Annotated in this window: 467 protein-coding genes, 10 tRNA genes, 20 pseudogenes, 1 riboswitch and 1 other annotated feature (1 of these 499 only partly in view); of the genes and pseudogenes, 193 read left to right on the top strand and 304 right to left on the bottom strand. The window is 48.7% G+C overall.

Translation table 11 applies throughout. From position 1 onward, the window contains the following. The 3 genes in view from IPL71_RS02465 to phoU (IPL71_RS02455) are tightly spaced (at most 11 nt apart) and all read right to left on the bottom strand, a layout consistent with a single transcriptional unit that may run on beyond the window. Positions 1-470 carry the 5' portion of an HD domain-containing protein gene (locus IPL71_RS02465; protein ID WP_345318507.1) on the bottom strand. Its footprint begins 397 nt before the window's first position, so 470 of the gene's 867 nt are visible here — the first part of the coding sequence; it begins with the start codon at positions 468-470; the stop codon falls past the left edge of the window. Then, positions 383-1,114 (bottom strand): Ppx/GppA phosphatase family protein, encoded by a 732-nt coding sequence (locus IPL71_RS02460; RefSeq protein WP_345318506.1) that lies wholly within the window; start codon positions 1,112-1,114, stop codon positions 383-385. Before IPL71_RS02460 ends, IPL71_RS02465 begins: the two co-directional genes overlap by 88 nt. An 11-nt stretch (positions 1,115-1,125) precedes the next feature. Beyond that, complete coding sequence (gene phoU / locus IPL71_RS02455) at positions 1,126-1,803, bottom strand: phosphate signaling complex protein PhoU (protein ID WP_345318504.1); 678 nt, start codon at positions 1,801-1,803, stop codon at positions 1,126-1,128. Between the two features lie 394 nt (positions 1,804-2,197). Here phoU (IPL71_RS02455) and IPL71_RS02450 point away from each other — a divergent pair, with 394 nt between their 5' ends. From IPL71_RS02450 to phoU (IPL71_RS02405), 10 genes are all read left to right on the top strand, one after another. Beyond that, a complete protein-coding gene (locus IPL71_RS02450) occupies positions 2,198-3,025 on the top strand; it encodes a CDP-glycerol glycerophosphotransferase family protein (protein WP_345318503.1) in 828 nt (275 codons plus the stop codon). Between the two features lie 432 nt (positions 3,026-3,457). Next, on the top strand, positions 3,458-4,168 hold the full coding sequence (locus IPL71_RS02445; RefSeq protein ID WP_345318502.1) for a PHP domain-containing protein: 711 nt from the start codon (positions 3,458-3,460) through the stop codon (positions 4,166-4,168). 349 nt (positions 4,169-4,517) lie between these two features. Then, positions 4,518-5,273 (top strand): 5'/3'-nucleotidase SurE, encoded by a 756-nt coding sequence (surE, locus tag IPL71_RS02440; protein ID WP_345318500.1) that lies wholly within the window; start codon positions 4,518-4,520, stop codon positions 5,271-5,273. Positions 5,274-5,436: 163 nt separating this feature from the next. Next, on the top strand, positions 5,437-7,431 hold the full coding sequence (locus tag IPL71_RS02435) for a PstS family phosphate ABC transporter substrate-binding protein (protein ID WP_345318499.1): 1,995 nt from the start codon (positions 5,437-5,439) through the stop codon (positions 7,429-7,431). Between the two features lie 93 nt (positions 7,432-7,524). Continuing rightward, positions 7,525-7,788 (top strand): hypothetical protein, encoded by a 264-nt coding sequence (locus IPL71_RS02430; RefSeq protein WP_345318498.1) that lies wholly within the window; start codon positions 7,525-7,527, stop codon positions 7,786-7,788. Beyond that, positions 7,785-8,465 carry a phosphate ABC transporter permease subunit PstC gene (gene pstC, locus IPL71_RS02425; RefSeq protein WP_345318497.1) on the top strand — a complete coding sequence of 227 codons (681 nt, stop codon included), beginning with the start codon at positions 7,785-7,787 and terminating at the stop codon, positions 8,463-8,465. The genes IPL71_RS02430 and pstC (IPL71_RS02425) overlap by 4 nt, the downstream gene beginning before the upstream one ends. Positions 8,466-8,471: 6 nt before the next feature. Continuing rightward, positions 8,472-9,710 (top strand): phosphate ABC transporter permease PstA, encoded by a 1,239-nt coding sequence (gene pstA, locus IPL71_RS02420; protein WP_345318495.1) that lies wholly within the window; start codon positions 8,472-8,474, stop codon positions 9,708-9,710. A 19-nt stretch (positions 9,711-9,729) separates the two neighbouring features. Beyond that, entirely contained in the window at positions 9,730-10,518 is a 789-nt protein-coding gene (pstB, locus tag IPL71_RS02415; RefSeq protein WP_345318493.1) for a phosphate ABC transporter ATP-binding protein PstB, read from the top strand. Between the two features lie 102 nt (positions 10,519-10,620). Further along, positions 10,621-11,076: an arsenate reductase ArsC gene (locus IPL71_RS02410; protein WP_345318491.1), complete on the top strand. Its 456-nt coding sequence runs from the start codon at positions 10,621-10,623 to the stop codon at positions 11,074-11,076. A 57-nt stretch (positions 11,077-11,133) separates the two neighbouring features. Then, positions 11,134-11,814 (top strand): phosphate signaling complex protein PhoU, encoded by a 681-nt coding sequence (gene phoU / locus IPL71_RS02405; RefSeq protein WP_345318489.1) that lies wholly within the window; start codon positions 11,134-11,136, stop codon positions 11,812-11,814. A gap of 85 nt (positions 11,815-11,899) precedes the next feature. Here phoU (IPL71_RS02405) and pstB (IPL71_RS02400) read toward each other — a convergent pair whose 3' ends face one another. Continuing rightward, on the bottom strand, positions 11,900-12,673 hold the full coding sequence (pstB, locus tag IPL71_RS02400) for a phosphate ABC transporter ATP-binding protein PstB (RefSeq protein WP_345318488.1): 774 nt from the start codon (positions 12,671-12,673) through the stop codon (positions 11,900-11,902). Between the two features lie 161 nt (positions 12,674-12,834). On the opposite strand from pstB (IPL71_RS02400), the gene IPL71_RS02395 reads away from it, so the two are divergent. The 4 genes from IPL71_RS02395 (at position 12,835) to IPL71_RS02380 (ending at position 16,708) form a co-directional block, all read left to right on the top strand. Then, positions 12,835-13,713, top strand: coding sequence for a PstS family phosphate ABC transporter substrate-binding protein (locus tag IPL71_RS02395; RefSeq protein WP_345318487.1), 879 nt, complete (start codon positions 12,835-12,837; stop codon positions 13,711-13,713). A 108-nt stretch (positions 13,714-13,821) separates the two neighbouring features. Continuing rightward, positions 13,822-14,718, top strand: a complete 897-nt coding sequence (gene pstC, locus IPL71_RS02390) for a phosphate ABC transporter permease subunit PstC (RefSeq protein WP_345318485.1) — start codon at positions 13,822-13,824, stop codon at positions 14,716-14,718. Positions 14,719-14,782: 64 nt separating this feature from the next. Further along, the gene (pstA, locus tag IPL71_RS02385; protein ID WP_514130731.1) at positions 14,783-15,646 is read left to right on the top strand and encodes a phosphate ABC transporter permease PstA; all 864 of its coding nucleotides are present in this window, start codon (positions 14,783-14,785) and stop codon (positions 15,644-15,646) included. 306 nt (positions 15,647-15,952) lie between these two features. Beyond that, on the top strand, positions 15,953-16,708 hold the full coding sequence (locus tag IPL71_RS02380; RefSeq protein ID WP_345318482.1) for a phosphate ABC transporter ATP-binding protein: 756 nt from the start codon (positions 15,953-15,955) through the stop codon (positions 16,706-16,708). Positions 16,709-16,924: 216 nt separating this feature from the next. Here the strand turns inward: IPL71_RS02380 and IPL71_RS02375 are convergent, their stop codons facing one another. From IPL71_RS02375 to IPL71_RS02295, 17 genes and pseudogenes are all read right to left on the bottom strand, one after another. Beyond that, positions 16,925-17,656: a class I SAM-dependent DNA methyltransferase gene (locus tag IPL71_RS02375; protein WP_345318480.1), complete on the bottom strand. Its 732-nt coding sequence runs from the start codon at positions 17,654-17,656 to the stop codon at positions 16,925-16,927. 61 nt (positions 17,657-17,717) lie between these two features. Further along, on the bottom strand, positions 17,718-18,266 hold the full coding sequence (locus IPL71_RS02370) for a vitamin K epoxide reductase family protein (RefSeq protein ID WP_345318478.1): 549 nt from the start codon (positions 18,264-18,266) through the stop codon (positions 17,718-17,720). 741 nt (positions 18,267-19,007) lie between these two features. Continuing rightward, positions 19,008-19,229 carry a nicotinamide riboside transporter PnuC gene (gene pnuC / locus IPL71_RS02365; protein WP_345318798.1) on the bottom strand — a complete coding sequence of 74 codons (222 nt, stop codon included), beginning with the start codon at positions 19,227-19,229 and terminating at the stop codon, positions 19,008-19,010. Between the two features lie 149 nt (positions 19,230-19,378). Next, a complete protein-coding gene (locus IPL71_RS02360) occupies positions 19,379-19,582 on the bottom strand; it encodes a hypothetical protein (protein WP_345318796.1) in 204 nt (67 codons plus the stop codon). Between the two features lie 73 nt (positions 19,583-19,655). Continuing rightward, on the bottom strand, positions 19,656-19,751 hold the full coding sequence (locus tag IPL71_RS02355) for a hypothetical protein (protein ID WP_345318794.1): 96 nt from the start codon (positions 19,749-19,751) through the stop codon (positions 19,656-19,658). 94 nt (positions 19,752-19,845) lie between these two features. Continuing rightward, positions 19,846-20,115: a hypothetical protein gene (locus IPL71_RS02350; RefSeq protein WP_514130730.1), complete on the bottom strand. Its 270-nt coding sequence runs from the start codon at positions 20,113-20,115 to the stop codon at positions 19,846-19,848. A gap of 227 nt (positions 20,116-20,342) precedes the next feature. Then, a complete protein-coding gene (locus IPL71_RS02345) occupies positions 20,343-21,683 on the bottom strand; it encodes a nicotinate phosphoribosyltransferase (RefSeq protein ID WP_345318474.1) in 1,341 nt (446 codons plus the stop codon). A gap of 38 nt (positions 21,684-21,721) precedes the next feature. Then, entirely contained in the window at positions 21,722-21,937 is a 216-nt protein-coding gene (locus tag IPL71_RS02340) for a hypothetical protein (RefSeq protein ID WP_345318472.1), read from the bottom strand. A 46-nt stretch (positions 21,938-21,983) separates the two neighbouring features. Then, entirely contained in the window at positions 21,984-22,292 is a 309-nt protein-coding gene (locus IPL71_RS02335; RefSeq protein ID WP_345318470.1) for a hypothetical protein, read from the bottom strand. Continuing rightward, entirely contained in the window at positions 22,276-22,671 is a 396-nt protein-coding gene (locus tag IPL71_RS02330; protein WP_345318468.1) for a radical SAM protein, read from the bottom strand. Before IPL71_RS02330 ends, IPL71_RS02335 begins: the two co-directional genes overlap by 17 nt. 59 nt (positions 22,672-22,730) lie before the next feature. Then, positions 22,731-23,744: pseudogene (locus tag IPL71_RS02325) on the bottom strand (cysteine hydrolase family protein). 6 nt (positions 23,745-23,750) lie between these two features. Beyond that, positions 23,751-24,419, bottom strand: coding sequence for an NUDIX hydrolase (locus IPL71_RS02320; protein ID WP_345318466.1), 669 nt, complete (start codon positions 24,417-24,419; stop codon positions 23,751-23,753). A gap of 284 nt (positions 24,420-24,703) precedes the next feature. Then, positions 24,704-25,567, bottom strand: coding sequence for an FTR1 family iron permease (locus IPL71_RS02315; protein ID WP_345318464.1), 864 nt, complete (start codon positions 25,565-25,567; stop codon positions 24,704-24,706). A 368-nt stretch (positions 25,568-25,935) separates the two neighbouring features. After that, a complete protein-coding gene (locus IPL71_RS02310; protein ID WP_345318462.1) occupies positions 25,936-27,117 on the bottom strand; it encodes an ATP-binding protein in 1,182 nt (393 codons plus the stop codon). An 8-nt stretch (positions 27,118-27,125) separates the two neighbouring features. Next, positions 27,126-27,914, bottom strand: coding sequence for a DnaD domain-containing protein (locus IPL71_RS02305; protein ID WP_345318460.1), 789 nt, complete (start codon positions 27,912-27,914; stop codon positions 27,126-27,128). 67 nt (positions 27,915-27,981) lie between these two features. Next, positions 27,982-29,382 carry a replicative DNA helicase gene (gene dnaB, locus IPL71_RS02300; RefSeq protein WP_345318458.1) on the bottom strand — a complete coding sequence of 467 codons (1,401 nt, stop codon included), beginning with the start codon at positions 29,380-29,382 and terminating at the stop codon, positions 27,982-27,984. Between the two features lie 15 nt (positions 29,383-29,397). Next, positions 29,398-29,967 (bottom strand): bifunctional nuclease family protein, encoded by a 570-nt coding sequence (locus tag IPL71_RS02295; RefSeq protein WP_345318456.1) that lies wholly within the window; start codon positions 29,965-29,967, stop codon positions 29,398-29,400. Between the two features lie 116 nt (positions 29,968-30,083). On the opposite strand from IPL71_RS02295, the gene IPL71_RS02290 reads away from it, so the two are divergent. From IPL71_RS02290 to IPL71_RS02240, 11 genes are all read left to right on the top strand, one after another. Further along, a tRNA-Pro gene (locus IPL71_RS02290) sits at positions 30,084-30,158 on the top strand. Between the two features lie 160 nt (positions 30,159-30,318). Next, positions 30,319-30,681, top strand: a complete 363-nt coding sequence (locus IPL71_RS02285) for a DUF4190 domain-containing protein (RefSeq protein WP_345318455.1) — start codon at positions 30,319-30,321, stop codon at positions 30,679-30,681. A gap of 46 nt (positions 30,682-30,727) precedes the next feature. Further along, positions 30,728-30,821 (top strand) — tRNA-Sec (locus IPL71_RS02280). Positions 30,822-30,904: 83 nt separating this feature from the next. After that, a complete protein-coding gene (locus IPL71_RS02275; RefSeq protein WP_345318453.1) occupies positions 30,905-32,086 on the top strand; it encodes a site-2 protease family protein in 1,182 nt (393 codons plus the stop codon). Between the two features lie 75 nt (positions 32,087-32,161). Further along, positions 32,162-33,538: an extracellular solute-binding protein gene (locus IPL71_RS02270; RefSeq protein ID WP_345318452.1), complete on the top strand. Its 1,377-nt coding sequence runs from the start codon at positions 32,162-32,164 to the stop codon at positions 33,536-33,538. 38 nt (positions 33,539-33,576) lie between these two features. After that, complete coding sequence (locus IPL71_RS02265; RefSeq protein ID WP_345318451.1) at positions 33,577-34,461, top strand: hypothetical protein; 885 nt, start codon at positions 33,577-33,579, stop codon at positions 34,459-34,461. After that, entirely contained in the window at positions 34,379-35,563 is a 1,185-nt protein-coding gene (locus tag IPL71_RS02260; RefSeq protein WP_345318450.1) for a YibE/F family protein, read from the top strand. Before IPL71_RS02265 ends, IPL71_RS02260 begins: the two co-directional genes overlap by 83 nt. A 97-nt stretch (positions 35,564-35,660) precedes the next feature. Continuing rightward, positions 35,661-36,263, top strand: coding sequence for an RNA polymerase sigma factor (locus IPL71_RS02255; protein WP_345318448.1), 603 nt, complete (start codon positions 35,661-35,663; stop codon positions 36,261-36,263). Beyond that, positions 36,244-36,774 carry an anti-sigma factor family protein gene (locus IPL71_RS02250; RefSeq protein ID WP_345318446.1) on the top strand — a complete coding sequence of 177 codons (531 nt, stop codon included), beginning with the start codon at positions 36,244-36,246 and terminating at the stop codon, positions 36,772-36,774. Before IPL71_RS02255 ends, IPL71_RS02250 begins: the two co-directional genes overlap by 20 nt. Then, positions 36,771-37,832: a bactofilin family protein gene (locus tag IPL71_RS02245; protein ID WP_345318443.1), complete on the top strand. Its 1,062-nt coding sequence runs from the start codon at positions 36,771-36,773 to the stop codon at positions 37,830-37,832. Before IPL71_RS02250 ends, IPL71_RS02245 begins: the two co-directional genes overlap by 4 nt. 167 nt (positions 37,833-37,999) lie before the next feature. Further along, positions 38,000-39,109 carry a C45 family autoproteolytic acyltransferase/hydrolase gene (locus IPL71_RS02240; protein ID WP_345318438.1) on the top strand — a complete coding sequence of 370 codons (1,110 nt, stop codon included), beginning with the start codon at positions 38,000-38,002 and terminating at the stop codon, positions 39,107-39,109. A 76-nt stretch (positions 39,110-39,185) separates the two neighbouring features. Here IPL71_RS02240 and nadD read toward each other — a convergent pair whose 3' ends face one another. Next, the gene (nadD, locus tag IPL71_RS02235) at positions 39,186-39,797 is read right to left on the bottom strand and encodes a nicotinate-nucleotide adenylyltransferase (protein WP_345318436.1); all 612 of its coding nucleotides are present in this window, start codon (positions 39,795-39,797) and stop codon (positions 39,186-39,188) included. A 76-nt stretch (positions 39,798-39,873) separates the two neighbouring features. Between nadD and IPL71_RS02230 the strand changes: the two genes are divergently transcribed. The 5 genes from IPL71_RS02230 (at position 39,874) to IPL71_RS02210 (ending at position 44,146) form a co-directional block, all read left to right on the top strand. Then, on the top strand, positions 39,874-40,401 hold the full coding sequence (locus tag IPL71_RS02230; protein WP_345318434.1) for a HAMP domain-containing protein: 528 nt from the start codon (positions 39,874-39,876) through the stop codon (positions 40,399-40,401). Beyond that, entirely contained in the window at positions 40,358-40,783 is a 426-nt protein-coding gene (locus tag IPL71_RS02225; protein ID WP_345318792.1) for a GAF domain-containing protein, read from the top strand. Before IPL71_RS02230 ends, IPL71_RS02225 begins: the two co-directional genes overlap by 44 nt. Before the next feature lie 580 nt (positions 40,784-41,363). Further along, positions 41,364-41,594 (top strand): hypothetical protein, encoded by a 231-nt coding sequence (locus IPL71_RS02220; RefSeq protein ID WP_345318433.1) that lies wholly within the window; start codon positions 41,364-41,366, stop codon positions 41,592-41,594. 7 nt (positions 41,595-41,601) lie between these two features. Further along, entirely contained in the window at positions 41,602-42,522 is a 921-nt protein-coding gene (locus IPL71_RS02215; RefSeq protein WP_345318432.1) for a TolB family protein, read from the top strand. 91 nt (positions 42,523-42,613) lie between these two features. Then, positions 42,614-44,146 carry an adenylate/guanylate cyclase domain-containing protein gene (locus tag IPL71_RS02210; protein ID WP_345318431.1) on the top strand — a complete coding sequence of 511 codons (1,533 nt, stop codon included), beginning with the start codon at positions 42,614-42,616 and terminating at the stop codon, positions 44,144-44,146. Positions 44,147-44,570: 424 nt separating this feature from the next. Here IPL71_RS02210 and IPL71_RS02205 read toward each other — a convergent pair whose 3' ends face one another. The 5 genes and pseudogenes from IPL71_RS02205 to IPL71_RS02185 all read right to left on the bottom strand — a co-directional run bounded on the left by IPL71_RS02205 (position 44,571) and on the right by IPL71_RS02185 (position 47,255). Next, positions 44,571-44,783 carry a hypothetical protein gene (locus IPL71_RS02205; RefSeq protein ID WP_345318429.1) on the bottom strand — a complete coding sequence of 71 codons (213 nt, stop codon included), beginning with the start codon at positions 44,781-44,783 and terminating at the stop codon, positions 44,571-44,573. Between the two features lie 13 nt (positions 44,784-44,796). Continuing rightward, the gene (locus IPL71_RS02200; RefSeq protein ID WP_345318426.1) at positions 44,797-45,582 is read right to left on the bottom strand and encodes a MinD/ParA family ATP-binding protein; all 786 of its coding nucleotides are present in this window, start codon (positions 45,580-45,582) and stop codon (positions 44,797-44,799) included. 14 nt (positions 45,583-45,596) lie between these two features. Further along, positions 45,597-46,331 carry a Crp/Fnr family transcriptional regulator gene (locus tag IPL71_RS02195; RefSeq protein WP_345318424.1) on the bottom strand — a complete coding sequence of 245 codons (735 nt, stop codon included), beginning with the start codon at positions 46,329-46,331 and terminating at the stop codon, positions 45,597-45,599. Then, positions 46,328-46,522, bottom strand: coding sequence for a hypothetical protein (locus IPL71_RS02190; RefSeq protein WP_345318422.1), 195 nt, complete (start codon positions 46,520-46,522; stop codon positions 46,328-46,330). Before IPL71_RS02190 ends, IPL71_RS02195 begins: the two co-directional genes overlap by 4 nt. A 119-nt stretch (positions 46,523-46,641) precedes the next feature. Then, a pseudogene (locus IPL71_RS02185) lies at positions 46,642-47,255 on the bottom strand (PrsW family intramembrane metalloprotease). Between the two features lie 226 nt (positions 47,256-47,481). On the opposite strand from IPL71_RS02185, the gene IPL71_RS02180 reads away from it, so the two are divergent. Beyond that, positions 47,482-47,643, top strand: a complete 162-nt coding sequence (locus tag IPL71_RS02180; protein ID WP_345318420.1) for a hypothetical protein — start codon at positions 47,482-47,484, stop codon at positions 47,641-47,643. Positions 47,644-47,680: 37 nt separating this feature from the next. Here the strand turns inward: IPL71_RS02180 and IPL71_RS02175 are convergent, their stop codons facing one another. Continuing rightward, positions 47,681-48,175: a hypothetical protein gene (locus IPL71_RS02175; protein ID WP_345318418.1), complete on the bottom strand. Its 495-nt coding sequence runs from the start codon at positions 48,173-48,175 to the stop codon at positions 47,681-47,683. Further along, a complete protein-coding gene (locus IPL71_RS02170; RefSeq protein WP_345318417.1) occupies positions 48,168-48,722 on the bottom strand; it encodes an RNA polymerase sigma factor in 555 nt (184 codons plus the stop codon). The genes IPL71_RS02175 and IPL71_RS02170 overlap by 8 nt, the downstream gene beginning before the upstream one ends. Before the next feature lie 178 nt (positions 48,723-48,900). On the opposite strand from IPL71_RS02170, the gene IPL71_RS02165 reads away from it, so the two are divergent. The 8 genes from IPL71_RS02165 to IPL71_RS02130 all read left to right on the top strand — a co-directional run bounded on the left by IPL71_RS02165 (position 48,901) and on the right by IPL71_RS02130 (position 58,359). Then, complete coding sequence (locus IPL71_RS02165; protein WP_345318416.1) at positions 48,901-49,656, top strand: MinD/ParA family ATP-binding protein; 756 nt, start codon at positions 48,901-48,903, stop codon at positions 49,654-49,656. A 30-nt stretch (positions 49,657-49,686) separates the two neighbouring features. After that, positions 49,687-50,019 (top strand): hypothetical protein, encoded by a 333-nt coding sequence (locus tag IPL71_RS02160; protein WP_345318414.1) that lies wholly within the window; start codon positions 49,687-49,689, stop codon positions 50,017-50,019. A 55-nt stretch (positions 50,020-50,074) separates the two neighbouring features. After that, positions 50,075-50,416, top strand: a complete 342-nt coding sequence (locus IPL71_RS02155; RefSeq protein ID WP_345318412.1) for a DNA ligase LigA-related protein — start codon at positions 50,075-50,077, stop codon at positions 50,414-50,416. After that, the gene (gene ligA, locus IPL71_RS02150; RefSeq protein ID WP_345318410.1) at positions 50,391-52,130 is read left to right on the top strand and encodes an NAD-dependent DNA ligase LigA; all 1,740 of its coding nucleotides are present in this window, start codon (positions 50,391-50,393) and stop codon (positions 52,128-52,130) included. Before IPL71_RS02155 ends, ligA begins: the two co-directional genes overlap by 26 nt. Before the next feature lie 77 nt (positions 52,131-52,207). Continuing rightward, positions 52,208-53,422, top strand: a complete 1,215-nt coding sequence (locus IPL71_RS02145; RefSeq protein WP_345318408.1) for an aminotransferase class I/II-fold pyridoxal phosphate-dependent enzyme — start codon at positions 52,208-52,210, stop codon at positions 53,420-53,422. A 239-nt stretch (positions 53,423-53,661) separates the two neighbouring features. Continuing rightward, positions 53,662-54,753, top strand: coding sequence for a site-2 protease family protein (locus IPL71_RS02140; RefSeq protein WP_345318407.1), 1,092 nt, complete (start codon positions 53,662-53,664; stop codon positions 54,751-54,753). A 220-nt stretch (positions 54,754-54,973) separates the two neighbouring features. After that, positions 54,974-55,657 carry a DedA family protein gene (locus tag IPL71_RS02135; protein WP_345318406.1) on the top strand — a complete coding sequence of 228 codons (684 nt, stop codon included), beginning with the start codon at positions 54,974-54,976 and terminating at the stop codon, positions 55,655-55,657. Continuing rightward, the gene (locus IPL71_RS02130) at positions 55,654-58,359 is read left to right on the top strand and encodes a cation-translocating P-type ATPase (protein WP_345318404.1); all 2,706 of its coding nucleotides are present in this window, start codon (positions 55,654-55,656) and stop codon (positions 58,357-58,359) included. The genes IPL71_RS02135 and IPL71_RS02130 overlap by 4 nt, the downstream gene beginning before the upstream one ends. A gap of 92 nt (positions 58,360-58,451) precedes the next feature. On the opposite strand, the gene IPL71_RS02125 is transcribed toward IPL71_RS02130, so the two are convergent. The 22 genes and pseudogenes from IPL71_RS02125 to IPL71_RS02020 all read right to left on the bottom strand — a co-directional run bounded on the left by IPL71_RS02125 (position 58,452) and on the right by IPL71_RS02020 (position 80,703). Continuing rightward, positions 58,452-59,456, bottom strand: coding sequence for a HEAT repeat domain-containing protein (locus IPL71_RS02125; RefSeq protein ID WP_345318402.1), 1,005 nt, complete (start codon positions 59,454-59,456; stop codon positions 58,452-58,454). Positions 59,457-59,458: 2 nt separating this feature from the next. Continuing rightward, complete coding sequence (locus IPL71_RS02120; RefSeq protein WP_345318401.1) at positions 59,459-60,565, bottom strand: M50 family metallopeptidase; 1,107 nt, start codon at positions 60,563-60,565, stop codon at positions 59,459-59,461. 196 nt (positions 60,566-60,761) lie between these two features. Continuing rightward, positions 60,762-61,631 carry a DegV family protein gene (locus tag IPL71_RS02115; protein ID WP_345318399.1) on the bottom strand — a complete coding sequence of 290 codons (870 nt, stop codon included), beginning with the start codon at positions 61,629-61,631 and terminating at the stop codon, positions 60,762-60,764. 25 nt (positions 61,632-61,656) lie between these two features. After that, positions 61,657-62,637, bottom strand: coding sequence for a diphosphomevalonate decarboxylase (gene mvaD, locus IPL71_RS02110; RefSeq protein WP_345318397.1), 981 nt, complete (start codon positions 62,635-62,637; stop codon positions 61,657-61,659). Between the two features lie 136 nt (positions 62,638-62,773). Continuing rightward, positions 62,774-63,115, bottom strand: a complete 342-nt coding sequence (locus IPL71_RS02105; protein ID WP_345318395.1) for a nuclear transport factor 2 family protein — start codon at positions 63,113-63,115, stop codon at positions 62,774-62,776. Between the two features lie 98 nt (positions 63,116-63,213). Further along, positions 63,214-63,564, bottom strand: a complete 351-nt coding sequence (locus IPL71_RS02100; RefSeq protein ID WP_345318790.1) for a rhodanese-like domain-containing protein — start codon at positions 63,562-63,564, stop codon at positions 63,214-63,216. A gap of 63 nt (positions 63,565-63,627) precedes the next feature. Continuing rightward, positions 63,628-64,758 (bottom strand): annotated as a pseudogene (locus IPL71_RS02095) (cysteine desulfurase family protein); the annotation flags it as partial. A gap of 277 nt (positions 64,759-65,035) precedes the next feature. After that, positions 65,036-65,458 carry a VOC family protein gene (locus IPL71_RS02090; RefSeq protein WP_345318394.1) on the bottom strand — a complete coding sequence of 141 codons (423 nt, stop codon included), beginning with the start codon at positions 65,456-65,458 and terminating at the stop codon, positions 65,036-65,038. A 69-nt stretch (positions 65,459-65,527) separates the two neighbouring features. Then, positions 65,528-66,319 (bottom strand): CPBP family intramembrane glutamic endopeptidase, encoded by a 792-nt coding sequence (locus tag IPL71_RS02085; protein ID WP_345318392.1) that lies wholly within the window; start codon positions 66,317-66,319, stop codon positions 65,528-65,530. A 100-nt stretch (positions 66,320-66,419) separates the two neighbouring features. After that, positions 66,420-67,115 carry a DUF4386 family protein gene (locus tag IPL71_RS02080; protein ID WP_345318390.1) on the bottom strand — a complete coding sequence of 232 codons (696 nt, stop codon included), beginning with the start codon at positions 67,113-67,115 and terminating at the stop codon, positions 66,420-66,422. 83 nt (positions 67,116-67,198) lie between these two features. Next, a complete protein-coding gene (locus IPL71_RS02075) occupies positions 67,199-68,167 on the bottom strand; it encodes an NAD(P)-dependent alcohol dehydrogenase (RefSeq protein WP_345318388.1) in 969 nt (322 codons plus the stop codon). Between the two features lie 116 nt (positions 68,168-68,283). Continuing rightward, positions 68,284-68,739, bottom strand: coding sequence for a DUF6326 family protein (locus IPL71_RS02070; protein WP_345318386.1), 456 nt, complete (start codon positions 68,737-68,739; stop codon positions 68,284-68,286). 178 nt (positions 68,740-68,917) lie between these two features. Continuing rightward, complete coding sequence (locus IPL71_RS02065) at positions 68,918-69,553, bottom strand: DUF2306 domain-containing protein (protein WP_345318384.1); 636 nt, start codon at positions 69,551-69,553, stop codon at positions 68,918-68,920. Between the two features lie 163 nt (positions 69,554-69,716). Beyond that, positions 69,717-70,646: a response regulator transcription factor gene (locus IPL71_RS02060; protein ID WP_345318383.1), complete on the bottom strand. Its 930-nt coding sequence runs from the start codon at positions 70,644-70,646 to the stop codon at positions 69,717-69,719. A gap of 222 nt (positions 70,647-70,868) precedes the next feature. Continuing rightward, a complete protein-coding gene (locus IPL71_RS02055; RefSeq protein ID WP_345318382.1) occupies positions 70,869-72,734 on the bottom strand; it encodes a serine hydrolase domain-containing protein in 1,866 nt (621 codons plus the stop codon). A 283-nt stretch (positions 72,735-73,017) separates the two neighbouring features. Then, on the bottom strand, positions 73,018-73,680 hold the full coding sequence (locus tag IPL71_RS02050; RefSeq protein WP_345318381.1) for a DUF4395 domain-containing protein: 663 nt from the start codon (positions 73,678-73,680) through the stop codon (positions 73,018-73,020). Positions 73,681-73,796: 116 nt separating this feature from the next. Beyond that, the gene (locus IPL71_RS02045; protein WP_345318379.1) at positions 73,797-74,201 is read right to left on the bottom strand and encodes a DUF6326 family protein; all 405 of its coding nucleotides are present in this window, start codon (positions 74,199-74,201) and stop codon (positions 73,797-73,799) included. Positions 74,202-74,292: 91 nt separating this feature from the next. Continuing rightward, complete coding sequence (locus IPL71_RS02040; RefSeq protein WP_345318377.1) at positions 74,293-74,835, bottom strand: hypothetical protein; 543 nt, start codon at positions 74,833-74,835, stop codon at positions 74,293-74,295. A 255-nt stretch (positions 74,836-75,090) separates the two neighbouring features. Beyond that, complete coding sequence (locus IPL71_RS02035) at positions 75,091-75,774, bottom strand: DUF8691 family protein (RefSeq protein ID WP_345318375.1); 684 nt, start codon at positions 75,772-75,774, stop codon at positions 75,091-75,093. An 80-nt stretch (positions 75,775-75,854) separates the two neighbouring features. Next, complete coding sequence (locus IPL71_RS02030) at positions 75,855-78,569, bottom strand: winged helix-turn-helix domain-containing protein (protein ID WP_345318374.1); 2,715 nt, start codon at positions 78,567-78,569, stop codon at positions 75,855-75,857. A gap of 105 nt (positions 78,570-78,674) precedes the next feature. Beyond that, the gene (locus tag IPL71_RS02025) at positions 78,675-79,814 is read right to left on the bottom strand and encodes a Gfo/Idh/MocA family protein (protein ID WP_345318372.1); all 1,140 of its coding nucleotides are present in this window, start codon (positions 79,812-79,814) and stop codon (positions 78,675-78,677) included. Positions 79,815-79,821: 7 nt separating this feature from the next. After that, positions 79,822-80,703, bottom strand: coding sequence for a TolB family protein (locus tag IPL71_RS02020; protein WP_345318370.1), 882 nt, complete (start codon positions 80,701-80,703; stop codon positions 79,822-79,824). A 124-nt stretch (positions 80,704-80,827) separates the two neighbouring features. Here IPL71_RS02020 and IPL71_RS02015 point away from each other — a divergent pair, with 124 nt between their 5' ends. The 5 genes from IPL71_RS02015 (at position 80,828) to IPL71_RS01995 (ending at position 85,233) form a co-directional block, all read left to right on the top strand. Next, on the top strand, positions 80,828-81,214 hold the full coding sequence (locus tag IPL71_RS02015; RefSeq protein WP_345318368.1) for a MerR family transcriptional regulator: 387 nt from the start codon (positions 80,828-80,830) through the stop codon (positions 81,212-81,214). A 116-nt stretch (positions 81,215-81,330) separates the two neighbouring features. Beyond that, entirely contained in the window at positions 81,331-82,215 is an 885-nt protein-coding gene (locus tag IPL71_RS02010) for a TIGR03560 family F420-dependent LLM class oxidoreductase (RefSeq protein ID WP_345318366.1), read from the top strand. 11 nt (positions 82,216-82,226) lie between these two features. Next, positions 82,227-83,261, top strand: a complete 1,035-nt coding sequence (locus IPL71_RS02005; RefSeq protein ID WP_345318364.1) for a zinc-dependent alcohol dehydrogenase family protein — start codon at positions 82,227-82,229, stop codon at positions 83,259-83,261. 5 nt (positions 83,262-83,266) lie between these two features. Further along, entirely contained in the window at positions 83,267-84,241 is a 975-nt protein-coding gene (locus IPL71_RS02000; RefSeq protein WP_345318362.1) for a DMT family transporter, read from the top strand. Between the two features lie 11 nt (positions 84,242-84,252). Beyond that, positions 84,253-85,233: an aldo/keto reductase gene (locus IPL71_RS01995; protein ID WP_345318360.1), complete on the top strand. Its 981-nt coding sequence runs from the start codon at positions 84,253-84,255 to the stop codon at positions 85,231-85,233. A gap of 98 nt (positions 85,234-85,331) precedes the next feature. Here the strand turns inward: IPL71_RS01995 and IPL71_RS01990 are convergent, their stop codons facing one another. The 3 genes from IPL71_RS01990 to IPL71_RS01980 form a co-directional block, all read right to left on the bottom strand. Next, positions 85,332-85,772 carry a pentapeptide repeat-containing protein gene (locus IPL71_RS01990; RefSeq protein ID WP_345318358.1) on the bottom strand — a complete coding sequence of 147 codons (441 nt, stop codon included), beginning with the start codon at positions 85,770-85,772 and terminating at the stop codon, positions 85,332-85,334. Positions 85,773-85,892: 120 nt separating this feature from the next. After that, on the bottom strand, positions 85,893-86,240 hold the full coding sequence (locus tag IPL71_RS01985; protein WP_345318356.1) for a hypothetical protein: 348 nt from the start codon (positions 86,238-86,240) through the stop codon (positions 85,893-85,895). Positions 86,241-86,251: 11 nt separating this feature from the next. Further along, positions 86,252-86,719, bottom strand: coding sequence for a hypothetical protein (locus IPL71_RS01980; RefSeq protein WP_345318354.1), 468 nt, complete (start codon positions 86,717-86,719; stop codon positions 86,252-86,254). Positions 86,720-86,817: 98 nt separating this feature from the next. On the opposite strand from IPL71_RS01980, the gene IPL71_RS01975 reads away from it, so the two are divergent. The 3 genes from IPL71_RS01975 to IPL71_RS01965 all read left to right on the top strand — a co-directional run bounded on the left by IPL71_RS01975 (position 86,818) and on the right by IPL71_RS01965 (position 91,471). Continuing rightward, positions 86,818-90,114, top strand: coding sequence for a DEAD/DEAH box helicase (locus IPL71_RS01975; protein ID WP_345318352.1), 3,297 nt, complete (start codon positions 86,818-86,820; stop codon positions 90,112-90,114). A gap of 227 nt (positions 90,115-90,341) precedes the next feature. Then, complete coding sequence (locus IPL71_RS01970) at positions 90,342-91,019, top strand: hypothetical protein (protein WP_345318350.1); 678 nt, start codon at positions 90,342-90,344, stop codon at positions 91,017-91,019. Beyond that, complete coding sequence (locus IPL71_RS01965) at positions 91,019-91,471, top strand: peptidase associated/transthyretin-like domain-containing protein (protein WP_345318348.1); 453 nt, start codon at positions 91,019-91,021, stop codon at positions 91,469-91,471. Before IPL71_RS01970 ends, IPL71_RS01965 begins: the two co-directional genes overlap by 1 nt. 101 nt (positions 91,472-91,572) lie before the next feature. Here the strand turns inward: IPL71_RS01965 and IPL71_RS01960 are convergent, their stop codons facing one another. After that, positions 91,573-93,417 (bottom strand): ATP-binding cassette domain-containing protein, encoded by a 1,845-nt coding sequence (locus IPL71_RS01960; RefSeq protein WP_345318346.1) that lies wholly within the window; start codon positions 93,415-93,417, stop codon positions 91,573-91,575. Positions 93,418-93,531: 114 nt separating this feature from the next. Here IPL71_RS01960 and IPL71_RS01955 point away from each other — a divergent pair, with 114 nt between their 5' ends. The 5 genes from IPL71_RS01955 (at position 93,532) to IPL71_RS01935 (ending at position 97,087) form a co-directional block, all read left to right on the top strand. Continuing rightward, on the top strand, positions 93,532-93,759 hold the full coding sequence (locus IPL71_RS01955; RefSeq protein ID WP_345318345.1) for a 3'-5' exonuclease: 228 nt from the start codon (positions 93,532-93,534) through the stop codon (positions 93,757-93,759). Further along, positions 93,686-94,348: a WYL domain-containing protein gene (locus IPL71_RS01950; protein ID WP_345318343.1), complete on the top strand. Its 663-nt coding sequence runs from the start codon at positions 93,686-93,688 to the stop codon at positions 94,346-94,348. Before IPL71_RS01955 ends, IPL71_RS01950 begins: the two co-directional genes overlap by 74 nt. A 32-nt stretch (positions 94,349-94,380) precedes the next feature. After that, positions 94,381-94,947 carry a hypothetical protein gene (locus IPL71_RS01945; protein WP_345318341.1) on the top strand — a complete coding sequence of 189 codons (567 nt, stop codon included), beginning with the start codon at positions 94,381-94,383 and terminating at the stop codon, positions 94,945-94,947. A gap of 407 nt (positions 94,948-95,354) precedes the next feature. Continuing rightward, a complete protein-coding gene (locus tag IPL71_RS01940) occupies positions 95,355-95,852 on the top strand; it encodes a hypothetical protein (protein ID WP_345318339.1) in 498 nt (165 codons plus the stop codon). Positions 95,853-96,166: 314 nt separating this feature from the next. Next, entirely contained in the window at positions 96,167-97,087 is a 921-nt protein-coding gene (locus IPL71_RS01935) for a hypothetical protein (RefSeq protein WP_345318338.1), read from the top strand. 145 nt (positions 97,088-97,232) lie between these two features. Here the strand turns inward: IPL71_RS01935 and IPL71_RS01930 are convergent. The 8 genes and pseudogenes from IPL71_RS01930 to IPL71_RS01895 all read right to left on the bottom strand — a co-directional run. After that, a pseudogene (locus IPL71_RS01930) lies at positions 97,233-97,793 on the bottom strand (DsbA family oxidoreductase); the annotation flags it as partial. Between the two features lie 158 nt (positions 97,794-97,951). Continuing rightward, a complete protein-coding gene (locus tag IPL71_RS01925) occupies positions 97,952-98,494 on the bottom strand; it encodes a DUF4153 domain-containing protein (RefSeq protein WP_345318336.1) in 543 nt (180 codons plus the stop codon). After that, positions 98,412-99,173 carry a DUF4153 domain-containing protein gene (locus IPL71_RS01920; RefSeq protein WP_345318334.1) on the bottom strand — a complete coding sequence of 254 codons (762 nt, stop codon included), beginning with the start codon at positions 99,171-99,173 and terminating at the stop codon, positions 98,412-98,414. Before IPL71_RS01920 ends, IPL71_RS01925 begins: the two co-directional genes overlap by 83 nt. Continuing rightward, positions 99,100-99,540, bottom strand: coding sequence for a hypothetical protein (locus IPL71_RS01915; RefSeq protein WP_345318333.1), 441 nt, complete (start codon positions 99,538-99,540; stop codon positions 99,100-99,102). The genes IPL71_RS01920 and IPL71_RS01915 overlap by 74 nt, the downstream gene beginning before the upstream one ends. A gap of 477 nt (positions 99,541-100,017) precedes the next feature. Further along, on the bottom strand, positions 100,018-100,362 hold the full coding sequence (locus IPL71_RS01910) for a rhodanese-like domain-containing protein (protein ID WP_345318331.1): 345 nt from the start codon (positions 100,360-100,362) through the stop codon (positions 100,018-100,020). 100 nt (positions 100,363-100,462) lie between these two features. Next, a complete protein-coding gene (gene glgP, locus IPL71_RS01905) occupies positions 100,463-100,945 on the bottom strand; it encodes an alpha-glucan family phosphorylase (RefSeq protein WP_345318329.1) in 483 nt (160 codons plus the stop codon). A gap of 3 nt (positions 100,946-100,948) precedes the next feature. Then, positions 100,949-102,265 (bottom strand): alpha-glucan family phosphorylase, encoded by a 1,317-nt coding sequence (gene glgP, locus IPL71_RS01900; RefSeq protein WP_345318327.1) that lies wholly within the window; start codon positions 102,263-102,265, stop codon positions 100,949-100,951. Continuing rightward, on the bottom strand, positions 102,237-102,395 hold the full coding sequence (locus IPL71_RS01895) for a DUF3417 domain-containing protein (protein WP_345318326.1): 159 nt from the start codon (positions 102,393-102,395) through the stop codon (positions 102,237-102,239). Before IPL71_RS01895 ends, glgP (IPL71_RS01900) begins: the two co-directional genes overlap by 29 nt. A 247-nt stretch (positions 102,396-102,642) precedes the next feature. On the opposite strand from IPL71_RS01895, the pseudogene IPL71_RS01890 reads away from it, so the two are divergent. The 8 genes and pseudogenes from IPL71_RS01890 to IPL71_RS01860 all read left to right on the top strand — a co-directional run bounded on the left by IPL71_RS01890 (position 102,643) and on the right by IPL71_RS01860 (position 107,952). Further along, positions 102,643-103,757 (top strand): annotated as a pseudogene (locus tag IPL71_RS01890) (6-phosphofructokinase). Between the two features lie 134 nt (positions 103,758-103,891). Further along, entirely contained in the window at positions 103,892-104,638 is a 747-nt protein-coding gene (locus tag IPL71_RS01885; protein WP_345318324.1) for a (Fe-S)-binding protein, read from the top strand. 3 nt (positions 104,639-104,641) lie between these two features. Beyond that, a complete protein-coding gene (locus IPL71_RS25730; RefSeq protein WP_514130729.1) occupies positions 104,642-104,884 on the top strand; it encodes a hypothetical protein in 243 nt (80 codons plus the stop codon). Beyond that, positions 104,808-105,056, top strand: coding sequence for a hypothetical protein (locus tag IPL71_RS01880; RefSeq protein ID WP_345318322.1), 249 nt, complete (start codon positions 104,808-104,810; stop codon positions 105,054-105,056). The genes IPL71_RS25730 and IPL71_RS01880 overlap by 77 nt, the downstream gene beginning before the upstream one ends. Positions 105,057-105,079: 23 nt before the next feature. Next, a complete protein-coding gene (locus IPL71_RS01875; protein ID WP_345318321.1) occupies positions 105,080-106,864 on the top strand; it encodes an LUD domain-containing protein in 1,785 nt (594 codons plus the stop codon). A gap of 39 nt (positions 106,865-106,903) precedes the next feature. Further along, a tRNA-Glu gene (locus tag IPL71_RS01870) sits at positions 106,904-106,976 on the top strand. Positions 106,977-107,081: 105 nt separating this feature from the next. Beyond that, positions 107,082-107,318, top strand: coding sequence for a hypothetical protein (locus IPL71_RS01865; protein WP_345318320.1), 237 nt, complete (start codon positions 107,082-107,084; stop codon positions 107,316-107,318). A gap of 10 nt (positions 107,319-107,328) precedes the next feature. After that, entirely contained in the window at positions 107,329-107,952 is a 624-nt protein-coding gene (locus IPL71_RS01860) for a DMT family transporter (protein ID WP_345318318.1), read from the top strand. 221 nt (positions 107,953-108,173) lie between these two features. Here IPL71_RS01860 and IPL71_RS01855 read toward each other — a convergent pair whose 3' ends face one another. The 19 genes and pseudogenes from IPL71_RS01855 to IPL71_RS01765 all read right to left on the bottom strand — a co-directional run bounded on the left by IPL71_RS01855 (position 108,174) and on the right by IPL71_RS01765 (position 127,278). Then, a complete protein-coding gene (locus IPL71_RS01855) occupies positions 108,174-108,929 on the bottom strand; it encodes a polysaccharide deacetylase family protein (protein ID WP_345318317.1) in 756 nt (251 codons plus the stop codon). Beyond that, positions 108,930-109,694, bottom strand: coding sequence for a type III pantothenate kinase (locus tag IPL71_RS01850; RefSeq protein ID WP_345318315.1), 765 nt, complete (start codon positions 109,692-109,694; stop codon positions 108,930-108,932). A gap of 75 nt (positions 109,695-109,769) precedes the next feature. Next, positions 109,770-111,608 carry a bifunctional homocysteine S-methyltransferase/methylenetetrahydrofolate reductase gene (locus IPL71_RS01845; protein ID WP_345318313.1) on the bottom strand — a complete coding sequence of 613 codons (1,839 nt, stop codon included), beginning with the start codon at positions 111,606-111,608 and terminating at the stop codon, positions 109,770-109,772. Positions 111,609-111,616: 8 nt separating this feature from the next. Continuing rightward, a complete protein-coding gene (locus IPL71_RS01840) occupies positions 111,617-113,413 on the bottom strand; it encodes a hypothetical protein (protein WP_345318311.1) in 1,797 nt (598 codons plus the stop codon). 9 nt (positions 113,414-113,422) lie between these two features. Further along, entirely contained in the window at positions 113,423-113,707 is a 285-nt protein-coding gene (locus tag IPL71_RS01835) for a hypothetical protein (protein ID WP_345318309.1), read from the bottom strand. Further along, positions 113,691-114,872 (bottom strand): hypothetical protein, encoded by a 1,182-nt coding sequence (locus tag IPL71_RS01830; protein WP_345318307.1) that lies wholly within the window; start codon positions 114,870-114,872, stop codon positions 113,691-113,693. The genes IPL71_RS01835 and IPL71_RS01830 overlap by 17 nt, the downstream gene beginning before the upstream one ends. Beyond that, on the bottom strand, positions 114,776-115,408 hold the full coding sequence (locus IPL71_RS01825) for a hypothetical protein (protein ID WP_345318305.1): 633 nt from the start codon (positions 115,406-115,408) through the stop codon (positions 114,776-114,778). Before IPL71_RS01825 ends, IPL71_RS01830 begins: the two co-directional genes overlap by 97 nt. 334 nt (positions 115,409-115,742) lie before the next feature. Next, positions 115,743-115,970, bottom strand: coding sequence for a hypothetical protein (locus IPL71_RS01820; protein ID WP_345318303.1), 228 nt, complete (start codon positions 115,968-115,970; stop codon positions 115,743-115,745). 16 nt (positions 115,971-115,986) lie between these two features. Continuing rightward, positions 115,987-116,577 carry a vitamin B12 dependent-methionine synthase activation domain-containing protein gene (locus tag IPL71_RS01815; protein ID WP_345318301.1) on the bottom strand — a complete coding sequence of 197 codons (591 nt, stop codon included), beginning with the start codon at positions 116,575-116,577 and terminating at the stop codon, positions 115,987-115,989. Then, entirely contained in the window at positions 116,546-118,510 is a 1,965-nt protein-coding gene (locus IPL71_RS01810; protein WP_345318299.1) for a dihydropteroate synthase, read from the bottom strand. Before IPL71_RS01810 ends, IPL71_RS01815 begins: the two co-directional genes overlap by 32 nt. A gap of 11 nt (positions 118,511-118,521) precedes the next feature. Next, positions 118,522-119,556: a homocysteine S-methyltransferase family protein gene (locus IPL71_RS01805; RefSeq protein WP_345318297.1), complete on the bottom strand. Its 1,035-nt coding sequence runs from the start codon at positions 119,554-119,556 to the stop codon at positions 118,522-118,524. A 9-nt stretch (positions 119,557-119,565) separates the two neighbouring features. Further along, positions 119,566-120,543, bottom strand: a complete 978-nt coding sequence (locus IPL71_RS01800) for a beta-propeller domain-containing protein (protein WP_345318295.1) — start codon at positions 120,541-120,543, stop codon at positions 119,566-119,568. Positions 120,544-121,003: 460 nt separating this feature from the next. After that, a complete protein-coding gene (locus IPL71_RS01795) occupies positions 121,004-121,456 on the bottom strand; it encodes a YdeI/OmpD-associated family protein (protein WP_345318293.1) in 453 nt (150 codons plus the stop codon). Positions 121,457-121,556: 100 nt separating this feature from the next. Then, positions 121,557-121,653, bottom strand: a riboswitch (SAM riboswitch). Positions 121,654-121,698: 45 nt separating this feature from the next. Further along, a complete protein-coding gene (fdhD, locus tag IPL71_RS01790; RefSeq protein WP_345318291.1) occupies positions 121,699-122,547 on the bottom strand; it encodes a formate dehydrogenase accessory sulfurtransferase FdhD in 849 nt (282 codons plus the stop codon). Positions 122,548-122,644: 97 nt separating this feature from the next. Further along, positions 122,645-124,501: a molybdopterin oxidoreductase family protein gene (locus IPL71_RS01785; RefSeq protein WP_345318788.1), complete on the bottom strand. Its 1,857-nt coding sequence runs from the start codon at positions 124,499-124,501 to the stop codon at positions 122,645-122,647. A 21-nt stretch (positions 124,502-124,522) separates the two neighbouring features. Beyond that, positions 124,523-124,714, bottom strand: a pseudogene (locus IPL71_RS01780) (hypothetical protein); the annotation flags it as partial. Positions 124,715-124,727: 13 nt separating this feature from the next. Further along, complete coding sequence (locus IPL71_RS01775; protein ID WP_345318289.1) at positions 124,728-125,585, bottom strand: 2Fe-2S iron-sulfur cluster-binding protein; 858 nt, start codon at positions 125,583-125,585, stop codon at positions 124,728-124,730. 3 nt (positions 125,586-125,588) lie between these two features. Further along, positions 125,589-126,632: an NADH-ubiquinone oxidoreductase-F iron-sulfur binding region domain-containing protein gene (locus tag IPL71_RS01770; protein WP_345318287.1), complete on the bottom strand. Its 1,044-nt coding sequence runs from the start codon at positions 126,630-126,632 to the stop codon at positions 125,589-125,591. Beyond that, the gene (locus IPL71_RS01765; protein WP_345318285.1) at positions 126,544-127,278 is read right to left on the bottom strand and encodes an NADH-quinone oxidoreductase subunit NuoE family protein; all 735 of its coding nucleotides are present in this window, start codon (positions 127,276-127,278) and stop codon (positions 126,544-126,546) included. The genes IPL71_RS01770 and IPL71_RS01765 overlap by 89 nt, the downstream gene beginning before the upstream one ends. A 193-nt stretch (positions 127,279-127,471) precedes the next feature. Between IPL71_RS01765 and IPL71_RS01760 the strand changes: the two genes are divergently transcribed. The 11 genes from IPL71_RS01760 (at position 127,472) to IPL71_RS01710 (ending at position 136,669) form a co-directional block, all read left to right on the top strand. Then, positions 127,472-128,446: a substrate-binding domain-containing protein gene (locus IPL71_RS01760; protein ID WP_345318283.1), complete on the top strand. Its 975-nt coding sequence runs from the start codon at positions 127,472-127,474 to the stop codon at positions 128,444-128,446. A 13-nt stretch (positions 128,447-128,459) separates the two neighbouring features. Beyond that, positions 128,460-128,909 carry a hypothetical protein gene (locus tag IPL71_RS01755; RefSeq protein WP_345318281.1) on the top strand — a complete coding sequence of 150 codons (450 nt, stop codon included), beginning with the start codon at positions 128,460-128,462 and terminating at the stop codon, positions 128,907-128,909. 84 nt (positions 128,910-128,993) lie between these two features. Beyond that, entirely contained in the window at positions 128,994-129,716 is a 723-nt protein-coding gene (locus IPL71_RS01750) for a hypothetical protein (protein WP_345318279.1), read from the top strand. Then, positions 129,667-130,242, top strand: coding sequence for a hypothetical protein (locus tag IPL71_RS01745; protein ID WP_345318277.1), 576 nt, complete (start codon positions 129,667-129,669; stop codon positions 130,240-130,242). The genes IPL71_RS01750 and IPL71_RS01745 overlap by 50 nt, the downstream gene beginning before the upstream one ends. 97 nt (positions 130,243-130,339) lie before the next feature. Then, positions 130,340-130,834, top strand: a complete 495-nt coding sequence (locus IPL71_RS01740; RefSeq protein WP_345318275.1) for a molybdopterin-binding protein — start codon at positions 130,340-130,342, stop codon at positions 130,832-130,834. A 106-nt stretch (positions 130,835-130,940) separates the two neighbouring features. Then, positions 130,941-131,810: a hypothetical protein gene (locus tag IPL71_RS01735; protein ID WP_345318273.1), complete on the top strand. Its 870-nt coding sequence runs from the start codon at positions 130,941-130,943 to the stop codon at positions 131,808-131,810. A 62-nt stretch (positions 131,811-131,872) separates the two neighbouring features. Continuing rightward, on the top strand, positions 131,873-132,976 hold the full coding sequence (gene wtpA, locus IPL71_RS01730) for a tungstate ABC transporter substrate-binding protein WtpA (RefSeq protein ID WP_345318271.1): 1,104 nt from the start codon (positions 131,873-131,875) through the stop codon (positions 132,974-132,976). Positions 132,977-132,978: 2 nt separating this feature from the next. Then, complete coding sequence (locus IPL71_RS01725; RefSeq protein WP_345318269.1) at positions 132,979-133,764, top strand: ABC transporter permease; 786 nt, start codon at positions 132,979-132,981, stop codon at positions 133,762-133,764. A gap of 72 nt (positions 133,765-133,836) precedes the next feature. After that, the gene (locus IPL71_RS01720; protein WP_345318267.1) at positions 133,837-135,144 is read left to right on the top strand and encodes a substrate-binding domain-containing protein; all 1,308 of its coding nucleotides are present in this window, start codon (positions 133,837-133,839) and stop codon (positions 135,142-135,144) included. A 110-nt stretch (positions 135,145-135,254) separates the two neighbouring features. After that, complete coding sequence (locus IPL71_RS01715) at positions 135,255-135,899, top strand: ABC transporter permease (protein ID WP_345318265.1); 645 nt, start codon at positions 135,255-135,257, stop codon at positions 135,897-135,899. Positions 135,900-135,949: 50 nt separating this feature from the next. After that, the gene (locus IPL71_RS01710) at positions 135,950-136,669 is read left to right on the top strand and encodes an ABC transporter ATP-binding protein (RefSeq protein WP_345318263.1); all 720 of its coding nucleotides are present in this window, start codon (positions 135,950-135,952) and stop codon (positions 136,667-136,669) included. Between the two features lie 127 nt (positions 136,670-136,796). Here IPL71_RS01710 and IPL71_RS01705 read toward each other — a convergent pair whose 3' ends face one another. The 4 genes from IPL71_RS01705 to IPL71_RS01690 form a co-directional block, all read right to left on the bottom strand. Then, positions 136,797-137,015 (bottom strand): hypothetical protein, encoded by a 219-nt coding sequence (locus IPL71_RS01705; protein ID WP_345318261.1) that lies wholly within the window; start codon positions 137,013-137,015, stop codon positions 136,797-136,799. A 111-nt stretch (positions 137,016-137,126) separates the two neighbouring features. Then, complete coding sequence (locus tag IPL71_RS01700) at positions 137,127-138,347, bottom strand: PQQ-dependent sugar dehydrogenase (protein WP_345318259.1); 1,221 nt, start codon at positions 138,345-138,347, stop codon at positions 137,127-137,129. A 1-nt stretch (position 138,348) separates the two neighbouring features. Further along, positions 138,349-138,516: a hypothetical protein gene (locus IPL71_RS01695; protein ID WP_345318258.1), complete on the bottom strand. Its 168-nt coding sequence runs from the start codon at positions 138,514-138,516 to the stop codon at positions 138,349-138,351. After that, a complete protein-coding gene (locus IPL71_RS01690) occupies positions 138,509-138,712 on the bottom strand; it encodes a YkvA family protein (protein WP_345318256.1) in 204 nt (67 codons plus the stop codon). Before IPL71_RS01690 ends, IPL71_RS01695 begins: the two co-directional genes overlap by 8 nt. A gap of 161 nt (positions 138,713-138,873) precedes the next feature. Between IPL71_RS01690 and IPL71_RS01685 the strand changes: the two genes are divergently transcribed. The 10 genes and pseudogenes from IPL71_RS01685 to IPL71_RS01640 all read left to right on the top strand — a co-directional run bounded on the left by IPL71_RS01685 (position 138,874) and on the right by IPL71_RS01640 (position 146,937). Beyond that, a complete protein-coding gene (locus IPL71_RS01685) occupies positions 138,874-139,341 on the top strand; it encodes an NYN domain-containing protein (RefSeq protein WP_345318254.1) in 468 nt (155 codons plus the stop codon). 432 nt (positions 139,342-139,773) lie between these two features. Then, positions 139,774-140,226: a hypothetical protein gene (locus IPL71_RS01680; RefSeq protein WP_345318252.1), complete on the top strand. Its 453-nt coding sequence runs from the start codon at positions 139,774-139,776 to the stop codon at positions 140,224-140,226. A gap of 68 nt (positions 140,227-140,294) precedes the next feature. Continuing rightward, complete coding sequence (locus tag IPL71_RS01675; RefSeq protein ID WP_345318250.1) at positions 140,295-140,663, top strand: hypothetical protein; 369 nt, start codon at positions 140,295-140,297, stop codon at positions 140,661-140,663. An 89-nt stretch (positions 140,664-140,752) separates the two neighbouring features. Continuing rightward, positions 140,753-141,766, top strand: coding sequence for a histone deacetylase family protein (locus IPL71_RS01670; protein WP_345318248.1), 1,014 nt, complete (start codon positions 140,753-140,755; stop codon positions 141,764-141,766). A 117-nt stretch (positions 141,767-141,883) separates the two neighbouring features. Next, positions 141,884-143,299 (top strand): alpha/beta fold hydrolase, encoded by a 1,416-nt coding sequence (locus IPL71_RS01665; RefSeq protein ID WP_345318246.1) that lies wholly within the window; start codon positions 141,884-141,886, stop codon positions 143,297-143,299. Beyond that, positions 143,268-143,894 (top strand): alpha/beta hydrolase, encoded by a 627-nt coding sequence (locus IPL71_RS01660; RefSeq protein WP_345318244.1) that lies wholly within the window; start codon positions 143,268-143,270, stop codon positions 143,892-143,894. Before IPL71_RS01665 ends, IPL71_RS01660 begins: the two co-directional genes overlap by 32 nt. Before the next feature lie 269 nt (positions 143,895-144,163). Then, the gene (locus tag IPL71_RS01655; protein ID WP_345318242.1) at positions 144,164-145,048 is read left to right on the top strand and encodes a double zinc ribbon domain-containing protein; all 885 of its coding nucleotides are present in this window, start codon (positions 144,164-144,166) and stop codon (positions 145,046-145,048) included. Continuing rightward, positions 145,029-145,220, top strand: coding sequence for a hypothetical protein (locus IPL71_RS01650; protein ID WP_345318240.1), 192 nt, complete (start codon positions 145,029-145,031; stop codon positions 145,218-145,220). The genes IPL71_RS01655 and IPL71_RS01650 overlap by 20 nt, the downstream gene beginning before the upstream one ends. Positions 145,221-145,305: 85 nt before the next feature. Continuing rightward, positions 145,306-146,516: pseudogene (locus IPL71_RS01645) on the top strand (TIGR03862 family flavoprotein). A 52-nt stretch (positions 146,517-146,568) separates the two neighbouring features. Continuing rightward, entirely contained in the window at positions 146,569-146,937 is a 369-nt protein-coding gene (locus IPL71_RS01640) for an iron chaperone (RefSeq protein WP_345318238.1), read from the top strand. A gap of 214 nt (positions 146,938-147,151) precedes the next feature. Here IPL71_RS01640 and IPL71_RS01635 read toward each other — a convergent pair whose 3' ends face one another. Beyond that, positions 147,152-148,675 (bottom strand): HAL/PAL/TAL family ammonia-lyase, encoded by a 1,524-nt coding sequence (locus IPL71_RS01635; RefSeq protein WP_345318236.1) that lies wholly within the window; start codon positions 148,673-148,675, stop codon positions 147,152-147,154. A 724-nt stretch (positions 148,676-149,399) separates the two neighbouring features. On the opposite strand from IPL71_RS01635, the gene IPL71_RS01630 reads away from it, so the two are divergent. The 18 genes and pseudogenes from IPL71_RS01630 (at position 149,400) to IPL71_RS01545 (ending at position 167,996) form a co-directional block, all read left to right on the top strand. Continuing rightward, a complete protein-coding gene (locus tag IPL71_RS01630) occupies positions 149,400-152,204 on the top strand; it encodes a PAS domain S-box protein (protein WP_345318234.1) in 2,805 nt (934 codons plus the stop codon). Between the two features lie 73 nt (positions 152,205-152,277). Further along, positions 152,278-152,778: a GGDEF domain-containing protein gene (locus tag IPL71_RS01625; RefSeq protein ID WP_345318232.1), complete on the top strand. Its 501-nt coding sequence runs from the start codon at positions 152,278-152,280 to the stop codon at positions 152,776-152,778. 596 nt (positions 152,779-153,374) lie between these two features. Then, positions 153,375-153,923 carry a PAS domain-containing protein gene (locus tag IPL71_RS01620; RefSeq protein ID WP_345318230.1) on the top strand — a complete coding sequence of 183 codons (549 nt, stop codon included), beginning with the start codon at positions 153,375-153,377 and terminating at the stop codon, positions 153,921-153,923. Beyond that, on the top strand, positions 153,893-156,418 hold the full coding sequence (locus IPL71_RS01615) for a PAS domain S-box protein (RefSeq protein WP_345318228.1): 2,526 nt from the start codon (positions 153,893-153,895) through the stop codon (positions 156,416-156,418). The genes IPL71_RS01620 and IPL71_RS01615 overlap by 31 nt, the downstream gene beginning before the upstream one ends. Then, the gene (locus IPL71_RS01610) at positions 156,394-157,236 is read left to right on the top strand and encodes a PAS domain-containing protein (protein WP_345318226.1); all 843 of its coding nucleotides are present in this window, start codon (positions 156,394-156,396) and stop codon (positions 157,234-157,236) included. Before IPL71_RS01615 ends, IPL71_RS01610 begins: the two co-directional genes overlap by 25 nt. Then, on the top strand, positions 157,211-158,164 hold the full coding sequence (locus tag IPL71_RS01605) for a histidine kinase dimerization/phospho-acceptor domain-containing protein (protein ID WP_345318225.1): 954 nt from the start codon (positions 157,211-157,213) through the stop codon (positions 158,162-158,164). The genes IPL71_RS01610 and IPL71_RS01605 overlap by 26 nt, the downstream gene beginning before the upstream one ends. 39 nt (positions 158,165-158,203) lie before the next feature. Beyond that, entirely contained in the window at positions 158,204-159,001 is a 798-nt protein-coding gene (locus tag IPL71_RS01600) for an ATP-binding protein (RefSeq protein ID WP_345318224.1), read from the top strand. 384 nt (positions 159,002-159,385) lie between these two features. Continuing rightward, positions 159,386-159,634 carry an acyl carrier protein gene (locus IPL71_RS01595; protein WP_345318223.1) on the top strand — a complete coding sequence of 83 codons (249 nt, stop codon included), beginning with the start codon at positions 159,386-159,388 and terminating at the stop codon, positions 159,632-159,634. A 19-nt stretch (positions 159,635-159,653) separates the two neighbouring features. Continuing rightward, positions 159,654-160,676: an acyl-CoA dehydrogenase family protein gene (locus tag IPL71_RS01590; protein WP_345318222.1), complete on the top strand. Its 1,023-nt coding sequence runs from the start codon at positions 159,654-159,656 to the stop codon at positions 160,674-160,676. Then, positions 160,666-160,845: a hypothetical protein gene (locus IPL71_RS01585; protein WP_345318221.1), complete on the top strand. Its 180-nt coding sequence runs from the start codon at positions 160,666-160,668 to the stop codon at positions 160,843-160,845. The genes IPL71_RS01590 and IPL71_RS01585 overlap by 11 nt, the downstream gene beginning before the upstream one ends. 2 nt (positions 160,846-160,847) lie before the next feature. Next, positions 160,848-161,777: an amino acid--[acyl-carrier-protein] ligase gene (locus tag IPL71_RS01580; protein ID WP_345318220.1), complete on the top strand. Its 930-nt coding sequence runs from the start codon at positions 160,848-160,850 to the stop codon at positions 161,775-161,777. Further along, the gene (locus tag IPL71_RS01575; RefSeq protein WP_345318219.1) at positions 161,774-162,451 is read left to right on the top strand and encodes a DUF1839 family protein; all 678 of its coding nucleotides are present in this window, start codon (positions 161,774-161,776) and stop codon (positions 162,449-162,451) included. Before IPL71_RS01580 ends, IPL71_RS01575 begins: the two co-directional genes overlap by 4 nt. After that, positions 162,346-162,740, top strand: a pseudogene (locus tag IPL71_RS25725) (DUF1839 family protein). The gene IPL71_RS01575 and the pseudogene IPL71_RS25725 overlap by 106 nt, the downstream one beginning before the upstream one ends. Positions 162,741-162,907: 167 nt before the next feature. Beyond that, positions 162,908-163,102: pseudogene (locus IPL71_RS25720) on the top strand (glycosyl hydrolase 2 galactose-binding domain-containing protein); the annotation flags it as partial. Between the two features lie 85 nt (positions 163,103-163,187). Continuing rightward, a complete protein-coding gene (locus tag IPL71_RS01560) occupies positions 163,188-165,338 on the top strand; it encodes a glycoside hydrolase family 2 protein (RefSeq protein ID WP_345318785.1) in 2,151 nt (716 codons plus the stop codon). A 19-nt stretch (positions 165,339-165,357) separates the two neighbouring features. Then, entirely contained in the window at positions 165,358-165,558 is a 201-nt protein-coding gene (locus tag IPL71_RS01555) for a hypothetical protein (protein WP_345318217.1), read from the top strand. After that, positions 165,522-167,072 carry an alpha/beta fold hydrolase gene (locus IPL71_RS01550; protein ID WP_345318216.1) on the top strand — a complete coding sequence of 517 codons (1,551 nt, stop codon included), beginning with the start codon at positions 165,522-165,524 and terminating at the stop codon, positions 167,070-167,072. Before IPL71_RS01555 ends, IPL71_RS01550 begins: the two co-directional genes overlap by 37 nt. A 180-nt stretch (positions 167,073-167,252) precedes the next feature. Beyond that, positions 167,253-167,996 carry a PIG-L deacetylase family protein gene (locus IPL71_RS01545; RefSeq protein ID WP_345318215.1) on the top strand — a complete coding sequence of 248 codons (744 nt, stop codon included), beginning with the start codon at positions 167,253-167,255 and terminating at the stop codon, positions 167,994-167,996. Between the two features lie 324 nt (positions 167,997-168,320). Here IPL71_RS01545 and IPL71_RS01540 read toward each other — a convergent pair whose 3' ends face one another. Then, a complete protein-coding gene (locus tag IPL71_RS01540; RefSeq protein WP_345318214.1) occupies positions 168,321-169,022 on the bottom strand; it encodes a diacylglycerol/polyprenol kinase family protein in 702 nt (233 codons plus the stop codon). A 96-nt stretch (positions 169,023-169,118) separates the two neighbouring features. On the opposite strand from IPL71_RS01540, the gene trmD reads away from it, so the two are divergent. From trmD to rdgB, 18 genes and pseudogenes are all read left to right on the top strand, one after another. Then, positions 169,119-169,931, top strand: coding sequence for a tRNA (guanosine(37)-N1)-methyltransferase TrmD (gene trmD / locus IPL71_RS01535; protein ID WP_345318213.1), 813 nt, complete (start codon positions 169,119-169,121; stop codon positions 169,929-169,931). A 23-nt stretch (positions 169,932-169,954) separates the two neighbouring features. After that, positions 169,955-170,551, top strand: coding sequence for an MFS transporter (locus tag IPL71_RS01530; RefSeq protein WP_345318783.1), 597 nt, complete (start codon positions 169,955-169,957; stop codon positions 170,549-170,551). After that, positions 170,481-171,338, top strand: coding sequence for an MFS transporter (locus IPL71_RS01525; RefSeq protein ID WP_345318212.1), 858 nt, complete (start codon positions 170,481-170,483; stop codon positions 171,336-171,338). The genes IPL71_RS01530 and IPL71_RS01525 overlap by 71 nt, the downstream gene beginning before the upstream one ends. Positions 171,339-171,352: 14 nt before the next feature. Next, entirely contained in the window at positions 171,353-172,384 is a 1,032-nt protein-coding gene (locus IPL71_RS01520) for a BMP family ABC transporter substrate-binding protein (RefSeq protein ID WP_345318211.1), read from the top strand. Between the two features lie 131 nt (positions 172,385-172,515). Beyond that, complete coding sequence (locus IPL71_RS01515) at positions 172,516-173,634, top strand: BMP family ABC transporter substrate-binding protein (protein ID WP_345318210.1); 1,119 nt, start codon at positions 172,516-172,518, stop codon at positions 173,632-173,634. Between the two features lie 270 nt (positions 173,635-173,904). After that, complete coding sequence (locus IPL71_RS01510; protein ID WP_345318209.1) at positions 173,905-175,032, top strand: ABC transporter permease; 1,128 nt, start codon at positions 173,905-173,907, stop codon at positions 175,030-175,032. A 9-nt stretch (positions 175,033-175,041) separates the two neighbouring features. Then, positions 175,042-176,154 (top strand): ABC transporter permease, encoded by a 1,113-nt coding sequence (locus IPL71_RS01505; RefSeq protein ID WP_345318208.1) that lies wholly within the window; start codon positions 175,042-175,044, stop codon positions 176,152-176,154. A gap of 10 nt (positions 176,155-176,164) precedes the next feature. Beyond that, positions 176,165-177,709 (top strand): ABC transporter ATP-binding protein, encoded by a 1,545-nt coding sequence (locus IPL71_RS01500; protein WP_345318207.1) that lies wholly within the window; start codon positions 176,165-176,167, stop codon positions 177,707-177,709. Between the two features lie 148 nt (positions 177,710-177,857). Continuing rightward, entirely contained in the window at positions 177,858-178,325 is a 468-nt protein-coding gene (locus IPL71_RS01495; RefSeq protein ID WP_345318206.1) for an NBR1-Ig-like domain-containing protein, read from the top strand. Further along, positions 178,322-178,372, top strand: a pseudogene (locus tag IPL71_RS25715) (hypothetical protein); the annotation flags it as partial. The gene IPL71_RS01495 and the pseudogene IPL71_RS25715, both read left to right, overlap by 4 nt. Before the next feature lie 51 nt (positions 178,373-178,423). After that, positions 178,424-178,963: a hypothetical protein gene (locus IPL71_RS01490; RefSeq protein WP_345318205.1), complete on the top strand. Its 540-nt coding sequence runs from the start codon at positions 178,424-178,426 to the stop codon at positions 178,961-178,963. Between the two features lie 91 nt (positions 178,964-179,054). Continuing rightward, positions 179,055-180,041: an NBR1-Ig-like domain-containing protein gene (locus IPL71_RS01485; RefSeq protein WP_345318204.1), complete on the top strand. Its 987-nt coding sequence runs from the start codon at positions 179,055-179,057 to the stop codon at positions 180,039-180,041. 125 nt (positions 180,042-180,166) lie between these two features. Next, positions 180,167-180,616: an NBR1-Ig-like domain-containing protein gene (locus IPL71_RS01480; protein ID WP_345318203.1), complete on the top strand. Its 450-nt coding sequence runs from the start codon at positions 180,167-180,169 to the stop codon at positions 180,614-180,616. A 156-nt stretch (positions 180,617-180,772) separates the two neighbouring features. Then, a complete protein-coding gene (locus IPL71_RS01475; protein WP_345318202.1) occupies positions 180,773-181,450 on the top strand; it encodes a hypothetical protein in 678 nt (225 codons plus the stop codon). A gap of 41 nt (positions 181,451-181,491) precedes the next feature. Next, complete coding sequence (locus IPL71_RS01470) at positions 181,492-182,211, top strand: NBR1-Ig-like domain-containing protein (protein WP_345318201.1); 720 nt, start codon at positions 181,492-181,494, stop codon at positions 182,209-182,211. A 60-nt stretch (positions 182,212-182,271) separates the two neighbouring features. Continuing rightward, positions 182,272-182,889, top strand: coding sequence for an NBR1-Ig-like domain-containing protein (locus IPL71_RS01465; protein ID WP_345318200.1), 618 nt, complete (start codon positions 182,272-182,274; stop codon positions 182,887-182,889). Positions 182,890-182,892: 3 nt separating this feature from the next. Then, a complete protein-coding gene (gene queG, locus IPL71_RS01460; RefSeq protein WP_345318199.1) occupies positions 182,893-183,951 on the top strand; it encodes a tRNA epoxyqueuosine(34) reductase QueG in 1,059 nt (352 codons plus the stop codon). Between the two features lie 25 nt (positions 183,952-183,976). Next, on the top strand, positions 183,977-184,585 hold the full coding sequence (gene rdgB, locus IPL71_RS01455; protein WP_345318198.1) for an RdgB/HAM1 family non-canonical purine NTP pyrophosphatase: 609 nt from the start codon (positions 183,977-183,979) through the stop codon (positions 184,583-184,585). Positions 184,586-184,989: 404 nt separating this feature from the next. Here the strand turns inward: rdgB and IPL71_RS01450 are convergent, their stop codons facing one another. The 33 genes from IPL71_RS01450 to IPL71_RS01290 all read right to left on the bottom strand — a co-directional run bounded on the left by IPL71_RS01450 (position 184,990) and on the right by IPL71_RS01290 (position 207,571). Next, positions 184,990-185,769: an alpha/beta fold hydrolase gene (locus IPL71_RS01450; RefSeq protein ID WP_345318197.1), complete on the bottom strand. Its 780-nt coding sequence runs from the start codon at positions 185,767-185,769 to the stop codon at positions 184,990-184,992. Continuing rightward, the gene (locus IPL71_RS01445; protein ID WP_345318196.1) at positions 185,735-185,926 is read right to left on the bottom strand and encodes an alpha/beta fold hydrolase; all 192 of its coding nucleotides are present in this window, start codon (positions 185,924-185,926) and stop codon (positions 185,735-185,737) included. Before IPL71_RS01445 ends, IPL71_RS01450 begins: the two co-directional genes overlap by 35 nt. 10 nt (positions 185,927-185,936) lie before the next feature. Further along, positions 185,937-187,151, bottom strand: coding sequence for a GAF domain-containing sensor histidine kinase (locus IPL71_RS01440; RefSeq protein WP_345318195.1), 1,215 nt, complete (start codon positions 187,149-187,151; stop codon positions 185,937-185,939). Continuing rightward, positions 187,115-187,687, bottom strand: coding sequence for a hypothetical protein (locus IPL71_RS01435; protein WP_345318194.1), 573 nt, complete (start codon positions 187,685-187,687; stop codon positions 187,115-187,117). The genes IPL71_RS01440 and IPL71_RS01435 overlap by 37 nt, the downstream gene beginning before the upstream one ends. 7 nt (positions 187,688-187,694) lie before the next feature. Further along, complete coding sequence (locus IPL71_RS01430; protein ID WP_345318193.1) at positions 187,695-188,477, bottom strand: sulfotransferase domain-containing protein; 783 nt, start codon at positions 188,475-188,477, stop codon at positions 187,695-187,697. Beyond that, positions 188,474-188,659 (bottom strand): hypothetical protein, encoded by a 186-nt coding sequence (locus IPL71_RS01425; protein WP_345318192.1) that lies wholly within the window; start codon positions 188,657-188,659, stop codon positions 188,474-188,476. Before IPL71_RS01425 ends, IPL71_RS01430 begins: the two co-directional genes overlap by 4 nt. Before the next feature lies 1 nt (position 188,660). Then, positions 188,661-189,053 carry an O-antigen ligase family protein gene (locus IPL71_RS01420; protein ID WP_345318191.1) on the bottom strand — a complete coding sequence of 131 codons (393 nt, stop codon included), beginning with the start codon at positions 189,051-189,053 and terminating at the stop codon, positions 188,661-188,663. 368 nt (positions 189,054-189,421) lie between these two features. Further along, on the bottom strand, positions 189,422-189,928 hold the full coding sequence (locus IPL71_RS01415; RefSeq protein WP_345318190.1) for a hypothetical protein: 507 nt from the start codon (positions 189,926-189,928) through the stop codon (positions 189,422-189,424). Then, positions 189,925-190,470 carry a YveK family protein gene (locus IPL71_RS01410; RefSeq protein WP_345318189.1) on the bottom strand — a complete coding sequence of 182 codons (546 nt, stop codon included), beginning with the start codon at positions 190,468-190,470 and terminating at the stop codon, positions 189,925-189,927. Before IPL71_RS01410 ends, IPL71_RS01415 begins: the two co-directional genes overlap by 4 nt. Before the next feature lie 229 nt (positions 190,471-190,699). Beyond that, positions 190,700-191,470, bottom strand: a complete 771-nt coding sequence (locus IPL71_RS01405) for a glycosyltransferase family 2 protein (RefSeq protein WP_345318188.1) — start codon at positions 191,468-191,470, stop codon at positions 190,700-190,702. A 21-nt stretch (positions 191,471-191,491) separates the two neighbouring features. Then, positions 191,492-192,412, bottom strand: coding sequence for a sulfotransferase (locus tag IPL71_RS01400; protein ID WP_345318187.1), 921 nt, complete (start codon positions 192,410-192,412; stop codon positions 191,492-191,494). Further along, on the bottom strand, positions 192,405-193,040 hold the full coding sequence (locus IPL71_RS01395; RefSeq protein WP_345318186.1) for a DUF6056 family protein: 636 nt from the start codon (positions 193,038-193,040) through the stop codon (positions 192,405-192,407). Before IPL71_RS01395 ends, IPL71_RS01400 begins: the two co-directional genes overlap by 8 nt. Further along, on the bottom strand, positions 193,001-193,915 hold the full coding sequence (locus IPL71_RS01390) for a hypothetical protein (RefSeq protein WP_345318185.1): 915 nt from the start codon (positions 193,913-193,915) through the stop codon (positions 193,001-193,003). The genes IPL71_RS01395 and IPL71_RS01390 overlap by 40 nt, the downstream gene beginning before the upstream one ends. A 34-nt stretch (positions 193,916-193,949) precedes the next feature. Then, positions 193,950-195,464 carry an ArnT family glycosyltransferase gene (locus IPL71_RS01385; protein ID WP_345318184.1) on the bottom strand — a complete coding sequence of 505 codons (1,515 nt, stop codon included), beginning with the start codon at positions 195,462-195,464 and terminating at the stop codon, positions 193,950-193,952. Between the two features lie 356 nt (positions 195,465-195,820). Continuing rightward, positions 195,821-196,747, bottom strand: a complete 927-nt coding sequence (locus IPL71_RS01380; RefSeq protein WP_345318183.1) for a glycosyltransferase family 2 protein — start codon at positions 196,745-196,747, stop codon at positions 195,821-195,823. Next, positions 196,695-197,729 carry a hypothetical protein gene (locus tag IPL71_RS01375; RefSeq protein WP_345318182.1) on the bottom strand — a complete coding sequence of 345 codons (1,035 nt, stop codon included), beginning with the start codon at positions 197,727-197,729 and terminating at the stop codon, positions 196,695-196,697. The genes IPL71_RS01380 and IPL71_RS01375 overlap by 53 nt, the downstream gene beginning before the upstream one ends. Next, complete coding sequence (locus tag IPL71_RS01370; RefSeq protein ID WP_345318181.1) at positions 197,704-198,261, bottom strand: ArnT family glycosyltransferase; 558 nt, start codon at positions 198,259-198,261, stop codon at positions 197,704-197,706. Before IPL71_RS01370 ends, IPL71_RS01375 begins: the two co-directional genes overlap by 26 nt. A gap of 109 nt (positions 198,262-198,370) precedes the next feature. Further along, a complete protein-coding gene (locus IPL71_RS01365; RefSeq protein ID WP_345318180.1) occupies positions 198,371-198,652 on the bottom strand; it encodes a hypothetical protein in 282 nt (93 codons plus the stop codon). Beyond that, positions 198,612-199,187, bottom strand: coding sequence for a hypothetical protein (locus IPL71_RS01360; RefSeq protein WP_345318179.1), 576 nt, complete (start codon positions 199,185-199,187; stop codon positions 198,612-198,614). The genes IPL71_RS01365 and IPL71_RS01360 overlap by 41 nt, the downstream gene beginning before the upstream one ends. Continuing rightward, entirely contained in the window at positions 199,184-199,537 is a 354-nt protein-coding gene (locus tag IPL71_RS01355; RefSeq protein ID WP_345318178.1) for a hypothetical protein, read from the bottom strand. The genes IPL71_RS01360 and IPL71_RS01355 overlap by 4 nt, the downstream gene beginning before the upstream one ends. Next, positions 199,534-199,932: a hypothetical protein gene (locus IPL71_RS01350; RefSeq protein ID WP_345318177.1), complete on the bottom strand. Its 399-nt coding sequence runs from the start codon at positions 199,930-199,932 to the stop codon at positions 199,534-199,536. The genes IPL71_RS01355 and IPL71_RS01350 overlap by 4 nt, the downstream gene beginning before the upstream one ends. Beyond that, on the bottom strand, positions 199,932-200,690 hold the full coding sequence (locus tag IPL71_RS01345) for an SDR family NAD(P)-dependent oxidoreductase (protein ID WP_345318176.1): 759 nt from the start codon (positions 200,688-200,690) through the stop codon (positions 199,932-199,934). The genes IPL71_RS01350 and IPL71_RS01345 overlap by 1 nt, the downstream gene beginning before the upstream one ends. 3 nt (positions 200,691-200,693) lie before the next feature. After that, positions 200,694-201,296 carry an NAD(P)-dependent oxidoreductase gene (locus tag IPL71_RS01340; RefSeq protein WP_345318175.1) on the bottom strand — a complete coding sequence of 201 codons (603 nt, stop codon included), beginning with the start codon at positions 201,294-201,296 and terminating at the stop codon, positions 200,694-200,696. A gap of 20 nt (positions 201,297-201,316) precedes the next feature. Beyond that, complete coding sequence (locus IPL71_RS01335) at positions 201,317-201,643, bottom strand: Rossmann-fold NAD(P)-binding domain-containing protein (RefSeq protein ID WP_345318174.1); 327 nt, start codon at positions 201,641-201,643, stop codon at positions 201,317-201,319. 7 nt (positions 201,644-201,650) lie between these two features. Further along, positions 201,651-203,186 carry a hypothetical protein gene (locus IPL71_RS01330; protein ID WP_345318173.1) on the bottom strand — a complete coding sequence of 512 codons (1,536 nt, stop codon included), beginning with the start codon at positions 203,184-203,186 and terminating at the stop codon, positions 201,651-201,653. Beyond that, entirely contained in the window at positions 203,176-203,325 is a 150-nt protein-coding gene (locus IPL71_RS01325) for a hypothetical protein (RefSeq protein WP_345318172.1), read from the bottom strand. The genes IPL71_RS01330 and IPL71_RS01325 overlap by 11 nt, the downstream gene beginning before the upstream one ends. Beyond that, entirely contained in the window at positions 203,312-203,851 is a 540-nt protein-coding gene (locus tag IPL71_RS01320; RefSeq protein WP_345318171.1) for an acylneuraminate cytidylyltransferase family protein, read from the bottom strand. The genes IPL71_RS01325 and IPL71_RS01320 overlap by 14 nt, the downstream gene beginning before the upstream one ends. A 34-nt stretch (positions 203,852-203,885) precedes the next feature. After that, complete coding sequence (locus IPL71_RS01315; protein ID WP_345318170.1) at positions 203,886-204,521, bottom strand: GNAT family N-acetyltransferase; 636 nt, start codon at positions 204,519-204,521, stop codon at positions 203,886-203,888. 13 nt (positions 204,522-204,534) lie between these two features. Continuing rightward, on the bottom strand, positions 204,535-204,714 hold the full coding sequence (locus IPL71_RS01310; RefSeq protein WP_345318169.1) for a hypothetical protein: 180 nt from the start codon (positions 204,712-204,714) through the stop codon (positions 204,535-204,537). 9 nt (positions 204,715-204,723) lie between these two features. Next, the gene (locus IPL71_RS01305) at positions 204,724-205,029 is read right to left on the bottom strand and encodes a GNAT family N-acetyltransferase (protein ID WP_345318168.1); all 306 of its coding nucleotides are present in this window, start codon (positions 205,027-205,029) and stop codon (positions 204,724-204,726) included. Then, positions 205,013-205,186 (bottom strand): hypothetical protein, encoded by a 174-nt coding sequence (locus IPL71_RS01300; protein WP_345318167.1) that lies wholly within the window; start codon positions 205,184-205,186, stop codon positions 205,013-205,015. The genes IPL71_RS01305 and IPL71_RS01300 overlap by 17 nt, the downstream gene beginning before the upstream one ends. Positions 205,187-205,369: 183 nt before the next feature. Then, positions 205,370-206,299 (bottom strand): glycosyltransferase family 2 protein, encoded by a 930-nt coding sequence (locus IPL71_RS01295; protein WP_345318166.1) that lies wholly within the window; start codon positions 206,297-206,299, stop codon positions 205,370-205,372. 63 nt (positions 206,300-206,362) lie between these two features. Then, positions 206,363-207,571 carry a sulfotransferase domain-containing protein gene (locus tag IPL71_RS01290; RefSeq protein WP_345318165.1) on the bottom strand — a complete coding sequence of 403 codons (1,209 nt, stop codon included), beginning with the start codon at positions 207,569-207,571 and terminating at the stop codon, positions 206,363-206,365. 145 nt (positions 207,572-207,716) lie between these two features. Here IPL71_RS01290 and IPL71_RS01285 point away from each other — a divergent pair, with 145 nt between their 5' ends. Genes IPL71_RS01285 through IPL71_RS01275 form a run of 3 tightly spaced genes read left to right on the top strand, consistent with a single transcriptional unit; the run spans position 207,717 to position 208,562 of the window. Next, positions 207,717-207,854, top strand: coding sequence for a lysophospholipid acyltransferase family protein (locus IPL71_RS01285; RefSeq protein WP_345318164.1), 138 nt, complete (start codon positions 207,717-207,719; stop codon positions 207,852-207,854). Between the two features lie 3 nt (positions 207,855-207,857). After that, a complete protein-coding gene (locus IPL71_RS01280) occupies positions 207,858-208,139 on the top strand; it encodes a lysophospholipid acyltransferase family protein (RefSeq protein WP_345318163.1) in 282 nt (93 codons plus the stop codon). Between the two features lie 24 nt (positions 208,140-208,163). Beyond that, positions 208,164-208,562, top strand: coding sequence for a NanQ anomerase/TabA/YiaL family protein (locus IPL71_RS01275; protein WP_345318162.1), 399 nt, complete (start codon positions 208,164-208,166; stop codon positions 208,560-208,562). 54 nt (positions 208,563-208,616) lie between these two features. Here the strand turns inward: IPL71_RS01275 and IPL71_RS01270 are convergent, their stop codons facing one another. From IPL71_RS01270 to IPL71_RS01230, 9 genes are all read right to left on the bottom strand, one after another. Further along, entirely contained in the window at positions 208,617-210,278 is a 1,662-nt protein-coding gene (locus IPL71_RS01270) for a capsular polysaccharide export protein, LipB/KpsS family (RefSeq protein ID WP_345318161.1), read from the bottom strand. A 38-nt stretch (positions 210,279-210,316) separates the two neighbouring features. Beyond that, a complete protein-coding gene (locus tag IPL71_RS01265) occupies positions 210,317-211,645 on the bottom strand; it encodes a M23 family metallopeptidase (protein WP_345318160.1) in 1,329 nt (442 codons plus the stop codon). 44 nt (positions 211,646-211,689) lie between these two features. Next, the gene (locus IPL71_RS01260) at positions 211,690-211,977 is read right to left on the bottom strand and encodes a hypothetical protein (protein ID WP_345318159.1); all 288 of its coding nucleotides are present in this window, start codon (positions 211,975-211,977) and stop codon (positions 211,690-211,692) included. 105 nt (positions 211,978-212,082) lie between these two features. Further along, entirely contained in the window at positions 212,083-212,904 is an 822-nt protein-coding gene (locus IPL71_RS01255; RefSeq protein WP_345318158.1) for a sulfotransferase domain-containing protein, read from the bottom strand. A 72-nt stretch (positions 212,905-212,976) separates the two neighbouring features. Further along, entirely contained in the window at positions 212,977-213,858 is an 882-nt protein-coding gene (locus IPL71_RS01250; protein WP_345318157.1) for an N-acetylneuraminate synthase family protein, read from the bottom strand. A 24-nt stretch (positions 213,859-213,882) separates the two neighbouring features. Next, the gene (locus IPL71_RS01245) at positions 213,883-215,085 is read right to left on the bottom strand and encodes a cytidylyltransferase domain-containing protein (RefSeq protein ID WP_345318156.1); all 1,203 of its coding nucleotides are present in this window, start codon (positions 215,083-215,085) and stop codon (positions 213,883-213,885) included. 61 nt (positions 215,086-215,146) lie between these two features. Beyond that, complete coding sequence (locus tag IPL71_RS01240; RefSeq protein ID WP_345318155.1) at positions 215,147-215,974, bottom strand: SDR family oxidoreductase; 828 nt, start codon at positions 215,972-215,974, stop codon at positions 215,147-215,149. Between the two features lie 9 nt (positions 215,975-215,983). Next, positions 215,984-217,591, bottom strand: coding sequence for a phospholipid carrier-dependent glycosyltransferase (locus IPL71_RS01235; protein ID WP_345318154.1), 1,608 nt, complete (start codon positions 217,589-217,591; stop codon positions 215,984-215,986). Between the two features lie 91 nt (positions 217,592-217,682). Beyond that, positions 217,683-219,410, bottom strand: coding sequence for a bifunctional sulfate adenylyltransferase/adenylylsulfate kinase (locus tag IPL71_RS01230; RefSeq protein WP_345318153.1), 1,728 nt, complete (start codon positions 219,408-219,410; stop codon positions 217,683-217,685). Between the two features lie 187 nt (positions 219,411-219,597). Here IPL71_RS01230 and IPL71_RS01225 point away from each other — a divergent pair, with 187 nt between their 5' ends. The 3 genes from IPL71_RS01225 to IPL71_RS01215 all read left to right on the top strand — a co-directional run bounded on the left by IPL71_RS01225 (position 219,598) and on the right by IPL71_RS01215 (position 221,200). After that, the gene (locus IPL71_RS01225) at positions 219,598-220,416 is read left to right on the top strand and encodes a hypothetical protein (RefSeq protein ID WP_345318152.1); all 819 of its coding nucleotides are present in this window, start codon (positions 219,598-219,600) and stop codon (positions 220,414-220,416) included. A gap of 95 nt (positions 220,417-220,511) precedes the next feature. Next, entirely contained in the window at positions 220,512-220,733 is a 222-nt protein-coding gene (locus IPL71_RS01220) for a hypothetical protein (protein ID WP_345318151.1), read from the top strand. Next, positions 220,703-221,200 (top strand): DUF8728 domain-containing protein, encoded by a 498-nt coding sequence (locus IPL71_RS01215; protein ID WP_345318150.1) that lies wholly within the window; start codon positions 220,703-220,705, stop codon positions 221,198-221,200. Before IPL71_RS01220 ends, IPL71_RS01215 begins: the two co-directional genes overlap by 31 nt. Positions 221,201-221,435: 235 nt before the next feature. Here IPL71_RS01215 and IPL71_RS01210 read toward each other — a convergent pair whose 3' ends face one another. The 6 genes from IPL71_RS01210 to IPL71_RS01185 all read right to left on the bottom strand — a co-directional run bounded on the left by IPL71_RS01210 (position 221,436) and on the right by IPL71_RS01185 (position 228,040). Continuing rightward, on the bottom strand, positions 221,436-222,461 hold the full coding sequence (locus IPL71_RS01210) for a Gfo/Idh/MocA family protein (RefSeq protein WP_345318149.1): 1,026 nt from the start codon (positions 222,459-222,461) through the stop codon (positions 221,436-221,438). A gap of 100 nt (positions 222,462-222,561) precedes the next feature. After that, positions 222,562-223,590, bottom strand: coding sequence for a sulfotransferase family protein (locus IPL71_RS01205; RefSeq protein WP_345318148.1), 1,029 nt, complete (start codon positions 223,588-223,590; stop codon positions 222,562-222,564). Between the two features lie 18 nt (positions 223,591-223,608). Beyond that, a complete protein-coding gene (locus IPL71_RS01200; RefSeq protein WP_345318147.1) occupies positions 223,609-224,040 on the bottom strand; it encodes a hypothetical protein in 432 nt (143 codons plus the stop codon). Between the two features lie 37 nt (positions 224,041-224,077). Beyond that, entirely contained in the window at positions 224,078-224,665 is a 588-nt protein-coding gene (locus IPL71_RS01195) for a hypothetical protein (RefSeq protein WP_345318146.1), read from the bottom strand. A 198-nt stretch (positions 224,666-224,863) separates the two neighbouring features. Then, on the bottom strand, positions 224,864-226,438 hold the full coding sequence (locus IPL71_RS01190) for an ArnT family glycosyltransferase (RefSeq protein WP_345318145.1): 1,575 nt from the start codon (positions 226,436-226,438) through the stop codon (positions 224,864-224,866). A gap of 129 nt (positions 226,439-226,567) precedes the next feature. Then, positions 226,568-228,040: a CDP-glycerol glycerophosphotransferase family protein gene (locus tag IPL71_RS01185; RefSeq protein WP_345318144.1), complete on the bottom strand. Its 1,473-nt coding sequence runs from the start codon at positions 228,038-228,040 to the stop codon at positions 226,568-226,570. Positions 228,041-228,242: 202 nt separating this feature from the next. Here IPL71_RS01185 and IPL71_RS01180 point away from each other — a divergent pair, with 202 nt between their 5' ends. Then, a complete protein-coding gene (locus tag IPL71_RS01180; RefSeq protein WP_345318143.1) occupies positions 228,243-230,072 on the top strand; it encodes a diguanylate cyclase in 1,830 nt (609 codons plus the stop codon). A gap of 12 nt (positions 230,073-230,084) precedes the next feature. Here the strand turns inward: IPL71_RS01180 and IPL71_RS01175 are convergent, their stop codons facing one another. The 21 genes and pseudogenes from IPL71_RS01175 to IPL71_RS01075 form a co-directional block, all read right to left on the bottom strand. Beyond that, on the bottom strand, positions 230,085-231,038 hold the full coding sequence (locus tag IPL71_RS01175) for a glycosyltransferase family A protein (RefSeq protein WP_345318142.1): 954 nt from the start codon (positions 231,036-231,038) through the stop codon (positions 230,085-230,087). A 70-nt stretch (positions 231,039-231,108) separates the two neighbouring features. Continuing rightward, the gene (locus tag IPL71_RS01170; RefSeq protein WP_345318141.1) at positions 231,109-231,471 is read right to left on the bottom strand and encodes a hypothetical protein; all 363 of its coding nucleotides are present in this window, start codon (positions 231,469-231,471) and stop codon (positions 231,109-231,111) included. Beyond that, positions 231,468-232,052: a hypothetical protein gene (locus IPL71_RS01165; protein ID WP_345318140.1), complete on the bottom strand. Its 585-nt coding sequence runs from the start codon at positions 232,050-232,052 to the stop codon at positions 231,468-231,470. The genes IPL71_RS01170 and IPL71_RS01165 overlap by 4 nt, the downstream gene beginning before the upstream one ends. A gap of 18 nt (positions 232,053-232,070) precedes the next feature. After that, positions 232,071-232,886: a cytidylyltransferase domain-containing protein gene (locus IPL71_RS01160; protein WP_345318139.1), complete on the bottom strand. Its 816-nt coding sequence runs from the start codon at positions 232,884-232,886 to the stop codon at positions 232,071-232,073. A gap of 60 nt (positions 232,887-232,946) precedes the next feature. Then, on the bottom strand, positions 232,947-234,347 hold the full coding sequence (locus IPL71_RS01155) for a DUF4910 domain-containing protein (protein WP_345318138.1): 1,401 nt from the start codon (positions 234,345-234,347) through the stop codon (positions 232,947-232,949). Between the two features lie 18 nt (positions 234,348-234,365). Then, on the bottom strand, positions 234,366-234,653 hold the full coding sequence (locus IPL71_RS01150) for a hypothetical protein (RefSeq protein ID WP_345318137.1): 288 nt from the start codon (positions 234,651-234,653) through the stop codon (positions 234,366-234,368). Then, positions 234,650-235,063 (bottom strand): AAC(3) family N-acetyltransferase, encoded by a 414-nt coding sequence (locus tag IPL71_RS01145; protein WP_345318781.1) that lies wholly within the window; start codon positions 235,061-235,063, stop codon positions 234,650-234,652. The genes IPL71_RS01150 and IPL71_RS01145 overlap by 4 nt, the downstream gene beginning before the upstream one ends. Next, on the bottom strand, positions 235,063-235,278 hold the full coding sequence (locus tag IPL71_RS01140) for an AAC(3) family N-acetyltransferase (protein ID WP_345318136.1): 216 nt from the start codon (positions 235,276-235,278) through the stop codon (positions 235,063-235,065). The genes IPL71_RS01145 and IPL71_RS01140 overlap by 1 nt, the downstream gene beginning before the upstream one ends. Beyond that, entirely contained in the window at positions 235,268-236,386 is a 1,119-nt protein-coding gene (locus IPL71_RS01135; RefSeq protein ID WP_345318135.1) for a glycosyltransferase family 4 protein, read from the bottom strand. Before IPL71_RS01135 ends, IPL71_RS01140 begins: the two co-directional genes overlap by 11 nt. Positions 236,387-236,460: 74 nt before the next feature. After that, a complete protein-coding gene (locus tag IPL71_RS01130) occupies positions 236,461-237,378 on the bottom strand; it encodes an N-acetylneuraminate synthase family protein (protein ID WP_345318134.1) in 918 nt (305 codons plus the stop codon). Positions 237,379-237,505: 127 nt separating this feature from the next. Beyond that, entirely contained in the window at positions 237,506-238,423 is a 918-nt protein-coding gene (locus tag IPL71_RS01125; protein WP_345318133.1) for an SDR family oxidoreductase, read from the bottom strand. Further along, complete coding sequence (gene pseB, locus IPL71_RS01120; protein ID WP_345318132.1) at positions 238,357-239,418, bottom strand: UDP-N-acetylglucosamine 4,6-dehydratase (inverting); 1,062 nt, start codon at positions 239,416-239,418, stop codon at positions 238,357-238,359. Before pseB ends, IPL71_RS01125 begins: the two co-directional genes overlap by 67 nt. A gap of 11 nt (positions 239,419-239,429) precedes the next feature. Further along, the gene (locus IPL71_RS01115; RefSeq protein WP_345318131.1) at positions 239,430-240,230 is read right to left on the bottom strand and encodes a class I SAM-dependent methyltransferase; all 801 of its coding nucleotides are present in this window, start codon (positions 240,228-240,230) and stop codon (positions 239,430-239,432) included. 1 nt (position 240,231) lies between these two features. Beyond that, positions 240,232-241,053 (bottom strand): class I SAM-dependent methyltransferase, encoded by an 822-nt coding sequence (locus IPL71_RS01110; protein WP_345318130.1) that lies wholly within the window; start codon positions 241,051-241,053, stop codon positions 240,232-240,234. A 67-nt stretch (positions 241,054-241,120) separates the two neighbouring features. Further along, positions 241,121-242,731, bottom strand: coding sequence for a capsular polysaccharide export protein, LipB/KpsS family (locus IPL71_RS01105; RefSeq protein ID WP_345318129.1), 1,611 nt, complete (start codon positions 242,729-242,731; stop codon positions 241,121-241,123). Between the two features lie 76 nt (positions 242,732-242,807). Further along, the gene (locus IPL71_RS01100; RefSeq protein WP_345318128.1) at positions 242,808-244,100 is read right to left on the bottom strand and encodes an ABC transporter ATP-binding protein; all 1,293 of its coding nucleotides are present in this window, start codon (positions 244,098-244,100) and stop codon (positions 242,808-242,810) included. Then, entirely contained in the window at positions 244,101-244,955 is an 855-nt protein-coding gene (locus IPL71_RS01095; RefSeq protein WP_345318127.1) for an ABC transporter permease, read from the bottom strand. A gap of 68 nt (positions 244,956-245,023) precedes the next feature. After that, positions 245,024-245,994, bottom strand: a pseudogene (locus IPL71_RS01090) (GDP-L-fucose synthase family protein). Between the two features lie 52 nt (positions 245,995-246,046). Then, positions 246,047-247,057: an NAD-dependent epimerase/dehydratase family protein gene (locus IPL71_RS01085; RefSeq protein ID WP_345318126.1), complete on the bottom strand. Its 1,011-nt coding sequence runs from the start codon at positions 247,055-247,057 to the stop codon at positions 246,047-246,049. Further along, positions 247,054-247,524, bottom strand: coding sequence for a winged helix-turn-helix transcriptional regulator (locus IPL71_RS01080; protein WP_345318125.1), 471 nt, complete (start codon positions 247,522-247,524; stop codon positions 247,054-247,056). Before IPL71_RS01080 ends, IPL71_RS01085 begins: the two co-directional genes overlap by 4 nt. 89 nt (positions 247,525-247,613) lie before the next feature. Next, positions 247,614-249,212, bottom strand: coding sequence for a glycosyltransferase family 39 protein (locus IPL71_RS01075; RefSeq protein WP_345318124.1), 1,599 nt, complete (start codon positions 249,210-249,212; stop codon positions 247,614-247,616). A 132-nt stretch (positions 249,213-249,344) separates the two neighbouring features. Here IPL71_RS01075 and IPL71_RS01070 point away from each other — a divergent pair, with 132 nt between their 5' ends. Beyond that, on the top strand, positions 249,345-250,613 hold the full coding sequence (locus IPL71_RS01070; RefSeq protein ID WP_345318123.1) for a glycosyltransferase: 1,269 nt from the start codon (positions 249,345-249,347) through the stop codon (positions 250,611-250,613). A gap of 460 nt (positions 250,614-251,073) precedes the next feature. Here IPL71_RS01070 and IPL71_RS01065 read toward each other — a convergent pair whose 3' ends face one another. The 35 genes and pseudogenes from IPL71_RS01065 to IPL71_RS00900 form a co-directional block, all read right to left on the bottom strand. After that, the gene (locus IPL71_RS01065) at positions 251,074-251,979 is read right to left on the bottom strand and encodes a hypothetical protein (RefSeq protein WP_345318122.1); all 906 of its coding nucleotides are present in this window, start codon (positions 251,977-251,979) and stop codon (positions 251,074-251,076) included. Between the two features lie 76 nt (positions 251,980-252,055). Next, the gene (locus IPL71_RS01060; protein WP_345318121.1) at positions 252,056-253,222 is read right to left on the bottom strand and encodes a hypothetical protein; all 1,167 of its coding nucleotides are present in this window, start codon (positions 253,220-253,222) and stop codon (positions 252,056-252,058) included. 243 nt (positions 253,223-253,465) lie between these two features. Beyond that, the gene (locus IPL71_RS01055; protein WP_345318120.1) at positions 253,466-255,082 is read right to left on the bottom strand and encodes a hypothetical protein; all 1,617 of its coding nucleotides are present in this window, start codon (positions 255,080-255,082) and stop codon (positions 253,466-253,468) included. Beyond that, on the bottom strand, positions 255,082-255,471 hold the full coding sequence (locus IPL71_RS01050) for a hypothetical protein (RefSeq protein WP_345318119.1): 390 nt from the start codon (positions 255,469-255,471) through the stop codon (positions 255,082-255,084). The genes IPL71_RS01055 and IPL71_RS01050 overlap by 1 nt, the downstream gene beginning before the upstream one ends. A 94-nt stretch (positions 255,472-255,565) precedes the next feature. Continuing rightward, positions 255,566-258,007, bottom strand: a complete 2,442-nt coding sequence (locus tag IPL71_RS01045) for a hypothetical protein (RefSeq protein WP_345318118.1) — start codon at positions 258,005-258,007, stop codon at positions 255,566-255,568. Positions 258,008-258,783: 776 nt separating this feature from the next. Then, positions 258,784-259,800 carry a lysylphosphatidylglycerol synthase transmembrane domain-containing protein gene (locus IPL71_RS01040; RefSeq protein WP_345318117.1) on the bottom strand — a complete coding sequence of 339 codons (1,017 nt, stop codon included), beginning with the start codon at positions 259,798-259,800 and terminating at the stop codon, positions 258,784-258,786. After that, positions 259,800-260,504: a glycosyltransferase gene (locus tag IPL71_RS01035; RefSeq protein ID WP_345318116.1), complete on the bottom strand. Its 705-nt coding sequence runs from the start codon at positions 260,502-260,504 to the stop codon at positions 259,800-259,802. The genes IPL71_RS01040 and IPL71_RS01035 overlap by 1 nt, the downstream gene beginning before the upstream one ends. Further along, the gene (locus IPL71_RS01030) at positions 260,494-260,976 is read right to left on the bottom strand and encodes a glycosyltransferase (RefSeq protein WP_345318115.1); all 483 of its coding nucleotides are present in this window, start codon (positions 260,974-260,976) and stop codon (positions 260,494-260,496) included. The genes IPL71_RS01035 and IPL71_RS01030 overlap by 11 nt, the downstream gene beginning before the upstream one ends. A 35-nt stretch (positions 260,977-261,011) precedes the next feature. Continuing rightward, positions 261,012-261,638 (bottom strand): acyltransferase, encoded by a 627-nt coding sequence (locus tag IPL71_RS01025; protein WP_345318114.1) that lies wholly within the window; start codon positions 261,636-261,638, stop codon positions 261,012-261,014. Continuing rightward, a pseudogene (locus tag IPL71_RS01020) lies at positions 261,628-262,736 on the bottom strand (DegT/DnrJ/EryC1/StrS family aminotransferase). Before IPL71_RS01020 ends, IPL71_RS01025 begins: the two are co-directional and overlap by 11 nt. A gap of 9 nt (positions 262,737-262,745) precedes the next feature. Further along, positions 262,746-263,582 (bottom strand): WxcM-like domain-containing protein, encoded by an 837-nt coding sequence (locus IPL71_RS01015; RefSeq protein WP_345318113.1) that lies wholly within the window; start codon positions 263,580-263,582, stop codon positions 262,746-262,748. Positions 263,583-263,770: 188 nt separating this feature from the next. Beyond that, complete coding sequence (locus tag IPL71_RS01010; RefSeq protein ID WP_345318112.1) at positions 263,771-264,742, bottom strand: lysylphosphatidylglycerol synthase domain-containing protein; 972 nt, start codon at positions 264,740-264,742, stop codon at positions 263,771-263,773. 1 nt (position 264,743) lies between these two features. Further along, complete coding sequence (locus tag IPL71_RS01005) at positions 264,744-265,127, bottom strand: asparagine synthase-related protein (protein WP_345318111.1); 384 nt, start codon at positions 265,125-265,127, stop codon at positions 264,744-264,746. Further along, positions 265,124-265,378, bottom strand: a complete 255-nt coding sequence (locus IPL71_RS01000) for a hypothetical protein (RefSeq protein WP_345318110.1) — start codon at positions 265,376-265,378, stop codon at positions 265,124-265,126. Before IPL71_RS01000 ends, IPL71_RS01005 begins: the two co-directional genes overlap by 4 nt. Then, positions 265,359-266,624 (bottom strand): asparagine synthase (glutamine-hydrolyzing), encoded by a 1,266-nt coding sequence (gene asnB, locus IPL71_RS00995; RefSeq protein ID WP_345318109.1) that lies wholly within the window; start codon positions 266,622-266,624, stop codon positions 265,359-265,361. The genes IPL71_RS01000 and asnB overlap by 20 nt, the downstream gene beginning before the upstream one ends. Before the next feature lie 73 nt (positions 266,625-266,697). Then, positions 266,698-267,278, bottom strand: a pseudogene (locus tag IPL71_RS00990) (glycosyltransferase family 4 protein). A 54-nt stretch (positions 267,279-267,332) separates the two neighbouring features. Then, positions 267,333-267,830 (bottom strand): annotated as a pseudogene (locus IPL71_RS00985) (glycosyltransferase); the annotation flags it as partial. Positions 267,831-267,842: 12 nt separating this feature from the next. Further along, entirely contained in the window at positions 267,843-269,750 is a 1,908-nt protein-coding gene (locus IPL71_RS00980) for a hypothetical protein (RefSeq protein ID WP_345318108.1), read from the bottom strand. Between the two features lie 107 nt (positions 269,751-269,857). Next, a complete protein-coding gene (locus tag IPL71_RS00975) occupies positions 269,858-270,769 on the bottom strand; it encodes a lysylphosphatidylglycerol synthase transmembrane domain-containing protein (protein WP_345318107.1) in 912 nt (303 codons plus the stop codon). Beyond that, positions 270,762-271,724: a glycosyltransferase family 2 protein gene (locus IPL71_RS00970; protein WP_345318106.1), complete on the bottom strand. Its 963-nt coding sequence runs from the start codon at positions 271,722-271,724 to the stop codon at positions 270,762-270,764. Before IPL71_RS00970 ends, IPL71_RS00975 begins: the two co-directional genes overlap by 8 nt. 1 nt (position 271,725) lies before the next feature. Next, positions 271,726-273,537 (bottom strand): ArnT family glycosyltransferase, encoded by a 1,812-nt coding sequence (locus IPL71_RS00965; RefSeq protein WP_345318105.1) that lies wholly within the window; start codon positions 273,535-273,537, stop codon positions 271,726-271,728. A 58-nt stretch (positions 273,538-273,595) separates the two neighbouring features. Then, positions 273,596-274,558, bottom strand: a complete 963-nt coding sequence (gene gmd, locus IPL71_RS00960) for a GDP-mannose 4,6-dehydratase (RefSeq protein WP_345318104.1) — start codon at positions 274,556-274,558, stop codon at positions 273,596-273,598. A 37-nt stretch (positions 274,559-274,595) separates the two neighbouring features. After that, a complete protein-coding gene (locus IPL71_RS00955) occupies positions 274,596-276,191 on the bottom strand; it encodes a hypothetical protein (RefSeq protein ID WP_345318103.1) in 1,596 nt (531 codons plus the stop codon). Positions 276,192-276,237: 46 nt separating this feature from the next. Beyond that, entirely contained in the window at positions 276,238-277,368 is a 1,131-nt protein-coding gene (locus IPL71_RS00950) for a glycosyltransferase (protein ID WP_345318102.1), read from the bottom strand. Then, positions 277,346-278,674, bottom strand: coding sequence for a lipopolysaccharide biosynthesis protein (locus tag IPL71_RS00945; RefSeq protein ID WP_345318101.1), 1,329 nt, complete (start codon positions 278,672-278,674; stop codon positions 277,346-277,348). Before IPL71_RS00945 ends, IPL71_RS00950 begins: the two co-directional genes overlap by 23 nt. A 131-nt stretch (positions 278,675-278,805) precedes the next feature. Beyond that, positions 278,806-279,777, bottom strand: coding sequence for an SDR family NAD(P)-dependent oxidoreductase (locus IPL71_RS00940; protein WP_345318100.1), 972 nt, complete (start codon positions 279,775-279,777; stop codon positions 278,806-278,808). Positions 279,778-279,849: 72 nt separating this feature from the next. Then, the gene (locus tag IPL71_RS00935) at positions 279,850-281,172 is read right to left on the bottom strand and encodes a nucleotide sugar dehydrogenase (RefSeq protein ID WP_345318099.1); all 1,323 of its coding nucleotides are present in this window, start codon (positions 281,170-281,172) and stop codon (positions 279,850-279,852) included. A gap of 35 nt (positions 281,173-281,207) precedes the next feature. Next, complete coding sequence (locus IPL71_RS25710; RefSeq protein ID WP_514130726.1) at positions 281,208-281,474, bottom strand: hypothetical protein; 267 nt, start codon at positions 281,472-281,474, stop codon at positions 281,208-281,210. A gap of 35 nt (positions 281,475-281,509) precedes the next feature. Beyond that, a complete protein-coding gene (locus IPL71_RS25705) occupies positions 281,510-281,854 on the bottom strand; it encodes a uracil-DNA glycosylase (protein ID WP_514130725.1) in 345 nt (114 codons plus the stop codon). Then, positions 281,855-282,310: a ribosomal protein S18-alanine N-acetyltransferase gene (rimI, locus tag IPL71_RS00925; RefSeq protein WP_345318098.1), complete on the bottom strand. Its 456-nt coding sequence runs from the start codon at positions 282,308-282,310 to the stop codon at positions 281,855-281,857. It lies immediately after the preceding gene. Then, positions 282,307-282,933, bottom strand: coding sequence for a tRNA (adenosine(37)-N6)-threonylcarbamoyltransferase complex dimerization subunit type 1 TsaB (gene tsaB, locus IPL71_RS00920; protein ID WP_345318097.1), 627 nt, complete (start codon positions 282,931-282,933; stop codon positions 282,307-282,309). Before tsaB ends, rimI begins: the two co-directional genes overlap by 4 nt. Continuing rightward, the gene (gene tsaE / locus IPL71_RS00915) at positions 282,933-283,430 is read right to left on the bottom strand and encodes a tRNA (adenosine(37)-N6)-threonylcarbamoyltransferase complex ATPase subunit type 1 TsaE (protein ID WP_345318096.1); all 498 of its coding nucleotides are present in this window, start codon (positions 283,428-283,430) and stop codon (positions 282,933-282,935) included. The genes tsaB and tsaE overlap by 1 nt, the downstream gene beginning before the upstream one ends. A gap of 77 nt (positions 283,431-283,507) precedes the next feature. Next, positions 283,508-283,939 (bottom strand): glycosyltransferase, encoded by a 432-nt coding sequence (locus IPL71_RS00910; protein WP_345318095.1) that lies wholly within the window; start codon positions 283,937-283,939, stop codon positions 283,508-283,510. Next, on the bottom strand, positions 283,936-284,760 hold the full coding sequence (locus tag IPL71_RS00905) for a glycosyltransferase (protein ID WP_345318094.1): 825 nt from the start codon (positions 284,758-284,760) through the stop codon (positions 283,936-283,938). The genes IPL71_RS00910 and IPL71_RS00905 overlap by 4 nt, the downstream gene beginning before the upstream one ends. 61 nt (positions 284,761-284,821) lie before the next feature. Then, a complete protein-coding gene (locus IPL71_RS00900; protein ID WP_345318093.1) occupies positions 284,822-285,049 on the bottom strand; it encodes a DUF951 domain-containing protein in 228 nt (75 codons plus the stop codon). Between the two features lie 563 nt (positions 285,050-285,612). Between IPL71_RS00900 and IPL71_RS00895 the strand changes: the two genes are divergently transcribed. The 10 genes and pseudogenes from IPL71_RS00895 (at position 285,613) to IPL71_RS00845 (ending at position 295,626) form a co-directional block, all read left to right on the top strand. Further along, positions 285,613-286,284: an MBL fold metallo-hydrolase gene (locus tag IPL71_RS00895; protein WP_345318092.1), complete on the top strand. Its 672-nt coding sequence runs from the start codon at positions 285,613-285,615 to the stop codon at positions 286,282-286,284. Positions 286,285-286,323: 39 nt separating this feature from the next. Next, the gene (locus IPL71_RS00890; protein ID WP_345318091.1) at positions 286,324-287,031 is read left to right on the top strand and encodes a Crp/Fnr family transcriptional regulator; all 708 of its coding nucleotides are present in this window, start codon (positions 286,324-286,326) and stop codon (positions 287,029-287,031) included. Positions 287,032-287,186: 155 nt separating this feature from the next. After that, positions 287,187-287,606, top strand: a complete 420-nt coding sequence (locus IPL71_RS00885; protein WP_345318090.1) for an acyl-CoA thioesterase — start codon at positions 287,187-287,189, stop codon at positions 287,604-287,606. A 13-nt stretch (positions 287,607-287,619) separates the two neighbouring features. After that, on the top strand, positions 287,620-288,669 hold the full coding sequence (locus tag IPL71_RS00880) for a M42 family metallopeptidase (RefSeq protein WP_345318089.1): 1,050 nt from the start codon (positions 287,620-287,622) through the stop codon (positions 288,667-288,669). Between the two features lie 61 nt (positions 288,670-288,730). Beyond that, positions 288,731-289,201, top strand: a complete 471-nt coding sequence (locus IPL71_RS00875) for a peroxiredoxin family protein (RefSeq protein WP_345318088.1) — start codon at positions 288,731-288,733, stop codon at positions 289,199-289,201. A gap of 175 nt (positions 289,202-289,376) precedes the next feature. Then, positions 289,377-290,374 (top strand): annotated as a pseudogene (locus IPL71_RS00870) (TIGR03617 family F420-dependent LLM class oxidoreductase). Positions 290,375-290,487: 113 nt separating this feature from the next. Continuing rightward, positions 290,488-291,336 (top strand): GNAT family N-acetyltransferase, encoded by an 849-nt coding sequence (locus tag IPL71_RS00860; RefSeq protein ID WP_345318085.1) that lies wholly within the window; start codon positions 290,488-290,490, stop codon positions 291,334-291,336. A gap of 221 nt (positions 291,337-291,557) precedes the next feature. Further along, the gene (locus tag IPL71_RS00855) at positions 291,558-291,887 is read left to right on the top strand and encodes a nucleoside triphosphate pyrophosphohydrolase family protein (RefSeq protein ID WP_345318084.1); all 330 of its coding nucleotides are present in this window, start codon (positions 291,558-291,560) and stop codon (positions 291,885-291,887) included. Positions 291,888-292,048: 161 nt separating this feature from the next. After that, on the top strand, positions 292,049-294,526 hold the full coding sequence (locus IPL71_RS00850; protein WP_345318083.1) for an ATP-dependent Clp protease ATP-binding subunit: 2,478 nt from the start codon (positions 292,049-292,051) through the stop codon (positions 294,524-294,526). 47 nt (positions 294,527-294,573) lie between these two features. Beyond that, entirely contained in the window at positions 294,574-295,626 is a 1,053-nt protein-coding gene (locus IPL71_RS00845; protein ID WP_345318082.1) for a tetratricopeptide repeat protein, read from the top strand. A gap of 226 nt (positions 295,627-295,852) precedes the next feature. Here IPL71_RS00845 and IPL71_RS00840 read toward each other — a convergent pair whose 3' ends face one another. Continuing rightward, positions 295,853-297,868: a hypothetical protein gene (locus tag IPL71_RS00840; RefSeq protein WP_345318081.1), complete on the bottom strand. Its 2,016-nt coding sequence runs from the start codon at positions 297,866-297,868 to the stop codon at positions 295,853-295,855. 55 nt (positions 297,869-297,923) lie between these two features. On the opposite strand from IPL71_RS00840, the gene IPL71_RS00835 reads away from it, so the two are divergent. Continuing rightward, on the top strand, positions 297,924-298,127 hold the full coding sequence (locus IPL71_RS00835) for a hypothetical protein (protein WP_345318080.1): 204 nt from the start codon (positions 297,924-297,926) through the stop codon (positions 298,125-298,127). 130 nt (positions 298,128-298,257) lie between these two features. After that, entirely contained in the window at positions 298,258-298,800 is a 543-nt protein-coding gene (msrA, locus tag IPL71_RS00830; protein WP_345318079.1) for a peptide-methionine (S)-S-oxide reductase MsrA, read from the top strand. A 48-nt stretch (positions 298,801-298,848) separates the two neighbouring features. On the opposite strand, the gene IPL71_RS00825 is transcribed toward msrA, so the two are convergent. Both IPL71_RS00825 and IPL71_RS00820 read right to left on the bottom strand, forming a co-directional pair. After that, positions 298,849-299,238 carry an alpha/beta hydrolase gene (locus tag IPL71_RS00825; protein WP_345318078.1) on the bottom strand — a complete coding sequence of 130 codons (390 nt, stop codon included), beginning with the start codon at positions 299,236-299,238 and terminating at the stop codon, positions 298,849-298,851. A gap of 138 nt (positions 299,239-299,376) precedes the next feature. After that, positions 299,377-299,574: a hypothetical protein gene (locus tag IPL71_RS00820; RefSeq protein ID WP_345318077.1), complete on the bottom strand. Its 198-nt coding sequence runs from the start codon at positions 299,572-299,574 to the stop codon at positions 299,377-299,379. A 76-nt stretch (positions 299,575-299,650) separates the two neighbouring features. On the opposite strand from IPL71_RS00820, the gene IPL71_RS00815 reads away from it, so the two are divergent. The 3 genes from IPL71_RS00815 to holA all read left to right on the top strand — a co-directional run bounded on the left by IPL71_RS00815 (position 299,651) and on the right by holA (position 302,182). Beyond that, positions 299,651-300,619 carry a tRNA dihydrouridine synthase gene (locus IPL71_RS00815; protein WP_345318076.1) on the top strand — a complete coding sequence of 323 codons (969 nt, stop codon included), beginning with the start codon at positions 299,651-299,653 and terminating at the stop codon, positions 300,617-300,619. Between the two features lie 7 nt (positions 300,620-300,626). Next, positions 300,627-301,112, top strand: coding sequence for a DUF6391 domain-containing protein (locus IPL71_RS00810; RefSeq protein ID WP_345318075.1), 486 nt, complete (start codon positions 300,627-300,629; stop codon positions 301,110-301,112). Between the two features lie 101 nt (positions 301,113-301,213). Further along, entirely contained in the window at positions 301,214-302,182 is a 969-nt protein-coding gene (gene holA / locus IPL71_RS00805) for a DNA polymerase III subunit delta (RefSeq protein WP_345318074.1), read from the top strand. On the opposite strand, the gene IPL71_RS00800 is transcribed toward holA, so the two are convergent. The 15 genes from IPL71_RS00800 to IPL71_RS00730 form a co-directional block, all read right to left on the bottom strand. Further along, entirely contained in the window at positions 302,183-302,992 is an 810-nt protein-coding gene (locus IPL71_RS00800; RefSeq protein WP_345318073.1) for a hypothetical protein, read from the bottom strand. 149 nt (positions 302,993-303,141) lie between these two features. Next, on the bottom strand, positions 303,142-303,531 hold the full coding sequence (locus IPL71_RS00795; RefSeq protein ID WP_345318072.1) for an MGMT family protein: 390 nt from the start codon (positions 303,529-303,531) through the stop codon (positions 303,142-303,144). Between the two features lie 5 nt (positions 303,532-303,536). Beyond that, a complete protein-coding gene (locus tag IPL71_RS00790; protein WP_345318071.1) occupies positions 303,537-303,914 on the bottom strand; it encodes an MGMT family protein in 378 nt (125 codons plus the stop codon). A 120-nt stretch (positions 303,915-304,034) separates the two neighbouring features. Next, the gene (locus tag IPL71_RS00785) at positions 304,035-304,535 is read right to left on the bottom strand and encodes a hypothetical protein (protein WP_345318070.1); all 501 of its coding nucleotides are present in this window, start codon (positions 304,533-304,535) and stop codon (positions 304,035-304,037) included. Then, positions 304,484-305,524, bottom strand: coding sequence for a hypothetical protein (locus tag IPL71_RS00780; protein ID WP_345318069.1), 1,041 nt, complete (start codon positions 305,522-305,524; stop codon positions 304,484-304,486). The genes IPL71_RS00785 and IPL71_RS00780 overlap by 52 nt, the downstream gene beginning before the upstream one ends. Before the next feature lie 42 nt (positions 305,525-305,566). Further along, positions 305,567-307,075 (bottom strand): glycosyltransferase family 39 protein, encoded by a 1,509-nt coding sequence (locus tag IPL71_RS00775; RefSeq protein ID WP_345318068.1) that lies wholly within the window; start codon positions 307,073-307,075, stop codon positions 305,567-305,569. Further along, positions 307,075-307,542 carry an ASCH domain-containing protein gene (locus IPL71_RS00770; RefSeq protein ID WP_345318067.1) on the bottom strand — a complete coding sequence of 156 codons (468 nt, stop codon included), beginning with the start codon at positions 307,540-307,542 and terminating at the stop codon, positions 307,075-307,077. The genes IPL71_RS00775 and IPL71_RS00770 overlap by 1 nt, the downstream gene beginning before the upstream one ends. Before the next feature lie 99 nt (positions 307,543-307,641). Beyond that, positions 307,642-307,923, bottom strand: a complete 282-nt coding sequence (locus tag IPL71_RS00765; RefSeq protein ID WP_345318066.1) for a hypothetical protein — start codon at positions 307,921-307,923, stop codon at positions 307,642-307,644. Between the two features lie 164 nt (positions 307,924-308,087). Beyond that, on the bottom strand, positions 308,088-308,852 hold the full coding sequence (gene surE / locus IPL71_RS00760; RefSeq protein ID WP_345318065.1) for a 5'/3'-nucleotidase SurE: 765 nt from the start codon (positions 308,850-308,852) through the stop codon (positions 308,088-308,090). Positions 308,853-309,111: 259 nt separating this feature from the next. After that, on the bottom strand, positions 309,112-309,390 hold the full coding sequence (locus IPL71_RS00755) for a hypothetical protein (protein WP_345318064.1): 279 nt from the start codon (positions 309,388-309,390) through the stop codon (positions 309,112-309,114). Between the two features lie 132 nt (positions 309,391-309,522). Then, a complete protein-coding gene (locus IPL71_RS00750; RefSeq protein ID WP_345318063.1) occupies positions 309,523-310,179 on the bottom strand; it encodes a VOC family protein in 657 nt (218 codons plus the stop codon). Between the two features lie 179 nt (positions 310,180-310,358). After that, positions 310,359-310,529, bottom strand: coding sequence for a hypothetical protein (locus tag IPL71_RS00745; RefSeq protein WP_345318062.1), 171 nt, complete (start codon positions 310,527-310,529; stop codon positions 310,359-310,361). Beyond that, the gene (locus IPL71_RS00740) at positions 310,526-311,005 is read right to left on the bottom strand and encodes an LUD domain-containing protein (protein ID WP_345318061.1); all 480 of its coding nucleotides are present in this window, start codon (positions 311,003-311,005) and stop codon (positions 310,526-310,528) included. Before IPL71_RS00740 ends, IPL71_RS00745 begins: the two co-directional genes overlap by 4 nt. 16 nt (positions 311,006-311,021) lie before the next feature. After that, complete coding sequence (locus IPL71_RS00735; RefSeq protein ID WP_345318060.1) at positions 311,022-311,663, bottom strand: NADPH-dependent F420 reductase; 642 nt, start codon at positions 311,661-311,663, stop codon at positions 311,022-311,024. Positions 311,664-311,689: 26 nt separating this feature from the next. Continuing rightward, complete coding sequence (locus tag IPL71_RS00730) at positions 311,690-312,061, bottom strand: DoxX family protein (RefSeq protein ID WP_345318059.1); 372 nt, start codon at positions 312,059-312,061, stop codon at positions 311,690-311,692. A gap of 137 nt (positions 312,062-312,198) precedes the next feature. Here IPL71_RS00730 and IPL71_RS00725 point away from each other — a divergent pair, with 137 nt between their 5' ends. Then, complete coding sequence (locus IPL71_RS00725; protein WP_345318058.1) at positions 312,199-312,765, top strand: TetR/AcrR family transcriptional regulator; 567 nt, start codon at positions 312,199-312,201, stop codon at positions 312,763-312,765. Positions 312,766-312,800: 35 nt separating this feature from the next. Here the strand turns inward: IPL71_RS00725 and IPL71_RS00720 are convergent, their stop codons facing one another. From IPL71_RS00720 to IPL71_RS00690, 8 genes and pseudogenes are all read right to left on the bottom strand, one after another. Next, positions 312,801-313,859: an SIS domain-containing protein gene (locus tag IPL71_RS00720; protein WP_345318057.1), complete on the bottom strand. Its 1,059-nt coding sequence runs from the start codon at positions 313,857-313,859 to the stop codon at positions 312,801-312,803. A 90-nt stretch (positions 313,860-313,949) separates the two neighbouring features. Beyond that, positions 313,950-315,440, bottom strand: coding sequence for a S10 family peptidase (locus IPL71_RS00715; protein WP_345318056.1), 1,491 nt, complete (start codon positions 315,438-315,440; stop codon positions 313,950-313,952). A 262-nt stretch (positions 315,441-315,702) separates the two neighbouring features. Further along, positions 315,703-316,527 (bottom strand): 16S rRNA (cytidine(1402)-2'-O)-methyltransferase, encoded by an 825-nt coding sequence (gene rsmI, locus IPL71_RS00710; protein WP_345318055.1) that lies wholly within the window; start codon positions 316,525-316,527, stop codon positions 315,703-315,705. A gap of 63 nt (positions 316,528-316,590) precedes the next feature. Continuing rightward, on the bottom strand, positions 316,591-317,514 hold the full coding sequence (locus IPL71_RS00705; protein WP_514130724.1) for a serine/threonine protein kinase: 924 nt from the start codon (positions 317,512-317,514) through the stop codon (positions 316,591-316,593). Next, positions 317,478-318,004, bottom strand: a pseudogene (locus IPL71_RS25700) (serine/threonine-protein kinase). Before IPL71_RS25700 ends, IPL71_RS00705 begins: the two are co-directional and overlap by 37 nt. 168 nt (positions 318,005-318,172) lie before the next feature. After that, the gene (locus tag IPL71_RS00700; RefSeq protein ID WP_345318054.1) at positions 318,173-318,790 is read right to left on the bottom strand and encodes a MerR family transcriptional regulator; all 618 of its coding nucleotides are present in this window, start codon (positions 318,788-318,790) and stop codon (positions 318,173-318,175) included. A gap of 3 nt (positions 318,791-318,793) precedes the next feature. Beyond that, complete coding sequence (locus IPL71_RS00695) at positions 318,794-320,101, bottom strand: BCD family MFS transporter (RefSeq protein WP_345318053.1); 1,308 nt, start codon at positions 320,099-320,101, stop codon at positions 318,794-318,796. A gap of 217 nt (positions 320,102-320,318) precedes the next feature. Continuing rightward, the gene (locus IPL71_RS00690) at positions 320,319-320,864 is read right to left on the bottom strand and encodes a ChuX/HutX family heme-like substrate-binding protein (RefSeq protein ID WP_345318052.1); all 546 of its coding nucleotides are present in this window, start codon (positions 320,862-320,864) and stop codon (positions 320,319-320,321) included. 245 nt (positions 320,865-321,109) lie between these two features. On the opposite strand from IPL71_RS00690, the gene IPL71_RS00685 reads away from it, so the two are divergent. Then, the gene (locus IPL71_RS00685; protein WP_345318051.1) at positions 321,110-321,808 is read left to right on the top strand and encodes a metal-dependent transcriptional regulator; all 699 of its coding nucleotides are present in this window, start codon (positions 321,110-321,112) and stop codon (positions 321,806-321,808) included. A gap of 93 nt (positions 321,809-321,901) precedes the next feature. Here the strand turns inward: IPL71_RS00685 and IPL71_RS00680 are convergent, their stop codons facing one another. The 5 genes and pseudogenes from IPL71_RS00680 to IPL71_RS25690 all read right to left on the bottom strand — a co-directional run. Then, entirely contained in the window at positions 321,902-323,029 is a 1,128-nt protein-coding gene (locus IPL71_RS00680) for a glycosyltransferase family 4 protein (protein WP_345318050.1), read from the bottom strand. A 28-nt stretch (positions 323,030-323,057) separates the two neighbouring features. After that, complete coding sequence (gene wecB / locus IPL71_RS00675; protein ID WP_345318049.1) at positions 323,058-324,191, bottom strand: non-hydrolyzing UDP-N-acetylglucosamine 2-epimerase; 1,134 nt, start codon at positions 324,189-324,191, stop codon at positions 323,058-323,060. A 76-nt stretch (positions 324,192-324,267) separates the two neighbouring features. Further along, positions 324,268-325,944 (bottom strand): glycoside hydrolase family 26 protein, encoded by a 1,677-nt coding sequence (locus tag IPL71_RS00670; protein WP_345318048.1) that lies wholly within the window; start codon positions 325,942-325,944, stop codon positions 324,268-324,270. A 155-nt stretch (positions 325,945-326,099) separates the two neighbouring features. After that, a complete protein-coding gene (locus IPL71_RS25695; RefSeq protein ID WP_514130733.1) occupies positions 326,100-326,975 on the bottom strand; it encodes an S-layer homology domain-containing protein in 876 nt (291 codons plus the stop codon). A gap of 39 nt (positions 326,976-327,014) precedes the next feature. Continuing rightward, a pseudogene (locus IPL71_RS25690) lies at positions 327,015-327,860 on the bottom strand (choice-of-anchor Q domain-containing protein); the annotation flags it as partial. A 1,059-nt stretch (positions 327,861-328,919) separates the two neighbouring features. On the opposite strand from IPL71_RS25690, the gene IPL71_RS00660 reads away from it, so the two are divergent. From IPL71_RS00660 to IPL71_RS00630, 7 genes are all read left to right on the top strand, one after another. After that, positions 328,920-331,001, top strand: a complete 2,082-nt coding sequence (locus IPL71_RS00660; RefSeq protein WP_345318046.1) for a response regulator — start codon at positions 328,920-328,922, stop codon at positions 330,999-331,001. Positions 331,002-331,207: 206 nt separating this feature from the next. Further along, positions 331,208-331,564: a hypothetical protein gene (locus IPL71_RS00655; RefSeq protein ID WP_345318045.1), complete on the top strand. Its 357-nt coding sequence runs from the start codon at positions 331,208-331,210 to the stop codon at positions 331,562-331,564. A gap of 180 nt (positions 331,565-331,744) precedes the next feature. Continuing rightward, positions 331,745-332,062: a hypothetical protein gene (locus tag IPL71_RS00650; protein ID WP_345318044.1), complete on the top strand. Its 318-nt coding sequence runs from the start codon at positions 331,745-331,747 to the stop codon at positions 332,060-332,062. Positions 332,063-332,351: 289 nt separating this feature from the next. Continuing rightward, positions 332,352-333,620, top strand: a complete 1,269-nt coding sequence (locus IPL71_RS00645; protein WP_345318043.1) for an ABC transporter substrate-binding protein — start codon at positions 332,352-332,354, stop codon at positions 333,618-333,620. A 253-nt stretch (positions 333,621-333,873) separates the two neighbouring features. Beyond that, a complete protein-coding gene (locus IPL71_RS00640) occupies positions 333,874-334,794 on the top strand; it encodes a carbohydrate ABC transporter permease (protein ID WP_345318042.1) in 921 nt (306 codons plus the stop codon). Next, positions 334,784-335,629 (top strand): carbohydrate ABC transporter permease, encoded by an 846-nt coding sequence (locus tag IPL71_RS00635; RefSeq protein WP_345318041.1) that lies wholly within the window; start codon positions 334,784-334,786, stop codon positions 335,627-335,629. The genes IPL71_RS00640 and IPL71_RS00635 overlap by 11 nt, the downstream gene beginning before the upstream one ends. A 145-nt stretch (positions 335,630-335,774) precedes the next feature. Continuing rightward, on the top strand, positions 335,775-338,687 hold the full coding sequence (locus tag IPL71_RS00630; protein ID WP_345318040.1) for an S-layer homology domain-containing protein: 2,913 nt from the start codon (positions 335,775-335,777) through the stop codon (positions 338,685-338,687). A gap of 118 nt (positions 338,688-338,805) precedes the next feature. Here IPL71_RS00630 and IPL71_RS00625 read toward each other — a convergent pair whose 3' ends face one another. The 3 genes from IPL71_RS00625 to IPL71_RS00615 all read right to left on the bottom strand — a co-directional run bounded on the left by IPL71_RS00625 (position 338,806) and on the right by IPL71_RS00615 (position 344,186). Beyond that, positions 338,806-340,773, bottom strand: coding sequence for an S-layer homology domain-containing protein (locus IPL71_RS00625; RefSeq protein ID WP_345318039.1), 1,968 nt, complete (start codon positions 340,771-340,773; stop codon positions 338,806-338,808). Between the two features lie 174 nt (positions 340,774-340,947). Next, on the bottom strand, positions 340,948-342,366 hold the full coding sequence (locus IPL71_RS00620; RefSeq protein WP_345318038.1) for an S-layer homology domain-containing protein: 1,419 nt from the start codon (positions 342,364-342,366) through the stop codon (positions 340,948-340,950). A gap of 80 nt (positions 342,367-342,446) precedes the next feature. Continuing rightward, positions 342,447-344,186 (bottom strand): PQQ-dependent sugar dehydrogenase, encoded by a 1,740-nt coding sequence (locus tag IPL71_RS00615; RefSeq protein WP_345318037.1) that lies wholly within the window; start codon positions 344,184-344,186, stop codon positions 342,447-342,449. Between the two features lie 280 nt (positions 344,187-344,466). Here IPL71_RS00615 and IPL71_RS00610 point away from each other — a divergent pair, with 280 nt between their 5' ends. From IPL71_RS00610 to IPL71_RS00600, 3 genes are all read left to right on the top strand, one after another. After that, a complete protein-coding gene (locus IPL71_RS00610) occupies positions 344,467-344,829 on the top strand; it encodes a hypothetical protein (RefSeq protein WP_345318036.1) in 363 nt (120 codons plus the stop codon). Positions 344,830-345,092: 263 nt separating this feature from the next. Then, positions 345,093-346,910: a hypothetical protein gene (locus IPL71_RS00605; protein WP_345318035.1), complete on the top strand. Its 1,818-nt coding sequence runs from the start codon at positions 345,093-345,095 to the stop codon at positions 346,908-346,910. Between the two features lie 72 nt (positions 346,911-346,982). Continuing rightward, positions 346,983-347,837: a methyltransferase domain-containing protein gene (locus tag IPL71_RS00600; RefSeq protein WP_345318034.1), complete on the top strand. Its 855-nt coding sequence runs from the start codon at positions 346,983-346,985 to the stop codon at positions 347,835-347,837. Positions 347,838-347,863: 26 nt separating this feature from the next. Here the strand turns inward: IPL71_RS00600 and gmd (IPL71_RS00595) are convergent. The 28 genes and pseudogenes from gmd (IPL71_RS00595) to IPL71_RS00465 all read right to left on the bottom strand — a co-directional run bounded on the left by gmd (IPL71_RS00595) (position 347,864) and on the right by IPL71_RS00465 (position 376,872). After that, positions 347,864-348,824: pseudogene (gene gmd / locus IPL71_RS00595) on the bottom strand (GDP-mannose 4,6-dehydratase). Between the two features lie 84 nt (positions 348,825-348,908). Further along, positions 348,909-349,205 (bottom strand): hypothetical protein, encoded by a 297-nt coding sequence (locus tag IPL71_RS00590; RefSeq protein WP_345318033.1) that lies wholly within the window; start codon positions 349,203-349,205, stop codon positions 348,909-348,911. Between the two features lie 86 nt (positions 349,206-349,291). After that, positions 349,292-350,182, bottom strand: coding sequence for a hypothetical protein (locus IPL71_RS00585; RefSeq protein WP_345318032.1), 891 nt, complete (start codon positions 350,180-350,182; stop codon positions 349,292-349,294). Between the two features lie 351 nt (positions 350,183-350,533). Continuing rightward, positions 350,534-351,334: a DUF8728 domain-containing protein gene (locus tag IPL71_RS00580; RefSeq protein WP_345318031.1), complete on the bottom strand. Its 801-nt coding sequence runs from the start codon at positions 351,332-351,334 to the stop codon at positions 350,534-350,536. A 76-nt stretch (positions 351,335-351,410) separates the two neighbouring features. After that, the gene (locus IPL71_RS00575) at positions 351,411-352,109 is read right to left on the bottom strand and encodes a hypothetical protein (protein WP_345318030.1); all 699 of its coding nucleotides are present in this window, start codon (positions 352,107-352,109) and stop codon (positions 351,411-351,413) included. 87 nt (positions 352,110-352,196) lie between these two features. Then, the gene (locus IPL71_RS00570; protein WP_345318029.1) at positions 352,197-353,057 is read right to left on the bottom strand and encodes a glycosyltransferase family 4 protein; all 861 of its coding nucleotides are present in this window, start codon (positions 353,055-353,057) and stop codon (positions 352,197-352,199) included. Between the two features lie 1,086 nt (positions 353,058-354,143). Then, positions 354,144-354,350: a glycosyltransferase family A protein gene (locus tag IPL71_RS25685; protein ID WP_514130723.1), complete on the bottom strand. Its 207-nt coding sequence runs from the start codon at positions 354,348-354,350 to the stop codon at positions 354,144-354,146. Between the two features lie 371 nt (positions 354,351-354,721). Next, positions 354,722-355,147, bottom strand: a complete 426-nt coding sequence (locus IPL71_RS00565) for a hypothetical protein (RefSeq protein WP_345318028.1) — start codon at positions 355,145-355,147, stop codon at positions 354,722-354,724. After that, positions 355,147-355,443 (bottom strand): hypothetical protein, encoded by a 297-nt coding sequence (locus IPL71_RS00560; RefSeq protein WP_345318027.1) that lies wholly within the window; start codon positions 355,441-355,443, stop codon positions 355,147-355,149. Before IPL71_RS00560 ends, IPL71_RS00565 begins: the two co-directional genes overlap by 1 nt. Positions 355,444-355,648: 205 nt before the next feature. After that, positions 355,649-356,011, bottom strand: a complete 363-nt coding sequence (locus IPL71_RS00555; RefSeq protein WP_345318026.1) for a hypothetical protein — start codon at positions 356,009-356,011, stop codon at positions 355,649-355,651. 35 nt (positions 356,012-356,046) lie between these two features. Continuing rightward, positions 356,047-356,457: a glycosyltransferase gene (locus IPL71_RS00550; RefSeq protein ID WP_345318025.1), complete on the bottom strand. Its 411-nt coding sequence runs from the start codon at positions 356,455-356,457 to the stop codon at positions 356,047-356,049. Then, positions 356,420-358,378: a glycosyltransferase family 4 protein gene (locus IPL71_RS00545; RefSeq protein ID WP_345318024.1), complete on the bottom strand. Its 1,959-nt coding sequence runs from the start codon at positions 358,376-358,378 to the stop codon at positions 356,420-356,422. The genes IPL71_RS00550 and IPL71_RS00545 overlap by 38 nt, the downstream gene beginning before the upstream one ends. 13 nt (positions 358,379-358,391) lie before the next feature. After that, the gene (locus IPL71_RS00540; protein WP_345318023.1) at positions 358,392-358,934 is read right to left on the bottom strand and encodes a hypothetical protein; all 543 of its coding nucleotides are present in this window, start codon (positions 358,932-358,934) and stop codon (positions 358,392-358,394) included. A 629-nt stretch (positions 358,935-359,563) separates the two neighbouring features. Then, the gene (gene rfbA, locus IPL71_RS00535) at positions 359,564-360,436 is read right to left on the bottom strand and encodes a glucose-1-phosphate thymidylyltransferase RfbA (protein ID WP_345318022.1); all 873 of its coding nucleotides are present in this window, start codon (positions 360,434-360,436) and stop codon (positions 359,564-359,566) included. Continuing rightward, entirely contained in the window at positions 360,433-361,518 is a 1,086-nt protein-coding gene (gene rfbB / locus IPL71_RS00530; RefSeq protein WP_345318021.1) for a dTDP-glucose 4,6-dehydratase, read from the bottom strand. The genes rfbA and rfbB overlap by 4 nt, the downstream gene beginning before the upstream one ends. A 69-nt stretch (positions 361,519-361,587) precedes the next feature. Further along, positions 361,588-362,718: a glycosyltransferase family 4 protein gene (locus IPL71_RS00525; RefSeq protein ID WP_345318020.1), complete on the bottom strand. Its 1,131-nt coding sequence runs from the start codon at positions 362,716-362,718 to the stop codon at positions 361,588-361,590. A gap of 6 nt (positions 362,719-362,724) precedes the next feature. Continuing rightward, positions 362,725-363,819, bottom strand: coding sequence for a glycosyltransferase family 2 protein (locus tag IPL71_RS00520; protein ID WP_345318019.1), 1,095 nt, complete (start codon positions 363,817-363,819; stop codon positions 362,725-362,727). A gap of 54 nt (positions 363,820-363,873) precedes the next feature. Beyond that, positions 363,874-364,245, bottom strand: a complete 372-nt coding sequence (locus tag IPL71_RS00515) for an ABC transporter ATP-binding protein (protein ID WP_345318018.1) — start codon at positions 364,243-364,245, stop codon at positions 363,874-363,876. Positions 364,246-364,277: 32 nt separating this feature from the next. Continuing rightward, a complete protein-coding gene (locus IPL71_RS00510) occupies positions 364,278-364,472 on the bottom strand; it encodes an ATP-binding cassette domain-containing protein (RefSeq protein ID WP_345318017.1) in 195 nt (64 codons plus the stop codon). Between the two features lie 156 nt (positions 364,473-364,628). Further along, entirely contained in the window at positions 364,629-365,456 is an 828-nt protein-coding gene (locus IPL71_RS00505) for an ABC transporter permease (protein ID WP_345318016.1), read from the bottom strand. 73 nt (positions 365,457-365,529) lie between these two features. Continuing rightward, on the bottom strand, positions 365,530-366,318 hold the full coding sequence (locus IPL71_RS00500) for a methyltransferase domain-containing protein (RefSeq protein ID WP_345318015.1): 789 nt from the start codon (positions 366,316-366,318) through the stop codon (positions 365,530-365,532). A gap of 103 nt (positions 366,319-366,421) precedes the next feature. After that, complete coding sequence (locus IPL71_RS00495; RefSeq protein ID WP_345318014.1) at positions 366,422-367,174, bottom strand: class I SAM-dependent methyltransferase; 753 nt, start codon at positions 367,172-367,174, stop codon at positions 366,422-366,424. Between the two features lie 48 nt (positions 367,175-367,222). Continuing rightward, positions 367,223-368,881 carry a glycosyltransferase family 2 protein gene (locus IPL71_RS00490; RefSeq protein WP_345318013.1) on the bottom strand — a complete coding sequence of 553 codons (1,659 nt, stop codon included), beginning with the start codon at positions 368,879-368,881 and terminating at the stop codon, positions 367,223-367,225. Beyond that, positions 368,824-370,650, bottom strand: coding sequence for a glycosyltransferase (locus IPL71_RS00485; RefSeq protein ID WP_345318012.1), 1,827 nt, complete (start codon positions 370,648-370,650; stop codon positions 368,824-368,826). The genes IPL71_RS00490 and IPL71_RS00485 overlap by 58 nt, the downstream gene beginning before the upstream one ends. Further along, entirely contained in the window at positions 370,640-372,706 is a 2,067-nt protein-coding gene (locus IPL71_RS00480; protein ID WP_345318011.1) for a glycosyltransferase, read from the bottom strand. The genes IPL71_RS00485 and IPL71_RS00480 overlap by 11 nt, the downstream gene beginning before the upstream one ends. Positions 372,707-372,773: 67 nt before the next feature. Then, positions 372,774-374,045: a glycosyltransferase family protein gene (locus IPL71_RS00475; RefSeq protein WP_345318010.1), complete on the bottom strand. Its 1,272-nt coding sequence runs from the start codon at positions 374,043-374,045 to the stop codon at positions 372,774-372,776. 251 nt (positions 374,046-374,296) lie between these two features. Further along, positions 374,297-375,745: a polysaccharide pyruvyl transferase CsaB gene (gene csaB, locus IPL71_RS00470; RefSeq protein ID WP_345318009.1), complete on the bottom strand. Its 1,449-nt coding sequence runs from the start codon at positions 375,743-375,745 to the stop codon at positions 374,297-374,299. Continuing rightward, positions 375,715-376,872, bottom strand: coding sequence for a glycosyltransferase family 4 protein (locus IPL71_RS00465; RefSeq protein ID WP_345318008.1), 1,158 nt, complete (start codon positions 376,870-376,872; stop codon positions 375,715-375,717). Before IPL71_RS00465 ends, csaB begins: the two co-directional genes overlap by 31 nt. A gap of 441 nt (positions 376,873-377,313) precedes the next feature. Here IPL71_RS00465 and IPL71_RS00460 point away from each other — a divergent pair, with 441 nt between their 5' ends. Next, positions 377,314-379,914: an S-layer homology domain-containing protein gene (locus tag IPL71_RS00460; protein ID WP_345318007.1), complete on the top strand. Its 2,601-nt coding sequence runs from the start codon at positions 377,314-377,316 to the stop codon at positions 379,912-379,914. Between the two features lie 136 nt (positions 379,915-380,050). Here the strand turns inward: IPL71_RS00460 and IPL71_RS00455 are convergent. Next, positions 380,051-380,140: transfer RNA gene (locus IPL71_RS00455), tRNA-Ser, on the bottom strand. Positions 380,141-380,223: 83 nt separating this feature from the next. Beyond that, a tRNA-Ser gene (locus tag IPL71_RS00450) sits at positions 380,224-380,311 on the bottom strand. 36 nt (positions 380,312-380,347) lie between these two features. Between IPL71_RS00450 and IPL71_RS00445 the strand changes: the two genes are divergently transcribed. Further along, complete coding sequence (locus tag IPL71_RS00445; protein ID WP_345318006.1) at positions 380,348-381,865, top strand: FAD-dependent oxidoreductase; 1,518 nt, start codon at positions 380,348-380,350, stop codon at positions 381,863-381,865. Between the two features lie 177 nt (positions 381,866-382,042). Here IPL71_RS00445 and IPL71_RS00440 read toward each other — a convergent pair whose 3' ends face one another. The 6 genes from IPL71_RS00440 to IPL71_RS00415 all read right to left on the bottom strand — a co-directional run bounded on the left by IPL71_RS00440 (position 382,043) and on the right by IPL71_RS00415 (position 387,218). Further along, positions 382,043-383,221 (bottom strand): glycine C-acetyltransferase, encoded by a 1,179-nt coding sequence (locus IPL71_RS00440; protein WP_345318005.1) that lies wholly within the window; start codon positions 383,219-383,221, stop codon positions 382,043-382,045. A gap of 76 nt (positions 383,222-383,297) precedes the next feature. After that, positions 383,298-383,702, bottom strand: coding sequence for a helicase-associated domain-containing protein (locus tag IPL71_RS00435; protein ID WP_345318004.1), 405 nt, complete (start codon positions 383,700-383,702; stop codon positions 383,298-383,300). An 89-nt stretch (positions 383,703-383,791) separates the two neighbouring features. Then, entirely contained in the window at positions 383,792-384,196 is a 405-nt protein-coding gene (locus tag IPL71_RS00430; RefSeq protein ID WP_345318003.1) for a hypothetical protein, read from the bottom strand. 14 nt (positions 384,197-384,210) lie between these two features. Then, complete coding sequence (locus IPL71_RS00425) at positions 384,211-384,906, bottom strand: hypothetical protein (RefSeq protein ID WP_345318002.1); 696 nt, start codon at positions 384,904-384,906, stop codon at positions 384,211-384,213. Between the two features lie 46 nt (positions 384,907-384,952). Continuing rightward, on the bottom strand, positions 384,953-385,876 hold the full coding sequence (locus tag IPL71_RS00420; protein ID WP_345318001.1) for a diacylglycerol/lipid kinase family protein: 924 nt from the start codon (positions 385,874-385,876) through the stop codon (positions 384,953-384,955). A gap of 73 nt (positions 385,877-385,949) precedes the next feature. Then, positions 385,950-387,218, bottom strand: a complete 1,269-nt coding sequence (locus IPL71_RS00415; protein ID WP_345318000.1) for a sensor domain-containing diguanylate cyclase — start codon at positions 387,216-387,218, stop codon at positions 385,950-385,952. A gap of 143 nt (positions 387,219-387,361) precedes the next feature. Here IPL71_RS00415 and IPL71_RS00410 point away from each other — a divergent pair, with 143 nt between their 5' ends. From IPL71_RS00410 to IPL71_RS00385, 5 genes and pseudogenes are all read left to right on the top strand, one after another. Continuing rightward, complete coding sequence (locus IPL71_RS00410; protein ID WP_345317999.1) at positions 387,362-388,192, top strand: SDR family NAD(P)-dependent oxidoreductase; 831 nt, start codon at positions 387,362-387,364, stop codon at positions 388,190-388,192. A 127-nt stretch (positions 388,193-388,319) separates the two neighbouring features. Beyond that, positions 388,320-389,648 (top strand): FAD-binding oxidoreductase, encoded by a 1,329-nt coding sequence (locus IPL71_RS00405; RefSeq protein WP_345318779.1) that lies wholly within the window; start codon positions 388,320-388,322, stop codon positions 389,646-389,648. 17 nt (positions 389,649-389,665) lie between these two features. Further along, the gene (locus IPL71_RS00400; RefSeq protein ID WP_345317998.1) at positions 389,666-390,442 is read left to right on the top strand and encodes a lipoyl(octanoyl) transferase LipB; all 777 of its coding nucleotides are present in this window, start codon (positions 389,666-389,668) and stop codon (positions 390,440-390,442) included. Between the two features lie 115 nt (positions 390,443-390,557). Further along, positions 390,558-392,284, top strand: a pseudogene (locus IPL71_RS25680) (DUF1800 domain-containing protein). A gap of 9 nt (positions 392,285-392,293) precedes the next feature. Then, on the top strand, positions 392,294-393,520 hold the full coding sequence (locus IPL71_RS00385) for a DUF1501 domain-containing protein (protein ID WP_345317995.1): 1,227 nt from the start codon (positions 392,294-392,296) through the stop codon (positions 393,518-393,520). Between the two features lie 37 nt (positions 393,521-393,557). Here the strand turns inward: IPL71_RS00385 and IPL71_RS00380 are convergent, their stop codons facing one another. Next, positions 393,558-394,538 (bottom strand): GGDEF domain-containing protein, encoded by a 981-nt coding sequence (locus IPL71_RS00380; protein WP_345317994.1) that lies wholly within the window; start codon positions 394,536-394,538, stop codon positions 393,558-393,560. Positions 394,539-394,608: 70 nt separating this feature from the next. Continuing rightward, positions 394,609-396,165, bottom strand: coding sequence for a DNA mismatch repair endonuclease MutL (mutL, locus tag IPL71_RS00375; RefSeq protein ID WP_345317993.1), 1,557 nt, complete (start codon positions 396,163-396,165; stop codon positions 394,609-394,611). Between the two features lie 20 nt (positions 396,166-396,185). Here mutL and IPL71_RS00370 point away from each other — a divergent pair, with 20 nt between their 5' ends. The 7 genes from IPL71_RS00370 to IPL71_RS00340 all read left to right on the top strand — a co-directional run bounded on the left by IPL71_RS00370 (position 396,186) and on the right by IPL71_RS00340 (position 404,074). Then, on the top strand, positions 396,186-396,821 hold the full coding sequence (locus IPL71_RS00370) for a pyrimidine 5'-nucleotidase (protein ID WP_345317992.1): 636 nt from the start codon (positions 396,186-396,188) through the stop codon (positions 396,819-396,821). Then, entirely contained in the window at positions 396,822-397,070 is a 249-nt protein-coding gene (locus IPL71_RS00365; protein ID WP_345317991.1) for a hypothetical protein, read from the top strand. It abuts the gene before it with no gap. Positions 397,071-397,169: 99 nt separating this feature from the next. Then, positions 397,170-398,429, top strand: a complete 1,260-nt coding sequence (locus tag IPL71_RS00360) for a S41 family peptidase (RefSeq protein WP_345317990.1) — start codon at positions 397,170-397,172, stop codon at positions 398,427-398,429. A 21-nt stretch (positions 398,430-398,450) separates the two neighbouring features. Beyond that, positions 398,451-399,140 carry a zinc metallopeptidase gene (locus tag IPL71_RS00355; RefSeq protein ID WP_345317989.1) on the top strand — a complete coding sequence of 230 codons (690 nt, stop codon included), beginning with the start codon at positions 398,451-398,453 and terminating at the stop codon, positions 399,138-399,140. A 133-nt stretch (positions 399,141-399,273) separates the two neighbouring features. Continuing rightward, entirely contained in the window at positions 399,274-400,296 is a 1,023-nt protein-coding gene (locus tag IPL71_RS00350; RefSeq protein ID WP_345317988.1) for a lysylphosphatidylglycerol synthase transmembrane domain-containing protein, read from the top strand. Further along, positions 400,289-402,850: a DEAD/DEAH box helicase gene (locus tag IPL71_RS00345; RefSeq protein WP_345317987.1), complete on the top strand. Its 2,562-nt coding sequence runs from the start codon at positions 400,289-400,291 to the stop codon at positions 402,848-402,850. Before IPL71_RS00350 ends, IPL71_RS00345 begins: the two co-directional genes overlap by 8 nt. A 3-nt stretch (positions 402,851-402,853) precedes the next feature. Beyond that, positions 402,854-404,074, top strand: a complete 1,221-nt coding sequence (locus IPL71_RS00340) for an MFS transporter (RefSeq protein ID WP_345317986.1) — start codon at positions 402,854-402,856, stop codon at positions 404,072-404,074. A 92-nt stretch (positions 404,075-404,166) separates the two neighbouring features. Here IPL71_RS00340 and IPL71_RS00335 read toward each other — a convergent pair whose 3' ends face one another. The 4 genes from IPL71_RS00335 to IPL71_RS00320 are packed head-to-tail and all read right to left on the bottom strand — an operon-like array spanning position 404,167 to position 407,345. Further along, complete coding sequence (locus IPL71_RS00335; protein WP_345317985.1) at positions 404,167-404,940, bottom strand: hypothetical protein; 774 nt, start codon at positions 404,938-404,940, stop codon at positions 404,167-404,169. A 1-nt stretch (position 404,941) separates the two neighbouring features. Next, positions 404,942-405,553 (bottom strand): CPBP family glutamic-type intramembrane protease, encoded by a 612-nt coding sequence (locus IPL71_RS00330; protein WP_345317984.1) that lies wholly within the window; start codon positions 405,551-405,553, stop codon positions 404,942-404,944. A 38-nt stretch (positions 405,554-405,591) separates the two neighbouring features. Further along, positions 405,592-406,515, bottom strand: coding sequence for a mevalonate kinase (gene mvk / locus IPL71_RS00325; protein WP_345317983.1), 924 nt, complete (start codon positions 406,513-406,515; stop codon positions 405,592-405,594). Continuing rightward, positions 406,512-407,345: a decaprenyl-phosphate phosphoribosyltransferase gene (locus IPL71_RS00320; RefSeq protein ID WP_345317982.1), complete on the bottom strand. Its 834-nt coding sequence runs from the start codon at positions 407,343-407,345 to the stop codon at positions 406,512-406,514. Before IPL71_RS00320 ends, mvk begins: the two co-directional genes overlap by 4 nt. A gap of 67 nt (positions 407,346-407,412) precedes the next feature. On the opposite strand from IPL71_RS00320, the gene IPL71_RS00315 reads away from it, so the two are divergent. Next, positions 407,413-408,234, top strand: a complete 822-nt coding sequence (locus IPL71_RS00315) for a TlyA family RNA methyltransferase (RefSeq protein ID WP_345317981.1) — start codon at positions 407,413-407,415, stop codon at positions 408,232-408,234. Further along, complete coding sequence (locus IPL71_RS00310) at positions 408,231-408,653, top strand: zf-TFIIB domain-containing protein (protein WP_345317980.1); 423 nt, start codon at positions 408,231-408,233, stop codon at positions 408,651-408,653. Before IPL71_RS00315 ends, IPL71_RS00310 begins: the two co-directional genes overlap by 4 nt. Positions 408,654-408,694: 41 nt before the next feature. On the opposite strand, the gene IPL71_RS00305 is transcribed toward IPL71_RS00310, so the two are convergent. Continuing rightward, positions 408,695-411,613: a cation-translocating P-type ATPase gene (locus IPL71_RS00305; RefSeq protein ID WP_345317979.1), complete on the bottom strand. Its 2,919-nt coding sequence runs from the start codon at positions 411,611-411,613 to the stop codon at positions 408,695-408,697. 271 nt (positions 411,614-411,884) lie between these two features. Here IPL71_RS00305 and IPL71_RS00300 point away from each other — a divergent pair, with 271 nt between their 5' ends. Next, a complete protein-coding gene (locus tag IPL71_RS00300) occupies positions 411,885-412,322 on the top strand; it encodes a GNAT family N-acetyltransferase (protein ID WP_345317978.1) in 438 nt (145 codons plus the stop codon). 61 nt (positions 412,323-412,383) lie between these two features. Here IPL71_RS00300 and IPL71_RS00295 read toward each other — a convergent pair whose 3' ends face one another. Then, positions 412,384-413,259 (bottom strand): MeeY/MeeF family manganese export membrane protein, encoded by an 876-nt coding sequence (locus tag IPL71_RS00295; RefSeq protein ID WP_345317977.1) that lies wholly within the window; start codon positions 413,257-413,259, stop codon positions 412,384-412,386. A gap of 245 nt (positions 413,260-413,504) precedes the next feature. Between IPL71_RS00295 and IPL71_RS00290 the strand changes: the two genes are divergently transcribed. Genes IPL71_RS00290 through IPL71_RS00275 form a run of 4 tightly spaced genes read left to right on the top strand, consistent with a single transcriptional unit; the run spans position 413,505 to position 415,774 of the window. Further along, positions 413,505-414,113 carry a hypothetical protein gene (locus IPL71_RS00290; protein ID WP_345317976.1) on the top strand — a complete coding sequence of 203 codons (609 nt, stop codon included), beginning with the start codon at positions 413,505-413,507 and terminating at the stop codon, positions 414,111-414,113. 7 nt (positions 414,114-414,120) lie between these two features. Continuing rightward, positions 414,121-414,522: an MFS transporter gene (locus IPL71_RS00285; protein WP_345317975.1), complete on the top strand. Its 402-nt coding sequence runs from the start codon at positions 414,121-414,123 to the stop codon at positions 414,520-414,522. After that, positions 414,458-415,267 carry an MFS transporter gene (locus IPL71_RS00280; protein WP_345317974.1) on the top strand — a complete coding sequence of 270 codons (810 nt, stop codon included), beginning with the start codon at positions 414,458-414,460 and terminating at the stop codon, positions 415,265-415,267. The genes IPL71_RS00285 and IPL71_RS00280 overlap by 65 nt, the downstream gene beginning before the upstream one ends. Next, positions 415,268-415,774: an SAM-dependent methyltransferase gene (locus tag IPL71_RS00275; RefSeq protein ID WP_345317973.1), complete on the top strand. Its 507-nt coding sequence runs from the start codon at positions 415,268-415,270 to the stop codon at positions 415,772-415,774. Between the two features lie 47 nt (positions 415,775-415,821). On the opposite strand, the gene IPL71_RS00270 is transcribed toward IPL71_RS00275, so the two are convergent. Both IPL71_RS00270 and IPL71_RS00265 read right to left on the bottom strand, forming a co-directional pair. Next, positions 415,822-415,977: a Flp family type IVb pilin gene (locus IPL71_RS00270; RefSeq protein ID WP_345317972.1), complete on the bottom strand. Its 156-nt coding sequence runs from the start codon at positions 415,975-415,977 to the stop codon at positions 415,822-415,824. A 137-nt stretch (positions 415,978-416,114) separates the two neighbouring features. Next, entirely contained in the window at positions 416,115-416,270 is a 156-nt protein-coding gene (locus tag IPL71_RS00265; protein WP_345317971.1) for a Flp family type IVb pilin, read from the bottom strand. 223 nt (positions 416,271-416,493) lie between these two features. Here IPL71_RS00265 and hutI point away from each other — a divergent pair, with 223 nt between their 5' ends. Genes hutI through IPL71_RS00240 form a run of 5 tightly spaced genes read left to right on the top strand, consistent with a single transcriptional unit; the run spans position 416,494 to position 421,105 of the window. Next, positions 416,494-417,768, top strand: coding sequence for an imidazolonepropionase (gene hutI, locus IPL71_RS00260; protein WP_345317970.1), 1,275 nt, complete (start codon positions 416,494-416,496; stop codon positions 417,766-417,768). A gap of 12 nt (positions 417,769-417,780) precedes the next feature. Beyond that, positions 417,781-418,929, top strand: coding sequence for a histidine kinase N-terminal 7TM domain-containing protein (locus IPL71_RS00255; RefSeq protein ID WP_345317969.1), 1,149 nt, complete (start codon positions 417,781-417,783; stop codon positions 418,927-418,929). Continuing rightward, the gene (locus IPL71_RS00250; protein ID WP_345317968.1) at positions 418,899-419,387 is read left to right on the top strand and encodes a GGDEF domain-containing protein; all 489 of its coding nucleotides are present in this window, start codon (positions 418,899-418,901) and stop codon (positions 419,385-419,387) included. The genes IPL71_RS00255 and IPL71_RS00250 overlap by 31 nt, the downstream gene beginning before the upstream one ends. Positions 419,388-419,429: 42 nt before the next feature. Next, positions 419,430-420,332 (top strand): arginase, encoded by a 903-nt coding sequence (gene rocF, locus IPL71_RS00245; protein ID WP_345317967.1) that lies wholly within the window; start codon positions 419,430-419,432, stop codon positions 420,330-420,332. A 2-nt stretch (positions 420,333-420,334) separates the two neighbouring features. Beyond that, complete coding sequence (locus IPL71_RS00240; RefSeq protein ID WP_345317966.1) at positions 420,335-421,105, top strand: inositol monophosphatase family protein; 771 nt, start codon at positions 420,335-420,337, stop codon at positions 421,103-421,105. Positions 421,106-421,143: 38 nt separating this feature from the next. On the opposite strand, the gene IPL71_RS00235 is transcribed toward IPL71_RS00240, so the two are convergent. From IPL71_RS00235 to IPL71_RS00220, 4 genes are all read right to left on the bottom strand, one after another. Next, the gene (locus IPL71_RS00235) at positions 421,144-421,743 is read right to left on the bottom strand and encodes a polysaccharide deacetylase family protein (RefSeq protein WP_345317965.1); all 600 of its coding nucleotides are present in this window, start codon (positions 421,741-421,743) and stop codon (positions 421,144-421,146) included. Position 421,744: 1 nt separating this feature from the next. Next, positions 421,745-421,945: a hypothetical protein gene (locus IPL71_RS00230; RefSeq protein ID WP_345317964.1), complete on the bottom strand. Its 201-nt coding sequence runs from the start codon at positions 421,943-421,945 to the stop codon at positions 421,745-421,747. Positions 421,946-422,043: 98 nt separating this feature from the next. Then, positions 422,044-422,688: a response regulator transcription factor gene (locus IPL71_RS00225; RefSeq protein WP_345317963.1), complete on the bottom strand. Its 645-nt coding sequence runs from the start codon at positions 422,686-422,688 to the stop codon at positions 422,044-422,046. Then, a complete protein-coding gene (locus tag IPL71_RS00220; protein WP_345317962.1) occupies positions 422,688-423,881 on the bottom strand; it encodes a sensor histidine kinase in 1,194 nt (397 codons plus the stop codon). Before IPL71_RS00220 ends, IPL71_RS00225 begins: the two co-directional genes overlap by 1 nt. A gap of 148 nt (positions 423,882-424,029) precedes the next feature. On the opposite strand from IPL71_RS00220, the gene IPL71_RS00215 reads away from it, so the two are divergent. Continuing rightward, positions 424,030-425,487, top strand: a complete 1,458-nt coding sequence (locus tag IPL71_RS00215) for a nitrilase-related carbon-nitrogen hydrolase (RefSeq protein WP_345317961.1) — start codon at positions 424,030-424,032, stop codon at positions 425,485-425,487. Positions 425,488-425,554: 67 nt separating this feature from the next. On the opposite strand, the gene IPL71_RS00210 is transcribed toward IPL71_RS00215, so the two are convergent. Together IPL71_RS00210 and IPL71_RS00205 are read right to left on the bottom strand one after the other, a co-directional pair. Further along, positions 425,555-425,627: transfer RNA gene (locus tag IPL71_RS00210), tRNA-Ile, on the bottom strand. A gap of 77 nt (positions 425,628-425,704) precedes the next feature. Continuing rightward, a tRNA-Gly gene (locus IPL71_RS00205) sits at positions 425,705-425,776 on the bottom strand. A gap of 92 nt (positions 425,777-425,868) precedes the next feature. Here IPL71_RS00205 and IPL71_RS00200 point away from each other — a divergent pair. After that, positions 425,869-425,942 (top strand) — tRNA-Arg (locus IPL71_RS00200). Between the two features lie 163 nt (positions 425,943-426,105). Continuing rightward, positions 426,106-426,855 (top strand): 5'/3'-nucleotidase SurE, encoded by a 750-nt coding sequence (gene surE, locus IPL71_RS00195; protein WP_345317960.1) that lies wholly within the window; start codon positions 426,106-426,108, stop codon positions 426,853-426,855. Between the two features lie 122 nt (positions 426,856-426,977). Here the strand turns inward: surE (IPL71_RS00195) and thrS are convergent, their stop codons facing one another. The 3 genes from thrS to IPL71_RS00180 all read right to left on the bottom strand — a co-directional run bounded on the left by thrS (position 426,978) and on the right by IPL71_RS00180 (position 429,286). Next, complete coding sequence (gene thrS / locus IPL71_RS00190; RefSeq protein WP_345317959.1) at positions 426,978-428,447, bottom strand: threonine--tRNA ligase; 1,470 nt, start codon at positions 428,445-428,447, stop codon at positions 426,978-426,980. Then, the gene (locus IPL71_RS00185; RefSeq protein ID WP_345317958.1) at positions 428,419-428,787 is read right to left on the bottom strand and encodes a hypothetical protein; all 369 of its coding nucleotides are present in this window, start codon (positions 428,785-428,787) and stop codon (positions 428,419-428,421) included. Before IPL71_RS00185 ends, thrS begins: the two co-directional genes overlap by 29 nt. A gap of 150 nt (positions 428,788-428,937) precedes the next feature. After that, positions 428,938-429,185, bottom strand: a binding site (T-box leader). 27 nt (positions 429,186-429,212) lie between these two features. Continuing rightward, positions 429,213-429,286: transfer RNA gene (locus IPL71_RS00180), tRNA-Val, on the bottom strand. A gap of 64 nt (positions 429,287-429,350) precedes the next feature. On the opposite strand from IPL71_RS00180, the gene IPL71_RS00175 reads away from it, so the two are divergent. The 3 genes from IPL71_RS00175 to rlmD all read left to right on the top strand — a co-directional run bounded on the left by IPL71_RS00175 (position 429,351) and on the right by rlmD (position 431,798). Beyond that, entirely contained in the window at positions 429,351-430,259 is a 909-nt protein-coding gene (locus tag IPL71_RS00175; protein ID WP_345317957.1) for a sortase, read from the top strand. A gap of 10 nt (positions 430,260-430,269) precedes the next feature. Next, complete coding sequence (locus IPL71_RS00170) at positions 430,270-430,440, top strand: hypothetical protein (RefSeq protein WP_345317956.1); 171 nt, start codon at positions 430,270-430,272, stop codon at positions 430,438-430,440. A 116-nt stretch (positions 430,441-430,556) separates the two neighbouring features. Next, positions 430,557-431,798, top strand: a complete 1,242-nt coding sequence (gene rlmD / locus IPL71_RS00165) for a 23S rRNA (uracil(1939)-C(5))-methyltransferase RlmD (RefSeq protein ID WP_345317955.1) — start codon at positions 430,557-430,559, stop codon at positions 431,796-431,798. 62 nt (positions 431,799-431,860) lie between these two features. Here rlmD and IPL71_RS00160 read toward each other — a convergent pair whose 3' ends face one another. Next, positions 431,861-433,756 carry a CASTOR/POLLUX-related putative ion channel gene (locus IPL71_RS00160; protein ID WP_345317954.1) on the bottom strand — a complete coding sequence of 632 codons (1,896 nt, stop codon included), beginning with the start codon at positions 433,754-433,756 and terminating at the stop codon, positions 431,861-431,863. Positions 433,757-433,982: 226 nt separating this feature from the next. On the opposite strand from IPL71_RS00160, the gene IPL71_RS00155 reads away from it, so the two are divergent. After that, a complete protein-coding gene (locus tag IPL71_RS00155) occupies positions 433,983-434,624 on the top strand; it encodes a molybdopterin-dependent oxidoreductase (protein WP_345317953.1) in 642 nt (213 codons plus the stop codon). A gap of 40 nt (positions 434,625-434,664) precedes the next feature. Here the strand turns inward: IPL71_RS00155 and IPL71_RS00150 are convergent, their stop codons facing one another. After that, positions 434,665-435,807, bottom strand: a complete 1,143-nt coding sequence (locus IPL71_RS00150; RefSeq protein WP_345317952.1) for a S1C family serine protease — start codon at positions 435,805-435,807, stop codon at positions 434,665-434,667. A 19-nt stretch (positions 435,808-435,826) separates the two neighbouring features. After that, entirely contained in the window at positions 435,827-436,732 is a 906-nt protein-coding gene (locus IPL71_RS00145) for a DnaJ C-terminal domain-containing protein (RefSeq protein WP_345317951.1), read from the bottom strand. A 126-nt stretch (positions 436,733-436,858) separates the two neighbouring features. On the opposite strand from IPL71_RS00145, the gene IPL71_RS00140 reads away from it, so the two are divergent. After that, complete coding sequence (locus tag IPL71_RS00140; protein ID WP_514130732.1) at positions 436,859-437,431, top strand: LOG family protein; 573 nt, start codon at positions 436,859-436,861, stop codon at positions 437,429-437,431. A gap of 137 nt (positions 437,432-437,568) precedes the next feature. On the opposite strand, the gene IPL71_RS00135 is transcribed toward IPL71_RS00140, so the two are convergent. From IPL71_RS00135 to IPL71_RS00105, 7 genes are all read right to left on the bottom strand, one after another. After that, positions 437,569-438,240 (bottom strand): Type 1 glutamine amidotransferase-like domain-containing protein, encoded by a 672-nt coding sequence (locus IPL71_RS00135; RefSeq protein ID WP_345317949.1) that lies wholly within the window; start codon positions 438,238-438,240, stop codon positions 437,569-437,571. An 8-nt stretch (positions 438,241-438,248) separates the two neighbouring features. Beyond that, positions 438,249-438,992: a type I methionyl aminopeptidase gene (map, locus tag IPL71_RS00130; protein ID WP_345317948.1), complete on the bottom strand. Its 744-nt coding sequence runs from the start codon at positions 438,990-438,992 to the stop codon at positions 438,249-438,251. After that, positions 438,989-439,609: a dTMP kinase gene (gene tmk / locus IPL71_RS00125; RefSeq protein WP_345317947.1), complete on the bottom strand. Its 621-nt coding sequence runs from the start codon at positions 439,607-439,609 to the stop codon at positions 438,989-438,991. The genes map and tmk overlap by 4 nt, the downstream gene beginning before the upstream one ends. Before the next feature lie 111 nt (positions 439,610-439,720). Continuing rightward, complete coding sequence (locus IPL71_RS00120) at positions 439,721-441,340, bottom strand: AAA ATPase domain-containing protein (protein ID WP_345317946.1); 1,620 nt, start codon at positions 441,338-441,340, stop codon at positions 439,721-439,723. Between the two features lie 291 nt (positions 441,341-441,631). Further along, the gene (locus IPL71_RS00115) at positions 441,632-441,961 is read right to left on the bottom strand and encodes a hypothetical protein (RefSeq protein ID WP_345317945.1); all 330 of its coding nucleotides are present in this window, start codon (positions 441,959-441,961) and stop codon (positions 441,632-441,634) included. 4 nt (positions 441,962-441,965) lie between these two features. Further along, complete coding sequence (locus tag IPL71_RS00110; protein WP_345317944.1) at positions 441,966-442,421, bottom strand: hypothetical protein; 456 nt, start codon at positions 442,419-442,421, stop codon at positions 441,966-441,968. 211 nt (positions 442,422-442,632) lie between these two features. Then, on the bottom strand, positions 442,633-444,096 hold the full coding sequence (locus IPL71_RS00105) for a hypothetical protein (protein ID WP_345317943.1): 1,464 nt from the start codon (positions 444,094-444,096) through the stop codon (positions 442,633-442,635). A 178-nt stretch (positions 444,097-444,274) separates the two neighbouring features. Here IPL71_RS00105 and IPL71_RS00100 point away from each other — a divergent pair, with 178 nt between their 5' ends. Continuing rightward, positions 444,275-445,066, top strand: coding sequence for a DUF389 domain-containing protein (locus tag IPL71_RS00100; protein ID WP_345317942.1), 792 nt, complete (start codon positions 444,275-444,277; stop codon positions 445,064-445,066). Here the strand turns inward: IPL71_RS00100 and IPL71_RS00095 are convergent, their stop codons facing one another. Continuing rightward, positions 445,067-445,384: a hypothetical protein gene (locus IPL71_RS00095; RefSeq protein ID WP_345317941.1), complete on the bottom strand. Its 318-nt coding sequence runs from the start codon at positions 445,382-445,384 to the stop codon at positions 445,067-445,069. It lies immediately after the preceding gene. Here IPL71_RS00095 and IPL71_RS00090 point away from each other — a divergent pair. The 3 genes from IPL71_RS00090 to IPL71_RS00080 all read left to right on the top strand — a co-directional run bounded on the left by IPL71_RS00090 (position 445,374) and on the right by IPL71_RS00080 (position 447,487). Beyond that, entirely contained in the window at positions 445,374-445,658 is a 285-nt protein-coding gene (locus IPL71_RS00090) for a hypothetical protein (protein WP_345317940.1), read from the top strand. The genes IPL71_RS00095 and IPL71_RS00090 overlap by 11 nt on opposite strands. 61 nt (positions 445,659-445,719) lie before the next feature. Next, entirely contained in the window at positions 445,720-447,180 is a 1,461-nt protein-coding gene (locus tag IPL71_RS00085) for a phosphoglucomutase/phosphomannomutase family protein (protein ID WP_345317939.1), read from the top strand. 16 nt (positions 447,181-447,196) lie between these two features. Further along, positions 447,197-447,487 carry a hypothetical protein gene (locus IPL71_RS00080; RefSeq protein WP_345317938.1) on the top strand — a complete coding sequence of 97 codons (291 nt, stop codon included), beginning with the start codon at positions 447,197-447,199 and terminating at the stop codon, positions 447,485-447,487. 122 nt (positions 447,488-447,609) lie between these two features. Here the strand turns inward: IPL71_RS00080 and IPL71_RS00075 are convergent, their stop codons facing one another. The 12 genes and pseudogenes from IPL71_RS00075 to IPL71_RS00020 all read right to left on the bottom strand — a co-directional run bounded on the left by IPL71_RS00075 (position 447,610) and on the right by IPL71_RS00020 (position 458,169). Next, positions 447,610-448,185: a hypothetical protein gene (locus tag IPL71_RS00075; protein WP_345317937.1), complete on the bottom strand. Its 576-nt coding sequence runs from the start codon at positions 448,183-448,185 to the stop codon at positions 447,610-447,612. A gap of 99 nt (positions 448,186-448,284) precedes the next feature. Further along, positions 448,285-448,446, bottom strand: coding sequence for a hypothetical protein (locus IPL71_RS00070; RefSeq protein ID WP_345317936.1), 162 nt, complete (start codon positions 448,444-448,446; stop codon positions 448,285-448,287). Positions 448,447-448,522: 76 nt separating this feature from the next. Next, positions 448,523-449,338 carry a hypothetical protein gene (locus tag IPL71_RS00065; RefSeq protein WP_345317935.1) on the bottom strand — a complete coding sequence of 272 codons (816 nt, stop codon included), beginning with the start codon at positions 449,336-449,338 and terminating at the stop codon, positions 448,523-448,525. Positions 449,339-449,341: 3 nt separating this feature from the next. Next, positions 449,342-451,099, bottom strand: a complete 1,758-nt coding sequence (locus IPL71_RS00060) for a glutamate mutase L (protein ID WP_345317934.1) — start codon at positions 451,097-451,099, stop codon at positions 449,342-449,344. Next, entirely contained in the window at positions 451,099-451,788 is a 690-nt protein-coding gene (locus tag IPL71_RS00055) for a hypothetical protein (RefSeq protein WP_345317933.1), read from the bottom strand. The genes IPL71_RS00060 and IPL71_RS00055 overlap by 1 nt, the downstream gene beginning before the upstream one ends. A gap of 1 nt (position 451,789) precedes the next feature. Next, positions 451,790-453,760, bottom strand: coding sequence for a hypothetical protein (locus IPL71_RS00050; protein WP_345317932.1), 1,971 nt, complete (start codon positions 453,758-453,760; stop codon positions 451,790-451,792). A gap of 69 nt (positions 453,761-453,829) precedes the next feature. Next, the gene (locus IPL71_RS00045; RefSeq protein WP_345317931.1) at positions 453,830-454,822 is read right to left on the bottom strand and encodes a hypothetical protein; all 993 of its coding nucleotides are present in this window, start codon (positions 454,820-454,822) and stop codon (positions 453,830-453,832) included. After that, positions 454,822-455,442 carry a hypothetical protein gene (locus IPL71_RS00040; RefSeq protein ID WP_345317930.1) on the bottom strand — a complete coding sequence of 207 codons (621 nt, stop codon included), beginning with the start codon at positions 455,440-455,442 and terminating at the stop codon, positions 454,822-454,824. The genes IPL71_RS00045 and IPL71_RS00040 overlap by 1 nt, the downstream gene beginning before the upstream one ends. Beyond that, positions 455,442-456,173 (bottom strand): DUF6754 domain-containing protein, encoded by a 732-nt coding sequence (locus IPL71_RS00035; RefSeq protein WP_345317929.1) that lies wholly within the window; start codon positions 456,171-456,173, stop codon positions 455,442-455,444. Before IPL71_RS00035 ends, IPL71_RS00040 begins: the two co-directional genes overlap by 1 nt. Beyond that, on the bottom strand, positions 456,170-456,418 hold the full coding sequence (locus IPL71_RS00030; protein WP_345317928.1) for a hypothetical protein: 249 nt from the start codon (positions 456,416-456,418) through the stop codon (positions 456,170-456,172). The genes IPL71_RS00035 and IPL71_RS00030 overlap by 4 nt, the downstream gene beginning before the upstream one ends. Before the next feature lie 85 nt (positions 456,419-456,503). Next, a pseudogene (locus tag IPL71_RS00025) lies at positions 456,504-457,752 on the bottom strand (glucose-1-phosphate adenylyltransferase). A gap of 334 nt (positions 457,753-458,086) precedes the next feature. Next, positions 458,087-458,169: transfer RNA gene (locus IPL71_RS00020), tRNA-Leu, on the bottom strand. Between the two features lie 54 nt (positions 458,170-458,223). Here IPL71_RS00020 and IPL71_RS00015 point away from each other — a divergent pair. Genes IPL71_RS00015 through IPL71_RS00005 form a run of 3 tightly spaced genes read left to right on the top strand, consistent with a single transcriptional unit; the run spans position 458,224 to position 461,134 of the window. After that, positions 458,224-458,811, top strand: coding sequence for a GTPase (locus IPL71_RS00015; RefSeq protein WP_345317927.1), 588 nt, complete (start codon positions 458,224-458,226; stop codon positions 458,809-458,811). Further along, positions 458,808-459,287, top strand: a complete 480-nt coding sequence (locus IPL71_RS00010) for a DUF933 domain-containing protein (RefSeq protein WP_345317926.1) — start codon at positions 458,808-458,810, stop codon at positions 459,285-459,287. Before IPL71_RS00015 ends, IPL71_RS00010 begins: the two co-directional genes overlap by 4 nt. A gap of 59 nt (positions 459,288-459,346) precedes the next feature. Further along, positions 459,347-461,134, top strand: a complete 1,788-nt coding sequence (locus IPL71_RS00005; RefSeq protein ID WP_345317925.1) for a M3 family oligoendopeptidase — start codon at positions 459,347-459,349, stop codon at positions 461,132-461,134. The last annotated feature ends 239 nt before the right edge of the window (positions 461,135-461,373 follow it).

The raw sequence follows: 461,373 nt of genomic DNA, 5'->3' as shown, positions 1-461,373 counted from the left end.
CCGATGTCATGCAGCAGCGCGGCAACTTCCAACAGCAATTTATTTTCATCATCCAGCTCATGCAGATCTTGAGACTGGTCAAACAACCTGCCCGCCAGATATGAAACCAGTTCGGCATGTTCCCGATCAAACTGATATTTTTCACCCAGCCGCAGCGCGGAAGTCCACACTTGCTCACGCGCAGAAATCGGGGCAGCCGCCTGCAAGTTGGAAGCCATATCCCACAGCACACCGTCTTTCAAGCCAACATTGGGAATAGTCACTTCCTTGATCTTCGCTTCATGCACGATCATTTGCAGGACGATCGACGCAGGCAGGATGACATCTGCGCGATCAGGTTTTAACTTGAACTTGCGCATCCTTTCTTCAACCTTCAACCTGCTCAATGTTTCAACCAGCGTATCCAGCTCTTCGAGAGTGATGACACTGTCATTATCGCGTTTGAAAATTTTCTCGCGTAACCTGCCCATCTCCTCGATGTTGCCCCCGTCCCGACGCAAATGTCTATTTTTTTGGAGCCAATTTCCCGGTCAATGCGGCGACGCGCCGCTTCGGCGTATTCCCGCACCAGTTTGTGAAAAGGCATCGCGGCGTTTTTTTCTCCGCTCAATTTTTTGAGCAGACGCACGGTTCCCATATTGTAGCTTTCAGTGGATAGGATATTCCCATTTTGTGAAAGGGTCACTTCCACGCTGCCGCCCCCAATATCAATTAATAATACGTGTTTGTTTTTCAGATTTACAGCCTGAGACACAGCCAAATGGATCAGCCGTGCTTCCTCTTCCCCGCTAATGGTTTCGATCTCAATTCCGGTGGAACGTGCAATGCGATCAATGAGAAGATCGCCATTGACCAGCTCACGCATGGCGCTGGTGGCAATCGCGCGAATTTTTTCCACGGTGTGATTATGTGGGATCGGGCGAAAACGGGGGAACGCATCGACGGCCTGCTGCGCGGTTTCATCGCTGACCATGCCTGTCGTAAAGGCATCCTGCCCCAGGCGTACTGGCAGGCGCAGATTCTCAACTGCCTCAACTTTCCCCTCATAAACAATTCGTCCGACGACCATACGCATGGCGTTGGAGCCAACATCAATTGCCGCAATAATTTGCATGTTTCCGTTCTTTATTTTGGAAGGCGGGGGCTGACAAATGCCGCGTCACCGAGTTCTCCGGTCTCAACATAAATTGTGCGTTCACAAATATTTGTCACACGATCTCCAGCCCGCTCCAAATTATGCGCCACCCAAAGCAGGTAATTGGCGCGTTCCATATTGTGAGCGCCATGAATAACAAAATCCATCAATTCAGCATAGAGACCGTTATACATATTATCAATAATATCATCATCAGAGATGATGCGAACCGCGGAGGGCGAATTGGTGTGGATAAACGCAGTCATCGCACGGTGCAGCATATCGGAGGCTTTGATCCCCATTTCGTACGTGATACCCAAAAAGCGCGGAACACTAATGCCTTCAGACATCAGGTTAATCCGCGCGATCGTTTTGGCGTAATCACCGATTCTTTCCAACTCGGTGCAAATATTCATCGCAGATGCCAGAAAGCGCAGGTCATGTAGAACAGGGGCCTCAGCCGCGATCACAACGATGATGCGCCCTTCCAGGTCAAATCGTTTTCTGTTGATCTTCAGGTCATTATCATGAACGATCTGTGATCTTTCCATATCATGATCTTTCAAGGCAGATACAGATTCGACCAGAGCGGTCTCCACCATACTGCTTAAAATCAATAGTTCATCGCGAATAATTTGGAGCTGTTGATCAAGGGTTTTACGAGGCATATGTGATTTCTCTTCCAAGGAATGGCGTCTTTATAAGATAGCCGATTGAAGTTAACACCCACCAAAGGTATTGTTAACAACGAGTTAAGAAAAATCAGAACTGAATTTAAAACAATACAGCACTCTTCAGCGTTCCCAAGCGGCTTAATTACACACTGGTTAAACTTGTTCAAAAACAAAATGGGAGCAGCGCATGGCAAACATCCTTTTATCTGCGGGTCATTGAACCAAACCACGCAAATGCACGCGATCGCTCGTAATGGAATGAATGAACATGACTGCCATTTCACTTCCTATTACGGAGATGGGATAGTCAAACTTATTAGCGAAAATAGGCTGGTTCAATTTCACAGTGCTGGGCGGACGACATAAACGAGAAACTGAGGAATATTTTTTGCGTCACAACTTGCAAGTTGATCCGCGCGGAGAAGCACATTCGTACGATATGGTGGTTACATGCAGTGATCTGTTGATCCAAAAAAATATCAGGGGCAAACGTACAGTATTGGTACAGGAAGGAATCACAGAACCCGAGGGAATCATGTATCACCTGGTGAAATGGCTGAAACTCCCCCGTTATTTAGCCAACACATCCACCAATGGATTATCCAATGAATACGATATGTTTTGCGTAGCCTCCGAAGGGTATGCGGAATTATTCGTCCGCAAAGGTGTGCCAGAGAGCAAAATAGCGGTGACAGGAATTCCAAATTTTGATAATTTAAAAACCGCGCACAACAATAATTTCCAATTTCACGGTCATGTACTTGCAGCCACATCTCCGCTGCGCGAAACCTTCCGCTTTGATGACCGCCGGGCTTTTATTCAAAAATGCAAGGCGATCGCCGGAGAGCGCACACTCATCTTCAAATTACACCCTCTGGAAGACGCAGAAAGAGCCATCCGCGAAATCCACGAAAACGCCCCAAACTCGCTTGTCTTTGCCTACGGCGATATTAATCCGATGATCGCAAATGCAGAAGTGGTCATCACACAGCAATCCACCTGTACGTATGTCGCAATCGCATTGGACAAGGAAGTTCACACGAACTTAAATATTGAAGAATTGAAACAATTAATGCCTCTCCAGAATGACGGCTTATCTGCGGAATACATCTCCCGCATCTGCGAACGTGTGCTGCACACACCCGCAGAAGTATTACAGGCAAAACGCAGGCAAGCCCAGCCCCGCCTCAAACGGGAACAAGCCCGGCTTTATTAATCTTGCATTTTTGTTTACCAGTTGTTAACTGTTTCTTAGGTCATTCTTAAAAGTATTGAAGTATTATATTGAATATAGAAATGGAGAGCGTATGGAAACAATTTTACCTTCAGTGATTTTTGTATCTATGGTTGTTATCTTCGGTGTCGATGCGACCCGCAAACGCCGCGACTTTCTGAAGAAAATCAAACGCGCTTAATTCATTTTTCTCCTCCTTATTGCCTCTCTGAGGCATGCTACCCGCCACTCCGCGGGTAGTTTTTTGTTAACAGAAGCTATACAATTCCTTAAGACAATCTTCACAGGTTTTTAACCGCCGGCAGGTACACTTTAGCTATTAAAAAATATTATTCACAAATTTTGAACATCTTTTGAAGGCATTTTTGCAATCGTTAAGCAGCACAAATTACTGCTTTTGACAGGAGAAATAAAATGGGACTCGCCGATTTACATTTACACACAATTTACAGTTACGACGGCACAGCCTCACTCGCTGCCGTTTTAAACCGTGCAAAACAACTCGGACTGGATGTGATCGCCATCACCGACCATGACGAGATCGCAGGCGCCTTGAAGGCGATGAAACTCGCATCAAACTACGGCGTGGAAGTGATCCCCGGAAGTGAAATTACCACCGCTGACGGAGACCTGCTGGCCTTCTTCATCACAGAAAAAGTTCCTGCCGGCCTTTCACTGATCGAAACCGTTTTACGGGTACGCGAGCTGGGCGGCGTTTGTGTGGCTCCACACCCCATGGCGGGCGGAATGGGAATGAAAAGCCTGAGCGCACGTACGATTTTGGAGGCATTGCGCAATCCTCTGGTGGCAGAGACCTTGATCGGCATTGAAACCTACAACGGCACATCCATTGACCGCATCAGCAATCATTCTGCAAATCTTCTTGCCAGCAGTTTGAATATCGCCAAAACAGGCAGCAGCGATGCGCATGTGATAGACACCATCGGATTTGGAACAACTGAATTTGAAGGCAATACCGCGGCAGATCTATTAATGGCCTTGAAAAATAAAACAACCAAAGCCCGCAGACAAAACGAGTGGAGCGCATTTAGAATTATCGGCAGTTGGGGAATGCGCTATATGGAAAGTGCGTTTGTCCGTTTGACGGGTCTTGCCTGGGCATAACAAAACCATCTCTTTATAAACACAATCCAAGTTGCCACCTTGCAGAATTTGCATAAACTTTTAACGCAAAGGCGCAGAGTCGCAAAGAAACAACATTAAACTCTGGCGACTTTGCGTTAAAAAATTCGGATTAAAAACAGGTCAGGAACCACGAGTAGCAGCTTGAGCTAAATAAGATACCACCATAAAAATTCCTGGTAGAGGTTTTCCTTATATGGAAAAGAAATAAAAAAATAGCTGCAGCTTGAGCAATTACAAAAAGAACAGGAAAAAGAAATGATGAAGAATATTTTAGTCACAAATGATGACGGCGTGCTTGCGCCCGGGCTTTTTTGCTCTGGCGCAGGAAATGCGTCATCTGGGCAAAGTCACCATCCTCGCCCCGGACCGCAACTGGTCTGGCGGTGGACATGTAAAAACATTAGACCGCGCCTTGCGTTTGCGTGAGTTTCATCTTGAAGATGGTTCACAAGCTTTTGCAAGTGACGGCGCTCCATCTGATTGCGTTGCGCTGGCAATGCTCGGTTATTTCAAAGAGCAATTTGATCTGGTGGTTTCAGGCATTAACGTTGGTGCAAATCTGGGGCATGATGTCACCTACTCAGGAACAGTCACCGCGGCGATGGAAGCTGTCATCGCGGGTGTGCCCGGTGTGGCAGTATCACTTGAAGTGCCGGAAGGACTCGTCGGCCCGATTGATTTTCAACCCGCCGCCCATGCCGCCCGTATCACCGTTCAAAATGTACTCGCCAATGGGTTACCCGCTGAAACCTTATTGAACGTCAATGTGCCTTTTCTGAAAGCAGAGGATATTCATGGCTTTCGTCTCACTCGCCAGGGTCTGCGTGTTTACCATAGCCGCTTGGACGAAAGAACTGATCCACGCGGACGCCCCTATTACTGGATCGGTGGTGACGCGCCGACGGGTGTCTCAGAATCAGGAACAGATGTCGGGGCGTTGGCTGCGGGGTTTGTATCCGTCACCCCTTTACAGCTTGATCTAACCGCCTACCGCGCCATTTCCGATCTGAATACATGGAACTGGCATTCCCAACCTTTTGAATTATCGCTCCTTACTCCTTCTATAGTCACGGTAGAAAAGTAAAAACGTTCATTCGCTCCTTCATAGTTGTCTTCCAAGCGAAGACGCTGCCCGTCATTTCTGACGGGCAGTTTTTTATTAACGAGATGTTAACCTATTCTTCCATTGCCCTTAAGAGCAGTTGTTTATCATCTCACTGTTGTATATAACCTATAGGAGAAAAGAAATGTCCAAAACAGTACGTTCATTTTTGTTTGTAGTAGTGGCCATGAGCCTCTTGCTCGCCGCCTGCGGCGCCCCAGCCACCGAAGTTGCAATTGAAGCCCCCACCGAGGCTGCTGCCACTGAAGTTCCCGCTGAACCCACCGCCGTCCCCGCTGAAGACCCAATGGCGATGTATGCCCCTGACGCAGTCACTGGCGATGTCATCACCGCTGGTTCCTCCACCGTGTTCCCTCTTTCCGAACGCATGTCCGAACTCTTCCAACAGGAAGGCTACACCGGCAACATCACCGTTGACAGCATCGGCTCCGGCGCTGGTTTTGAACGCTTCTGCGTTGCCGGCGAATCTGATGTAGCCAATGCTTCCCGCGCTATCAAAGACAGCGAAGTTGAAGCCTGCGCCGCCATCGGCCGCGAACCCATCGAATTCCGTGTGGGTACCGACTCCCTCACTGTCGTCGTCAGCGCTGAAAATGATTTCGTCACCGCTCTTTCCAAAGAACAACTTGGCAAGATCTTCACCGGCCAGATCACCACTTGGAATGAAATTGATGCAGCCTACCCCGCCGAAGCCATTCTCGTTTACGGCCCAGGCGCTGACAGCGGCACTTTCGATTTCTTCAACGAATCTGTGGTTGCTCCTCTCTACCTCAATGCTGATGGAAAAGCTGATGTCGCCGCTGGCGAAGAAGCTATCCTCGGACTCGAAGGCGCTCAGTTCTCTGAAGATGACAACGTCCTCGTTCAGGGTGTCGAAGGCAGCCCCTACGCCATTGGTTACTTCGGTTTCGCTTACTTCTCTGAAAACTCCGGCGCTTTGAAAGCCATTGCTGTTGAAGGCGTCGAACCCAATCAGACCACTGTCGATGATGGCACCTACCCCATCTCACGCCCGCTCTTCATCTACTCTGACGCGAAGATCCTCATCGAGAAACCTCAGGTTGCCGCTTTCATTTACTTCTACTTGAGCAATGTCAACGACAACATCGTCGATGTCGGCTACTTCCCCGCTCCTGAAGCTGACCTCACCGCTTCAATGGACGCATGGATGTCTGCTACAAGCGGCGAAGCCATGGCTCCTGCTGCTGATGAAGCAATGGCGATGTATGCCCCTGACGCAGTCACTGGCGATGTCATCACCGCTGGTTCCTCCACCGTGTTCCCTCTTTCCGAACGCATGTCCGAACTCTTCCAACAGGAAGGTTACACTGGCAACATCACTGTTGACAGCATCGGCTCAGGCGCTGGTTTTGAACGCTTCTGCGTTGCCGGCGAATCTGATGTAGCCAATGCTTCCCGCGCCATCAAAGACAGCGAAGTTGAAGCCTGCGCCGCCATCGGCCGCGAACCCATCGAATTCCGCGTGGGTACCGACGCCCTCACTGTCGTCGTCAGCGCTGAAAATGATTTCGTCACCGCTCTTTCCAAAGAACAACTTGGCAAGATCTTCACCGGCCAGATCACCACTTGGAATGAAATTGATGCAGCCTACCCCGCCGAAGCCATTCTCGTTTACGGCCCAGGCGCTGACAGCGGCACTTTCGATTACTTCAACGAAGCTGTTGTTGCTCCCCTTTACCTCAATGCTGACGGCAAGGCTGATGTCGCCGCTGGCGAAGAAGCTATCCTCGGACTCGAAGGCGCTCAGTTCTCTGAAGATGACAACGTCCTCGTTCAGGGTGTCGAAGGCAGCCCCTATGCCATTGGTTACTTCGGTTTCGCTTACTTCTCTGAAAACTCCGGCGCTTTGAAGGCCGTTGCTGTTGAAGGTGTCGAACCCAATCAGACCACTGTCGATGATGGTTCCTACCCCATCTCACGCCCGCTCTTCATCTACTCTGACGCGAAGATCCTCTCCGAAAAACCTCAGGTTGCTGCTTTCCTTTACTTCTACCTCAGCAACGTTAATGACAACATCGTTGATGTCGGTTACTTCCCCGCTCCTGAAGCTGACCTCACCGCTTCAATGGACGCATGGATGTCTGCTACAAGCAAATAAAAAAATAAAAAATAACACGGGGCTGGTCTCATAAAAAATGAGGCCAGCCCATTCGTGCTATATAAGCAAGCCTATGGAATCATAGAGCGAAAAATGAAACAAGAAAACACAACCCTGGAAAATAAAAATTTCCGTCCGCTCGATCTAAAAAAGAAATTACGCCCCGGTGAATCAGTCATCCAATCCCTGCTATTCATGTCGGGAATTTTGTCTATTTTCATCACCGTCGCCATTGTTTACGAACTGGGCAAGGAAGCCCTGCTTTTCTTCACCACCCCCGGTGTAACCCTGACTAAATTCTTTACGACAACCCAATGGTCACCAGGCATTGGACTTTTGGAATCTGGCCGCTGGTGACATCGACTCTCATCACAAGCGCGATTGCCATCTTCGTCTCGCTTCCTCTCGGACTGTCAGCGGCTCTGTTTCTAAGTGAATACGCCTCCCCGAAAGCGCGAGCCACCTTAAAACCCATTCTTGAAGTACTGGCGGGAATTCCAACTGTTGTATATGGTTATTTTGCCCTACTCTTCATGACCCCCCTCCTGCAAAGTATTTTCGGCGACGCAGTGCAAGTGTATAACATGCTGTCTGCGGGGATCGTGATGGGCATCATGATTCTGCCTTTGATCTCCTCCATGAGCGAAGACGCCTTAAGCGCGGTACCGCGTTCTTTACGTGAAGGCGCATACGCCATGGGCGCAACAAAATTTGAAACCAGTATTCAAGTTGTTTTACCCGCCTCCCTCTCTGGTGTTGGCGCGGCGTTGATCATCGGCATCTCACGCGCCGTCGGTGAAACCATGATCGTCGCAGTTGCGGCAGGTTCAGGACCAAACTTCACTTTTAATCCCTTCAAAGCAGCCGAGACCATGACCGGTCATATCGCCCGCATCAGCGGCGGCGACTTGAGTTATAACTCCATTGATTACAACAGCCTTTTCGCAGTTGCGTTGATGTTATTCCTGGTCACCCTGGTTTTGAATCTCATCAGCCAGGTGGTCGTTGAGCGTTTCCGCGAGAAGTACGAGTAGGCAATCATGAATCCAACAGATAACCATTATCCCGAAGGCCAGTCTTTTCGTAATTCACTCAATAGCCGCTACCGAGTCGCATCCATCTGGCAGGCGCTATTTTTCTCCGCCTTACTGATCGCCATGCTCAGCCTTGCAGCCCTTCTTTACAACGTAGTAGACGGCGCATTCGGTTATGTAGCTTATGAGTACAAAAACGACCCGGCAGAATTCAGCGCAAAACCGCTCGATGACCTGAACAAACAGGAATTACTTGATATTCTAAAAGCCAATCTTTCAGATGGCGCTTACAACAAGTTAAATAATGAACAGGCAATGGAAAAACGTTCCAAGTCTGATTTATACACACTCGTTTTGGAACGTTTGATTCAAATTGACACAAAACAAACCTGGTCCATGACTGCTTCAATTTTTGACGCAAACGAAGTCAAAGCCGAAGCTGCAAAAAAATACCCGGAAGCAAAACTGGAATTCCGTTCATGGCTTACACCGATATTCCTCACCACACCCATGTCATCCAAAGCGGAATTTGCAGGTGTACGCACTGCCATCCTTGGCTCGTTATGGATGGTGGGCATCGCCATTCTCTTCGCTCTGCCAATTGGCACCGGCGCGGCGATCTATTTGCAGGAATACGCCACAAAGAACTTTTTGAACCGCATTATTCAAACCAACATTAATAATCTGGCGGGTGTGCCAAGCATCGTCTATGGAATGCTCGGGCTGGCGATCTTCGTCCGTGCGCTGGAACCCTTTACCAGCGGAAGTATATTCGGCATCACTGACACAAACGGACGCACGATCCTATCCGCCGGATTAACCATGGGCGTGCTCGTTCTGCCGCTGATCATCATCAACGGACAGGAAGCCATCAAAGCCGTGCCTGATTCGTTACGACAGGCGGCTTATGGCGTGGGAGCCACCCGCTGGCAAACGATCTGGCATCACGTTCTGCCCAACGCCCTACCCGGTATTCTCACCGGCAGTATTCTGGCCGTCTCCCGCGCCATTGGTGAAACCGCCCCGCTGATCGTGGTGGGCGCATCCACTTTCATCAGCCTTGACCCGGAAGGCCCATTCTCAAAATTTACCGCCCTGCCCATTCAAATCTATCAATGGACAACACGCGCCCAATCGGAATTCCATTCCATTGCAGCCAGCGCCATCATCGTTCTGCTTGTCCTATTGTTAACCTTGAACGCCGCAGCGGTCATCATCCGCAACCGCGTACAAAGAAAATATTAAGTGCTTGAAGGAATAAGCCATGCAAATCAACGAAACTCCTCAATACTCGATCGAAACCAAAGATCTATCCATTTTTTATGGAACATTCAAAGCCGTCAGCAATGTAAGTATGCTGATCGAAAAGCAAAAGGTCACGGCCATTATCGGGCCGTCAGGCTGTGGAAAATCCACGTTGCTGCGCTCCATCAACCGCATGAATGATTTCGTGCCAAACTGCCATGTAACCGGCGAACTGCTCATGCGCGGACAAAACCTCTACGGTTCAAACATTGACCCGGTGGAAGTCCGCAGAAGCATTGGCATGGTTTTCCAAAAGCCGAATCCATTTCCAAAATCCATTTATGAGAATATCGCCTGGGGAGCGCGTATCAATGGCTTCAAAGGCAACATGGATGAACTCGTGGAACAATCCCTGCGCAGCGCGGCACTTTGGGAAGAAGTGAAGGATGTGCTTAAGAAAAGCGCCTACGAACTCTCAGGCGGACAACAGCAGCGTCTGTGCATCGCGCGCACCATCGCCATTCAACCCGATATTATTTTGATGGACGAACCCGCATCCGCGCTTGACCCGATCTCCACCCTGCGCATTGAAGAACTGATGCAGGAACTTAAGAAAAACTATACGATCATCATCGTCACCCACAACATGCAGCAGGCCGCGCGCGTTTCAGATTACACCGCCATGATGATGTTGGACAAGGAAGGCTCACGTTCCGGTACGGTGATCGAATTCTCTGAAACTAAAAAAATATTCACGAATCCCAAAGACAAGCGCACAGAAGATTACGTGACGGGAAGATTTGGGTAAGAGCGAAGGCAGGTAGAGATGTAAACAAGTAGACATGTATACGTGTTGTTTACCTGGTTACATGTTTACTTACTTATTTACCAGTACACCAACGAGGAAATCATGAACAAATCAAAAGTCTTATTCCTCTGCACAGGTAACTCTGCGCGCAGTCAGATGGCCGAGAGACTCCTGCGTGCATTGGCCGGGGAACAGTTCGAAGTTTTCAGCGCAGGCACAGAGCCGAAGGGCAGTATCCTGCCTGAGGTCCAGGAAGCGATGCGCGAAGTTGGGATCGACACCAGCGCACAGTGGTCAAAGTCTGTGATGGAATATATGGGCAAGGTCAACTTCGGATACGTCATCACGGTCTGCGCGGATGCCGAGGAGAATTGTCCGGTTGTATTTCTTAACATGGGAACTCACCTGCACTGGCCATTTGACGACCCGGCAAAATTCTCTGGCGACGATGAAACCCGCCTCTCCTCCACCCGACGCGTGCGCGACCAAATTGAAGAACGTCTGCGCCTTTGGCTGATTGAGCTCGATATCACACCACAGGACTATCGCCAGATATAATTGTCAGTAGTAAAATCACAGAATCAAACCTGGATGGGCCATACCTCAGAGGAAATTATGATCCGAAAAACATTTGAAAACGAGATACAGCAAGTAAAAGATGAAGTACTCCTGCTTGGCTCAATGGTGGAACATGCCATTATTGCTTCAGTGGAAGTATTAAAGAAGCGAGACATTAAAGGTGCAGAGAAGATCATCGCTGAAGATAAAGAGATCAACAAAAAGAGATTCGCGATTGAAAATCAGTTGATGATCCTGATCGCCACACAGCAGCCGATGGCGCATGACCTGCGTCTGCTGGCTTCGACCATGGAAATTATTTCCGAGCTGGAACGCATGGGCGATTACGCCAAAGGCATCGCGAATATTAATGTCCGCATGGGCGAAGAGGCTTTGCTCAAACCGTTGATCGATATTCCGCGCATGGCACAGATCGGCACAAGCATGCTGCACCGCTCGCTGACCGCCTTCATTAACGAAGATGTGGAAGCCGCGAAAGCCATTCCGGTTGAAGATGACGAAGTGGATGCTCTTTATAATCAAATTTATCGTGAGCTGATGATGATCATCATTCAGGATCCAAAATCCATCGAGCGCGCCAACTGGCTCCTATGGGTGGCGCATAATCTTGAACGCGTTGCTGACCGTGTGACTAATATCTGCGAGCGGACAATCTTCATCGCTACAGGTGAGTTTGGTGATATCAAATCCAGTGATGATGAGTTTTGGAAGAAGTAAATAACGGTAAGTAAAAGTAAAAGGTGGACACAAAAACTTGTGTCCACCTTTTGATTCACGGAAAAAGCGCAGACTTCAGTCCGCATTAATCTGGTTTATCCAGCGCCATTCGGCCTGTAATATAGGCCTCGGTTAATTCTTCTTTGGGTCGGGTAAACATTTGATTGGTGGGCGCAAACTCAACCAGTTCGCCCAGCCAGAACAAGCCCGTGTGATCCGAGACACGCGCCGCCTGCTGCATGTTGTGCGTCACGATCACGATCGTGTAATCCTCTTTTAATTCTGCGATCAATTCTTCCACGCGTAAGGTTGCGATCGGGTCCAGCGCGGACGTGGATTCGTCCATCAAAATGACTTCCGGCTGCACTGCCACCACACGCGCGATGCACAAACGCTGCTGCTGGCCAAGAGACAATCCCATCGCATCAGATTTCAAGTCACCTTTGACTTCGTCCCATAACGCGGCCCGTTCCAGACTGCGCTGCACTACATCATCCAAATTTACATCCATGCCCATCACCCGCGGACCAAATGCCACATTGTCGTAAATTGACTGCGGAAATGGATTTGGTTTTTGAAAGACCATTCCCACCCGTTGCCGTAAATTAACCACATCCATTTTGGGATCGTAAATATTCTCGCCTTTGAGCAATATCGTTCCCTCTACACGCGTATCAGCGATGGTGTCGTTCATGCGGTTCAAACAGCGCAAAAACGTGGATTTGCCGCAGCCAGACGGCCCGATCAATGCGGTCACTTGTTTCGGCTGAATCTCGATATTAATATTCGAAAGCGCCTTTGATTTGCCATAATAAAAATCAAGTTGTTGGACGGAAAATGCAGATGAGTCTGTATTCATGTGATGATTGTATCAAAAACCAGGGATGAATTATGAAGGATGAAGGATGAAGGATGAATTTTATACATTGTGTATTTGTTTATCTGTCTACCAATCTACCCGCCTACCCACATTTACCGTTTACTTGTCTACGCCCCTCCCACCGACTATAATCCCACCCGATGAAACGCCTCCTAACATTCTTTCTTCTCTCTTCTTTTATACTCACTTCCTGCGGATCTTCCAATAATAGTTCCTCAGACTCCAATTCCCCGGCAAACTATATCGAAAATAAAGGCTCCGATACCATCGTCAACCTCGCGCTGGCCTGGGCCGAGCAATATCAGGGCGACCACCCGGATGTCCGCATATCAGTAACAGGCGGCGGGTCAGGGACAGGAATCGCGGCCCTCGTCAACGGCACCGTGGATCTCGCCAACGCGTCCCGCAAGATCAAGGATGAAGAGATCGCCGAAGCGCAAGCCAACGGAGTTGAACCGGTTGAACATATCATTGCGCGCGACGCGATTGCAGTGATCGTTAACCCGAACAATCCGGTTAGTAAGTTAACGCTGCAACAAATTTCAGATATTTACAGCGGCAAATATACGAACTGGCAGGAAGTGGGCGGAGAAGACCGCCCCATCGTGCGCCTGTCACGCGAAACAAATTCCGGTACCCATGTTTATTTTCTTGAAACCGTTTTACGCCTCGGCAGCAAGGATGATAAAACTTTATTTTCAATGGACACCTTATTGCTTCCATCATCCGAGGGCATCATTTCAGAAGTCCGCGATAACCCGAACGCCATTGGCTACGATGGACTCGGCTATGTGCCTGACGATCTAAAAACAATTGCCATCGCCGAAGAAGCAGGCGGCGCATATGTGTTGCCTTCCATCGAAACCGTGAACGATAAAACCTATGCCATTGCGCGCGATCTTTATATGTACACCAACGGCGAAGCCGCCGGCATTATCAAAGAATATCTCGATTGGATCCTTTCCGACGAAGCGCAAGTGATCGTTGCCGAATTGGGTTTTGTACCCGTACTAAAATAAAAAATCCTTTAAACACGAATGGCGCTCAGTATACAAAGAAAGAATTTTCTGCTTTTTCTTTTCCTTCGTGACCGTTGTGTCCTTTGTGTTTAACAAAAGTGAGTATCTATGGAAAAATCCTTATCGTGGCGTGAATTCATTATTACCAGATTGATCCAATCTTCTGGTTACTCAGCCATCCTGTTTGTTGCACTCATCTTTTTCTTCCTGCTGCGCGAAGGCCTGCCCACACTCGGCGAAGTGGATGCATCCTCACTGCTCAACATTCGCTGGTATCCCATTGAAAATTATTTTGGCATCCTGCCGCTCATCAGCGGTTCGCTGATCGTGACTCTCGGCGCAACGCTCATCGCCGTCCCTTTTGGGATTGGCACCGCGGTTTACATCTCTGAGATCGCGCCGCGCTGGGTGCGTGAAATCTTAAAACCTCTGGTGGAATTGCTTGGCGGACTTCCCTCGGTCGTGCTGGGATTTCTTGGCATTCTCGTCCTCTCGCCATTTCTGCGTGTCTTTCTGGACCTGCCAACTGGTCTGACAGCCTTTACAGGTTCTCTGCTGTTGGGAGGGATTGCCGTGCCCACAGTCGTATCAGTAGCTGAGGATGCGCTTGATTCTGTCCCACGGGCGTATCGTGAAGGTGCATGGGCATTGGGTGCCACCAAATGGCAAACCATCTGGCGTGTGACATTGCCCGCCGCGAAATCAGGTGTGTTGACCGCCGTCATGCTCGGCATCGGACGTGCCATCGGCGAAACCATGACCGTGATGATGGTCACAGGCAACGCGCCGGTGCTGGCCGTAAAACTTGGCAGCCTGTTCTCCCCTGTCCGCACGATGACAGCCACCATCGCCGCAGAGATGGGCGAAGTTGCAAATGGAAGTACACACTATCATGTCCTGTTTTTTATCGGCATGGTTTTGTTTATCATCTCGCTGGTCGTAAATGTTATCGCTTCGTCTGTTGTCTTCCGCGCCAAGAAACGCGCGGAAAGAATTCTTTCGTAGAAATTTAACCTTCTTTCGTCTTTCTTAACTTCAACGAAAGAGGAAAGATGAAACTCAAAATCAAATGATGAAATTTCTCGCTAAAAATCGCCACACCGTCCAACGGCTTGGATTTTCCGGCATCACCCTGATGGCGGTTGTCACTGTCCTGCCAATTGTTGGCACAATTCTCTTTATCCTTTTCAAAGGCGGCTCTGCCATTTCAGTTGAATTCCTGACCGGCTTTCCGCATGATGGAATGCGCGCGGGCGGAATTTTGCCAGCCATTATCGGCACGTTATATCTGACGATCGGCACAGCCATTTTTTCTGTCCCATTGGGAATCGCCGCCGCCATTTATCTCTCAGAATACGCCAAAGACAACCAGTGGACTCGTTTAATCCGCATTGCAATTATTAATCTCGCAGGCATTCCTTCGGTTGTCTATGGATTGTTCGGTTTGGGATTATTTGTTTTATTCCTGCAATTCGGCACATCCATTCTGGCCGCTTCGCTCACGCTTTCGATCATGACCCTGCCGGTTATCATCAGTACATCTGAAGAAGCATTACGCGCCGTGCCGCAGGCCTTCCGCACCGTGAGCATTTCACTCGGCGCAACCCGCTGGCAGACCATCAGCCGCATTATTTTGAAGGAAGCCCTGCCGGGTATTCTGACAGGCGTCATCCTTGGTCTGGAACGCGCCGCAGGCGAAACCGCTCCCATTCTTTTCACGGGTGCCGCTTTCTTCCTGCCGCGTTTGCCGCAATCCCCTTTCGATGCGACCATGGCCCTGCCCTATCATCTATTCGTTATTTCCACGCAAGTGCCTGAAATGCCGATCCAAATCCAATATGGAACAGCGCTTGTGTTACTGGTCTTTGTATTAACCATGAATGTGATCGCAACGGTTATTCGTTCGCGTGCAAGAGCGAGGCGGCAGTGGTAATTTTGCGGGGGCCCCCCGGGGGGCCAGGCCCCCCCCCCCCTTTCTGGAGGGGGGGGTCTTTTGGTGTTGGGGCCCCCCCCCCCCCCCCCCCCCCAAAACCAAAAAAGGACCCCCCCCCCAAGCCCCCCCCCCGGGGGGGGGCCCCCCCCCCCCCCCCCCCCCCAACCAGGCTTTTCCCCACCCATCCCCCCCCCCCCCCCCCCCCCGCCAAAAGGGCCCCCCCCCCCCATGGGGGGGGGGGCCCCCCCTCCGGGCCCCCTTTTTTTCCCCCCCCGCCATGGGTCTGTCGTCTCTCTGGTAACCACAATGAACAAAATAATCATCGAAAACCTTTCCCTCCAATATTCCGACGGCACCGAGTCTTTGCGCGATGTCAGCATGGAAATTCGTCAGAACGCTGTGACAGTTTTATTCGGTCCGGCAGGAGGCGGGAAATCCACTTTGCTGCGCTGTTTGAATCGTCTGAATGATCTGACAGAGATCAAAGCCAGCTCGGGGCGCATCCTGATCGACGGCGAAAACATCCTCGACCCAAAAACGGACGTGATCGCTTTGCGTCGTAAAGTTGGGATGGTCTTTGCGCGGCCTGTTCCCTTGCCGATGAGCATCCGCCAAAATTTGACTTATGCGCTGGAACTCGCGGGCGAAAAACGCAAATCAAAATTAGACGAAGCTGTAGAACGCAGTTTAAAACTCGCTGCGATCTGGGATGAAGTGAAGGACCGTTTGGATGAGCCTGCCATCGCCCTCTCCGGCGGACAACAGCAGCGCGTTTGTCTGGCGCGTGTGATCGCATTACAGCCGGAAGTCATTTTGCTAGATGAACCCACCTCAGGCCTTGACCCGATCTCCACCGGCAAAGTGGAAGCCGCACTGCTTGAACTTAAAAAAGAATACACGGTCATCCTTGTGCCGCATTCTGTTCAACAAGCTGCGCGCACTGCTGATTACGCCGCATTCTTTTTAACAGGCGAACTGATCGAATACGGCGAAGGAAAATCACTATTCACCGTTCCCAAACAAAAGAAGACCGAAGATTATATTATGGGAAGATTTGGGTAAGACACAGGGCTGGTATAGAGCATTCTTTAAGTCCGAATATTGAAAAAAAAGAGCATCACCACAGAGAGCACAGAGTCCACAGAGTTTGTTCTCCATGATCTCTGTGTTCTGTGTGGAACCCCCGGGGCAAACCCCCAATCCAAGACACAAAAACACGTTCTTTGGGTCTTAACGTTTTGTGTCTTCGTGAAATAATCTCTTAGACCACTTGATTTTCTAAAAACCATAAACTGATACATGCGCCTTGCTATGTATATCAAAGGCAGTTTGCTGCCAATTGGCAAATCTTTGGATAAGACGCATTCCAGCAATGCGAGCCATTAAATCCATCTCGCCAGGCGTGATTAAACGACATACTATTGGAGACATTGTGATACCGTGCGTAGTCAGATAAATGTGATTCTCTTCGAGCAACTGCGTTACCGGATCATAGCGGGCAACATCCAAAGACACGGTGTCAGTGCCTACATGTTCAGCATGGACATAATCCGGTTTGTCTGGAGAAATCCATGCGTGGGGTAATGCAGTTTCAACTACGAAGCATCCATCAGAGGAGAGATGACGAGCCGCATTTTGAAAGCAACGTATCTGGTCATCAACTGTCAACAAATTAAAGATTGTGTTGTAAACGAGATAGACCAGACCATAGTGCTGGTTGGTTGTCGTTGTGCTCATGTCACCCATTGTTACATTAATTGGATGATTTTCAATTTTGGCGCGGAGTCTTTCAACCATATGCGGGGATAATTCAATACCATCGACTTGAATACCCTTTTCTGCCAACGGAATAGCGATGCGGCCTGTGCCAATCGCAAACTCAAGCGCAGGCCGTCCCTGAGCAATCGCTGAAAGAAACGATGCTGCCGCATCTTCGTCACCGCGCAGATCGTCATCATAGCTCGCGGCAACATCTTCTCCAAAACTTGTAGCAGGATCAAAGTCTTTCATGATTTTGTGATTCCTTTTAGTATTCAATTTCGTGAACCGTCCAACCATTTGCTTGCATTGGTTAGTCCTTTTGAGCCAAAACTCTAATCATCTTTATAACAAACGCTTGCTGAGCAGCAGGTGTTGAAACTAACAAGAGAATAATCATTAATAACACAGCAGAGGATATACACCACATGCAAGTTGCTCCAATAACAAAAAGCTCCAGAATTAAGTAAATTTCAAATAACACGCAAAACACACATGTGGCCCAAATGGCTAATGCCGCTATTCTTTTTATTGAGCTGGAACCAAACTGTGAAGCAAGCCAGGCCACAAGAATTCCAACATAGCCAGCCAAACCTAAAATACCGACTGGTAAAAATCCAAAAAGAATGGCATATCTACTATTTTGAACAGTATCGCACTCACTTGATGGTCCGCACGCAATTTGTGCGCCCGTTGCTTCAATAAATGTTAAGTAGCCTGCTACTGCAAGCCCACCGATCGTTGAGATCAGCACTGACCACTTATACCAATCTGTGACTAGAAAATGTGATGATTTTCCAGATGTTTTTAGAATTGGGACAATGATATTAAGAAGCAAAACTATAAAGACAAGTTGCCGCAAAAGACAAAAGTAATTCCTTTTGTTTGAATCAAGTCTAATACGGCTGGAAGACCAAGAATACTGAATATAGGAGGTAGTTGTGTACCATCCTTGTTCCGTTTGCACAGGAACATCCCGCATACTAAATACAATTGAGGGTGAACGGGTAATGACCGGCTATTAATGCAGCAACAGCCTGGAGCATAGGCAGGTGATTTCATAAGATGTCAATCATAAATTCCCATTTTCTTTTACATGTTTTGAATAATACTAATTATTACGTCAACGCCTAATCATTTGTGCCTCGCTTCTGGCGGGAGCAGAAAAACCTCGTAAATCTCGCAGAATCCTCAGCATCAATTTCGTACTTGTTAGGCGGCGTTTTTGGAAGTGCAGCACTGTTATTTTGAATGGACTTGTGCCACATTCTTAATCCATTGAAAGCCATTATAAGCAAAATCACATACAGTAAAAAATGAATTTTACATCCTTGACGAAATATAGCCATATTCCGATAACATCAACAATAATCCAATAAACCCAGCTCTCTATTTTTTCTGAGCCATCAACCACATGCCTGAAAAACTCATAATGTCGTGATTGCGTCAAGATAGGAAATGATGCCGCTTCTGGAAATATCGCTGGCAGGAAATTATGTACCCGACTCATCAAAACTCCAAAGCTATTGAGAGAACACCAGTAACGATAACCCATAAAATTAGTCCCCTTGAATTTGCTATATTTAACACCGGTTATTTGCCGTTATCTTTTGGGCGATTTGTTCCATATCCACCATCCATAAACACTTGCTCCAAGATAATAAATTTGCTCAATGGTGTCAGAATAAAGTCTGATCTGATAAAACAGAATCATGTAAAGTAAAACACTGATAATTCCAACGGCCCATGTCAATATGTTTCGTTTTGCAATAAGCCAGACAGACCACAAATACAGGATAGTGCCAATAAATTCAACATAACTCATTGGGTATCCAAGGATGGTAAATACTATATTGTCAACGCTGAAGAAATTACCCATTTTTTATCCTTTTATAAAACCCTGTCAACGACTGATATTTCTGAAACTTATTCAAAACCATCTTTACCTTTTCAACTCTGGCTTCTAAATCTCCACTAAAACAATAAAAGGAATTTTTTTCGGACAGTCAAATCTCCGATTATTTGTTTTTGGAAGATTTTCCTGTTAACATCGCCTGATCTATCCCAAGTATCGTCGTATGGAATATCAACATCACAAAGAAAAAACAAGTCATAGCGTGATTGAGCCAAGTTTGCCAGTTCGATCAGCCTGTTATGAGCAGATTGATGGTAAGACATAGAGAACATGAATGTTGTTATTGCGTTAGTGTCAGTGAAAATAAATTGATTTGCTTCGTAAATCAATTTATTTTCACGCTCCTATCTCTGCTATTTCTACCAATTGTTCTAAAGATAACTTTCGATTTACCTGATTGCTTTCCCAATAGTCTCGCCCATATTCTGACATCCAAACCGTTTTATATTCATCAGCCAATTTACTGGCAAGTGTTGTTTTCCCGAGCAGGATTTACAAGTCTCATTAACTGCGTCAAGCGCAATACTCATATGTTCCCGTAAAACTCACTTGAATAAAAATGCGTTATGCCGGAAACCTTTAATTGGTCAATGATATATTTTTCGTGTTTGCGTTTTATTTCGGGAGTATCGCCAACTTCTGTTGGCCCATCCCACGCTTCGATTACTTTTACTTTTGGATATAACCTTTTTATCCACTTGGAGCGGATATTTAACGGAATGGCTGTTGTTTCAGGTGCGTCGTAAATAATTACAGACATTTCATCCATTTCGGCAAGTGCTGTTTCGATAACCAATTGATGTCCTTTATGCAAAGGTGCAAACTTTCCTAACGTGAGACCGTGTGTTTTACCCATACGTATTGGTTGTTGTTACGAAGCAGCCGAGCTAGTATTTCATTTTCCATACACTTACGCTGGATAAAGCCATTAATATGTGTATTTTATCCAGCGTAAAATAATCTGATACCAACAAAATGAGCAGCTCTTTTCACTTCCAACTTCTCACCTATTCCTTTCCTCACTCACCAAATTCTTTCCAAATTCTCGTTATCACCCACCTGACGCCCCACCTTCGCCATGTCGATCCACTCGCCGTGAATTTTTACGCGCACCACATCGCTTGTGTAATCGGTGGTCGTTGAATTGCCGTTATTGAACAGATACGAACCCACCGCATAAATATCCACGGGGACTTCGAGTTTTTCAAATTTGCGGATCTTCTCGGGATTGAATCCGCCTGAGACGACGATCTTCACACTGTGACAAAATTCCCGTGCCGCATCTTTCCAAACGTCGGGAATGTTCCAGCTTTCCCAGGCATGATCCAGTCCCTGGCGGACGTTAAACACGAGGCGCGGATTCACGCCCAGATCGAGGGCCGGCTCACCCAGCGGCTGGACAGACACATCGCGCAGACTTCCGCTGGTATCCAAACGCACACCATATAATTTATATTTCTTTGCTTCCTCTTCGTTTCCGGCATCCATCAGCTCGCGGTATTTGACGAACATCGAACCGATTACCCGCAGCGTATCGCGCACGGAATCATTATTAAAGTCCACCAGTGCAATGCGTGGAATGCGCGCCGGCAAAATGCGCGAGAACTCCATCATCGCTTCGGCTGTATCGCCGAGGAAGGACGCGATCGCGGCATGAGCCACCGTCCCGCCGCCTGCGCCGCCCCACCAATCTCCCTGCGCATCGGTGGAAACGAATGCCCCGAGTTCGTGCGCATGGTCACGGTTGAAACGCTGTAACGCGATGTTATAAGCATATCCGTCCGCGGCCTGCACTTCATGCACATCAAAACGTGCTGGGAAGAACAACACCGGTTTGCCGCTGGCTGCCACCAGAGTTTCATAGACATTTGTCGCCACACGACTCGAACGGGTCAGAATTCCAAGCGAAGGAGTTTCAAGCAGGGCAAAATCACGATAGCGCCCGCGGACTTTGATCACAGGCTGGATCTTGGTCGGGTCGCCTTCGTATTTAATACTGCCATCCTGCACCGCCCACACTTCAAGCTTGTCTGAAGTATCAATAAATTTATCGCCTTCAAAATAGCCTGTGCAATGTTTAAGCATCGCGAGAGATTTGTCCACACCTACCACGGTGGTCTTACCCATTCTGCGTGTGAACCACTGCATCTCTACTTCGATATCGCCCACATCAATATCCTCAGGGGAAATGCCATTCGGCAGATTATGGAACTGTCCCGAATAGCGATAGCCTTCAAGCGACAAATTGATCAACATGCGGTTGATGTTCTCGAAATATTTATCCGAGTACCAGCCGCGGCGCATGCGTTCGATATCCAGTTTGAAGGTTTCGTTTGTAAGTCGTTTACCGTCGAAAATGGACATGGGGTTCTCTCGATCCTTTGGGGAATTAATAAATTGGATTAGTGGTTCTGTATTTCAGGCGCGATGAATTTTTCGAACACCTGTGTGCTATGACAATCCCTGCATGGCGCGGCTCTTTCGTTCTGTTGTTTATCGTGAAAGCGCGCCGGCAATTCCATCAATGCATCCAGGTTCTGCAGTTCTGATAACGGAATGCCATATCCTTCGGTTGTGAAGTTACACGGGCTGACCAGGTTTTCTTCATTGATAAACAAAAACGACCGGCCGGGACCGCAATCATCCACTGGAATGGCAGTGTTATTACTGGACGCGATAATGCGTTGAAGATAATGATGGCTGCTGAATATTTTTTAATCCTTTTGCAGCGGCTTTCTTTTGAATCTGTGGAAGTTCGTTTGCAAACCAGACGGCCTGTTCCGGCAGCAGACGATTGTCAGGATAGAACTGCGGCCTGTCAATTCCGCCGAGTTGATTAAAGGTTAATTCTTTGATGCCCCAGCCTGCCATTTCCATACAAAACGCCTCAAAGTCATTCAGGTTCTCGCGCATCAAAATCGTGTTGACCCTTAATTTCAACCCACTGTCTGCCTGATCAATTTCCTTGATCAACTCCGGCACATGTCTTGATCTTCTCAAAGAGTCCTTTTTCGCCGCGATGCAGATCATGGAACTCAGCGAAACCGTCAATGCTGATCGTGACCAGCGAATAATCATCGATCAGATCCCGGCGGATATTTTCCTGAGACAGCAATGTGCCGTTCGTTGTCAGTCCCAGCTTGATCTTGAAATCCTGACGATACGTGTGAGAGATCGCAGGCAGTTCCTTCCACAGCAAAGGTTCCCCGCCCAGCCAGCTCACCACCACATCCTTTCCGGTTTTCTCTTGAAACTCAGAAAGCACTTTTCCAAAACTCAACATGACATCAGGGCCCGTCACATGTCGTTTACGAACGATCTCGCGGCTGTATCCACAAAAATGGCAGCTCAAATTACAAGGTTCGTAAACGCGCCAGACAATGATCAATTGACCGTTTGGATTTTTCGTGATTATGAGATCAGCTCCGTGGATTTAACGATCTGCATCCCGGCCTTCGCAAAGCGGACATACGCATCATTCGCCGCGTCGGTATGGTCTCACCACCCCGGCACGACCACGGGGGAGGAGCAGTCTTCGAGCAGATATACTTTCTTTGCAAGATCAGGGTCTACCGCTTGAATATCTTCAAGCAGGTCAGCGACTGTCCACGCTACACAGTGACTCTTGGCCTGCCCGGCAATATACAGCTTATCCACGCTCTGTAAATGCTGAATGAATTTCAGGTTGCGCGTGCCAAGAGTCTCCCCCATTGGGCCTGTCAACACTTCAGGACCGATCACGGAGTAATTTTCTGTAAATGGTTTGTCGCCTTTTATTTCGAAATCAGGCTGTGCAAGCCGCGCAACTGAATGGAAGAAGATGGCCTCCTCCACGGCGGGCACAAGTGCGTGACCGATTCCGCCGAGCATGGCGTGATACGGCCAGATGGTCAATGCAAATTTTCCTTTGCGTTCCAGTTCTTCAGCATAGTGGATCATCATTTGCTGCCCGTATTCTGGCGCAATTTGATAATTTGGTGCGAGCGCGGGGTTGAAGGTCCATGTGCCTGCTTTCAGTTCGGCGGTGTGAATATCGGTATAAGGCGCTGGATGATTGCCGTCTTTATCTACAAAAAAGATGGGATGAAAAATTTGCTGCGACATGTGAGTGTCCATCGTGGCGCTGATATGTGAAATACTGCCAAGGTTGCGATAGATGAATTCACACAAGCGGACGTTATCGTCCACAGCGCCATGTCCGCTGCGGCCACCGACGAAGAGCTCAAAATTCGGGAGGCAGAATGTGTTTTGCACGTCGATCAGCAACAGGGAGATTCTGTCCTTCGAAGCAGAGGCAGGTTTCAGGTTGTGTTGATGCGCCCAGTTGCGGGCAGAATCTGCGCGGGCGGCATAATCCACTTTCCAGACCTCGCTCACGCGGGAGGCATCAAAAAAATCAGGGATGGGCAATGGTTGTTTGTTCATGGTCACCTAGTTTGAAAAAGTTATTTCGAGTTTTTTAAATTGATAGAGCATGGCAGGCCTGTGTGCGCCGCTGATGTCTTTTTCGCCTGTTTCCTGCAAGAGGCCGGTGGCAAGCATTCGCTTTCTAAAATTTCTTTTATCAAGTTTGTCGTTGATGATGATCTCGTACATGGTTTGAAGTTCTGAAAGCCTGAAGTGTTCGGGCATTAACCCGTAGACGATGTTGCTGTAACTGGCCTTGGCCCGCAGACGTTGGACCGCGTATTTTAAAATTTCCTTGTGATCAAATGCGAGTTTGGGATGCTGATCGACGGAATACCAGGTCAGGTCTTTTATTTTATTTGATTCGGGTTGATTAAGATTTTCCCAGGGGATGAGCGCAAAATATGCGACAGTGATAACTCGCGCTCGCGGATCGCGTTCGGGTGCGCCGAATGTATAAAGCTGTTCCATGTACACATCTTTGACACCGGTCTTTTCAGTCAGCACTCTGTATGCGGCATCTTCCAGGGATTCTTTGTGCATCAAAAATCCGCCGGGCAGGGACCAGAAATCAAGAAATGGCGCTTCGGCTCTTTTGACCAGCATGACCTTGAGTTTGTTTTTGTTGACCGTGAAGATCGCGAGGTCAACGGTGATGCCGGGTTGTTCATACGCTTCGTAGTTAGTGTTCATTGTACACTTAGTATAATTGTTTTTGTTTGCGTGTCAAGACCTGTTTCAGGTAAAACCCCCGCCGCCCGCCCCGCCCCGCGGTGTGCGGGGGGGCGGGGGCGGATTACCCCAAAAGCCCCTTCCCACACGACGCAAAATTCGTCCCAACGATAGCTCGCGCGAAAAATCCGCCGGGAGAAGCCGGGGCTCGGCGGGGGGGCGAGGACAAGCGGCTTTAAAACAAAAAGTCAGGTTTCACATCTTGGAAGATGTGAAACCTGACTTTATAAATTTCAGTTGAAAAATTATGCCTGTGGCTGAGCGGCTTTTACATCGCTCTTGCTGGCCGAGGTGTTGCGGGTGAAGAGGAAAGTTACGATCAGCAGATATCCAAAGTAGCCGATCATTTCAGTTAAGGAAGGGTTGCCGTTGTAACCGAAGAGAGTTTTGAGCAGCTCACCGAAGACTGAGGTTTCGTCAACATAGGTGTTCATATCCCAAACATGTTCAACAACGGACGGAATCCAATTGATCTCGTTGAATTCATGAATACCATGCGCGACAAGCCCGGCAGCAAAGAGAATGAGAAGCAAGCCTGTGATCTGAAAGAAGCGGCGCAAATCCAGGCGGACTGTGGTGGCAAGCAATGACCAGCCAAGCAAAATGGATGTACCCAAACCAAGCACAACACCGGCCAGCGTTTGAATGGTGTTGACGCCAATCTGTTCGTTATTGCCGGCGAAAAATGCAGCCGTGATGAAGAGTGCAAGTTCCACGCCTTCACGTACCACAGCAATAAAAGCCAGCCAGAAAATGGAACGTTTGCCAGCTTCGTGTCCGGCGGCGGCTTTGTTCACACCGTCTTCGAGCTCACCTTTGAGATGTCTTGCCTGTCCGCTCATCCAGAAGATCATCCAGGTCAGGATGCCTGCCGCAAGGAACATGGTGATGCCTTCATAAATTTTTTCAGCAGAACCTTCGAGGCTCAAACCAAAAAGCGTCAGCAAAACAGCAGCCAGCACGCTAACACCAACCGCGGCCATCACACCCAGCCAAAGCGCGGGGGCAAGGTCAGTACGGCGGATCTTGCGCAGTGCGCCCAGCACAATTCCGATAATAAGCGCAGCTTCCAAACCTTCACGCAGAGAAAGTAAATAAGAGGGTAACATTCGTTTCTTGTCCTTATCTGTGATTTTTTGTCTTATTCGTCTTAATTGTCTGGTTTATAAACCAGCTGACCTGATGAATCTAGATGGGCACTTGATAGGAGTTTTCAACCACGTTGAAGATTTTAATGGAGCCAAGGGATTGTGTTTTAGAAACGTCAATAATGGATAAGGAATTTTCACCGCAGAGGCGCGGAGTTCACAGAGCTTTTAACCGGTTTTCTCGGCGTTCTCTGCGCCTCTGCGGTTAGAAATAGCGGTTCCAGACCAGTTTTAGCTTATCCATTATTCACCTTAAATAAAAAAACAACCTGCAAAACAGGTTGTTTCTGAAAATTGATACCCATTACTCTAAGCAGATGGCAGGATGACTATTTTCTTACCGGCCGCCGCTTCCCCTTCCCTTGATAGGCGGGAGCTTTGATCTCCAGATAATCGCAGATGCGTTCATCCAACATACGGGTGATGATGCGCTCGTCCACAAGTCCCTGATCGAGATTTTCCTTGGCAAGCGTAATGACCGTAGGCAGTTCCGCATTATAGCGATAATTCAACAATTGATGTAACTTCTCGCGCGCCCACGGCGTGGCAGATTGCGCGCCCAGATCATCAAGGATCAGCAGCGACGCCGTACGCACCTCATCGAAGCGGCGATCATAACTTGTGCCAGAGTTGGGACTGAACGCCGCACGCAAATGGTCAAGCAGGTCGGGCACCATCACGAACAACGGAGGGTCACCCAGACCGGCACGATAATTTGCAATCGCCGCCGCGAGATGAGTCTTGCCGCAGCCGTATGTCCCTTCAAAGACCAGCCAGCCTTTGGGCTTCTCAGAAAAAGCGTGCGAAACCTTGATCGCCTTTTGCAGCGACTTCATTTCTTCCGCCGCGAGTTTCTCACCGATGCGTTCTTCAAAAGTTCCGAAGGTCTTGCTCGATAAAAGATCAAGCGATGACAATTCCGGATGACTGGTGTCTTCCATCGGACGGCGATAATCCGGCGCAGACATGCGCACCAGACTCACCAACTCAGGGTCTGAAAGGCGCGAGCGGATCCGCGCCTCGATTTCATCCAGAGTCAGATTAGTAGTGATGACTGTTGAAAGTTTGTTAATGTAGCGATAATTAATGATCTGAAATAATTTTTCCTGCGCCCAGCCGGTGGCATTTTGCGTGCCGAAATCATCAAGCACCAAAAGTCGCGCATTTCGGATCTGGTCAAAGCGCTCTTCAAAGGTTGTATCTTCAGAACCATACGCAAAGCGCAATGCATCCAGCAGATCGGGCACAGTCAAAAATAAAGTTGGCACGCCCATGCTCACCGCAAAGTTTGCGATGGCCGCCGCCAGATGTGTCTTGCCGCAGCCATATCCGCCTTGCAGCAGCAGCCAGCCGTTTCCGTTTTGCGAATAATGCCGCGCCTGATTAAAGGCCTGCTCGATCGAACGCGCCTGCATGTCACCGAGTCCCTTGCGGCCGCGTAATTTAAATTTCTCAAAGGTCAACTCTTTTAATTCATCAAGGTGACTCATCGCGAACAAACGTTCACGCACACCATCAGTCACCGTTGCACGGCGGCAAACACAGATCTCCAGTTTTCCAAAATCAGGGTGCCCTGGCGACACATCATGACGCAAATATCCCACGCCCTGACAATGCGGACAATTCGGGTCGCCCGGCAGATCATTTCTTGCCGATGGCTGCGGAGCTGCTCGATCTTTCGGCTGATGCCCTGCTGGCCATCTTTTTTATTGTTTCGTCTATCTTGCTTTTCGGCACGGCCTTCTTCCTTCCAGCGTTTTAAAATCGCTTCTATATATTTCCAACTGCGCTTGTTATTTTCAGCGGCCAGCTTGATCGCATCCGCGAGCCATTCCTGCGAATAAATTTCCTCCGCATCCTTCAACGTGTCGGCGATCAACGGCGTCAACGGGCCAATGTTCTGTTCATATAATTTAAAAGCATTTGGCTGCGCCATCGGAGATGCAGAAATATTTTTTACAGACTCCGGCAGATTGCCTTTTGCAAACGTCTCAGCGGATAAACGTCCGCGCGGAGAGTTGAGGAAATAAAAAGCATCCGCATCCTTCGTGGACCTGAGCAGGGTGCCGCGCTTCACGGCTTTTCCCAGCCCGAGCTTGATCTTCTTAACATCCATCCCAAGCGACTCAGTCTCGAAATCCGCTTCACGCAAGGCACGGAACGAACCTTCCATATGCTCAATACGCCAGAGCGCGTACAACGTGACTTTTAACTCTGCCGCATCATCGATCTCTTTTAAAAGATGAATAAACGAATCAGGGATCTGCGTGAATGTTTCAGAGGAGGTAAAACCAGTGAAGGTAGACATAGTTTTTTGAATGTCGGCTGAAAGCGGACGAAGGTTTTATTTATCCTTCATCATTCATCCTTATCTTCTACTCGTTCGGCCTGAATACTTTTGTCGCCGCGTTTTCAAACTTCGCCAACGCACCACGGAAGATCAAATCTACTTCTCCCACGGGACCATTACGATGTTTTGCGACAATGATCTGGGCGATATTCTGTCTATCTGAATCCTTTTCATATTGATCGGGACGATAAATAAACATCACAATGTCGGCATCCTGTTCCAAAGAACCGGATTCACGCAGATCAGAAAGCACGGGGCGTTTGTCTGTGCGCTGCTCAACCGCACGCGATAGCTGCGCACCCGTCAAGACCGGCACATTCAGTTCACGCGCCAGCACCTTCAAGCTGCGTGAGATGTGTGAAACTTCCTGCACGCGGTTATCGTTGCGTGTATCACCGCCCATCAACTGCAAATAATCAATGATGATCAGGTCAATGCCGTATTCCATATGCAAACGGCGGCACTTGGTCCGAAGCTGCAACGGGGTAATGGCGGGCGTGTCATCCAGATAAATATGTGTGTCTGAAAAAACTTCAATGGCATGCGTGAACAACGGCCATTCATGCTCCAACAGTTGACCATTCCGCAGGCGCTGCGAGTCGATGCCGGTTTCCTGTGCGATCAAACGCTGAACCACCTGCTCATTTGACATTTCCAATGAAAAGATAGCAACATGTTTCTTGTGTGTCAGGGATGCATTCTTGGCAATCGAAAGCATGAAGCCGGTTTTACCCTGACCGGGGCGGCCCGCAATGATCAGCAGATCTGAGGGCTGCAAGCCTGTCAGTAATTTATCAAGGTCAATAAAACCGGTCGGCACACCATGAATTTCATTTGGACGTTTGGCAAGGTCATCGATCCGGTCGTAGTAATCGCTTAATACAGCAGAGATCGGCAGCAGGTCATGTTTGAGGCGGCGCTCGCTGACGTTAAAGACAGCCTTCTCCGCTTCATTCATTACCTCATCCACAGTAGATGCTTCGTTATAAGCAACAGACGCGATCTTATTCGCGGCGTTGATCATTTTGCGCCGAATGGAATGTCCCTCAACGATGCGGCCATAGGATTCCGCGTTGAGCGAGGAAGGTACCTGACTGATCAGTGAAGTTAAATAAGCAGACCCACCCACCTCAGCCAGTTGACTGGAACGATCAAGTTCTTCTGATAAGGTCAGCAGGTCAACCGGGATGCGCTGCTCGTGCAAACGCACGAATGCCTCCCAAACCCATTTATTGCGGTGAATATAAAAATCATCCGCATCAAGGAATTGAGCGACGTCATAGTAGGCTTCGGGATTAATCAATACCGCCCCTACAACGGCTTCCTCAGCTTCTCGGCTATGCGGTACTAGCGTTGGCGCTGGGCTGGCAGGGGCGGCAGAATTATCCTCCCCATACGGGGGTGGTTCGGGGAAATAATCAGTCATTGAATTGTATCAATTTTAGGTTAAGGGCGATTCGGGTTTATCTTTGTCGGGGTTATCTATATCGAGTTTGTCTATGAAGTCCTTAAAAACAGACAGTCTGTCGTTTCCTTCATCAGTCAATGGAACTGGCGGCGCTTTTTTGGCGGGGGCAGCAGTTGTTGTATCCGGCATATCCTGATCGGGCATCATACCTGCTGTTTCCATCACACTCTCATGGACAAAGATCGGCACATGCGCACGGACCGCAATTGCGATCGCATCTGACGGGCGCGAGTCAATGATCACTTCACGGCCATCTGCCTCAGCGACGATATTCCCAAAGAAGACATCATCCTGCAAACGAATGATCTCCACCCGGGTAATACGTGCGTTAAATGCGCTAAAAATATTTTTAAGCAGGGCGTGAGTGAGCGGACGGGCCATCTCAACTTCCTGCAAAGCGACAGTGATCGCTTCTGCTTCATAAGGCCCGACCCAAATGGTAAGGTAACGTTCTGTCGTAACCTGCTTAAGCACGACAACGCGCTGCGGCGTCATTAGATGAACACGGATACTATCAATAATTACTTCAATCATATCTGACATGGGTCAACTCCAATATATCTATTTTAGCATAAATAAAACCGGCATTGTGAGAACCGGCAGCATAAAATTCGATTTGCCAGAATGGTGAAACACGGCTATAATCCGGTTCGCTCAATCGGGGCGTGGCGCAGTCCGGCTAGCGCGCTTGCATGGGGTGCAAGAGGTCGGAGGTTCGAATCCTCTCGCCCCGACAGCATAATAGAACCGTCCTTTCATGGGACGGTTTTATTTTTATTATTATTTCTCTACCGTACATTTAAGTAAGAATAAGAGTTAGGACGCTGACCGCGAAGCGCGCAGAAAACACGGTGGAAAAATCATTATTCAAAAGACAATGGATAGCACGCATTTATGAATCCGGGCGAAGAAATTAATACACCTCCAATTAATACTCAATCCATTTTAAGCCTGCTCTTTGGGATCTTGACTCTCATCTCATTTTGCACCGGCTTGCTTCCCATTCCGTTCACAGGAATTCTTTGTTTTCCGGCGAGTCTATTGCTTGGTTTGCTTGCGCTGCTATTCGGATTTATTTCATTGAATAGAATCCGCAGGCATAATCATTCAGGCCGCCCAATGGCATGGATCGGTATCATGATCGGGGGATTTGTTTTCATGTGCGTGGTATGCATGGTGATCGTGATCGCCTCATTTTTTATATTCGCACCCAACTCAGTTCCCATGCCGCCCTTCCTCGAAAATTATCAAATATAAATTCGCTCACTTGCGCATCCATCTTCTCTCGGTTATCCTTGCAAACGGGAGTGGTTAGGTCCCGGTGGGTCTCCTGGTCTTCAACACCTGTGGCGGGTCGCGTTGCGGGCCGCGGTGGGTTCGACTCCCATCCACTCCCGCCTGGTACATGCTTCGGAAGTCTTTTCAGAATGCACGGCATTGAGTCGTAAAAAAGACTTCCGAAGTCTTTTTAAGGAGAATAATGTCCATCCCCGAAATTGAAATCTTAAATACACTTGTGGCCCGCGTCTTCCGCATTGAAGATGTGACCAGCATGGATCCCAACAAGGGATACTTCGTCCGTTATCGCGGCCAATTAGTGGATGAAGACTCCGCTTCGCTCTATGACCTGTTAGCTGATCTGCTCATCCCATACGGAGTCATCCCCCTCTTCAGAATCGAAGAAGACCGCCAGGTGATTTATCTTGCGCCCAAGCCTCCTGAACCCAAAAAAGATAATATCAATACGAACATTATCCTTTTCGTATTGACGGTATTCAGCGTGATGCTCGCAGGGGTAAACACTCCGGTTGAATTATGCAATAACGCAGCGCAGGCGATCCTGTATATGTTCAAGCATATTTTGACAGGCTGGCCTTTTGCAGTGAGCTTGATGGGCATTTTGTTATCGCATGAGCTGGGTCACTATTTCATGAGCCGCCACCATAAAACTCCCGCCACACTGCCATATTTCATTCCCTTCCCTTTTAGTCCGCTGGGGACGATGGGCGCAGCGATCATCATGCGCGGCACGCCAAAGAACAAACGAGTGCTGTTCGATATCGGCGTAACCGGTCCGATTGCAGGGTTGGTCGTGGCTATTCCGGTGCTCTTTTTTGGATTGTCACTTTCCACTGTGCAGCCACTCGCACTTTCGGCCTGCGGCATTTCACTTGAAGGAAACTCTCTGTTTTATTTGTTTGCCAAGTATGTCACTTTTGGGCAACTGCTTCCCTCTCCCGTAGAGCCGCAGGGAATTCTGTACTGGCTGCGATATTTCTTCACCGGGCAGCCCATTCCCGTTGGCGGATTGGATGTACTCATTCACCCAGTGGCTTTTGCAGGCTGGACAGGACTTTTGGTTACAGCGTTGAATCTTATTCCGCTTGGTACCCTTGATGGCGGACATGTGATCTATGCATTGTTGGGCGATAAAGCTAAAAAGGCATTTCCATTTATCGTCGGGCTTTTGGCTGTGATGGGATTTTTCTGGAGCGGATGGTGGATCTGGGCCGCGCTATTATTCTGGCTCGGACGAGTCAATGCCGAACCGCTCGATCAGATCACAACACTCGACCCCACCCGCCGTGGGCTGGCGCTCTTCATGATCGTTGTCTTCCTTCTGGTTTTCATGCCGGTTCCGTTTACAGCCCTTCTACCATAATCACAATTCAAGCAAATCCCGATCAAGCTTAGGCAACTGACTTGTATCGGGATGTTTGGTATAAAATTAGGCACAATGAAAAATTTACCTTCGATCCTCTTTATCATATCCATACTCATTACCGCGTGCGGCACACCGGTCACACCTGCCGGTGAATCAGCAACAACCGCTACACAGGAAAGCGAAAAAACGCCGAGGCCAGAATCAACCGTCGCAGCGCAAACCAGATTGGACGTTAAGCAGGAAGCGTTGAACGGGCTGGAGATCACAGTCTGGGCGCCGTGGTATGGCGTCGAATTGGGATTGCTGAATACTTTCGTCGAGGAATTTAATTCTGAAAATGAATGGGGCATTAAAGTAAAAATGGAAAGTCAGGTTAATTTCACGAACTTATATGAAAGCGTCAGCGCGTCGCTGCCAACGGCAGAGAAACCTGATCTGGTGATCGCGCTGCCGGAACACGCATTGGAGTGGAACGCAGAAGGCGTTGTGACTGACCTGACACCCTACGCAGAAGACCCATTGTACGGAATCAACTCAAGCGATATTCCTTTTGTATTTTGGAATCAGGATTCAACCGGGGTGGCACGCGTCGCAGTCCCCGCGCAACGCACGGCGCGATTTTTACTTTGGAATGAGACATGGGCCGGTGAATTGGGTTTTGATTCTGCGCCTGATGCGCCCGAAGATTTCAAACAGCAGGCCTGCCGCGCACAACAAGCCATGTTAAAAGATGACTCGGCTCAAAATGATTTTATGGGCGGCTGGCTGGTGGACACCGAACCCATGACCGCGTATGCATGGCTGCTGGCATTTGAAGGCGGCGTTCTGGATGGCAGTGATTATCGTTTCCTGACCCCAAACAATATTGCGGCCTTCAAATTTTTGCGCGAACTTTCTGAAACTGGCTGTGCCTGGCAAACCGCAAACAATGAGCCCTTTAACGCGTTTGCAAATCGCGAAGCCATGCTCGTCACCGCCAGTCTGGAAGACCTGCCCGATATTGCACGCGCCATGGCAAGCGCCAAGAACACAGATCAATGGAAAGTGATCTCCTTCCCCGGTGAAAACGAAGACACCCTGCTAATTTACGGTTCTTCATATGTAATCTTAAATTCCACAGACAATGAACAACTCGCATCATGGTTATTTATTCGCTGGCTGTTAGACAGTGAACAGGATGCACGCTGGGTGGAAGCAACTCACCTCTTCCCGATTCGCACTTCGACCGTTGACCTGCTCGGCGACTATGAGCAGACTCACCCCCAATGGGCGCAGGCCATCCAACTCCTGCCGCAAGGTGAGATACAACCTCAACTGGCTTCATGGCGTAAAGTAAAAGTAATGATCGGCGATGGATTCACCCACATGTACCGCGTCAACGTGCCCAGCGGACAAGTACCCGCGATCCTGGCACAGATGGAATCCATTGCGCGCGATCTGGATCAGTAGGATTTATCGGTAAATTTATTTTTATTAAGGAGAATCCCATGCCTCAATCTGAATACCGCGCGCGGCAGGTTTCCGCAAAGACTCATGAAGTCGTTAACTACGATCACGATGATGACAAACCCGGCAAGCCGCTGCACATTCTTATCCCCGGCGGATTAATTGCGCTGGCAACTTTGGCGCTGATCATTTTTATAGCCTATCAAACCTGGTTCGAAGGAAAATTGGCGGAAAATATCGGTACTGTTTTAGTGGCGATCCTGTCTCCATTTTATGTAGGCGGAGTCTTTTTATTTAGTTATGGATACGAGCTATACAACATTCCACGCGCCTTGCGTTTGACGGCCATTATTGTGTTCGTGACACTTGCCGCAGTTGTGATCGTGGCGGTTTTGTTCGTTGTACTGGGCAATTCGAAGGGCGGATCAAGCTCTTCATCGAAAAGTAAATCTTCATCCAAGTCTTCCTCCTCAAAACCGTCTGCAAAAAGCAGTAATGCTGGAGGAGCGTTATTTGGGGCCGCTGGCGCCATGGGAAAGAAATCCTCTTCCGGTTCCTCTTCTTCAAATAATAGCGGAGTGGGAGGTGGAAACATATTCATTGGCAGCGGCAGAGGCACAACACGTGTGGAAACACGCGAAGTGACCCGTGATGTTGTCCGTGAAGTGCCCAAGGAACCCATGCCGGTCGCCTGTCCATTTTGTTCACGCTCCTACACTCCGGCAGAGCACAAATTTGTTTGCCCAAGCTGCGGAGCAGCGACGCCCACGGAATTGATAGAAGAATCGCAGATACCAAAAATCAGGGGTCGTAAAGTTAGAATCAGGATAAACGGTGTAGTTAATGAAACAATTCAAATGGCAGATCATTCTTATTTTGGCGGCGATTGCCGCCTTTTTTGCATTCCCTTATTTCAATCAGGTTGAATTACCCGGCGATGGATTTTCAACGCTTGGTTCAGATACCGTCCGCGCCGAAGTGACCCAGATCATCGAGGAAGGCGAAATTGACATGGGCGGTCACATGCAAAAATATCAAGTGGCGCGCGTGAATATTCTCGAAGGCGAATACGCCGGGATCGTGATGGAAATTGATTACGGCAAACGTCAGATACGTTCTGATGAATACGATCTTGCGGTTGGCAACAAAGTGATGATTTCCATCAGTAAGACGCCTGAGAACGTGGTCAACGCCTATTTTGTAGACTTTATCCGCACGACACCGATCTTATGGTTGACCATTATTTTTGCGGCGGCCATCATTTTCATCAGCCGTTGGAAAGGTGTCGGCGCGCTGTTGAGCATGGCATTCAGTTTATATGTCATTATTGATTACATCATTCCGCATATTCTGATCGGCGAAGATCCGCTGCGGGTCAGCATTATCGGCTCGATCATTCTGCTCGGTGTGACTCTCTACCTGACCTACGGCTGGACTTTGAAAACACATGCAGCAGTCATCAGTATGATCTTTGTTTTGCTTCTGACTGGCGCGCTCTCGGCCTTGTTCGTGGTGCTCACAAAGTTAAACGGCACTGGCGACGAAAATGTGATGTTCCTAATGCAAGCCATGGAAACACCCATTAACCTGCGCGGACTTTTGCTGGGCGGCATGATCATTGGCGCGCTGGGCGTGTTGGATGACCTCGTCACTACACAAGCCTCGGCTGTGTTTGAACTTTTTCATGCCAATCCAAATTTTGGCTTTCGTGATCTATATAACTCAGCCATGCGGATCGGACAGGATCATGTGGCGGCCACGGTCAACACGTTGGTGCTGGCTTACGCAGGCGCTTCACTTCCCATGCTTTTGTTGTTTTCACTCGCACGCGGAGATTTCGGCTATCTGATCAATTTTGCATTTATCGCAGAAGAAGTGGTGCGGACGCTGGTCGGCTCGCTCGGGTTAATTGCAGCTGTACCGCTGACAACGGTCATCGCCATTCTTTTTGCCCAAAGAGCTGAGTCGCTTGGGAAATGGGAGCAGGTTCTCGGTCCCGAAGGAAGCGGAGGGGGGCACGTCCATTAGATATGAAACCGACCAGCAAGCTGGTCAACTCCATAGGGTGCAACCTTCCGCTCCGTCCTGCGTAAAAGTAGGTAGATAGTCCGATTAAGGAGCACGCGTGAACGAAGAACAAAGCTGGGTACTACAAGCCCGGCAAGGCAGCGACGAGGCATTTACAAAGCTCGTTGAAACCTATCAAACCCTGTTTTCAACTTGTGTTATCGCATGTTGGGCGAGCCTGATCTGGCAGAAGATGCCGCGCAGGAAACGTTTTTACGCGCATTCCAACACTTGCACCGCTATGACCAGAAACGGCCTTTTTGCGACCTGGCTGCTGTCTATTGCGGCACACTATTGCATAGACAGACTTCGGCGCCGAAAATTCTCGATGTTTTCAATGGATGCGGAGGATGACGAGGGCAACACGTTTGAATTGCCCGACCCCGATTCACCCGACCCCGAAGCTGAAACTGTCAAAGGGCAGATGCGCGCCCGAATTCATGCACTCCTTAAGGACTTGGACGATACCGATCGCGCTGCGATCATCATGAGATATTGGTACGACTATTCAGAAGCAGAAATTGCCGAGTCGCTGCGGTTGACAGTCAGTGCGGTCAAGAGCCGCCTGCATCGTTCACGCAAAGAACTGGCAGGATTATGGCAAGAGGAAGAAAACCGTGCCGATACCGAAAGGAGAACCTATGAATCACCAGCCTTTTGAAGAATGGCTATTGAACGATAAAAATCTAACCCCCGTTGAAAAGCGTGAGCTTGATCTGCACCTGCGGACTTGTACAATCTGCACCGCCCTCACCGAGACAGGTCTGGCGCTGCGCTCTGCACCTGTGGCTGCACCTGCGGCTGGGTTTACCCTGCGGTTTCAACAACGGCTTGCCGCGCAAAAGATCGCAGAACGCCGCCGCAGACTCTGGGGCATGTTCGTGCTGTTGATAAGCGGCGTAGGGCTGCTGGGCTGGTTGACTGCGCCATACCTGTTCGCATTTTTCTCCGCACCCGTGGAATGGGTCACCGCGTCCATCGGCTATTTTCTATTTGTGGTCAACTCGATGAAAGCTCTGACAGAAACAACAACCGTGCTATTCAATATTCTGCAAAATTTTATTCCGCCTTATGTTTGGATGGTACTCGCATCTGCGCTGGGTGGCCTTGGCCTTTTGTGGACAATTTCAATCTGGCGTTTTAGCCATACCCCGCAAGGAGTTACCGCATGAAAACAAAACTCATAACCATTCTTCTGTTACTCACACTTTTATTTGTGCCTGTCAGCAGTGTACATGCGCAAAGCCCGGACAATAATGATGTGTTCATCCTGGGTGAAAATTACACCCTGAAAAGCGATGAAATACTGAATGGCAGTCTGGCGGTCATTGGCGGAAATGCGTTGATCGAAGAAGATGCAACCATCAACGGTGACGTTTTTCTAGTCGGCGGCAACCTGACCATTTCCGGGAAGGTCTCCGGTTCAATCGCCATCATCGGCGGCAATGTGAATATCTCAAACACCATAGATGGTGATATTGTTGTGATCGGCGGACAGGTGATATTAACTGAAACCGCCGTTGTTAATGGCAATATCTCCACCATCGGCGGCCAGGTGGAAAAAGACCCCAAAGCCGAAGTCAGCGGCGAGATTACCAACAACGCTCCCCTGACCGATATTCCCGACGTGCCAAACATCCCCAATGTACCCAATACACCGAATGTTCCCAGCACCCCGGATACGAATATAAACTTTAATCCGCTTTGGGAAGTGACAGGTGTGATCTGGCGCGCGCTGGCTGTGGCCGCAATCGGCATGTTGCTGACTCTCTTCCTCCAACCTCAACTGGAACGTGTAGCAGATGCCATCACACACCAACCCCTGATGGCCGGAAGTTTTGGCTTGCTGGCAATTTTTGTCATGCCGATTGCCTTGCTGATCATGATCGTTACGCTCATCTTAATCCCTGTCGCAATCGTGGTTGCGCTGCTTATTCCGCTGGCATGGTTGTTTGGCATGGTGGCGCTCGGTCAGGAAGTTGGTGACCGTTTTACGAAAGCCATCAATCAATCCTGGGCGCCCGTCCTCTCCACCGGTTTTGGAACATTCCTGCTGGTGCTGGTTGTCGGCTTCATTGGCCTGATTCCCTGCTTTGGCTGGCTGCTCTCCTTCATCATTACCCTGTTCGCAATTGGCGGTGTAACGATGACATGGTTTGGCACCCGTTCAGCGCCTGGGTCTACACCTGGCGCCTTCCCTGCCGTAGTGGAAATTCCACCCGCCTCATAAATAAATCTACTGTCTCGCAGGCTTCAAATTGATCGAAGCCTGCGAGACACAAAAAAACCTGTTTTCAAAACTGTATATCACAGTAAAATAGAAGAACAAAATCCGCGTGATATAATGCGCCCGCCCTGGGGACTTCCCTCAGGGCGGTTTTCATTATGGAGGAAAACATGGTTAAACACGAAATTCCGAACACCCCGGCCCACAACACCCCCCCACCTCTGATCGAGGTTTCTGGTACGCATCACGAAATGGGCCGCCAGATCGGCGAAGCCGCTCGTGAACAGGTTCAACACAGCATAGCCAATGCACGCGTTCTAATTGATGCCGCCTACAGCAGCCTTGAGCTCACCTGGAAAGGCGCACAGATCCAATCACGCAAGTACCTGCCTTTCGCAGAAGAGCGTTACCCGCAATATGTGGATGAAATGCGCGGCATTGCCGAAGGTGCAAATGTCGATTTCACCGATGTGGTCGTACTCAACGCGATGGAAGCAGTCACAACCGACGCTTTGCATCTCACACGCTGCACCAGCATGGCCGTCAACGAAGAGCGCACAGCAGATGGTCACGTCCTGGCCGCGCATAATGAGGATTGGATCCCCGAAGATGAGAATGACGTATTCGTCATCTCTGCCAAACCGGATAAGGAACCCCCGTTTCTTGCCATGACGTATGGCGGGCTCCTGCCCAATGTGGGATTCAACGCTTATGGCATCGCCCAACTAATTGACTCTGTATACCCAAGCGACTCACGCATCGGCATTCCACGTCTCGTGGTGGCGCGCGCTGTGCTCTCGTCTCACCGCATCTCGGGCGCCATCGGGCGCACGCTCGTACAACAGCGTGCCGCAGGTTACAACCATATTCTCGTTCACGAAAGCGGCGAGATCTATTCGATCGAAGTTTCAGCACGCAAATTTGAGATTTTATATGCGCATGACGGTCACATGGTACATACCAATCATTACCTCGACCCGCAAATGAAACAAATGGAAAAAGCGCCCGAGGAATTACTCTCATCGCGTGTGCGCTACTTCCGCGCTTCGCGTTTGCTGCAACAAACCGAGAAACATACGATCAAGAGTTTACAAGCCATCCAACAGGATCATGTCAACATCCCGAATTCGATCTGCAACCATAATATTGCCGGCCTCGACCCTCTTGACCGTGAGAAAACCATCAACGCATTGGTGATCGACCTGACCATGCGCGAGATGCATATCGCCTGGGGCAATCCATGCGAGAATGCATACCATACTTATCATTTGAATGCGTAGGGAATGAAAAGTAAGAAGTAAGAGGAAAGAAGAAAGAGTCTGCTCAACAGCAAGCAGACTCTCTTGTTTTATAAATTTATTCTTTGCGATATAAACGATTGGCTTCGATATAGTCATACACAGCCGGGTGGACGTAGTAACGATACACTTCTCCACTTATTACACGGCGTCGTATTTCACGCGAAGATAAATTTTGCAGCAGCGCATCAATGAATGCGACCTTGCCCGTCAGCCCGGGGATTTTTTCTTCGAGGGCGGACATGTCGAAGGAATTGTCGGGGCGGCGCATCACGCCGATTTTGGAAACACCAGCTACCAGTTCCATATGGAGGCGCCAGGTGGGTAAATCCCGCAGTGAATCGCCGCCAAGTAACAATACGATGTCAGAGTCCGGTTGTTGTTCAGCGAGAAGCCGCACAGTGTCGACAGTATAGTGCGGACCGGGGCGGTCAATCTCGAGGCGCGAAATCTCAAATATGGGATTATCCACTGTGACCATTTGCAGCATTTCCAAACGCTGCGGGAATGGCGTGATGGCTTGAGTCTGCTTATGCGGCGGGTCGGGAGTCAGCATCCAATATAAACGGGAAAGCCCAAATTGATACGCGGCTTCGCTGGCAAGAATAAGATGAACAATATGCGGCGGGTCAAATGTGCCGCCAAAAAGACCGATTTTTTTCCGTGGCATGGGGGGTAGTATATCGCAAAGTTCTATGAAGCCGGTTATTCCCTGGTGGTATACTTTCAGAATTACAGGATATATCATGTTCAATTCAACAATAATCAGTTCACATTCTCCACTTAAGCGCATCATGCAAGCTGTTCACGCAGTGGAGGCTGGAGAATACACATCTGACCTATTAAGTGATCTGGCAAAAGACAGCGGGGAATTGGGTCAATTGGCGCACATGCTCGATGCCATGGCACGCGGTGTAATATTTCGCGATAACCAACTGCGTCTGCTGAGAAAAGTGATACCGATCGGCGTTGCCCTTTCTGCTGAAAAAGACTTTAATCGTTTGCTTGAAACCCTGGTCGTGGAAGCGCAATCTGTTACTCATGCCGATGCCGGCTCCCTGTATCTGGTGGAACATGACGCGCTCAAGTTCGTGATCCTGCGCAACACATCGCTCAACCTGAACATGGGCGGAACAAGCGGACATGAGATCACTTTTTTTCCTGTACGTTTATTTAATTCCGATGGAAGCGAAAATCGAGCCAATATTGTTTCACACGCCGCTCTGACGCATAAACGCATCAACATCAGATGCCTATCAAGCCGATGGATTTGATTTCTCAGGCACGAAGGGGTTTGACGCCAAAACAAAATATCATTCCAAATCCTTCCTGACCATTCCTATTGAAAATAAAGATGGCAGGGTGATCGGTGTTTTGCAACTGATCAACGCCAAAAATCCTGAGACCAACGAGATTGTCCCATTTGCCGATGATGATGTATTGGAAGCTCTGGTGCTGCTTGCAACCGCCGCGCTGGACGGCTATATCCGCGAAGCCTCTCTACGGCAGGAAATTGCCAAACTCAAGATCGAGATCGACGAAACACGCAGGAATCGTCAGGTGGCCGAGATCACAGAGACAAAATATTTCAAAGACTTAAAAGATAAAGCTACGCTTTTAAGGGCAAGGCAGTTAAAAGACACAAAAAAAGAGTAAATAACCCGGGTTGCTGCCTTTAGCACCAGAGCCTTCGATAATCCATTTTGAGCTGCAGCCCACAGGGTAGTAAGTCGCCGGGTTCGCTGAGTTTTAAGAGATTTTTCTCTGTGTACAAAACATCTGCGTCTTATTACCTACCGGCGGCGAGGTTTTTCACGGTGGCAGCGTAAGATACATATTCCGGAAGCCTGTTTGGAGAATCTTTCAAAATTGCAAGCTATTTTGCCATTCTCATGACCCATAATGGATTAAATTAACTACTAATAATACGAATGCTTGCAAAGAAGGGCAGGCGGGTATAAAAATTCGTAGCTACTCAGGTCAGAACCAAAAGGTTTCCTTTACAAACCAAAACGATCGTCTCGCAAGAGTTCATCGCAAAAGCAGACATCTGATAAACGGTAAAAGCCTTTAGCATCTAAGTAAATAATTGACTGAGCAGCTACAAAAATTCATATTCAGAAGTAAAACTCCAGAGATATTAAATGCCGCTTTTTTAACGCGCTCACAGACAACTCAATGATGATCCTGATCGATGCGGTTCTCAATTCTTGCAATCTTCTACAAAGGCATACTTATGAAAATTCGTTTTAATTCAATTCAAAAACTGGCGGCGGTCACGTTTCTATTTTCCCTCGCTGGTCTGCTGGGCGCATGTACCCCAACCACAGATCTTCTTGGCGGCGCAGCTGGTCTTGAACTCAAACAGCCACAACCGTCGCAGCCACCACGGCGCCTATTGAAGAAACCCCGCCCCCAGCCCCGATCCCCGATCCATTGGGCAGATCATCTTCGTCTCAAATCGTGATGGGCAAATGAGTTTATATAGAAGCACCACAGACGGCACAGAACAAATACGCCTCACAAATTTCGGATCAGAAGATACAAACCCCGTATTTCACCTGACGGTTCGCGTTGCATTCGAATCCACTATCAACAACAACATGGATATTTACGTGCTCGACCTGATCTCGCTCAGTATTACACGCGTCACCGATGCACCGGAAAAAGACACTGCCCCGACCTGGTCTCCTGACAGCACACAACTTGCATTTGAATCATTTCGCGATGGCAACTTTGAAATTTATATGGCAAATGCAGACGGTTCCAACCAAATCCGTTTGACCAATGATCCTGCCGGAGACAACAGCCCGGCCTGGTCGCCCACAACCAACGAGATCGCATTTGTCAGCAACCGCTTCGGCAATGCGGATATTCTTCTGGTCAATCTCAATGTAAACATTTCCACACTGACGACAAACTCGGCTCCCGACTCTGCTCCAGCCTGGTCGCCAGACGGAAGCATGATCGCTTTCAAAACATATACCGATACACTCTCCGACCTGTGTCTGATCGGCCGCGATGGACTCAATCGCCGCTGCCTGACAACCTACCCATCAGACTACGGTTCCCCGGTCTGGTCGCCGGATGGCAGTAAACTGGCAACAAGAGCGAAACAAAGTAATGGCTTTGGAATCAACGTTTTCAATCTGGCAGACGGCGCTGTCCTTGAATTTTCCAACCCGGGTATTGAACCACACGGTTCACCCGTCTGGTCGCCTGAAGGATTACGACTGGCTTTCCGGGCTCAATTTGAAGGCGACATGGAACTTTATGATCACAGTACCAACTCAGGAATTCTCACGGCTTACATCCATCGGTTCCTACGACGGCGAGCCGGTCTGGTCTCAAAAATAACAGGGCACATCACGAATCATAAAACGAGCCGTCTGTAAAAGACGGCTCGTTTTATGATTCAATTATAAGTTTCAAAGTATAATGCACTTCATGCTTCCAGAATCGCCGCTTACTACAATAGAAAACCGGTTGCGACTATTACTTCCGGCTGAAATGTATGCATCCATGTGGGGCAACCCGTCAATGGAGATCATGATCGAGGTCCATAAACACCTGCGGACCTTGCAGCGCATTTTACATGATTACACTTCACGGCAAATCTCCTTCAACAAGTTAAAGCCGGGCATTGTAAAACCCGAATGGCAATACGGCACGATGATGTTCACCGACCTCGCAGGCTTTACCAAATTAATTGAAGCCAACTCTACAAAGGGACGGGAAGGCGCCGAAAATCTATTAAGCCAATTAACAAAATACTTTTCAGCCATGATCGCAATTATCAGCAAATCGGGCGGCGACCTGGTTGAGTTTACGGGGGATGCGTTACTTGTGGTTTTTCCGAAGAACGAAAAAGATGATGAGACATTACGCGCGGTGCGCGCCGGTTTGCGTATGCAAAGAGCCATGAAGGAGTTTGCAAAGATCCAAACCCCCACCGGCGAGGTCACATTGGAAATGCGCATCGGCATTCACTCCGGCAGATTCTTAACTGCCGATATTGGGACACCGCGCCGCATGGAGCATGTACTGCTCGGACAAGACGTTCAAAAAGCAAAATTAACCGAAAGTAAAGGCCGCAACAAACGGGTAAACCTTTCTCCTGCAGCATATGGGCGCATTGGAGACCGATTCCGCTATGAGCCGGGCGAGCTGATTACGGAAGAAGGAAAAGACAAAGATAAACATTACATGCTGGTTGAAGACGACCTGAAAGATGAAGACCTGGGAGAATATGAAATTACACCCATGGGACGACGCATAGCAGCCAGCGGAATTTTGTTCGACAAGAAGGAAGTTTTTGAAGGCATTACAGAACTTCTTGATTCCATTGAACCCATGGCAAGCTTTATCCCGTCACCGGTTCTTTCGTTATTGGTGGAAAGCGCGGCAGAGAGAAAGATCGACCCTGATTTCTCACGACCGACCATCATGTTTATAAACTTTATCGGCTTGCCCGAAGCGGCAGACCGTGCCCTGCCCGGTGAAGAGACCAAACTTGCAATGAGCTATTCAAAGGCATTTTCATTCATCAATGCCGTTGTGGAATCCCGCGGCGGCGTGTTAAAGAAAGTGACCTATCACCTTACTGGTTCAGATATCGTAATTTACTTTGGCGTACCCACCGCCCACACCAACGACGAGATGCGCGCTGCTTCGGCGGCGGTAGCCATCCGTGAGTATATTGTGAACTTCAAGGCTCCCACCATTGGAAGCATTCAACCCGAAGTATATTGCCAGATTGGCATCAATACCGGGCCGGCCTTCGTGGCAGAAGTTGGTGATCCGCGCGGACGACGGGAATATAATGTGCTGGGAGACACCGTCAACACTACGGCGCGGTTGATGAGCCGCGCACAAAAAAATCAGATCATTATCTCTGAGCATGTGCAAAAAGCAATTGAAGCCAAGTATGAGTGTTCCCTGCTCGGCGAAGTTTCTCTAAAAGGGAAAAGTGCGCCCATGGCGCTTTTTGAGTTGACGCAAAAGAAGCCAAAAAAATAATAATAAAAAACGACGGGCGCGCCCGTCGTTTTTAATAATGTCTTTGGTTTATCTTTTAATTTCGCGTTCAGAGATGACCAGATGCCAGAAGCCAGCGTACTACCTGCTCCATGACGTAAATTTACTTTATAAATGGCCTTCTCACCTTCACCGATCCGAATCAGCCAAAATTGCTGAGTCAATGTTGAAAGCGTATCCTGTAAATCGTTACGGGAGAGACGCTCTGCTTCAGGCATGGAATCCATCGCTTCGCACAATCTGGGGTAGGTCATTTGCAATTCGCGCAGCATTAAGCGCATGATCTTACGCAAGGCAGGCGGTAATCCTGCGAGGTCGAGCGGAGTAATTCCGCCTTCCTGCTGTTTATCTTTTATTTCCTTATTTAACCGATCAAAGACTCCGGGCATGGCAACCTCTTTCCGCCCTAGTAAAGTTCGGGCATACTGATCGGTTCCGGCTGCGGCTCACATTCACCGCACCAGATTACATTTGCAACCGCCAACCCTTTTGGGGTGTTGTTGGCACCTACGAACATGGTAATAAATGTGGACATGGTCGCAGCATGATCCTTGCATACAAAACGTCCGCAGAATGCGCAGGAGGCGCGGGCGGCTTCTTCACAGTGCCAGCATTTCATTTTTCGCTCCCATTTATTCCACAGCCAGAACGGCCTGAGCCACACCGCGCAATGCCTGCGACCATTGATGATCTGGATAGCGCAGAGAGAAGAGGTCGCCGCTGGCGTTTTCAGCAATATCAAATGAGAGCGGCAAAACTCCGGCAACCGGTGCATTGAATTTGGCTTCGATCTCATTCTTAATTTCAGCAAAATCATATTTAGGCAGCGCCTTGTTGACCATCAGCATTTGATTGGGAACATCCAAACTACGCGCAATATCGACAGTGACAGAAGTACCTTGCAGGTCTTGATTATCAGGGCGGAGAATAATAATTAGAACATCTGACGTGGCAATCGAAAGCAGAGTCTCTTCATTCAAACCGGGATGAGTATCAATAAAAAGATAATCCAGATCAAATTCTGAGATCGTAGTTTGCAAGCCTTCGTTCAGCTTATTAAAATCAACGCCGTCTCTTAATATCTGGCTGATCTCACGTCCGCGGATGCTGGATGGAAAAAGCCAGAGATTTTTTCCCGCCAATTTGGAGAGACCTTCGGCGCCGCCAACATGATCGCCAATGGGAAAGCCGATCTCGCGAATGGTGGCTGTGCCATGCAGGAAGTCATTCATGGTCTTGCCCATTTTATTTTCATCCAGGCCAAATAAAACATGAATACCGGGAGATTGAATGTCGGTATCAACAACGCCCACACGTTTTCCGGCCATGGCAACCTGTGCCGCAAGATTGGCTGTGGTATTAGACTTTCCCGTTCCACCGCGGAATGAATGAATTGAAACGATTTTACCTTTGTTCATTAGTCCTCCAGAAATTATTGCTGTGTGCGTTTCTGACGCAAAGTCTTTGCCTGCTCTTTTAGGTTTGCGTAAAACTCGGTACCTGTGATCTCTTCAAATTCCTGTTTCCTGCGAACCTGATCGATCTCAAAAGTTAATTTTTCCAATTGTTTTTTCAAACCATCTTCACGCTCTTTAACTTTTCTCACCATGATAAAGAACGCAGAGAGCAGCTGAATGGCTTTATTATCATTTGAATTTTTTTGATCGATAATCGGCTGTGTCTGGTCAATAAATGAGTAATCACCAGCCGCGATCTTTTGGGTCCAATCAATGGCTCTCTCAATGTAATTCGTGGCAAAACGAAGCCGCCTGGAGTAACCGCGAATGACGGCAAATGAAACATCCGGGCGTTGGTCGAGAATCTCCTCAAAAACATCCCTGCTTAATTCAAGTGCCTCCACATCTTCCAATGCGATTACAGTTGCAGAGCGCGGGTCTTGATCGAGCAATGCCATCTCGCCGATCGATTCACCGGGGCCGCACTTGTTGAGAATTAATTCATCGCCATCTGAATTCGTTGTGACGATCTTTACCCAGCCTTCGTGAATCAAAAAAAGTGAATCGCCAAAATCCCCTTTACGCATCAGCACGTCACCCATTGCCAATTTCCGCAGGGATGTTTTCTCGGCAAGCGCAATGAGTGCATCATCCGAGAGTCCATTAAACATGGTGGATTCTTTTAATCGTCTGGTGATGTCTTCGTTCATGATTTTTCTTCTTCCTGTGCCGGAGACGGTTTCATACGCTGATTCGCCCGATCCCACAACCCGCCTCCCTTTTGACCTGTGCTTGATTCTGCGATACGGGCAGAGAGAGAATCAAAAACTTTTGCGTTCTGTTCAAGGTAAACCCTGCGCACAAACATCATACAATAAAAACCAGCTTCTTTTTGCAGCACAACCATTTCCTTTGCAAGTTTTTGAATGATGGCTTCAATTTCCTTGCGTTTATTTTCACTCGGCGTTGATTCAATAATTTTCGCTTAACCCCATCTCAGCCTGATTATAAATAATCTTCTCACAAGCACGGCACTTTGTGGGCGCCAAATTGCTTTTTAACCGGTTCCAGAATTTTCTTGTTTATGTCCTCAATATTCTGTACGATCTGCACTTCTGATTTTGTCACCCGGTCTTGATCGCCAAGCGTTTCACCAACCCACATTTTTTGAGTGTTCAAACCCTGCCTGATGACATAGAAAATCAATCCGACACCAACAAAGCCAAATGCGATGGCAAAGATCAGGAAAGTTCCCCCATTGACCATGGTGTTAAAGCCCATGTGAAATCCTATGGAAAAAATATAACCAATTGCAATAAAAAGCCATCCCCGCCAGGAGGCATCTCCACGACGGTATGCAAGGGCTGTGCCAATCACTCCGCTGGCGGTAGCGTGGACAAGGTTGGTAGAAAATACGCGCGCGAGCGCAAGTGATAACGCAACTTCAGGATTATTCGTAATATATTGAAAATTTTCGATAATGGCAAAACCAATCCCGCGCCAAAGCCATAGATTGCGCCATCTACAACGTAATTAAATTCAGCCCGTTTGACGAGATAAATTAAGATCAGGGATTTTAGGATTTCTTCAAGAATGGGCGCGGTAACTGAATTACTACGTCGCGCGTCACCCAACCGGCGGCAAGCATGGTCGGATTGATCTGTGCGGCCAAAAATATGCCAAACTCCCCAGAATGGTAATCAAATTTGTGATACTGTTTCCGGTCTTAAACAAGTCAAACTTACGCAGCAGATACAAAAATCAGACTGGAATCAAAACGCGATACCTAAAGCAACATAGATGAGCATAAAAGAATAATACCGTATGTATAAATGACCTGCAAGCCCAAAAGATGACAAAATGATTAAAAAAGGGGGGGGGGGGGGGGGGGCCGAAAAAAAAAGGAGGGGGAGGGAAAAAAAAAAAAAAAAAAAAAAAGGGGGAAAAAAGGGAAAAAAAAGCAAAAAAAAAAAAAAAAAAAAAAAAAAGGGACCAAAAACCAAAGAAGCGATGACAAGGTAGAGTTTGTCATCGCTTTTATAAAAGAACCGGGCATTTTTTATTTGGGGCGTTTCATCCAGAAAAAAATTAGCATCACCCCGGCTGCAATACTGACGATCAATATATTTTTGGTTGAAGATGGAGCAAGCGCTGTTCCGGTAAGAGGTGCAGGGCCAGCGGTGAATAAAGAAGGCGAAAAGATGACAAGTACTACAAGTACCAAAGCAACCGCAAAAGCCATTCCAAGTTGCGGGCGGGATATGATCTCAATCCATTTTTTCCAAAAGGGCGGCTGCACTTCGCGGGCTTCACGTTGTATTCGAGTTTTCAGGCGCACCTGCATTTGTTTGATAGCTGCCTGGTCAAGCGGAGTGGACGGGATGGAACTCTTCAGGCGCAGAATCGTTTCCTCGAGGCCGAGCAGTTCCCCGTCCACGTTTGATTCGACTTTTTCGAGTTTTCCATTCAGAACTTGATCGGTAAAATCCGCCAGCCGGTTGCTATCTTTTATTAAGTTGGAATTTTTTCCAGATTGATCCATAGGTTTATTCATCCAGATGATTTCGAAGGGCCGCAATGGCTCTGCGAAACAGTGACTTGGAGGCTTCGAGATTTTGATGGGTAAGCTCTGCGATCTCATTGAATTGCATATCTTCCGCGAAACGCAGAAGAATGATCTCCCGATAATTTTCGGGTAATTTTTTTAAGGCGTTTTGAATAAAAATGCGCTCTTCCAAAACCTGGGAAGTAGCGCCTTCCATTCGACCGGAAGCCTCGGAAAGCGGAGCGAGAAGCGGCTCCTGCTTTCGGGTGCGTTTCCTGTAAAACTCGGCTACTTTATGATTGGTTAAAGTACGCAGCCAGGTTCGAAATTGCGAATCACCCCGAAATGAAGAAAGTGACTTTAAGGCCGCGATGAATACATCCTGTGTCACATCTTCAACATCGTTTTCAGGGATCACACAGCGCACACGCTTGTAAACACCGGGAAGATGACGCTGATAGAGTACGTCAAACGCATCCTGACTTCCAGCTTTATATTGCTGTATCAGAATCTCATCACTGGCTTCTTGGTAAATTTGTTTGGAAATATTTTCCATATAATTAGTAGTTAGGAGGGTGTAAAAGGGTTGATATGGTTGAATATGGCATCGGGCCTGTGGAATATAACATAAACGGGACTGGAAAAGTAGGGAATTGACTTTCAGGTTAGTTAGGCTATAATCCATTCAATTAATAAAACCGTCCGGCAAGAATATCATAAACTGGCGAGGAAAGATGTCTAAAATTATTTCAGTTCACTCCTTTCGTGGTGGTACAGGAAAATCCAATACCACTGCAAACATATCTGCATTGCTGGCAATGGATGGATATCGAGTCGGCGTGGTCGACACAGACATTGCATCACCCGGTATTCATGTACTGTTCAATCTGGATGAATCAGAAATGGTTCACTCCTTAAACGATTATCTTTGGGGAAAATGCTCGATTGAAGATGCCGCGCACGATGTAACCGGTCTGATCGGCGGCGACATTAAAGGACAAATATTCCTGATCCCTTCCAGTATCAAAGCTGGTGAGATCGCGCGCATTCTACGCGAAGGCTATGACGTTGGCCTGCTCAACGACGGCTTCCGCGATGTGGTTGATAAATTAAATCTTGATTTCCTTTTGATCGATACCCACCCGGGATTAAACGAAGAGACTCTGCTTTCCATCGCCATTTCAGATGCGCTGGTCATCATTCTGCGCCCTGACTCACAGGATTACCAAGGCACGATCGTCACAGTGGATGTTGCCAAGAAACTTGACGTGCCGAAGATGCTGATGGTCGTGAACAAAGTTCCCAGCACGTTTGATCTCGCAGATGTACGCACCCGTGTTGAACAAACCTACAATGCAACCGTCGCAGCGGTATTCCCGCATTCAGATGAAATGATGACCCTTGCCAGCTCTGGAATTTTTGCAATTCAATACCCTGATAATATAATGACCAAAGCCTTACGCAGCCTCGTGGATCAATTAAAGGCCTAGTGCAATTTTTTTGCAAAAGGGAATTTAACCATGAGTGAATCAACGTATGAAATTGCAATTAAAGAGCTTGAAGCCCGCACAGAAGATATTCGACCTTCTGATGTCGTTTTATTTTCCGAGCCGCTGCGCTCTGCTTTAAATTTTGTGATCCGGCTTGGTCGTTTTAGCCTGACAGAGTTTGAAGAAAAACTGGAATTCACCCGTGACGAAACAAAAAAAGTTGCAGACCTTCTGGTGGAACGGAATTTATTTGAAGTGACCAGATTTTCAACGGCAGAGGAAACCTATTATCAATCACGGCTCTCTGCGCAAACCCGCCCGCTCACCCGCCCGCCTTCTGATATTTGGAAAAAAATAGATTAGTAATCAACCCGTCTGAATCTTTCAGGCGGGTTTTGCATTCGGCTATAATGCACTCATGGCAGACAAACTCCTCTCTCAATATGAAGAACTTAAGGCGCAAGTCAACGCTCACAATTATCGGTATCACGTGCTGGATGCGCCCATCATCAGCGATCTGGAATATGACCGCCTATTAAACGAACTCAAGCGGATCGAATCCCTGCACCCGGAATGGATCACCTCCGACAGCCCAACGCAACGCGCCGGTGCCAGGCCTGCTGACCGTTTCGACAAGATTCGCCACCCTGCGGCCATTCTCTCGCTAGCCAACGCCTTTGGCGGCGACGATGCCCGCGCCTGGTTTGAGCGGATCAAAAAAATAGATGACCGTGTTGAGAAAGCAAAAGTTTGTCGTTGAGCCAAAGATAGACGGATTATCAGTTGTTCTGCATTATCGTGATGGACTCTTCGTACAGGGCGCCACCCGCGGCGATGGTGAGATCGGCGAAGACATCACCTCTAACCTGCGGACGATACGCGCGATCCCGTTGAGGATACCTGTTCAGACCATAGACGACAGACCGCAGACCGTCAAATCGTCCATGGTCAATCGTCCACCGTCGTACTTGGTCGTGCGCGGCGAAGCATTTATTCCTAACAAAGATTTTGACGAATTAAATCGCAAGCTGGAAGAAGCGGGCGAAAAGACGTATCTTAATCCGCGCAATACGGCGGCGGGTTCGTTACGTCAGCTTGACCCGCAACTCACCGCCTCACGCCCATTGACTTTGCTGGTTTATCAGATCGTTTACTCAGAAGGCGGGAAAGTCCCAACATCACAGTGGGAGATTTTGGAATATCTAAAAGCGCTGGGATTCCCGGTCACGGATATTGCAAAACGTTTTGATGATCTTGATTCTGCGATTAGTTACACCGAAACATGGGGCGAAGGCCGCGACAAGTTATCTTATGAAGCAGACGGCATGGTCATCAAAATTGATGATCTAAATCTTGCCGCTGATCTGGGATTCACCGGTAAAGATCCGCGCGGCGCCATTGCATTTAAATTCCCTGCTCGTGAAGTGACAACTACCTTAAGCGATATCGGCGTGGCCGTTGGGCGCACCGGTGTACTCACTCCGTATGCCATGCTGGAGCCGGTTGAAATTGGCGGCGTAGTTGTAGAACGCGCCACACTGCACAACTTTGATTTCATCGCTGAAAAAGATATCCGCGTGGGTGATCGCGTATTGATCAAACGCGCAGGCGAAGTGATTCCTTATGTCATCGGGCCGGTGGTGGATGCACGCTCTGGCAAAGAAAAAACATATAAGCCGCCCACGAAATGTCCCGCTTGCTCGCAGGCTGTGGAACACTTTGAAGGTGAAGTGGCGTGGTACTGCGTCAACGCGGCCTGCCCGGCGCAGTTGGTGCGGAATATTGAGCACTTTGTCTCACGCGGCGCAATGGACATCGTTGGGCTTGGCATCAAAATTGTGGAACAACTCATCGACGCAGGTCTGGTTAAAGATGTGGCTGACTTGTTTACATTGAACAAAGATCAACTGCTTGGGCTGGAAGGGTTTGCAGAAAAAAAGGCGGAGAATCTGCTCAAGTCGCTGGAGCAGGCTAAAGGTCAGAGCTTGAACCGTTTGATCATTGCGCTGGGAATTCATGGGGTGGGCGAAGTCATGGCGGGTGATCTATCTCGCACGTTTGGAAATCTATCCGATCTGGCGAAAGTCAACGCGGATGAACTTCAGCAAATTGAAGGCGTGGGACCTAACATTGCAGAGTCGATTGTGGATTGGTTTTCTCAACCTGCGAATCAAAAAGTGTTGAAGAAGTTGAATACTGCGGGTGTATGGCCTGTGATGAAGAAAGATGAAAAAAAGAAAGAAGGCGCGCTGAGTGGGTTTACTTTTGTAGTGACCGGCACACTTCCCACGCTATCACGCGATGGGGTGAAAGAATTTATTGAAGAAAATGGCGGCAAGGTGACGGATAGCGTCAGCAAGAAAACAAGCTATCTTGTATTGGGCGAAAACCCCGGCTCAAAAGCAGAAAAGGCGCAATCATTAGGCGTGAATATCTTGAATGAAGCCGAATTACGGAAACTTGCCGGCGAATAATTCGCTTCTTCACATTCAACTAGACAGAAACTTTCCACTCGACTAAACTTATAATATTCTGATCCCGGAGGCACCAAATGGATTTCCATAATACCGATGACTCTGTGACCCGTCGTATCAAAGCGATGACGGATCGCATTCATTATCTTAAGACAAATGACCTGTATTTTTACAACCAACCCGTGCAGGAAATGCGCGGTGGAGCCAAAGCCGTGGTTCACGGGCGCGAGATGGGTATGTACGCGTCCTATAGTTATTTGGGATTGGTCGGTCACCCACGCATCAATGAAGCCGCCAAAAAAGCAGTTGATAAATTTGGCACCGGTACGAACGGCGTGCGCACTCTGGCGGGCACGCTCACCATTCATAACGAACTCGAAGAGACCATCGCAGACTTCAAACATACCGAAGCCGCGATCACCTACACATCGGGCTATGCCACAAATCTATCGGTCATTTCCACGCTGATGGGACGCGGCGATTACGTGTTCTCAGACAAGATCAACCACGCCTCGATCGTGGATGGTTGTCTGATGTCTGGCGCGGAATTCCGCCGTTACCGCCACAATGATCTGACGCATCTTGAAGGTCTGCTCAAAAATGCACCCGCAGAAGTTGCCAAACTTGTCGTTGCCGACTCAGTCTTCAGTATGGACGGCGACATTATTGATCTACCCAAGATGGTTGAATTATGCAAAAAGTACAATGCATGGCTGATGATCGATGAAGCCCATTCACTTGGCGTACTTGGAAAAACAGGCCGCGGCATCGAAGAATATTTTGGCATGGACGGCGACGTGATCGACATCAAGATGGGCACATTGAGCAAGACCATCCCTTCGGTCGGCGGATATGTGGCCGCAAAATCAGAGATCATCACTTATTTACGTCATGCCAGCCGCGCGTATATTTTTTCAGCCGCACTGCCCCCCGCGCAAGCCGCAGCAGCCAACGAAGCCTTCAAAGTCATTTTGGATGAACCCTGGCGCATTGAGAGACTCAACGAAAACACAAAACAATTTATTAGCGGATTAAAAGGCATGGGCTTCAACACCCTGTTAACTGAAACCGCCATTGTCCCTGTCATTTGCGGAGATGATGACACAGCCTTCTCCATGACCCGCGAAGTACAACATCAGGATGTCTTTGTGCTGCCGGTCGTTTCTCCTGCCGTAGAAACGGGCCTCGCCCGTCTGCGGGCAACCGTCACCGCCGCGCACGAACCCGCGGACATTGAACATGCAATGGACGTGATCGAAACCGCAGGCAAAAAGCTGGGATTGATCAAATAGACCTCTTGCATAAGTAAAGCGTTGTAAACCACAAAGTCACCAAGGCACTAAGTCACTAAGTTTTTCCCTTGGGACTTTGTGCTTGATAAAAATGGATTGCAAGAGATAAATAAACCAAGTCCCCGAGTTCTTTTAGAACTCGGGGACTTTTTATAAGATGATAGTTTTTGAGAGAATATTTATAACATTTTTCTAATATATTCACTGTACAATCACTTTAACTTCAAAGGAGTTAAAACATGAAATGGCAATGGAAATTAGGAAAATTTGCAGGAATTGACGTTTACGTTCACGCCACCTTTCTGCTTTTGATCGCATGGGTAGGCTACAGTCACTGGCTCGCAAATCAAAACTGGGGTGAAGTTTTTAGCGGCATTCTCTTCATCTTCGCACTTTTTGCCTGTGTCATTCTGCATGAGTACGGCCACGCACTCACCGCCCGCAAATACGGAATCAAAACTCGCGACATCACCATCTACCCCATCGGCGGCGTCGCCCGTTTGGAACGCATGCCCGAGAAACCGATCGAGGAATTATGGGTCGCCCTGATGGGACCCGCTGTGAACGTAGTCATCGCCTTGGGACTCTTCGCGTATCTTTTCTTAACCTCAAGCCTGGTCCCGCTTAGTGAGTTGACCGTTGCCTCGGGCAGTTTTCTCGAACGTGTCATGACCGTCAATATCACCCTCGTCCTATTCAACCTCATCCCCGCCTTCCCCATGGACGGTGGACGCGTACTGCGCGCCCTGCTCGCCATGCGCATGGACTACGTCCGCGCCACACAGATCGCCGCCACCATCGGTCAGGGCATGGCACTGTTGTTTGGTTTAGTCGGCTTGTTTGGCAACGCCTCACTGCTCTTCATCGCCTTCTTCATTTGGATCGGGGCCTCACAGGAAGCCGGTATGACACAAATGAAACACGCCATCAGCGGAATTCCCGTTGGCCGTGCCATGCTCACCGACTACAAGAGTCTTTCTCCGCGTGACACACTCTCCCGCATGTCACAACTAATATTATCCGGCTCACAGCATGATTTCCCCGTCATTGATAATGACCGCATCGTGGGCATCGTCACCCGTGATGATTTTCTAAAGGCGCTCACCGAGCAGGGAGAAAGCATCGCCATCTCTGCCGTAATGAAAAAAGACCTACCTGAAATAGATTCTTATGAAATGGTCGAAAATGCATTAATGCGAATTCAAGAGTCAGGTGTGCCCGCTCTGCCGGTAACCCACGCGGGGCAGTTGGTGGGGATTGTCACAGCGGAGAATATCTCAGAGTATTTGATGATCCGCTCTGCGTTAAAGAGAGCAGCCTTAACTTCCTGAGCGGATTTGCAAGCACAGATTAGAGAATTCTTAACCACAAAATCCTCTTCTTCTGTATACTCATCCTTACTCCGATGGGGAGTAGCTGCCCAGTTCTTTGGGATGCACAGTCGTCAATACGGAATTTTTTCCCGGCTGTTCTGTCAACGGCAAGACCATCGTCAATCTTTGGCGATGGTCTTTTTATTTGCAAGCATCGCCAACAATAAAAAGGTGATATATGCTGGACAAATTAGAAACGATGATTCTGTCATCCCTGCAAATAATCTTCGATGAATTTGGCTGGGCAGGTGTGTTTGGTCTGATGATCTTCGAGAACGCCACAGGCATCACACCGAGCGAGATCATTCTCGCTTTCGCAGGCTGGATGTTGATTGAAAAGCACAACATCGCGCCGACCTTTATCCTGCTTGCCGGGCTATACGCGGGGCTGGGAAGCGCCATTGGCGCATCCATCACCTATTGGGTCGCGCGGATCGGCGGCCGCCCCGTGATCGAAAAATTCGCAAAGATCTTCCGCATTGACATGTCACTAACCGCCAAAGCCGAAGACCAAATGCGAAAATGGGGTTCAGGACTGGTACTGATCGGGCGCGTCATCCCCGGCGTGCGGACCTTGATCAGCATTCCGGCTGGATTGGTGAAAATTCCCTTTTACAAGTTCTTTATCGCAACATTTATCGGAGCCTATATTTGGTGTACACTTCTGATCGGCGCTGGCTATATTCTCGGACATGAATGGATGTTAATCAGTACTTATATCAAACAGCATCTTCCGCTGGTATTATCACTAGGCGTATTCGGCATAAGCGCGTATCTGATCTACCAATACCGCGCCCACCTGCCTTCCCTGGCATGGATATATAATCGCAAAAATAAAAATAGATTGGACAATGAATTATGAATTGGCATCTCACAGATATTCAAGAAAGTCTCTCAAACTTAAACACAAATCAGCAGAACGGACTCTCTGACTCTGAAGCATCGGCGCGCATCACACAATACGGCCTCAATGAGCTCATTGAGCGCGGCGGACGTAAACCCCTGCAAATCTTATGGGAACAACTCACTGCCACGATGGTATTGATCCTGATCGCGGCGGCCATTGCAGCCGGATTACTCGGTGATACAAAAAACACAATTGCAATTCTATCCATCGTTGCCTTATATGCCATCCTTGGTTTCACTCAGGAATATCGTGCAGAGAAAGCCATCGCCGCGCTTAAGAAAATGTCAGTGCCAAATGTGCGCGTATTGCGCAGCGGAAAATTACAGGAAATCTCTGCGCGCGAATTGGTCCCCGGCGACATCATTCAACTTGAAACAGGCAACGTCATCCCAGCCGATTTGCGTCTACTTGAAGCGGTAAATTTACGCATTCAAGAAGCCGCGCTCACGGGCGAATCAGAAGCCATCGAAAAACATACCGCCACACTCTCCGGTTCAGGGCAATCGCTCCCACTCGGCGACCGGCGCAACATGGGCTACATGGGAACCATCGTCACACAAGGGCGCGGACTGGCATTGGTCATCGCGACCGGTATGCAAACCGAACTCGGCAAGATCGCCGATCTCATTCAACAAGTCAAACAGGAAAATACTCCGCTGCAACGCCGGTTGGATGCGCTTGGAAAAAACCTTGCGCTGATTGGCGTTGGTATTGCCGGGCTGATTTTTGTACTTGGCATCATGCGCGGCGATGAACTTCGTCACATGCTGCTCACAGCAGTCAGCGTTGCCGTGGCAATCGTCCCCGAAGGTTTGCCGGCAGTCGTCACCATCACACTGGCACTTGGCGCACAGCGCATGTTACAGCGCAAAGCGCTCATCCGCAAATTACCCGCCGTGGAAACGCTCGGCTCTGTCACCGTTATCTGCTCCGATAAAACCGGCACGTTGACTGAAAACCGCATGACCGTCGTTGTATTAGACGTAGCCGGACACGCGCTCGATCTGACTGAAGAAGTGGAACGTGACGGCACGCTTCGCACCACCCGAGGGCTGGGCACGCCGATCCAAACATCTCTTTCGCTGGCAGCAATTGGCGGCACATTATGTAACGATGCCAAACTGATCGACATCGGCGATGAACGTTATCACACACTCGGTGACCCAACCGAAGGCGCAATGGTCATCGCTGCCGCAAAAATGGGTTACTGGAAATCATCCCTCGATTCATCCTTCCCGCGCGCCGCAGAACTTCCATTTGACTCGGAACGCAAACGCATGACCACCGTCCACCATTTGGAACGCTATGATCCCGCCGTGCTCGCCGGGCTGGAAGTAGGCGCCCGCAGATACATCGCCTTCACCAAAGGCGGCGTGGATGGTCTATTGGATGTGACGACCCATGTTTGGGTGGATGGTCAGGCTCAATTGATGGATGCAGAATGGAAGTCCAAGATCGAAGCGTCGAATGAACGTCTCGCAAAGAAAGGTATGCGCGTTCTTGGCGTGGCCTTCAGGTTGTTTGACTCCATTCCTGAAGTCATCCAAATGGATCTGGAACAAGGCCTGACACTTGTGGGACTGTTTGGCATGATCGACCCGCCGCGCGGCGAAGTAAAAGACGCTGTGGCGTTGTGCCGCTCTGCCGGAATACGACCTGTCATGATCACAGGCGACCACCCACTGACCGCGATCGAAATCGCGCGTCAACTGGGAATCACCGAAAACAGCCGCGCATTGACCGGCGTTGAAATTGAAAATTTAACGTTTGAAGAATTAAAAAATGTAGTTGAAGAAGTCAACGTGTTTGCCCGCGTTGCACCTGAACATAAATTAAAGATCGTACAGGCTTTGCAGGAAAATGGTCACATCGTTTCGATGACCGGTGACGGCGTGAATGATGCGCCCGCCCTGCGCAAAGCGGATATCGGTGTGGCGATGGGCATCACCGGCACGGATGTTTCCAAGGAAGCATCTGATCTGGTTCTGCTTGACGATAATTTTGCGACCATTGTTGCATCGGTAAGAGAAGGCCGCACGATCTACGATAACATCCGCAAGTTTGTGCGCTTTAGTGTGGCGGGCAATATCGGTAAAGTATTGGTCATGCTGCTCGCACCGTTTTTGGGTAAGCCATTGCCATTGCTGCCTTTGCAATTGCTCTGGCTCAATTTATTGACCGATGGTCTGCTTGGCCTTGGCATGGGTGTGGAAAATCCCGAAGCCGATACGATGAAGCGCGCGCCGTTCTCACCAAAGGAAGGCGTCTTCTCACGCGGCGCAGGTGTGCAAACCTTATGGGTTGGCATTATGATCGGCGCTCTCGCTCTCGGACTTGGCTCCTGGTACTATTTCACTGGCCGTCCCGAGTGGCAAACAATGATCTTTACTTCGCTGGCCTTCATGCAGGTCTTTCAAGCTTTGGCTTCACGCTCGGCAAAAGAATCATTGTTCAAGATGGGTGTGTTAAGCAATCCATTATTGGCAGGCATGGCCTTGTTGGTGATCGTCCTGCAATTGATGGTGTTATACATCCCCTTCTTAAACAAATTCTTTGAAGTCATTCCCCTTAGCGGCTGTGACTTATCCATCGCGGCGGCGACTGGTGTGATCGTGTTTGCAGTGATGGAAGCAGAAAAATGGTGGAAGAGAAAGTAAGCAGGAAAACTAAAAGTAGAAAGTGAAAAGCACAACTCCCGTCTCAAGTTGAGACGGGGGTTGTTTATTTTTAGTGAATGAAGTTTGTGCGCTTACTCTGTTTCGTCAGCTTCTTCTGACTCATCTTTATCTTCATCATCCAGATCATCAAGCGAGAGCAGATCAAACTTGTTTAATTCCTGAAGAAAATCAAGATTGACGAGTGCATCTTCGAGGAATTCGACCACATCTTCGTCTTCGGTCTTCTCGATCAAGTTGACCAGATAAATGCGCGCATCGTCCCCGCCGACTTGTGAAAGTGACCAGATCGCCGCGGCGACCACATCGTCATCCTCTTCCTCTTCTTCGAGCATTTGCAGCAAAATGGGCCCGGCGCTCTCAATGCTGAGTTCACCTGCCGCTTCGACTGCCGCAAAGCGGATGCGCGGATCGTCATCAAGCAGCATACTGACCACATCTTCATTCCAATGGTCATCGTGCGAACGTCCCATGGCGCGCAGGGCACTGGCAACCCAGGTCGGGTCTGCGCGTTTAAAAGCGGATTCAATGACCGTGGTGGCAATGTCAGGCCGCGAGGAATAGCCGACTGCTTCAAGCGCGAACTTGCGCAGAGTGGCATCTTCGTTATCGTTTCGAATCACAGCCAGCAGGGCATCTTCCGCTTTGCGCTGCAATTCTTCCTTCAGTTCTTCCAACTCACCCAACACGATGAATTCGCCAAGCAGATGCGTGGCTTCAATGCGCGGAGCGGGTAATGTGTCGGTTAAGAGAATGTTCGTTAATTTGCCAACAAGTTTCGGGTCGTTTGATTCGGCGAGCAGTTGAATGGCGCGGGCGCGCACTTCTCCATCCGCATCATCCAGTAACACATTCCCGATGCTTTCAAAGTTGGCGATGGTGTCTTCATCCAGATACGCCACAAGCTGATCGAGCAGAAGCAGTTTTCGGTCAGGTTTCACACTCGACCACACATCCGAAAAAAGGCGCAGGGATTTGGGGTCAAGGTCGGAATACAGTTGTAAATGTCCGCGTGGAATATCCTTTTTGGAATCCAGCAGATGATCGAGGACTTTTTGAAAAGTAAGTGTTTCAGCCATGTTTAAGGGAGTGAGGTTTGAACTGGATTAATAAAATCCATTACATTGACGAATAACAAAAGACTGATAAGCAGCAACATTGCGACGCCGTTGATCATGTTCTCTTTCTCTGGCGGAATGCGGCGTTTGAAAAGGATTTCAGGAAGTGTAAAGAGAATGCGCCCGCCATCGAGCGCGGGGATGGGGAGCAAATTCATCACCCCCAACGAAACACTAAGCAGCCCAATTAATTGAAGCGTCCAATTGGTGGGTTGAGTTGCGGCGTTGGCAGCCGCGGCGGCTTCCTGTCTGGTGGATACATCTTCCTCAACGGCTACATCAAACATATCAAAGATGCCTTTGAAGCCCACCACGCGCGCATCCTCCGGTTTCACCACACCTTGAATCAAGGCAATGGGAATATATACAATTCCCGCAGCTTGTAATCCAGTGAGTGTGGCGCCGCCTGTAACACTTTCAATAAAAGTTGCAGGGCGTGTTGGATATCCCAACCCGACACCCAGCGCGCCTTCACTCTTCAAGCGTGTGGAAAGCGGCGTGGCTGTGATCGTGATCTCCTGGCCGCCGCGGTTAATTAACAACTCAACCGGTTGATCAAGATTTTCTTTAATGATCGCAATCGAGCTTTCTATCTCGATTACATTTTCACCATTGATGGCGAGCAAAACATCTCCAGCCTGCAAGCCGGATTGCTGCGCGGGGGAATTATCAGAAACAGAACTGATCTTCACCGAACCGGGCACAGCCACACCTTCAGAAGCGATCAGAAAAGAGAATACGATCACCGCAGTGATCAAATTCATAAAAGGGCCGGCGAACAACACAACCAGCCGCTTCCACGGATTCGCAGAAGCGAGCCCGCCGGGGACGTTGGGGTCATTCTCGCCTTTCGGTCGAATGAATCCGCCCAACAGCAAAGCGTGGATCGTGAACTCCGTCCCCTGCCAGGTGAAGAGCGTCACCAGTTTTTTGGAAGGCAGGCCAATGCCAAACTCCTCCACTTCGATCCCCGCCCAACGCGCGGCAATGAAATGCCCCAACTCATGTACAAAGATCATCCCGCCCAAAGCGAACAGGAAAATTATTAACGTTACAAAACCAGGTACCATTTTTTTATCCTTAATCTAGTTTGACGACAGAAGGATTATATCTTCAAATGGATTGGACTTAGTTAAAGATTTATTAGATAAATGTACAGAGCGTTTCATCCCCCACCGGAAACTGGCCCTGTTTCAAGCGGCATTCGCTCCCCGTAAAAAAAATTCCTCCGCAGAATATTTTCTGCGGAGGAGGAATGAAAACAAGTTAGGGAAGTCCTTCAAACACATCAGCCGGAGCAAAGGCCACCCCCACCATGCTCGGCCCTGTGTGCGCCGCCAGCGGAGGCGACATGTAATGAATGGGCATCCATGTACATTTGAAAACCGGCGCAATCAGATCACGCAAAGCCTCAGCGCCGGGCACATTATAAGAGTTCAAAACCTGCACGCGCAAAGCAGTGCCCGGCTTATGAATTTTTAACATGTTATCCACCAGACCTTGCAAGGCTTTTTCAAAAGTACGCGCCATGCCCAATTGTGAATAGGTGCCGCCCACTTTTTCCACGCCGATCAACGGGCGGATCTTTAACATGGAAGCCAACAACCCGCGCATGTGACTGATGCGTCCGCCATGGATGAGATATTTCAGGTCATCCAGTGTGTACATGCTTTCTGTGGCAGTGCCGATGCGCTCAATGAGCGCCACGATCTTATCCACGGGCCAGCCGGCTTTGAGGGCGCGGGCTGCAGCGGCAACCTGCCAGCCCAGCGCAGCGCACAAAGTCTTTGTATCCACCACTGTGATGTTCGCTTCTGAAACCATTTCGGCACCAAGGCGGGCGGCGTTATACGTTCCGCTCAACCCCGATGACATTTGAATGGAAAGAATATCAGGGTCGGCAACTGCGAGCTTGCGATACACCTCGGCAAAATCACCCGCCGAAGGCTGTGATGTGACGGGGAAACTGGGGGTTGCCATTAACAGCTTTTGCAATTCCTCGGCTTGAATATCCTCTCCGCTGCGATAGGACTTGCCATCCAGCGTGATGGTGTGCGGCACAATGTGAATGGGAATTTCAGGCATGAGTTCGGGCGGCAGGTACATGTCCATTCCGGTATCTGTAACGATTTGCATGTTTTAATCTCCTATTTTTTATAATTTACACGGTCGCATTACCCTGCGCCGCGCCGCCCACACCAGCTACAAGCACATCACTCACCCCTGATAATTCGCGCAGGCGTTTCTCTGTCTCTTTGGCATATTCTGCCAGGCAGATCACATGCACGTTCGCGCCGGCGTCCACCGTGTACCCAACGGGAAGTCCGCTGGCACGCCATTCACGAACCGCGTGAAAGATTCCCACCGTTGCAGCCTGCCAATACATTAACGGCGGATTGGAAGTCATCATCACCGAATGCATGATATCCGAATCATGTTCGATGATATTTGCAAATGTGTCAAAGTCTTTATTGAGAATTGCAGTGCGGCAAATATCCAACCGGCGCGGCGTATCAGCCACACGCGCATTTTGCAGCGGACTTGTCCCCGCGATGGCGTGGCCTTCGGTGGAGCCGGTCTTTTTATGTGACGCATTGACGATCGCCACACAATCGGCGAGCGCCCAATGTTCGGGCGGCGCGATAGACACGGCAACTGAATCATCGTCACTGGTTCCCATCTGCCATTCGACAAATCCACCAGGGATGGAACGGGATGCAGAACCGGAGCCGCGTCGTGCGAGCCTTGACAACTGCCCCTCGGACAGAGTCAGGCCGGCGGCGCGGGAAGATGCGAGCGCGAGTGCCGCAAACGCCGCCGCAGAGGAGGCGATCCCTGCACCGGCGGGAAAATTATTCGTACTGGAAACTTCAGCGCGTTCATTCATATTCGCCATCTGACGCACGAGATCAAGAATGTAAGAGACGCGCTCAAGGCCTTTGCCGATGACCGGATGCTCATTGATCATCAGCAAATCCTGTTTGGATGAATTAAACGTCACCGTGGTGCGGGTAAAAAGCCCATCCAGATTCATAGAGATGGAGCCGTTGACAGGCAGACGCAAAGTGTTATCGCGATTGCCCCAGTATTTAATGAAAGCAATATTTGGGTGGGCGAGTGCGGTGGCTGAAGGAGTGTTCATGGGCGTTTTCCTCGCGTTAAGTGTCTAATACAGCCATGATACCTTAGATGATGCATGGGGGCAACCACACACACCTTACATTGCCCGAAAACAATTATTTAATTTAAGGCGAGACCAATCTCGGGATGTAGAAGATTTAATCCTCCCGCCCCTTATACGAACGGATAGCAGTGATGCTGCCCTGTGCATTGAACGTCACCACATCTACCACGTATAGATCGACCCTGCCGTCCACAACAATGTGAAGTTCCCCGGCGACAGTATCGACATTTTCATAGGTCGCAAGCACATGAATTTCAAGGCTTTCGGCTTCAGCAAAGTTTTTTGCAGTTTCACGAATGGCTTCATCTTTGCCATGCACCGAGATGTTCCAATCGCGCAGGTGAATATCCTCAGCGAACATGGCGGAGATGGCTTGAAGGTCTTTGGCGGCGTAGTTATGTAGGTAATTGAGAAAAAGATCGGTGTGGGTTGTCATAAAATTCACTCTCTGGATATTCTTGGGTAATTGGCTCAGTAAACATTTGAGCGAGCGCCACAAGCAGGGAAATCCTGCCGTGGTGATACGCTATTCCTTTATTTATCCGGCTCAAGCACAGTCACATTCTGACCGGCATATTTCTCGTATAGGTCATTTCGTCGCTTGCGCCATGCATCAAGTCCGCCTCGCAGGTTGGTAATCCGCTTGAAGCCTTTTGCCTTCAAGTAATATGAAATCATGACGGACAACCCGCCTCCCGGACAGTACACCAGGATTTGTTTGTCCCGTGGAAGTTGCTTCAGATAGCGTTCAACATGCAGCGGATTAACTTCATGCGCATTCGGTAATCCCTTAACATTTTCCCGCATGTCTGGGGGACGTACATCAAGAATAAAGGTTCGTTCGTCAAAGAGGATGGTTTCGTTCAGTTGCGCCGGGGCGAGCATGTTGACAAACGAGACGCGGCCTTCAATGTACTCCTGAACCACCTGTGTCATATAGCGGATATCGCTTGCGGTGGTGGTATGCCCGAGGCTGATTCGGATGGTCTCGCGTGCAGCCTGATCAGACAGCCCGATCGCTTTCAAGACATGTGAAGGTGTATCTTCTCCGGTACTGCACGCCGACCCGGCGGAGACAGCGATGCCGCGATAATCAAGCATCCCCATCAACCCGGAATTCTCCACACCCGGGAAGGTGATACTAAGCGTGTTCGGCAGGCACTCTGATTCAGCATCTGGTGAATTGATCACACAATCGGGCTTGATCTGTTTGAGATGTTGAATCAGACTTCGTTTCATCTCCCGGACCCGTTCAGAATCTGCCAACAGCTTATCCACTTCCTTACAGGCAGCGCCAAAGCCGACAATGTTGTGAAGGCTTTCGGTTCCGGCGCGCAGTCCGCCTTCCTGATGGCCGCCATGCAGAAGTGGTGTGAAGGGACTGCCCTGCTTGATGTACAAGGCGCCAATGCCTTTTGGTCCATAGAGTTTGTGCGCTGAGAATGTTGCATAATCCACGTCCCAGGTATGCACATCGATCGGAATCTTTCCCAACGCCTGCACGCAATCCGCCAGCACCAGTGCGTCGTGTTTTTTTGCGATTCTGGTGACTGCCTGAATGTCCTGAATGACGCCAGTTTCATTATTTGCAAGGATGCAGCATACCAAAAAGGTATCACCATCGATCCGCTGTTCCAGGTCGGATAACAGCACACGCCCTTATTCATCCAACTGGCAATATTCAACTATCATCCCCTGGGTTTGCAAGTAAGCCAATGTATTCGCCACCGAGGGATGTTCGATCGGTGTGGCAATGATCTTTTTCTTTTGTGGATAAAAGTGAGCAGCAGCGGATTTAATCGCGGCGTTGTTGGATTCAGATGCGCAACTGGTAAAGATAACCTCGGACGAATCTGCATGAATGGTCCGCGCTACCTGTTCCCGGGCCTGCTCCAACATCCCCGCAGATTTCCTGCCGATCTCATAAAAGGAGGATGGGTTGCCATACTGACGTTTCAATACCTGTTCCATTGCTTTTCGGACACGGTCACTGACCGGAGTGGTTGCATTGTGGTCGAGGTAGACCTGCCGGTTAAAACGAATAAGATGTTTCAAAAAAGAAAAATACTGGATTTCCATTGTGTTTCTCCAAAAGTAGCGCTTGTTGTTTAATATTACCGATAAATTTCAAAAAGGATCGCGAACTGGCCGTCTCACAATTGTACTTGACCATATCGGGTCCTACAAAAACATGCGCTTTCAGACATCCACTGTAATTACTACTTTTCCACGCACATATCCTTCTCTAAGAGCCGAAGGGGTTTTACTTTGCTGACTTCAATCAAACCTTTGAGAATAACCAAATCTTTTTGGTCTTTTTTCGCCAGGGAAATGATGTCGATTTTAGAAAACTGACTTATTCCTTTCGATGGAACAATGGATGATCGGCATTAAGTTGGAGCAAATCCCAAAGGTTTCCGTATAAATCTTCAAAAACTGCAACCAGTCCATAGGATTCTTCTTTTGGCTCTCTAATAAACTTTATACCTTTAGAAATCATCTCGTTGTAATCTCTCCAGAAATCGTCCGTGTTAAGAAAAAGAAACACTCTACCGCCTGTTTGATTACCTATAAAAGATTGCTGTTCTGGCTTGGAAGCCCTAGCCAGAAGCAGAGTTGTCCCATTTGAGCCGGGAGGAGAAACCACAACCCAGCGTTTATCTTGTTCTGGTTGGTATATATCTTCGACAAGTGTGAAGTGAAGTTTTTCGGTATAAAAAGCAATGGCTTCATCGTAGTCTCTTACAACTAACGCGATATGTACAATTGACTGTTTCATAATTCTCTCTTGAATGAAATTTATCTAAGGAGTTGCCCAATAATTAAATAGACAGGATAACGGATGGCTTTATGCCTTAATCAACCCCATGATCGCCATTGGAAAAAGAACGACCAAAAATACGGCATCAAAACCGTGAATGATTACCGCAACCCAGTATGACTTGTACCGTTTCGCTGCCCAGGAATATATCCAATCGCGCAGGATGATCGTTGAGGGAAGCCTCCAGATCAAATGCAAATGGTACCCGGCGAAGAGAATGCCATTGGCGACAATATCCCATTTTCCAAATACGCCGTTCATTTTTGGCAGGAGAATTCCCCTAAATATTAACTCTTCGCCAAGAAGGTAGTTGAACGCAATCAAGACAACCAGCACACCCATCAGCCACCATTGACCAATGGCAGGGTCCGCCAAATTTTGGATGATGGCATATTGGGGAGGGGACAAAAACGGGAATGTTCTTAACCAAAGATCATTTAATCCTCCAAGGATGTTCAAGTTATCCCACAGCAGGGTAAAAGCGATGATCGGGATGGTCCATAGGTATAATTTTTTAGAGGGCACACCCGTTTTAGGGTCCGTTGGAGTATGCAGCCAAAGCCGTTGCTTCACATTTTCCCAAGTGAAGGGTTTGACTTCCCATCTGAGGATGACGTAGGCAACAATACCCTGCCAGACCAACCCTAAAGTTATCAATACCAGATAGATGAATCCCGGCTCAATGTTCGTATGCGGAATAATCAAGGGCATTGCCACCCATAGGATGAATCCCATGGGTAGGGCAACCGCAGCCCATATTCCAAGTATTTCCATCAGGCTGTATTGCTGTAGTGTGTTTGCGCTTTTGTTTTCGTCCATAATTTACTCTTCCTCGTTTTTAAGTTAACCGTTGTAAGCACCCTTGGCAGGAACCAAGGGTGCCCTGCTTTCTTTAACGTCAGTACGAAACTGACGTTAATTATTCCTGGCTTGCGGGCTTGCGCAACAAGGCGACGCCCAGCCATATTGACCAGACGATCATTCCCAGCCCAAAAATATAGGTCGGTACTGCCGGAAGCAGCGTGAGGATGCCTGCTACACTGAGGATTATGCCAAGATAGTTGAGGCCTTTGGGCAGACCTTTTGTCCGCAAGGCGGCAAGGCTTAACAAAAGAACCCACAGGCTGCCAACAAGCTCGTTTCCACTTACGATACCATTTTCAACTGCTTTCATTGCCAACAAAACTGTCTCTGCTTGAATCGGATCTTCTCCATAGAGATTGGCAATGACACCGAAGTCATGGATCATAAGGTTGCCGCTGCCAATAATTAAGCCGGCCCAGATTAACCCGAAGATGGTTGCTACTTGCATGAGTGCCGGCGAATTATCTTTCAAGTGCTCGTAAATCGCCAATGCCATCACAACCAGGGCAGCGGCGCTTACCCAATAAGCACTAAGGATCCATAGACTCATGAGCAGTTGGTTGTTTGAGACAAATGCCATATATTCGGCAGGGGCAGCCGATAGGGCGGGAGCAATTAGTGTAAAAGCCAATATAATGCCCACTGTGTACCCAGCGGCATGGATCAATGCAGCAAAACCTCCAGCTTTTTGCAAAGCTTTAATATTTTGTTTCTCTCTTATAACAGGGTAAGTTCCTTTAGTTGAATTCATTTTATTTTTCCTTTTTGATTAATATTTGTAGTTTCAATTCGACTTAAATAACTAAGAGCAGCGGCACCCTAAATCATGTACCGTCATACATCCACTGCAATTACTACTTTTCCACGCGCATGCCCTCCTCCAAGATAGCGAAGCGCTTCAGCAGCCTCGCTTAACGGATACCGTCTATCCATCACAGGTTTTACCTTGCCGGCTTCGATCAAACCTTTGAGAATAACCAAATCTTTTTGGTCTATTTTCGCCGATACGCCGCCCATTTTCCTGCCCCCGGGTTTTGACATCCGTGATCCCAGGAGCATCGCCTGGAAAATTTGAGCCATTGAACCTCCAGCCATCACATAAATACCCTGGGGAGTTAAGGCACGATTGTAATTTGAAAGCGGATGATATCCATTCGCTGCAAAGATGAGGTCATACTGCTGCCCATTTTGAGTGAAATCTTGCCGCGTGTAATCAATGACCTGGTCCGCCCCAATCGCGTATGCCTGATCCAAGTTTCTCGAACTGCACACCGCTGTAACTTCAGCACCGAACGATTTAGCGATCTGCACAGCAAAGGTGCCCACCCCGCCAGATGCCCCGTTAATCAAAACCTTTTGCCCTGAATGAATTTGTCCTTCATCGCGCAGGCCCTGCAAGGCAGTGAGAGCAGCCATTGGTACAGCTGCGGCTTCCTCAAAAGATAGGTTTTCGGGTTTCAATGCCAACCTGGTCTCAGGGGCACATGCATACTCGGCAAAACCGCCATGACCTATACTTCCAAACACCTCATCACCTGGACGAAACTGCTTGACGTTTCCACCAACCGCTTCAACCCGCCCCGCGATGTCCGCGCCCAGTCTTGTCTGTTTGGGTTTGAGCAATCCACCGCCCATCAGGCGAATCAAGAAGATGTCAGCGGTCAGGGAATGCCAGTCATACGCATTTACGGATGCTGCATGAATTTTTATCAGGACTTCATGATCCTGAGGCGTAGGTTTTTCCACATCCTTGAGTTGAAGAACATCCGGCGATCCATATTTTGTAAAAACAATCGCTTTCATTTGCATTCCTTTAAATTTGCTTTGGTTAAAAAATATGACACTATGTCTAGCAAGGCTGCAAAGCCTAACTATATAGGCAAGTTTTATTACCTGTTTTTATCGGCGTACGCAGTTATTTATCCCTCCCCTTGTTTAGGCCAAGTCCATGCATACCAGACAATCAGTATCGTTAGTACGACTTCGATAATTCCAAAGAAAATATAGAAAGCCCAGGCCCCCTGCATACTAATGAGCATGATAAGTGTATAGATTATGCCCAGGATGATATTCAACCATCGATTTGCCCTGGGTTTCAGTGCCACCGATAGGAAAACCATGACACTCGGGAACATCATTAATATTGATGTTCCCAACAATACTCCTTGCGTTGTTGGACCAAGCGGCCCCATTTGCCCTTCAAGTATGTTCTGCAATGTCCCGGGCTTATAGAGACCGAAATAGTCTCCATAGATGTAGCAAAACATTACTGCAGCCCATAGCGCAGAGAGCTTCGTCTTTACATTTATTTTTGCATCTTCCATTTTGTACGTCTTGTTGTTGGAGCCGAGTGGAGTTTCTTTGGTTGCATTCATTTTATTTTTCCTTTTTGAGTGATATTGGTGAATTTCATTTCTCTGGTTGGTGACAGCAAACTTGCGGTTCTGCGGCAATCGGAACACCAGCGCAGGTCTTTGTTCTGCGATAAAAGGCAGTATAGGTAGTCTATGAGTAAGCAGAGGGATAAAGATGGGAGAGGTCGTTCAATAACTTTCAGATCGGTTTGCGATTGTTGATCCAAAATGCAACGAACAGATTCGGCAGCCAACATAGCCAGGCAACGATGATATAGCCTGAGAGGAAGTCCACCCCAATTACGCCGAAGATGACTTGCCACAAACGAAGGGTCACGCCTGCAAAGGTCAGGGCGTAGTTCACAATCATCCATTTTTGGTGCTGTTCGATTTTTTTATTTCGGATATTGATGTACGCCATAAATCCGCTGACCAGCCAGAGGGCGGCCAGGGTTATGAAGCCCAAACGAGCAACAGGTCCGCCATAGGCAATGGTTGCCATGTATGAGCCTCCCAGCCCACCGAATAACACGCTCAGCAAATACGCTCTGCCAAGCCAGCGATGAAGATTGAGATATCGTCCGGTGCGGATGTTGCGCAGGAATTGAAACGGTCCGATGAGAATGGCAAGCATGGAGCCGATGATGTGCATGAGCAGGAAGACAGTGTTGTCCATATACACGTCTCGTTGTTCAGGGAAGTAGACGTTGGGATCCAGAGTCAAATAGCGGCTGGCAAGAGCAAATAAAAGAATCGCCAGCAGCAGCATAAATCCCCAGCCAATCTTCTTGGAAATGGTGCTTTTTCTTAGTTCTAAGGTGTTTAAATTTCTCATAGTCCTCTTTTTTTCCTTTTTGCCAGAGGTTTGAGTATGGGAGTACGTCTGGCGTTTTGGGTGCGGACGGATCATCCCGCATTCAAGAGAATTTGAGAATCGAACTTTGGATTTATTTAGCCCAATTCCCCCTACAACTTTAGATGTAGATTGCTTTTTGGAGTTATTTTCTGGAGCGAACCTTGGCAAGCAGGTCGAAACGGCTTTCCACACCGATCTTTTTATAGATGTTGTGCAGGTGGGTTTTGACTGTTGCCAGCGAAATGAAAAGCTCATTTGCAATGGTGGCGTTGCTTTTGCCTTCGATGACCTTCTCGATGATCTCCCTCTCGCGATCCGTGATTCCGTAGGCGGAGAGAAAACTTTCTGAAAGCACATCCGCTTCAACGGGAGTCGGAGGCGAAAAATTCAGGAAGTAATAAATGACGAAAATTCCGTAGAGTGTGTATGGAATCGAGCTGAAAAGAAATCCATTTTCCACAGTCAGGGAAATATTGAACGTGCGTAGATTTTGTGAAAAGGTCAGCAGTGTTTCGATGTACCCGAACAGGGCAAAGATCAATAACCCAAGCATAAAGCTTCTCTTGTCTGTATTCCATGCCTGCCGTAGGGCGCTGAATCCCAGAAAGATGGCGTAGGTGAAAGAAAGTTGATACCAAATGGTAAGAGCTTGAAAACCAATTCCAAGATGAATGATATTTTGGGCTTCATCCAATCGTGTGCTGAGAGGGGAAAAGATGAGCGCGATGAAGATCAAGATCGTGAACCCGAAGATGGCTGCGATGCGTTTTCGGGAGGGTGTTTGGTTGAACCCAAGAAAGTAATGGATACTGCCGACAATGACCCCATAGTTGACCGTTTGGTACACTCCGGAAAAAAAATACAATGACCTTACAGAATAGCCCTCCACGTTTAGCGAAAAGTATTTCATGAGAACAGAGAGTATAAGAACGAACGTGAATGCTGTATACAGAATGCAAAAATTTCGCAGACTGGCATCCTGAGTTTTAACCGCCCAAACCCCTGCAACCGCAAGCGCAGCAAAACCGATCAGGATCACACCGAAATAGTAGGCAATTTGAATATCTTCCATGATGTTGCTATCATATCGTATTTTTGTGCCCTTTTTATAAAAACACACCAGTAACATAACATCGGTATGATAAGTAGCGGATGTATGTTACTGGTGTATTACATGGCCTTCATGTGGTCGGCAGACAAATACGGTATAGCCACAAGTCGATCCGGCAGACGGATGTAATATTCCTGAAGATAGTCATTAAAACAAGCACAAACGACGAAATAAAAAGGGACATCAGAATCCTTTACCCAGCAAGTTCCAAAAGTATAAAAACCAGGTGAAACCAACTCCGGCTGCTGCGACCAGCATGTAGTGAATACGCCATAGCAGACTTCCCATCTTTTTCAGCCAAATCTGTGTTGTGAAAAAAACACATACCACCGTCAGTAAAGCAACAAGGATCGAAATTATTTGAACAAAAAGCCACAGGTTCATTGTTCCGGTCAGCAGGCTGATGAAATTCTGAACAGATAAGAACACAAGAATGAGAATCATAAGGCTAAGAAGCGCCAACGCCCCAGCAGTAAGCTGCGATGATAAGTTCAAACGTCTTTCTGAATCGTTGCCTGTATTTGTTCGTAATTTATAAAGACGAAACGGCAGCGGAAGGAGAAAGCTCAAGAATAGAACTAAACTCGCGCCCAGTACACTAAGATTAAAGAGGGGCGTTTCATACCAAAGGTTTTTCTCCAAAGCCATGTGTGGGAACAAACTGTAAAAAGCAAGAATGATATTTCCATGCTCGTCTTCCCGGAAGATGAGCATGGCTTCGTCATCCACCTGACGAAACACCAACGGTTCAACTTCCACGAAATGCTGTTCGCCTGAGTCGGAATTGAAGATTAAGCCATTTTCATCTGCTCGAATATCCATAGCTGTGAGAAGTGCAACCAGCTTTTCGGGGGTTGTGTACGACATTCGGCTTGCGCGATAACTACCTGTGAAACGATCTGCCCGTTGAGCAAAGTCAGTTGGGACAGTAATCGGAGGCACAGTCTGGGGGAAATAATGTTCGATCACTGCTGCCACAAAAGGAATGGTGATCTCCGCCCCGCCGGCGCTGTTGGCAGTGATAAAGAATCCCAGTTCCTGTTCAGGCAAAAGCATCATAAAACTATGAAAGAATACAGTATCTCCTGAATGACTGATGGCATTATTTCCGTTTGCGTTGATCTCCATAAATCCATGTGCCCATCCGGGCAGGCGCGGATCATGTGCAAAGTGCTGGGTATGCATCTGCCGGGCAGTTTCTGCTTGTAATATTTCGCTTTCTTCATACACTCCATCCTGGAGATGGGCGATCATGAAATGAGACATGTCGCTGGCTGTGGAACTCAACCCTCCGGCTGGTACTACATTGACAGTTTCAAAAGGCTGCACCTGATACTGTCCGTCTATAAATTCGTAACCATTGGATAGATCAGCGGCAAATGCGGTTGGAACAGGCTGACGGGAGGTACTACGTGTCATATTCAATGGGATCAGGATGTTTTGTTCAATATAGTCGTCATAGGGTAATCCCGATACACGCTCGACAATATACCCGGCAAGAGTCGCGCCATAATTGGAGTAAGAACTATATTCACCCGGCGGGCGTACGCGTGCAGGGATATAGTTTTTCAGCCACTCACCTGTTGGGATAATTTCCCCGGTTGAAGCGGACATTTGAGAAAAATTACGATCTTCAAACCCTGGGGTATGCGCCATCAAGTGATTAAGAGTGATCGGATCTGAAAAAGTGTCCGGGATGGTGAAATCCAGATAGGTGTTAATGTCAGCATTCAAGTCCAGCTTTCCTTGCTCTGCAAGCTGCATGACTGCTGTCCATGTGAATAATTTGCTGATGGAGCCAATGCGGAAGACCGTCGTTTCAGGATCTACTGGGAGCTGGTTTTCCACATCCGCATAACCATATCCTTTTTTCAGGATGATCTGCCCATCCTGAACCACAGAAACTGCCACACCTGCAACCTGATAAGCCTCCATTTGCCCGACAAGGTAGTCATCAATAAACGACTCCAGCTCGGCAGGATCAATCGACTTTATGTTTTCTTCTCCAGGCATTGCAAGAGCGGGTGAAACAGCAAAAATTACAAACATGAATAAGGACACTATTTGCGCCAGGTGTAGGAAATGTTGGAAGCGAAAAAAGCGCCGAAGGTGTCTGGTTCGCGCCAGAATATTGGAAGTTTTCACAATTTACTTTCTCCTGTCTTTTTACTAACCACCTGACACTTTGCTTTTTTGGACGCTGATAAACGCTGATAAACGCAGAGTTTTTGAAAAAAATATCAGCGTTTTCAGCGTTCATCTGCGTCCTATTTTAAAACCGTCTGGTGGCTAGTCTTTTTTATAATTAAATTAATTTTGTGAAAAACAATATTTATATTGAAAAAAAAGATTTCACGATAACCCACAGAGAAATCGGTTTTGCACCAAGCCCATCGTTGAACAGGATGACTGTTGTTATAACAAACGCGAAAAAACCAATAACAACAGCGATTTGCAGTAACGACGTTTTCTGAATCTCTTGTTTTGCCTTTACATCACAAATTTCGCCCGGGCAGTATTGAGCTTTTTCTTTATAGAACATTGAATAAAATTTACATCCGAAACAAATTCCAAACGCAGATTCAAAGAATAAGAATATCAGGCAGGTATGACAAACAAAAAAATTAATGAAGCTGTCTGAATTCATTACAACCAATAGAAGGAAGATGATTGCTGATAAAACCAGACCGATTGTCCAGGCAAACTTTTTTTGGGCAGCCCCCACATATTCAGGTGTTTGATTGCTGACAATTAAACGCCCGATTATTAATAAAGGAGAATATTTAGGGCTAATAAATATGCGGACGATGAAATCTGCAAGGAAGATCGTGTTGGCATACTTTAGCAGGAGATAATTATCATTAAAAATAACCAGTATCCAGGACCAGAACATAAGCAAATATAGGATTCCTGCCGATGCCCTTATCTCCCGCTCGTTTAAAACAGGGATGTTGTAACCTTCCACGGTTTCCCCAAATTGTTTTACTCTTTTCATTTTTCATTCCTTTCTCTATCATTGTTTTTTTACTTTTCAATTTTGGAGAGGCGATTCTCAACCTCTCCAATATTCTTGTTTGCTGTTGAAACTTGAAGTCGAAAAGACTGTAAAGATCAGGCTTCGACGTTGCGCCAGGTCGATGCAAACCAGATGATCAACAGCAGGCAGAGCGTCTCAACTGTGGCGATGAATATATAGTGTGGATATGCCGCCGCGCCGCCCCAGACATAGGCAATGGTGACAATGCCCACGATGATATTAGCCCAGCGATTGATTCCGTACTTCAAGACACGGGACAGGATGATCATGGCAATGCCGAGTTGCCCCATGATCGCGCCAACCAGCATCAACTGGGGAATGGATGCTCCGGTGCTGACGGAGGTCCTTGCTACTTCTTCCACCACGCCGGGGATGAACAGCGAGAGGATGTCTGCTTTCCACATGTTGATCATGACGACGATCCATAGGGTAGAGAGAATGACTTTTGTGTCGAGCTTTTTGGTGATATTTGCGTTCATTTTTGTATTACTCCTTTTTTTATTTGAACTTTGTTGACTCAAGTTGACTGGTATCTGGTTCACCGAAACGAGCGGAAGACCGAGGTCAGCACTATCCACGAATGAGCCGAAGGCCAGTGGCAACGAACCAGACGAGCCACGTAGCTAGGCCCAGAGCCCCGACTAACACTAGTGGCGACCCATCTGCGATGGCGAGGTTTCCAGGTCCAGCCAAGATGAGCAAGCTGCCGCCTGCCACACCTAACAGCCGCTGCCACGGCCGCGTCAAACCGCTGGCGTGGGTGGCCAACGCCGCGCCAAGGAAGGTCGCCCCGAGTGCGGGCAGCGAAAGCGCGAAGGTCGCGGCATGGAGCTGCCACATCAGCTCGAAGGCGGGGGTCGGCTCGGACAGACCATCCGCGGCGAGGACAACTGCAATGTGCGTGGCAATGGTGAGAGCGAATAACGCCGAGAGCGTCGCTCCGGCAGCTACCGCGAGCCGCGACCAGTCCGCCCCTGCGCCGCCACGGCGCTGCACGAGCCCGTGCAGCGCCGTGACAAACAACAGGAGCAGCACCATGTTCACGGCCTCCAGGCCCGAAGTGACGGCCAAGGCGCCCCGGTTCTCGGCGTGGTAAGTGAGGGACCACACCAAGAGGATCGCCGTAGCTAGGCGCTCCAGTGACCCCAAACAACGCGTTCTGAACGAACACCGACGCGGCGTAGGCAAGCGCGACGACGCCGACGATTCGCGTCGTGGACACCCGGTTCCCCACAGCCATCGCTGGTGTTGCTGCTTCGCTCATTTTGACACTTATGTCTTCTGATAGATTTTTTGTATTCATAATTATTATTTTTGTTATGTGGTAGGTTTTTATAAAATGTGTTGATTTAAGTAAGAGTTTTTGTTTTAGTTACGAGTTTCAATAAGAGGCCACTTCCAGGCATAACGGATAATGAGACAAAGAAGAATCACTTCTATAACTGCGGCAAAATACATATGCAACCAAGCCTCTCCTACCAAATTAAACAACATATAAGGAATATATACCGCAGCCACGATTATGTTTGTCCAACGATTTACTTTAGCCGGCAGGGCAACAGAAAGGAAAATCATAAGAACTGGAATTGCTACAAAAAACATTGCTACCATTAGAAAGACATATGAAATGTCAAATGTAAATACTTTTCCTGCCAGAATATCTTCTATTTTGCCCGGCATATATAAGTGGAAATGATCTACATAGGTGTAGAGAAACATGAAACTCGTCCACATTGCTGCAAGCTTCAGTTTTAAACTGACTTTGATGTCTTCCATTTCAGTGGTCATGTTGTTTGTATTCATTTTTGTATTACTCCTTTTTTTATTTAGAATTTGTTGACTCAAAGTGACTGTTATCTGGTTCACCGAAACGAGCGGAAGACCGAGGTCACGCACCCGGCGTAGGATTCCGTATAGGGCGGGCTGATCAGGCACAGGTCCAGAAAGAAGCGTGTTTCCATCCTCTTCCAGCGTGATGGACATGCCGTCAAACCAGTCTGCCCAATGAGCATCCAGATGTCCTGCGAGTCGAATTTCGTAGAAGTAAGTCATCGTCAACGTGCGCAAATATACCGGCAGGGAGGGCTGCCGGTTAGAACCAAAAGTATTGTTTTAAGTATGGTTTGGGGAGATTAGAGCAAGCCCAGTTCGCGGGCGCGCGCCACTGCTTCGGTGCGGCTTTTGGCTTGCAGCTTGGCAAAAATACGCAGGTTGTGCCCCTTGACCGTGCTCAATGTCACGAACAGTTTCCGGGTAAGCTCCTGGTTGGAAAGCCCCTGGGCGATGAGTTGCAACACTTCCAGTTCGCGTTCACTCAAAGGGTCGATAAGTTCGAATTTTGGATTTATGATTTTTGATTTTGGGTTTTGAGGTAATGTTGACTGGGAAAATTCAGCAAGAAGTTTTTCAGCATAACCAAACAAAGGATGTGCCGCTATCTGAATCGCAGATCGTAAATCCAAAATCAACAATCGCATGGGTTCACCTTCGTCAACGAAAAGCCGCAAATAGCCTTCGGACTCGGCGAGTTCTAGAGCTTGCTCCAGCGAGGCGAGGGCGTTTGACTGTTCTCCCTTTGCATGGAAGGCAAGTGACAGCACGATCAGAATCTCGATCTGGCTGGCAAGGCGGTTTTGAGTTTCTGCCAGTTTCAAATGACGTTCCAATGAACTCACCACATCACTGAAATTAACATTGACTTCCGCCAGTGCGATTCTTGCCAGGGTAACGCGCTCAAACTCATGCAGATAATCGGGCGCATCGCGCAAAGATAACCCGCTCTTGCGTGCCCATGTCTGCGCGTTCATAAGCTGCCCCTGCTTGAGATAAATGCGCGCCTTCATCGCAGCCACAGGGCGCAGATTGGGAATGGGCGTGCGCACGTAAAAACGCTGGGCTTCATCCAATGCTTCCAGCGCGGCGTCGTGATCACCTTCAGATTCCTTCAAATAGGCCTGTGCCAAACTCTTGCGATATGCCCAATCTACAATGGGGGTTTGCCTGCCGAGTTCAAAGGACTTTTGTAAATGACTTGCAGCGCGTTCATCCTCACCCATTTCGTGATACAGCAGACCCAAACCCAAATGATGATGTGCAGTAATGCTTTCCACGCCATGCGTTGTCGCCAATTCCAAGGCTGTCTGATAGACCTGAATCGCATCGCGCAGCCGCCCTTGTGAAATAAGAATATCCGCCTTGGCAAACGAAGCCGCAACCGCAAAAGCAAAATTATCCGCCTGTTGCGTCACATCCACCCAATTGCTCATGAACGTAAAAGACTTATCCAATTCACCGCTTGCCCAATAGGTGCCGCTCAAAATTGCCGAAGCCTGCGCTTGCAAGAACGCGTCGTCAGACGGCGCCATGTCTTGCGCCATCTCTGAAAACTTAAGCGTATCTGAAAAGCGTTCTTCCACCTGGGCATTGTAAGCATGGGCAATGGCAATCCGCGCAGGCAATGTGCTAAATTGCTCTTTTTCTACAATCACCATTTCTTTTAATGGACGTTTCAAACAAGCTTCTGCTTCTTGCAGGATGGATTCACTTGCAGTCGCATTGCCTGCATCAGCATAAGACCAGCCCATTTGAGTCAACAAGACGGGACGAACGCGCCTCACACTTAACGGAAGCTGGTTCGCCCACCCAAGCCAGGTGCCCATCTGAAAGCTTTCATCCATGCTCAGCCAGTTCGTTTCCAACAGCGTGGCGGCACGGTCAAAGTCCGCGGCGGCGAGGGCGTGCTGAAATGCATCACCGATCTCGCCGCTTTGTTCAAACCACTCACTGGCACGGATATGAAGCTGTGAAATTGCCTCTTTGTTCTGCTTTTGACTCAACCGCTGACGGAGCAAATCACGGAAGAGGTGATGATAGCGATACCAGCGCCGTTCATCGTCCAATGGAATGACGAACAGGTTGGCACGTTCCAGTTGTTCGAGCATGGTTTGCGCCGAAAGAGTCTCGTCCTGCCAGAGCGCATCACACAACGAGCCGTTCAGTCGGTTCAAAATGGAAGTGTGCAATAAAAATCCCTGCACAGCTTCGGATTGTTTTTGCAGTACCTCTTCCAATAGATAATCCAACACAAATTGGTGCGCCCCGCTGAACGAACGGATAAATTCAACCGCATTCGATTTGCCTTGCATGGAAAGCGCCGCCAATTGCAGTCCCGCCACCCAACCTTCGGTGCGCTTATCCAGCGCAGCAACATCTTCACTGGAAAGATCCAGCCCCATGACCTGATTGAGAAAATCGGCGGCTTCGTTTTCGGTAAAGCGCAATTCAGCGGTACGGACTTCGGTCAACTGGTTTTTGGCACGAAACCGGGCGAGCGGCAGTGCGGGGTCTTCACGGGTGGTGATGACCAGGTGCATCTGCGGGGGCATATGCTCCACGAGTAATGCCAGTAATTCATCCACTGCATGTGAATCGACTGCGTGAAGATCATCGAGGACAAGGATGAAGTCATCTTCAATGGAGCTTAATTCGTTGAGAAGTGTGGTTAATAATTCGTTAGGGGGTATCGGCGACGACGATTGAAGCGCCGCCAACACACCGTCACCGACGCCAGAGATCAGGGTTTGCAGAGCAGCAATAAGGTAGGTCAGGAAGCGGGCGGCATCGCCGTCATTTTCATCCAGCGAAATCCACGCAGCAGGGATCTTGCACATTTCCAACCATTCGCAAACCAGCGTAGTCTTGCCAAACCCAGCCGGAGCGGAGATCAAGGTCAGTTTGCGCCCAGCCCGAATACCATCCGAGAGTGCATCATCGATCCGTTTGCGAAGGACCAGATTACGTTTGAGCGCTGGGATGTTAATCTTTGTTTTGATAAGAAGGCTGGGCATAGATAAGGGTTCCAAAACTGTTTTGAAAGGCTGCCTTTATGTACGTTTGGGGTTCGCAATAGTTGTGTCTGAAGCACATCTTCACGCCAGACACAACCAGCGCCATTATAGTGCTATCCCAAATTCTTCAACAAACTCAAAAAAAGTTTGGCCGGAATATCCGCGCGGAATCGGCGGTGTCTTTTCAAAAGTGGATTGTAGTTTTTGATTGGAACTTGTCTCGCTGCTCTTAACAATGCCGTGCAGCACATCCAATGCGTGATAGGCCATCTCTTTGCTTGCGCGATTCTTTCTACCTGTTCGCATGGCCCAGGCCATGTCGGCTACGCCAAGGCCGCGGCATTCATCGCTGAAGGCATGGCTTTGCTGCATGGTGAATGGTTCGTTGTTGCCTTTCAAAATGACTTTGACATCCCCGCCAAAACTGTTCGGGTCTTGAATGGAGACAATGCCCATCGTGCCGATCAACGCCACGGCGGGTCTTTCCGGCGCAGTGAAGATGGAATTTGCGTCGAACAAGAGATTGCCAACTGTTCCGCATTCAAAGTGCAGAATGCCAGACATGAGATTTTCACACTCGATTGCATACGACTCGCCGAAATTTTCCGGCGCATAATTTTTGCGCTCGGGTTTGTGAGTGCGCACCACGCCAGAGACTTCCTTCACTGGTCCCAGAATACTGAGCAGCGCGGTGATGTAATAAATGCCCACGTCAAAACCAATGCCGCCGCCCGGTTTGGCAGTGAAGGGGAAGGCGCGGCTGAAAATTTCGCTGTCGCGGGTCAATACACAATAGCAGGATGTGATCTCGCCGATCATACCGCTATCGACTACATAGCGCGCGGTTTGAATGGCAGAACCGAGGAAGGTATCGGGTGCGGCGCCGAGGTAAAGATTTTTTTCATCCGCAAGTTTCACCAACTCGGCGGCATGTTCCAATTCCACCGTCATCACTTTTTCGGTGTAGACATGCTTGCCCGCTTCGAGCAATTGCTTGATGACGGGGTAATGTCCCGTTGGCGCGGTGAGGTTGACAACGATCTCGATGGACGGGTCAGCGAGGATTTCTTCAAAGGTCATCGACTTGATTCCGTACTTCTCGGCTTTGGCTTGCACCTTGGCGGGGTTGCGGTCGTAGCCGCCGACCACATCCAGAATCTTGAATTTGTTGATCATGGTAGAAAGATACAGATCGCTGATTCCACCACAAACGACAATGGCTGTTTTTACAGGTTGGATTTTCATGTTGAACTTACTCCTTGAGCCGATACGAGACAAATGCAATCGTGCGGTTATCGGGAGACCACGAGTTGACGTTAATGGTTCCCTGTCCGCCAAATAAACTGACAATAGTTTTTGCTGCCCCGCCCTCGGCGGGAATGAGGCGCAGTTCTACATTCTTATTGGCGGGATGATCACCCGGATCCACATCGCCTTTGCGATAGGAAATATAAACGACCAATTTTCCATCGGGTGAAACGTGCGGGAACCAACAATTGGATTCTTCCTGCACCATGTGAGTCGGGTTGGATCCATCCGCTTCCATGCGCCAGACTTGCATCAATCCGCTGCGCACCGAGTTGAACCAGATGTGTTTGCCATCGGGGGAATATTCAGGGCCGTCATCCAGACCGGACAAATTTGTCAGTTGGGATTCTTCGCCGCCGTCAATCGAGATGGTGTAAATGTCGTACTGTCCGCCGCGCTCGGCACAATAGGCGAGACGCTTGCCATCTGGTGACCATCCATGCAAATAGCTGGGACCTTTCTCGGTCACCAACTTTGGCGTGCCGCCATGAAGCGGAAGGATATAAATTCTTGAAGTTGCATCTTCGTTCGTGAAATGACTGACAGCAAGCTGTGTGTTATCCGGCGAGAGGACGTGATCGTTGTTGCAGTCAATTGCAAAACCAGCATCGATCTTTTTGATCTCACCAGTCGCCAGTTCATACATAAACATGTGTCCCTGGCTGTTGTAAACAAGATACCTGCCATCCTGCGTCCAGTTGGGCGCTTCGATGACGCAATCAAACTCTTTGAGCGTAGTCCTGACTCCGGTGTGTACATCCACAGTTTCCAGCGTGCTGAATGAGTCGCGCTGTGCGATCCATTGTCGTAGTTCGTTGATATCCATTTGATTTGGTCTCCAGTTTTTTGTCGATCAGGTTGTCTTGCAGTTTTACCATATTCAACGACTTTTACGAAAACCCTTGACTTAGAGTCAACTTCAGGTGTTACACTGCCTTTCGAGGTGACCCATGAAAATTGCAGAAGTTAGTATGCAGCACGGTATTTCAACGGACACGCTGCGTTATTATGAACGGATCGGTCTCATCCCGCCTGTCAATCGCAGTGAAAGCGGCATCCGCGATTACAACGAACTTGATATCAGGCGGGTTGAATTCGTCAAATGTATGAGACGTGCGGGTCTTCCAGTTGAAGTGCTAATTGAGTATATCGAACTGGTTCAGCAGGGTGACAAAACCATTGAAGCCAGAAAAGATATTCTGGTCGAGCAGCGCGCAACGCTGATAGCCAGAATGGAACAAATGCAAAAGACTCTGGATATCTTAAATCATAAGATCGAAGTATATGAAAAAGATATTTTGAAAAACGAGAAAGAAATAATTGAGCTGGAAAAATAAATATTCTTTATTGAACGTCAAATCTAATTAACCAAGGTGGCAACTTACGTTAAATAGTGTGGCCGCTGAATGCATGGAGCATATCAGCGATGAACAATATCAAATAGGAGATTAATATGCACATTGGATTACAAATCCCGTCTTTCAAAGTCCCCGGTGGCACGGCTGCCATTCGCCCCATGCTGAAGGAGGTCGTCACAACCGCAGAAGGATCAGGTTTTCATAGCCTCTGGGTGATGGATCATTATTATCAGATCAAAGGCTTGTTCGACGAAGCCTATACCGACCCAATGCTGGAAAGCTACACCACGCTTGGATATTTTGCAGGGCTGACAGAGAAAGCCCATCTCGGTGTATTGGTAACGGGTGTTATTTATCGCTATCCATCCGTGCTGATGAAGATGGTCAACACGCTTGATATTCTCTCCGGCGGTCGTGCTTATCTCGGCATTGGTGCGGCATGGTATGAGGATGAAGCGAAAGGTTATGGTATCCCCTATCCTGCAACATCCGAGCGCTTCGAACAACTCGAAGACAGCCTGAAACTGGCGAAGGCGCTTTGGGCCAGTGATGAGACATCTTTTACGGGCAAGCATTTTTCTGCTCCAGCAATCACCAATAATCCACGCCCGCTTTCAAGTCCGCATCCGCGCATCATGATCGGCGGTACAGGTCCGAATAAAACACTGCGCATGGTTGCACAATATGCAGACGCCTGCAATATTGGCGATTGGGTCGGCACAGAAAACGTACAAAAAGCGCTTGATACACTCAAAGGGCATTGTGATGCCCTGGGACGCGATTACAACACGATCGAGAAAACCTGTCTTGGCACTGTACATCTTTCTGCGAATGACACGGTAAGCGGCGTGATAGATCGCATCCAGAAACTTTCTAAAATGGGCTTCACTCATGTGATCTTCAACATGCCGGATGTTTATAAAATTACACCACTCAAAACCTTTGCAAAAGAAATCATCCCGGCAGTAGCAGGACTTTAAGGAGAAACAATATGAAAGCAACTGTCATGTATGGCGCGGGCGACGTTCGTGTTGAGAATGTCCCCGATGCCCAAATCAAAGAATCAACCGATGCCCTGGTGGTCGTCACACGCGCCGCCATTTGCGGCAGTGACCTCTGGCCCTTCAAAGGTATGAAGCCGAGTGATGTCGGTAATCGCATGGGACATGAATTCATCGGGATCGTCGAAGCGGTGGGCAAGGACGTCCGCAAGATCAAAGTTGGTGATCTGGTCGCCGCGCCGTTTGCATGGTCCGATGGAACCTGCGAGTTTTGTCAGGAAGGTCTTCACACCTCTTGTTTGCATGGAGGATTTTGGGGCGGCACCAAACTCGATGGCGGACAAGGGGAAGCGGTACGCGTCCCACAGGCGGATGGGACTCTCTATCCTCTTTCTGTGGGGAGAGATGACTCCTTAATGCCCTCGCTTCTTACTCTGACCGATGTAATGGCTACAGGCCATCATGCTGCTATCTCAGCCAAAGTTGGTCCTGGTAAGATCGCAGCAGTGGTCGGCGGCGGCGCGGTGGGACTGTGCGGTGTCATCGCCGCGAAAAGACTCGGCGCGGAGCAGATCATCTTTTTGGATCGTCACGCCGACCGCATTGCGCTTGCCAAAGAATTCGGCGCGACCGATATTGTCAGCGAGCGCGGGGATGCCGCCATTGAACGAGTGCTTGCCCTCACGAACGGACTCGGCGCTCATTCAGTGTTGGAATGTGTCGGCTATGAAGAGTCGACTCGCACTGCAATGAGCATTGCCCGCGCTGGCGGAGCAGTGGGTCGTGTGGGCGTGCCGCAAGATGAGCGTATGCCCGTCGCCATGCCGACCTTCTTCCGAAATGTCACCATCGCCGGAGGCCCTGCCCCAGCCCGCGCATATATCGAAGAACTGCTGCCAGATGTCCTCGAAGGAAGAATCGAGCCGGGCCGCGTCTTCGATTGGGCAGGCGGACTCGATCAAGTCCCAGACGGTTATCGTGCCATGGATGACCGTAAAGCGATCAAGGCGATCATTGAGTTTTAAAATACATGGAAGCAACAAAAGTAAATTTCAATCTCAAAGGCATCGGCTTTCTTTTACTGGCGATGTTGATCGGTTCACTGCAAGCCGTCGCAGTCAAATGGATCGGCGGCAATTATTCCGTGCTGGAGATCGTCACATTCCGCAGTCTGGTTGCCCTGCCTATCACCCTCCTCTTTTTTCGGCTCGAAGGCGGAAAAGGATTGCCCACCACAAGCCAGCCCAAACTTCAAGCTGTACGCGGGATATTCCTTTTTCTCTCCTACACCACCTTCATGATGGGACTGGCTGCCCTGCCGCTTGCCGATGTTGAAGCGATCCGCTTTTCAGGACCAATGATGATCACTGTTTTGTCGGTCTTTATGTTGAGCGAAAAAGTAGAACTGCGACGCTGGCTGGCGTTGATCGTCGGATTTGCAGGTATCCTGCTGATCGTTAAACCCGGTTCGACAAATTTCAACGAAGGCTCGCTCTTCGTTTTGATCTCGGTTCTTTTCTACGCTCTGACCGTGATCCTCACCAGAAAAATGAATGCCACCGACAGCAGCGCAACGATGGCGTATTTCAGTTCATGGGTTTATTTGATCGCCGCTTTTATTTTTTCACCGCTGGCTGCCGCTGTAGGTGAAATTCCCAACGCACATCCAAGCATTGCTTTTCTTTTCCACGCATGGACCATGCCGACACCGCTGGATCTGTTCATCATGTCTGGGCTGGGACTGGTCTGGGCGCTCTGGGCCTATTTTATGACCCGCGCCTACAGCACAGCGCAAGCCTCGGTGATCGCTCCGTTTGAATATGCCTCACTGCCCATCAGCATCATGTGGGGATTTCTCTTCTGGCGCGAAGTCCCAACCCTGCTGACATTGGCTGGCGCCGCATTGACCCTCGCAAGCGGCATGTATCTTTTGGTTCAGGATCAAAAGCAAAAGAAAGTAAATCAGATCATTGCTGATAATGCTGTTTTGGAAAATGAAGCATAAAGGAGAAACCTATGGAATACGCTCGCCTGGGAAATACAGGAATGAAAGTCTCGCGCATCTGCCTCGGCTGCATGGGATTCGGGGATTCAGAGTGGGTTCATAAATGGGTATTGAACGAAGAAAACAGCCGCCCGATCATCAAGAAAGCGCTTGAGTTGGGAATCAACTTCTTCGATACCGCCAATGTTTATTCCATTGGAAAGAGTGAAGAGATTCTTGGGCGCGCGTTGAAAGACTTTGCGAAACGGGATGAAGTTATCATCGCCACCAAGGTGCGCGGAAAAATGCGCGAAGGCGCAAACGGCGAAGGGCTGTCGCGCAAATCTATTTTGAGCGAGATCGATAACAGCCTCAAACGTCTGGGCACAGATTACGTGGACTTGTATCAAATCCACCGCTGGGATTACGAAACTCCCATTGAAGAAACAATGGAAGCGCTGCATGATGTGGTCAAGGCTGGCAAGGCACGTTACATCGGCGCATCCGCCATGTTCGCATGGCAATTCCAAAAGGCGCTTCATGTGGCCGAAAAGCACGGCTGGACTCGCTTCGTCTCAATGCAGAATCACATGAACCTTCTCTATCGTGAAGAAGAACGTGAGATGATACCGCTTTGTCGCGAGGAGGGAATTGGTTCCATCCCGTATAGTCCGCTTGCCTCTGGCAGATTAACCCGCGATTGGTCATCCGAAAAGACGATGCGTTCTGAAACTGATTCTATTGCCAAAGGCAAATATGATTCCACTGCCGATGCCGATCAAAAAGTTGTCGAGCGGGTTGCGGAACTCGCGCTCAAACTTGGCGTTTCGCGCACGCAAATTGCGTTGGCGTGGTTGCTGCAAAACCCCCCAGTGACGGCTCCCATCATTGGCGCAACCAAACTGTCGCATTTGGAAGAAGCGGTTGGCGCTTTATCGGTCAAGTTAACTGCGGAAAATGTCGCATATCTCGAAGAACCATATATCCCCCATCGTGTGGTTGGTCATCAGTAAACAGATTCAAGTGACTGGGCAAGAAGACTCAGGCACGATATAACAAAACAGGACGGGCTTATGCAGCCTGTCCTGTTTTGTATTTATTCAACAATATTTTATGAGGCAAGCACCGCGCCAGCGGACTCGGGGTCAAACCCGGCGGGCCACTGAGTAAACGAATTGTATTTAACGCCGCTCAAATTCGCTCCGCTTAAGTTCGCTTCATTCAAATTTGCATAGCACAGGTTGACATTATTAAGGTTAGCTCCGCTCAAGTCTGCGCCTCGCAGGAGGGTATCGCTCAGGTCTGCGTCCACCAGAGTGGCTCCGTGAAAGTTGGCTCTGCTCAAGTTGGTCCCTTCAAGGTTGGCTTTGCTCAAGTCTGCATAGCGCAGTTTGGCGCCATTCAAAAATGCTCCGTTCAAGTCAGCTCCGGTCAGATTAGCTTTGCTCAGATCAACCTCGGTCAGGTCGGCCTTGCTCAAGTCACAATTTTCGAGTTGCAGTGGTTTCGGTTGGGAAAGTAATGCGCCAAGTTCTTCTTTTGTATATTGCATTTGTCTGCCTTTCAAGTTTTCGAGAGGGATTAGGTCTTAACGATTGAAAATTATTATATGCGTGATAAGTGAACAGGGCAAGCCGGTGTTTCCCAAAAATTCAACCTTCACTCCTGTCAACTAATTGACTATGGACTTTCCATTCATATAAGTGAACAAACCTGACAGCACCAAAGTGATGAACATCAGCAGGAAAAGCGCAATTCGCAACTCCCCGCCCTGTGCGGCATTGGTCACGCCCTCAAGGGAAAGAAAAATTACATTGAGAATAAAATATACAACAATGGAAATGACCGACATCCACAGAGATCTTGATTTAAACCCGCCTGACGCGACAACTGCCAGCCATAGAAGTATAACGATATTTGACGCAACTCGAATCGGCTCTAGTTGATTCGTTGCAGCGTGAATAAGGATATCTGCCAATTGAGCGATGACAATTACGATGCCTGTTATTTTCGGGGTCATACTCACATTCTTCATTGAGCATCACTTGTTTGTCGATAAGCGCTCCAGAGCGAGAGCACCAACATCAGCGCAGCCAGCGGAAGAATGATCTGGTTGCCAATTGCACCAGGAGGCGTATGTGCAAAGGTCACAGGCTTCATCCTTCCTACCAGTTCACGCAACAGGACTTCCAATATAAGCATCAGATACATGAATGGCACCAGTGACTTATAGCGAAAGACGACCAGCAATTGAATAATGGCAAACAACAATTGCGAACTGCCCCAAAGCGCAAAGGCAAAGACAATGCCATCCGCGCCAGCCACCGAGAGGTCCATCCCGGCGATCGAGCCTGCGCCGCCATCGGGGGAAAGCAGATGAATACAACTCCGCACAGCGCTGACAATGGCATATAGTGCAAATATGTAGAACGGAATTCTCGTTCCGCGAATGGTATTGTCTACACTGGAAGGCAATAAAGTTTCAAAGATTTTTTTCATTGTATGATCCTAAAAATTAGATTTTTTAATTATGTTAATTTTGGGTTAAAAATTTGGACAACCCACGTCCGCCATACACATGACTTATAATCATATCAATGCATAGCCTTACCCCGCAACTCCTTAAAAACTATCCGTTCTCACGTTACGCCGATCCAAAGTCCATTCAACGCGGACAGGAATACTTCAAAGATGGCCGTGTCTGGGAAATTATACTCACGAAAAACAATAGCAAAGCCGTTTGCGAAGTCGGCGGCGATTCAGGGGAATATACCGTTGAGATTGAGATCGCGCAGAAATCAGGCCAGCTTTCCTTCGATTGTACCTGTCCGTATGCTGTCAGTCATTTTTGCAAACACATGGTCGCATCCGCACTGGCGGTGATCGCGCATCTTCAAGGGGAGGATGAAGAGTTTGAATATGAAGAGGACTTGCTCCCCATTCAGGATTCACAAACCACACAAAACTGGCAGAATAAACTTAATGAGACGCTCGCTCTGGTTCCGCGCCGCACGCCGGTAGGCAATTATCAACAGTATGCCGCGCTGGTCATGCTGACACGTTCTGCGATCAGTAATTACGCCTATGGGAACGCCCCCCGCTCTTCCTATACGTATACCATTGAGCCTTTCATTGTTAAAGCAAACGACCTGAACTCGATCAAGGGACAAGTCTTAAACACCCAACAGGAAGTCAATGACTTTTTGTTTACCAATCAGAAATGGGCCAAGGCCGGCGAGAAAATGCAGCAACAGATGAATCCCGAAGGCTGTATCAACCTCAGCCCCGATGCCATCTCATTTCTGAACATTTTACAAAGTGTAGGCCGCCTGTACGGAATTGTTTCGAGCAGTATGTCGATGTATCTTTCCATGCTTGCCAAACTGGAGATTCCCGTTTTTCTCGGCAGTTTCTATCCAAACAAAATCGACATGCGCCTACACCTCCTGCATGATCCGGTTGACATCAACATTGATCTGCAAAGTGATGAAAGCAAATTGACACTGCAAGCGGGCTTTGAAAAAGATGACAAGTTCAAAGCGATCAACAAAAAAATAGAAGTTATCTCCAGCGGCCCGACCTGGGTATTGATGGACGATCATATCGCCCCGCTGCGCAACACACAGGCGCTTTCCATTCTTTCATCATTTCCAATTGTGATTCCTCTCAAGCAAGAGGATGTTTTTCGTGAGCGTTATTTCGCGCAGATCGCGCAATTATTTCCGATCAAAAGTGACATCGTCCACTGGCATGATGTTTATACAGAACCTGTTCCGCGTTTATATCTGCATGATGACAATACCAACACGTTGAGCATTGACCTGCGTTTCGGATACGGCGACCATGAATTGCCCGCTACGAAATCTGACGAAGATCATATTGTACAAACCATCCCCGGCACATGGGACCTCGTCCGCGTTTATCGCCGGCTTGAACGCGAGCAATATTATTATCAACTATTGATCGACCCCACCTACCATCTCAAACGCGCAGGCGAGCTCGGCGTATTTGAACTGCGCGCCCGCACGCATCCTTTTGATTTTCTATTGCACTCCGTCCCGCAGCTCACGCAGGCCGGGTTTGAAATTTACGGCGAAGACACACTCAAGATCGGCAAGATCAATCGTAACACTGCAACTTTGCGCGTCAGCATCACATCCGGCATTGACTGGTTCGATTTGAAAACTGTCGTCGAATATGGCGATCAAAAAATCTCATTGCACGATCTGCGCAAATCCCTCAAGCGCGGCGATCATTACATCAAACTCGCCGATGGCTCCGTAGGACAAATCCCAAAAGAGTGGCTCGAAAAATATAAACATCTATGGAATCTGGCGGAAGAAACCGGGGAAGGATTCCGCGTCAGCGACCTGCATCTGCCGCTGTTGGATCAACTGCTCGAAGAGGACGCCACGCTTCAAGCGCCCCCAGACCTGATTCAGCGCCGAGAGCGACTCAGCGCCTTTGAGAAGATCAAGCCACAGCGCCTGCCCAAAGGATTCACCGGCGAGTTACGTCCCTACCAAAAGCATGGATTCGACTGGCTGCACTTCCTCAAGGAATATAAATTCGGCGGCATCCTCGCCGATGACATGGGACTGGGAAAAACTGTTCAAGTGTTGGCTTATCTCCAATCGCAGCAGGAGCAGGCAAAGGTTAAGAATGTCACGCTGCTTGTCGTCCCCAAAAGTTTAATTGCAAACTGGCAGCGTGAATCCGAAAAATTCACACCCAGCTTGCGCTTCCTTGAATATATTGGAAATCTCCGCAGCAAAGACGTGTCCATTTTCAGCGATTACGATGTGGTGCTGACCACCTACGGCACGATGCTGCGCGACATTGAAATTCTGCGTGAACATAAATTTCATCATGTCATTCTGGATGAATCGCAAGCCATCAAAAATCCGCTGGCGAAGAGTGCCAAAGCCGCGCGTCTCTTAAAAGCGGACCATCGCATCGTGATGACCGGTACGCCCGTTGAAAATAATACTTTTGAGTTGTGGTCACAGTTCTCGTTTTTGAATCCCGGCCTGCTTGGAAGCATGGAATATTTCAAGCATGAATTCGCCAACCCCATCGAAAGCGGATCTGGTGAAGCGGCCACGGCCATGCTGCGAAAATTAGTTTATCCATTCATTTTGCGCCGTACAAAAGAACAGGTTGCGCCTGAACTTCCGCCGCGCACCGAACGCATTGTGTATACAGACATGGATACCGCGCAGAAAAAACTATACACACAGACGCGTGAGAAATATCGTGCTGAATTACTCGGCCTGATCGAAAGCGAAGGTATGAACGACGCGCGCTTTAAGATATTGGAAGGCTTGTTGAGATTGCGGCAGATCGCCATTCATCCCGCACTCGTGGATAAAACCTACAAAGGCGAAGCGCCCAAATTTGAAATTCTGCTCGAAACATTAGAGACCCTGCAAGCCGAGAATCACAAGGCGCTCATCTTCTCGCAATTCGTTGAGACACTCAAACTCGTCAAACAGGAACTCGACAAACGCAAGATCAAATATATCTATCTTGATGGCAAGACACAAAACCGTCAGGCCAAAGTGGATGAATTTCAAAATAATGACGATATTAAATTCTTCCTGATCAGTCTGAAAGCCGGCGGCGTGGGATTAAACCTGACCGCCGCTGAATATGTCATCCATCTTGATCCATGGTGGAATCCTGCGGTTGAAATGCAGGCCAGTGACCGCGCCCATCGCATCGGGCAGAAGAAACCGGTCTTCGTGTATAAGATCATCGCACGCGACACGGTTGAAGAAAAGATCCTGCAATTACAGGAAAAGAAACGCGCTCTGGTGAAAAGCATCATCTCCAGTGAAGCTAGTTTCTTCAAGTCACTGACCAAGGATGACATAAATGCATTGTTTAGTTAAATTTCAGCAGCACACAAAACCTTTTTAAGATACTGAAGAGCGCTGAGAGAACATCTCTTACTGATTATTGACGTATCATTAAAAATGGGGTTGAAAATTTAATACCAGCCGTTAGCAACCTGCAAGGTTTCATTGCGAATCAAAGTTGTATACTCTTTTATACAGGAGGCTCAAATGGGACGCACTGTCAGGCAATTTCAAAAGGGGCAGGGCTGGTGGAATATGCTTTGTTGCTTGTACTCATGGCTGTTATTGCAATCCTGGCCTTGAATATCTCTGGCGTATCCACATCTGACTTATTCAATCAGATAAAGACCGGAATTGAGGGCGAAGACGATTCGTGCAAGCCACTGGCTGAAGCAGGCGATGAATGGGAATCCTCCAAGGATAAATTCTGGCAAGGGGGAATCGAACAACAACAAGACGGGTATAAAGTTTGCCCGCTATGCGGCGGACTACTACCTGGATTTTCAGACAGCGATTACCAGCTTGATCTTTCAGGCGTCACGGTCAAAAATACCAATGCCACATGGAACGGATACGGCATCACCTTTCGTGCAGAAAATGGTGCGAATGGTCTCAACGGGTACATGTTTGAAGTTGAAAAAGTGAACAAAAATAATCCAACTCGAATTTATTTCAGCAAATGGGTAAACGGCGTACAGATCAAGCCCTATATCAAAATGTACTATCTGCCATCTGATATTGATTGGAATAATCCCCCGGATATGAGTGTAAAAGTGGAAGGAAACACATTCACCGCATACATGAACGGTCAGCAAGTACTGCAAGGCAGCGATAAAACATATACCGAGGGAGGTACAGGTGTATTTTCAAACGCCGGAACCGAATTAAGTTTCTCCGATTTTCTAATCAACCCGTTAAATTGTCCTGAGGTGAAATAATGGCCTTTGAAGAATCCCCCGATTTAAAATTATACAAAGATGGATTGCCCGCCGGCCTTCCAGACCCTTCCCGCAAACAGCGCCGCATCTGGGCTGTCATTATTGGATTGGCGATTGTAAGTCTGTTATTGATGATTCTAAACATGGCTCAAGATGGAACACTTGCCATCCTGGCCGGTACCGGTGAAATCACCGGGATCATATATGATGATCTGGGAAATCCCAGTGAAGCTGAAATTTTCGTGTTTGGTACGAATCTATCTGCGCGATCTGACCAGAACGGCTATTTCCAATTGAAAGGCGTTCCAGCCGGAGAACAAATTGTGATCATCGCCTACAGAAATAGCGGACACGAACACGCAATCCATGTGACCGCCGGACAAATGATTGACATGGGAAAAATACATTTTCAAACAGAAGACTTCCTAAATGGCTGGAGTCACACACCATAAGAAATCATTTAACGTAAGTAATCAATAATTTGAATTGGTTAATATAAAACATCCAAAGTCAATGACTCTGGATGTTTTTTTAATCGAATGACACACAAAAGTTATTCTGAATACAGCTTCTCCAACTCTTCCCATCTGTGATACGCCTGCGCTAATTCGTCCTGCATTGCTTTTAAGCGGTCAACCGTTTGTGCGATCATGGCGCTGTCTTGTTGATAAAAAGCCGGGGTTGCCATTTCCGCCGTCAGAGCATGGACATCCGCCTCGAGTTTTTCGATCTTCTGCGGCAGTTCTTCCAGTTCACGCTTTTGCGCTTCGAGGGCACGCTGTTCTTTATAGGTCAGTTTTTTGGATATCTCCACCGGAGTAGACGGCGCATCATTTTGTTCGACCACAACTTTGCGCGGCTTGACTTCGATCTTCGCGGCATTCACTGCTTCATTCTGACGCTGCCAGTCATCATAGCCGCCGACGGTCTCGGTGACTTGTCCGCTGCCATCCAAAGCCAGCGTGCTGGTGACGATGTTATTCAGAAAAGCGCGGTCATGGCTGACCAGTAAAAGCGTGCCTTCATAATCGAGCAATAAATCTTCGAGAATTTCCAGAGTCTCAACATCCAGATCATTGGTCGGCTCATCCATTACCAGTAGATTAGCGGGCTGCGCAAACAGACGCGCCAACAGCAAACGATTCCGCTCGCCGCCTGAGAGCGCGCTGATCGGCGCATTGACGCGGTCTTTTGAGAAAAGAAAATCTTCCAGATAGACATTCAAATTGCGGGTGCGGCCATTGATGGTGACGTTGTCACTGCCCTGCCCCACATTATCCAACACGGATTTGCTGTCATCGAGCTGGGCACGCAATTGATCGAAATAAGCGATCTCCACATTCGTGCCGTGTTCCACGCTGCCGCTTTGCGGAGTTAGTTCTTCCAACAGCAAACGCAATAATGTGGTCTTGCCCGAGCCGTTGGGACCGATGATGCCGATCTTATCTCCGCGTTGAATGGTGCAGGTGAAATCGCGGACAATGGCCTGACTGCCGATCGAGTAATTAACGTTTTCAGTTTCGACCACCAGTTTGCCAGAGCGTTTCTCGCCCTGAATTTGCATCTTTACTTTGCCGGGACGTTCACGCCGCACGAGCCGTTCTTCGCGCAGACGTTTGAGCGCGCGCACGCGGCCTTCATTGCGTGTGCGCCGTGCTTCGATGCCTTTGCGGATCCAGACTTCTTCCTGTGCCAGTTTTTTATCGAAGAGAATATTTTGCTCCGCTTCAGCGGCGAGCATGGCTTCCTTGCGTTCGAGGAAAATGTTGTAACTGCAATTCCAATCGAACAACCTTCCGCGATCCAATTCAACGATGCGGGTGGTTAATTTTTGCAGAAAGACACGATCATGGGTGACGAATAAGAGCGTGCCGCCCCAGCGTTTGAGAAAACCTTCCAGCCAGTCAATCGATGCAATGTCGAGATGATTGGTGGGTTCATCCAGTAAAAGCAGATCAGGCTTTTTCACGAGTCCGCGCGCCAGCATGACGCGGCGCTTCATGCCGGCGGAAAGAATTTCAAAACGCGCATCGGCATCCAATTGCATACGCGAGATGACCTGCTCCACTTGAAGCTGTCCCTGCCAGTGATGCTCATCGGAGGCAGGAGCAGGCGTCGGTGAGTCCAGACCGCCGGCTACAATGTCAAATACTCTTCCGGTGACCTTCGCCGGAACTTCCTGCGGCAAATAGGCCACGCGCAAATTCTGCTGACGAGATACAGATCCACTTTGCGGATTAATATCGCCGTTGACCAGCTTGAGCAAAGTCGATTTGCCCATGCCGTTGCGTCCCAGCAAACCCACCCATTCGCCCTGCTCGATCTGTAAATTGATGCCGTCAAAAAGCCGCGGTCCGCCAAAGCCGAGGCTTACATCCTGCAAACTGATTAATGCCATAAATAATCTTTTCCTTTGAAGGGGGAAAATATACTACAACTTGCGAGTTTGGGGAGCGGGGAAAAATCTTTGACAATGTTGCACATCAAACAATAAAACGGTAAGATAGCGCCTATGTTTACTCTTTCCAACGCACGCTTCGCTTTTCTGGATATCGAGACCACCGGACTTTCTCCCTGGTTTGGAGATCGCATCTGCCAAATTGCAGTTATCCTAACTGAAGGCAAACGCATCAAATCGACCGTTGACCTGCTCCTCAATCCCGAACATGAGATTTCACCCGCGGCGGCCCACATCAACGGTCTGGACGAATCACGACTCGCAAAAAGCGCCGCGCTTTGAAGAGATCACCAGCCAGCTTGAAGCGGTGTTAAAAGATACGATCATCGTTTGCCATAACGCGCAATTCGATCTGCAATTCCTTGATAATGAATATCGCAAACTGAACCGCACCGTGGAATATCCCAACCTGATCGACACGATGGTCATGGCGCGCGAATATTTCGAGCTGCCTTCCTACAGCCTGCACTATCTGGCAGATGCATTTAATGTCTCAAAGAATTTGCAAAGTTCACGCGCCCAGGCAGACGCACTGACCGCGAAAAATATTTTCTTCGCCATGATGGATACGCTCAAACCCAACGGCAAGCCGCTTGATGATTATATTGGAATTTATAACTCGCCCGCCTGGCCGCAGGAGGGTGTGTACCTGCCGACTGATCTAAGCGAAGCCATCAACAGCGGCAAACGTCTGTTCATCAAATATATGGATAAAGACGGCGAACTCTCAGAACGCTGGATCTCCCCCAAAGAAGTCATCGGACTGTCTGATTACATCTACCTGCAAGCCCACTGCCACACCCGCAACGCCGAACGAACCTTTCGATTAGATCGGATTATTGAGGTGGCGGTGGAAGTGAATAAGGAATAGAGGAAGTTGTATAAATCATAGTTAGGCAACCCGTGCATAAAAAAATAATCTCTAAAAAGGCAGGTAAAATGGAGAAGAAACAAAACACCTTATTTTTACTCAAACAATGGATACCAATTATTATTATTTGGGGTATCCTTTTGTTCGGGATGTTTGGATTGATTCGACAAGGCAGCTACATGCCCATCCCTGTGATTGCAATTGCAGGAATGGTAATTTTGTGGACTTACACCGGCACGACGGCACAATTCAACAAATTATTAAAATCTAGTTCACCTCAACCATTAATTGATTACTATGATAAAAAAATCGGCAAGGCAAAAACTCCGCACAAAGACGCCAATTTAGTTTTCACAAAGGCACTTGCCTATACTCTGTATGGCTACTTTGATTCTGCAAGAACAGAAGCAGGTAAAATTAATTGGGAAAAAAAGCCGCCGCTTTTTCAAGCACAAAAAATATATCTCCTCGCTTTATGGGCATATTTGGAAAAGCATGATTTTCGGCAAGGAATTAATCTAGCGAAAGAAGCAAGGCGATTGACCGAAGTATCTAAATCATTTCCTGGCGCAAATGTTTCTTTAATTTTAGTGATATAGCTATTGATATTGGAGAGCTTCTTAGTGGAAATTTGATCCAAGCATTGTAATTAGATTAGAGTCAAAAATAACAAAATCTCCAATGATGATAAAAGTTTTAGTTGCATGGGGATTAGAGGGCTTTTATAATCAGTCAGGTCAAGTTGAACAAGCGCAAAGAATGCGTGAAATAATAATAAACTTTGCACCCCATTGTAAGGGTTTATCAAGTCTTTAGAGAATTAAGAAAAGCTGGATAACAAAGCATGCACCCGACGCTGGAGATTCTGGCGCGATTCCAAGCATTTTTCTGGCTTTGAGCACGCTTCGCGTCCTGCTCCCAAACATAATCTACGTCCGCCCCAGCGGATAGTCCACGCAAACCGTTGGATGTTTACATAAAGATATAGCGAATGGCGGTTTTCAAAATGAATATTTGGGCGAGACTAAAAAGACCAAAATCCATCCTTCTAATATCCTTCCTGCTTATTTGTATTATATGTAATGCTATCCCTCTAAGACCGTCTCCTGCCAAAGTTGACAGAGCAAATGAATTAGAGGTTCAATCAGCATTTTTTGATGCTATGATGAATAACAACTATCATTTGGCAAAGTCACTCACAATTGCTAATCAACATACTAGAATTGATTCGTGGGCTGAAACTCATGGTGCATTCGCCTGTCGAGCCATTTGGTTGTTCACGAATGATAATTGGCTGGAGGGAGTTGTAGGAGGTGGTGGAATGGGTTGTAACGATATCTATTGCAACGGCTCCGACTCAATTATTTGTTATATCATGGACTATCGGGTTTATTATTTTTATATTGACGACATTGAAATTACGAAAAATGAGCTTGGTTGGCAAATTACAAACTGGGGAGAAATTTGCGAGGAACGTATTGGAAAATCCAGAATTTGTTGGTGAACCAAAATGATTGTTCATTAGGCATAATATAGAAATCCCTGTATGCTCTAAAGAACGCCCAACAAAGTATGTAGCACGTACTGGACACTGGGGCACTTCGTGTGTGCGATTTACAGGCATTTCGCTTATGTGTGGCTTCGAGTTTTCTCTGCTCCCAAACAGAGTCCAGCCTGTGCTGACTAGCGAAGTTGTGCCTCTGTCCCCGCCCCTACGATACCAAAAAATGCAAGCATTTGGTCACATTTTCAAACCCAACCATGTACTATAATATAACGATCTTTCAATAAGTTAATATTTATTTATAGAGGCAGAAAGTGAACAACAGCCCAAAACAAGAAGAGAAACAGAGGAAACCGTTTCCACTCCTCCAGTATTTCACCGTCACGAGTCTGATCGCCTTTGTACTGGTCGCCGTTTCGTTGGTGACCTTGTATCGTCAGATCGCGGTTAACAGTCTGCTTGAAATCGGGGAATCAAAGAACGCGGCCTTAACCCAGACGTTTTCCAATGTCATCTGGCCCGAGTTTTCCTCTTTCCTGCTTTCGTCTGCCGATCTGAGCGCGGATGAGATCCGCGCCCACCCTGAAACTGCCCGGCTTCGTCAGGCAGTCATTGAGCAGACGCAAGGGCTGTCTGTCATCAAGGTCAAGATCTACAACCGCGAAGGCATCACCCTCTTCTCCACTCAGGAAGATCAGATCGGTGAAGACAAAAGCGAAAACGCTGGTTATCTGGCGGCGCTCAATGGTGGTTTTGCCAGCGAATTAACACACCGCGATACCTTCAGCGCTTTTGAAGGCGAGATAGAAAACCGTGATGTGATCTCAAGTTACATCCCCATTCGCCATAACAGTTCAGAGGTGGAAGGTGTATTTGAAGTATATGACGATGTGACGCCTTTACTGGAGAATATTTCGATCGCCCAAAGGAACGTGGCCATTGGCGTGACTTTGACTTTGGCACTTTTATATTTCATCCTGTTCCTGATCATCAAACGGGCCGACAGCCTGATCAAGCGGCAATTCATTGAATATCAACAGGCTGAGGAAGAAATACAAAAAGCATATAAAAAAGAAGAAAGTGTTAACGAGTTCTTCCGTTTCACCCTGCTAAACATGATCGAGTTTGTTGATCGCGGCAATGAAAAAGCGGAGCTTCTCGCCTATCTTAAACAGATCAAGCAGCAATTCGACGACTTGAAATATTGGGCCGTACCTGATAAAAACACCAAATAAGATAACTTCGTCTGCCAGATCTGATCCGCGCAAAACATGCGGGCTTGATTGACCGGATAGAAGAGCAGAACAAGCAGTATCGCCAGAAAACATTTCGTTAAAATAAAAAGCGGGACAAGCCATAAAGGCTTGTCCCGCTCATTTCTTAATCGTCTTTCTTTTTCATGATCTGCGCCAGCGCATTCTTGAATGCTTGATATGGCTGAGCGCCGACAATCGCGTAGCGATCATTGATGACGTAGGTTGGCACACCGGTCACGCCGATCTCCTGCGCCTGCCGCACTTGCGCGGCGACTTCAGCGGTGTATTTACCGCTATCTACAACGGCTTGCATGTCAGCGGCATTTAGTCCCACTTCTTCAGCGGCGGAACGCAGAATTTCCCAGTTGCTGATATCCAGTCCCTGGCCGTAGACTTTTTGAAAGACAGCGCGATGGAATTCAATTTCCCTGCCGTGTTCGCGCGCGTATTCGGTGGCTTCGTGCGCGATGCGTGTGTTGTAGATGCGCGGCGGCGAGACAAATTCCATGTTGTGCAAACTCGCCATGCTCTGTAGGCGTTCATCGGCACCATTGGCGCGGGCTTTGAGAATGTAATCGGGCAGTTCCATGCCTTCGGGCGGCGTATCAGGGCGCAGATAATACGGACGCCATTCCACCTCCACGTTGTATTCAGCTTTTAGTTTCTCGACCACACCCTGGCCGACATAGCACCACGGTCATATGTAATCAGAAAAGATGGTCAGTTTAAAGTCCATTGCCGGTCTCCTTTGAGTTGATAAATCGTGACAGTTAGACTGGCAATGCAGGTAGGTTCTTACTCAGAATTTTTTAGTCGTAATAATAGGGCGAGCAGGAGAATTCGTCACCAGAGGGCGTGATGACCATAGCCGCATAATTTTGAGTCGTCAATTTTGAACTTCTTAAGGTCGCTCTTAATGGATGCCAGTGCCCGGTCTGCATTGACGGTGGCAAAATGAAAAGACTGCCAGGATACTTCGCGCGTATCCCGTCCGCGCTCGTAGTGGATACAGGCCAAAGATGCGCCAATCTGCTCTCGGACGGAATCAGACAGGGTCGGAGTCTGATACGCTTCAACAAGGGCGGGAACTGCGTCATCGGAGAGATCCAAAAAGTAACTGGTGTCCAATTCCACGCTGCCAGTACGCAGTGATGAACTGCTTTCTGATTTAATGACAATCATCTCGCGTTGAATATTTTGTTTAACAATGAATTCATCCACATTGAGAATGGGGAGGGTCATTGCGAATCCGAAGGAGGCAATCAGCATGGCGAAGGTGAACATGCGTTCCTTGCGTAAAATTTCAAGCGCAATGGTGACGATTAAAAGCAGTCCGATCCAAATTAGGGAAGACGTGGGTATAGGTGCGCAAACGAGAGAAGCCATATACTTCTTCATACAAGCCAAGACGTTTGAAGGCTGAAACCAACATGACCAACAAAAGGGCAACAAGAGCTACACCCAACCCCGAGAAGAACCGGCGCTGTGACTCGTTCTCGCGTTTTGTGATGGCGCTTAAAGTAAGCAGCATAAGCAGGGCGAAGAAAGCTACGGTCACCAGTTCGCCAAATCCGCGGCGGGCGTATTCGGCGTAGGTATATCCATCAATGTGGATATTGGTCGTGCCGCCAAAAAAATATTGAAATTGAATAACGACAAAGGCAGTGAAAAGCGCAACCACACTACCCAGGACAATGGTGGCTTCCACGTAGCCAAGAAAAGGTGGAATGAGCGGCTTGTCTTCGTTTGCAAGTTTTTCATCTTTTGATTGCGTGGCGGCGTGTAGAACGACCCCCGCGAGCGCATATCCGACGACGACGATGTAAATAAAGCGAAAGATCAATTCAGGCAGATTATCAATGTTGAACCAGTTGATCAAATCCTCAAGACGCTGACCGAAGACCACATCTGCTGACGCGAGCAGGGAAGCAAAGATGGCGATGACAGGCAGGGCGATGACAATGCCGCGCACGACGGGCCAAATATTTCGCTTAGAGGGTACAACGCCGGCTTCCGTTTGTGCCTTGCGGACATCTGCTATAAAAGTGATCGGGGCAGCGATCATGCTCCCAAATAATTGCAGGGGATTTTCCCAGGTAATCTATAAACGTGTATAAAATCCAGCGCCCGCCAAGATAGGTGACTGCGAGAATGGTCATTGTCAGCAGGGTGAATGTATAGGCGAGAAAGGTCGTCATCGGTTCGGCGCGGATAAATATGACAGCGGCGAAAAAACCAAATAACGGGAGCAGGATCAGGCTGAAGCGATTCGGGCGCAGCCCGTCGCTTAATAAAAGGTAAAAGGCAGCGACCAGACAAGCCGCTGAAAAAATGGCAAAGTTGATACCGGGTTTATTTTGCCAAAATAGAAAATCGAACAGCCAGCCGAGGGCGAAGACAAATATCCATAGTTTGTTTGGATTGGTTTTCATACATACTCCTGATTGAATTTCCGCAAGGATAGTCGGGATAGTCTGGCGGAGACTATCAAAAGGTATCACAATTTTTCAGGAATTGGGGAGGGAAAGGCTTTAAACACAAAGGACACAAAGAGCACGAAGGAAAAGCAAAGCAGCATTCCCTGTTTAAGAGGGCTTTTACGTGAAATATCAGCATTACAATTTTGTGAGAGTTTCTAATCCACCTATTGACATCCGATTTATTTTGTGACATACTTTCGTTACTGCTGGGGGGCAAACAACTAAATGCCATTTTACGAAATGGAGGAGGTGATGTCACTTATGAAAAGTAGCAATAAACCCAGCGCTGTGGCATCCCTCTCCGCGATCTAACGAAGAATTGCCACAGCGCCACACGATTGCCATCCGCAAGGATGGCAGTCTGGTTTAATGGACAAAAATAAAGGTTGAGCGTTTCAGCTCAACCTTTATTTTTGTCCTCTTATTATTCTAGTAGAAGCCCACTGAAGAATCCACTCTGCTTGCGTATTCATTGATCCCGCCGCTGACGTTGATCATGTTTTTATATCCCTGCTGCGCCAGCCACATGGTGACCTGCACACTGCGGCTGCCATGATGACACATGACATACACGGGGATTTCCTGGCTGCGAGCGGACTCTGACAACGCGGCGACACCCTCGCTCGCGAGACGGCTCATGGGCGTGACCTCAAGCCTGCTGTCTGTTACTTTGGCATATGCCAACTCTGACAGTTCGCGCACATCCAGCAAAATAAATTTTTCGTCTGACTTAAGTTTTTCACCCAATTCGGTGACGGTAATTTCGGGAAACATTTTTTCTCCGTAGGGGCGACTCTTGTGGTCGTCCTGATATATAAGGAATAAAAAGGGCGGGGACAAGCCCCGCCCCAACAACAACATCAAATCAATTTATTTATTTATTTTTCAACGCGGGCGCGTAGAACTTCTCAACATATTCCTTTACCATGCGGCGTGTGGAGAATTGAGGAATGACAGTTTTCATCGTATCTTTCATCATGTCGATCCACTCGTGTGAAATCTCTTTCGGGTCACGGTTGTAATACATCGGGATGATCTTATGCTCAAGGGTGTGATACATATCTTCGGCATCGGCAGAATCCTGAATCTCATTCGACTCATATTCCTTATCCTCACCGATCGACCAGCCGTTGCTGCCGTTGTAGGCTTCACGCCACCAGCCATCCAGCACTGAGAAATTCAGCGCACCGTTGATCGCGGCTTTCATGCCGGAGGTGCCGCTGGCTTCCATCGGGCGGCGCGGAGTATTCATCCACACGTCCACGCCCTGCACAAGGTAGCGCGCAAGGTTCATGTCGTAATCTTCTAGGAAGACGAGACGCCCGCCTGTTTCCGCTTTTTTGACGGTGCGATACACCTTTTAAATTAACTGTTTACCGGGTTCATCGGCAGGGTGAGCCTTGCCCGCGAAGATGATCTGCACCGGCATATTGGGACGGTTAATAATATCGAGTAAGCGCTCAATATCAGACATGATCAAATTGGCGCGTTTGTATGTGGCAAAGCGGCGCGCGAAACCAATCGTCAGCGCGTAGGGATTAATTAACACACCCGAAGCAACCACCTGCACGGGATGGAATCCGCCGTGCGCCCAACGATCACGGACACGTTCCTTGAGATAGAAAGCTAGTTTACGTTTGAGGTGTAAACGGACGCATGAGACTTGTCCATGCAGTTCTGAAACGCCATTGCTGCCGTTGGAAAGTCTCAAAGCGAGAATGGGCATGGAGAAGGTTTCGCCGTGCGGCTGTTGATGCTTGGCGATATCTACAAATTCTTCGCGGGTCAGTCCAAGTTCGGGCCAGAGTTTGGCGAGATATTTATCGAGCAGCCACAATGGGAATTCGTCATTACCAGCAGGGACAGGGGTGTGCGTGGTGAAGACATTTTGTCCACGGTTCTTTTGGGCGGCATCTGCAAAAGTGGAGCCTGATGCAACCAGTTCACGGGCCCGCTCCAACGTTAAGAAAGAGGCGTGACCTTCGTTCATGTGCCAGACCGCGGGGGAATAATCCAGAGCACGCAGAGCGCGCACGCCGCCCACTCCGAGTAAGACTTCCTGCATCACGCGGCGGTCCAGATCAGACCAATACAAACGCGCGGTGAGCATACGGTCAAAATCGTTGTTGCCTTCAACATTTGAATCGAGCAGATAGAGCGGAACACGCCCGACACGCACTTCCCATATTTGCGCGGTGATATTGCGGTCTGGGAATTCGATTTGAATGGTGACAGGTTTGTTTTTTTTCGTAACCAGAGTAACGGGCAGATGCTCAAAGGTTAATGGATTGTTGAGCGCTTCCTGCCAGCCGTCTTCGCTGATGCGCTGGGAGAAATATCCCTGCCCATACATGAAACCAACTGCGATCAATGGCAGGCCGAGGTCGGAGGATTCTTTAAGGTGATCGCCCGCCAGCACGCCGAGGCCGCCGGAATAAATGGGAAGTGTTTCGTGCAAACCAAATTCCATTGAGAAATATGCAACCGGTTTGTTATCAAATTCGGGATGCGCTTTTTCTGTCCATGATTGTTTGGTGAAATAATCATCAAAGCGTTTGAAAAGCGCATCATACAAGACGAGATAATCCTTGTCTTTTGAGGCTTGCACCAAACGTCCGTGGCTGATCTCCTGCAGCAAGCGGATCGGGTTATGCCCGGAGGCGTTCCCACAGATCATAATCAAGTCGTCCGAAGAGACGCGCAGCTTCAGGCTGCCACGTCCACCACAGGTTGTAGGCTAATTCACCAAGACGCGTCAGGCGTTTGGGCAGGTCAAATTTTTGAGGGGGGGTTGTTAGGAATTCCATAATGGATGAAATGATACCGTAAAAAATAGGATTCGGTATTTTTGGGTTGAAAAGTTTGTCTAATGACTAAACAAATTAATCGGGAAAATTTCATTTTTCAGGAATTATCGCGGACTTAAGAGAAAACGCTGGGCATATTTCTCCCTGCAAATTGTAATGACAATAAGGTGTAGATTTCCACATAGCCCCAATCCGCTTACAGTACTATAATCCAAACCGGAAATTAAATATTAAACGGAGTAGTTTTATGCCTAAAAATAAAAGTGTATCAATTAAAAAAATAGCGATCAGCACCGGCGGCGGTGACGCTCCCGGCTTAAACGCTGTCATTCGCGCTGCGGCGCTTTCAGCGATTAAACGCGGCTGGGAAGTGTACGGTGTTCTCGATGGCTTTCACGGAATCCTTTCACCGGAGGAATATCCAAGCGGAGGCTTTGTGCCGCTCACACGCGAAAAGGTGAGCGGGATCACCCACCTGGGTGGAACGATCCTCGGAACCAGCAATCGTAACAATCCGCTTAAGTATCCGATCGCACGCCCCGACGGGACGATCGAAGAAGTAGATCGCACCGATGAGATCGTGCGCGGATTCCGCCTGCATCATATTGATGCACTCATCACCGTCGGCGGAGATGGTTCGCTTGCAATCGCGAGCGTACTCTCAAAGAAAGGTCTGCGTCTGATCTCTGTGCCAAAACCATTGACAATGATCTCGATAAAACAGAAGTCACCTTTGGTTTTGATACCGCCGTCGGTTTCGCCACTGAAGCACTCGACCGATTGCATTCCACAGCCGCATCCCATGGCCGCGTGATGGTCGTGGAAGTGATGGGACGGTACGCCGGCTGGATCGCACTGCACTCAGGCGTGGCAGGTTCTGCCGATGTGATCCTGATCCCCGAGAATCCCTACGATATTCATAAAGTAATTGAAAAGATCAAAGAACGCGAATCACGCGGCAACAAATTCACCATCGTGGTGGTCGCAGAAGGCGCATCACCCAAAGGCGGCGCAGTCACCGTGGTTGAACATGAAGCGGGCCGCGCCGAGCGTTTGGGCGGCATTGGTGAAAAAGTGGCAGCAGAGATTCATGCCATCTCTGGCAAAGAGACACGCGTAGTGGTACTCGGTCATCTTTTACGCGGCGGCTCCCCCACCTCTTTCGACCGTCTCACCGCGCTGCGTTTCGGCGCAGCCGCAGTCCGCGGTTTGGAAGAAGGCCAGGATGGTGTGATGGTTGCACTCGACCCGCCGCATGTTAAATATGTTCCCATCGAAGAGGCCATGGGCAAAATGAAAATGGTCCCAATGGATTCAGATATTGTCCTCACCGCCCTCGATCTTGGAATTTCGTTCGGCTAGATCCAATCAACCTTACGAATCAACAAGTCTGACTCACAACGAGTTGGGCTTGTTTTTTTAAGCTTTCACCACAGAGATTTTTAACCACTTTTTAAAATTGGATGATATTTCCACTTTGGGATTAGAATCGCCTCATGACTCACGTCCAACTCTTCATCACTTGTCTCGCCGATTCTTTCTTCCCGAAAACTGGTCAGGCCGTCGTGGACATCCTCCAACGCCTCGGCATCTCTGTTGAATTCGCCCGCGAGCAAACCTGCTGCGGACAGCCCACCTTTAACGCCGGTCTGCGCACGGAAGCACGCGCCATTGCTGAGCACACAATAAAAGTTTTTGAAAAGACAAGCGGCGACATTGTCACACCTTCCGGTTCATGCGCACACATGTTCAGGCATAACTATCCTGAATTATTTGCCGATGATGCAGTCTGGCTTCCGCGTGCGAAAGCCCTCTCCGCGCGGACTTATGAATTCACTGAATATCTTGTAAACAAATTAAACATCACCGATGTTGGCGCAACCTGGGACGGAATATTAACCTACCATCCATCCTGCCCCACCCTGCGCGGCATCAACGTGGATAAACAACCACGAGCCCTCCTGGCGAATGTCCACGGTGCGACTTTTGTGGAATTGCCGCATGCAGAAGAGTGCTGCGGCTTCGGCGGAATCATGTCGGTTGAACATCCTGAGTTATCGGCAGAATGGCTAAAGCGCAAGATCAGTAATTTGGAAGCGAGCTACCCTTCGACAAGCTCAGGGCAAGTCCCCACGTTGGTAGTGACCGACGCGGGCTGTCTGATGCACATCGCCGGCGGATTAAATCGTCAGAAGAAAAAACAAAGAGTCCTTCATATCGCAGAAATACTGAATCACAGATAACAAATGAATAACGAAGCGCCAAAATACAACTTTGTAAAAGTAGGCAACGGACGCCTTGCCCTTTATCATCGTCCGCGCCGGACGGATTTTAATCATCTGCGTGAGATCGGCTGTACACATATTGTCACTCTGTTAAAAGAGAAGCGAACACGCCGAACAATATGGCGACATGACAAAAAACGCAGGACTCAACTGGTTCTGGCTGCCCGTCCCAAACGGAAACTACCCGATGGGAGATATACATAAACGGCTGATCGAAGCCATGCCGCAACTCTCGCAATTGCTGGATGAAGGCACGTCAGCGCGCGCACAAAATCCGCGCGGATGTGATCGACAATCTCGATTCTCATCTGTCACAATTTATCACCCATGCAGAAGCAAACGGCATGATCGTCCATCGCGCAAAGGACGCGGCTGAGGCGATACAAATCGTATTGGATATTGCAAAAGATTTACCGCAGAGACGCAGAGAGCGCAAAGAAAACCAAAAAGAAATCTCTGTTGATCTCCGTTCACACCTCTCCGGTGAATTCTGTTCTTATCGCCAAATCAAAAAGCATGGTCTCTGAAGAGATCGAACTAAATCATGCGCTTGAAAAAGAAGGCATCGAAGTCATCGAAACCGACCTCGGTGAATACATTGTGCAACTGCGGCACGAGCGGCCAAGTCACATCATCACGCCTGCGGCGCATCTGCGCAAAGAACAGGTCGCAGAACTCTTTCACGAAAAACTCGGCATCCCCTACACCACCGACATTCCCACACTCACCGCCACCGCGCGCAAAATTCTGCGCGAAGTTTTTCTCACTGCTGATATCGGTTTAAGCGGAGTTAACTTCGGCATCGCAGACACGGGCGGAGTTTGCGTCATTACCAACGAAGGCAACGCACGCATGGTCACCACCCTGCCGCCAGTCCACATTGCGTTAATGGGCATGGAACGCATCGTCCCAAATCTTGATGATCTCGCGCTCATGCTCTCGCTTTTACCGCGCTCTGCAACCGGTCAAAAACTCACGGTCTACACTCAACTGCTGCACAAACCGCTTCCCGACCAGCAGCGTCACATCATTCTGCTTGATAACGGACGCACACGATTAAGAAATTCTCCGCTTAAAGAATCTTTGTATTGCATCCGCTGCGGCGCGTGCTTGAATGCCTGTCCCGTTTTCCGCGAGTTGAGCGGGCACGCCTACATCGGCAGCGACCTTTCCATCGCGCCCTATCCCGGCCCGATCGGCTCGGTCATTTCGCCGGGGCTGCTCGGTGAAAATTATGTGCAACTCGCGCAGGCTTCGTCTTTGTGCGGCGCATGCAAAGATGCCTGCCCCGTGGATATTGATCTGCCGAAATTATTAACTCGCGTCAGAGCCGGATATTCATCCACCACAGGCGACACTCCGCAAACCGCTGGCGCGGGACTTTCCGCCTCAACCAAATTTGGCTTGCGGATATTTGCCCGCATCGCGACTCACCCGAAGCTGTATGCGGCGTCACAAAAATTCGCGGCGCTCGGAAGTTTTCTCTTCGCCCCCTTCTCGCAGTGGATTCGTCTGCCCGCGTTTACAGGTTGGGGTTACAGTAAAGACTTCCCCAGATTCGCAGGCAGGACATTTCGTGATGGTTTTATGGAGTCTGACGGCTTGCCGTCAGATATAACTATTCAAATAGAAAATATGCAGGAGCAAGCTCCTGCACTCCATAGGATTCAAACGCAGGAGCAAGCTCCTGCACTCCATAATAAGATTACACAATTTAGATCCGAACTCACCGCACTCGGCGGACATGTCTATCAAACCAAAAATGCCACACAAGACATTATTGAATTTCTAAGATCACGCGGCGTTCATAAAATTCATCTGGAACCAAATACTCTCGACGAAAATATTTTGCACAAAGCGGACATTGATTTCACGCACGAACCTGATCCGCAGATCATCGTCGGGGTGACGAATGCCATTTGCGGGCTGGCAGATACCGGGTCCATTTTGATCGCGGATGGAGAGGGCTGCCCGTTACACGCGTCACTGCTTCCGGAAGTCCACATCGCGGTCTTGAAGTCATCCAATATTTTGTCATCCTTGTCTGACGCAATGCATTTGGTAAAAGGCACAGGCGCGGCGGTCTTCATCACCGGCCCCTCACGCACCGCAGATATCGAAATGACTCTAACCATCGGCGTACACGGCCCGAAAGAGGTTCACGTCTTTGTTGTTGACGGGTAAAATTTGCGGTGATACAATGCAACCCGCTCGAAAAAGCACGCCCCCATCGTCTAGTGGCCCAGGACGAAGCCCTCTCAAGGCTTAAACCGGGATTCGAATTCCCGTGGGGGCACTCCCACCAACCCCGCAATCTGCGGGGTTTTTATTTTTCAAGGACTCTTTATGAAAACAAACCTCCCAATCTTCACGCGGATTTATCATCGCGCTGGTCGCTACTGTGCTCTGGTCAACGACGGGGCCGTTCATTAGTTATTTGAGCAAGACGTATTCATTGCCGTCTTTAGTGCTCGCCTTTTGGCGTGATCTGTTCGTCTCCATCGGCATGGTGGTCGGCCTGTTGATCTTCAGCCGCGCGCGTTTTCATCTTGAGCGCATCCACTGGCCGTTCATGGTTTGGTATGGACTCTCACCATGCGATCTTCAATTCGCTGTGGACTTTTTCGGTTCAATATAATGGTGCAGCAGTGGCAACGGTCATGGTGTTCAGTTCGCCCGCGATGACGGCTATCTTAAGCCGCATTGTGCTGAAGGAAAAATTCAGCCTGATAAAGATATTATCCATTTTATTAAGTCTGGCGGGGATCGTGCTGGTAGCGGGCGCGTATGATGCTTCGGTCTGGAATCTTAATCCGCTGGGGATTGTCTTTGGTCTGCTCTCCGGTTTATTATTCGCTGTGTACAATCTCGAAGGCAAACATGCTTCAGACACCAAAATAGATTCATGGACGGCGCTGCTTTACAGCTTCGCCTTCGCAACTGTCTTTTTATTATTTTTCAATCTCGGGAATGATCTGTTCATCACAGGCAAACCGGCTTTTGCCGATATGCTCTGGCTTGGAAATTCGTCCGCGGGCTGGGGGATTCTTTTCTTTTTGGGCGTCGCGCCCACACTCGGCGGTTTTGGCTTATATACGTTAAGTATCCGCTATCTCTCCCCTACATCCGCAAATTTAATTGCAACTCTTGAACCGGCCTTCACTGCAATCTGGGCTTATTTCTTTTTGAGCGAATTATTAAATCCGATTCAGCTGGCGGGCGGCGGATTGGTATTGTTGGGTGTGATCCTGCTGCGTTTTGGAGAACGCTAACTTTAAAGAAAAAATCCTTCAGCTTTCTGAAGGATTTTAAAATTACGGCTTTGGCGTACGTGATGGAGTGGGTGTGGGTGGGTGGTATCTGTTGGTAAAAAACGGGTCACCCTGCCAGGGGAGAAAGAGCGCAAATTGCTTAAGATCATAAGTTCCTCTTATGTCGCGGCGCTGCAGGGATAATATATTTCCCGTTCCCTGATCGTAGGTGAATCCCAGACTCATTCCAGTTGTGTAGCCTGCGGCGCGAACCAGATCAACGATATCAACATTGCTATTGCCAAATGGATAGGCAAATGACTGAATGGGAATCCCCAGTTTCTCTTCCAAATATTTACGCGATTCAAATATTTCATAATTCTGTTTTGCCGGTCAAGCGCGAGCAGGTCAAGATGACGCATACTATGACTACCCACTTCCCAGCCGGCGCCAGCCATCGCTTTGATCTGATCGGCGTTCAGGTATTGGTCCGCGCCGATGTAGGTGCCAACGACATAGAGCACGCCTGTGAAGCCATACTTTTGCATGATCGGAAAGGCAGTGGTGTAATTATTCATGTGACCATCATCAAAGGTGATGATCATCGGGCGTGGGGGCAGGTCAGCGCCGTCAATGATGGCACGCGAGAGTATGTCAAGTGTGATGGTTGTGTATCCCCAATCGTGCAGTAACTTCATCTCTTCTTCAAATCTCTCAGGCGTCACATAGTAACGACTGTTATCGGGAGACGTATCAATGCGATGATACAAGAGGATCGGCATAACAATCTCATAAGGCCCCTGATGAATCCATGTGGCCGTGGGGATGGGCGAAGCCGTAAATGTTGAGGGCGGGGGAAGTGTTGGTAGTCGAGTGGCAGTTTCGGTCGGGGGAAGAGGCGTGGACATCGGCTGGGGAGTCTTCCTGAGCGGGACGACTCCATTGCAGGCGAAGAGCAAAATACAAGTCCCCGCGATCCAGTAAATTATTTTTTTCATTTAGTGATTAAGCTGCCAGATGATTCGCAGACCGTCGAGCGTGAGCCAGGGAGCGATGACATCAATGACCTTTGTTTCTTTGGCGACGACTTCTGCCAGCCCGCCAGTGGCGATGACTTTCATATCGCTTCCCAACTCGGACCGGAATCTGGTCACCATGCCTTCGACCATGCTCACGTACCCAAACAGTAAACCCGATTGCATCGCGTGGACAGTGTTGCGGCCAATGACGGAGGGCGGCACCTGCAAGTCAATGCGCGGAAGCTTTGCAGCGCGTGTGTATAAGGCTTCGGCGGCAAGGTTGATGCCGGCCGTGATCGCGCCGCCAAGATATTCGCCGTCTTTTGTCACTGCGTTGAAAGTTGTGGCGGTGCCGAAATCCACCACGCAGGCCGGGCCGCCATAAAATTTCATCACGGCTACGGCATCGCAGATGCGATCCGCGCCCACGGCTTTGGGATCTTCATAGCGGACTTTGATGCCGGTTTTGATGCCTGCATCCACAACCAGCGGTTCCTGTTTGAGGTACTCGCGGCAGGCTTGAATCACTCTGCCGGTTAATGGAGGAACAACCGAAGCGAGCGAAACGCCCGTGATCTGATCGAGTGTCTTGCCTGCATTTTGCAGCAGACCTAAAAACTGCAAGCCATATTCATCGGGCATGCGGTTATGGTCGGTTGCAAGCCGCCAATGCGCGCCGAGTTGATCGCCTTCATACAGGCCGAGGGTCAGGTTGGTGTTGCCGATATCAATGGTGAGGAGCATATTTTCCTTGGACGATTGACCACAGACAATGGACGATGGTTGACAGACTGTGGTCTATGGTCTGTCGTCTACTGTCTATTTTACCGCTTCGATGATTTCTGCGACCATATCATAACGATGGAACTGCGGCATGATGTAAATTCCGCTGGCCCATGATTTGATGTTTTGAATCAACTCAACCGCCAGTTCCACACCCACTTTTGCGCCGCCCTCACCCGCGGATTCAATTCGCTCACGCGCTTCATCAGGGATGAAAACGCCGGGCACTTCGTGGTGCAGGAAGTTGGCATGTTTGCCGCTGACCAAAGGCAGAATACCGGCCAGAATGGGTTTATCCAATTTGCCGTGTTTGGCTTCGTAGGCTTCGATCAGTTTGGGGCCATCATCGACGCGATAGATCGGCTGGGTCAGGAAGAAATCTGCGCCAGCTTTGATCTTGCGATGCAGATTCTTTACTTCGTTATCCATATCCTGCGGACATAGATTCAAGGCCGCGCCTACGAAGAAATTTGTCGGCTGGCCGATGCTGGTGCCTGAGTGATCCACGCCGGTGTTGAATCCCTGCTTGATGAGTTTTATCAAACCAGATGGAACCAGATCATAGTTATCTGTCGCTTCGGGATAATCACCAATGGATGTTGGGTCGCCCATCACGACAAAGACATTGCGAATACCAAGCGCGTGCGCGGCGAGCAAGTCACCTTGCACACGTAAAAGATTACGTCCACGGGTCGGGAAATGTAAAGTTGTTTCCACGCCGATCTTACGCTGCACCAGATCGCACACCGCCCAGGCAGACATTCTCATGCGCGCCATCGGTGAATCTGCCACGTTGATCACATCCGCGCCGGCATCATATAAAAGAGATGCGCCCGCCAGCAATTTATGAGTCGAGAGTCCGCGCGGGGGATCCATCTCAACGCAGATCGAAAATTTCCCAGCGGAAAGTTTTTGCGCGAGTTGCGTAGGCTGTTCGGCGGGTTCATCCAGCATTTCATCTTCGGCCAAAATCGAAATTGACTCTGCCACAAAAACAGGCGCAGTTTCAAAGGCTTTCTTCATCGCAGTGATATGCAAGGGAGTCGTTCCACAGCAGCCGCCGACAATGCTCGCACCCGCTTCACGGAAGGCAAGCGCGTAATCGCCAAAATATTCAGGATCAGCGGGATACATAATGCGTCCGCCGACTTGTTCAGGCCAGCCCGCGTTCGGCTTGACCCAGAACTTCCCATCGAGAACGGCGTGCTTCATTTGTTTGAGAATGCGCAGCAACTGCGAAGGTCCGCCGGAGCAATTGACTCCGATCACATCCGCGCCTGCATCTCTTAATGTACGTGCCACCTTCATCGGCTCATCGCCGAGCAAAGTGCGGTCATCGCGGGTGAATGTCACCGATGCCACCACAGGCAGATCGCAGGTTTGCTTCGATGCCTTGATCGCTTCCTGAATTTCATACAAGTCGCTCATGGTTTCGATCACGATCAAGTCTGCGCCGGCATCGGCCAACGCCTTCACTTGTTCTGCGAATGCCGCGCGCGCTTCTTCAGGTTTCACCCGTCCATAAGGAGCAATGCGCACACCCAGCGGACCGACGTCACCGGCCACGAAAATATTCTTGAATGACGCTGCCACTGCGCGTTTTGCAAGTTCCACACCGGCGCGGTTGATCTCGGTCACATCATCTTCGAAGCCGTGTTTTTTTAATTTATAACGATTCGCACCGAATGTATTGGTAATAATTAACTGCGCGCCCGCTTCAATATATTCGCGGTGAATATCTGCCACAGCCGCCGGATTGGTGAGATTTAATTCATCAAAGCATTTATCAAAACCAACGCCGCGCGCGTGAAGCATTGTGCCCATCGCGCCATCGGCCAGAATTGTCCCCAAAGAAAGTTGTTCCAAAAGATCCATGCTGCCTCTTATTTTATTTTCCTGACCACAGCGAAAATCATTCCGCCGCGCTCAACTTGATATACGATTTCATCATCCGCAAAAAACTTTTCGTGCGTGTTATAGCGGGTGGAGAATATAACATAATCCGGCTCTGCATCTGTGATCTTCAAATCACTGCGCAGATACAACTCGGCAATATGCTGCGGAGCGCCGACAGCGATCTTCGCATTGGCAGGCGCATTTTCATTCAACCAGTTCGCCGCTTCACGATACGATGCCGCCCAATAATCCAATTCAAATCTTCCGCTCGGATTCCCGATCAAATGATTGTAATAGACATATTGATACGGATGTAAAGCCACGCCCGCGATCAAACCGGGCAGGAGGATGAAAACCGCGAATCCTACTTTAACTTTTTGCTGGTTCAGCCATCCGAGAACAGTTTCCACGCCCAGGCCAGCCACGAAAAACACAGGCGGCAGGATAAAGAATATCTGGCGCGTGTTATCGTATAAGGGCGCGTGCGTGAAGATCAAGGCCATCAAGGGCAGCACGAACCACAACAGAGTCGAAACCAACGCCATATTATTTTTATGCAGTTTCATTAATCCGATCACAAACAAAGGCCAGACCGGTTCTGTAAATTGAATGGCAAGCAAAACCGGAATATAAGATAAAGGAAGATTCGTCGAAGAATAATATTGCCCGTTAAAGAGCACTTGTCCCTTCCACGGATATTGCGACATGACCTGTAAACTCTCCAGCAAACGCGCCGGCGGATTCGGCCACAAGTACGGCCAGGTGACGTACATGGCAATGATGGAAAGAATGGCGTAGATGGTTAGGAGAAGAATGGTGTTTGGTAATTGGTGATTGGTAATTGATGATTGAGTATCTTTTTGCTGTGTTAATTTCCTGAATGCATAATACACAACGATCACCCCAGCCAGTGGACCGAGGATGCGGGTGGAGGTGGTGATGCCGAGAAATAGAGAGGCAAGGATGAAGGATGAAGGATGAAGGAAAAATGAAGAGCGACGAGCAGATAATAGAAGAAGGAAAGAAGAAAGAAGAAAGAAGGTGGAGCGCAGCCAGAGGAAGAGGGTGAAGTATTTTTGAATGTAGATTTCAGGTTTTACTTTTTGAATATCAGATGCGATGAGCGAAATGATATTTGTTTCACCTGATGCAGCCGCGCGGACAAGAGTCTCGATCAGGGTGTGGAATGTGTCGGTGAGGAGAAAGAGCGAGAAAACAGAAACAAGCCACAGGGCGGAAAGACCCGTCAAAGATTTTCTGGCGGAAGGCGATAATGAATCCCATGAGAAATGCGGGGCAGAGTCCACCATCCTGAATCCAAAAGAAAGACTGAGTAAAAATAAACTCATGAAGGGAATATCCTTCGGGCTGAAGAAGGCATGTCCCCAGAAAAGCGGCTGCGTGAGAAAAAGCAAAGTTGCAGTACATGCCGCGAGTTGATTCATCCAGCGTTTGGCAATATCGTGAAAAGCCCAAACGCCCGCGAGAAAAGTAAAGAAATAAACAAGGTGACGATAATCAGAGATCAATCCGTTGGGATTAATGATGTGCAATGCGCGGGCTGTAAGCGAAGTAAAGATCACAAACGCCGGGCCGTAATTATCATACGTGTTGCCGGTGACGATGATCTCGCCGCGCTGCGGCCATGTGCTGTAAGACTCAAGCGCGTGGTTGGCATATTTATAGAACTGCAACTCATCCCACGACTCACTATATTGACTCGTAATGAAAACGCCAAGGATGGCAAGCGTGATAAAAAAAATAAGCTTGATTATTTTATTCATGAGACTCAATCAACCGACTTTGTGACCAAAGATGATGAAAAAATAACTGATGACAATCAGGTCAAGCGAAAGGAGCGGCAAACTAAAGCGCGGAAAATAAGCGGCAGGGCGTACAACGATGTAGGCAGGCAAAAGACTGAGAGCAAGCAGACCAAGGCGTAGGTCAAGTTTTTTGAAAATACCGACGCGAAGAAAAACAGATGCGAGCACGAGCATAAAACCGATCAACAAAGGAGTTGATATTAATAAAACATCCAGCGGAGATTCTGCAAATTTTTCACGCAGGTCTTTCATTGTTCCGCCAACAATAACTTTTTACCAGCCCATCAATAAAACTTTTGAAGGATGTTTGATCGGTATCAGACGCATTTAACATGTAGTCAGGGACAAATAAAAAGTACCCAAGAACGGCAAGAAAAACCGGCAAACACAAAGCGGACATATAGGCGGCAAGAAGTTTCCAGTTTGTTTTTAACCAGCCAAAGAATTGCATCCAGGCGTTCTTTAGCGTGCCCTGTATCGGCGCGGAAGAAAGCAGGATCGCAGTGAATGTAATTCCAAGATAATCGAGGCGCAGCAGGACCGTGAAAATACCCGCGATAAACATGCCAACGCGTTGATGTTTGATGGCGAAGTAATAGGTGAGTAACAGCAAAGTTGTTGAAAATGGTTCGATCAATCCAAAGCGGAAATAGAAAATATAGAGCGAGGGCAAAAAGAGCAGTGAAAGATAAAAAACCGCGGCGCTCAGTGAGACTTTATCTGTCAGGCGGAGCTCTTTCATCAATTCAATCATGAGAGCGCCGCTGAGTATGGCGCACCATGTATCAATAAATAACTGCGCCGATGCTGAATGTCCAAAGAGAATATGCAGAAGGCCAACGACATAAGGGAAGAGCACCTTATAGGCACGGGGCGGCGTGTTCGCAAGAAATATATCCAGGTTGACATAGATATTATGCGCGAAGGTTTGATATTCAAGTCCGTCTTGAAATGGCGGAAAATTGGTAACCACCCGCAGGTCGTATGTATCCAGGGCGAGGAAGAGAAACAGCAGAACAACTCCGAAGGAAAACAGGAATACCTTTCCTGAAAAATAGCGTTGATAAAGAAATTGTTCCGTCAATTTCACTGCATAGAAAACAAGAATAACTGATAACGCCAAAACATTCATGTATTGCTTTTGGATCAACAGCGTCACAAAAAACAGGGGCAGACCGGATAATGCGAGATACAGGTCAACCAGTGAAATTTTGCCGTCTTGCAACAATACGCGGATTGCGATGAATAATCCGACAAAGATCAACGAGGCGAACAAAAAGCCCAACACATTCAAAACAAAGCCAAAGGTATTCACCTGGCTTACGGGGTAATTGGCGCCATCCAGTGATGTCCATACACGCGGAGATGCAAAAAGGGATTGTGTTGAGCCATCGGGATATACAAGAAAAGGCTCCAAACGCATTTGTCCATAATGATCGAAGAGGAGCGCACCTTGAATTTTGACTTGACCAGATTCGGGGATGGAATCGTAAAGTTTGCTGTCAATGTTTTCGATCCGCTCAACAAATATGAGGGAACCGTTTTTTGCGTGCTGACATCCAGCAGTTCCGCTTGAATTTGTTTTGCGCCCTGTGTGACAAACACAAGTCTTTCATTCTGCTGTAAGTTGATGTATCCGCTTAATTCCAACTTCAGCCAGAATTGATTTTTATCAAACCCAAAGCGATTGTTAATCCATTCAACGGGAAATTCACGCAGCGCATAATATGGGCGATTAATGACTTGTGTATAACCGGGAGTTGCATAAGTGTAATAACTTCTGTCCCATTGATCGGCCAAAACTGCTTCTTCGCTGGTAAAAGCGTAAACTCCCAGACCTGTCTGCGGGAGAAAACTGAAGAAAACAAGTTTCACTACGAACAGGCTTGCAAGTGAAAAAATAAAGAGACGTTTGGAAAAGATATTCCAACCGACGGCAAATGTTAGCGGCAAGATAAATACCGCAAAAAGGAATTCAAGAGACGAGTCCCAGGGGAAACCATCGAACCACGAAGGAATGCGGGATGGGATCAGTAAAAATCCATAAGCGAGGAGTATGCCAATGATTCCGAACAGGCTATCGTTACGGCCAGACGCGCTTGTATTTCCATCCTGTACGCCTGATGGAGACGATCAAACAACAACAGGATTTCCAACCCGATCAGCCAGAGGCATATCAGTAAAGGAGCTGCCACCACGACAATATTTGCGGCTGGCGTTATCACAAAGAAAAAAGCGGATAGAAGCAGAATCACGATTAAAGGGAATGACCTTCCGATCATTCCCTTTAAAATATCCAAAATCTTTTGTTCAAGGTCGTTTTTCGTTTTAGAAAAGCCGGGATCAAAAGACCCAGCAGTCCGGCAAAAGCAGTCAACGCTGAAAAGATAAGCGTGGATGCAAGCCCCTGCTGTGCGGCAAGGAATGCAGTCATTACACCTGAAAATAAAAGCTCAGCACTTGCCAGATAAATAAATAATCCAAACCGAAAATCGTACTTACTCTGCGGCATCATTTTTCCAAAAACTTTTTTATTTCATTAATTGTTCCACGCGACTCTCACCCACCGAGTAATATTTCGCCTTCGCATGGTGGACAATGATCGCAGCGGTAGATTGCTCGGGAACGAGCTGCCCCGATGTGGCGAGACTCATACCGAGTTCGGATTCTACTGCGGGTAATAATTTAAATACCTTGAAATGATCTTCGAGTTCGGGGATAGCAGGGTAACCCCATGAGTAGCGCTTGCCCTGCTCTTCGCTCAGTCCCAACTCGCGGCGGATGTGTTCGTGCAGATAATTCGCAGTCGCCTCGGCAGTCTGGACGGCGAGTCCGTGCAGGAAGTAGGCTTCGGTGTAATCGTTGGCGGCTTGCATCTTCTCAAATTTTTCAGTAGCTTCAAGTCCCACGGTGACAACTTGCAGCGCAACCACGTCCATTTGACCTGACTCGACGGTGGCGTAGTAATCTGAAAGTGCGAGGTGATCATCATAAGGTTGGCGCGGGAAATCGAAACGTGCAATCTCCCGTAGCGGATTTGAAAGCGGATTCACGGATGAAACGGATTCGGGATCGTAAATGATTAGCGCGTCACCATCCGCTTGGCATGGGAAAATACCCATACACGGCTTGCGGTTTGAGCCAACCGTCTTTGAGTGCTTCCTTGGTCATTTTGGCGAGACGAGCATCGAAGTCTGCTTTGAGTTTTTCCCATTCAGCACCGTGGGTATTCTTAGCGCCCCATGACAGACGGTAGAGTTCATTCATATTGAGGTGTTTCAAAACCATTTCAAGCGGCATATCTTTGACAACTCGTTGACCAAGTTTGGCGGGAAGTTGAATCGGCGCAGGCACAATCGCTGACCGCTGACCACTGACCGCTGACTGCTTGACTTGCGAAGCGCGGTTCATTTCCATATCTGCATCTTTGCGGAGTTGTTCAAGCATGGCAGGCTTGCGGTTGGAGTCGATCAGCGCATCCATGGTATCTAGGCCTTCGAAGGCATCCTTACAATAGAAGACTCCCGGCTCGTAGGCGTTGCCATCTTCCGCAAAAAGGATACGGCGGCCGAAGCGACGATTAATGGCCGCGCCGCCGATCAGGATCGGGATCTTATGTCCACGACGGTGCATTTCGTTGACGATGAGCGGCATCTGCTTCGAGGTGGAAACCAGCAAAGCTGACAAGCCAATCGCGGTGGCGTTTGCTTCGACGGCTTTAGTGATGATCGTTTCCGCTGGGACCTGCTTGCCGAGGTCGATCACAGTGTATCCGTTGTTGGCGAGAATGGTTTTGACCAGATTCTTGCCGATGTCATGCACATCACCGTAAACAGTGGCGATCACAACAGTCCCTTTGGTGACACCTTCCACTTTTTCGAGATAATTCTCAAGATGGGAAACGGTCTTTTTCATCGTTTCAGCGGATTGCAAAACGAAGGGCAGGATCAATTCACCCGCGCCGAATTTGTCCCCCACTTCTTTCATGGCAGGCAGCAAGACATTGTTTAATGTATAAACCGCAATTTCATGTTTTGTAGGGGCTGGGGTTGTCCCTGCCCCATTTTCAGGTAAAGCCTCATTCCAAATGTAACCGCGATTGATAATGGTATCGATGTCCGCTTCGACGCCTTCTTTGTGACGATGAAGAATGCACCAGTGTAATCTTTGTTCAGGAGTCATGCCTGCGGTGGGATCAGCAACAGTGGATTCAGTTGAGACGGTGACCGACTCAAAATGTTGAATGAAGAGCTGCAAAGCATCTTCACGGCGATTAAAAATTAGATCTTCGCAAAGATTACGTTCTTCGCTGCCGATCTCGGCATATGGCATGACATGCGCGGCGTTGACGATTGCCATGTCCAGGCCAGCCTGCACACAGTAATACAACATGACAGAGTTCAACGGCGGGCGGGCTTGCGGAGCAAATCCAAACGAAAGATTGCTCACGCCAAGCGATGTCATCACACCCGGTAAATTTTGTTTAATAAGACGAATGCCTTCAATGGTCTCTTTGGCCGAGTCAACAAACTCAACGTCACCTGTGGCAAGTGTGAAGGTGAGATCATCGAAAACCAGATCTTCGGGTTTGAGTCCGTGGTCGTTGACGGCGATGTCATAAATACGCTGTGCCACTTCGAGTTTGCGCTGCGCGGTCTTCGCCATGCCGTCTTCGTCGATGGTCAAGGTTATGACAGCAGCATTATATTTTTTGGCGAGAGCAAAAATCTTGTCAGCTTTTTCGCGGCCAGATTCAAGATGGGTCGAGTTGATGAGACAACGTCCCGGTGCGGTTTGCAATGCAATTTCCATTACGTCCACTTCGGTGGTGTCGATCACCAAAGGCACGTCCACGCCCATGGCTAATTTTTTGATGACCTTGCGCATTTGCTCGCCTTCATCACCGCGCTCGGTGACGGCCACGGAAATATCCAGAGCATGTGCGCCGCCAGCAACCTGATCACGTGCGATCTGCAAAATGCCATCGTAATCTTCTTCGAGCAGCAGTCTCTTAAATTTGCGTGAGCCTTGCGCGTTGCATCTTTCGCCAAGCAAGGTCGGGCGGGTTACTGTCGCATGGTAATCGCTGACATTGCGGACGATAGACGCCCGACAGTGGAAGATGGTCTGCTCGGGCCGGGATACTGATTCAGCTTTTCAACGAGCAGCTTGAGGTGAGTCGGAGTCGTGCCGCAGCATCCGCCCACGACCGAGATGTTGTGCTTCGTCACAAACTCATACATGTCATTCGCAAACGGTTCAGGTTCAAGCGGATACACAGCCTGCCCATCCACATTCAATGGAAGCCCTGCATTTGGAATGCACGAAACCGGCAGCGTGGAATTTTCTCCGAGGAAGCGGATCGGCTCGCGCATGTGTTCGGGGCCGGTGGAACAATTGAGACCGATGACATCGATGCCCATGCCTTCGAGGATGGTGAGCGACGCGTTGATGTCGGTGCCGAGCAACATGCGGCCGGTCGTATCCAACGTGACCTGAGCCTGAATCGGCAAATAAACATTCGTTTCGCTGAAAGCTTTATGAATGCCCGTGATGGCGGCTTTGACTTCGAGAATGTCCTGCGAAGTTTCGATGAGCAGAAGATCCACGCCGCCTTGAATTAATCCAACGGCCTGTTCGCGGAAAATATCTATTAATTCGTCATAGGCGATATTCGATAATTCGGGATCGGTGGTGGAGGGAAGTTTGCCTGTGGGCCCCATTGAACCAGCAACAAATCGCGGCTGACCTGTCTTGGCGGCATATTCATCTGTGAGTTTGCGCGCAAGAGTTGCCGCCGCAATATTGATCTCGGCAATGCGGTCTTGCAATTTGTATTCCTGCATTGTCAAACGATTCGAGCGGAAGGTGTCTGTTTCGAGCACATCCACGCCCACTTCAAGAAACGAACGGTGGACTTTTTCCACGGCCTCAGGACGCGAGATGACGAGATAGTCATTGCATCCGTTGTATTGCTCGCCGCCGAAATCTTCAGCGGTCAGGTTTTGGTTTTGCAGGCTCGTTCCCATCGCACCGTCGAAAACAAGGACTTTCTTTTCGAGTGCGTCGAGGTAACGGCGGTTGGTGTATTTGCGATTCATTAAGTTCTCCTAATTTTCAAACTCTGTTTCGTTATTTATCCATAACATCCGAATGGAAAAACCTTTTCTGGGTACTTGAAATTGGATATTTCCTTCGCTCTCAATACTTTTGATATTTAGAACGAAGTTTTGCTCATAATTAGTTTCCATCGATGACATTGTAAAATACGCATAGTATTTGCCATCAGGTGACCATATTGGAGAATATTTCCACCAATAATCAAAACGTGTATCTAATCCCAGCAGTGTATGCAAATTTGTGATTTCCTTGTTCTTTATATCTAGCAAGTAAAGGTAATGTTTATAAGATAAAGATGACTCTATTAGCTCATATAGAACCATATTTCCATCTGGTGACCAAGAATAATAAATGGGCCACTGAAGGTAACCAATTTTTGAAATCAGGTTGACACTACTATCTTTCCAATTAAAGACATATAAATAGGTCTGTTTCTGTTCGTCGATTACTGCCATGAGGAGTTGTTTGCCATTCCGTGACCAAGAGCCACTATAATAGGAGTATGCACCTACTGGCACATAACTTATATCTCCCTTTTCCAAATTCAAGATACCTATTTGCAGTTGTTGGTCTTTATGAGTATTAAATATTTGGCCTTCTTCTTTGGTAGTAAATAAAATGCTCTTGCCGTCTGGAGACCAATTTGCATCACATCCAACACCCATTAGTTCTGTAGATTTTTTTGTAACAACGTCGTAAATAAAAAGTGAGCAAATATTATCGTTTGCGGGATTAATAACTCTCGTGTAAATTAGTTTCTTTCCATCGGGTGACCATGAGTGAGCCCAAACCCACTCCGAGTAATTGCTTGGCTTTGCGATTAATTCTGATGTTTTTTTGACAATATCAAGAATCTTCAAAGCTCGATCATAAGTGTTATATGTCAGGTATTGTTCATTAGGGTCTGTATTAAACCCTGTAGCACCACCAGTTGTTAATTGTTTGGGCTGAGATCCGTCAAATTTCATTTTGAAGATTTCCCAGCCAGCATTCTCTTGAGTATTTTTATTGGCATTCAGTCTTATATAGATAAACCTCTTTGTGATTAAATAATATGTAGATAAATCATCAGAAGATAAAACAATATTCGTCTTCTGGCTTTTTAGGTCAACCGAATAAAGTGTATTGACGTCCGAGTAAAAGATAGTGCCTTCTGGGTGAATTGGCCAGGTGTATTGGTTGGACTTGGTGTCGTCGTTGCGATTGGTGTTTGGGATGGAGCGGGAGTCAAGGTTGGAGAATCTGTTGTAGTTGATTGTCCACAGCCCGAAGAAAAGGTGATAACAATCAACAAGAGAAATCTCAAGATGCTTTGTGTAAAGTGTTTAGTCATTATTTCTTGTTCTCAAGTTTACACTTCCAATCTTTACGCATCATCCAGCGCTGTGGTTACGTAGGATTGTGTCCACACGGGGATTAATCCCCGTGCTATGCGTACGAAGCGCTACGCGCTAGTCCGCACGAGCGGACTTTGTAGGCGTAGCACGGACGTTCACGTCCGTGCGGTTTCGAGGCGTCGAAAAATCCTATCGTAATCCGCCACTCTACACCCTTCGGCAAAGTCGCCCGCCCCGCCTCGGTCATCTTTCCTTCTTCGATCATTTTACGCGCCCGCTCAATGTTCGTTTCCGTCCACAGGGATTTTTGTCTACGGGGTGTGAAACGTTTGGCATAGCGTTGATCGTCCATGCCTTTTTCAAAGCCGTCGATCCAGCCAAAGCAAATGGCTTCCTCCACCGCATCCGCATAGGGGATGGATGGTTTGCCTGTGACTTTTTTATATTGGATCAACCAGATCTCTTTGCAGGTCTTGTGATTCTTTTCCAGCCATTCGCGGAATTCTTCGCGGGTGGTGACGTAAATTGTTTCGCCGATTTCCATTTTGTTTATCTCTCCAGACCTCCGAGGTCTTTAAGACCTCGGAGGTCTCTTACATAAAAAACGCCTCTCATTTTGAGAGGCGACATGAATAAAAAGTCATCTCTCATCTATCAGACATTTGTCTGCCGAAGTTGGCACCGCTTAAACGGTTGCCGAGGTTTCAAAGGGTCGGGTCCCTCCGCCTCTCTGGATGAGTACAGTACTAAATTGTTTTAAGTTTATATCAAAGCGTGTTGGATTTGTCAATTTACTAAAGAAGGCTCCATGATCTTGATCCGTTCAGTGCCGGTATAAATGTTGAAGCGTTCCCCTCTGAGAAAACCGATGAGAGTGATCCCAAATCGTTCGGCGACTTCAACAGCCAAGGTGCTGGGTGCGGATACGGCACAGAAGATCGGCACACCGGCTACAAAACTTTTTTGCAATAATTCATAACTGGCGCGTCCGCTGACCAATACAATTTTGTCGTGAAATGGCAGTTGGTCGTTGAGCAATCCCCAGCCGATCAATTTATCCAATGCATTGTGACGTCCCACATCTTCACGGACAGCGAGTAAATTTCCGTTTAGGTCGAAGAGGGCGGCGGCGTGAAGTCCGCCTGTGGTTTCAAAGATGTCCTGAGACTGGCGAAGTTTATCTGGCAATGAGGTGATGAGCGCGGGGGTTGCGCCTGAACCAGCGGGGATGGGCGGCAGGTTGCGCTGGCTGATGTCATCCAGCATGGTGCTGCCGCATACGCCGCAGGCGCTGTTGGTGAAAAAATGCCGCTCGAGCTGATTCAGTACGGGGAGAGTATCAGCTTCCAGTTGAATCCGAAGCGAGTTGTATTCCTGCTGATTCCCGTCCACACAATAAGTCATATTTGCAACTTCCGTTTTGGTGTGGATGATTCCTTCATTGTAGAGAAATCCCGCTGCGAGTTCGTAATCATTGCCGGGGGTGCGCATGGTGATGGCGATGGTGCGTTGTTCATGCCCGGCGCGCAGTAAAATTTCCAGGGGTTCTTCGGCGGCGAGCACATCTTTTTTGCGTTGCGGCTGCCCATTTTCGATTGTCAGTATGGATTGTTTTTTCTTATTAAAGCGGGTCATGTTCACCTTCGATCTGATTTGTACCATTAAGCAACCGGAGACTGGGAATTTTTTGATTCGCCAGTCTCCGGTTTTGACTTTTTGACTTCGGTGTTTCTTACAGCGGTTCGATGTGTACCGTGCAGACTTTTAGCTCGGCGGTATGGGTGGTGGGGTCATAGCCGGAGCCCGTCAAAATGTTGATCGGGGTTTCGGCGAAGCTGAAACTGGCGAAGACCGTGCCTTTGGGAGAGCGCGGTGTGGCTTTGATCTTGATCTTGACTTCGCCGCGACGGCTTGTCATTTTTGCCCAGCCGCCATCAGTAAGACCCCATTTCTTTACATTGTCCGGGTGAACTTCGAGGTATTCTTCCGGCGCGAGATATTCAATGCCGGAGGAACGTCCGGTTTGGGTGCGGGTGTGGTAACTCTGCAGACGGCGGCCCGTGGTGAGCCAGACGGGATATTCATCGTCAATGACTTCAGCGGGGGCGCGGAAGCCGATGACTTTGAAGATCGCCTTGCCGTTGGTGAATCCATCTTCATGCAGGCGGGGTGTGCCTGGATGTCCCTTATATGGCACGGGCCATTGATATTGGCCGCCGTCGATGATGTCCCAATCAACACCGGCGTATACCGGAGAGATACTGCACAATTCGTTGAAGATCTCCTTCGGCGAATCATATTCAAAGCCGGGAATGCTCATGGCGTTGGCGAGGGAACTTAATATCCACCAATCGGGCTTTGCTTCTCCGGGTGGAGGTACTGCGGCGCGTAAACGTTGAATGCGGCGCTCTGTGTTGGTGATGGTTCCGTCTGTTTCGCCCCATGAGGTTGCGGGGAAAACCACGTCTGCCATTGCTGCAGTTTCGGTGAGGAAGATGTCGATCACAACGAGATGGTCAAGGGCTTGCAAGGCGTGTTCACTGTGTTTGCGATCGGGGTCTGAAACCACGGTATTTTCGCCGTCGATCAACATGGCGTGGATTCCATTGCCGCACATTTCGAGGGCGGTCACTTTGGTAATGCCGCGCTCAGAATCCATTTCGCGCCCGTACAATTTTTCAAACTTTTCCTTGTTCTCTGATTTGGTGACGACTTGATAGCCGGGATATTCGCTGGGCGCTGCGCCCGCGTCACCCGCGCCCTGAATGTTGTTCTGTCCGCGAAGTGGATTGATTCCGCATCCTTCGCGCCCGAGGTGGCCGGTGATCAAAGCGAGATTGCTCAAGCTTTGGACATTGTCCACACCGCAGATGTGCTCGGTGATTCCAAGTGTGTAATAGATGGAGGCTTTGTCTGCGGCTGCATACAGGATCGCAGCCTTTTCAATATCTTCGGCAGGGACGCCTGTGATCTCGGAAGCCCATTCAGGCGTGAAGTTCTTTAACGTGCTCAATATAATCTTCCACGCCAGCGGTGCGCTCGGAAACAAATTTTGATCGATCAGATTTTCACGCACGATAACATGTGCCATGCCAAGCAACAGGGCAACATCTGTACCCACGCGCAGCGGCAGATACAGGTCAGCCATCTCAGCCAGCCTGATATAGCGCGGGTCGGCTACGATCAACTTTGCGCCGCGCGCGAGCGCTTTCTTCATACGCGTGGCTGCCACCGGGTGACACTCGGTCATATTGGTGCCGATACAAAAATAGACATCAGCTTTCTCAAGATCAGAAAGGGGATTGGACATTGCGCCGCGTCCCATGGTTGCCGCCAGACCGGCGACAGTGGGTGCGTGTCAAGCACGGCTGCAATTGTCTATATTGTGCGTGCCAAACCCAGCGCGGATAAATTTTTGCATGAGGTAATCGGCTTCAGTGGGCGTACGTCCGCTGGCGACACCGTAGGTTGCCTCACGGCCATACTTTTGTGTAACTTTTCTGAACCCATCAGCCGCGACCTGGATCGCGTCTTCCCAGGTGGTTTCATGCAATTTGCCATCTTCACGGCGGACGAGTGGTTTGGTCAACCGGTCGGGATGATGAACATAGTCATAGGCAAACTGGCCTTTGACGCATAACGCGCCTAAATTGGCAGGGCCGTCCATGGCGGGTTGAATGGCAAGGATACGTTCATTCTTAGTGAGAATATCCACAGCACAGCCCACACCGCAGTATCCGCACACAGAACGGGTCTTCTGCACCCCGAGATTGATAAGTGGAAGTTCGCGTAAATCTTGCATTGTCGCCATAACTTTATACTCCTATCTTTGATACGATCAACAATAAAAAATTAACTCGCCTTACGCAAAATATTTTTTTTTTTTTTTTTTTTTTTTCTTTTTTTTTTTCCCCCCCCCTTTCCCCCCCCCCCCCACACAGGGCGCGCGGTGCGCGAGAGCGGGGTTTTTTTTTTTTCCGCTCAAGGTCGGGGCGTAAGGTGGAAAGGAAACTATTTCGCAGGGCTTTCTTATCCGCCAGCGCGCCGGTGGGACAAGTCTGCACACATTGGCCGCAGAAGGTGCATTGTGAATTACGCAAATCACCATTGAATTCAGTGGTGATCTGAGTCTGGAAGCCGCGGTTCATCACGCTGATGGCGTAATCACCTTCCTGCTCGGCACACACACGCACGCAGCGATAGCAGGAAATGCACAAGTCATAATCCCGCAGGATGAACGGATTTTTATCATCGAAATTGCTATGGCCAGATTTCTTCCCCTGAAAGCGGCCATGATTGGCGTCGTAGCGCTCCACAAGCAGGGACAATTCCTGCGAGGCGATCCCGCGCAGCGGAGACACTTCGATCTCGCGATTCTCGGAGACCACCATCTCAAGCAGGGTCTTGCGGAATTTCTCAATTGGTTCGGTGCTGGTTTGTACTTCCATTCCGGCTGCGGCTGCCATGGTGCAGGAAGCAACCGGATTCTTAATGCCTTTCACATCCACCACACACATGCGGCAGGAGCCAAATGGTTTGAGTCGCGGGTCAAAACACAGAGTGGGGATGAACACATCATTCCGCTGGGCAATTTCCAAAATGGTTTCACCGGGCTCAAAAGAAACTTCTTTGCCATCCAATATCATGGTTGGAGAAGATGTATTGTCAGTCATGGTTTACCTCTTCTCCACAAATTCCTGCACTCGCGCAGGGAATTGATTGATCAGGCTTTCAATCACCAACGGAGCCGCCATGCCCAATCCGCAGGCGCTAACCGCTTTCATCGCGGCGTTCAAATCATTCACTTCATCCAGCCAGACTTGTAATTCAACGGGACCTTCGCCGGATAATCTCTCTGTCAATCTTTGAGTTCCAAGCCGGCAGGGGAAGCACTTTCCGCATGATTCGTGCGCGAAAAATTCAATGGCATTGTGAGCAGCTTCGATCATGTCACGGCTGTCATCGAGGACGATCATCCCCGCTGCACCCAGCATGGATCCTTTGCTGCGAATGCTCGGTTCATCGATCGTGGCGGTTTCGAGTGCTTCGCCGGAAAGGAATCCGCCGGAAAGCCCGGCCATCGTCACTGCCTGGATGTGGCGGCCTGCCACAGGGCCACCAGCCCAGTCATAAATTAAGGTGCGAAGCGGAAGTCCAAATGGCACCTCGTAATTGCCCGGGCGTTGTACATCTCCCGAAAGGGACACAACTTTAGTCCCCGCTTGACCGTTCAATCCCAAACTGGGATACCACTCGACAGCGCGGCGCATGATCTGCGCAGCGGCGGCCAGTGTTTCCACATTATTTACAACTGTAGGTAAATTCTCAAATCCATTTGTCACAGGGAAAGGCGGACGATTACGCGGGAAGGGGTGCTTACCTTCAAGGCTGTTCAACAACGAACCTTCCTCACCGCAAATGTATGCGCCGCCGCCGCGCCGCACATAAAGTTCAAAACTAAAATTTGTGCCTGCTATGTTTTTGCCAAGCAGGTTTGCCTGATACGCATCGGCGACCGCTTTTTCGAGCCGCAAATTTGTTTCGGGATATTCATAACGCAAATAGATAATGCCGCGCGCCGCGCCAGTTGCGTATGCGGCAATGGTCATGCCTTCGATCACGGCAAACGGGTCATAATCCAAAATGGCGCGGTCTTTGAAAACAACCCGGCTCGCCTTCATCCGCATTGCAGACAACGGTCTTCGGATCACCCGAAGCATTTGCAACCGCCTGCCACTTCACACCGGTTGGGAAGGCTGCGCCGCCGCGTCCCGCCAATTTGCTGTTCTTAATATGTTCGATCACACCTTCGGGAGTATTCTCCTTAAGGGCACGCATCAAACCTTCATAACCGCCTGATCCGCGGTACCCGGGCAGGGTGTTACGCTCAGGCATTCGAATCTCAGAGAAGATACACTCTTCTATTTTTCCGGGGTTTGGGGGTGGCACAGGTGAGGGCTTGCGAGTCAAATTCCCCTTGGCATCACCAACCCATTGCTCATGGCCGATCAAGACCGACACTGGTTCATCACAACGCCCGGCACACGGCATGGCGGTTGCACCTTTGTCTGCCAGTGCAGAAAGACACTCCGCTCCGCCATTCAAACGGCAAACCGGGCCGGTACACACACGCGGCTTGTTTAATCCGCCTGCTTCCTGGCTGAAGTGATGATAGAACGTCACCGTGCCGAACAGGTCGGCGAGCGGAATCCCATGCCCAATGGAGATGGCACGCATGGCACTCTTCGAGACGAATCCGTCGCGGTCATGAAAGGCATGTAATAGGGCTAGTAGGGGGGCGGGGCTGTCTTGCAGTTGCTCAACGAGCAATTGGTCTATCAATTGTTGGTCAATGATCTGTACCATGAAAGGATTTTACAGTAGTTTCAAATGTTTTACAAGGAAAGGGTTATAGACAACATCCGGTGTTCTCAAGGCCTGAAAATCTTTAATAAAAATTTTAAAAACAAGCTTTACAAACCATAAAAAATTCCCGCTTGACTTGTAATCGGTTTGCTCTTAGACTCAATTAAGTATTTCCTTTTTTGAAAAAGAACCCATGAAAACAGTTCAACCTATTCAATCCTTTGACAAGATCAAACTCCTGGCAGACTCCCGCCGCATGGAGATTTTGCGCCTGCTGATGGATACCCCCGCCACACTCACGCATCTCGCCCGGACCTTGAAACAGTCACCCGCGTGGATACGGCATCATATTCTGACGCTTGAATCTGCCAACCTGATCGAAGTCAGTGAGATCCGCAAGACCGGCAAAGTAATGGAAAAATTCTATCGTGCAAAAGGCGGTGCTTTCCTTTTACAGGAGATCATTCTGCCAAAAAGCAAAAAACCTGCAGTCATCTTTTCCGGCAGCCATGATCTCGCGCTCGAAGAGATCGCCGAACATCTCAGCAAACACGTCACCATGTTAAGCCTGCCCGTTGGCTCACTCGACGGGCTGATCAATCTGCGCCAGGGGTTATGTCAAATTTCAGGCGCGCATATTTTGGATGCATCGGGTGAATACAACACCCCCACCGTCCGTCATCTCTTCCCCGACCGCAACGTGGAACTGGTCACACTCGCCCATCGTACGCAGGGATTAATCCTTGCGGCGGGCAATCCGAAAAAGATCAAAAATATTTCAGACATCATGCGTGAAAATGTAAAGTTCATCAACCGCAACGCCGGTTCCGGCACACGCCTATGGATCGACGCCGAACTCAAAAAACAAAAGATCGACTCCGCATTCATTAACGGGTACGACATCTCTGTCAAAACACACAGCGAAGCGGCTGTCTTGATCTCTGAAAATAAAGTTGACGTCTCCATCGGCCTGCAAGCCGCCGCCCACCAGCACGGACTTGATTTTATTCCGCTCTTCGAAGAACGCTACGATCTCATTCTTCCGCGCGAGAATGAAAAGACTTTATCTCCCCTGCTTGATTATCTGCAAACCTCCACCTTCCGCAGCGGACTCAGCTCATTAACAGGATACAACGCCGCTCACAGTGGTGAACAAATCCATATCTAGATCAAGGGTGTACATGAAAAAAAATATTTTGCTCACTTTGTCTTTATTACTTGTATTCGTTCTCTCAGCCTGCGGCGCTTCAACTCCGGCCGCCACTGAACCCGCGCAGCCGTCTCAAGCGGAGTCTGTTTCTGCCGATGCTTTATTCCAGATCGTCAAAGCAGACGGCTCAAAATTTGATGTGACTCTCGACGCGGTCAAAACTTTACCACTCGCTCAACTCACAGTCGAAGGTAAAGTGCAGGAAGGCCCCAAATTACTTGATATTCTGGCGCTGGCTGACATCACAGATTTCAGTGAGATCACGATCACCGGCAGCAGCGCGCCATCCACGCTTACCCGTGAACAAGTGGACGAAAATACCATTCTTGATTTCAGTAATCGCGGCACCATGAAACTCGCCACCACCTACATCCCCAAAGCCGAGTGGACAAAGGATATTACCGAGATCACGGTCAAATAATATTTCCAGCGCGTGCTTTTTTATTTTGAATTATCAGTTAAGTAAAAACTTATTTGAATCCTGTTTTTTTGAAAAGGCAAATCAATGCATTACCTACTTGGAATTGACGACACTGATAATCTCGAATCTCGCGGCACAGGTCATCGTGTCCGTCAGCTCGCTGATTGGCTTGCCGAAAATAAACTGGCTGCGCCATTGGGAATCACCCGCCATCAATTATTGGTGGACCCGCAAATCCCCTATACATCTCACAACAGTTCGGCTTGCTTATCAGTTGAAACAGAAAACGCGAATGATGTTTGGGAAGCCGCGCGCGAATTTCTTCTGCGTGAAAGCGCCCTCGGCTCTGATGCCGGTTTGACTCTGGCTCAATGGGACTCTATCAATGAAAGCGTGCTGTCCTTCGCGAAGCGGGCAAAACTCGAAGTGCTGACCATGCCTGAGGCACAGCAAACAGCTTCACAGTCACAGATAAGATGCGAGGGGCTGACGGGCACCCACGGCGGAATCATCGGCGCCGTGTCCGCTATTGGATTACATCGCGCCGGCAATGACGGCCGATTCCTGTGGCTGCCTGGTTTGCGTGAATTGAAAGGTAAATATCCAGCCCATGAAATTTGCAGCCTGGGTCACATAGATCGTATCTGCACTTTGAAAAATCTGGAATTGGATTCAAAAGCGATCGTGGATGTTGGTGAATGGATTCGGCCCGTCCTGCGCGACGGTAAGGCAACATTATATGTAGAGGAGAATAAGCATGAATGGAACATCATCTCTAAAGAACAAATTAAACAGCTTTCCAACTGAGTGGTCGCTTTCGTGGATTGAAGCGCTGCTGTTGATCGGCGGCGGCGTAATGGCGGTTGTATTGCACCGCGCATTAGATACGTCTCCCGGCCTGCCCGGTCACCACGGCATCGAATGGATGGCGATCATGATTCTGGGCCGTGCATCATCGCGCTTTCGCGGCGCAGGCACACTCACCAGCATCGGTGCATCATTTGCATCCACGCTGCCCATGCTGCATGGCGATAATCCATTCACATGGATGTACTACCTTTTGCCCGGCCCCGTGATGGATCTGGCATTCCGTTATCTGCCGCGTTACGCAAACAAACTCTGGTTCATGGTCTTGCTCGGTGGTTTCGCGCACATGACAAAACCGATCGGTCAACTCACCGTGAATCTAATTACCGGCTGGCCGATCGGCTCGTTCCGCTTTGGCGTGGTGTATCCATTTACCAGCCACCTTCTCTTTGGGATGATCGGTGGATTGCTCGGCGCACTCGTTGTGCTTGGCATTCGCCGCATATCTCACAAAAACGATAAGTGATTCAAAACGGATAGATCGTTGAAGCAGTAACCAATCCTCTCCATAGCATCGAAAATAACGGGAGCACGTACGCCCGCGTAAACATAAGGAGAATTTTATGAAACTGTATCTACGTTTGATCCTGAGCGGCGCGCTTTTGATCGCGCTGGCATTTACATTTGCCGCCTGCTCGGGGGGAGCCGAGGTGGAACCATCACCTGTGGCAGAAGTGACGGAGGCGCCGGTTGTGGCAACAGAAGCTCCAACCGAAGTCGCTGCACCTATTTTGGAAATCGTCGGGTTGGATGAAACAAAGTTCTTGACAATGGATGATCTAAAAGCAATGCCTGCGACAGAGGGATACGCAGGACTGAAGAGCAGTACTGGCAAGATCACGCCGCCAGTTATGTTCAAAGGTGTGGCGTTGAAAGACCTCGCTGAGTTCATCGGCGGGATGGATGAGACCACTGGTTTCAATGTGGTTGCGGAAGATGGATACAGCATCACCTATTCATTTGATCAACTGCAAAACGGATCGTTCATTGCATACGATCCCGCAACGGGTGAAGAACTAAAAAAATCCTGTCGAGCTCACCGCCATACTCGCCTATGAAGCGGATGACAAGCCATTTGACGCCAAACAGGATGGCGCACTGCGGCTGGCAATTGTCAGCGCGGAGTTGAACCAGGTTACCGATGGACATTGGTCGGTGAAATGGGTGAACAAGCTGGAAGTGAAAAGCCTCGGCGCGGAATGGGCGTTGCATTTGGTTGGCGCTCTCTCCGAAGATACCGACCGAGTTAGTGTTGAATCCTGTGGTGCGCCGCAATGCCACGGCTCTGCATGGACGGATGACAAAGCGCAGGAATGGGTGGGCGTGCCGTTGTGGTTATTCGTCGGTTCGGTGGACGATGAGATCGAGCACGAAGGCCCCGCGTTCAACGATGCGCTTGCCGAAGCAGGTTACAGCGTGGACGTGATCGCGAGCGATGGATACACCGTCACATTTGATGCGGCGCGTATCAACCGCAACGACAACATTCTCGTGGCGTACAAGGTCAACGAAAATCCGCTGCCCGATGAATTCTTCCCCCTCCGGCTGGTTGGTTCTGACCTTGAGAAAAAAGAAATGGTCGGCATGATCGCGGAGATTCATGTAGGCCTTGAGCCTCTTGCGGATGTGCCTGCGGCCGCCTCGCCCGAACCCGCGGCTGCCACTGTCTCTGAAGCAGATGCCACGCTGACAGTGTTTGGCTCCGTAAATCAGGAACTGCTTTTGAATGAAGCTGCCCTGCGTGAAATGGAAGTTCTGAAGATCACCGCTGAACATCCCAAGAAGGGCAAGGAGGATTACGAAGGCGTTTCTCTGAATGTCCTGCTTGACTTGGCTGGTGTGAAAGACGGTGCAACCACTTTGGTCTTCATCGCCGCGGATGGGTACACATCCGAAGTAAGCCTTGAAGAAGTACGCGCCTGCACGCAATGTCTGCTTGGTTTCACCAACACCCTGGAGAAATTCAAGATGGTCATGCCAAACCTTCCCAGCAGTGCGTGGGCCAAGGACGTGATCAAGATCGAAGTGAAATAAAAATAAATTGTGTAGTTGCGACTTTAGTCGCACGACTGAAGTCGCAACTACGGTTATTTTCAATGCGAAAAACTTTTGCAATTCTTCTGGTTTTATCCCTGCTTGGGCTGGGACTCGGCTCTTGTAACAGTCCGCAGGTTGGGGCGGGGAACGAAGCGGCATCATCAACGGAGAAGACTCCTTTATCGGTATTCGCTGCGGGAAGTTTGATCATCCCGTTCGGGAATATCGAAAAAGCCTTCGAAGCGAAATATCCGAACATCGATGTGCAGGCAGAGTATCACGGCAGCATTCAGGTCATCCGCCACGCGACGGAGTTGCACGAGCCGATCGATGTGGTCGTGACGGCGGACGCGGCGCTGATCCCGATGCTGATGTATGCGAGCAAGGTGCCAGAGACGGGCGAGCCGTACGCCGATTGGCATATCCGTTTTGCGAGCAATCACCTTGCGCTTGCATACAACGCTGAAAGCAAATATGCGGATGAGATCAACGCGCAAAACTGGACGGAGATCATCAGCCGTCCTGATGTGAAGATCGGGCTCGCCGACCCGCGTTTTGATGCTTCCGGCTATCGTGCCTTGATGGCGTTCGCGCTGTCTGAAATTTCAAATAAAAACTACGGGCTGTTCGGCCCGATGTTTGACAAGCAATTTTCGTTTCCTGTCACGATCTTTCGCGGCGATGAACTCACGACCATCACCGTGCCAGAAATTTTGGAAACGAAATCCGATTCGCATATTGTCATCCGCGGCGCGAGTGTGCAGTTGATCGCGCTGCTCGAGTCGGGCGATCTGGATTACGCCTTTGAATATGAAAGCGTCATCCAACAACATGGCTTGAAGATGCTGAGCCTGCCCGCTGAAGTGAATTTGGGCGAGCAGGAGTATGAAGAACTTTACAAACAAGTTCAGGTGAATCTTGATTTTCAACGCTTCGCCTCGCTCGCTCCGCAGTTTCGCGGAGAACGCATCGGCTACGGAGTCACGGTTCCCGCGAGCGCACTGCACACGGAGGAAGCCGCACAGTTCATCGCCTTTCTGTTGAGCGATGAAGGACGCAGCCTGATGGAAGCCGATCATCATCCGATGTTCGAGACATTCATCGCGGATGGCTACGAAAATCTGCCATCCATTTTGCAAGCGCTCACGGTTCCATTGGAATAGCTTTGAGAAAAAGGAACCTGTTCTTTAACATCGTTTTTTCCTTGCTGGGCGGGCTGCTCTTGCTCTTCATCGTTCTGCCGTTGATGAGCATCCTGCTCGGCACCACGCCGCAAACTCTGTGGCTCGCGCTCATAGATGAGGAAGTGCTGAACTCCATCGTCATCACATTCAGCGCGGCGGCAGTTGCAACAGTGCTCGCAATCTTCACGGGCGTGCCGTTGGCGTTTTTGCTGGCACGTAGAAAATTTCGCGGCAAGCGTTTGCTGGAAGCATTGGTCAATTTGCCCATCGTCATTCCACATACGGCGGCGGGGGTTGCGCTTCTGCTCGTCTTTGGCAGGCGCGGTTTGCTGGGTCAATGGCTTACGCCGCTTGGCATAACCTTCACCGACAATTTCTACGGCATCGTGGTTGGCATGTTATTCGTCAGCCTGCCGTTTCTGGTCAACCTCAGCCGCGAGTCCTTTGCGCTCGTGGATGAAGAACTGGAGCGCGTTGCCCTGATCGATGGCGCATCTCCGTGGCAGGCGTTTTGGTACGTCTCGCTTCCGCAGGCGTGGCGCGGCGTGCTGGCAGGCGCGTTGATGATGTGGGCGCGCGGCATCAGCGAATTCGGCGCGGTCGTCATTCTGGCCTATCACCCGAAGATCGTGCCCGTGCTGGTCTTCGAACGCTTCCAAGGGTTCGGCCTTGTGGCCGCCCAACCTGTGGCCGCTTTGCTGATCCTCATCGCGCTGGCGGCGTTCGTGTTTTTGCAATTGTCTCTCCCAAAAGAGAGCACCGACTAACTTTGGCTTTTTCCCGCTTATTGTTTTCAAGCGGGTGGCAAAAACTTTTTATTTCAGAAGGAGAATTGAAACATGTCCCGAACGATTAAATTTATCTTGTTAATGGGTCTGATCCTGTCTCTGGCATTATCTGCCTGCGGATCACCCGCCCCCACAGAGGCTCCTGCTACGGAAGCAGTTGCCGCCACTGAAGCACCCGCCGCCGCTACCGAAGCCCCTGCGGCTGAAGTTGCTCTCAAAGTCACTGGCAGTGTCGCCAGCGAACAGGCTTGGACGGAAGATGAAGTCAAAGCCATGGACGCCATCAGCGTGGAATCCACCAACAAGAACGGCGAAAAAGCCACCTACACAGGCGTGCTGTTCTCCGATCTGTTGGCTCTCGCTCAACCCAATGCAGATGCCAACCTCGTGGTCTTCGTCGCAGACGATGGCTTCACCGCCGAGATCGCCCTCGCAGATCTAACCGCCTGCGCTGACTGCATCGTTTCCTTCCGCGACAAGGGCGGCTTCAGCACTGTTCTGCCTGGTCAGGAAGGTAAGTTGCAGGTCAAGGGTGTGGTTGAAATTCAGGTCGTCGCTGGCACAGCCGCAGCAGTTGAACCTCCCGCCAACCCGACTCTCATTCTCGCCACCACCACCTCCACACAGGACTCTGGCTTGCTGGATGTGCTCGTCCCCATGTTCGAAGAGAAGACTGGTTACACTGTGCAGACCGTAGCCGTCGGCTCTGGTGAAGCGATGAAGATGGGTGAAGAAGGCAATGCCGATGTATTGCTCGTCCATGCCCCCGCCTCCGAAGTGACCTTCATGGAAGGCGGCTTTGGTACAGACCGCTTCCTCGTCATGCACAATGACTTCATCATCGTTGGTCCTGCTGCCGACCCCGCTGGGATCAAAGGCATGACCTCCGCCAAGGAAGCCTTCACTGCCATTTTCAATGCAGGCGCACAATTCATCACGCGCGGCGATGACTCTGGCACGCATAAGAAAGAACTCGCGCTGTGGAAATCTGCCGAGCTCGATCCCGCAGGGAAAGAATGGTACGTTGAAACTGGTCAGGGCATGGGCGCTTCCATGACCGTAGCCTCCGAAAAGGGAGCCTACATCCTCACCGACCGCGCCACCTACCTCGCCAACAAGGATAACTATCAGCTTGAGATCCTCGTCGAAGGTGATAATAAGCTATTGAATGTGTATCACGTCATCACCGTCAACGCAGAGAAGTGGACTGCCGCCAATTACGAAGGCGCTCTCGCCTTCGCCAACTTCATGATCGACCCCGAAACACAAGCCGTCATTGGTGAATTCGGTCTGGAAGAATTCGGTCAACCACTTTTCTACCCCGATGCCGACAAGACAGATGCTGATCTAGGCTTATAAAGTATGTAAATCCGTAACAAAGTAGACACGTAAACAGGTAAAAAATGTTTACGTGTCTACTTTATTTACCTATCTTCCTGCACACTTATTTTCCTGTATACTTTCACCTCATGTCTGATATTTTTGAAATCACCCTTCTCTCATTACAAGTTTCAACCTTTGCAACTCTGATCAGCCTGTTGATCGGTTTGCCTTTTGGCACATGGCTGGCGCTGGGCAATTTTCGCGGACGGTCATTTCTATTAAGTATTGTCAACACGGGCATGGCACTACCGCCTGTAGTTGTGGGACTCGTTGTAGCGATGACTTTGTGGCGCAGCGGTCCGTTGGGTGGATTAAGACTGATCTACACTCCAGTGGCGATCATCATCGCGCAGACGGTCATCTCTGCACCGGTAGTCATGGGATTAACAGCCGCCGCACTTGAAGCACTTGATCCACGGCTGCGACAACAACTCCTCGGGCTTGGAGCTTCACAACTGCAAATGATCTGGATGTTATGGCGTGAAGCGCGACTGCCTCTATTGGCGGCCTTGATGGCCGGCTTTGGCTCGGTCATCTCTGAGGTTGGCGCATCAATGATGGTCGGCGGAAATATTAAAGGTCAAACGCGGGTGTTGACTACGGCCATTGTGTTGGAAACTTCCAAGGGAGAATTTGAAAAGGCGCTGGCGCTTTCGGCATTATTACTGATTCTCACTTATCTCATCAATCTCGCGCTGACCTTGATCCAGCAAAAAGGCAGTAGGCGATAGTACTTCCCCTCTTTCCTCAACTTGAAAGAAGAAAGAGAAAAGAAGAGATTATGAAAAATATTATTGAAATCAACGATCTTCTCATTCAGCGCAATGGACGTGATGCGTTAAAAATTGCATCACTGGAAATCCAACGCGGCGAGACTCTTGCGATTGTCGGGCCGAATGGCGCAGGGAAGAGCACACTGCTGTTGGCGCTGGCACGTCTCATCAAACCAGCGCGCGGACAAATGATATTTAATGGCAGTCCCATTTCGCAGATGAATGATCTTGAATATCGCCGGAGAATATCGTTCGTTTTTCAAGACCCGCTGTTAATGGATATGACCGTTGAAAAAAACATCGCACTTGGGTTAAAGTTTCGCGGTACAGACAAGGAAGAGACTCGCATACGGGTCGATAGGTGGAGTAAGGCTATGGGCGTAGAGTCACTGCTCGGACGGCGGGCAGGTCAACTTTCAGGGGGTGAAGCGCAGAGAGTCAGCCTGGCGCGGGCTTTTGTTCTCGATCCCGAATTGCTTTTGATGGATGAACCATTCTCGGCTGTCGATCCCCCGACCCGCGCACAATTGCTGAACGATCTCTCTACTTTGTTATCGCAGGAAGATCGCACGACAATCTTTGTCACACATAATTTAAAAGAGGCTGCGCAGGTCGGCAGCCGTGTGGCGGTCATTATCAATGGCGAATTAAAACAAGTGGGAACGCCAATGCAAATTAAAGGAAATCCGGTTGACCTAAGTCTGAAGGGTTTTTTGAGGGAGTTTTAAAAAGGGAGCGCGGACTAAAAAGTCCGCGTTCCCTTTTTAACGGCATACACCGCGTTATACGCGGTGTAGCCAAAAGACCAACTCAGAGGGAGGAGAGAGTTTGGAAGAGCAACTTTCGGTCGCTCAATTACACGGGGTCAAGGTCAGGGTTTGTGCCGCACAAAGCGCAGGCTGCTTTTTCAAGCATGTTGCATTCCAAAGCGTTGGAGCAGCGATGCGCAACAATTCTTGGCGGCTGGTCAGGCAGATTTTCAGCAGGGTACACGACTTCGTTTTCGATCTCAACTTCGTGCCCGACGTGTTCACAGTATTTGGTTTTTTCAACTTTCCAAATCTTTTCTGTCATATCTGCCTCCTAACTATAATGAAGCAAGTTTAAGACCAAATCATCTCTCCTGCCAGTGACAGGCGTCACAATCTCTTATGACAAAGTGCCTATATAGGATGTGATATATCTTTATTTTTTTATAAATTGATAAATGTTTCCAGTGTCGCTTGCAAAATAAAGTTCGCCTGATTCATCCTGGCCGAAGGTGGTAATGGTTCCGCCTGTTTCAAACAGCAATTGATTTTGCCAACCGCCATTTGAGAAAAACAATCCCCAGATGTATCCGGTGCAATAATCGCCGTAGAGGTAGATACCATTCCATTCCGGCATGGTTCCACGATAGACATATCCGCCTGTGACAGAACATCCGCCATAGGTATCAGCGTGGCTATACTCGGCCACGGGAAGAAGCAAACCGGGTTGAGGTTCGTCATCATAACCGTGGTTGCCTTCCATAATAGACCAGCCAAAATTTGCACCGCTGGGTGATCCAACAGGAAGGTAATCAACTTCCTCCCAGTCACCCTGTCCCACATCGCCGATCCACAGGTCACCGGTGACTTTGTCAAAGGAGTTGCGCCATGGGTTGCGAAGTCCATAGGCCCAGATTTCATTGCCGAAAGGATTATCAGATGGGATCTTGTATGTGTCGCTGCTACTAACGTCCATGCGTAAAATTTTCCCGAGCAGGACAGTTGTGTCCTGTCCGTTCTTGTGCGGATCACCCGCCAGGCCGCCATCACCCATGCCGGCATAAAGATATCCATCAGGGCCGAAATCAAGCCCACCGCCGTTATGGTTGGGATAAGGCTGCTCAATGACCAATAAAACTTTTTCGCTGCCGCTCTCGGAAAAATTTCCGCTGGCTTGAAAGCGGGAGATACGGGTATTTCCGCCGTCACCTGTATAGTTGACGTAGAAGAATCCGTTTTTCTCATACGCGGGATCAAAGGCCAGACCGAGCAGTCCCATTTCGTTGCCGCTTTCATCCACACGATCTGTAATGTCAAGGAAGGGCTCATCTAGTATTTGGCCGTTTTCGTAAATGCGAATGACGCCGTATTTTTCAATGATGAACAATCTGCCTGAACCGTCATTGGCAGATTGAATATCCACGGGACGTTCAAGTCCGCTGGCGATGAGTTTCCATTCATAGGAATTCGCATCGGGAAAAGCACCGGCATTGATAATGGGATTCTCTGTAGCCGGCGTGGACTGCGATTCTGTTTGGGTGGCCGCAGCCATTGTCGGCGGGCGCGAAGCGAGAGGCGTGATCGTCGGAGAAACGGACTCTGCCAATCCTCCACAGGCGAGAATTGGCAGAGTCAATAAAATTAAAAGTCGCTTCATGTTAGGAGGGTTTGTCGCTGACGTCGGTGGCTTCCGCGTCTACAACTTCATCCTGCGCAGAGACTTCCATGTTGCCGGCGAGTTCCTTCATGTGTTCGGCAACAACAGCGGGCGGACAAAGTTCGGTAAAGACGTACGAGCCAAGCCATAATAATGCGGCATCATCCACAACGCCACATAATAGGGAACATGATCGGATCTGGAGAGAATAGATAAAGCAAAGCACCAACAGGCACGATCTTTGCAAAAACATTGACCCGTTTATCGCCCATCAGACGAAAGATCAATTTAAGTTGATTAAGCACATTGCGGACAACGCCGCCCTGCTGGGATACCATAAGATTGGAAGGTTTCTTTTGATCCATTTGAATCTCCTTTGAATAAACATATTATATTCGATTTATGATTTGCTCTTTATCTACGTATTTGAGTGGCTTTTGATGCAAGTAATATTATGCAGCATCAATTCATCCAAACCAAGGCTCGAAAAAATCTGTTTCTCTCCTGATGGGGGTAAAATCATTTCATGCCCTATTTGATCGATGGACATAACTTAATTCCCAAGGTGGGATTGCGACTCGATTCGCCCGATGACGAAATGGAGCTGGTTGCCATCCTGCAGGAATTTGCGCGCGTCAAACGCCAGCAAGTGGAAGTATATTTCGATGGCGCACCCATCGGTCAGGCTGGAAGCCGCAGTCTGGGGACCGTTCGCGCGCATTTTGTGAAGCTCGGCCAAACCGCAGATAGCGCCATTCGCGCGCGGTTGAACCGGATGGAAAAGGATGCCCGAAATTGGATCGTGGTATCTTCAGACAGGGAAGTACAAAGCTCGGCCCGCGTAGTGCATGCCCAATATATTTCAGCAGAAGAGTTTGTAAAGTTTTTAAGAGAAGCGCGCAACTCTGCGCCAAAAGCAAATACAGATGATAAAAAACTTTCATCTGCTGAAGTGGACGAATGGCTAAAACTCTTTCGTGATAAAGGGGACTAATTAGGATAAACTCACTCCACATTCTAATCTTTTTTTAATGTTATTTGGACTATTCAGGTGTATATTCTAGTCATTGACACCTGCCCTCCCCTTTATTGGTATTAGGTGTCCCCCGCCGCTTGATTTGCATGTCCCCCCCATGCTGACAAGCGGCGGGACCCTTTTATATAGTACAAGACGCCATCGAAAACATGTCACCTAAAAATCCATTTTGAAACCAAGTCACATAATTTTTTCAATCCATTAGTTGTACAATCTAAAAGATCAAGAAATTATTTACTCCCACTCTGAAAACTCATTTTTTTAAAATCGGATTTTCGGCAAGTTAGGCATTAAAATCTTTGAGAAGGTGGAATAATGATAAGGGGCTTTTCGTTCACACCACACAAATCTTTAGTATTTGCATTAATTAGTTTTCTGATATTTTGTATTATGATCGGGCTTTCTGGATGTGGGACACCTTCACCAGAAACCCCAACCACCTGTTATTGCACACCTCAATCACCCAATGTGAATATTTACAGAGTACTGCCAGACTCATTGGCAGGCGCTATTTTTGAAATGGCATTTCCGACCATTCCCACTCCCATACCGCCCGCTATCCCTGCCCCCATACAATTCAATGACCAACAAATTCTAGGCGCTCGTTACGCTGCTTTTCAATATCTACTGGATGAGACAAAACGCTGGTCAGATACCGAGACGATCATGCTAAGTGACCAAAACAAGACGAGGATCACGCTTACCTTTATCAGCCCTAAATTACTTCAAGCCGTGTTTCTTAGCGACGTTCTCAGAGATCGCTTTATCACCTCTGATTTTCAAACTCATCTTCAAAACATGCTTAATTGTTGCCGCAGCGTGATGAACTATTATTCCTGCTGACAATAACAACGACAAGCAACAACAATATAACTCCAACGCGCCATACGATAAAAATTCCAATAAACAATATGACCTTGAATAACGCTGAAAACTTAATAGTTTTACACAGCCATGACGACCACAATCTGGAGCAGCTCATTGACACTTCAGCCGAACCGGTTTTTGGATATCTTGCCTACCCATTCGCCATGCTGTCAGGAGGTCAATGCAAGTGGGTGCTTGACCCCAAATACAACACAAACATTGTCATCACTGTGCCTTTCATTGAAGTGGATGGTGTCAACAGCGGCAACCAATATTCGTGGACGATTCCATATTCATCTTTGATCAGCTCGATCGCGCCTTCCAACCTACCAATTCCATTTTTACCTGCCGGGTTTGATGCCCAACCTCATGTCTCCTCTGGCATTACCGCCAAGCGAAATAAATCAAATTGATTATTGGCAGAATTTCGCGCGCTATATTTGGAATCAACTTACATTGGGAAATTATTAACACGCGTGAATTCGGGTAAACTAATTGCAATATGAAAACCGTATCTACCTTCGTCCCATCACGCAGCCATGAATTTCCAGATCATCCTGAAAGACCCGGAAGATTGGATGTGCTGGAACCACTCTTAAATTCACTCCCCGCAACTGTGGAGCAGATCAACGCCGCGCCTGCGACGCCCGATCAAATTGCGCGTGTGCATTTGCCGCAATTAATCCAGGCGATTGAAAAAGTATGTCAGCAGGGACCAGGCATTATTGACCACGCGCCCACGTATATCACGCAGACCTCATACCAGGATGCCCTGCTGGCGGCTGGCGGCGTGATCGCCTGCACACAGGCTGTGCTTCAAGGTGATGCGCAAAACGCCTTTGCCATTGTCCGCCCGCCCGGGCATCACGCCGAGCCGGATCATGCCATGGGATTTTGCATCTTTAATAATATCGCCATCGCCGCACAGGAAGCACTCGCCAGCGGATTGGAGCGCGTAATGGTCATTGACTACGACGCGCATCACGGCAACGGCACACAAGCGGCATGTTTAAATGATAAACGGTTTGGATTCATCTCGACGCATCAATGGGGAATTTATCCGGGCACAGGCTGGATTAATGACGCGCCTCACGCTAAGGGACGGCTGGTCAATGTGCCCTTACATTCGTTTGCAGGCGACAGAGTGTTTGCGCGCGTTGCAGACGAAATCTTCAAGCCCATTGTGGAATCATTCCGCCCGCAGATGCTATTGATCTCGGCTGGTTTCGACGCGCATTGGAATGATCCGCTCACATCGTTGGGACTCTCCACGCAGGGCTATTACAATATTTCAAAAAAACTGGTTGATCTCGCTGAAGAATACTGCAACAGCAAGATCGTCTTTGTACTGGAAGGCGGCTATGACCCGCACAACGTCGCCAACGGGGCAATGGCTGTCTTCGACGCATTGACCAACTCTCCGTTACAGAGAGATGCGCATGATCCATCTCCACATCCCGAACCGGATCACGAGTCGCGTATTGCTGAAATCTGCGCGTGGCATCAAATCAATTAGCATCCCCTGATCTACATAAAAAACTTAAATATTCCGGCGCTGATGGAATAGGAACATCAGGAGACGGGATAAAATCTGTTTTGATGTAAACTTCATTTAAATAAAAAGGAGAAATTTATGAGAAAAAAAATCTTATTAATCGCAGCGATTGGGGTATTCATCCTGGCCTGCAACACATTGATGCCGCAAACACCCGCAGAGGAAGCGCCTGTTACACCTGCCACTGAGGCGGCTGTCGGCAGCGACATGGCCGCAAAGCTTGAAGCGTTGGGCGGCACAGCTTGCGAAGAAAATCCAGACTTTACCTGCGTGACCATTCAAGTTCCGTTAAATCATTTTGATGCTGCGAACACAGAGACTCTGGATGTGGTCTTCGCGGTTTCTCCGGCCACAGGTGAACGCTACGGCATGTATGTGCAAGCCTTCCCGGGCGGCCCGGGTGGTGAAGGAATCAGTTCCGGCGGATTGGGCTGGTATCCTGATGCGATTCTTGAACATTATGACATTGTCTATTTCGATCAGCGCGGAATTGGGTTATCGAACCCGTTGTCCTGTCCGAATACATACAAATCTGATTTTACGGGTTATTTAAATTCCTCAGATGAAGCAGGTGTGGAAGGTCTTGATACACCCGAAGAACAACAGGAAGCAATTGAAAGCGCCCGCAGCTACGCGGAAGCGTGTGTGGCCGAAATCGGCATTGACCCCGCCAAACTTGCATTCTTCGGCACCGATCAGGTCGCGGAAGATATTGAATCATTCCGCGCGGCTATTGGCGATGATAAATTCATGATGTACGGCGTCAGCTATGGCACCGCAGTAGCGCAGACATATGCCGCAGCGCATCCCGAACATCTTTCAGGGTTGGTACTTGACGGTACGATCGACCTGACCTTGAATGGTGAAGAGGGTGCTCTTTCACAGGAAAAAGCCTTCGATAAAGTTTTGGTCGCGGCCCTTGAAGCCTGCAACGCAGATGAAGCCTGCGCCGCTGATATGGGCGGTGACGCCGTGGCAGTTTATGATAAATTGGCCAAACAAATTTCAGAGACTCCCATCAAGTATGAATTCCCGCTGCCTTCCGGTGAAAAAGTGGAACGCATCTTTAATTTCAATCAATGGGAATCCACTGCCGCCTATCAGTTATATTCATTGAGCGGAAGAATGCTCTACCTGCGCGCACTGGCTGCTGCCAATCGCGGAGATATGATTCCGATGGCGCGCCTCGCCTATCAAAATCTGACGCTTGATCCTGCAACGCTTGAATATCTTGGCGATGACACATTCTCCGATACGATGTTCCTGGGCGTACTTTGCACAGATGACTCATTCTTCTCGGGCACACAGGATGAAAAGATCGAGCAGACCATCGCGGCGGGACAGGCATCCAATGGAACAGTGCCGCGCCTGGATGGCAGTGTATACACCGGCTTAAGCTGTGCTTTCTGGCCCGGTTCTCCAACAGAAGTTGTGACTACCGAACCGCTGGTTGCTGGAAGGCGTGACCACTTTTGTACTCAACTCTACACTTGACCCGGCCACTCCATTTGAAGAAGGCAAAGCTGTTTACGAAAATCTGGCCGATGGATATCATCTCTATGTTGAAGGCGGACGTCACTCCATTTACGGTTTTGGATTTGACTGCCCTGATCGCTATATTTCAGACTTCATGCTGGAAGGCACACTTCCAGCCGAACGCGAAATTGTCTGCGAAGACTGGGGCACAGATGTGATCCGCGCTTATGAACCTCTGGTCGCAGAAAATATAAGCTCGTATGAAAATGTGCTTGAAGCTTTTTACGCGATAGACAGTGCGATACAACTTGAACCGGAATACTTTTACGGTTCCTTCACTGAAGATGTATCCATCGCCTGTCCTTTTAGCGGCACTTTCACTTTCGGCCCGAGCGATACGGGAGAAGCCTACACATTCGACAACTGCGCCTACACGCAAGGATTTGCACTGACCGGAACCGGCATCTATGAGTATGAAACCGGCATCATCACCTTTGAGACACAAGTCACTGGCGCAAAGGAAGGCAGCCTGACTTATACCGACAATCTAGCCGACGGCACTTTCTCAGTCACCGGCGAATATGGCGGCGAGACAATCGACCTTTCACAATGAGCGTCCGCGTTTTAATTAATAGACATTACCGGAAATAACATATAAGCACTGTCCCGAAGGTTAGAGTAATTGGAGAGCCTGATGGCAACCTTCGGGACGTTTTGAGTAATTACCGATAAAGTCTAATATTCATCAAAGAGCCTTCGAGAAAATTCGGAGGCTCTTTGAGTTATAAAAATTGACTTTTGCAAAAGTTCAATTACAAAAAAATTGCGCTCTTTATTTCATTGTAAAATTGTTGTACACTCGTGTTTAACCAAGGAGCAAAGATGGAGAAAAAAGAAAGTAAAGGATTTGTAGAACTCGAATGGATATGCCCCAACTGCGACAGCAAAAATAAAGGCTCCAAAAAAACCTGCGAAAACTGCGGCGCTCCCCAGCCCGACAATGTAAAATTTCAACGCGCTTCGGATGAGAAGATCGTCACAGATACAAAAGCAGTGGAAACCGCAAAAGCCGGTGCAGACATCCACTGCGGATTTTGCGGCACGCGCAACCCGGGCAACGCGGTGACTTGCTCACAATGCGGCGGTGAATTAAAGGAAGGCAAAGCCCGTCAGGCGGGACAAATTTTACAAGCGGCTCCTCCCGCGCCGAAAGCTGTCACCTGCACGAATTGCGGGACCGAAAATCCGGGCAGTGAACGCACATGCAAACAATGCGGCTCTCCATTGCCACGCGCAGAATCGCCTGCGATCTCCCCGCGCTCTGCGCCGGCATCTGCCTCTCCGGCAATCAAAGCTCAAAATAAAAAAGTGAACTGGCTGTTATTCGGCGGCATCGGTGCGTTTTTGGTCGTATGCTGTATCGCTATTTTATTTATGGTGCTGCCTTCAAAAGCGATCAAAGGGACTGTAACCGACGTGCAGTGGCAGACCTCGGTGCCGGTGCAGGAAGTGCAGGCTGTTAATTATTCCAACGAACGCGGCAGCGCTCCATCAGATGCCTACGATGTTTCGTGCCGCACAGAAGAGCAGGAAGTCTGCGAAGAAAAAACAGTGGATCAGGGCAACGGCTTTGCTGAAGTGGTCAAGGAATGTCACACAGAAAGTGAACAATACTGCAATTACACCGTGGATGAATGGAAGACGATCCAAACCTATACCCTTGACGGCAATGATCTCTACCCTGTGTATGAAAGCCCAAGCCTGTAACGGTCAGCGGCTGGGTTCAAGCTCAGAAACATTAACCGTCACATTTAGCACTCCCAATGGACAGGAAACCTACGCGCCAAATTCCGAGAGTGATTTCCAGCAATTTCATCCTGGAAGCACATGGACATTAAAGATGAATGCGTTCGGTGTTGTGGTGAGCGTGGAGCAATGAACAGTCGAAATATTGAATGAAGAATAAAAAAAGGTAAAAGAAAAAACTCCCGACGCAATCGGGAGTTTTTCTTTATAATGAACTCATGGAAAAAACAGTGGCAATTATCGGCGGCGGACCTGCGGGTTTGATGGCCGCGGAAGTATTAAGTGAGCGCGGCGTGAAAGTGGATGTTTATGATTCCATGCCTTCTTTGGGACGTAAATTTTTAATGGCCGGCAAAAGCGGATTAAACCTGACGCACTCAGAGCCTTTTGAACAATTTGCTGCACGCTATGGAAATCGGCGTGAGCAGATCGAGCCAATGATCAAGTCATTTGGCGCCGATCAATTACGTGAGTGGGCGCGCGAACTTGGCGTGGAAACTTTTGTGGGCACATCGGGGCGTGTCTTTCCAAAAGAGATGAAGGCCAGTCCGCTGTTGCGGGCGTGGTTGAAGCGGCTCGATGCGGCGGGAGTCAATTTTTATTTACGGTATAAGTGGCTTGGCTGGAACGCAGATCAATCACTTAAGTTTGAAACACCCGAGGGCCAGAAAAATATCCGCGCGGATGCGGTGGTGCTGGCTTTGGGCGGCGGAAGTTGGGCACGACTCGGTTCGAGCGGAGAATGGGTCGATTGGCTGAATCAGGCCGGGTTAAGGTGGAAACGTTGAAGCCGTCCAATTGCGGATTCGATGTGGCATGGAGTCCGCATTTTCGTGAGAAGTTTGACGGTCAACCGTTGAAATCGGTGGTGTTGTCGTTTGAGTCATTTCATCAACAGGGTGAATTCATTGTGACGAAGAATGGCGTGCAGGGCAGTTTGGTGTACGCGGCTTCGGCGCTGATGCGCGATGCGCTTGAAACAAAAAACAAAGCAGTGATGCTTTTAGACATGGCGCCTGACCGCGCGCATGAATGGCTGGTTGCGCAATTATCAAAACCGCGCGGCTCGCGTTCGATGGCGAGTCATCTTGAAAAAACGGTGGGATTAAAAGGCGTGAAGGTGGGGCTGTTGCACGAATTTATGCCAAAGGAAGATTTTGCGAACGCAGAAAGGCTGGCTGATTTTATTAAACAGATGCCGATCCCGTTGACGGCCACACGTCCGCTGGATGAAGCGATCAGCAGCGCGGGTGGTGTGACGTTTGAGACGCTTGATAAAAATTTGATGCTGCGTAATTTGCCGGGCATTTTTTGCGCAGGCGAAATGCTGGATTGGGAAGCCCCCACCGGCGGCTATTTGCTGACCGCATGTTTTGCCAGCGGACATGCGGCAGGCGCGGGTGTGATGCAATGGCTGGGAATTTTGTAAAAAATAAATCAGGCAATATCTTTCAGGATCAACAATAGAAAAAGGAGAACTCATGGATAGTCAGAAAAATGGATTCAACTCAGTCGATGAATATATTGCGGCCTTTCCTGTTGACATACAAAAAATACTCGAGGAAATACGGGCGGTCATTAAGGCCGCAGCTCCTCAGGCTCAGGAAAAAATCAGTTATCAAATGCCCACGTTTTTTCTGAACGGGAATCTGGTGCATTTTGCAGTTTTCAAAAATCACATTGGGTTTTATCCCACGCCAAGCGGGATCGAAGCTTTTCAAAAAGAATTATCCATATACAAAGGCGCAAAAGGTTCAGTGCAATTCCCGCTGGATCAGCCTCTGCCTTTGAAGTTGATCGGCAAAATCGTAAAGTTTAGAGTTGCAGAAAATATAAAAAAGCTGAAATAAAATTCAGGCCATGCGCAACATCCACCATGATAAACGGGGATGAACGGAGATGAACAAAAACACCTTTTATCGCCGTCTGCATTGCGCCCGTATCAGTATCTGATGAAAATTGGTTTTATATATAAATCATGCTAAGAAATGGGGAGAATTATCTATTGTTCTTAAAGGAAAAACCTGACTGCAAATTATTCCTTTGCAGTCAGGTTTTTATCCCTTACCCCAAACTTCCAATCGTCTTTTCCACTTCCTGCAAAATCTCGGCGGATTTTACCAGCGCTTTCATTTTATTATGATCGTTATAAAGCGGACGATCCACTTCGAGATGATCAACATACTTGCGGATGGTCGCGTGCGCTTTTTGCGTCCCGATGCCCGCTGTGAATTTGCGGAAATCCAGCGCTTGCGCGGCGGCCATGAATTCGATGCCGAGAATACCGTAGGCGTTATCCAAAATTTGTCCATTCTTCAACGCGGTGTTCATGCCCATCGAAACAAAGTCCTCCTGATCTGCCGCAGCAGGAATGGATTGGATCGAAGCCGGCGCGGATAAAATTCTTTGTTCCACGATCAAATGATCGGCAGTATATTGTGAAAGCATCAAGCCTGAATAAAAGCCGGGTTCATGCGCCAGAAAATCAGGCAACCCTTGCGAAAGCGCGGGATTGGTCAAACGGTTAAGCCTGCGTTCAGAAAGGACGGAAACCATCGTGATGGCGATCCCCGCCATATCCATCGGCAGGGCAACCGGCGAGCCTTGAAAGTTCGCGCCGGTCAATGTTAGTTTTAGTTCAGGCACAAAGATCGGGTTATCCCCCACACCATTCAACTCAATTTCCACCTGCGAACGCGCATACGCAATCGCATCGCGTGCCGCACCGATCACTTGCGGTGATGAACGCATCGAATACGCATCCTGTACTTTTGTTTTCATTTTGCCCGTTGCCAGGTCTGAGCCTTCGATCATTTTTGCAATATTCTGCGCCGATGTGATCGCGCCTTTGAATCCGCGCAGTTCATGTAGTTTCGTGCTGTATGGTTTTAAATTTCCAAGCAGGGCTTCGATCGACATCGCCGCCGCGATCTCGGCCTGCTTAATGAATCTTTCCATATCATAAATATGCAGAGCAGACATGGCAGTCAACAGATTGGAGCCATTGATCGCGGCCAGACCATCCCGTGCCTGCAAACCGGGGACTTCGATCCCAGCCCGCCGCATCGCTTCTGCACCTGGTAACTGCTCGCCGTTATAAAAAGCATCCCCTTCGCCTAATAATAGCAGCGCAGCCTGCGCCATGGGAGCCAGATCTCCGCTTGCCCCCACCGACCCTTTCTGACACACCACCGGTGTGACCCCTTTGTTCAGCATTTCAATATACGTCAACGTGATCTCGGGCCGGCAGCCTGAATTGCCATGCGCGTGGACGTTAATGCGCCCCGCCAGTGCCGCGCGCACATGCTCGATCGGCGCCGGGTCACCGATACCTGCCGCGTGGTTATAGACCAAATATCTCTGAAATTCCTTTACCTGATCGTCATTGAGAATTTTCTCAGAGAATTCGCCAATACCCGTGTTCGTTCCGTACATGATCTCTTTTTTGGCGAGCTTATCCTCCAGCATGGCGCGGCAGATTTTGATCCGCTCCAGTGCAGCGGGAGACAGTTCCACCTTTTCATTAAATCGCGCAATTGCCACCAGCTTTTCAACTGTCAGAGACGAACCGTCCAGAGTAATGGTCATAATTTTTCTCCTTGATCGTGGGTTGTAAAACATTCAACTCAAATGATTATACGACTTGTTCTATAAAATAAAAGAGGCTCCGCCTGAACTGTTTTTTACTCTGAGTTTCTTAACGCAAAGCCGCCAAGGTTTAATGTTTTTTCTTTGCGTCTCTGCGTCTTAGCGTTAAAACTTGTGCAAATTCTACAAGGCAGCAACCTGGATTAATTATGCTATACTATTTAAAATTCAATAAAACTTTTATTAATTGACCTTGTGCAAAAAGTTGGACTGCGGGCTTTCGTCCGTGTTTTCGGCAGGAAGTGGGAGAGAGTCATCAGTCCGAGCAAAACAGGCTTATCGAAGAAAATTGCGTACGGTAAATTATTAAGTACTCCAAAATGCCGCGCTATTAAAGATCAGTACGAACTGGATACTGCAATAGAGATTCCACAATAGGGCGGCTACACAGGGTAAAAATTTGTTTTCTTTTTATGCTTACACCAAAAACGACCCTGCTTCTGGCAATCCACGTCTTCCAAAATTGCGGGAAGGCTTCTGCATATTCCTGCCGGAAAAATATTCCCTCAAAATACGATGAAAAAGTTGTGATGACCGCGTGACAGACAAACAGTGACTGCTTTCTGACAATCAGGAAAAAAGATGCGATGAAAACCAACATCAAATCAGCAGGTGCAAGAAAAGGTAAAAAAGCCTCCAACTTCCCAACAAGATGCATGGATTGTTGACTCGTCTGCTTGAGTTGGAGGAACAGAACAAGTCGCTGAATCAGGCGCGGGCGGAGTCTGATGCGGCTTATCGTCGCTATACGGATCTGTATGATTTTGCACCGGTGGGATATTTTACGTTGACTCGCAATGGCGTCATCCTTCAGGTTAATTTGGCTGGCGCGAATCTGTTGGGCGTGGATCATGATCAACTTCCACTGTGTGAATTGGATACTTTCATTTCCAATGAGTCTAGCGCAGTCTTTAATATATTTTGGAATAAACTCTTAACGGGGGAGGGAAAAGAAACCTGCGAATTGGCCTTTAAAAAAAACGGGGAGGGAATCTGCTGGGCATGCCTCGAAGCCACTTGTTTTGAGGGAGGCGATGAATGCCGCGCCATGTTGACCGACATCACCGCGCGCAAGCAAATGGAACAGACGCTGCAGGAAAGCGAGAATCGGTTCCGCGCCACACTGCGGGAGGTGCAGACCATTGCGGTTCAAGGCTACGCAATGGATGGCACAACGCAGTATTGGAATTCTGCTTCTGAAAGTTTATACGGATACAGCGCGCAGGAAGCCATAGGGAAAAACCTGCTGGATCTGATCATTCCGCCGGAAATGCACAGTGAGGTGCGACACGCCATTCAACAGATGGTGGAAACCAAACAACCCACCCCGGCGGCGGAAATGTCTCTGCTGCGAAAGGACGGTTCACGCATCACCGTCTATTCGAGTCACGCGGTGGTTTCTGTTCCCGGCCAGGCGATCGAATTGTTTTGCTTTGATATGGATATTAGCGAGCGCAAGCAAATGGCGTCGCTGCTGCAAGCGCGGATGCGCATCAGCGAATTCGCAAGTACACATACCTACGATGAATTGCTGCAAAAAACATTGGATGAAGCCGAGGCGCTGACGGGCGGTCAGGTCAGTTTCGCTCATTTTCTTGATGAAGATCAAAAAACGATCAAACTCCAAATGTGGTCCAGTAATACGCTGGAGTTTATGTGTCAGGCCAAAGGCAAGGGAGAGCACTTTCCGGTGAATCAAGCCGGCGTATGGGCTGATTGTATTGCCACACGTCAGCCATTGATCCATAATGACTACCCGAATCTCGCACATCGCAAGGGACTGCCGAAAGGTCACGCGAATATTCAGCGCGAACTCGTTGTGCCGGTTCTACGCAATGACCTGATCGTAATGATCATGGGAATTGGCAACAAGCCCACCGATTTTGATCAACAGGATATTGAGACCATTTCCCAATTGGCAAATCTGGCCTGGGATATTGTGCAGCGCAAACAGGCGGAGGATGCGCTCAAGACTTCTGAAAGAAAATACCGCCTGCTGCACGAAAGCATGATCGATGGGTTTGTGAGCGTGAACATGGAGGGGAATTTTCTGGACTGTAATGAAATTTACAGGGACATGTTGGGATATTCTGAAGCTGAGCTGTCTCAATTAAAATACGAAGATATTACGCCTGAAAAGTGGCAAACATTTGAAGCGGATATTGTGAAAAGCCAGATCATAAAACGCGGATATTCCGATGTTTATGAAAAGGAATATAAAAAAAAGAACGGCACGGTCTTTCCGGTGGAATTGCATACGGTATTACTGCGGAATGAAGCGGGAGAACCGGCGGGGATGTGGGCCATTGTCCGCGATATTAGCGAACGCAAGCAGATAGAAAATAGCTTACGCGCGAGCGAGTTAAAATTCCGCACACTGGCAGAAAATATTCCAAGCGTAATTTATCAATGTCTGAATGACTCACGGTATACGCTTCTCTATTTGAACAATGCAATTGAAGACCTGACCGGATATCCGCCAAAAGCATTTCTGGAGGATGGATTAAGTTTCTTCGACCTGTATCACCCCGATGATATTCCAGGCGACTGTGTGCAATCTACCGCGCAGTCTGATGCCAACCAAAGCGCGTTCCATCGTACTTATCGGATTCGTCATAAGTCAGGCGAGTGGCGCTGGGTGGATGAATGGGGCGCTGGCGTATTAAACGATCAGGGCGTCATTCAATATCTTGAAGGCATTCTGATCGATATTACCGAACGCAAGCAGGTCGAAGAGGCGCTGCGTGAAAGTAATGAGTTGTTCTCGCTGTTTATGCTGCACTCTCCAATTTATGCCTTCATCAAATCGGTCACGGCCAGCGAAAGCCGCGTGCTGCAAGCCAGTGACAATTATCAGGATATGCTCGGCGTTTCAGGCGTGGATAATGATCGGCAAGACCATGCAGGAATTATTCCCAGCCGATCTGGCCACAAAATCACCGCCGACGATTGGTCTGTGGTGACTGGCGGCGAAAGTGCGTCAAGTGGAAGAGGAATAAATGGCCCACCACTATGCGCCATCGATCAAATTCCCCAGGGCAAAAAACCCTGCTGGCCGGGTACACGATCGCCCCGGCGGGGGGGGGGCGGGGGGGCGGCGCGGGGGGGGGGGCCGCCCGCCGGGGGGGGGGGGCCCCCCCCCCCCCCCCCCCCCCCCCCCGGGGGGGGGGGGGGGGGGGGGCCCCCCGCCCCCCCGGGCGGGGGGGGAAAACCCCCCCGGGGGGCCCCCCCCCCCCCCCGGGGCGGGGCGGCCCCCTTTTTGGGGGGGCCCGCCCGGCCGCCGAACCCCGGGGGGGCCCGGGGGGCCGCCGCGGGGGGGGGGGGGGGCCCCCCGGGGGGGCCGGGCCCCCCCCCCCCCCCCGGCCGCCCCCCCCCCCCCCCCCCCCCACCCGGGGGGGGGTCCCCCCCCCCCGCCCCCCCCCCCCAAACCCCCGCCCCGCGCCGCGTCGTCGTGCTCAAACATCACTGAGCGTAAAGAGGCCGAGCAGGCGCTGGCAGAAGCAAACACCGCACTGCAAACCGCTCTGCTGCGCGAACAGGAATTGGCGCATACCGATGGGCTGACCGGAGTCTTTAATCGCCGTTATCTATATGAAGTTGCCGAGCGTGAATTGGAAGTTGCCATGCGCTATCGGCAGGCGCTGGCTGTCATCATGTTTGACATTGACCATTTCAAAAAAGTTAACGATACCTTCGGGCACGCGGCGGGCGACCAAATTCTACAACGTGTTACGCAGGTGGCACGCGCTGAATTGCGTTCCGCGGATGTGATCGGACGATACGGCGGCGAGGAGTTCGTGGTGATCCTGCCCATGACGAACGCACAGCAGGCCTATCCGCTGGCGGAGCGTATCCGCGCGGGAGTGGCGGCGATGCGGGTCTCAACCGAAAAAGGGGAAGCCGCGGTAACTCTCAGCATTGGCATTGTCGATATGCGGCAGACCGAAAAAATTAACTCAATTGAAGAGTTGATCTCCCGCGCAGATCAAGTAATGTATAGCGCGAAACAAGCCGGACGCAATCAGACCAAGATCGGCAGGTAGGAAGCAGCGGCTTAGAGACTGCTTCTTAAGTACACGGACGCGGAGCGCACTGACGCTTCGCGCACGGAAAAGAACGGATTTTTTGGATTTATCCGTGATTGCCCGTGCAATCCGTCAAATCCGTGTACAAAAAATAACTTAAGAGACGCTCTCTTAGCGTTAAAACTTGTGCAGATTCTACAAGGTCGCAACTTGGATTAAATACAGATAAAGCCTACTGTAACAACAACCGGGCAAATTTAAGAAAAAAATATATTGGTGCTATACTGGATTTATCTTAATGTTTATACAAAAAATGTTTTTTATCCGCACCCAATGCAGTGCGGTGTAATTGCCGTAAACCTTTTGGATAAAACCTGATAGGTAGATCGTTTCCATCTTTGGAGCAAGACTATGAAGACAGGGAAAAACTCCACCCCACAGCGCACCGCGTTGATCTATGCATTTTTTGGCGTTCTATGGATTCTAATTTCAGACCTGGTACTGCAATTAAGCCCCTTCCCCCCCCTTTCAAATACCTGATTATAGAAACCCTTAAAGGCTGGTTTTTTGTACTTACAAGCGCCGGCCTGATCTATTTCATACTGCGCCGGGAAGTGAAATCACAGCAGGAAAAACAAAAAAAAATAAACGATCAGGCGGGTTTGATCAAAGATGTTTCCAGCGCGCTCATCTCCCTTGATCTGCAATTCAAGATCGTTAGCTGGAATCCCGCCGCCGAGGAAATCTATGGCTGGAAAGAAACCGAAGTGCTGGGGCTTCCCTTTAATGAAATAATTACCACAGAATACATTCACCAGGAAACAGCCGAAATCGCGCTGCAAACTTTGACAGAAAAAGAATACTGGAAAGGTGAAGTGCTCCAAAACCGCAAAGATGGCTCCATCTTCCCCGTGTTGTCTTCGGTCACATACGCAACGAATACAGAGGGTGAAAAGGTCGGATTGGTGGCGGTCAATCAAGACATCAGCGACCTCAAACATACCGAAGAATCGCTGCGCATCGCGATCACCAAATACAAAACATTATTCGATAATTTTCCGCTCGGCATCACTGTCTCAGATGATGCAGGAAATATTCTGAAAGTAATCCCACAGCAGCCAAATTGCTTGGCATGCCGGAAGATGAACATAAAAAGCGGGTGATTGACGACCCGGAATGGAAAATCATCCACTCCGATGGAACGCCCATGTCGCCCAATGAATATGCCAGCGTGCGGGCCTTGAAGGAAAAACGGAAAATCGAAAACGTGGAAATGGGGGTTGTCAAACCCGATTCCAGCACCACCTGGATCAACGTCACCGCCGCCCCATTACCACTTGCAGGACATGGCGTAGTGATCACATACAGCGATATCACCGAAAGCAAACAACAGCAGGAAGCCCTGCGCAGAAGTGAAGCCCTGCTGTCTGAAGCGCAACGCATCGGGCATATCGGCTACTGGGAGTGGACAGCGCCCGGTGAAGACCTGGTTTGTTCCGATGAGTTGTTCCAGATTCTGGAAATTCCACTTCCGCTGAAAGGCCGCGCCATTTCACAATCCACCATCTCCTCCATGGCAAGCCCCGAAGATCGGGAATACATGCTCAAGCTGGACAAATCCATCTTTGCCAATCATAGCGATTTGGATTATGAATTCCGCATCATCCTAACGGGCGGCAGGGTGCGCTGGATTCACCAACAGGCAAAAATCACCTACGGGACAGATGGCGCGCCAACGCGGATGATGGGCGTCATGCAGGATATCACCGAGCGCAGATACGCAGAGGAAGCCCTGCACACAAGCGAAATGCGTTTCCGCTCTCTGATCGAGCATGGTATGGATAACATCTCGCTCCTGGCGCCTGATGGAACGCTTCTCTGGGAAAGCCCGGCCACGATCCGCACACTTGGCTATCAACACGAACAATTCAAAGGGCATAATATCTTTGAGCTCATTCATCCTGACGATCAGGAATGGGTGCAAACCCAATTTGAAAAAATTCTCAGCCAGCCGGGCAACGTGATTCATGGATCATTCCGCCTCAAACATTCCAATGGCAGTTGGCGCTGGGTGGAAGGCATCGGCAGCAACCTGCTGCAAGAGCCGAGTGTCAACGCGATCGTCATCAATTATCGCGATATCACCGAACGCAAAATCAATGAAGAAGCTCTAAAAGCCAGCGAGGAAAATTATCGCGATCTGGTCGAAAACAGCCAGAGCCTGATCTGCACGCATGACCTTGATGGAAATTTACTTTCAGTAAATGAAGCGGCGGTTAAATTAAGCGGCTATTCACGCGAAACCCTGTTGAAAACAAATCTAAAAGATTTGATCGCATTTGATGGAGAAAAAGAATACGCCATCTACCTCAAACATATCCACACCGAGGGGCGGGCGCGCGGCCTGATGGAAGTACGCGTCGCAACCGGCGAGGTGCGCACCTGGGCTTATAACAATACCCTGCGAGCTGAGGGCGCATCAGGTAATATCGTGCGCGGAACAGCACATGACATTACCGAGCGCAAACGGGCCGAAGATGCATTGATCGAAAGCGAAGAACGGTTTCACAAAGCGTTTCGTTCAAGCCCGGTCGGCATGGTCATCACACGCGCTTCAGACGGCACCTGCATCGAAGCCAATGAAACCTACTCTGAAATTACCGGCTTCAACCATGACGAACTGCTCAACCAGACTTCATTGCAATTAAATATTGTAAACCTCGAACAACGGCAGGCCTATACCCGCCAGATCAGCGAGCAGGGTTTTATTTACAACCAGGAAATGACACTGCGGAATAAATCCGGCGAACTACGCATCGTCCTCGGCTCAATGGAGATCATCGAGCTCAACCATGAAAGTTGTGTGCTCACCACCGCCATAGACATTACCGAGCGCAAACAGGCCGAAGCAAAGGTGATCCGCGCGAATCGCATGTATGCCACGATCAGCCAGATCAATCAGGCAATTGTCCGTGCGCAAGATCGCGACGGCCTCTTTACAGATATTTGCCACATCGCGATTAATTATGGAAAATTCCGCATGGCCTGGATCGGCCTGACCGACGAAACCAATGGAAATATCAGACCGGTCATTTTTGCAGGTGAAGAACAAGGCTATCTGGCAGATTTACATATCACGGCCCACGACCAGGCTCTGGGCGGCGGCCCAACCGGCACAGCCATCCGCGAAGGGCGTTGCGTCATCTCTCAGGATATTGCCAACGACCCGCACATGCTTCCATGGCGTGAACAGGCTTTAAAACGCGGCTATCGTTCATCGGCATCTGTTCCACTTCAACAAAAAAAACGAACGATTGGCGCGCTCACCGTCTACGCATCTGATACGCAAGGCTTTAGCGACGACGATCAAAACCTGCTGTATGAAATCGCACAGGATATTTCATACGCGCTTGATGCATTGGATACTGAAATCGAACGCAAGCAAGCAGAAGCATTATCCGTGCAAACCGAAAGGCATTTTAGAGCCTTGATCGAAAAAGCGCCGGACGGTATTGCATTGGTCAATATCGATGGAAGTTTCACCTATGTCAGCCCGGCAGCCAAAACGATCTTCGGCTATGACGAAGAAGAAATCATTACCGCAAGCCCAATGTCTGATACCCACCGGATGATTTGCCGCAGGTACTTAGCGCATTAAATCATTTGATTCAGGATGCTGCGCTGATGCCCACGCTCGAATACCGCTTTAAGCACAAAACCGAGGACTGGCGTTGGGTGGAAAGCACCTTTAGAAACCTGCTCGCAGAACCAAGTGTAAATGCGATCGTGATTAATTTCCGCGATGTCACCGAACGCAAACATGCAGAAGAGCGCCTGGTTGAGAGTGAAGAAAGATTACGATTATCTTTGCAGGCTGCCAATCAGGGATTGTTCGATCTTGATCTGCAAAGCGGCGCGGCCATTGTCAACCGGGAATATGCGCAAATGCTCGGCTACGACCCAGAAACGTTCGTCGAGACACACGCTGCGTGGCTCGCGCGAATGCATCCCGACGATCAGGAGTCCGCTGCCAAAACATTTAGCGAATACCTCCACGGCACGATCCCCGAATACCGGGTTGAGTTTCGCCAAAAAACAAAAGACGGCCATTGGAAATGGATCCTTTCACTTGGAAAGATCGTGGCGTATGACATACAGGGAAAACCGCTGCGTTTGATCGGAACCCATACCGATATTAATAAACGCAAACAAATCGAGATCGCCCTGAGTGAAAGCGAAGAAAAATACCGCCTGCTGGCAGAGAATATTTCTGATGTGATCTTCGTGCTGGATGTTGAATATGATCAATTCATTTATGTAAGCCCCTCGATCAAAGCGCTGCGCGGCTTCACTGCCGAAGAAGTCATGCTGCAAGGCACAGCCCAATCACTAACGCCGGCCTCGCTTGCCTATCTGCGGACTCTCGCCCCTGGCCGGATCGAACGGTTCCGTGAAGGGACAGATCGAATTCTTTAACGATGAATTTGAGCAATTCTGCCGGGATGGAAACACAGTCTGGACGGAAGTCAACGCCCGCTATATGGTAAATCACACCACAGGCCGCCTTGAAGCCATTGGCGTTACGCGCGAGATCACCGAACGCAAACGGGCAAAAGAAGCATTACAGGAAAGTGAAAACAAATACCGCACCCTGGTTCAAAACATGCAAGTCGGTGTTGTCGTCCACGGTGCTGATACCCGCATCCTGCTCTCCAATCCAATGGCTTCACAACTGCTTGGCCTGACGCTTGATCAAATGCTGGGAAAAACAGTCATTGACCCTGCCTGGCATTTCGTTCGGGAAGATGGCACAAAGTTATCGCTGGAGGATTACCCGGTCAATCAGGCGCTTTCCACCACAGAGCCGATCACCAACCTCATTCTCGGCATCATCCAGCCAGGTCAGAATGCCGCAACCTGGGTGCAGTGTAATGCCTATCAGGTTTTGGAAAAGGACGGCAGTATCCAGCAGATCGTTGTAACATTTATCGATATTACCGAGCGCAAACAAGCCGAGGAATTGATCCATCAATATACCGATGAATTGGAGGTGCAAGTCAAAAAACGCACCGCCGAACTTATCCGCGCCAACCATGCCAAAGATGAATTCCTCGCAAACATGAGTCACGAATTACGCACGCCGCTGAACGGCATTTTGGGTTTTTCAGAAACGCTGATGGACGGTATTTATGGCAGCGTCAATGAAAAACAAAATCATGCGCTGGGGATCATCCAATCCAGCGGGCAACACCTGCTAACCTTGATCAATGATATTTTGGATGTCTCCAAGATCGAAGCTGGTAAATTTGAGTTGCTGTCTGAAACTGTCAGTGTAGATGAGATCTGCCAGTCAAGTTTGGTATTTATCAAACAACTGGCGAACAAAAAAAGCCATCACCGTTGAATACACACCTTCTCCCGCCGCATCCACCATCCATGCTGATTGAAGCGCCTCAAACAGATTCTGGTCAACCTGCTGAATAACGCGGTTAAATTCACACCCGAAAACGGAAAAATAAAACTCGAAACAGAACCAGATATCAGGGCGGGCATGATGCGGTTCTCCGTCACCGATTCAGGCATTGGCATTACCGCTGAAAATCTGCAAAAATTATTCCAGCCTTTTGTACAGGTCGATAGCAGTTTGTCGCGTCAATATGAAGGCACAGGGTTGGGATTAACACTGGTGAAGAAGCTGGTCGAAATGCACGGCGGCAGTATAACGACGCAAAGCGAACCCGGCCGGGGCAGCCGCTTTACTTTTGAATTGCCGTGGAATTCAAAGACAAAAACTCTCACCAGCCGCGAACCGCTTGATGCCGCAGACAGCGAACACAATTCCTCTGCGCAGAAACTGCCCGCCGCCCCACGAAAAATTTTGCTCGCGGAAGATAATCAATCCAACATTACTGTGACTCGTGATTATTTGGAAAATCGCGGGTATCAGGTAGTTGTGGCCTATGATGGTGAAGAAGTACTTTCAAAAGCGGAGGAGTTTTCTCCTGACCTTATTTTGATGGATATACAAATGCCGCGCCTGAATGGATTCGAAGCAGCCAGGCGTCTCCGTGCCGCGCCGCAATTTGCCTCTGTTCCGATCATCGCACTCACCGCCTTTGCCATGCCCGGCGACCGCGAACGCTGCCTCGAAGCAGGCATGAATGAATACTTGAGCAAGCCTGTTCGATTAAAAGAACTTGTGCAAACGATAGAAAAACTTATCGGTCATGCGGCAAGCTGATGTTTCTTCCCTTCCACGGGATCAGGTGGTCCGTGCTGCTTACAAAAATGTTGGTCGTTGCGCAATCAACGGTTAAGCGTAGGGCGGGCGTCAAGTAGCTTTTGCAGGTCGGTGATAAAGTTACGGGAGTAAAGTGATTTCTCTTCTCCTCCTTTGTGAAAGAGAGCCGGGATAGGCGATCCCGGCTCTCTCGATTCTAAAACAAAACATAAAGGCAAAGAAAAAATGGGCGGTGTAATCAGTAAATCTGAAAGCAATAAAACTTTCACAACATCCATAAAACCGAGCATAACATTAAAATAACAAATCCCAAAAAGTCATCAGCTAATCAAATAAATTAGAGTAAAATACGAAACATTAATCAAAAATTAATCTGGAGATTTTATGTACAGCGAAAAAGTGCGTGAAATTTTAATAAAACATGGCCGCCTTTCCACTCCGGTCGATCAACTGGAAGATACCAGCGATCTCTATAATGCGGGGCTGACCTCTCTCGCCACAGTCGGCGTGATGCTGACCCTCGAAGAGGAATTTGATATTGAAATTCCAGACAGCCTGCTGGGGCGCAAAACATTCGGAAGCATTAACTCTATCATCGGGGTGGTTGAACAATTAAAAAATTCCAATCATTGATCGTACTGGAGAAAAAGCAATGGAGCATCTTGACCAGACCGGGATCGAACAACCTGCATTTGATAAATTATTACAGGAAGTGCAAAAAATCGGCGAAGAAGTGATGCGGCCCAACGCCGCAGACGTGGATGCGAAGGCGCGTTTTCCACGTGAAAGCATGGACGCTCTCAAGAAATTGGGATTGATGGGCGCATACATCCCGCAAGACCTGGGCGGCATGGGGTTAAACATCAGCCAGGTCGGCAGACTCTGTGAAACGCTGGGGCAATATTGCGGATCCACAGCCATGATCTTCGCCATGCATCAAATTCAAGTAGCCTGCGCAACCCACCACGGACTCACCAACAATCACTTCAGAGATTATTTAAAACAAGTTGCCGCAGGTCAACGACTGCTGGCATCCGCGACCACAGAAATGGGCATTGGCGGAGACTTGCGCTCCAGCATTTGCGCTGTGGAAGTGGAAGGCGATACATTTACCCTCACCAAAAATGCACCCGTTATTTCCTATGGCTCCGAAGCAGATGATCTCTTCATTACATCTCGCCGTTCACCCGATGCACCTGCAAACGATCAGGTGCATGTTGTTTTAAGGAAGACCGATTACGAATTGGAACCCACCATGAGTTGGGACACGATGGGTTTCAGAGGAACATGCAGTGAAGGCTTTATTGTCAAAGCCCACGGGAATATAAATCAGATCATCCCAACCCCGTTCGCTGAGGTGCTGAGCCACAGTATGCACCCCACCGCGCATATTCTCTGGGGATCACTCTGGCTCGGCATTGCCACAGACTCGGTCAACATGGCGCGCGCGTTCGTGCGGGATATGATGAAGAAGAATCCCAACGCGCCGCAAACTGCTTCGCTGCGACTGGCCGAAGTCCACTCGATCTTGCAGGAAATGCGGAACAACGTGCATGGCTGCGCTTTGCAGTATCAACAGTTATTGAGCGAGAACAATACCGACGGGCTGGATAGTTTTAGCTTCTCTGTCAAAATAAACAACCTGGAAAATTTCCTGCTCCACGTTGATCATTGAGATTGTCAGCCGCAGTTTGCTGATCTGCGGCATCGCGGGCTATCGCAACGACACAAAATACAGTCTCAGCCGTCATTTGCGCGATGCGTATGGCGCGTCATTAATGGTCAACAATGACCGCATTATGAATCACAACGCAACCCTGCTTCACATGCACCGTGGAGATTAACCATGTCACACACACACGACCATCTGGATGATATACAGGAACGCTATCAAAAAGAATTGATCGCCGCCGGTTTGTTGATCGAATCAGGCGCGCCGGGCGTGTATGGGCGCAGCGGAGTTTTCGAGCATGTCATCCAAACGTTTGATGAATATGTCAGAAAAGAGGGGCAGGCGCTCGGTCCAGAGGTGATGCGCTTTCCACCTGTCATCACCCGCGCGAATTATTTAAAAACAACGCACATTGAATCATTCCCCGATCTGATCGGTTCCATCCACAGTTTTTATGGAAAAGAAAAAGATCATTTGGAAATGTTGAGAAAAATCCAGGACGGCGAAGAATGGACAGGCGACCTCGGGCCGACCGCACTAATGTTGACGCCTGCCATCTGTTACCCGCTCTACCCCACCGCCAAAGATAGCGTGCTTTCTGAAAATGGACGGCTGGTTGATCTGGTTGGTTTTGCATTCAGGCACGAACCATCGAATGACCCCGCGCGTATGCAAACTTTTCGTATGCATGAATTTGTGCGCATGGGCACGCCCGAACAGGCATTGGCTCACCGCGATAACTGGCTCAAAAAAGGCGAAGAAATGCTGCGCGCACTCGAACTTGATGCAAAACCCGCGCTTGCCAATGATCCCTTCTTTGGCCGCGGCGGACGTGCCATGGTCGTTTCGCAGCGTGAACAGGAATTAAAATATGAGTTGGTGGTTGCCATCACCAGTGAAGAAAAACCAACCGCCATCGCTTCGAGCAATTATCATTTGGATCACTTCAGCCATCCATTTAATATTAAGTTGCAAAGCGGCGAACTTGCGCACACCGCCTGTGTTGGATTTGGTCTGGAACGCACTGCACTCGCTTTGTTTAAAAAGTTTGGCTTCGATCCAAAGACCTGGCCCGCCGCAACCAAAAACCTTTTGGGATTATGAAAAAATCCATTTTGCAGGTAGCTCCGCAAACCTATTCACGTCATCTGATTCACGGACCAGATCGAATTTGGGCGGAAACAAATTGCTACACCGATCTATGGATCGAGCTATTGCACGCGCTGGGGCATGAGCCAATCGCCGCGCTGCCGTTCACATTGGCAATCGACTTTGAAGGCGACCAGTGGACATTCTTTAAATTTCCGCTGGCCGATCTTTACGAACTCTACGGCTTGGATGTGCAGGAGCTCGCCATTTGGAAATCGCTTATCGAGCATGTCGAAGAACAGGTAACGCTCGGCAGGCCTGTGCTGGTTGAAGTGGATTCTTTTTATTTACCAGACACGCATGGCACCGCGTATCAAACCGCCCACACAAAAACAACCATCGCCATTGTTGAGATCGATGTTGAAAACAATCATCTTGGTTATTTTCATAATCAGGGATTTTACAATCTTAACGGAAATGATTTTACTCATCTCTTCCGCCTGCACATGCAGGATGATATTTATCTGCCGCCGTATGTTGAATTCGTAAAAGTTTGGGAAAACAAAAAAACGCAGGCTCAGCTATTGGAAACCTCCATCAATCTTTTGCGCCGCCAACTAAAATTATTGCCAACAAAAATCCATTTGACACGTTCACCACCCGCCTCACAAAAGATGTCGACTGGCTGACCGGCGAACCGATGGAAACCTTCCATCAATATTCCTTCGTCACCCTGCGTCAATTTGGCGCTGCTACGAGTTATCAAAAACTTATTTGCAATGGCTTGAGCAAAACGGACAGACAGGTCTCAGCGGCACGATTGAAATTTTCAACGAACTATCCACCAGCGCCAAGACAATTCAATTTCAACTCGCAAGAGCCGTCAGCAAAAAGAAACCGCTCGATCTTTCATCGCTTGAAAAAATGGGGCAATCCTGGCAAACTGCCATGGACATGCTACGCAACCTCTACAATTAATTTATGATGGAATTATCAAAGCAGTGGCGGATACAAAAGACACAATCCGGTCAGCATGAAAATCCTGACTGGATGAAAACCACGCATCCGACTCCGCCGTTACCTGCCACCGTTCCCGGCACAGTTGCCCAGCTGCTGGTTGACTCTCTCCACTCCCCCTCGAATCCATCTCTGATCTCGACGAATATGACTGGTGGTATTCCACCGATTTCGATCTTCCAGAAACGCACGCCAATCAGCATGAACTTGTATTCGACGGTCTGGCAACTTTGGCAGATATCTGGCTTAACGGTGTCCTTATCTTAAATGCGCGCAATATGTTTTTGCAATATCGCGTGGATATTTCAGAAAGATTGCAGGAAAAGAGATCAACTGGTCATCTGCTTTCGTTCCCTCGCCAATGCGCTCAAAGAAAAAAAGTCCCGCCCCAAATGGAAAACAAGATTGGTGGAGCAGCAAAACCTGCGCTGGTTTCGCACCAGTCTGCTGGGATACATCTCCGGCTGGGCATCATCCGCCAAACCGATCGGCCCGTGGAAAGGTATTCGTCTCGAGTCTGCGGAGACGGTAAAACTTAATGATCTGAGCCTGCAACCGTGGGCGAATCAAACTGACGGTCACATAAAAATAAAAGTGGATTTTAGTTTTTATAAATCCCAATCCTGTGAAATCATCTTTGAGATCAACAATAAAAAGCATATTTTGTTCTCAGGAACAACGCAAGACAAACACATCCACATTGACGAAAAACTTATCATTCCGCAGATCCAAACCTGGAATCCGCACACACACGGTAACCCAAAACTATATCAATACAGCTTATCCATTCAATTTGACGGCAAAGAACAAGTTCTACAAAACGGTCAACTTGGATTTCGGGATGTAAAACTAAACCGAAACGATCATTTATTTCAGTTGCAAATAAATGGGCAATCCATCTTCGCCCGCGGCGCCGTATGGACAGTCAACGACCTGATCTCTCTAACCGGAACAACCGACGATTTACGTCTCGCATTGGCCCTCGCCCGCGACGCTGGCATGAACATGCTGCGCATCAGCGGAACCATGATCTATGAACAGGATGAGTTCTACAATCTATGCGACGAGTTGGGAATCATGATTTGGCAGGATTTCATGTTCTCCAATATGGACTATCCGGTTACAGACGAAGCCTTTCATGAAAACATCACAAGTGAAGTCACTTATCAATTAAAGCGATTGAGCGCTCACCCATGTATTGTCATCTATTGCGGCAACAATGAAATAGAACAACAAGCCGCGATGATGGGAATCCCGGAAGAATACTGGCGTAACAAATGGTTTGGAGCAGAATTACCTGAATTGGTTCATCAACTTCACGAAAATTCAGTTTACGTTCCATCTACACCGAGCGAAGGAACACTTCCGTTTTACACAAGCGAGGGAGTCACCCATTATTACGGTGTTGGCGCATATCGAAGAGATATTCAAGATACACGCCGCGCAGATGTGAAATTTGCATCTGAATGTCTGGGGTTCGCAAATGTCCCCGAAGACAAGACCATCATAAAGTTATTGGGCGACTTGGATCTCACATCCAATCAACCCTTGTGGAAGAGTGGTGTCCCAAAAGATAACGGCTCTGACTGGGACTTTGAAGATGTCCGCGATCATTATTTGCGTGAACTATTTGACGTTGATCCAGATGAATTAAAAAATACCGACACAGCCCGTTATCTTCTGCTTGCCCGCATTGCAAGCGGTGAAATGATGAATCAGGTTTTTTCCGAATGGCGTTCGTCCAATAGCAATTGCGGCGGCGGATTGGTTTGGTTCTATAAAGATTTACTGCCCGGTGCAGGCTGGGGCGTGGTGGACAGTGACAATGCTCCCAAAGCAGCCTATTACTATTTAAAGCGCACATTGCAGCCAATCAGTCTGGTAATTACAGATGAAGGACTGCAAGGGCTGCACCTACACGCGATAAACGAATCCCCGCGTCCATTTACAGGTCTGCTCGAATTCCGCATGCTGCAAAATGAAAACGTGACCGTTGCCAGAGCTGCCAAAGAAATATCGATTGCGCCGCATTCAAGCATCACCATCCACGCCGAGGAACTTCTGGGTGGTTTTTATGATACTGCCTATGCATATCGTTTCGGTCCGCCCAAACACGATGTCGCCTGTGGCAGCTTGAAAAACAGCGCCGGGGAGATCATTTGTCAGCAGTTTCATTTTCCTCTAAAAAAAACATTTCCGCATATACAGGCGGAGATCGAAGCCGCGGCGTGGTGGAAGGATGATGGATACCAGCTGTCCATTTTGTCAGATCGTTTTTTACATGCCATACAAATTGAATGTGAAGGCTTCCTTCCTGACGATAATTATTTTCACCTGATGCCCGGCGAGCCGAGACTGGTCAAGTTAAAGCCTGCAAGTCACGCCTCTGAAATTCCACAAATATTTATGTGGGCGGCAAATACACGGGAATTCATAAAAATTTTAATTCGATTGATTTTTATCTTATGCAGAACAACACAAACAGTTCAACGATCCAACGTATCCCTTTTACATCGAATCCGGCAGGGATGTTTTACTTTCCTGGTGTCATCTGCCTGAGAAGCCAACAAACCACGCTGTGATCATTTGTCCGCCTGTGGGGCATGAATTCATTAATTCCTATCGCGGATTACGTCACCTGGCAGGCGGGCTGGCTGAAGCCGGTCTCACAGTTTTCAGGATCGAATATCAGGGAGTTGGCGACTCATCCGGTTTGGATACCGACCCCGACCGGATGAAAAATTGGCTCAAAGTATTGAACATGCCTACGAATTTGTAAAACAGCGCGGCGTCGAACACATTAGTCTGGTGGGCTTGCGCATGGGAGCAACGCTGGCCGCCACACTTGCCGAAACTCTGGAGTTGGAAGCGTTGTTATGTTGGGTTCCGGTGGTGGAAGGACGGCGCTATATCCGCGAAATGCTGGCACTACAGAAAACGGGAGAGAATGCCGGTTTGGATGTTGACAGCTCCTCGCTGGAAGGCGGCGGGTTCTTAATCACCCGTGAAACCATGAATGAGATCACATCCATTTCACTCGGGCAGATCAATCCGCAAAAAGCAAAACATGTGCGCTTATTCAACGGCCCGGATATGCCGGTCCCGAATGAGTTGATCGAACGCTGGTCTTCCACGCTTAAGAATTTTCAACATACCAGCCTGCCGGGCTACGCAGATATGATGAGTTTGCCGCATCACAGCCGGGTTCCGCTTGATGCCATTCAACAGATCACGGATTGTCTGTTGAATATTTCAGTTGAAAAAAAAGAGATCAGCAGAACGCCCTTCCTTGCATTGGAACATCATCAGGAAACCCGTTTTGATTGTTACACCTATGGCTCCTCGGCCAAAGAAAGCATGGATGCTGGCGGGGGCTTCCCCGTGGCCGAAACGATCTGCCGATTTTCCAACGAAACATTGTTTGGGATCTTTAGCCAGCCTTTGCTGCGCGACGGTGAGAGAAAGCCCACCATTCTGCTGCTGAATGCGGGTTCGGTACATCGCATCGGACCCAATCGAAATTATATTTATATTACCCGTCAATTATTGTCGATGGGTTTTCGTGTGATGCGCATGGACTTTCTGGGGTTGGGCGACAGCGTTCATCCAAATCCCGCAAAGGAAAATGACCCCTATCTGCCTGAAGCGCTGGAAAATATTCGGGATGCCATTCAATATTTGAAAGATACCTTTGGCGTGCAGGAAATCATCCCCATGGGGTTATGCTCCGGCGCGTATGCGTCTTTTCAAACAGCGCTGCACCTGGATGATGATTCCATTCAGGAAATCATCCCCGTCAACCCGTTGACGTTTCACTGGCGGGAAGGCATGTCACTGGATGCCTCACCCGCCGAATATTACATGGACTGGGGCGCGTACCGTCAATCGATGTGGAAAAAAGATCGGTGGAAGCAGTTATTAAGAGGCGAGAAAAATATTAAGCATATTCTTAAAACCCTGCCCATGGTGCTGGAGTTAAAAATCATTGCCATCTTTAAACCGCTCGTCAATCGCCTCAGAAGATTAATGGGCGCCCGGGATGTTGAAGACCTGGCATTAGACCTTGAACTGATCTCAAAAAAAGGGGTCGCCATTCGATTCTTTATTTCAGAATCTGACCCGGGATATCAATTATTGATCGAAGGCGCCGGAAAGACGGTAAAAAAATTAATGGAAAAAAAAGTGGTTGAAGTATCCTTTATTCCAAAAGCCAACCACAATTTTTCTTCACACCTGGGCCGCTCACGTCTGCTGGCGCAGGTGGGCCAATATTTCTCTTCACGCTATCGTTAACCGCATGGAGAGAATTTTTATCGTTGCGCAATCAACGGTCAAACGTAGGGCGGGCGTCAAGTAGTTTTTGCGGTTCAGTGATAAAGTTACGGGAGTAAGGTGATTTCTCTTCTCCTCCTTTGTGAAAGAGAGCCGGAATAGGCGATTCCGGCTCTCTTGATTCTTATCAGGTAAAATGCAATGATGACCAACGAAAAAGAATATCTCCCAAAAATTGCAATGTCCATTCAAGCGCACCCTGACGATCAGGAATTTTCAATCGCGGGCACACTCGCAAAATGGGTCAAAGCAGGATGCAAAGTCATCTCCGTGCTCATCACCAGCGGCGACTCGGGTTCCAATGATGTCACCAAAGGCGCAGACTACAAACCAGTGCTGGCGAAATTACGCGAAGCCGAGCAGTTGCAGGCAAACCACACACTCGGGATTCATGAAACTGTTTTCCTGCGCTATCCAGATGGAGAACTCGTCGCAAGCCTTGCCTTAAGAAAAGATTTGACCCGCCTCATCCGCATTCACAAACCGGATGTCGTCGTATCAGGCGACCCTTCGGGCTGGTTCTACGGCAATGAATATATCAATCACCCTGACCATCGCGCCGCCGCCGAAGCCGCCACCTACGCGGTCTTCCCGTCCGCTGGGACCCGGTTGATGTTCACCGACCTGCTCACAGCGGGGTATGAACCGCACAACGTCAAACGGCTGTACATCCACGGCGCTGAAAAATCCGATACGTGGGTTGATATCAGCGAAACCATTGACCTGAAAATCGAAGCGCTGAAAAAACATATCAGCCAGTCAGATACGCACGATGTTGATAAATGGATCTATAGCTGGGCAAAAGATGAAGGCAGGGAAAAAGGACTCGACTTTGCCGAAGCCTATAAGGTGATGATCTTGAAAAAAGAGGAAGAAGAACAGTAATCAGTAATCAGTAATCAGTAATCAGTAATCAGTAATCAGTAATCAGTAATCAGTAATCAGTCTTGAGATAGCAGGGTATCCTTACTGCCTAACTCAAGACTGATTTTTTTATTTAACTCAAGTTGCTGCCTTGAAATTACTTCATCTTATTAGACCCGTTTTCGCCGCGAACACTTGCGCCGCGCGCCACATCGTCCCGATGTATTTTCGGGAGTGCGGTGTTACACAGATTTTCGCAAATTCAAGAAAAAAATCCGTGTAAATTAGCGACATAGTGCCTGTAAGGTAAATCTGCAGCGATGGATTTGTACGGTAGAGAATTATTTAAAAGAACAATCCGCCGATCAAAGCCGAAGCGAGGGTCATGGTTACGTTATCAATATCTTTGTAATGCAATGACTCAACCAATGCGCCCGCGAGCGCAATGAGTGTGATCGGAAAAAGATAATTGGTAAACGGGCCGCTAAAAATTCCCGCGATTACATAAATAAAAATAAGTGCAGCCGCAAACACCCAGCCGCCCGCAAAAACGCTGATCGTGCCCGCGATGGATTTCTCCTTGCTCCACGGAAGTTTTGCAGATTTGATCTGACGTCCGATAATATCGGCAATGCCATCGCCGCCGCACATCATCATCAACGCAATAATACCCACCGGAGAATCCTTCCAATAGACCACAGTTAACACCACGAACATGATGCCGTAATAAAGCGGGCCGCGTAAAATTTCTCTGGGATCGCCCGTGCGCGACATGGCTTTAACAGACGCTTCATCTTTTATCACGCCAAAACCGATCAATGCGAATTGCAGCGTGATCGCAAATGGCACCAGCGCCGCCAGCCAGCGCGCATCTGGCGTATCGCGGAAGAGAAACCAGCACAGCACGAACAAAGGTCCTGTACCAATATGAATAACCTTGCGGCTGAGTTTACTGTCCATCCAACCGCGCTGGGCAATGTAATCCATCGAACGTAAAAACAACATTGAAAGAGCAAAGGTAATAACGAGGGCGATATAGTTGTTCACGAAAGACTCCGGAATGATTTGATGATTTGATGCTTCGGTAGTAAAACACGCATGTCTGAAAAAAGATATTCCCTATTAATATGCTAAAATCCCTTTATGCAATTTGAGGTTTTCACTCTCCTGCCCGAAGTATTCCCTTCTTACATTGATACCAGTATTATCAAACGCGCCCGTGAACGGGGATTGATCACAGTGCGTGTCCACAACATCCGCGATTATACCCACGACAAACATCACATGACCGATGACACCCCGTACGGCGGCGGCGGTGGAATGGTGATGAAGCCCGAGCCGATCTTCGAAGCCATTGAATCCGTTTTGGGAGTCGATGCCTCCTTCGACGACAGCCTCGAAGAACGCGAGGCTTCCGCTCAGGATGTAAACATTCCAATCATTTTGCTCACCCCGCAGGGACGTGTCTTTAACCAAAGCATCGCCCAGGAACTTTCACAACACGATCGCATTGTTTTGATCTGCGGCCGCTATGAAGGCTTCGATGAGCGCATCCGCGAACACCTCGTGACCGATGAAATTTCCATCGGTGATTATGTATTGACCGGCGGAGAATTGCCCGCCCTTATCATGATCGACTCGATCTCGCGCCTGCAGCCTGATGTTCTTGGTGATCCCACCGGCGCACAGGATGACTCACACGCCATGGGACTGCTCGAATATCCGCATTACACACGTCCGCCTGAATTTCGCGGCTGGAAAATTCCCGAAGTCCTGCTTTCAGGCGCTCACGCAAAAATTGATAAATGGCGTCGTGAACAGGCTTTATTACGCACATATAAAAAAAGACCCGACATGCTCGAAAAAGCAGACCTGAGCAAAGAAGATAAGAAGTTTCTTGAAAAACTAAAGAATGAAGAAGAACGTGAAGTGCGAGAAACAAGTGATGAAGAATGAGAAGTGAGAAGTAAAAAGCACAAATCAACAGACGTGTAACGTTCGACACCCGACCTTCGACCTTAGACTTTCGACCTCATAACCCTCATAAACATCACAAACCCTATATCCCTTACACCAACGGAGGAAAACATGGCAACAAGATTGAACTACGGCAAAACCTTCCTGCTCGGCTTTGGTTTTTTGGATTAAGTGTCGTCTGGGGCGTGTATAACGCTTTTGTCCCCATCTTTCTTTCAGAAAAATTCGGACTCTCGCCCATCGTCGTCGGCTTCTTCATGACGCTGGATAACATCGCCGCGCTCTTTATTCAGCCGCCCGTTGGCGCATGGTCTGATAAATTACGCTCTCCACTGGGGCGGCGCATTCCCTTCCTGTTGATCGGTGCGCCCATCACCGCTGTTGCATTCGGGTTGATCCCATTGCCCGCAGCGCTGCCCTTGTTTGTAGCCTGTACCAGCACCTTGTTATTAAGCGCGGCATTTTGGCGCACACCGATCATCGCGCTCATGCCCGATATCACACCTTCAGAATTCCGCTCACAGGCAAATGGCATCATTAATTTTTATGGGCGGTATTGGCACGATCATCGCCCTCCAAACAGGCGGCTTACTCTATAAGATGAGTCCCAACTTTCCCTTCTGGCTTGGATCAGGTCTTGTTTTAATTTCTGCGCTGGTTGTATATCTCTTTATTGAAGAGCCAAAAGAATATGGTCAGGCAGAAAGTCAGCCGGGCATGTTGGAGAGCTTGCGCGAAGTGTTCACCAACGAAGACAAAAGCGGACTACGCATCCTGTTCGCCATCTTCTTCTGGTTCATCGGTTTTTCAGCCGTGGATACATTCTTCACGCTCTATGCAAAAAATCACCTTGGCCTGTCTGTAGGTGACGGCGCAACATTACTCTCGGTGCTCCCCCTGTTCTTTGTATTGTTCGCCATCCCATCCGGGTGCATCGCCGGCAAGATCGGACGGCGCAACACAATTTCCATGGGCTTGATCATTATTTCCATCATCCTTGTACTGCTTTACGTCACACCTGCCAGCGCCCTGCTGACCAGTATTGCACCCCTGCCGCTGGTGGGAATTCCACTGGTGGAAGGCGGCCCGCGTATGCTCACCCTCGCGGGCGTACTGCTCATCTTCGCAGGCGCAGCCTGGGCTTTTGTCAATATCAACTCCCTGCCCATGATCGTGGATTTAACCAGCGCGGCACGCATCGGCACATTCACCGGTTTATATTATTTATTCTCCACCTTCTCTGCGATCATCGGTCCCAACCTCAACGGCTGGGCGATCGGGCTCACGAATAACAACTACAACATCATCATGCTGATCGCGCCCGGATTTATGCTGATCGCGTTATGGCTAATGCTCGGCGTAAAACATGGAGAAGCAGTGAAATAGTGCAAGGATAAATAATGAAGGATCAATTACGAATTGGGGTACATTGGTTTATTCTGACGATTGCAGCGCTAGGCCTCCCCGCCTGCGCGCAATCGTCAGATTGTTTTCGCAAAGATGTCTTTTGTGCGGGGCTGGTAACAGACACACTGGGCATTGACGATCACGGCATTAATCAAAATACCTGGGCAGGGCTGGAAGATGCCAAATTAAATGGCGATGTTGACCACATTGATTATATTGATTCCATAGACACGCGCGATTACGAAAAGAATATCGCCTACTTCGCCGAAAAAGGCTATGACGTAATTCTCACCACCGGCATTGGCTTGAACGAAGAAACGCTGCGCAGTGCTGACCTGTATCCTGATACTGTTTTCGTCGGCATGAATCAACCGCATGAAGAAGTGCGCCCGAATATTATTCCCGTCACATTTGCGGAAGATCAAATGGGATTCGCCGCCGGAGCATTGGCAGCGCGAATTTCAGAGACGCAGGTCATCGGTGCGGTATGTGAGACATCAGGCATTGATTCAGTCTGGAGATACTGCGAGGGATTCCGCGCAGGTGCGCTGTTCGCCAATTCGCTGACCGGCAGAAATGTAAAAGCGCTGGTGATCTATCGTGAGAATGGGGATCGCGAAAATCTATTCATTGATGAGGCCTGGGGCTACGACACGGCGCAGGAATTAATTCAACGCGGAGCAGATGTGATCTTTGCGGCGGGCGGCGCCACGGGTCAGGGGGCATTGCGTGCGGCGGACCAATCTGCGGTGAATGCGATTGGTACAGAACGGGATCAGGGTGCGGTTTTGGCAGAATCAGGCTCTCACGTAGTCACCTCTATTTTTGGGCGTGCCCGTTTCGAGGTCCAGAATATGATGCGTCTGCTGAAGAGTGGAGATTCCTATCAGCCTGATTTGAGTCAAATTGAGTATGTGCCGCTTCAGGGGATTTTCCCAGAAAGCCTGACTCTGGAAATGGATAATTTACTTTTTGCGCTGCAAAACGGGGAAATCAAGACGGGTGTGTCTTTTGAGAGGCCGTAAAGTTGTTCAGGCTTGCACAATAAAAAAATAAGACGTATACTTGCCGAGTCGTAAGGCTCTGCTTTTCAGGCAGAATGCCGTAAAACCCTTACTCTTCTAGGAGAAGAAAAAATGAAAAGCTATACTTTGTTATGGCCCTGTTGATCGTCGCTTCGATGATCCTCGCGGCCTGTGGCGCCCCTGCCACTGAAGCCCCAGCTGCTGGCGCTACTGAAGCCCCTGTCGCTGCTGCTACCGAAGCGCCTGTCGCCGAAGTAACTCTTGACGATTGTGTTAAGGAAGAAGTCTTCTGCGTGGGTCTCGTGACCGATGTGGGTAAAGTCAATGATAAGTCCTTCAACCAGTCTGCCTGGGAAGGCGTTCAACAGTCTCAGGTTGATGGCTCGGCTGATTTGGTTCAATTCATTGAAACCGCTGATGCCAAAGACTACGCCAAGAATATCGCCACCTTTGGTGATGCCGGCTTTGATGTGGTCGTAACCGTTGGTTTCGGTCTCGGTGAAGCTACTCTTGCCGCTGGCGTGACCTACCCTGATGTTAAATTCATCGGTGTCGATCAGTTCCAGGCCTGGCAGTTCACAGAAGATACCGCTGACGATTCAGCCAATGTGACCGGTTTGAACTTCCCTGAAGATCAGGCTGGCTTCCTCGTTGGCGCTCTCGCCGCGATGATGTCTGAGAGCCATGTCATTGGCGCCGTTTGCGGTACCGATGTGGTTCCTCCCGTGTGGCGCTATGGTGACGGCTACAAAGCCGGCGCCCTTTATGCCGATGGCATGAACAGCACCACCACCGAAGTTCAAGTTGTGTACCACAGCGATGTGGGTTTCGATAAGACTTTCACCGATCCTGAATGGGGCGCTCAGACCGCCAAAGCCATGATGGACAACGGCGCAGATGCAGTCTTTGGTTGCGGTGGTTTGACCGGTAACGGCGCCATCACCGCCGCCGCTCAGGCTGGCAAGTACGCCATTGGCGTGGATGCCGATCAATACCTGACCCTGCCCGAAGCTGCTCCTCAGATGCTCTCCAGCGCGATGAAACTCATCGTCCCTGGTGTTGCTGAATTGGTTGCTCAGGCGAAAGATGGTTCAATTGCTGCCGGTAACTACACTGGTTCCGCTGGTTATGCCCCTTACCACGATCTTGATGGCGCAGTTTCTGACGAAGTCAAGGCCGCCATGGAAGAGATCAACGCTGGTTTGCTTGATGGTTCCATCACAACTGGTGTTGCTCCTGCCAAACCCTAAGTTTTAGTTTTACCTGTAATAAAAAAGGGAAAGAGGTTTAGGCCTCTTTCCCTTTTCGTTTTAAGGGGTCTTCCGTCTCCGGCAGAAAAACCCTTACTATGAAGAACTGCACAGGTTGCATAAGGGGTGTTTTTGTTTTTTCCTTTGTGGTTTAAAAAAGAATATCCATAAAAAACGGTGAAACCGTTTTAAGCGAGCTTGATTTTCAAGAAAGAAAAGACTTGTTTGATATAATCTTTCCATAATTCACAAGTTCCACTGGAGCGAAGGATGCAATCAGAAAAGCAGTCAATTTCGCGAGGCAAAAAAATACTACAATCGATCCTGGATGCAACACTGGTCCCATTTTTAGCCATTTTCACCGCAGTTGTGATCGGCGGCGTGATCATTAAAATGGTGGGTGGGAATCCATTTGAAGCGTATATGGGATTGATCGAGGGGTCACTTGGCTCAAAAAAGGCTTTAAGTGAAACGGCAATCTGGGCCACGCCGTATATTTTCGCCGGTCTGGCAGTTGCGTTGGGATTTAAAGGCGGTCTGTTCAACATCGGCGCGGAAGGTCAATTGGCCGTCGGCGCTGTTTTTTCAGCCTTGATCGGCTATGCTCTGCCCCAATGGCTTGGCTACGACCTGCCTGCCATCGTCCACATCCCTTTGGCTGTCCTCTTTGGCATGTTAATGGGCGGTCTTTGGGCGGGTATCGTGGGTGCGCTTAAGGCATACACCGGCGGACATGAAGTGATCAACACGATCATGATGAACTATATCGCGTTGAATACAACCTCCTTTCTGCTCAATGGCATTATGAAAGATCCAAGCCCGACGAATGTCATTGCCCGTACGCCGTTGATCGCAGAAAGCGCGCGCATCCCTCCGATCTTTGACGGGTTGCGGGTTCACTGGGGATTTGTACTGGCTCTGCTGATCGCTTTCCTGGTCTGGTGGGTGTTAAATAAAACCACACTCGGCTTTGAAATTCGCACTGTGGGTTTAAACCCGGATGCGGCCAAATATGCGGGGATCAATGTAAAGCGCACGATCATTCTCACCATGGCGCTTTCAGGTATGCTGGCGGGGCTGGCAGGCTCGATCGAAGTCACTGGATTAAACTATCGGCATGAACTCGGGTTCTCAATCGGCTACGGGTATGATGCCATTGCAATTGCCCTGCTTGGGAAATCCCATCCACTGGGGGTTGTGTTGGCGGCCTTTCTATTTGCTGCCATGCGCAATGGAGCCACCCGTATGCAATTCCTGACTCAACTACCCGTGGATTTAATATCCATGCTGCAAGCATTGATCCTGCTCTTTGTGGCAGCAGATGCCATTGTGCGCTATATCTATCGTATTAAATCCAGAGGCGAGCGCGTTGTCCTCACCCGTGGTTGGGGAGGCTAGGAGACGAACATGGACTGGAAACGTTTTGGCTTCATCGCTCTAATTATTACCATTCTCATTGGCACGGTGGTCTATGTCGGACAGACAAGACAAACCCCGCTGCTGATCATCACCAGTATGCTGGCGACCACCATCGCCGTTGCCACCCCTTTAACACTAGGCGCGCTTTCCGGGGTCTATTGCGAACGCGCAGGCGTGGTTAATATCGGTATCGAAGGCATGATGCTTACTGCCGCTTTCTTTGGCTGGCTGGGCGGCATTTACATGTTTCAAATCTATGGCTTGTCTGCCGGGATCAGCATTACGCTCGGTGTTTTCTTTGCCATTATCACCGGTGGATTAATGGCACTGCTCCACGCGGCGCTCTCGATCACATTTAAAGTAGACCAGATCATCGGCGGAACCGTCATTAACATTTTGGCAGTGGGGCTGACTGGCTTTTTGAATCGCCAGTTATTCTTTGGAAAAGGCAGCGTATTCGGAGGCACTGTCCCCAGTTCTCCCGGTGTATTGCCCACCATCCACGTTCCGATTACTGAATTATTCACCCCGCTCTGCGGCACATCTGCAGTGTGTTTGGAAAATGTACAAGCCATCAACCGTGTATTCGATCAAAAACCAATTGCAATTGCGGCCATTCTGCTTGTCTTTATTTCCCACTACATTCTGTTTAACACACGCTGGGGATTACGCACGCGCGCCGTGGGTGAACATCCAAGAGCGGCAGACACCGTCGGCATTAATGTTATAAAAATGCGATATGCCAATGTAGTGATTGGCGGCATGTTCGCTGGTCTGGCAGGCGCATATTTCACCATCGAATCAGTTCCATCCTTTGAACCTTTGCTAACCAATGGACGCGGTTTCATTTCACTCGCCGCCATGATCTTCGGCAACTGGACACCCATCGGAGCCTGGGCTGCCGCGCTCGTTTTTGGCGCATCACAGGCCTTGCTGATCAACATGCAAATCTTCCGCGATGTCATTCCTCCGCAGTTATCCTTCCTTCAAGAATCCTACATTGTAGGTCTCACACCCTATATTCTTACAATGATCATCCTCACGGGCATCATCGGCAGAACCACTCCGCCCGCAGCTGATGGTGTTGCATACGAGAAATAAGAGGCGCATCATGACTGAAACCCCACACACCCTTTCGGATGAGATCGTTCTTGAAGCCAGAGGAATCACAAAACAATTCCCCGGCGTACTCGCCAACGACAATATTAATTTTGATTTGCGCAAAGGCGAGATCCATGCCCTGCTCGGAGAGAACGGCGCAGGCAAAAGTACTTTAATGAACCTGATCTACGGCCTGCATAATCCCGATAAAGGCGAGATATTCGTCAACGGGAAACCGGCCGTCATCAACTCACCCAACGACTCGATCAAGCTCGGCATTGGCATGGTACATCAACACTTCATGCTCATTCCGGTCTTCACCGTGGCAGAAAATATCATGCTCGGCGATGAAACCGTCAAAAACGGAATGCTTGACCAGAAAGCTGTTGCAGCAAAAATTACCGACCTTTCCTCACAATACGGATTGGAAGTTGACCCAACTTCGCTCGTTGGTCAACTTCCGGTTGGAACCCAACAACGGGTTGAGATCGTAAAGACGCTCTATCGCGATGCAAAAATTGTGATCCTGGATGAACCCACTGCCGTGCTGACTCCGCAGGAAGCCGACGACCTCTTCCGCATCATGCGTGACCTGACAGCACGCGGCGTCTCGATCATTTTCATCACCCACAAACTAAAAGAAGTTCTCGCCATCGCAGACCGCATCACGGTCATGCGCGCCGGCAAAACCGTTGGAACTGTATTGCCAAAAAACACAACCTCCGAAAAACTTGCGACCATGATGGTCGGGCGCGAAGTTAATCTGGTCATTATCAAAAAACAGGCTGTCCCCAAGGAAGCCATGTTGACCGTAAAAGACCTGCATGTTGACGATGTTCGTGATTACCCGGCAGTGCGCGGTGTTTCCTTTGAAGTAAGAGCCGGTGAAGTATTGGGAATCGCCGGTGTGCAGGGAAATGGACAAACAGAACTCGCCGAAGCCCTAAGCGGATTACGCGCAACCAAAAAAGGTCATGTCACACTTGCTGATAAAGACATCACCGGTAAAACTCCCCGGGTGATCACTGAAGCCGGCCTTGCAAATATTCCTGAAGACCGCCAACGACACGGTCTGGTACTTTCCTATTCCATCTCCGACAACATGGCGCTCTGCGATTATTACCATGAGCCATTCAGTAAACACGGAGTCTTGCAGCCCAAAGCACTCGATGAAAACGCGCGAAAACTCATCAGCGCCTTCGACGTCCGCACGCCATCTTCCTTTGTCAGTGCGGGAAAACTGTCGGGCGGCAACCAGCAAAAAGTGATTGTGGCGCGTGAACTGAGTCGCTCAGTCAAACTTGTAATCGCCAGTCAACCCACCCGCGGATTGGATGTCGGCTCCATCGAATACATCCACGGCGAGATCATAAAAATGCGCGACCGTGATGTGGCCGTCCTGTTGATCTCAGCCGAGTTGGATGAAATTCTCGCACTCTCAGACCGCATCGCCGTGATGTACCGCGGACAGATCGTCACCATTGTGGATGCCAAAAAAGCGACACGCGAACAACTTGGATTATGGATGGCCGGCGCGCACGTGCAAGCCGCGTGATCCACCACAACGCATCTCTCTTAACGCAAACCTGATTCACCCAAACAGGAGTTCTCGCAACTCCTGTTTTGATTCAAGCAGGAAATGCGGGGGGATAAGGCAAAACATATCTTGCGGTAAAATAATTCTCAAACAAAGGAGAAAAAAAATGATGAAAAATAACATACGCCTTTATCATTTGCTTATTATTCTCGCCCTATTCAGCGGCGCGTGCAATCTGCCTTCAGGCACCAATGGCACAGATACCGCCAGCACCGCTGCCGCACAAACCATAGAAGCCTTACTCAGCGCCACCCCCGCCATCGCCGCGATCAGCACATCCACCTTCACCCCCGCCGCTGTCCCCGCCACATTGACCCCCATCCCCATCTTAACCAATACACCGGCAGTTCCGCCTACATCGAATTGCAATGTAATGCAATTCGTTACAGATGTAACCTATCCCGATGGAGCCATAGTGACCCCGGGACAAAATTTCACAAAAACCTGGCGGCTCAAAAATGCGGGAACCTGCACATGGACCCCTTCCTACGCCGTCGTATTTTCTGACGGCAACTCCATGAATGGTCCATCCACACAGGCTTTGACAAGTAACGTCAACCCGGCCAGACCATAGATATTTCAGTAAACCTGACCGCACCCGCCGCCACCGGCGATCACACAGGAAACTGGAAAATCAGAGACGCATCAGGCGTGCTGTTTGGAAAATTCTATGTGCAGATCAAATCACAAAGCGCCGTCACAGCCACAAACACATTACCGCCCGCAGTTGCACAGGTTGTCCTCAATGCAGTCGCTAGTGAAAGCGGAACTCTGTACGAGCCGGCGGCTGGCGCACCCCTCACAATTCTGGCAGGCGACACATCCGCCAACGATATTGCCAGAGGCTACATGAGTTTTGACATCTCAGCCTTAAGCGGAAAAACCATACAAAACGCATCACTGGCAATTGGAAGCTGTTCCACCATGCAAGACCCATTCACCAGTCTGGGAGGGATTTGGGTGGGCGAAGTGCAATACGCCCTGCCGCTCGATCAATCAGACTATAACATTGCAGGCACTGGCATTACCCTGCTCAACGCCGTCCCCGGACCGATTGATGTAAAAAACCTTGTCCAAACCCGCACAACGGAAGGCAAGGCCCGCTTCCAAATCCGCCTGCACCCTGCCGGCCCCACCGACGCTGACGGTCAAGCAGACTATATCTCCTGCAACGCGGGGTCGGTAACACTCACGATCACCTACCAACCCTAAGATTAAAATAACAATAGAAATTAAAAAACAGAGCGCCCGGAAAACCGGGCGTTTCTGTTTAACAGTATAATAATAGACACGAAAGGAAAAAATGTTTAAAACAATAAAATACACACTCTTCACTTTGATCGTAATCGCATCTTTTATCATCACAGCCTGCACAGCAGAAAGCACACCAACCCCTGCCCAGGAACCAGGCATACAAACCGCTGTAGCGCTGACCGTTGCCGCGCAAAATGCACAGCCCACACTGGCAATCCCTGCGATCATCGGCACGCAAACACCGCTGCAATTCTCACCCACGCTCACACCCCTTGCACCTGCCGCCTCGCCCACTCTGCCCGCCTCCAATACAACCGCATCAAAATGCGCCAGCGCAAGCCTGATCAGCGAAACCATTCCTGACGGCACCATCTATGCCCCCGGTGAGCAATTTACAAAGACCTGGCAGATCCAAAATACAAGCTCCTGCACCTGGGATACAAGTTACGAGATCGTCTTCTGGGACGGCGATGTACTTGGCGGCTCATACGTGTATAACCTGCCCCAGGTGACACCACCGCAGGGAGTAGTTCCCATCTCACTTATACTCACCGCCCCCACAGCAGATGCAACCTACACCTCCAAATGGATGCTGCAAACCCCTGATGACACCGCGTTTGGCGTCGGCCAATACAGCGCGCCCTTCTACGCCGAAATTGTCGTCTCCGGCTCAAGCAGCCCCAACTACGCTGTCACCTCAGTCACCTACAGCGTCGTACGCGACCCGGCCACCGGCTGCCCGGCAAACGTCAACCACATTGTTTATGCCACCATCACCACCAATGGTCCGCTCAAATTTAATTACATCTGGCTGCAACAGGATAACAATAGTGGAGAAAACCATGGCGGCCCCGGCAAGGGAACCATAATCATGGAAGCCGCCGGAACCAAGACCATTACCCGCGAGTGGAAACTCCACCTTGGAAGCGCCCCCGGAAGCCAACGCTGGATCGCGCTCGGCATCACAACATTGCCCGACGGCGAATACATTGAATATCGCCCCGGTCAATATTTCACCTATTTATGCGGTTCATAGCCCTCCACTAAAAAATGTAGATCATAAAAAGAAGCCGCTGGCATAAAGCGTCTTCTTTTATTGGGAACCATTTCCACAGTGAAAACGTCTTTAATCTTTGGAAACCTACATTTTGGAGAAAACCCATGTCCATCAAAAAATCAGCCCTCGCCCTTTTTATTGTCTTTATCAGCATCGTCCAATTGGCATGTAACGTCCCTTCAAATTCAGCGACGCCGGATACCTTCGCCACTTTAAATGGACTATACACCGCATCAGCCCAGACGCTGGAAGCTGCTTCAACCCAATCAATTTTTACCGCCACCCCCGGCTTGCCTCTGCCAACCACCACTGTGAGCGGATCCACTCCCCTCACAGCCACGAACACGCTCATTCCGCAGACACCAGTTCCAGTGTCCAGATGTGATGCGGCGCAATTCGTCAGCGATATCACCTATCCAGATGGAAGTCTGGTCGCGCGCAATAATACCTTCGTCAAAATTTGGCGCATTAAAAATGTCGGCACCTGCTCCTGGACAACTTCCTACGCGCTGGTCTTCACCGGCGGCGACTCAATGAGCGGCCCTCAGCCGTAGCCCTGACAAAAATCGCCAACCCCGGTGATAGTATTGAGATAGCCCGTCACATTTACTGCGCCAAACAAAGATGGAAATTATCGCGGATATTGGAAACTGCGCAACGCCGCCAATGTTTTATTTGGCATCGGCGCGCAAGCCGACACCGCTTTTTGGGTGATATATAAAGTCACCGGCCCGGCCTATATTGCCTATGATTTTATAAACAATCATTGCGCCGCAACCTGGGAAAATGGCAACGGGGCGCTGGCCTGCGGAGTGGATGGCGGCATTAATGGCTCTGCGATCAGACTAAATGCCCCGGTCATGGAAGACGGCTCAACCGAAGATGAACCCGGCCTGCTGACTGTGCCGCAGGATAAAAATAACGGCTTCATCAGCGGACAATATCCCTCCATGGTTGTGCAGGCTGGAGATCGTTTCCGCACGATTGTAAACTGTCAACACGGCACAAAAAACTGTGATGTGTTCTTCCGCTTGAATTATAAAATTAATGGGCAGATCAAAACACTTGCAAGCTGGCACGAAATATATGAAGGCAAGTATTACCCCGTAGACCTTGACCTGAGCAGTCTTGCGGGTCAAACCGTCAACTTTATTCTGGTCGTGGATGCAAACGGCGCACAGAAGAACGATCAGGCGATCTGGCTGAACCCGCATATTATTCGTCAGGGTACGCCGCCTCCCACAGCCACATTTACCTTCACCCCCTCGCTGACCCCAAGCGCCAGCCCAACGATAACTTTTACACCCACTGAAACACTTACGCCTACCCCCACATTCACACTTACGCCCACCTTCACGCCCAGCCCCACTAATACGCCCACGCCGTAGGTGCGTTATAATAAAGTTAACTATTTTCGGAGGTTACTACCATGAAATTAAGTAAAACCCTTTGGCTGATCGGCGTAATGATTCCAGCCGTCATCCTAAGCGCGTGTAATTTAGGCGCAACAGCCGTACCAACACAAGACCCGGGCGTGGTTCAAACAGAAGCATTTAATCTTGTTATGACGCAATCTGCCTTGCAGCAAACTCAAACAGCAATGGCGATCCCGCCCACTGCCGTGCCGACAAATACACTCATGCCCCTCCCTACACAGGGATTATTCCCCACAGCAGCGCTCGGCGGGAATACAGCCATTCCACTGAATACTCAACTGCCCGGATTAACTCCGCTGGCGTCTCCGGTTCCAACTCTGGGAGTGATTTCAACAGTCACTACCAAGAACGGCTGTAACGATGGCGGGTTTGTAGGTGAAACCGCCCCATTTGACGGCGCAAAGCTTAAGAATTTCAAGGAAATCACAAAAGGCTGGACGATTGTCAACCTCGGTACATGCACATGGGATGAAGGCTACACGTTTGCTTTTAACACAGAACTTTCCAGCCCTGAATTAAAAGGATACGACATCGTTTATAAAAAATCAGACGATTTTACACTGCCCGGTGAAAGCCAATCCTTCATTGTGAAATTAACCGTCCCCGGCGGAAAAACCAAAGAAGTTGAATACGTGGGTTACTGGAAGCTAAAAGATGATGCGGGCAATTTCTTTGGACCGCTCGTTTCGATCAAGATTATCGCGGTACCATAATTAACTGGTTTCATTAACCACACTCAACAACCATTGTTCAAGAAAAGCAAGAGAGGAAAAATGAAAGTTAGATTGATTATCCTGACACTAACAGCCGCATTAATTCTAGCCGCCTGCGCGCCTGCCACTCCCATTGAACCCACGCCTGATGTGCTTGCCATCCGCACTTCAGCGGCAAACACAGTCATTGCAGAATTTACTCTTACCGCCGCAGCCTTCACACCCACTCCCCTGCCGCCCACAGAGACACCCATTCCGCCGCCGCCGACAGAAACTCCAACTGCCGCCTTTGCAACTGACCCAACTCAAATTGCACTTGGCACGCCAGGCGAATTATGCGACAACCTTACATTTGACAATGCCACTGTAGATGTGACCATTCTGGATGGCGCGCAAATGACACCCGGCCAGGAATTTGTAAAAACATGGAAGATCAAGAATACAGGAATTTGCGCCTGGGGTGATGGCTATGGCCTCATTTACGCAGGCTATGCCGACCAGATGAGCGGCGAACCTGTACCGCTTGGCACATTGGTTGAAGTCGGGCAGGAAGTTGACGTATCCGTCAATTTCAAAGCGCCAGCAAAAGTTGGCGAATATACCAGCGCATGGCAAATGTCCAACGCCAAAGGCATTCCATTTGGCAAAGCCATTTTCGTGAAGATCATCGTCAAATAAAAATTGACCGCCTCACTTACACAGGCAATAAAAGAAAAATCGCGCCAGCTGGGATTTATCCTGGCTGGCGTTACTTCTTGTGAGCCACCAACGCATTACAATATTTTTGAAGAATGGCTCGATCAAAACAAACACGGCACCATGAACTACCTCGCCGAAGACCGCAGCCGCACGCGCCGCGCCGACCCAAAACAGATCCTTCCCGAATGTAAATCCATTCTCGTTCTCGCTATCCCATATTCAGCGGTAGTCAGAATCAGCGGTCAGAATTCAGAATTAGCTTCCTACGCTCTCGGCGACGACTATCACGACATCATTCCACCAAAGTTAAAGCAAATTGTAGCATTCATCGAAGAGCAACTCGGACATGAAATCCCCAATCGCTATTATACAGACACCGGCCCCATTCTCGAACGCGAACTTGCACAGCGCGCCGGTCTCGGCTGGATCGGTAAAAATTCCATGCTCATCAATCCTGCCGTTGGCTCCACGTTTTTTCTGGCAGAGATATTGCTCGGCATCGAACTCGAACCCGACGACACCCTCGTCACCGATCATTGCGGCACATGCACCCGCTGCATCACCGCCTGCCCAACCCAATGCATCCTCCCCAACCGCACCATTGACGCCCGCCGTTGCATCTCATACCTCACCATTGAATTAAAAGACGACATCCCCGAAGACCTGCGTCCATTAATGCAGGATTGGATCTTCGGCTGCGACGTCTGTCAGCAGGCCTGCCCGTGGAATCGATTCTCCACTCAAGCTGATTCAGCCTTTGAGACGAAGATCCCGCTTCCTGTCTTAACCTCAGACCTGCTTCTGACATCCGTTGAGTTTAATCAGCGCTTCAAGAAGAGTCCGATCAAACGCGCCAAACGGCGCGGATATTTACGCAACCTCGCTGTGGCTGTTGGAAACAACGGAACAGAAAAAGATATCCCCATCCTTGAACAAGCCATGCAAGACGAAGAACCCATGATTCGCGAACATGCAAAGTGGGCGCTTACAAAAAGGAACGCGGACTTCAGTCCGCCCCATGCCAAAACAAATGCGGACTGAAGTCCGCAATCCGGGAAAATAAAAAATGAAAAAACTTTTGATCGCAACCAACAACAAAGGCAAAGTAAAAGAATTACAGGAATTACTAAAAGATACAGGCTTTGAACTCGTCACCCCCGCGGACATTAATCTCAGCCTCGAAGTGGAAGAAGATGGAGTCACCTACGCTGAGAATGCCTCAAAGAAAGCCCTCGCTTTCGCCCACGCCAGCGGACTGATCTCCCTGGCCGATGACTCAGGCCTCGAAGTGGATGCTCTTGATGGCGCCCCGGGGCTTTACTCCGCACGCTATTCTCCCAAGCCGGGCGCAAACGATGCAGACCGCCGTGCTTATATGCTGGAGAATCTGCGTGGTAAGCCAGCGCCCTGGAAGGCACGCTTCCATGCCACGATCGCGATTGCGATCCCGAATGGGGAGGTGCATCTCGTGGAAGGCAATTGTTTGGGCGAGATCATTCCAGATGAACGCGGCACAGGCGGCTTTGGATATGACCCGATATTTTTACTGCCTTACTTAAACAAAACCATGGCCGAACTTGAAATGGATGAAAAAAACCGCCTCAGCCATCGGGCTTTAGCGGTCATGAATGCAATACCTGTTTTAAAGAAGATCTTTTTAGAGCACAGACTTTAAGCTAGACTTTATCCATTTGGTACCATATTTCATAACTCAATCTTATGACCCTGAAAGGGTCAAATGATTATAGGAAATAGATAACGCGGCATTCAACCCCGAAGGGGTGTCAGAGATCGAAAAAATCCATGGCACCCCTTCGGGGTTTGTTTTTCAATATATTTTTTTGCTACAATCATTTCATTCCTTCGGAATTGACAGAGAATAGCCCCCATATCCTATAAAACCATACCTATAATCGAACTGCCACACGATAGTTTTAAAACAGGAGCAGATCGCTTCACACGCTGAAAACGTTTTTATTCATATTTTCAAAAAATCTGCGCTCACGCCGCACTCCCGAAAATACATCAAGACGATGTGGCGTATGGCGCAAGTGTCTGTGGTTTAAAAAAATTCGTTATTTACATTAAAACAATCTCTACGTCTGTGCTCTTTTTTTCGGGAGCAGCTTCTTCGGGTTTGGGCGTGGCAGGTTCAACCGGCGGCGCTGATTCTGTCTGCGGGGCCGGTTCAGTTGTCCCGTCGGGGATGATGCGTTTTTTTCTTGGCTTCCTAACTTTTAGCGGAATTCCGTCAATAAATAATTTCAGCAAATTTGCAACCGTCTCAGGTTGTTCGAGCATGACCATGTGTCCGGTTTTATCCAAAATATGAAGCTTCGAGTTGACGATTCCAACATGCAGTGATTCTGAAAATTTCGATGGCGTCATTTTATCTTCAGCGCCGCATATGATGAGCGTGGGGACTTTGATCAATTCCAACTGACTGGTTACATCAAACTCATTGCAAGCCAGAAGATCACCGAGCAAAACAGGCGGACGAATTTCGAGCATGGTTCGCTTTGACAGTTCCAGCAAATTTTTCGGAGTTTCTGCGCCAAAACAATTTTCGTTGATCATACTTACAGCAGATTCAAATGTGTTTGGACTGCCCGCCATCTCTAAAAGAGTTGGCGCCACGCGCATCTTTGAACCGGAACCAAGCAGCCCCAGCCCCAATACCTGTTTGGGATATTTCAACGCGAGTGTGAGCGCAATTGCACTTCCCATTGAGATGCCCACAAACACAGCCGAGCGGATCTTCAACTCTTTCATAAACGCGATCACATCATCGGCATATTCATCTATGGATTGCCTGCCTGCGCCTTCAGATTTTTCCATGGCCGGGAAGGTCAAGCGCATAAATCTTTTCATCAGCCATGCGGCGGATTTGCGGCGGCCATGATAAATGGGTGCCGCCCGCCCCGTGGATAAGGATCACAGGCGGGTGTTTGGCAACCGCGCCTTCTTCTACTTCTGCCTGATGGGCAAAATAATATAATTCAGTTGTTGTCGGCATTTTTGTTTTTTTATTTGGCGCGTGGATGATGCAAACGATCGGCGGCATCTTCAGTGAGCGGAATATATACTTGAACTTTTGTCCCCTTGCCTGGCACAGAATCAAGATGGAACAAACCATTCACCAACTCGGCGCGTTCACGCAAATTGACCATGCCCAGACTGCTGTTTGCGCGCTTATCATACGCTTCTGTTACAGATTTTACGTCAAAGCCCAGTCCGTTATCAGCAATTTCCAATAGCGCGATCCCGGCATCCATTTGACGCAAACTCACAGCAATGACAGGGGCCGCGGCATGCTTGCGGGCATTATTAACCGCTTCTTCAATGATATAAAAAATAACGCCCTGTTTGCCCATTTCCAATTGAGTGGTTACCCGCTCATCAATATTAAGTGTAACTTTTTGGGTGTATGTTTCCATCATCTTATCTGACATGGCCTGCACCGCCGCAGCAAGTCCTTGAGACTCAAGGATCAGCGGGCGCAAGGTAAAGAGCATGTGACGAATTTCTTTTGTCGTGCGGTGTGCCAGTTCTTCCAATTTGACAATTTCTTCAGTGGCACCTTTCACATCTTTGACCAGCATGCGCCGTGTGATATTCAAACGCATGGCCATGGCCGCCACAGATTGTGTGGGACCATCGTGCAGGTCGCGCGCCAGCTTTTTCCGCGCTTCTTCATGGATTTCCACCATGCGTTCTTTTTCTTCCACAAGGTCCTGATACAACCGTGCATTTTGGATCGCGATCACGGCCTGTCGGCCGATAATATCAAGCAGGTTGCGGCGTTCCGTGGTGAAATATTCCGGGTCGGGGTGGGCAAATAACAACACGCCATATACATTGAATCCGCTGCGCAAGGGAAAACAATATCCGCTGGTGCAATTTCTGAGGGCGATCACACGCCCGAGTTCAAGGTCATACCCGATATCCTTGAAAAAGACGGGCTCGCCTTCATCCAGAGCTTTTTTTAGCACCCCTTCCGCTGCGTCGAAAGTCGCACGCATATCGGCGGTGGTAAAACGCCGCGCAGAACCAATGCGCAATTTGCCACCGTTGAATAACATCACCGCCCCCACCAACGGGTCGTTGAGCAACTGTTCAGGGTCCGGGTTCAAGGCGGCGGCGCTCATATTCAATGCAGATTCGAGCACCCGTTTATAACTCAACGTGGAGGAAAGTGTCGTGGTCAATTCGTAGATGGCGCGCATACGCTCGGTCTGCATGGCGGTCTTTTTTCTTCCGAATCCTGCCACAACTCGCGGTTCTTTCGCATGTGCGCGATCATACGCCGGCCAAGAAAACCAAACACAAGACTCAGCACAACCATCGTAACAGAGATGATAATTGCAAGCGGCAAATCGCCTTCCGTTTGCATACCGGTGTAGATCATTAATCCAAGGAAAAATAACGAAGCGAGCAAAGCCCCCAGTAATTCATAATAGATCGAACCTGTTAAGATCGGTAATAAACCAGTCCAAACTGCAGGACCGCGCAAGCCGCCCTGCACCCAGAAAAAAGCCCCCGACAAAACCAGATCCGCCAAAATACTAATCGGACGATGATAGGTCATACGTACATTCAGACCGGCCATCGCGGTCATCGCGAGATTCCAAATGATCAATAAGCCAAGCGGCCAGGATATGGATAATTCCAACTTGCCCCCGAGCCCAAGCGAAACGATCAAACCAACCAGCATGATCCATCTTAATGAAATGGCAAACCAGTCTGCCATGTAGGGTGTATCGTATTTACGCAGCATAACTTCCCTATGATAACGAAAAACGCTGGAGACGGCAACTCAAACGACTTACAGGTTGATTACACCTTACTCTTCGTACCCCATACGGACTAAATATGCGTTTAATTTGTCTTTTAAGACCGCTTTCTGCGCTTCTGTATAGGATTCGCGGAAGCGCCTGATCTTGCCCTTGAAGAAGTGCAGCCTGTTGACCTTCCGCCGCATCGGGACGATACTTCTCGATCACCGCCTGGACCTGGGAACTGCTGCCGTTTAATTTGAGATAATCCACCAATTTGGCAGATTCTGCTTCGTAGTTCGTCAGCAGGTCTTCGTAACGCGCCACCAGTACATTTTTTTCCTGCATCCACTTTTCCCAAATGTGGACGTACTCCATCATGAAGTCGACACTTTTTTCGAAATCGGAAAGATGCGAGAAAGCGTTGGGACGTCCCTTGACGAGTGCGCGCTGACCGAAATCATATGCGGAGAGCATGGCGTCGCGCGGGTCACGATAAATGTATGTAATGCGAAGCAGGCCCAAAGTCGAGAGCAGACGCGATGCACTGCTGGGGGCGGCGTGTGCCTTGATGACGAAGGTATTTACCAGCGCGGGCAGGGCTACCAGTCCCAGTCTTCTGGCAGAAAGCACACCGATGTTGCAATTTACTTCGGTCAGAATTTTTTGCAAACGGTAGCGCTCGCGGATATCACGCGCATCTGCACAGCCTGTTGTTTCCATCAGATCATGAATGAGATTATAGTGCCAGCCGGAACCAGCGCGGGGCATACCAACAGAGAGAACGATCATTTGATTTCCTTGTACGATGAAATAACAGACAGCCCCACCAGTATGCCCGGAATAAGCCAGATGTTTGGTGTTGTGAGCGAATCCTGTGTGAAATTATAAAATGTGATTGCGAACCACGCAAATACTCCGGCGATGGCTGCAAAACGCGCCCAGGGTTCATTGCGTTTCAGCAAGTTTAACATATCACCGAGAATATAAAGTTGAAATGCCACGAATAAAAAAGAACCCGATCAAGCCGGTTTCAGCCAGCAAACGCACGTAAAGATTTTTCGGGTTGGGGTACAAACGATTCTCAGGGCTGAGTTGTTTTGCAATTTCAGGCACGGTGGTCAGCGCCCAATCGGGCAGGTTGGGATAAATATAAAAGCCGCTTGCGCCCAGCCCCACACCTGTTAATGGATATTCTTCAAAAGCGGCGTATGCACCAGCGGAATATGCACCGCGCGCGCCGGCGTTGATATCCACGATATATTCGCTTAGATTCTTCGCGTCTGTTTCCCACAAACGGCGGAAGAAATTTTTCTGGCTGAGAAAAAGAAACGTGCCGGCGAAAACCCCAAGCACGGCAACGATCATTCCGATCCGAAATAAAATTTCGAACTGTGCGTCCCCGAAAGCCGTTGACGAACCATGCCCAGATCGCACGGATGCTCTCACGGCCAAAGAATAAAAATGTCAGGCCGGCCGCCGCGACTGTGGTTAAGAGTCCGCCGCGTGAGTAGGTGGCGAGAAGCACCAGCAAAGAGAATGCCAGTAGAACAGGTTCCAGCCACTTAAAACGAGTGACCCGGAAATTTGTCATCACCGATGCAAACAAAAATGGAATGAACACCGTCGCAAGCTGCCCCGCCAGCCAGGCCGGTTCATACGCGAGAACCGAGATGCGATTCGTGCGCACCAGTTCGCGCATTGAAAATGCAAGCTGCCAGTGCGTCACCATTTCCTTATTGAGCAGCCCTGTGTAAAAAGTGACGGCTTGCAATCCGCTCCACGCCAGATCGAGGCACAAACCCAGCCAAGAGCCAGCGCACCGAAAAAAGAAAATCATCTGACTCTTTATTCATCCAGATCGCGGATATGAAAAATGCCACGCCGATGAAAAGAGTCGCCAGCGCGCGGATGACTCTGCCCGAGTAGATTTGTCCACGTAACGGGATCGGATCGATCAACGCCCCGAAACTGGTCGCTGCAACAATAAACAGAATCAGCATCCCAAGCGGAATCAACGCCCCCGCCCAATTGAGCTTTTCCTTTCGGCGCAGTGACTGAATCACCAATAGCGGTATCAACAACGCCAGCGGATAGAGCGCCAGCGGACGAACCAGCGTGCCTTCACCAAGAAATGGAAACCAGCGAAAACTGGTCACCGGCAGAGTCAGCAAGGCCGCGCCCCACAGAATGCGCGAAAGTTTTTGAGGATCGGTCAGCATGGAGAAAACTGAATTCTTCATTTGTTCTTGGGAAAAATAAACAACACAACAAAAACTGCAAGCGTCAGAAATCCAATCGAGCCGGCGAACAGATAACTGCTCAACGGCACACTGCGCTCTTTGAGTAGATTCTTGGATTGGGTCGCTTCCAGTTTTACAAATTCATTGATATTGCCCGCATCGATTTCGGTCTGTGTTTTGGCAACAAAGGCTTCAGCCCAGGCTGAAACCAGTGACTCGGCAAATTCTGCATCGTTATCGTCTGCGTAAAAATGCCAGCCGGCCTCGGCGGGTTGACTAAGCTGCAGTTTATTTCCGCGCAGGTCTTCCACGGTCACAGCAAACTCGGAAGATAACTGACTCATCACATCATCTGACCATGCGATCTCTACAAGTTTGCGAGATTCACGCTCAAGATAATAAAACTGCTGACGGTCTGTTTCCTGCGGCCAGGCTTGCTCAAGATTAAAGTCCACGTTGACGGTGGCCTGTGCCCGATAAGGCGGCGGGGCAATATAGTACAGTGCCGCGCCAAGCGCAGCGCCAAGAAGCGCGCCAAACATCCAAAAGCGCCAGGCCTTAAGCAGCCGGATAAAGTCTTCGAGAGAGGGGGAGGTGAGTAGGGTCATGGGAGGGGAAAGGGTGAAAGATGAAGGATGAATTATGAAAGATGAAGGGTGAAGGAAAGAAGAAAGAGGGAATGGTGAGTAGAGTGAGAGGAGAAGAAAATGGTTTTGCACGTTTCACGTTTTACTTCTCACTTATTACTTTTTCTCATTCTCGTCTCACTCCTCACTTCCTGATCCGCCATTTCCAGAGGGGACCGATGATTTTTCTTAGGTAGTATTTTGCCATAATAATCGAAAAGAAACTGCCGCCGTCGCGATAATGCACGCGGATCATTTCGGGCCAGCAGCGGTCATCTGCAGCGACGGTTTTGCCCGAAGTATGCAAGCGGAAGTTCGCCCATATTTGTCCGGCAAGATATTTAAACGGCGCGTGAGCGGCGATGCGCGTCCACAGATCGTAGTCCATGGCGAAGTAGAACGAAGGGTCAAGCGGACCGAGTTCCTTCCAATACTTTGCACGGAAGAACATCGTCTGCTGCGGAATGTGGACGTAGCCTTCACGCAGGCGGCGGTAATCTGTCTGCGCGGCGTTGAATTTTCCGATCACACGGTCATTCTCGTCTATAAAATTACAGTCCGCGTAGACCATTGCCACTTCGGGATTTTCGATCAGATATTTCACGGCCGCACTGACCGCACCCGGATTATACGTATCGTCGGAATTGATCCAGGCGAGGATATCACCTGTGGCGCGGTTGAATCCCTTATTGATCGCATCAGTCTGACCTTTATCCTGCTCGCTGACCCACCAGGCGATTCTCGCTTCGTGCTTTTTTATCACATCCACACTGCCGTCTTTGGAGCCGCCATCTACGATGATGTATTCAATGCGTGGGTAATCCTGCCCAAGCACTGAGTTGATGGTGGCTTCGAGATAGCGTGCTTGATTGAAGGATGGGGTGATGATGGAGACGAGAGGGGAAAGATTAGGCATTAGGAATTAGGAGATTAGAAATTACCATTCGGTGTCGGAGTAGAAGTGATGTGAGACTTCTTCTGTCATCTTGCGGATGCGGGTGATCTCTTCGGCGGTTAGGCGTTTCTTCCAGTTGTCCATGTTGGCGCGGCTGTCCAATTTTACCGAGTGGACTTTTTTCTTCGATAGCTCGGTCGGGTTTTCGGAACTGCTGGAGTTCAAAATCGTATCGCGGACCTTTTCGTCAAAATTTAAGCCGAGAGATTCATAGAGGGATTTATACCCTGTGACGGGATCAAGCGAAAGGTCTTCGTGCCGAACAATTTTGAAGTGCGGGAACAGGCTGCGGGTAGTGTGAACCGAGCGGTAGATCATCCGCCAGAGTAGGGCCGATTGCCCGATAATATCATCCGCCGGCATGGATTCCATATCCGCCCGATCTTTTTCGAGATGGTCACGCATCAACATCGGCTGGGCTAGCAGATCACGAAAATCAAACGGCCAGTTGAGGCGCTTCAGGCTGCTGGCGAATCCGCCGGGGTGACGGATGGTGATGACGACCTGACAGTTTAATGTTTGCGCGAACCACGGCGTGGAGAAAACCGCGAACGGATCTTTAAGCAGGGCGCGTTGACCGCGTACTTTGCCGTTCATGAAAACAGAAAGATCGCGCCCCATGCGCAGAAAATCCTTTTGCGAACGCAATGAACCAATCTCTGCAAAAAGATGATATCGAAAATTCATAAGCTGTTGAAACGCGGGAAGATATTGCGCTTCGTTTTCAGCGGTGATGTATTGATACCAGTGTGGAACATCAGCGCCATACACGCCGCGCCGATGCAAAACATTCAGCGGTTCGCTGATGTAGGCCGTGCTTTTTTCTGCGGATAACATGCGCCCGACCCAGGTCGTGCCGCTGCGATGCGCTCCTGTGACAAGGATGGGAGATAACTTATTCATCACTCTGCTCATTAAAATATTCGTCGATATATTCGGAAGGAATGGGAATGGCGCGGATGCTTTTTACTTCATAATAATTTGCGGCGCAGCGATTGACCCAGTGCGTGGCAAATGTGTCCAATTCCTTTGTACCATCCACACCGTCAAATTGAATAACTGTTAAATCAGTTTCACCCTGAGCTACGAGTGTGCGAATGATGGCATCACGTTTGTCCCAATACTCGGCGCGGGCGCGATAGGTTGGGATTTCACTCCAGGCACGCATCACCGCCCTGAATGGATAGATCACTGCTACAAGTGAAAACAGAATGACAATGACTGATCGCAAAACAGGATGCTTTATTTTAGGGTGGGCTTGTGAAAGCAGAACGCCGATCAACGCGCCATCTGCCAGCAGGCCAATGGTCATGATTAAGCGCGCATAAAACTGCACGCGCGGCACAGGATAACCCTGCCCATAAACGCTTGGGGAAAAACTCGCAACGATCAGCAGATATGCGATCAAGGGGATGGCAATCACCACGAACCATAAACTGCTTTTTTGAGCGGCAGAGACTTCGAGATTGTTGATCTGTCCATATATCCACATCAAAAAAGCAGGGACAAATATAGAGAGGGCGTTTGGCAACGGGAGTTCACGCAGCGTCTTGGTAATAAAAATATAGCTGAAATAAAAAGCATCATGATCAACAACATCAGGCCCGGAGGATCATCGCCCAATCTCTGTGAATTAGCGGGCGAGATGACCATGACCGTCAGTGAAAGAATAGCCGCGCCTAGAGTCCAACCGAGCAGAGTTAGGATTCTTTTCTTTGAGGGATTGCTTCCCCAACGCCAGACCGCGGCGATGGCAAGGATCAATATCGTAACCTGAACCGCATCGGCTGGTTCTGAAAATCCGCCGACGATAAAAGCGGAAATAAAAGCGATCACAATTGATGAAATTGAAATGGATTGAGTCGCGGCTTTATATGATTGATTGAGAAGGAAGGCGAGGAGCAGAGTGCCATAGACCACGGGTGCAAAATGCGTGCTCATCGAAGAGCGCCAATACACAGTCTGATAGAGATTGGGCGCTTGAATCAACGTGAAGAATGCAATCGATAATCCGAGAAAGGATGTCATTGCAAACGACCATTCCGCTTTGACGAGTTTTTTCACTCCGCTCATCACGAGAATTAATCCAATGACCCAGAGCATGATGTGAAAGACCGGCAGAATGGGAATGCTCTTGATGCCGAAAATTTCAGAGACGCCCACCAGCCAGATATTCGAATAACGGTTTCCGCCAAAGCCGGTCATGTAGCGCTGGTAAAGTCCGTTGGTGAAATTTTCTGAAAAGAGAACCGCGTTGCAATAGTCATCGGCCATGTAGCGGGTGAACCAGCCCTGATAGGAATAAACAAGCATCAGGGTAAAAAATATTGCGGCGCCAAGCATGAGTACGCCCTGCAAAATTAACGCAGGGATATTTTTGTTTCTTAACGAATCACGAACAGTCATTTACAAACTCCAAAATGGATTACGGGGAATGCGATCAAGGCTGAAGATCAAAGATGATGTAGCCTTCGCCCGAGAACGCGATGGGATATTGCGAGTAAAGATAATCCTTCAACAAGGTCTGCTTTTCCAACTCGTCAAAATCAGTGATGATGAAATAGTCTTTATTGGATGCAGTTTCGGCGAACATTTTTTCAAACTGGAACTCTGCACCGCGATTTTCATGATAATAAATATCTCCGGAACGCTGCCACGCCACAGTGGAAATCCATCCCCAATAGGAGAGACGCATTCCATAATCCTGGGTGAGCGCGATGAGCCGCGCATCTTTTCCGACGGTTTGGCTGATCTCAGTCCATTTGGCTGGTTCGTCGCGATAGTCATTTGCTTTAAGAACGGCGCGTGTATTCCAGTTGACAAGAAAAAGCCCGGCGATCACGAACAAGACGGGGATGATCTTTGTGCGTTCATAAAACGGAGTCTGTTGCAGGGCGGTGATGAGATAATCTGCGAGGGGAGCGAGTGAAAGCGCCACGATCGGGATCAGGATCATGCTGTAGTAATCGTGGGTGGAAATATGATAGTTAAAGTAAATGCCGAAGAGCAGGTACCCAGCCCACAGCGCGGAGAGGAAGCGGAAAGTCCCCTTGTCGCGGATAAAGTAAAAGCTGAGTAATCCCAACAGGATGGGAATCCCGCCCATGACGAGATTCAAAATCCCGATCCAGCCGAGATAATAGGCCGGGCTGAGATAAAGCGCGGGCATGGAACGTCCGCCGAATTGCTGGCCGAGGAAACCGGTGAACCACACCCCGTAGACGATGTAAGCTGCACCCGGCAGAATGCCCAGCACGCTCATCAAATAGACCTGAGGCCTGCGGATGAGATCCCGAAGAGTCTGCCCGCCGAGGGCTGCGCCCAACCCCGCCGCTACGACAAAGAATGCAGCGACCAGTTTAATGAAAATGGAAATCCCGCCGAATAAACCGGCGAACGCCGCCCAGCCGTAGGATGTGGGATTTTTCGACCAGCGAAAGACTGCCCACCAAAAAATGATGATCAACATGATCATCATTGAATCAGGCTGGAAGCTGCGGCTGGCAGAAACTGCGCATGGCAGGAATAAATAAAAGGCAGTGGATACCAACGCGCCGTTGATCGAGACCAGTTCTTTGGCAAGCAGGAAAATGAACAGGCCGCCGATCACCCAAAAAAGAGAGGAGTAGATGCGCGCCACCCATAATTCCACGCCGGTGTAGCGGTAGGTGAATGCGACGATGCGTTCGAGAATTTCAGGCTCAACCGCCGCGCCGTATTTCCATTGCTGGATGGCGAAGGCGCGTTTTTCAGGATCGGCATCGGTGCGGAATTCATAATACATGCCGCGTGCTTTATGAAAGGAAAGCATCTGACGGGTGGAGTGGAAATCAAGCGGGGGGTCGGTCAGGTCGTACATGCGGATTCCCATCCCTGCCAGCAGGAGCAGAATCAGCCCAAGTTTCCAGGAAAGGAGAAAGTTAAGTATGGGATTGGAGTTGTTTATTTTCAACATGAAGGGTTTTTTATGTGTAAATCAATGAAAATACGTAAAAGTAACGTCTTTCATTTTATCATCTTTATTCTGGGCTTATTTAAGGGGGAAGAGTCGTTGTGCGGGCTTGTCAAAAGGATAAAACCACTGAGATTACAGAGCTACGGAAGAAACTTAAAACGTGAATAATGGATAAGCCAAAGTCATGTCAAAAGCACGATTTCTGACCGCAGAGACGCAGAGTTCACAGAGCTTTTAAGAGGTTTTCTCAGCGTTCTCCGCGTCTCTGAGGTAAAAAATCCTTATCCATTATTGGACGTTAAAAAGAGCGCAGACTGAAGCCAAATAATGCGGACTGAAGTCCGCGCTCCGTTTTTTTACTTGTAGCGATTTTTGCGGTTTTGCAAAATTAACTCACGGAGTTGATCGAGATGCATTAAGCGCAGCAAGATCGAGCCGAGGATATTCATCCGCGCCAGGGCAGTGGGCGGGTGGATGGTGAGTGCGCGGAACCAGGCTTTTAACGCGGACCATGATTGTCCGCCGTCGAGTTGATAGCGTGAGTCCACGCGGTTGGCGGCGGCGCGGGCACGGCGTGAAACGCGATTTAATATTGGAGCAAGAGATTTATCATTCCCGGCCCAATCCAAAATGCGGAAGGCTTCGCGCCCGAATTCGGCGGCCTTGGCGCGGTTCTTGGCTTCGGCGTGATAACGCGCCGCTGCCCAAGTTTGCGGCACGTGGAGAATCCCGCCCAATTGGGCGAGTTGAATCCAGAGGTGATGGTCGAGTAGAAAGTGGAATGTGGAATCAAGTCCGCTGGTTTTTTGCAGTGCAGAGCGGCGCATAAAAACAGCGGGCTGGCCGATGATCTGAAAACAAAGTAAATCTTCGAGAGACAGTTGTTTGTAATTTAGTGTGTTAAAAGTTTTTCCGTTTTCGTCCACGGCCAGCATATTGCCATAGACCAGCACAATATCGGGATTTTCATCAAAGACCTTCACCGCCGCGCTGACTGCGCCGTCAAGATAATAATCATCAGAGTTCAACCATGCGATGATTTCACCGGTGGCTTTTGCAAATCCCTTGTTGATGGCTTCGGCTTGTCCGCTGTCTTTTTCTGAAACCCAATACGCAAAACGATTCGCATGGCGTTTGATGATTTCAACGCTGTTGTCGGTTGATCCACCGTCGATCAAGATGTATTCAATGTTCGAATAGTCCTGATTCAAGACAGAGTTAATTGTCTGCTCAAGATAGGCGGCTTGATTGTATGAAGGGGTGATGATGGAGACGACGGTCATTATTTTGTAGATCGTAGATCACATATCCATCGCCTTCCGCTGCGATCGGATATTGTTCCAAAATTATTTTTAGCTCAGGCTGTTTTTCGAGTTGACCAAATGCGGTCACCAGAAAATAATCCTTGCCTTCGGTGAGCGCGGCAAAATCATTCGCGTCCTGTCCGCCGCCACGTGCTTCACTGAGACCAGTGCTCAGCGGCCACAGGCTAACTTTGCGCCAGCCCCAGAGCATCAACCGAAAACCATAATCCTGAGTCAGGCCGATCACCTCTGCATCTGCCGGAATCGCATCGCCAACACTCTGCCAAAACGCCGGCTCATGATGAAAATCTTCGGCGACCAGAACCGAGCGCGCCACCCATGATTGATATCCGATCACTGCAATTATCAAGAGGATGAAACCCACGCGTCCCACTGGACCCTGAACTGCCACTCTTTCAAAAAGCGGATTCAACGCTGCGGCCAGTCCCAGCGCAACGATGGGGATCAGTTGAATATGATAGTAACTGTGCGTGTACATCTGGAAAGGCAGTGTCAGCCCGTATAACAAGTATCCGACCCACAAGCTGATCAATAACCAGCGCAGACGAGCAGGTGCAAGCAATGCCCCGGCAAGGCTGAGGAAGATCACCGTCAACCCGAAGAGGCTGCCAATAAAAGCCAGCCACTTGGAATAAAAGTCCGTACTGGTGATGAGGTTGATTAATGTCACAGTCCATGCGAAGAAGTATTCGGTGGAGCGGCTTTGGTTGAGCAGAATGTAAAAGATGAGCGCAGGGACGATCATCAGCGCGGCCATGGTCCACACTTGTTTGGATTTCCAGAAATCCTTTTTGAGTGTGTATAACACCAATGCAATGGCGGCTGCACCGGCAAAGAAGGCAATCACGATCTTGACTAGAGTCGCAAGGCCGAGGAAGATGCCCGCGAGGATGGCGAATTTCCAAGTTTCGTTTTTAGATGCAGGAGCAAGCTCCTGCACTCCATGTGTAAGATTCAGACCAGCGATAGAGAAAATAAATGCCGATCACAAAAGCGGATGTCATCAACGGGTCGGGTTGAAAGGAGCGGCTGGCTTGAACTGAGAATGGCAAGACAAGATAATACGCAAGACCGGCGAGTGCGGCCCACGGTGAAATTGCGCGGCGCATCAAGTCAAATAGTGCGACGCCCGCCGCGAGCCAGAAGAGAGTCTCCCAGACCCGGGCCGATGCGATGTTTTCGCCGCCGGTGAAGAGATAGGTGATGGCTACAATGGTTTCGATCACGGGCGGTTCATACTTCCCGACCGAAAGCGCAAAGGTTGCAGATGCTTCACGTTGTTCAGTTGTGGCAGATGGCAGCAGGGAATAATAAATTTCACGCGCCACCAATGAATTGCGGAGTTGACGTGAGGGTTGAAAATCCAATGGGGGATCGGTGATGTCGAGCAGGCGCAGCAGTCCGCCGAGGGCGAGGAAAATGATGAAGAGGGCAGACCAGATGCGAAATTGAGGTTGATTCGTGTTTGTCATTGAGGGGGAGTGGGAAGAGTCGAAGGTCAAAGGTGAAAGTCAAAGGTCGAACGTCAAACGTCAAACGTCAAACGTCGAAGGTTGAAGGTCGTAAATCCAAAATCGTAGATTAGAAGAGGGAATTGTAGTCCACTTTGGGGAAGATGGTCAGTTTGCCGCCGACGGTTGCGTCTAGCACTTCGCGGCCGGCTTTTTTGTAGGCGTCACGTGCGAGAGCGTAGCCGATCTCTGAGGTGTCGAGGTCGGGCAATTGCCATTTGATGCCTTTGCCAAAATAATTGGGCGAGACGTGGTTCGGATCGTCGCCTTGTGAGATAACCGTTTTGTTGGCTTCACCTTTCGATGTGAAATTATGATCCACGCCAATCAGGATGACCTGTTCGATGCCCATGTGAAAAGCGAGTTGCAGTGTGACGTTGGTGACCGTGGCGCTCTCCCAAACCCGTCCGCGCACATCGGGGGAAAAGCGCGGGCCAGTGTAGGAAGTGTAAAGGAAAGTAGGAAGTGGGTGAAGTTGGTAATTGAGGATCAAAGTAATGATGTGAGCGCCATGCTAAAAATTTTGGCATGGGCAGTGCGAGAATGTCTTCGTGAAATTGTTCGATCACAAGATTGTTTGTGGCTGAAAAATATGTGGTGTGAAAGCCAAGTTCGGGGAAGATCAGGTAAATACGATTCATACCAAAGGTGATCTCGTTCTTTAATTTGGAGAGATCAGTTTGTTTTAAACTTGGCCCATTGCCGATGATGAAGGCGCGTTTGCCTTTGTGAATATCCTTTAGCTCAGTCAGCCGGCGGATGCTCTCGCGCCGCCACGGGTGCAAATATGCGGCGGGCAGTTGTGGAATGCGGCGCACTGCATCATAGGTATCACGCGCAAAATTCAACATGGGTGTTGGGAGCATGGATTTCAGGATTTGTTTCATTGGGGCAGAAGTTCCTTGCGGAGAATATACAACGCAGTCAGGATCATGGCATTCAGAAATACAAAGAGAATATCGATCAATCCAAACTGATCGAAGATCGTCAGGATGATATTCAGGCTGAGAAAGACCACAGCAGCGCCATAGATCACTTTTATTTGTCTGTGAATGTAAAAACTAAAAATCAGCATGGCTATGGCATCACCAAACATTAAAACAGCATAGCTGATATATATATTTTTCATATCGGGGTTGTCAGCAACCCGCATCATGGAGCCTGCGCCAAAGATGACCAGTTCAATAGCGGCGATGACAAATAGATAGCGCACAATCGCAGGAGTGGCGTATTTCATTGATAACTCTTACGAAGACCAAACAACACCAAAAGAATGAGCAGATCCAAAATCAAGGCGATTACGAAAAAATAATCGACCAGACCGGTCAGCGTCAATAAAACATTAAGGAACGCAACACCCAGCGCAAAATAGTACGTCCACTTTTGTACTTTCATAATGAATATTCCAGAAGCAAGCATGGCTCCCGCATTCACAACAAGAAAGAAGGCCACAGCAATTACAGACATGCCAGTGTTCTTTACCGCACTCATATCAAGAACAATATAAACAGCATAAAGCAGCCAAAGAATGGCGCTCAAATAGAATAAAGCCTGCACCGTGCTTTTCTTAAGCGAATTGTTTTTTCTGGCTTTATTTTTTGGAGAGTTGACCTTGCTTGATCTTTTTCCCATCACTCAGTGCTCAGCCTTGCTGTTGCACCGCCGTCAATCACCAGCGCCTGACCGGTCATAAAAGATGATTGTTGGTTGTCTGCCAGAAAATAAATGGCACTGGCAATCTCGGCTGGCATCCCCACGCGCCCGTTGACCGTTTTGCGGGCCAGGTTGTCGAGCCGATCCTGCACATTTTCGCCGCCGAGATGTCCACGGCCGAGGCCGGCGCGCAGCATGGGAGTATCCACAGCGCCGGGCAGAATCGCATTGGCGCGGATGTTATCGGGCGCGAATTCGATGGCCATGGCGCGTGTCAGGGCGAGCAATCCGCCTTTGGATGCGGCATACGCGGCAATATTCGCAGATGTTTGAATGGCGTGGACAGACGAGACGTTCACCACCGCCGCCCCACCGCGTGCCTTAAGTAAAGGATGCGCAAGTTTGACGCCCAAAAATACAGAGCGCAAATTGGCAGCCATCACCGCATCCCATTCTTCCACGGTGGTATCCACCAATGGTTTGGCGATCTGCATGGCGGCGTTATTAACTAATGCATCAAGGGTGTCTGTAAACGCGTGCGCCTGCTCAAAGATGGCTTGCATATCTTCGGGACGCGAAATATCAGAACGGATGAAGAGTCCGTTTTGCGGGAAGTCTGTGTAGGGGTTACGATCCACGCCGATCACGTGCCAGCCTTTTTCAGCAAAGAGATCGACGGTGGCGCGGCCAATTCCACCTGCTGCGCCGGTGACTAAAACGGTTTTGATTTTATTCATCCTTTATCCTTTGTAGACCATCCCCAGCCCTTCGACCAGATTCTTGATCGTGTTCCAGTGGATTCTTTCCCAGGCGGTTGGGCTTGAATTTGAATTGTGTGGCGCAAGCATGACGTTGTCCATCTTCAAAAGCGGACTCTCCAACGGCAGCGGCTCATACTCGAAGACATCCAATGCCGCGCCTCCCACTTGACCTGATTGGAGCGCGGCCACAAGAGCAGTCTCCTCCACGATGGGGCCGCGCGCGGTGTTGATCAGCACCGCTGTGGATTTCATCTGTGCAAGTGTTTTGGCGTTGATGAGATGATGGGATGTGGAGTTTAAGTCACAGTTGACAGAGACGAAATCAGAGTTGGAAAGTAGAGAGTTAAGATCTGTCATTTCGATGCCAGATTCGCTGACGAAGACATGGTCAATATTGACAATGTCTGTGCCGTAAACTTTCATACCGAAGGCTTTGGCACGGCGCGTAACGGCTTTGCCGATATTGCCAAGGCCGATGATTCCCAATGTGCATTCGCTTAATGCCTTGCCGGGGATCTTTTCCCATTCACCGCGTTTCATGGCGGCGTCCATCCACGGGCCACGGCGGGCGAAGGCCAGCATATAGCCGAGGACAGTATCCGCTACGGGGTGGTGAAGGCATTTGGCGTGCGGCCGAGAATGATATCGAAACGGGAGCAGGCTGAGGCGTCGATTGAATCGACCCCCGTCCCCCATTTGGAGATCACTTTCAAGCGTGGGGCGCAGGCTTCGATGACGCGTGCTGTGTAGCGGTCATCGCCGCAAATGGCACCGTCAAATTGACCGGCATATTTAAGCAGATCATCTTCTTCCATGCGTTCCTGCACATCAGGGACGATCAGGTCGAATCCATATTGATCAAAGACAGGTTTGAAGCGCTCCAGAAAGGGGAGCATATACGGGGCGGTGAGTAGAATTGTAGGTTTCATTTTTTATTTAATAACCACAAGGATATGGAACTTCACTGAAATCATAGAGTTTGGGCACAGGCGAAAAATAACTGACATCTTCGAGAATATCATAGTTCCCGCCGAAGTAAGAATTGAAGACAAGCCGGAAAATATTTACAGGCGAAATGGTTGGGTACAGCACATCTTTGTGTTCAGGAAAATAGATGGTATTCCAGAAACGCTTGTCTTTGGGTTGCAGCCACGGACCGTGATCGCCTTGAATGATAATGATCGGCGGCGTTTCAGAATTGGCGAGGATCGTATCAATGGCTTCTGTCATTGTGGTATTTAAATATTGTAATTGATTGACATATCCCTTTTGATACAGATCAGGCGGATACTGACGCTGTTCGTTCCAGAAATCAGCCGGGTAGGTTGGGTTGCCTTCGGAGTCAAAGACAAAAGGCGGATGCGGCGAGATGACATGGATATAGGAAAACGTAGGCTCCGGCATTTTTGAGATTTCATCAATGCTATTGAAAGCGGAATGAAAGCGATCACGGAACTCAACACCCAAAAAATAATCAGGGTCTACCAGCCCAAGGTCTTGTGCGTATCGCGCAAGAGTTGTGCTGAGGAATAATCCTTCAAACTCGGTCATGCCCGATGAAACTGGCGGCGGACTGAGAAACAGATCAGAGTCACTAACGTTAAGCCATTCAAAGCCGGTGTCGGTATTGATGGTTGTATAGCCCATACTTTCAAAGTTATAGCGCACAGCGCTATGCTTAAGAGAATTCCACAATAAACGGCGCGCGGTAGTATCGGGTTTAAAGGAATCGCTCAGATCCTGCAAATACATCATGTTTAAGGAAGAGCCAAGTGAAAGCTCGGTGCGGACGTAATTGCTCTGGCTGCACGATGCGACATAGAAATCACGTTCTTCCAGATCGTGTATAAAACCACCGTTATCAAATCCGTAGGCGCGGTAGAGCAGGTCTGCACGTCCATAGGAATCGAGCAGGAAGAAATATACATCGGGTGCATTTTCGGGTTTTACGAGGTCCGCTTGAATCGGTGCATTCGGAGCGCCCAGCGCGTGCGCGCCTTGCGGTGAAACTGTTGAAATTGTCTGCCAGAGTGATATGACCACCAGCGCGATGGCAATCGTGTTCATTGTGGAAGCAGAGGAGACAAAGGTCAACTTGGGGCGCGTGACCCAAAATACTGCAAGCACAAACAAAATTCCCCAGACAGGCAAAAGCCAGACTGTGTAATTTGCGTCAGGATATTTTGTGTCAATAGCGATGTAAACATGACCAAAGGTAAAGAACAAAGCGAGGACTAACGCGGTGAAGAATGCGGCTTTATAAGTCTTGCGTGAAAAGAGCAGCCAGATAATAAGGAACAGCAAACTGCCAAATGCGATCGAAACCACTAAAGGACGAATCGCTGAATCTGAACGCACTTGTCCGATGTTTGCGGAGAGTAATGTCAAAACGGGATAGGCGCTGATTGCGATTGGGTACCACGGTTTGGAAAACCAGTTCGTAACAACATTCTTTATATTTTTAAGATTCATTCTGTAATTTTCTCTTCATCAAAAAGTCTGTAATTTCAAAATCCAACTCTTCGTCAATGTCCCAGGCTTCAGCCTTGTCTATTTCGAGCATGAAGGGTTTGTCGCCGATGCGGTGATGTTTTCGTTCAAAGGTTTTCACGGGTGAAAAGATACAGGCATGAATTCTCTTCATACACAGGCGGCAGGTCTTGCGTTTGAATCAACTCCAGCGGATTATGATTGATGGCCTGTCCATCCTTGAAATACAAACGAGTCTGCCAGCGTGTGACTGAAAACAAAGAATCGTATTTTGGGAATTCAGCAAAAAAAGTTTTGATGCCTTGTGAGATGGTCTGTGATCTCAATAATGGATTGGTTGAATGTGTTTGCAGATAAAAATCCGCTTTCACCTGGGCGGTGTCGTGCAGCAGAATTTCGTTCATGGGCACATCGTCAGCGCGGAGATGCTCGGGGCGCTGAATCAGCTTGACGGTAGGAAAGAGGCGGCGCACTCCATCCATCACAGGCTCGGAGTCAGTATCCACCATCACGGTTTCAATTTCCGGCACGGCGAGCAGCGTTTCGATGATGTGATGAAAAAGGGGTTTGCCCGCGAGCGGGCGATAATTTTTGCCAGGCACGCGCTGGCTGTGGTGACGCATGGGGACAAGGGCGGCTAGTTTCATGCCCCCATTTTATCCCCTTAACGGGCACTACGTCTCATAACTTAAGCGACATTTGCCACTGCGAAATTTCTCCGCGCTGCATTCCGATCTCTTCAAAGACCGCGCAAATCTCTTCAGGATACAAGGCAGGGACGTGCCATGTTTTTTCGGGGAAGCGGGAGAACACCGCCCGCATCAAAACCGGACTGAGGCCTGCTCCTCGTGAACCGGCTTTTACCAACACTGACCAGATCGCCACGTGCGCCGCTGAGGGATCGCTGATGAGACAATAGGCATCGTGCAGGCGAAAGGCGCGGGAGGGCGGTGTGTGCTGCATGATGCTCGCGCCCGAAAGCTGCCAGGGCAGGTCTTTCAATCCGTGATACGCAACCAGACGCGCCAATTCACGAATATCTATTTCTTCAAGTTGTTGCTCTGACTCAACCTGCGGATTTTCGAGTTTGTATCCCACCAGCCTGCGAATGGATTTGAATCCGAATTTTTGATAGAGTTTTACGCCCGCAGTATTTTGTTCGATGACTTCCAAAAACATTTCATGGTCGCCGCGAGCACGCGCTTCCTCGACGAGATTCTTCATCGCCCATGTGCCCGCTCCGCTATTTCTGGCCGTGGACACAATGCCCATCGCCGCGAGTCGACTGGTCCAGCCGCGGCGGGCGATGAGTGCCACGCCAATGGGTTCGTCATCTTTTAAAGAGAATGCGACTCTCGGTTAAATCCACGCCATCACGGCGCAGCATGGTTAATAATGCGGCTTCGTTAATATGGATGGGGACGTAGTAGCCTTCAAATCCGCGGGTGAGTAGATCCGCGATCTCAGGAATGGTGTAGGTGTTGGCGGACTTGAATGCGAAGGATGACATGAGTGGGTTTTATAACGCCTTGCTCATATTGACGCTGGTAACTTCATAGCCAACGGATTCATATAAATTCCGTGCGATCTTGTTGGAACCAAAAACGTGCAGTCCGATTGATTTTAATCCCAGTTCGCGGGCTTTCTCTTCGATGAGCTGCATGGCTTGTTTGCCATAGCCTTTGCCACGATATTTTTCTTCGACATATAACTCCAGAATAAAACCATCATTTGTGGGGCGGTCTATATTGGCACGCATCCAGATCAGCCCCACGGCATCATCGCCATCATATAAAGTATAGAGATAATTATTTTTGGTTTGCACCCCTGCGGCAGATCAGCTGAAAATTCCCTGCAGATCTTTCCAGGGCCTCAGATTCAGCCCAATGCCCCGCGCGGACTTTGTCATCAGCATATTCAGGAATCGTGCGCTCAAGAAAAACTTCATATTCGGTCTGGGTCATGGGGAGTAGTTTTGACATGTGGTGATTATACCGAAAGAAAAAAGAGATGGCCCGTTTTTGAGAGTGAACCCAAAGCTCCAAACCACAAAGGGCACAAAGGTACACGAAGGAAAACTTGCTTCTAGCGTTTTGTTCTCCTTTGTGCCTCTTCGTGAACTTTGTGGTTAAAGGTCTTGAAATGGAATTATCGAAATACTCACACTACTCATACTGAATCGGCTCCACATCCCGTTTTCTTTCCTCTTTCATCTTTCTTTCCCGCGCATAATAAAAGGTCTCACGCAATTGCGGCGTGATGAGACTCGTCTCGCGGTGTCCCATGCGGGTGCCGTGAAATTGCATGTAACGAAACCAGAAGATGGATGAAATATTTTTAAACAGCACCCGTTCACGCGCGGCGTGCCAGAGGTCGCTTAAGATGTTGGTGATGGTCAGGCGCAGGAAATCATAAAAATTAAAATGTGCTTCGGGGTAGATTTTTCTCAGCGCCATCGCTTCACGGCGATAGCGGTTGTAAACTCCGTGCGGCGTTTCGTTGTGGACGTGAATGATCTCGGCTTCGGCCACGTACGCGATGGCATGTCCCTGCTCTTTGGCCCACTTGGCCCACGCCAGGTCTTCGAGACCGGTCAATGTTTCATCGTAGTTGTTCTTTTCCCATAAACTTTTTCTGATCGCAGAATTTGCGTTATTGCAAAAAGCAGTTTCCTGTTTGGGCTTGCTGAGATCGGGATACCACTGATGAAAAATCTGTTGCTCGGAAAATTTTGCAAAGTCTGGTCCGCGCTGTTTGCCGTAGGTGAGGGCAACTTGCTCATCCTGAAATGGACGAAGTAAAGTCTCCAGCCAATCAGGATAGACGGGGTAAACATGCGCGCTCGCCATGACGATGAACTCGCGCTTCGCTGCTTTAATCCCATAATTGAGCGAGCGCCCAAACGTAAACTCCGCTGACGGGATTCTCACGATCCGCGCGCCGTATGATTCGGCGATCGCCACGGTTGAGTCAGTGGACCCCGAGTCGACGAGAATCACGTCCACATCTTGTATGGTCTGCTGTTTGATTCCCTCAAGCAAACGTCCAAGATGCTGGGCTTCGTTATAGGCGCGGATTACGATGGAGCAGGTCATGAGGAGGATGAAATTGGGAAAGGTTGGGCGTCGGAATCGAAAGTGACTCGACCGTCAATTTCTTCAGAAAGCAATACCTTCGCGGATGGCATGATTAGCCCTGTCTGCCCTGTTTACTACGTCCCCCCCCCCCCCCGGGGGGGGGGCCCCCCGCCGGGGCGGAACCCCCACCCGCCGGCCCGGGAGGCCCCCCCCCTCCTGGACAGGGGAAGCCCGACCCCCCCACCCCCCGGGCCGAGGGGGGGGGGGGCGGCCGCGGGAGGCGGGGGGGGGGGGGGGGGGCCCCCCCCCCCCGGGGGGGGGGGGGGGCGGACCCCCCCCCAAAAAACCCCCAGCAAATGCGGCTTTTTCCAAACTTAGTTTACTTTTCCTCACCTCTACCCATTCCCATCCCGATCCCGACCAGTTACCGTCTTTCTCATACCCTAACTTTATAAGCAAATCTCCGGCTGCTTCTTTGAACAGCTTTTTATGTTCGTCGGTGAAGTATTTTTTCCATTCGCCGGTTTTGCCGGAGCGGAAGGTCGGGGACTTTGTCGGGTTGATGGAGGTTTCGAGGGAATTTAGAATCAGTTGTCGGGACGTTTGAAGCGGGGCGCGGGTGAGGAGGTGGTCCATGATGCGAGTCAGAGTCGCGCTGCGGTCGTGAATCAAATCCTCGAAGTGAATTGTCAACACTTCTTTTTGATCGAGCCAGCCAAGATAGGGGGCGAAACGATCTGCGATGTTCGGGAATTCTATGCCGGTGTCTGAACGCCCCAAAATGCTGACGTTAAGCCGCGCGTTGAAATCGGGCAGGGATTGATAATATTGATGATGGACGTGACGCGCTTCCATGTCGGTCACATAGAAAACATGCGAGACGACCACATCACGCGGATCGCGGAAGATAAAGTAGGGCGCAAACTTTGGCGAACAGACGCGTTCAACAGCTTCGGGGCGGGCGAAAAGATGCGCTGATGCCACATCCCGTGGACGAAGTGTATCAAGCCAGTTGAGCGCCTGTTCGGGCGTGCGCTTATATCCGCTTTCGCCTTCGTATTCGGCGTAAAATGAATGTACACGTTTTGCGAAAGGTGCAACATTTGCAAAACCAAGCAAAATCTGGTCGAGCAGATGTGTGCCGCTTTTTGGAAATGAAATACCAAGCAGAATCGGCCAGTCATTTTGCGGAGTTGGAGTAAGGATAAAGCGGGTATGTTGCGTCTGTTTTTCGTTTGATAGATAAGAGAGCGGAGAGTTGATTTTAAAGCCATGCAGGTATTTAACCACAAATTTGTTGTAGACAGAGACGCAAACGGAATTTCAGGGTTATATAGCTGAGGAAAAATCATGAAGAAAACCATATTCAACACGCCCGTTATCAGTCACTTTTTACGCTTTTTGAGCAACTCGATCATGCGCCTGGCTGGCTGGCGTGGTGATCTTTCATTTGAAGGCCGATGCACGTTACATGGGCAAAGCGGAATTATTCCGCAGCCCGTTCGGCTGGTTCTTCTATTGGTGCGGTGGCATTCTCGTAGACCGCAAAAAGTCACAGGGGCTGGTGGAGTAAATAGTGGATGCTTGCGGGAAATCAGATAAATTTATTTTGACCATTGCCCCTGAAGGCACACGGCATTATGTCAGCGAGTGGAAGATGGGTTTTTATCACATTGCCAAATCTGCGGGCATTCCGCTGGTGATGGCGATCGTGGATGGCAAAAGCAAAGCCATGCGGGTAGGGCAGGTCTTTCATCTCACTGATGATATGGATGCGGATGTAAAAGCGATCAAGAAATTCCTTGACGGGATGACGGGGATCAATCCGAGGAAGAAGTACATTACGCTGAAAGATTAACTTTCAAAAGGCAGAAAGAAAAGCATGATCATCGACCAAATTAATAACGCTCACCTTTACTATACAGTACATGCCAAATTCAAACGCGCGTTTGATTATATTCATCAAATTGATGTGAACAGCATCCCCGTTGGAAGGTATGAAATAGACGGCGAGAATATGTACGCGCTGGTTCAGGAATACAACACGAAATTAAAAGAACAGGGATTCTGGGAAGCGCATCGCCGCTACATTGACCTGCAATATGTTGTTCAAGGTGCCGAGGGAATGGGCTATGCTAATCTCAATCATTTGCAGCAGGGTGAGTATGATGCGAAAAAAGATTTTCTGCCGCTCTTTGGCGAAGGTGACCTTGTCACTTTGAAAAGCGGATGTTTTGTTCTGCTATTGCCCGAGTTTAAATATCCCTTTCATCTGTGTTGATCTGTGGATGACTGCACTTAAGAAATTTTCTCAAAAGGCAGTCATGCAGGTTGTTTAATTCTTCAGCAGGAAATCCCCGCCTTCGAGAATGCCTTCTTTAACCACCTGCACCGATTCGGAGTTTATTAACTCATCGAATGCAAACGACTTTAATTTTGTCTGCGTGGTTCTGATCGATGGCTCTAAAAACTTTCCAAATGGCAATGAAGTTCTAAACAACTGGTAATACAAAAACCTGCGGGCGTTGCGTTTGAATTCAAGCGGGACATCAATCGCATCAGCCGTCAGAAACTCTTTCATCTTTCTTCTTACTTCATCCACGGTCTGTGGAAAAAACACAGTCGGGTATTGTGTAAATCTTGCACGCCCGGCACACAAAACTGCCGCGCCCATGATCGCAGCTTCCAAGCCAATCGTTGAGTTATAGACCATCACGAATTTTGATTTCAAGATCAATTCATACGAACTGAGCGTTTCTTTTGGTGAGACGAAAACCACATTGGGCAAATCGGTCACATTCCGCGCTTCGAACCAGCCCGCCACTGTTTCACGGCTAGCTTTGCGGACCCGGCTCTCGTCGGGATGCGCGCGGATGACGAACAGGGTTTCGGGGTTTTCCTGTATCACTTCCAACGCCATATCGAGCCAATCGAACATATCTTCAAATACCGTGTTGGCGTGCGGCTGACTGGTATCAAAGATGACGTTGGTAAAGATGGGCACGATCTGCCTGAAGCCTGCCGCTTTTTTCAAGAACGTCTCATCGAGTCCTTTCATGTCCGCCCAAAATTTGATGCCTGCCATCGTGAAGTCACCTTGAAAGCGTTTCGCAAGATACGCATCCAGTTTTGCGTTTTGTTCGGCGTTCATTTCAAAAGAGTCAGGGAGTGGTATCGGGGATGCGGTGGCTTCGCCTTCAGTAAAGAACGCGGTGGCGGGTTGAAAGCCCACTTCGTGCGTGATGACTCGAATTCCGCGCTTCAACGCCATGTAGCGGGCAGTGGCTTCGGGGAAGAACTGCCCATTGAAAACCAGAACAGCCCTCGGTTGAGTCTGATCGAGTAGTGCGTCAAATTTCTGCGCCACATTCCAGGCCGATAAAATATATTCCCGAAAAAGATAACGAGTCGATTCATCATCATTCAGATGGTGGACTCTCAGCACCCATCGCAGCCCGGGCAGACACAACGCCCCGAGCGGAAGTTCGTGATGCGTGAAACGTGATAATTGGTCAATGCTTAAATCAGCGATGGCTTTTACAAGTTCGGGATCTCGCTGAAAATTAAACCATCTCACACCACTATGGAGTGCAGGAGCTTGCTCCTGCATATCGGACAGCGAGCTGTCCGACTCCATAGTTTTTAGTCCGGCATACAAAGTCTTCGACTGATACACACATGATTTACAAGGCGGAGCTTTTTGCACGGTATCGCGATTCGTTCCAAGCACGCAATGACTCATGCCAGAATCACACGCAAAATAAACGACCGGAATGCCCTGCAAACGAAAGGCCCACGAAGTCAGCAGATGAAATCCGCTGTTCCACGAAAGATCATCAATGCCCGTGGACGCCTTAAAGAAAACGACAGGCGCGCCAGCGGACTGCGGTTCACTGCGGGCCACTTCACGCGCTACAGATGCGATCTTGAGATTATTAAGCCGGCGGACAAGTCCGCGCTTGATGCGTTGGGTGAAAAATTCAGAGACACGATTCATAGTTGCGTATTATACGGCATACAAGTACATCAGGGATTTCAGCGGGTAAAGGCGGGGACTCCGCCGTTGAGAATCGCAAGTTTTAATTCTGCGAACCCTATATCACTCCATGCCTGATAAAGATTGCCATCCTTTAATTTAAATGCACCATCAGCTTCTTGCATCAAGATGCGATAATCAGCCAATTGAAACCAGCGGACGTTTTCCGCGAGGGTCAGCCATTCAGCGCGCAGGTTTCCTTCTTTCACCAGCAGATTATCATTCATATTTAGAATACCGAGGCGCACATCGGTTAATTGAAAGGCTTTCACACCCTCTGCCATTTGTTCCCATTCTGCAGAGAGTAAACCTTCGTTTGCAAACAGCACACCTTGCGAGTCCACCACGGCCACGCGGTTATTGTTTAACTGAAAGGCAAATACATTTTGCACGACAAGAGTCCATTCATTGTTTAATTCATCCTGTTTGATAAAGAGATCGCCGCTTTCGGTTATATATCCCAGCCGGTGATCTGAAATCGAAAACATGCGGACGCGCTCTGCTTGTAAAGTCCATTCGCCATTTAAGTCTTCTTTGACAAGCAGATTTCCATTTTGATCGAGAATGGCGATGCGGGTATTTGAAATTTGAAAGTCGGTGATATTTTCTGCCAGCATCTTCCAGCCTAACCCGTCATTTACCAACAAACGATTCATCGCATCCATGACGACGATACGGTCGCCACGTAGACTAATCTGTTTTAGCGCCTGCGCATCAAAAATCTCAATCGGGTCTGCTTCGCCCTGTTTGATGAATAATCTTTCAGAGGTGGTATACAACGCCATGCGTTTGTAATCAGGATTCGGATTGACACAAATGGATTGATCGAGCCACATGCAGCCGAGCCAGGGCGCTTCGTCACGACCCCACGGATTGACGAAGTTGGTATAGCTGCGTGAATCAAGCCCGGTTTCAAAATGCAAATGTGAATTGATGCTCTGGTCGTAGATCGTTCCAACCTGCGTGCCTTGTGCAACATCAAGATTTTCAAACAACAAATCCTTGTTGGTAACAATATGCATATAGGTGGTGTACCACTGCCGCCCGTCTACACATTGATGTGCTTCATCCCATGCGCCGCCGAGGCAATGCTTCAAGACGATCATGGTCGTCATCCCTGAAAGACGCCAGGTTTGGACTTTACCATCCGCAGCGGCGTAGACGGGCGTGCCGGCGGGAGCTTTGATATCTGTCCCTTCATGGCCGTTCGCTCCGACGTTGTTATCTGTCGAATAGCATTCAACCATCTCGAAGTTATGCGGATCAGCCTGTGCCTTATCCTGCTCTTCAGGAATGGACAGATCGCGCCAGTAGGGATGAGAGTCCATGTTTAACAGATACCCGAACATCGGCGGACATTGATAGCCGGCGTTCAGTCCCAGGTAGTTCCATGTCCACGGGGGTTGGGGTATTGTGAAATGCGCGCCGTGCCGATATAAGGGGAGGGCATGGGCCAGGCAAGAAAGACGGGTTGGTCTGCCAGCGCCAGTGAAACAGCGGTTGCGGTGGGGACGGGGATAGTTGGTGTGGCTGTTGAAATTTGCGCCGGCTGTGCAGTGGGTGTTGGCGCATCGTCCACGGTCACTGGTTCTGCGGGCGGATTTCCGCAGGCGGATAAAATAAAAATTGTAATAAAAAAGCAGGAGAAAATTTTTCTCATCAACACCCCGTTCTAGATTATGAAAGTCAAACGGGGCGATCCTGTGAAAGAAGCACCCCGTGCGTTATATGTGTTACCAATCGTTGTTCTTTTCATACCCCAATCTTACCAATAAATCACCAGCCACATCCTTGACCAGTTTTTGTGTTCGTCGGTGAAGTGTTGTGTCCATCCGCCGGTTTTGCCGGAGCGGAAGGTGTGACTCTTTTTGGGCTGAATCGCATCCACTAAAACAGACAATGCCTGTGCGCGTGGAGTGGGGATTTTGTAACCGGTCTTTTCCACTTCATCGAGCATGGCGTTTAATGTGACATCGCGGTTGTTGATCAGATCTTCAAAGCGCAGGCACATCACATTTTTTTGTTCGAGCCATTGAAAAACACCTTCGTATCTTTGTTTCACGCTGACCATTTTTAATCCGTCACGGTCAATGCCGGTGATGGCGACATTTAATCTCGCGCCAAAATCGGGCAGGGAGTTGTAGTAATCATGCATTCCGTGCTCGCCATGCATATCGGTCGCGAAGAAGACTTGTGAGACGAGCATATCTCGCGGGTCGCGATAAATAAAATAGTTGACGCGCCCTGTTTCAGTTAAGAAAGATGCGTTCGCTTGAGTCGCATCCAGATAGCCCCAGCCGATCACGCCTGAGGGTAGATGAGTCAATTCGTCTAGAATTTCCTCTTTCTTCTTTCTTCTACCTTCTTTTTCAATCGTGCGAATCGGGTCTGCCTCAACATATTTATACGGCATGATCTGCGTGAAGCCGTTGAGAATTTGCAGCAGCAGATGCGATCCGCTTTTGGGTTTGGAGTTGCCGAAGATGGGCGGGGCTTCATGAAAAGAAAACCGCTTCCATCGCAAAATGGCTTGAGCGGTTTTTCCTGCGGGGCGCAGCGTTCGTCGAATTTTTTGTATGAGTGCCATAATTATTTACCGCAGAGACGCAAAGAGCGCAGAGAAAAACTCAGCGAACTCTGCGCCTCTGCGGTTCAAATACTATTCATTTACAATGCGGCGAAGTTTCTTCATTGAACCTTTTTCAGATTCATAAACTTTCTTCACGCCGTCACCCAGCGCGGCTTCTGTCACGCGGATGTATTTTACAAGTTTCTCAAAACCGCCCGGCTCAACAGATGCGGCCTGATCGCTGCCCCACATGGCGCGGTCGAGTGTGATGTGACGTTCGATGGAAGTTGCGCCGAGAGCAATGGCAACCGCTGAAGGCACAAGTCCTACTTCGTGGCCGGAATATCCGATGGGATTATTCGGGAATTCATTGCGCAGGGTTTCGATCATTTTGAGATTCAATTCTTCAGGTTCGCAGGGATAGGTGCTGGTACAGTGCATGATGACAAGATTGTCCGCACCAACTGCGTTCACGCCTTTATAAATTTGATCCATGGTAGACATGCCGGTTGAAATAATGATCGGCTTGCCAGTCTGACGGACGCGCTTCATCAGATTGTGATCGGTGAGCGAAGCGGAAGGAACTTTGTAAGCGGGAGTGTCAAATTGTTCCATGAAATCCACCGAGGGTTCATCCCACACGGAGACCATCCAGTCAATTTTCTTTTCCTTGCAATAGCGGTCGATCTCGCGGTATTGCTCTTCGTTGAATTCAACCTTATAACGATAATCCAGATAGGAAATATAACCCCAGGGGGTTTCGCGCATTTGTTTTTGTTGTTCGGGCGGTGTGCATACATCGGGTGTGCGTTTTTGAAACTTCACCGCATCGGCGCCGGCGTGAGCGGCGGCATCAATAATTTTCTTGGCAACATCCAGATCGCCATTGTGGTTAATACCCACTTCTGCGATGACATAAGCAGGGTGACCATCACCCATCATTCGGTTTCCAAATTTAATTTCACGAGCCATTTTTATTTTTCTCCTGGAATTCTTTCAAATTAAATCGCACAGTTCACGTAAAGCGCCAAAACCGCCCTTTGTCTTCAACACATGGTCGGCAGCCTGTAAAACTTCCGGGTAGGCATCTGCAACTGCTACAGACCAACCTGCGATTTCATAACACGGCAAATCATTAAAATCATTGCCGAGATAAACGACCTGCGAAGCATCAATATTTTTTCTGTCAAATGTTTTTAATGCCTCCCCTTTTTCATGCAGACCCATTCCGTGAATTGCCGCGATGTTCATCTTTTTTGCACTAGCGCTTACAACCGGGTTTACCTCGGACGACAGGATCATGACATCAACTCCGTACTCGCGCAGCTGTTTGATGCGCATCGAATCGGACCGTGAAGCTGCCACTGTTTCTTTGCCATTTTCATCAATCCAGACTCTGCCATCGGTCAGGACACCGTCGAAGTCAGTGACAATCAACTTGATTATCTCAGGCATGGCACGGCGGGGGTTTCCTGGAGAAACCATTTCAAGCCCGCTGTAGACAAGGGCTTCATACTTCGTCCAATCGGGCAGGGTGTCAATATCCACTGTATATTTGGGGTCGATCAACAGCGGATAAATCACATCGCCGGTCAATGATTTCTTTTGTGTGATGGTCAGATCGCGGATCGCATCAATATGACCAGTCTGCCAATAGACAGGCGGAAGAATTTGGCGCGGCGCGTTATAGGGTTCATCTATGCCGTCCACTACGAGTAATTGATTTAATGGTTTTCCTTCGCCATTGAATCGCCACATTTTAAATGGATTTTGTGCAGCAGGCACAACACCGCGCACGCAATCGGCATCTTCATGTTCAAGCAAAATACGAATTGCATCATCCACCATCGTCAACGGGCGGACGGGTGATGTGGGGCGCAATTGGATAACGATCTCGGGGCGATAGCCTTCCACATCCTCCAGCCATTTGAGCGCGTGCTCAAAGACGGGCAGGTCGGTGGTTTTATCCTGTGCCAGTTCAGCCGGGCGCAGGAAGGGAGTCTCTGCTCCCCACTGACGGGCCACGGCCGCGATCTCTTCATCATCCGTGGAGACGATGACGCGTGTGACCAGTTCCGACTGTTTGGCAGCAGCAATGCTCCACGCGATCAATGGATAACCGGCGAAGGAGCGGATGTTTTTGCGCGGGATTCCCTTGGAACCGCCGCGAGCAGGGATAATGGCGAGGATTTCAGTCATAATCAGACCATGGACGGTGGACGATAGACCACGGTCAGCGGTCTTTGGTCCACGATCGGTTTTACCACGCCGTCCAGCCGCCGTCTACGATGACGTTGTTGCCGGTCATGTAGGAGGATGCTTCAGAAGCGAGGAATAATAAGGCGCCGTTCATTTCATCTTTCTTTGCCATGCGTCCCAGAATGGTTTTGGCGGAATAATTCGTTACGAAATATTCTTCATGATTATTGAACACGCCGCCCGGAGTGAGCGCGTTGACGCGGATCTCTGTCCCGGCGTAGTAGGCAGAGAGATACTTGGTAAAACCCATCACGCCCGCTTTGGTGGTGGTGTAATAAACCGGTTTATAAGCCACACGCTTGCCGTCTTTAATGTAGATGCGCTGATCGGGGCCGTTGAGTCCGTAGGTGGAACAGATGTTGATAATGCTGCCTTTTTTACCCTGCGCGATCATTTGTTTAACACAGGCCTGTGTCACAAGGAACATGCCGGTCAGATTCACATTCAGCGCCGCGTTCCACAGATCAAGCGGATAGTCTTCAAAGGCGCCGGGAGCGATTCCTTTGGATGCAGCGTCGGGGTCGAACTTTGGATCGAGGGCCGCCGAATTCACCAGAACGTCGAGCCGGCCAAAGGTCGAAAGAACCGTGGCGACCATCGCGTTGACAGAGTCAGGCTTGGTGATGTCGGTCGCGATTCCGACGGCTTTGTATCCGTCTTTGGTGAGCCCATCCGCAACTTTATTAGCCGCGTCACCATTCAGATCAACAACCGCAACGGCTGCGCCGGCTTCGGCAAGGGTCTTGCAAAACTCTGCGCCGAGCAAGCCCACTCCGCCTGTTACAACGGCCACTTGATCTTTCAAACTAAATTTATCAAAAATTGTCATTTGATTTCCTTATGGATTTGCTGTGTAAATTGTATCGCCGTGTGTGTCGTGCGCGAGATATAAACCGTCGGCGAGTTGTGTATAAATGGATTGCACATCTTCATCTTCTGCGCCAAATTTGAACAACGCAAGAACGGCGTTTCCTGAAAGCACATCCTGTTGAAGCTCGATCACGCCTTCTTCGTATCCACCACGCGGCAAACCGGTGACAGGGTCGATCAGGTCGGGCAAGACATAGCTGGGACGATTCGTGTACAGATAAACCGGGCCGGGCTGATTGGTATAGATGCGGATACCCTCAGGCAATTCGCTCAGAAAATCCATCGCTTTGGAATCATACCATTGGAAGGACGCGTAGCCTTGTCCGCTTTTGTGAAGTTTTTTTACGACACTTGATATATCGTAAAAAGAAAATACAAAAATAAACAGCGTTGCAATGACAACCAAACCGCGCCAAAGAAATGTGCGTTTGCTCCACAACCAGGTACCGAACAATATGAGCAGGATCAGCAATGCGACATAAACGGGCGAAAGAATACGCAGCTTAAATTTTGTACTCGCGTCAAACAACATCATGGACGAAATAATGGAAGCCAGATAACCGAAGACATAAAGTGCATTTGTAAAAGATAAAACTTCAGGTCTTCCACTGGCCGGTTGAAAAAAATTCTTTAATCCCTTATATACAACCCAAATCAGCAAAGCGAGCGTTATTAACGAAAGAAAACCAATAAACACATTCGGATCTTTTGTAACTTCACGCCGCCATGTTTCGACAGGGATGAAAAACGCTGAAAGATTATAGATTCCGGTTTCGATGTTTTCCGCCGAAAGCGGATGATAGACCAGTGTGCGATTTGTGGCATTGTCGGCGACGAGCTTGTTACGGAGGCTCCACGCGAGAACCAGGGGCATAAAACTGGCAAGAAAAATTCCGGCGCTGATTAACTTTTTCTTCCATGTATCGTGCAGAAGAATTAACGCAACGAGGAAGGTTGCAAGAAGAGCAAGTCCGGCGTAACGTGTTAAATAAGTGAGCGCGGTAAGGACGCCTGTGGAGATCAGCCATGTGGAGTCAGGCAGCTTGCTGCCAGATGCAGGAGCAAGCTCCTGCACTCCAGAATACGCTCCATAATATTTAGAAAAAGTCAGAAATGCGGCGAGGCTGAAAAAGATATAGAGCGGCTCGCTCATGGCTACAGTATGAGTATTGAACAACGAAGCATTGACCGTGAACAGTAAAGCCAATACCACGCCCGCAATTTGTGAGCGGGTCATGCGCCAGCCGATGATACCAAGCAGAAATGCATTTGCGCCGAATAATAACGCGTTAAGAAAACGCGCGCCGCGCAGAGGATCAAGTCCGCTGAGACCGATCAAAGCCAATAGAGATGAAAAGCCGGGGGGGAAGTGTGTAACAGGACCATTACTTGCAAGCCATGCTTCGCGATATCCTTGCCCGCTGAGGATGCTGCGCGCGCCTGCAATATATCCGATCGAGTCATCTGAAAGCCCAAGTCCTTCGGGCGTGCTGTAAAGTAATACACCGAGTGCGCTCAGGGCAATCAAACCGAGAGCAATCAAGAAAAGAGACTGGGGTTTCAGATATTGTTTCATTCAGGAAAAATCACAGAGACGTCCCCATCCCCGTCCCTTCCCCCAATTTCTTGGGGAAAGGGAATTGGCCGCCTCTGCGATAAAAAATCAATTACGCTTGTTTGCCAATGTAGCCTTGTGCTTCAAGGTAGGCAACCACAATACGCGCATTTTCTTCTGCAGATGCCCCAAAGCCCTGCAATGTGATCTCAGGTTCGATCGGCTGTTCGTATGGATCATCCACGCCGGTGAAGCCCATTGGCTTGCCATCAACCATGGCCTGACGTGCCTTGGCGTACAGACCCTTCACATCACGCTGTTCGCAAACTTCGACAGGGGTATCCATGTAGATTTCGATGAAGTTCTCGCCAACCATCTTGCGCGCTTCTGCACGAGTGGCGCGGTAGGGACTAATGGCAGCGCAGATCACAGCACCGCTCGCGTGGACAATTTCGCCGGCCACGAAGCCGATGCGGATGATGTTGGTATCGCGGTCTTCTTTGCTAAAGCCGAGACCCTTCGAAAGATGGGTACGCACAACGTCACCATCGAGGATGGCGATCTCACGTCCGCGTTCGAGCAGCAGAGTGGTGAGCACTTCAGTTGTGGCGCTCTTGCCTGATCCGCTCAAACCGGTGAACCAGATGCAGAATCCCTGCTTGTGGCGGGGAGGATACATCTCGCGCAAAATTTCAGCAGTCTCAGGGCGGGTGAACCATTCAGGGAGCAGCTTGCCCTTGGCAAGATAGTCATCGCGGACTTGTGTACCGGAGATGTTCGCAACTTTCGCACCCTTGGGCACATCTTTTTCTTCCACGTAACGAGCTTCATCAGGAAGATAGACCAGCATTTCAAAAGGAACCATCTTGACGCCGAGTTCGGATTCGTACTTGGTCATCAATTCCTGCGCATCATACGGACCGTAGAATGGTTTGCCGCTCGAATCATTTCCCGGGCCTGCGTGATCGCGGCCAACGATGAAGTGATTGGCGCCATGATTACGGCGGATGATGGCATGCAGCAAAGCTTCCTTCGGGCCGGCCATGCGCATGGCCAGTGGAAGCAGGCTGAGCATGGTGTCTTTCTTATCGTAGTAATTATCAACCAATGCCTTATAGGTGCGGACACGGGTGTAATGATCCACGTCACCGGGCTTGGTCATACCAACCACAGGGTGAACGATCAATGAACCTTTCACTTCCGCCGCGGCGCGCTTGGTCAGTTCTTCGTGAATGCGGTGCAAAGGATTGCGGGTCTGGAATGCGACCACGTTGTCGTGTCCCATCTCTTCGAGCATGGCACGCACCTGAGCAGGGGTGTGGCGTAAATTCACAAAATCATAATACTTGGGAAGATTTACAACTTTCAATGGACCAGAGATGCAAACTTTGTTCCAGCGTGCCATTTCAGAAACCATCGGGTGCTTCGAGTCAGTTGAACCATAAGCGTGAGCGGCTTCGGCTTCGGCATCCCAGTGATAGACTTCTTCGAGGGTTATGACAGCGATCAGATCGAAGTTTGCACTGCGCAATGCCAATTCCTCACCCACTGTCGGCAGTTCTTTCGGATCAGCTGTCAGGGTGATGGGAAGCGGGAAGAGGGTTCCATCCGCAAGGCGCATTTCTTTGAGCACGCGATCATAATCCGCCTTGCCCATGAAAGTTGTCAACGGAGAAAATCCGCCGGTGGCGATCAATTCAAGGTCGCACATGTTGCGCATGGTGATCTTGATCGAAGGAAGTTTGCCTGCGCGGGCGAGCAGCTCTTCACGCTCCTTGCCTTCAACCACCAGGTTGACCAGTTTGCCGCCATAAGGGGTAATCAGATTTGCTTTTGCCATTTTTTTTACTCCATAAAAAGTATAACTTCGGAAGTCTTTTCGAGTCTTTCCATCTAAATAGACATCCAAAGTTTGATTATTTTCCAAACACAAGCGCAAATTATACTCCAAAATTCAGTCAATGAATTTTGGTTTCCTCAAAATTAGTTGAAGTCTCAATTCGGCTGGCTGAGATATAATCCCAAGCATGAATTCCAAATATCTGCGCAACTTTTCTTTCGGCCTGATCGTCATCGGCTATATTTATTATATTTACCGTTACATTATCGCCACCAGTTTTTTGATCGGTGGCACAACCTATTACGTACTCTTCGACGACGCCATGATCTCCATGCGCTACGCCTACAATCTCGCGCATGGCCTCGGCCCGGTTTGGAATGCCGGCGAACACGTCGAAGGTTTCACCAATCCGCTTTGGGTGGGAATCATGGCGCTCGTACATCTTCTGCCAATCGGATTAAATCAAACCAGCCTTGTGATACAGATCATTGGCGCATCTTTCCTAACCCTCAACCTGTTCCTCGTTAAAAAGATTACCGAACATTTTACAAACGACCTCTTCGTCATGCTCGCCGCTGTAGCATTGACAGCGTTCTACGCGCCGCTCAACTCTTATGGATTGCTCGGCATGGAAGTGAGTCTGCTGGTTCTGATGTTGACCACGGTCATCTGGCTGATCTTGAAGAACGGCAATCGTTTCTCAATTTCAATTTATATTTTGCTTGCCCTCTCAACCTTCGTCCGCTTTGACATGGCGGTCCCTTATCTTGTCATCTTCGCAGTCTTGTTCATCACACAGAAAGAAAACCGCAAACAACACCTGATCTGGGGGCTGGGACTGCTCATCCTCTCACTCGGCGGGCAAACCCTTGCACGTTATTTGTATTATGGCGCACTCCTCCCAAACACCTACTACCTAAAAGTGGAAGGCTGGCCGCTGACCCTGCGCCTCCTGCGCGGACTGTATGCGCTGATCCACTTTGCCTATTACTCAACTGGGCGCTGATCCTGCTGCCTTTCACGCTCTTCCTCTTCCGCCGTGACTGGAAGGTAACTCTGCTGGCTCTCATCCTCACCGGACAGATCGCCTACTCTGTTTATGTGGGCGGCGATGCCTGGGAGAATCACGGCGGAGCGAATCGCTACATTGTGATCGCCATGCCGGTCTTCTTTATCACCTTTAGCTGGACTGTGGCCGAACTGCTTAAGAAAGCAGTAAATCAATTTATTACGAATAAGTTTGAAATAAAAGTTTATGGAATACTATGGCGTGCGGTCTTCGTAGTCCTTTTGTGTTTTCCATTCTCAACTTCAACGCCCTGATCGGTGAGTGGAAATCCATCGAACGCTGGAACTTTGCACGCCGGCCTGATTACGTGGCAGGCAGTGACCGTAATTTGCAGGTCGCGCTTTCGATCGAAAATATCACCACGCCCGGCGCATCGGTGGCCGTGATCGGCGCAGGAACCATCCCCTATTTATTGCCCGACCGCTACGCGATTGATATCCTCGGCAAGGCAGACCCCTACATCGCGCATCAAAATGTTCGCACGCCAATGAGCATTGTGGATGTACCGTCCATGCGGCCCGGTCACATGAAATGGGACTACGCCTACACCTTCGGCGAACTCAAACCCGATGTGATCGTCTCGATCTGGGAAGGGACAAACGCAGAAGCCGCGCCCTATCTGGAAAAAGATTATGTCTATGCGGTCATCGGGGAGGGAATCAAAGTGTATCTGCTAAAAGACTCGCCCAATATTCATTGGGATAAAGTGATAATAAAATAGACATCTTGTATAAGTAAAGCGTTGTAGACCACAAAGACACAAAATCACAAAGACACTAAGTTTTTTTCTTCGAGGCTTTGTGTCTTTGTGTCTTTGTGGTAATAAAAAGAGCGATGGGTTTTGACCATCACTCTTTTTTATACACTCACAGTCCGGATCGCGGACTTTAGTCCGCGTTGCAATCGTGAAGAGGTAAACACAAAGCGCGGACTGAAGTCCGCACTCCTGTTGTTTTCTAGCTTAGCTTAACCAGCTTTTCAGTCTTTTGAGATTCATACGCCGCGAGCGCCATCCGCAGGGCTTGCACACCGTCGTTCAAATTGCACACGGGTTGCGAATCTCCACGAACAATATCAATGAAGTGTTTTGTCTGCGCGATGAACAATTGATTACGCTCGAATCCTTCGGGCGGGGAGAATGATTCAGAAACAGGAGCAGGCGGCAGGTCTGAATAGGAACCGAAGGGAGCGGGCATTTTTTGAAAATGCAGAATGCCGTCGGTGTTGTCCCATTTTAAAGTGCCGGTCGTCCCGACAATTTCCAAGCGATGTACAGGCGGACGCTGGAAATAATTAATATGCACGCCGCCAATTGCGCCGCTGGAAAATTTCAAACCGATCTCGGCCACATCTTCAACATCCATCTCAAGCGATGAAAGATGTTCGTTGAAAGACCAGAGCGAATTCACATCACCCAAAATGAAACGCAAATAATCCAGCGGATGTGTGAGTGTGACGATCACGCCGCCGCCCAGATCGGCGCGCGCGGCATAGCTCTGACGATAATCTTCCCACGGATGCCAGTTGGGCAGATACTCGCCCCAATGCGCATGGACAGTTAACACCTTGCCCAGTGTGCCCGCTTGAATTAATTCACGCGCCTTGTTGAGCGTGGGATGATATCGAAACTGAAAGCCAACAAGAATCCTGCTTCCACTTTTTTGCGCGGCATTTTGCAATTCATCCAATCGCTCGAGTGAATGCGACACGGGTTTCTCAAGCAAAATATGACATCCCGCTTCCGCCGCAGGAATCGCGACATCCAAATGCAGCGAAGTCGGATTCGCAACGATCACCGCATCAGGTTTGTGTTTTTTCAGCGCTTCGTGCAGATCGGTCTCAACAGGATAGCCCGCGAGTTCATCATCTGATAATGTGGCGCGATGCGAACGCAGCAGCACAATATCTTTTTCACCCAACGCGATCAAATTTCGAAAATGACGGCGTCCAATTGAGCCGAGTCCGGCAATGAGAAATTTCATTTTGATTTCCTGTAGGGGCGGGGCTTGTCCCCGCCCTTTTTGTTGTATAAAAACCGGATTGTAACCACAGGGCGACCACAAGGGTCGCCCCTACGATTGATTACCAATTTAAATCTTTTTCATACTTCCATCTAATTAGCATCTCGCCCGCGACTTCTTTGAAAATGGATTTATCTTTCTCCGTAAAAAGCCGTGACCAATTTCCGGCCTGGCCTTTGGGGAGGAAGGACGCGATTCCTTCATTCCTTTTGGCCTGCCACTCCTCATCGGGATTCGACGACATTTCGGCTTTGATCTTCTCCCCCAATTCCGCGTGGACAGTTTTCACGCCGAGGAAGTTCCACAGTTTGCTCATCTCATCAAACGGGACGGAAAGCAGATCTTCGTAACGCATTCCAAAATAATGATTGCTATACAATCTGCGGGCTTCGTCTTCGGTTTCTTTTAAATTTAAAACCCAGCCTTTGGCCACCCGGCGGATAAATGACTCGGTGAAGATCGAGCGTGTGCCATTCGTGAATGGGGTCTGATCCTTACGTAAATCTTCGATAATGCGTTTATCTTCCGCGCTCAGGAATTTTGATTCTTCTACAAAGTTACGGAAGCGTTCCGAGATCAACACATCACGTCCATCGCGGACGATGTAGATGAGTTTCGCATCGGGATACACGGCGTGCATATCGCGCACAGCCTGCCCGTGGATCGTGGACGAAGGGCTCTTGTCACCGACGATCATTTTCCCTTCGCGGGCGGCATCACGCTCCAGAATAAAATCGGCAGCCGAGCGCAGCACCAGCGGAGAAAGATCACGTCCCTGATTCCAGCGATTGGATTTGCGAGTCAGCCATTCGTCAGCTTCGGGCGTATTCACCAGTGACTTAAGCAATGGCTGACGGGTGAAGAAGTGCGCCTGATAATTACAATGTACTTCGGGATGCAAACGTGCAAGGCGCATCAGGAGCGTAGTCCCTGAGCGGGCGTGGCCGAAAATAAAGAACTTCTCGCGCGGAAAGAATTGTTTGATCTCCGCCACTTCTTCAAGTGTGATGGCCGGGATGGGATTGCGCTTGTTCTTTTTTGGGTCACCCTTGATGAGGATGCGAGCCGCGGTTTTGAAACGAGAAAACATGATTATCGAAACTCCAGATTATCTTTTCCAGTTCAACATCACCAACCCTGCAAAACAAACCAGGATGCCGGTGATATTGACCCAGCTTAATTTATCTTTGAAGACGAAGATCGCCACAGGGACGAGAATCAGCGAAGCAAGCACATTGGTCAACACGGCGGCTACACCGAGATTCCAGCCGGAGCGATAGACAAGCAGGAAGCCGAATTCGATTCCGACCACTGCAACGGCCAGCAGGAAACTGGCCCAGTTGAGATTCTTTAACTCGGAGGCGAATCCATTGTCGGCGGGGAAAAGAAGCGCGATGACTAGTGTGATCCCGATGGCGACCGCATACGTCACAAGCAGGGAAATGGCGAAGTTAATGTTCGATGGGACACTCTTGGCACTAAAGTGATACAGTGCGCTGGAACAAATCGCCAGTGTGATCGAAAAGTAAAACAGAAACATGCTTTTTTGTCCGGCCACAATATCCACCGATCAGAATTCATTTGAATGCGATCACTTCGGTGCCGATCACAATATCCGGTTCTGCGTTTGGATCGCTGACGCATAAATTTTCAAGAGTCTGTGCTGTGGAGGGAGTGCTCCCATCAACCCACGCGTACGCCCAATAACACCCGGCCAACACTTTGACAACGGCAGTATCAAATTCGCCAAGTGTGTAAGAATAGGTAACACACTCGCTGTGAACATTGGGAGAATTCATTCCAAAAGAAAGATTAACATTTCCGCCGGACACATTCACAAATTTTACCGGCACCAGCACACCTTTTGATACCACAGGGGGTGGTTGGTTACAGGCGCTCTCCGTGTTGACGGCTGTCGCGGGCACAAAGGTCGGGACGAATGTAAATGTAGGCAGCGGCGCAATGGTATTTGTTGCAGTCGGCGGGACTGGTGTTGCTGTTGCCGTAGGCAGTGCGGCCTGGGTCTGTGTGACGGCGAGCCATGCATTGGCAGCGGCTGTGCCCTGCAAGTCTTCAACCGTTAATGTTGGTGTGGGAGCCGGGCCGCAGGCAGATACAATCACAATCATCAGAAGGGAAAGTATGGCTGGAAATTTCTTTTTCATTTTATTCTCCATAATCCCATTTTTACCACAAAGGTTACACAAGGACGCAAAACATTTTGTCTGCAAGGTCACCCAAATGGACAAGGCAGTCAGAATAAGTGATAAACCGTACCAGAATTAATTGAAGGAAAGCCTAAACGAAATTTGAGTTTTCTCTCACCTGCTCGAAAAATGCACCCGATAATCTGGAGAATTCGCCTATTGGGAATCAATATTCAGCCTATAGATTACAACTTTATTGATTATTGTCTCAACATGATAATTCTTGTATATAAAACCAAATACCTGTTCCAGGTTGGAAGGCGGATCGAATCGTTTAAGCCTTTGTTCCTGTGTCGCCTGCTGTACAGGGTCTATAAATGGGATCGTGTCATTATTCGGGTCGACCATATCAACAATAAGTGCGGGTTTGTTTTGCACCAATTCCTGATAATATTTGGCGTTCAGACCATCGGTAAAGGGGGAGCTTTCGATCTCGGGGTAGAACAATATTCCTATTGGTGAATCCCGTTGCGCCATCACATTAATATATGGCTGGCTGCCCCAGACCAGCACCGTATCTGATGGCAGCGTATTATCGCGGATATATTTTGCAACCGGATGAATTAACTCGATTCCGGAGCTTCTATTAAAAAGTAGTTTTGTGAAGGCTGTTTGATACTGATCCAGCAGGGTTAGGTTTGTCACCGAGATCAACACAAGCATTGCCATTAATATTGCTGTGTAAGGTTTTTTCAAACGCTCATTTAAACCCAGAAGCAGACCGCAAAACAGCCCGATATACGGAGTCCAACAAATATAATAGTGCGAGAAATTTTTCCCTGACAAACTGCTCAACGCAATTTCCACAGGGAAGCCGATCAAGAACAAAAAGTTCATATTTCTAAAAGGAATTGAACCAGAACGGATGGACTCCGGCAGTTTCTCAATCAGCACCGCATAGCCCAATAGTGCGGCCAATGAAGTTGAATATCCAAGTAAGTTGATGCCTCTAATAAAACTAACAGGCAGGTTACTCACCCCCGCTCCGCTATTTGTATAAAAAAAGTTGTAACTTATCGTGCTTTGGATCATATCATCAAGGGTGCCCAGAGTTTGAAAATAGATCGCCACGAACGCAAACACCAACAGGGTGCCGAAACCGATCCAGAGCAATTGCTTTAAACTTTGCAAATACGCTTTGTCAAGAATCCCTGAAAGAATGAGCACAAGGATGATCGAAAGCTGAACGCCAATATTATTGGCTCTCAGTAAAAAATTCAGGGCGAGTATCATGCCGATGATCACGGGATAAAGCCTGTTTTGTTGATCTTGCAGATAAAGCCAGAACACGTACATGGAAATAAAGCCAAAGGCAAGTGAGTATTCTTCGGTGAAATTTCCACCGCGCATGACCAAATTAAAAGCGAACAGCCATACCACGGTTCCAAATATTGCAGACACTCCGCCCCATAATTTATGCATCAACTTAAAACCGAAAAATGCGCCCAGGAATAAAGATACATATTCCATGGCCCAAACTCCCCAGCGTGATCCGTGTCCCAGCCAGAGCGCAAATGCATTCATGTAAAAGATCATCGGGCCTTTGTTATCCCATACGTCTACATAAAGCAGTTTGCCCTTCAGGATCTGACTACCTGTATACATAAAGAAACCGCTGTCGCGGTTTGGAATTTGATAAAGAGGGTTCGCCTGGGCTGCTATCACTGCAACAACCAACCCGACAAACACTACTTCAAGTATTAATATTAGTTTGCTCGAAACCTTGCTCATCTGATCTCCAACATATTAAAGGCATCCAAATAAAAATATTATGCTGCATTAAGAGGCGTCAAGTTCAAGCACGCCAGAGGATACCTGCCAGCCCGCATTGGTAAAGCAACCCATCAACGCGGCATTTCTTTACGCAGCGATTACTTTCAAAATAAATTCCGCAGTTCTCTTCCCCGCGCTTGCATCTGTGAACGTAATTTCCCGTTCAACGAACTTACGGCGTTCTTCTGAATCAACAGATCTATCTTTCAAGTACAAGTTTAGCATATCGCGCAATTCAGTTTCGTTCTGCGCCACGCGCCCTGCCTTCGCCTCGCGGAAACGTTTGTGCGTGGGCCAGTCACCGATCTCTTTGAGCGAGAGAGAAAATTTATTGGGTTTGTTCCATCCGCCGGGAGTATCGATCACAGCTGCGATCATCGGCGTATCGTGGACAGCGGTCTCAACCAACATCGTGGAGTAAACCGTAACCAAAACATCAGAATAGGCCATCATCGAAGATTTCTCGTCCATGTCTTCGCCGCCGTAGTAGCCCAGTGAACCGCCCAACGCCACCGGTTGGACAACATGCACGTGCGGATATTTCTTCTCTAATGCAAAGACCTGTGCGCGTTCATCGGCGAATATCTTTGGCCTATCTTGAAAGTGACTGGGATGTAAACGAATCAATAATTGAGAAGGTTCTGCCAACGCATCAGATGAAACCAGTTTCGCCAAGGCTTCGATGTTCGGAAAGTTCGGCGCGAAATGCACGAAACTGCTGGCGTATGAGATCAACTTGCGCTTCGGGTCAAGATTATGCAATTTAAAATATTCGTCACGCGGCATGAGCCATGACTTGCGGAAATATCCGTCATACGATGGAATGCCACCGATGTTGACTCTTTCAGGATTCCAATCGGAGCCTTTGACCAGTTCCTCTTTTTGCAACTCAGACCAACAGGTAGCCCACTGCACGTCTGCACCTGAGATGTTATATGAAGATGAATTGTCCCAACCGACGATGACGGTCATGTTCGGGATTCCGCGCCGCGCAGATTCACGCAGCAGATAACGGTCCATGCGCCAGCCGGGAGTCGAGGCGATGACCATGTCGGGTTGATACTTCTCAAAGAGGTCAGTATACAGGCCCGGGGTAGGCGTGAAGCGGTTCTGCATCCGCACCAGCCATTTGCGGACGAAGGAAAAATTCCGCAGCAGGAGAATCATCAACGCGGAGGGAATCCAAATGCCGAGGCGGAATTTCCAGCCGTTCTCGCCCCACACTTCCCAGATGTGACTGTCCATGGCTTCGGTGTTGATGCGGCGCGAGCCGCCCACACGGCGCAAATAGATAAGCAGCGATTGCCAACGTGGACTGATCTTTTTAGCGTAGTCGTTGGCCTGCTTTAAGCGTAAGCCTTCGATCGTTAATCCGTGATGCGTCCACTCCGCTTCGCTACGGGATGACATAAAACGTGATTTGAGTTGCGGAACAATTTCGTCATCGGTTAATAGGATAACTTCGACGCCCGCAGCCAACAGCGTCGAAACGACGTCGCTTTGCAGGAAGTAGATGATTGCCATGCCGTGATCGGCGGAGATGAAAATGCGTTTGGTCATTGGGTTCGTATTGTAGCACGAGAGATAAGGATTGATTTTTGATTATAAAAGGTATACACTGCCTCTATGTTCGCCATCACCCCCATTGTTATCTCATGCGTAATTTCGACCGTAGTGCTAACAATCAATACCTTCATCGCCTGGCGGCACAGACAGGAACGGTCTGGTTATTACTTTAGCCTATTCACGCCAGTTGGCTGGAATGGTCACACTCGGATATGCGGCAGACCCTTCAGTTAAGGTGTTCTTTGCAGTGTTGGACGCATGGGGATACAGAACAGCAGAAGCATTTTTACTGTTGTTTGCCTTGTGCTTTGCAGGCTACGAACACATTGCAGAGAAAAAATGGATGAAAGCCATTGCTGTACTTCATGTTCTCTCCCATGCTTTGCTGGCATCCACCAATCAATGGCATGGGTTGATGTGGAAAGACTTCATCCCACAGGCAAATAATGTGGTTCTATTCGTGCATGGACCTGCATTTGCTCTTACAGTGATCACGGGGTATTCGCATGCATTGATCTGCATGACCCTGTTCGTCATCGCTTCTTTTCGGGGAGCAAATATTATCAAACGCCAGGCACGGTTGTTGATAACCGCGTTTCTCGTACAACTCTTTTTGAATTTTGCTTACAACATTGATCTGTTTGATATGCCAGGATGGGATTGGACTTCCATAGCCTCTGCGTTTACCAATGTATTCGTTTTATGGGCTCTATCTGGACAGAGATTATTGGATATTAATCCCATTGCCCGCAACAAATTGATCAACAACCTGAGCGATGGCATGATCGCGCTTGACTTAAAAAACCGCATTATTGACATCAACCGCTCTGCAGCAAATATCCTTGGCAATGGAGAGGATGCTTTACTTGGCAAAAAGCTGGAAGATGTTTTTCCGCGCTTTGGCTCTGAGTTAAGAGAAGCGCCGGAAAAAGAGGTTAAATTTGAACTCAATATCAGCAACCAGCGCTTTTATGACACATTAATTTCCCCGCTTCGCGAGGAATGGCCCAAAGGATTGGTCGGCAGGTTGATCATCCTGCGCGATATTACCGAACTCAAGCAAAAGGAGCTGCGCCTATTGCAGCTCCACAAAGCTGTGGAGCAAAGCCCTGTCTCAGTGGTCATCACTGATATTCAGGGCAACATTGAGTACATCAACCCGCATTTCACAAAGTTGACCGGCTATGCGCTGGATGAAGTAATGGGAAAGAATCCTCGGATTATTCAGTCAGGTGATACTTCTCTGGAAACCTATGATGAAATGTGGAAGACGATTCGATCCGGCAAGGTCTGGCGCGGTGAAGTCTGGAATAAAAAGAAAACCGGCGAACCCTATTGCGAAGTTGAGATCATTGCGCCTGTCATCGACAGTGACGGAGCCATTGTCAATTACATTGCCATCAAAGAGGATGTCACTACGGAGAAAGAATCGGATGCGAAACTACGAGAAGCTTATGTCAGGCTTGAAGATCAAATGAAAGAGATCCAGGGTCTTCAGGATGAACTGCGTGAGCAAGCCATTCGAGACCCGCTTACAAAACTCCATAACCGTCACTACTTGAAGGAAACGCTTAGCCGCGAGTTATCCCGCGCCATGCGTGAACAGTATCCAGTTTCATTTCTATTACTGGACATCGATCACTTTAAACGTGTCAACGACATGTACGGTCACGCCGCCGGTGACTTTGTATTAAGAGACCTTGCCGATCATCTTGCCGAATTTACCCGCACAGGCGATATTGTATGCCGTTACGGGGGCGAGGAATTCCTTGTGGCGTTTCCAAACACGAAAGAACAGGATGCTTTTCTCATTGCGGATCGTCTGCGCGAATCCATTCAAGAATCCCCGATCTATGTGGATCATAACATGATCTCGATCACAATTTCGGCAGGCATTTCAGAGTTCCCCGCTCATGGTCAATATGAAGCATTGATACTCGAAACTGCCGACAAAGCCTTATATTATGCAAAGCACAACGGACGAAATCAAGTGGTGTTGTGGTCGAAGATAAAAGCGCCGTTTTAGGAATCTAAGCGATTAAGAGTAATACCAGCTAAAAATCTTGTTATACACCGCCAGCAATATTTTCTTAATCGGCGGAAATTCCAAGACCCTTTTTCCCACTCCCACCTTCTTTCTTCTTTCTTCTTTCTTTAACTCTCCGCGCAAATATCCCAGCGTATTAGACATATTCATCGCCAGCGGATCGCTGACCATTAACCGCAGCAAACCCGCATCGTTCATACGCTTATCCAACTGGCGGACTTGTCCCATGGGTTTGTCCATGTCAAAGGGCAGGAATTGTTGGAGCGTGGATTTATATGCAGTGAATTGCCAATGCGAAGCGCCCGCAATTGCGGTCACTCCTTTATAAGACAATCTCCAATCTCTGGTCTCTGCGTAAATCTTTTTATTCTCTTCTTCAGTTTGCCCAAGCGAGAGATTGAATTCAAGAAAAGTTTCCCAAGGAATGAACTGACCTTCTTCGAGTGTTGCACCCACCGCGTTCCTCGCCCACTCCTGCGTGGATGTGTACAACTCAGGCGAAGTGCGGAAGGGACGTGCAGTGACCATGCCCACATTCGGGAAAGTTTCGAGAAGCTCCACAGAACGCGAAAGCCAGTTCGGAGAAAACAAAACGTCCGCATCGGTGTAGGCAATGATCTCGCCCGGCGCGCCGGCCAGCATCACATTCCACGCGCCGCCCTTGCCCATGTTTTTCTCAGAGAGGATCAAATATTGAATTCGCCCCTCTTCTTTTTCATTAACAAGATACTCACGCACTTCTTCACACGAACCATTGTCAAAGACCATCAGGTCAAATGGCAGGCCCGCATCCTTGCGCATCGAATCGAGCGAGACCTTTAACACATCAAGAGTCTCGGCGTAGAATCCACTTAAGAACGGAATGTAATTCAGCAAAGCAACAGTGATACGTTCCGGCTTGGCAACGTCTTTAACGAACTTGGCGGGGTTTTGGCCTTTTCTCATTTTTCGTCACAGGTTCAGGTTTCTGATTTGGGTCGAAGGTCAAAATCGACGTTCGACCTTAACTCTATATTTATTTGAACAACTTCTTAAATCTCTTTTTCCATCTCTTCGGTCTTGCAATATTTTCGATCGACTTCTCAGGCAGGAAAAAAAATATAGAACGCAGAACCAACTCCACGTTACGCATGAAGCGTTGGGACGTCATCAGCGGGCGCGCAAGTTTACCATCCATCAAGCGGTGCGTTGAATCCAAAATCGTGTAGCGGATGTTGGCCTGTCCGCCGGCGAGACGGATATTTTCATTCGTGTCGGGATGTTCATAATGCGACTTCCCGCCCGGCAGATGGCTGTAATCATGATTCTGATGCACGATCATCATCGACGGCGTGCAATCGATCACCGGCCATTTTTCGGCACGGGCTTTGTAGATCATCCAATTATCCCAACCGGCGCGGCCGATAATAAAATCGGGGATGTCTTGATAAGAACTTTTTGGGAAGAGGAAGAAATCGCTTCCCGCCGGACGGTGAAGCTGATTCTGTTTTCTGACAAATTCTCGCAGCTGAGACTCCCACCCCGCGGCGAAATCAATCGGCGCCGTAATATCATAATCCCAACGTTGACTGAGCAGCACGAATTTCTTATGGAGTCCGCAGGAGTGCGCTGCTTGCCGTTTTTCGACAGCAAGCTGTCGGACTCCATAGCTGCTTTAACAAAATCGGGCATGAGAATCATATCCGCGTTGATGATGCAAAGCAGATCACTGCTTGAGTTTTCACGCGCCAACTTAAACATGTACGAAATCAACGGTGTGCACTTCGCATTGCGTACAACCTGAGAGATGTGCTTCACGCCAAGTTCTTTGGCTGCTTCAGCAAGACCATCCTCTTCGCCAAGCAGAATGACTTCCACATCGGGCAGCAAAGTCCATGACTTAATAGCGTTGCGTTGAATCATCGCAATGTGTGGATTGGTGAATGGTTTTGGGGCGGAGAAGAGAGTGAGTAAGGGCATTTCAGTTATCAGAGGTAATTATTTTTTTATTGCGCGAGTATCAATATCTTTGAGGGTCTTATGTTGCACGCCTTCGTTGATCTTTATCAATTCAGGATTATCGTGAACCAAATCCAAAACTTCTTTCCAAGTGAAGTCATCGCGCCCATCGAAACGGACATAGACTTGACGCATGAATTCGAGATCTTCGGGTGTATCCACTGTCCAGCGGTAATCGCCGAAATCAGTTGTGTGATGAAGCAGGGCGATGTTGAATCCGCGTGGGGAAAGGCCGGTTTGCAGTTGACGGTTGACAGTTGTCAGTTGCACGCCTTCGTAAAAATATGGCATGGCGTGTTCGCGGTGCTGCGGTTCTTTGGCTTCCTTCCATGCTTTCTTCAAGACTTTGAAAGTACAGGCTTCCACATCCAATCCAATAGGATAGGTTCTCGTCCACGGCGGAGGCAGGCGATTGCAGGCGAAGTCATATTCATCTTCAAGCAACACATTGACCACATCATCAATCAACAGCGGATCAATCACCGGGCAATCGGCGGTGATGCGCACAACCACGTCCGCTTTTGCTTTCAACGCAGTTTGATAATAACGGTCAAGCACATCGAACTGACTGCCACGGGTGAAGGGAATGCCGCTAAAGTCGCAGTATTCAGCTACCGGGTCGTCTGATGCGTCTGTGGTCGTGGCGAAGATCACTTCGTCAAGAGTCGCCGCACGCAGGGTGCGGGTATAGACGCGAGTCAACATCGGCTGACCGGCGATGTCTGCCAGAATTTTTCCCGGCAAACGAGAGGAGGACATGCGTCCTTGAATGATGGCTACGATTTTTGGTTTCATAATTGTTGTTGACCATAGACCATTGACCGCAGACGATGGTCTATGGTCTGTTGTCTATCGTCAAGAATCCTGTGCCTCAGATGGAATCGGCAAGGGAGTGACAAACCCCTTCGCGCGGAATTTTTCGATGTAATCGCGCACCATCCAATAATCAAGGCCAACCTGTTCGGCGATCTCAAAAACAGAAAGCTCGCCTTCAAATCTCATCATAATCTTTTCAATGGCACGGTTAAGCGCCCAATTCTCACGCCAATCCACCCACAGACCGTTACCGCTTAAGAAGACCGGTCCGCGGAAGGTGCGTTTGGGAATGTAATTGGTGGCGTACATGCGAATGACCTGCTCCGCAGTTTCAGCGGCGCCGACCAGCATATCTTCGTGAATAATATCGAGATTGTCATCGGTGGTGTGATACTCGTCATACGGCCAGCGGTTGATCGAGATACACGGCACGTTGACTCCCGGCCCGTTGATGACGCGCTCATCATTGGCGGGCGCGGCTGCGAATTCACGTTCATCGTGCGCGATGTTTTTTACGATCGAATGTGTAATGCGGTCCAACAAATGATCGTTCTGGCGCGAGTGGTGCCAGGCGATCTTGTTTTTATTGCCGGTCATCTCCATGAAAATTCCGCCGCGCAGATTTTTGATGAGATGTTCGTTATGCGAGAGATAAACAATCGTGCCGATGGTCTCAGGCCCAAACCAAAAGCGGACACTCATGGAGCCAGCAGGCAACGGCTTCTCGGCCAGTCTGCGGGCCAGCTCGATCGTGCTGACCACGCCCGCGCCATCGTCATTGGCTTGCGCCGGGTGACAGGTATGCGCCTGCACGATGATCTCCCCTGCTGATGCGTTCACTCCGCCTTCGGGGTGAATGACAGCGGTCGCCATTTTAAATCCCTGCTTCGGGTCGGTGATGAATTCGGATTTAATGACCGCGCGATATTTTTTGTCACGCGGAAGTTTATCGAAGACATTCTTCGCCAGACAGAATCCCCAGTCGCGGTCGTAATATTTAAAGACCCACGGAATCGTATGCGGACGTTTCTCATTGAAATACAAATGCGGTTGTAGTTCTTCAAATGAAAGTGTTTTATCCACCGGCAAGGAATATGAAACAAGGTGAAGCGGATTATTTTTGAAATCCACCACACGCTCGCCGCCTTCAATTTCCAGATACGCTTCATGCACCACGTAACGCTCGGGCACCTGCCACGTCCACGCTTTTTCGAGCGGAGTATAAGTCTCAATCGTGTAGTTGGATGACCCAGGCATGTATGAACCAACGATTTCTAGAGTCTTGTCGTGGTCGTCAGAGGCGAGTGTTCTGTGGAGCGGAAAGAATTCAGCAAGGATGGATTTAGGGAGGTATAAGGTTTCATTTAAATCTTTCTTTTCACAATTTGTTGTCGGTTTCGGTGGTGTAACTCCTTTGGGGGCGGGGGCGCCCGGGAACACCACCCACCGCCGCGCCGCTTAACCCTTTGGGGGGGCCGGGCAAGTGTGGCCCCCGGGGTGCTTTTCACCTTGATAAACAGAGATAAACAAAGATTTCAAACCGCAAAGCACGCGAAGAACGCCAGGAAAATCTTTTAAATCTTTACGCCCTTTGCGCTCTTCGCAGTTAATTTTCTTAATATTTCGGTTCTTCAATATAGTGCAATTTCTCAGGATGTTCACGCACGATGACGCCATGTTGTCAAAAAATTCATTGGCGGTCAGATAATGAACTGTCGCGCCGCCCACAGGAATTTCTTTGATCACCCCGCGTGAAGCAGGTCATTCATGCCCGGCACAATATAAGTCTTCACGCGGTCATGGCTGCGCACGAACATCGAATATTTTTTGATCTGCGGCACACGGTCGTAGCCCATGTAAATTCCGCCAAATTCTTTTATGCGGCGATAGTCACAACCCACATTGTATTCAATATAATGATGCATCGAAAATGTATTATTAAAATCAAGACCAATGCTGATGATGGTTGCATTTAATTTATGGAACAACGCGAATGATGAATTCGGTCCATAGGCTTCCACATCTTCGGTTTTGGAAAATTCGTCGGCGCGTTTGCCCAAAGCGGAGAAACTGTAAATCGGATGCGGAGTCCGCTTTGCGTTAGGTCTGAGGCGCGCCTGCTCGGTGATCATCCCCATTTTCGAAGGTGTCTCCATCACGTCAAAATAATGCGTCTCCGTCCACGATTGAAAATTAAATGCAGGGAAAGCACTGTGCCATCTTTCCCGATCAACTCCTGCATCACATCGATCACCGTATCCACGCCGCCTTCCACACCGCCCAGCGATTTATATGAAGTGTGAACAACGATCGTATCGCTTTCGATTTTTATTTTTCCAAAGCCAGCCAGCAGATCTTTTTTATTGAGCATTTTTTCCTCCGAGACTTCGATAGACATTCATCAACGCTTCAGCATTCTTTTTCCAGTCCGCGCGCATCTCAGCGGACCTGCGGCCTGCCCGGCCATACTCTGGCAGTTTCTCCCTTTGAGAGATCGCCGCCAGTATTTTTTCAGCGAGGTCATTCGCATCGCCATCTTTAAACAACCAGCCGTTCTCATCATCCACGACCCATTCCTTGTTGGCCGGAATATCAGACACCAGACACGGTAAACCGCAAGCCAGCGCTTCCATCAACGAGACAGACGAACCATCGACATGCGAAGGCGAGATATATAGATCAGCCATATGATACCAGCGCGGCAAGTCGGTTTGCGAAACCTGCCCGCCAAATATGACACGATCCAGCACGCCGCCACTTTGTAATATCTGACGAATTTTTCCGCCCTGTGAGCCGCCGTTTAAGAGAATCAAATTTACATTTTCATGTTGCTGCGCAACCTTAACAAATGCACGCGCAAGCACATCAATACCGTAACGGGATTCCCATGAGCGATTGCAGAAGAGCGTGACCGCGGACGATGGACGATTGACCATGGTCGATGGTCTATGGTCTATGGTCGGAGAAAAATGTTCCAGGTCAACGCCCCAGGGGAAGACAATTGTTTTTTCGGGATTCATGCCATAGGCCACGGCTTTATCTTTTGTCACGTTTGCATCGCTGGTAAAAAACGTGGAGCGTTTCAACGTGTAACGGGTGACCCACTCCCACCACTTGTTGCGATGCACATCGTCCATTAAGTCAAAGCCCCACGAAATGGTAAGGATGGGACGAAATCCGCTGAGTATGGCAATGAATGCGCAAGTTTGAATCGGGCCAGCGTGGATGAGATCGGGTTTGATTTCTTTGGTCAAACGCCGAAAGTCAAAGGTCAGCTTTGCGAGATTGCCCCAGCGGAAGGGTTCACGTCCGCCCTTCCAGATGACTTGATGCACATTTTCAGGAACCGAACGATCTTCCACTGTCCGCGTGTTGCCTTCCAACTGCACAAAGAATACTTCATGCCCGCCATCTGAAATGGATTTAAGAAATCGATAATCGTGTGTGGAGTAACCGAGGGAAAAATAGATGATTTTCATATTGATATTTGATATTCGATATTCGGCGCATAATGAACTTAATATTCGTGTACTTCGTGTCCTTGAGTTTCGATTTACGCGCCCAGATCCGTCCAGCGCAATTCTTTGCCGAGCGGCATATCTGTCAGCGCTTTGGTGCCGATCACGTTTTGAATCTGGTCGGGTTTGATGGCGCCGGGTGTGGCGGGACGCAGCACATCGATCATGTCACGGGTGAAAGTTTCACCGGCTTTGATCTCACGCGTAGCCCGCAGACAGCGGCGCTGAACGATCTGTGTTTCCTGTTCATTCTCTGCAATGAATTTATCTGAACTGCCCAACGAGCGTTCAAGCAGACGAGTCTCTTCGACCATCTTGGCCCAGTTTTCATGATTCACCGCAAATTTATGATCCGGCCATTCACGGTCATTGCTGTCTGTGAAGTGACGTTCGATCACACGCGCACCCAAAGTCACCGCGCCGAGGACGGGTGCAACTGAATGGGTGTGATCGGAGAGTCCCAGAATTACGTCGGGGAACATGGATGCAAAAGTTTTTAATACATTCAAATGCAAATGGTCATAATTATTCGGGCTGGCAGTGTAATTAGTATTGACGGCTTTGTATACTTCCACATATTGATCGAGGAAATCGATCGCTTCGAAATCATAGGGCGAGGAAAAATAGTCAATGCCGACTTCGTTACACTCCTCCACCAGAGTCATGGACCAGTCAAAAGGAATGGACGCACCTTTATAAACTTCAAAGACAGATTTCTTCCATGAAGCTTGATGACTCACTTGTCCGCCATTCATGGATTTGAATCCGTAATCAGAAACGATCTTCGGCGCATCAAAATTCTGGAACTTGGCCGCATCCGCGCCGGCTTCTTTCGCAAGGCGGATCAATTGCTTGGCACGCTCCATGTCACCATCGTGATTGGCGGCAATATCAGCGATGAAATATGTAGGGTGATTTAATCCAATTGTGTGTTTTCCGAATTTAATTTCCATAAATTCTCCATTTTTGTGGATAGCGGAGCGTATCCTGTGGGTAAAGGTGGCAAAACCTGTGGATAACCGAATTTTGCCTGTGGATAACTGGGATTTTTAGGGTGCTTTGAGCGGGGAAACTCCGCCTTTATAGTGCATAACTACGGATTTTCTGTGGATAATCCTGCTGATATTGGGTGAAAAACTCGTCCAAACCTGTGGAGAACTCGGGGAGAGATTCGCCCAAAGCTGTGGATAACTTGTGGGTGGAAAGCCATAAGTTGTGGGAACGCCGTGCTGTGAGGTTGGAAGAGAGAATGGACTTCGGTGAAATCTCGCTTTCCTTCAGGCTAAACCTACGCGCAATTTCAACCCCAAACTGATACTTGCTCATGGCCTGCGGACCGACCACATGGTACAGTCCACTTAGATTCTTTTGCAGCATTTTTATCAGAGTGCGAGCCGTGTCATTCACCAGCATCGGGCAAAATCTAACATCGGTGAATCCACTCATGCTTTTATTGTTGGTCAGGTTATGGTGGAAAAATTCAGCGAGACTTCTTCTGCCGCTTAAGCTCCAGCCATAAAAGTTAACACGTGCCACAATTGCATTTGAGTCTTCTGCAAACACGGCCTGCTCTCCATCAAACTTTGTTTGCGAATACACACCCAACGGATTGGGCGTATCTTCTTCGGTATAGAAGCCGTCTTTCTCGCCATCGAAAACTGCATCGGTGGAGATGTGAACGAAGGAAATGCCGCGTGCTTTGCAAGCCTTTGCCATTTGCGCGGGCAGGTCAATGTTGAGGCGGCGGGAAAGGTCTGGGTTGTTCTCGCAGGCTTCCAGGTCCGCTAGAGCCGCGCAGTTGATCAGCCATTCGGGTTGGGCAGAGTCAAGGGCTGAGTCTAATGTGCCAGTGTTTAATAAATCCCCATTCAAAATCTTAAATGGCGCGTTGACCAGTTTGCCGCGATCCACTGCGGTGATGTCGTGTGTATTCATTGTTTCCTGCGCGAGATTAAGGCCGAGCAGTCCACTGGCACCGGTGATGAGAATACGCGCCATATTTTTATCCCTCGAGCTTGCCTTGTGTAAATAATTGTTCGAATGCCTTCGATATCAAGCCATTCTGAATTATTGTCGCTGGAATAAGAATAACCTTCAGCAAGCGGTTTGCCTTTGGTCTGCCACGAATAACCAAACCAGGTGGCTTCGGCGGGCTGCACAACAAACATCGTATCGAGTTCAATTGTGTGGCGCGCTTCATCTTCAGAGATCAGCATCTCATGCAATTTCTCGCCGGGGCGAATACCGATGATATTAATTTCAGCATTCGGCGCGATGGCCTTCGCAAGGTCAACAACTTTTGTGCTGGGGATCTTGGGGACAAAAACTTCGCCGCCTTCCATTTGTTCAATGCAGGTGATGACGAAGCGCACGCCCTGATCGAGCGAAAGCCAGAAGCGGGTCATGCGGTCATCGGTGACGGTGATCTTGCCGCCCGCGCGTTGATTGAGGAAGAGCGGAACAATTGAGCCGCGTGAGCCGACGACGTTCCCGTATCTTACGCACGAGAATCTGGTCGCTGCTCCCCCGGCATATGCGTTGCTTTGAATCGTTAACTTCTCTCCGGCCAGTTTCGTGGCTCCGTATAAATTCGCCGGGCTGACAGCTTTATCAGTGCTGACCATCAATACTTTTTTGACACCCGCATCGAGCGCAGCTTCAACCACATTGGCCGTGCCCATGATGTTGGTCTTGATCGCTTCCATTGGATTGTATTCGCAGGCAGGAACCTGCTTCAGAGCCGCCGCATGGACAACAATATCCACGCCATGCAAGGCGCGCACAAGGCGTTCACGGTCGCGAATATCACCGATGAAATAGCGCAGGTTTTCCTGGTTATATCCACCGACCTGCATTTCGTGCTGTTTCAATTCATCACGGCTAAAGACGATGACTTTCTTTGGCTGTTTTTCTTCTAGCAAAATCTTGATGAATTTCTTGCCGAAGGAGCCGGTGCCGCCTGTGACTAATATAACTTGATCTTTCCAGTTCATAATAATTTCTCCTATTTCAAGGCTTCAAACAAGCCAGAGTCTTTTGTGATGAAGATCTTTCCATCTTTTTCAAGGGCTGCGGTAAATTCTTTTTTCAACTCATCAAGTTTTTCTTCAGACAGATCTGTTGCACTGATCGAAGAGCGGATGTATGCAATGAGCGGGTCCATTTCGGTCACTTGCAGGTTATCCATATATTGTGATTTCCTGACCTGTGAAAACACACTCTGCAATTGTTCCTGTCCATTTTCAAGTGTGAACGGATTGGAAAACATGCCCGGACGTTCGTTGATGTTTACATGATTCAGGAAGCGATACATTTCCTGCATGTGCGTCCCGCCCACTGTTGTTGCAATTAAGCGGCCGTCATCTTTGAGCACACGCTTGATCTCGGTCAATGCTTTTTCTCGGTCAGGGACATGATACAGCATGTGATTGGCGATGACCATATCAAATGTTTTATCGCCATACGGAATGGATTGCGCATCCATTTGCTCGAACTTGAAGCGGCGTCCCAGCGGAACGAGATTCCGCCACGCGGCATCCAGCATCCCGTCGGAAAGATCGGTGAGGGTGATTGCCCAGTCAGCGAGGATTCGGCTTGCGCAGGCTTTCCACATCTCCGCGGAGCCGCATCCCAATTCCAAAACTTTGGATTCAGCGGGCGATTTAACAAGGGTATCAAAGACCCAGTGAAACCAGCCCTGCGGATTGGTGCTAAAGCGCTGATGAATTGCAATGCGTGCATCCAGATTGGATGCATCTTTATATTGATCTTGTGTAAGATATTTTTGATCTGTAAATCTTTGCATGTTATTTTTTGATAACGATCAGCGGATACTGTCCGTTCTCGGCGAAGAATTTCGGGAAGACACCTTCAAGCCAGAAAACGAATTTCAAGAAGGCACGTCCGCCAAAGGGACGAACGAACCAGCGCAAAATACGTGTGCTGACACTGCGCCAGGGTTTGATCTCAATTTTCATCTGCGAACCGATCTCACGCTTGAGCCATTCGGGCGTCATCTTGCGGACGAATGTCCCTGTGGCATCTTCTTCATTCAGCCACTCTTTTTTCTTTTTGGTGGAACGACCTGACAACTTGCGCATCAGACCAATCAACGGTTCGGCGATGCGGCTTAGGAAAGGATCATGCCACCCGTTGACAATGGCCGCAGTCCGGCCAGTCACAAGTACGCGGTGAATTTCCGCATACGCACGCGGATGTTCGGGCAAAGCCAGATGATGAATGGCGTGCATGGAAACTGCGCCGTCAAAAGACTCTTGTTTGAAAGGCAGATTCGCGAGGTCGCCCACCACGAACAAGCCGTGGTCACCGATCCGCTCGCGGGCTTCGCGCAAGGCCTGAATGGAAATATCCAGACAAACGCGTTTCTCATATCCCTGCGAATAGACTTTGTATTCCTCATACTGTACAGGGCCAGAACCCGCATCTAGAATAAGTTTGCCGGTCGAGATCAGTCCATTCATGACACGCAAGCGTGTCTTGTGGATGTATTCACGGGAAACGGGACGCAGGTCTTCGTAACGGGCGTTTTGATACAGCCCGTCCTCTTCCTGCTGCCAGCCGATCTCGTCATAAAATTCGCGTACTTTTTGTTTGGTTTCGTTGGTCATTTTATATTCCGTCGGCGATTGCCATTGAGGCAGACGATGGCAATCGCAGGGACAATGCCCTACAATATTATTTCCACGTAAAAGGTTCATTCACCAGAAAATCAAAGGTGTCTTTAAATTGCGCCAGACCTTCTTCGCTTAATACTTTTTCCAAAGGCCAGACTTCAAGGTCATCCCAGAAATTCATCAAACGCCACGGGAACGGGCGCGGATATTCAAAGAAGAAACGATAGGCGTAGTTCCAGGCGAATTCAGTTTGCTTTTCATTCAATTGATGAGCAGGGATATCAGCCAGCACTTTTTCAAGAGTGGCGTAATATTCTTCCCATGTATTTGGGTCGAGAGTGATACCGCGCCCGCGATAATGCGTTTGTCCGCACGAGATGACGGGACGTCCGTTCATCGCAGTTTCGAGTCCGACGGTGGTCGTGTAGGCTAAACCAACATCGGCGATTTCGATCAAATCGTAGGTGTTGATCTTGTCCAATGCGCCGATAACATGAATATGATCGGGGAGTTCAGGCAATGCTTCGCGCACAACCGTCCCCATGGACTTGGCTTGCGGCACAAGTTTTTCACCGGGGTGAACACGAATCACCATTTGCACGTCAGTTCGTTTTGCAAAATATTGAACGGTCTTCGTGATCCATTCGGTCATGGAAGCGGCAAAGATGTCACGGCCAAGAGTCAGGCTGTCACCGAGTACATTCGCGGCGAGCATCACCACGGGACGGTCATCCAGATTAAGCAGCTTGCGCGTCTCTTGTGCGCCTTGCGAAGAGACATATTGCCAGAGTCGTTTGGATTTACCCCAGACACGCGCGCCGCGACGGGCATTTTCCAGGTCTGCCACACGCTCGAACATTTCATCGGTCATCGGTAAATGACAACGCGCATCAACAATGTAATCTGTATCCTGCTTCATAATGGACGAATTTTGCGCGAGCCAGATCTGTTCGCGCTGATCGTTGAATTCATACGTTACCGCATCAATGCCAAGATAACGCGCCACGCGGAAGACAATTCCCATTTCGAGAATCAATCCATTTGGGATCAAAACCACATCGGGCTTGTTGATCTGCATCCACTTGATAGCGGCTTTGGCGGCAAAGGTATTGCGCTCAATCCGCAAATCATACAACGCGCGGTCGCCCGCATCGTTCATATCCACTTCTTCACGCATCAGTGTGTATTGCACATCCCAAAGGGAAATCTCTTTAATGTCCGCTTGAATTTGTTCCGGCAGATCATTTTGATGCACCGCACGCAAGGTGTTGTGCGAAGTAAACGACGAGGATTGCATATCCAGCATCGAAACGTGTTCCACTAAAGGGGACAAACTCGCAAGCGCATCATGCGTGTGAAGTACGCGCTGTCTCTGTGTAAAGTTGTCTTTTTGCTTATGCCATTCGGAATAAGGCAGCGTCAACAAAGTAACTTTATGTCCCAAGCCCGCGAGTACCAATCCAAGATAAGCAGATTGTTCGATCCAATAATGAAGCGTAGCAAAGAATAAAACTTTTTTTCCGGGCGTTGCATTTTTTACAAATGGCTCAACGACCGCGCGAGCCGCAGGCAAGGATTTTTGCAAACGATCCAAATTAAAATGATCTTTGCGCGGACGATTCTTCGACCGGAGCATCCAATCGATTTCGGCAGTGAAAGGCAGGTCGCCCAAAAATTCTCGAAGGGGATTTATTTTTGACATGTTTTTAATTGGTAATTGGAGATTAGTAATTGGTAATTACCAATTACTAATCTCCAATCTTTTCAATCGCCCAATTCAAACGCGGGCGGACAGGGCCAACACGCGGCTCGGCCCAATGCATACCGGGCGCGCCGGTAATATCCACATTGAAGGCGATCGCATTTTCATCCATGAAATAACGGCGCACACCAAACGAGCTCGCGTTGACGCCGATGGTATAACGGCCTTCGTTGAAAACATCAGCGGGGATTTCTGCGCGGCTGATATAACGGCCGGATTTGCGCGAATCAAATTTTTCAAAAAGTTCCGGCGCATCCGTATCAAACGAAGTAAATACATATTCGCCGCGAATGGTGCTGAGATACATCCCAACCCGCAAGCCTGTGACGGGCGCATCGAGTTGATATTCAAACTCAACCGTGACGGATTCCATCGAGCGGACTGTATCGACTGCTTTCCCGCTTCGATTCTTAATCCGCAAGCTGATCGGCCTAAATGGAGCACTCGCCGCTGGGACATCTTCCATACTCCAGATCCGCTCCCCAGCCTGTGCCTGACCTGATGAAAGATAAAAATCAACGGCCTCTTGTGTAGGTCCGCGCATGATGAGTTGACCTTTGTTCAAAACGACAGCTTCCTGTGTGAGGCGCAAAATGGCAGACATGTTATGGCTGACGAACAAAACCGTGCGTCCCTGTTGTGCCACATCGCCCATTTTGCCGAGACACTTCTTCTGGAATTCGGCGTCACCCACAGCGAGGACTTCGTCCACAACGAGGATCTCAGGCTCAAGATGTGCAGCAACCGCAAACGCCAAACGTAGATACATGCCTGAAGAATAACGTTTGACTGGAGTATCAATATATTGCGTGACTTCAGAGAAATCAACGATCTCATCAAATTTCGCATCGATCTCAGCGCGCCGCATTCCCAAAATGGCGCCGTTCATATAGATATTTTCACGGCCAGTGAGTTCGGGATGAAAGCCGGTGCCTACTTCGAGCAGCGACCCAACACGTCCGCGAACAGAGACTGTCCCAACTGTGGGTTCGGTAACGCGCGAGAGAATCTTAAGCAATGTGCTTTTCCATGCGCCGTTACGGCCTACAATGCCAAGGACTTTGCCTTCTTCGAGATCAAAGGAAACATCCTTCAAGGCCCAGACATAATTCTGATTCTGTCTGCGGTCAGATTTGCCGATCATGGCCTTTGCGATTCGCACAGGCGCGTAAACGGTATCCATGATCACATCACGCAGCATGTTATAGCGGAACTTGGATTCCGCCGCGCCGATCTTATATTGTTTGCCGATGTTTTTTACTGAAATCGCCGTTGTCATTTATATCGTATCCGCAAAGGTCTTTTCCATGCTTCTAAAATAGAAAAGGCCGGAAACTAAAATCAAAATTGAAATCGTGGCAGAGACAAACAGGGTGACATCCGGGCCATTACCCGAACCGAGCAGCGCCCAGCGGAATCCATTCACCACGCCGGCCATCGGATTTAAGAAATACAGAATCTGCCATTTGGCCGAAATGACCGAGGAAGAATATGCCACAGGTGTGGCAAACAGCCAAAACTGAGTCAGAAACGGGAGGGCCTGATTTACGTCACGATATTGCACGTTGATCGCTGAAAGCCAAAGCGCCACACCGAGCGCAGTAATGATCGCCAACAACAGGAACAGAGGCAGAGTCCACAACACATTCCAGGCGGGGGTAACTTTGTAGTAAAACATCAAAATGATCAGGATCACGAAGGCGATCGCGAAATCAACCAATCCGGCAAAGACCGAAGACATCGGCAGAATCAAGCGCGGAAAGTAGATCTTGGTCACCATGTTGTTATGCGCCACCAGCGAACGGCTGCCCTGATTGAGCGCCGTGACAAAAAGTCCCCAGGGCAGTAACGCGGTAAATGCAAATACGGGATAGGGAATCCCATCTGTCGGGAGTTTCGCCACCCCGCCAAATAAAAAGGAAAAAATGAGCATGGTCATTACAGGCTGAATCACAGCCCAGGCCATGCCCAAAAGAGTTTGCTTATATTTCACTTTTACATCACGCCAAACCATGAAAAAGATCAGTTCACGGTAGATCCACAGGTCGCGCAGATTTAATGCGGCAAGACCTGAGGACGGCTTGATATAAATAGTGGTGGGTTCGTGGGCGGGGACTTTGGAAAGTTGTGTCATTTTTTACTCTGTCAAAAGTCGAAGGTCAAAGGTCATTCTAACCAGACCTTTGACTTTTGACGTTCAATCTATTTTATTTTGTCTCGGTTGGCTTTAAACCATTCAATCGTTCTACGCATGCCTTCTTCAAAGGAAATCTGTGCGCTCCAGCCAAATAATTCCTTTGCGCGCGAAACATCGAGTCCGCGGCGGGGTTGGCCGTTGGGTTTATCGGTTTGCCAGGCAAGTTTGCCCTGAAAACCAGTCAGTTTTACGATCATTTCGCTCAAATCCTTGATCGAAATCTCATAGCCCGAACCAATATTAACCGGCTGATCGCCATTATAGATCTCAGCAGCAGACACAATTCCATCGGCGGCATCTTCCACATACAGGAATTCACGGGTCGGAGAACCATCACCCCAGATCTGCAATTCCTTATCGCCGCGCTCATTGGCTTCGATCGCCTTGCGAATCAAAGCGGGAATTACATGCGAAGTTTCCAGATTGAAATTATCGCGCGGACCATATAAATTCACAGGCAAAAGATAAATGGCATTGAAGCCATACTGTTGGCGATAGGTTTGTGCCTGCACAAGCATCATCTTCTTGGCAAGGCCGTAGGGCGCATTTGTTTCTTCGGGATAGCCGATCCACAGATCATCTTCCTTGAAAGGCACAGGCGTAAACTTGGGATAAGCACAGACCGTACCTGTAGCGACAAACTTACCCACGCCGCGTTTGTAGGCATGGTGCATTAATTCCACGCCCATGATCATATTGTCGTAGAAAAATTCTGCAGGATGGTCGCGGTTTGCACCGATGCCGCCCACGTTTGCCGCGAGATGAATCACGATCACATTCTTTGGGTCAACACCTTTGAGCGCATCATCGTACACACGTTCAATTGCACCGCGATCGGTCAGGTCATAATCTTTTTGCGCGGAATAAAAATATCGACCGCGCCGCGCTTCTTTAAATTTTCAACAACGAATGAGCCGAGGAAACCACCGCCGCCCGTGATGAGAATACGTTTATTTTGCCAAAAATTTTCTGCCATGGTATTTCTCCTTTAGATTTAGACTGGACTTTGAAAGTCTCTTGAAATTAAATTATTGAACAATAAACTGCGCGTTGCGGTAACGGTCATCTGTTGGGTTGCGGATCAAGCCGGATTTCAGCGCAAACAAAACTTCACGCACGCCATCATCCACATTCAATGTGGTATCAAAGCCAAGTACGCGTTTGATTTTTTCAAATGAAACCGTGATATCACGCATGTCACCGCCAAAAGACATATCCTTATATTCCACAATTGTTTCTGGCATACGCTTAAGCACCAAGCCTACAATATCGTTTTTGGAATAATTTCCGTTTTCAGTGCCAAGGTTAAAAACCTGCCCGCGCACAATATCTTTATCGGCTTCGATACCCATCATCACGCCGCGCACCACATCGCGGATGTGAACGAACGAGCGCGAATATCCGCGCTGATAAATGATGAGCGCTCTCTTCGTGAATGCTTCAAGTACAAATTGATTGACGATCAAGTCAAAGCGTGTGCGCGGAGAAATTCCATATAAAGTTGCAAAGCGGAACAACAAAGGCGCAGTCACGGTATCTTTTTGCGCAAGCAAAAATTCCTCGCTGGCGATCTTTGTCTCTGCATATAATGATTGCGGATTTAAAGGGGATTCTTCGGTGACCGGCTTGCCGTCTTCAGATAAACCATAGTTGCTGTAGGTGGACGCGAACACGATTCTTTCCACGCCCAAATCTGCTGACTGACCATGGACATTTTTTGTGGCCTCGACATTGTACTTCCAGGATACCTGCTTTCCCACCGCCTGACAGGCTGGGAAGCCAACGATCGCCGCCAGATGAATTACGGTGTCCGGCTTTTGCCAGTCACGTTTGAGAGAATCACGCACTGCACGATTCTCGGTTACGTCAGCTTTGACAAAGTGGAAGTTGGGATGATTCAGAAACGGGACAATGCTCTCGCCGCCGAACAGTAAACTGTCGAGGACGGTGACTCTGTAATTGGCGCGCAGCAACTCCGAGGTCAGGATCGAACCGATATATCCGGCTCCGCCTGTGATCAGTATATGACGCTCTGTCATTCTATGCCCTCCAGTCGAATCTTATATCCATCCAAAATCAAGGAAGGTGCGGTTTTATCATTTACAACCGAAATACCTTGTTCAAGACATGTGAGTTTGCAAATATCAGCCACACCGCCAGCGCCGACAATACGCACGCGATCGAAACCGGCATTGCGAATTTTCGCCACATGATCCTTCACCCGCTGACGGGTTCGGCGATAAACAGAGAAAGAACGTTCCACATAATCCACCGCGAGGCGGGCGCGCAGGGCAAGTCCTTCGGGGGTAATGATATAGCGCAGTTTCTTGCGCTCGGCACGCGAAACCTTGACCGCGCCCTTGGCGATGAGTCGTTTTAAATGCCAATTAACAGTGCCAACTGCCACCCCCAATTGGGTAGCCAGCGCAGATTGGTTTACATCGGGGTCGCTCTCGATTTGTTCAAGCAGGGAGAGTTCGCGGAGTTCGTCGTTTGTTGATTCCATATATTTTGTGTTCCAAAATTCAGTGGCTGAATTATAACAGGAATAACGGGTTGCGAATCAACTATTTTTTGCCCCATTTGGGTTTACGTTCAGGGAGTTTGTGAATTTAAGCGATAAATATCATACCCATCCACGGTATCAACACGGGTATAGTTTTCATGGATAAAATCCAGCATATCCTTGTAATTATGCGCGAGGACAACATCCTTATATTTGATCTTATATTGCTTACGGACCTCGGGATCAATATCGGGGATGCGTTCACGGTCAGCGGGTTCGATCATGTTGATAACCAGTTCTGGCGGATCTGCCGTGAATTGGGAATAAAACTGATCTGCCCAATGCTCCCCCAACGGAGTGTCCACATGGATCAGTGGATAGGGCAGAAATGACGCGGGCGATTCTCTGTCAGAAGCAAAATTAATGATCGGGCGAAATCCCCAGACAAAGACTTCGTCTTGAGGCGCTGTATTCTCACGAATATAGGAAGTCACGGGGTCACGATAATCTACATCAGTTTCTGAAGAAACTATCTGCGCAAGGACAGCGCCGTAATTTTTCCAGACATTGATTTTTCCGATCGGAAGAATAGCCAACAAAGCTAATAAAAGCACAAAAGTATATTGCTCAGCACGAGGCGCGAATTTATGCAGAAAAATATAAATTAGATAAGCCGCTAACAGCCCCAAATATGGCGACCATCCAAGAAAGTAATGCGGATAATTTCGGCCTGAAAGCGAGCTTAATACCGCTTCAATCGGCCAGCCGATCACCAAAATTAAAAGGAATTTTCCCAGAAGCGTATCAACCACTTGACGCTTAAAAAACGAAAATAGAGATAGGCCATACCCAAGCAGCGCAATAACTACAAACACAAAACCGATTGAGGCAGAAGCATTTAACAGACCCTCCAAAATTCGAGTCAGCCCGCCCCCTTCGCTATATTGAGCATTAAAGACCAGCACAACATTGATCATTTCCTGTAGCGCACCTTGCAGGGTAAAATACAAAACAACTGGAGCCAGCACAACCACGACGCCAAAAAGCATCAGAATGGCTCTTTGAAAAAGCAAACGCCAATCTCTGGATAAAATCGCCAAAACAAAATAGGCGCCCGCAGTTCCAGCCTGCATACCGATATTATTGGGTCGAAGTAAAATATTTGCGCCGAGGGAAACCCCAACCAGAAACGTGTAAATCTTATGATCTGATCGCTCCAGACTTTTCAAATAAAACAATACAGCAATAAAACTAAACAGCAGCGAATATTCTTCTGAAAAATTTCCACCTTGCAACGTATTTCCAGCAGCGGTGATCCAGATAAACGTCCCGATCAGAGCCGGGATCATTCCCATCAAGCGTTTGACCAGGGTATAACCAATATATCCGGCGCCCAAAAAGAAAAGGAATTCAAGCAGCCATCCCCCCCAACGTGACCCGTTGGTTAGAAAAAGCCCAAGTGCGTTAATATAAAAAACGAGGGGTCCCTTATTTTCCCAAACATCCAGATAGGGAATTTTTCCCTTTAGGACCAGCGAGCCGATATATAGAAAAATCCCGCCATCACGCCCCGGATAGGAAAACAAAGGATTGGACAATATCCCCAAAATCAACAGTCCCAGCCACCCTGTTGTAATGATCTTCTCGAACAAGCCATAACGAAGGGAAGACGGTAACTGTTGCTGCATGATGCACCTGAACATCTGATTTTTTAAAAATAGACCGAAAAAAACAAGTAAAACACGAAAAACTCGGGAATAGCTTCAAAACTAAAATTAATCAGCATTATAATCGTAACAACAAAAAATAAAGGAAGCATAATGGAAGCTTATTTTCAAACTCGTCAAGATCACTGGGATGCCATCGCTCAAAAACGCGACCACTGGCACGGCATGGGCAGATGGTACCACCGCCGCTTAATCGAAATCTATCAATATCTGGTCAACCCAAATCAACGTGTCCTTGAAATCGGATGCGGTATGGGCAGTCTGCTGGCGCACCTACACCCTTCGCGCGGTGTCGGTATTGATTTTTCAGCCGAGATGATCGCAAGGGCCAAAAAACGCCATCCAGAACTTGAGTATTATCAGGCCGACGCGCATGATCTCTCAGGTATCGAAGGTGAATTTGATGTCATCATTCTTTCAGACACCATTAACGACCTATGGGATGTACAACTGGCGTTCGATCAAATACGCAGGTTATGCACACCGCATACGCGCATCATTATTAATTTCTATAGTCATCTCTGGCAATTCCCGCTGACCATTGCGCAGTCTCTTAACCTGGCCGCGCCCATGCTGAATCAAAACTGGCTCACCCCGGAAGATATCAATAACATGCTCCACCTTTCGGGTTTTGAAAATATTCGCACCACGCGCGAAATTTTATGGCCGCTGCCATTGGGCGGGCTTGCAAATCGGTATCTCGTAAAACTCTGGCCCTTCAACGCATTTGCACTTTCCAATTTTGTCATTGCGCGTCCTGAGGCGCAACCCACAGAACAACCCAGCGTTTCCGTGGTCATCGCCGCGCGCAACGAAGCAGGCAATGTCAAAGCGATCTTTGAACGCGTGCCGAAGATGGGAAGCCGGACCGAGATCGTTTTCGTTGAAGGACATTCACGCGATAACACCTACGAAACCATTGCGGATGAAATTCCGCTTCACCCTTCGACGCCAAGCCTGCTCTTCCGTCAACCGGGCATCGGCAAAGCGGACGCAATTCGACTCGGCTTCGAGAAAGCCACCGGCGATATCCTGATGATCCTCGATGCAGACTTGACCGTCCCACCTGAAGACCTGCCGCGTTTTTATGATGCCATCGTCTCAGGCAAAGGTGAATTCATCAATGGCGTGCGTCTTGTTTATCCAATGGAAAAAGAAGCCATGCGCACGCTGAACTTCATCGGCAATAAATTATTCAGCATGACATTCTCATGGTTATTGGGGCAGCCCATCAAAGACACCTTATGCGGCACAAAAGTAATGTGGGCCAAAGATTACGCGGAGATCGCGGCCAATCGCTCCTACTTTGGAGATTTCGATCCCTTCGGCGCTTTCGACCTGATCTTCGGCGCTGCCAATTAAACTCGAAAAATTATTGATCTCCCGATCCGCTATCGTGACCGCACCTACGGCACAACCAATATCTCACGATGGAAACACGGGTTGCTGTTGTTGAGAATGGTGGCATTCGCCGCACGTCGTATTAAATTTGTGTAATTAGAATCGTTGAATCAAAAAAGTGTGTCACGTGCCGAGATCAGCACATGACACACTTTTTATTTAAATCACGTTACATAATGAATAATGCCAAAGATCATGACACCCCTTCGGGGTTAGACGAATTTTTTCGTTAATTCTAGAATCATTTCACTCCTTCGGAGTGATGCTGCGTATGGTGAGTTAATAAGAACCTGCAAGAAAATTATTAAGGCTTGCCACAAAGCATCCAAGCCTCAAAGAAATAAACTTTGTGTTTTCGTGGCTTTGGGGCTTTTGCTGACAGACTCTTAAGTCCATCAGCAAGCTGATCGACTCCATAATATTATTTACAAATTGCGGGGTCAAATAGGGTGGAAGAATACGCGGCCTGTGTATTGCCCTGTTTTACCAGCACGAACCACATTTCGCCATTGTTGTCAAAAGCCAAGGTCACATCTGATGCGTTGGGAAAGAATTTTGGCGTCTCCAACAGTGGAAAGACGATGCGGGCCTTTTTCTGTCCGATCATTTCAAAGACCAGCCGGCCTTCATCCACAGCTTTGTAGCCGACGGCATCGGTAAACGATTCGCCGAAGCCAGCCTCATAATAGCGCGGATATAAAGCCCGCCCCTGCACGAAGGTCAACTGGTTATCGTCCACAACTTTTTTTAAGCATGCCGCATCGACATTGGTCTGCGCCGCAAGCACGCTCCGCATGGACTCTTGAGATTCAAGCGGGTATCTTTGCGAAAATATTTTTTCGCTCCATGGAAGAGAAAGACCAACACCCAGGAATAATATCTCTGCAAAAAGATATTGCGGAATATTTGGCAGGCTGACATGCGCCGCAAGCGAAATAGTATTTTCCTCATACCATTTGAGGATCAGCGAACGTCCATTTTCAAGCGCGAATAGAAACGCACTTAACAATGCAAAAAGGCCGATCATATAATATAGATACACCGACCAGTCCATCGTCAGCATGAAGCGTTGACCTGAGAGAAGCGCCAGCGAAGTCCACAGGTTATAGACCAGGTTAAGCACCAGGGGCAGAAATCCCATCCAGCCATTTTTTTGCCAGGCGGTGGTTAATCCCAGCCCAAAAAGAAAAAGATAAAATCCAAGCAATAGGCTCTGGGATAAATTGGGTCTGCCTTCCCACATTTGCCAGAAGGCGTAGGTTGGCGTCCAAAGTTCGAGAGGATGTTTGAGGTCGCTTCGTAATGGAAACAACAAAATATTATTCACGCCATGATTTGCAAAAGAATTGATAATTCCATTTACCGCGCCCCATGGGTTGCTTAAAATGGCTCCACTTGCAATATCAAGTAATCGTTTTTCGGTAGACTTTTGAATAGCTAAGATTGCCTGTAAATGGAGAGACAAGGTTTGATGTGTAATCGCGCAAAACTGCAAGCAGGGCGATGGAAATCCCCACGGGCCGCCCAAAAAATTCCGAGCCAAACAGGTATAACAAAACAGGAAACAAAGCCAGAAACAGCGATTGGACGGAAATCACATCGGCATAATTTTGCCCGACTAGTGAATGGATAAATGCAAGGAACACTATGTAGATGGGACGCTGGGGAATATCATTCGCGCCCAAGCCATTGCCAATCAAAATGGACTGGGCATATCCATCATAGACCTGGGCATCAATAAATGGATAGATTTCATAATTCGGTCCAATTGGATCCAACGCGGATGGATTTGGAATAACCGGTTGTCCGAGCCAAAAAACAACAGTTAACAGCCATACCGCAACAGAAATCCACAGGTCCAGCCGCTGAAATTTAAATCTTTTCCCACTTGTTTCAAAAATAATCATGCCGAGACAAAACAGACAAGCCAGAACGATCTGCCACTCCAGCAAAGGAACTGCGGGCTGTCCGCGTGCCCAATCTCCCTTGTAGACTGTCGCGATCCCCAAATCGGTAATGGATATAAAAAGACTCGCGAGTCCGAGGACTGTCAGGACGATCAAGACCCTTGCCGGGAAACCGGCGGGGATCTTTTTGTAAATATCCAAATTGTGAAAATTAAAAAATAAAATAATCACAATGATTTCCAGGGAAACAAAGGTCATCAAATTGAGGATGGGCGAGAGTCGTTCCAGATAAGCGGTGTAGTTAAAATCTCCTGTCAGCCCGGACAGTTCCAAAATTATCATCAAGAACAATCTAAACGTCACAAGAATTGATGTAACGATCAAAATACCATCACGTATTGCGGTTCTTTTTAAGAACACCTGCGCTTTATCCATCCACACGGAAGTGCGGAGCATAAAAACAATCAAGGCAAAGTTGAGAATGATCCAAAAAGCCAGCATCCCGCTCATCAATGTCCGTTGAAAGGATAGCCCCAAAAAAAAGTTACCCTGATCGGCAGGCAAAATAACAAACTGCCACAAGGCGATTAATCCATGCAAGGCCCACAGGCTAAAAAGAGCGATCCATCTATTTTTATTGGAAAGATTTGAGGCAAAGGACATGCGGAACTCCGGATCGATTTTTCATAAAAGATACTTCAAATCAAATTATATCTTTATTCAACACCCCGAAAATTCCCAAAAGAATCGAACGGGAAAATTTATTTTATACCGCACTCGGTCACAAATTGCGCTTTTTAGAGAGGGGAAAGCGCAATTTGTGACAGTGAGTATTATATATCTTCGATATTCGCTTCTGCACAACCGGAGATAACCATAAGAATAGGGCGCCCGGGCGCCCTATTCTTATTTACAAGCCGAGATATTTATCAGCCTGCGAAAATCCTTTCGATAATCATCAGGCGCGCGGATGCCCTTTACTTCATCCACAATCTGAACACACGCATCCTGAAACAGGGTGCGATTCTGCTCACTCCAAAGATCCCATTCCTCAGCCCCAAAATACACATAATCATAGCCAGCCGCCTGTAATTCATAGGGATCGGGCTCAATGCCCAATTCCACCCACTCTGGATATGGAATATATAGGGTTTCATAGGAATCGGAAAAACGGCCAAAGACCGTCACTGCGCGATGCGGAAGCAGATCAAAAACCTGGGAAGCGGGCTCCAACTGATTCCAATATTGTTTGGAGATGCGTACATCCAATTCCTGGATGAAAAACGGCAGGGTTGGCTTCTGCGCGGCGATCAATTCAATGCCAAAGATGAACAATCCGCCAAAAATGGATATTAGCCCCAGCACAGCGGCTCCGGCCTTGATCGTTTCAGTGCGCTTCCTGGCCCATATCCACACAAACGGAACTGCATATAAGGAAGCAGGGAAAATAATATTACTTAACAAACGACTATTGGCACTAATGCCCGCACTGCCCGCATATTGCACAAAAAGCACAACGAATCCTGTCGCAGCGCCAGCGGCCAGTATGGCTTCCCACCAGCGTTGAAGGCGTGTCATTTTTAGTCCCCAGATAAACAACAATGGCAAGACGAGTAACACGGGTCCCATTTCAAGCAACGCAACCAGTAATTGAGCAGGGTTAAATAAGGATAGCGTACCAAGATGAGCCGAGATGACTGTCGGCGGCCAGGCAAAAATTACGCCAAACGTGTGATACCCCTCACGCGTGCCTCCCATCAAACCTGCGACAAGGTCCTGTGCGATAACCGTCAACACACCGCCTTGAATTAAAGAAATGACCGAAGCCGCACTCACTATCAAAATCCACATGATCGCACTGCGCGGAATTTGGCGTGCATGTTGTACAAGCAAATACACCAGAATTACAAAGAACAAATTCGGGAGAAGCGTAAGAAAGCCAAACTCGCTAACCAGCGCAGACGCAGCAAGTAAAACAGCAATGATCGCTCCGCTCTTAAAATCCTGCGTGCGGCGATACAACATTAAGACCAGAATCAAAATCAAAAGGCCGAGTACACCGACACCGTTATGTGCCATGGTATTGGAGCTATTCAAGCCGTTGACAAACGCAAACGGAAACTCGATCGGGCCGGCGCCTTCAATTTTCCAAAAATTAGTTAATGCCTCGGAGAGGTTCTCACCCGAAATTTTGCCTGAACCGATCAAGGTAATGCGATCTGAAATCCACGCAACAAAAGCGGGAGGGAATATCAGCAATATCCAGCGCACGCCTGAAGAAAAGGCCATGAACAAGCCGCCGAATATCCCGGCCATGTGACTGCGCGTCATGCGGCGTGTCCACAGATAGGTGAGCATAATGGTCGGGCCGAATACCAGCGCGCGTGCCAAATCCATGGCGGTCCAGGCGAAGATATCGCCGAGGCGCATCAATTGCGCACCCAACAGGATCAATAAATAATGATAGCCAAAAGCAACGTTCAGATCGAACGGAAAATGAGGAGGAATGTCTCCCAGCGCCATTAAGGAGGCTGCCGGTAAATTTTGACGATCATCGAAAATATTGAGGCCGAAGCCAATGATGGCAAAAGATATACGATCAACGCCAGGGAAGCGAGCTGCCCCCACGAGATCAAGAAAATACCTTTGCCCCCCATCTTTAAGCGCGGCCATGCAAAAATAAAACCAAGTGCGAGTGTTGCAAAAGCCCCCAGCCAAAACGCGGAAAGGATCGGCGCAAAATGGGCAAAGCCATTGGACAACCAAAGCTGCAAGACCATGCCGAGCGAAATCCCCGTGATCATTTGCTCACGACGCGGAATATTAAACCCGACCACGATCAGCCAGCCGCCGATGGCCCAAACTAAAAACCAGATAAGAAGCGGAAGAATGTTTAGAAGTTGAGAGATCATTATAGGGAAGAGCTCCGGATTGACTCGGTTATTTCCTGCAAAAAATTAAATACGAAGGACACAAAGGGAAAACACCTTATTTTTTATTTCTGAGTTAAGAAATTTTAGGCCGGGCAGCCACCACGCGGATTAATTCAACTGTGTCATCTTCGAGATTGCCGCTGATAAATTCTGGCCGAATACGCGGACGGGCCTTCTCGAATTCGGTTTTATTGCGTTGCAGCACAGTTAGCTCCACGTTATGGAAAGATGATTCAAAGACGCGGCGATACTCCCAGACGCGGTAACGGTTGTGATTACTGGACGGATTAAGCCATCTGTACCAGGTCTGTTTTGAGTACGCCAGCATTTCAAATGGATACTTGAAGAAGTGATCGCGCAGGTCTACAAAGTGAATATGCAGGCCGGAGGGCTTGGTCAACGCGGCAAGGGCACGGGTGATTCCTTCCACGTCGTCAAGATGCTCATAGACCGAGTTGCTGATGATAAGGTCAACAGGCGCGAGATCGGCTGACTTCACGTCGCGGATGTCTGCTTCTAACAGTGTGATGCGTTCATTTCGTGGCCGTACCAATTGTCCGCTTAAGAGAAGATGCGCTTCGTATTGGGGAAGAAGAGTCCTGTTGTGAGAGTCGTCTGGCGGGGCGTATTTTTCGCAGAGCACAACTGAATCCGCGCCTGATTCGAGCAGACCAACGCCGATGTCAAAACGGCCGCCGTAGCCAAAGACCATCACGCGTTTGCCTGCGAGCGAATCACCGCGTTCGGTTAAGATATCAACATAACGCTGAACAGCGGCCTGTGGATCGCGGGTTTCCAGACCGGGTTGGATGACAAGTGAACGCAGTAATAAAAAGCGCACGATGCGTTCGGGAAGAAAGCGGCGCGCAATACGGGGTATAAGATATTTAAAATTCAAGAGACACCTATTGCAAATATTTTCACAGCCGATCAGATCTTTGCGCGGCACAAGCAATTGCACGCCCACGGATTTATCGGTCATGACGGGTTCGTAAAAACATAAAGTGGGCGCGGAAACCCAGGTAACCCACAAGTCATTTTCTTCAGAGAAGATTCCGCCTTCATTTTTCAGATCCATCTTAAGCGGCTCGGTGACGATCAACGCGAACCGTTGATTGGCAAGGTCTTGATAGTAGGGTTGAAAATAAATTTCATTCGAAGCCATTGCCTGATCCATCATATATTTTTTTTCGTACTCAGCCACAAATGGAATCTTTGGCATGTATCCAAAGGTCAGCAGTTGGCGTTGATCCATGAAGAGGACTTCGCCGAGGGCGGCGGTTTCTTCAACGGCGGCTCGAATCTGTATCAGGGCTTTATCTGTATCTTCCTGTGCGGGTATATCAAGCCGTGAATGATACGCGGCAGATGGAAAGAAAGGGGTAAATTGATAAACAGGCAGCAATGCAAAGAAGCATAGTGCGGCCAAGGTCCATGCGGGGCTTTTTGACTCGCTCAAGGCGGGCTGTCCGGTCAACCCGAGCATGATGACCACGATCAGCGTGCCGATGTACATATCGAGATTGTGCAGGTCGCCGCCACCGCCGATCTTGGTGCTGATGACCAAACCGATGGCAAGGAAACCAGTCAATGCGCCGAGAATGGCTGCTTGTTGAAAGCCGTCCAGTTTCCATTGGCGCGAGAATATTTTATAAAGCAGTAAAGCCACCAGCGGACCTGTGGTCAGCAGGATCAATAAGACGATGCCGGGGCCAAGTGTCAGATTGGGAAGGAGGCGATACCAGAGCAAGGGCTGCTGCGCGGTGGTGACTTCGCCAGATGTGTATCCTAAAAAGTTTCCAATGTTTGATAAAAATCCAGGCGCCGCACCAAGCACAGCCATTAATATCGTGGGAAGCAAACGTTTAAACCAATGACCTTCGCGTTTCGGATAATATAAAAGCAGATCGATCAATGCGCCCCACGCGCCAGGCGCGAAGACCCAAGTCCAACGGCTGATGCCGGCGTATAAACTGGCGGCCACCAGTGATGCGCCGCGCACATAAGGTGATGGATGAAATGCGAACAAGGCAACGATGATGGCTACGATCATAAACGGCGGATGCAAAGGCGCAAGCAAAATAAAAAAAGCTGTGATCCAAAGAAAGGATGCATTCCGCAAAATAAAGTCTGAGAGTTTTCTGGTCAATGCCCAGGCCAATACAAATGAAGGCAGCGTTAACAAAACGATGTTCCACAAACGATGCGCCCAGATCGGCAGTCCCTGCCAGAGATAGAGCACGCCCCACAAACTATAACGCCCGGGTGTGTTATATGGGTCGGGGATACGACCGGCGTAATTATATAAATCCTGAGCGAAGACCAGCGAGTAATCGTACATTCGATTCCCCTCCGACCAATACAGCCCGAAAGGATCGTTTACAACAAGCAGGAGTGAACGCGTGATGGCGGATACAAGTACCAGCCAGCCTGTGGATATAACCAACGATTCAAACGTAACGAAGCGGCCTGATTCAGTACAAAGGAGATATGCCGCCGCCCAAAGAGCGACCAACCAAATTGCAAAACGCAGATTTGGATATTGAATATACTCCCCACGCCAACGAGATAACGATGCATGAATGGCGTCAGCAAAACGAAGGCCGCCAGAAATACACGGGCATGCCCGAGTTGTGGACGAAATGCCAATAATTTTGTGCGCAGTCTTTCGCCGAAAGGTTGATAAAGCATGTAGATCAACCCTGCCTGAAAAATAAATCCCATGGCGAGTGCGCCGCGTGTGAACAATGCGGCTGGATACAAAAGCCGCACTTCCTGCACGATGCGCGGATAAAGAAAAAGACTGAATGCCAGCGCGAGTTCACTCCAGCCAAAGGGCTGATTCTGTTTGGGAGCAAAGAGCCAGGCTACCAGTCGGGCGAGAGCCGCGGCAAAGATGAATTGAGTCCACGGGAAGGTGAGAGTCAACTGCCAGGGAGAAAAGAGATGCATCCAGACGATGAATCCGATCAAGGTAATTGCAATCGGCCAGCGGATAAAGGTCAACTTTTCGGCGAGGATTTGAATCGGCTGCGGCTTTTGCAAACTAAAGACAAGAACGGTCAAGCCGATGATCGCAAGCAATATATACAGGCTGATGGTTGCAATGCCAATTGGAGTTAATAATTTATTCCAAACCTGTTCCGGCGTCCAAAGCGTTTTAACTTCGAAATAAGCGAATACTAATCCTGCGATGAGGCCGATGGATAATAATTGAGTGATATTTTTAGGGGATTCTTTTTGTGTTTGCATAAACGGATATGGGATCGGATAAACGGACTGGTGGTTCCGTTATTCTTTTTTAACGGGACGATTAAGAAATAAAGCGTGCAATGGCAAGTATAACAGTACAGTCAGATTTGTCAGATAAAACAATATGCGCTGGCCGATCAGCACGGCCGCTAATTGACCTTGAGAAAACCCAAACAACCCGAAGAAATATAAAGACGCAGCCTCGCTGACTCCCAATCCGCCAAAGACCTGAATGGGGATAATGGAAAGGAGCTGAAGCATGCAGCTTACAAAAATAACCACCCAGATCGTTACGGGTAAATTAAATGTATGCAAGGAGCTATATGTCCAGGCAAAGGTTAGGATTAAATATGTGCAGGAGAGTCCGCAGGCGGTCAGCATGATGCGCAAAACATTCTTTTGTTCAATGTCTGCCAATGTACCCGCAAGCGCCAACAGGCGCTGAATCAATTGAAATTTCATCAGCCCCGTCTGTTCAATCACGCGGCTTAGAACGTCAACAAATTTACGGCGCAGAAGAATGATCGCGCCAAAGACTATCAGTCCGGCGCCGATCAATACGAGTAAAAACAAAACAAGGTTATGCACCGCATCGACCTGCTGCCAGACAAACAGCAGGGAAATTATTAATCCCAGCCAGATCGCGATCAGGTCACCAACCTTGGTGATCACAAATACAGAAGCGCTGCGGCCGATCTTAATACCCTGATCCGCCCGCAGCATGGTCAAATAGGCGGCGACCCCTGCACTTGACGCGACAAAATTTGAGATCGCATTCTGCAATATAACGACGCTTAATATCTGGGAATATGGGAAGTCAGAATCAAACAATACATGATATTGCCAGGCCTTCAACAGGGAAAGCAGAGAAAATAAAATGAAAGTGAATCCCAGCCAACCCCAGGAGACTTGAGCAATCAGCGTAGTGATCTCAGAAAGACCGGCTCTGGAAACAACAAAAATGATCAGAAGGAAGCCGATAATAATCTTTGCGGCAGACCAAAGTAAATTTTTAGCGCCGGTTGTTTGCTGTGGTTCTCTGGAGATTTTCATCATCAGCCAGTCTTTTCTTTTGTAACAATGGATGTGTAAACGCGCGCATAGGAAGCGACCATCTGGTCCACGGAAAATGTGCTTTGCACCGTGGAAGCCGCATAACCGGACGCATTTTTATAATATGCATCATCACGGACAAGCCTTTCAAGCTCTTCTGCAAGAACCTGATGAGAGGCGGAATTAAAAAATATGGATTCAGTATTTTTCCATTCCGGATCCATTTGCAGGGAAACAATTGGAACACCAAGAGATGCGGCCTGCAACCCGGCAATGCCCACGAGGTCTTCAATCCCGGCGATCAAAAATACTCTGGCGGTTGCGCAGATCAGCCGAATATCATCCATATACCCGGTGAATTTGACATAGTCATCCAAACCAGCAGATCGAACAAACTCCTGCGCCCGCTGCCGATCGGGGCCATCTCCCACCAGCAGATATATAAATGACCCGCTGTAGATTTTTCTAAACTGGTCGATGACCATTAACAGATCGAGAACTCTTTTCTGATGCTGCTGTAAACGCATAATGCTTAAAATAATCGGAGTGTCACGATATATTTTTTTGTGCGCAACGATTTCATTCCAGTCAGGCATTTCCAAAGGAAATATGCCAAAGGGAATATAGCTGATGTGATGACCGGGCATTTCCTTTTGCAGAATCTCAAAATCCCTGCGCCTCAGCTCAACGACCAGACTATCTGACATTTTCCAAAAGATAAAATAATTTTCGTTCCCAGGGAAGCAGGGAAACCAGATCGGAATGAAAAGTCTCAACATATTTAGGGGCTGGCTTTCGGCTTAGAAATTGAAAAACCGAGCAGATCCAGGCGAAAAATGACGCCAGCATCAGATTGCTGTGAACGATATGGTATTTTGCCAGTCTACCGCTGACGGTCCACCAAAAAGCCAGAAATGGCAGGAGAAGAAAGGCGAATATCTTCTTGGGCGAATTCTCATGATCGGAGGCCAGTGCGATGGGGAAAATATTCAAAAGTCCTACGCGCGAATCCAACTCAGCCAAAATGGACTGGTCCTGCGCTGTGCGATAAAAAATCAATAAATCCACCTGGGCTCCGCCCGCTGCCATTGCGTTCGCCAGATCAAGAACGATATGCTGCGCTCCGCCCTTTCCCATTTTTGAGATGATAAATAAAATACTTAAATCACGAACTTCCATGTAGGCCTTTCAAATCAATGGTAATTTTCAAAAAATTATTTTGCGCTTTTCTCATATACCGAGCCGACCTGGCTTGCAGGGTTCCCCGCCACAATTGCGCCAGCCTGAACATTTTTTGTAACCACACTTCCAGCCGCAATCACAGCATCTCTGCCAATATTTACGCCTTTAAGAATGATCGAGCGGGAGCCCACCCAAACATTATCTTCAAGATGAACCGCAGCGGTCTTTCCCAATTCATCACGCTGGTCGGGAGCGAGCCCATGAAAATCGGCATCGTAGATCAGCGTATGCGGACCGATACGACAATCCGTGCCGATCACAATGGATGTACGGGCAATCAGCTCACAGCCATTCATGATCGCAGTCCGCTGACCTATCTGAATTACAGATTGAGATTCACGCGGCTGCAAAATAATCGGAAGGGCGATTCCTCCAGCGAGGGTATATCCCAACGTAACCTGCTCATTGAGGATGAGGAGTCCCTGCCCTTGAAATAGCGCAGTGGATTTGACACGAACCCTCTTTTTTACTTCACATCGCCCGCCATACCACCACGCATCAAAATAAAAGCGAATGGTGCGGAAAAAAGACATCATAAATTTAATCGGCAGGAAATAGAAGGAGGGTATTCGCAGGTTGTTCAATATTTTATTTGCCATGAAAGGCCCGTATTGCGGATATCACTTGAGCGGTTTGATGAGAGGCAAGATGCGGTCCGATCGGAATACTCAACACTGTTTGAGCAATATTCTCTGCCAAGGGAAAATCGCCTCTCCCGTAACCTGCATCCTGATACGCTTCCGAAAGATGCGGCGGAATTGGATAATGAATCAAAGTTCCTATTCCGTTTTCCCCCAAATATTTTTGCAGAGCATCACGCTGCGCATGACGAATGACAAATACATGCCACGCAGGGTCAGCCCATTCAGGCACGTGCGGCAATGTCAACTCAGGCAGGTCTGACAGGGAGGATAAATATTGAAGCGCAATTTCCTTACGCCGGGAATTCCAGCCATTTAAATGTTTCAACTTGACCCGCAAAAATGCGGCCTGCAGCGGATCAAGACGTGAGTTGTATCCTTTTACTTCATTAAAGTATTTAACTTTCGAGCCATAGTTTCGCAGCGTCCGAATACGTTCAGCCAGTTCATCGTCATTTGTTGTGACAGCGCCGGCATCGCCAAACGCGCCAAGATTTTTCCCGGGATAAAAACTCCAGCCTGCCGCATCCCCCAAAGCCCCGGCCTGTTTCTGTTTGTAGGCTGCTCCATGCGCCTGGGCAGAATCTTCGATCACCTTTAGATTATGGCGGCGTGCAATCGCGAGAACTGCGTCCATATCCACGGTCTGCCCGTAGAGATGAACCACCAAGATCGCACGCGTGCGGGGAGTAATGGCAGATTCTATTCGAGCGGAATCAATATTAAAAGTGGCAGGATCAGGCTCGATCGGGATAGGACGCGCTCCCACATAAGATACAGCCAGCCACGTGGCGATGTATGTATTGGAAGGAACAATCACCTCGTCCCCTTCTCCGATCTCATAGGCCCGCAGGATGAGATGCAAAGCATCCAGTCCATTCGCGACACCCATACAATGCTTTGTCTGGCAGAATGCTGAAAAATCCTTTTCAAAAGAGTCAACTTCCTCGCCCAAAATATACCAACCCGATCCCATGACACGACGATATGCCTATCCAATTCGGTTTGTAATTCCTGATAAGGTGACTTTAGATCCAGAAACAAGACTTTATTCATATTCGTATGTTATACAGTCCGGGATAAAAATTCTTCGTAATCATTGATGTAATCAGCCTGATCATAATTTCCAGAAGCGAAGACAAGTAAAACTGCGTCAGAAGAATATTTATATTGCAATCCCCATATCAGAGGCGGAATGTGCAAACCCACTTGCGGAGACGAGAGGAACACCTCGGCTCTTTCAATGCCATCATCAACAACGACATGACATGAGCCGCTGACGCAGGTCAGAAACTGGTGCTGTTTGCGATGTGCATGTTGACCGCGAACCTCATGCCCCGGAACTTGAGATATTACAAAGTAGCGTTGGGGAATAAATGGCAGATGATTTTCAGCCTCGCCAAAGGAGAGTGCGCCCCGATCTTCATGAAAATTTTGAAGAGGAATTATTTTTACTTTATCCACCAGCGGCACAACAGATTCGGTCAACGCATTCAACGGTTTCAAACGTTGATCTTTTTTCCCATTTACAAAACCGACCACCCGCCCGGGATTTCCCACTACGACAGCATTCGGCGGGACGTTACGCGTTACCACTGTCCCTGCTCCAATCATGGCGTGCTGCCCGATCGTGATACCAGATAGAAGTGTGGCGTTTGCGCCGATGGACGCCCCATGTTGTATTGTCGTACGTGAATATACGGAGGGATGCTGTTTACTTCTGGGAAACAGGTCATTCGTAAAGGCCACGTTCGGACCGATGAAAACGTCATCGCCAAGCAAAATACCATCCCACAAATGGACTCCGCTCTTAATCGTGACACGATCCCCGATCTTCACATCATTTTCAATAAAAACCTGATCGCAAACATTACAATCGGTGCCAATTTGCGCCCCAGGCAATATATGGACAAACGCCCAAATACGCGTCCCATCGCCAATGAGCGCGTTTCAACAATTCCACTTTCTGGGTGATAAAAACGAAGTCTGACATTTTCAGAAATTCAAATATCCTATTCAAAAATATTTACATTTACAAGGAAAGAACTGTTAAGTTTATTGATCTGCTGAACGTGAGTTCTTTGTATAAATCAAGGTGTAAAGGCAAGTATAACAGCACCAACAAATTGGTCAGATAAAAATACGCGGTTCGCGATCAGTACAACAGCGAGTTCAGCCTGCGGTAATGAAAAAAAACCATACACATATAACATGGTTGTTTCATTGATACCCAAACCGCCAAAGACTTGAATGGGAAGATATGAAACCAATTGCATAAAGACATTTACAAAAACAACAAGCAAAATACCAATATCAAAAGAGAAGGTTTTCAGACCTGCATAGATCCAGACCATGGTCACAGTCATGTAAATCAGAGAAAAGAGGATATCCATGCCCAAAATGCGAAAGACAAAACTCTGCTCCTGCTGCGCAAGAGACTGCATGACATCCATGCCTTTGTCTACGATCCCAAAACGATTCAACCGCATCCGATCCAAAAAAATCTGCAGGAAAGAGACAAACTTTTGACGTAAAAAGACAGCCGCAAAAAAGGTGGCAATTAATCCGCCAATCACAGCGAGAAGAATGAAAATTAAGGTATGCAGCACATCCACCTGCGGCCATACCAGCCAACTCGCGATCAACATAAAAAGCCAGATCGAGATCAAATGCCCCACTTTGGCAAGCACAAAAGCAAGCGCGGCGCGGCTAAACATATCCCTTTGCTCCACACGGAACAAGGCAAAATAAGAAGCAATCCCGGCACCGGTGGCAATAAAATTTGAAACAGCGTTTTGAACGACAACAATATTCAAAACCTGGGAATACCCAACGCGCCGTCCGATTAAAAAATAATATTGAAATGCTTTAAGCAGGGTGAGAACAAAATACAAAACAATCCCCGTCACAAGCCACGGCATGGAAATTTGTTCACGCAAGGCAAAGAGTTGTGTCAAGTCGGTGCGTGAAAGCACAAACCCAACCAATACCAAAGCAAGGAGTATCTTAAGAATATTCCAAAGAGTGGATGATAACCGACGACGTGGTTCAGATTGACTCATATTACAACTTATTCGCCCAGACACCCAACATCGCCAACGCATACAAGCGCTTACCATGATCCACACGCGCGGATTTATGTTCGTCGATGATCTTCGCCAACGCGGCGCGGTCAAACCATTGGTGAAGCGGACTCCCATCACTCAACAGCATTTGCTTCGACCACTCGTGTAACGGTCCACGGAACCAGGCGGAGACGGGAATGCCGAAGCCTTGTTTGCCGCGGCCTTTAATGGAATCGGGCAACTCTTTAGCAAATGCTTTCTTAAGTAAATATTTTCCGCTTCTGCCTTTAACTTTGAGATGGTCGGGCACCCGGGCAGACCATTCCACGAGTTCATGGTCGAGGAAGGGCGAGCGGCCTTCGAGCGAGGCGGCCATTGTCATGCGATCTGCTTTGACGAGTAAGTCGCCGGGGAGATAAGTGTGCAAATCAGTGTAGAGAAGGTCTTATCAAGATAAGAGCCTTCGGCTGAGTCAAATTGTTTAGCTAATAGTGATTGAGCATTGTCCGCGTTGAAATGGAATTCAGGTTTCCATAACACAGCCCGTTGACGCGGCGAGAAATACGAACCCCAGCGCAAAATACTGGCGCGGCGGTCAATTTCGGGAAGCTGCTCAAAGGCGCTTGATACCATTGATGAGACTCTGTCCCACGGGACGGTCTGCATTATCGGGGAAGAAATTTGCGATGGACGGAATCAGGCTGCGGGTTAGAAAACGAGGCGCGCGGGCGTAGGCATTAGCGAAGCCATCCAGCCAGTAACGTTGATAGCCAGCGAAGTCCTCATCGCCGCCGTCGCCATTAAGCGCAACCGTCACATGTTCGCGAGTCATCACAGAAAGATGATAAAGCGGAATGGCAGAAGCGTCGGCGAACGGCTCGCCAAAATGCGAAGCGATCTTTTCAAGCGTGGAGGGAATATCGCCATACGTGAGCGTGAACTCGTGATGATCGGTGGAATGTTTTTCGGCGACGGCGCGGGCGTGCGGAAGCTCGGTAAAGTTTTGCTCGGCGAAACCAGCCGAAAAAGTTTTGACAGGCCCGCTGGCAAACTCAGACATGAGCGCGACGATGATGCTTGAGTCAATGCCGCCGCTCAAATGCGCACCCAGCGGGCGTTCGCTCAGTAGACGAATTTTGACAGCCTCGCGCAAACGCTCACGGAGTTCTTCAGCCAACTCATCTTCGCTGGCTGTAAATTTTGGTTGATAGCTGTAATCCCAATAACGTTGAATGCGCGCCGCGCCATTTTCCCAAACCAGCGTATGCGCGGGCGGTAATTTATAAATGCCCTCATACGCAGTGAGCGGATCAGGAACATATTGCAGGCTGAGATAAAGGTCAATGGCTTCGAGGTTTATTTCAGGTTTATTCGGCAAAGCGGCAAGCACCGCGCTCAACTCGGAGCCAAAATAAATGGTGCCGTTTTGAATACTGTAATACATCGGTTTCTTGCCGAGGCGGTCACGGCCAAGCAGCAAGCGCTTTTTCTTTTCATCCCATAATGCAAACGCAAACATGCCGCGCAAACGCTTGATGCAATTATCGCCTTCGTCTTCATAAAAATGGACAATGCATTCGGTGTCGGTTTTGGTTGTGAGGCGATGTCCACGGCGTTCGAGTTCGGCGCGCATTTCGGGATAGTTGTAACACTCGCCATTGAAAACGATCCACACCGATTCGTCTTCGTTGGCAATCGGCTGATCACCGCCGCTAACGTCAATAATGGCGAGGCGGCGCATGGCGAGTCCGATGCCCGCGTCGGTATGAAAGCCGTCGCTGTCGGGTCCGCGGTGCGCGATGGTGGCGTTCATTTTTTCGAGCAACGCGAGTTGAGGTTTTTGGTTAGTTGAGTGAGAGAGTCCGCAGATACCGCACATGGAAATCCTTTTGGTGAGAAGTGAGAAGTAAAAAGTGAAAAGGGAGAAGTAGAAAGTGGAAAGTGGTTTGCTTTTATTTACTGCTGATTTTTTCGAGGTAGTCGGAATATTGACGGGCGACATTTTCCCATGAATATTCTGTTTCGACTCTTTGGCGGGATGCCTGCCCCATTTGAATCCGCGTCTTTTCTTCGACGATGAGCCTGCTCAGGCCGTCTCGGAGAGAATCTACATCTTCGGCGTTTACCAGCAAACCCGTTACGCTATCGAGAACGAGTTCCTCACTGCCTGCGATTTTAGTTGCCACTACGGGCAATCCGCTGGACATGGCTTCGAGCACGGCGTTGGGCATACCTTCATGCCGTGACGGGAACAAAAATAAATTCGAATGATGATACCACCGAGTTAATTCTTCACGATCTGCCAGCCGAGAAAAATGACACGGTCACTGATGCCTAACTCTTGCGCTAATGATTTTAGCGAATCAATCTGCGGGCCGTCACCTGCGATGCGCCATTCCCAATTGAGGTCTTTCAATTGAGCGAGCGCACGCAAGCCGAGGTCGAGTCCTTTTTGATAAACGACGCGGCCAACTGAAAATAATCGGGCAGGCGACCACTCACGAGAATCATTCTTGTAATGTGAGCCATCCACGCCGTTGGGGATGATGGGAATTTCGATGGATGAGTCAAAGGCTATCGCAAGGTCACGCAAGCCGTTGCTGTTGGCGATGACCGCGTCCGCTTGATGCCAGATGACGCGCAAAAATGGGCCGATCAACTTATGAAAAGTTTTGAAGTCATACGGACGGAAGCCAGGCACGTCTCCGCCGCGCAGGGAAACAATGTAGGGGATGCGATACATCTTTTTCAAAAGCCAGGCGACCGCGCCCGAAGGCACACCGAAAAATGCCAAAGTGGCGTTCGGCTTATTGTGGCGCGCCCAGTTCAATGTCCAGAAAGATGCGGAAGCGATGAAGGCAAGTTGTTCCAACGCACCCGAGCGATCCTGTCTGCGGCGCAAAGCGGGGATGCGATAAATCGTCACGCCCTCACGGGTTTCCAATTTTGACTGACCAGCAAAGTGCGCGGTCAATACTGTTATGTCATGACCGAGAGCAGCAAGACATCGTGAAACATTAGCGCTGGCATTGCCCGCGCCGCCGCCAATGGGAGGATATTCGCTGTTGATGATTAAGATTTTCATGGGGTAATTTATTTAAATCGGATCAGGGAACGGATTGCTTCGCAAAGCAGATAAACGGATAGAGCATTTTTTATTTTGCAAATGGGTCTTTGCAATCAGGCTGGCCGGGACGCGGCACGAAAACTTGAATATTTGTTGAAGTGAGAGTCTCAATCGGTTTATAGGCGCATAACAGCGGCGCACCCACATAACGCACCCAGGCATTATTTTCTTCGATGAAAGAACCTTTTTTCTGCAATGTGAATTTTTGATCTTCAGCGATGATGAATGCAAAACGATGATGCTCGAGGTCTGAATAAAAGTTTCAAGATATTCACGATTGCCAGACATTGCCATTTCCATTAGCTCACTTTGTTCATATTCGGGCACAAGGCGAACATTATTTAATTCTCCAAACGTTAATAGCTGACGCTCCGTTACAAAAAGGATCTCTCCTTCATTTTGTGTGATGACGGATTGCAGCGTTTGGATATCTTTTTCAACTTTGACATGATCATAGCCGGGGAGAAATCCAATTTGCGGAAGCGCGAATCCAAGCGGGACAAGTAAAGCTGCCACTGTTACCGACCAGTGAATCTGCCCCCAGATAGGGTTAAGATCATCTTCGCCTGCGACATGTCCTGCAAAAAATGAAGTGGCGATGATCGCCAGCAAAACGAGGAAAGCGTCCATGTTATGCAAGTCTGCGCCGCCGCCAATTTTCACGCTGACGATTAATCCGCCAAGCAAAAGCACAGACAACATAGCAAACAAAGCCGCCCAACGTAAAGGATGCACCCGAGAAAACTGTCCACGGGCGATTTGGATGATGGCGACGATGAGCGGAGCGGCAACCAGTGTAATGCCCAAAATTATTCCCAGCGGAAAAGTTTCATTAGGAAGCAAACGATTCCATAACAGGTCTGATGTAAAGCTGGAACCGAATGAACTCACATCCGCGTTGCCTGAAAGGCGAATGTAGATGAATTGAGAAATGACCGCGGAGATAAGGCCTGATGCGCCCCACACAAACGGAGTCAACCAGTAACGCCAGCCTTTATTTCCGACAGGGGTTTCAAGCAAATAGATGGCAATCGCAAACATGGCGGGCACTGGAAACCAATTGACGCGGCTGACGCCCGCCCAAACCGAAGAAAGAATCACAAACACCAAAGAACACAACGGATGTTTTACAGAAACACCCGCGAGAATCAGAATGACACAAATATGTAAATGATAATAAACAGCGCCTTGAAAAAAATAAAGGAAAGCCCAAGCCGCAACGAAAAATTGAATCCAGCCTTTTAAAGATAAACGGCGCGCCAACAAAACAGATGAAGTTGCAGTAAGCCCGATCCATAAGAGTGATTGCCAGAAACGATGAGCCCAAAGCGGAAGACCTTCAACGAGAAATGGAAGCGATAACAGGAAGTAACGCGAAGGATGCAGAAATGGAAGCGGCAACTGCATATCGTACAAAGATTTCGCATGGTACATCGAAGCGTAATAATGCCGCCCTGCTTCAGAGTAGCCAATAGAAAATGGATAATCTGTGACGATGGTCAGGTGGCCGTAGACTTGATAGATTATTCCCTGCACAAGTATAGTCAACGCGAATAGGACATACCATTTATGACCGGTGATCAATTTCAAGCCCAGCGCTTGAAAAAGACTCGCCCAAAGAAAGACCCAGAAAATTGGCGTGACTTGTGGGAGGATATTGCCCAAAAAAATCAGGCGGGCAGCCCAGACGAAGAAGAAGCCGAGGAGAATTATTAGAAAGCCGAGCAACTTATTTCCTGAGGCAAATTCGAGTTTTTCGACCCGACGTGCTCCGCTTTCGCGAGATAGATATACAAGCGCAAATGCGCCCGCGATAATGTTTAACGCAAAGATGCCCAGAAGAATAATCCACTTGGAACGCCAGAGGGTAATTCCCAATTCTGAAACCTGCTGTGAGGTTTTGAATCATGGCAAACATGCTCAACAGAAATAGTGAGCCAATAAAAGTCTGCCAGAAAAGTTTTGGAGATATGGTTTTCATATTTTTATTTTTGAGGATCAGGCTCGAGGCGTTTACTGTTCATCGCGGCCAGGATGGAAGGCAAGAAGAATGCACCGGGCAGACTGCTGACAATAAATAACATGCGAATAAGGACGGCGATGGTCAGGCTTTCAGAATGATCCAGACCGCCGAATTTTGAAAGTAAAAAAGTGAGTGAAAGTTCCTGAACACCATATCCGTTGACAGAGATCGGAATCAGCGTAACAAAATATGTCAGACCGTACAGACCCGCTATCAGCAGGAATGATACGTGGCGTCCCATCCCGGTGATGAGGAGAAAGATCGCCAGAAAAATAAAGAGCATATTTCCAAACGTGGAAAATAACGACGCGGCCAAGGCGAGCGGTTGTTTAAACCAGATGACAAAGGTGCCAAAGGTCCGTTTTACGAAGTCCAATCCTCTTTGAAAGAATGTGCCAAAGGTGATGGATTGCAAACCTGCTGTGCTCGAGAGAACGGGAGCCAAGCCAAAAGGAAGCGTGACCAGCATACCTGCCATGCCGATCAAACGGTCGGCGACCATGGAAGCGAGACAGATGGCGCGGTCGTAGCCGAGCTGCATGGCGCCCGCGAGGCGCACCACGTCGCCGCCGATGGTGGTCGGCAAAAAGTTTGAAGAGAAAAGCCCTGTGAATGTAAGTGTGGCCGTGCGCCAGAATGAAATATTGATCCCAGCTGAACGCAGAAGAATATGCCAGCGGCCAACAACGAACATCCGCGAAATTAATAATGTAAATATGGCGCCGAGAAAATACCAAATGGAAATGCGCTTCAAAGCGGAGACGATTTCATCTCCGCTTTCTTCTTTCAATAATATGACCAGCAGAATTACGGCTAAAAGGCTGCCCAAGGTGCGGGCAATGGTTTGACGATTTTCACGCAACCAATTAATCACGTGGGTCCTGTTCCAGGTTAATCATTGTGCGGACGGTATAGGTTGGTTTGCGTTGGGACTCGTGATAGGTACGCACAAGTAATTCCGCGATCAAGCCCATCAGGATGGATTGAAAACCAAGAATGAAAAACATTGCGCTCATTTGCAATAAAGGTGAAGTGGCAATGGCGACCAAAAAGAAAATGCGGCGAACAAACAGGTAAAACATGATGATAGCACTGGCGATCATAAGAATTCCGCCCGCACCGCCAAAGAGATAAATTGGCTTTGATGAATAGGCAACAAGAAATTTCACAGTGAAAAGATCAAGCACAACTTTGGCAGTACGCTCAAGGCCATATTTGGTCTTCCCGAATTTTCGCGGGTGATGATTGACGGGCATTTCGGTAATCTTTGCGCCGACTGAATCCGCAAAGACCGGAATAAAACGATGCATCTCGCCATATAAGCGAAAGCCTTCCAACACATCCCGACGATATGCTTTCAGTGTGCAGCCATAATCGTGCAAATACACACCCGTCACACGCGAAATAATCTTATTCGCGATCATGGAGGGAAGGTTGCGTGTCAACGCATTATCCTTTCGATATTTACGCCAGCCGCTGACAAGGTCGTAGCCTTCATCCAGTTTGGCAAGCATCATGGGAATATCGGCGGGGTCATTTTGCATATCGGCATCCAACAAAACGATGATCTCTCCCTGGGCGTAATCCAGCCCGGCGGCGATGGCCGCTGTTTGACCGAAATTCCGCCGGAATGAGATCACGCGAATATGTACAGAATCTTTCTGGGCATATTCTTTTAAGACGGCCAAACTATTGTCACGACTGCCGTCATCCACCAGAATCACTTCCCATGATTGATTGAGAGGCAGCATAACTTTGTAGATCGCGTCAAATAAAAGGGGCAGGTTTTCCTGCTCGTTATAGACCGGGGTAATCAAGGATATGTTCATGTTAGTTTCTGCTCCTGCGGAAAATACGCAAATGAGTTTCTTTCAAACAAGATGTTCCGACAGGAGATTGCTCGAATTCATCAAATTGATCCGGAGTAAAAAATTCCTTCCAACTCATATATCTTTTCTCTTCAATAATAAAGAAGTCAGCGGTTGCCTTCCATTCGGATGCCAACTCTTCATTCCACAAGCCGAATTTCATTAATTCAGCCGTATCGCCATTACTAATAAAGGAATATCCGCTGTTGATCTGCGCCGGAAACATTCGGATTCCCGGCAAATACAATAAAGGCGCAGCGGAGAGTCCGCCATCCCAATAGACCAAACTTCCCGGAGGAATGATACCTCTTAAATGAATTCCGATTTGCTCATTTGCCAGAATAATATCGGAAGTGCAGTCTCGTGTGCCGGCACTTCCATGCAAAATGGGAGATAACACAAGGTTTAATACAAGAACCATGGACGCAAAAAACGATCCAAACTTAACTGACAAATTGCGCCGCGTACGAAGCCAGAGTATATAACCGAACAGCAGGATTAATATCCCAATCGCAAACCCAAAGGCTGCGGATGTATAACGCATCGCGCTGTTGTAATTGATATGAAATTTATTCGAGAGTATTTCCCACCAGGTTACAAAACCCGGAAGAATTTTAAGATCACGCATCCTGGGGGCAGGCAGGTTTAAGAGGAAGCTTCCAATATCTTCAACAGCGGAAAATCCCATTCCTGCAAAAACGACAAGGAAACCCGTAATCAACAAAATTTGCACCCCAATTGACGGATGCCAATTCCAGGATTTTACAGAAACAACCAGCAACAAAATACCAGCAACATTAAAAAATGCAATATAGGGTGTAAAACAAAAAACGCAGTAATCCTCGCCAATTGCGGCCAGAGAGTGCATGAAGATCAATCCCCAAAACAAGGCGAGCAGGAACAGTCCCATACGAAAATCCACCCGGGATTTCCAGTTACTTATTTTGGGCCAAAGAAGAAACGAAACAAAACTACCCATCAATGCTACAAAATGAAACCGTAACGCCTGGAATACCGAAAGAAACCGCGCAACGCTGGAAATCTCAGGGTCCCACAAGGGGATCCCACCGCCCCTGTATATTAACTGTTCAGGAAGCTGTATAAATGGAACCCAACTCCATAGTTGCAGGATCTCCGGCCAATATATAATGTGAGCCGCGACTGTCACCGTCAAACCGGATAGCAATAGCCCGACAGATTTCCAGCCATGCTGCCAAAACGCATATACTGCAAGGAGCGGCAATACAGGAACCATGTTCTGACGAATCAGCATCATTAGCCCAGCGAGAAGGCCGCTTAGCATCAGCTGCCAAAGCGGACGTTTCTCTCCCAAAGAAAGGGCCAGCGTCCATGCCAGCAAGCAGGCAATTGTGCTTTGCGTAGCACCGCCGCTATAAATCTTAATCACGAGAGGGCTGGAAGCAAATACCCAAACCGCCCCAGCCGCAAGCCACTTCCCACCAATACGACGCGAAGCAACCCAGGTACCCAGCACAGCCATCCCCCCAAAAAAGACAGCCAGATAGCGGCCTGTGCGCAACCCTGCTCCAAAAAAAAGTTGAACATAGCCCGGGATTAAGAATGCCAGCGGAGCCTTATTGGTTGAAATGCCGGGGTCAAAAGGGCGATACTCACCCGTAGAAAATAAAACCCCTTTTAATAAATATGCTCCTTCATCCAGATTTGAAACCGTGGTGTGCGCAAAAATGACGGATTGAATCAAATAAGCCAGCAGGCCAACCAATGCGATTGCATTGGCTGTCCATACCGGCAAATTTTGCTTCTGAAAAATTGCAGATCCACTCATAGTCTTTAAACGAGACGAAACGACACTATCCTTTTTTCAGCCGCGCCAAATCTGAATCCACCATCATGGTAACCAAATTCTTGAAGGAAACCGCCGGCTCCCATTTCAACGCAGTGCGCGCCTTGATAGGATCGGAGATCAACAAATCCACTTCAGCGGGACGATAGAATTTCTCATCCTGCACGACATAGTCCTTATAGTCCAATCCAACATGCGAAAAAGCGATCTCGCAAAACTCACGCACCGCATGGGTTTCACCAGTGCCGATCACATAATTATCAGGATGATCCTGTTGAAGCATAAGCCACATCGCCTCCACATAATCACCCGCAAAGCCCCAATCACGCTGGGCCTCAAGATTTCCAAGGCGCAGTTCCTTTGCCTGACCAAGTTTAATACGCGCCACACTATCGGTGATCTTGCGGGTCACAAACTCCAAACCGCGTCTCGGGCTTTCATGGTTAAACAAAATTCCTGAAGTGGCAAAAATATCGAATGATTCGCGGTAATTAATCGTGATCCAATGTCCATATAGTTTTGCCACGCCATACGGACTGCGCGGATAGAATGGAGTCTCTTCTGTTTGAGGAACTTCCATCACCTTGCCAAACATCTCGCTTGAAGATGCTTGATAAAAACGAATCTTGGGATTTACAAAGCGAATCGCTTCGAGCAAGCGCGTTACACCAATTGCGGTCACATCGCCAGTTAACGCAGGTTGATTCCAGGAAGTCGGCACAAAGGACTGAGCCGCAAGGTTATATACTTCAGTTGGTTTATACTCTTCCAACAGTGAAAGCAGGGAACCCTGATCCTGCAAATCTCCCTGTACAACAGTAATATCACTCAAAAGATGGTGAATACGTTCATAGTTCATCGTACTTGAACGGCGCGCAACACCAATCACCTGGTATCCTTTTTTCAATAATAACTCGGCAAGATACGAACCGTCCTGGCCTGTGATGCCAGTAATAAGAGCAGTGGGCATATTTTTTTATCTCCTCAGTCAAAATTCAGTCGCTGAATTATACACCATGTCCAATACGGAGCATTCGATCTTTCCACCATCCGCCAAATAAAATCAAGGCCCATAAAATGGGAATAATTACCACCATATAAGCAAATTCTAATTGAAATCCAATTTGATAATAACGGTTTACATACCATAGACCAAAAACAAAAACAAAAACAGCTTCCATTGCAAACACACGCCCAAACCACGGAGTACGTGTCTCGCGCCACCAAACCCAGACATGTCCCGCCACAATCGCCTGCCACACAAGCAAAATCGCCCGATAACGCGGATTATCCCATTGATCACCGCCGCCACGCAACGCGGTCATCAGGACCCAGCCCCACACAATCACACTGAGCCACAGCCAAAGTTTCCGGTCACTCGCGGACTTTGAACCTGCTCCGGCCACAAAAGACAGGATCAGCGCCGGAAGTAAAACATACCAACCCAATGCACGCAAAACTGCAATAATTCGCCAAATCAAGGTTGTCGGCTCAATGACTGCCGCAGGCAAAACCGGTTGAAAAACCCCGTAGACCATCACAAATGGCAGATGCAAATACTCAGGCATCTGATTAAAAAGTTTTTGCACCCAGCCTGAACCATCCTTGATCTTATAAATATTCCAATTTAAAGATTCGCGCACAAAATTATTAATTATGGAAAATGGCGTTCCACCTCCCAAATTCCCCTGTCGATCCAAAGCAGATGAAAGGATAAATAACCCTGCAACAAACACAACCGCAGCCACCGCAAACATCCACCATGAGATGCGTCCTTGCTCGCTGACAAAATACAGCCACCCGGCAAAGATCACCAGAGTTATTAATGCCGCAATGGGAGAAACAAGCAGCATCCCTGCCAGCCCCAGACCCAGCCAAAACCAGGAATTTCGGGAATGCGTCTTTTGCCAATCCACAAACCCCCACAATGCAAACGCGCTACACGCCCATAAATATGGTTCACGCATGGCAGAGCCGCCGAGTAAAACACTTTCAGGATACAGTGTATAAATCCAGCTTGAAGCCAGCCCTACTTTCTCTCCCCACTGCTGACCTGCCGCCTTAAACAAAAACGGCAAGCCCAAAGCCGCCATAAAAGCGGAAAATAAAACCAGCATCAACGGACGATGTGCATCAGGCGACAAATAACGATAGACAAACGCGCTTAATGACAACAAGCCGCCATATTGATCATAGGCATATTTTTTATTAAATACACCAAGCACAGAATCCCCGGAAACTGCCAACTCCCAGGCCTGATCATCACGGCGATGCGCATCCTTATAGACATAACCAGCTTTGTCATCTACATCATCAAACCCATTGACCGGCAAAACAAGAAATGTGGCAACTCCGCCTGCAAGACGCAATGCGAAAGCAAACGCCACCATCCACGCGAGATTCTTTTTCATGCTGAAAGAAGCCGAATCGCCGCCCGCCAATCTTGTTGAAATAGTAAGCAGAGACAAAGAAAGAAGAAAGAGAAAAGAGAATCCCAGCCAGCCGATCAACCAATTGCCGGGCTGCAGGAAAGATAAAACCACCCCCAAGCCAAGCGAAAGAGGCAAAATCCAAATGAAATCACGTCGAGAGAGATACTTCATATCCCCACTTTTACCACGAAGTGATAAAGAGCGCAGAATAATTTCACTAGCATGTAAAAACACCCATCACCCGCTCCTCCCTCTTCACCCAAGTCAACCGCTCCACATCTTTTTGCGCCTGACTTCCCAATTTATCTCTGCGCGGCTCATCTGCGAGCAAAGATTCGATTTCCAATTTCCATTTTCCAATATCATCAGGCTCGCAAAAAACCGCGTTCCCCTCATTCAACACTTCACGGATCGAAGGCAGGTCCGCTGAAACAATGGCGCGGCCAGAAGCCATATACTCGAACATCTTCATCGGGTTGATGACCTCAGCAATGTCCTGTCCGCTGCTGGCTGAGATCGAGCGGCTGTAAGGCATGAGCAATATATCTGACGCGGCCTGATACAGCGGAATGATTTCGTGTTTCACAAAACCGGTCATCGTCACGTTTGTTATTTTTGATTCAGTTAATTTCGCGCGCCAAAAATTTACCAGATCAGGCGTGCCGCCCACCCACAAAAAATTTACATGCGGTATTTGCTTCGCGAGTTCAAACAACAGGTCCGCGCCGCGCCCGGGGTAAATGTGACCGGTGAATCCAACGGTTAACCCTTCAGGCAGATTTAATTGATGTCTTGCTTCAAGCGGATTCGGCAGCCGGTCATATTTCTCCAACTCGACACCATTCGGCGCGATTAGCAGCGACTCATCCTTAAACTGAAAATTGGCCGAGCGTTCTAAAGCATTCCTCAACGCTGAAGTAGTAACCGTCATCACCTTTTGTCCACGTGCTTTCCAGAATTGCCTCAGCCACCACGCGCCCATGCGACCAGCCACATCCGCGTGCATTTCGAGCACCACAGGATAGTCCGCCCACAACGCAATGACAGCGGACTGCGGTAGCCATGTGTAAATTAAATCAGCATTGAATTTTTTCGCGGCACGCTGGGCATGGAAGAGAAAGTCGAAGCGTTTGAGATGCTTTTCGGACGGAAGCAGTTCGAGGTCCGGGATGAAGCGCAGGCCATAATGGGCAGCGAGTGATTCGCGAGAAACGGACTCTGTCTCGCGCGGGGCGAACATCCGAATCTCATGTCCCAATTGCATTAAAGCCTGAGTGACTTTCATGGCCTGAATCGAATTGGCGGTGAGCGATGGAATTCTTGAATTAGTGATGACTGCGATTTTCATTTTGTCGAATTTCCTTTATGCCGCGCCAGACAATTGCGCCAACAGACGAGATGTAATAAAAAGATAAAAGCGCGGCTTCGGCCACATAACCAAAACGCGGCACAAGCGGAAAGGTAAGCAAAAGTTTGGCAACACCAGAAATGATGGTGGCCTTAAGCGGAAACTCCGGCAGTCCCAAAGATAACAACAGCGGACGATTCCAAAAGAAAATGTAATTGAAAGTGAAACCAACTAATAACGCAAGCAAAGCGGGATACGCCGCCACGTATTGCGCGCCATAAATGGATAACAGCCATTTTCCAAAAACGACAAAACCCGCAGCCAGCGCGAGATTGTAAACAGCGGCAACGGTTGTGATCTTTTTGAGAAAATCTTTTAAGCGCGGCCATGCTTTTTCGACAACGAGTTTATTAATTTCAGGATAGGTAGTGAGAATAAAAGGATTGGCCGGCACCGCAAGCAGACTGACAATTGCATACGCAGCTTTGTAATATCCGGCGGCTTCACTGGTGAGAAAATACGCCACCCAAAGAATTTCACTTTCACGAAAAACAAGAATGGCCGTGGCGCTTAAATTCGAGCTAACCGCGAAATGCGCAAGCTCTTTAATTTTCGGCAGCGAGTTGATCTTCGCCTTCCACCAGTCGGAGCCAAGTCTTTGATTAAGTTGATAAAACGCGGTGGAGAAAATTCCAAATCCTAAAACGACCTTGCCTGCGAGGTAGGCAGATAAAACAAATTGTAAATTTCCTTTTGTGAAAAATGCAATTGCGATCAGCCCGGCGGTGATGAGGCTTTGAGCAAGATTGATAAAGCCCTGATATTTTATTTTTCGCAACATCTGCAAAACGCCCGTGGACGTTTCTGTATTGAAGTTTGCCAGCAGGCCGAGGCTGTAAACAATAAAGAACCATGCGGTATTGGGAGTCTTGGCAATATATTGAGAAGCAAGCGCGGACGTGAGTGCAACAAATAAAAACGCGAACAATGAAACCGTAGCTTCGCTCAAGGCCGCAGCTTTGACCAGCGCCGCAGTTTTTTCTTTTTCATCTTTTTCAAGATATTCGCCGCCGTAACGCACAACCAACTCGCTCATGCGAAAGGACAAAAATCCGTTGACGGTGGAAGCGTAACTCATAATGATGGCCGCGAGTCCAAAATCCGCGGGGCCGAGCAGGCGCGCAGCGAGGATGCTTTGCACCACGCTCAACGCGAGGCTGATGGTGTTACTGCTAAACAACGCGCCACTCGAGCGGATTACTTTGCCGAGCAGCAGGTCATTTTTGAATTTTGAGAGAAGGGACATGCGTGGAATTATAAACGCTCCAGCATTTCTGCCGGAGCGTCAATTATTAACCACAGATAAAAAAGATGAACACTGATTTTGGATAAAAGCTCAAATCCTTTTCATCTGTGTTCATCCGTGGATATTTCGATTTACGGAGTCAAAATATCCTTGGCCCATTCGCGTTCAGCTTTGTACCATTCGATCAAATTGCCGATGCCTTCGCGCAAGTTGACTTGTGGATTCCAGCCGAGCATTTCGCGGGCCTTTGTCACATTGGCCTGGTTCATGAACATGTCGGCCAGATTGGGCGGACCATATTGCACGTTGGCTTTTTTGCCAGTTAAGTCTTCGACCAGTTCAACGAGTCCATTGATGGAGATGACTTCATGTCCGCCAAGATTGATGATTTCATAACCGAGCGGCTTGAGTGCGGCAATTGTTCCGCGGGCAATGTCATCCACGTAAGTGAAGCCACGCGATTGATTCCCGTCCCCATTAATGCGGATCGGCTCGCCTTCCATGATCCACTTTACGAAGCGGAAGATGGCAAGATCGGGCCGGCCAGCGGGACCATAGACCGTGAAATAGCGCACAACGGTCACATCAATATCATATAAGTGATGATAGGAATGCGCCAGTGCTTCCGCGCCTTTCTTGCTGGCGGCATACGGCTGCATCGGTTCACTGCTTGATGCAGTTTCAGGTGTGGGATATTCTGGATTTTCGCCATAAATACTGGATGTGGAGGCGAGAATAAATTTCCTGCACCCAAACTGACGGCAAACCTCAAGCATGTTCAATGTGCCGGTGACATTTGATTCTAAAAACGCCCAGGGGTTTTCCACGCTGTAGCGCACGCCCGCGCGCGCCGCAAGATTGATCACGCCGTCTAATTTCTCATTCTTAAACAAGTCAATGGCTGACTTTTGGGAAATATCGTGTTGATGAAAGGAAAAACCTTTCAGCGCTTGAAGTTTCTTCAAACGATAGTGTTTTACACGCGGATCATACGCATCATTCACGTTGTCAATACCAACCACGGTATGTCCCTGCTCGATCAGCATGGTCGAGGTTCGCGCACCGATAAAACCTGCCGCGCCGGTTACCAGATAATGTGCCATAAAAAGTGCTCCTGTGTCACGTATCAGGTGTCAGAAGAGAAAGCCCGACACCTGATCCTGAAAAAATTAAACCTATAACCTTACAACGTTCGCGCTGTTCTTCCCAAGTTTGCCGGTGGCATTTCGAGAGTCGAAAACAAATTTCGCAGATTCAATGATCGCTTTGTAATCATATTCCTTGTGATTGGTAATGATCACCACCGCATCAGATTCCTTGACCGACTTCATCATATCCTTGACGCTGTCCATTTGCCAGCCATCATGCTCATGATGAACATGCGGAATATACGGATCGTGATATTCCACAATTGCGCCCTTGTTTTTCAAAAGGCCGATCACATCCAAGGCCGGGGATTCGCGTACATCATCAATATCAGGTTTATACGCCACACCCAGCACGAGGATTTTGGAACCCTTCAACGCCTTGCCGTGATCGTTCAAACCTTCCATCACACGATTGACCACATAACGCGGCATGTTGGTATTGATCTCAGACGCGAGTTCAATAAAGCGCGCATTGTAATTAAAGGATTTCATCTTCCATGAAAGATATAGCGGGTCAATTGGGATGCAGTGTCCGCCCAGACCAGGGCCGGGGGTGAATTTCATAAAGCCAAATGGTTTACTCGCGGCCGCATCGATCACTTCCCACACATCCACACCGAGACGTTCGCACATGATCGCCAGTTCGTTGACCATGCCAATGTTGATCATACGGAAAGTATTCTCAAGCAGCTTGGACATTTCAGCCGCTTCGGCAGAGGAGACATGATGCACAGTCTTGATCGCGCCTTCATACCAGGCAGTTGCCACTTCGCCGCAAGCTTCGGTGATGCCGCCCAAAACCTTGGGCGTGTTGATGGTTGTCCAATCTTCCCGGCCCGGGTCAACGCGCTCAGGTGAAAAGGCAAGGAACCAATCTTCACCGACAACAAGATCATGCTCAATGCCTAATTTTGGCAAAAGCAATTCGCGGGTTGTGCCGGGATAGGTTGTCGATTCCAGTACCACCACCATGCCCTTGTGGACATATTTCGCCAGTTCTTCGGTTGCGGAAATAATGAAGGACATATCCGGGTCACCCGTTTTACGCAGCGGGGTCGGCACACAAATGCTAACCGCATCCATTTCCTTTAGCACAGAAAAATCAGTTGTGGCGGTAAATTTACCATCCTTGATCAATTTCGCAACCGCTTCACTCTTTACATCAGGAATATAGGACTTGCCCTCGGCCAGTGAATTGATCTTACGTTTATCAGGATCAACCCCTGTGACATGAAAGCCCGCCTCGCCGAATACAACCGCAAGCGGCAAACCCACGTACCCCAAACCAAGAATCGCTATCTTTGCAGTTTTATCTTTTAATTTCTTAATCAGATCTTCTTTTGTAGACATATTTTCTCCTTTCATCAGATGTTTCCATGTTTCAGCTAAAATAAATTTAATTGCTTTGGTGCATCGTCTGGAATTTCTTCCACCTTCTTTTTTACTTTTTCTACAACCGGTTTCCCTAATGCGGCACGCGCCTCCTTCAATTGATCCGGTAGTTTTGCAAAATCAGCCAGAATAGTAGGTTTAAGCGCAGATTGATGCAAGGCCGCCGCAGGATGAAACATTGGGATGACATACCTTTCACCCACCTTTTGCATTTGCCCATGCACAGCGCTGATCTTAACTCCTGAGAAGAACTTACTCATGGATATGCGTCCCAGCGTCACAATAATACTAGGATTTATTGCTTGATTTGCGCTTCAAGATACATATCACAGGTAGCTAATTCCATCGGGTAACGGGTCGCGGTTTCCGGCGGACGGCACTTCACCACATTCGCAATGAACACTTCTTCGCGTGTCACATCTGCCTGGGCCAGCAGTTGATCCAAAAATTTACCTGAAGCACCCACAAAGGGATGTCCCTGCTCGTTCTCATGAAAGCCGGGGCCTTCCCCAATGAACATGATCTCTGCATTCGCAGGGCCGTCGCCGGGCACGGATTTTTTGCGTGATTCATGCAGCACACATTTCGTGCATACAGAAACTTCCCCGGCAATTTTGGCTAAAGTTTCTTCAGAGGTCATTCATCCTCCACTCAAATCCTTAAGTGACATTAAGATCGCATCTTCACCATTATCTTTGTAATAACCAGTGCGGCGGCCATCCACTTCAAAACCAAATTTGCGATACATATTCAGCGCGGCCAGATTTCCTTCGCGGACTTCCAAAAACGAAGTGATCGCGCCTTCTTCTTTTGCAGATTGCAAAGTCAGCGACAATATTTTTTCGCCAATGCCCTGCTTGCGAAAATCAGGATGCGTGGCAATCGTCGCAATGTGAATTTCATCCACAATGAACCATGCCACCAGCATCGCCACGATGCGTCCATCCAGATCGGCCACCCAACAGCGCGAAGCCGGATTATCTGTCAACTCAAAGCGGAATGAACGCGCAGGCCACGGCAAACTAAAAGAGATCTGGTCAATCGCGACCACCTGCTCCAGATCATCCAATGTCATTCTGCGGTAGACGACAGTCATAAAATTGGCGTGCCCTCAACATGTAGATATACAGGCGTGAGCGACGCGGCATCGTCCACATCATTATTTTGCCAGCGCGCCCACGCCAACTCTGCCAGAATGGACGGACGGCGGATGCAATACACGGGCGAAGCCAGCAGAATATTGACTCGTTTCCGCGCCATGCGAGTGCGGTCATCAGACGTTAACTCGCCGGCCACGTATGTGGGACTATTAATTTCATCTGCCAGCTCATCAACCGTCCCGCTTCTTACCGGACCTTGAACCTGCCACTCGTTCTTCAGGCATTTATACCAACCGACAGCGATTCCCACAGGCTGCGCTGCCGCGATAATATCCAAAGTGGATATTCCGATCACAGGAACATGACGCGCAAGCGCGATTCCTTTTACCAAAGATAAACCAACACGCAAACTTGTAAAAGAACCCGGGCCAACAGCCACACCCAAAGCGCTGACCATGTCCATAGAAACGCCGCACCGATTCAAAAGTCCGGTAAGAGCCGGGGCCAATTCAGTCGTGTGATGCTGACGTGTTGTCCAGGTCATCTCGCTCAGGATCTGAGTCCCATCATATAAAGCCAATCCCACTTGTGCAGTGGATGTATCAATTGCAAGTAACATTAAGCCCCTCCAAACATGGATTGACGAATGCCTTCCAGCAATTCATCGTAACGTTTGCCGTTCGCGTTGAAACGCATCTGACGGTGTTCCTCCTGAATGTGCTCAAGGTTGATCCACAATCGTTCTTTGGGAATTAAATTACCGAGGCGCTCAGGCCATTCGATCACAAGCGCGCCTTCGGTAAGCATGGACTCAAGATCAAGTTCCTCTGCCTCAGGCAAAGATTCGAGACGATACGTATCAAGATGAAAGAGTTGAGCGCCATTCGCGCGGCGATATAAATTGACAATAACAAAAGTGGGGCTTGAAACAGAATCTTGAGACCCCCAGCCTTGCGCGAGACCCTGCACAAAAGTTGTTTTCCCTGCGCCGAGATCGCCCTGCAAACAGATCACGTCGCCTGCTTTGATTTCAGCGCCAAGACGCATTCCAATACGACGCGTCTGCTCAGGGCTGCGGCTGAAAAATTCAATGGTGTGAGAATCAAGGATGGGCATCGCGAAAGAATTATACCCCCTGATAAATCAATGCGAAGAAACACAAAGGACGGCACAGGACGTGACTGTCCTTGTGTTTAAAGGTTCTTAAACTTCAATCTGGCAGAAATACGCGAGACGAAACTTCCGCGCCAGTTTTGCAGGATGGCCTCAAAGTAGAGATTCTCCAATGCGCTGACCTGCCCCTCGATGGAAAATTTCTCACTCAATTCAGTGGAACGTTTGCCATAACGCGCAAGTTTTTCAGGGTCAGATAACAGCTTCACCAATGTATCGCTAAACACACCCACATCCAGCGGAGTTAAATGTCCGTTCTCGTTTTCCACGATCATGCCTTCGAAGGCTTCATCCTGCACGGCCACCAAAGGCAGACCGGAAGCAATCGCCTCGATCACAGAAATGGGATGCACTTCGGTTGTGGATGCAGATAAAAAGATGGTCGCGTCATGTAAAAGATCAGGTAACTCAGCGCGATTAACCATGCTAAGAAAATGAATGCGGTCGCTCACATTCGTTGCGGCTGCATGTTCTTCAAGTTTTTTGCGTGCGCCACCATCACCAGCAAAACAAGATGCGCATCAGGAACCCGCTCTGACATACGTACAAATGCATCGATCAGAAAATCGAGACGCTTCTCCGGATCTACTCTGCCGACGGATAACAAGATCGGCGCATCAGCACTTAACCCGAGCCTGTTTCTAAAGCTTCCAGGATTTTTCACCGCCTTGAAATTGCTCAAATCAATTCCGTTGGGAATGGTAATGATCGGCTTGGTTACTTTCTGTTCCAACAGCAAACGGTGGAACTTGGGCGAAGGCACCACAATTTGATCGCCAAGATTGGTAGACGTGGTGCTAAACCAGCGTGCCGCATGGCGGATGACACCCGTGCCGCCAATGATCTTAAGATAATGAGTGTAATCTGTAATGGATGTGTGATATGTGTAAATAAGAGGCAGGTTTTTGGTGGAAGCTGTGAAATAAGCCAGCAGTCCCACTGTCAGCGGACTGTGGGCGTGCAGCACGTCAAAATGTTTTCTGGTCAACGACCATGTGCTGCGCGGAGTTCCAAGCACAGCCACATAAATCGGCGGGTCATTCAAATATTTCAAAGATGGAAGCCGCACCACGCCGGGTTGATCGTCTTTATAGCCGGGAATTTTTGGTGCGAAGATCGTAACCTGGTGTCCTCTGCCTTGTAACCCCTCCGACACCAATTGCAAAGAAATGGAAACGCCGTTGACCTGAGGCGCATACGTATCTGTGAACAACCCGATGCGAAGCGAACCCATATGAAGTTTCTTTCCAACTTCTGTTACATTTTCTGCCATGTTCGATTTCTCCTGAAATTTTGTAAAACATCCCACACATCTATCTGACCAACAAAGTTGATCAACCTAAATCTGCGGGATGCTGTTCCTTTTTATTCTCTTCATGAATTGTCAAATTTGCCTTCAAACGTTTTACCAGTTCACGGCGTGTGAGCATCACGCGATGCTGACAGCCCATGCATTCCAAACCAATATCCGCGCCAAGGCGCACCACTGTCCACTCATACGATCCGCATGGATGTGGTTTCCGTAAACGCAAATGATCTTTCAACTGCAAGTCAGGAAGCATGCTCAGGATTATACCGCCATGACTTTAAGAACTACATCCTGAGCGCAGACAATTTACATGCTCCCGAAAGGACGCGGACGAGAAGAGCAGTTCCATCGCAGCAGCCGACCCCCCAGACTTCCGAAGTCTTTTTTGATGCATCTTCGCTTGGACGACTCTTAAAAGACTTCGGAAGTTTGCACCAGTACTGAGAAATATTTCCCAGCATCGGTGCGAAAACTTTCCTTGAGGAAAACTCTGTAACGAAGATAATAAGAGAGTAATCTGAAATGGAGGCATGAGATGAATAAAGAACTGAGAATCAAATTCTGGGGTGTGCGCGGAAGTTATCCCACACCCGGCGCAGACACAGTCCGTTTCGGCGGCAACACTTCCTGCGTGGAAATTCGCGCCGGCGGGCGCACGATCATTCTCGATGCCGGCACGGGCATTATTCCGCTGGGGCGTGAGCTGGCAAAACGCGCTGCCCACCCTGCGGAAAAACGTCCGCTGGAATTGCTGCTGCTCTTCAGTCACTGCATCACGACCACACTCAGGGCTTTCCGTTTTTCGTCCCTGCTTATATGCCGAACACACGCCTGCATATTTTTGGGCCGGGTGGCACGCCTGAAACGATACGGCGCGTGCTCGAACACAATCAATCGGCAGAGACTTTTCCCATCAGCTTGCGTGAGATGGCTTCCTCGAAAGAGATCGAGTCAGTTCGCGAGTCACAGTTGATCGTTTGGGATGAAGAAAATATTCGGGTAACTGAATCAAATACCAGATTAAGCCCCGACGCGGTCGTCATCCGCATTTATAGTTCGCACGCGCACCCGGGCGGAGTCTATATTTATCGCATCACATGGCGCGGAAAGTCGGTCGTGTATGCGACAGATACCGAAGGCTACGTGGGCATGGATCGCAGGCTGGTGGCCTTTGCGCGCGATGCGGATGTGCTGATCCACGATGCGCAATACAGCGAAGAACACTATCGCGGACAGCTCGCCGGATTCCCATCCACGCAGGGCTATGGACACTCGACCGCTGTGATGGCTTCAGAAGTTGCCGCATCAGCCGAGACGGGTGAACTGGTTCTGTTTCACCACGACCCTTCCTACACTGACGATTTGGTAGCGGCGCAAGAATCTACAGCGCAAAAGTTATTCCCTGATTCACGCGCCGCCTATGAAGGACTTGAAGTTAATGCATACAGGCTTCCAGGTCTTTTAAGACTCTCCGCCGGAAAGAATTAAAGAGAGACTTCGGAAGCCTCTGACGAATGGATGTACAATATGTTAAGAATGACCGAACTCAAGATAGATGATACCCGCAACATACTTTCGGACATTAAATTGTTTGAAGGATTAACACGGACTCAGCTAGACTGGGTGGCAAAGCACGCGCATCGCCGTATCTTTACTGCGGGGATGAATGTGATGACCATCGAACAACCGGGCGAGGCTGTATATATCATTTTGCATGGCACAGTAAAAATTCACATTGAACAGGGTGGGCGTGATGTGATCCTCTCTGTACTTGGCAGCGGTGATCTGCTCGGTGAAATGAGTTTGATCGATAGCGTGGGGCGGTCTGCAAGTGCCATCACGCTGGAGAACTCGCTTCTATTGTGGATGGACAAAACCACATTCAACTACTTGATGGATAACTTTCCTCCAGTGGCGCGGAATTTGGTGAAGATATTATCCGCACGCGTGCGGCTTTCCGATCAGGTGATTCAATCTCTGGCAACATTGGATGTAAATGGACGGGTGGCGCGTCAGATACTTGCATTCGCTGAACGCTATGGCCGTGAAATGGCAGATGGAGTGCAGGTCCGCATTGTATTGACGCAGAGCGATCTGGCCGATCTGGTTGGCGCTTCGCGCAAGCGAGTCAATCAGGCGATGGTGTTTTTCAAAGAGCAGGGACTACTCAGCACAGATGCCGATGGGCGATTTGTGATTCACGATAAGGTTGGGTTGGCAAGATTTTGTGATTAAACAGCTAGGTGATCAGGTAATTAGGGATTAGTAGCCGCTGGTTGATTTTTTCAACTGACGGCTTTTTTTGTTATAGAGCCATCCAGTTATCCTTCGGCTCCGCTCACCGAATTCGAATCGGCCCTCAGGATGCGTAAAGATTGTATAATCGCATTATGACTACATATAAATTCTTTCACCCGGTCGAAGTCCGCTACGGTGATCTGGATCCGCAGGGACATGTCAACAACTCCAAACATCTGACTTATTTTGAGCAGGCACGTATTGCCTATATGATCGAACTCGGTTTATTCACGAAGGATCAATCCTTTATGGAGATCGGCGTAATTCTGGCGGACGTCCACATCGTATATCTTGCGCCGGTTTATTTTGGTGAGCATATTAAGGTTGGAGTCCATGCTTTGAAATTGGGAAACAAATCCATGACGTGGATGCAGAATATTGTCGATGCGAAAACAGGCAAAGAGTTAGCCAAGGGGGAAGTTGTGATGGTGACTTATGATTACAAAGAAGAAAAGACGGTCAACATTCCGCACGATTGGCGCGAGAAGATCAAAGCGTTTGAAGGTTTATAGAAAAGGATAAATCATGCCTCTCCCTAAAATTGACGAAAAATATTTCACCGATTTCCTGGTTGACCTGCTCAACGTCACCTCGCCCACCGGCTTTGCAGAACCTGCAATTGATTTTGTGGAAAAAGAATTATCCAAATATAAGCAATTGAAATTATCAAGAACACGCAAAGGCGCACTGGTTGCAAAATGGGAAGTGAAAAGCGACTTGCCTCCCGTTGCATTAACTGCTCATGCGGATACGCTTGGCGCGGTTGTGAAAGAAATCAAATCCAATGGACGATTAAAGTTAAGCCGCATTGGCGGCATCCAATGGCCGAGTGTGGAAACCGAAGGCGTGTGGATCATCACTTCCAAAGGCGAAAAGATTCGCGGCTCGGTGTTGATTGATGCGGCGTCCGGTCATATTTATGGCGCGGCGGGAAGTGAAACTCCGCGCAACGATGCGCACATGGAAGTCCGCATTGATGCGCGCACCACTTCTGAAAAAGAAACCCGCGGACTTGGAATCAACGTCGGTGATTGCGTGGCGTTCGATCCACGGGTGGAAGTGACCAATGGATTCATCCGCTCGCGTTTTCTCGATGACAAGGCTTGCGTGGCAAATCTCGTAGCAGCGATCAAGTCGATGGCAGAATCAGGCCAAAGTCCGGTGCGAAGCGTGTACTTCCATATTTCCAATTATGAAGAGGTCGGTCACGGCGCGGCGGCGGGTATCCCGGCGGATGTGGCGGAGTTGGTCACAGTGGATATGGCAGTGGTCGGCAACGGTCAGGAGTCAGATGAATTTCACGCGACGTTGTGCATCAAAGACAGCAGCGGGCCATACTCTGAAGGCTTGAACAAAAAAATGCGCGCCATCGCTGAGAAGCACGGTATTCCATATAAAACAGATGTGTATCCATTTTATGGTTCAGATGGCGAAGCCTTTTGGCGCGCGGGCGGCGATGTGCAGCTCTCGCTGATCGGCCCCGGGATTGATGCTTCGCACAATTACGAGCGCGCCCACATGGATGGATTGAACGCCACCACGAATTGGATCATGGCGTATTTGCTTGAAAAATAAGAATCCTCTAACGTAATGATTTTCAGGCAGACGTTATCTGCTTAATGAGGATTTATCAACGATGGAATCAATCGAAGCAAAGATCGGATCGCTCGCCCCTAACTTTCACCTGCTTGCCACTAATGGGCAGAAGGTTTCGCTTTCAGATTTTCGCGGAAAATCAAACGTGATTATGTTCTTTATCCGCGAGACTACCTGCCCGCAATGCCGCACGCATGTGGCGCAATTGGGACGTATGTATGAACAGTTCCGCGAGACAGGCGCAGAGATCATTGTTATTTTAGGTGAGGACGTGGAAAAAGCGCGTGAATATGCAGAAGGGATAAATTTGCCATTTCCAATTCTTGCCGATCCCGGGCGCAACATATACAATCTCTATGAACTTGAAAAATATTTCCTGCTTTTTCAACGTACTGCCTCGTTGGTCGTTGACAAAGATGGTCTCGTCCGCTATCTCAAACGCACCACCGTGCCAAATGTCTGGTTACAGGAGACGCGTGAGTTGTTTGGCTTTGTGGATAGTTTGAATTAGGGGAAAGGTCTAAGGAACTAAAGTTTCTGAGGTTTCTGAGGTTTATAAGGTTTATAAAGGTCTCGCTTGCGCGGGGCTTTTTGTTTTCCGTTTCACTTTCTTACTTCTCACTTCTCACTTTTTACTTTCACTATTCCCTATTCACCTAATTACCCCTTGATTGTATACTTGCCTCATGAAACTGGATGCCGCTCTTCCCCTCGTTGCATTGAAAGATGTTCCTGCCATTGCGAAAGCCGCACAAGAGATGGGCTTCGCCGCGCTGTGGACTCAAGAGACCCAGCACGATCCCTTCCTGCCCTGCACATTGATCGCGGAGCATTCGGCTGACATGCAATTTGGGACTGCCATTGCGGTCTCGTTTGCGCGCTCGCCTGCGAACATCGCCTACACCGCATGGGATTTATCCGCGCAATCTGGCGGACGATTCATTTTGGGATTGGGCACACAGGTCAAGGCGCATATTGAACGCAGATTCGGCATGACCTGGCCTGACTCTGTGACCGGGAAATTGCGCGAACAGATTCAAGTCATCCGCGCGTTTTGGGATTGCTGGCAGAACGGCACGAAGTTAAATTTCCGCGGCGAGTATTACAAGGCCACGTTGATGTCGCCTTTTTTTAATCCCGGCGCAATTGAGAATCCGAATATTCCGATCTATATTGCGGGCGTCAATACCGGCCTCGCGAAACTGGCGGGTGAATTGTGCGAGGGATTCCACGCGCACCCGTTTAATAGTCCGCGTTATATGAATGAAGTGATCCTGCCTGCCATCGAAGATGGACTGCAAAAGAGCGGAAGAACCCGTAAGGATATTACGATTTCAATGACTCCCTTTATCGCCACATCACCCGAGGAAGAATCCTTTGCGCGGATGCAGATCGCATTTATGCCAGCACACCGTCCTATCAAGCAGTAATGGACTTGCACGGCTGGACCGAAACCGCGCAGCAATTATCAGGTTTTGCCGCCAAAGGCGAGTGGGCTGAAATGCCGATGTTGATCACCGACGAAATGTTGAACGAGTTTTGTCTGGTCACTACTCAGGAAAATCTGGCCGCCGACTTAAAGAAACGCTACGCCGGCATCGCAGACCGGCTGACACTGTACACACCTTTTATCCCGAAGGAAAAAGATGATTGGTGGCGAGCATTGGCAAAGGCGTTTGAATAATTCATAATCAAAACTGGAATGCGGACTTAAGTCTGCATTCCCAGTTTTTATAAAGGAGAGCATCATGACAATCTCCAAGCAAAGTATATGAGGGTGAAAAAGATTTTCAGATCATGGTGGACTTGTTGAATCAAGTCCGCCCGGCTGAGCGGATCAACGATTACCCCGCAAAAGTTAATATTGAAGAAGGCCTAGCTAACGCAGAAGTCCGCGCAAATATGAGATTATGGTTCTATGCAGGTCAACCCATCGGCTGGGCGTATGTGGATGACTCGCATAATTTGCTTTGGGAATTTCAAACTCAATACACAGAATCGCTCGGCGCGGAAATCGTCTCATGGGGCGTGGATTGCATCCGCAAGAATTTGGCGGCGGAGGAATCGTCCACGCTGGATGCAAGCTGCCGCGAGGATGACAAACAAAGGATGGACTTTCTCCGTCAGCACGGATTTCACCAAACAGAGGTTATCACCGTTAGCATGAAACGCGATCTCTCTACGCCGATAGCTGATTCTGTTTTGCCGGAGGGATTCTTCGTCCGCGCAATAAAAGGCACAGAGGAAGCAGAGGCAGTTGCCAGCACGCACCGATCCGCGTTTGGGACGGAGTACATGTCCACGGAGAATCGTCTCGCCATTATGAGCACCAGTGAATACGATCCAGAGTTGGACTTGATGGTCATCGCACCTGATGGAAGCATCGCCGCATATTGCACATGTTCGGTCGATGAACAAAACAGGGAAGGCAGCACCGACCCCGTGGCGACACATCCGCGCTTTCAAGGTATGGGATTGGCAAAAGCAGTGTTATGCAAAGGATTGCAAATGCTCAAAGAACGCGGAATGAAATCCGCGCACCTCGGCACCAGCGGACAAAACATCGCCATGCAAAAGGCTGCCGAGTCTGCAGGATTTGTTTTGGAGCACAGAACATTTTGGTTTGAAAAAGAAGTGAGAAACTGAGGTGCCGCGCCATGCGGCGTAAACTTTTTTACCAGAGATAAACAGCGATAAACAAAGATATACCATCTCTTTTTTAAATCTCCGTTCACATTGTGCCCGTATGGGTATCTCTGTTTATCATGGTGATTTTTTCCCTAGCCCACCTGAAAGACTTTCCTTAAAGTAATGTAAAATCGAAATAGAAAATTTAACGCCCACATTCGCACACAAAGGAAACACTCATGGACTTCAACGATTATCAAACCAAATCACGCGGCACCGCAAAATATCCCGCCATCGGACACGCTGTTATTTACCCGACACTGGGTCTCGTCAACGAAGCGGGCGAAGTGGCAGGCAAGATCAAAAAGGTTTTCCGCGACAAAGATGGACAGATCAGCGCCGAAACCCGCGAAGCTCTCAAAGCCGAATTAGGTGATGTGCTCTGGTATCTTGCGCAGGTCGCCACAGAACTCAACCTGTCACTGGATGAGATCGCCGAATATAACATTACTAAACTAATGGATAGGCAGGCACGCGGTAAGATTCAAGGGGATGGAGACAACCGATAGATGTAAACAAGGGATATAAACAGATACACACGTAAAAAAATACGCACTTGTGTACTCTTGTACTTGTTTACTACCCGTGAAAACTCTAACCTTTTTCCAACACGGAGTCACCCGCCTTTTTGGTACAATGCCTAGAGATATAGGAGATTATTATGGCCGGTATGGAAAGATTTACCCAACGAGCAAGACGCGTCCTCAGCCTTGCACATCAAGAGGCAGAACGCGCCCGCCAAAACAACATTGGAACCGAACATCTCATCCTTGGATTAATGGATGAAGAAGGCGGTGTCGCAGGCCGCGTCTTACGCGACCTCGGCATGACCCCCGAACGTGTGCGTGAAGTCGTTCAACGCGTCTCCAGCGCATCCCCTGAATTTGACTCCACCCGCATCGAACTCGCTGCGGAAACTCAACAAGTCCTTGAATTTGCAATTGAAGAAGCCAGCCGCCTCGGCCATCACTACATCGGCACCGAACATATTTTGCTCGGTCTGATCCGTGTTGAATCCACCGGGATGGAAGTGCTGCGCAGACTCGGAGTCACAGCGGATCAAATTCGCAGACAGACTCGCCGCGTCTTAAATGAATCCGCATCCTCCTCCCCGACGCCTGCCGGCCCGCAACCGGGCAAAGGTGGCGCTTCGGCATCCAACAACCCAAAGACCCCGCTCATCGATCAACTCGCCACCGACTTAACCTCGAAGGCCGAAGAGAAAAAACTTGACCCCGTCATTGGCCGTCAAAAAGAAATTGAACGCGTCATTCAGATTCTGGCGCGCCGCACCAAGAACAACCCCGCGCTCATCGGCGAACCAGGTGTCGGCAAAACTGCCATCGTCGAAGGCCTTGCTCAACGCATCATAGACGGTGACGTCCCCGCGCCATTGATGAACAAGCGCGTGCTTCAACTTGATGTGGGCTCACTCGTCGCCGGCACCATGTATCGCGGTCAATTTGAAGAAAGACTCAAGCGCATTATTGATGAGTTAAAAACCTCAGGCGCGATCCTCTTCATTGACGAGGTCCACATGCTCGTTGGAGCAGGAGCCGCCGGTTCCTCCGTCGACGCAGCAAATATCCTCAAGCCCGCTTTATCGCGCGGCGAGTTACAAGTCATCGGTGCGACTACGCTTGATGAATATCGCAAGCACATCGAATCAGATGCCGCGCTCGAACGCCGCTTCCAACCCGTGCAGGTGGACGAACCCTCTGAAGAAGAGACCATTCAAATCCTCAAGGGCATTCGCGGCGCATACGAAGAACATCATCATTTGGTGATTTCCGATGAAGCGCTCGAAGCCGCCACACATTTGTCATCACGATATGTCACCGAAAGATTCCTACCAGACAAAGCCATTGACCTGATCGACGAATCATCCTCACGTGTGCGCATGTACAAGAGTCCGGCTGCGAAACACGCCAAGGATCTTTTTGGTCAATTGAGGCAGGCACGTCAGAACCGTTCCCTCGCCCAAGAAGAGGGCAACTCGGAAGACATCAAGGAATGGGAAGAGCGCGAGTCTGATCTCGGCCAGCAGATCGAACGTCTGCGCACCGGCTGGGACCGCGCAAATAGTCCCGTAGTCACTGCCGAAGACATTGCCGAAGTCGTCTCCATGTGGACCGGTGTCCCGCTCATGCAGCTTGCAGAGGCCGAATCACAACGCCTGCTCAAAATGGAAGATGAACTACGCAAAGATATCATTGGCCAGGAAGATGCCATCGTTGCCATCTCACGTGCAGTCCGCCGTGCGCGAGCCGGTTTGAAAGACCCGAAGCGCCCGATTGGTTCATTTATGTTCCTTGGCCCAACAGGTGTCGGCAAGACCCAATTGACAAAGACCCTCGCCAAGTTTATGTTTGGCAGTGAAGATGCCGCCATTCAACTCGACATGTCAGAGTTCATGGAACGTCACACCGCCGCCCGTTTGGTGGGAGCGCCTCCCGGATATGTCGGGTATGAAGATGCCGGTCAACTGACCGAAGCCCTGCGCCGCCGCCCGTACTCCATCATCGTTTTCGATGAGATCGAAAAGGCACATCCTGAAGTACACAATATGCTGCTCCAGATCATGGAAGAAGGTCACCTCAGCGATGCGAAAGGCCGCAAAGTGGATTTCCGCAATGCGATCATCGTCATGACCTCCAACATTGGCGCAGACATGATCAAGAATCAAACTTCGCTCGGCTTTGCCATGAAACGCGATGAAGCCACTGAAGAAAAACTTTCCTACGACGACATGCGCAAGAAATTGAACGAATCGCTCAAGCGCGCCTTCCGCCCTGAATTCATCAACCGCATGGATTCAGTTGTCATCTTCCGCTCGCTCAACAAGGAAGATATTCAGCAGATCGTTTCGCTGGAACTCGACAAGGTCTCTGAACGCTTGAAGGATCATGAATTCGTACTCACAGCCTCTGAAGAAGCGCTTTCCCTACTTGCTGCGCAAGGTTACGATGCAGAGTTTGGGGCGCGTCCGTTACGCCGTGTCATTCAGCAAAAAGTGGAAGACCCGCTATCAGATCGGGTACTCGCCGGTGAATTCGTAAACGGCGACGCGATCAAAGTGGATGTCAATGATGACGGCGAGCTAGTCCTCAATAAATTCGAGGAAAAACTCCCCGAGCCGAGTTTATAAAACAAATAAACCCTAAAGGTTTCTAAAACCTTTAGGGTTTTTACACTATGAATAAACAAGAACTCCTCAAACAAGCCGATTACACCTTCCAACGCGGCAATCGCGAACTTGCCAAAAAATATCTGACGGATTTTCTCGTGAAATACCCCAACGAAGAATCTGCGTGGATGCTGATGGCGCGTATCATGGAAGAACCCGGGCGCAAAGTTGAATGTTATGAATGCGCCCTCAAACTCAACCCCAATAACGTTGAAGCAAAGATCGGCCTTGCCCGTATTAAATTCCCTGGCAAAACTCAACCCAAACACAATCTCATCACTGAAAATCCATTTCAGAATTCCAGCCCATATAAAAACCTCCTTCGTGGAGCAGGCATCTTTATCGTTCTGGCAATTCTATTGGGGACCACATCATTTGTCGTGGCACGCAACAACCCGGAATCAACAGTCGCAAAATTAATGATTCTTTCCACTCCAACACTCTCTGCCCAAATCCCCATTACCAGCAATATTGCCGCGCAAACCCGCGCAGAGATCAGCGCTGAATATCCGCAATATGTTCCGCTTGTAGATGCGTTGATCGGCCTTGCAGTAAACAGCGCTGAAAGCGGACTGGAAGGTGCCCCGGAACGCCCTGGTGCGCAAATCATCCCATCTGATGCGGCAGGCACTGAAGCCAAAACAACGCTCGAAAATGCGCTTCCACAACCTGGCTCGCTCTCATCTGCCACACTCACCGAAAGACAACTCACCTCATGGCTCGCCATGGAAATGAAGAACAGTCCTGATCTTCCATTAAGCGATGTGCAAGTTTATTTACGGGATGACAAAATACAAATTTGGGGCATGGTGGCAGGCAGTACCAATTCCACCTCAGCGCTCATTGTGGGCAATCTTGTCATAGATTCAAACAAGAATCCAGGCATTAAGATCGAGTCAATACAGATCGGCACACAAACAATCCCCGCCTTATTGGTTTCGCAAATGGAATCCTGGCTCAATCAACTCCTGATCGAGAAAATAAACAGCCAGACGCCAGGGCTGGAGATCATGAATATCAATATCACAAACGGCTTGATTACAATTTCTGGAATGCGATAAATATTTCACGAAGTCTTGCCGTTTATCCTTATATGGTGTTGAATTCATTATAGTAAATTCTCTACTTAAGAATCGAAAGCTGATCACTTTCGTGCAGAAAACGCAGTTTTTTCTTTATGTGAGCAAAACCAGGTTTTTTGCGCCTAAAAGATTTTTGTACAGCGGAGAAATCATAAAAAGAAGCGCACCCTTTCGAGTGCGCTTCTTTTTATGAAATCAATATTATTTATGGGGTCGGCAAGGGCATGTGGAATGTTTTCTGAATTAGCACTGCCATCTCAGAGCGAAGCACTGCATTATTGGGGCAAAAATTTCCGCCGCCACAGCCGCTTGAAATTCCGCTTGTCCCTAATTCATCTGCCCACTTTACGCCCCAGTGAGTAGCCGGCACATCGGGCCATTTTCCTGTGGATGCAGGCGGTGTATGTGAAGCAGGCCAGGATTGGCCACGAAGTAGAAAGACTGACATTTCTACACGAGTGATACCTGCATCAGGGCAGAAGGTGGTTCCGGCACCGCAACCGCTGGTAACACCATCACTCTTCAAGGCCTCAATCCAATATCTGGCAAAATGACTGGTAGTATCAGTAAAGGTAATTGCTGGCGTACCCGGATTGAAAGAACCGCCATGAATGGAGCGTTCAATAAAAATGGACATTTCGCCGCGAGTAATCGGTTGCTCGGGACAGTAGACTGTCAATGGAGATGCTGTTGCGCAACCATAAGTTACACCATAAGCCCAAATGGATTGAACATAATCCAACGCCCAATGCCCGGCAGGGACATCTGTAAACGGAGTGAGGGTATTCGCTGTTACTGTCGCAAGACCATTTACCGCTGATACACTTGTCGCGCTGATTGAATAAGCTGTACTTGTAAGTGTAAGTGGTGTGCTTACCTTCTTTAACTTATCCACTGCAACAGTGACGTTGAATGATCCATTGGCTGAAATCGTGCCAAGGCCACAGGTTACAACACCGCTGGATGGAGTGCAGGTATAACCACCAGTATTGGAGACATACATTGTATGCCCCGGAAGAGTGAAAGCGATCTGGGCATTATTAGCTACCGCAGTGGTAGTGTAATTAAAAGTATAGGTATATTGGCCGCCAGGTAAAACCGTAGCCGGACCGGAAGCCGTCAAAGTAAGAGTTGCTGCAGGTATATTCGTAAGCACAGTCTGACCACCTACTGTTGGAAAGCCTGTTGCTCCAATACTATAATCTCCATGCGCAAGCGTGGTCCCTGCTGCTGCACCTGAGATATTGCCCGTAACCGTGAAACTGCCCGTTCCTCCCCCAGCTACATTATTAAAGGTACATGCTACCGGGGCTGTTCCACTGCAATTAACATCGCTATCACTTGTAAAAGTAACATTCGTTGGCGGAGTAATGGAAATATTCAAAGTGGCCGCAGATGCAGAGCCATTCTTATATGTGTATGTATATGTAATGGTTGACCCGGCATCACCTGTTGCCGGACCAGTGGCATTGATACTCGGGCCAGCAATATCGCCATCAGTAACTTCGTCCACATATACATAGCCGGGATGTCCGCCTAAAGAACAACCTGCGGCTGTGATCTCCAATCTAATGTTATCTCCGGCAGCCACGGGATGAGCGTCACTGGAGGCAAGATCAACATACGTCCAATCAAGATATTGCCAAAAATCGCCGCCAGACCCAAAAGACACCCCCGTTTGCCAGTTCTTCCCCGGTTCTCCTACATAGGAAGAGAAATCATATAAAACATCATTGGCGTTAGTTGTATTAATGGCGCGCACCCGAAAGTAAGGTTTTTCTTCAGCCGTATGCGGGTTATCAACAGGGTTAACCATTGCCGCAGAATAAGTAAAACGTACATGAGCTTTATTATCCCCGGGGTTTAGAACTGCTGTTATATTCTGAGTGATGGTATTTGCATTTTTTCCAAATCCACCACCGTCATAAGAGAGCGCGCTATTAATACGAGCGGAGTAACTCCCATAGGCTGGGTATTTGAGGACACCACCCGTATTGGCATCAGAGAGACTCAAAGCCGCTGCAGGGCCAACCACAACACTCAAATCACTTCCTCCCGAGCCCTGTGAAGCATTGAAACCATTGTTAATGAAGGCGCTTTTCGCCCAACTGGTAAAATCGCCTGTTTCAAAACCACCATTCCCCACAAGCGCTAATACAGCTGTGGCAAGAATCAAGGCGGCAATGACTGCAATAATTACTGCGTTACTAAGTTTTTTCATTTAAATTACTCCTTATAATTTCTGACCTGGCTTGATATTGAAAATAGGAAGAAACGTGAAAGATATAAATTTAGGCCATACCTCCTTGTTGAGAGTATTAAAAAAATATCACAAACGCATATCCATCTTAAGTACTATTAATAATGGGGAATTTTACAATGAAACTGCAATTATGGCACATTTAAAACCTTCAATTTTGCAAGGAAAATCTGGCAAATATGCAAAGCTTGCAGCAAATCAACAACTGGAGGTCATCTGAAAACTGTTAAGTAAAGGTTTTGAAGCTTCCCAATTCATAAAAACTGTAATCTTCTCTTAATAAGATTTTTTCTTCACATCACGTCCTACAATCACAAAAGACTATATGATTTATCAAAGGAGACTTTAGCATGAGTACCCCATACGAAACCACAACCCTGGCCGGCGGATGTTTCTGGTGCGTCGAAGCCGTATTTGACGAAGCCAAAGGCATCGCATCTGTTGAATCCGGTTACTCAAACGGACATGTTCCCAACCCAACCTATCGCGCAGTCTGCAACGGAGATACCGGCTACGCCGAAGTGATCCAGATCAAATTTGACCCGTCCATTATTTCATTCCGTGACCTGTTGAATGTTTTCTTCGCCGTTCATGATCCCACCACCCTTAACCGTCAGGGTGCGGATGTTGGCACACAATACCGTTCGGCCATCTTCTATCACACCCCTGAGCAAAAGGAGATCGCAGAGAATCTTATCAGCGAGTTGAATGCCCAAAAAATCTGGAACAGCCCGATCGTTACGGAGGTTGAACCGATCAAAGATTATTACGTCGCTGAAGATTATCATCAAGAATACTTTGCGCGCAATCAAAATAATCCATATTGTCAGGCAGTGGCCGCGCCCAAAGTGGCAAAATTCCGCAAACACTTTTTAGATCTACTAAAGAAATAGACTGCGTGAAAATAAAGAGAGAGCAGACGCAATCTGCTCTCTTTTTATTTATTTACCTATTGTTTTTCTAAACAACTCAATGGTTAGCTTTCGCCCATCATTTGAAACTCTATGGCCAACCAGAGGGAAGACCTTATATTGCACATCAAATCCATTTCGGGTTAAGTAGGAAACCAGTTCTTCATTTGCCTGAATGGAAGTGGGATTATCAGCGCCGCCGATCGCAATCAGCACAGGAACCCGGGACTGTATTTGCGGCCCGACATATCCCGTGGAAAGGATCGCGAGCCCGCTGACATGATTGGGATAATGAGCGGCAAAGAATTGGATGAAATATGCGCCTCCCGAGACTCCGGCAAAGAACATGCGCTGACTCACACGATATTTTTTTTGAACTTCACCGACAGCCTTCCACACGGTGTTCTCGCCTATATCCACTCTGAATCCTCGGACATCGCCCGGATGAGGGGCAAAAGAATATAGCCCTCTTTTTCAGCATATGTTTGCCACAAATTCCAACAGTCTAACCCCGAGGCGCCCGAGCCATGAATCCCTACAAACAAAGGCCATTCACGGTCACTTGAATAATTTGTTGGCACGATATCCCCATACCTTCCTTTTATCTTCAACAGACGACCATGTTTCTGCATATAACCGCCAGCCATATGTATGAGCCCGATTCTCCTTCAGAAAGCCTTCCAGGATCTGGCGCGCCTCCTTAACCTTTCCTCTTTTCAACAAGTTCTTTGCAATTTCCAGGCGATTATCTGCCATAAGTTCCTCCTGATATAAAATAATTATACTTTAATCAGCAAATAAATCTTTGTTATACTAATAGCACCTTATTATTATGATAGACCAAACCATTTCCCCCAACTTTTATATCCGTGATGTTCCTATTTATGGTGACGCCGTCCTCGCGCCCATGGACGGTTATTCCGACTGGCCGTTTCGCTCGATCTGCCGTGAACTCGGTTCCGCGATGAGCTATACCGAATTCGTGCAAGTGGAAAAAATTCTCAGCCGCTCAAAACAGCCCGCCAAAAAACTGCACTTTGAAGAAGCAGAGCGCCCGGTCACCTTTCAACTCTACGGCGACAACGTGGACAAGATCGTCGAAGCCGCGCTGCGTGTGCAGGATTGGGGACCGACCATCATCGACATCAACATGGGCTGTCCTGCCAAAAGTGTTTCAGATCGCGGCGCAGGCGTAGGCATGATGAAGACCCCAATTAAGATCGCGCGTCTGTTCACCAAACTCAGCAAAAAACTTACAGTTCCGCTGACCGGCAAAATCCGCCTCGGCTGGGAACGCAACAAAAACTACAAACTCATCGCGCGCATCGTTGAAGAATGCGGCGGCGCACTGATTGCTGTCCACGGGCGCACCAAGGAACAAAGTTACAGCGGCAACGCAAATTGGGACGCCATCGCCGAAGTAAAATCCATGGTGAAGATTCCCGTCATCGGGAATGGTGATGTAAAACGTGTCGAAGATATTCAGAAAATAAAAAACTATACCAAGTGTGACGCGGTCATGATCGGGCGCGCCACACTCGCCAATCCGTGGATCTTCTCACGCCTCAACCGCGAAGAAGTCACAGCCGAGCAGGTGCAGAAAACTGTCCGCACGCATCTGGCACGCAGTGTGCAATTCTACGGCGACGAAGACGGCTCGCGACTATTCCGCAAGTACGCCGTGCAATATTTGCTGATGCAAACCCTCACCCGCGAAGCCCGTAAACAAATCCTCAAGCCCATGCCCTCCGCCGAATTTCTTGAAATGCTCAATCAGGTTTACACAGTCACCGCAGTATAATCAAATCATGATCCTTGACCTTCCCTTCATTCTCGAAACACGGCGCAACCACGCGCTCGAACACGCCACGCTTCACATGCTGGCGCGCACGCACACAGGCAGCATGGCCGGACATTCCAACCCGACCGGATTTTTCCTGCTCGGTGATTTTTCCACGCCCGAAGTTTGGGTGGCGGCCACGGAAGCGCTCGAAAGATTGCGCGGCGGCGAAAGCGGATTAGCTATCCATGCCGGCTGCGGCACCAACATGGCAACCACAGCGCTTCTCTCTGGAACGTTAGCCTGGTCGGTGCTTCGATTAGCAAAATCCACCCTGATGAAAATTCTGCTCCTGCCGCTCGCAGTGGTATTCGGAGTCATTGGCGTTTTGATCGCCCGTCCGCTGGGACCTGTCCTTCAGCAACGCATCACCACCGAAGCCAATATGGGCAGCCTGCAGATCATAGATATCATCCCCGTCCGCAAGGGTGTGCATCGGGTCATTACGAAATAAATCTGGTCTCGATACGCCCGCGAAAAACATGCGGGCACTCGACCTCCATCTTTCCTCTTTCTTCTTTTCCTTTCATCCTTCATCTTTCATCCTTCATCCTTATGAGCATCTTCATCCTCTACGGCAACGACGAATTCGCCATTACGCGCAAACTCAAAGACTTTGAGTCTGATTTCAGCGACCCGACCACCGCCGGGATGAATACCGCACACCTCGAAGCGCGCACCATGACCGAGAATGATCTTAACAACGCGGTCAACGCCATGCCGTTTCTGGCGCCGAAACGATTGGTAATTATTTCAAATCCATCGGGGAAGTTTAACAATCCGGCCACGCGAAAAAAATTCGGCGAGTTTCTCAACAACGCACCCGATACCGCAAAGATCGTGCTTTGTGAAACCATGGAGCCCAAGGAAGTTGAAAAACACTGGCTGATGAAATGGGCTGAAAAGAACAAGCCTGCTGTCAAATCACAGGCCTTCATGCTGCCCAAACAAAGAGACATGCCAGGCTGGATCATCAACGAAGCCAAGAATCAAAACGGGAAGATCGATCCCGCCGCCGCCGCCAAACTGGCCGAAATGGTCGGTGTGGATACCCGTCAGGCGGGGATGGAACTTGCAAAATTGCTGGCATATGTCAATTGGGCCAGACCAGTTCAAGGGTCCGATGTGGAAGCGGTTTGTATCGTCACATCCCAGCAAAGCGTGTTTGACTTCGTCGACGCCTTGTCACAGGGCAATGGCAAAACTGCGCAAAAACTTTTGCACCGACTGCTTGAGAACGAAGATTCATTTGCTTTATGGGGCATGGTCGTGCGTCAATTCCGTTTGCTGGTGCAGGCGCGTGAAATTTTGGATGGCCGCGGCAACAAGGATGATGTGGCGCGCGCGCTGGGTGTGCATCCATTCGTTGCTGAAAAAACTACCGGACAGGCCAGCCGCTTTTCAATGGAAGCACTCGAAAGTATTTATCATCATTTACTGAGCATTGACGAAAGAGTCAAAACGAGCCAGATCACATTAGACCTGGCTCTCGACACGTTGATCGTTGAACTTGCGGGGAAATAACTAAGGCGCCCAACCAGCGTAACAATCAAAAATGGAGGGGGCACTTCCGGGGTATAAAACAACCGTACATAAAATAGTATAGCCGTCTTCATAGTGCGCAGTCACATCCACACCTTCAGTGGAATTCTCGGAAGGAACCTGACTTAAGGTATAGGGTTGATCTGTATGATCTGTAAACCCTTCGGTCATCAAAAGTGCTTTGTGAATTGTCTCAGGAGCAGAAGCATGTGCGGCTTCCTGTAATAATTCATGAATAACACGAACTGCTCTTTCGGCTCTTGAATTCATCTTTGAATATATACCGGGCGCCGTTCCAAGAGCAAGGATGATCATTATATTTATAAGGACAATCTTCGAGCGCGCCCATCCATTAAGAGACAAGGCTTGTACAAAGTGATGCGCAAGCCAGAAAAAAAGCCAGGCAAGCGGGGTCATCATGGCGGTAAAAGGAAAAGACAACCCAACCAGAACGATCACATTCAGCAGGGCACTTTCTGCACCCTGCATAAAATTTAGGATCAGGATCGTAACCGCCATGCTCAAGGCTGAAAGCAAAATACTTTTCATATCGTCAAAGGAATAAGCCGCCACGCCGGCAAAGATGCCGCCCAGTACAGCCCATAAAACCCACGCAATAAAAACAGCTGATCCATTTAAATAAAGCGGCAGATCTGGAAACAGTAATGTGTTGATAAACCCCGATAGCAGCGCAGCAATTGTTCCGGCGACAAACCCGCTTAATGCAGCGAAAAAGATGCGGCGCTGTTTCTCCGGGTCATTGTTCCTTTTGAGAAGATTTTGATTATCCATAAATCTCATTATAAAGCCTGACCGAAAATAATCGACGTAAAGAAAAGCTGTCTTCCAGTTAAGAGGATGTCAAAAAGAGCCAGATCACTTTAGACCTGACTCTTGATACGTTGATCGTTGAATTTGCGGGGGGATAATTCGATATGTAATCAAAAAAGCGATGGCTGCTGTAGAATGTTTTCTTCATTGTTTCCACTCCAGCCATATTTTTTTAAGTCCACGCGGTCTTTGGCGTCGAAGATAACTCCTTCGGCTTCGAGTAAAGGACGTTGGCGTTCCGCTCCAGCGCGCTCGCTGATCTTGCCCTGCGAGTTGATGACACGCTGCCAGGGAACATCGTCGGGGCAGGCTGCCATCGCACCGCCCACCCAGCGCGGAGCAAACGCGGCGTAGGTTTCAATCTCCACGCCATTGGGCGGCGGAAGCAATTTGGCGATCTGTCCATACGTGGCAACTTTGCCGGCAGGAATCTGACGCACAAGATTCCAGACCTGTTCGTTATAGGCTTGCGGATTGGGGGGAGATGCGAAAGACGGCATTGTATCTATTCGGCCGGTGGTTTGATCTTGCCGCTCCAGCCATATTTTTTCATATCAATACGGCCTCTGACATTGAACATGACGCCTTCGTCTTCAAGCAAAAGTTTATGGCGTTTTGCTTCAAGTCCGTCCCGCTCGCTCACTTCCCCTTTTGAATTCACAACCCTGTGCCAGGGTACGTCGTTCGGGCTGCCGGCTACGGCGCCGCTGACCCAAAGCGCGCCAAACTCCAGATAGGTATCACCGTCCACGCCTGCGGGCAGCGGGAGCATTTTTGCGATCTGTCCATACGAAGCGACTCTGCTGCGGGGTATCTTGCTGACGATCTCCCATACCTGAGCATAAAAGGATTGCGGGTCTGGCGGTAAAACAAGGTTTGACATGGGGTTTCTCCAAATAATAGTGCGAGATTTATGAGGTACAGACTTCGGAAGTCTCTTTTAATTCTTCATGGCGGAAATTCCTCTAAAAGGACTTCCGAAGTCTAGCTTGCGTGCGTTTCTTTAACGCGATGATAGATAGCGATAATACAACGATTGACGAACATTGGCAATAAAGTTCTTTGAGAGTTTATCATCCATGAATTTCAAGGTTTTAATTTCATCTGCGATAAGGGTATCAGGATGTTCATTCTCCGGCACGCCGGGCTGTTCAAGATGAGTAACAGGCTCAGGTGTTGTCACGTCACATCCGCAATCGTTATTATCCTGAAGGAAATAATAGTCATAGGATCTGTAAATGGAGCGGTTAATCTCGTATAGTGGAGTGAGTGAACCGAAGAGAAGGAGGATGTAGAAAGTGGAAAGTAGGAGGCGGGATGTTTTCTTTTGGAAAAGGGTTTCGCCTGTCATTAACATCAGATAAAACAACGGGGCGATGGATGCGCGCATGACGAAGTCACGTCCGCTGCCAAATTGGATGAAGGGAATGATGAGGAGCAGCAAGCCGGTAATCACCCAGCGCGGATCACGCCAGTTGCGCGGAGCAAGCACCAGCCAGAGCAATCCGCCTTCGAGCAGGAAGAAAGCGAGAAAATCTTTATTACAAGCGTTTTAAATCCACGTTCCTGGGCGGCGGTGTTGGAGGTGAAGAAGAAAAAGGAAAGAAGAAAGATGATGATGCCAGCGAAGAGAATATCCCAACGGAGGTTTTTGAATGGGGCTTTGAAGTCGGTTTGCTTAAACCAGTCAATAAGAATGTAGGGAATTAACCCAATGGATGCGAGAGGAGCAAAGAAAAAACAAAAAGCCCAAATTAATGCAGATTGTCCACGCTTTACGCCGTTCATAATTATTGCAATGCACAACCAGGCTGGAACAGATTGATTGAAGACCCAAAACAATTGAGTGGTGAAGGACGAAAACTGTAAATTACCGCTCCAGATCTCAAGATGCGTGACGGGCGGCCAGAGCGTTGGGTATTCCTGCGCGAAGAGAAGAGTGCCGAGGGAGTCCAGTCCGCTGAAGAAGATGAGGAGAAGCGCCAATTTGAGCGGGGATGTTTTTAGCACATTGCCGAGTTGAAACGTAACAAGGAAGACGCCAAGCCATGTCCACAGGAAGAGGGCAAAATTTGCAGCCTGCCAGCCGAAGGCTTTGCCTATTAATGCAGCAGGCAGCCAATAGCCAACATAATAAACAAGCATGGCGATCGGTCCACGCTCGGGAGATGAATAAATGATAGGCCAGTCGTAGGTGATGAGATCATGCAAAACTGCGTTGCGCCAGTGATGGTCCCAGTTTTGGAAGGTGTATCCGCCGACGCCTGAGAGCAAGACCCAGAGACCGGTGAGTAGGAAGGTGGGAAGGAAAAAGCGGAGATTGGAGGTTGGAGATTGGTAACTGGTAATTGGTAAATGGTTGAAGAGTTGCCAGAGTGCCCAAAGAGTGAGAGCGGTAACGGGGATGGCGATGGATAGTCGCAGCCAGCCCATGCAGAAGATGATGAATGGGAGGGCGAGGTAAACATAGGTAATGCGGGTGAGATATTTCATGATTTGACCGTGAACGACGGACAGTGGACGATGGTTTATTGTCTACGGTCTGTCGTCGAATTCATAAATAGTGTAATCGTCTTTGTGAATTGTAACGGAATAATTTTCATTTAAGAATGCGCGCAATTCTGGGAATTCGCGGGAGGTGTCCGGGCCGGTGATCCAGGGTTTGTCTATGGCGGTGACTTCGATGATGAATCGCGGATTGGCAGCTTGCAGATCATTCATAAAGTCTGCGCGCAGGCTTTGAATATACGGGTTGGAAACATGATGATAGAAATAGAAATCAAATACATAAGGTGTGGCAAGGCGGGCACGGGATTCGAGCATGGCAAGTAATGTGCCGCCTGTCCAATCAAGCGGCTGGACGGTGTCGCCATCTTGTAAATTCTTTTCAAGGAAACGAGAGATTTCTCTGGCGCGGTCGGTGGAAGTGATGATGGGTTGATTATTGAGTTGACGAATGAAGGTAGTGGATGGGCGAATGAGCGCGAAGATGGTTAGAAGAAAGAAGAAAGAGGAAAGAAGAATGGTGGATGGCGGGAGGTGGGAAGTGGAAAATGGAGATTGAGTAATTGCGAGAGATGAAAGAAGAATGATGAAGTAAATAAAGGGGATGTAATGATAGGGGAAGAATTGACCCGAGAAAGCGGGATAGATGGCGTAGCATAAAGCAAGGCTGACAAGTAAATATGTCTTTTTATTTTGATTAAGATAAACGCCAAGCAAGGCCGGGATGAGCCAGAGTGCGTGGCCGCCGAGATGCAGAGTTTGAGTCAACAAGAATGGAAGGCGCGAGCTGGTGGTGATCGCCATTTCGCCGTTGACTTGTGAATATAGCGGCCAGTAATTCATGGCAATATTGATAAAGGGGATTAAGGCGTTGGTCAGCGCGAGCCAGACGATCACAACGAGAACTGGAATTGCAAACCCTGTGGCGGCGGGAAGAATGCTGGTTGCGGCAGCCTTTTGGAGAGTCAACTTGAGGCGCTGAGTCAGGTCTGCGATGTCAAAGAGCAGGATGGGGATGAGTCCGATCGCTGCGTGGGGTTTGATGACAGCCGCTAGACCGAAGAACAGCCCGAGGGTTATCCGATGTTTGAGAGTCAGCGTTTCCTGCATTGAGATCCACAGAGCGAGTGCGATAAAGAAAAGCAAAAGGTATTCGCGCTGCAATGACATGGACGGGCCGCCTTGCAGATATTTCAAGCCAAAGAGAATCGCGGCGGCGAGGGCGGGAGTTTTCCCAAAGCGTTGGGTTGCAAAAAATGTGATGATGAGAAGCGCAGTAAGAATGACGAGGTCGAGGATGCGAATACGAAAACTATCAAAGCCGCTTAGGAGGCCAAGGGCGGTGTAGGCGATGAAGCTGCCCGGCATTTGAAAATCAAACAGGTCACGGTAAGGGACAAGATCTTCGGCGCGCATCATGAAGGCTTCGTAGAAAAGCGGCGCTTCGTCGTGGGCGATGGGCCATTGCGTTGAATAGCCAGCCTGCACAATGAGAAGCGCAGCGAGAAGGACGATCAAAACATTTAAGATGCGGCGCATTATTTATAAATGAGTTTGAAATTTTCGCAGACCAGCGGCATTTCTTCGCTGAACTCTCTGCCTATCTTCGGAAGGATGCGCGAGAAAAATATCTGGTGTGCTTCGCGCCAGTAACGCAGTGAAAGATCGCCTTCGCCTTCTGTGCGTGCGAAATCTTCATCCACTTCGTTATAGTTGCGGATTTCCACTCTGGTGGTTTCGATGATGCAGATGGGCTCGCCTGCGCCATTTAAAGTGATGGATATTAAACCGACTTCGGGAATCGGATTCCCTTCGGCCTGCCACTCCCAAAGGGAAGAGCAGGTGCCCGTTTTGATTCCGCTGGCAACCAATGCGCCAAGTTCGTCGGCGAGTTCAGGATGATCACCGAAGGATTCAGCGAGATAGGTTTTGCCATGATACGGTGAATCAGATGCGAGAGTGGATAGAAATTTTTGCCAGTATTGTTCGATGTTTGGATTGGTCATTGTTTTCCTGGGAGGGATAGTGAAGCGGATGTCTCAACGGATAGAAACGGATAAGCGGATATTTTAGCGGGTGGTGAACGGATTTTTAAATGGTGGTGGTTAAGTGAATTCTCCGCCGGTGATTTGTTTTTCGATCAATTCACGGTTGGCGGTAAATTTCAGTTCGACTTCGATTCGTTGAAAGCATCTATTTTCGCCCATCAATAACTTGCGCGCGTGGTAGATATCGCCGCCTTCTTCATATTCAACACTTAGGTCGTTGTCGAGGTCAACACGGCCTTCGATGATCTCTCCGCAGCGTTTGCATTTGACGGAGAAGGTATAGTATTTTTTATCGGGTTTGGCGGGGGTGGAGCCGAAGAGTTTTTGGAGAAAGTTCATGGTGATTGTTGACAGGTTTCGCAGACTTGAAGTCTTTTGTGCGTGATGGTTAGTAGATTTCGTGCAGACTTCCGAAGTCTTTTTTGATGCATGATGATTGAGTAAGTTTCAACCAGACTTCGGAAGTCGGAGTCTGGTTCATTGTCTATCGTCCATTGTCTGATCTAAAACTTCCACTTTTTTAAAACATCCATTGCCTTGTGGTGGGTCAGGTCTAATTGCAAGGGGGTGATGGATACGAGGCCTTGTGCCAGTGCGCCGAAGTCTGTGCCGTCTTCGATGACGCCGGTGGGAGCTTCGCCGCCGATCCAGTAGTAGGGTTTGCCGCGCGGGTCGGTGCGGACATCGAGCGCGTCGCGATACACGCGTAATCCCTGACGGGTGACCATGAAGCCTTTGAGTTCGCTCTCTTTGAGATAGGGCACATTGACGTTCATTACCACGCCTTCAGGAAGTCCATCGGCGATGACTTTTTCAGCGACACGGCGTGCCACACTGGCGGCGGTAGAATAATCCAATAGGCCTTTGAAGCCTTCGGGGGAATCGAGTGAAACGGCAATGCCTTTGACGCCGGCAATGACAGCTTCCATGGCGGCGGTGACGGTGCCAGAGTAGGTGACATCGTGCCCGATATTTGCATTGGGATTAATGCCAGAAACCACCAGGTCAATTTGTTCTTCGATCAGGCCGAGCAAGGGCAGTGCCACGCAATCTGAAGGTGCGCCGTCAGACATGAACGCGGCACTTCCATCAGCAAGGACGGTTTCACGCACGCGCAGCGGACGTTCCATTGTTTTGACATGCCCCGAAGCTGACCAGTTCTTATCAGGTGCAAAGACAGTCACTTTGCCGAGTTTGCGCATTTCCTGCGCGAGAGCTAAAAGTCCGGGCGCCTGGACGCCGTCGTCATTGGTTACAAGAATATGCATGGGTGATTTCCGATTTTTTGATTTTGGATTTACTGATTATAACCCCCGCAAATTAAAACATTGGATGAAAGATATGATCTTTCATCCAATGAAACTATTATGGCAATAACAATGTTAGAAATGTTAGAGCAAGAGAAACCAAATTAGACTTTATCAATACATTGCGGGCTTGTCGTTTGATCTGTCTGGCCTCGCTTTGGTCTTCAATCTCTTCCACGTGATCTGTTAGCTGGCGTGAACCACGCCGCGCGAGATCCACTCAGGTTTTATCGCGCCACTGGAAGAAACCAGCGGCAGCGGCGCCAAAAGGCAAAATCAGAGTTAGCCGCCAAAGCTTGTGTACGTCAAAATAAAGCATTGCACCTAGAATAACGAGGCTGATCATAAATTGAATGATCCCAAATCTCAGCCGCTTGCGCCTTTCTGCGGGGCTGATATTGGCAAGACAAACCTGATAATTTCCTTCGTCCTCATCAGAGGATAAAGAACTAAAATCAATTTTTGGATCTGAAAACCGAAGATTTAATCCTGATTGCATGTATTGAAATCCTATCCTTTGGAATTGCGAATAAAACACTGACGCCTCAAAAGCAGATTTACATACCCAATAAAAAAAAAGCACGGAAAAGCATCTCTGCCTCCGTGCTTCTGTTTATCAAGTGTATTTTTACTATGCGATCCGAAGCACAACACCGTTTTGCGAAGGGTCGATCAGCAATAAGCCATCGTCTGTTTTATTGGATGGGATTCCTGCCGTGTCCACCCTTGCGATGACTTCATCCAGTGCCTGTTGATTGGCGAAATCAACTGTGAAGAAGCGCAAGCCAACTGCGTCAGCGGGCGGAGGCGGGGCGCCTTCACCCTGCCAGGCGTTTAATCCCAGATGGTGATGATATCCACCGGCCGAGATAAAAGCCGCCTGAAATGTGGAGGAAAGTCCCATCACATCGAAGCCGAGAATGCCGTGATAAAAGTCCACGGCTTCCTGCACATTGCGCACATGCAAGTGGACGTGTCCCACTCGTGTTTCAGATGGGATAGGCTCATCCAGTTTATCGTCTGCTTTGAGGTGGCTGAATAAGGCTTCCACGTCCAAAGGCTCGCGGCCATCGCTTAAGGTACCTTCAGCGCGGCGGGTGACAAAGTCACCATTTTCAACTGTAAAGAGACCATCTTCGGGAGATTCACAATACAACTCGATCCCATTGCCTTCGGTGTCATCCAGATAGGTGGTCTTGGTCATGATGTGGTCAGTGGGATGGTTGCGATATTTCAACACAGACAAACGTGCCACCGCCCGTGCAAGTTCACGGCGATTGGGGAACAAGACCGCAAAGTGATACAGCCCGGTTACGCGGCGGTATTTTTTCAGGCCGGGTTCTTCGGTCAGGCGCAGCTTATGGTTCCTATACTAGTTGTCGTCGTTTAGTCAGACAACACGATCATGGTTTTTATTTCTTTCAGGGCTTGTACAAAATTAAGCCATTCGGCGTAAGCCCTGCATATTTAGAAACCTAATTCTTCCTTGACGATGATCATCGTGATGCGGCCCGGGCGGGTTGCGCGATTGACGATCAACATTTCATTGACGGCTGTGCCGACTTTGTAGAGTTGCTGCATGTGTTCCTCTTCAAGCGGAACAACATGCTCGTTAAGGCGGCGCAGACCATCATTCAAATCTTTACGATTTTCTGAGCGCCGACCACCCAGATCACTTTACCGGCACCTGAAGCATACGGGCCAAGTTGACTGCCAGTGGCAGACGCGATCAGTACGTGCCCATCTTCGGTAACAGCGTGGACACTGCCAGCGGCGAAATCAGGTGCACTAATCAATTTGCGAATTTCACGACCCTGAGTCTCGCGATTCATGGCATACATCTTTGGGCGCACTGCGTCAAACCGGCCTGATTGGTCAATATCTGCGACAATACCCAGTTGTTCAAGTGTTACAGACGAGCTGAGAAAAACTTCCGACCCTTCGGGGATCAATTCAAGGAACAAGCGTTTTGCATCAGCGCCGGTTTCGGCGATCAGCGTTTGAATACCATTGGCTTCGAGAGCTTTTGAAGTGCGTGCAATTTTCTCGTCATTTGCCAATTTCGATAATTCTTCAATCGGAGTTGCTACAAGTTCTTTATTTTCTGTGAACATATTTTTTCTTTCCTTATTATCCGAAAATCTTGATGGTGCTGCCCCAATTGGTGCCAAGGGTGCCCTGCAATGTGATCTGTAACAACTGCATCGATTCGATCTGACGGGCGCGGTGCAACGGACCAGCGTCAATGGCGCGCATACCGCCGTCTGTTACCAATTGGGAAACCTTGGCCTTTGCATCCGCATCATCGCCGGCGATAAAGACATCAAGCTTCTGACCAGCAACTTCACCAGCGATTAGTGTGCCCGCGAAGGTGGTGTTGAAAGCCTTCACAACTTTTGCGCCCGCAGCAACTGCCTTGGCAAGATCTTCAGCAGAGGATGAATCAGGCGCAGTGGCGAGACCATCGTAGGTTGCATTCAATGGGTTGGCAATATCAACGACAACCTTGCCAGCGAGTTTTGCACCGAGTTGTTTTGCGATCTCGATGTTTGTGCCATACCAAACAGCCAGCACAACCACATCACCGAGTTCTGCATCAAGGTTCGCAGCAGAAACGGTCGCGCCTTTTTTGGCAGCAGCTTTCAAATCAGCAGCGGCTTTTTCTGCCACTTCTGGATTCGCATCTACAAAAGTGACTGAATGTCCACCAGCGACTGCACGGGTTCCGATACCGCGTCCCATGTTTCCTGCTCCAATAATTGTTACGTTCATTTTGTTTCTCCTTTTATTTATTATGATTAGTTAGTGAATAAGTACCAGCGGCCAATCGCCACAAATACTGAAAGCGCAAGCAACACGATGTTCATCGGAATCACGTTGTATTCCTTCTTTGGCAAATGCTCCTGGAAGATCGCCAGCAATTGAATGATCGAAAGACCCAATGCCGCAACCGGTGTAAGCCATGCCAAAATTCCAGTCAACACAGGGAGGATCATCCCCAGCGCGCCGAGCAGTTCAGAAGTCCCAACGAAACGAACATAGTTATCACTGCGACCCTTAGACCACGGCATCATTTCACGAACCTTTGCAATTTGCATTGTCTTCATCGAACCAGCCATGCCATACATGCCAGCCAGTAATATTTGTGCGATCCATAAAGCAATATTCATATATTGACTCTCCTTGAGTTGTTTGATAATATACAATCGTTGTTTACACAACAGATGTTGCTTACTTTACCAATTCGCCCAATCAAAGTCAACCAACAAAGAACTGGATATGTTGACTAAGCAACAAAGGAGACAATATGTTGCCTAACCCAGATGAAAAACTAGACCCGCGCGTCAAACGTACCCGCGGCCTGATTCTGACATCCTTTGAGTCTCTCCTCGCTGAGAAAGGATTCGAGACCATCTCCGTGCAGGATGTGACAGACAAAGCGCAAGTTAATCGCGCCACTTTTTACGCACACTTTCAGGATAAATATGCCCTGCTCGATTATTCGATCAGTCAGATGTTTAAAAAAGAGATCGAAAAGCGGACGTTGAACGCCTGCACCTATAGCGCCGACAATCTGCGTAATCTGATCCTTGCTGTTTGTGAATTCCTCGCCAACATCCACAGCGGATGCGCCCAGCCGCATCAGCAATTTGAATCGCTGGTGGAGGGAACCATCAAGAACATAGTCTTTGATCTACTATCGTACTGGCTGCGCAAATCAAAAGTCCCCACTGAAATTCCGGCCACGGTTGCAACCTGGGCAATCTACGGACTTGCTTCACACTATAGCCACATGAAAAAACGCCCCACCCTCGAAAAATTCGTGGATGAAGCGTTTCCGCTGGTGGCGGTTAATTTGGAACAATTTGCATAATTTTGTAGGGGCGAAGCAATGCTTCGCCCCTACCGTTATACCAACGATCGCTTGAAATTCACAAAAGCATCTTCTTCAGAGGGGTCAGCACCGTAGGCCATGGCGAGATAGTAGGCCATGTAATCGCCAAAGATGATTAACGTCCACAGGTGGGCCATGAGTGAGTCTCCACGCGCATCGATCACATCGGTGTTGAGTCCTTCGAGCAGAAAGGTCTGACGCATTAAATCTGAGCGCAAGCGGTTGCGCGGATGGTCGCTGGGCGCACGCATGAAGAGGGTCATGGTGTGCGCATTGAGCGTGGGGTTCGGGTTAAGGGTGGCGGTTAATGTGTTGTGTGTGGCTTCGGGGATGATCTCAAAATTCGCGCCTGCTTTGGCAAGTTGATTGATCTGCATTTTCCAGCGTCGTGCAACCGGCGCGAGGTTTTCTGTCGCGATAAATGTGACCCAGCGCCCCACCAGTTGACCTGCGTAACGCTTTGCAGGATTCTTCGCGGCGATCATATCCGCGACGATGTGCTGCTGCGAACGTTTCATCATGGCGATGGCTTCGGTCACATCTGCGGCGGGGTCGGGGATGAGGTTGAGGCGGGAGAGCAAGGCAAGCAGCAATCCGAATGGATAGGCAATCGCGGCAGTGTCCACCACCCCGTTGCTGTTAAATATCCACGCGGGGATATTTTTTTCAGCGGCGCGTTTGGCGAGTTCGCCGCCCGTTGAAATAACGAGCAGGCTGCATTGATTATTTTGCGCTGATTCAAAAACATCGAGCACTTCTTCAGAGTTGCCCGAGTGTGAGATGCAGATGACTAAAGTTTGTTTGCTATTTGCGAAAGCGGGAATGCCATAGCCGCGGTGAACTGTAACGGGGAGGTGAATGCTTGAGAAAACAGAGGCAGTTACCAGTTCGGCAGCGACCGCTGAATCTCCCATCGCAGCGATGATGATATTTTGAATGCCGGTAAAAGCCGGCAGCGTTTGAGTCTGTCCCAATTCCCATGCGGCTTGTAATTGATCGGGCAAGCCGTCAATTTGGGCGAGCATGTTTCGGGTATCAATTTGTTTGAAGAGGTCGAGGTCGTCTAGGTTCATAGAATTATGTAAAGGGTAAGGTGTTGTGGGATTTGACAGTGGACGGTGGACGATAGACCATGGTCTATCGTCCACCGTCTGTGATCGTTGTTAACTCGCGTCCTTGATAAATTTTGACATGTCCTTTTTCATGGCTTTGAGCGAAGGCATGTGGACGTACATCATGTGGCCGGCTTCGTAATATTCCATGCTGATATTTTTGCGCAGGGATGCATCGAGGCCGAGATGGTCAACAGTGTATTCGGTGGCGGAGTAGGGCGTGCCGAGATCGTAGTAGCCGTTGGCAATAAAGACCTTGAGATATTTATTGAAGGTCATGGAACTCCGCAAAGTCTCAGCAACATTCACATATTGATTTTGGAAATAGCCATAGGACCATTGCATCCAGACTTTTTCGCTCAAGATTTCATAGGGCGTGTCAATTTCAAATTTCAATTCGGTGCGGATGTAATCGTTGAAGGCAGCTGTATACGGGCCGCTGACTTGTGCAAATAGCGGATCATACTCAGGAGTAGCGGTGACGCCGAGCCGGTCAATGCCGGTGTAACGGCTGTCCAAACGCCCGACAGTTTTTCCACGTTCGCGCAGAAGTTCCTTGAAATAATGTTGATCGAGGATGCGCAAGTCGGAGCGTTGAATAAATTCCTGTGAGATGCCGGTGTAGCGCGAAAGTTTTTCAACAACACTGGCGCGGTCTTCGGGCGCAAGCGATGCGCCTTTGAGCAGGGCTGCTGCGTATTCGCCTTTTGCAAATTCTTCGGCTTCCTTAAGCACAGTTTGCAATGGCGCTTTGAAGTTTAATTTTCCGTGATACCAGGCAGTGGCTGTGTAGGCCGGCAAAAAGAGAATGTAAGGCAGGTCGTTGTTAAGGTTGAAGTCGATGGTGGTGAAATCGAGAACAGCAGAGATGAGAAGTAATCCGTTTAACAACATGCCGTGACGATTCTGCAAATAGCCGGAGAGACCCGCAGCGCGTGTGGTGCCATAGGATTCGCCCGCGAGGAATTTCGGTGAAAGCCAGCGGTTGTAGCGTGTGGTGTACAAGCGGATAAAGTCACCGACTGATGCAATATCTTTTGTGAAGGTGTGCCACTCGGCAGATTTTTCACCGTCCACGGGGCGGCTGAAACCGGTGCTCATCGGATCGATGAAAACGAGATCGGTGTCATCGAGAATGGAATATTGATTGTCGGTTAATTTAAAGGGAGGCGGAGGCATTTCGCCTTCGTCGGTGAGGACTACGCGGCGCGGACCAAGTACGCCCATGTGCAGCCAAACGGACGAGGAGCCGGGTCCGCCGTTAAAGGAGAAGGTGATGGCGCGTTTGGAATTATCTTTCACGCCGTCTTTGGTGTAGGCGGTGAAGAAGATCTGCGCGCGCGGTTTTTCAACCTCGCCATCTTTTTCCTTGTCGTTGACTTCTTCCTTCATCACCATTGTTCCAGTGGTGACGGTGTATTTAATTTCCTTACCGCCTATTTTGATGGAATGTTTGGTGATGACAATGTTGTCTTTTGGTGCGGGTTTTTCTTCCTTCTTCTCGTCTTTTTTTTCTTCGGGTTTCTTGGGTTCAGTAGCCATGACTATTGCTCCTTATTTGTTTATTTGCTTAAGATTCACCATGATGAACGGAGATACCCATACGGGCACAATGTAAACAGAGATTGTAAAAACGGAAAAAGTATTTTGCATAAATCCTATTTAACTCAACTTGCTACCCTTAGAACAAAGGCCTTGAAAAGATTTTTGAACCGCAGAGGCGCCGAGCTCGCTGAGTTTTAATGGCTTTTTCTCTGTGCCCTCTGCGCCTCTGCGGTAAACACTTTCATGATGGCAACTTGGGTTATTTATTTTGATTAATCAACGCGTACACTTCTTTTTTATTCCAGCCGCTTTGTTCGGCCAATTCAGATGAAATCTCTTTTGCTGATTTGCCGGAGTTCAGTTCGGACTTAATTACTTTCAGCAATTCGTCTTCCGTCCACAGGCTTCTTTCTTCTTTCATCTTTCCTTCGATCACCAGTGTAAATTCGCCGCGCGGTTCTTTGGATTTGAAATAATCGAGGGCGCCGCTGGTTGATCCGCGCCAGAATTCTTCGTACATTTTTGTCATTTCGCGGGCAACGCAAATGCGGCGGTTGCCGAGGGTGGACAGAATGTCATCGAGTGCATCCACAACACGATGGGGAGATTCAAGAAAGATAAGGGTGTATGGCTGTTGGGAGATCTCTGTCATCCGGGCGCGGCGGTCACTGGCTTTGTGCGGAAGATAACCGAGGTAGAGGAATGAATCCGTGGGCAGGCCGGAGACTGTCAGGGCTGAGATGGGAGCCGAAGGACCGGGAACAGGCCGAACGTCGAAGCCTGATGCGAGGGCGGCTTGTACCAGTTCGTAGCCGGGATCATTAATCGCGGGCGTTCCGGCATCCGAAACCAAAGCCACGTCACCGCTGATGAGGGCTTCGAGGATGCGATCCAGTTTGTTTATTTTGTTGTGTTCAAAATAGCTGGTGAGCGGGGATTGAACATCAAAGTGTTTGAGCAAGATGCCGGTGTGACGTGTATCTTCTGCGGCGATGAGGACTGCTTCGCGCAGAATGCGCACAGCACGCGGGGACATGTCTTCAAGATTTCCGATCGGTGTTGCGACTAAATAGAGGATTCCCATGCAGGTATTTTATCACCCCCGACTTATAAAAAAAGCCGGGCGCTTTCGCACCCGGCCTGGTCTTTAAGGACAAGATCGTAAATCCACTTTGAAGATCGTACAACCCGCACCTTGCGGCGGTATAACTGCACAGCATTGATTGGCCGAATCAAAGATGGAATCTGCAGCGCATTTGTTTAAGTCAGCGTTGGCTACGACGGGCGGCAGACAAACTTCCAGTTCATAGGAAAAGGCTTCCTTCCCCGTACAGGAAATAAGGGTGCTGGATTCCAGGGAACAACGCATATCAGGATTAAGGGGAGTAAACTTTGCACCTTCAGGAATGGTGACAAAGGTATAGGGTATCTTTTTTGTGCAGACTTTATTGGTCTCATTGACTTTAGGGGTAGGAATGGTCCCCCCCGCTGCACAAGCTGGCGCAAAAGGAATGGCAGATGCTACAACCGCTTCAGTGGCTGGAACTTCAGTGGAAGTTAAAGCTTCAGTTGGAATTACAGTTGGAGCTTCGGTTGCAATTTCAGTCGGCACAAGGGTGGCTGTCGGCTGCGCTGTGGCAAACAATTGATTTCGCAGAAGGAAAAATCCAGCAACGACCACCAGCAAAATAACCCCCGCAACGATCAACCCGGTCATCCCGCGTGATGTGGCTGCGGGCTGAGAAGTTGTCTTATTGAATACACCTGAACGGAAGCCGGTGGTGGTGGAACCGGTAATGTTCCCTTCGTGTCCAAAAGCGATCAGGTTTAATTCCTTGGCCAATTCCACTGCGCTGGCATAACGTTTATTTTTATCTTTTGCCAGAGCCGTTTTAATCAAATGATCCACATCAGAAGGCAGGCTGGGGAGAGTCTTTAGAATTTCAGGCACAGGTTCGGTGATGTGTTTGACCACCACACCCATCGGGGTATCTGCGTTATAGGGCTGCTGTCCGCTCAACATTTGATAGACGATCACGCCCAAACCGTAGACGTCACTACGCGAATCCAACGGCTGCCTTGAGCCTGTTCGGGACTCATGTAAGCGGGTGTGCCGATAATTCCGCCGCCGGTCAGGCTGCCGGATGATTCAGATAATTTGGCAATTCCAAAATCCGAGATGAATGGGTCGCCATTGTTATCGAACAAAATATTATCGGGTTTCAGGTCGCGATGAATGATGCCTTCTTATGAGCATAGGTAAGACCTTGCGCAACTTTTTCTATGATACGTGCGGCATCCTGAACTGAGAACTTGCCTTTTTCGATCCAACCGGCCAAAGAGCCGCCGGTCATAAAACGCATGACAAAGTAGGGCTGACCATCTTCATCCCCCACATCATACACAGGCACAATAGAAGGATGTTCCAAACCCGCCACCATCTTAACTTCACGCTCAAAACGTGAGCGGAATTGCGGATCATGCATCATTTCACGCGGCAATACCTTGATCGCGACTTCACGTTCAAAGCTGGGGTCATAGGCACGGTAGACCGTTGCCATACCTCCGCGACCGAGTTCGGATTTAATTTCGTAGCGACCTATTTTAGTTGGAGTAGCCATACGGGCAAGTATAAACGAGATGGACATTTTGGCGCAAGCAATGTCTGGCAAATGTCAGGATATTAATATGCACCCCATTTGTACTGTTTTACACTTCAGGTAAAGCGCTTAGTGGTGGCTGTTTAAAGCCTGAAAAGTTTGTAAAAGACTGATCAAAATATCATCTGTGAACGTATACATTTTACCGAAGGTCTCGGCGGTTTTCCCCGATGAAACATTCGCCTCCCGATATACTTTAATAACCGAATCGATCAGTGTGTTTCTAAAAAACAGAAAGGCCTGCGCTGCGTCTACATAATTCAGGCTGTAGCGATGCGCGCGTGAAGCATATTCATAGCCAATGGCGTAGGCTTCGCTTTCGGCATCTGCGCCGTGGGTTGCCACATAGTTCATCAATCCGTGGAATAAGGAACGTGAACTCATGCGATATTGCGCGCGCGCATCCTCGTCCAATTTTTGATACCATGACTCTGCCTGCAAACGTCCCTCCGAAATTTGCATACGAACCGTTTTGATGACTTCCTGCATCATGTGTTCCGGTTCGATCTCACCCGACATCTGGTTTGATTCTGCCCAGAGAGAGAGTTCAACCTGCTTATAGCGGCGATGTCCGCCCTGTGTTTTGTGTGTAGGCAGCACACCTTTATCAGACCACAAACGTACTGTGCTGGGATGGACACCCAGCACTTTAGCCGCACCGCTCAGAGAAAGCCATTTATCTGTCATCCCTTATGATTCCGCGGTAAGCGCGATCTTTTCAACAAAGGATGGTTCCTGCACCTGTTTTCTAAACACGTTGACATCAATACGATAAAGCATGAATGCAGCAATTATGAGCATCAGCGCTTCAATGCCAAACACGACCAGATAGCCGCTCATGGCGCGTCCTGTTATTTTTGTGGCCGCATCTGCGACAATCCCCGCAAGCAGCAGACCTGTCAAACGGGACATGCCATTGGAGAATCCCCAGGCGCCGATGTAGAGGCCGACCTTGCCAGGGACGGTCAGATCGAACATCAGAGACAGATTGGCAACGGTTGAGATGCCCGTCCCAAAGCCGAGGAGCATGATGCCGATATAAAAGATGTTTAGGTTTCGCATCAATCCGCTGGCGATGATCAAAAGGAACCCAAATAGCGCACCGAGATTACCTGTCTGGGCGATTGTTTTCTTCGGAGCGCGTCCCTCAAGGATCGCGGCGACAATAAATGCGATCAGTGTGAACACACCGCTAATGGACACAATCCGCGAGGTGGCTTCAAGCGTCATACCGAAGGCTTCGGCACCGAAGGGTTCGAGCAGCACATCCTGCCCGAGAATGGCAGCAAGCAATAAAAGTAAATATAGGAAGAAAATTCTGGCAACCGGATTTTCAAGGATGGCAGATGACATTTCTTTGATGGTGTATGTGTCAGATGCGGCGTTTGATGCGAAAATGCCAGAGCGAGGCTCAAGCCTGATGAGGCCGAGCAGGCCAAGGATTAAGGCGGAAACGGCGACGGTGTTAAACGCGCCGGTCAACAATTCGGGTGTGTATGTGGGAACCATGCGGCTTAAGCTGACGCCAGTCGCAATTAATCCGATGACCATCATAAAAAACATCGTGGCAACTGTTTTGCCGCGTCCTTTTTCACCTGAAAGTTCCGAGGCAAGGGAAAGGTAGGAAACGGCGGAGAGGTTGTAGCCCATGCCCCATGCACCGAATGCGAATATGCCCGCAATAAGGCCGAGGCCAAAATTTTGATCCATTAAAACTGCGACCTGCGGCGAGATAACAAGGCCAAGCACGCAAAGCAGTAACCCAGCCAGGATGTAGGGCGTGCGACGAAATCCGAAGATCGGGTGGCGGTCTGAGAATGAACCGATGGCGACTTGAATGGGAGAAAACAAATATGGAAACACCGCCAGAAGCGTGAAGATGGTTTTCGATATGTTGAGATCATAGATCATGACACGGTTGAGCGTGCTGTTGATCGGCACGAGGGTCATTGCCACGGCGACATGAATGAGTCCGAGCTGCAGGCGTTTGATGAGCATGGTTTCCTTTGGTGGAAATTAATGATTGCTTGCTAAACAAGTCTTAAAATTCCAGAAGACATATTATTTTGATCTGAAAACTGAAGCGGTGTGTTGTAAAAACAGCAAGGGCGTTTTTCGCCCTTGCTTATGAAGGCTAATTGTACTTTTTAGAGCAAATAGCACAATGTAGATTTGAGTAGAATTTTACTAGAGATTGGTGAGTGTCGAAATACGTTTATTGGTTTTTGATGAATTTTTTGATCAAATCACGATAGGTGTGTATAAGTTGCAGATCAGGATCTTTGCCGCCAAAGTTGAGGAATACTTTAAATGCAGCATTTCCACGGCGGTCAAAGAACTGAAAACTGAGTGACTCATGCCGGTCAAGATGGCTGGGCTTGCTAAATGCAAAGACTGAAGCCAGCTCCCAACTGCGAATGTGCATATCAAGCGATTTGGTGCGAATATTCAGAAAACCATCCGTGTTGGTGAAGTTGCCAAATTGACCAAAAGCTTCGATGGTTGTCGCTCCGTTTGAAACTATAACATGCACATTACCGAGTGTCTCAAATGCCCCAATGATCTCCTCCCAACGGACAAAATCGAGTTCGTGGGCGATATCGCCTTCGAGCGAACGGATAATCTCCACTTCAGGGATGTTTAATTTTTGCGCCAGCATCAAAGTCATTTGCGAACGGTCACTGTTGAAGGCATCGCGAATGGTTTGCATCCGCTCTGTTGTGAGCATTTCAGGGGTAATTATGGTGTGAGTTTGAAACATTTTACATTCTCCAATTGTTAATAAAATTTATGATAAACAGTAGATCCAAAAAGATATTTCATCTTTGTTCATCGCTGTTTATCTCCGGTAAAAAAAATGGAAGCGTCAGGCTTGATCTACCTCCGATGCCGTGTAGTATAATTTTTGCGAGAGCAATAATCTGGATATTTGTATTAAAATTTACATAAATCAAATTGCAACCTGTTTTCAACCTTATTGAAGATTTTGGAGTTCAAAAAAGTTCCATGACAGTCAGTGCCGCAATGCAACGCTATGCCGCAGAAATTTACCGTCTGCAAGAAGACCATGAGCAGGTTTCACTTTCGCTTTTAGGTTCACATGTTGAATCCTCTGCGCAGGCGATATCGATCATGGTGAAACGCCTCAACAAAAGCGGATACCTGGTACATGAACCCTATCGCGGTGTGCGCCTTACACCGGCAGGTGAAAAAATCGCGATGCCTGCCTTGCGCCGTCATCGATTAACTGAAGTTTTTCTGGTACAGATCATGAAATACGATTGGGCTGCGGCTCATGAACTTTCTGATGTATTTGAACGCGGTGTAAATGAGGAGCTCGAAGAGCGTATGGATCATTTGACCGGCCACCCGACACGCTGCCCGCATGGTGAACCGATCCCATCAAAAGCAGGCGTGATGCCTGTTGTAAAAGATATGCCGCTGATCGACGCCCCTTCCGGTTCAGACTGTCTCATCAGCCGTGTGCGCACCCATAACATGGAAAAATTAAATTACATCGGAGAACTGGGTCTCGTACCGGGAACGCCTTTTCATCTATTAAGCTGTGCGCCATTTAAAGGTCCACTGCGGCTGCAAATGAAACCGCAGGACCATGTCATCGGCTATGAATTGGCTGTTTCTCTCTGGGTGGAAGTCGCAAAGCAGGGAACCGGCAATAAACTTCCGCCCGGGAAAAACGCGTGATCCACGATACAAAAACTGCCCGGTCCAAAATTGACCCGGCAGTTTTTGTATCGTTATATTTCTTTTGGCAGGTATAAATCAATAAAAAAATCGCTATTCTTCTGGAAGTAGTTGACGATATACAGTCAGCGTATTTTTATGAACATGTTGATTGCTAAAGCGTTCTACAATTAACTGGCGGCCCGCCCGCCCCATTTGGCTGCGCAATGATTCATTCCCCAATAAAGTTAGCAATGCAGCTGCCAATGCCTGCGAATCCCTAGGCGGCACAAGCAAACCATTGACTCCATCCTGCACTACATCCCGACAGCCGGGAACATCTGTGGTTACGATGGGACGTCCACATGCGGCGGCTTCAAGAAGTACGGTGGGGATTCCTTCGCCGAAACTGGGTAAGGTGACTACATGACAGGCAGCGAAGGCGGCTCGCATATCTGCCTGCCAGCCCCACCACTCTACAAGTCCTTCATCCACCCATTGATTTAATATTTTTACATCAATACTAGCGGGGTTACCCGGATCTGGTTCCCCTGCCAGAACAATGCGCGCATCCATTTTCTGGTGTAACAAACGGGCGGAATCCACCAAAGTCCCGACGCCTTTATCCCACAACATGCGCGTTGCCATTAACACAACAGGTCTCGCATCTGCGCTTTGCGGTTCGGGTAATGGTTGGTAGTACTCTGTGTCAGCGCCGACACCTTCGATCAAATGTGTGTTCTTAAATGCAACCAATTTTTCACTTACAAAATATTGCCGATCTGCTTCATTCTCAAAAAGGGTAGAACCTGAACGCAGGACAAACCGATATAGACTCTTAACCAATGGACGCAGCCACAAGGTACGCGTATCATTTCCCAGAAAAACATACCCCCGGCCGGTGATCGATCGGACAACGGCTGGAACGCGCGTTAAAATCGCCACGAGTGAACCGTAAAGCACGGGTTTGATGGTATGCAGATGAATCAAATCAGGTTTCTCCTGACCGACAATGCGCAAAAGATTCAGAAGTGTCTTTACTTCCCGAAATGGATTAATGCTCTGGCGTCCTACATTCCAGGCCTGCCAGCGAAAACCGTCTGCTTCAAGTTCGTGAACAAAAGGCCCGGGAGGAGAGATCAGGATAACATCCATACCTTGATCGCGTAAAAAACGCGCCAACGAAAGACGAAAGCGAAAGAGGTACCAATCTGTATTGGCAATTAGAAGTATTTTAGCCATTCCTGAGTACCTAATAACGGAAGACCGGTTACCCTATTTCGTCCAAAGCCAGCACGATCCTCTCAGAAGCGTGACCATCTCCGTATGGATTTACAGCACGCGCCATTTTTTGATGCTCGCCAAAATCATTCAATAATAAACTTGCTGTGGAAATGATTTTTTGCCTGTCTGTCCCCACCAAGCGCACAGTTCCGGCATCCACACCTTCAGGGCGTTCAGTTACATCCCGAAGAACCAACACCGGAACCCCCAAACCAGGCGCTTCTTCCTGCAATCCTCCGGAATCGGTCAGTACCAAAGCGGAACGTTTTAGGATATGTACCAGGGGTAGATAATCCAGTGGAGGCAGCAGAATCACATTGGGTATATTGCCGAGCAAACGATGTGCCGGTTCACTTACATTAGGATTCATGTGTACGGGATAAATAAAGTACATATCATCTTTATATATCTCAGCCAGTTCCTGAATGGCAGAGAAAACTTCATTAAGCGGCTCGCCAAAGTTCTCACGTCGATGGGCGGTAATTAATACAATCCTTCTTTTCCCATCCAGCACATTTTTGGGAAGCCCAATTTTTTCAAGTTCGCTGTCTAGGTAGGGCTGTTTCGCAACCCATTGCAAAGCATCAATAACAGGATTCCCCGTAACAAGAATGTTGGATGCTGGAACATTCTCAAGTAAAAGGTTTTTCTTTGACCACTCTGTCGGTGCAAAATGCAAGTCAGCAACTACACCGGCAACTTTACGATTAATTTCCTCTGGAAACGGCTGCCACTTATCCCCGGTACGCAGCCCAGCTTCCACATGACCAAAACGGCTGCGATTATAGAAGGCGAGCAAAGCGGCGACCATTACAGTTGTCGTATCCCCTTGTGCCAACACCCAATCTGGACGGAAATCCCGCACGACTACATCAAGGCGTGAGAAGATGGCAGATGTAAGATCAGCCAAAGATTGATTAGGTTTCATAATATTGAGATCTATATCAGGTTGAATATTAAATAACTGCAAAACCTGATCCAGCATCTCACGATGCTGGGCTGTTACACAGACCTGCACATCGAAACGCTCAGGGCGGGATTTTAATTGGCGAATAACTGGAGCCATTTTGATGGCTTCCGGACGGGTGCCGAAAATTGTAAGTACTTTGAGAAGCGCCATAATATTTACAGCCTATCGAACAGGCTGTCATTCCTTTTAATAAATCTTATATTCCACGATTTCATTAGCGACAAACCTATGGAAGATTAAATGTGCGTACAATGAAAATGGACATCTGGCCGCGAGTAACAGAACTATCAGGGCAATAACTACCTGAGCCGCAGCCTCCAGTAATCCCTTCCACGGCTAATTGTTTAATCCACGCAGCTGCCCAATAATCCACAGGCACATCGTTAAAGCCTGTATCAGTTCCCACCGGGGGCGGAGCATAAGCGCTGCCATATTTCCCTTTCAAAAGAAAAATCGCCATTTGAGCGCGAGTCGTGGAAACATCCGGACAATAATTACCGCCGCCACAACCGCCAGTGACGCCATCAGCTTTAAGAGCCTCGATCCAATGCTGGGCCCAATGGCCGGCTGTATCGCCAAACGTGATCGACCCCACAGGAGGATTAAAAGAAGCTCCATGCATGCCACGCCCAAGAAAGACCGCCATCTGCGCACGAGTCACATCATCATCCGGACAATAATAGCGATATGTAAAATCAGTGACATCACTAAAATCCACTACGGATGAGCCACAACCGCCAGTCACATTAGCATCCACAAGGCGCTCCACCCAGGATTGATAGTATGGAGTAGTACTCTTTCCTGCAAAAGCAGAAGCGGGCCAAACATCCTCAAAAGTCGCATCTGGACGGGCAAAAGCAATATTCATCATATCAGTGCTATCAGGCGCCCAGTATCCATAAGGAGATTGTGTCACCTGAGTCTTAAATGCATCCTTGCCTTCCGAAGAGGATGAATCCAACGAGTAATCCACCGGGTTACAATTAACAATTTCTCCAATGTTACCCTGATCTTCAGTTCGATTGAAATAAAGAATTGCACGCACACCAGGATAAGCGCCGATCTTTGAAAGAGTATCTGTCATCCAGAAAGCGCGGTCAACGCCATCAGCCACTGATCCAATTTCAGCAATGAAGATGGGCTTGGTCGGCGCCATGGCTGCCATGCGATCAAGATATGGCTTATAGATCTGTTCATATGATTCTGATGCAGTGTAGCTCCAACATGTACCAAAATTAAAGGAACTGAATCCAACTACATCAACAGCCGAGTCGCCGGGATAAAAATTTTCAAAGATATTTTCGGGTTTTCCAGGGTTGTTCCATCCATTCGGAGCAAAGACCCAGCTAACAGCAGATTCTGAAACGCCCTCTTCTTTAAATATCTGCTGAATACGCAAATAAGCTCGAATGTAATTGGCTGGATCATCCTTGTAGGTTATCCAATCCCCATTCATTTCTTGCATTGGCGCGATAAACGCACGCTTATCGCCATTGTAGCTACTCCAACCTCTAAATGTGTCAGCCCAATTGCGAATATTTGCATCAACCATGCCGTCTGCAATTTGTTTGGCTGTCCACGGCTGACTAACAGTGCCAGCCCCGAGGTTAACAAAAGGTACATAACCATTATCCCAGGCAGAATTTAATTCATTGGTAATCAGCCACCACGGTGATTCAATATCCAAAAAGGTTCCAGCAATGGAAACCACATGCGGACCTATATTATTTCGAAGAAAGTTGTCCAGCGTATTGATTTCACCCACTGTTTGATAAAGTTCAGCAGAGGGGTAAATCCCCACTAACACAGGTAAAGAACCTTCTCCCTGTGCTGTAGCATTCGGAAAAAGAGAGAAGAGAAGCGCGGCAAGCATAAAAAACATCGAGAAATTTTTTTTGAGCATAACAGTCTCCCATATTTTAAGATATTATCAGCACACGCCGAAAAGTTTGATTTCAATCAAAAAACACATATATCCATTGCATATAAAAAAGCAAGAACTGTCTCAAACATAAATTTACAGCTTGAAACAATTCCTGCTTATTTACAAATCCACGATTACGGCAAACTAAATACTTTTACCAAAAACACTGCCATTTCAGCACGCGTAACAGGACCGTCTGGGCAATAGTTATTACTGCCACAACCGCCAGTTATACCTTCGTTTGACAACTGTTCGATCCAGCTGGCTGCCCAATAAGAGCTTGCCACATCATTGAACACTCGACCAGTAGCGGCTGGCGGAGTATAAGACGAACCATGCGCGGCTTTCAACAAAAAGATGGCCATTTGTGCGCGCGATACATTGTAGTCTGGGCAGTAATTGCCACCACCACAACCGCTGGTAATTCCATCAGATGCAAGAGCTTGTATCCAATTCTTGGCCCAGTGGCTTCCCGTATCAGCAAAAGTGGCCGGCACATTAGGCGGGACAAAGCCGGAACCCCACTTACCTTTCTCAAGAAAAACTGACATTTGAGCGCGGGTCACTGCAGTATCCGGGCAGTATTGCCGTGGGGAACTCGTACAACCACTCGTGATGCCGGCATTGTAAATACGTTCGATCCAGGACCATGCCCAATAACTAGTGGGGACATCTACAAAAGTAGTGGATGGGGTATTTGTATAAGTGCAAGTTACCGTTTGCCCACTATCAAGATCAATGGTGGCAATCTGTCCGGCAACAGTCGTGCCACTATCAGAATCAACACAAGCGACGCTGGTAAACACCCAACCACTGGGCAGAGCGGATTGTGTCACAGTATAAGAGCCGGGGCTAATATTGCTAAACGTTGTACTCCCAGCCCCATAAAGAATATTTACAGGAAAGGAAGAGTATCCGGGGATGGAACTGGTAAAGTTAAATGTATCGTTGCCATTGGTTCCGACAACTGCGATAACGATCGTACCGGGTTGAACTTCGTACGCGCCAATATCACATTGACCGCCAGTTGGCTGCGGACGGGCAATGCCGCGTTGATCTGTGGTGACCTGTCCGCAGGTATTGGTGTTATATGGGATTCGGTCACGCGCCGGGCTTGTATTAAGTAAAGCATGTGTTTTTGTAACGCCGCTATTATCTACCAGCGCCCCCAATTGAGGATCCTGTCCGATAATATTGTGTGCAATTGTCCCGCTCACAGTACAACCGGTGGTAACTTGAATCAGGTTGTAATCCTGAGACAATAGAATACCGCCGCAATCAGGAGCATTGGCGCTACGATCAATATTGCCGCTAATGATGCTATTTTTAACATATGAATTACCAGAGGAAGAGGTTAACAATCCTCCGCCGTTCCCTATTGCATTCGTGTCATTATCGGCGATATTGGCAGTGATCGTGACAAAGTTTAAGCTGGCTTCGCCTGTATTATATATGGCTCCGCCTTCATTATTTGCCGTGTTGGCAGAAAAAGTACTATTAACGATGGAAAGAGTATTAGGGCCAAGGTTGCTAATGGCACCACCAGAAGAGGAAGCGGCGTTTCCAGAAAAAACTGATCCAACCACAGCCAGAGTACCTTTCCAGCTATCGACTGCCGCGCCATAATTACTTAGGTTGCCAATAAAAATACTATTTGTGATGTTGAGGGTACTATAGTTTTCAATTGCGCCGCCATAAGAGGTCGCGGTATTAAACGAAAGAGTTCCATTGGTTACATTGGTAATGCCGCTATTGAACAAAGCACCGCCAAATTGATTGGCTTTACTGGACGATATGCCGCTGTAATCAAAATTGAGCTTCCCGCCATTATTGTATAAGATACCGCCGCTGCCATTTGGATGCACGCCGTCTGAACACCCCGATTGCAAAACCATTTTATTTAATGTCAGATTTGCCGTGCTGGTCAGATAAAAGACACGAAACTCAGTCGCTGATGCAGAACCATTGATCAGACAGGAAAGCCCCGGGTCACGGCGTACAATCGAATTGTTTGCATTAATTGTCATTTTGCTGGTAATGGCAGGCAAACCATTTTGTCCATTTGTAGAATCTACAAAATCAGTAATGTTATAAGTGACACTGGCTGGGAGGTTGATCGTATCATCGCCGCTGCCTGCCACACACTCATTCACAGCGGCATCTGTATTGGCCGCCATGATCGCTTCACGTAACGAACAATGCCCATCTGCGCCGTTGACCACCACCACCCCTGCGGCAACGGTGATCGATGCTGCATGGGCAGTTTGAACGGGAATAAAAGCAAACAGAAAAGCGAAAAGCAATGCAAAATGTATCGCTTTGTCGTACCCTATTTTTTTTATAGATTTGAAGTTAATCATTATTTCTCCTTCATGTTTTTTCAATATTGAATTTGCCATTTTTACCCTAAAGGTGATCTGGAAGAACTTGGTAAACCGGCTAGCAAGATAACCTGCCATATTGCAAATATACAATCAATATTCCAAATTTTCCGATGCTGATTGATTCCATATAGGCACAGGTTTAATCAGTAAAACAGCATCTTAAAATAACTGTCGGCATTGTATCACGTAATCAAGAGGAGGTTGTATAGACCAATGCGGAGATAAAATATCATTCCATAACCGTTAACTTTAGGAAAATTTTATTAATACTCCGATAACGACATAATCAAATCCCCAAGGCTGTAATTGATGCCTATGGAACAAATAGCTATCTGTTATAACAACTGCCTTTTTCAAACATACGTTCGCTCGCCCATCACTGCAATTGGCTATATAATATTTCTTAAATAAAACCAGCTACATGAGTACCGAAGTAAGTAGCAGGAGTTATTAAAAAGCTTCTGATTTCTGAAAGCCAACTGGTTTGCTGCTTATATTAATATAAATAGCCGCCCCAAATTACCCAAACGATAAATCCATCATCAAAAATCTGCATACAAGGTTTATCCAATGAACATAAACACCGTTATTATCAACTATTTTATAAGCAACGGCCTTTGTACTGTGTTCGTGGTTTTATTCTGGCATCAGAACCGATCACGCTTTGCCGGTTTTGACTTTTGGCTGGCTGGTTTCACAATGCAAATTACGGGGATCGCACTGCTCGTTTTTCGCAGCATTGCGCCAGACTTGATACCGAATGAATTCTTTAGATCCGGCAGTTTTAATGCGCTGATTATCATCCTGCATCAGATGCTGTTCACCGCTGGTGCCTTCGGTTTATTCCTAATGGTCAACCGACGTCTGGTGAGCGACCTGGAACATGATGTAATGGGGCGTAAGCAAGTGGAATCAGAACTGAGGTTAAGCGAGGAAAAATTTTTGAAAGCCTTCCATGCCAGCCCGGATGCCATCCTTATCAGCCGAGTTCAGGATGGAAAGCTGGTGGAAGTTAACGAAGGATTTTGCCGTCTCACAGGATATTCACAGCACGAGGCGCTATCCAGTTCCTCGATCCGTTTAGATATCTGGGAAAAACCGCAAGACCGTGAAGCTGCGCTTTCTGCTTTGCAAAAGAGTCAAAGCGTCCGTAATCTTGAATATAATTTCCGCACCAAATATGGGAGCATATTAAATTGCATCTATTCAGGAGAGCTCATTGAATTGGGCGGCGAAACACATGTTTTATCGGTGATACGAGACATCACGGAGCGCCTGCAAAAGGAGACTTCTCTACATCAAGTTCAGTCACAAGTTATTGAGCAGCAACGTGCGCTGGCAACTTTTGAAGAGCGGGAGCGGACGGCGCGCGATCTGCATGATGGGATCGGGCAAACCCTTGGCTATGTTAATTTTCAGACGCAGGCGGTGCATGATCTGCTAGTACGGAATGAAAAAGAATCGGCGATTCAACTACTTGAACGGTTGGTGGAAGTAGTGCAGGAAGCGCACGAAGATGTGCGCGGACATATTCTTGGATTAAAAAGTAGTAATACAGTCTCTACGCATCAGGACTTCCTGACCGCACTCATGCAATATTGTGAACACCTGCGCCAGACCTATGAATTTCAAGTGGAATTACTCCTGCCTGAAAACCTGCCTTTGATATTGGCAACTACTGCCGTAGAAACTCAATTGATCTATATCATCCGTGAAGCCTTGAGCAATGCACAGCGGCATTCTGGCGTTTCACAAGCCAGCGTAATGATCTCACTGGACGAAATCAACATCCACTTTAGTGTAAAGGACATGGGAAACGGTATCAGCCAAAATTATACAGGTCCGGAGCGCCGCAAGGTGGCTCATTTCGGCCTTGAGATGATGAGGGAACGTGCTGACCAAGTGGGAGGGCTGCTACAAATTGAAACTACCCCAGGAACCGGGATGCAGGTTTCGGGTTGGCTGCCGCGCAAACTATCCACAGAGGATCTACCGTCGGCGCGCATCCTGCTCGTGGATGATCATCCACTTTTTTTGGATGGTTTGCGCAATCTGTTGACGGTTCGCGGGATGCAGGTAATTGGCACGGCCAGCGACGGTTTTGAGGCGCTTGAAGCGGCACGCAAAATGCAGCCTGACATAATTGCCATGGATATTCAAATGCCGCGCTGTAACGGGTTGGAAGCAACCCGTCTCATCAAAGCTGAAATGCCGAATATAAAAATCGTGATGCTGACCACTTCAGCAGATGAAGAAAATCTTTTTGAAGCTTTGCAAAACGGCGCTTCAGGTTACTTGCTCAAGGCCACAGGCATAGATGAATTTCTGGAACTGCTAAGCGGGTTGACCCGCGGAGAAAGTATTTTCTCTCCCGGGCTGGCAAACAAAACCCTCGAAGTGTTCACCCGCCAAAGAGTCGGCAAACCAATGGCCGATCTAAAAGAACCGGCGATTTCTGGAATAGAATTGACCGAAAGGCAATTGGAGGTTTTGCGGCTGGCATCGCAAGGGTTGATGTACAAAGAAATTGGATCACGCCTGTTTTTGACTGAGCGCACGGTTAAGTATCACATCGGTGAAATTCTTGGACGCCTGCATTTGAAAACCCGCCGCGAAGCTATTGACTATGCCAAGGACAAGGGATTGGTTTAAGAAAGACTGTCCCTAGACTGTACTCAGACTGTACTCAGACTGTACCCCGACCACAATGACAATTTCCCGTCTCTACTCTAAAATAAATTAATATAAGTTAGGGCTTACGCAAGACGGAAATTTTCCTGCTTCTGCCGTCTGCCGTCAGAAAACAATGCTTTTTGCGTAAGCTCTATAAGTAAGCAGCCAGATTGGGAGTTTCCAACATGTCGGATACAAAACGTGTGATCATCTACGGGGATTCGATCTTCCTGAGCGGAATCGCGGAATCCCTGCGTGCTGATTCGGGATTGAAGGTTGTGGAAATCGACCCTCAAGGCGGGAAAATAAATTTGGAAACATCTGAGCCAGATGTAGTAGTGGTGGATGCTTCACGAACGTCACAGGATCAACTTGCTGTGTTGATGGCGCTCTTTCGCTCCAAACCCGGTCTGCCATTTATCAGCCTTGATGCCGATGACAAGCAATTAACCGTGCTGTCATCCCTGCAATATCCCGCAGTCAGTCTGCCAGACCTGACACAGGTGATTAAGAGCTATTTTACAACTCTTCCGAATTTATAAACCCTGAAAAACATCCATATTTATTCTGATACGAGGTCTTCGTCAATGCGAAAATTTATATTATTTTTGATTGTAGCTATTTTTTTCACTCAGTCGTGTATTGCACAGCAGGCATTAAGTACTCCCACGATTAATGCGACGACGCCACCAATTGAAGAAGTTACTCTGGAAATGCCAACCATGCCATCTCCATCCATGACCATAGACCCTATGCGGCAACGCGGCAAACTCGTCACCGTTTTTGTGGGAGATATATTCGCGATCAGTGTTCCGCAGGGTTCTCCCAAATGGAAGGTGGATTATGCAGGTTCGGTGGTTGAGCCGCTGACACCTGTGGAAAACATGAAAGAGCCGGGGCCGCAGGGCTGGTTCTTTCGCGCGATTGCTACAGGCCAGACCGATATAAGGTTGACATCGCACACGCCGCCATGCGAATCATCCGTGCCATGCCCACCGGCGCCACCCATTGTGTTTGTATTCACCCTTGAAGTTAAATAGTTTCTATTTTTGGGAAGTTTGCTCTCAGAGCAGTAATTTTTTATCGGACAGTATCCAGCTCAAGGTTAAGGCGGATGCGGTTTAATTTCCACTAAATTACTGCCATTCACAATACTCACTCCCTGTCAGCTACTTCAACGGCTGACGGGAGAATTTATAAAAAAATTTACTACAATACATTTCTCTCGTAAAAACCCTAAAGGTCTTTTTTGCTAATCAGGATTTTACGAAAGCAAGGCAGACCTTTAGGGTTTAAATGTACGGTAGAGAAAAAAATAAGAGAGGCGCTATGCGTAATACATTTATTAATTTAAGTCTATTGATGACCCTGCTCTTTATGAGCGCGTGCGGCCAGGGAAAAACTCCTGAATCGGTATCTTTCATGGTCTTCGGTGAACCAGCCGAACTTAAGGCATATCAGGATCTGGTGGATGCTTTTCAAAAGCAAAATACAGAAGTTACGATTGAGTTGATCCATATTCCCAGCCAGGGTGATTATCGTAAACGTTTGGTTGCCGATCTGGTGGGCGGCGCGCCTGCGGATGTGGTGCTGGTTAATTATCGGCGTTTTAGCGGATTGGCTCTCAAAAATGCGTTTGAACCTCTTGGCCCTTATTTGGAGAAGTCAGATAAGATCAAAGAAGATGACTTCTATCAATTATCGATTCATGCGTTTTCGATCAAAGATCAGGTGGTATGTATCCCACAAAATATTTCCAGTCTGGTGACCTATTACAACAAGGATCTATTTGATGCGGCAGGGTTGCCTTACCCCAACGCAGATTGGACATGGGACGATTTTATATCCGCTGCGAAAACGCTGACCGTAGACACAGATCAGGATGGAGACCCTGAACAATATGGCGCGGGAGTGGAGCCTACACTCTTGCGTGTGGCGCCATTTGTCTGGCAGAATGGCGGTACTGTCAGCAGCGGAGATAATCGAACCATTACACTTACCGACCCGCTTGCTTTGGAAGCAGTCGAATGGTTTGTAAACTGGCAGGTGAAATATCATATTGTGCCTGATGCTGCTGAGGAAACCGCAGAGAGCAGTGAAAGCCGTTTTATTAACGGACGCACAGCCATGTACTTTAATAGCCGGCGTTTGGTGCCAACCTTTCGTGAAATTACGGCATTTGACTGGGACGTAGCTCCTCTGCCTGCTGGTCGGAACAAAGTTACTATTTTGCACTCCGATGCGTATTGTTTAACCGCAGCCAGCAATCACAAAGAAGCTGCGTGGGCTTTCATCGAATTTGCCAACTCGATAACCGGGCAAACGATCGTATCTCAAAGCGGGCGTACTGTGCCTTCGCTTATTCAAGTTGCTGAATCTGAGGCGTTTCTGAATTCAAATACAAAACCTGTGCATAGTCAGGTATTCCTTGATGTGATTCCTTCCACCTTACGCCTGCCGCAACACCCCAACTGGGCTGATATTGAAGAAATATGCGACGAGGAAATACAGCGCGCATTTTTCGGGGAAGTCACTGTGCTTGAAGCCATGCAATCGGCTGTTGCCCGCGCTCTGCCTTTATTTACAGAGATCGAATAAAGATAGGCTACGCAAAAAGCAGGAAAATTCCCGTCTTGCATAAGTCCTAAAAAAACTTCATAACTGTAAACCTTTCGATTAGCGCCCAAAATACAAGCAGATATTCCAGATACAGAGTTGGCCTGTATTTGGAATATCTGCAATTTATATACACTCTGGGAAGTTCCTGATAGACTCGGCGGATCGCTTAACATGGAAGTCCATTTATTTATTTGAATCACATTCTCTTTCATTCTTTGGAGCATAACTTCCAATGTCTAATGTACCTGTAGGCTCCAAGCCTCACTTGTTTTCAAGCTCCTACCGCACTCCACTACTATTAATGCTGGCACCCTACCTGGTGGGTACAGCAATATTGGTGGGGGTTCCGGCTTTGCTTTCTCTGGTACTGGCGTTTATGCGTTACGACGGTATGTCTACGCCGGTATGGGTCGGCTGGTTTAACTTTCGTCTTGTATTGGCAAATCCAGTCGATCTGCTTTTCCCCATCTCACTCTACAATACACTTTATTTCATTATCTTAGCCGTACCTGTTCGTATCTTGAGCGCATTAACACTGGCGTTGTGGCTCAATCGCAAAGGCCGGGGCGTTGGGTTATATCGTGCAGCTGTGTACCTCCCCACGATCATTCCCGATGTAGCCTATGCCTTAATCTGGATGTGGATCTTCAACCCTTTATATGGTCCGCTTAATTTAATTCTTGGCATGTTGGGCCTGCCTACGCCCGGCTGGCTGGCTGATGCTGAGTTCGCAAAAGTTGTTTTTGTTGTGATGGCGGCTTTCCAGATCGGCGAAGGCTTTGTGGTTTTGCTGGCAGGTCTGCAAAATATTCCGCCTGAATATTATGCCGCCGCCGCAGTCGATGGCGGCAATACCTGGCAGCAATTTCGTTATATCACCCTGCCTTTGCTTGCCCCCTGGCTTTTATTACTAACCCTGCGCGATATCATCCTAAGTACCCAAAACATATTCACTGCCAATTTCATTATGACCAATGGTGACCCATATTACTCCACACTATTTTTGCCGCTCCTGATCTATGAAGAAGCCTTTGACCGAATGCATTTTGGTCCCGGTTCTGCCATGACCGTTTTACTTGTTATTGTCACTGCGGCATTGATCGGATTTGTTCTATCCATCGTTGGGAATTGGGGAGAAGCCGATGCCGACTAAACAGACTCAACGCATCATCCGCACCGTGGCTTTTCATACCGTTTCGATTTTAATATCTGCGCTTTTTGTTTTGCCTCTGATCTGGATGTTTGCCGCTTCACTTCGTCAACCGGGCCTGCCTCCGCCTCGAACAATGGAGTGGCTGCCCGATCCTTTGATGTGGTCAAACTACGTGCGCGTTTTTCAGACACTCCCCATCGGGCGCTACATTCTTAATTCACTACTTGTCGCCGGAACGGCAGTCCCCATTACATTGGTCACAGCTTCTTTGGCAGGATTCGCGATGGCACAATTAAACCGTCGTGGACAGGATCGACTCATTATTCTGTCTGTGATCCTGTTGATCATCCCCACCACAGCCGTATGGCTGGCGCGTTTTATACTCTTCCGCGGGCTGGGGTTGTTTAACACACATGCCGCCTTAATTGCACCCAGTCTTATGGGATCCAGCCCACTATTTGTGCTGTTGTTCTTCTGGAGCTTTCGGCGCATCCCGCCTGAGCTATATGAAGCAGCCCGCATCGACGGAGCCAGTCTGCTAAATATTTGGTGGCGTGTGGCTTTGCCGCTATCCAGTGCCACCATCGTTGTGGTCAGCATCCTCACCTTTTTATTATATTGGGGTGACTTCGTTACCCCTTTGTTTTACCTCAAATCTCAAACACTCTATACACTGCCGGTCGGGTTACGTCAATTGCAGGAACTTGACCGCACCAACTGGCCTTTGTTACTCACCGGCTCTGTCATTATGACTCTGCCTGCGGTCTTATTGTTCGCCATCGTCCAACGTTTCTTTTTGCAGGAGAACCGCCTTTCAGGCATCTATGGTCAATGAAACACATTTCAGCCGGCAAAGACTGTACCCAGACTGTACTTAATATGAATGACAAATGCCGGGAATGAGTCTACAATAAAAAAATAAGGCATAAATTTTATGCCTTATGAGATTCCATTCAATTTTTTTATATTAGGAGATATCCATGTCAAAAAAGAATAGAATATTTCTGTCCATCGTCTCCAGCTTCATGCTGGGGGTGATCGCTTTGGGCCTGTGGAGCAGGCTGGGGCCGCTAAGCCCCAGTGTTACCCAGGCACTTGCAAGCAGTTCCAGCGCGCAACGTCTTGAAGAAGATGAAGGCCCGATGGCAGACCACCCTTATGAGGCGCTGGCTTGGCGCAATCTTTCCCTGGTGGATGAAAATGGCTTCATCCCTGCTGATGGGTTGATCAATGCCAATCAGCAAATCAAAGCCATGCGGGCACAGCAGGAAGCAGCCTCCAAAAAGGCAATTACCAGCAATGGGTGGACATGGCTCGGACCCGGAAATATCGGTGGTCGTGTACGCTCAGTCGTTATCCATCCTACCAACACAAACATCATGTGGGCTGGCAGTGTCACTGGTGGCATTTGGAAGACCACCAATGGCGGTGCCTCCTGGGCGATTATGGATGACTTCATGACCAACATGGCTGTCTCCACCATGGTGATCGACCCAACCAATCCAGAGGTTTTGTACGCTGGTACTGGCGAAACAGGATGGGGTGGTAGTGAATACGCAGAACCAGTTGGCGGTGGGGTTTTTAAGACTACCAATGGCGGCACAACCTGGACGCAGCTTGCCTCAACCAATACGTACGAATGGTATTTTGTTAACCGCTTGGCGATCAGCCCTGCTAATCCTCTAATTCTTTTGGCAGCCACCGATAGCGGCACGTGGAAAAGTATTGATGGCGGTACATCCTGGGTTAAGGCAGTAACAGGCTCCACACGTCCTGGTGATGTTAACTTTAATCCTGTTGATGGCACCAAGGCAATTAGTGCAGCGAGGTCGGAGAATGCCTACTACTCGACAAATTCAGGTGATTCCTGGACTGCGGCAACCTTCACATCCATTGATAGTGGCGCTGGCCGCGTGGAAGTTGCATACGCGCCAAGCAATCCAAGCATCGTGTATGCTTCAGTGGAGATTAATGGCGGTGAGGTCTGGAAAAGCACAGATGGCGGCGTAACCTATTCTCGTGTAAATACCGGGCAAAATTTTGGCGCTAATGGCTGGAATTCCCCTCTTTGGGTTGACCCAACCAATCCCAATATCCTTATCGTTGGTGGCATTGATCTATTTCGCAGTACAGATGGCGGCGCTACCTTAACCCAAATTAGCGTGTGGCAGGATGCGCCTTCTTCCGCTCACGCAGATCATCATTGGATTGTTGAACAACCCGGCTTCAACGGAACCAGCAATACAACCGTCCTTTTTGGTAATGACGGCGGCGTGTATCGTGCAGATAATGTGTACACGGTTGTCGGAACCAGCGGTTGGACAGAGCTAAATAACAACCTCGGTATCACCCAATTCTATGGCGCAGCAGGCAACCCTACCACAGGAAAAATTGTGGGTGGCACGCAAGATAACGGAACACTGGTCTACACACCTGCTGGCGGCACAGAAGGCTGGACAACAACTTTTGGCGGCGATGGCGGTTGGTCTGCAGCAGACCCTGTGGACGACAACTACCTTTATGGTGAATATATTTACGCTCAGGTACATCGCAGTAATAATGGCGGCGTATTCTCTGAAGATATTTGGGGTCAGTATTGGGATGGCTTCGCATACCAATACAAATCGGCTCCCTATACCATTACCGAGGCAAAAAATTCACAAGCCAATTTTATTGCACCTTTGGTTCTTGACCCCAACAATTCCAATCGTTTGTTGGTCGGCGCCGAATCTCTATGGCGCACGAATGATGTCAAAGCTCCAAACACCTCCACAACGGGACCAGCCTGGTATGTAATCAAGGCTCCAACGACTGGCAACAGTAATATCAGCGCGATCGTGGTTGCTCCGGGCAACTCAGATATCATCTGGGTCGGCCATAACAATGGCGATGTTTACGTGACAACAAACGGCACCAGCGCCACCCCCACCTGGGCACAGGTCGATAGCAACTCACCCGGGTTGCCTGATCGGTATGTAACGCGTATCGCTGTCGACAAAAACAACACCAGCAAGGCGTATGTCACCTTCGGTGGTTTTAACCCAGACAATGTGTGGGTCACAACCAATGGCGGTTCCACCTGGACTGATTCAGCCGGGTCTGGATTAACAGGCTTACCATACCTGCCAGTCCGAAGCCTTGTCATCCATCCTTTTAACTCAAACTGGATCTACATTGGAACCGAACTTGGGATTTTCACCAGCGTAGATGGCGGCGCCACCTGGGATGTTTCTCATAACGGTCCAACCAACACACCAGTAGATGAACTATTCTGGATGGACACAAAACTAGTCGCGACAACTTATGGCCGTGGTCTATTCCAGCAGGAGACCGCCACATTCTCTGATGTGCCTGGTGCCTATTGGTCATGGTCCTGGATCGAACGACTTTACGCAGCCGGCATCACTGGCGGATGTGCTACTTCTCCGAGCCTGGCCTACTGTCCCGACTCCAGCGTAACACGCGCTCAGATGGCTGTCTTCCTATTGAAAGGCATGCACGGATCTAGTTACACACCGCCTGCCGTGGGAGGCAGCACTGGTTTCGGCGATGTAGCCGCTGATTATTGGGCAGCCGCCTGGATCAAGCAATTGGCTGCTGAAGGAATTACAAGCGGCTGCGGCGCCGGAAATTATTGTCCTGAAACAATTGTTACCCGCGCACAAATGTCTATCTTCCTATTGAAAGCCAAGCACGGCTCATCCTATTCACCGCCTGCCGCCACTGGTGACTTCACCGATGTACCTGTTGGCTATTGGGCAGACAAATGGATCGAGCAACTTGCTGTCGAAGGCATAACTGGCGGATGTGGAGTTGGTGTCTACTGCCCGGATAGCCCAGTCACTCGCGCTCAAATGGCTGTCTTCCTGGTAAAGACATTTACTCTGCCGTAGTGCTGTTTGAAAATAGTCGTAAGTAACTTATAGAAACATGATAAAAAGATAGGCCTCTGCTCAGAGGCCTATCTTTTTATACACATCGGTTTAGTGCAACACGTCAAGTCACAATTATTTATGGCAAGTTAAAGGTCTTCACTAGAAAAACCGCCATCTGGGCCCGGGTCACAGAGTTATCCGGGCAATATGTGCCAGCCCCACAGCCGCTGGTAATCCCCTCAACCGCCAGTTGTTCGATCCACTTATCGGCCCAGTACCCAACTGGCACATCGGTAAAAACTCCGATGGGGTTGGGCGGAGTATAAGCGGAGCTGTACTTGGCTTTCAGAAGGAAAATTGACATTTGGGCACGGGTGACAGTTGTTTCCGGGCAGTAATTTCCATCGCCGCATCCACTGGTGATGCCTTCGATGGCAAGTTGTTTGATCCAGGCGGCTGCCCAGTAATCAACTGGAACATCTGTAAACCCAGTACCGGCATCCACTGCAGGGGGGACATAACCCGAGCCATGAATACCTTTTAGGAGAAAAATCGCCATTTGCGCGCGTGTCACGCCGCTTTCAGGACAATACAGCAGACTAGGGGTGGTGACACAGCCGCCGGTGATGCCCGCGGCATACAAACGCTCAACATAACCTTTTGCCCAATAGTTAAGAGGTACATCAACAAAGGGTAATATTTGAGCACTGTGACCTATTTCAATCGTGGCAAATTGCGCTCCATTCTGGATGGATACCTGATACCCATCTGTTGTGGCCGCCAGCACAGAAACGGAAATATTGTTAGCCAAATCTGTAAATGTTTCTCCCACTTTCCAAATAGCTCCAGCATCTCCTGTATTTCCATTACCATCTATATCCACCACATGGGCGGGATTCATTCGCGAATAATCTATCTCGTGAATGATAATGCCCTGTCCCGGCAGTTTTGAGTCGTATCCTACGGTGTTATTACGTGCTTCAACAGTGTACAAATTAAACCCAGACCCAAGGATTGGAATCTCTGCCATGAGGTAGGCACCGGGATTAAACGCATCTGAAACATCTGCATTGGAATAATTAAGTGTATATTTTAACCCGGCAGGAATCCACCCGAGGATATCCTTGTGAAACATGATCGTATGCTGACCGATACAGCCATAGGTGGGATCTGAAAGGCGATAGCAATTACTCCAGGTATCGCTCATTACATCCCATTGATTATCATAGGTCTGACCGTAGCCGCCGGAGGAATGCGGCAGGCCAAAGCCATGTCCCATTTCATGTGCGATCACTGTTATATCTGAATACCCCCATGGCGGTTCCCATGTTGTGCTCCAGCCGCCATACACACCGTCCAACTCAAGATACTGTGACCCGCCCCACGCAAACCCATCCAGCTCATAGTTAAACATCATATTGATACCCTGATAACTGGGGAAGTAGACATCATTATCTGCCTGGGCTATGCAATCTGCGGCCAGAACATCTAAAAAGTTTGGGTTATTTATATAGTAGGAGCGCGCCTGAGGAAGTACATACCAACCGACAGCCGTGCTGCCCAGCACGTTGATCGCATTGTAGGAAACTTCCTGCCAATAGTGATTAAGACCGGGATAGGTACTGGAATACATATCTTGAAAATAGGAAAGCGAAGCCGGTTCTTGTGCGGGATAATCTGGAAACTTGCACATGATGGATATCCACGGTTGCGACCCGCTGACAGCGGCAGAAACAGAATTGGATTGAAGAACGCTGCCACTGGGAGAATCTGCCAGGTTAATGGATTCTGCTTGAAAAACAGGAGCAGCCTCCAGCGCCGAAAGAGCCGTGTCCCACTTCCCGGTAACTGTCACCCGTTTCTGATTCAGAGTCAGCACTCCGCCGGATGATTCCATGGCAGTATCCATTTGCAGGACTGTGGTTTGTTTGTTATCTGCAATGATCTGGTAGGTGGTGACGGAGCCCGATGGGCCGTCGCCCCATCGAATGTTGAGAATGCCAGTGATGGTTTGCTGGGCTTGAGCGCCGGCTGTGCCAAGCGGTGCGATGAGCAAGACAAGCAGGATAAATGTTGAGAATAGAACAAATACTTTACGTTGCATAAAATCCTCCAATCTGAAAATTTTTATATGGTTTATCAGCAATATTTTGGGTTTCTTTGAAATTTCTCCAAAGAGAAAATATTTTAAATTATTATACGCCTGCCAAATCTAAAAACAGTTTACGGTTTTGCAAAAAAACGCACCGGGGTTCAGTTTACCTCGATGCGTTTTTTTCTATGGCAGGCCGAAAGTCTTTACAAGAAAAACAGCCATTTGGGCGCGGGTGACATCTGCCTCAGGACAGTAGATGCCGGAGCCGCACCCGCTGGTAATGCCTTCAAAGGCAAGTTGTTCGATCCATTGATCGGCCCAATATCCGATGGGCACGTCGGTAAATACGCCGGTTGGGGCGGGCGGTTCATAGGCCGATCCATATTTTGCATTCAACAGGAAGATTGCCATTTGCGCACGTGTGACGGAATTCTCAGGGCAATAATTCCCTGCGCCGCATCCGCTGGTGATGCCTTCGGCGGCGAGTTGCTTGATCCATGCGGCAGCCCAGTGATCGGCGGCGACATCTGCGAAGCCGGTATCAGATCCCACCACAGGCGGAATGTAAGTGGAGCCGTGAATTCCTTTTAAGAGAAAGACCGCCATTTGCGCGCGTGTGACAGAATCCTCAGGGCAATAACTTAACGGAGTGGTGAGACATCCGCCGGTGATGTTGGCATTTTTCAGGCTTTCAATGAATGACCAGGCCCAGTAATTTTTGGCAACATCTGCGAAGGTTGTTTGTAAAATATATTCATCCCTTTTGGTTGGTGTCCGGCTCCAAAACTGAAATGTGATCTGGGTATCCAGGGCTGTGATGAGCATGGCTCCATAATTGTTGTTGTAGCGCACTTCACTCCCTGTGACGGGCGTATTGAATGGATAGATGGTGCTTCCACCCAGTCCATTTACAAAATAAGGCAGACCGTCTATCACAATTCTTTCATAGGTATGATCGTGCCCGGCGAGGACGGCATCTGCTCCCCAGCCTTTATAGTCCCACTGCATATTTGTGTTGGAACCATGTGAGGAGGAGGAATATGGGGCATGATGGAGCAGAACGATCTGCCAGGGCGAGGTGGATGTATATAGTCCGGCTTTCAGCCACAGAGCTTGTATGGAAGACGCGCTGGTTCCATCCGGCTCACGAGGATCACTATCCAATACAAAGAAATGAATCGGGCCCTGAATAAAATCGTAATAGCGTTCATTTCCCGGCAGACTAAAGTAATCAAGATATGGCTGTGCGTTGGGAGTTTCCCAATCATGATTTCCTAGAATGGGGAAGAATTTATTGGCAGCAGCGCCCGCGCCATATGATCCTTGATAAGGATATATATAGTCATGATAATACTGGCCGATATTGGCATCAATTTCTGCGGCGGAACCGGTGGTGTAATTATTATCGCCAAGTGTGACAATAAAATCAGGGTTCCAACTGTTAACGAGTGTTGCCACATCCTGTTCAGGCTGACTTGCGAGTCCATAGTCGCCGATCACGGCAAATCGCATGGGGACGGCTTGTGTGTCCATTGGGGTATTCCCCAAAAGCATCAGGACGCATAAGGATAAAAGCAGGGCTTTTTTTGTTTTGAAGATCATGACGTACACATCCTAAGTTATATTAATCTGTCACCTTTGTTATCCAAGACGAGAGTCGTATGGAACAACAAGTCATAAAGCTACGGATTGAAAGTTCTCATAAGAAAGACCGCCATTTGCGCGCGGGTGACATCTGCATCTGGGCAGTAGATGCCGGAGCCGCACCCGCTGGTGATGCCTTCAAAGGCAAGTTGTTCGATCCATTGATCAGCCCAATATCCGATGGGCACGTCGATAAACATGCCGGTTGGGACGGGCGGTTCATAGGCTGATCCATATTTTGCATTCAGCAGGAAGATTGCCATTTGCGCGCGTGTGACAGAATTCTCGGGGCAATAATTCCCTGCGCCGCATCCGCTGGTGATGCCTTCGGCGGCGAGTTGCTTGATCCATGCGGCAGCCCAGTGATCAGCGGCGACATCTGCGAAGCCGGTGTCAACTCCCACCGCAGGCGGGATATAAGCGGAGCCGTGAATTCCCTTTAAGAGAAAGACCGCCATTTGTGCGCGTGTGACAGAATTCTCAGGACAATAACTTAACGGGGCAGTGAGACATCCGCCGGTGATGCCGGCTCCGTATAAGTCTTCGATCCAGTTCCAGGCCCAATAGGTTGGCGCTACATCTGAAAAGCTGGAAGCCAGTATTTTATAGACCGCTCCGCTCGAATAATTTACAACGTATAAATCTCCGGCTTCGTCTTCACCAAAAGTGGTGATGGTATAGGCAGTGTCCGAAAGTTCCACGGCAGTCCATAGGCTGCCATCAGGCGATGCGCCCCAAACACGGCCTGTGCAAAGATCGCCGTATAAATAAACGCCGTATAAACCCGGATAGGCATTTCCACGATATCGGTAACCGCCTGTGATGGAACACCCATTACTATCTGACGTCCCGTGGCTATATTCGACTGCGGGATTTGTAATGACTCCATGCGTGCAAGAAACAAAATTCGCGTATGGATGCATCCCTTCATTACAAGGCCATCCATAATTTTGGCCGCCAGCGCTGGAATCGGGTTGAATGTTCACCTCTTCCCAATCATTCTGACCTACGTCTGCGATGATCAAATCACCTGTCAGCCGATCAAAGGAAAAACGCCAGGGGTTACGCAAACCTAAAGCCCAGACTTCATCTTCAACGGCTGCATTTGAATTAAATGGATTATCAGCAGGGATGGCGTAGGGCGAGCCGTTGTCCACGTCAATTCGCAATATTTTCCCAAGCAGGGACGTGCCGCTCTGCGCACTGCTGCCCCCCGTGCCGCCATCGCCTGTGCCAATATAGAGATACCCGTCCGGGCCGAATTGAAGCTGCCCGCCATTATGGTTCGAAGCGCCGGCATGTGGAATTGTTAAGAGAACAAAGGCTGAGGATGCATCCACTATATTTGGGTCGGGAGAAACATGATAACGCGCAATTACAAGCGCCCCATCTGATGAACGTGTATAAAAGACATATAAAAACCCATTGCTCTCGTAATTAGGATGAAAGGCAACGCTTAAAAGTCCCCGCTCACCGCCAGTTGAGATCAAAGAGGTGACATCTAAAAATGGTGTGCCTACAACCTGCGCCCCATCATAGATCATAATTTTCCCGCCTTGTAATGTGATGAATAAGCGTCCAGACGCATCTCCAGCGTGAGTGATCGAGACTGGTGAGACTAATCCGCTGATGATCTGTGTAAAACCCAGTAAAGGCGGAGAATCGGTCAAGGAGAAAGAATCAATAGAGTTGGAAGAGGTGGAGGGCAGCGCAAAAGCAATATTTGCCGGGACCATGAATCCCAAAAGAAGCATAACGGTCAATAGTTTTCTTAGCATATTCTTCTCCTATTTTTTTTAGAATTATGACACACTCTATCATAAATCGTATCCCCCATTTTCCCTGCTGATTTTGCAAAACCGGTTGAGAAACTCCTGATCTTAGAATATATGACGTATGCAATTCAAATTTTTTAGCCGCGAATACGGCCGCCACTTTGGAATAGCCATGGGCGACCAAACAACCCCTATGGCAGAAATCAGCCGGTAATGTTACACTTTTTAACATAAAACAGTGCAAAAAACTCAAAGCTTGAGTTTTTTGCCGTGAGGAGATCGCTTGAAGAAGAACAAATTTACAATAAGTATCAATATTTTTATGGGTTTAATCGTTTTGGTCACGGGGGGATGTACCTCCCTTTTTAATCAAAATTCTGAATCCGGGCAGACTCCCGGCCAGCCCGTGATTGAGATCGCCTACTGCAATGTCAATTCTCAAGCCGAATTATGTGTTGCATCCTTTGGAACCGAAAACGAAAACAAATCACTGATAAATTTCATAACCACAGACCCATCCTTTCCGGATTTCGATTTGAAGATCACAAGAGATGGCGTTCAAAGTGCTTATGAATGCCGGCAGGTTGAGGATTTCCCCACCAGCATCTATTGTGTCGGGGAAAAATCTCTCTTGGAGAAACGATAGAGTTGCAAGTCCTTTCAAGAGATGATGAGCATCTGATCGCAAAGGGAGTTTTAAACATTTCCTTTCTCGCGCTTTCAACACCAATCACAGACTCTACAACACCAATCGAGACAGCGCCTCAAACTCTTCGCGCGACAGCAACCCAAACTCCGCTGATCCCTACAGAGACTCCCACAGTAACGGTGGGAAGGACGCAAACAACTCCATCCGTAACAGGAACAGCAGTTGACTCCTATCCTAATTCGTCCTATCCCTAACCCAAAATGAATTTACTGCTTGATGGATGGCTGGTTGTTTTTAATAACTGGAGTATCCTGGCATGGATTTTGCTGGTCATCTTTTTGGGCTATACAATTACATTATCCGTATTAAAAATAATTTTCAAAGACACGCTGACCGCTGCCGAATATTTTTCCTTTGGTCTGGCGGGAAGTTTATTGCCGTTCCTCTTTGGATCCCTATTTATTTTTTCACTGAACCATTTTCAAAGAACTGACCTAAGCCTGTTGATTCCACTGGCGCTGCTCTCTTTAGCGTTGATGTTCCTGCAGCGTAAGGCACAAATACAACCCGCGCAGGGTTCAAGATCAACTCTGACGGTATTGATCCTGATCTTTTGTGTTTCCATCTTCCTGCGGCTGGTTTTTATCTCTGAAGCCATCACCCCTTTATATTTTGACTCGGCGGAACATTATAGGATCATTCGATATCTGCTGGGCATCTATAGAAATTCGCAATCCATCCTGCAAACAAGTCTACCGGATTCAAGATACTACCATTTGGGTTTTCATTTAATGACCGCCGCGCTGCCTTCTTCTGTGCAATGGTATGTGATGGATAGTATGATGATTTTTGGGCAGATCATTTTAGCCATGATCCCCATCCCCGTTTTTTTTATCGTCAGGCATGAAACCAGTTCAGATAAAGCCGGACTCCTCGCGGTTCTACTCGCCAGCTTCGGGTGGTACATGCCGGCTTATGCTGTCAACTGGGGAAAATACCCGGCGCTGACCAGCCTGATCATCCTTCAGTTTGTACTCAATATCGGATATGCCACATTTCGATTTAATCTTTCTCCTTCAACACAATGGAAAAAATATATACTGCCTGGGTTGGGAATTGCGGCTGCCGGGCTTATTCATACCAGATCCGTGTTGGTCATCGGCATTGTTTTTGCGGCGTGGATCATCGCAAAGTGGTGGCTGAACTCCCCGAAGTGGATTCAATTGCTGCTTTTATTTTTGACCCTTGGCGGATTCCTGGCGGAATATTTCCTTATTCAATCCAGCGATGTTCTCAAAGTGGTATTTGATCCATACATCCAAAGTGGATATGTCATGACCAGCCTCGCAGTATTATTATCCATGGCTGCGTACAAAACCTTTCCCCGCCTGACCCTTTCCAGCCTTCTGGTCATTTTATTTTTACTTGCCAGTTTGTTTATTCCGGTCAACATACTATCGGCGAGATATGGGTATCAAACCATTTTGGACAGGCCATTTGTTGAAATGCTCCTTTATCTGCCTTTGTCCCTGCTCGGCGGACTGGGATTTGCGGGGGTGGAACAATATTTTCATTCCAGAGAACAAGAACCGGGGGCTTTTAATAAAGCAGCAGGGGGCGTAATCAGCTTGTTTCTTTTGGGTTTCATATTTTTATACTCTTTTACAAACTACAATTTTCGCCCATCCGATTGCTGTAAGATCGTCAGCAGCGACGATCTGATTGCATTTGATTGGATCAAGAGAAATTTGCCAATAGATACACAAATCCTGATCGCGACAACGGAGTTAAATGTGTTCACTTCAACCTCGTCCGAAGGCTTTACGGGAACGGACGCGGGAATCTGGATTCCCTCCCTGGCCGGCAGACCAATATTTGGTGCGCCCTATGCTCTAAATTTTGGCGAACAAAGCACGCTTGATATGCTTTGCGAGCAGGAAGTAAATTACGTTTACATTGGAGGAACGCCACAAAGCTTCCATTGGACACAACTGAACGAAACTCCTGACTGGTATAAAAATGTATTTTCCCTGCCTAAAACCCAGATCTACAGAATTACGGGGTGCGCCGCAGACTGAACGCACGGGCAAAAATAAGCAAAACCGTTTTATAATAAAATCGAATTTATATCATTCACCCAAAGGTAAAGTATGCAGCAAATTAAACTTCTGCGTTTTCTGCGCGCCATTTTTTGGCGTGGACAGCGCATCTCAAACTGGCTAAAGAACAAATTCATCCACGCAAAGGATGCGCAGAAAATAAATCGATCTTTATTTGCAGACGTGAATCAACTGGAAAAATCAGAAGTTGACGGCAACATAAGAAGGATGCATGAATTATATGCAATGCGCGGATATGCCAAAGATACCCATGATTTCTGGGATACGCATGTCTACCGTATCATGCTGACCGAAAACTGGATCAACGAAATTTTCCGGACTCTCCCTGAAAACGCAAAAGCCATGGACCTGGGCGTGGAAAGCATTACCAGCGATTATTGGCGTCAAAAATTCCCGGCTATCGCGTGGAGCAATACAGACTGGGATCTACGCAACCCGTGGAAAACAGAAGCAGAGACAATAGACTTGATTGTTTGCACCGAATTGGTGGAACATCTTTCTGACCCGATCAGCGAGATATTCAACGAGGGTTTTTATAAACTTGGATTTATGGCGCTGCTGCGGGAGAGTTACAAGGCTCTTAAGCCGGGCGGCATTCTCTTTCTCACCACTCCAAACGCCGCATCCATCATGCACGTTAAATTAACCCTGGAAGGGAATCCGCCCTGGTTCTTCGATAAGCATGTCCGTGAATATACAATGAATGAAGTCTTACAACTGACAAAAGAAGCCGGATTTGAAATTGTACGAAACAAAGATGTGCATTGTATGTCGGTTATGGCCTACTCGGATTTTTCTCCGATCTTCAAAATTTTATTAGAAAATGGTTTCTCCACGGATGGCCGTGGAGATGATCTGTTCGTGGTGGTAAGGAAACCGGCCTGATCGGATATTTTTTTTGTCAGGCTGTTTTAAGTTTTGCTTAATTGCTTGATATCTTCCTTGACCATCATTTCAACCAATTCGCTGAATGTGACGCTTGGCTTCCAACCCAGCACATTATTGGCCTTGGACGGGTCAGAGATCAGCAGGTCCACTTCTGCCGGGCGGTAAAACTGCGGGTCCTGGATTACATATTCCTGATAGTTTAGATTTAAACAACCAAAAGCGATCTCACAAAATTCTTTAACTGAATGGGTTTCTCCGGTGCCGATCACATAGTCTTCGGGGGTTTCGTGTTGAAGCATCATCCACATGGCGCGCACATAATCACCGGCGAATCCCCAGTCACGCTGGGCATCGAGGTTTCCCAAACGCAGTTCTTTTGCCCTGCCCAATTTGATCGCCGCCGCTGTGCGTGATCTTGCGCGTGACAAACTCCAACCCACGGCGCGGACTTTCGTGATTAAACAAAATCCCTGAGACAGAATATAGATCATAAGACTCACGGTAGTTGACCGTGATCCAATGCCCGTAGACTTTGGCAACCCCATATGGGCTTCTGGGATAAAAAGGTGTGGTTTCACGCTGCGGGACTTCAAGTACCTTTCCGAACATTTCACTGCTGGATGCCTGATAAAACCTGGCTTTAGGATTTGTTTGACGGATCGCATCCAGCATACGCAAGACACCGATGGCGGTGACTTCGGCAGTCAGGACGGCTTGCTGCCACGAAGCAGGGACAAAGGACTGCGCGCCCAGATTATAAATTTCGTCCGGTTTGTAGGTTTCCAAAATGGAGACAAGCGAACTTTGGTCGTGCAGGTCACCCTGAATCAGGGTCAGGTCATCTTGAATGTGGCTGATCCGCTCAAAGTTCATGGAGCTGGTACGCCGCGACATCCCAATTACGGTGTATCCTTTTGAAAGTAGGAATTCTGCCAGGTAGGAGCCATCCTGTCCTGTGAGTCCGGTAACGAGCGCTGTAGGCATGGTGTTTTATCCTTCTTTTGATTGATATGTTTCCCCCCGCATGGCAGGGTAGTGTGCAGATATTTTACCCGTATTGATGAGAATCTAGCGAATACCCCCGGCACCGGATTCAAAATTAGCTGTATCTGCCGAGAGGATGCGATAATCGCGGATGGAGAGGTCGTCATCTGGCGAAACATACAGCCTGAACTCCACATCGCGCAAGGGGGATGCAATTGAATATGGAATGACCAGAATGCCGTTTGGTTTTATGCAGTCCATGGCAAGGTTCGACTGGTGAATGAGACACTCTTTGACCACGTTGGTAATATCCAGAAAGGCATGTTCCAGTTTGCTGAACTCGCCGCGCAGCACCAGAAGCCAGTCACCTGCCGGGTGCATTATGTAAGGCCCATAAAATAGATACCCTGCCCTACCCGTGGTATGGATGGCGCCTGCACTTAGACTGCCAACCTGGGTGAATCTGATCAGGCGGAGGCAGGCCAACTGTAGACAATGCTGAATGAGCGGGGCTCGCCCAGCTGCTGATGAGGCTGGATATTTTCGCGGGGCAGGATGACGTTTTTTTCTGCTTCGGTTTCGGAGTTTTTTATGGGGTGATAGATCTTATCTTTCAGGCTGCCGATTTGCTCATGGACAGGCCGAAAGCGCATGGTTCCCTGATCAAGCCAGCCACGTGTGCCATGCATGGGCGCTGTGTAAAATTTATTTTCCCAGCCCCGGGGGACAAAGCTACCGTCTCCGCCAAAATCCTGCAGGGAGTATTTGTTGTGATGGAGCAGGGTGGGGATAAGTGTTTCGGAATGCCCGACCCAGCCTTCGGTATGCGCTTTTTCAAGAAATTTCAGGGCGGCATTTGAAATGCGGTAAAGCGGATGAAAACACCGCAGCCGCTTTTCAAGCGGGATCGTTTGGGTGGGATGGCCGATCTGCCAATGATCCCAATCCGGTTCTTCGGCGTGACTGTGAATGTAGGAGGTGACGAAATCAGCATCCTGATCTTTGAATGCTTCAAAGAGGGTTGCCCATGACCCTGAAAAGCGACAGTCATATTCGATCACCCAGTATCGGCGGTAGTGCGGGTGTTTTCTAAAAAACCAGAGGATTAAAAAGTGTGAATTCCCGGGGATGATGAAGGGGTGTGTGGAGGCGAAGCCGCATTTCAGCAGGTCATCCAGTGCGCACTGTTCGAGGCGCTGACCGGGATGATCGAGTTTAAAATTGCGATCCTCTCCCTGAAAAAGAAACCACGCGTCGCCATATGCGCGGCAGGCGGTTTCAATTTTATTGAATTCTTCTATGAGGTCGGGTTGATGGGAATGTGCTAAAAAGATAAATGCGTCTCGATTAATATCCATGATCCGATATTCTGCTTATCAATAAATTTAACTGGTTCCATATGGGTTTGACATAAATTATTATACCCGACCGCCATACAGGCGCTGAAAAAAGACCTTTATATGTGGCCTTTCCAAGGTCAGGGAAATCTTAACGTTCACGTTACATTGCCCTGATGCAGCCTCGGGAGTTCATGGTGCCAGCATTTTTCTACATTTGATCTCTTATAAAAATCTATTTTTTACCACGACCTCCAGAGTGATAAGTCACAACACCTGCCCTGGCGGACGGTGCAGGTGTTGTGACTTAGTGGTTTATTACACCTTACTTATACAAGAGGTCTACCCAAATTAATTATCTTCACTGATCTATCAAGGTTGATTATTCACTCTATAGAGCGTTAGAAATTTCCAGTTAAATTGACCTTGATCGAATTGGATAATAGGCTCCAGTCTTTGTAGAAAATCAGGATCATCATAACCACCGCGTTTGGTGTAAAGAGTAAACATCGGTTCAAAATCAATTACATAACCGATATCCTTTTTCCGTAGATAAACGGGCAGCTCATTTTTGATGGCGTAAGGATAGATATCATTATTAACCAAACCATCAAGGTTTATTATGTGACCACCCTCATAATATGCGATGATCCCTGCGTTCCATGCTCCAATTCGCTCATTCAACGGATTAGCATTTAAATACCTGCCTGCTGTGAGCATGATTTGCTGGTGCGGCCACACTCCATGCGTCTTGACAGGATATATCGAAAAAAGATTCAACAGGATTGTAACAAGAGCAATTGCTGAAAAGACCCCCTGAGTAATTTTTTCTTTGCGCGGATAATACTCCTGAAAATACCAAGCAACTCCAACGCTGATAATAAACAAAGGGATCTGTAAATTTGCGGTGTACCAGTTCTGAATCGAACCGCTATACTGATATAAAGCGATATAACCCGCCGAACAAAATACGGAGGCAACAAACAAAGTGAGACCACGACGGCTCTTCTGCTTCAACCACGAAAACCTCAAAGAAACCTCAGAGTCATATTCGTGCTTGAGCATGAAGCCCAAAAAGATAAGCGCTAATAAAATCAGGAATGGTGTTTGTAAATACCTCAGCGTGTTTTTAAAAAAAATATCAAATCCGAATACACGTGATATCAAATCCATATGAAATGGATTAAACTGAGACCAGAATAGCTTTATTTGTGCGCTTACCTGCAGAAAATTTCCTGTAAACCAATAGTTATGAAAAAAACAAGTCCGACCCCACGCTTGCGCCAAGCAACCCCGCGAGAGACGAGCGAACCATGGTGTTATTTTTTCTAATGGAAGAATCAACCGTTGCGACACTGGCCAGAAAAACAGCCAAGGGAAGCAAGCCTGAATCGGAACGCGCCAGACTTAGCAATCCCCCAACAACGAATAAGATAATGGATGTTCCAGGCTCTTCTGCAGATTGATAGAAAGTAAAGCAATACACTACAGCCAGAGTAATAACAAGGGACCATTCAACACCAGACACCGAATTAAACAAAAAACCTTGCGTGCTCATAAAAAGAGCTGAGAACAAAAAGAAATAACCATTTTTGAAGCTCAAACTCTTTTGCCAAAGATACACACCCACAAACACAGTTAGTGTTGCACTTAACCCAACATTGTACAGAACGAACGATTCTAAAGCAGGTTGAAACACTCTGTATAGTAATGCAAGCAAATATGCCAGTAAGGGATGAAAACCAGTGGTAATGCTAACACCCGAATCGAATGTCCATTGACCAAATTTTGCAAAATTCTTTGCCAGTTGAAGATAATAATACATATCATCAGGCGCAAATTGCACCTGAATATTTTCGGGACTAAAAAAAATCAACAGATCAAAGACAAGCAAATTAACAATCGTAAGCAGGCTGACTATAGACCAAAAATAAAAAAATTTCTTCATTTTAAACTTCCAATCCTTATTCCCCCCTGCCTCCCCTGACCCATTGAGGAAAATCAATATTTGAATATCAAATATTGCACAAGCTGCTCATCCCCAAATGGCTTTGCGGCGGGCTTTGTATTGTGCGCCTTTTTTTACAATGACGCGACGGTAAACTTCTTCTAGGCGGGCAGCCATGGTCTGGTAGTTATCACGCTCGTGGATGCGCGCACGGGCCGCGTTGCCCATGCGCAGGCGCAACTCATCATCCTGCATCAGGCGAGCCAATGCGGCACCCAACGCTTCCGGCTGATCGGGGGGAACCAACAGACCTTCAACGCCATGTTCCACTACTTCAGGGATCCCGCCGGTCAAACAGCCGACAACAGGCTTGCCATACTGCATGGCTTCCTGAAAAATAAGGCCGAAAGACTCAAAGAGTGAGGGGGCAACGAAGAGATCACAAGACTGATAATGAGCAAGCAGTTCATCCTGAGGAACCATACCATGAAAAATAACCCTATTTAACCAGAGAGCGTTGTTATATCTTTTTTGGAATCCCTGCTTAAAGGTTTCATTGTTAATTGCGGGAATTTGGTCGTTACCAACAATGTGACATTCCCAATCTGGAAAACGCTGCATAAGATCAGGCAGAGCCTCAAGCAAGGTATGAATTCCCTTGCGCCATTCCAAACGTCCTACAAAAAGTAACCGACGAGGACCTGATGGGTGAGAAGCGGCGGAAGAGTATTCAGGAGTAATCCCAAGCGGGGTGATCTCTAAACGAGAAAAATCATCGGAGTGAATATCCATCAGAGACTCATAGCTTTTGAGCACACCCTTGGAAGGAACACAGACTACATCTGCATTTTCAATCTGCCAGCGGTCAAGAGCAACACAAGACTTGAGGTCATTATTAGTATCCCATTTTTCGGTTTGAATAATCTGAGAGAGGGGAGTCACAAGCATAAGAGCAGTAGGATATATGTTTTCCCTTATGATAGCTACTGCTTCTTCATTCCAGTTTGAAGCATGAACAACATCAAACTCAATACCCTGTTTGAAAAGCTCTACAACTTTCTTCTCTACTGCAAGAGCATAGTTTAATGCTCCATTTACATTTGGATAATATTAATCAGGCGATAATCAATGTAAGATCTGGATAAACCGTGAATAGTAAAATCTAAGTTCTCAAACCGGAAAGTAGTTTCATCTTTACAAATAATATGAATTTCATGTCCACGTTCGTGCAATCCACGAGCCAAATCAAAGTGTACCGCCTAATCCCCCGTAGCCTGACTGGCTAGGAATAGTTTGAGTCAACAAAGCAATACAAAACTTCCCATTTGGCTTATTAGTTACAAAAGGAAGATATGTTGGCCTTATATCACCAAACTTGTGAAGTTGACGATCTTGGAAGACGCCTTTCCACAGTCCATAAATTAGACCTTGAAGCCACTGTCCCTTTATTTTAAGTAATCTTATTAAGCTGATTTGTTTGTTTTTATAATATGCATTGATTTCACTAACAAAACTTTTCTTAGGTGCATATCGTATTGTTTTTAGAATCCTAAAACAAGGTGGTCAGTTCCATTTTTCAATGCGTAGTATGTATCACTGGCCGAAATCACATCCCAGTTCCGGTCATATATGTTATTTCTTCTTTCGGACGGAGAGGAAAGTGACGAATGCCATTGTCTCGAAGATAGCCTATTTTAAAGCCGTGACGTGCTATTCGCATACAGACATCCGTATCATCACGATAGTATTTATAAATTCGTCAAAACCACCAATTTTTATTAGCACCCTACGAATAAAAGCAGCATTCCCTCCGGAGTCCGCAGCAGCCATCGACTTCCCGTCAGGGCAATATCTGATAATGAGCCACCTTTATATATTTGGAAACCATATTCAGAAGTTAAGCCCCCGTCTAATTCTAGAAAATCTGTATTTTTATGCCACACGCCGCCGCCAATTGCTGCAATAGATTTGTCTTTTTCAAAAGCTTTTACAAATTGAGCAACCCAGTCAGGTTTTATGGGAAGAGCATCATCATCAATAAATATTACAATATCCCCGCAGCTTCTGCAATCCTAAGTTTCGGGAATGGGATAGGTTTTTAGAAGGGCAAGTCACAATCTTGATACGCCCCTTTATATTTTCAAGAATATTAGCGGTATGATCAGTGGACGGGCCATTAACCACGACAACTTCAAAATCAGTACCTCTCAGATGTTCAAAACCACTTAACAAGCGCTCCAAGTAGGGGCACGATTATAGGTATTTATTATTATTGAACAAGTTAATGATGACATTTTCATTTTCCTTTTTAAATTACCAAACTTAAAGTGTTTTACGATAATATAACACTTCTATTTTATACCATCTCCAAAGGTGTGCTGAAAAACAAGGTTTTTGGACAAAGTAAATTCACCTAGTTAAATATAGCCAGCAACAAACTCTGTGTAATATTCAAGGAAATCTCATTTCGGCACATTTCAAACAAATATATTTTAACAACAACGCTTATTACTTATGGGATGGAGCACAATGAAAAAAACTTTGGAATTCACCGCAAACGATACTCAAAAAAAATAATGAATACTGCCTTATATCTTTATTTTTTTAAAGTGCTAGCCCTTTGCTACAATCTCCATCTCCGGGCATCCACCATTCATTCGATCAAGAACGATAGCCTCCACTTGGCTGAATCCCACCTCTCGTAAAGATCTCCCAATGTCTCTGGTGTATACGCCAGAAAGATCGTCACCCTCGTAATCCTGGGCGCCAAAAGTAATTTTTTTAAAAAGAGACAAGGTCATTTTTCCCGAGTTCATTTGGTTCAGCATGGCAGCCCAATTTGGGCAGATAATCCGTAACTGGCCATCTGGTTGCAACAAACTTCTCCAATAAGGCAAAATCACAACTCGCGACTGATGTTCACGGAAATGTTCAATCAAATGAGCAGAGGATATCTCAAAAAGGCTACCTGGTTCATACGGGATTCTCCTAATATCTGCAACAATATCTACATCCGGAAGTGGGCGCTGAGTCAACATTAATATAGTCTGGAAGAGGTTTTTCTCCGTATCCTAAATTGATTCTTGACACGTCCCTTCATATCAAACAAACGCTGCGCATATTTTTTGGCATCCAAAATAAGTGGGTCGGGCAACTCTGCTTTTTTCTGAGGATGGGCAGCTAAAGCTTCACGAACATCCATTGAAAGGGCTTGGTTTTTGCGTGACACAACATCAATCCAAGCAGACAAGCCTTGCATGTCCTGAATTACCTTTTGCTGAAACTCACTATGTTGAACTACCATCTGTTCTAACTCACTATGTTGAACTACCATCTGCTCCAACTCCCTATGTTGAGTATCTAACCTCTCCGTATATTGAAGAATTGTTTTTCCTGAGTCGCAGCGATTTGTTCTAATTTATTTAGCAGGTTTTTATAGTCGTTGTCCAACAAACCGAGTTTTCTCTCTGCAACAAATCCAAACCGGTAAGATCGTTGATCTGTATTGTTTTGCAATCTAGCATGTTCCCTCTCCGCATTTAATTGGTTAAGATCGTCTCAAGCAGGTTAAAGGTTGAGTTCATTAAGTAAGCCTGTTTGCGTCCAAATACTTTCACAATCAGGTTGTGTATAGTTTTAATAAATTTGCCAAGCGGGTTTCCGTTGATAACGTAATAAGGCGCGCGAGCATTTCGAATATTAATTAACATCCCCATAAAATCAGGAGGAGAAGGCGGAGGCTGAAGGTGAAAAAGCTGTCTATCCTCGTTCAATTCAGGTGAATTATACAGTTGAGACCGTGATTGAAGGTTTTGATCAATCTGTCGCAAGATTTCGTCCAACGCTTCTGTAGGCACCGAGAGTAAAACCGATTGTTTTAGTGATTTGTCTTTTGATGTCATGGTAATAAAGATTTCCTTCCTAAAGTGATTATTTATTAGTATAGCACAGGGGTCATTAACTGCAACATCGCTTCTTTTTTACCATTTTGCAAATATCGGACTGCCGCCTTCATACGTATTGCAGCCTCACGAACAGAGAAACGATTTAAATTAAGCCGCTGCGCTGCCAGAGTCCGCTCTTTTAATTGCGTATCATTGAGCATAAGCTGCATCAACTCAGCCACCTGCGCCGAATTCCAATCATACACCAACAGTCCGCCCTGCCCCATTGTTTCAGGCACAGCGCTCGAAGCAAGAGCGATCACCGGAATATCCAGCGCCATGGCTTCGATCAGCGGCATCCCAAAGCCTTCATGTTCTGAAGCGCTCAGGAAGATATGCGCGGCGCGGTAATAGGCATTCACAGCCTCATCTGCCACCTTGCCGGTAAAAATGAATCTGATCACCCGAACGCAGAGAAAGGCGCAAACTCTCCAGCTCGGCGCGATACGCAGGGTCACCATGATCATTGCCCACCAGCCATAAATGCGCGCGCGGATCAACCTCACGCTGGTAATGATCGAAAGCCTGCATCAACAGATCCTGACGTTTATTGCGCACCACACGGCCCACGAATAGAATATTCTTTTGGCCGGGCACATTCAACTGCGCCAGCGTGAGCGGGTCACAGGGCGCGTCTTGTATCTGCTTCACATCCACGATCGGCGGAATGACAAGCGCGGGCTTGGGGCTGTGTAAATATTCAGCCAGACAATCAATATTGAATTGCGAATCGCCGATCAACAGATCGAAACGGTTAACGATCTGCGCCAGTTGAGCATAGCCCTGAGATGTGCCATGAAAATTGGGAGACTCTGCAGAGAAATAATGCGGCGGCGTAATGTTATGAAAATACAAAGCCTTGCGGCCCTGCACGATCGGCAGCATCCAGGTTGAATGACTGTAACCCCAGTAATGAAAGATCAGTCCGCAGGCCGGGTTGTTAAAAATCACATTTCTGGATGAAGTAAAGTGACGCACTTTTTCATTGGCATAACGCGTCAGGATCGTGCGCGGCTGCCCCAGTGTTTCAAGCACATCCGCATTACGGATCGTGATCGTACTGACCGCATCCCCAAACCGTAAGCCTTCCATCACCTGATAAATTTTTGCAGAGCGCCGTGTCTTACGCGGACCTGAATGCAGCACCTCTTCATAAAAACGCGCAGTCGTCCGGGCCATCTCTGCGGCAGTAAAAGCCTGCTCGAAGCGCTTCAGGCCTCTCTGTCCGGTCTCGATGCGCAGGGCGCGATCTTCCACCAGCCTGCCCACCGCAGCTTCAAACAGCGCACCGTCTTCCAAAGGCGTGATCAGCGCCCCATCCTGCTCTCCATTCGGGAAAATCTCTGTCGCTGCGCCCGCTTCAAAAGTCACCACCGGCACCCCGGCCCGCATGGCCTCCAGATAGATCAACCCAAATGATTCATATAAAGACGGAACCAGCTGCAGATCAGCCGCGGCATAAAGTTCCATCAATTGCTTTTCACTGACATAATTGTGGAAGTGGACCCGTTCCGCCAGCCCCGGAAACTGGTTCCTAAAAAACTGTGAGTAGTCGGCCCCGTCATGAGCCGCCTGCCACCCGTCTGCATGGCTGTTATCACGCCCGGCAAAATGCACATGCAACTCAGGATAGCGGCGCAAAAGATGAGGCAGGGTATCCATTAAAAACGGCGTACCTTTGCGCTTTTCAAGACGCCCCACCACCAGCGCATTCACCAGTCTGCGATCTCTGATGCGCGGCGGATAGGCGATGCGCGGCAATCCCAAATGGGCAATGCCCACAGGCGCATTCAACCGCAGCCCATAATCCTGCTTAACCTCCGCCAGAATACTGTTTGAATCTGCCAGAATGCCATCCGCCTGCTCCAGACACATTTTTTCAAGCGACAAGATCGCATTTTCTTCGGGGCTGGCGGGGCGGTTATAAAGTTTTAGCAATTGCCCCAATGTGGTTTGCAGCCAGGCCACAGCGGGCGCATTGCCAAAATGCTGAGTCACAAATCCCTGCGCGCTCCATAGCGGATAATCCACAATATCAAAGGCCTTTCCGTTTGCCGCCTGCAAGACACCTGCATATAAAGCCTCACTGCGGGCAAGCATCGGGTTCAATCTTGGAAAGCGATCCGAGTACACAGTCAACGGGTCAACGGCCAGCCGATGAACATGTACACCGCGCTCAAGGCGGGTGCGCGAAAAAGCCGCGCTGGTAACCACATGCACTTCATGCCCCTGGCGCGCCAGTTCCACCGCCAAGATTTGGCGCTGACGCGCAATCCCTTCCGTGTTATGCGGCGGGTAGAACATACTTAATAAGCAAATACGCATAATGGATTAACGTTTACCTTGAGCAGTCTTTTTTACGGGCAGGTTGTGATTTGGGTTTCGCCACGCTCCCCTTCTGTTTTTTTACCGGGGCCATTTGTAATTCTTCCACCTGATGTTCCAACTGCGCCACCGTATCCACCAGATCATTGATCACACTCACCAGTGACAAATTTTGCTGCTGCACCGTATTTGTATGTGCGGCAAGCGCGCCGAGCACATCCAAAGTCAACTCGTTGTAATACGCCTGCTTGCGGCCGAATACTTTAATAAATAAATTGAATCCCTTTTTTACAATCCTGCCCGGTAAACTTCCGCTCACCACATAATAGGGAGCCCGCGCATTGCGGATCAGCGTAATGGTCGAGGAAAAATCAGGCACAGGCATGGGCGCGGGCAGTGTGAGATTGCGCGGCGCCGGCTGTACCTTATTCTCAACAGCAGCCACTGAATACGACACGGGTTTTCCCGCCAGATTGGCATCAATACTTTGCAGGATTTTCTCCAATTCTTCCGGCTCTATGCCGGCTTCAAAAATAGGTTTTTTATTTTTCATCATTCAACTCCTGAAATTATTCCCATGAACATGGGTATTGGACTGCGGGCGAATCCATGATTTCCAACCACAGCCCACAGGGAAATAAGGCGCAGAGACCGCCAGAAAAAATAAAAAAGCTCAGCATCTCTACGATTCAAAATAGTTTTGCAATGGCGCTTGTCTAAAGTAACGTGAATAATGTATAAGCTATGATTACAGTTAAATCAGCATTTTATGACCGCAGAGCCGCGGAGAACGCTGAGAAAACCTTTTAAAAACTCTGCGGTGAATATTCCTTATCCATTATTGATGTTAAAGTAAAAACCCGGGCAGTTTACAAAAAGTACTCAGCTCGCATCAAGTTAGACCCTGTACAGTTGGAAGACTCGCAACGGGTTTTGATTTTCTCATGGCTTCGCAAAGTCCACAAGGAATGCAACTAGACCCGTATGGCTGTTCCAAGGTCAAGAAAAGCTTAACGCGAATTACGCGAAAAGGCGAATTTCACGAAAAAACCTTTTTAAATTCGCAAAATTCGTTCATTCGATAAACACCTGCACTGGCGGGCAGTGCCAGAGATCGCAGCGCGGTGCAAGTGTTGAGACTTGGTGTCTTACTCCTCTGTAGGTTGTAAGACTATTAAACAGTCTCTAAATCTTCCCATTCAACAGAAGCTCAAGATATCGGCCATAGGAATTATTATTCAACCTGCTTATCAATTGTGACAATTGCGATTTATCAATAAAGCCCATTCGGAACGCGATCTCCTCCGGGCACGAGATCATCATCCCCTGCCGCTCCTGCACAGTCTGAATAAAGGTGGCCGCTTGCAGCAGCGATTCATGTGTACCGGCATCGAGCCAGGCATAGCCCCGGCCCAGCACCTCCACCTCCAACTGTCCACGCTCCATATACAAACGGTTAATATCGGTGATCTCCAACTCGCCGCGCACCGAGGGTTTCAGATTCGCCGCCATCTCAACCACTTGATGATCATAGAAATAAATTCCCGGCACCGCATAATGAGAACGCGGATGGACGGGTTTTTCCTCCAGGCTAAGGACCTGTCCCTGCGGATCAAATTCAACAATCCCATATCGCTGCGGATCGCGCACAGGATAGGCAAAAATACGCGCACCTGTTGTTAATCCGGCAGATCGGCGTAAAATTGTCGGCAGCCCATTTCCAAAAAAAATATTATCACCCAGGATCAAGCAGCTGGAGTCTCCGTTAATAAAGTCCGCGCCAACCCGGAACGCATCCGCCAGACCGCGCGGCTCATCCTGTTCCGCATATTTCAAACTCACCCCCCACTGCGCCCCATCGCCTAAAATGCGCTGGAACATCATCAAATCCTTGGGAGTGCTAACCAGCAAAATATCCTGAATCCCGGCCAGCATCAGCATCGAAAGCGGATAATAGATCATGGGCTTGTCGTATACCGGCAGAAGCTGTTTGCTGATTCCCAACGTTAAAGGATGAAGTCTGGTTCCGTTACCGCCTGCTAAAATAATCCCTTTCATATGGAAGACTCTCTCTTATCATAATTTTCCGCAAGCCAATGTTGATACTCCTGCTGTGTACGAATCGCAGCGATCCATTCCACATTGGAGAGATACCATTGAACTGTTTTCTTCAAGCCTTCCTGCAATGAGTGTTTCGGCTGCCAGCCCAAAGTATTTCTGATCTTCTCAATATTCATGGCATACCGGCGGTCATGGCCGGGGCGATCCGTAACGAACTCAATCAGGTCACGATGCGGCACAAAGGGAGAATCAGGACATGTCTCATCCAACAGGTCACAGATCATGTGTACGATATCAAGGTTTGCAGGCTGATTCCCGCCGCCGATATTATAGGTTTCACCTGTCTGCCCATTTTGCAAGACGGTTAAAATTGCCTCGCAATGATCCTCCACGAATAACCAATCCCTCACCTGCAAACCATCTCCATAGATCGGGAGCTTCCTGCCGTTCAGGGCGTTTAAGATAATTAAAGGGATAAGCTTTTCTGGGAACTGTCTCGGCCCAAAATTATTTGAGCAGTTTGTAATTGTAAATGGCAGGTTGTAGGTATGACCATACGACCTGACCAAATGGTCACTCGAAGCCTTGGTGGCCGCATACGGAGAATTTGGCGCATACGGCGTATTTTCAGTAAAGGCCGCATCACTGGGACTCAACGATCCGTAAACTTCATCAGTTGAAACATGATGAAATCGAACGTTCACTCCTGAGAGTTTCTTTGCCCCGGCCCAATAGTTACGTGCCGCTTCAAGCAGCATATAGGTGCCTGCAATATTGGTTTGAATAAACGGTCCCGGTCCTGAAATGGAACGATCGACATGTGACTCAGCCGCAAAGTGAACAACCGTGTCAATCGCATAACGCTGAAACAGATCTGCAAGCAAATCCTGATCGCAAATATTGCCCTTCACCAGGGTATGCCGATCCATATCAGGCAGGTCTTTCAAATTCTCCAGCGTCCCCGCGTATGTAAAAGCATCCAGATTAATAATATTCACCTTCAGCTCTGTCTTGAGTAAAAAATGAATAAAATTGGAACCTATAAAACCGGCCCCGCCGGTAACCAGAATATTTTTCATGGCATTTCGATCCTGTTTTCCTGAATTTCTTTCATCCGTAAAAACAATCACCATCTACGGCAAAAATTCTCAACCAGACGGACGGGCGGCTTCCCGATAAAGAGCGCTCAGTTTATCCTTCATTTTTCCCCAGCCATATTCATCATCATAAGCCCGGCGCGAATTGCCTCCCATCAATTCACGCTGCGCCGAATCGGTCAACAACGATAAGGCATTCTCAAGTTCCTGCACATTTCCATATTCAACGACAAGCCCATTGTGATGGCGCTCCACGATACTGTCAATATTTGTATCGTGCGCCACGATCAACGGCTTGCCCAGCATCATGGCTTCAAAAATTTTATTGGGGCTGGAGTAGGCATGGTTGGGAATGGACGGATCATAGGTTGCAAAAAGCACATCCGCCGCCCGTGATAATTGCAGCGCTTTAGGATAGGCAACACGCCCATGCCAGTTGACGTTGGGCATATCCTTTGCCATATCCACCAGCTGCTGCTCGTCACCGCCAAACCCGGCCAGGTTCAATTCCCACTCAGGGTGTTTTTTTAACACGGCAAGCATTTCAAACAATCCGCGCTCCACTTGCAGGAGCCCAACATAAGTCAGCTTGAGTTTGGAAGACGGGGAGAAAAAATTTTCTTCATACTCCACGGCGGGCTGATCTTCGGGAGAGTTATAAACCACGATCAACTTGCGCGGACTGGAGTCTTCAATTTGTTTAACCCGGGCATCGTCCACAATGATAACGGCGTCCGCCTGTCCGATGGCCCATAAATCCACAGAACGGATGATCCTGATAATTATTTGGGGAGTGCGCCGCAGGTGATCTGCGTAAAAATCAAAAATATCGTATATAACCTTTTTCTTAAATATCCATTTTGCGAACAGACACGGCAGAATGGTATCAAAATCACAGGCATGAATGGCATCATATTCCTTACGGTGGACAATCAGCCAGCGCATCAATCCCAATTCCCACTTTAACAATTGCGGCAGATTTCCAATCCCATTGGCATACCCTGCCTTGATCCTCAAACGGAACACCTGAAAATCGGCGTCCTCTTCCCTTTCAGGCAATTCACCGCTGCGATCCCAGCCCAGCACGGCAACTTGATGTCCATCGCCGGCCAGAGCACGCGCCTCTTTTTCAACGCGAGGATCTGGCGCGATGGGGTTTGAACGACAAAATAGAATTCTCATTTGAGGCTACTTTTTTAATTTTTGAATGGTCTTAATGTTCCAAATTTTCATTAAATGCCGGATGAATTCATCATGGACATACCAGGGCAAAAAATTCGGCAAAATATAGACATAGGGCGTGGCTTGATATAAAAGATCTGTTGCATTTTCATCCAGTGCGTGCTTTGCCACCCAGAGCATGGGCGTATGAGGCTGCTGATGCCTGAGCGATGCAATGGTCGATTCTGAATCGAGGTCCGAAACAACCATGCGCGGGAGTCCATCCACCTGTAAATAATTACGCTGATCTTTTAGATTAACAAAAGGAGCGGGACTATATATGTCACAATAGCTCTTTTCAATCTTTTCGACGGCATCCCCGGGATTGGTGTAAACGGTTGGATTATTTTGTTTGATCTTTTCAAACAAAATATCCTTTTTTTCCGCCGCCCTGAGCGCAAAACTATGTCCGACCCGTCGATAAAAAAATATTTTCTCTGAAATACGATAACCGCGATAACCATTGCCGGTCAACCGCACCCAAAACTCCCAATCTTCAAAGCCTTCACGCATTTCCTCAAAGAAACCGCCGATTTGCGCCCAGGCAGTTCTTTTAAAAACCGTTGGAGGGGAAAACTGATTATGGTAAATGAGCTGCCCTGGATCAAATTGAGGTGTGTACCATACGCGGCTTTCATTGCCAAACACCTGGGTCCAGGCGCCTACAAAAGATAAGCCCGCATTGACTTCCATGGCAACAATGGTCTTTTCCAAATAGGTTGGTTGTAATTTATCGTCTGCATCCAAACAGCAAATATATTTCCCCTTGGCCTGTTGAATTCCTGCATTTCGTGCTGCGGGCAGCCCCATGTTGGCTGACAAATGCAGTATGCGTGTTTTTGGCATGTGGAAATCTTTAAGAATCTCCACGGTCTCGTCTGCATTCGATCCATCGTTTACAACGATAATTTCAAAGTTCTGCCATGTTTGATCCAGTACACTCTGAACGGCATCGCGCAGGTATTGTCCATGGTTATAGCAGGGGATAATGACACTAACAAAAGGCTGCCCACCACCCCATGGAACAGCTTTTTGTATCTTTAAAACCATACCTTGTTTCATCAATCTTCTTATACGTGTAAGAAGCAAGGATATCCGGGTAGTGAACATGAATGCTTAGGTATCAGCCTTTTTACGATTAAGATAAAGATCCACAGCATCCGTTGGAGTTCCCACAAAACGCAGTTGTCCGTGGTCAAGCCAGGCAGCCCGGTCACAAGTCCGCTCAATTTCACCCATGCCATGTGAAACATACAAGGTGGTGGCGCCATTTTTTTGGAACTCACGAATTCGATCCATACTTTTGATCTGAAAAGCTGAATCACCGACAGATAAAGCTTCATCTACGATTAGGACATCCGGCATCTGATCTGTTGCCACCGCAAATCCCAGGCGCGCGACCATTCCTGAAGAATATGTACGCATGGGAGCATCAATAAAATCTTCAAGTTCTGCAAATGCAACAATAGAGGGAAGTCTCTCGCGCATGTGTTTTTCAGAATACCCAAGCATGGTTCCATTTAAAACACATTTTCACGGCCAGAAAGTTCCATGTGAAAACCAGCCCCCATGGCCAATAATGGAGCAACACGGCCCTTGACCCACACACGCCCGCCAACAGGGCGCAAAACCCGCGCCATTAATTTAAACAATGTACTCTTGCCTGCTCCATTGGAGCCGATCAGGCCAAAAATCTCACCGCGCTTGATCTGCAAATTGATGTTTTTAAAGCCCAGAACTCATCATTGTGAATTCTGCGCTGCAGAAAACGAATGGCATATTCCTTTAAGGTGGGCACATGCTCACGCGGCACAAAATAGCGTACAGATGCGTTTTCAACCCCGACAACAATATCCGGGTCCAATTCTGAACTAAGAGCGATAGGCGATTTCATCTGTCATCCTTGAAAAAATGATCCATCCGAGCACAAGCGTGAAAACAGCGATCAGGGTGCAAATCCCGACCAGTTGAGGATAAAGCGGCTGTCCGTAAAAAATAGGCTCCCTAAAAAGCTTGATCAAATGATACATCGGGTTGAATTTAAAAAAGGCCAGCAGCCAGGCAGGGACGATATCTTCAGGGTAAATGATCGGCGTTAGATACATCCATGCGAATAAAAAGATATTAAACATCTCAACGACATCGGGGAAACGCACCCCAACACTGGCAATGATGAGCGCCAATCCCAACGTGAACATGGAAATTAGAATGATCGGAACGACCACCCAGAAAAAATTTAAGGTCAGGGGCTTACCAACAGCCAGACTGACAATGACATAGGGAATCATGGAGAGCAGAAGATTAACAATACCTGTGCCAATCGCAGAGATGGCATATACAGACCGTGGAAAGTATATTCTCCTAAACAGATCGCCGCCCCACACCATACTGTTGATGCCTGAGACTGTGCTCTGTGAAAAAAAGTTCCAGACCAGCAAGCCGCTTAATATATACGCTGCATATCCATCAATTGTGGAAAATACCTGGGAAAACACGACCGTCAGGATCAACATCATACCAAGCGGATTGAGCATGGTCCAGGCGATCCCTAGAACCGAGCGTTTGTAGCGGGCAGTTACATCTCTGCGGACAAGATGCATGATCAAATCTTTATAACGCAGAGTTTGAATAAATTCATCCCAGGCAGGGTTACTTTGCTTGGCAGAATCATAGAAAGGAACGGGGATTTCTTTTGTCATCTTAATTTTATCCATTTTAATTATTTTGTATCGTTTTCAAACGGCACTTCCAAAAGTGTAATTCAAACCTTCATTAACCGGGCTTACGGGCCAAAACAAACAAGTCGTCGCCGCGATTCGTGACAGAATATTTTCCTGCAAGCAGCCATGTGAATTGCAAAGTATAGTCGGTATCTGTTGCAGTGGTAAGGCAATGTATGATGTCTTTTCGTTGTATTTCAAAGCCAATATTTTGAAGTTGGTAGAGCACATCATTAAGTGTATATTCCCGCACATGAAGCGGGTAAAACCAGGGCGGCAACGCCTTGAGTGCCAGATCCAAATGCACAATGGAGGCGGCGTTTGGAGTGGTGATCAATAAAAATCCGCCGGGCTTTAACACACGCAGACTTTCGCGTAACGCGGCACGAAACCCCAGTTGATAAAACCCCTCGTTCAGTTCGCCGGGTTGATCTGATAAATGTTCAACCACTTCAGTGGCTACAATTACATCAGCAAGCCCATCCTGCAGAGGCCACGGAAAGCGCAGATCGAAATCAGTGTTCTGCCATTGCACATGCGGCAGGTCAGCCCTCCATAAATCTGTTGCCACACTATCTCCGCCCAATTCAAGCACATGCATGCCCGGTTTATCAAGCGGAAGAATCTCTGAAAGCCATTCAGATGTGATGAACATGCGGGGAATGTGAGTCTGCCAGTTTTCACTCCATTCCTTTTCAATATTTCTTTGGAGGCACGACGCGCTCACAGCTTGTTTATAGCGATCCAGATCCGAAGAAGGGATATTTTTAACTTGCGAATATAGTTTCTGGTTCTGCAATTTTGCATCGATATGCCATGCTTGTTTTGCAAGCCAGGTCAAACTTCGTGCAAACGGGCGCAAAAGGAACCGGATTATTATTAGAAGGATGTTTTTGAAGGTGTGAATCATTATTTTTAAATTTTATCCAGAGTACAGGGAAAGATTACCGGCGCCTTAATAATCTGGCAAGCCAGTTCCTGGGAGCAACAGATTTATTTTTTTCGAAAATCACGAACATCTGGCCGTAGCAGTCCGGGCTGATCTCTTGAAGGTTTTCGATAACATAAAATTGTATTTTGAATGCCGGTGAATTTTGTACGATTCGCAAGTTGAATTGCTCAACATCGTATAAGCGGCTAAAGCGTGCGCCTTCGCCCCAAAGATGTTTTTTTCCTTCTTTATCCACCCATCCTGAATTTTGTTCAACTCGATATTTATCCTCAAAAAAGAAAGGAACGATGAGTAATTTGCCGCCAATCGTTAAAACGCGCTGGGTTTCCTGAATAAAGTGAATATCACTATTTCCTTCGAAATGTTCAAAGGAGTTGTGAAGAGATATTTTACTGATTGATTCATCTTTTAAGGGCATATTAGACGCATCTCCGCCAATATCGTCGCCATGAATTCCTTTTTTAAGATAGTAAAGATCCTGCCTATAAACCTTACACTTGTATTTCTCTCGTAAGAAAAATGCGAAGGGACAGTTTTGTGCCGCAATATCGATATAAGTGTCAGAAGGTTGTAAATCAAGATGTTTATAGCTTATATAATATTCCAAAAATTTCTGATCATTAACGCCTTCACGATCATCTTTATACATTGTCTTGAAATTTTGAAAATCTGCGACGTCAACACGAATTCGAATAACGGGGTTCCCGGTTATTTCCTCAAATTGTTTAAAAAGGTGTTCCATCATTATGCTCCTATCTACCTGCTGCGAATTATTTGGATGTATCCATGGGGGTCAATCTTCATTTTTTATCCATTCTACCAATTGTCCAACACGGGCCTGCCAGTTATTTTCAGCGATAAATGCATCGATGTCTTCCAAGGGCAGTTTCTTTTCCCGTGCTTCGCCGACCAGTTTTATGAATTCCTCGCTGGTTCTTGAGCGAAGAAGACCTGGAATGCCCAGCAAAGGTTTTAGATCAGGGACAACGACCGGGCGACGCATGGCAAGGTATTCATATAGTTTTAGCGGACTGGTGGCCTGAGTAATGCTGTTCACTTTCCAGGGGATGATCGCCACCTCGGAGTGAGCCAGATATGAGGGCAGGTCGGTCTGTGCTTTTAGTCCCAGAAAATAAAGATTGGGCGGAGGAGCAACACATTGACCGCGATAATCTCCCACAGCGACTACTGCGGCTTGTGGATATGCAAGTGCGGTGGCGGTCAATAAATCCCAATCAAACCAGTCGCCCCATAAGGCTCCGATATAAAGGGCAGTCCAACTGGCGCGGGGCAAATCCAATGGGCGCTTATATTGACGAAGAGGGTTGAAGAGGCGGCTGTTGACCGCATTCGGCATCATACCAACGGGGCGATTGCTTGCCTTTTCCATTTTTGTTTGCAAAATAGGGGCGGTTGCGATCAGACGATCACTAATACGAATGATCTCCTGCTCAACATTGGGAGTGTACCACTCCCCGCCCAGGGAAGAATCCCAGTCATCGATCATTTCGTAGACGAGCCTGCCGCCATTTTGCTTGATGGTTTGCATCAGGGGCAGGAAGTCCTGCGTGGGCAATTCCACGATACATTGAATATCCATGTTGACCAGTAACTGCTCATACTTCGCAGAAAAATCAATCCAGTAAAACCGGCTCAGTTCAGACACGAGCAAATTGGGATGCGCAATATGGACAACAGCCTGTTGATGTTCCCATTTTGGGTATCGATTAATATACACCACCCAATATCCCTGACGCAAAAACTCAAGCGCCAGTTGAGTGGTTCTGGCTCCTCCGCCTGTATCATCAATGGGTGTACCGCACAGTAAAAAGATCAGCCCCTTTGTTTTCGCCAGTCTTTTTGCATCAATCGCATCCTTCCGGCTGGCGCCTTTTAGAAAGCCGCCGGCTTGGGCGATCCGTAAGCCAAGAGTTTCAATCCATTGCGAGGATAAAAGCTGTGTCCTTAGTTTTTTGCTGGCAATCATTAATACAAGCGCAAAAACCAGCGCCGCGCTCCAGGCCATCCACTCCTGATTCTTTGGCAGGTATATTAATAGAGCGCCAAAAGAAAAAAGGGCGGCAATTAACATTAACAAGCCAAGAATCAACTGTTTGGCTACATGTAAATACAGCGATGATTGAATGCCCGCTTCGCCATTGCCGACGGACCAGGAGTAGGCCTTCTGCCACAATTCGCTCAAACTGGTGGGCGCCATCCAATCCACCACTGCCGAAGGGACAAAAGCCCAACGGCTGGCGTAGCGTTTTAATTCCAGAGCAAAGTATGTATCTTCACCAGTTAAGGTCAGCCATTCAGGGTAACCGCCGGCTCTCATCCAGGCGCTTTTTGTAAAAGCAACTGAGCGTGAAGAAGGGATAAATTCCTGCGGGTTTATTTCTGAAAGGACCGGCCAGCCTTTATAAGGAACGACCTTTCCTTGTTTATCCACGGCAGTGTACCAACCGCAAACCACTTCTGTATTCGCGTCAAGCCGGAATGGGGCCGAAATATTTTCAAGCCAATCCTTATGCGGACGGCAGCCAAAGTCGGATACAACAATAACCTCATGGCTGGCCTTTTCAATTGCCAGATTTCTTCCAGCCGCAATATTAATTTTCTTTCAGTGATCAACTCAACATGGATCTGACTATCTCTGGTGCGCTCTTTCAACAATTCCAGCGTACGATCAGTGGACCCAGCATCTACAATAATGATCTCGTGCGGGAGTAGAGACTGACTGAGAATTGCATCTGCCCATTCAACCGCATTGCCTTCTTCATTATAGACAGTAGCAATGAGGGATATTTTCACCTCAGGCTGGTCACGCTGCCCGAGCAGCACACGGCGCGGCCAATATTCACCGAACAAAAGGTCATCATCAGTATAGAGTGTGACCTGACTGTTATCTTCCAAAAGATAGGTTTCTTCCAATGCACGCGGACGTTTGAAAAAGGGGATTCTGCGCAATGTATTGATCTGGTCAGCAAATTTGTAAAAGAAACCTTTAACAAAGCCGCGCCAGCCGACCATGCGCCAAACCTTAATGCCGCGCCCAATCAATCGCAAAAGTCTTTGTAATCTTCCTTCTCCAGATTGTAAACGCCAATACCAGGGAAGTTTGCGCGGCGACGCGCCAATAATAGCCAGTTTTTCAAGAATAAGAGAAGCGCGCGCCGCCCATGAGTTGATACTTGCGGCTTCTTTAAGCACTGCCTGTTTCTTTTCATCAAGGCGATAAGACAAGGCCGCATCAATCTGTTTTGACCATTCGTCTACTGTGGAAGCGATCAATACGAATTCACCATAGCGCACAGTTTCCTGCATCGGGCTTGCGATGACCGGCTTTCCAGCTGCCATATACTCAAATAATTTTATTGGCGAGGTGGCATTGGTGATTTGATTAACTTCAAACGGGATAATTCCAGCATTAAAATAAGCCAAATAATCCGGGAGTTCCTGGTATGGTTTTGCTCCAAGCCAGTGAATATTCTTTGCCTCCAAAATTTGACTCTCTTGCAAACTTTGGTCATGATCCACGCCGATCAATACGAATTCCAGGTCTTCCCGCTTCTGAGCAAGTTCTCGCAATAAATCATAATCAAACCAACGCGCCATGGCGCCATGATACCCAATGATCGGCTTGCCTTTCTCCACAATCGGGCGCAGATCATCCGGCAGACTGGAAGGGTGTATCGCTTTTGAAAAATGATCCACATCTGCGCCGTTTTGGCAGAGTACACAGTCTTTTCGTAAATTAACCGCCTGATTGTACAAATTCTGAGAAGTGGTCAAAACCAGATCGGCCTTGATCAAATAGTCACCATGATCTCTTTGTAAGCGTACCTGCTCACCGTGAAAAACTGAAATCTCATCCAGATAATCGTAAATAACCCGCTGGGAAGGGAAATATGCCAATAATGGGATATTCCATGTCAGCGCATAAATGAACGCGTTTGGCACAACATGAAAAGTATCAGATGGCGCCTGACAGACGATCAGTCCATCTTCCACTTCGTCAAAAACAGGCGGCCATGAACGCAAGGGTTGCAAATAAAAAACCAACGCACCCTGCTTCGCCAGAAAACGAGCCAATTGCTGCGGCCTCTGAAACATGGAAGCTTCCCAGGGCAGGCTGGGAGCAAAAATAATGATCTGACTTGCATCTGTATGTTTTTTTACAATTTCAAGTACCTGCTGTTCAGCTTCGTTATAACTCAACACGACCTCCGTCGGATAATTCCTTAATGATCCTGCCAACCCGGGCTTCCCAGGTATTTTGGCGGGCAATCTCGATCAATTGCTCAATATACTTTTCAGAGTCAATAACTGCAAGTGCCTTATGAAGCTGGGCACGAAATTCGGCGGCATCATGCGCGATGAATACGGCTTCATATTTTTCGCACTCTGGAAGCGCGGTGGAAACTACAGGTTTCTGACAGGCGAAATACTCAAACAACTTCACAGGTGAAGTTGCCAGCGTGATCTGATTAACACAAAAAGGGATTATCGCAACATCGAAGCGCCATACATATTGAAACAGCGCCTGATATGGCTTATGCCCCAGCCAGGTTACATTTTCACATTCCAATAAACGAGTCTGCCCCAAACTATGGTCGTAATCGATACCGATCAGCACAAACTCCATTTCAGGGCATTGCTCGCACACTTCGATCAGCAGCTCGTAATCAAACCACTCAGCCAGCGCGCCAGTATAGCCGATAATTGGCTTCTTTTTGCTGATGATCTTCTGTAAATCTTCGGGAACCACCTCGCCTGTTTTCGGCGCATTTTGAGCAACCCAATCAAAGTCCACCGCGTTGGGCAACAACAGAGTATTCTCACGAACAGCCTGATCTTCCATCAAAAGCTTATTGCTGCTTGCCAGCGCCAAATGTGAATATCTTAAGAGTTCATCATGATCCTGCGCCTGTCCCGCTGAAACCAAAATATCATCGCAATGATCGTAGATCACAACCGGATTCTTCAACCACGAAATCATCGGCGCAAGCCAGGGTGAATTCACATAAAAGATCGGGGCGCTCAATTCACCAAACGTCTCCAACGGCGCAGGCGTCACAAACAGCATCGGCTCCACTTCCTGAAATCCCACAAATGCATCGGAGCGAAGATTATCTGTATGATAAAAAACCAAATAATTTTTTCGCGCAAACTGGCGCGCCATCTGTTGATAGCGTTGAAACATATACGTCCAATCTACCGTGGGAGAAAAGATGACCACGCCCGCTCTGTTTGGATGTTGGGAAATGATCCCGCTCAACGCGCGCCCAGCTTCCAGGTCCAGAAGGATTCGTTCCTCCGTCCGACTGAAAACGCCAACGACATAGCCGATCCAACGAATGATCTGAATCCAGCCAATGGATAAAGAACCGATCACGCCTAACGGAAAACTATCCGCTGTTTCGAATGACATTCGCCAGCCTTTGAGAATCGGAAAAACTATCAAACCCAACAGCAACATGGTAATACCAAAAGTTGGCCGCCAAAAAAATAATGCCCCGCTGACAAAAATCAACACACTGAAAAGAAGCATGAACCCAAGCTGTTTCCAGATAACAGGCGCAAACAAACCCAGGCCGCCTTCGCCGTACGCAGATCGAAAAGCCTGCATAAAAATATTTTGGCCTGTTCCAATGGAATCAGCAACTGCTGTTTCCACGATCAAATGGCTGTGATTTGTGTTTTGCAAACGCAGGTTAAAAATCTTTCGAGCTTTATCTACATCAGCATTAGCAGGAAATCCGCCCGCCCGCGCCCACGCCTGTTTGCGAAGCAGCATAAGATCACCGGACAGATACTCAAGTTTCGAAGCATGATGAGCAAGCACATACGATCTGCCAGCACCGTGTACGTTATTTTTTCCAAGCGCGAATCCTGAATCAGGATTTGCAAGCATGGCATCGGCCATCAGCTTCAACCAGTTTTTATGTGGAATCATATTTGACGATGCGATGACCAGCAATGAATTTTTGACTGACTGAATGACTGTATTTAGTTTTTCTCCGGCAGAACCTTGATCACAAATCAAAAGTATCTCATCTTCATCCTGATCCAATTGAGACTTAAAGGCATTCAATGCTGACTGCACGCTTTCCAAAGTGTCCTGATAACAAAGAATCACACTAACCGGCAACCGGGCAGACTCCAGTGGAATGATCGTGTTTAGAGTAACAGCCTGAGACCGTTCTTCAAGTTGATAGACATTCCAAAAATGGCGATAAAACATGGTTATTTTTTTAAGCAGAGGTGTTTTCATGATGATCGATGGAAATGCGTTTATTTTAGATTGTATTTCTGAATTGATTCTACTGCACAAATGAAGGCTACATGCTATTTTCAATCCACTTTGCGGCGAACTGTGACAATACCTGCAAATGGGAAATCATGTGGGTGGGAGCAAAAACAGTGTCATATTTTTCAATGTATTCTTTTGCCATGTTCATAATTATCAGCAATACAACGACACTCACGGCGCCCAAAAATATTGAGCGAAGCGCCGGCTTCCAATTTTCCTTCTTAAGCATTATGTCCCATATCATTGCGATCACCAGAATTTCCAGAGCAATGATCACCAAAAAATATCTGGGCTGGGAAACAATGACCGCATGTAATCCAACTTTAAGTGCAATCGTCAAAAGAATGGGGCTGATCCATTTAAACAGGCGTCTCTCCGTGAAAGAAAAGAACACCGCAGACAAGAATAGTCCATGAATAAGCGGCGGATAAAATTGAAGCAGGGGCAGTAGTTTTTCTTGCAGCGCCGCGGCATTCCTGCGGTAACGATGCGGCAAGGCCCCTTCAGCAGTCAGGCTCCACGGCACGATTTCTTTGTCAATATTAAAAAGATAATACAAGCTTGATCCGGTCATCCGAATTGTATGAAAACCGGGGCGAAGAATAAATTCCTGCCAAACCAGGCCGGAAGCCTGCTGTTCAAAATCTTCATCCTCAAGGATTTCAGGATAATTCGTCTGCAAGTAAGGCATGGGACTTATCCAGCCCAACCCGGCACCGGGAATATATGCCCCTAAAATAGACACGCCAAAATGGTGGGTGGAAAGTGCGTAGCGGCCAGTTGCCATTCCACGCTGAATGATCAAAGCGCTGAATAAAATACCGGTTAAAATCGCTCCGATGGAAAAATTCCGTACCCACTTTTCCTTCTGCCATCCAAGAATAGTAACGACGGTCACAGGAAGCAAAATAATCAGCATTTCCTGGCGAATGGCAACTGCTGAAAAATAAAACAGACTTGCCCATATCGGATATCCGCGTTTTTGAATTACCAGAACACGCACAGTCAAAGATACAAGCCCAATAGTGGGAAAAATGATCCAGTTGTCTTGAGCAAGAATGCCGGAGAAAAGAATCTGTCCGGGCCACAGAGCAAGTAACAGGCCGGACAAGATGCGAGCCCGGCGTGAAAAAATATCCCTCCAAATAAGAAAAGGCAAAACAGCTGATAATCCAGAGATGCCTGCCGTCGCCCAGCGGGCTACGTCTTCAGACGGGTATGGAATAGCTCGAAATAGAATGGATAAAATAAAAGGCAGGCCGGCGGAAAAATACTGCCAGTACACATTGCCTTTTGCCAAAACATCTTTTCAAAAGATAATGCCAGATCGAAGATGTTGTAAAAATCTGAAAGAGGACGGCTGGGATAGGCGGTGACAAAAAATAAACGCGGGAAAACCCCAGCCGCTACGATCAGAAAAAAAAAGGCGATCTCAAACTTTAAGTCCTTGATGGTTATAAATTTACTGATCCTGGTTAACATGCCGGCATACCTGTTTTTTTTATGAAAAGAGGATTCAATCATATTAAGATATTCTCTTGAGATTGAAATCTATTTTTTTAAAAAGCCGATTGTTTTGCGATATATATATCGCAGGCGTTCAAGAGCTTTCCAGCCGCGGCTGTTTTCCATTTCTTGAATGCGCGAATTTAAATGTTTGTTTTCAAGGATTAACGCATCCATTTTTTCCTGCGCCAATTGCAAGTTGTTTTTTACTCCTGACATTTCGTCATCGACTGTCTGCATTTGTTCAAATCGTTCAAATATAAATGCAAATGTTTCTTCGACTGTCGGTGTATGCCCAAAGCCATTTAGCAATTGAATGGCTATCTCCGCATTCTTCGCGGCCTGTAAACGCAAGGACGGAAGAAGCGATTGAATATGTTTTTTGGTAACTTCGCGCTCCTGCCAGGCACGCTCTAAAGATTCGCCAAATCGTTCATGTTCGTTCAGCGGCAAAACAAAAGCATCCAAAGCATTTTCTTCCATCATCGATTGCACTTTGGGGTCATAGGATAATGCCACCATAGGCGTGGCTGCGTTTAACGCCAGAATGGCAGCATGCAGGCGCATGGCAACAACCAGATCGCATTGTTGATATAACGCCTGCATTTCGGCGGCGGAAAGAACCTTGTCAATCAGAAAAACATTTTGAGAATTGGCAATTTTTTCAGCAACCATCCGGTTTAATGCCAGGTCATCTGTAAAATTACCTTCTGAATTAATCTGGAATGGGGTCAAAATTATTTGGGCATTATGGCTTCTGATAAAAGCATCCAACTGGGAGGCCAATGAAGATGTCCATTGATCGACAGCGATCTCACGCTCCCAATATCGAAGCGAAACAGCGATCAGCGGGCTGCCTGTTGCGCGGGGGAAATGACTGATCAACTCAACAGCTTTTTTATGGTCATCCTGCGACGGTTCGAGAGAGAAGACCGGGTCGGTCGTCACAATGACAGCAGCCGTTTCAACATCACAGCCAATATTCTTGATCAACACTCTGGAACTTTGATCCCGGAGAGTAATCGCCATGCACATGGAAAATATGTCCCTTGTCTGTGCGCGCGCTTCCATTGAATAAAGCGGGCCTACACCCACCGCATATAACATGCAAGGCTTGCCAAACAAATGAGCCAGTTTAACCAAAGTGCCATACGTAGTGATCCCGCCGTGTTTTTTTCGGAAATACGTCTCAGGTTCGACCCCCCAATAATCCTGAAAAAGTCCGCCACCGCCTACGAGCACAAGGTCTGAGCGCTGTACGCTTTTGGCGAGTTCGGTAATTTCACGCCAATGCACACTTTCCACGTTGAATTTTTCACGTGTAGCGTCCGGGTCAAATGAAGCCACAATAAATTGCAGATCGTTTTTTTGTTTTCTTAAAGAGGCCATGATCGCGGCCAGAAGAGCATCATCACCCAGATTGTTTCCGCCATAATAACCGCCGATCAAAATGCGTTTGCTCATTAATTCCCATCCCGTGAATATGTGCTGCATGTTGTACAATGATATCCATCTGCGGTGAGCAGCCAGGCTCCCCCGCATCGGCGGCAGTGAGAAGCCGGCGTATGAAGAGTTTCACCTTTTTTTTCCAGCGCCCAATCCCAATGTTGTTCCCAAACTTTGGCTTGAGTATCCCATGTCCATGGCATTTCCATCGCCTGATGACGGATATATTCTGCATAATGCGGCGCGCGGACGAGCTGAACAATTATATCTGCCGTCTGCTGATGTACCTCAGATGACTGATGGTCGCCAGGAACCAAAAACCCATTGTAGCCATGCTTGATCGTTTCACTATATGCCCCCAATGGAGAGGCAATTGGAATGCAACCATGTTTCATAGACTCGGTAGCCCCCATACCAAACGCTTCGATGATTGTCTGTAAATGAAATGATATATTCGAGCGCTGTAAATATTTAAAAACATTTTGCTGCCCCTGTGTACCATGGTAGATCACACCGGGCGCAGAAATCATTTTGTCCATCCCGCCCCAAAGCGCATCCCCGCCAAAAACATGCAGCTTAAACCGCTCATCTTTTTCACGCAAAATATTAAGCACCTTGATGGCGGCATCCAACCCTTTGGATGGGTGGCTGGCATAAATCAGTGAATACGGATCACGTGGAAAATGTGTATGCCACCATTTCGTAGAAAGTACGGCGGCGCCATTGTAAATACTGATCAATCTGGCAGATGACACCCCCCATTCATTTTCCACAGCATGGCAGATAAAATTACTGACTCCAACCGCATAATCATATTGCAGGGAACTGACACCTTGAACGCGGGTAATGCCATGCAGCCAAATCTCCCGCAACCGAGCCTGAATATTAAGCTCCCGTGCAGATTCAAGGCTCAGCGCGCCACCGCTGCTGGTGAGGATCAAGATATCCACGGTTTGTGCGATCGTCGCATTCGCTAGAGGCAGATAGTCCACGCCTTTATGTTTCACTGCACGCGAAACATGACTAATAATCGATACTCGATGTCCAAGTCTGGCGAGCGCTTGCGCCAGCCGAATGCGTGCAATAACCCCGCCCCCTATTCCTTTAATATCCGGAGTTGCGGGATCATATAATATGTGCTGATCGGGGCAGTAAATAACAACTTGATAGGCCATGCGGGCATTGTATCATGGCGCGAATAGGATAAAAAAGAATATAAAATACGCTAAATGTGACATATTGGATCATATGACTTTGCCGGCTGATTTATATCCATCTACAGGGCGGTCTTCCCCAAAAAGCTCCTTACTCTTTATTAATCCAAATCGATCTTTTTAAACTCACACAACAGCGTTTAAGTCATTTGGGTTATTAAGAATTTCCTCTGGAGCAACGCCAGGCATTGTGAAACAGCCCCTGATTTAGGGGTGTTTTTTGGTTTTCCTTACTTTGCAGACACTTAAGGAAATTGTAAGCCTTTTCTTAGGCTCCAAATCAAATTCAAGCAAGTAAAATACCAAGGCGACTTTTCATTATGCAGAGTTTTCAAAAAGTTCTTTTTTCGACAGAAGTTAAACAATTTATGATGTCGCACAATCAAATTACAGGAGATAAAATTGAAACACTTATCCATTAAACCATTCACGATTATTTTAGCTGTGTTTGTATTATTAACCGTGTTTGCTGCCCCAACGCAAGTTCGCGCGGGAGGCCCGCCTACAGTGAGTAGTGTTACATCCGCTACAGCAGACGGGGCTTACAAGGCTGGAGATACTATTCAGATCGAAATATTGTTCGACCAAGTAGTAAATGTAACTGGAACTCCGAGGTTGCTTTTAGAGACAGGAACAACCGACCAGTATGTAAATTACACAAGTGGAAGTACAACAGATACGCTAACTTTTGACTATGTTGTTCAAGCTGGCGATGCATCTGCTGATCTTGATTACGCAGCCACAAACTCACTTGACTTGAATGGCGGAACCATCAAAGACTCAGCCGATGCCAACGATGCTACTCTGGCTTTACCAACTCCAGGAGACGCAGGCTCCCTCAGAGGCAGTTCTGCTATTGTTATTGACACTGCAGCTCCAACGGTGCCCTCATTTACAGCCACCACCCCCTCCACGAGTCTAAACATTCCAGTCACTGCTTTTACGGCTTCAGATAACACCAGCGTAACCGGGTATCTGATCACTACTTCCGCTACGCCGCCTTCTGCTGGCGATGCAGGCTGGGCTTTGACTGCGCCCACTACCTACACAGTAGCCAGCAATAGTTCTTATACCCTGTATCCCTGGGCAAAAGATGCAGCGGGCAATATCTCTATAGTCTTTGGCACACCACTTACAGTTATGGTAGATGCCGCAGCCCCGACAGTAAACACATTTACCATTACTTCTCCATCTGCAAGTTTCTACATACCAATCACAGCTTTCACCGGGTCAGATAACATTGGTGTGACTGGGTACTTAATTACCACGTCAGCCGCAAAGCCTGCCTCCAGTGCTGTGGGCTGGTCTGGCACAAAACCAACATATTTTACAGTTGCTAGTAACGGTTCCTATACCCTCTATCCCTGGGTAAAAGACGCGGTGGGAAATGTTTCTGCCGCATTTGGTTCTCCGCGTGCCGTTACTGTGAATGCTCTAAAAATTCTATTCGGTACATATACAAGTTTGGATCTACAAACAAGCATCGGTGAAGTACCCGCCATGAGTAATTGGCTGACCAGTAACGGCGCCAGCGGCGTCACCTTTGCCGGAGATTTTATTGGAATTACATTTAACCCGGTTTGGAATATCCCACATGAATTGGATGCTGCATGGGATGCTGGCTTCATGCCATTTATAAATCTCATGCCCAGTGAACCCTGGGAAAAACCTTATGGTTATTATGATGAGAATTGTGAAACCGCTTATGATATTGCCGGCGGTTTATGCGATGCTAAATTAACTGTCTGGGCAGTGGAATTCAAAAAGTGGGCAGGCAATACAAAACAAGCCTATATTGCGCCCATGCCTGAAATGAATGGGGATTGGACGGCTTACGCATCAGATGGTCCGACATTTATTCAAGCCTTTATCCGCATCCGCACCATCTTCAATAATGCAGGCGTGCCGCGAGACGCAGTGCGTTGGGTGTTTGCCCCCAATGGTTGGAATAACCCCACCTACTCCTGGAAACAATTTGAATATTTTTACCCGGGTGATGCGTATACCGATATTATTTCTTTCAGTGCGTACAACTATGGCGGCTGCCCTACCCAATATGCTTCCTGGGATAAGTTCGATACATCCATGAAACCTTATCTCGACCGAATGCGAGTTATGGCGCCATCCAAGCCGATCTTTATTTCGCAAACCGGTGTGCTCAGTGTACCTGTCAATGCGGGTGACCCAAGCCAAACCAAGAGTGCCTGGATAGAGGATACTTTCAGTAAACTGGCTGATTATCCTGCTGTGCGCGCAATTATCTACTTTAATAAGATCAACACTTATGAAGTTGTCGGCAATTGTACGGCTCCAGATTACCGTATTTACTACGGCGGCTCAAGCGGCGAAACTGGTTTCCTGAATATCATGAAGGACTCACGTTTTGAAAAGTTGGATCTTAACAATTCCAAATGGGACGATATCACAACTGTATATTTAGGACCCAGTGCGATCTTTAATGACGTGCCAGTATCCTACTGGGCAAATAGTTATATTGAACGCCTGTATAGTGCCGGCATTACTGGTGGTTGTGTGCTCAGTCCCTTGCAATACTGCCCCGACAGCACAGTTACTCGTGCCCAAATGGCGATCTTCCTGGAAAAAGGAAAAAATGGCTCCTCCTTTGTACCTTCCGCCGCCAGTGGAAATGTCTTTAGTGATGTACCCGGTACTTATTGGGCTGCCGCATGGATCGAAAAACTGGCACAGGATGGCATTACTGGAGGCTGTGGCAGCAATATCTACTGTCCTGATAATGCTGTAACCCGCGCTCAAATGGCGATCTTCCTTTTGAAGGCTAAATATGGCTCAAACTATACACCTCCTCCAGCGATAGGCACCTTTACTGACGTACCCACAACATACTGGGCTGCCGCGTGGATTGAGCAACTCGCACTGGAAGGAATCACCAGCGGATGCGGCGGCTCGAACTACTGTCCTGATAACCCGGTCACACGCGCACAAATGGCGATCTTCCTGGTAAAGGCGTTTAATCTGCCATAACAACCAACTAATAAAAAGATAAAAAAGCACATTCCTTACGGAATGTGCTTTTTATCGGCGGGATCGAATATCATCCCCTGTGGGGACCAAAGACTGAATGCAAAAACGCGCCCCTTGCGGAGCGCGTTTTCGTGTATGGCGGGGAGGGCGGGATTCGAACCCGCGACTGGTTTTACCCAGCACTCACTTAGCAGGCGAGCCCATTCAGCCACTCTGGCACCTCCCCAGTTTTTTGTAGTAGCGACTTCTTACATTCGGCTAGTCGCACAAGGACAGTTGCTAAAGCTGTCACTACGGATCAAATCAGCCTGGCGGAGGGGGTGGGATTCGAACCCACGTTGGTGTGACCCAAACATGTTTTCAAGACATGCGCCTTCAGCCGCTCGGCCACCCCTCCAGGCGAAAGCGATTTTACCATATATAATCAATCATCATGCAAAAACAAACGGACTACGATGTCATTATCATTGGCGCGGGAGTGGCCGGGCTCACCGCCGCCCTGCATCTCGCCGAGCGCGGACTGAAACCATTGATCCTCGAAGCAGGTGAAATTGCGGGCGGGCGTCTTTCAGGGAATAAAGAAATAAAGATAAAAGACCAGAGTTTTCCGTCTGAACATGGCGTACATGGCATCTGGTCATCGTATGTTAATCTCAGACATATGCTAAAACGGCATGATGTCGTTTCGCAATATACCCCTGCGCTTGATGAACAATGGATCTATCGTGTGGGCAATTCAGTGCGGCGTGTGCCGATCGGAAAAACGATTCGCCGCAGCATGATCCCCGCGCCATTTCATTACATTCAATTATTTTTTTCGCCGGGCTTTTGGGGCATGTTAACTCTGCGTGACCTGCTTTCCATTTTCAATGTCTGGTCTGTGCTGGTGATGGCGATTGGCATTGATCCCTTCGTTGAAGATCAACCGCTCGCGGGGTTAACCTTTGGCAAAACACTTAAACGCTGGGGACCTGCTTTTCGCTCGCTATTTTTCGGTCTCACCCGCAACGGCCTCGCCACCGACCCCGATCAGGTTCCTCTGGCGGGCTTTCTTGCCTTCCTGCGCTTCTACACGCTCATGCGCCGCGATGCCTGGGCATTTGAGTATCTTCCCAATGGCGGCGGCGATGTCTGCGAAAAACTGTCAGCGAAGATCATGAATCTCGGAGGCGAGTTCAGATTCAAGTCCAGAGTGATTCGAGTTGAAAAAGATGGGGACTGGATCGCTCACTGGGAGCGGGATGGACTCACAGGCGCTGACTCTGCCCCATTTATCATCCTCGCATCTGACTCACCCGCAGCTGGTTCAATTATCAAAAGCAGTTTCCCTGCTGAGACATTTTTCTTCCCGCATGGACTCGGGCACGCAGTCATCCGTTTGTGGTTTGATGCGCAGCCAAGAAAAGGACCCGAGTCTGGAATGTTCAGCGGCGATTTTGTGATGCATAATTTTTTCTGGCTTGAAAAAATTTATGCGCCTTATAAAAAATGGCACGAAGAAACAGGCGGCACTTGCATTGAAGTGCATGTTTATGGCCCGCAAAAAGTACTGGCACAGCCCGATGCGGTTTTGATCGCCAATGTCATCACTGATTTTTATCGCGCATTCCCCGAATTAAAAGGACATTTGATCGCGCCGTATTTACAGCGCAACGAGGCCACACACACGCTGCCTGAGATCGGCGAACGCGGTACACATCTTGGAATTGAAACACCGTGGAAAAATTTATTTTGCGCCGGTGATTGGGTTCGTCACGAAACGCCCGCCTTCTTTTTGGAACGCGCCTGCGTAACCGGCATGGAAGCCGCCAACCGCGTACTCATTGCGCGCGACATGGAAACATGGGATATAAAATCATCTCCGCCGCCCGAGCCAATGGCCGCATGGATCGAAAGTTTAATGATGAAGGGCAGAAAGAATAGAAGAAAGAGAGTGATAAGTAACAAGTAATAAGTAAAAAGGTTGAAAGTTAATTAACTTTCAACCTTTTTATCGTTGATGTATTTGCCGAAAAGTTTTTATCACAAAGTAAAAAAACAGCGTCACTCCGCGTCGCTTTCTCACTTCTCACTTCTCACTTCTCACTTCTCACTTCTCACTTCTCACTTCTCACTTCTCACTCTTCTCCTAAATCACACCCAACTTCTTCCCCACACTCTTAAACGCATCCAAACCTTTATCGAGATCGTCCTTCGCGTGCGCGGCCGAGATCATCACGCGGATTCTCGCTTTGCCTTGCGGCACGGTTGGGAAACCGAGCGCCATCGCGAAGACACCCGCATCAAATAACTCACGGCTGAATTGTTGTGCGAGCGGAGCTTCACCAAGCATGACAGGTGTGATCGGGGTTTCAGTCACACCGGTATTAAATCCGAGAGTCTTCATTTCGGCTTTGAAATATTTTGCGTTTTCCCACAGCTTATCCACAAGTTGAGTCGAGTCTTCGAGCAGGTCAACCGCCGCGAGACAAGCCGCCGCATCGGGCACCGTCACCGCTGACGAAAACAGGAACGGACGTCCACGCTGACGCAGCCAATCAATGATGACTTGTTTACCGGCAATGATTCCGCCCACCACACCAAAAGCCTTAGACATCGTACCCACTTCCACATCCACTTTGCCGTGCAAACCGAAGTGATCCACGATACCACGTCCGCCTTTGCCAAGTACACCTTCGCCATGCGCATCATCGACCATCAGCAAAATATCGTACTTTTTCGCTACTTCATAAATATCAGGCAGCGGCGCAATGTCACCGTCCATGCTGAAGACGCCGTCGGTCACGATCAACGCGCGACGATATTGACTCAAATTGGCCTTGATCTGTTCTTCCAATGATTTCACATCATTGTGCTCATAAGGAATAATTTTCGCGCCAGATAAACGCGCGCCGTCAATGATCGAGGCGTGATTCAATCTGTCTGAAAAGATCACATCTTCCTTGCCAACCAGCACAGGGATCACCGCTAAATTTGCAGTGAAGCCCGATTGAAATGTGATCGCGGCTTCAACACCTTTAAATTGTGCGAGTCTTTTTTCAAGCTCAACATGCAGTGACATTGTGCCTGCGATCGAACGCACTGCCGCGGGGCCAACGCCCATTTCATCTGTCGCTTTTTTCGCAGCCGCTACCAGCGCGGGATGATTCGCAAGCCCCAAATAATTATTCGAGCAGAAATTCAAAACCTTCTTTCCATCCACCGTCAGCCATGCGCCTTGCGGCGAGCCGATCGTGCGGATGTTGTTATACAGCCCCTGCGATCTCAAGCCATCGATCTCTTGCTGGATCCAATCAGTTTTTGACATGTTGATCTCCTTGGTACAAATATTATAGCGACACAATAAAAAATGGGTGTCACAAATACATCATGACACCCACTCATTATTCTTTTCTAATCTCTGCCAGCAGCCCCAACTCTGTCAGCGCCTCTATTACTTTTTGGATGGCTCCTTCTTTGACAACCACCGCCGTCGGACTTAATACTTCACCCAGAAATTTACTCGCCTTCGACTTGCGAATCTCTTCTATAATCTCGGGCCTGCTGACTCTTAGCACAAGCAGACTCTCCACCCGGGCCTCAGTGCCGTGCGCATCCCATTGCTTAAGCGCCTTCACCAGCGCCGGCGGGACCGTTCCGCTTGTATATTTCACCAGCAACGCCAGCAGCTGCTCGGCTTTCAGTCCCTGCTCTTTAGCATGCGTCAAAGATTGTGATGTGACTTGATATTTATATTCATCAGCATATTCTTCACCCCACTCACAAAAGCGCGAAACCTGATAACGCACAGCGCGGGAAAAGATCGCGGGAAGGTGATCTTTCCGTTGGAAGTAACTACTAATTTTGTCTGGTCTTAGGTCGGTCAGCTTTTGACTTCTCAACGAAAGAAGAATAATACGAAACGCCGTTGCCAGACCATTCGCTTCCGGGAAGCCAGATCCGCCATTCCCAGCCAGTGCAAAGTTTGAATGAAATACTTGATCAGTGCGCCGTCCACTTGATCCCAGTAGGCAAATCCACGCAGGAATTGGCCATCTGATTCGCGTTTGATAAACCACGAGTCATAGTCACCGGCGGGGCGTTGATAATCTGGAAACTTCTCTTTGATGTTGCGCACAAAAGCGGGAATGCTCCACCATTTATTTTGCGGAACGGAATTCACCAGATCGAATAAAAATTCGCGGGTCACCAGTGGTTGATTCTTCCACTCACCTTCACAGAGAATGCCGGGCAGCAGCCGCAGTTCATCAAAGGTCTGTGAAACCTGCCAGGCATCAGTCAATATTTTTAATGCATCTACACGTGAAGCTTCAAGAAAAGACTTGATCTTTTCCGCTTGAGGTGCGCTTTTTTTAATAATTCTGCTGTTGTTAAAAGGGCTGTAAGCTGCGGGTCAAACTTCCAATCGGTTTTACCCAAACGCAGTGCTGCGAGATAGGTCGTTGCATCATCAAGGATATGATCTGATGCAGGAATCTCGAATGCTTTTTCAACCGGAGTTGCAAGACGGCCTAATGGTTCAACAACTTTTCTGCCCGTCTCCGCGATTGTTTCTTTCATTTCTTCATCAATGATCTCGAACAGGTCATCGGGGATGTAGGCAAATTCCTGCGCGCCTTTATCGGCATCGAAGAAGGCTTTGGCAAGCAAGGCGCGATAAAAAAGATTCTCTGCGGGAGAAATCGGTTTCAGGTGCGGACGTTCACGGTCACGTTTGGCTTCGCCCATTTCACGGATCTCGCCGAATTTACGCGCGAAGGAAACCCATTCCATTTTGCCGCCTGCTTCAACGAGGGAGAGTAGGGCGGCACGTGCGTCAGCGGAGAGAATCTCCATTGTTTCCCGAACAGCTTCAAAGTCGAGGAGGGATGCGGAGAGTTCTTCAGCGGCAGAGTCTGCTTCGGTTGAATCCAGTTCAAGTCCCCACAATCCGGCAACGATACGCAGATGTCCCATATCTTTTTTTTGTAGTGAGTCAAGCAGGTTTGGCATTTTTTGATTCTATCATCCCTTGTGCAGGCGGCGAAGGAATTTTATTTTATCCTTTTACAACTCTCAAGGCCTGCGGCAAAATTTGAAAATTTACACTGCGCAGGTTGCTTCCAAAACTGGTAAACACTTCACCGTCAGCATGGATGTAAAGCGGCAGGTCTGATGTGATGCTGAATGTTTTAAATTTCCCCATGCGGATCTGTTTGAAGCGCATGTGTGTGCCGTTCATGAATTCGGGCACGAGACGGAACATGGTGGGACGGGAAACTTTGTTGACGGTCAGGAATTCCATGATGCCGTCGTCATTTTTTGAATCGGGCGAGAGCATGAATCCGCCGCCTTCACGCGGACCATTGCACAGGGTAAGCATGATGACATCCTCCTCCCATTTTTCAGTTTCTGTTGCGATCTGCATTTTTGCGGGATTATGATTCATGATGATGGTTTGAATGACCGCGGTGAGATACATGAGAAACCCTTTGATAATGGGCAGTTTGTGCGTGCGGATGGTGACCACTGCATCAAAGCCAATACCGAGGGTGTTATCAAAATATTCCCTGCGTCCATGTTCATCGGTCATTAAGCCGATATCTATGGCATGAATATTTTCGGCCTTGAGCGCGTGCGCCAGGGCGTGTGATGATTTTTGCGTTACCCCCATGGCGTAAGCAAAGTCATTGCCGGAACCGATCGGGACGATGCCCAACACCGGCCGTTTCTCTTCGGGGACTTGCATCAGTCCATTCATTACTTCATGCACAGTGCCATCGCCGCCCATCGCAACCACCATGTCATACCCTTCTTCTGCGGCTTGTCTGGCAAGCTCAATGGCGTGAGTGGGATAAACCGTTCCGCTCCAGGTCAATTCGCCTTTGAATTCCTGCGCAACCGGGCGCAGGTCATTGGCTGTTTTCCAGGCTCGTCCCATGTCGGCCATGGGATTAAGAATGAGTTTTACTTTACGGGGCATGATGGCTCCTAGAATTGGAATTTAAATATATAACCCCGCAATCCCATCAAAGTGGCTGGTTGTCTATAATTATTTATCGGCTGGTTTTTATTTTTATCTCATGCAGCGGACCTGTGGCTCCGCTTGCGACCACATATTTTCCACGATGATGTTTTTTGGCTTGATACAAGGCAATATCTGCCGCGCGCAGCAGATCGCCTCCATTTTGAGCATGGATCGGATACACAGCGATACCGGCAGTAATGCCAAGTTTTATTTTACTTGTGTCCTGACTGCCATTATGTGGAAGCGAATACCCGGCCATTAATTCAAATATCTTGGTGGTCACGCTTTGGGCTTCGGTCACACCGGAGTTCCGCATGATCAGGGTTAATTCATCGCCGCCATAACGGGCAAGAAAATCAGTGGCGCGCATATTTTGCGCAAGATAATTAAATGAGGAATAAAGGATCTCATCTCCAAACGCATGTCCGTATGTATCATTGACTAATTTGAATCCATCAAGATCCATCATGACCACAGAGAATTGCGTTTCCATCCGGCGCGCGTACCGCACTTCTTCCTGCAAACGCTCATCCAACGCATGACGATTGGGAAGTCCGGTGACGCTATCTGTATAAGCCTGCTGTGTCATTCGCCTGTGCAGGCTGGCATTGGAAATGGCGGCGGCAGCCTGGTCGGCAAGCAAGCCAAGCAGACGCAGCTCAGAACGCGTAAACGCGCCAATAATGGAACGTGAAAGATTCATCACGCCGACAATTGAATTGTTAAATTTCAGGGGAATGCCAATGATCGAACCGCTCCAGGTATTCATTCCGTCCTTATAAAGCGCATGGTTTTGGATATCCTCCACCATGATCAATTCAGCTCTTTTTGCCACTTCATAGGTCAGTCCGCTTGAACGGGGGAAAGCGATGGGTTTGTTTTGAACACCATCATTGGTTAGAGAAGCACCAAACTCCAGTTTGTTTTCATAGAATAAAAATATATGCGCGGCGCGGGCATTTTTTATCAGCCGCATGGCTTCCGCGACAACTGCATCCAAAACAGTTTGCAGGTCAAGGCTGGAGGTAAGGTTTAATCCGATGCGTCTGAGTGCATCCAATTCATCGGCCTGTTGTTTTACCAGACTCATCAATGCGTGTCTTGAAATAATTTCCTGTGTATAACTTTTTACCTGATCATCCTTTTTTTGCTGTGTGGATGATGCTCCCGCCTCAATTAAGACTTGAATCAACTTTAAGATACCCTCCCGATCTTCAAGAGGGATGGTGTTATCTTTTTCAATAATTTCCCAGGCACGCTGAAAAACCCCAGCACGCTTCTGATTTTCAGTGTTCATTCCTGCCTTTTTATCACGCCATAAAAAACATCACAACGACCCGTATGTACTATCTGGTACAAACTTGTCCGATTATCAAACATTTTTCAGCGTCAATTATACTGTGTTAGAATAAAAATCATCCATTTAATTAAGAGGCAAATGTGTCTGAATCACCGAAACCCTTCGATAAAAATCCCTCCTCGGGAACTTCGCAGGACAAGCCTGCTCCTGCCACACCCCTGAATCCACGCCAACGGGGAATCATCATTGGCGCATCTGATGGGATAGGCGCGGCGCTTGCCCGCAAGTTGACAAAAGAAGGCTATACCCTCGCACTTCTCGCCCGCCGTCAGGATAAACTCACAACCCTATGCAATGAAATAAATACCAGTACCGGAGAAGTGCGCGCTTTGGCGTATGTGCATGACGCAGCTGAATACGACAAAGTTCCTGCGTTGTTACATAAAATCGTTGCAGACCTCGGCGGACTGGATGTAGTGGTCTTCATGGCTGGCGTGAACTTCCCGCCTGGACTGAACAACTACAACTTCGAAGGCGACCGCAAGATGATCGAAGTCAACGTGATCGGCGCCATGGCCTGGCTCAGCCCCGTGGCGGAAATGTTCCAAAACGCAAAAGCCGGACAGATCGTTGGCATCTCTTCCGTCGCCGGTGACCGCGGACGGATCGGCAACCCCGGTTATAACACCTCCAAAGCCGCACTAACCACTTATCTCGAAGCATTGCGCAATCGACTCACCCGTCACGGCGTGAACGTGTTGACTGTAAAACCCGGTTTCGTAAAAACAGAAATGGTCAAAGCTGCACAAGGCGCAACCCCTTTTGCAATTGAGCCTGAAAAAGCAGCAGAAGATATTTATCAGGCCATGCGAAAACGCAAACAAGTAATTTATACTGCATCCATTTGGCGCTGGATCATGCTCATCATTCAACACGTGCCATCGGTGATCTTCCGCCGCATGTCGTTCTAGTCATCACTCAAACCCCTAAAGGTCTTGAAGACCTTTAGGGGTTATTTTCAAACTCCCATGAAAAAAACATTTCACACAACTCGAAAACTTTGGTCACTCGCATAGCGCGCCGTCGTATCTCCATCAAATCAACATAACCGAAGAAATTCAAGAAGCTTTCAGCCTCGCAAAAAAAACGGGACTTTCCGTCACCGCGCGTGGCGCCGGGCGCAGTTATAACGACGCCGCATTAACCGGCGGCGGAATCATTTTGGATATGCGCGGCATGAACGCCATCACCCGCTGGGACAAATCCACGGGGCTTATCACCGCGCAGCCCGGCACAACCCTCGAACAGATCTGGCAAAAAGTGGAACCCGATGGCTGGTGGCCGCCTGTTGTATCAGGCACAATGAAAACAACTCTCGGCGGATGTCTGAGCGCAAACATTCACGGCAAGAATAATTTCAAGATGGGACCCATCGGCGAACACGTTGTTGAATTTACCGCCATCCTGCCCACCGGCGCAGAAATCACCTGTTCTCAAAACAAGAATGCGGATTTGTTCTACGCCATGATCAGCGGACTTGGAATGCTGGGCATCTTCACATCCGTCACCATGCAAATGAAACGCATCTATTCCGGACTTTTGACTGTGGACGCGTTTCCCGTACAGAATCTACACGAACAGCTTTCCAGCCTGCTCGAAGGCGCTCCCGACCACGATTACATCGTCGGCTGGTTGGATTGCATCGCCAGCGGAAAATCCCTTGGCCGTGGACAAATTCACGCCACCCGTTATCTGCATGAAGGCGAAGATCCAAATCCGCAGGAAACGATGAAGATCAAGAATCAGGTTTTACCGCCGATGATCTTTGGCGTCTTCCCCAAATCACTGCTGCATTATTTTATGGCGCCCTTTGTGAACAATTTCGGTACCTGGGGAGTTAATACCGCAAAATATATTGCGTCATTACGTAAGCACACCTTCCGCCAATCTCATGCCGCCTTTCACTTTCTACTGGATTACGTCCCCAACTGGGAATATTCCTTTGGCCGCGGCGGATTGATCCAATATCAATCTTTTGTTCCAAAAGAAACCGCCGAAGCCGCGTGGACCGAAGTCCTTAAGCTGGCACAAAAGAATGGCTTGCCTTCATATTTGGGCGTAACCAAACGTCACCGCCCTGATAAATTCCTGCTCACTCACGCTGTAGATGGTTTCTCACTCGCGATGGATTTCAAAGTCACGAACAGCAACCGCGCACGGTTAAGCGCCATGTTACAACAATTTGATAAGATCATTTTGCAGGCCGGCGGCAGATTCTATTTCGCAAAGAATAGCGAAACCTCCGCTGAAACCGCGCAGGCTTTTTATGGCGAAGAGACTCTGGCTGAATTTAGAAAATTAAAAAAACGCTGTGATCCGCATGGTCTGCTTGAATCAGACCTGTACAAAAGAATTTTTGGAAATTGATATATTGCAGGGGCGCGGTGACGCGCCCCTTATATTTTATCGGTATGAAATTAAACATCATTGACCTTGGCTTGATCGAATACGAAACTGCATGGAATTTGCAGAATGAGTACGCGGCGGAGATCGCAGAGGGAAAACGCCCGCCGACACTTTTGCTGCTTGAGCACCCTCACGTGTATACTTTTGGACGAAAAGGCCATGCAGAAAATCTGCTTTGGAATGAAGAACAGTTAAAGCAAAAAGGAATTTCCACGCATTGGGTGGATCGAGGCGGGGATGTGACTTATCACGGGCCGGGACAATTAGTAGGCTATCCGTTAATTCCACTTACACCGATTAGACCTGACAGGTTTGAGAATGATTCTTCAAGTACTGAAATCGACTCGATAAAACCTGTCAGGTCTGGTGTTAATTCTGACTATGTAGGCTATGTCCGCAGGTTGGAGAAAACTCTGATCGCGGCGCTGATGCATCTCGGAGTGGGAACAGGTCAACGGTCCGGGATGAGCGGGGTTTGGGTGCAAGCGGATGTCCATTCGCGATGTCAGAATTGCAAACCGGAAGATAAGGAAAAGCCGGCCAAGATCGCAGCGATCGGCGTCAAGGTGGATGCGCGCGGAGTCACACGTCACGGCTTCGCTTTGAATGTCGATCCTGATATGGAATATTTCGAGGGCATTATCGCCTGCGGATTAAACGAGCCGGTCGTTTCACTGGCTGATCTACTCATGCCTGTTCCTACAATGAAAAAAGTAAAACAGGAAATTACTCAGGCTTTTGAGCAGGCGTTTTAATTCTCAAACAACTCGCGGACTGAAGTCCGCGCTCCGAGCATAATTCCAATCTTTTGGGTGATTGAACAAAAGAACACTTGCTTTAGAATTCTCTTTATCTTACATTGGAGGCACAATGACTTCCCCAACCCGTTCAAAAATATCGCGGCGTGATTTTCTTAAACTTGGCGGCACACTGGCCGCCGCATCATTTGCCGCTGCGTGTTCAGCAGATCAAACACCAACCGCCACACAACCACAAATTGAACCGCCGGTTCCACAGGTGGTTCCGCCGCAAGCGCCGGCAGTGACCGCTCCGCTGGCGGTGATCGCATTGAATCGCATGAGCTTCGGTCCGCGCCCTGAAGATTTCGATGCGTTCAACGCACTCGGCGCAACCGATGAAGAACGCCTGCGTGCTTATGTCAATCAACAACTCAATCCTGATTCGATTGACGACAGTGAATTTGAAACGCGTTATACCGCAGCCGCATTTGAAACTCTGCACAAATCACACGAGCAGCTATACGCGGATCATATCGCCAGCAATCCGTATGATTCCAACGATGATACCTATTGGGATTGGTACAGCAAACCAACTTATGAATTGGTTGATGTAACTTTATTGCGTGCTGTGTACAGCCGCAAACAATTGACAGAAGTGCTCGCGGATTTTTGGCACAACCATTTCAATATATTTTTCTGGCAGGATGACGGTGTGCCCTTGCTGGTCTCTTACAACCGCGATGTATACGCAAACACATGTTCGGAAATTTCAGGCAGATGCTGGAAGCCGTCGCGCAGCATCCGTCGATGTTGTATTACCTGAATCAAAACAACAGCTCCGATGCGGGTCCCAATGAAAATTTCGCGCGTGAGTTATTTGAACTACACACTCTCGGCGCAGAAAATTATCTGGGGGTGCGTGACCCGAATTCAGTTGAGAAAGATGCGAACGGTCTTGCAGTCGGATATGTTGATAACGATGTCTATGAAGCGGCGCGGTGTCTCACCGGCTGGCGCATCGATGATGATCTCGGCGATTGGGAAGATGGAGTCGAAAAAACCGGCAACTTTATTTACTACAAATCCTGGCATGACCGCTTCAACAAATTGGTGTTGGGACGTTACATCCCCGCCGATCAAGAGGATTTAAAAGACGGGCGCGACGTGCTCGATCTTCTGGCATCACACCCGGGCACCGCGCGTCACATCGCCCGGAAACTTGCCCGTCGATTAATCAGCGACTCGCCATCTGACGCAGTTGTGCAGGCCGCCGCGGATACCTTCCTCGCATATAAAGATGCGCCCGATCAACTCAAACGCGTGGTTGAAACCATTTTGTTGTCACCTGAATTCAGCCAGACCTTTGGCGCAAAGATCAAACGTCCGCTTGAAGCAGTGATCTCCACGATGCGTGCATTGAATACAGACTTCACGAAAATCCCGAGCGGCGTTTCGTGGATGCTTGGCTTGATGGGACAGGCACTCTTCGAACGCCGTCCGCCGGATGGCTACCCCGATGTGAAGGAAGTTTGGGCAAACTCAATGTCCATTTTATATCGCTGGAATTTTGCAGTGGGCATCACCGAAAACTGGCTCGACGATGAGCAGGGACATGTGATCCGCACCGATGTATATTCACAAACTCCGGCAGACATACGCACCGCAGAAGGACTCGCAGATTTCTGGATCAATCGTATTCTCAACCGCGCCATGTCTGAAAGTGACCGTGCTGCAATCATCGCTGTGATGGCGCAGGAATATGGCACGCAAGAGCAGCTGCCCGATGACCACGTGCAATATGTTCTGCCTGCCATGGTGGAAGTGATACTGATGAGTCCCGACTTTCAATGGAAATAAAAAAATATCATGCCTAAATCTATCAATTCCCGCAGACAATTTTTACAAGGCTGTTCATACGCCATCGCATCGATGGCCGGTGCGCGCCTGACCAATTTATCTTTTGCGCAAGACAACAATCCATCGGACACTTTGGTGGTTGTGTTTTTACGCGGCGGCTGGGATGCGCTGAATGTTGTCCCGCCGCTGCAGGGCGATGATCGCGGCTTCTATGAGAAAGCACGCCCCAACCTGCGCATTACGGATCTATTGCCGCTCAACGATCAATTTGGACTACACCCCGCGCTCGGTCCATTACATGACCTGTACCAGGCCGGCAAGATGGGCATTGTCCACGCTGTTGGTTTGGACCACGATACCCGTAGTCACTTTGATGCACAGGAATTTATCGAACTCGGCACGCCCGGATTAAAGAATACAACGTCAGGCTGGATCACCCGCCACTTGCAGGAGACGGGTGTCAATTCCATTTTGCCGGTTGTTTCCACAGCGGGGCAGCCCACGTCTCTGCTTAATTTTGTACCCACTGTCAGCGTAAATTCGCCTTCTGATTTTTCGCAATGGGGCAACGATCTGGTCGGCTCACAGCAGGCCGCATTGCGTCAACTATACAAAGGCAGCACGCTTTTACATCAGGCCGGCGCGCGCACATTGGATGCGTTAAGCATTGTCAGTCCGCTGGTGGAGCAGGACTATCAACCGTCAAATGGCGCGACCTATAACGACGATGAACTCGGTCAGCAGCTAAAGACCATCGCGCAAATGATCAAACTGGATGCAGGTCTGCGCGTGGCCGCCGTGGACTTTGGCGGCTGGGACACGCACGAATATGAAACCGATGGCAACGGCGGCTATATCGGCGACCTGCTCAATCAACTTTCCTCCGGTCTCGCCAATTTTTATCTTGACCTTGATTCAGGTTACACAGACCGTTTATCAGTGGTGGTCATCAGCGAGTTTGGACGGCGCCTCGTGCAGAATGAATCCTATGGCACGGATCATGGTCACGGCTCGGTGATGTTAACGCTCGGCGGCAATGTCAACGGCGGACAAGTTTTTGGTAACTGGCCCGGTTTGCACAACGATCAGTTATACGATCACGCCGATCTCGCGGTCACAACAGATTATCGTCAGGTATTAAGTGAATTGCTTAGTAAACGGCTTGGGAATTCAAACATCGAAAATATCTTCCCCGGCTTTTCAGGAAAATATAATCCGCTCGGGATTTATAGATAAAAAACTCCCGCAGGAAAAATCCTGCGGGAGTTTTTCTTTAATCTGCGATGACCCAGCGATTACGGCCATTATTCTTTGCTTCGTACATTGCATTATCTGCGCGGTTCAATAAAGTATCCCAGGTATCCACGCCATTTTTAAACTGGGTAATGCCAATACTGATGGTGATACCTATCGTCTGCTGGTGCTGATTAACATGCACGGCCATTTCACGTATCTGTTTGCACAAACGTGCGGCTTGTTCTGCGGCGGCATTTGCGTTGGAACTCGGCAAAAGAATGAGAAATTCCTCCCCGCCGTAACGCCCCGCGAGATCAGGGTGACGAATATGATCCTGCAATTGATTGGCAACCTGTCTTAAGACCTCATCCCCCACGGGATGTCCATAGGTGTCATTTACAATTTTAAAATGATCCACATCCACGACAGAGATCGAAAGCAGACTGTTATATCTTTCGGCGCGCAAAACTTCATCCTGAAGTTTTTTTACGATCATACGCCGATTAAGCAGCGAAGTAAGCGCATCAATCTCCGCCACCTCCTGCGCCTGAACCATAACCGCTTCCATTTCGATCTGTTTATTGCGGGCGATCTTCTTGGTCACTTCACTCTCGATCTGAAACAGTTTTACCTGTCGATTCAATCGCTCAACAACTTCGTGAAAAGCCGAAGCAGAGTCGACTTCTTCAGCGATAAAAAGCGCGTGCTCTTTCGAGACGGGGATCAACACGCAATCACAGATGATTGAGAAACCCTCTTCACCGATCTGGACTGGAAGCTTTACGACCCAATGTTCTTTTGAATTTAAGTGTAGTCTGGAAATGAATTGACCATTTTCGCTCGGAGAAAAAAAATCCCCCAGCTTGTTCGCAGCAGGGAATAATTTCTTACAAGAGCCGAAAGCGCTATTCCATGAAACCAATGTACCGTCATATTCCACCAATGCGATCATGGCATGAATATTTTCAAGTAGGTTTCCCACATCATACGTTGAGATTAACTCCACCAATGGTTTCATAAACTCAATTTTAGCCCATTCATCGCATTTTTTTGTCCACCTTACAATTTTAGCAACCGTCCATCACTCCCTAACGCGGACCTCTTCTCCCGAACTGGCGCTCCAATGCATCCACTGATAAGTGGATCATTGTTGGCCGCCCATGCGGACAAGTGCGCGGAGATGCGCAAGCTTCGAGGTCATTTAACAAGGCACGCTGTTCTTCGGTTGTGAGAGTCTGTCCGCCTTTGACAGCCAGCCGTTTACAAACACGCGCCGCGAGTTTGGCTTCCACCTCAGCCTGCAATGGGGTTTCATCTTCTTCAAAATCTTCCACCAGCGCACGCAACGCAAAAGAAGGATCGCCGCCCGCAAACAAGGCAGGCATGGCGCGGACTTGAAATGTATTCGTGCCGAATTCTTCCACTTCAAAACCAAAGTGATTTAAGAATGGCAATTGAGACATCAACGCCTTTGCAGATTGTGGAGGCAGAGTCACAACTTCGGGAGCCAGCAGGGATTGAGATGGAATACTCTTTCGATCATGCTGTGCCATTAACTTTTCAAATAAAACACGCTCATGCGCCGCATGTTGATCCACGAGATATAAACCATCAGGCCCTTCGGCAACAATATAAGTCGAGCCGATCTGACCGATCAAACGCAAAAGAGGAACAGGGGCGAAAGACGGACTTTCGACAAAACTAAAGATCTTATCCTGACTTCTAAAGCGCACTTCTGCTTTTGTGGGATGAACATTCACATCCACATCTTCGGGATCAATATCCAAAAACAAAGCAGTCAGCGGATAACGTCCCACCATCAGCAGGGTGTGATACGCCTGAAACAAAGCCGTGGTCAACGAGAATTCCTGCACCCAGCGCCCGTTGACGAAGAACGTAATTTCCTTGCGATTGGAACGTGTCAGTGAAGTCGGGCTGATAAAGCCAGTTAAAGATAGTCCTTCTTCCACAGCCATCACTTCGAGCATTTGCTTGGCAACATCCACGCCGTATAAGGCAGCGAGGATCGAACGCCGGTCACCGTCTCCGGCGGTTTGCAATGTGGCTTGCTTGCCATCGGTCACTTTGAAGCGCACATTCGGATAGGCCAGCGCATAACGCGTGACCAGTGAATCAATTGCGCGTCTTTCGGTCACATCTGTTTTCAAGAATTTCAAACGCGCAGGCACGTTATAAAATAAATTTTCCACGCGCAGCACGGTCCCAACCGGCGCGCCAACTTTTTCAACCTTGCCCGAAATGCCCCCGTCCACTTTTAAGCGCGCGCCTTCTTTGGCAGAAGCAACACGCGATGTAATACTCATGTGCGAAACGGAACCGATCGAAGCGAGAGCTTCGCCCCGGAAGCCTAATGTCGAAATGTGGAACAAGTCTTCGGACTGAATCAGTTTCGAGGTCGCATGACGCGCGGCGGCCAACTCCAACTCGTCGGCTGGAATGCCGTGTCCGTCATCCGCCACTTCGATCAAAGTCCGCCCGGCATCTACAATTGAAATGGAAATATTTTTCGCGCCCGCATCGAGCGCGTTTTCAGTTAATTCTTTCACAACAGAAGCAGGGCGCTCAACAACTTCACCCGCAGCGATTTGCGAAGACACATCGGAAGACAAAAGACGAATAGGCATTGGCAGATTATAATCTCCGAATGCGATTCACAACTATTTTCTTTGATCTCGACGACACCCTCTATCCATCCAACGCCGGGCTATGGCTGGCCATCAAAAACCGCATGAATGATTTTATGCGCGAGCGAATGAATATTCCTGAAGCTGAAATTCCGGCATTGCGTGAAAAATATTATCTGCAATATGGCACAACTTTGCATGGCTTGAAAAAGCATCATAACATCAGCGAAGAGGAATTTCTGGCTTACGTGCATGATCTGCGCCTGGAAGATTACCTGACTCCCGATGCGCAGCAACGCGAGATCATCGCTTCGCTCCCAACCCGCAACCTGATCTTTACAAACGCAGACATTCCCCACGCTGAAAGAGTGCTGACCGCGCTGAATCTGCGTGACCTCTTTTCCACCATCATTGATGTAACCACGGTCGCTCCATATTGCAAACCCATGCCTGAAGCGTTTTCGATTGCAATGAAACTTGCCGGTGAAAGTGACCCGGCGCGTTGTATCATGATCGACGATCTCAAGCGCACCACCCGCGCCGCGAAAGCGATCGGCATGTCGAGTATCTTGTTTGGCGAAACAGCCTCAAGCGAAGATGCCAGCGCGAGTCTTTTAGACTGGAATGACTTAACGGATATTATGGAGAAGTTGTAAATGGAAAACACCCGCGCGTTTTGGGGCGGATTGGCTTTTATCATCCTTATCGTTGGCGTAAATGCCATCATGTATGGCATGGTGCGTTCGATCACCCACTCCAGCCGCAAAGGGACGAATTTTCTCGAATCGATGGGCAATATGTTCAACCCGTCGAATCAGAAAAAAGACAACTCCATGGAGGAACTGCGCCAAAAAATTGAGGATTTAAACGGGGGTAAGAAGGATAATCCGCCTGACTCTGAATAGTGGAACCATTTCTTACATAAATCGTATAAAGAATTCAGCAAACATTAATCCCCGAATGGTATCTTCCAGGGATCGTAAAGTTAAAAATTGGAGACTATTATGAATAACACTTTAAAGACTATTTTGCTTGTGCTGGTCGTGATCGTGATCGCGCTTGGTTCCTTCGCAGGCGGATTTGTAAGCGGACATTTACTACCCTTTGCAGGCATCCCCGGGCTCACGGAGCCAACCACATTTGTATCTCCCACCACCTCACCGGCGCAGCAATCCGTTACCCCGGCGGAACTTCAATCGCTCTTCTCGCCTTTCTGGGAAGCGTGGACTATAGTCCATGAGTATTATGTGGATCAACCCGTAGACGATGTCGCGCTGATGCGCGGCGCGATCAATGGCATGATGAACGCACTCGGCGACCAGCATTCCACTTACATGGATCCCAAGGATTTCGCTAATGCGAACTCAAGCCTTTCAGGTGAATATGAAGGCATCGGCGCATATGTAGATACCACCACCGAATACATGACCATTACCAGCCCCATCCCCGGCTCGCCCGCTGAAAGCGCAGGCCTGTTACCCGGCGACCAGGTGGTTGCCATTGACGGCGAAGATATGACCGGCGTGGACGCAGAAGTGGCGCGCACCAAAGTACTTGGCCCCGCCAACTCCACTGTCCACCTGACAATTTTGCGCGAAGGTGAAGCAGATTTGCTTGAGTTTGACGTAGTGCGTGCAAAGATCACTCTGAAATCAGCCACAGGCGAAATGCTTGAAAACGATATCGCCTATATTCAAATCACCACTTTCGGCGATAAAACCACACCCGAATTATTGGCCGCGCTGACAGATCTGATGGCGCAAAATCCCAAAGGTATCATCCTTGACCTGCGCAACAATGGCGGCGGATATTTACAAACCTCTGTTGAAGTAACATCCCAATTCATCGCTGAAGGCGTTGTGCTTTATGAACAATACGGTGATGGCACACGTACAACCTATGATGTCATCTCTGGCGGCATGGCAACCGACCCCAATATCCCCATGGTGGTGCTCATCAACGAAGGCTCTGCTTCCGCTTCTGAGATCGTAGCTGGCGCTTTGCAGGATACCGGGCGCGCGCAACTGATCGGCGTTACCTCCTTCGGAAAAGGCTCCGTACAAAATTGGATTCCCCTCAACGGAGATAATGGCGCGGTACGTGTGACCATCGCCAAATGGTTAACTCCCAGTGAAAACACCATCCACGATATCGGGCTCACTCCCGACGTGGTCGTGGAACGAACCGAGGAAGATTTTAAAAACGAACTTGATCCGCAGCTCGATAAGGCTGTGGAAGTCCTTTTGGAAATGATCGGAAAGTAATACTTAGCACTGGAGGTAAAAATGTTTTTCAGTCCAACTTACTTAATGTACATGATCCCCGCCTTCATTTTGATGGCACTCACATCGTGGTATGTCAAAGCCGCGTATAACAAATGGAGCCGTGTCCCCACCCAGAGCCGGTTGACCGGCGCGCAAGCCGCGCAAAGATTGCTATCCACGGGCGGCATGGTCGGTGTACAAATTCAAGGCGTGGCCGGAAATCTAACCGACCATTACGACCCGCGTAACAAGACTCTCTTCCTTTCGCCGGGCGTGGCCAATGTGGCATCTGTCGCATCGGTTGCCATCGCGGCGCATGAACTCGGTCACGCAATGCAGGACGCAGAAGATTACTTCCCATTGCGCTTCCGCTCTGCGTTGGTACCGATCGTCAACATCGGTTCCAACCTCGGCTGGATATTGATCATGATCGGACTCTTCCTGCGTTTCACCGAACTGGCCTGGCTGGGTGTGATCGTCTTCGCCGGCGGAGCGGTCTTCGCCCTCGCCACCCTGCCCGTGGAATTTAACGCATCAGCCCGCGCGAAGGAACTGCTCGTGCAAACCGGCATCATCCAATCTGACGAAGAGCAGCGCGGCGTCAATGCTGTGCTCAACGCAGCCGCACTGACTTATGTCGCCGGTCTGGTGACTGCCATTTTGCAATTGCTGTATTACGTCTCCCTCGTCAGCGGCGGCAGACGCAGATAAATAAAAACCATAGACTTCGGAAATCTCCTTTGATGCATCAAGAACAGAATGCCTCTTAAAAGATTTCCAAAGTCTTAATATCAAAAGAGCAGGCCTGCGGGTCTGCTCTTTTGATAAGTGTATAATCATTACGATGAAAAAATTATTTGTCGTTGTCATTCTCTTTCTTGGCATTGCAGTCGTGGCGATCAGCTTCAGCGAACTTGAAACGATCATGCTCACGCTGCGAAAAGCACATCTCACATTTTTCATTCTTGCCATCATCGTGCAATTGCTATGGTTCATCACCACAGCGCGCATGTACCAATCCATTTTTCATTTATTGGGTGTGGACGAATCCACATGGACCTTGAGCCGAATCGCCACAGCGGCGAATTTTATCAACGTGGTGGCACCCACTGCCGGCGTGGGAGGAATCGCACTCTTTGCATCCGAAGCGCGCCGGCGCGGACATCCCGCCGGTAAAGTGACCGTGGCCGCGGCCCTCTTCCTGCTTTTGGATCAAACCGCATTCCTTTGCATTCTCGCACTGGGATTGATCATCCTCGCCCGCCGCAATGATCTGGATGCCGGCGAAATCTCTGCTTCGATCTTTTTACTTGGCATCGCCCTCAGCTACGCCTTCGTTTTATATCTCGGCTATCGCTCTGAGGAAAAACTTGGAAAACTGCTCGCCGCAGCCGCACGCGGAATTAATCGCATCGTCCGCATCTTTCGCAAGCATGAATACTTAAGCGAAGCCCGCGCACATGAATTTGCGCACGAAGTTTCAGAAGGCTTTTCAGGCCTCACTGAAAAACCATCAAGCTTGATCCGTCCCATCCTCTGGGGAATTTTAGACAAAGTTTTATTGATGTGCATTTTGATGTTTTCGTTTTTATCCTTTGAAGTTCCCTTCACAGCAGGCACCATCATCGCCGGCTTTTCCATTGCTTATCTTTTTCTGATCGTCTCGCCCACACCTTCGGGCATCGGCATCGTTGAAGGACTCATGCCCATCGCGCTCACCTCGCTCAACGTGGACTGGAGTCAGGCAGTGCTCATCACGCTCACCTATCGCACCGTCACATTTTGGGTGCCCTTCGGCATCGGCGCGTGGGCCTTCCGCTCACTGCACACAGGCGGCGAAGAACCATCGGCCATTGATCATGCTTAAATCCTTACTCGACTATTGGAAACGGGATGAACAAACCGCGCCGAATTTTTCAGCGTGGAAAATAACCCCCGCGCGCGCCGCACAAACGCATCCCTTCCCTAACGATCTGCCTGACGCGCTTCGAGAGACATTATCCACCCGTGGCATTCATCTGCTTTACTCCCACCAATACGCCGCATGGATTCAAAGCCGCGCACAAAAAAACATCATCCTCGCCACCGGCACTGCCAGTGGAAAGACTCTCTCATACAATCTGCCCGTCCTGGCTGCCATGCTCGAAAACAAAGACTCGCGCGCGTTATATCTATTCCCGACCAAAGCTTTAGCGCAAGATCAGTTTTCAGTAATCAGTGGACAGTTATCAGTTTTGCGCGGACTGATCACTGATCACTCATCACTGACCACTAGCATTTACGATGGTGATACTCCGCAATCTGCCCGCTCTGCGATCCGTAAAAACGCGCGCATTGTTTTATCCAACCCCGATATGCTCCACACAGGAATCCTCCCGCATCATTCCAACTGGAGCGATTTCTTCAGCAACTTAAAATTCATCGTCATTGACGAAGCCCACACCTACCGCGGAGTCTTTGGCTCGCACGTTGCCAACGTCATCCGCAGACTCAAACGCATCGCAAAATTTTATGGCGCACAACCGCAATTCATTCTCGCATCGGCCACCATTGGCAATCCCAAAGAACTGGCCGAGACTTTGGTCGAAGAAGATTTTGAACTCATTGATAATGATGGCTCTTCACGCGGCGAACGCCACTTTATTATTTACAACCCGCCCGTCACCGATGCATCCCTCGGCCTGCGGAAAAGCAGTCTGCTTGAAAGTGTGCGACTGGCAAATGATTTACTCAATCACGATATTCAATCGGTTATATTTGCAAGAACGCGTAGAAGTGTTGAAATTATTTTGACGTATTTGCAAGGACAGGCGGGAGAAGTGAGAAGTAAAAAGGAAGACCCTTCTCACTTCTCACTTTTTACTTCCAACTCCATCCGCGGATACAGAAGCGGCTACCTCCCGCATCAACGCCGCGAGATCGAGCAGGGACTGCGCGACGGCACAGTCAAAACCGTCGTTGCCACCAACGCCCTTGAACTGGGCATCGACATCGGCGGACTGGGCGCAGCAGTCATTGTCGGCTACCCCGGAAGCATCGCCAGCGTACGTCAGCAGGCCGGCCGTGCAGGGCGCGGAGATGACCCCGCAGTTTCGATCATGGTCGCATCGCCAAGTCCGCTGGACCAGTTTCTCGCGCATCACCCTGATTATTTCTTCGGCAGTTCGCCCGAGCAGGCACTTGTCAACCCGAATCATTTATTAATTCTATTGGAGCATTTACGCTGCGCCTTGTTTGAATTGCCCTTTGAAAAACACGAAGGCTTCGGAAGCATCTCTGATGAACTGCTTGAAGAATATCTAAATTTTCTGCTTGCCAACGAAGAAGCGCATTTCTCGAACGAAAAATATTTCTGGATGAAGGATCAATATCCCGCCGCCAATATTTCACTGCGCTCCGCGTCACCGCAAAGCGTTGTGCTGCAATCCACCGCAGAAGATGGCCGGCCAATCGTCATCGGCACCGTGGACAGCGAATCCGCGGCGTGGATGGTGCATCCCGGCGCGATCTACATGCACGAAGGCCAGCAATATTTTGTGCAGGAATACAATCTCGCAGAGCACATCGCACAATTAATTCCCGTTGGACTCGATTACTATACCGAAGCGCAAAGAAACTCCGAGATCGAAGTCACCAGCGAAACAGAACACGAGACTCTTTCTGCCTGTGAAAAAGCATATGGCGAAATTCAAGTCACCACACAAGTAGTGGGATTTAAAAAACTGCGCTGGTTCACTTATGAAAATCTGGGCGAAGCAGTGCTTGATATGCCCCCCTCAGAATTACAAACCACCGGCTACTGGCTTTCACTCTCCGAAGAGACCACCGCTCGTCTGCGCGAAGCCGGCAACTGGACCAACGACCGCAACGACTATGGAACAAGCTGGCCAAAGATTCGCGAAAGCGTCCGCAGACGGGACCAGTTCAAATGTCAGGTGTGCGGCGTTGTTGAGTCAGATAAACAACATGATGTGCATCACAAGATTCCATTCCGCACATTTACATCCATTGATGAAGCCAATCGCCTTGAAAATTTAACAACCCTCTGCCGAACCTGTCATCAGAAAGTGGAACAAAACGTGCGCATCCGCAGCGGACTCGCCGGCCTCGGGTTTGTACTCGGCAACCTCGCGCCATTATTTTTAATGTGCGATCCGCGTGACCTCGGCACCCAAACCGACCCGGCCTGGAAACCCGCCAACGGGCTGCCCTCCGTTGTGCTTTACGATCTTGTCCCTGCGGGTATTGGCTTCAGCCAAAAACTTTTTGAGATCCATGATGAGTTGATGCAGCGCGCACTTGAATTGGTCAGCGAATGTCAATGCGAAGATGGCTGTCCATCGTGCGTTGGCCCCGGCGGCGAAAACGGCGTCGGCGGAAAAACAGAAACGCTTGAGATATTAAAAAGTTTGCAAAGGTAAAACATGAACAACAAGCGCGATATCAACCTGCTCTTTGCCACACGCATCATCCGCCTTTTTTGTTATGGCTTTCTCTCGGTTGTCCTTGCGCTTTATCTCGCAGAAACAGGCCTCACCGAAAAACAGATCGGCCTGCTCTTCACCCTCACCCTCGCCGGCGACGCGGGCATCTCATTGTGGCTCACCACCAGCGCGGATAGGCTCGGGCGTAGAAAGACTCTTTTGATCGGTGCCCTGCTCATGGTCGGCGCGGGACTCGTGTTCGTCGTCACCAACAATATTATTCTGCTCATGGCCGCCGCCATCATCGGCGTCATCAGTCCCAGCGGAAACGAGATCGGCCCTTTTCTTTCTGTCGAACAAGCCGGCCTGACTCAATTGATCTCCAACGAAAAACGCACAAAAATTTTCGCGTGGTACAACATGGTCGGCTCGTTTGCCACTGCCACAGGCGCGCTCACCGGCGGATGGCTCGCACAAATTTTACAAAGCAGCGGCTGGACTCAACTGGAATCATATCGACTCGTCTTAATGGGATACGGACTCGGCGGCCTGATCCTGTTCATCCTCTTTCTCTCGCTCTCTCTTAACGTTGAAGTGGATACCGTTCATCAGGCAGACTCTCCCCGAAAAATTCTCGGCCTGCATCGTTCACGCGCGGTGGTTTTCAAACTCAGCGCACTCTTCGCCCTCGATGCCTTCGCCGGCGGATTGATCGTACAAAGTATGATCGCTTATTGGTTTCATGTTAAATTCGGTGTGGATTCAGGTGTACTGGGCAGCATCTTCTTTGGAGCAAACGTCCTCGCGGGGATTTCGGCCTTACTGGCTGTACCACTTGCTGAACGCATTGGATTAATCAACACGATGGTCTTCACCCACATCCCATCGAATATTTTGTTAATGCTCGTCCCGCTCATGCCAACCCTTCCGCTCGCCATCGGACTTTTACTTCTGCGTTTCAGCATCTCGCAAATGGACGTCCCCACACGTCAATCCTACACAATGGCCGTCGTCGCCCCCGACGAACGATCCGCCGCATCTGGCGTGACCGCCATCGCCCGCTCCGTCGGCGCATCCCTCTCCCCCATGTTAACCGGCCTGCTCTTCAGCATCCCCGCCCTATTCAACGCCCCGCTCTACCTAGCCGGCGGACTAAAAATCATATACGACCTATTATTATTCCGGGAATTCCGCGCCATCAAACCACCCGAAGAAAACTAAGAAAGTATCTTCTTTGCCCAAAGTCGCACGCCAGGCCCCCCCCTCGTTCCCCGTTGCAAATCCGTTCATCCGTTCCGTTGAAACATCCGTTGCTATTTCCGATGCAACAACTTCAAAACAAACAACGACGACCCCTGAATCATCAACGCCACCAGAATAGCGGACCCGAACGAAACCGCCAGACTAACCTTCTCAACTAGTAAACTTAACGTAATAAAAAATCCCGTAAAAGCGAACATCCCATATAACAATCCGCGCAGAACATGCGCCGCCGCAGCTGGACCCTGATCTCGATGCGCAAAGATCGTCAGAATGGTGACATACAACGGAATGGTCGTCAACAATCCCGTTAGACGCGGACCGATAAAAGGGGCAATGCCGGTTAATAACAGAATGAAACTTGTCCCGATCAATATCCGCACGGGAATATCCCAGCGCCCGGGTTTGGTTTCGCTTTCCTTTTCAACCTCATCCTTTGGCATTAACCACAGCCCAACAGCCAGCGCCGTACAAAGAACACCGATCACCGGCAACAGCGGATATGTAAAACTTTGCAAAATAGTCGTGCTGATCGCAAACACCAGCAGACTGCCGCCAATGGCAACCGGCCAGCGGAAGCGCGTCGCCAGCCAGGAATAGGTCAACGCGTACGCCACAAGCGAGAATCCGCCGCTCAAGACACCCAAAGCCGCGTTGGCAGCAAAGGCTTTATCATGACTCAGTGCCACAAAGAAGATCACCGGCCCCGAAGTGAGCGGCATCCCCACGATCCAACCGCTGACGGCGGGGCCCCATTTTCTTCCAGCGAGACTGGCAGAACCAATAATGATCGGAGCGAGAATTAATTTAAGAGCAAGTATATTCATCTTAAGTACACATCCAGTAAACGGTCATCAGAATTGAAAAATCCGCGGCCATGTGACCAAGCACCGCCGCCAGCAGACCGCCGTCTTCGCGCAAGAATTGCCGCCACAGCCAGCCGGCCGAGGTCAGGATCATAACAGCAAACAGCACAGACGAAAGCGGCACCCGTCCCCACAGAATGATCGCATGGTAACCTGCGTACACAGCATCGATCACAAATATTTTTTTGGTGGCATTTCCCAACACGCCGCGCCAGAAATATTCTTCAACAAAGGGATTGACCAGTGAGAAATAGGCAATGAAGGCAGCCCATGAAGAAGAGTTTAATCCCAAAGATATTAACTGCGCGGGCAGGTCATGCGCTATGCCAAAGGAATGCCAGAGAAAGTACAAGCCAATTCCGCTGGTGCTGCAAAAGAGCACACTGATAATGATCCATTTGGGATGACTGCTTTTGAAAAGAATATTAAGCGGGACACGGGGGCGCAAAATCGCGAGCGCAATCAAGACTGAAACATGAAACCCGAGCAGAGTCAGCCATGCATTTTTGAATAAAAACAACCCCGCCCAAACAGCGAGATAAGGCAGGACGAAGACAATCCATTTTTTATTCATTGGATCACTATTTTAAACCCCGAAGCAAACATTCCCTGCTAGCTGATTTCTGTAATGATCGTACGTGTTGCACCAGTGGACATTAAAGCCCCCGCAACCGACTCCGCTTTGGCCTGCTCCACCAAAGCGATCATATTGCCGCCCCGCCCGCTGCCGCTGAGTTTGGCGCCGAGCGCACCCGCGTTACGCGCAGCTTCCACTAATTTATCCAATTCGGGAGAGGAGATGGTCATTTCCTGTAACAGGGAATGGTTATGATCCATAAGGTCACCGAGTAATTCAGGGTTTCCGCTCGCAATTGAACGGCGGGCGATCAATGCGATCGGTGCGATCTCGTTAAAAAACTCTTCAAAGGTGGTTGAATCTTTTAACCACATGCGGCGCAGGTCGCTGACTGATTCCTTCGTGGGCGCAGGAATTCCTGTGTCGCCGATGACGATCGTGAAAGGCTTGCCTACCTTGAATATTTCTATCGGTTTCCCTTTGATAAAGTAAACGGGCATGGCATACGTGATGACCGTGTTATCGATGCCTGAGGGTGTGCCGTGATGATATTTCTCACTCTCGTATACCAGCAGGTTAATTTCATCGTCGGAAAGAGGACACAAAAGGAAGGAAGAAAGAGCGCGGATCAATGCAACCGATACCGCAGCACCAGACCCCAACCCTGCCGCGACCGGAATGCTGGATACAATATTAATTTCAAGACCGGGTGTTTGCGAAATGCCGCAGTGTTGAAAAAGTTTGAGAATAACCGAACCAATTGGATGGTCAGCAGGAAGCGCATTCAGTCCGGCGTGCAGATTAATACCGGGGGCGTTGATAAATATTCCTGCGCGGGGCGAATCTAAAACTTCGACATCCACATGAACTTGTGTGACGGGAACCGCAAGCGCGGGGCGGTTATACACCACTGCATGTTCGCCGAAGAGAATGATCTTGCCGGACGCAGATGCTTTCATGGAAGATAAAAGATGGCGAGTACGGTTACTCCCCACAGAATCATGGCGATCTGAAACGGACGGTCTGACAATAAAATTTCCTCAGGCGCGCCGCCCGCGTGTTTGACCTCGATCAGATAAAGATAACGGAAGATGGTGTAAACCACAAAGGGAATGGTTAACATCATGCTGTGATTTTCGGGCACGTTGGGCGCGGAGAATGTATATAGTGAATAGGCAACAATGGTTGTGGCAGAAACGATCATAATGTATTGATCGAGAAGCGGCAAAGTGTAGCCATCCAAGACTTTGCGATGCGAGCCTGCGCCCTGTACGAGCAGCGCCAATTCGGCGCGGCGTTTGCCAAAGCCGAGGAAAAGTGAAAGCAGGGTCATCACAACATACAACCACGGTGAGAATCGTTCCACTTGAATGAGCGTAACACCGGCGCCCACGCGCAGCACAAAGCCCGCTGAAATAACGAGGACATCCACAATGGGAATATGTTTAAGCCATTTTGAGTAGGCCATGATAAGCAAAAAATATACGCCGACCACATATCCGAAAGCTGGCTCCAATAAATAACCGGCCCCAAGCGTGACTACCGCCAATACAATTCCGGCAGTCCACGCGGCTGGCATGGGAAGTTTCCCTGATGGGATCGGGCGATTTTTCTTATCAGGATGCTGACGATCTGCTTCAACATCGGCAATGTCATTGAAAATATATACGCTGGATGAAATCAGGCAGAACAAAGCGAAGCCAGCCAGTGTTCGCAGGAAAGAATCAAGTACGAACAATTGTTTGTCGAATACTATTGCAGCAAAGATAAAAATATTTTCGTTACCCATTGCCGCGGACGCATGGTTTTTAGGAGAGCAGTTAACATCCGTCTATTTTACCTGATACAATATTTTCATGCCGAAAACTCGTTTGGATGTTTTACTGATGGAACGCGGACTGGCCGAATCACGCTCGAAAGCCCATGCCTTAATTATGGCGGGACAGGTGCGCGTGAACGATCAAGTCGCCCTGAAACCTGCCACTGCGATCGACACAAAATCCACGCTGACAGTTGACTCCGGCCCGCGCTTTGTCTCGCGCGGCGGCGAAAAACTGGATGCCGCACTGGAAACTTTTGCCATCGATGTCAAAGGTCTGGTGTGCGCCGATGTAGGCGCATCCACTGGCGGCTTCACCGACTGCATGTTACAACGCGGCGCAGAAAAGGTCTACGCCATTGATGTCGGCAAAGGTATTCTGCATTGGAAATTAAGAAACTACGCGCGCGTGATCGTGATGGAAGAAACCAACGCACGCCATGTTGAGTCACTGCCGGAAAAGATTTCCTTTGTTACAGTAGATGCTTCTTTTATTTCATTAAAAATCCTGCTGCCCGTTGTTAAAAAATGGTTCGATCTCTTTCCGCCTTCTGTGGATGAAGAAAACAGAAAAGAAGAAAGAACGATTCTCGCCCTCATCAAACCCCAATTTGAAGCCGGCAAAAAAGATGTGGCCCGCGGCGACGGCGTGATCCGCGACCCCGGAATACACAGACTGGTTTTATTGGACGTGTTGAGATACGCAAAACAGGAAGGCTTTGGCTTGCGCGGATTAATCAAATCACCGCTGCTGGGGCCAAAAGGCAACGCAGAGTTTCTGGTCTGGCTGGATTTTCATACAGAAGACAAATCCATTGAAGAATTGGTAAATGAAGTTGTACCCGAAGAGGCAGAATGAATTGTCCAAAGTGCAACACCGACCTGGTAAAAAAATATTACAAAGGCATGATCGAAGTCGACTCCTGCCCCAACTGCCGCGGCATGTGGCTCGATTTCAATGAGTTGGATAAACTGGAAGATGTCATTTTCGACGATGATATACACAAGGGGTCACTGGTGCATTTTCAATCCAACACGAATTTTCCATGTCCACACTGCGGATCAGGGCTGGAAGAATTTCAATATCGTTTATACGATCTCAAACTCGATTACTGTGCCGAGAATAGTCACGGCTTTTGGCTCGACGCGGGAGAGGACGAACGCGTCATCACTTATATGCGCCAGCGCGCGGAGGATATTCAACGCAAAGCCGATGCCGAAGCCACCTGGAAGCAAACCTTAAAAGAAATGCATTTGTTTCTGAAAAAAAGAAAATAAAAAAAATCCCGCAGTTTAGAACTGCGGGATTTTTTATCAATTTAAGCCTTGCTTCTTCGTAAAAAGAATTTCGTGATCTCTTCCGCCACGGCTGGCATAAGCGCAAGCCCAACCACCAAACCCCACTCACGTCCGCTTAGGAAGTGCGTATTAAAGATCGGCTGAAGGAATGGCACAGCACACACAAGTAACAACAGCGTGATCGAAATTCCGACCGCGTATTGCATATATTTATTCGAGAAAACGCCAATCGAAAATAGCGAAGCGCGCTCCGAACGCACGGTATAAGCACGGAACAATTCGGCAAGCGACAATGTGACGAAAGCCATGGTCTCTGCAGTTTGGACATCCACACCGCGCCAGTCGTGCGCGAGAACAAAAGACAACGCATTCATTCCTGACGGGATAATTGATCCTGCTTCAAGATGCCACGCCAACCCTGCCACAAATGCCCCCAGCACTGCACCGGTTTGGACAATGGTTTGGATCACAATTCCGATACCCATCGAACGATTCACGATCGGCTCGGATTTGGCACGCGGCTTTTGATCCATAATATCGGGGTCACCCTTTTCCATGGCGAGCGCCAACGCGGGTGCGCCATCTGTGATCAAGTTGAGCCACAAGAGTTGAATAGCGGTCAACGGCGCGGGCAGCCCTGCCAATGTGGCGAGGAAGATAATCATGATCTCTGCCACATTTGAAGAAAGCAGGAAAAATACAAACTTGCGGATATTGCTGTAGATAATGCGTCCCTGCTCCACTGCCGCAACAATGCTCGCATAATTATCGTCTGTGAGAACCATATCTGCAGTTTCTTTGGCAACATCCGTACCGGTGATCCCCATTGCCACACCAATGTCTGCGCGTTTGATGGCGGGCGCATCGTTCACACCGTCGCCGGTCATCGCGACAATTTCATCATTGGCTTGCAGCGCGTCCACGATGCGCATTTTGTGCTCGGGAGAAACACGGGCAAAAACATCAGTATCTTCGATGATGCCCTTAAGCTGATCGTCACTCAATTCATCGAGCTGCGCGCCTGTCATCACCTTCTTGCCGGGACGTAAAAGACCAATCGCTTCGGCAATCGCCTTGGCTGTGTTGGGGAAATCGCCCGTAATCATCACCGTGCGGATGCCCGCATGGCGCGCATGTTCAAGCGCGGGTTTCACTTCGGTGCGCGGTGGATCGATCATACCCGTCAAGCCAACGAAGACGAGATTTTCCTCCAGTTCATCCGCTTTAATTTTTTCAGGGTCATTTGGAACGTCTTTATCCAAACGATACGCCAGACCGATCACACGTAACGCATCTTTGGTCATCGCATCATTGGCAGCCAGGATTCGATCCTTTACTTCCTGAGTCATTGGCTGGGGCTTGTCGTCCATGCCTTGATACCGTGTGCATAGATCAAGCACAATATCAGGTGCGCCTTTAACAGCGATCACATCCCAATCTTTATGTTTCTCATCATGAAACGGAGAAAGGTCCTGCGGCTGCGGGTCACGCACATCATGGATGGTGATCATGCGCTTGCGCTCTGAATCGAAAGGCACTTCATTCTCACGTGGATAGGCTTCTTTTATATCCAGATGAATTGCCCCAGCCTTGGCAGCAGCCACCAAAAGCGCACCCTCTGTCGGGTCGCCTACGATGCGGTAGGTCGTCTGTGATGTTTCGTTTTCGCCTGTCGTTTCGAGTAGTGAGTCATTATTCAAAAGACCCAGCCAGAGCGTGGAAAGAATCGCCGGATATTTGGTTACATCCACTTTCGCACCGTCTACTTGAAATTCACCGGTGGGTGCGTAGCCTGTACCTGTCACCTGGATGAATTGATTATCTGCCCAAAGACGGGTAACGGTCATTTCGTTTTGAGTCAATGTTCCGGTCTTATCCGAACAAATTACAGTTGCAGAGCCAAGCGTCTCAACTGATGACAACTTGCGGATGAGCGCATGGCGCTGGATCATCTCCCGCATTCCGAGTGCAAGCGAGATCGTCACTACAGCAGGCAGACCTTCGGGCACCGCCGCGATCGCCAGGCTGATGGCGATAATAAAGACTTCGGTGATCTGTTCTGCGAATTCCGCAAAATATCCCAGCGGACTTGTGAACAGGTCACCGATATTTGTTTGGTTGATCAGCGCCACAATAAAAACAACCGCAACCAAAATCAATGATCCAATACTGAGCGATCTGCCAAGTTGGTCAAGTCTGCGCTGTAAGGGTGTTTCTTCGGTTTCAACATTTTGCAGCATGGTGGCGATCAAACCGAGTTGTGTGTGCATCCCCGTGCTGGTGACCACACCGCGTCCACGTCCATAATTGACGAGCGTGCCCATGAAGGCAGTATTCTTTCTGTCACCTAATGGAACATTTTTCTCAAGCACAGTCGCCGCATTCTTTTGCACGGCAAGCGACTCACCCGTCAGCGAAGCTTCTTCAACACGCAAATTTACAGCTTCAAGCAAACGCAAGTCAGCGGGGATAAAATTGCCTGCTTCAAGAAAAACGATGTCGCCGGGCACCAGGTTATAGGAAGGCACAGAACGACGAACACCATCCCGCATTACTTGTGCATCAGGCGCGGCCAGTTTCTTAAGCGCGGCCAATGCCTGCTCTGCACGCTGCTCCTGCACAATGCCCAGCACCGAGTTCAGCACAACGATCGCCATGATCGCGGCGGCTTCCACATAATCACCAAGCAGAGCCGAGATGACAGAAGCCACGATCAGCAGGATCACCACAAAGTTATTTAGCTGTGCCCACAATAAGGCAAGAAACCCAGGACGTGGCGCTTCCTTCAATTGATTCGGGCCATAATGCCGCAAACGAGCTTCAACTTCTCCGGAAGACAACCCGTCATTTTGCACCTCAAGATGTTTTAAAACATCCTCGGCCTTTAGCGCATACCATTCGTGTTCATGTTGCTTTTCTTCGATTCCTGTTTCAGACATGTATCTTCTCCAAAAAAATAATGGTACATAAAACAAAGCCAAATAAAAAGACCACCACGCAAAATGTGGTGGTCTTGCCAACGCCAATAAGCGCACGAATCGCCGATGGCTGCGAAGCAAGCCAATGGTATGACGACAATCCATCCTGTGGGAGACAGGCAGCTACTCCCCAACCAAAGACAGTGTACTCCACTGTTAAAGTCACTGTCAAGGAAAAGGGTTTACAATATAATAAATTTAAAATAGTGGATGCTTCACTTCTGGAGGGAACATGCCTGTCATAAAAACGCCTGTAACGCGGGAAGAGTTCAAAGTATATTATGCACTTCGATACAAAGTTTTACGCGAGCCATGGGGACATGCAAAAGGTACCGAAAAAGACGATTATGAAGCGATCAGTGAACACTTTATGGCTGTGGATGAAAAAACGGGCGAGGTATTGGGCGTGATCAAATTGTATGAAAAAGCGCCTGGCGTGGGACATGTTTCGCATATGGCTGTATCTACAACACATCAACACAAAGGGATTGGGCGTTTCCTGGTTGAGGCAGTGGAAAAACGCGCGCGTGAACGTGGATTCAAAACTTTAGGCGCGATGTCTCGTGTAACTGCGACTGCATATTTTGAGAAACATGGATATCATGTAGCGGGCATTCCCACACCTCATCTGGGAACCACTCATTTGGTTTGGATGGAAAAAGAGTTGTAAAACTGAAACCAAAAAGGGCTTGCTCAATGTATTGAGCAAGCCCTTTTTGTATTTAGCTGGTTTAATCTGCTGGTTGTGGTTTTGGCATTCGAACAAATAACCCAACGATAAAACTGAAAATTGCCTTGAAGGGAATAAACACCCAGTCTACAAGTTCGTTGATGATCCCGATTCCTTGTGCAAGCCAGATCAGAATAAAACGGAATTTTTGTAAAAATGGACTGTGTGCATAAGCCAGGGCAAAGACGATGGTTGCAACCGAAATTCCAAAGCGCAGCAGGTCTGGAATTTCAACATGCCAAACCTGATCGAGAATCAACTCCACGCCGATATTCAATACCAAAATATACGCGGCCTGTTTTAAGATCGGCTCGCGTTCCACAGCATAACTAAAGATTCCTGCCGCGAAGCTCATTGTCAGAATGCCGATGCCAACTCCCAACATCACCACCCAGACCATATCAGACAACGAAACAGCAGCAACAACATTATCAATACTAAAAATAAGGTCCATGATCTCTACCGTCAACACTGTAGCCCAAAACGACTGCACTTTGATCGGCTTGATTTCACCGTCTTCATCCCCGTCGCCGCTGGTCATATCTTCAAGACTATCAAAAGCAAGATGAATCAAATAAAATGCCCCGATCAGTTTGATCCATGAATTATGGATCAGGAAACTGGTCAGAAACAACATTGCGCCCCGTCCAACATAGGCTCCCAATAAGCCAACACGCAGAGCCGCAAGTCTTTGATGTCCGAGGAATGGGTCTAATATTTTTCCGAGTTTTTGCAAACCAGCCGGCCAGGGCACATCCTGGTCATCAGGCAGCGGCGAGACAAGCGCACCGATTACAGCCGCATTATCAATGGATAAAATTCCCTCCAGGAAGATCAATTGCAAAACAATAACCACAATCGGCCAATACTCGTTCATATATTTCTCCACAGCGCCAAATTACAATTTAATTACGCACTAATTCCAAAGTCTTTTTTCCAACAAACAAGGCCGCCACAATTCGTGGGGGCCTTGTTAAATGTTAGTGAGTGTTCCATTTAACAAAATATCGGGTAAAAACACAGGCGGCTACGCCCAGAACTCCATTAGTGTATCTATTCACAAATGGGTTGTCAAGCAACATACCCAGACAAAAGTATTTGGAAACGGGTACAATTTGTCCTATGATTAAAACCAAGTCACCTCTTGTTTACTTCTTCCTAACAGTCATTGTGATCGCCTTGTTGACTCTCTTTGGTCCCGAAGAAAAATCATTAGGTTCGAATGTGCGGATTGTCTACCTGCACGGAGCCTGGGTACTGGCTGCAGAAGCCGCCTTTATCACAGCGGCTCTCGCCGGACTTTTAGGCCTGATCCTGCGTAAGGACATTTTCCACGCCTGGTCCGCTGCACTTGGCCGAACGGGCATCATATTCTGGCTGACCTACCTGCCGCTGTCACTGATTGCCATGCAAGCCAACTGGAATGGATTATTTCTTGCCGAGCCGCGTTTCCGCATTGCCATGATCTTCGCCGTCACCGGCATATTGCTTCAAACCGGATTATGGCTTTTCAATATCCCATGGTTAACTTCATTGGCAAATATTCTTTATATCATCGCCTTGCGTGTGATCTTTGCAACTGCACAAAATATAATGCACCCGCCCCCATCTCCCATCTTTAATTCAGGCTTGTGGAACATCATTCTCTTTTTTATTGCGCTAAATTTCCTCGCATGGATTGCAGGCTATTTTTTGACGCGCTGGTTCCTACTCTTAAAAACAAGCGAATAAAAAAACCTTGCGCATCCGCTTTCAACTCATCACCTTCATGTTCCTTCGCACCATCCTGAACACTGCTCACAGGATGGTGTATCCATTTTTACCCATCTTCGCCCGCGGACTCGGCGTGGATATTTCCACCATGTCACTATTGATGACAGGGCGCTCGCTCCTTGGCGCGGCCAGCCCCTTGTTTGCGCCCATCGCAGACCGGCGCGGACGTAAATTTGGCATGTTACTCGGCATATCTATTTTTACAATAGGCGTCGGGCTGGTTGCCCTCCACCCCAGCATCTTTACACTCGCCGCTGCACTCATTCTCGCCATGCTTGGGAAAGTATATATTCGACCCATCCATGCAAGCCTATTTCGGCGACCGTATTCCGTACGCACAGCGCGGCACAGCACTGGCAGTCACTGAAGTGGCTTGGTCCATGTCATTTATTATCGGTGTGCCTGTGGTGGGCTTTCTGATCGATACATTTGGCTGGTCTGCGCCATTCCCTTTTTTCACACTACTTGGGCTGGTCATATTTTTTGTCATCTGGCGCATCGTCCCCGGTAAAGATCCACACCACGAACTGACCAATAACTCACGCGCCGGCTACAACGCAGTCTTCACATCCACGCCCGCATTGGCGGGCATTTCCATCGCCATGTGGGCCAGTGCGGGCAATGAACTGGTCAACGTGATCTTTGGCGTTTGGCTGGAAGATTCATTTGGATTAAGGATCGCCGCCCTCGCAGGTGCCTCTGCTCTGATCGGCATTTCAGAATTAAGTGGAGAGGGACTGGTGGCCTTCACCACCGACAGACTCGGCAAACCGCTCGCATTAACTCTTGGATTGGCAGGCAATGCTCTGGCTTCGATCCTGCTTCCCTTCATTGGACAAACCCAAACCGGCGCACTGATCGGATTATTTCTGTTCTATATCACATTTGAATATGTCATGGTCAGCCATATCCCGATGATGACAGAGCTTGTCCCTTCAGCACGAGCCACCATGCTGTCTCTAAACGTAACAGGTCATTCGATTGGACGCGCACTGGGCGCATTTCTAGCTGCAATCATCTATCAACGTTATGGATTTATGTTCGTAGCATTGACCGCTGTGCTCTTTAATGCGGCCGGACTATTGGCATTACGCAGAATGCAAAAGGGATAAATGTTTCTTTTCTTCGCCGGATTATTTCTGATAATCGCGATTTTATATATTCTTGTACCGCCGTTCTTTGGACCGCCTTCCGTCCCCACCCGGCATGAGCGCATCCGCAAGGCATTACAACTCGCTGATCTGCAGCCCGATGAAGTTTTATACGACCTCGGCGCAGGCGATGGGCGTGTGCTCGTGATCGCAGCAAAGGAATTCGGAGCGCAGGCAGTGGGCGTTGAGATCGGGCCTGTGCAATGTGCTGTCAGCTGGGGAAAAGCCCTTTGGAACAAAATCAGTTCAAAGGTCAGAGTTGAAGCGAGGAATTTTTATCATGCTGATCTTAGCAATGCGGATGTCGTCTTTGCATACCTCACATCCGATCAGGCAGGTCGTCTTCAAGAAAAATTAAAAAGAGAATTAAAAAGCGGAGCAAGAGTGGTTACGGTAGCCTTCAATTTCCCCGATTGGGAGCATACCAGTCTGGATAGGGAAAACCTGATCTTTCTATACAAAAAATAAAAAAACCCTGTCTTGCGACAGAGTTTTTTTATTTTTTGTAGTGTGGATTACACACCGGCGAGGCTGGAGTTGACTTTGCTGAACACATTGCCGATAATTGGTCCGAGGATCATAAGGGCCGCAATAACGACGATGGCTACCAAAACGAGGATTAGAGCATATTCAACAAGACCCTGACCTTTTTCTTTGGGGGCGAATAACATGGGGGGAAAATCTCCTTTCTTTTGAATTTCTCAGGAAGGTCTCCTAAGATGACTTTATTGTACACGGTCTGCACAAAAAAACAAGAGGGGTGATGACTTTTTTTCTTAACAGTTATGTTAGTCTTTTATTAAAAAAATTATACTTGGCTAAGACTCGAATTTATTTTACTGAAAGTGTTGCCGATCATCGGGCCGAGAAGCATCAAAGCTGCAATAACAACAATAGCAATTAAAACAAGAATAAACGCATATTCGACAAGACCCTGTCCTTTTTCTTTGGGAGAAAATAACATGGGAGCATACCTCCTTTTCATAGAATTTCTCAAATTTTGTTGCGAGATAGTTTTATTTTACATCGAATACATTAAATAGCAAGAAATTCAAAGAATATTACAGCCTGACAATCCTGTTAGTTTTTGGCAAAAAACAAACAGGAACTATCTTTCCTCCAGAAGAAGCATTCTGTGGTTAAATTGAAGGAAGAACATCAAAATAACTCAATACAGTGGTGAAAAAATGCTCATCCATTCAGCGTCTCAACTTCTCACGCTCGCAGGCGGCCCGCAGCGCGGACATGCCCTAGGTACACTTGGCATCATCAATAACGGCGCAGTAGTCGTGCGTGATGAAAAAATTGTGGCCGTTGGCACCTCAGATGAACTCAAACTTGCCTACCCGGATGAACCCACACTCGATGCTGGTCATTGTGTTTTAATGCCGGGGTTTGTAGACCCGCATACCCATCTGATCTGGGCGGGAGACCGTGCCAATGAGTTTGAAATGAAAATGGGCGGCATGGCCTATCTGGATATTCTTGCAGCAGGCGGCGGAATTCTTTCAACCGTCAAAGCCACACGCACTGCCAGCATAGAATCACTCATCGCCCAAACCCGTCCGCGTTTGCTGCGCATGTTCGCACACGGCACAACCACTGCTGAAGCAAAAACCGGCTATGGTCTGCAAACTTCCACTGAGCTGCGTTTGCTCAAAGCACTGCTCGCGCTCGATGACGAAAGTCCGCTTGACCTCGCGATCACCTTCCTTGGCGCGCACGCCATCGCACCAGAATTTAAAGACAACCCGCAAGGCTATACCGATGAAGTGGCCAACACCATGCTCCCAATGTTAAAAGAATGGTGGGAGACTCACGCTCCGCGGCTGCCTCTGCCCTTTGTGGATGTTTTCTGCGAAACGAAAGCATTCGACCTTGAACAGTCGCGTCAAATCTTAACGAAAGCAGGGTCGCTGGGATTCCCACTCAAGATCCACGCTGACGAATTTGACAATCTTGGCGGCGCATCGCTTGCAGCAGAATTGGGCGCAGCCTCTGCAGATCACCTCGTGCGGACTTCTGACGCAGACATTGCCGCACTCGGCAAATCAGATACCGTCGCCGTCTCACTGCCATGCACGCCCTTCGGACTCGCCGAACATGATTACACTCCCGCCCGCAAACTGATCGAAGCAGATGCCATACTGGCGCTGGCCACAGATTGCAACCCCGGCACAACCTGGAATGAGTCGATGCAGTTTGTGATCGCCCTGGCCTGCCGCGCCATGAAGTTAACACCCGCAGAAGCCATCGCCGCAACAACGATCAATTCCGCCCACGCAATTCGCAGGTCCGATACGATCGGCTCCATCGAAGCGGGAAAACAGGCAGATATGTTAATCCTGTCTGTGCCTGATTATCGTCAGGTTGGGTATCGCTATGGGACCAATCTTGTAAAGCAAGTCATCAAGCGCGGGCGGGTATATTCCGTGGATGTTGGCTATTACCGAACAGCGTAACAAAAGGTGTATATGGATATTAAGTGGATTTTGTTTGGGGTGGTGCTTATCGTTAATACGATCTTCGCAATTGCCATCGCAATTTTTGTTGCGAGGAAATTTGTTGTACCCGGGCGGAATGCGCTGGTGCTGGTTTTGATCTCTCTTGCCATCTGGCTGTTTGCCTACGCCATGATCATGTTCTCGACCAGTATTGAAACCAAGCGCTTCTGGTTACAGATCGAGAATATCGGCATCATCAGCCAGCCTGTGCTGTGGTTCTTTTTTATTTTAAGCTATGCGCGGCAGGTTAGATTTTTTAAAAAGTCTTTCATCGCTGTCATCAGCATCATTCCCATTATTTCGTGGGTCATGCTTTTTTCAGACCCATGGTTCCATTTTTATTATGCTTCCATAAAATTATTATCGGAACATGGCGGCCCGCTGATCATTGAGCGCGGCCCATGGTATTGGGTGGCACTCACACAAAGCTACACGCTCTATGCATTTGCAACAGCGCTCCTGATCTGGCGCTTTATTGAATTCAGGAATATTTTCCGAAAACAACTTGGGCTGCTGATCACGGCGGCGTTAATCCCGTGGATCACGAACATTTTGTATCAATTGCTTTCCAATCTTGCGCCGTCCATTTTTATTCCCGTAGACTTAACTCCGATCTCATTCACAATCGCCATTTGGCTCATCAGCCAGGGGATTTTCCGCACCCGTCTGCTGGATCTCGTTCCGATTGCGCGTGACGTCGTGATGGAGCACATCCCTGAAATGGTCTTCGTGGTGGATGCGCATGATCGTGTGTTGGATGCAAACAGCGTGGCCGAAAAACTTTTAGGGAAATCCAGGCAGGAAATGATCGGCCGTGATCCCATAGAAATTTTTCGGCACTGGCCGCAAATGTTGAATCGATTTCTCTCCACCGAGAGAACACGCGAAGAAGTACAAATCGCGGGAGACTCATCCATTATCTTTGAAGTGGTGATCACCCCGCTGTATAACGAACACACCAAAGACCTCAGCGGACGTGTGATTCTTGCACACGATATCACCGAGCGAAAACTGCTGGAAAACGAACTCAAGAAAACCAATGAAGCATTGGAAGCCAAGATCCGCGAAACCGAGGAGTTAAAGCAAAGGTGCAGGAACAGGCTATCCGCGATCCACTGACCGGAGTATTCAATCGCCGTTTTCTTGCCGAATCACTGGATAAAGAAATTCCCAGAGCCGCGCGTGAAAACAGCCCGGTTGCAATCGTCATGATGGATGTGGATTTTTTCAAAAAATTTAACGATACCTATGGGCATAAATGCGGCGACATTGTACTTATGGATCTGGCAAATTTCCTAACCGAGAACTCACGCCAGGGTGATGTGGTCTGCCGTTATGGAGGGGAGGAATTTGTAATCCTCATGCCCAATGCCACACTGCACGATGCGCACGAACGCGCAGAAACATGGCGAAGAGACTATACCGCCAAAGTCATTCACTATGAAGGGAAAAAACTAAACGCATCATTTTCGGCCGGGTGGCAAGTTTTCCACTACACGGACCGTCCGGCGAGTCTATCCTTCATGCCGCAGACCACGCCCTGTATCGATCCAAAAGTGACGGACGCAACAGAGTAACCTTATATCAGGCATAAATTTTTAATAACTGGAGAAATAAACATGCAAATAGACATTATCGGTGTTCCCATGGATCTTGGCGCAGACCGCCGCGGCGTGGATATGGGGCCCAGCGCAATCCGCTATTCACATCTACAAAGAAAACTGGAAGAACTTGGCTACGATGTGAGAGATGAAGGCAACATAGAAGTGCCCATCGCAGAAATGTGCAAGATCACGAATCCAAAACTGAAATACATTGATTGCATTATTCCCATGTCACGCCGGGTGGCGGGCGCTGTAGCGACTTCGATACAGGCGAAAAATTTTCCGCTGGTATTGGGCGGAGACCACAGCCTGTCGATTGGTTCGGTGCGTGGCGCGGCCCGCAACAAAAAGATCGGGGTGATCTGGATCGATGCCCACGCAGATTTCAACACCGCTGAAACCACCCCCTCGGGAAACATCCACGGCATGTCTCTTGCCATCCTTGCAGGACAAGGCGATAAAAGTCTCGTTCAACTCTGGGATGAAAATATCCCGGTTATCGACCCGAGCAAAATTGCCATCATTGGCGCACGCGACCTCGACTCGGGTGAAAAATTAAATCTAAGCAAGGCGGGCGCGATGGTCATGGGCATGGAACAAATTGACCGGTACGGCATGGTTTCAGTAATTGAAAAAGCCATCGAACGCGTCAGCCGCGATGTGGATGGCATCTACCTTTCGCTTGATCTGGATTCACTTGATCCGCAGCATGCCCCCGGGGTTGGAACTCCCGTTCCCGCCGGGCTGACGCAGCGCGAAACACATCTCGCTTGTGAGATGATCGCCGAAACCAATAAACTCATCGGCATGGACCTGGTGGAAGTCAACCCGATCCTCGATGAGAAAAATAAAACTGCCGCGCTCGCAGTGGAATTCGCACTTTCTGCATTAGGACGCCGCATCTGGAATGGACAATAATTATGAAACCAACTCTTTTTGATCTTGAACAACTCGCGCGCGGTGCTGGCGCCATTTTGCGCGAAGGATACAGCAAGGAACATCAGATCAGCTATAAAGGTGTGATCGATCTCGTCACAGAAACTGACCACGCGTCAGAATCTTTTTTGATCAACAAAATTCAAGCACAGTTTCCAGACAGTCACATCATTGCCGAAGAAAGCGGCGAAACAAAAGGAGAGAACGCCGGACTTTGGTATATTGACCCACTGGATGGGACAGTGAATTATTCGCATCACATTCCCGTTTTCTGCGTCTCCATCGCATACGCTTTCAACGGGAGCGTGATTCTCGGCGCAGTCTATGATCCATTGCGTGACGAAATGTTTACTGCTGAACGCGGAAAAGGCGCATTCCTAAATGGCAAGCCAATTCATGCATCCAATGTAACCGAACTGCAAAAGAGTCTGCTCGTGACAGGCTTTCCGTATGACACATGGAACACCGAAAAAGATAATTTCAGAAATTTTGAAAAACTAGCCAAGATGACTCAAGGTGTGCGCCGCCTCGGATCTGCCGCCCTCGACGGCTGTTACGTCGCCTCAGGCCGCTTCGACGCTTTCTGGGAGCTGACTCTCCGTCCCTGGGACATTGCCGCCGCTGGATTGATCGCCGAGGAAGCAGGTGCGCGAGTCACGGCCATTGATGGCAAACCGGATTACATCTCAGCCCCACAATCCATTCTGGCATCAGCACCAGGCATCTATGAGAAAATGATGGAGCAACTAAACTAAACCAAAAACGGACGGGATATCCCGTCCGTTTTTTTTATTTAAGGAGCAACCGCCGGTTGAACTTCCCCGCCAACAACTTCATCCACTGTTTTGATGATCAACCCATTATTCTTTTGCTGACTGCCCAGCCACGCCGCGAATTTTGAAAATGTATCAAGATCGACTGCATATTGATCGCAGCCATCGCAGACATGATGAAAAACAAAGATCACCCAGCCCCCGCCGTCTTTTTCAACATCAGCCACATAGCGAAACATTTTTGAAAAACTTGTATCACTCACAACATACGGCATGGCCTGCAACACAAAAGGATCGCCAGGCGGAAAAGTATCGGGGCCATCCACCACACCGCGCGCATTGTTATAGCCGCAATCCATCACAACCTGTTTTGACTCGGCATCATAATGTCCATAGGGATAGGCAAAGGACGTCACCTCGAAACCATGCGCAAGTAGATTCATACGATCCTCACAGACTTCACGCTTTAAGTCTGCGCCGCGTACATCTGTCAATTTGCTGTGACTTAATGTATGTCCGCCAATTTCGTTGCCATCAGCATGTAAATCCTTTAACTGCTGTTCGGTCATATAGCCATCAGTGCCGGTAAAGCCGCTGACCACATAAAACGTGGCCTGCATATCATTTTTCAGTAAGAACAGATCGCACCAGATAATTATCTGCGTCGCCATCATCAAAGGTCAGGCTGACCACTGTATTCTTAAATGTGATACCTGCTTCTTTTGTCCGTGTTGGAACTGGTTGGTCTGTGACTGTGGGTGCGTTAACGCAGCCTGTCAGGAGCATCAATAACAATGTAAGTATTACAGGATTTTTTTTCATTTACTCAACTTATCGCGGATTTGGGAACGGATTGCCAACGCAAAACGGATAAACGGATATGATGGTTTATCTGCCAAAAATAATTATATCAGCCGTATCTATTCGCCGAGCAAACCTTGCTGTGCGGCGATGGCAACCGCCGCGGCACGCGAGTCTACGTTAAATTTTTGGTAGATGCTTTGCAAATGCGCTTTCACGGTTCTTTCTGTGATTCCCAACTTATAAGCGATCTCTTTATTGCGTTCACCGCGTGAAGCGGACTGTAGAACTTCTAGTTCACGCTCTGTCAGCGCTGAGTCGTTTTTAGAAACAGGAGCAGTGACCGGTGAAGAATGAACCGCGAGCACACGAGCAAGGATCTCCGGCCTGAGTAAGGTCTCTCCTTTTGCGGCAGCCTGAATCGTATCCAATAAATTTTCACGGTCGGTATCTTTGAGCAAGTATCCGCGCGCGCCGGCTTGCAGCCCGCGCAGCATCATTTCATCTTCGTTGAAGGTGGTCAGGATCACGATCGCAATTTTAGGATGATCGCGCCGCAGATGACCGATGGCGGTGATGCCGTCCATGTTTGGCATTTGCAGATCCATCAAAATGACATCGGGTTTTAAGTTTGCAACAAGCGCCAGACACTCTGCGCCATCGCGTGCTTCGCCCACAATTTCGATCTCATCAGTCGTTTCAAGAATAAGACGCAGCCCTTCGCGCACGATCAGATGGTCGTCGGTGATCATCACACGGATCATCACGACCTCCCCACAACGAATTGAACACAAGTCCCATTCGCATCTGACTCAACGGAAAGCATTCCACCTGTGAGCCTGGCGCGTTCGTGCATTCCGATCAGACCATAATGACCGCTTGTTTTTTGATTCACATCGAAGCCTTTGCCATTGTCGCGGACTTCGAGCTGTAGATTTTGATTTTGAATCATGAACACGACCTTCACTTGCGTTGCCTGTGCATGGCGGACAATATTGGTCAGGGATTCACTCAAGATGTTGAGGGCATGATTTGTTGTTTCAGCGGAGAGTTGATTTTCATTTACAGAGATTCTTGTTTCACAGGAAATACCCGTCGCTTGTTTGAAGCGTTCGATCTTTTCACGTATCGCATCAGATAAATTCGTAGACGTGGCACGCAGGTCATCAATGGCGGCTCGTGAATCCGCGAGCGTGCTGCGCGCACGGACAAGCGACTGTTCGACGATGGCCGATGCCCGTTCAGTGCGATTCGTGTTGAGGTGCGCTTTGACCGCTTCGAGTTGCAGTACCAATCCCGCCACACCTTGCGCGAGTGTGTCGTGCAACTCGCGCGCCATGCGTTGACGTTCATTCTGCAAGGTCAGTGATTCTATCTTGGCGGCAGAAGCGGCAAGTTTGGCATTGGCGCTTTCGAGGCTTTCGGCAAGTTCTTCGGCTTTCTGGCGTTCGATTAATTGTTGATTGAACATCACCATTAGCAAGACGATGAATCCGCTGTTGACCAACATGTTGGAAACAGCGATCAGCAACCTGTCACGCCCGACCGCGAAATAGAGCATGACCACCATGAAGCTAAAAAGAAAAACCCCCAAATACAAGGCGCGGCGTGTGTTGCCCCATAATCCCAATGACTCACCGATTAAGCAAAGCGTGGATGAACCCAACAGCGTTAGATTGATTTCGTTTTCAAAAGGCAGGCTTACCATCGCAACGATCAAAACAACCTGAGCGGGATAATAAAAGAACCACCAGCGCGAATTTTCATCCTGCCGTGTATTCGACCAGAACAATCCGATGTGCAGCAGGATGAAAAATGAAAATAGCGCTGTGTACGTTGGCGAACTGGAATTCCACAGATCACGAATCCCAACAATCGCAATAACCCCGATTAACAGGGAAATAAAGATATAGAAGGGATAGGAAATAAAGGCAGACTTGCTTGAGTTTTGTTCCATGCGCTAATTCTACTCGCAGCAGACGCACAGGCATATTGTCCGAATGGACAATGTCCACTTTTGCACGGAATGGCCGATGTGGAGAGAGCCGCAAAATTATAGAATAGCCCCAATCACTACTTTCTACTTTCCACACAGGAGACCTCTCATGAACAAAAAATATATCTACCTCGCAATCATCTTCATCCTCGGCTTATTCATCGGCGGCAAATGGAACATTCCGCTCGCGGCGTGGATCGTGCCCATCTTCGGCATCCGCTTCTTCCGCGACAGCGACAAGGCCGGGCGTAACTTCCTTTTGTTTTGGCTCGTCTCTGCCATCCCGACCATCATCTCGTGGCAGGGCGCGACCTTCATGTCCAAAATTCATCCGCTCGCTGAAGCTAGTTTCTTCCTGCTTACTGCTCCGCTCGGCCTGCTGCCCTACGTCATTGACCGCATGTATTATCGCCGCTTCGGTTCCTCGGCGTGGCTCACGCTCGTTTATCCCATCGCCGCCACCGCCATGGATTTTTTCTCTGCCACCGGCAGTCCATTTGGCACTTTCGGCGCGGGCGCATATTCACAACGCGATTTTCTTCCCACCATGCAAATCGTTTCCGTCACAGGTTTATGGGGACTGACCTTCCTCGCCAGTTGGTTTGGAAGTCTTGCAAATCATTTTTGGGAAGTTAAACCCGCGCGTCTTTCTTTAACTTTTGCCGGGGTGCTGGCCCTCATCCTTGCTCTCAGCTTCGGGCGGACTCTGCTACCGAATCAACCCGAACAGACTGCGCAGATCGCGGGCTTCTCTCTCCCAGCGGGGAAACTGTCTCAGGTGCTGGACCCGATCTCAGATGGGGACGAAACGGGTTTTCGTCAATTGGTGGATGAACTTCATGCCGAGGAATTAAATCAAATCCGCACGATGGCAGATGAAGGCGCGAACATCGTTGTCCTGCAGGAAGGCGCAGGCATGGGCATGTCTGACCAGGTGGAGGCGTTGATCGCCGAATCGTCTGCGATTGCCAAAGAGAAAAATATCTACATCGTGCTGCCAACTTTTGACCTCGGCAAAAAGCCCGCTGAAAATGTGGTGCGCATCATTGACCCGAACGGCGATGTGGTTCTGACGCATGTCAAATACGGCGGCAACGATTTTGAAGGCTCTCTTAAAGGCGATGGGATTTTGCAAACGATTGATACGCCCTACGGCAAACTCAGCGCCATCATCTGCTGGGATGCAGACTTCCCGAATGCCGTCAAACAAGCTGGCGAACAAAATGTGGACTTGCTCTTCGTCCCCTCCAATGACTGGGTTGAAGTGAAAGATATTCACGCAGGCATGGCAGCTTTCCGCGCGGTGGAGAATGGCATGAGCATCTTCCGTCAGACCGGTGAAGGCGTATCATCAGTGATCGATGCACACGGCAAGGTTGTCAATCGCGTGGATATGTTCAAGGAAAACGCGAACGGCTTTACAGGCATACAAAATGTCCAAACCCCAATTGGCTCTGTAGATACACTCTACTCCTCGGTGGGTGACGGCGTTGGCACTCTGACCCTGCTTAGTCTGGTTGGATTGTTTGTGGGACTATGGATTACCCGCAAAAAGAAAATAAGTTAATAAGAAAATACGCCAACCTTTATGTAAAGATTGGCGTATTTTTGCTTACAAAATTTAATGAATATTGTGGGCCCGGCTGGATTCGAACCAGCGACCAAGCGATTATGAGTCGCCTGCGCTAACCGCTGCGCCACGGGCCCCTTAAGTATCAAATGTTCCTGTGTCACGTATCAGGCAACCTGACACCAAATCACCTGACACAGGAACATTTTGTAAGAGCGGGAGATGGGATTCGAACCCACGAATATCAGCTTGGAAGGCTGATGCCTTACCACTTGGCGACTCCCGCGTTAGGTTTCCTATTTTACTTGCATGAGCAAAGTCAGTCAAGCACTTGACCCTCATTTGATAGTACAGTAAAATACCAGCCGTCAAATAAATGCCTTCGTAGCTCAGTGGATTAGAGCGCTTGCTTGCGGAGCAATAGGTCGTAGGTTCGAGTCCTACCGAGGGCACACACAAAAAGACCGTCTTTCTCATTGAAAGGCGGTCTTTCGTTTACGCCTTAGGTTCACTGCATTCTCTTCCATGACGGAGTGATATTCAAGCCGGGTCAAGACGCATATTAAAACAAGAGCGATTTTTCCGCTTTTGTTTTTTTTATATATAATGAGAACTATGAAAAATTCCAAACCTCATATTCTATTGACCAATGACGACGGCATTCGCTCCCCCGGACTTTGGGCTGCCGCCAGCGAACTTTCCAAGATCGGTTATGTAACGGTAGCCGCGCCGCGCGAACAATCCTCGGGTATGGGGCGCAGTTTGCCCAGCACGTCAGATGGGATTATTCGCAAAGAGCAGATGCAGGTCAACGGTCAGGAATGGAGCGTGTATGCGGTGGGCGGCTCTCCGGCGCAATCTGTCCTGCATGGTGTTCTGGAGATCGTTCCGCACAAACCGGATCTGATCGTCTCAGGAATTAATTACGGCGAAAATGTTGGGCTGGGGATTACCATCTCAGGTACGGTCGGTGCAGCGATGGAAGCCGCCTCAATGGGATTCCCCGCGCTGGCAATTTCACTTGAAACCGACACGCAATATCACCTGTCACATTCAGAGGATATTGATTTTTCAGCAGCCGGATATTTCACCGGCTATTTTGCACGATTGATCCTCGAAAGAAAATTTTCAGAAGAAGTGGATTTGATCAAAGTGGAAGTACCGGCTCACGCCACACCGACAACTGAGTGGCAAGTGGGCAGGCTTTCCCGCAGCCGATACTATGACCCCGTACCCACCAAGCGCGACTCCTGGGAACTGCCTGGCCCCATCTCTTACAAACGTAATGAAAACAGTAAACAGGAGCCAGAAGATACTGATGCCTACATTTTGAGAAAACGAAAATGGTGGCAGTCACCCGATTAATTTGGACATGACCGCACGGGTAAAATTTTCAGATTTCGAAAAACTATTACGAGATTAAAAAACGGAGAGCTGTTAAGCTCTCCGTTTTTTATGGTCTATCGTCTACAGTCCACGGTCTAAAATTACAACTCGCTCGCGCGTCTTGCGATCTTATCTTTTGCACGTGCCACAAACTCTTCCAGCGGAATATTATTCTGCTGACTTCCATCACGTCCGCGCAGAGAAACCTGTCCAGCGGCCATTTCGTTATCGCCCACCACAAGCATGTACGGTACCTTCATCAACTGCGCCTGTCGGATCTTGGCATTCATGCGCTGTGACGATAAATCGGCTTGTGCGCGGATTCCGTTTTCACGCAATTGCTTCGCCACGCTTTCAGCGTAATCGTTCTGCGCATCCGTGATTGAGATCACACGCACCTGTTCAGGGGAAAGCCAGACCGGGAAGTTACCCGCATAATGCTCAAGCAGGAAGCCAACCATGCGCTCGTGTGTTGAAAGCGGCGCACGATGAATGCACAGCGGAATTTCATCCGCGCCTTCCTTATTCGTAAACTTTAAGTCAAAGCGTTCTGGTACGGCAAAGTCCACTTGATTTGTCATCAGCGAAAATTCACGCCCGATGGCTGACCAAACTTGCACATCAATTTTTGGACCGTAGAATGCAGCTTCGTCTTCGCGTTCCACGTATGGCACGCCGCCGTTATTCATCGCCCGGCGCACCATCTCTTCCGTCTTGAGCCATAGGCGCTCGTTGTCCACATATTTTTTGCCCAGTCCCGCCTTGCTGTGCAGAGACAGACGCATCACGTACTTCTCGATCCCGAACAGTTCAAAATACTTACGATATAGCGCTACCACACCCATGAACTCCTGTTCGAATTGTTCCTCCGAGCAGTAGATGTGAGCATCGTTCATTTGCATCGAGCGCACGCGCATTAAACCAAACAACTCACCTGATTTTTCATAACGATAGCACGTACCGTATTCAGCGAGGCGCACGGGCAGGTCGCGGTAAGAACGTCCCTTCGAGCCAAAAATTTTGTGGTGCATCGGACAGTTCATTGGCTTGACGTAATACTTTACGCCTTCGATTTCCATCGGCGGATACATGCTCTCGGCATAATAAGGCAGGTGACCTGAACGCACAAAGAGATCTTCCTTTGTGATAATCGGCGTTTTGACGCGCAAGTAGCCAGCTTTGTCTTCCATATCCTTGGCGAGTTTTTCGAGTTCTTCGATCAGAATGCCGCCATTGGGCAGCCACAAGGGCAGGCCGGGACCAACTTCATCATCGAACATGAATATCTCAAGTTCCTTGCCCAATTTGCGATGGTCGCGTTTCTTGGCTTCTTCCAATTGATTCAAATACTCTTTCAATTGGTCTTTGCTTTCCCACGCTGTGCCATATACACGCTGAAGCATCTTATTTTTTTCGTCGCCGCGCCAATACGCGCCAGCGATCGACATCAACTTAAACGCATCCTGCTTGATCTCTTTTGTCGTCTGCACATGCGGACCACGGCACAAGTCTGTGAATGTATCCTGCTGATAGATCGAGATTTCAGGTTTCTCTGTTAAACGGATTGCCATATTCATCGAGGCCGCCTTTTTCGAGGCCTTCGATCAATTCCAGTTTATAGGGTTGGTCGGCAAATATCTTCTTTGCTTCTTCTGCAGAAACAACTGTCTTCTTAAATTCATGCTTGCCCTGCACGATCTGTCGCATGCGTTTTTCGATCAATTCAAGATCTTCAGGTGTGAGATTGCGCGGAAGGTCAAAGTCATAATAGAAACCATTTTCCACGGGCGGACCGATCGTAACCTTCCCATCCGGGAACATCTCCATTACTGCCTGTGCCATCACATGCGCGGCAGAATGGCGAATCTTATACAGTTGTGTATCCTGATAACGTTCTGTTTGTAGTGCCATTTTCAACTCCTTTTATCACTATGGTTTGCTTCTGCTTCATGGACATTTTCGCGTCTCAGAGGAAAGCAGTTACAAACCTCCGAGTCGCTGACGAGTATTGGTGCTATCTTCAGTCATAGCGGCCTCCTAAAAACAAAAAACTCTCATCCACAACGGGACGAGAGTTTGATCTCACGCGGTTCCACCCGATTTATCCCGAGCAATGCCCAAGGATATCTCTTAGGCCAATAACGGAGCCAACCGTTTCACTTACTAACTGATCACTGTTTACTGATCACTGTTCTGTTTCACGCTCGCAAGTGGTTTTCAGTGATTGCTTCTGGAAGATGCTCTCAACAAAATGCTTCTTCTCTCTGTCAGAAAAATGATCACGTACTCGTCTTGGTCAACACGCTTTATTTGATTGCCGGTCACGAATGACCTTGTGGACGGAATAGGGCTCGAACCTACGACCTCTGCGATGTCAACGCAGTGCTCTAACCAACTGAGCTACCCGTCCGAAGGATGAACATTATACCGAGTGTCTCAATAATTGACAATCCCTGCGGTATAATCCGTTCGCTATGGCAAGACGCAAAGCTCCCGAAGAACTCTCTGTGGAAGAACTACGCCGCCTGCTGGTTGAAAAAAGGCGCGGTGCCCGCAAGGAACGGCTGGATACCTTCCGCCGCACGGGACGTGTCATCTCGGTCGAGTCGGATTTTAATTCACAGGCGCATCAATCCGCCCCGACAGTTGATACAACAGAAACAAGCGACTCAGCGTCCGAGCCTGTTCCTGTAAACCCGCGCCGCAAGTTGATGGATCGCATCCTGTTGGGTGTGGAAGTCCTCGCCGTTGTAGGATTTATCGGTGTGCTTTTGATCGGCTTCGGCATGCTGCGGACACTCAATACCGAAGTGGCATCCGCACTCAAACCTGAGACCGTTACCCCCACGCCGCTGGTTATGGCAGTTGTGTTACCCTCCGGGCATGTTCCTCCGGATGCACAAGGCAACACACGTCCAAACGAAATCGAAATACCAGATCACCTGCGGCCCATGGTACAGTCGCTTGCGAATATACCCATCCCAACTGCTGCGCCAGACCAGGCCATTCGCATTCAAATCCCATCGATCAATATCGACGCACCGATCGTGCAGGGAGATGGATGGGAACAACTCAAAAAGGGAGTCGGTCAATATGTAGGCTCCCCTGATCCAGGTCAGGATGGAAACGTGGTTCTGTCAGCGCATAATGATGTCTACGGAGAAATCTTCCGCTATCTGGATAGACTCACTCCCGGTGACGAAGTCATCATTTACACACAGCAGCGTCAGTACACTTATATCGTTGACCGCACAGTTTTGGTGGAACCCACTGCCGTGGAAGTGATGGCATCCACGGGCAGCCCGACAGTCACATTGATCTCGTGCTATCCATATCTTGTTGATAAACAGCGCATCGTTGTCTTTGCGCGATTACAAAACTAGGAGAAATAAAATGGCTAAGAAAAACAAACGAGCAACCCAGGCATCCGTCGGAAATATTGCCGCCGTGCGCACTGAGTTCACCCCAGATTATTCCAATGTCAAGAAAGACCTGACCCGTATTGGACTTCTTGCTGGCACCTTCTTTGTCGCGCTTATCGTGCTTTCCTTCTTCATCAACTAAGCATTTCCTTTTACTCGAAACAAAAAGAGGAAAGACCGTAAAACCGGTCTTTCCTCTTTTTGTTAGCGTTATAATCCATAAGTATTTATCCTTACCTTAAAAGAATTCTGGAAACCATGCCCAACCCTACATTTGACATCCTGCTCGAAAAGCTCACCTATGGTGGCGAAGCCATGGGACGCCTGCCCGATGGGCGCGCGGTGTTCGTGCCTTTTGGCCTGCCGGGCGAACAAGTCCGCGTGGAATTGACAGAAGACAAGAAAAATTTTGCGCGCGGAAAATTAGTTGAAGTATTACAAGCATCGGCTGAAAGAATAGATCCGAAGTGTAAACATTTCGGGAAATGCGGCGGTTGTCATTACCAAAACCTGCCCTATGAAAAACAACTGGCAGCAAAGACAGAAATCCTACGCGACCAGTTACAGCGGATCGGGAAGATCGAAAACCCGCCTGTCTCGCAAATTGTCGCATCACCGTCTGAATGGAATTATCGCAATCATGTGCAATTCCATTTAACAGCAGAGGGCAAGGTGGGTTTTATAAATGCAAAAGGAAATTCCACGCTGCCAATTGAGGAATGTCATTTACCCGAAACGGGAATTAACACCTTCTGGCCTGAACTGCAATTTGAATCAAACAAGGATGTGGAACGTGTTTCGCTACGCGTTGGGCTGAACGATGATCTGATGGTGGTGCTCGAATCCGAAAATCCTGAAACGCCCGAGTTGGAAATCGAAGCGGATGTTTCCGTGGTGCATATTTTCGACGAACATGCCGTTGTCATCGCGGGTCAGGATCATCTCCTCTTCAATATTCTTGGAAAGGATTTCCGCGTGTCTGCCGGTTCATTCTTTCAGGTGAACACACAAATGGCAGAGAAGATGGTGGAACATCTGGTTGCCCGGTTACCGATTTCTGCATCCACCACTTTATTGGATGTTTATTGCGGAGCCGGGTTGTTCAGCAAATTCTTTGCGGCAAATTGTCAGCAGGTGATCGGAATTGAAGAGTCTGAATCAGCTTGCGAGGATTTCGCCTTCAACCTGGATGAGTTTGATAATGTTGAATTGTATGAAGGGGCTGCGGAAGAAATTCTGCCAGCTCTGGCCGGGCGGCTGGACAGTTCAACTTATGTGATCGTTGACCCGCCGCGCGCAGGAATTGAAAGGCACGCATTGGACGCGATCATCAGCATCAAGCCGCAGATCATTACGTATGTCTCATGTGACCCATCCACGCTGGCGCGGGATGCGGCGAGGCTAATTGCCGGGGGATATCGTTTGGTGGAAGTGACTCCGTTCGATCTTTTCCCCCAGACTTATCATATTGAATCAATTTCAATTTTCGAAACCGTTTAAGGTAATCCCAAAGGTCTTGAAGACCTTTAGGGATTTGACCAGGCCGCCCCCTACAAAAATACTTATCCTTCTGCGATCACGATGATCTTGTCATCAGCAGAGAAACTTACACGTTCAGATTTCTTCGGGTTGGTGTGGATACCGTACGCCTTGTCTGCATCGTGGTTTTCACTGACCAGACGATAGCCGAGAGCGGTCTCACCACGGCGGCGGGCTGCTTCGGTGACTGTGTAGAAGTTAACCGGCTGGCCTGTGGTCACGTAGTCACTGATCGGCTTGAGATATATTTCTGCGCCTTCGGGGTCAAACATATCGGTAAACACGCCCATCAATTCAGAATTCTCTGAAAGCTGCGCCATCATCAAACTGATCAGGTGTTCGCTGACGATGAAATCATCCACTTTGGCGGCTTCGGCCAGTTCGCGGTTGCGCAGGTCGAGCATTTCGCTGATGATCGAGAATGGAGTTTCGTCACGTTCGGCAATATCACGCAAATGCAGCAGGGTGATGAGTGTGACCGCATCGGCTTCCTGCTGTTCAAGGTGGCTGTATGCCAAAACGATGACATGGTCATATTCTGTGGCTTCAAGGCTTTCGAGCAGGTCACGGCTGCGGATGTCACCTTCCTGCACGGTGACCTTTTGGTTCTTAAGTTTACCGATCTCAAGTTTGAGCTGCTTATCGAGTTCGAAAATATCCGAAACGATCAGCACCTGCGAACCTTTGGCAACATAATTGTCCAATTCGCGGATGATGGTCGCGCCGGAACGATTCCAACCGAGGACAAGCACTTTCTCAGGCTTGGGCTTGGAAACTGCTCCAGAAACCTGAAGCAGGCTTTCGTCGAGTGAGATGCGTGAAGTCCCTGACAGGATGATCTTATTGTCATCTTCCGCAATCACAAAAACCTGGTCGCCTGATTGGATGCGTGTGTCCATGGCTGGACTCATTGCGATGGTTCCATCTGCTTTGCGAATACCCATCAAGGTGGATGTTTCATAAGCAAGCAATGCTTCGCCATAGGTCTTGCCGGAAAGCTCAGGTTCCTGCTTGAAATAAATTTCGTCTCCGCCAAAATTCATCAGCTCGGTATAAACAAGAGACAGGCCGCTCTGACGTGAAGTTTGTGCAACAACACGCGCGATGAGATCGTTGGTCAGAATGGGCTGCACAAGATCTTTTGCGCCCAACATCTTGACCACATCCATGTTTTTCGGATCGCGAATTTGCGTAACGATATGATACGGTTCGGCGCGGCGGTTGGGATTGTTGGTAATCGCCAGAACAGATTTGATGATGTGTGTATCGGGGTCGGCGCCATCAGCCAAAACAATGATGGATCGCGCGGTGTGCGGGCTTGAGATTTCGAGATCGGTCAGATCAATGGGACTACCCGAACGGCAGATAACACGTGTGTTTTTTGTGTCGGAGATGCGATCACTGATCGCATCTTCCATTTCGACTTTATCCTGATCGGCCAATACGACAATGACTGCGCCGCTTTTGCGGCTTTCATTGGCAAGGATGATTTCAGAAATCACAGTAAATATCTGTGTATTCCAGCCGAGGATGAGCGTATGGTCATTCTCAAGAACCGCCGAGCGGCCTTTGCGCAATTCATCGAGTTTGTCTTCAAGGCCGTTATTGATAATACCGATCAAGGCACTGACAACGAATATGCCGCCAAACGTGACCATCAACATCATAAGCAGGAAGAAAAATCCGCCCTGATCGCCGCCCATTGTGCCTGAGTCGAGCGTACGCAAAAGACCCATCCATGCCAGTTCAAATAAGCTTTCATTATTGGGTGCGCTTCCGGTGACCTTTACCAACGCGGCGATCACGAATATGATCATAGCAGAAAGTACGAACAAGGCAGTAATTAACGCAACCGGTCCGCGCGACATATAATTGTCGAACCAATACTGAAAACGTTGTTTTAAAGTTGGTGTTTTCATTCATTCTCCTCAAGCCTTAAGTTTCGGCTATTATAAGAGGGATTCGTCATAATTCATAAGACAGTTTGACCTGTTGCATGATTGCAATGATATTCCAGAGGATATAAAACAATTGTGCGAGGTGACTTTAGTTAAGAAATCTATAATCTTTTGCGAGTAACATCAGCCATGCATACCAAGTCTATTCAGTGCTGGTTTCGTCCCATTTTTGAAAGCGAGGTAAATTATGTTCTCATTTGAAGGCTTTGACCGCCGCAAGGAAGAAGATCGCATCCGCTCCGAAGGCAGGCTTCCACCCGGGCAATCGTTGACCGTTAAATTTCCTGTTTTACATTATGGCCCCGTGCCGCCTTTTAATCCTGCCACCTGGGATTTGCGTGTTTGGGGTGAAGTGGAAGAGGAAAAACGCTGGACATGGGATGAGTTTAATAAACTACCGCGCACATCCATGAAAATGGATATTCACTGCGTCACACGTTGGAGCAAGGTGGATACAACCTGGGAAGGCGTTTCAGTAAAAACCTTGGTGGATAGCGGTCTGATTAAGATCAAGCCAAGCGCCACGCACGTCATGCAGCACGCTGAATATGGATTTACAGTGAACCTTCCGCTTGAAGTTGTTTTACAGGAAAACTTCATGCTCGCCACTCATCTGGACGGCGAACCGATCACACCTGACCACGGCTATCCTCTGCGCGGCATGGTGGGATTCATTCCCGCGCAAAAGGATCTGGAGACTCCCTATCTTTGGAAGGGCGCCAAATGGCTGCGGTCCCTGGAATTCATGCCGCGTGACAAACGCGGATTTTGGGAACAGGCAGGGTATCACAACCGCGCCAATGTCTGGCGCGAAGAACGATTTGGGTAAATAAAAACTCCGAGGTCTCGAGACCTCGGAGTTTTTATTTTTAAGGCCGCTTGCCTAATTCGACGTTTATATCCAACGTCTCGGCACCGCGCTGGACCGTTAAGACTACCGTGTCACCCGGGCCTTTGTTCGTAATGAGATAAGCCAGCAATTCATCAAAGGTACGAATAACACGCCCGTCAATTGCGGTAATCAGATCACCACCCGCCAGCAGACTGGGAACACCAGAAGGTGTTGTGCCGGCTTTGATTCCAGCCACATCTGCCGGGCCTCCAGAAACAACATCCGTTACATATGCACCTGTATAAGCGCTCAAGCCAAGCGCCTCAACCATTTCAAGGCTTAAGGAGTCTATGGAAGCAATTCCAAGATATGGGTAATCATATTTTCCCTCAGCGATCAGAGAAGGTGCAACCCGCTTAACAATGTTAATGGAAATCGCAAACCCGATCCCTGAGTTAGCGGGCTGGCCTGTTTCTGTAACGCTGTTGGTACGAATGGCGCTATTAACTCCAACCACTTCTCCATTGATATTGAAAAGCGGACCGCCCGAGTTGCCGGGGTTGATCGCCGCATCAGTCTGAATGATATCGCCTGCTGTGAAAGGACGTCCGCCGGGAGCTTCGTGGGCTGAAGCTAATGTGCGGCCAAGCGCAGAAATAATACCAACGGTCATGGTGCTGTTCAAACCAAACGGGTTGCCAATGGCAATTACGGTCTGACCAACTTTCAGTGAGTCTGAATCGCCAAGCGGCAGCGGATGAAGTTCTGCAGCGGGGGCATCCACTTTAATAATGGCAAGGTCTGAATCCAGATCGGTGCCGATCACAGTTCCATATGTCACATAGCCGGATGTAAACCTAACTTCAATGGTAGTAGCGCCTTCGATCACATGAAAGTTGGTAACAATATGTCCCTGCGCATCATACACAAAACCGGAGCCCTGTCCCTGATCGGTGATGATCGCAACCGTGCCGGGATTTACATTTTCATACAGGGCAACAAGTCCACCCTGCTCAACCGCAGGATTAACTGCATTTGATTCAATTGGAGCAACAGCTTCAACTGGTGCAATTACGGTGGGCTGCGCTGAAGTTTGCTGCCCGGGCAGAGTCGGGCTCTGGCAGGCCAGCATGGCCAATATCAAAACTACAAAAGCCAGAAAGCTTTGTTTTGTTTTCATTCAATACTCCTATCAACTTTTAAAACTTTATACGGGATGCTTCTTCGATTAATTCTATCTGTTTGGACGACAGGTATTTTGGAATTTGTACTTTTAGTTTCACAAAAAGATCGCCCTTTGTATTTGCGTTTTTCAAATGCGGCATCCCGCGCCCGGCCAGACGAAATACCTGATCAACTTGCGTACCGGCGGGAATACTTAACTTGACCTTGCCCGTGGGCGTTTCCACTTCTGTGTCGCCGCCCAGGATAATTGTAAAAACACTTAATGCGGATGTCGTATAAAGGTCCTGACCTTCGCGCTCAAACAGACTCTCATCTGTGATATTTACGATCAAATAGAGATCGAGTCCTTCGGGACCCGCACCTGCCACTCGAACTTTGGAACCTGTCTTCACCCCGGCAGGGATGCGCACCTGTAACTTGCGTCCATTGGTTTGTAACTGACGCATGGTGCCTTCGTAGGCTTCCTGAAAAGAGATATCCACTTCCTGTTGATATCCCTGCTGTTGTTGCATCGCCTGATTGCGCGCAGAAGAGCGGACAGCCTCACCAAAGATCGAACGGAAGAAATCTGAAAAATTACCGCCAGCGCCGGCAAATGGATCTCCCGCATTTCCATAACCGCGTTGTGACCCTTGTTGCTGCTGGAACCAATCGTCCCATTGAAAATCACCCGGCCGTCCGCCTTTCGTACGGAAGTCGGAATATGCGCTCCCAAGTTGATCGTAACGGGCGCGTTTTTTATCATCGCTTAAAACCTGATACGCCTCGTTGATCTCCTTGAATTTATCCTCGGCTTTTTTATCGCCGGGATTTTTATCAGGGTGAAACTGCATGGCAAGTTTGCGATATGCCGTACGAATTTCATCAGCGCTGGATTTACGTTCCACACCAAGGATTTTGTAGTAGTCTTTGTAGTCCATAATCCTATTGTTATCACCGCGTAATTGGCAAGTCAAGCGCCCAAAGGACACACTAACACAACTCTAACCTGTCTATTTTGTGATACAGTTGCAAAAATTATTCTAAAAAGAAAAGATGAGTGGATGATGAAATCAATATGTGTTTTTTGTGGGTCTTCTGACTCTGTCCATGCGGACTATCTCAACGCTGCGCGTCAGCTCGGAAACCTGCTGGCTCAAAAAGGAATCCATCTGATCTATGGCGGCGGCAAAACAGGCTTAATGGGCGCCGTGGCAAATGGAACCATGGAAGCAGGCGGAGAAGTGATCGGCGTCATCATTCCCTCCATGAATACCCCTGCACTGGCTCACACTGGCCTCACCCGTCTGGAAGTGGCTCCTGATATGCATGGACGCAAGGCGCGCATGCACGAGCTTGCGGATGGATACATTGCCCTGCCCGGCGGATTCGGCACCTGGGATGAACTCTTTGAAACCATCGCCTGGGCGCAGACCGGAGCACACGAAAAACCGGTGGGTATGCTCAACGTGCGCGAGTATTACAATCCGCTGTCTCACGCTGTTGCCGAGGGATTCGTTTACCCGGAACATCGCACAGCCGTGTTCTGCGACACTGACCCGCTTAAATTATTGGGTGACATGGAAAAATATAAGCATCCACACGATGCGGTCAAACGATGGCTGAAAGAAGATCAATAAAAAAGACCGGAACGTATAAAATTCCAGTTCGCATCCAAAGAAAGCTGCCGCAGAGTTGACTCTGCGGCAGCTTTTTTATTCTCTTCATCAGCAAGCTGATGGACTCAGAATCGCGAAATGATGATTCTATAAAGTGATTAATTTACCTTCCACAAGTTTTCCTTATCTTCACCTTTACGCAAGATCCACGCTTCCCCGCGGACAAGGGTTGTCTTTTTCCCATCCATTTTAACATGGGCATCATCAGACAACATAATAACGGGGTTGTCGTGAAAGAAATGATAATCTGAAAGCCAGTCATCTTTTACAGATTGACCGTATGCATCCAATGGATAATGCGGCGAGAAATTAAAGGGAGATACATTCAACCCTTCAAAATGTGACGTTTCAACCGTGTTCATATCTTTGGAGGTCAGGATGTTTGGTCCGCACAAGGTGGCGCCGGCGCTGAAGGCCACAACAGGCAAACCGGCCAATACTTTCTTACGCAGGAAGAGCATCAACCGGCTGACGTGCAGACGGTGATTTAATAAAAATGTGTTTCCGCCCGGAATATACACCAGCGCAGCACGGCGGATAATATCCTCCATCACAGTTAAGGACATAGTCTCTGCGTTGATCGTTTCAAGCCGCGCCAGTTTGCGAAAGGCATCTTCTGTATCCGCCTGCCATCTTTCTGCATACAACGAAGCCAGTGGAATATAAGCCACAGTCGCTTCGGGTTTATCTTCCAGATACGGGCGGCTGGCTTCGATAATATAGCGAATGTCGTCTCTGCCTGGAGATGAAAAGAGATGGAGGTTTGGCATTATGTTTTTTATATGGTCAGAATGATCGGTTCATCTTTGGTGACGATGACCGTGTGCTCAAATTGAGCGGCGATGGTGCGGTCGATTGTCCGCAGGGACCAGCCATCGCGTTCTTCGTGGACATGTCCTTTGCCGGTGGTGAGGAAAGGCTCAATGGCCAGAACCAGTCCTTCGGTCAGAATGCGATCGTCTTTCGGTTTGAAATAGTTGAAAACTTCGGTCGGTTCCTCGTGCAGTTTATATCCGATGCCGTGTCCGGTCAGATCAAAGATGACTCCGTATCCGTGTTGTTTGGCTTCCTCTTGAATGGTCTTGCCGATCAAGTTAAGCGGATTACCGGCGCGGGCCACGCTCACGGCTTTTTCCAGCGCGGATCGGGCAGCGGCCAACATTTTTTCATATTCGGGCACGTGTTTGGCGAGCACCATCGAAGCGCCGGTATCTCCATAGTAGCCGTTCATTTCAGCGGAGACATCGATGTTGATCAGATCGCCTTCGCGCATGACGCGGTCACCGGGGATGCCGTGCGCGATGATCGGCGAAACGCTGATGCAGGTGGCGCCGGGGAAGTGATACATCGCCATCGGTGCGGAGCGCGCGCCTTCTTTTTCAAGAAATTTCAATCCAATGTCATCCAGTTCGCCGGTGGTCATGCCGGGTTTGGCGCTTTCCATCATTGTCTTTAACGTCATGGCGCAAATGTGGCCGATGGCTTTTAAATGTTTAATATCGTTCTCTGATTCGACGATCATTTTTTGTTCAATCCTTTAATAATGACTTTCTTCAACTCCGCCTGCACATCATCCCACTTTTGATCTGAGTTGACCACGACCCAGCGTTGCGGTTCCTGTTTGACCAGTTCGAGATAGCCGCGGCGTACGCGTTGATGAAATTCAACGGTGTAGGCATCCATGCGATTCCATTCCATTTCATTTTGAACTTTGCGCTTCAAGCCGACTTCAATATCGAGGTCAAGCAAAATCGTCAGGTCGGGAGTTAAGCCGCCGGTGGCGTATTTCACCAGCCCGCGGACTTGTTCCAGATCCTGTTGATGTCCGTAGCCTTGATAGGCAATCGTTGAATCATAATAGCGGTCAGAGATGACGATCTCGCCCACTGCCAAACGCGGCTTGATGACCTGTTCCACGATCTGCGCGCGCGCGGCCTGATAGAGCAGGGTTTCTGTCCGCGGGTGCATTTCGGCGTTTTTCAGATCATGCAGAATATCGCGAATCTGTTCGCTGATGGTCGTGCCGCCCGGTTCACGAGTGGGGAATACGGTGTGTCCCTGCTCGCGCAGATATTCCACGAGGTAGGGGATGTGTGATGTTTTGCCGGAGCCTTCAGGGCCTTCGAGTGTGATAAACATGGTGTTTGGAATTTCTTTCCTGGAATATTTTTCTGCGGTTTATTGTAACAAAAGACCGTGGACGGTGGACAATAGACCACCATCCACGGTCAACGGTCTGTCGTCCGTGGTCTATTCCCTAAAAATTCTCACATGCCTGCGTGGTTCTTTGCCGTATGAGTGACTGACCAACTCTGCGTTGCGCGCCATTTCGTGTTGAATTCTGCGAACCAGTGAAGTGCCGGGCGGAAGGTCCACCCAGCGCTCGCCGTTGAGGACAGCGGAGATGGCCTGCTGTGTTTCTTCGCGTACGCCATCCATCTTGTCACGCGGATGTTGCTGCTCGCTCAGGTTATATAGATCGCCGAGGAACTGTTCCACTTGCGCCACGGTGTTTGCGCGCAAAACATAAATGGGCAGTCCGCGATGTTCGGCATCCATCACCGTTTGCTCACGGTTACGATAATAGGTGCGCAGGGTGACGAGCGCGTCAGCTTCCTCCACGTCGGTTACGATCACAGCGGGCACGCCGAGTCTTTTCGCGGCTTGCGCGAGTCTGTTGCGAGCCACGCCATAGGCAAAGACGCGCACCGTTTGCAAAGGCGCTGTCAGCATGGGCGGAGTCTGATTGGGTGTTGGAGTCTGCCCTTCGATAACGGGATCAGCTTTCCCCGAAGCCGGATCCGTGGATTGACGTCCACGACGGGGAGCCTTGACCACTTCCCGCGCTTCCATCTTGGACTTTGGAGCGGGTGCGGTTTTCTCGATCACGATCTTCCCTTCGGCATCGCGCGTGCGTAATTCGGGCGGCACAGGAATGCCGCGCAGGAGTGAATCCACCGAGGCAGAAATATCAAGATGCACCGCGAAACGATCACGGGTTTGGATTTCGATCACGACATCAAAGGTCGGGGGCGAGCGGCGCTCAAGCACTGTTTTCTGCGTGCCGCGCCGGCGGGCTTCTTCATCTGAAAGTGTGACCGCTTCGATGCCGCCGATCAGATCGCTGAGAGTTGGGTTGAGTAAAAGATTATCGAGGGTTTGTCCGTGCGCCGTGCCGATCAACTGCACACCGCGTTCGGCAATCGTACGGGCGGCGGCGGCTTCAAGCTCGCGGCCAATTTCATCAATGACGATCACTTCAGGGTTGTGATTTTCAACCGCTTCGATCATCACTTCATGCTGCAGCATGGGCTGGCTGACTTGCATACGGCGCGCACGTCCCACGGCAGGATGCGGCACATCACCGTCACCGCCGATCTCGTTGGATGTATCCACGATAACGACGCGTTTGTTCTCCGCGAGAATGCGGGCAGCTTCACGCAAGAGAGTCGTTTTGCCAACACCAGGCCGCCCAAGGATCAGCACGGATTTTCCTGATTCGATAATGTCTTGAATGATATCCACGGTGCCATAAACAGCGCGGCCCACGCGGCAGGTGAGTCCCACCACTGCACCGAGCCGGTTGCGAATGGCCGAGATGCGATGAAGTGTGCGCTCCATGCCGGCGCGATTATCGGCATCAAAAGTGCCGATGCGTTCCGTGATGTGATCAATGTCGGGGCGCGCGATCTCTTTTTCAGAAAGGACGATCTCGCCTTCCACAAATCGCGCAGCGGGCACACGGCCCAGGTCAATGACGATCTCCAACAGCTTTTCACTGTTATTCGCCTTTTCCACCGCACGGCGGATATTCAGCGGGAGAACGTCAAGAAGTGCTTCCAGATCGTCTGTAATTCGATGTTGAGTCATAGTTAAGGTACCAGATTGAAAGTGTCGTTTATCAAGGACACACTTTTATATAAAAAGGAAAGGAGAAAGAGGAAAGAAAATACTTGCATCGCGTACGCAAAGCGTCCACTGCCTGCGCGATATACGGGGATTTGGTTAGAGAAGAATGTAGTTGAGCATAGTAGAGTACCGCCTATTAAGGGAGTGTCACGTTTCACGCGTCGGGCTTGCCCGCAGCCCTGACGTTAAATTGGCGTCACGTGCAGACCTATTATAGCAGTGTAGTCATTAACGAAAAATTAAAGGCTTGTGTTAATTTCGTTGAAATGCCTGACTCACAGAGGTGCTTTTCTTGTGCCAATTTCTAAGCACCAGACAAATTACCGGCAGACTGAGAGTAAACCCGGAAAGATGAATGGCCTTTCTATTCAGCAAAGTGACAGCAACGAAATAATTCCTGCCATTTCGGGTTTGGGTGTAACGCAGGTCAATGGAAGATATTTCCTTTGCGCTGAAGGTTTTTTGATTGAAGAGATAATCAATGACAATCGTATCTCCTTGAATTGTCACAGATTGCGGGGTGGTAAATACTGAGACAACAGAGATCAACCCAAATACGACAAATACCAGAAACGGGGCCAATATATCACCCGCTTGTGTAAGCGCAAAAGCCCAGGCCAGCCAGCAAAAATAGACCGACCATCGAAAAAATGATCGTGCCTGCCCAATTTTTTTTCATTTCAGCATATTCCAGCGGACTGAATAGATCGGGACGTTTCATACCAATCCAGTTAACGACCTCGTCGTAACCGGGCAATTGTGTGGCGGGGGCCACCGTCACATCTCCATCAAAATTATGTAATTTAATGGCATATCCCCTGCCCGAAACACGGCTGACTTCGCTCCAGCGCAGCGACTTTGTGCCCAGTAAAGTTTTGGTGGAAATTTCATCCTCTGAAATAATTGTCTGGGCTGTGGCTCGAACTACGAGAAATATAAAAAGAAAAACGAACAACAGCGCGAAAGGAATCATCACCATTAAATTTGAAGGATCAGAATCACCGGCGGCAAAGAAGAACGCGGACAAAAGAATAGCAAACATTAAAACAGAAGGCCAAATAAAAATGGGGAGTTCTTGTACACACGAGGTTCGTTCATGATATTTTCCTTTTCCATTCTGTAAACATACGCAAATGAAATGACCGGGTCGCCTGTTATTTTACTTTTCCCCAATCCACATGGGAGGGAATCTTTTAACAAAATAACCAGACATTTTTATTTAACACGCACATAATACTCTTCGCCCCAAACGCTCAAATTTTGGAGCCCCACTCAAGTCCCTGCACATAGGTGGGGCGTAATTCCTTGATCGAGTAATTCAGGTCATACTTATTATGCCCCGGGACGCTGTTCATCCCATTCCAGGCGATCTGCCCGGAAAGGTCAGGCGGCAGGTTGGCAATGTATGGGTCAGACTTGCCGAGAAAATCCAGCGCAACACGATCGACATAATAAGGGAGAGTGCCCGCCCAAAAAACACCAATGGACGCATTTTCATCGGTCACCGCATTGATGGCTATCGCTTCATCCACGTGCTTGCGCGCAGCTTCGTTATCGAAGGGATAATCAACAAGTGACATCTCACGCAAAAAGCGGAAGTCTGCTTGCAGTAAGCCGCCAAAGATCAATATCGCAAGCAAACCGTTATACGCGGAACCTTTTATTTGAGGGGTTTTAGTCAATATCGCATCACAAGCCAATACAAACAGGATCAACAAAAAAGGCATCGTTGGCGACATCATGCGCCAATAATTCCACGGGTCGCCGCCGACATAGATTTGATAACCAATGGAGATCAAGAAAAAAACAAAGAGATATACTTTTGGCTTCGAGACTTTAAAAAATATCCCGGCAAAAGCAAGCAGCAGCACAAAACCGGTCTCTTTCAAAAACGGCTGGACGAATCCCCAGCCGTTTCGTACTCTCTCAAACAGCGGCATACCCACCAGTTTCAAGGTATAGGTATTGGGCAGCATCTCTCCATAGTAAGCGTAGCGGAATACGGTTTGACCGATCACAAACAGACCATATATAAATCCGGCCGCGAAAAATGCATATATAAACCTTCGTCCATTTTTCAGCGTTTGCGTTAAATATAGAAAAGCCAACACAGCAAAGAGCAGGGAATCATTGCGCGTGAGATAACATAAGCCAAAACTAACGGACATGAACCAGAGATATCTGGCTTCCAGTTTTTCAACGTATAGCAATGAACACAGCACACCTGCACTGAGTAAAAATGCCAGCAAACCGGTTTCCATACCCAGCAAAGACCAATAGTTCAAAGGATAATACAATAAGACTGCGGCAAACAACAAATAACGCGTGAAAACTTTTTCTTTGCTCCTGATGAGCTCAAAAATTTTCAGGGCAAAAAATGCCGTGCCAAGCACGAAGAAAATCCCTGTTAATTGAATGACCAGTACCGCGTAACGTTTGTCAAAAAACAGCGCTGCGAGTGACATCAATAAAGTCATCAGCAGATTGGTGTATCCTTCCACGCGCTCACCGATATTCCAAACCAGTCCATTTCCATGGGCAAAATTCCACGCGTAGCGCATGGAGATCATGGCATCATCAAAGAGGTTGAAATAGCGCCGCCCATCCATGGCTGCATAAGAGGAATGATAAATAAACGCCAGCGCCCAGCCAATAAAAAGCATGGACAATAGCAGGAATACCCAATTCTGTTTTGAGTACGCGTGAAGTTTTTTCATCTGCATGGTTTTCTTAAATCAGGGAAGATGCAAATATATTACCATAAAGATTTTTCGGACAGACCGTATAACCGCAACAATTTTCACCTCCCGCTCTCCATCCATCCCCTGTATAATGGAATATCGTAATTAAATACAAAACGCGGGAGCAATCTCCCGCACTCCAGAAAAAAACCTTATGTCCTTTTCCGACGATCCGATCATCCCCTCTGACCCAACACCCCAGCTGCCTCCGGTGCAGGATGCCAACGCAGCCGCAGCCGCCGCGCGCAGCCGCCGTAGACGCGCCAACCGCCGCGAAATGTTCCCTGCTGATGCCGAAGGTCAAGCCGCGCTTATTTCCGCGCTTTCACGCCGCGCCTATCCATCCCTTGAATTATTTGTTTTTTCATTGGTATGCGGTGCGATCCTCGGTCTTGGATTTTTACTCGACTCACAGGCTGTGCTTTTGCTCGGCATTCTCGTCACGCCACTCATGACTCCCTGGGTGGGCTTTTTGCTGGCCCTTTTAACCGGCTCACCGCGTTTTCTATTTGAAACATTAATGGCGCTGTTGATCAGCGGTGTCATCGTTTTTCTCGGCGGCCTGCTGACAGGCTTTGCTGCGCGCCTGTTTCTACCGATGACCTTTACCAACGTTTTTATTCACACGCGCTTATGGCCTCCAGCGCTCGGTGTGCTTGCCATTGGCGCGATCACATTGGTGGCATCCTTTGCGCGCTCTGAAGACAAACCCTTTTTACCAAGCGTCATCATCGCCTACGCATTTTATTTACCGATCAACGCCGGCGGCTTTGGCCTCGGTTCGGGGGTGCCGGGTATCTGGCCGCAAGGCATTTTGGTTTTCGTCGTCCACTTTGCATTGGCAAGCACACTCGGGTTATTAACACTCTTTGCCATCAGGCTCCGCCCAACGACTCAGGAATCTTCGTCAGTGGAATCACACTCCTGCTCTTCGCGGGGATCATGATCATTTTAATGGGAACAGGCATCCGACGTCAGAAGCGAGCGCGGTTTCCATTCCCACATCTACAATGACGACGCAGCCTACCGCGCTTCCATCCTTAACCCCAAGCCTGACAGCAACAACAACGAGCAGTCCCCGCCCTTCAAACACACCAAAGATCATAACCGTCACGCCTGATGGAACCATCACGATCACTGTGACAAACCCCGTGACAGCAACCGCTTCCTTAACGACTGCAACCAGTTCGCCAACTTTGGCATCGGCCACAGCGACCTCAAGCCAAACACCAACACTCGCATCCACTGCCAGTGTGACGCCCATTCTCGGCACAGTGGGCGCGGATGAAGGCGGCGGCGCGAATCTACGCCAAACCCCCAATGGGAAATATTTATTGACGGTGGATAACGGTACGATTGTAGAGGTCTACCCGGACTTCCGTCTGGTTAACGATATTACGTGGATCCATGTTTTCGTAACACGTGATGGTCAACGCATTGAAGGCTGGCTTTTGGAATCTGTTGTAAATTACGCCACACCTGAACCAAACTTTGAACCCTCGGTCACTCCCACAGTTGGTGTAACACCTGTACCATAATATTGCAACATCCTTCGGCTCCGCTCAGGATGTAATTTTTTAACTGGAGAAAAAAACATATATGCCTATTCATTTCGGTACCGACGGCTGGCGCGCTGTCATCTCAGACAGTTTTACATTTGATAATCTTCGCATTGTGACACAAGCCATCGCAGACGCTGTGGCTTCTGACCATTGGGATAAATCTGCGAACGGTGGTCAGGTTCCCGACAAAAACAAGATCGTGGTCGGTTACGACACACGCTTTCTTTCAGATCGCTTTGCGGGTGAAGTGGCGCGTGTGCTCGCCGCGAACGGTTTCACTGTGCTGTTGGCACAATCTGATTCACCGACACCCGCCATTTCATTTGCAGTTAAAAATAATAACGCCATCGCAGGCATGATGATCACAGCCTCACATAACGCGCCGCGATATAACGGCTTGAAACTTAAAGGCGCGTTTGGCGGATCGGCGCTTCCTGAACAATGCCGCCGTGTGGAAGTGTATATCAACGACAATGAAGAGCAGGCGCGCGGTCCCAACTTAATGGATTTCAAAAAAGCACGTGACGCGGGATTGATCCAGCGATTTAATCCCCTGCCGGCTTATTTTGAACACATGCACGAATTGATCAACACCGATATCATCGCAGAGAATCCCCAGCGTTTTGTGGTGGATGCCATGTACGGTTCAGGGCGCGGCGTAATTAAGTCCTTTTTACAGGGCACAGGTTGTGAAATCGCTGAAATTCGCGGCGAGATGAATCCGGGTTTCGGTGGTGTACATCCTGAGCCGATCGCTAAATATCTCGGACCGCTTGCCAGCGCGGTCAGTTCGGGCATGGGGAACTTCGGTGTTGTAACAGATGGTGATGCAGACCGCATCGGTGCAATGGATGAGCGCGGAAACTTTGTTGATCCGCATAAGATCATGGCACTGGCTTTAAAATATCTGGTCGAAAAACGCGGCTGGACGGGAGCGGTCGTCCGCACCGTTTCAACCACACGGATGATCGACCGGCTGGCAAAACGATATGGATTGAAATTATATGAAACGCCGGTGGGATTCAATCACATCGCAGATTACATGATGAAGGAAGATGTGTTGATCGGCGGTGAAGAATCAGGCGGTATCTCATTCAAGGGACATATTCCCGAAGGTGACGGGCCGATCATGGGTTTGCTGATCGTGGAAATGATCGCCGAGGCGAAAAAATCCCTCTTTGAAATGGTGGACGACCTGCTCGAAGATGTCGGCCCCGCATTATACGAACGCGCAGACCTGCGTTTGAGCCGTCCCGTAGCCAAAGCCGAGATGACCGAATTCCTGACCTTGAAGGCACCAAGTGAAATTGGCGGCCAAAAAGTGGCAGAGATCAGTCAGCGGGATGGCGTGAAATACATCATGGCCGACGATTCGTGGCTGCTCATCCGCCCCTCTGGCACAGAACCTGTCCTGCGGGTATATGTGGAAGGCAGAAATGCTGAGATGGTCAAATCTCTGATGGCCTACGGAAAGACTGTCGCCGAAAGCGCTGTGTAAAAAGCAAAGATCGCAAATGAATAATTTAAAATTTCGATTATTTTCCTTGGTCATTGTTGCAGCCTCCGCAGGAATCATCTATTACAACTGGATGCGATTGAATACGGAAGGAAGTTACTCGATGAAAGGTGCGGTCTTTGGTCCAATTGGAGTGGTCGGCGGTATCGTTCTTTTGCTGTTCCCTGAATCTGGCGGCAAACCAGAAACAACTGCCGGCAAGGTCGTTGCCATGTTGATATTTGGAATTGGCATAGCGGCAGGCTTATATAATTTATTTCTCATGGACCCCAGCCGTTTTGGAATGTGATCTAAAAAACAGTCTTATAGCTCTCCATCGCATAAGTATTTTTTGGTCAATCCGTCAGAAAGAAAAAAACAAAAACGGGACAGCGAATTCGCTGTCCCGTTTTTGTTTTTAGGAAAAATAATTTAGCGGTTTATCGCAGGCGCAACACGCAATCTGCGGGCAAGCAGGATCACGATCACAAAGGCCAGCGCCATCACGATCAGGCCGGGCAGACCGAATTCATCGGCAATGCCGGTGCCGGCCAGAGCGGTTGTTGTCGGGACGATAGTCAACTGTGCAGCGGCGGCCTGGGTCAAGGCTGCGCCAACGGTAGCTGTAGCAGCAATCGGTGTACCCGCACCAGCAGCCGCGGCTGTTAAGGCTGGGTCTGGGGTGTTGGTCATGGTGGGCACACTTACTACAGCAGTCGGCACAGGAGAGGATGTGGTGGTCGGCAAAATTGCCGCCTGGGCGGTGGAAGTCAACGCTTCAACAATAAAAGCATTGGCGGCTTCGGCGGTGGCGGTGGTATTCGCAACGGTGGCAGTGCCTGTATTTCGCAAGTTGAATAGATATACACCCACAAGACAGGCAATCGAAATCAAAATGATCCCGCCTAAAATACCAGCCGCGATCAAAAATGTACGATTGTTGTTGGCTTCCTCCGGGAGGGGGGCATCGCTGCCAGCATCATCAAAATTATTGTCATCGAAAGACATGGAGCACTCTCCTGATTATTTGTTATTGTTTACCGCAGGAAAAAATAATAAACATTTTGCACTACGGACTGCATCAAAATTTTATATCAAACGGGATTATTATCCCACAACTTCAAGGTTTACGAGAGGCGCGACCACCGTTTCACCATTCTCAAGTTTTACTTCTGCGGCAAAGGCGCGTAAACCGCTGGGAAGGGTGGTTAGTCCCGGTTTGAGCAAGACAATTGAACCGATCATTCCCAACGCGGGCGGACGCCGCATACGAACTTGCAGGCCCGGCGCAAATGTTCCACCTCACGCAGAGGAGGCGGGTCTGACGCAATCGGCAGCGGAATAATTACCTCGGCCGCGCACCCGTATACCGGTCATATACTTCTGCGTTGACAGTTACATCACGTTTGGCATTTGTGCTCAATAATTTATACGCAGCAGAATTCATCGGCAGCGGACCGAATCCATCGGTGACCATGATTGGGTAACGCATCTCACGCGCCAATTGAAGCAGAGACGGATATAAACTCGAAAGGATCAATCCACGCACCGGCAGATCTGCGGCGGCTTGCAAGGCATCTGCGTCCTTAACAATACCCGCCAGAATGACCGTGCCGCGCATACTCACATCCAAACGGGAGGCTGTCAATATGGAATCGGGCTTTTCAGCCAGGTTCATTAGTAAACCTGAATCGACCCGGCCATTGCCCCATACCCCCTGAATCAATGCGCCCGCGGTCTGAATTACCACACCACGATTTGGAAGAAGTTCAATGATCGTGCCGGGGATACCGGCGCGCAATTCCATTTTTGTCTCGCCAACTTCCATCAGCACTTGCCCGCCGCCCACGGCCACTACCCGCCCTTCACGCGGAGCACGGACACTGCGCGGAAAAAGTCCCTTGCCAACTGCGATCTCTGCGCTGGCTGCAATGCGATCGTGCAATTTAAATTTGACGAGGCTGTCTGCCACTGTGGGACTGACACGTAAAGCGCGGGCGACATCCAAAAGCACATGTTCACGCGCCAAATTGGTTTCAGCAACAACATCCCCCGAAGATACCTTTTGACCAACACGCGCAATGACTGTGCCGGAAATTGGCAATTGCCTTTCACGCACAATGGAAGTAAGACCAATAATATGATTAACAGGCGCTTGCATGATCTATTCGCCTCCCAGAGTCCAGATCCATTTTTTGATAAGTTCACGACGACGGACTCCATCAGCGGGCAGATCGAGCGGACGTCCACGACCATCAAAGACTACGCCCAGCGCACCACCACTGACCGGAATACTGCCGCCGCGCCCGGGGCCAAAGCCCACGTCCGCGCCATGTAAACATTGCAGGCTTAGGCTGCCTGTTTCACCACTGGCGAGGGGCAAGGCTTCAATGCTGCCGTATTTCAAATCCACGCGAGCTTCGGCGCCGTTGCTATAAGTCAACTTGGCGCGCAAAACAGGTGTGCCATAACTCGCAGATACAACCGGAGAGACAACTGTCCCGACACTGAGGAAGGCGCCTGATTCAAGTACCTGCACCGGAAGAATATTATTTTGTGAAGCGGCAGCGCCCAACAAGGGCAGTAAATTATTTTGATCGAGGATGACCGTGGTCACTCCCACAGGCTGGAGTGAGTCAAGAAGCAGGAGCAGGCTTTGGCCGGGGCGCGAAGCGTCGCTCAATGCACCGCCACCGGCAAGAATTGGCTCAAAGAGCGGAGTCAAAGTCGGCTTGATGCTGGCAATATTCCGCGGGAAATCACGACGCGCAGATTGCATCGCCAGGTACAGTGCCTGCCGCGCAACCGCCTGCGACATGGCGAGGTCTTCCTTTGTAGCTGAAATGGCGGAGGGGTATAAAGATTTTTGATAAAGATAATCGCGCAAAACACCGGCGGAAATATCCAGTACAGACCAGCGCAAAATATCTTCAAGGGTCGTGTAATTGAGCAAGCCGGTCAGATTTTCACCCAACCCAAATTGAGGATATATATTCAATGTGGATTTGCCTTTGAAGCCCGCCGAAATAACCGTGGCGGACGCTCCCACATCTACACTCAAAATTCCTTTGTTCGTGCCATATACCTTTGCGAGAAAACGTACCATGCGCCCGGTGGCGTAGCCGGTTGGCAAAATATGACCACCAGACCACAGATCGAGCAGTTCCACGCCTTTGACCTGACGTTTGCGAATATTCACGAACATACGCGCCAGTTCACGTTGTGCGGGTTCAAGATCTTCCGTTTCAAGCGAGGGGCGCACATTCGGGATAAAGTGCAAGGAAGCCGTCTGTGATTTAAGCAGTTCCTTAATCGCCTCTTCCATTTTTTGATTACCCGCAAATAACACGGCTGGACGTTTTTCTTCGGGCAATAAGAAACTGGCAAGGCCAACCGGTTCAAGTAATTTTTTTATCGAGCGTGATGCGCCGCCATCGGTTCCGCCGGTGATCACCACCAGGTCGGGCCGGGCGCGCAGAATGCTGTCAATTTGCTGATCGGGTTTTCGGCGGTCGTTCAGGCCGATGGTTTCAACAACCCGTGAATATGTGGATTCAGAAAGCCGGCGCGCACTTTCCAATGAGACATCTTTTAGCAGGCCAACGATCACCGTGCGGATGGTTGGTCCAGCGGATAAGGTGACAACCAGCGCATCTGCACCTGAACCGTTGGGCTGGCTCGGCGTAATGAGATCGCGCGACCCATCCAAGAGTGACCTGCCCAGGACCGCCTGCAAATTTGAGATCGCCGCGCGCACGCCTTCGATGACGTCCTTAAACGGCGCTTCTGCCGTGGAGGGTGCGCTGCCAGATGCCACAAAGCGATATTCGCCTTCGACCACATCAAAAAAGACCGCACGGGTATTCGCCGCGCCGACATCTACAGCAAGAAGAGAGTTACCATCAACGAGTGAGGAAGGCATTACAGAAAGTTCCCAATGAAATTAATAAGTGACGAAAGGCGCTCGATCAGGGCGGTCAACGCGGCGGCATATACGCCCGCGAAGATGGCACCCAAAGTAATTCCAATAAAAACACGTCCCACCCATGCAAAGATTTCGATCAAGCCCAGGCGGCGCATGGAGCCATCTGCTCTGGGACGCGCACCAAAATGAAAATAAGAGAGTGTAAAAATTGTCCCAAATAAAACGATCGCGCCGTTGGTGATCGACTCAAGAAGAAGGCCGGCATTCCCTTGATAAGGAGCCATATCAAAAGCGTTAATGGTTCCCATTACTTGCGGCATAAGCGTACCGGTCAATGCTCCGGCAATTGTCACCGCTGCGCCCACACCCGTCAAAAAAGCCATCACGATGCGTCCCATGCCGGAAAGGCGGGGAGATATTTTCATGATGAGCAATAACGCGCCCAGCAGCGGCACGAGCAATAATCCCTTCTCTGTTATAGAGACGGAAGTGGAGATCAAGGGAGAAACAAGGCGCGGAATCACAACCTGCCAGACTGCTATCGCGGCAATAAATCCCGCAGAAACCCCGACAAAAATATAAGTTCCAATCTTGAAAAGCGGATTATCTCCGATCACATAACTCAAAATAAGCAGAGTGAACAGAAAACTTATCGCGCCGGTGATCAGATCGAGAGAGATCGCCATATTACTTTGCCTCCCTTGCCGCAGCACGGTCGCGCAGACCTAAAGCCAAATTCCACAACCCGCCGCCCAGGATCAAAGCCATGGCAAGCAACATACCGATACTGTACGCATCCCAATAAGTTCGGGCAGTGCCAGGGCGGCCGGCATTATTCTGCTCATAGACTGCACCGCCATACAAACCACTTACCAAGCCTGAGATTTGTTGTGAAGTGTAATACGGTTGAATCATTGGCGCGGCCTGCGCGCTGGAAATCACCACAAAAGGAAGTGTGCCGCGCGCCGATGTGGTTTGCTCGATCCATGCACGGGCTGAATCAGCATTGTCAGTGATCAGGATCAAGGCCGTAAATTGTGAAAGTGAAGTCACACCCTGCAACGGAGGCAAAGTCCATGCGGGAGTAAGTGTGGTGCTGAACAGGTTTGCGTTTTGAGAAAACGCGTATGGAGCAGATACAGAAGGATTTTGCGCAAATGCGCGAATGCCCATTTGTCCGCCGGGCAGGTAGCCCAGATTCAAATACCTGATTCCGCTTTCGTAACCGTGCCCGGCCAACGGTCCGGTAATGAAACGCTCTGCCAGGATCGCACCTGATTCATTGGTCGAAATAAAAGTCAAACGCGGATGACGCAGCAGGAGCATCTGGTCAAAGACGGGCGCGGCGGCCACTTCCATTTCTCCAACGCGGGCGGGTTCATAATCAAACATCACCAGCACTGGTGATCCTTCAGGAATTGACCCGATCGCGTTCAACGCGCCATTAATATCAAGTGTATTACCAACCGGCATTGTAAATATTTGCGTGCGCATGGCTAACACGCTTGTAATGATTGTTAAAAGAAGAAATGCGATCACCCAGCGCAAACTGCGTGAGGTGCGCAGCGCGGAATATGAAGCGATTGGAACCGGCTCAGCTTCTGCCGCAAGAATCTGCTCCAACAAAGCCGCGTGCATCTGCTGCTCTTCGCTCGCCTGCAATTTGATCGAATAGGCTTTCGGCTTACTCGTGGGCGCGTACCCCGGGGCGGCAGGCAGAACACCTTGCAAACCAGCCAGCGCACCGCGCGACTCAAGAGTCTGATCGCTTGATAGTAGTGTGGAAGAAAGCTGTGAAACACCTGTATCCACCGGACGCATGGCCTGCACCCAGGCAGGCAACTCACCCGCCGCGAGCACATCTGAATTTGTCATCGGTGTCGGCGCAGGGTTCGCGGCAGGAATATCCACTGAACCAGAAAGCCAATCAGGCATATCGGTAAAAAGCGAATCCATGTTTTCGCCTGATTGAGAGTCAGGCACAAAAGCCGGAGGCGCAGGCGCAGCTTCCACAGGCTCATCCATTGCAAATGCGGGCGCTTGTGGCGTATCGATCGACTTAAACGTATTGAGCCAATCCGCTGAATCAGCAGGCGCATCAAAAGATGGCGCAGGTTCAACTGCCGGCTCTTGCGCTGTCTCACCAAAAATAGACGAATGCGGCGCGGCGGCTTTTAACCAGCTTGGAATATCACCCAACTCAAGATCATCTGCGGGCGCAGCGTTTTCATTTTCCACCGGCTCAACCGGCGCAGCATCTGGTATTCCAGATAACCACGCTGGCAATCCCGCATCGGCAGCCGCAGGCTCATCACTCTTCATCCAGGAAGGCATCTCAGTCTGCGCAGACGGCACATCTTTTTCAGCCTGCAAACCTTTCAACCAATCATCATCAGATGACAAAGCCGAGGGTGACGCTTCAGCGCCCAGCCCCTTCAACCAATCCGGAGTATCCACTGCGGATGAAGAACCCGCATCAGACTCACCGAAACTTGTTTCTGAAAAACTGGCAGAGTCAGCGCTTTGAGCTTGACCCTGCGTCCCCATTTGACGTAACCAATCCGGTGTATCTGAATCGGCGGGAGTCGCTGCAAATGTATTCTGACTTGCATCATCAAACACAGCGCCGCTATTCTTTGCGTCACTATCCGCCGCCATTTGCGGCCAATCTGGTGTATCTGAATCGGCGGGCGCAATGTATTCTGACTATCATCAAAACTAGCGCCGCTATTCTTGCGTCACCATGCGCCCCCATTTGACGTAACCAATCCGGTGTATCTGAATCAGCGGGAGTCGCTGCAAATGTATTCTGACTTGCATCATCAAACACAGCGCCGCTCTTTCTGCTCTCCTCCGCCCCTTCTGCCCCCCGCACGCCAGTCTGGTGGGGGCGGGCGGGCGGGGCGGCAGGTGTGGTGTGTGAACTGCCGAAGCAGCGCCACTATTCTTTGCATCACTATCCGCCGCCATTTGACGTAACCAATCCGGTGTATCTGAATCGGCGGGAGTCGCAGCAAATGTATTCTGACTTGCATCATCAAATGCAGCGCCGCTATTCTTTGCGTCACTATCCACCGCCATTTGACGTAACCAATCCGGCGTATCTGAATCAGCAGCAGGCTCAGACGATACAGGAGGCTGTGATTGCAAAGGTTTCAAACCGCTCGCTTCACGCATCCAATCTGTTAACTCATCCTTTTCAGCAGACGGCGCTCCAGTAGATGCCAGATTCGCCAGCCAGGACGGTGTTTCATTTTCATCCGCAGATTCTTCCTGCGCAAAATCTTTTGAGCCGCCCAACTCAACCCAGCGCACCTCAGACGAATCAGACTGCGATTTTTTTGCAGTAGGCGAAGCGCCAGTGATACTTGCCAGCCAATCCGGCGTATCATCTTCTTCATCGCCGCCAGATTGCGCCTGTAACCCTGCCAACAAATCTGGCGGAGAGGAAGGCCGCGCAGTCTCCTGTGCGGGCAGCCGGACCGCATCATCATCTGCGGCATCGCGAGCGGAACTACGCGCTTCTCTCAACCATTGTGGGAGGATAGGTTCAAGATCAGCGGTTGCTTTTTTCGTTGGAGCCTGTCCGGGCTTAAATCCCTCATCAGATCCTTTAAAAGAATCGACCCCAGTCTGCAAACGTGATTGACAGAACTGGCAAAATTCCTGATCTGAAAAATTATTCTCACCGCAAACGGGACACTTGATCAAATCTGCCATTAGTTGCCCCCATAAGGACGGTCAACGCCAAACAAAACGCGCAGACCGGTCATCAGTGTGCCTAAGGCAACACCGATCAAAATACCACGCGCGCCGCCAAGAGCCAGCACCTGTGTGATCCAGCGTGATGTGATGCCCAGAATGGGGAGGTTTACAAAAGGCAAAGTGGCTGAGCCAAGCATAACCAACGCGGCCACGATCAGAAAAATAACACTCATCATATCCGCGCGGCGGCGCAGCAACCGTATCGCTGCATACAGCAACGAGATGGAAAGCAGTCCCATCAATGCAGCCTCAACAGGAATGATTATTCCGTTCATTACCACGCCCATCAAACCATGCTCAGGACGCAGGATCAAGCCCAGGAAAAACGTACCCAGCAAAAAGAAAACAAGAATCGCGCTGTAAAAACTTCCCGTCTCGCGGCGGCGAATCTTATCGGTATGGACTGTGATCAAATTAAATATACCCACCAGCGCAGCAACACCCATTAAAATGATCGCCCAATTTAATAAAAGAGTCTGAACATCTGCCAGCACAGGAAAGAACCCGGTCAGGAAATATCCGCTCAGAACCAAAAGTCCTGAAACAACTGCAATAAAAACAGTGATGACTCGCATTATATGATCCCCGCAAATTTGGCAAACGCGCCGCCCAGTAAGGCCAGGATCACGAGCCAGCGCAGAATATCCTGCACCGTCAGGCTGGCGGCATGGGAAACGCCTGCGCCGAGATACGCGCCCATTGCAAATAATTCTTCGCCGATCAAAATATCAGGGGTATTCGCAAATAATACAGACTGACCCGCAAGATCATCACTGGCTCCAATGGCGATCACATGGTCACGATCTGAAGTATCGGTGAGCAAAGCCACTTCCGGGCCAAAACGACCGACCATAATATTGGCGGATACATTTTCATTCTTTGAAATATTCATTGCGCCGGCGGCGTAACCAAAAGGACTCAACCCCGTCACACGGCCAGTCGTGGGAATGTATAACTCCTCCACACCTGCCGCCTGATATCCTGCCTGTAAAGTATCCTGCGCCAGCAACCCAAGCGCAGAGTCACCCGCAGATGCCACGGAAGGTTTATCACTCACAGAGGTCTGCTCTGTAATGTGCCGCAGCATCGCAAGCCCGGCCAAAGCGGAGCCGCCGCGCGCATTGAGCAAACTTCCGCTGCCGAGTGAGACGTGCATACGCGTGCCATCTTCCACGCTGAGTCCGAGCACACGATGTAAATTCGTCAACGCTGCGATCTCGCGTATTTTTGCAGGAGATTTACGCTTCCAGATCGTGATCACCAGAAAAAGAAAAGCGCTAACAACGAGGATGATCAATTCGATCATAATGACGCCTGCTCCTGATGGGTAAGAAAGGAAGCAAATGCGCGCGCTTCGGTTTCCTCTTCCAGTGTATTTGCCAATGCTGTTAATTGATCGTTCTCAATAAGCCCCCGTCCAAAATAAAGCGCCTGCGCTCCAAGCAAAGCAAGAGGACTTCCTGCTTCGAGGAGCGAGGCGGTTAATTTGTTAAGTTGATAATGACGCAGGGTTTCTGCCCAGCGCGGCCAGTATTCGCGCGATGACTTCATATATTGCGAGTATAGCATAATTTAATGTTGACCCGCGCGTAAAGAATGATAACAAACAGGTTGCAGTTCAAAATATTCCTGTTAGTCAGGTGTGATCTTTGTCCCGGCCGGGAATCTCCATATCTTTAGGAATGACAACGATCCCATCGCGGACATACCATTTCTCATTATCAATATCGGTATTGCGCGGGAAGGGACGAATGACCACGTTCTCACCGATGCGTACGTTCTTATCCAGGATGGCTCCTTCAACGTGACTGTTCGCACCGATGCCGATCGGCAGACCTTCTTCACCGCGTTCATAGTAATCGGAGCCCATCATGATGCTGTCTTTGACGATACAACCTGATGATATCTGACTGCGGATGCCAATGATCGAATGCGTAATATCAGACTTAAGAATACGGCTGCCCTCCGCGATCAACACATCGCGCAGTTTGCTGTCTTCAATGATCGAACCGGGTAGGAAACGCCTGTCTGTATACATCGGCAGTTTTGGATCGTAAAAGTTGAATGGAGTTTCCGGTGTGGTCAGCGCCAGGTTGGTTTCATAAAAAGAGCGGATCGTTCCAATGTCCTGCCAGTAGCCGTCAAAATCAAAGCCATAAACTTTATGAGACTTGATCGCTTCGGGAATAATGTCGCTGCCGAAATCGTGATGGTTCGGGAAGTTTGCCAGCAATTCCATTAAGACTTTCGTCTTGAACATGTAAATTCCCATCGAGCCAAGGAATGGACGCGCCTTGTCATCACGGCTGATGAATTTATCCTGAGTTGCCACATCTTTTGGTTTTTCGACAAAAGAGGAGATTTTGCCATCGGTCCTCACGTTTTAAGATTCCAAAACGCGACGCTTCTTCACGCGGCACAGGTTGAACTGCCACAGTGATGTCGGCTTTATTCGCCCAGTGATACTCAGCCATCGCCTTGTAATCCATGCGATAGAGATGATCGCCGGCGAGGATCAACACATTCTTTGCGCCGCTGGATTGGATCTCAAGCGTTTGCTTGCGAACCGCGTCAGCTGTGCCCTGATACCAGTCCGCGCTTTCGATGGTCTGCTCGGCGGCCCAGATCTGCACCCATCCGGTATGGAAGGCGTCAAAATCATAAGTATTCGTAATGTGACGATGCAGGGAGACGGAATTAAACTGGGTTAGCACTGCGATACGAAAGATCCCCGAGTTAATACAGTTGCTAATTGGAATATCAATAAGACGATACTTGCCAGCAATTGGAACTGCCGGTTTCGAGCGCATTTGTGTAAGCGGGTATAAACGTGCACCGCGACCTCCACCCAAGATCACAGCCAGGACATCGTTTAATGATGGCATAAGAGCCTCCTGGAAATATTTTACTGTTTTTTTGACAACTTGCTAATGTTTTGAACCCATCAATTTGCGTATTCGATGAATTATATAGACAATTGGGTAGATCAGCAAAAGCATCAGGTCGATGACCGCAAAGAGTAAATATAGTTTCATGGTGTATACCTCCAAAGAAAACGATACGATAAATTTATAAACACATACGTTTTATGGCAGAGGCAGTTGCCTGTAACGCAATTCTACAATTTGAAAATTGGGCTGTCAACTGATATAACACGAACGTCCTCTCAAAGCGAGAGGACGTTCGTGTATAATACCGTTTCGGGTACTTTTGTGGCTGTGCCGAAGGAGGGAATCGAACCCTCATTCCCGTTGGGAACACGATTTTGAGTCGTGCGCGTCTGCCTATTCCGCCACTTCGGCATTGGTTTGTCGAGCGCCCGCAAGTATAACAAACTCTCACTGATAAGGTCAAGCATGAAACTAGGAATTATAGGATTACCCCAATCTGGAAAAACCACCATTTACAACGCCCTCACCCGCGGCAACACCCCCACCACAGCATCCGCCGGGCGCATTGAAGTTCACACCGCAGTTGTGGACGTCCCCGACCCGCGCGTGACTCTGCTCTCGGATATGTTCAAGCCGAAGAAAACCATCTACACCAAAGTGACATACGCGGATATTGCCGGACTGGAAGCTGGTTCGGCCAAAAGCGGCATTTCCGGGCAGCTGTTGAATCAACTCAACCAGATGGAAGGCTTGATCCTCGTGGTGCGCGGATTTACCGACGAGAACGTGATGCACCCCAGCGGCAGCGTGGACCCAATGCGCGATGCCGACAGCATGTTGACCGAACTCCTGCTCAACGATCTGATCGCTGTCGAAAGAAAACTTGAGAAGCTGGCCGATGAACGCAAAAAAGGCGGCACCGATAAAACACTCAATGCGCGTAATACAGAATTATTTGAAAAACTGAATGCCGCTCTTTCAGATAACAAACCATTACGCAGTTTGGAATTTACAAATGATGAAAAAGAGAACTGGCAAGTTATGGCCTGTTGACTCGCAAGCCGATCTTAACGGTCTTCAATATGGGCGAAGGACAGACCGCACCGGACGCGCAGGGCAAGCTCGATCATGCGAGTGTTTCCTTGATGGGTAAACTTGAAATGGAAATTGCCCAACTCAGCGCGGAAGATGCATCTGTCTTTATGGAAGAATACGGCATTAAAGAATTAAGCTTGAACAGAATGATCAACCTGTCTTATGATCTACTTCAGGTGCAAACCTTCTTTACCGTCGGTGAAGATGAGGTGCGCGCGTGGACAACCAAGCGCGGTGCCACAGCCGCCGAGTCTGCTGCTGAAATTCATACAGACTTGCAGCGTGGATTTGTTCGGGCGGAGGTGGTTGCCTACGAAGACTTGATCAGCTTAGGGTCGATGAATGAAGCGAAGGCCAAAGGCAAGTTTAGACTCGAAGGCAAGGAATATCTGGTTAAGGACGGCGATATCATGCACGTCCGATCCAGTTTATAAAAAAAAGAGACAGTCACCATGCAGGCGGCTGTCTTTTTAATTTACAAAAGGAGAATATCATGGCATATAAAATTTCAAAATGGAGCCTCGCTCCGCTGTATCCGGGTTATGAAAGCGCCGAGTTGGAAAATGCATTTGACATGATCGAAGAGCAGGTTTCATCGTTTGAAGGCGTGCGCGGAAAACTGACTCCTGAAATTTCATCTGAACAATTTATGCAGGTGATGCAGGTCAGCGAAGACATGAACCGCATTGCGAATAAACTATATTCCTTTGCCGGGTTGTCTTTCACGGCCAACACACAGGATCAGGCCGCGCATTCCCTGCAATCACGCGCGCAACAATTTCTGGCAGAGATCGAAAACCGCACTTTATTTTTCAACCTATGGTGGAAGGAACTGGATGAAACCAACGCCAAACGTTTGATGGATGCTTCAGGCGATTATCGCTATTATCTCGAAGCCATGCGACTCTTCAAACCGCACACGCTGAGTGAGGCGGAGGAGAAAGTTGTCAACCTGAAAAATGTGACCGGCGTAAATTCGCTGACCACACTCTATGACTCGATCACCAGTCTGTATGTTTATAAATTAAAAGTAAAAGGTAAAACTCAGGAACTCACCCGTGGACAATTGATGCGCTTTGCGCAAGGCGGCGACTCGAAATTGCGTGCTGCCGCGTATCAGGAACTGTATCGCGTGTACGGTGAAGCGGGACCGATCCTCGGGCAGATGTATCAGACTCTTGCGCGTGACTGGCACAACGAGAATATTTCACTGCGTAAATTCAGCGATCCGCTCGCTGCCCGCAATCTGGCAAATGACATTCCCAATGAAGCGGTGAATGCATTGCTTGAAACTGCGCGTAAAAATGCAGGTGTGTTCCAGCGTTACTTCAAACTAAAGGCAAAGGCGCTCGGCGTGAAGAAACTCCGTCGCTATGATGTGTACGCGCCCGTGGCTGGTTCGGACAAAAAATATGAATACGGCAAGGCCGCAGACATGGTGCTCGATTCGTTCAGCGCGTTCGATCCGAAGGTCGGTGACCTGGCACGCCGTGTATTTGACGAAAGCCGCGTGGACAGTGAAGTGCGCAAGGGCAAGCGTGACGGCGCGTTCTGCTGGTCGGTGGTGCCTGAGATGACGCCTTATGTTTTGTTAAACTATCAAGGCAATGCGCGCGATGTGGCCACGATGGCTCACGAGCTGGGACATGCGATCCATTCCATGCTGGCTTCACATCATAGCGCGTTCACCTTCCATTCATCCCTGCCGTTGGCAGAGACGGCATCCACGTTTGGCGAGATGATGTTCACCGACAAACTGCTGGCCGAGGAAACAGATGAAGCCGTGCGCCGTGACATCCTCTTCAAGCAAGTGGACGATGCGTACGCGACCATCATGCGCCAGTCTTATTTTGCGATGTTCGAAAAGCAGGCGCATGACATGATCCAGAAGAATGCTTCTGTGGATGAACTATGCGCCGCGTATATGGAAAACCTGAAGGAACAATTCGGCGATTCCCTCGAACTGAGCGATGAATTCAAATGGGAATGGGTTTCCATTCCGCATATTTATCACACGCCGTTCTATGTCTACGCCTATGCTTTTGGACAGTTACTGGTCTTCTCGTTGTATCAGCAATACAAGATCGAAGGTGACTCGTTCAAGCCGCGCTACCTTAAGATCCTTTCTGCTGGCGGCTCTGAAGCGCCCGCGAAAATTCTTGAGGAAGCAGGCATTAACATCCGCGACCCGAAATTCTGGCAGGGCGGATTCGACGTGCTGGAGAAACTGGTCAGCGAGTTGGAGAAAATGCCGGTTGGCGGGAAGAAAAAGGAGAAGTAAAAAGCGCTGCCCTGACTAGCGAAGCTGTCTCGAAGGGTAAAAAGGCGGTTGTGAAGAAAGCCAAACCCGTCAAAGTGAATACGAAGAAGAAATAAGATCAATCAAAAGCCGCTCTTTTCAGAGCGGCTTTTGATCGGGGTATATATGATGTTATACTGCGGAATTGTTGTATAAAATCTAGTTGGGTGCTTATTTTGAAATCTCACCAGAAAACAAATGAAAGGACAGCATGGATAACA

The sequence above is a fragment of the Candidatus Villigracilis proximus genome (genome assembly GCF_016717045.1).
GTDB classification, from domain to species: Bacteria; Chloroflexota; Anaerolineae; order Anaerolineales; family Villigracilaceae; genus Villigracilis; species Villigracilis proximus.
This window is presented reverse-complemented; position numbering and strand designations above follow the sequence as displayed.

Bases quoted from the DNA above. Each gene is read 5' to 3' on its own strand.
- IPL71_RS01420 (WP_345318191.1), bottom strand. From the start codon at position 189,053: ATGATCGTTGCCGTGCTTGGGGTTTTCGCCGGCACGTTTCTTTTTCTC.
- IPL71_RS02180 (WP_345318420.1), top strand. From the start codon at position 47,482: ATGATTAAAAAAGGGGGGGGGGGGGGGGGGGCCGAAAAAAAAAGGAGG.
- IPL71_RS25710 (WP_514130726.1), bottom strand. From the start codon at position 281,474: ATGAGTAAGTTCTTCTCAGGAGTTAAGATCAGCGCTGTGCATGGGCAA.
- IPL71_RS00875 (WP_345318088.1), top strand. From the start codon at position 288,731: ATGGAATCAATCGAAGCAAAGATCGGATCGCTCGCCCCTAACTTTCAC.
- IPL71_RS00110 (WP_345317944.1), bottom strand. From the start codon at position 442,421: ATGTTTGCTATTCTTTTGTCCGCGTTCTTCTTTGCCGCCGGTGATTCT.
- IPL71_RS00015 (WP_345317927.1), top strand. From the start codon at position 458,224: ATGAAACTAGGAATTATAGGATTACCCCAATCTGGAAAAACCACCATT.
- IPL71_RS00305 (WP_345317979.1), bottom strand. From the start codon at position 411,613: ATGTCTGAAACAGGAATCGAAGAAAAGCAACATGAACACGAATGGTAT.
- IPL71_RS02140 (WP_345318407.1), top strand. From the start codon at position 53,662: ATGAAATGGCAATGGAAATTAGGAAAATTTGCAGGAATTGACGTTTAC.
- IPL71_RS00420 (WP_345318001.1), bottom strand. From the start codon at position 385,876: ATGCCCCGTAAAGTAAAACTCATTCTTAATCCCATGGCCGACATGGGA.
- wecB (WP_345318049.1), bottom strand. From the start codon at position 324,191: ATGGCGCTTCTCAAAGTACTTACAATTTTCGGCACCCGTCCGGAAGCC.
- IPL71_RS01425 (WP_345318192.1), bottom strand. From the start codon at position 188,659: ATGTTAAACTTGCTGAAACGCAATGAACCCTGGGCGCGTTTTGCAGCC.
- IPL71_RS02100 (WP_345318790.1), bottom strand. From the start codon at position 63,564: ATGCTCGCCCCGGCGCAACTGAACGAAACCATCCTCTTTGACGAACGA.
- IPL71_RS01130 (WP_345318134.1), bottom strand. From the start codon at position 237,378: ATGGAAATTAAATTCGGAAAACACACAATTGGATTAAATCACCCTACA.
- pstA (WP_514130731.1), top strand. From the start codon at position 14,783: ATGATGAAATTTCTCGCTAAAAATCGCCACACCGTCCAACGGCTTGGA.
- thrS (WP_345317959.1), bottom strand. From the start codon at position 428,447: ATGGCAATCCGTTTAACAGAGAAACCTGAAATCTCGATCTATCAGCAG.
- IPL71_RS01655 (WP_345318242.1), top strand. From the start codon at position 144,164: ATGGAGAAAAAAGAAAGTAAAGGATTTGTAGAACTCGAATGGATATGC.
- IPL71_RS00040 (WP_345317930.1), bottom strand. From the start codon at position 455,442: ATGCGAGTCATCACTGTTTTTATTGCAGTTGTTTCAGGACTTTTGGTT.
- IPL71_RS00515 (WP_345318018.1), bottom strand. From the start codon at position 364,245: ATGCGCGAGAGACTTCCCTCTATTGTTGCATTTGCAGAACTTGAAGAT.
- IPL71_RS02035 (WP_345318375.1), bottom strand. From the start codon at position 75,774: ATGACTTACTTCTACGAAATTCGACTCGCAGGACATCTGGATGCTCAT.
- IPL71_RS01265 (WP_345318160.1), bottom strand. From the start codon at position 211,645: ATGGACTCTCATCCCTACTGGCGCGATCTGTCCATTCCTGAAGAGCAG.
- IPL71_RS01040 (WP_345318117.1), bottom strand. From the start codon at position 259,800: ATGATGAAAATCTCCAGAGAACCACAGCAAACAACCGGCGCTAAAAAT.
- IPL71_RS01510 (WP_345318209.1), top strand. From the start codon at position 173,905: ATGCAATCAGAAAAGCAGTCAATTTCGCGAGGCAAAAAAATACTACAA.
- IPL71_RS01920 (WP_345318334.1), bottom strand. From the start codon at position 99,173: ATGATCGCTGCCCCGATCACTTTTATAGCAGATGTCCGCAAGGCACAA.
- IPL71_RS01885 (WP_345318324.1), top strand. From the start codon at position 103,892: ATGACTCACGTCCAACTCTTCATCACTTGTCTCGCCGATTCTTTCTTC.
- IPL71_RS01180 (WP_345318143.1), top strand. From the start codon at position 228,243: ATGGTCACACTCGGATATGCGGCAGACCCTTCAGTTAAGGTGTTCTTT.
- IPL71_RS01850 (WP_345318315.1), bottom strand. From the start codon at position 109,694: ATGCTCCTCACCATTGATATCGGCAACACCAACCTGACCCTCGGCCTG.
- IPL71_RS01100 (WP_345318128.1), bottom strand. From the start codon at position 244,100: ATGACAACGGCGATTTCAGTAAAAAACATCGGCAAACAATATAAGATC.
- IPL71_RS01400 (WP_345318187.1), bottom strand. From the start codon at position 192,412: ATGAATAAGTTATCTCCCATCCTTGTCACAGGAGCGCATCGCAGCGGC.
- IPL71_RS01355 (WP_345318178.1), bottom strand. From the start codon at position 199,537: ATGAAATACGCCACTCCTGCGATTGTGCGCTATCTATTTGTCATCGCC.
- IPL71_RS01385 (WP_345318184.1), bottom strand. From the start codon at position 195,464: ATGTTGAAAATAAACAACTCCAATCCCATACTTAACTTTCTCCTTTCC.
- IPL71_RS00565 (WP_345318028.1), bottom strand. From the start codon at position 355,147: ATGTTGACTCAGCGCCCACTTCCGGATGTAGATATTGTTGCAGATATT.
- IPL71_RS00280 (WP_345317974.1), top strand. From the start codon at position 414,458: ATGCAAGCCTATTTCGGCGACCGTATTCCGTACGCACAGCGCGGCACA.
- IPL71_RS00860 (WP_345318085.1), top strand. From the start codon at position 290,488: ATGGTGGACTTGTTGAATCAAGTCCGCCCGGCTGAGCGGATCAACGAT.
- IPL71_RS00645 (WP_345318043.1), top strand. From the start codon at position 332,352: ATGCGTAATACATTTATTAATTTAAGTCTATTGATGACCCTGCTCTTT.
- hutI (WP_345317970.1), top strand. From the start codon at position 416,494: ATGCTCATCCATTCAGCGTCTCAACTTCTCACGCTCGCAGGCGGCCCG.
- IPL71_RS00080 (WP_345317938.1), top strand. From the start codon at position 447,197: ATGAATAATTTAAAATTTCGATTATTTTCCTTGGTCATTGTTGCAGCC.
- IPL71_RS01380 (WP_345318183.1), bottom strand. From the start codon at position 196,747: ATGACCGTCGTCTCCATCATCACCCCTTCATACAATCAAGCCGCCTAT.
- IPL71_RS00950 (WP_345318102.1), bottom strand. From the start codon at position 277,368: ATGAAAATCGCAGTCATCACTAATTCAAGAATTCCATCGCTCACCGCC.
- IPL71_RS01820 (WP_345318303.1), bottom strand. From the start codon at position 115,970: ATGATGCCGCAGAGTAAGTACGATTTTCGGTTTGGATTATTTATTTAT.
- IPL71_RS02085 (WP_345318392.1), bottom strand. From the start codon at position 66,319: ATGGACGAAAACAAAAGCGCAAACACACTACAGCAATACAGCCTGATG.
- IPL71_RS00360 (WP_345317990.1), top strand. From the start codon at position 397,170: ATGAATAACACTTTAAAGACTATTTTGCTTGTGCTGGTCGTGATCGTG.
- IPL71_RS00350 (WP_345317988.1), top strand. From the start codon at position 399,274: ATGAAAAAATTATTTGTCGTTGTCATTCTCTTTCTTGGCATTGCAGTC.
- IPL71_RS01365 (WP_345318180.1), bottom strand. From the start codon at position 198,652: ATGGGCATCGAACAGGTCATCCTGATTGGCGTGGATCATAATTTCACA.
- IPL71_RS01165 (WP_345318140.1), bottom strand. From the start codon at position 232,052: ATGCCCTTACTCACTCTCTTCTCCGCCCCAAAACCATTCACCAATCCA.
- IPL71_RS00275 (WP_345317973.1), top strand. From the start codon at position 415,268: ATGTTTCTTTTCTTCGCCGGATTATTTCTGATAATCGCGATTTTATAT.
- IPL71_RS00030 (WP_345317928.1), bottom strand. From the start codon at position 456,418: ATGAAGTCATCGCGCGAATACTGGCCGCGCTGGGCAGAAACCCTGCGT.
- IPL71_RS00740 (WP_345318061.1), bottom strand. From the start codon at position 311,005: ATGTTCACAGAAAATAAAGAACTTGTAGCAACTCCGATTGAAGAATTA.
- IPL71_RS00735 (WP_345318060.1), bottom strand. From the start codon at position 311,663: ATGAACGTAACAATTATTGGAGCAGGAAACATGGGACGCGGTATCGGA.
- IPL71_RS00790 (WP_345318071.1), bottom strand. From the start codon at position 303,914: ATGTCAAACCTTGTTTTACCGCCAGACCCGCAATCCTTTTATGCTCAG.
- IPL71_RS01410 (WP_345318189.1), bottom strand. From the start codon at position 190,470: ATGTTTGGCGCGCTTCTTGGCGCTGCGCTTGGCGCGGCACTGTACTAT.
- IPL71_RS02010 (WP_345318366.1), top strand. From the start codon at position 81,331: ATGCACATTGGATTACAAATCCCGTCTTTCAAAGTCCCCGGTGGCACG.
- IPL71_RS01700 (WP_345318259.1), bottom strand. From the start codon at position 138,347: ATGAAGCGACTTTTAATTTTATTGACTCTGCCAATTCTCGCCTGTGGA.
- IPL71_RS01430 (WP_345318193.1), bottom strand. From the start codon at position 188,477: ATGATCGTTCTCTCTGTTGGTATGCCCCGCGCTGGTTCCGGCTGGCAC.
- IPL71_RS01960 (WP_345318346.1), bottom strand. From the start codon at position 93,417: ATGGCATTAATCAGTTTGCAGGATGTAAGCCTCGGCTTTGGCGGACCG.
- IPL71_RS01225 (WP_345318152.1), top strand. From the start codon at position 219,598: ATGAATTCCAAATATCTGCGCAACTTTTCTTTCGGCCTGATCGTCATC.
- IPL71_RS02215 (WP_345318432.1), top strand. From the start codon at position 41,602: ATGAGTTTATATAGAAGCACCACAGACGGCACAGAACAAATACGCCTC.
- IPL71_RS01545 (WP_345318215.1), top strand. From the start codon at position 167,253: ATGATGACCAACGAAAAAGAATATCTCCCAAAAATTGCAATGTCCATT.
- IPL71_RS01470 (WP_345318201.1), top strand. From the start codon at position 181,492: ATGAAATTAAGTAAAACCCTTTGGCTGATCGGCGTAATGATTCCAGCC.
- rimI (WP_345318098.1), bottom strand. From the start codon at position 282,310: ATGACTGTCGTCTACCGCAGAATGACATTGGATGATCTGGAGCAGGTG.
- IPL71_RS00495 (WP_345318014.1), bottom strand. From the start codon at position 367,174: ATGATGGAACACCTTTTTAAACAATTTGAGGAAATAACCGGGAACCCC.
- IPL71_RS00525 (WP_345318020.1), bottom strand. From the start codon at position 362,718: ATGAGAATTCTATTTTGTCGTTCAAACCCCATCGCGCCAGATCCTCGC.
- IPL71_RS00885 (WP_345318090.1), top strand. From the start codon at position 287,187: ATGACTACATATAAATTCTTTCACCCGGTCGAAGTCCGCTACGGTGAT.
- IPL71_RS01350 (WP_345318177.1), bottom strand. From the start codon at position 199,932: ATGGGAAAAAGATCAAGCAAGGTCAACTCTCCAAAAAATAAAGCCAGA.
- IPL71_RS01160 (WP_345318139.1), bottom strand. From the start codon at position 232,886: ATGAAACCAAAAATCGTAGCCATCATTCAAGGACGCATGTCCTCCTCT.
- IPL71_RS00660 (WP_345318046.1), top strand. From the start codon at position 328,920: ATGAACATAAACACCGTTATTATCAACTATTTTATAAGCAACGGCCTT.
- IPL71_RS00545 (WP_345318024.1), bottom strand. From the start codon at position 358,378: ATGCGTATTTGCTTATTAAGTATGTTCTACCCGCCGCATAACACGGAA.
- IPL71_RS01575 (WP_345318219.1), top strand. From the start codon at position 161,774: ATGAAAAAATCCATTTTGCAGGTAGCTCCGCAAACCTATTCACGTCAT.
- IPL71_RS01190 (WP_345318145.1), bottom strand. From the start codon at position 226,438: ATGAGCAAGGTTTCGAGCAAACTAATATTAATACTTGAAGTAGTGTTT.
- IPL71_RS01485 (WP_345318204.1), top strand. From the start codon at position 179,055: ATGTTTAAAACAATAAAATACACACTCTTCACTTTGATCGTAATCGCA.
- IPL71_RS01855 (WP_345318317.1), bottom strand. From the start codon at position 108,929: ATGAAAAAAATAATTTACTGGATCGCGGGGACTTGTATTTTGCTCTTC.
- IPL71_RS01505 (WP_345318208.1), top strand. From the start codon at position 175,042: ATGGACTGGAAACGTTTTGGCTTCATCGCTCTAATTATTACCATTCTC.
- IPL71_RS00620 (WP_345318038.1), bottom strand. From the start codon at position 342,366: ATGATCTTCAAAACAAAAAAAGCCCTGCTTTTATCCTTATGCGTCCTG.
- IPL71_RS00755 (WP_345318064.1), bottom strand. From the start codon at position 309,390: ATGCAATCAGGATTAAATCTTCGGTTTTCAGATCCAAAAATTGATTTT.
- IPL71_RS02315 (WP_345318464.1), bottom strand. From the start codon at position 25,567: ATGTTACCCTCTTATTTACTTTCTCTGCGTGAAGGTTTGGAAGCTGCG.
- IPL71_RS01205 (WP_345318148.1), bottom strand. From the start codon at position 223,590: ATGTTTTCTCGTTTCAAAACCGCGGCTCGCATCCTCATCAAGGGTGAC.
- IPL71_RS01010 (WP_345318112.1), bottom strand. From the start codon at position 264,742: ATGAGTCAATCTGAACCACGTCGTCGGTTATCATCCACTCTTTGGAAT.
- rlmD (WP_345317955.1), top strand. From the start codon at position 430,557: ATGCCCAACCCTACATTTGACATCCTGCTCGAAAAGCTCACCTATGGT.
- IPL71_RS02060 (WP_345318383.1), bottom strand. From the start codon at position 70,646: ATGGAAGATATTCAAATTGCCTACTATTTCGGTGTGATCCTGATCGGT.
- IPL71_RS00355 (WP_345317989.1), top strand. From the start codon at position 398,451: ATGTTTTTCAGTCCAACTTACTTAATGTACATGATCCCCGCCTTCATT.
- IPL71_RS02045 (WP_345318379.1), bottom strand. From the start codon at position 74,201: ATGAACGCAAATATCACCAAAAAGCTCGACACAAAAGTCATTCTCTCT.
- phoU (WP_345318489.1), top strand. From the start codon at position 11,134: ATGATCCGAAAAACATTTGAAAACGAGATACAGCAAGTAAAAGATGAA.
- IPL71_RS01080 (WP_345318125.1), bottom strand. From the start codon at position 247,524: ATGGAATCAACAAACGACGAACTCCGCGAACTCTCCCTGCTTGAACAA.
- surE (WP_345317960.1), top strand. From the start codon at position 426,106: ATGAAAAATTCCAAACCTCATATTCTATTGACCAATGACGACGGCATT.
- IPL71_RS02380 (WP_345318482.1), top strand. From the start codon at position 15,953: ATGAACAAAATAATCATCGAAAACCTTTCCCTCCAATATTCCGACGGC.
- pstC (WP_345318485.1), top strand. From the start codon at position 13,822: ATGGAAAAATCCTTATCGTGGCGTGAATTCATTATTACCAGATTGATC.
- IPL71_RS00060 (WP_345317934.1), bottom strand. From the start codon at position 451,099: ATGCCTTCCTCACTCGTTGATGGTAACTCTCTTCTTGCTGTAGATGTC.
- wtpA (WP_345318271.1), top strand. From the start codon at position 131,873: ATGCGAAAAACTTTTGCAATTCTTCTGGTTTTATCCCTGCTTGGGCTG.
- IPL71_RS00640 (WP_345318042.1), top strand. From the start codon at position 333,874: ATGTCTAATGTACCTGTAGGCTCCAAGCCTCACTTGTTTTCAAGCTCC.
- IPL71_RS00255 (WP_345317969.1), top strand. From the start codon at position 417,781: ATGGATATTAAGTGGATTTTGTTTGGGGTGGTGCTTATCGTTAATACG.
- IPL71_RS00725 (WP_345318058.1), top strand. From the start codon at position 312,199: ATGTTGCCTAACCCAGATGAAAAACTAGACCCGCGCGTCAAACGTACC.
- IPL71_RS01200 (WP_345318147.1), bottom strand. From the start codon at position 224,040: ATGTTTCTGTTTTACTTTTCGATCACACTGGCGATTTGTTCCAGCGCA.
- IPL71_RS00820 (WP_345318077.1), bottom strand. From the start codon at position 299,574: ATGGCAGATAATCGCCTGGAAATTGCAAAGAACTTGTTGAAAAGAGGA.
- IPL71_RS00855 (WP_345318084.1), top strand. From the start codon at position 291,558: ATGGACTTCAACGATTATCAAACCAAATCACGCGGCACCGCAAAATAT.
- IPL71_RS00895 (WP_345318092.1), top strand. From the start codon at position 285,613: ATGCCGAACACACGCCTGCATATTTTTGGGCCGGGTGGCACGCCTGAA.
- IPL71_RS02080 (WP_345318390.1), bottom strand. From the start codon at position 67,115: ATGAATTCAACTAAAGGAACTTACCCTGTTATAAGAGAGAAACAAAAT.
- IPL71_RS00320 (WP_345317982.1), bottom strand. From the start codon at position 407,345: ATGGGTAACGAAAATATTTTTATCTTTGCTGCAATAGTATTCGACAAA.
- IPL71_RS00690 (WP_345318052.1), bottom strand. From the start codon at position 320,864: ATGTTTCAAACTCACACCATAATTACCCCTGAAATGCTCACAACAGAG.
- IPL71_RS01125 (WP_345318133.1), bottom strand. From the start codon at position 238,423: ATGGCGCGTATTCTCATCACCGGTGCCAGTGGACTGCTCGGCCTTAAT.
- IPL71_RS01405 (WP_345318188.1), bottom strand. From the start codon at position 191,470: ATGCCTAATCTTTCCCCTCTCGTCTCCATCATCACCCCATCCTTCAAT.
- IPL71_RS02125 (WP_345318402.1), bottom strand. From the start codon at position 59,456: ATGGCTGAAACACTTACTTTTCAAAAAGTCCTCGATCATCTGCTGGAT.
- IPL71_RS00560 (WP_345318027.1), bottom strand. From the start codon at position 355,443: ATGGTAGTTCAACATAGTGAGTTAGAACAGATGGTAGTTCAACATAGT.
- IPL71_RS01845 (WP_345318313.1), bottom strand. From the start codon at position 111,608: ATGGATCTTTTGGAACAACTTTCTTTGGGGACAATTCTGGCCGATGGC.
- pstB (WP_345318493.1), top strand. From the start codon at position 9,730: ATGCAAATCAACGAAACTCCTCAATACTCGATCGAAACCAAAGATCTA.
- IPL71_RS02435 (WP_345318499.1), top strand. From the start codon at position 5,437: ATGTCCAAAACAGTACGTTCATTTTTGTTTGTAGTAGTGGCCATGAGC.
- IPL71_RS01650 (WP_345318240.1), top strand. From the start codon at position 145,029: ATGAAAGCCCAAGCCTGTAACGGTCAGCGGCTGGGTTCAAGCTCAGAA.
- IPL71_RS00295 (WP_345317977.1), bottom strand. From the start codon at position 413,259: ATGAACGAGTATTGGCCGATTGTGGTTATTGTTTTGCAATTGATCTTC.
- IPL71_RS01170 (WP_345318141.1), bottom strand. From the start codon at position 231,471: ATGATCTACAAAGCCCGTGCCGAAAAATGGCCGGTGATCGATTGCACG.
- IPL71_RS00795 (WP_345318072.1), bottom strand. From the start codon at position 303,531: ATGCCGTCTTTCGCATCTCCCCCCAATCCGCAAGCCTATAACGAACAG.
- IPL71_RS00575 (WP_345318030.1), bottom strand. From the start codon at position 352,109: ATGAAGAAATTTTTTTATTTTTGGTCTATAGTCAGCCTGCTTACGATT.
- phoU (WP_345318504.1), bottom strand. From the start codon at position 1,803: ATGCCTCGTAAAACCCTTGATCAACAGCTCCAAATTATTCGCGATGAA.
- IPL71_RS01060 (WP_345318121.1), bottom strand. From the start codon at position 253,222: ATGTCCTTTGCCTCAAATCTTTCCAATAAAAATAGATGGATCGCTCTT.
- IPL71_RS01240 (WP_345318155.1), bottom strand. From the start codon at position 215,974: ATGACAATTTTTGATAAATTTAGTTTGAAAGATCAAGTGGCCGTTGTA.
- IPL71_RS00935 (WP_345318099.1), bottom strand. From the start codon at position 281,172: ATGTCTACAAAAGAAGATCTGATTAAGAAATTAAAAGATAAAACTGCA.
- IPL71_RS00945 (WP_345318101.1), bottom strand. From the start codon at position 278,674: ATGTCCCTTCTCTCAAAATTCAAAAATGACCTGCTGCTCGGCAAAGTA.
- IPL71_RS00810 (WP_345318075.1), top strand. From the start codon at position 300,627: ATGATCCTTGACCTTCCCTTCATTCTCGAAACACGGCGCAACCACGCG.
- IPL71_RS02070 (WP_345318386.1), bottom strand. From the start codon at position 68,739: ATGAATGCAACCAAAGAAACTCCACTCGGCTCCAACAACAAGACGTAC.
- IPL71_RS01895 (WP_345318326.1), bottom strand. From the start codon at position 102,395: ATGGAATTCCTAACAACCCCCCCTCAAAAATTTGACCTGCCCAAACGC.
- mvaD (WP_345318397.1), bottom strand. From the start codon at position 62,637: ATGAACACTCCTTCAGCCACCGCACTCGCCCACCCAAATATTGCTTTC.
- IPL71_RS00150 (WP_345317952.1), bottom strand. From the start codon at position 435,807: ATGAAAACAAAACAAAGCTTTCTGGCTTTTGTAGTTTTGATATTGGCC.
- IPL71_RS02245 (WP_345318443.1), top strand. From the start codon at position 36,771: ATGAAAACAAAACTCATAACCATTCTTCTGTTACTCACACTTTTATTT.
- IPL71_RS01775 (WP_345318289.1), bottom strand. From the start codon at position 125,585: ATGACTGACAATACATCTTCTCCAACCATGATATTGGATGGCAAAGAA.
- IPL71_RS02445 (WP_345318502.1), top strand. From the start codon at position 3,458: ATGGGACTCGCCGATTTACATTTACACACAATTTACAGTTACGACGGC.
- IPL71_RS00655 (WP_345318045.1), top strand. From the start codon at position 331,208: ATGTCGGATACAAAACGTGTGATCATCTACGGGGATTCGATCTTCCTG.
- IPL71_RS02295 (WP_345318456.1), bottom strand. From the start codon at position 29,967: ATGTCAGATATGATTGAAGTAATTATTGATAGTATCCGTGTTCATCTA.
- IPL71_RS01665 (WP_345318246.1), top strand. From the start codon at position 141,884: ATGAGAAAAAAAATCTTATTAATCGCAGCGATTGGGGTATTCATCCTG.
- IPL71_RS00540 (WP_345318023.1), bottom strand. From the start codon at position 358,934: ATGATGAAAAATAAAAAACCTATTTTTGAAGCCGGCATAGAGCCGGAA.
- IPL71_RS00730 (WP_345318059.1), bottom strand. From the start codon at position 312,061: ATGAATATTGCTTTATGGATCGCACAAATATTACTGGCTGGCATGTAT.
- IPL71_RS00630 (WP_345318040.1), top strand. From the start codon at position 335,775: ATGTCAAAAAAGAATAGAATATTTCTGTCCATCGTCTCCAGCTTCATG.
- IPL71_RS02375 (WP_345318480.1), bottom strand. From the start codon at position 17,656: ATGAAAGACTTTGATCCTGCTACAAGTTTTGGAGAAGATGTTGCCGCG.
- IPL71_RS01800 (WP_345318295.1), bottom strand. From the start codon at position 120,543: ATGAAATTTGACGGATCTCAGCCCAAACAATTAACAACTGGTGGTGCT.
- IPL71_RS00385 (WP_345317995.1), top strand. From the start codon at position 392,294: ATGCCTAAATCTATCAATTCCCGCAGACAATTTTTACAAGGCTGTTCA.
- IPL71_RS01055 (WP_345318120.1), bottom strand. From the start codon at position 255,082: ATGGCGCTGGGAGACATTCCTCCTCATTTTCCGTTCGATCTGAACGTT.
- IPL71_RS01675 (WP_345318250.1), top strand. From the start codon at position 140,295: ATGACCTTGAATAACGCTGAAAACTTAATAGTTTTACACAGCCATGAC.
- IPL71_RS02165 (WP_345318416.1), top strand. From the start codon at position 48,901: ATGTCTAAAATTATTTCAGTTCACTCCTTTCGTGGTGGTACAGGAAAA.
- IPL71_RS02015 (WP_345318368.1), top strand. From the start codon at position 80,828: ATGAAAATTGCAGAAGTTAGTATGCAGCACGGTATTTCAACGGACACG.
- IPL71_RS01940 (WP_345318339.1), top strand. From the start codon at position 95,355: ATGAATATTTGGGCGAGACTAAAAAGACCAAAATCCATCCTTCTAATA.
- IPL71_RS01260 (WP_345318159.1), bottom strand. From the start codon at position 211,977: ATGAGAAAAATTTTCTCCTGCTTTTTTATTACAATTTTTATTTTATCC.
- IPL71_RS01880 (WP_345318322.1), top strand. From the start codon at position 104,808: ATGACAAAAAACGCAGGACTCAACTGGTTCTGGCTGCCCGTCCCAAAC.
- IPL71_RS01710 (WP_345318263.1), top strand. From the start codon at position 135,950: ATGAAAAATATTATTGAAATCAACGATCTTCTCATTCAGCGCAATGGA.
- IPL71_RS02460 (WP_345318506.1), bottom strand. From the start codon at position 1,114: ATGCAAATTATTGCGGCAATTGATGTTGGCTCCAACGCCATGCGTATG.
- IPL71_RS01685 (WP_345318254.1), top strand. From the start codon at position 138,874: ATGCCCTATTTGATCGATGGACATAACTTAATTCCCAAGGTGGGATTG.
- IPL71_RS01635 (WP_345318236.1), bottom strand. From the start codon at position 148,675: ATGACCATTACTCTGGACGGTTCGTCTCTGACAGTTGAAAAGCTGGTG.
- tmk (WP_345317947.1), bottom strand. From the start codon at position 439,609: ATGTTTATCACACTCGAAGGCCCTGAAGGCTCCGGCAAAACATCACAC.
- IPL71_RS00780 (WP_345318069.1), bottom strand. From the start codon at position 305,524: ATGAAATATCTCACCCGCATTACCTATGTTTACCTCGCCCTCCCATTC.
- IPL71_RS01670 (WP_345318248.1), top strand. From the start codon at position 140,753: ATGAAAACCGTATCTACCTTCGTCCCATCACGCAGCCATGAATTTCCA.
- IPL71_RS00220 (WP_345317962.1), bottom strand. From the start codon at position 423,881: ATGGAACAAAACTCAAGCAAGTCTGCCTTTATTTCCTATCCCTTCTAT.
- IPL71_RS01480 (WP_345318203.1), top strand. From the start codon at position 180,167: ATGTCCATCAAAAAATCAGCCCTCGCCCTTTTTATTGTCTTTATCAGC.
- IPL71_RS00670 (WP_345318048.1), bottom strand. From the start codon at position 325,944: ATGCTCAAAAAAAATTTCTCGATGTTTTTTATGCTTGCCGCGCTTCTC.
- IPL71_RS01345 (WP_345318176.1), bottom strand. From the start codon at position 200,690: ATGAATAAAATCAAAACCGTTTTAGTCACCGGCGCAGCAGGTGGAATT.
- pstA (WP_345318495.1), top strand. From the start codon at position 8,472: ATGAATCCAACAGATAACCATTATCCCGAAGGCCAGTCTTTTCGTAAT.
- IPL71_RS01070 (WP_345318123.1), top strand. From the start codon at position 249,345: ATGGAAGCTTATTTTCAAACTCGTCAAGATCACTGGGATGCCATCGCT.
- IPL71_RS01415 (WP_345318190.1), bottom strand. From the start codon at position 189,928: ATGAAGAATTCAGTTTTCTCCATGCTGACCGATCCTCAAAAACTTTCG.
- IPL71_RS02395 (WP_345318487.1), top strand. From the start codon at position 12,835: ATGAAACGCCTCCTAACATTCTTTCTTCTCTCTTCTTTTATACTCACT.
- pnuC (WP_345318798.1), bottom strand. From the start codon at position 19,229: ATGAGTTATGTTGAATTTATTGGCACTATCCTGTATTTGTGGTCTGTC.
- IPL71_RS01370 (WP_345318181.1), bottom strand. From the start codon at position 198,261: ATGACAAACACGAATCAACCTCAATTTCGCATCTGGTCTGCCCTCTTC.
- IPL71_RS00345 (WP_345317987.1), top strand. From the start codon at position 400,289: ATGCTTAAATCCTTACTCGACTATTGGAAACGGGATGAACAAACCGCG.
- IPL71_RS02205 (WP_345318429.1), bottom strand. From the start codon at position 44,783: ATGAAATGCTGGCACTGTGAAGAAGCCGCCCGCGCCTCCTGCGCATTC.
- tsaB (WP_345318097.1), bottom strand. From the start codon at position 282,933: ATGTTACTTGCAATTGATACATCCACTGCACAAGTGGGATTGGCTTTA.
- tsaE (WP_345318096.1), bottom strand. From the start codon at position 283,430: ATGCCCATCCTTGATTCTCACACCATTGAATTTTTCAGCCGCAGCCCT.
- IPL71_RS02240 (WP_345318438.1), top strand. From the start codon at position 38,000: ATGGTTAAACACGAAATTCCGAACACCCCGGCCCACAACACCCCCCCA.
- IPL71_RS01140 (WP_345318136.1), bottom strand. From the start codon at position 235,278: ATGCTCAATAAAAAAGATCTGCTGGCTGGCTTTGGAAAAATAAAAATC.
- IPL71_RS02055 (WP_345318382.1), bottom strand. From the start codon at position 72,734: ATGTTTGTAATTTTTGCTGTTTCACCCGCTCTTGCAATGCCTGGAGAA.
- IPL71_RS01580 (WP_345318220.1), top strand. From the start codon at position 160,848: ATGTCACACACACACGACCATCTGGATGATATACAGGAACGCTATCAA.
- IPL71_RS00135 (WP_345317949.1), bottom strand. From the start codon at position 438,240: ATGCCAAACCTCCATCTCTTTTCATCTCCAGGCAGAGACGACATTCGC.
- IPL71_RS01115 (WP_345318131.1), bottom strand. From the start codon at position 240,230: ATGCAAAGATTTACAGATCAAAAATATCTTACACAAGATCAATATAAA.
- IPL71_RS01690 (WP_345318256.1), bottom strand. From the start codon at position 138,712: ATGGATCAAAAGAAACCTTCCAATCTTATGGTATCCCAGCAGGGCGGC.
- IPL71_RS00240 (WP_345317966.1), top strand. From the start codon at position 420,335: ATGAAACCAACTCTTTTTGATCTTGAACAACTCGCGCGCGGTGCTGGC.
- IPL71_RS00120 (WP_345317946.1), bottom strand. From the start codon at position 441,340: ATGACTCAACATCGAATTACAGACGATCTGGAAGCACTTCTTGACGTT.
- IPL71_RS01000 (WP_345318110.1), bottom strand. From the start codon at position 265,378: ATGGTATCAAGCGCCTTTGAGCAGCTTCCCGAAATTGACCGCCGCGCC.
- IPL71_RS00800 (WP_345318073.1), bottom strand. From the start codon at position 302,992: ATGGATAATCAAAATCTTCTCAAAAGGAACAATGACCCGGAGAAACAG.
- IPL71_RS01680 (WP_345318252.1), top strand. From the start codon at position 139,774: ATGATCGGGCTTTCTGGATGTGGGACACCTTCACCAGAAACCCCAACC.
- IPL71_RS01595 (WP_345318223.1), top strand. From the start codon at position 159,386: ATGTACAGCGAAAAAGTGCGTGAAATTTTAATAAAACATGGCCGCCTT.
- IPL71_RS01390 (WP_345318185.1), bottom strand. From the start codon at position 193,915: ATGACTGTTCGTGATTCGTTAAGAAACAAAAATATCCCTGCGTTAATT.
- IPL71_RS01765 (WP_345318285.1), bottom strand. From the start codon at position 127,278: ATGGTACAGATCATTGACCAACAATTGATAGACCAATTGCTCGTTGAG.
- IPL71_RS02430 (WP_345318498.1), top strand. From the start codon at position 7,525: ATGAAACAAGAAAACACAACCCTGGAAAATAAAAATTTCCGTCCGCTC.
- mutL (WP_345317993.1), bottom strand. From the start codon at position 396,165: ATGCCTATTCGTCTTTTGTCTTCCGATGTGTCTTCGCAAATCGCTGCG.
- IPL71_RS00970 (WP_345318106.1), bottom strand. From the start codon at position 271,724: ATGAACATATCCTTGATTACCCCGGTCTATAACGAGCAGGAAAACCTG.
- IPL71_RS00175 (WP_345317957.1), top strand. From the start codon at position 429,351: ATGGCAAGACGCAAAGCTCCCGAAGAACTCTCTGTGGAAGAACTACGC.
- IPL71_RS01955 (WP_345318345.1), top strand. From the start codon at position 93,532: ATGTTTACTCTTTCCAACGCACGCTTCGCTTTTCTGGATATCGAGACC.
- IPL71_RS01235 (WP_345318154.1), bottom strand. From the start codon at position 217,591: ATGAAACAATATCTGAAACCCCAGTCTCTTTTCTTGATTGCTCTCGGT.
- IPL71_RS00380 (WP_345317994.1), bottom strand. From the start codon at position 394,538: ATGAAACCATTGGTGGAGTTAATCTCAACGTATGATGTGGGAAACCTA.
- IPL71_RS02075 (WP_345318388.1), bottom strand. From the start codon at position 68,167: ATGAAAGCGATTGTTTTTACAAAATATGGATCGCCGGATGTTCTTCAA.
- IPL71_RS01715 (WP_345318265.1), top strand. From the start codon at position 135,255: ATGTCTGATATTTTTGAAATCACCCTTCTCTCATTACAAGTTTCAACC.
- IPL71_RS01030 (WP_345318115.1), bottom strand. From the start codon at position 260,976: ATGGAAGTTCGTGATTTAAGTATTTTATTTATCATCTCAAAAATGGGA.
- IPL71_RS00715 (WP_345318056.1), bottom strand. From the start codon at position 315,440: ATGGCTACTGAACCCAAGAAACCCGAAGAAAAAAAAGACGAGAAGAAG.
- IPL71_RS01335 (WP_345318174.1), bottom strand. From the start codon at position 201,643: ATGAAACCTACAATTCTACTCACCGCCCCGTATATGCTCCCCTTTCTG.
- IPL71_RS00265 (WP_345317971.1), bottom strand. From the start codon at position 416,270: ATGTTATTTTCTCCCAAAGAAAAAGGACAGGGTCTTGTCGAATATGCG.
- IPL71_RS00685 (WP_345318051.1), top strand. From the start codon at position 321,110: ATGACAGTCAGTGCCGCAATGCAACGCTATGCCGCAGAAATTTACCGT.
- IPL71_RS00270 (WP_345317972.1), bottom strand. From the start codon at position 415,977: ATGTTATTCGCCCCCAAAGAAAAAGGTCAGGGTCTTGTTGAATATGCT.
- IPL71_RS01330 (WP_345318173.1), bottom strand. From the start codon at position 203,186: ATGAATCTTAAAAATATAAAGAATGTTGTTACGAACTGGTTTTCCAAA.
- IPL71_RS00160 (WP_345317954.1), bottom strand. From the start codon at position 433,756: ATGAAAACACCAACTTTAAAACAACGTTTTCAGTATTGGTTCGACAAT.
- IPL71_RS00095 (WP_345317941.1), bottom strand. From the start codon at position 445,384: ATGGGCGTCACACTGGCAGTGGATGCGAGTGTTGGTGTTTGGCTTGAG.
- IPL71_RS01210 (WP_345318149.1), bottom strand. From the start codon at position 222,461: ATGAAATTTCTCATTGCCGGACTCGGCTCAATTGGACGCCGTCATTTT.
- IPL71_RS00055 (WP_345317933.1), bottom strand. From the start codon at position 451,788: ATGGCGATCTCTCTCGATCTGATCACCGGCGCGATAAGTTTTCTGTTC.
- IPL71_RS01840 (WP_345318311.1), bottom strand. From the start codon at position 113,413: ATGAATAAAATAATCAAGCTTATTTTTTTTATCACGCTTGCCATCCTT.
- IPL71_RS00635 (WP_345318041.1), top strand. From the start codon at position 334,784: ATGCCGACTAAACAGACTCAACGCATCATCCGCACCGTGGCTTTTCAT.
- IPL71_RS01515 (WP_345318210.1), top strand. From the start codon at position 172,516: ATGGCCCTGTTGATCGTCGCTTCGATGATCCTCGCGGCCTGTGGCGCC.
- IPL71_RS00615 (WP_345318037.1), bottom strand. From the start codon at position 344,186: ATGCTAAGAAAACTATTGACCGTTATGCTTCTTTTGGGATTCATGGTC.
- IPL71_RS01975 (WP_345318352.1), top strand. From the start codon at position 86,818: ATGCATAGCCTTACCCCGCAACTCCTTAAAAACTATCCGTTCTCACGT.
- IPL71_RS00225 (WP_345317963.1), bottom strand. From the start codon at position 422,688: ATGATCCGTGTGATGATCACCGACGACCATCTGATCGTGCGCGAAGGG.
- IPL71_RS01950 (WP_345318343.1), top strand. From the start codon at position 93,686: ATGAGATTTCACCCGCGGCGGCCCACATCAACGGTCTGGACGAATCAC.
- IPL71_RS02120 (WP_345318401.1), bottom strand. From the start codon at position 60,565: ATGGTACCTGGTTTTGTAACGTTAATAATTTTCCTGTTCGCTTTGGGC.
- IPL71_RS02270 (WP_345318452.1), top strand. From the start codon at position 32,162: ATGAAAAATTTACCTTCGATCCTCTTTATCATATCCATACTCATTACC.
- IPL71_RS00425 (WP_345318002.1), bottom strand. From the start codon at position 384,906: ATGCCAAACCTGCTTGACTCACTACAAAAAAAAGATATGGGACATCTG.
- IPL71_RS00695 (WP_345318053.1), bottom strand. From the start codon at position 320,101: ATGCTCATCAAACGCCTGCAGCTCGGACTCATTCATGTCGCCGTGGCA.
- IPL71_RS01300 (WP_345318167.1), bottom strand. From the start codon at position 205,186: ATGTCAAAACTACTCCCCATGACCCAGACCGAATATGAAGTTTTTCTT.
- IPL71_RS01500 (WP_345318207.1), top strand. From the start codon at position 176,165: ATGACTGAAACCCCACACACCCTTTCGGATGAGATCGTTCTTGAAGCC.
- IPL71_RS00365 (WP_345317991.1), top strand. From the start codon at position 396,822: ATGGAAAACACCCGCGCGTTTTGGGGCGGATTGGCTTTTATCATCCTT.
- IPL71_RS01525 (WP_345318212.1), top strand. From the start codon at position 170,481: ATGGCATCATTAATTTTTATGGGCGGTATTGGCACGATCATCGCCCTC.
- IPL71_RS01195 (WP_345318146.1), bottom strand. From the start codon at position 224,665: ATGAAAAAGAAATTTCCAGCCATACTTTCCCTTCTGATGATTGTGATT.
- pseB (WP_345318132.1), bottom strand. From the start codon at position 239,418: ATGAACTGGAAAGATCAAGTTATATTAGTCACAGGCGGCACCGGCTCC.
- IPL71_RS00840 (WP_345318081.1), bottom strand. From the start codon at position 297,868: ATGAAAAAACTTAGTAACGCAGTAATTATTGCAGTCATTGCCGCCTTG.
- IPL71_RS00290 (WP_345317976.1), top strand. From the start codon at position 413,505: ATGATTAAAACCAAGTCACCTCTTGTTTACTTCTTCCTAACAGTCATT.
- IPL71_RS02065 (WP_345318384.1), bottom strand. From the start codon at position 69,553: ATGAGAAATTTAAACACCTTAGAACTAAGAAAAAGCACCATTTCCAAG.
- IPL71_RS01990 (WP_345318358.1), bottom strand. From the start codon at position 85,772: ATGCAATATACAAAAGAAGAACTTGGCGCATTACTTTCCCAACCGAAA.
- IPL71_RS00065 (WP_345317935.1), bottom strand. From the start codon at position 449,338: ATGCAAGCGCCTGTTAATCATATTATTGGTCTTACTTCCATTGTGCGT.
- rfbA (WP_345318022.1), bottom strand. From the start codon at position 360,436: ATGAAAGGGATTATTTTAGCAGGCGGTAACGGAACCAGACTTCATCCT.
- IPL71_RS02025 (WP_345318372.1), bottom strand. From the start codon at position 79,814: ATGAAAATCCAACCTGTAAAAACAGCCATTGTCGTTTGTGGTGGAATC.
- nadD (WP_345318436.1), bottom strand. From the start codon at position 39,797: ATGCCACGGAAAAAAATCGGTCTTTTTGGCGGCACATTTGACCCGCCG.
- IPL71_RS00140 (WP_514130732.1), top strand. From the start codon at position 436,859: ATGAAATCAATATGTGTTTTTTGTGGGTCTTCTGACTCTGTCCATGCG.
- IPL71_RS02030 (WP_345318374.1), bottom strand. From the start codon at position 78,569: ATGCCCAGCCTTCTTATCAAAACAAAGATTAACATCCCAGCGCTCAAA.
- rocF (WP_345317967.1), top strand. From the start codon at position 419,430: ATGCAAATAGACATTATCGGTGTTCCCATGGATCTTGGCGCAGACCGC.
- IPL71_RS00005 (WP_345317925.1), top strand. From the start codon at position 459,347: ATGGCATATAAAATTTCAAAATGGAGCCTCGCTCCGCTGTATCCGGGT.
- IPL71_RS02195 (WP_345318424.1), bottom strand. From the start codon at position 46,331: ATGAACGAAGACATCACCAGACGATTAAAAGAATCCACCATGTTTAAT.
- IPL71_RS00590 (WP_345318033.1), bottom strand. From the start codon at position 349,205: ATGCACCCGGCAGGTGACTGGCTTCTGGTGCTGCGCGGCGAGTTCAGC.
- IPL71_RS00330 (WP_345317984.1), bottom strand. From the start codon at position 405,553: ATGAATAAAAAATGGATTGTCTTCGTCCTGCCTTATCTCGCTGTTTGG.
- IPL71_RS00100 (WP_345317942.1), top strand. From the start codon at position 444,275: ATGTCCTTTTCCGACGATCCGATCATCCCCTCTGACCCAACACCCCAG.
- IPL71_RS02155 (WP_345318412.1), top strand. From the start codon at position 50,075: ATGGCAGACAAACTCCTCTCTCAATATGAAGAACTTAAGGCGCAAGTC.
- IPL71_RS01135 (WP_345318135.1), bottom strand. From the start codon at position 236,386: ATGAAAATCATCTATTTTTCCCTCGGTTACTCCACACACGATTATCGA.
- IPL71_RS01320 (WP_345318171.1), bottom strand. From the start codon at position 203,851: ATGAAACTAGCCGCCCTTGTCCCCATGCGTCACCACAGCCAGCGCGTG.
- IPL71_RS00480 (WP_345318011.1), bottom strand. From the start codon at position 372,706: ATGAAAACACCTCTGCTTAAAAAAATAACCATGTTTTATCGCCATTTT.
- IPL71_RS00415 (WP_345318000.1), bottom strand. From the start codon at position 387,218: ATGAACACTGAAAATCAGAAGCGTGCTGGGGTTTTTCAGCGTGCCTGG.
- IPL71_RS01295 (WP_345318166.1), bottom strand. From the start codon at position 206,299: ATGACCTGCTCCATCGTAATCCGCGCCTATAACGAAGCCCAGCATCTT.
- IPL71_RS02260 (WP_345318450.1), top strand. From the start codon at position 34,379: ATGAAACAATTCAAATGGCAGATCATTCTTATTTTGGCGGCGATTGCC.
- IPL71_RS00300 (WP_345317978.1), top strand. From the start codon at position 411,885: ATGCCTGTCATAAAAACGCCTGTAACGCGGGAAGAGTTCAAAGTATAT.
- IPL71_RS02320 (WP_345318466.1), bottom strand. From the start codon at position 24,419: ATGAACACTAACTACGAAGCGTATGAACAACCCGGCATCACCGTTGAC.
- IPL71_RS01795 (WP_345318293.1), bottom strand. From the start codon at position 121,456: ATGGAAATCGGCGAAACAATTTACGTCACCACCCGCGAAGAATTCCGC.
- IPL71_RS00955 (WP_345318103.1), bottom strand. From the start codon at position 276,191: ATGAAGTATCTCTCTCGACGTGATTTCATTTGGATTTTGCCTCTTTCG.
- asnB (WP_345318109.1), bottom strand. From the start codon at position 266,624: ATGTGCGGTATCTGCGGACTCTCTCACTCAACTAACCAAAAACCTCAA.
- IPL71_RS00650 (WP_345318044.1), top strand. From the start codon at position 331,745: ATGCCATCTCCATCCATGACCATAGACCCTATGCGGCAACGCGGCAAA.
- IPL71_RS01805 (WP_345318297.1), bottom strand. From the start codon at position 119,556: ATGAATCGCAAATACACCAACCGCCGTTACCTCGACGCACTCGAAAAG.
- IPL71_RS00035 (WP_345317929.1), bottom strand. From the start codon at position 456,173: ATGATCGAATTGATCATCCTCGTTGTTAGCGCTTTTCTTTTTCTGGTG.
- IPL71_RS01255 (WP_345318158.1), bottom strand. From the start codon at position 212,904: ATGGCACTCATACAAAAAATTCGACGAACGCTGCGCCCCGCAGGAAAA.
- IPL71_RS01175 (WP_345318142.1), bottom strand. From the start codon at position 231,038: ATGAGAAAAGGCCAAAACCCCGCCAAGTTCGTTAAAGACGTTGCCAAG.
- IPL71_RS00770 (WP_345318067.1), bottom strand. From the start codon at position 307,542: ATGACCAATCCAAACATCGAACAATACTGGCAAAAATTTCTATCCACT.
- IPL71_RS01230 (WP_345318153.1), bottom strand. From the start codon at position 219,410: ATGGCAAAAGCAAATCTGATTACCCCTTATGGCGGCAAACTGGTCAAC.
- IPL71_RS01520 (WP_345318211.1), top strand. From the start codon at position 171,353: ATGAAGGATCAATTACGAATTGGGGTACATTGGTTTATTCTGACGATT.
- IPL71_RS01440 (WP_345318195.1), bottom strand. From the start codon at position 187,151: ATGCAGACCGAGCGTATGCGCGCCATCTACGAATTGACCACGACACTT.
- IPL71_RS00085 (WP_345317939.1), top strand. From the start codon at position 445,720: ATGCCTATTCATTTCGGTACCGACGGCTGGCGCGCTGTCATCTCAGAC.
- surE (WP_345318500.1), top strand. From the start codon at position 4,518: ATGCGTCATCTGGGCAAAGTCACCATCCTCGCCCCGGACCGCAACTGG.
- IPL71_RS02175 (WP_345318418.1), bottom strand. From the start codon at position 48,175: ATGAATAAACCTATGGATCAATCTGGAAAAAATTCCAACTTAATAAAA.
- IPL71_RS01360 (WP_345318179.1), bottom strand. From the start codon at position 199,187: ATGAAACAAATCCTGAAATCCATGCTCCCAACACCCATGTTGAATTTT.
- IPL71_RS00335 (WP_345317985.1), bottom strand. From the start codon at position 404,940: ATGAATATACTTGCTCTTAAATTAATTCTCGCTCCGATCATTATTGGT.
- IPL71_RS00940 (WP_345318100.1), bottom strand. From the start codon at position 279,777: ATGGCACATTATCTGGTAACCGGCGCGGCAGGTTTTATCGGTGCGCGA.
- gmd (WP_345318104.1), bottom strand. From the start codon at position 274,558: ATGCCCACTGCTCTTATTACTGGCATCACAGGCCAGGACGGTTCGTAT.
- IPL71_RS02090 (WP_345318394.1), bottom strand. From the start codon at position 65,458: ATGAAACAGTCAATTGTACATATCGCGTTAGTTGTAAGAGACTACGAT.
- IPL71_RS02265 (WP_345318451.1), top strand. From the start codon at position 33,577: ATGCCTCAATCTGAATACCGCGCGCGGCAGGTTTCCGCAAAGACTCAT.
- fdhD (WP_345318291.1), bottom strand. From the start codon at position 122,547: ATGACCCGCTTTAATAAGAAAAAACAATCCATACTGACAATCGAAAAT.
- IPL71_RS25705 (WP_514130725.1), bottom strand. From the start codon at position 281,854: ATGACCTCTGAAGAAACTTTAGCCAAAATTGCCGGGGAAGTTTCTGTA.
- pstB (WP_345318488.1), bottom strand. From the start codon at position 12,673: ATGAATACAGACTCATCTGCATTTTCCGTCCAACAACTTGATTTTTAT.
- IPL71_RS01250 (WP_345318157.1), bottom strand. From the start codon at position 213,858: ATGGCTCGTGAAATTAAATTTGGAAACCGAATGATGGGTGATGGTCAC.
- IPL71_RS00170 (WP_345317956.1), top strand. From the start codon at position 430,270: ATGGCTAAGAAAAACAAACGAGCAACCCAGGCATCCGTCGGAAATATT.
- IPL71_RS01310 (WP_345318169.1), bottom strand. From the start codon at position 204,714: ATGTCATCCTTCGCATTCAAGTCCGCCAACACCTACACCATTCCTGAG.
- IPL71_RS02305 (WP_345318460.1), bottom strand. From the start codon at position 27,914: ATGTCTACCTTCACTGGTTTTACCTCCTCTGAAACATTCACGCAGATC.
- IPL71_RS00145 (WP_345317951.1), bottom strand. From the start codon at position 436,732: ATGGACTACAAAGACTACTACAAAATCCTTGGTGTGGAACGTAAATCC.
- IPL71_RS01755 (WP_345318281.1), top strand. From the start codon at position 128,460: ATGAAAAAAAATATTTTGCTCACTTTGTCTTTATTACTTGTATTCGTT.
- IPL71_RS02130 (WP_345318404.1), top strand. From the start codon at position 55,654: ATGAATTGGCATCTCACAGATATTCAAGAAAGTCTCTCAAACTTAAAC.
- IPL71_RS01720 (WP_345318267.1), top strand. From the start codon at position 133,837: ATGTCCCGAACGATTAAATTTATCTTGTTAATGGGTCTGATCCTGTCT.
- IPL71_RS02145 (WP_345318408.1), top strand. From the start codon at position 52,208: ATGGATTTCCATAATACCGATGACTCTGTGACCCGTCGTATCAAAGCG.
- IPL71_RS01445 (WP_345318196.1), bottom strand. From the start codon at position 185,926: ATGCCGACAACAACTGAATTATATTATTTTGCCCATCAGGCAGAAGTA.
- IPL71_RS02105 (WP_345318395.1), bottom strand. From the start codon at position 63,115: ATGACAACCCACACCGATCTTTTTCTCAATTACCTACATAACTACGCC.
- IPL71_RS00570 (WP_345318029.1), bottom strand. From the start codon at position 353,057: ATGCTTGTGACTCCCCTCTCTCAGATTATTCAAACCGAAAAATGGGAT.
- IPL71_RS02250 (WP_345318446.1), top strand. From the start codon at position 36,244: ATGAATCACCAGCCTTTTGAAGAATGGCTATTGAACGATAAAAATCTA.
- rfbB (WP_345318021.1), bottom strand. From the start codon at position 361,518: ATGAAAAATATTCTGGTTACCGGCGGGGCCGGTTTTATAGGTTCCAAT.
- IPL71_RS01450 (WP_345318197.1), bottom strand. From the start codon at position 185,769: ATGCGCTTGACCTTCCCGGCCATGGAAAAATCTGAAGGCGCAGGCAGG.
- IPL71_RS01085 (WP_345318126.1), bottom strand. From the start codon at position 247,057: ATGACAGAGCGTCATATACTGATCACAGGCGGAGCCGGATATATCGGT.
- IPL71_RS00070 (WP_345317936.1), bottom strand. From the start codon at position 448,446: ATGCGGCGTCCGCCCGCGTTGGGAATGATCGGTTCAATTGTCTTGCTC.
- IPL71_RS01110 (WP_345318130.1), bottom strand. From the start codon at position 241,053: ATGACCAACGAAACCAAACAAAAAGTACGCGAATTTTATGACGAGATC.
- IPL71_RS02360 (WP_345318796.1), bottom strand. From the start codon at position 19,582: ATGTCTTACCATCAATCTGCTCATAACAGGCTGATCGAACTGGCAAAC.
- IPL71_RS00440 (WP_345318005.1), bottom strand. From the start codon at position 383,221: ATGTCAAAAACTGATTGGATCCAGCAAGAGATCGATGGCTTGAGATCG.
- dnaB (WP_345318458.1), bottom strand. From the start codon at position 29,382: ATGACTGATTATTTCCCCGAACCACCCCCGTATGGGGAGGATAATTCT.
- IPL71_RS00720 (WP_345318057.1), bottom strand. From the start codon at position 313,859: ATGAACCTAGACGACCTCGACCTCTTCAAACAAATTGATACCCGAAAC.
- IPL71_RS00585 (WP_345318032.1), bottom strand. From the start codon at position 350,182: ATGGATATTAATCGAGACGCATTTATCTTTTTAGCACATTCCCATCAA.
- IPL71_RS00850 (WP_345318083.1), top strand. From the start codon at position 292,049: ATGGAAAGATTTACCCAACGAGCAAGACGCGTCCTCAGCCTTGCACAT.
- IPL71_RS00185 (WP_345317958.1), bottom strand. From the start codon at position 428,787: ATGGCACTACAAACAGAACGTTATCAGGATACACAACTGTATAAGATT.
- IPL71_RS02020 (WP_345318370.1), bottom strand. From the start codon at position 80,703: ATGGATATCAACGAACTACGACAATGGATCGCACAGCGCGACTCATTC.
- IPL71_RS00625 (WP_345318039.1), bottom strand. From the start codon at position 340,773: ATGCAACGTAAAGTATTTGTTCTATTCTCAACATTTATCCTGCTTGTC.
- IPL71_RS02285 (WP_345318455.1), top strand. From the start codon at position 30,319: ATGAATCCGGGCGAAGAAATTAATACACCTCCAATTAATACTCAATCC.
- IPL71_RS01740 (WP_345318275.1), top strand. From the start codon at position 130,340: ATGAAACTGTATCTACGTTTGATCCTGAGCGGCGCGCTTTTGATCGCG.
- IPL71_RS01435 (WP_345318194.1), bottom strand. From the start codon at position 187,687: ATGCTGCGTAAATACGATACACCCTACATGGCAGACTGGTTTGCCATT.
- IPL71_RS02160 (WP_345318414.1), top strand. From the start codon at position 49,687: ATGAGTGAATCAACGTATGAAATTGCAATTAAAGAGCTTGAAGCCCGC.
- IPL71_RS00230 (WP_345317964.1), bottom strand. From the start codon at position 421,945: ATGAAAAAAAATCCTGTAATACTTACATTGTTATTGATGCTCCTGACA.
- IPL71_RS00600 (WP_345318034.1), top strand. From the start codon at position 346,983: ATGCAGCAAATTAAACTTCTGCGTTTTCTGCGCGCCATTTTTTGGCGT.
- IPL71_RS01750 (WP_345318279.1), top strand. From the start codon at position 128,994: ATGCATTACCTACTTGGAATTGACGACACTGATAATCTCGAATCTCGC.
- IPL71_RS01340 (WP_345318175.1), bottom strand. From the start codon at position 201,296: ATGCTGGCCTTCGCCCGCCGTGGCCCGTGGATGGACGCCGCCATGAAA.
- IPL71_RS01095 (WP_345318127.1), bottom strand. From the start codon at position 244,955: ATGACACAACTTTCCAAAGTCCCCGCCCACGAACCCACCACTATTTAT.
- glgP (WP_345318327.1), bottom strand. From the start codon at position 102,265: ATGATCTGTGGGAACGCCTCCGGGCATAACCCGATCCGCTTGCTGCAG.
- mvk (WP_345317983.1), bottom strand. From the start codon at position 406,515: ATGAAAGCATCTGCGTCCGGCAAGATCATTCTCTTCGGCGAACATGCA.
- csaB (WP_345318009.1), bottom strand. From the start codon at position 375,745: ATGCAGCACATATTCACGGGATGGGAATTAATGAGCAAACGCATTTTG.
- IPL71_RS01145 (WP_345318781.1), bottom strand. From the start codon at position 235,063: ATGGAGACACCTTCGAAAATGGGGATGATCACCGAGCAGGCGCGCCTC.
- IPL71_RS01925 (WP_345318336.1), bottom strand. From the start codon at position 98,494: ATGGCTTCTCTCGTTTGCGCACCTATACCCACGTCTTCCCTAATTTGG.
- IPL71_RS00890 (WP_345318091.1), top strand. From the start codon at position 286,324: ATGTTAAGAATGACCGAACTCAAGATAGATGATACCCGCAACATACTT.
- IPL71_RS01050 (WP_345318119.1), bottom strand. From the start codon at position 255,471: ATGATCTCTCAACTTCTAAACATTCTTCCGCTTCTTATCTGGTTTTTA.
- IPL71_RS02135 (WP_345318406.1), top strand. From the start codon at position 54,974: ATGCTGGACAAATTAGAAACGATGATTCTGTCATCCCTGCAAATAATC.
- IPL71_RS01835 (WP_345318309.1), bottom strand. From the start codon at position 113,707: ATGAAAGACCTGCGTGAAAAATTTGCAGAATCTCCGCTGGATGTTTTA.
- IPL71_RS00075 (WP_345317937.1), bottom strand. From the start codon at position 448,185: ATGTCTTTCGATGACAATAATTTTGATGATGCTGGCAGCGATGCCCCC.
- IPL71_RS25730 (WP_514130729.1), top strand. From the start codon at position 104,642: ATGAATAACGAAGCGCCAAAATACAACTTTGTAAAAGTAGGCAACGGA.
- rsmI (WP_345318055.1), bottom strand. From the start codon at position 316,527: ATGGGAATCCTCTATTTAGTCGCAACACCGATCGGAAATCTTGAAGAC.
- IPL71_RS00465 (WP_345318008.1), bottom strand. From the start codon at position 376,872: ATGGCCTATCAAGTTGTTATTTACTGCCCCGATCAGCACATATTATAT.
- IPL71_RS00900 (WP_345318093.1), bottom strand. From the start codon at position 285,049: ATGCTTCCTGACTTGCAGTTGAAAGATCATTTGCGTTTACGGAAACCA.
- IPL71_RS00505 (WP_345318016.1), bottom strand. From the start codon at position 365,456: ATGACAAAAGAAATCCCCGTTCCTTTCTATGATTCTGCCAAGCAAAGT.
- surE (WP_345318065.1), bottom strand. From the start codon at position 308,852: ATGCATATTCTTGTAACCAATGACGACGGCGTCCAGGCGCCCGGACTT.
- IPL71_RS01745 (WP_345318277.1), top strand. From the start codon at position 129,667: ATGAATGGAACATCATCTCTAAAGAACAAATTAAACAGCTTTCCAACT.
- IPL71_RS01275 (WP_345318162.1), top strand. From the start codon at position 208,164: ATGATCATCGACCAAATTAATAACGCTCACCTTTACTATACAGTACAT.
- IPL71_RS00370 (WP_345317992.1), top strand. From the start codon at position 396,186: ATGCGATTCACAACTATTTTCTTTGATCTCGACGACACCCTCTATCCA.
- IPL71_RS01760 (WP_345318283.1), top strand. From the start codon at position 127,472: ATGAAAACAGTTCAACCTATTCAATCCTTTGACAAGATCAAACTCCTG.
- IPL71_RS00605 (WP_345318035.1), top strand. From the start codon at position 345,093: ATGAATTTACTGCTTGATGGATGGCTGGTTGTTTTTAATAACTGGAGT.
- rdgB (WP_345318198.1), top strand. From the start codon at position 183,977: ATGAAAAAACTTTTGATCGCAACCAACAACAAAGGCAAAGTAAAAGAA.
- IPL71_RS01035 (WP_345318116.1), bottom strand. From the start codon at position 260,504: ATGTCAGATAGTCTGGTCGTTGAGCTGAGGCGCAGGGATTTTGAGATT.
- IPL71_RS00310 (WP_345317980.1), top strand. From the start codon at position 408,231: ATGAATTGTCCAAAGTGCAACACCGACCTGGTAAAAAAATATTACAAA.
- IPL71_RS00045 (WP_345317931.1), bottom strand. From the start codon at position 454,822: ATGGCAGATTTGATCAAGTGTCCCGTTTGCGGTGAGAATAATTTTTCA.
- IPL71_RS00555 (WP_345318026.1), bottom strand. From the start codon at position 356,011: ATGACATCAAAAGACAAATCACTAAAACAATCGGTTTTACTCTCGGTG.
- IPL71_RS00880 (WP_345318089.1), top strand. From the start codon at position 287,620: ATGCCTCTCCCTAAAATTGACGAAAAATATTTCACCGATTTCCTGGTT.
- IPL71_RS02410 (WP_345318491.1), top strand. From the start codon at position 10,621: ATGAACAAATCAAAAGTCTTATTCCTCTGCACAGGTAACTCTGCGCGC.
- IPL71_RS02005 (WP_345318364.1), top strand. From the start codon at position 82,227: ATGAAAGCAACTGTCATGTATGGCGCGGGCGACGTTCGTGTTGAGAAT.
- IPL71_RS02000 (WP_345318362.1), top strand. From the start codon at position 83,267: ATGGAAGCAACAAAAGTAAATTTCAATCTCAAAGGCATCGGCTTTCTT.
- IPL71_RS00765 (WP_345318066.1), bottom strand. From the start codon at position 307,923: ATGAACTTTCTCCAAAAACTCTTCGGCTCCACCCCCGCCAAACCCGAT.
- IPL71_RS01270 (WP_345318161.1), bottom strand. From the start codon at position 210,278: ATGAATCGTGTCTCTGAATTTTTCACCCAACGCATCAAGCGCGGACTT.
- IPL71_RS01615 (WP_345318228.1), top strand. From the start codon at position 153,893: ATGCCGGAAGATGAACATAAAAAGCGGGTGATTGACGACCCGGAATGG.
- IPL71_RS02275 (WP_345318453.1), top strand. From the start codon at position 30,905: ATGTCCATCCCCGAAATTGAAATCTTAAATACACTTGTGGCCCGCGTC.
- IPL71_RS01705 (WP_345318261.1), bottom strand. From the start codon at position 137,015: ATGACAGAAAAGATTTGGAAAGTTGAAAAAACCAAATACTGTGAACAC.
- IPL71_RS01915 (WP_345318333.1), bottom strand. From the start codon at position 99,540: ATGAAAACCAATCCAAACAAACTATGGATATTTGTCTTCGCCCTCGGC.
- IPL71_RS00445 (WP_345318006.1), top strand. From the start codon at position 380,348: ATGCAAAAACAAACGGACTACGATGTCATTATCATTGGCGCGGGAGTG.
- trmD (WP_345318213.1), top strand. From the start codon at position 169,119: ATGCAATTTGAGGTTTTCACTCTCCTGCCCGAAGTATTCCCTTCTTAC.
- msrA (WP_345318079.1), top strand. From the start codon at position 298,258: ATGAGTACCCCATACGAAACCACAACCCTGGCCGGCGGATGTTTCTGG.
- IPL71_RS01185 (WP_345318144.1), bottom strand. From the start codon at position 228,040: ATGACCAAACGCATTTTCATCTCCGCCGATCACGGCATGGCAATCATC.
- IPL71_RS02200 (WP_345318426.1), bottom strand. From the start codon at position 45,582: ATGAACAAAGGTAAAATCGTTTCAATTCATTCATTCCGCGGTGGAACG.
- IPL71_RS00905 (WP_345318094.1), bottom strand. From the start codon at position 284,760: ATGGCAGAAAATGTAACAGAAGTTGGAAAGAAACTTCATATGGGTTCG.
- IPL71_RS01245 (WP_345318156.1), bottom strand. From the start codon at position 215,085: ATGACTGAAATCCTCGCCATTATCCCTGCTCGCGGCGGTTCCAAGGGA.
- IPL71_RS00050 (WP_345317932.1), bottom strand. From the start codon at position 453,760: ATGGCGGCGGATAGTGACGCAAAGAATAGCGGCGCTGTGTTTGATGAT.
- IPL71_RS00215 (WP_345317961.1), top strand. From the start codon at position 424,030: ATGAACAAAAAATATATCTACCTCGCAATCATCTTCATCCTCGGCTTA.
- IPL71_RS01980 (WP_345318354.1), bottom strand. From the start codon at position 86,719: ATGAAAAAAATCTTTGAAACTTTATTGCCTTCCAGTGTAGACAATACC.
- map (WP_345317948.1), bottom strand. From the start codon at position 438,992: ATGATCGTCGAATCAGAGAACGATATTAAACATTTAAAAGCCATCGGC.
- IPL71_RS00775 (WP_345318068.1), bottom strand. From the start codon at position 307,075: ATGCGCCGCATCTTAAATGTTTTGATCGTCCTTCTCGCTGCGCTTCTC.
- IPL71_RS01770 (WP_345318287.1), bottom strand. From the start codon at position 126,632: ATGCTTCGGGTGATCCGAAGACCGTTGTCTGCAATGCGGATGAAGGCG.
- IPL71_RS01495 (WP_345318206.1), top strand. From the start codon at position 177,858: ATGATGAAAAATAACATACGCCTTTATCATTTGCTTATTATTCTCGCC.
- IPL71_RS00155 (WP_345317953.1), top strand. From the start codon at position 433,983: ATGTTCTCATTTGAAGGCTTTGACCGCCGCAAGGAAGAAGATCGCATC.
- IPL71_RS01005 (WP_345318111.1), bottom strand. From the start codon at position 265,127: ATGACAATGGCCGCCTCGCTCGAAGGCCGCTCGCCCTTCCTCGACCAT.
- IPL71_RS01985 (WP_345318356.1), bottom strand. From the start codon at position 86,240: ATGACCCCGAAAATAACAGGCATCGTAATTGTCATCGCTCAATTGGCA.
- IPL71_RS01465 (WP_345318200.1), top strand. From the start codon at position 182,272: ATGAAAGTTAGATTGATTATCCTGACACTAACAGCCGCATTAATTCTA.
- IPL71_RS00315 (WP_345317981.1), top strand. From the start codon at position 407,413: ATGCCGAAAACTCGTTTGGATGTTTTACTGATGGAACGCGGACTGGCC.
- IPL71_RS00580 (WP_345318031.1), bottom strand. From the start codon at position 351,334: ATGGATTTGATATCACGTGTATTCGGATTTGATATTTTTTTTAAAAAC.
- IPL71_RS00340 (WP_345317986.1), top strand. From the start codon at position 402,854: ATGAACAACAAGCGCGATATCAACCTGCTCTTTGCCACACGCATCATC.
- IPL71_RS00700 (WP_345318054.1), bottom strand. From the start codon at position 318,790: ATGACAGATAAATGGCTTTCTCTGAGCGGTGCGGCTAAAGTGCTGGGT.
- IPL71_RS00235 (WP_345317965.1), bottom strand. From the start codon at position 421,743: ATGCAGGCCACGTTTTATGTGGTCAGCGGCTTTACCGGCACTGATGGC.
- IPL71_RS01910 (WP_345318331.1), bottom strand. From the start codon at position 100,362: ATGTTTCCCGAAATTACCGTCACCGAATTGGGTGAAAAACTTAAGTCA.
- IPL71_RS00520 (WP_345318019.1), bottom strand. From the start codon at position 363,819: ATGAAACAAGGTATGGTTTTAAAGATACAAAAAGCTGTTCCATGGGGT.
- IPL71_RS02170 (WP_345318417.1), bottom strand. From the start codon at position 48,722: ATGGAAAATATTTCCAAACAAATTTACCAAGAAGCCAGTGATGAGATT.
- IPL71_RS01995 (WP_345318360.1), top strand. From the start codon at position 84,253: ATGGAATACGCTCGCCTGGGAAATACAGGAATGAAAGTCTCGCGCATC.
- IPL71_RS02050 (WP_345318381.1), bottom strand. From the start codon at position 73,680: ATGAAAAGAGTAAAACAATTTGGGGAAACCGTGGAAGGTTACAACATC.
- holA (WP_345318074.1), top strand. From the start codon at position 301,214: ATGAGCATCTTCATCCTCTACGGCAACGACGAATTCGCCATTACGCGC.
- IPL71_RS00845 (WP_345318082.1), top strand. From the start codon at position 294,574: ATGAATAAACAAGAACTCCTCAAACAAGCCGATTACACCTTCCAACGC.
- IPL71_RS01965 (WP_345318348.1), top strand. From the start codon at position 91,019: ATGGCCTTTGAAGAATCCCCCGATTTAAAATTATACAAAGATGGATTG.
- IPL71_RS02355 (WP_345318794.1), bottom strand. From the start codon at position 19,751: ATGTCAGAATATGGGCGAGACTATTGGGAAAGCAATCAGGTAAATCGA.
- IPL71_RS02345 (WP_345318474.1), bottom strand. From the start codon at position 21,683: ATGTCCATTTTCGACGGTAAACGACTTACAAACGAAACCTTCAAACTG.
- IPL71_RS02230 (WP_345318434.1), top strand. From the start codon at position 39,874: ATGTTCAATTCAACAATAATCAGTTCACATTCTCCACTTAAGCGCATC.
- IPL71_RS00105 (WP_345317943.1), bottom strand. From the start codon at position 444,096: ATGAAAAAACTTCACGCGTACTCAAAACAGAATTGGGTATTCCTGCTA.
- IPL71_RS01815 (WP_345318301.1), bottom strand. From the start codon at position 116,577: ATGGGTATTTTCCCATGCCAAGCGGATGGTGACGCGCTAATCATTTAC.
- IPL71_RS02115 (WP_345318399.1), bottom strand. From the start codon at position 61,631: ATGCAAATCGTTACAGATACCGGAATGGACATGTACCTGCCGCCCGAA.
- IPL71_RS01025 (WP_345318114.1), bottom strand. From the start codon at position 261,638: ATGGCAAATAAAATATTGAACAACCTGCGAATACCCTCCTTCTATTTC.
- IPL71_RS00680 (WP_345318050.1), bottom strand. From the start codon at position 323,029: ATGGCTAAAATACTTCTAATTGCCAATACAGATTGGTACCTCTTTCGC.
- IPL71_RS00815 (WP_345318076.1), top strand. From the start codon at position 299,651: ATGATAGACCAAACCATTTCCCCCAACTTTTATATCCGTGATGTTCCT.
- IPL71_RS01640 (WP_345318238.1), top strand. From the start codon at position 146,569: ATGGATAGTCAGAAAAATGGATTCAACTCAGTCGATGAATATATTGCG.
- IPL71_RS02220 (WP_345318433.1), top strand. From the start codon at position 41,364: ATGAAAATTCGTTTTAATTCAATTCAAAAACTGGCGGCGGTCACGTTT.
- IPL71_RS01075 (WP_345318124.1), bottom strand. From the start codon at position 249,212: ATGCAGCAACAGTTACCGTCTTCCCTTCGTTATGGCTTGTTCGAGAAG.
- IPL71_RS01590 (WP_345318222.1), top strand. From the start codon at position 159,654: ATGGAGCATCTTGACCAGACCGGGATCGAACAACCTGCATTTGATAAA.